The organism is Streptomyces sp. NPDC020422 (assembly GCF_044386705.1).
GTDB lineage: Bacteria > Actinomycetota > Actinomycetes > Streptomycetales > Streptomycetaceae > Streptomyces.
In genome coordinates this window covers 1-454421 of record NZ_JBIRVJ010000005.1, presented here as the reverse complement: position 1 = coordinate 454421, position 454421 = coordinate 1, and the positions used below count along the sequence as shown (strand labels likewise).

411 protein-coding genes, 4 tRNA genes, 2 pseudogenes and 1 riboswitch (1 of these 418 running past the window's edge) are annotated in these 454421 nt (G+C 72.9%); of the genes and pseudogenes, 184 read left to right on the top strand and 233 right to left on the bottom strand.

The features are described 5' to 3' along the window. The 6 genes from ACH414_RS16140 to ACH414_RS16115 all read right to left on the bottom strand — a co-directional run. Window positions 1-416: the 5' end (the start) of a UDP-N-acetylmuramate dehydrogenase gene (locus ACH414_RS16140; RefSeq protein WP_398942261.1), read on the bottom strand. 718 nt of this gene lie to the left of the window's left edge; the window shows 416 of its 1134 coding nt (coding positions 1-416); its start codon is at window positions 414-416; its stop codon lies beyond the left edge, outside the window. Further along, on the bottom strand, window positions 397-825 hold the full coding sequence (locus tag ACH414_RS16135; protein ID WP_382532589.1) for a MaoC family dehydratase: 429 nt from the start codon (window positions 823-825) through the stop codon (window positions 397-399). Before ACH414_RS16135 ends, ACH414_RS16140 begins: the two co-directional genes overlap by 20 nt. A gap of 2 nt (window positions 826-827) precedes the next feature. Continuing rightward, window positions 828-1280, bottom strand: a complete 453-nt coding sequence (locus ACH414_RS16130) for a MaoC family dehydratase N-terminal domain-containing protein (protein WP_382532591.1) — start codon at window positions 1278-1280, stop codon at window positions 828-830. An 82-nt stretch (window positions 1281-1362) separates the two neighbouring features. Next, the gene (gene rpmG / locus ACH414_RS16125; protein ID WP_003956487.1) at window positions 1363-1527 is read right to left on the bottom strand and encodes a 50S ribosomal protein L33; all 165 of its coding nucleotides are present in this window, start codon (window positions 1525-1527) and stop codon (window positions 1363-1365) included. Window positions 1528-1616: 89 nt separating this feature from the next. Next, window positions 1617-1689, bottom strand: a tRNA-Met gene (locus ACH414_RS16120). Between the two features lie 44 nt (window positions 1690-1733). Continuing rightward, window positions 1734-1806: transfer RNA gene (locus tag ACH414_RS16115), tRNA-Thr, on the bottom strand. A 220-nt stretch (window positions 1807-2026) separates the two neighbouring features. Between ACH414_RS16115 and ACH414_RS16110 the strand changes: the two genes are divergently transcribed. Beyond that, window positions 2027-3292, top strand: a complete 1266-nt coding sequence (locus tag ACH414_RS16110) for an amidohydrolase family protein (RefSeq protein ID WP_382532593.1) — start codon at window positions 2027-2029, stop codon at window positions 3290-3292. A 17-nt stretch (window positions 3293-3309) separates the two neighbouring features. After that, a complete protein-coding gene (locus ACH414_RS16105; RefSeq protein ID WP_382532595.1) occupies window positions 3310-3966 on the top strand; it encodes an NAD(P)H-binding protein in 657 nt (218 codons plus the stop codon). A gap of 139 nt (window positions 3967-4105) precedes the next feature. Here the strand turns inward: ACH414_RS16105 and ACH414_RS16100 are convergent. Continuing rightward, a tRNA-Tyr gene (locus ACH414_RS16100) sits at window positions 4106-4187 on the bottom strand. Window positions 4188-4357: 170 nt separating this feature from the next. Between ACH414_RS16100 and ACH414_RS16095 the strand changes: the two genes are divergently transcribed. The 4 genes from ACH414_RS16095 (at window position 4358) to ACH414_RS16080 (ending at window position 6895) form a co-directional block, all read left to right on the top strand. After that, window positions 4358-4849 carry a YajQ family cyclic di-GMP-binding protein gene (locus ACH414_RS16095; RefSeq protein ID WP_382532597.1) on the top strand — a complete coding sequence of 164 codons (492 nt, stop codon included), beginning with the start codon at window positions 4358-4360 and terminating at the stop codon, window positions 4847-4849. A gap of 104 nt (window positions 4850-4953) precedes the next feature. Further along, complete coding sequence (locus ACH414_RS16090; RefSeq protein ID WP_382532599.1) at window positions 4954-5706, top strand: HNH endonuclease; 753 nt, start codon at window positions 4954-4956, stop codon at window positions 5704-5706. 56 nt (window positions 5707-5762) lie between these two features. Next, window positions 5763-6275 (top strand): methylated-DNA--[protein]-cysteine S-methyltransferase, encoded by a 513-nt coding sequence (locus ACH414_RS16085; RefSeq protein WP_382532601.1) that lies wholly within the window; start codon window positions 5763-5765, stop codon window positions 6273-6275. Continuing rightward, window positions 6275-6895 carry an alpha-ketoglutarate-dependent dioxygenase AlkB family protein gene (locus tag ACH414_RS16080; RefSeq protein WP_382532602.1) on the top strand — a complete coding sequence of 207 codons (621 nt, stop codon included), beginning with the start codon at window positions 6275-6277 and terminating at the stop codon, window positions 6893-6895. Before ACH414_RS16085 ends, ACH414_RS16080 begins: the two co-directional genes overlap by 1 nt. Before the next feature lie 15 nt (window positions 6896-6910). Here the strand turns inward: ACH414_RS16080 and ACH414_RS16075 are convergent, their stop codons facing one another. Continuing rightward, window positions 6911-7180 (bottom strand): GlsB/YeaQ/YmgE family stress response membrane protein, encoded by a 270-nt coding sequence (locus ACH414_RS16075; protein ID WP_382532604.1) that lies wholly within the window; start codon window positions 7178-7180, stop codon window positions 6911-6913. A 57-nt stretch (window positions 7181-7237) separates the two neighbouring features. Between ACH414_RS16075 and ACH414_RS16070 the strand changes: the two genes are divergently transcribed. Then, the gene (locus ACH414_RS16070) at window positions 7238-8467 is read left to right on the top strand and encodes an APC family permease (protein WP_382532606.1); all 1230 of its coding nucleotides are present in this window, start codon (window positions 7238-7240) and stop codon (window positions 8465-8467) included. On the opposite strand, the gene ACH414_RS16065 is transcribed toward ACH414_RS16070, so the two are convergent. The 14 genes from ACH414_RS16065 to ACH414_RS16000 form a co-directional block, all read right to left on the bottom strand. Further along, window positions 8448-9473, bottom strand: a complete 1026-nt coding sequence (locus ACH414_RS16065; protein WP_382532608.1) for a hypothetical protein — start codon at window positions 9471-9473, stop codon at window positions 8448-8450. The two genes, ACH414_RS16070 and ACH414_RS16065, sit on opposite strands and share 20 nt — an antisense overlap. Next, a complete protein-coding gene (locus ACH414_RS16060; protein WP_382532610.1) occupies window positions 9473-9874 on the bottom strand; it encodes a YccF domain-containing protein in 402 nt (133 codons plus the stop codon). The genes ACH414_RS16065 and ACH414_RS16060 overlap by 1 nt, the downstream gene beginning before the upstream one ends. Beyond that, a complete protein-coding gene (htpX, locus tag ACH414_RS16055; protein WP_382532612.1) occupies window positions 9871-10734 on the bottom strand; it encodes a zinc metalloprotease HtpX in 864 nt (287 codons plus the stop codon). The genes ACH414_RS16060 and htpX overlap by 4 nt, the downstream gene beginning before the upstream one ends. Before the next feature lie 185 nt (window positions 10735-10919). Next, complete coding sequence (gene mscL, locus ACH414_RS16050) at window positions 10920-11384, bottom strand: large conductance mechanosensitive channel protein MscL (RefSeq protein ID WP_382532614.1); 465 nt, start codon at window positions 11382-11384, stop codon at window positions 10920-10922. A 35-nt stretch (window positions 11385-11419) separates the two neighbouring features. Then, window positions 11420-12907, bottom strand: a complete 1488-nt coding sequence (locus ACH414_RS16045; RefSeq protein WP_386565305.1) for an NADH-quinone oxidoreductase subunit N — start codon at window positions 12905-12907, stop codon at window positions 11420-11422. Next, window positions 12907-14460 (bottom strand): NuoM family protein, encoded by a 1554-nt coding sequence (locus tag ACH414_RS16040; protein WP_382533323.1) that lies wholly within the window; start codon window positions 14458-14460, stop codon window positions 12907-12909. Before ACH414_RS16040 ends, ACH414_RS16045 begins: the two co-directional genes overlap by 1 nt. 27 nt (window positions 14461-14487) lie before the next feature. Then, the gene (locus ACH414_RS16035) at window positions 14488-16464 is read right to left on the bottom strand and encodes an NADH-quinone oxidoreductase subunit L (RefSeq protein ID WP_398942157.1); all 1977 of its coding nucleotides are present in this window, start codon (window positions 16462-16464) and stop codon (window positions 14488-14490) included. Continuing rightward, on the bottom strand, window positions 16461-16802 hold the full coding sequence (nuoK, locus tag ACH414_RS16030; protein WP_382532620.1) for an NADH-quinone oxidoreductase subunit NuoK: 342 nt from the start codon (window positions 16800-16802) through the stop codon (window positions 16461-16463). The genes ACH414_RS16035 and nuoK (ACH414_RS16030) overlap by 4 nt, the downstream gene beginning before the upstream one ends. Continuing rightward, entirely contained in the window at window positions 16802-17416 is a 615-nt protein-coding gene (locus ACH414_RS16025) for an NADH-quinone oxidoreductase subunit J (protein WP_386565307.1), read from the bottom strand. The genes nuoK (ACH414_RS16030) and ACH414_RS16025 overlap by 1 nt, the downstream gene beginning before the upstream one ends. Next, complete coding sequence (locus tag ACH414_RS16020; RefSeq protein WP_398942156.1) at window positions 17413-17964, bottom strand: NuoI/complex I 23 kDa subunit family protein; 552 nt, start codon at window positions 17962-17964, stop codon at window positions 17413-17415. The genes ACH414_RS16025 and ACH414_RS16020 overlap by 4 nt, the downstream gene beginning before the upstream one ends. 2 nt (window positions 17965-17966) lie before the next feature. After that, window positions 17967-18935 carry an NADH-quinone oxidoreductase subunit H gene (locus ACH414_RS16015; RefSeq protein ID WP_382532625.1) on the bottom strand — a complete coding sequence of 323 codons (969 nt, stop codon included), beginning with the start codon at window positions 18933-18935 and terminating at the stop codon, window positions 17967-17969. Further along, on the bottom strand, window positions 18932-20167 hold the full coding sequence (locus ACH414_RS16010; protein WP_398942155.1) for an NADH-quinone oxidoreductase subunit C: 1236 nt from the start codon (window positions 20165-20167) through the stop codon (window positions 18932-18934). Before ACH414_RS16010 ends, ACH414_RS16015 begins: the two co-directional genes overlap by 4 nt. Beyond that, complete coding sequence (locus ACH414_RS16005) at window positions 20164-20751, bottom strand: NADH-quinone oxidoreductase subunit B (RefSeq protein WP_382532629.1); 588 nt, start codon at window positions 20749-20751, stop codon at window positions 20164-20166. Before ACH414_RS16005 ends, ACH414_RS16010 begins: the two co-directional genes overlap by 4 nt. Next, window positions 20742-21161 carry an NADH-quinone oxidoreductase subunit A gene (locus tag ACH414_RS16000; protein ID WP_382532631.1) on the bottom strand — a complete coding sequence of 140 codons (420 nt, stop codon included), beginning with the start codon at window positions 21159-21161 and terminating at the stop codon, window positions 20742-20744. The genes ACH414_RS16005 and ACH414_RS16000 overlap by 10 nt, the downstream gene beginning before the upstream one ends. A gap of 202 nt (window positions 21162-21363) precedes the next feature. On the opposite strand from ACH414_RS16000, the gene ACH414_RS15995 reads away from it, so the two are divergent. The 5 genes from ACH414_RS15995 (at window position 21364) to ACH414_RS15975 (ending at window position 28185) form a co-directional block, all read left to right on the top strand. Next, window positions 21364-22545: a sensor histidine kinase gene (locus ACH414_RS15995; protein WP_382532633.1), complete on the top strand. Its 1182-nt coding sequence runs from the start codon at window positions 21364-21366 to the stop codon at window positions 22543-22545. A gap of 298 nt (window positions 22546-22843) precedes the next feature. After that, window positions 22844-24130, top strand: a complete 1287-nt coding sequence (locus ACH414_RS15990; protein WP_391769268.1) for a sensor histidine kinase — start codon at window positions 22844-22846, stop codon at window positions 24128-24130. A 97-nt stretch (window positions 24131-24227) separates the two neighbouring features. Then, window positions 24228-24911, top strand: coding sequence for a LuxR C-terminal-related transcriptional regulator (locus ACH414_RS15985; protein ID WP_382532637.1), 684 nt, complete (start codon window positions 24228-24230; stop codon window positions 24909-24911). A 282-nt stretch (window positions 24912-25193) separates the two neighbouring features. Continuing rightward, window positions 25194-27131, top strand: coding sequence for a 2-oxoacid:acceptor oxidoreductase subunit alpha (locus ACH414_RS15980; RefSeq protein ID WP_382532639.1), 1938 nt, complete (start codon window positions 25194-25196; stop codon window positions 27129-27131). Next, window positions 27124-28185, top strand: coding sequence for a 2-oxoacid:ferredoxin oxidoreductase subunit beta (locus ACH414_RS15975; RefSeq protein ID WP_386565315.1), 1062 nt, complete (start codon window positions 27124-27126; stop codon window positions 28183-28185). Before ACH414_RS15980 ends, ACH414_RS15975 begins: the two co-directional genes overlap by 8 nt. Window positions 28186-28203: 18 nt before the next feature. Here the strand turns inward: ACH414_RS15975 and ACH414_RS15970 are convergent, their stop codons facing one another. The 4 genes from ACH414_RS15970 to ACH414_RS15955 form a co-directional block, all read right to left on the bottom strand. Beyond that, complete coding sequence (locus tag ACH414_RS15970; RefSeq protein ID WP_398942152.1) at window positions 28204-30399, bottom strand: bifunctional serine/threonine-protein kinase/ABC transporter substrate-binding protein; 2196 nt, start codon at window positions 30397-30399, stop codon at window positions 28204-28206. A 2-nt stretch (window positions 30400-30401) separates the two neighbouring features. Continuing rightward, window positions 30402-32684, bottom strand: a complete 2283-nt coding sequence (locus ACH414_RS15965) for a bifunctional serine/threonine-protein kinase/ABC transporter substrate-binding protein (protein ID WP_382532645.1) — start codon at window positions 32682-32684, stop codon at window positions 30402-30404. Beyond that, complete coding sequence (locus ACH414_RS15960) at window positions 32681-33523, bottom strand: hypothetical protein (protein ID WP_386565321.1); 843 nt, start codon at window positions 33521-33523, stop codon at window positions 32681-32683. The genes ACH414_RS15965 and ACH414_RS15960 overlap by 4 nt, the downstream gene beginning before the upstream one ends. 83 nt (window positions 33524-33606) lie before the next feature. Continuing rightward, window positions 33607-33960, bottom strand: a complete 354-nt coding sequence (locus ACH414_RS15955; protein WP_382532649.1) for a winged helix-turn-helix transcriptional regulator — start codon at window positions 33958-33960, stop codon at window positions 33607-33609. Between the two features lie 108 nt (window positions 33961-34068). Here ACH414_RS15955 and ACH414_RS15950 point away from each other — a divergent pair, with 108 nt between their 5' ends. Both ACH414_RS15950 and rarD read left to right on the top strand, forming a co-directional pair. Further along, complete coding sequence (locus ACH414_RS15950; protein ID WP_398942148.1) at window positions 34069-34935, top strand: NmrA family NAD(P)-binding protein; 867 nt, start codon at window positions 34069-34071, stop codon at window positions 34933-34935. Between the two features lie 172 nt (window positions 34936-35107). Continuing rightward, window positions 35108-36022 carry an EamA family transporter RarD gene (gene rarD / locus ACH414_RS15945; RefSeq protein ID WP_382533325.1) on the top strand — a complete coding sequence of 305 codons (915 nt, stop codon included), beginning with the start codon at window positions 35108-35110 and terminating at the stop codon, window positions 36020-36022. A gap of 76 nt (window positions 36023-36098) precedes the next feature. On the opposite strand, the gene ACH414_RS15940 is transcribed toward rarD, so the two are convergent. Further along, complete coding sequence (locus tag ACH414_RS15940; protein WP_382532653.1) at window positions 36099-36446, bottom strand: DUF6401 family natural product biosynthesis protein; 348 nt, start codon at window positions 36444-36446, stop codon at window positions 36099-36101. 150 nt (window positions 36447-36596) lie between these two features. On the opposite strand from ACH414_RS15940, the gene ACH414_RS15935 reads away from it, so the two are divergent. Then, entirely contained in the window at window positions 36597-37049 is a 453-nt protein-coding gene (locus tag ACH414_RS15935) for a VOC family protein (RefSeq protein ID WP_382532655.1), read from the top strand. Window positions 37050-37053: 4 nt separating this feature from the next. Further along, window positions 37054-37851, top strand: a complete 798-nt coding sequence (dapB, locus tag ACH414_RS15930) for a 4-hydroxy-tetrahydrodipicolinate reductase (protein ID WP_382532657.1) — start codon at window positions 37054-37056, stop codon at window positions 37849-37851. 7 nt (window positions 37852-37858) lie between these two features. On the opposite strand, the gene ACH414_RS15925 is transcribed toward dapB, so the two are convergent. Genes ACH414_RS15925 through ACH414_RS15915 form a run of 3 tightly spaced genes read right to left on the bottom strand, consistent with a single transcriptional unit; the run spans window position 37859 to window position 39509 of the window. After that, window positions 37859-38401, bottom strand: a complete 543-nt coding sequence (locus ACH414_RS15925; RefSeq protein WP_382532659.1) for a DUF1203 domain-containing protein — start codon at window positions 38399-38401, stop codon at window positions 37859-37861. 38 nt (window positions 38402-38439) lie between these two features. Beyond that, window positions 38440-38643 (bottom strand): DUF397 domain-containing protein, encoded by a 204-nt coding sequence (locus tag ACH414_RS15920; RefSeq protein ID WP_382532661.1) that lies wholly within the window; start codon window positions 38641-38643, stop codon window positions 38440-38442. Further along, window positions 38640-39509, bottom strand: coding sequence for a helix-turn-helix domain-containing protein (locus ACH414_RS15915; protein ID WP_382532663.1), 870 nt, complete (start codon window positions 39507-39509; stop codon window positions 38640-38642). Before ACH414_RS15915 ends, ACH414_RS15920 begins: the two co-directional genes overlap by 4 nt. Before the next feature lie 142 nt (window positions 39510-39651). On the opposite strand from ACH414_RS15915, the gene ACH414_RS15910 reads away from it, so the two are divergent. Together ACH414_RS15910 and ACH414_RS15905 are read left to right on the top strand one after the other, a co-directional pair. Then, window positions 39652-40104, top strand: coding sequence for an ATP-binding protein (locus ACH414_RS15910; RefSeq protein ID WP_382532665.1), 453 nt, complete (start codon window positions 39652-39654; stop codon window positions 40102-40104). A gap of 287 nt (window positions 40105-40391) precedes the next feature. Further along, window positions 40392-41231 (top strand): helix-turn-helix domain-containing protein, encoded by an 840-nt coding sequence (locus ACH414_RS15905; RefSeq protein ID WP_398942144.1) that lies wholly within the window; start codon window positions 40392-40394, stop codon window positions 41229-41231. A gap of 263 nt (window positions 41232-41494) precedes the next feature. Here ACH414_RS15905 and ACH414_RS15900 read toward each other — a convergent pair whose 3' ends face one another. Further along, window positions 41495-42538 (bottom strand): helix-turn-helix domain-containing protein, encoded by a 1044-nt coding sequence (locus ACH414_RS15900; protein ID WP_386565333.1) that lies wholly within the window; start codon window positions 42536-42538, stop codon window positions 41495-41497. A 119-nt stretch (window positions 42539-42657) separates the two neighbouring features. On the opposite strand from ACH414_RS15900, the gene ACH414_RS15895 reads away from it, so the two are divergent. The 3 genes from ACH414_RS15895 (at window position 42658) to ACH414_RS15885 (ending at window position 46284) form a co-directional block, all read left to right on the top strand. Continuing rightward, window positions 42658-43560: an alpha/beta hydrolase gene (locus tag ACH414_RS15895; protein ID WP_398942143.1), complete on the top strand. Its 903-nt coding sequence runs from the start codon at window positions 42658-42660 to the stop codon at window positions 43558-43560. A gap of 55 nt (window positions 43561-43615) precedes the next feature. Next, window positions 43616-44725 carry a serine hydrolase domain-containing protein gene (locus ACH414_RS15890; RefSeq protein WP_391769277.1) on the top strand — a complete coding sequence of 370 codons (1110 nt, stop codon included), beginning with the start codon at window positions 43616-43618 and terminating at the stop codon, window positions 44723-44725. Window positions 44726-44979: 254 nt separating this feature from the next. Continuing rightward, a complete protein-coding gene (locus tag ACH414_RS15885) occupies window positions 44980-46284 on the top strand; it encodes a M28 family metallopeptidase (RefSeq protein ID WP_391769278.1) in 1305 nt (434 codons plus the stop codon). Between the two features lie 112 nt (window positions 46285-46396). Here ACH414_RS15885 and ACH414_RS15880 read toward each other — a convergent pair whose 3' ends face one another. Together ACH414_RS15880 and ACH414_RS15875 are read right to left on the bottom strand one after the other, a co-directional pair. After that, entirely contained in the window at window positions 46397-47584 is a 1188-nt protein-coding gene (locus ACH414_RS15880; RefSeq protein ID WP_382532675.1) for an outer membrane lipoprotein carrier protein LolA, read from the bottom strand. Between the two features lie 124 nt (window positions 47585-47708). Beyond that, the gene (locus ACH414_RS15875) at window positions 47709-48719 is read right to left on the bottom strand and encodes a polyprenyl synthetase family protein (RefSeq protein ID WP_382532677.1); all 1011 of its coding nucleotides are present in this window, start codon (window positions 48717-48719) and stop codon (window positions 47709-47711) included. 209 nt (window positions 48720-48928) lie between these two features. Here ACH414_RS15875 and ACH414_RS15870 point away from each other — a divergent pair, with 209 nt between their 5' ends. Together ACH414_RS15870 and ACH414_RS15865 are read left to right on the top strand one after the other, a co-directional pair. Continuing rightward, window positions 48929-50434, top strand: coding sequence for a peptide MFS transporter (locus ACH414_RS15870; RefSeq protein WP_382532678.1), 1506 nt, complete (start codon window positions 48929-48931; stop codon window positions 50432-50434). Between the two features lie 20 nt (window positions 50435-50454). Continuing rightward, complete coding sequence (locus ACH414_RS15865) at window positions 50455-52452, top strand: CocE/NonD family hydrolase (protein WP_382532680.1); 1998 nt, start codon at window positions 50455-50457, stop codon at window positions 52450-52452. A 48-nt stretch (window positions 52453-52500) separates the two neighbouring features. Here ACH414_RS15865 and ACH414_RS15860 read toward each other — a convergent pair whose 3' ends face one another. Both ACH414_RS15860 and ACH414_RS15855 read right to left on the bottom strand, forming a co-directional pair. After that, window positions 52501-53784 (bottom strand): LPXTG cell wall anchor domain-containing protein, encoded by a 1284-nt coding sequence (locus ACH414_RS15860; RefSeq protein ID WP_398942141.1) that lies wholly within the window; start codon window positions 53782-53784, stop codon window positions 52501-52503. Window positions 53785-53893: 109 nt separating this feature from the next. Continuing rightward, window positions 53894-55150: an LPXTG cell wall anchor domain-containing protein gene (locus ACH414_RS15855; protein WP_398942140.1), complete on the bottom strand. Its 1257-nt coding sequence runs from the start codon at window positions 55148-55150 to the stop codon at window positions 53894-53896. Window positions 55151-55449: 299 nt separating this feature from the next. On the opposite strand from ACH414_RS15855, the gene fahA reads away from it, so the two are divergent. After that, window positions 55450-56679 (top strand): fumarylacetoacetase, encoded by a 1230-nt coding sequence (fahA, locus tag ACH414_RS15850; RefSeq protein WP_382532691.1) that lies wholly within the window; start codon window positions 55450-55452, stop codon window positions 56677-56679. An 18-nt stretch (window positions 56680-56697) separates the two neighbouring features. Here fahA and ACH414_RS15845 read toward each other — a convergent pair whose 3' ends face one another. Both ACH414_RS15845 and ACH414_RS15840 read right to left on the bottom strand, forming a co-directional pair. Continuing rightward, on the bottom strand, window positions 56698-57513 hold the full coding sequence (locus ACH414_RS15845; protein ID WP_382532693.1) for a carbohydrate-binding protein: 816 nt from the start codon (window positions 57511-57513) through the stop codon (window positions 56698-56700). Between the two features lie 41 nt (window positions 57514-57554). Continuing rightward, a complete protein-coding gene (locus tag ACH414_RS15840; RefSeq protein ID WP_398942139.1) occupies window positions 57555-58511 on the bottom strand; it encodes an AraC family transcriptional regulator in 957 nt (318 codons plus the stop codon). Between the two features lie 140 nt (window positions 58512-58651). Here ACH414_RS15840 and ACH414_RS15835 point away from each other — a divergent pair, with 140 nt between their 5' ends. Then, window positions 58652-59164 (top strand): hypothetical protein, encoded by a 513-nt coding sequence (locus ACH414_RS15835; RefSeq protein ID WP_382532697.1) that lies wholly within the window; start codon window positions 58652-58654, stop codon window positions 59162-59164. 69 nt (window positions 59165-59233) lie between these two features. Here the strand turns inward: ACH414_RS15835 and nuoN are convergent, their stop codons facing one another. Genes nuoN through ACH414_RS15765 form a run of 14 tightly spaced genes read right to left on the bottom strand, consistent with a single transcriptional unit; the run spans window position 59234 to window position 74965 of the window. After that, window positions 59234-60895: an NADH-quinone oxidoreductase subunit NuoN gene (gene nuoN, locus ACH414_RS15830; RefSeq protein ID WP_382532699.1), complete on the bottom strand. Its 1662-nt coding sequence runs from the start codon at window positions 60893-60895 to the stop codon at window positions 59234-59236. Next, the gene (locus tag ACH414_RS15825; protein WP_386565344.1) at window positions 60892-62463 is read right to left on the bottom strand and encodes an NADH-quinone oxidoreductase subunit M; all 1572 of its coding nucleotides are present in this window, start codon (window positions 62461-62463) and stop codon (window positions 60892-60894) included. Before ACH414_RS15825 ends, nuoN begins: the two co-directional genes overlap by 4 nt. Window positions 62464-62468: 5 nt before the next feature. Next, window positions 62469-64406, bottom strand: a complete 1938-nt coding sequence (gene nuoL / locus ACH414_RS15820; protein WP_382532703.1) for an NADH-quinone oxidoreductase subunit L — start codon at window positions 64404-64406, stop codon at window positions 62469-62471. Window positions 64407-64416: 10 nt separating this feature from the next. Beyond that, window positions 64417-64716: an NADH-quinone oxidoreductase subunit NuoK gene (nuoK, locus tag ACH414_RS15815; protein WP_046908839.1), complete on the bottom strand. Its 300-nt coding sequence runs from the start codon at window positions 64714-64716 to the stop codon at window positions 64417-64419. After that, window positions 64713-65534, bottom strand: a complete 822-nt coding sequence (locus tag ACH414_RS15810) for an NADH-quinone oxidoreductase subunit J (protein ID WP_398942138.1) — start codon at window positions 65532-65534, stop codon at window positions 64713-64715. Before ACH414_RS15810 ends, nuoK (ACH414_RS15815) begins: the two co-directional genes overlap by 4 nt. Continuing rightward, window positions 65531-66109: an NADH-quinone oxidoreductase subunit NuoI gene (gene nuoI, locus ACH414_RS15805; RefSeq protein WP_382532707.1), complete on the bottom strand. Its 579-nt coding sequence runs from the start codon at window positions 66107-66109 to the stop codon at window positions 65531-65533. The genes ACH414_RS15810 and nuoI overlap by 4 nt, the downstream gene beginning before the upstream one ends. Continuing rightward, window positions 66102-67457 carry an NADH-quinone oxidoreductase subunit NuoH gene (gene nuoH / locus ACH414_RS15800; protein WP_382533328.1) on the bottom strand — a complete coding sequence of 452 codons (1356 nt, stop codon included), beginning with the start codon at window positions 67455-67457 and terminating at the stop codon, window positions 66102-66104. Before nuoH ends, nuoI begins: the two co-directional genes overlap by 8 nt. Window positions 67458-67459: 2 nt before the next feature. Continuing rightward, window positions 67460-69898: an NADH-quinone oxidoreductase subunit G gene (locus ACH414_RS15795; RefSeq protein WP_386565350.1), complete on the bottom strand. Its 2439-nt coding sequence runs from the start codon at window positions 69896-69898 to the stop codon at window positions 67460-67462. Beyond that, entirely contained in the window at window positions 69895-71244 is a 1350-nt protein-coding gene (nuoF, locus tag ACH414_RS15790) for an NADH-quinone oxidoreductase subunit NuoF (protein WP_382532711.1), read from the bottom strand. The genes ACH414_RS15795 and nuoF overlap by 4 nt, the downstream gene beginning before the upstream one ends. Further along, window positions 71244-71987, bottom strand: a complete 744-nt coding sequence (gene nuoE / locus ACH414_RS15785; protein WP_382532713.1) for an NADH-quinone oxidoreductase subunit NuoE — start codon at window positions 71985-71987, stop codon at window positions 71244-71246. Before nuoE ends, nuoF begins: the two co-directional genes overlap by 1 nt. Further along, window positions 71984-73309 carry an NADH-quinone oxidoreductase subunit D gene (locus ACH414_RS15780; RefSeq protein ID WP_382532714.1) on the bottom strand — a complete coding sequence of 442 codons (1326 nt, stop codon included), beginning with the start codon at window positions 73307-73309 and terminating at the stop codon, window positions 71984-71986. The genes nuoE and ACH414_RS15780 overlap by 4 nt, the downstream gene beginning before the upstream one ends. Continuing rightward, window positions 73306-74037 carry an NADH-quinone oxidoreductase subunit C gene (locus ACH414_RS15775; protein WP_386565353.1) on the bottom strand — a complete coding sequence of 244 codons (732 nt, stop codon included), beginning with the start codon at window positions 74035-74037 and terminating at the stop codon, window positions 73306-73308. The genes ACH414_RS15780 and ACH414_RS15775 overlap by 4 nt, the downstream gene beginning before the upstream one ends. Next, entirely contained in the window at window positions 74034-74588 is a 555-nt protein-coding gene (locus ACH414_RS15770) for an NADH-quinone oxidoreductase subunit B family protein (RefSeq protein ID WP_152885510.1), read from the bottom strand. Before ACH414_RS15770 ends, ACH414_RS15775 begins: the two co-directional genes overlap by 4 nt. 17 nt (window positions 74589-74605) lie before the next feature. Continuing rightward, window positions 74606-74965 (bottom strand): NADH-quinone oxidoreductase subunit A, encoded by a 360-nt coding sequence (locus ACH414_RS15765; protein WP_019888619.1) that lies wholly within the window; start codon window positions 74963-74965, stop codon window positions 74606-74608. Window positions 74966-75636: 671 nt separating this feature from the next. Between ACH414_RS15765 and ACH414_RS15760 the strand changes: the two genes are divergently transcribed. Further along, entirely contained in the window at window positions 75637-76482 is an 846-nt protein-coding gene (locus ACH414_RS15760) for a C40 family peptidase (RefSeq protein ID WP_382532718.1), read from the top strand. Between the two features lie 82 nt (window positions 76483-76564). Here ACH414_RS15760 and ACH414_RS15755 read toward each other — a convergent pair whose 3' ends face one another. Then, window positions 76565-77434: an NAD(P)-dependent oxidoreductase gene (locus ACH414_RS15755; RefSeq protein ID WP_382532720.1), complete on the bottom strand. Its 870-nt coding sequence runs from the start codon at window positions 77432-77434 to the stop codon at window positions 76565-76567. A gap of 84 nt (window positions 77435-77518) precedes the next feature. Between ACH414_RS15755 and ACH414_RS15750 the strand changes: the two genes are divergently transcribed. Beyond that, a complete protein-coding gene (locus tag ACH414_RS15750) occupies window positions 77519-78496 on the top strand; it encodes a helix-turn-helix domain-containing protein (protein ID WP_382532722.1) in 978 nt (325 codons plus the stop codon). Here ACH414_RS15750 and ACH414_RS15745 read toward each other — a convergent pair. Further along, window positions 78462-79802, bottom strand: a complete 1341-nt coding sequence (locus ACH414_RS15745) for a geranylgeranyl reductase family protein (protein ID WP_382533330.1) — start codon at window positions 79800-79802, stop codon at window positions 78462-78464. The genes ACH414_RS15750 and ACH414_RS15745 overlap by 35 nt on opposite strands. Window positions 79803-79961: 159 nt before the next feature. On the opposite strand from ACH414_RS15745, the gene ACH414_RS15740 reads away from it, so the two are divergent. Together ACH414_RS15740 and ACH414_RS15735 are read left to right on the top strand one after the other, a co-directional pair. Further along, window positions 79962-80630, top strand: coding sequence for a peptidase inhibitor family I36 protein (locus ACH414_RS15740; protein WP_383161831.1), 669 nt, complete (start codon window positions 79962-79964; stop codon window positions 80628-80630). Then, window positions 80627-81997: a phosphodiester glycosidase family protein gene (locus ACH414_RS15735; RefSeq protein WP_382532726.1), complete on the top strand. Its 1371-nt coding sequence runs from the start codon at window positions 80627-80629 to the stop codon at window positions 81995-81997. Before ACH414_RS15740 ends, ACH414_RS15735 begins: the two co-directional genes overlap by 4 nt. Before the next feature lie 13 nt (window positions 81998-82010). Here the strand turns inward: ACH414_RS15735 and ACH414_RS15730 are convergent, their stop codons facing one another. The 3 genes from ACH414_RS15730 to mqnC all read right to left on the bottom strand — a co-directional run bounded on the left by ACH414_RS15730 (window position 82011) and on the right by mqnC (window position 84637). Continuing rightward, window positions 82011-82706: a demethylmenaquinone methyltransferase gene (locus ACH414_RS15730; protein ID WP_398942134.1), complete on the bottom strand. Its 696-nt coding sequence runs from the start codon at window positions 82704-82706 to the stop codon at window positions 82011-82013. A gap of 103 nt (window positions 82707-82809) precedes the next feature. Beyond that, entirely contained in the window at window positions 82810-83409 is a 600-nt protein-coding gene (locus ACH414_RS15725; protein ID WP_382532730.1) for a hypothetical protein, read from the bottom strand. Window positions 83410-83422: 13 nt separating this feature from the next. Then, complete coding sequence (mqnC, locus tag ACH414_RS15720) at window positions 83423-84637, bottom strand: cyclic dehypoxanthinyl futalosine synthase (RefSeq protein ID WP_382532732.1); 1215 nt, start codon at window positions 84635-84637, stop codon at window positions 83423-83425. A 179-nt stretch (window positions 84638-84816) separates the two neighbouring features. Here mqnC and ACH414_RS15715 point away from each other — a divergent pair, with 179 nt between their 5' ends. Next, a complete protein-coding gene (locus ACH414_RS15715; RefSeq protein WP_391769289.1) occupies window positions 84817-85896 on the top strand; it encodes an alpha/beta hydrolase in 1080 nt (359 codons plus the stop codon). On the opposite strand, the gene ACH414_RS15710 is transcribed toward ACH414_RS15715, so the two are convergent. Continuing rightward, window positions 85893-86774 carry a menaquinone biosynthetic enzyme MqnA/MqnD family protein gene (locus ACH414_RS15710; protein WP_382532736.1) on the bottom strand — a complete coding sequence of 294 codons (882 nt, stop codon included), beginning with the start codon at window positions 86772-86774 and terminating at the stop codon, window positions 85893-85895. The two genes, ACH414_RS15715 and ACH414_RS15710, sit on opposite strands and share 4 nt — an antisense overlap. Window positions 86775-87079: 305 nt before the next feature. Here ACH414_RS15710 and ACH414_RS15705 point away from each other — a divergent pair, with 305 nt between their 5' ends. Continuing rightward, window positions 87080-87283, top strand: a complete 204-nt coding sequence (locus tag ACH414_RS15705; protein ID WP_003992177.1) for a cold-shock protein — start codon at window positions 87080-87082, stop codon at window positions 87281-87283. Between the two features lie 106 nt (window positions 87284-87389). Here ACH414_RS15705 and ACH414_RS15700 read toward each other — a convergent pair whose 3' ends face one another. After that, window positions 87390-88220 carry a M23 family metallopeptidase gene (locus ACH414_RS15700; RefSeq protein ID WP_382532737.1) on the bottom strand — a complete coding sequence of 277 codons (831 nt, stop codon included), beginning with the start codon at window positions 88218-88220 and terminating at the stop codon, window positions 87390-87392. A gap of 129 nt (window positions 88221-88349) precedes the next feature. Between ACH414_RS15700 and ACH414_RS15695 the strand changes: the two genes are divergently transcribed. From ACH414_RS15695 to ACH414_RS15665, 7 genes are all read left to right on the top strand, one after another. Then, window positions 88350-88772 (top strand): DUF1992 domain-containing protein, encoded by a 423-nt coding sequence (locus tag ACH414_RS15695; RefSeq protein ID WP_382532739.1) that lies wholly within the window; start codon window positions 88350-88352, stop codon window positions 88770-88772. A 132-nt stretch (window positions 88773-88904) separates the two neighbouring features. Next, entirely contained in the window at window positions 88905-90848 is a 1944-nt protein-coding gene (locus tag ACH414_RS15690; RefSeq protein ID WP_398942131.1) for a serine/threonine-protein kinase, read from the top strand. A 110-nt stretch (window positions 90849-90958) separates the two neighbouring features. Continuing rightward, a complete protein-coding gene (locus ACH414_RS15685; protein ID WP_382532743.1) occupies window positions 90959-91402 on the top strand; it encodes a hypothetical protein in 444 nt (147 codons plus the stop codon). Next, entirely contained in the window at window positions 91402-93465 is a 2064-nt protein-coding gene (locus ACH414_RS15680; RefSeq protein ID WP_398942129.1) for a hypothetical protein, read from the top strand. The genes ACH414_RS15685 and ACH414_RS15680 overlap by 1 nt, the downstream gene beginning before the upstream one ends. Beyond that, window positions 93462-93971 (top strand): hypothetical protein, encoded by a 510-nt coding sequence (locus tag ACH414_RS15675; RefSeq protein WP_382532746.1) that lies wholly within the window; start codon window positions 93462-93464, stop codon window positions 93969-93971. Before ACH414_RS15680 ends, ACH414_RS15675 begins: the two co-directional genes overlap by 4 nt. Window positions 93972-94056: 85 nt before the next feature. Further along, the gene (locus ACH414_RS15670) at window positions 94057-94563 is read left to right on the top strand and encodes a DUF664 domain-containing protein (RefSeq protein WP_386565374.1); all 507 of its coding nucleotides are present in this window, start codon (window positions 94057-94059) and stop codon (window positions 94561-94563) included. A gap of 84 nt (window positions 94564-94647) precedes the next feature. Further along, window positions 94648-94845 carry a hypothetical protein gene (locus ACH414_RS15665; RefSeq protein ID WP_382532750.1) on the top strand — a complete coding sequence of 66 codons (198 nt, stop codon included), beginning with the start codon at window positions 94648-94650 and terminating at the stop codon, window positions 94843-94845. 68 nt (window positions 94846-94913) lie between these two features. On the opposite strand, the gene ACH414_RS15660 is transcribed toward ACH414_RS15665, so the two are convergent. From ACH414_RS15660 to ACH414_RS15650, 3 genes are all read right to left on the bottom strand, one after another. Further along, window positions 94914-95159, bottom strand: coding sequence for a hypothetical protein (locus tag ACH414_RS15660; RefSeq protein ID WP_382532752.1), 246 nt, complete (start codon window positions 95157-95159; stop codon window positions 94914-94916). After that, window positions 95156-96019, bottom strand: a complete 864-nt coding sequence (locus tag ACH414_RS15655) for an oxaloacetate decarboxylase (protein WP_382533332.1) — start codon at window positions 96017-96019, stop codon at window positions 95156-95158. The genes ACH414_RS15660 and ACH414_RS15655 overlap by 4 nt, the downstream gene beginning before the upstream one ends. Before the next feature lie 173 nt (window positions 96020-96192). Beyond that, on the bottom strand, window positions 96193-96612 hold the full coding sequence (locus tag ACH414_RS15650) for an ATP-binding protein (protein WP_386565379.1): 420 nt from the start codon (window positions 96610-96612) through the stop codon (window positions 96193-96195). A gap of 91 nt (window positions 96613-96703) precedes the next feature. On the opposite strand from ACH414_RS15650, the gene ACH414_RS15645 reads away from it, so the two are divergent. Genes ACH414_RS15645 through ACH414_RS15635 form a run of 3 tightly spaced genes read left to right on the top strand, consistent with a single transcriptional unit; the run spans window position 96704 to window position 98441 of the window. Beyond that, a complete protein-coding gene (locus tag ACH414_RS15645; RefSeq protein ID WP_398942126.1) occupies window positions 96704-97567 on the top strand; it encodes a helix-turn-helix domain-containing protein in 864 nt (287 codons plus the stop codon). Then, window positions 97564-97809: a DUF397 domain-containing protein gene (locus ACH414_RS15640; RefSeq protein WP_398942125.1), complete on the top strand. Its 246-nt coding sequence runs from the start codon at window positions 97564-97566 to the stop codon at window positions 97807-97809. Before ACH414_RS15645 ends, ACH414_RS15640 begins: the two co-directional genes overlap by 4 nt. Continuing rightward, complete coding sequence (locus tag ACH414_RS15635; protein ID WP_382532760.1) at window positions 97806-98441, top strand: HAD-IA family hydrolase; 636 nt, start codon at window positions 97806-97808, stop codon at window positions 98439-98441. The genes ACH414_RS15640 and ACH414_RS15635 overlap by 4 nt, the downstream gene beginning before the upstream one ends. A gap of 1167 nt (window positions 98442-99608) precedes the next feature. Here ACH414_RS15635 and ACH414_RS15630 read toward each other — a convergent pair. After that, window positions 99609-100364, bottom strand: coding sequence for a MerR family transcriptional regulator (locus ACH414_RS15630; RefSeq protein WP_382532762.1), 756 nt, complete (start codon window positions 100362-100364; stop codon window positions 99609-99611). A 620-nt stretch (window positions 100365-100984) separates the two neighbouring features. Here ACH414_RS15630 and ACH414_RS15625 point away from each other — a divergent pair. After that, complete coding sequence (locus ACH414_RS15625) at window positions 100985-101875, top strand: GyrI-like domain-containing protein (RefSeq protein WP_382532764.1); 891 nt, start codon at window positions 100985-100987, stop codon at window positions 101873-101875. On the opposite strand, the gene ACH414_RS15620 is transcribed toward ACH414_RS15625, so the two are convergent. Beyond that, window positions 101844-102266: a Zn-ribbon domain-containing OB-fold protein gene (locus ACH414_RS15620; protein WP_382532765.1), complete on the bottom strand. Its 423-nt coding sequence runs from the start codon at window positions 102264-102266 to the stop codon at window positions 101844-101846. The genes ACH414_RS15625 and ACH414_RS15620 overlap by 32 nt on opposite strands. Then, entirely contained in the window at window positions 102266-102715 is a 450-nt protein-coding gene (locus tag ACH414_RS15615; RefSeq protein ID WP_382532767.1) for a DoxX family protein, read from the bottom strand. The genes ACH414_RS15620 and ACH414_RS15615 overlap by 1 nt, the downstream gene beginning before the upstream one ends. Before the next feature lie 168 nt (window positions 102716-102883). On the opposite strand from ACH414_RS15615, the gene ACH414_RS15610 reads away from it, so the two are divergent. Next, a complete protein-coding gene (locus ACH414_RS15610) occupies window positions 102884-104062 on the top strand; it encodes a flavin-containing monooxygenase (RefSeq protein WP_382532769.1) in 1179 nt (392 codons plus the stop codon). On the opposite strand, the gene ACH414_RS15605 is transcribed toward ACH414_RS15610, so the two are convergent. Next, window positions 103992-104648 (bottom strand): helix-turn-helix domain-containing protein, encoded by a 657-nt coding sequence (locus tag ACH414_RS15605; RefSeq protein ID WP_382532770.1) that lies wholly within the window; start codon window positions 104646-104648, stop codon window positions 103992-103994. The two genes, ACH414_RS15610 and ACH414_RS15605, sit on opposite strands and share 71 nt — an antisense overlap. Window positions 104649-104744: 96 nt before the next feature. Between ACH414_RS15605 and ACH414_RS15600 the strand changes: the two genes are divergently transcribed. The 4 genes from ACH414_RS15600 (at window position 104745) to ACH414_RS15585 (ending at window position 110304) form a co-directional block, all read left to right on the top strand. Beyond that, on the top strand, window positions 104745-106214 hold the full coding sequence (locus ACH414_RS15600; RefSeq protein WP_398942123.1) for an MFS transporter: 1470 nt from the start codon (window positions 104745-104747) through the stop codon (window positions 106212-106214). A 377-nt stretch (window positions 106215-106591) separates the two neighbouring features. Beyond that, complete coding sequence (locus ACH414_RS15595; RefSeq protein WP_391769295.1) at window positions 106592-108817, top strand: acetate--CoA ligase family protein; 2226 nt, start codon at window positions 106592-106594, stop codon at window positions 108815-108817. 14 nt (window positions 108818-108831) lie between these two features. After that, complete coding sequence (locus ACH414_RS15590) at window positions 108832-109620, top strand: enoyl-CoA hydratase/isomerase family protein (protein WP_398942122.1); 789 nt, start codon at window positions 108832-108834, stop codon at window positions 109618-109620. A gap of 99 nt (window positions 109621-109719) precedes the next feature. After that, window positions 109720-110304, top strand: coding sequence for a flavin reductase family protein (locus ACH414_RS15585; protein WP_398942258.1), 585 nt, complete (start codon window positions 109720-109722; stop codon window positions 110302-110304). Here ACH414_RS15585 and ACH414_RS15580 read toward each other — a convergent pair. Both ACH414_RS15580 and ACH414_RS15575 read right to left on the bottom strand, forming a co-directional pair. Next, the gene (locus ACH414_RS15580) at window positions 110294-111622 is read right to left on the bottom strand and encodes an MFS transporter (protein ID WP_398942120.1); all 1329 of its coding nucleotides are present in this window, start codon (window positions 111620-111622) and stop codon (window positions 110294-110296) included. The genes ACH414_RS15585 and ACH414_RS15580 overlap by 11 nt on opposite strands. 89 nt (window positions 111623-111711) lie before the next feature. Beyond that, a complete protein-coding gene (locus ACH414_RS15575; RefSeq protein ID WP_398942256.1) occupies window positions 111712-112965 on the bottom strand; it encodes an MFS transporter in 1254 nt (417 codons plus the stop codon). A gap of 65 nt (window positions 112966-113030) precedes the next feature. On the opposite strand from ACH414_RS15575, the gene ACH414_RS15570 reads away from it, so the two are divergent. Continuing rightward, window positions 113031-114008, top strand: coding sequence for a GlxA family transcriptional regulator (locus tag ACH414_RS15570; RefSeq protein WP_382532779.1), 978 nt, complete (start codon window positions 113031-113033; stop codon window positions 114006-114008). 339 nt (window positions 114009-114347) lie between these two features. Here ACH414_RS15570 and ACH414_RS15565 read toward each other — a convergent pair whose 3' ends face one another. After that, complete coding sequence (locus ACH414_RS15565) at window positions 114348-115403, bottom strand: Zn-dependent alcohol dehydrogenase (RefSeq protein WP_382532781.1); 1056 nt, start codon at window positions 115401-115403, stop codon at window positions 114348-114350. A gap of 2 nt (window positions 115404-115405) precedes the next feature. Then, window positions 115406-116332 (bottom strand): SDR family oxidoreductase, encoded by a 927-nt coding sequence (locus ACH414_RS15560; RefSeq protein WP_398942118.1) that lies wholly within the window; start codon window positions 116330-116332, stop codon window positions 115406-115408. A 100-nt stretch (window positions 116333-116432) separates the two neighbouring features. On the opposite strand from ACH414_RS15560, the gene ACH414_RS15555 reads away from it, so the two are divergent. After that, on the top strand, window positions 116433-117371 hold the full coding sequence (locus ACH414_RS15555; RefSeq protein WP_382532785.1) for a cyclase family protein: 939 nt from the start codon (window positions 116433-116435) through the stop codon (window positions 117369-117371). Between the two features lie 165 nt (window positions 117372-117536). Here ACH414_RS15555 and ACH414_RS15550 read toward each other — a convergent pair whose 3' ends face one another. From ACH414_RS15550 to ACH414_RS15535, 4 genes are all read right to left on the bottom strand, one after another. After that, a complete protein-coding gene (locus ACH414_RS15550; protein WP_382532787.1) occupies window positions 117537-117971 on the bottom strand; it encodes an ATP-binding protein in 435 nt (144 codons plus the stop codon). 480 nt (window positions 117972-118451) lie between these two features. Further along, the gene (locus ACH414_RS15545; protein ID WP_386565398.1) at window positions 118452-119339 is read right to left on the bottom strand and encodes an acyl-CoA dehydrogenase family protein; all 888 of its coding nucleotides are present in this window, start codon (window positions 119337-119339) and stop codon (window positions 118452-118454) included. 7 nt (window positions 119340-119346) lie between these two features. After that, window positions 119347-120480 (bottom strand): acyl-CoA dehydrogenase family protein, encoded by a 1134-nt coding sequence (locus tag ACH414_RS15540; RefSeq protein WP_382532791.1) that lies wholly within the window; start codon window positions 120478-120480, stop codon window positions 119347-119349. Continuing rightward, window positions 120480-121682, bottom strand: coding sequence for an amidohydrolase family protein (locus tag ACH414_RS15535; RefSeq protein WP_382532793.1), 1203 nt, complete (start codon window positions 121680-121682; stop codon window positions 120480-120482). The genes ACH414_RS15540 and ACH414_RS15535 overlap by 1 nt, the downstream gene beginning before the upstream one ends. A gap of 134 nt (window positions 121683-121816) precedes the next feature. Here ACH414_RS15535 and ACH414_RS15530 point away from each other — a divergent pair, with 134 nt between their 5' ends. The 3 genes from ACH414_RS15530 to ACH414_RS15520 all read left to right on the top strand — a co-directional run bounded on the left by ACH414_RS15530 (window position 121817) and on the right by ACH414_RS15520 (window position 127192). Then, window positions 121817-123322, top strand: a complete 1506-nt coding sequence (locus ACH414_RS15530) for a class I adenylate-forming enzyme family protein (protein WP_382532795.1) — start codon at window positions 121817-121819, stop codon at window positions 123320-123322. Between the two features lie 262 nt (window positions 123323-123584). Next, window positions 123585-125231 carry an ABC-F family ATP-binding cassette domain-containing protein gene (locus ACH414_RS15525; RefSeq protein ID WP_398942254.1) on the top strand — a complete coding sequence of 549 codons (1647 nt, stop codon included), beginning with the start codon at window positions 123585-123587 and terminating at the stop codon, window positions 125229-125231. A 122-nt stretch (window positions 125232-125353) separates the two neighbouring features. Continuing rightward, window positions 125354-127192 (top strand): hypothetical protein, encoded by a 1839-nt coding sequence (locus ACH414_RS15520; RefSeq protein WP_391769301.1) that lies wholly within the window; start codon window positions 125354-125356, stop codon window positions 127190-127192. A gap of 19 nt (window positions 127193-127211) precedes the next feature. On the opposite strand, the gene ACH414_RS15515 is transcribed toward ACH414_RS15520, so the two are convergent. Further along, a complete protein-coding gene (locus ACH414_RS15515) occupies window positions 127212-127601 on the bottom strand; it encodes an STAS domain-containing protein (protein WP_382532799.1) in 390 nt (129 codons plus the stop codon). A gap of 205 nt (window positions 127602-127806) precedes the next feature. Between ACH414_RS15515 and ACH414_RS15510 the strand changes: the two genes are divergently transcribed. Both ACH414_RS15510 and ACH414_RS15505 read left to right on the top strand, forming a co-directional pair. Beyond that, on the top strand, window positions 127807-128391 hold the full coding sequence (locus ACH414_RS15510) for a sigma-70 family RNA polymerase sigma factor (protein ID WP_382532801.1): 585 nt from the start codon (window positions 127807-127809) through the stop codon (window positions 128389-128391). Then, window positions 128388-129611 carry a zf-HC2 domain-containing protein gene (locus ACH414_RS15505; RefSeq protein WP_386565404.1) on the top strand — a complete coding sequence of 408 codons (1224 nt, stop codon included), beginning with the start codon at window positions 128388-128390 and terminating at the stop codon, window positions 129609-129611. Before ACH414_RS15510 ends, ACH414_RS15505 begins: the two co-directional genes overlap by 4 nt. A gap of 322 nt (window positions 129612-129933) precedes the next feature. Here ACH414_RS15505 and purU read toward each other — a convergent pair whose 3' ends face one another. Next, a complete protein-coding gene (gene purU, locus ACH414_RS15500; RefSeq protein WP_382532807.1) occupies window positions 129934-130785 on the bottom strand; it encodes a formyltetrahydrofolate deformylase in 852 nt (283 codons plus the stop codon). Between the two features lie 46 nt (window positions 130786-130831). Further along, entirely contained in the window at window positions 130832-131278 is a 447-nt protein-coding gene (locus ACH414_RS15495) for a hypothetical protein (RefSeq protein ID WP_382533341.1), read from the bottom strand. A 193-nt stretch (window positions 131279-131471) separates the two neighbouring features. Between ACH414_RS15495 and ACH414_RS15490 the strand changes: the two genes are divergently transcribed. Beyond that, entirely contained in the window at window positions 131472-132737 is a 1266-nt protein-coding gene (locus tag ACH414_RS15490) for an ABC transporter substrate-binding protein (protein ID WP_391769402.1), read from the top strand. A gap of 3 nt (window positions 132738-132740) precedes the next feature. On the opposite strand, the gene ACH414_RS15485 is transcribed toward ACH414_RS15490, so the two are convergent. Together ACH414_RS15485 and ACH414_RS15480 are read right to left on the bottom strand one after the other, a co-directional pair. Further along, a complete protein-coding gene (locus tag ACH414_RS15485; RefSeq protein ID WP_398942114.1) occupies window positions 132741-134006 on the bottom strand; it encodes a hypothetical protein in 1266 nt (421 codons plus the stop codon). Window positions 134007-134136: 130 nt separating this feature from the next. After that, complete coding sequence (locus ACH414_RS15480) at window positions 134137-135519, bottom strand: transcriptional regulator (protein ID WP_382532813.1); 1383 nt, start codon at window positions 135517-135519, stop codon at window positions 134137-134139. A 301-nt stretch (window positions 135520-135820) separates the two neighbouring features. On the opposite strand from ACH414_RS15480, the gene ACH414_RS15475 reads away from it, so the two are divergent. The 3 genes from ACH414_RS15475 (at window position 135821) to ACH414_RS15465 (ending at window position 139043) form a co-directional block, all read left to right on the top strand. After that, complete coding sequence (locus ACH414_RS15475) at window positions 135821-136486, top strand: bifunctional DNA primase/polymerase (RefSeq protein ID WP_382532815.1); 666 nt, start codon at window positions 135821-135823, stop codon at window positions 136484-136486. A gap of 104 nt (window positions 136487-136590) precedes the next feature. Continuing rightward, window positions 136591-137430, top strand: a complete 840-nt coding sequence (locus ACH414_RS15470; RefSeq protein ID WP_382532817.1) for an ABC transporter ATP-binding protein — start codon at window positions 136591-136593, stop codon at window positions 137428-137430. Further along, complete coding sequence (locus tag ACH414_RS15465) at window positions 137427-139043, top strand: transporter (RefSeq protein ID WP_398942112.1); 1617 nt, start codon at window positions 137427-137429, stop codon at window positions 139041-139043. Before ACH414_RS15470 ends, ACH414_RS15465 begins: the two co-directional genes overlap by 4 nt. Window positions 139044-139155: 112 nt before the next feature. Here ACH414_RS15465 and ACH414_RS15460 read toward each other — a convergent pair whose 3' ends face one another. Both ACH414_RS15460 and ACH414_RS15455 read right to left on the bottom strand, forming a co-directional pair. Next, entirely contained in the window at window positions 139156-140085 is a 930-nt protein-coding gene (locus ACH414_RS15460; protein ID WP_386565411.1) for an RNA polymerase sigma-70 factor, read from the bottom strand. A gap of 33 nt (window positions 140086-140118) precedes the next feature. Beyond that, window positions 140119-141336, bottom strand: coding sequence for an NAD(P)/FAD-dependent oxidoreductase (locus tag ACH414_RS15455; protein ID WP_398942111.1), 1218 nt, complete (start codon window positions 141334-141336; stop codon window positions 140119-140121). A gap of 354 nt (window positions 141337-141690) precedes the next feature. Here ACH414_RS15455 and ACH414_RS15450 point away from each other — a divergent pair, with 354 nt between their 5' ends. Next, window positions 141691-142131 (top strand): SSI family serine proteinase inhibitor, encoded by a 441-nt coding sequence (locus ACH414_RS15450; protein WP_382532825.1) that lies wholly within the window; start codon window positions 141691-141693, stop codon window positions 142129-142131. 83 nt (window positions 142132-142214) lie between these two features. Here the strand turns inward: ACH414_RS15450 and ACH414_RS15445 are convergent, their stop codons facing one another. From ACH414_RS15445 to ACH414_RS15435, 3 genes are all read right to left on the bottom strand, one after another. Continuing rightward, window positions 142215-142700, bottom strand: a complete 486-nt coding sequence (locus ACH414_RS15445; RefSeq protein ID WP_382532827.1) for a carboxymuconolactone decarboxylase family protein — start codon at window positions 142698-142700, stop codon at window positions 142215-142217. 89 nt (window positions 142701-142789) lie between these two features. Next, window positions 142790-143671 (bottom strand): alpha/beta fold hydrolase, encoded by an 882-nt coding sequence (locus ACH414_RS15440; protein WP_398942109.1) that lies wholly within the window; start codon window positions 143669-143671, stop codon window positions 142790-142792. A gap of 369 nt (window positions 143672-144040) precedes the next feature. Beyond that, window positions 144041-144733: a metal-dependent transcriptional regulator gene (locus ACH414_RS15435; protein ID WP_382532831.1), complete on the bottom strand. Its 693-nt coding sequence runs from the start codon at window positions 144731-144733 to the stop codon at window positions 144041-144043. A gap of 150 nt (window positions 144734-144883) precedes the next feature. Between ACH414_RS15435 and ACH414_RS15430 the strand changes: the two genes are divergently transcribed. Next, window positions 144884-145639 carry an SIS domain-containing protein gene (locus tag ACH414_RS15430; RefSeq protein ID WP_382532833.1) on the top strand — a complete coding sequence of 252 codons (756 nt, stop codon included), beginning with the start codon at window positions 144884-144886 and terminating at the stop codon, window positions 145637-145639. A gap of 58 nt (window positions 145640-145697) precedes the next feature. Here the strand turns inward: ACH414_RS15430 and ACH414_RS15425 are convergent, their stop codons facing one another. Together ACH414_RS15425 and pdxH are read right to left on the bottom strand one after the other, a co-directional pair. Continuing rightward, window positions 145698-147008, bottom strand: coding sequence for a PAS domain-containing protein (locus ACH414_RS15425; protein WP_382532835.1), 1311 nt, complete (start codon window positions 147006-147008; stop codon window positions 145698-145700). 328 nt (window positions 147009-147336) lie between these two features. Beyond that, window positions 147337-147969, bottom strand: coding sequence for a pyridoxamine 5'-phosphate oxidase (gene pdxH / locus ACH414_RS15420; RefSeq protein WP_382533343.1), 633 nt, complete (start codon window positions 147967-147969; stop codon window positions 147337-147339). A gap of 284 nt (window positions 147970-148253) precedes the next feature. Here pdxH and ACH414_RS15415 point away from each other — a divergent pair, with 284 nt between their 5' ends. Then, window positions 148254-149354, top strand: a complete 1101-nt coding sequence (locus tag ACH414_RS15415) for a citrate synthase 2 (protein WP_382532837.1) — start codon at window positions 148254-148256, stop codon at window positions 149352-149354. Window positions 149355-149402: 48 nt separating this feature from the next. Here ACH414_RS15415 and ACH414_RS15410 read toward each other — a convergent pair whose 3' ends face one another. The 11 genes and pseudogenes from ACH414_RS15410 to ACH414_RS15360 form a co-directional block, all read right to left on the bottom strand. Further along, window positions 149403-150434, bottom strand: coding sequence for an isopenicillin N synthase family dioxygenase (locus ACH414_RS15410; RefSeq protein ID WP_382532839.1), 1032 nt, complete (start codon window positions 150432-150434; stop codon window positions 149403-149405). A gap of 217 nt (window positions 150435-150651) precedes the next feature. Beyond that, on the bottom strand, window positions 150652-153003 hold the full coding sequence (locus ACH414_RS15405) for a caspase family protein (protein WP_398942107.1): 2352 nt from the start codon (window positions 153001-153003) through the stop codon (window positions 150652-150654). 4 nt (window positions 153004-153007) lie between these two features. Further along, window positions 153008-153415: a hypothetical protein gene (locus ACH414_RS15400; RefSeq protein WP_398942105.1), complete on the bottom strand. Its 408-nt coding sequence runs from the start codon at window positions 153413-153415 to the stop codon at window positions 153008-153010. Window positions 153416-153512: 97 nt separating this feature from the next. Then, a complete protein-coding gene (locus ACH414_RS15395) occupies window positions 153513-154091 on the bottom strand; it encodes a TetR/AcrR family transcriptional regulator (RefSeq protein WP_382532845.1) in 579 nt (192 codons plus the stop codon). Beyond that, window positions 154079-154801 carry an enoyl-CoA hydratase family protein gene (locus ACH414_RS15390; RefSeq protein WP_382532847.1) on the bottom strand — a complete coding sequence of 241 codons (723 nt, stop codon included), beginning with the start codon at window positions 154799-154801 and terminating at the stop codon, window positions 154079-154081. The genes ACH414_RS15395 and ACH414_RS15390 overlap by 13 nt, the downstream gene beginning before the upstream one ends. After that, window positions 154798-156375, bottom strand: coding sequence for a 4-coumarate--CoA ligase family protein (locus tag ACH414_RS15385; protein ID WP_398942103.1), 1578 nt, complete (start codon window positions 156373-156375; stop codon window positions 154798-154800). The genes ACH414_RS15390 and ACH414_RS15385 overlap by 4 nt, the downstream gene beginning before the upstream one ends. Window positions 156376-156495: 120 nt before the next feature. Next, complete coding sequence (locus ACH414_RS15380) at window positions 156496-157632, bottom strand: acyl-CoA dehydrogenase family protein (RefSeq protein WP_382532851.1); 1137 nt, start codon at window positions 157630-157632, stop codon at window positions 156496-156498. Then, entirely contained in the window at window positions 157629-159587 is a 1959-nt protein-coding gene (locus tag ACH414_RS15375; protein WP_398942101.1) for a biotin carboxylase N-terminal domain-containing protein, read from the bottom strand. Before ACH414_RS15375 ends, ACH414_RS15380 begins: the two co-directional genes overlap by 4 nt. A gap of 8 nt (window positions 159588-159595) precedes the next feature. Continuing rightward, window positions 159596-161194 carry an acyl-CoA carboxylase subunit beta gene (locus tag ACH414_RS15370; RefSeq protein ID WP_398942099.1) on the bottom strand — a complete coding sequence of 533 codons (1599 nt, stop codon included), beginning with the start codon at window positions 161192-161194 and terminating at the stop codon, window positions 159596-159598. After that, on the bottom strand, window positions 161191-162960 hold the full coding sequence (locus ACH414_RS15365) for an acyclic terpene utilization AtuA family protein (RefSeq protein WP_398942097.1): 1770 nt from the start codon (window positions 162958-162960) through the stop codon (window positions 161191-161193). The genes ACH414_RS15370 and ACH414_RS15365 overlap by 4 nt, the downstream gene beginning before the upstream one ends. 143 nt (window positions 162961-163103) lie before the next feature. Next, window positions 163104-163895, bottom strand: a pseudogene (locus ACH414_RS15360) (TIGR03084 family metal-binding protein); the annotation flags it as partial. Window positions 163896-164138: 243 nt separating this feature from the next. Between ACH414_RS15360 and ACH414_RS15355 the strand changes: the two are divergent. After that, entirely contained in the window at window positions 164139-165257 is a 1119-nt protein-coding gene (locus ACH414_RS15355) for a hypothetical protein (protein WP_398942095.1), read from the top strand. On the opposite strand, the gene ACH414_RS15350 is transcribed toward ACH414_RS15355, so the two are convergent. Together ACH414_RS15350 and ACH414_RS15345 are read right to left on the bottom strand one after the other, a co-directional pair. Further along, window positions 165254-165436, bottom strand: a complete 183-nt coding sequence (locus ACH414_RS15350) for a DUF1272 domain-containing protein (RefSeq protein WP_382532861.1) — start codon at window positions 165434-165436, stop codon at window positions 165254-165256. The genes ACH414_RS15355 and ACH414_RS15350 overlap by 4 nt on opposite strands. Before the next feature lie 62 nt (window positions 165437-165498). Beyond that, window positions 165499-166425 carry a DMT family transporter gene (locus ACH414_RS15345; protein ID WP_391769404.1) on the bottom strand — a complete coding sequence of 309 codons (927 nt, stop codon included), beginning with the start codon at window positions 166423-166425 and terminating at the stop codon, window positions 165499-165501. A gap of 180 nt (window positions 166426-166605) precedes the next feature. Here ACH414_RS15345 and ACH414_RS15340 point away from each other — a divergent pair, with 180 nt between their 5' ends. Further along, window positions 166606-167505, top strand: a complete 900-nt coding sequence (locus ACH414_RS15340; protein ID WP_398942092.1) for a LysR family transcriptional regulator — start codon at window positions 166606-166608, stop codon at window positions 167503-167505. A gap of 25 nt (window positions 167506-167530) precedes the next feature. On the opposite strand, the gene ACH414_RS15335 is transcribed toward ACH414_RS15340, so the two are convergent. Next, window positions 167531-170377, bottom strand: coding sequence for an FAD-binding and (Fe-S)-binding domain-containing protein (locus tag ACH414_RS15335; protein WP_398942090.1), 2847 nt, complete (start codon window positions 170375-170377; stop codon window positions 167531-167533). A gap of 51 nt (window positions 170378-170428) precedes the next feature. Here ACH414_RS15335 and serC point away from each other — a divergent pair, with 51 nt between their 5' ends. Beyond that, on the top strand, window positions 170429-171547 hold the full coding sequence (gene serC / locus ACH414_RS15330; RefSeq protein ID WP_382532868.1) for a phosphoserine transaminase: 1119 nt from the start codon (window positions 170429-170431) through the stop codon (window positions 171545-171547). Window positions 171548-171620: 73 nt separating this feature from the next. On the opposite strand, the gene ACH414_RS15325 is transcribed toward serC, so the two are convergent. After that, a complete protein-coding gene (locus ACH414_RS15325; protein ID WP_386565439.1) occupies window positions 171621-172604 on the bottom strand; it encodes a WD40 repeat domain-containing protein in 984 nt (327 codons plus the stop codon). Window positions 172605-172702: 98 nt separating this feature from the next. Between ACH414_RS15325 and ACH414_RS15320 the strand changes: the two genes are divergently transcribed. Next, complete coding sequence (locus ACH414_RS15320; RefSeq protein WP_382532872.1) at window positions 172703-173401, top strand: GDSL-type esterase/lipase family protein; 699 nt, start codon at window positions 172703-172705, stop codon at window positions 173399-173401. Here the strand turns inward: ACH414_RS15320 and ACH414_RS15315 are convergent. From ACH414_RS15315 to thpR, 3 genes are all read right to left on the bottom strand, one after another. Beyond that, window positions 173398-173790, bottom strand: a complete 393-nt coding sequence (locus tag ACH414_RS15315; RefSeq protein WP_398942088.1) for a RidA family protein — start codon at window positions 173788-173790, stop codon at window positions 173398-173400. The two genes, ACH414_RS15320 and ACH414_RS15315, sit on opposite strands and share 4 nt — an antisense overlap. Before the next feature lie 221 nt (window positions 173791-174011). Further along, window positions 174012-175001 (bottom strand): aldo/keto reductase, encoded by a 990-nt coding sequence (locus ACH414_RS15310; protein WP_382532876.1) that lies wholly within the window; start codon window positions 174999-175001, stop codon window positions 174012-174014. A gap of 164 nt (window positions 175002-175165) precedes the next feature. Beyond that, window positions 175166-175753 carry an RNA 2',3'-cyclic phosphodiesterase gene (gene thpR / locus ACH414_RS15305; RefSeq protein WP_382532878.1) on the bottom strand — a complete coding sequence of 196 codons (588 nt, stop codon included), beginning with the start codon at window positions 175751-175753 and terminating at the stop codon, window positions 175166-175168. Between the two features lie 33 nt (window positions 175754-175786). On the opposite strand from thpR, the gene ACH414_RS15300 reads away from it, so the two are divergent. Continuing rightward, window positions 175787-176299, top strand: coding sequence for a GNAT family N-acetyltransferase (locus ACH414_RS15300; RefSeq protein WP_382532880.1), 513 nt, complete (start codon window positions 175787-175789; stop codon window positions 176297-176299). Between the two features lie 40 nt (window positions 176300-176339). Here ACH414_RS15300 and ACH414_RS15295 read toward each other — a convergent pair whose 3' ends face one another. The 3 genes from ACH414_RS15295 to ACH414_RS15285 all read right to left on the bottom strand — a co-directional run bounded on the left by ACH414_RS15295 (window position 176340) and on the right by ACH414_RS15285 (window position 179630). Then, window positions 176340-177728: a signaling protein gene (locus ACH414_RS15295; RefSeq protein ID WP_398942085.1), complete on the bottom strand. Its 1389-nt coding sequence runs from the start codon at window positions 177726-177728 to the stop codon at window positions 176340-176342. Window positions 177729-177822: 94 nt separating this feature from the next. Continuing rightward, the gene (locus ACH414_RS15290; RefSeq protein ID WP_382532884.1) at window positions 177823-179160 is read right to left on the bottom strand and encodes an MFS transporter; all 1338 of its coding nucleotides are present in this window, start codon (window positions 179158-179160) and stop codon (window positions 177823-177825) included. 26 nt (window positions 179161-179186) lie between these two features. After that, window positions 179187-179630 (bottom strand): MarR family winged helix-turn-helix transcriptional regulator, encoded by a 444-nt coding sequence (locus tag ACH414_RS15285; protein ID WP_382532886.1) that lies wholly within the window; start codon window positions 179628-179630, stop codon window positions 179187-179189. A 132-nt stretch (window positions 179631-179762) separates the two neighbouring features. Here ACH414_RS15285 and ACH414_RS15280 point away from each other — a divergent pair, with 132 nt between their 5' ends. Further along, a complete protein-coding gene (locus ACH414_RS15280) occupies window positions 179763-179999 on the top strand; it encodes a hypothetical protein (RefSeq protein ID WP_382532888.1) in 237 nt (78 codons plus the stop codon). Here ACH414_RS15280 and ACH414_RS15275 read toward each other — a convergent pair. After that, the gene (locus tag ACH414_RS15275; protein WP_382532889.1) at window positions 179969-181414 is read right to left on the bottom strand and encodes an NCS2 family permease; all 1446 of its coding nucleotides are present in this window, start codon (window positions 181412-181414) and stop codon (window positions 179969-179971) included. The genes ACH414_RS15280 and ACH414_RS15275 overlap by 31 nt on opposite strands. A gap of 152 nt (window positions 181415-181566) precedes the next feature. Here ACH414_RS15275 and ACH414_RS15270 point away from each other — a divergent pair, with 152 nt between their 5' ends. The 4 genes from ACH414_RS15270 (at window position 181567) to ACH414_RS15255 (ending at window position 187918) form a co-directional block, all read left to right on the top strand. Continuing rightward, window positions 181567-181887, top strand: coding sequence for a DUF2530 domain-containing protein (locus tag ACH414_RS15270; RefSeq protein ID WP_382532891.1), 321 nt, complete (start codon window positions 181567-181569; stop codon window positions 181885-181887). Between the two features lie 145 nt (window positions 181888-182032). Then, the gene (locus ACH414_RS15265) at window positions 182033-184453 is read left to right on the top strand and encodes an HAD-IC family P-type ATPase (RefSeq protein WP_398942081.1); all 2421 of its coding nucleotides are present in this window, start codon (window positions 182033-182035) and stop codon (window positions 184451-184453) included. 162 nt (window positions 184454-184615) lie between these two features. Next, window positions 184616-187114 carry a hypothetical protein gene (locus ACH414_RS15260; protein ID WP_398942080.1) on the top strand — a complete coding sequence of 833 codons (2499 nt, stop codon included), beginning with the start codon at window positions 184616-184618 and terminating at the stop codon, window positions 187112-187114. 207 nt (window positions 187115-187321) lie between these two features. Continuing rightward, on the top strand, window positions 187322-187918 hold the full coding sequence (locus ACH414_RS15255) for a hypothetical protein (RefSeq protein WP_382532897.1): 597 nt from the start codon (window positions 187322-187324) through the stop codon (window positions 187916-187918). A gap of 40 nt (window positions 187919-187958) precedes the next feature. Here the strand turns inward: ACH414_RS15255 and ACH414_RS15250 are convergent, their stop codons facing one another. Next, entirely contained in the window at window positions 187959-191189 is a 3231-nt protein-coding gene (locus tag ACH414_RS15250) for a sacsin N-terminal ATP-binding-like domain-containing protein (protein WP_386565454.1), read from the bottom strand. A gap of 405 nt (window positions 191190-191594) precedes the next feature. Beyond that, a complete protein-coding gene (locus ACH414_RS15245) occupies window positions 191595-192524 on the bottom strand; it encodes a DUF3027 domain-containing protein (RefSeq protein WP_382532901.1) in 930 nt (309 codons plus the stop codon). A gap of 335 nt (window positions 192525-192859) precedes the next feature. Here ACH414_RS15245 and ACH414_RS15240 point away from each other — a divergent pair, with 335 nt between their 5' ends. From ACH414_RS15240 to ACH414_RS15225, 4 genes are all read left to right on the top strand, one after another. Then, window positions 192860-194239, top strand: a complete 1380-nt coding sequence (locus tag ACH414_RS15240; RefSeq protein ID WP_382532903.1) for an MFS transporter — start codon at window positions 192860-192862, stop codon at window positions 194237-194239. Between the two features lie 100 nt (window positions 194240-194339). Continuing rightward, a complete protein-coding gene (locus ACH414_RS15235; RefSeq protein ID WP_382532905.1) occupies window positions 194340-194819 on the top strand; it encodes a DUF2771 domain-containing protein in 480 nt (159 codons plus the stop codon). Continuing rightward, window positions 194816-195547: a futalosine hydrolase gene (locus ACH414_RS15230; RefSeq protein ID WP_382533345.1), complete on the top strand. Its 732-nt coding sequence runs from the start codon at window positions 194816-194818 to the stop codon at window positions 195545-195547. The genes ACH414_RS15235 and ACH414_RS15230 overlap by 4 nt, the downstream gene beginning before the upstream one ends. Continuing rightward, the gene (locus ACH414_RS15225; RefSeq protein ID WP_382532906.1) at window positions 195544-196392 is read left to right on the top strand and encodes a 1,4-dihydroxy-6-naphthoate synthase; all 849 of its coding nucleotides are present in this window, start codon (window positions 195544-195546) and stop codon (window positions 196390-196392) included. Before ACH414_RS15230 ends, ACH414_RS15225 begins: the two co-directional genes overlap by 4 nt. 10 nt (window positions 196393-196402) lie before the next feature. Here ACH414_RS15225 and ACH414_RS15220 read toward each other — a convergent pair whose 3' ends face one another. Beyond that, window positions 196403-196786 carry a cold-shock protein gene (locus ACH414_RS15220; RefSeq protein ID WP_382532908.1) on the bottom strand — a complete coding sequence of 128 codons (384 nt, stop codon included), beginning with the start codon at window positions 196784-196786 and terminating at the stop codon, window positions 196403-196405. 163 nt (window positions 196787-196949) lie between these two features. Between ACH414_RS15220 and ACH414_RS15215 the strand changes: the two genes are divergently transcribed. Continuing rightward, window positions 196950-197237 carry a hypothetical protein gene (locus ACH414_RS15215; RefSeq protein WP_382532910.1) on the top strand — a complete coding sequence of 96 codons (288 nt, stop codon included), beginning with the start codon at window positions 196950-196952 and terminating at the stop codon, window positions 197235-197237. On the opposite strand, the gene ACH414_RS15210 is transcribed toward ACH414_RS15215, so the two are convergent. Beyond that, a complete protein-coding gene (locus ACH414_RS15210; RefSeq protein WP_382532912.1) occupies window positions 197225-197866 on the bottom strand; it encodes an HAD family hydrolase in 642 nt (213 codons plus the stop codon). The two genes, ACH414_RS15215 and ACH414_RS15210, sit on opposite strands and share 13 nt — an antisense overlap. A gap of 78 nt (window positions 197867-197944) precedes the next feature. Here ACH414_RS15210 and ACH414_RS15205 point away from each other — a divergent pair, with 78 nt between their 5' ends. Genes ACH414_RS15205 through ACH414_RS15195 form a run of 3 tightly spaced genes read left to right on the top strand, consistent with a single transcriptional unit; the run spans window position 197945 to window position 200810 of the window. Further along, entirely contained in the window at window positions 197945-198946 is a 1002-nt protein-coding gene (locus tag ACH414_RS15205) for a FecCD family ABC transporter permease (protein ID WP_382532914.1), read from the top strand. Further along, the gene (locus ACH414_RS15200; RefSeq protein ID WP_398942075.1) at window positions 198943-200004 is read left to right on the top strand and encodes a FecCD family ABC transporter permease; all 1062 of its coding nucleotides are present in this window, start codon (window positions 198943-198945) and stop codon (window positions 200002-200004) included. The genes ACH414_RS15205 and ACH414_RS15200 overlap by 4 nt, the downstream gene beginning before the upstream one ends. Next, window positions 200001-200810, top strand: a complete 810-nt coding sequence (locus ACH414_RS15195; RefSeq protein ID WP_386565463.1) for an ABC transporter ATP-binding protein — start codon at window positions 200001-200003, stop codon at window positions 200808-200810. The genes ACH414_RS15200 and ACH414_RS15195 overlap by 4 nt, the downstream gene beginning before the upstream one ends. Here the strand turns inward: ACH414_RS15195 and ACH414_RS15190 are convergent. Beyond that, complete coding sequence (locus tag ACH414_RS15190; RefSeq protein WP_398942073.1) at window positions 200800-201417, bottom strand: hypothetical protein; 618 nt, start codon at window positions 201415-201417, stop codon at window positions 200800-200802. The genes ACH414_RS15195 and ACH414_RS15190 overlap by 11 nt on opposite strands. A 41-nt stretch (window positions 201418-201458) precedes the next feature. Between ACH414_RS15190 and ACH414_RS15185 the strand changes: the two genes are divergently transcribed. Together ACH414_RS15185 and ACH414_RS15180 are read left to right on the top strand one after the other, a co-directional pair. Continuing rightward, window positions 201459-204011: a helicase-associated domain-containing protein gene (locus ACH414_RS15185; RefSeq protein ID WP_391769322.1), complete on the top strand. Its 2553-nt coding sequence runs from the start codon at window positions 201459-201461 to the stop codon at window positions 204009-204011. A gap of 250 nt (window positions 204012-204261) precedes the next feature. Then, window positions 204262-205902 carry a DNA repair helicase XPB gene (locus ACH414_RS15180; protein WP_382532924.1) on the top strand — a complete coding sequence of 547 codons (1641 nt, stop codon included), beginning with the start codon at window positions 204262-204264 and terminating at the stop codon, window positions 205900-205902. Here the strand turns inward: ACH414_RS15180 and ACH414_RS15175 are convergent. After that, entirely contained in the window at window positions 205880-206074 is a 195-nt protein-coding gene (locus ACH414_RS15175) for a hypothetical protein (RefSeq protein WP_382532926.1), read from the bottom strand. The genes ACH414_RS15180 and ACH414_RS15175 overlap by 23 nt on opposite strands. A gap of 281 nt (window positions 206075-206355) precedes the next feature. Here ACH414_RS15175 and ACH414_RS15170 point away from each other — a divergent pair, with 281 nt between their 5' ends. Beyond that, window positions 206356-208440 carry a HelD family protein gene (locus tag ACH414_RS15170; RefSeq protein ID WP_398942070.1) on the top strand — a complete coding sequence of 695 codons (2085 nt, stop codon included), beginning with the start codon at window positions 206356-206358 and terminating at the stop codon, window positions 208438-208440. Window positions 208441-208476: 36 nt separating this feature from the next. Here the strand turns inward: ACH414_RS15170 and ACH414_RS15165 are convergent, their stop codons facing one another. After that, window positions 208477-209412, bottom strand: coding sequence for a sodium:calcium antiporter (locus ACH414_RS15165; RefSeq protein ID WP_398942068.1), 936 nt, complete (start codon window positions 209410-209412; stop codon window positions 208477-208479). 73 nt (window positions 209413-209485) lie between these two features. After that, complete coding sequence (locus ACH414_RS15160) at window positions 209486-210640, bottom strand: aminoglycoside phosphotransferase family protein (RefSeq protein ID WP_398942066.1); 1155 nt, start codon at window positions 210638-210640, stop codon at window positions 209486-209488. 220 nt (window positions 210641-210860) lie between these two features. Here ACH414_RS15160 and ACH414_RS15155 point away from each other — a divergent pair, with 220 nt between their 5' ends. Next, entirely contained in the window at window positions 210861-211463 is a 603-nt protein-coding gene (locus tag ACH414_RS15155; RefSeq protein ID WP_386565475.1) for a hypothetical protein, read from the top strand. A 315-nt stretch (window positions 211464-211778) separates the two neighbouring features. After that, window positions 211779-212408 (top strand): hypothetical protein, encoded by a 630-nt coding sequence (locus tag ACH414_RS15150; RefSeq protein ID WP_398942064.1) that lies wholly within the window; start codon window positions 211779-211781, stop codon window positions 212406-212408. A 64-nt stretch (window positions 212409-212472) separates the two neighbouring features. Here the strand turns inward: ACH414_RS15150 and ACH414_RS15145 are convergent, their stop codons facing one another. Both ACH414_RS15145 and ACH414_RS15140 read right to left on the bottom strand, forming a co-directional pair. Continuing rightward, window positions 212473-213174 carry a copper homeostasis protein CutC gene (locus tag ACH414_RS15145; protein WP_382532939.1) on the bottom strand — a complete coding sequence of 234 codons (702 nt, stop codon included), beginning with the start codon at window positions 213172-213174 and terminating at the stop codon, window positions 212473-212475. Between the two features lie 52 nt (window positions 213175-213226). Next, window positions 213227-214186: a hypothetical protein gene (locus tag ACH414_RS15140; protein WP_386565479.1), complete on the bottom strand. Its 960-nt coding sequence runs from the start codon at window positions 214184-214186 to the stop codon at window positions 213227-213229. Between the two features lie 194 nt (window positions 214187-214380). On the opposite strand from ACH414_RS15140, the gene ACH414_RS15135 reads away from it, so the two are divergent. From ACH414_RS15135 to ACH414_RS15090, 10 genes are all read left to right on the top strand, one after another. Beyond that, window positions 214381-214671 carry a cation transporter gene (locus tag ACH414_RS15135; RefSeq protein ID WP_382532942.1) on the top strand — a complete coding sequence of 97 codons (291 nt, stop codon included), beginning with the start codon at window positions 214381-214383 and terminating at the stop codon, window positions 214669-214671. Window positions 214672-214805: 134 nt separating this feature from the next. After that, window positions 214806-217073 carry a heavy metal translocating P-type ATPase gene (locus ACH414_RS15130; RefSeq protein WP_398942061.1) on the top strand — a complete coding sequence of 756 codons (2268 nt, stop codon included), beginning with the start codon at window positions 214806-214808 and terminating at the stop codon, window positions 217071-217073. A 31-nt stretch (window positions 217074-217104) separates the two neighbouring features. Then, window positions 217105-217386, top strand: a complete 282-nt coding sequence (locus ACH414_RS15125; protein WP_031010474.1) for a metal-sensitive transcriptional regulator — start codon at window positions 217105-217107, stop codon at window positions 217384-217386. A 415-nt stretch (window positions 217387-217801) separates the two neighbouring features. Then, window positions 217802-218176, top strand: a complete 375-nt coding sequence (locus ACH414_RS15120) for a BlaI/MecI/CopY family transcriptional regulator (RefSeq protein WP_382532946.1) — start codon at window positions 217802-217804, stop codon at window positions 218174-218176. Window positions 218177-218189: 13 nt separating this feature from the next. Continuing rightward, window positions 218190-219101, top strand: coding sequence for a M56 family metallopeptidase (locus tag ACH414_RS15115; RefSeq protein ID WP_386565486.1), 912 nt, complete (start codon window positions 218190-218192; stop codon window positions 219099-219101). 309 nt (window positions 219102-219410) lie between these two features. Further along, window positions 219411-219686: a GNAT family N-acetyltransferase gene (locus tag ACH414_RS15110; protein WP_382532951.1), complete on the top strand. Its 276-nt coding sequence runs from the start codon at window positions 219411-219413 to the stop codon at window positions 219684-219686. A 269-nt stretch (window positions 219687-219955) separates the two neighbouring features. Next, a complete protein-coding gene (locus ACH414_RS15105; protein ID WP_398942057.1) occupies window positions 219956-220951 on the top strand; it encodes an SAM-dependent methyltransferase in 996 nt (331 codons plus the stop codon). A gap of 103 nt (window positions 220952-221054) precedes the next feature. Beyond that, window positions 221055-221495 carry a Fur family transcriptional regulator gene (locus ACH414_RS15100; protein ID WP_382532956.1) on the top strand — a complete coding sequence of 147 codons (441 nt, stop codon included), beginning with the start codon at window positions 221055-221057 and terminating at the stop codon, window positions 221493-221495. A 97-nt stretch (window positions 221496-221592) separates the two neighbouring features. After that, complete coding sequence (locus ACH414_RS15095) at window positions 221593-222627, top strand: LuxR C-terminal-related transcriptional regulator (RefSeq protein WP_382532958.1); 1035 nt, start codon at window positions 221593-221595, stop codon at window positions 222625-222627. A gap of 51 nt (window positions 222628-222678) precedes the next feature. Continuing rightward, window positions 222679-223734, top strand: a complete 1056-nt coding sequence (locus ACH414_RS15090; RefSeq protein ID WP_382532960.1) for a LuxR C-terminal-related transcriptional regulator — start codon at window positions 222679-222681, stop codon at window positions 223732-223734. 73 nt (window positions 223735-223807) lie between these two features. Here the strand turns inward: ACH414_RS15090 and ACH414_RS15085 are convergent, their stop codons facing one another. The 6 genes from ACH414_RS15085 to asnB all read right to left on the bottom strand — a co-directional run bounded on the left by ACH414_RS15085 (window position 223808) and on the right by asnB (window position 231036). Continuing rightward, window positions 223808-224005, bottom strand: a complete 198-nt coding sequence (locus tag ACH414_RS15085) for a hypothetical protein (protein ID WP_382532962.1) — start codon at window positions 224003-224005, stop codon at window positions 223808-223810. 217 nt (window positions 224006-224222) lie between these two features. Continuing rightward, complete coding sequence (gene mshA, locus ACH414_RS15080; protein WP_382532963.1) at window positions 224223-225539, bottom strand: D-inositol-3-phosphate glycosyltransferase; 1317 nt, start codon at window positions 225537-225539, stop codon at window positions 224223-224225. Between the two features lie 151 nt (window positions 225540-225690). Further along, entirely contained in the window at window positions 225691-227256 is a 1566-nt protein-coding gene (locus tag ACH414_RS15075; protein WP_382532965.1) for a class I tRNA ligase family protein, read from the bottom strand. A 137-nt stretch (window positions 227257-227393) separates the two neighbouring features. Further along, window positions 227394-228131, bottom strand: coding sequence for an SDR family oxidoreductase (locus ACH414_RS15070; RefSeq protein WP_382532967.1), 738 nt, complete (start codon window positions 228129-228131; stop codon window positions 227394-227396). Window positions 228132-228257: 126 nt separating this feature from the next. Further along, on the bottom strand, window positions 228258-229112 hold the full coding sequence (locus ACH414_RS15065) for a hypothetical protein (protein WP_391769329.1): 855 nt from the start codon (window positions 229110-229112) through the stop codon (window positions 228258-228260). Window positions 229113-229230: 118 nt separating this feature from the next. Next, a complete protein-coding gene (asnB, locus tag ACH414_RS15060) occupies window positions 229231-231036 on the bottom strand; it encodes an asparagine synthase (glutamine-hydrolyzing) (RefSeq protein WP_382532970.1) in 1806 nt (601 codons plus the stop codon). Between the two features lie 156 nt (window positions 231037-231192). On the opposite strand from asnB, the gene ACH414_RS15055 reads away from it, so the two are divergent. From ACH414_RS15055 to ACH414_RS15035, 5 genes are all read left to right on the top strand, one after another. Beyond that, the gene (locus ACH414_RS15055) at window positions 231193-231936 is read left to right on the top strand and encodes a PIG-L deacetylase family protein (RefSeq protein WP_382532972.1); all 744 of its coding nucleotides are present in this window, start codon (window positions 231193-231195) and stop codon (window positions 231934-231936) included. 183 nt (window positions 231937-232119) lie between these two features. Next, on the top strand, window positions 232120-232848 hold the full coding sequence (locus ACH414_RS15050; RefSeq protein ID WP_398942054.1) for a DUF6333 family protein: 729 nt from the start codon (window positions 232120-232122) through the stop codon (window positions 232846-232848). A gap of 162 nt (window positions 232849-233010) precedes the next feature. After that, entirely contained in the window at window positions 233011-235338 is a 2328-nt protein-coding gene (locus tag ACH414_RS15045) for an LAETG motif-containing sortase-dependent surface protein (RefSeq protein ID WP_398942052.1), read from the top strand. Between the two features lie 318 nt (window positions 235339-235656). Further along, the gene (locus tag ACH414_RS15040; protein WP_382532978.1) at window positions 235657-235923 is read left to right on the top strand and encodes a hypothetical protein; all 267 of its coding nucleotides are present in this window, start codon (window positions 235657-235659) and stop codon (window positions 235921-235923) included. A 170-nt stretch (window positions 235924-236093) separates the two neighbouring features. Then, window positions 236094-236666 carry a dihydrofolate reductase family protein gene (locus tag ACH414_RS15035; RefSeq protein WP_382532979.1) on the top strand — a complete coding sequence of 191 codons (573 nt, stop codon included), beginning with the start codon at window positions 236094-236096 and terminating at the stop codon, window positions 236664-236666. Between the two features lie 9 nt (window positions 236667-236675). Here the strand turns inward: ACH414_RS15035 and ACH414_RS15030 are convergent, their stop codons facing one another. Further along, a complete protein-coding gene (locus ACH414_RS15030; RefSeq protein ID WP_382532981.1) occupies window positions 236676-237233 on the bottom strand; it encodes a DUF3995 domain-containing protein in 558 nt (185 codons plus the stop codon). Between the two features lie 144 nt (window positions 237234-237377). On the opposite strand from ACH414_RS15030, the gene ACH414_RS15025 reads away from it, so the two are divergent. Together ACH414_RS15025 and ACH414_RS15020 are read left to right on the top strand one after the other, a co-directional pair. Further along, window positions 237378-237914, top strand: coding sequence for a GNAT family N-acetyltransferase (locus ACH414_RS15025; RefSeq protein WP_382532983.1), 537 nt, complete (start codon window positions 237378-237380; stop codon window positions 237912-237914). A gap of 71 nt (window positions 237915-237985) precedes the next feature. Continuing rightward, on the top strand, window positions 237986-241942 hold the full coding sequence (locus ACH414_RS15020) for a hypothetical protein (RefSeq protein ID WP_398942049.1): 3957 nt from the start codon (window positions 237986-237988) through the stop codon (window positions 241940-241942). 105 nt (window positions 241943-242047) lie between these two features. On the opposite strand, the gene ACH414_RS15015 is transcribed toward ACH414_RS15020, so the two are convergent. Next, window positions 242048-242866 (bottom strand): MBL fold metallo-hydrolase, encoded by an 819-nt coding sequence (locus ACH414_RS15015; protein WP_398942047.1) that lies wholly within the window; start codon window positions 242864-242866, stop codon window positions 242048-242050. A gap of 86 nt (window positions 242867-242952) precedes the next feature. Between ACH414_RS15015 and ACH414_RS15010 the strand changes: the two genes are divergently transcribed. The 4 genes from ACH414_RS15010 to tpx all read left to right on the top strand — a co-directional run bounded on the left by ACH414_RS15010 (window position 242953) and on the right by tpx (window position 246448). Beyond that, the gene (locus ACH414_RS15010; RefSeq protein WP_398942045.1) at window positions 242953-243855 is read left to right on the top strand and encodes a pirin family protein; all 903 of its coding nucleotides are present in this window, start codon (window positions 242953-242955) and stop codon (window positions 243853-243855) included. Beyond that, window positions 243852-245021 carry an MFS transporter gene (locus ACH414_RS15005; protein WP_398942043.1) on the top strand — a complete coding sequence of 390 codons (1170 nt, stop codon included), beginning with the start codon at window positions 243852-243854 and terminating at the stop codon, window positions 245019-245021. Before ACH414_RS15010 ends, ACH414_RS15005 begins: the two co-directional genes overlap by 4 nt. 77 nt (window positions 245022-245098) lie before the next feature. Next, the gene (locus tag ACH414_RS15000) at window positions 245099-245785 is read left to right on the top strand and encodes a TetR/AcrR family transcriptional regulator (protein WP_386565508.1); all 687 of its coding nucleotides are present in this window, start codon (window positions 245099-245101) and stop codon (window positions 245783-245785) included. 162 nt (window positions 245786-245947) lie between these two features. Then, the gene (tpx, locus tag ACH414_RS14995; RefSeq protein WP_382532994.1) at window positions 245948-246448 is read left to right on the top strand and encodes a thiol peroxidase; all 501 of its coding nucleotides are present in this window, start codon (window positions 245948-245950) and stop codon (window positions 246446-246448) included. 78 nt (window positions 246449-246526) lie between these two features. Here tpx and ACH414_RS14990 read toward each other — a convergent pair whose 3' ends face one another. Both ACH414_RS14990 and ACH414_RS14985 read right to left on the bottom strand, forming a co-directional pair. Then, window positions 246527-246760 (bottom strand): hypothetical protein, encoded by a 234-nt coding sequence (locus tag ACH414_RS14990; RefSeq protein ID WP_382532996.1) that lies wholly within the window; start codon window positions 246758-246760, stop codon window positions 246527-246529. Then, window positions 246757-247284, bottom strand: a complete 528-nt coding sequence (locus tag ACH414_RS14985) for a hypothetical protein (protein ID WP_391769335.1) — start codon at window positions 247282-247284, stop codon at window positions 246757-246759. Before ACH414_RS14985 ends, ACH414_RS14990 begins: the two co-directional genes overlap by 4 nt. Window positions 247285-247391: 107 nt before the next feature. On the opposite strand from ACH414_RS14985, the gene ACH414_RS14980 reads away from it, so the two are divergent. Continuing rightward, window positions 247392-248780 carry an FAD-binding oxidoreductase gene (locus tag ACH414_RS14980; RefSeq protein WP_398942040.1) on the top strand — a complete coding sequence of 463 codons (1389 nt, stop codon included), beginning with the start codon at window positions 247392-247394 and terminating at the stop codon, window positions 248778-248780. 34 nt (window positions 248781-248814) lie between these two features. Here ACH414_RS14980 and ACH414_RS14975 read toward each other — a convergent pair whose 3' ends face one another. The 19 genes from ACH414_RS14975 to ACH414_RS14885 form a co-directional block, all read right to left on the bottom strand. After that, window positions 248815-249441 (bottom strand): LysE family transporter, encoded by a 627-nt coding sequence (locus tag ACH414_RS14975; protein ID WP_386565514.1) that lies wholly within the window; start codon window positions 249439-249441, stop codon window positions 248815-248817. Beyond that, a complete protein-coding gene (locus tag ACH414_RS14970; RefSeq protein ID WP_382533003.1) occupies window positions 249438-249719 on the bottom strand; it encodes a DUF2087 domain-containing protein in 282 nt (93 codons plus the stop codon). The genes ACH414_RS14975 and ACH414_RS14970 overlap by 4 nt, the downstream gene beginning before the upstream one ends. Window positions 249720-249769: 50 nt before the next feature. Continuing rightward, entirely contained in the window at window positions 249770-250048 is a 279-nt protein-coding gene (locus ACH414_RS14965) for an antibiotic biosynthesis monooxygenase family protein (RefSeq protein WP_382533005.1), read from the bottom strand. Between the two features lie 89 nt (window positions 250049-250137). After that, on the bottom strand, window positions 250138-253866 hold the full coding sequence (locus ACH414_RS14960) for an amino acid adenylation domain-containing protein (RefSeq protein WP_398942037.1): 3729 nt from the start codon (window positions 253864-253866) through the stop codon (window positions 250138-250140). 159 nt (window positions 253867-254025) lie between these two features. After that, entirely contained in the window at window positions 254026-254700 is a 675-nt protein-coding gene (locus ACH414_RS14955; RefSeq protein ID WP_382533009.1) for a maleylpyruvate isomerase family mycothiol-dependent enzyme, read from the bottom strand. Further along, on the bottom strand, window positions 254700-256109 hold the full coding sequence (gene ahcY / locus ACH414_RS14950; protein WP_398942035.1) for an adenosylhomocysteinase: 1410 nt from the start codon (window positions 256107-256109) through the stop codon (window positions 254700-254702). Before ahcY ends, ACH414_RS14955 begins: the two co-directional genes overlap by 1 nt. Next, complete coding sequence (gene metF / locus ACH414_RS14945) at window positions 256102-256962, bottom strand: methylenetetrahydrofolate reductase [NAD(P)H] (protein WP_398942033.1); 861 nt, start codon at window positions 256960-256962, stop codon at window positions 256102-256104. The genes ahcY and metF overlap by 8 nt, the downstream gene beginning before the upstream one ends. Next, window positions 256959-260426: a methionine synthase gene (gene metH / locus ACH414_RS14940; RefSeq protein WP_398942031.1), complete on the bottom strand. Its 3468-nt coding sequence runs from the start codon at window positions 260424-260426 to the stop codon at window positions 256959-256961. Before metH ends, metF begins: the two co-directional genes overlap by 4 nt. A gap of 10 nt (window positions 260427-260436) precedes the next feature. Continuing rightward, window positions 260437-261420 carry a carbohydrate kinase family protein gene (locus ACH414_RS14935; protein ID WP_382533016.1) on the bottom strand — a complete coding sequence of 328 codons (984 nt, stop codon included), beginning with the start codon at window positions 261418-261420 and terminating at the stop codon, window positions 260437-260439. Window positions 261421-261431: 11 nt separating this feature from the next. Continuing rightward, a complete protein-coding gene (metK, locus tag ACH414_RS14930) occupies window positions 261432-262640 on the bottom strand; it encodes a methionine adenosyltransferase (protein WP_398942028.1) in 1209 nt (402 codons plus the stop codon). After that, entirely contained in the window at window positions 262637-262882 is a 246-nt protein-coding gene (locus ACH414_RS14925; protein WP_382533020.1) for a phosphopantetheine-binding protein, read from the bottom strand. Before ACH414_RS14925 ends, metK begins: the two co-directional genes overlap by 4 nt. A gap of 13 nt (window positions 262883-262895) precedes the next feature. Next, entirely contained in the window at window positions 262896-263360 is a 465-nt protein-coding gene (gene acpS / locus ACH414_RS14920; RefSeq protein WP_391769340.1) for a holo-ACP synthase, read from the bottom strand. A gap of 1 nt (window position 263361) precedes the next feature. Further along, window positions 263362-264249, bottom strand: a complete 888-nt coding sequence (locus tag ACH414_RS14915) for a hypothetical protein (protein ID WP_398942027.1) — start codon at window positions 264247-264249, stop codon at window positions 263362-263364. 30 nt (window positions 264250-264279) lie between these two features. Next, entirely contained in the window at window positions 264280-265173 is an 894-nt protein-coding gene (locus tag ACH414_RS14910) for a diiron oxygenase (protein ID WP_386565528.1), read from the bottom strand. Between the two features lie 97 nt (window positions 265174-265270). Next, window positions 265271-266314 (bottom strand): class I SAM-dependent methyltransferase, encoded by a 1044-nt coding sequence (locus ACH414_RS14905; RefSeq protein WP_386565529.1) that lies wholly within the window; start codon window positions 266312-266314, stop codon window positions 265271-265273. Next, complete coding sequence (locus tag ACH414_RS14900) at window positions 266311-267153, bottom strand: class I SAM-dependent methyltransferase (protein WP_382533030.1); 843 nt, start codon at window positions 267151-267153, stop codon at window positions 266311-266313. Before ACH414_RS14900 ends, ACH414_RS14905 begins: the two co-directional genes overlap by 4 nt. Window positions 267154-267232: 79 nt before the next feature. Further along, window positions 267233-267796 carry a MaoC family dehydratase gene (locus ACH414_RS14895; protein WP_382533032.1) on the bottom strand — a complete coding sequence of 188 codons (564 nt, stop codon included), beginning with the start codon at window positions 267794-267796 and terminating at the stop codon, window positions 267233-267235. A gap of 135 nt (window positions 267797-267931) precedes the next feature. Then, on the bottom strand, window positions 267932-269113 hold the full coding sequence (locus ACH414_RS14890) for a trans-sulfuration enzyme family protein (protein WP_386565532.1): 1182 nt from the start codon (window positions 269111-269113) through the stop codon (window positions 267932-267934). Window positions 269114-269203: 90 nt separating this feature from the next. Further along, the gene (locus ACH414_RS14885) at window positions 269204-270643 is read right to left on the bottom strand and encodes an MFS transporter (protein ID WP_382533035.1); all 1440 of its coding nucleotides are present in this window, start codon (window positions 270641-270643) and stop codon (window positions 269204-269206) included. A gap of 193 nt (window positions 270644-270836) precedes the next feature. On the opposite strand from ACH414_RS14885, the gene ACH414_RS14880 reads away from it, so the two are divergent. The 3 genes from ACH414_RS14880 to ACH414_RS14870 all read left to right on the top strand — a co-directional run bounded on the left by ACH414_RS14880 (window position 270837) and on the right by ACH414_RS14870 (window position 274003). After that, on the top strand, window positions 270837-271517 hold the full coding sequence (locus tag ACH414_RS14880) for a hypothetical protein (protein WP_386565534.1): 681 nt from the start codon (window positions 270837-270839) through the stop codon (window positions 271515-271517). A 224-nt stretch (window positions 271518-271741) separates the two neighbouring features. Then, window positions 271742-272950 (top strand): Cmx/CmrA family chloramphenicol efflux MFS transporter, encoded by a 1209-nt coding sequence (locus ACH414_RS14875; RefSeq protein WP_386565674.1) that lies wholly within the window; start codon window positions 271742-271744, stop codon window positions 272948-272950. A gap of 60 nt (window positions 272951-273010) precedes the next feature. Then, window positions 273011-274003, top strand: a complete 993-nt coding sequence (locus tag ACH414_RS14870) for a hypothetical protein (RefSeq protein WP_398942024.1) — start codon at window positions 273011-273013, stop codon at window positions 274001-274003. 77 nt (window positions 274004-274080) lie between these two features. Here ACH414_RS14870 and ACH414_RS14865 read toward each other — a convergent pair. Then, window positions 274081-274341: pseudogene (locus tag ACH414_RS14865) on the bottom strand (DUF4031 domain-containing protein); the annotation flags it as partial. Further along, window positions 274338-274694 (bottom strand): hypothetical protein, encoded by a 357-nt coding sequence (locus tag ACH414_RS14860; RefSeq protein ID WP_382533040.1) that lies wholly within the window; start codon window positions 274692-274694, stop codon window positions 274338-274340. The pseudogene ACH414_RS14865 and the gene ACH414_RS14860, both read right to left, overlap by 4 nt. Window positions 274695-274799: 105 nt before the next feature. On the opposite strand from ACH414_RS14860, the gene ACH414_RS14855 reads away from it, so the two are divergent. The 3 genes from ACH414_RS14855 to ACH414_RS14845 are packed head-to-tail and all read left to right on the top strand — an operon-like array spanning window position 274800 to window position 278311. Further along, window positions 274800-275738: a MurR/RpiR family transcriptional regulator gene (locus ACH414_RS14855; protein ID WP_386565538.1), complete on the top strand. Its 939-nt coding sequence runs from the start codon at window positions 274800-274802 to the stop codon at window positions 275736-275738. Between the two features lie 19 nt (window positions 275739-275757). Further along, on the top strand, window positions 275758-276705 hold the full coding sequence (gene murQ / locus ACH414_RS14850; protein WP_382533043.1) for an N-acetylmuramic acid 6-phosphate etherase: 948 nt from the start codon (window positions 275758-275760) through the stop codon (window positions 276703-276705). A 49-nt stretch (window positions 276706-276754) separates the two neighbouring features. After that, the gene (locus tag ACH414_RS14845) at window positions 276755-278311 is read left to right on the top strand and encodes a PTS transporter subunit EIIC (protein WP_398942021.1); all 1557 of its coding nucleotides are present in this window, start codon (window positions 276755-276757) and stop codon (window positions 278309-278311) included. Between the two features lie 4 nt (window positions 278312-278315). Here ACH414_RS14845 and ACH414_RS14840 read toward each other — a convergent pair whose 3' ends face one another. Beyond that, on the bottom strand, window positions 278316-279809 hold the full coding sequence (locus ACH414_RS14840; protein ID WP_391769343.1) for an alpha/beta fold hydrolase: 1494 nt from the start codon (window positions 279807-279809) through the stop codon (window positions 278316-278318). A gap of 144 nt (window positions 279810-279953) precedes the next feature. On the opposite strand from ACH414_RS14840, the gene ACH414_RS14835 reads away from it, so the two are divergent. The 4 genes from ACH414_RS14835 (at window position 279954) to ACH414_RS14820 (ending at window position 285148) form a co-directional block, all read left to right on the top strand. Beyond that, a complete protein-coding gene (locus tag ACH414_RS14835; RefSeq protein WP_382533046.1) occupies window positions 279954-280916 on the top strand; it encodes an aldo/keto reductase in 963 nt (320 codons plus the stop codon). A 31-nt stretch (window positions 280917-280947) separates the two neighbouring features. Further along, complete coding sequence (locus tag ACH414_RS14830) at window positions 280948-281673, top strand: transporter substrate-binding domain-containing protein (RefSeq protein WP_398942018.1); 726 nt, start codon at window positions 280948-280950, stop codon at window positions 281671-281673. A 523-nt stretch (window positions 281674-282196) separates the two neighbouring features. Then, window positions 282197-282937 (top strand): class I SAM-dependent methyltransferase, encoded by a 741-nt coding sequence (locus ACH414_RS14825; RefSeq protein WP_398942251.1) that lies wholly within the window; start codon window positions 282197-282199, stop codon window positions 282935-282937. A gap of 66 nt (window positions 282938-283003) precedes the next feature. Further along, on the top strand, window positions 283004-285148 hold the full coding sequence (locus ACH414_RS14820) for a LamG domain-containing protein (RefSeq protein ID WP_398942016.1): 2145 nt from the start codon (window positions 283004-283006) through the stop codon (window positions 285146-285148). 171 nt (window positions 285149-285319) lie between these two features. Here ACH414_RS14820 and ACH414_RS14815 read toward each other — a convergent pair whose 3' ends face one another. After that, window positions 285320-285790 (bottom strand): SRPBCC family protein, encoded by a 471-nt coding sequence (locus ACH414_RS14815; RefSeq protein ID WP_382533051.1) that lies wholly within the window; start codon window positions 285788-285790, stop codon window positions 285320-285322. A gap of 263 nt (window positions 285791-286053) precedes the next feature. Here ACH414_RS14815 and ACH414_RS14810 point away from each other — a divergent pair, with 263 nt between their 5' ends. Next, the gene (locus ACH414_RS14810; protein WP_382533053.1) at window positions 286054-287670 is read left to right on the top strand and encodes a hypothetical protein; all 1617 of its coding nucleotides are present in this window, start codon (window positions 286054-286056) and stop codon (window positions 287668-287670) included. After that, window positions 287660-289357 carry a hypothetical protein gene (locus ACH414_RS14805; protein ID WP_398942015.1) on the top strand — a complete coding sequence of 566 codons (1698 nt, stop codon included), beginning with the start codon at window positions 287660-287662 and terminating at the stop codon, window positions 289355-289357. The genes ACH414_RS14810 and ACH414_RS14805 overlap by 11 nt, the downstream gene beginning before the upstream one ends. A gap of 77 nt (window positions 289358-289434) precedes the next feature. On the opposite strand, the gene groL is transcribed toward ACH414_RS14805, so the two are convergent. From groL to thrC, 4 genes are all read right to left on the bottom strand, one after another. Next, a complete protein-coding gene (gene groL, locus ACH414_RS14800; RefSeq protein ID WP_382533057.1) occupies window positions 289435-291057 on the bottom strand; it encodes a chaperonin GroEL in 1623 nt (540 codons plus the stop codon). A gap of 423 nt (window positions 291058-291480) precedes the next feature. Then, window positions 291481-291684 carry a cold-shock protein gene (locus ACH414_RS14795; RefSeq protein ID WP_005315736.1) on the bottom strand — a complete coding sequence of 68 codons (204 nt, stop codon included), beginning with the start codon at window positions 291682-291684 and terminating at the stop codon, window positions 291481-291483. Window positions 291685-292100: 416 nt separating this feature from the next. Continuing rightward, the gene (locus ACH414_RS14790; protein WP_382533058.1) at window positions 292101-292379 is read right to left on the bottom strand and encodes a MoaD/ThiS family protein; all 279 of its coding nucleotides are present in this window, start codon (window positions 292377-292379) and stop codon (window positions 292101-292103) included. Window positions 292380-292393: 14 nt separating this feature from the next. After that, window positions 292394-293704 (bottom strand): threonine synthase, encoded by a 1311-nt coding sequence (thrC, locus tag ACH414_RS14785; RefSeq protein WP_382533350.1) that lies wholly within the window; start codon window positions 293702-293704, stop codon window positions 292394-292396. After that, window positions 293698-293842, bottom strand: a riboswitch (SAM riboswitch). (Overlaps the previous gene by 7 nt.) Before the next feature lie 121 nt (window positions 293843-293963). Between thrC and ACH414_RS14780 the strand changes: the two genes are divergently transcribed. The 4 genes from ACH414_RS14780 (at window position 293964) to ACH414_RS14765 (ending at window position 299298) form a co-directional block, all read left to right on the top strand. Then, on the top strand, window positions 293964-294905 hold the full coding sequence (locus ACH414_RS14780; protein WP_382533352.1) for a glucosyl-3-phosphoglycerate synthase: 942 nt from the start codon (window positions 293964-293966) through the stop codon (window positions 294903-294905). A gap of 38 nt (window positions 294906-294943) precedes the next feature. Beyond that, a complete protein-coding gene (locus ACH414_RS14775) occupies window positions 294944-295354 on the top strand; it encodes a hypothetical protein (RefSeq protein WP_382533060.1) in 411 nt (136 codons plus the stop codon). A 68-nt stretch (window positions 295355-295422) separates the two neighbouring features. Beyond that, window positions 295423-296781, top strand: coding sequence for a trehalose-6-phosphate synthase (locus ACH414_RS14770; RefSeq protein WP_382533061.1), 1359 nt, complete (start codon window positions 295423-295425; stop codon window positions 296779-296781). A gap of 234 nt (window positions 296782-297015) precedes the next feature. Next, window positions 297016-299298, top strand: coding sequence for an immune inhibitor A domain-containing protein (locus tag ACH414_RS14765; protein WP_398942249.1), 2283 nt, complete (start codon window positions 297016-297018; stop codon window positions 299296-299298). A 117-nt stretch (window positions 299299-299415) separates the two neighbouring features. On the opposite strand, the gene otsB is transcribed toward ACH414_RS14765, so the two are convergent. The 3 genes from otsB to ACH414_RS14750 all read right to left on the bottom strand — a co-directional run bounded on the left by otsB (window position 299416) and on the right by ACH414_RS14750 (window position 301898). Continuing rightward, the gene (gene otsB / locus ACH414_RS14760; RefSeq protein WP_382533063.1) at window positions 299416-300273 is read right to left on the bottom strand and encodes a trehalose-phosphatase; all 858 of its coding nucleotides are present in this window, start codon (window positions 300271-300273) and stop codon (window positions 299416-299418) included. Between the two features lie 69 nt (window positions 300274-300342). Next, window positions 300343-300582, bottom strand: coding sequence for a DUF3263 domain-containing protein (locus ACH414_RS14755; RefSeq protein ID WP_382533065.1), 240 nt, complete (start codon window positions 300580-300582; stop codon window positions 300343-300345). Window positions 300583-300617: 35 nt separating this feature from the next. Beyond that, on the bottom strand, window positions 300618-301898 hold the full coding sequence (locus tag ACH414_RS14750; RefSeq protein ID WP_382533066.1) for an extracellular solute-binding protein: 1281 nt from the start codon (window positions 301896-301898) through the stop codon (window positions 300618-300620). 210 nt (window positions 301899-302108) lie between these two features. On the opposite strand from ACH414_RS14750, the gene ACH414_RS14745 reads away from it, so the two are divergent. From ACH414_RS14745 to ACH414_RS14735, 3 genes are all read left to right on the top strand, one after another. Further along, window positions 302109-303059 carry an ROK family protein gene (locus ACH414_RS14745; RefSeq protein WP_398942014.1) on the top strand — a complete coding sequence of 317 codons (951 nt, stop codon included), beginning with the start codon at window positions 302109-302111 and terminating at the stop codon, window positions 303057-303059. Beyond that, window positions 303059-304204: an N-acetylglucosamine-6-phosphate deacetylase gene (gene nagA / locus ACH414_RS14740; RefSeq protein WP_386565558.1), complete on the top strand. Its 1146-nt coding sequence runs from the start codon at window positions 303059-303061 to the stop codon at window positions 304202-304204. The genes ACH414_RS14745 and nagA overlap by 1 nt, the downstream gene beginning before the upstream one ends. A gap of 123 nt (window positions 304205-304327) precedes the next feature. After that, window positions 304328-305266, top strand: a complete 939-nt coding sequence (locus tag ACH414_RS14735) for a 1-phosphofructokinase family hexose kinase (RefSeq protein ID WP_382533072.1) — start codon at window positions 304328-304330, stop codon at window positions 305264-305266. Window positions 305267-305420: 154 nt separating this feature from the next. Here the strand turns inward: ACH414_RS14735 and ACH414_RS14730 are convergent, their stop codons facing one another. Further along, a complete protein-coding gene (locus tag ACH414_RS14730; protein WP_398942011.1) occupies window positions 305421-306383 on the bottom strand; it encodes a CBM35 domain-containing protein in 963 nt (320 codons plus the stop codon). A gap of 121 nt (window positions 306384-306504) precedes the next feature. Further along, window positions 306505-308145, bottom strand: a complete 1641-nt coding sequence (gene cdgB / locus ACH414_RS14725; RefSeq protein WP_382533076.1) for a diguanylate cyclase CdgB — start codon at window positions 308143-308145, stop codon at window positions 306505-306507. Between the two features lie 280 nt (window positions 308146-308425). On the opposite strand from cdgB, the gene ACH414_RS14720 reads away from it, so the two are divergent. Beyond that, window positions 308426-308992 carry a flavin reductase family protein gene (locus ACH414_RS14720; protein ID WP_382533078.1) on the top strand — a complete coding sequence of 189 codons (567 nt, stop codon included), beginning with the start codon at window positions 308426-308428 and terminating at the stop codon, window positions 308990-308992. A gap of 11 nt (window positions 308993-309003) precedes the next feature. Here ACH414_RS14720 and arfB read toward each other — a convergent pair whose 3' ends face one another. After that, entirely contained in the window at window positions 309004-309441 is a 438-nt protein-coding gene (gene arfB / locus ACH414_RS14715; RefSeq protein ID WP_382533079.1) for an alternative ribosome rescue aminoacyl-tRNA hydrolase ArfB, read from the bottom strand. A 105-nt stretch (window positions 309442-309546) separates the two neighbouring features. Between arfB and ACH414_RS14710 the strand changes: the two genes are divergently transcribed. Further along, complete coding sequence (locus tag ACH414_RS14710; RefSeq protein WP_046911123.1) at window positions 309547-310122, top strand: TerD family protein; 576 nt, start codon at window positions 309547-309549, stop codon at window positions 310120-310122. A 64-nt stretch (window positions 310123-310186) separates the two neighbouring features. Continuing rightward, a complete protein-coding gene (locus tag ACH414_RS14705) occupies window positions 310187-310699 on the top strand; it encodes a GNAT family N-acetyltransferase (RefSeq protein ID WP_386565563.1) in 513 nt (170 codons plus the stop codon). Between the two features lie 20 nt (window positions 310700-310719). Here ACH414_RS14705 and ACH414_RS14700 read toward each other — a convergent pair whose 3' ends face one another. Beyond that, complete coding sequence (locus ACH414_RS14700; protein ID WP_398942008.1) at window positions 310720-312117, bottom strand: M1 family metallopeptidase; 1398 nt, start codon at window positions 312115-312117, stop codon at window positions 310720-310722. 145 nt (window positions 312118-312262) lie between these two features. Further along, entirely contained in the window at window positions 312263-312808 is a 546-nt protein-coding gene (locus ACH414_RS14695) for a heme-binding protein (RefSeq protein WP_382533085.1), read from the bottom strand. A 223-nt stretch (window positions 312809-313031) separates the two neighbouring features. Between ACH414_RS14695 and ACH414_RS14690 the strand changes: the two genes are divergently transcribed. The 6 genes from ACH414_RS14690 to ACH414_RS14665 all read left to right on the top strand — a co-directional run bounded on the left by ACH414_RS14690 (window position 313032) and on the right by ACH414_RS14665 (window position 319068). Continuing rightward, the gene (locus ACH414_RS14690; protein WP_398942006.1) at window positions 313032-314201 is read left to right on the top strand and encodes a sensor histidine kinase; all 1170 of its coding nucleotides are present in this window, start codon (window positions 313032-313034) and stop codon (window positions 314199-314201) included. Further along, the gene (locus tag ACH414_RS14685; RefSeq protein ID WP_382533089.1) at window positions 314198-314824 is read left to right on the top strand and encodes a response regulator; all 627 of its coding nucleotides are present in this window, start codon (window positions 314198-314200) and stop codon (window positions 314822-314824) included. Before ACH414_RS14690 ends, ACH414_RS14685 begins: the two co-directional genes overlap by 4 nt. 70 nt (window positions 314825-314894) lie before the next feature. Next, window positions 314895-316148, top strand: a complete 1254-nt coding sequence (locus ACH414_RS14680; RefSeq protein ID WP_382533356.1) for an FAD-dependent monooxygenase — start codon at window positions 314895-314897, stop codon at window positions 316146-316148. Between the two features lie 12 nt (window positions 316149-316160). Further along, window positions 316161-316661: a hypothetical protein gene (locus ACH414_RS14675; RefSeq protein WP_382533090.1), complete on the top strand. Its 501-nt coding sequence runs from the start codon at window positions 316161-316163 to the stop codon at window positions 316659-316661. 144 nt (window positions 316662-316805) lie between these two features. Next, window positions 316806-317981, top strand: coding sequence for an FAD-dependent oxidoreductase (locus ACH414_RS14670; RefSeq protein ID WP_398942005.1), 1176 nt, complete (start codon window positions 316806-316808; stop codon window positions 317979-317981). Window positions 317982-318069: 88 nt separating this feature from the next. Beyond that, window positions 318070-319068 carry a zinc-binding dehydrogenase gene (locus tag ACH414_RS14665; RefSeq protein WP_382533094.1) on the top strand — a complete coding sequence of 333 codons (999 nt, stop codon included), beginning with the start codon at window positions 318070-318072 and terminating at the stop codon, window positions 319066-319068. Window positions 319069-319087: 19 nt separating this feature from the next. Here the strand turns inward: ACH414_RS14665 and ACH414_RS14660 are convergent, their stop codons facing one another. The 3 genes from ACH414_RS14660 to ACH414_RS14650 form a co-directional block, all read right to left on the bottom strand. Beyond that, window positions 319088-319435, bottom strand: a complete 348-nt coding sequence (locus tag ACH414_RS14660) for a hypothetical protein (protein ID WP_382533095.1) — start codon at window positions 319433-319435, stop codon at window positions 319088-319090. 9 nt (window positions 319436-319444) lie between these two features. Then, window positions 319445-319924, bottom strand: a complete 480-nt coding sequence (locus ACH414_RS14655) for a GNAT family N-acetyltransferase (protein WP_382533097.1) — start codon at window positions 319922-319924, stop codon at window positions 319445-319447. Between the two features lie 91 nt (window positions 319925-320015). Then, a complete protein-coding gene (locus tag ACH414_RS14650; protein WP_382533098.1) occupies window positions 320016-320723 on the bottom strand; it encodes a DsbA family protein in 708 nt (235 codons plus the stop codon). A 153-nt stretch (window positions 320724-320876) separates the two neighbouring features. Between ACH414_RS14650 and ACH414_RS14645 the strand changes: the two genes are divergently transcribed. Beyond that, window positions 320877-322265, top strand: coding sequence for an NAD(P)/FAD-dependent oxidoreductase (locus tag ACH414_RS14645; protein ID WP_386565569.1), 1389 nt, complete (start codon window positions 320877-320879; stop codon window positions 322263-322265). Window positions 322266-322323: 58 nt separating this feature from the next. Here the strand turns inward: ACH414_RS14645 and ACH414_RS14640 are convergent, their stop codons facing one another. The 6 genes from ACH414_RS14640 to ACH414_RS14615 all read right to left on the bottom strand — a co-directional run bounded on the left by ACH414_RS14640 (window position 322324) and on the right by ACH414_RS14615 (window position 330803). Further along, window positions 322324-323448 (bottom strand): branched-chain amino acid aminotransferase, encoded by a 1125-nt coding sequence (locus ACH414_RS14640; protein WP_382533101.1) that lies wholly within the window; start codon window positions 323446-323448, stop codon window positions 322324-322326. Then, complete coding sequence (locus ACH414_RS14635; RefSeq protein WP_398942003.1) at window positions 323445-324704, bottom strand: cytochrome P450; 1260 nt, start codon at window positions 324702-324704, stop codon at window positions 323445-323447. Before ACH414_RS14635 ends, ACH414_RS14640 begins: the two co-directional genes overlap by 4 nt. A gap of 94 nt (window positions 324705-324798) precedes the next feature. Then, window positions 324799-326811, bottom strand: a complete 2013-nt coding sequence (locus ACH414_RS14630; protein ID WP_382533105.1) for an amino acid adenylation domain-containing protein — start codon at window positions 326809-326811, stop codon at window positions 324799-324801. Window positions 326812-326996: 185 nt separating this feature from the next. Next, entirely contained in the window at window positions 326997-327629 is a 633-nt protein-coding gene (locus tag ACH414_RS14625) for a TOPRIM nucleotidyl transferase/hydrolase domain-containing protein (protein WP_382533107.1), read from the bottom strand. A gap of 167 nt (window positions 327630-327796) precedes the next feature. Further along, window positions 327797-329509 carry a DUF885 domain-containing protein gene (locus ACH414_RS14620; protein ID WP_398942001.1) on the bottom strand — a complete coding sequence of 571 codons (1713 nt, stop codon included), beginning with the start codon at window positions 329507-329509 and terminating at the stop codon, window positions 327797-327799. 268 nt (window positions 329510-329777) lie between these two features. Further along, window positions 329778-330803, bottom strand: coding sequence for an ornithine cyclodeaminase (locus tag ACH414_RS14615; RefSeq protein WP_382533110.1), 1026 nt, complete (start codon window positions 330801-330803; stop codon window positions 329778-329780). Between the two features lie 89 nt (window positions 330804-330892). Here ACH414_RS14615 and ACH414_RS14610 point away from each other — a divergent pair, with 89 nt between their 5' ends. Beyond that, complete coding sequence (locus ACH414_RS14610; RefSeq protein ID WP_382533112.1) at window positions 330893-331666, top strand: thioesterase II family protein; 774 nt, start codon at window positions 330893-330895, stop codon at window positions 331664-331666. Window positions 331667-331686: 20 nt separating this feature from the next. Here ACH414_RS14610 and ACH414_RS14605 read toward each other — a convergent pair whose 3' ends face one another. The 10 genes from ACH414_RS14605 to ACH414_RS14560 all read right to left on the bottom strand — a co-directional run bounded on the left by ACH414_RS14605 (window position 331687) and on the right by ACH414_RS14560 (window position 355307). Then, window positions 331687-334005, bottom strand: coding sequence for a penicillin acylase family protein (locus ACH414_RS14605; protein ID WP_382533114.1), 2319 nt, complete (start codon window positions 334003-334005; stop codon window positions 331687-331689). Beyond that, window positions 334002-340397: an amino acid adenylation domain-containing protein gene (locus tag ACH414_RS14600; RefSeq protein ID WP_398942000.1), complete on the bottom strand. Its 6396-nt coding sequence runs from the start codon at window positions 340395-340397 to the stop codon at window positions 334002-334004. Before ACH414_RS14600 ends, ACH414_RS14605 begins: the two co-directional genes overlap by 4 nt. Next, a complete protein-coding gene (locus ACH414_RS14595) occupies window positions 340394-340657 on the bottom strand; it encodes a phosphopantetheine-binding protein (RefSeq protein ID WP_382533118.1) in 264 nt (87 codons plus the stop codon). The genes ACH414_RS14600 and ACH414_RS14595 overlap by 4 nt, the downstream gene beginning before the upstream one ends. A gap of 5 nt (window positions 340658-340662) precedes the next feature. After that, window positions 340663-343716 (bottom strand): amino acid adenylation domain-containing protein, encoded by a 3054-nt coding sequence (locus tag ACH414_RS14590; protein WP_382533120.1) that lies wholly within the window; start codon window positions 343714-343716, stop codon window positions 340663-340665. 2 nt (window positions 343717-343718) lie between these two features. After that, window positions 343719-350114, bottom strand: a complete 6396-nt coding sequence (locus ACH414_RS14585; protein ID WP_398941998.1) for an amino acid adenylation domain-containing protein — start codon at window positions 350112-350114, stop codon at window positions 343719-343721. Further along, a complete protein-coding gene (locus ACH414_RS14580) occupies window positions 350111-351298 on the bottom strand; it encodes a cytochrome P450 (RefSeq protein ID WP_382533124.1) in 1188 nt (395 codons plus the stop codon). The genes ACH414_RS14585 and ACH414_RS14580 overlap by 4 nt, the downstream gene beginning before the upstream one ends. After that, window positions 351295-352350, bottom strand: a complete 1056-nt coding sequence (locus ACH414_RS14575) for a pyridoxal-phosphate dependent enzyme (RefSeq protein ID WP_382533126.1) — start codon at window positions 352348-352350, stop codon at window positions 351295-351297. The genes ACH414_RS14580 and ACH414_RS14575 overlap by 4 nt, the downstream gene beginning before the upstream one ends. After that, on the bottom strand, window positions 352334-353179 hold the full coding sequence (locus tag ACH414_RS14570) for a formylglycine-generating enzyme family protein (protein WP_382533128.1): 846 nt from the start codon (window positions 353177-353179) through the stop codon (window positions 352334-352336). The genes ACH414_RS14575 and ACH414_RS14570 overlap by 17 nt, the downstream gene beginning before the upstream one ends. After that, window positions 353176-354771 (bottom strand): DUF885 family protein, encoded by a 1596-nt coding sequence (locus ACH414_RS14565; protein ID WP_398941997.1) that lies wholly within the window; start codon window positions 354769-354771, stop codon window positions 353176-353178. The genes ACH414_RS14570 and ACH414_RS14565 overlap by 4 nt, the downstream gene beginning before the upstream one ends. A gap of 158 nt (window positions 354772-354929) precedes the next feature. Next, a complete protein-coding gene (locus tag ACH414_RS14560) occupies window positions 354930-355307 on the bottom strand; it encodes an MbtH family protein (RefSeq protein ID WP_382533132.1) in 378 nt (125 codons plus the stop codon). Between the two features lie 655 nt (window positions 355308-355962). Between ACH414_RS14560 and ACH414_RS14555 the strand changes: the two genes are divergently transcribed. Continuing rightward, window positions 355963-356871 (top strand): cupin-like domain-containing protein, encoded by a 909-nt coding sequence (locus tag ACH414_RS14555; protein WP_382533134.1) that lies wholly within the window; start codon window positions 355963-355965, stop codon window positions 356869-356871. A gap of 28 nt (window positions 356872-356899) precedes the next feature. After that, a complete protein-coding gene (gene ectB, locus ACH414_RS14550; RefSeq protein WP_382533136.1) occupies window positions 356900-358150 on the top strand; it encodes a diaminobutyrate--2-oxoglutarate transaminase in 1251 nt (416 codons plus the stop codon). A 582-nt stretch (window positions 358151-358732) separates the two neighbouring features. On the opposite strand, the gene ACH414_RS14545 is transcribed toward ectB, so the two are convergent. Together ACH414_RS14545 and ACH414_RS14540 are read right to left on the bottom strand one after the other, a co-directional pair. Then, window positions 358733-359488 (bottom strand): thioesterase II family protein, encoded by a 756-nt coding sequence (locus tag ACH414_RS14545; protein ID WP_382533138.1) that lies wholly within the window; start codon window positions 359486-359488, stop codon window positions 358733-358735. Window positions 359489-359501: 13 nt separating this feature from the next. Beyond that, complete coding sequence (locus tag ACH414_RS14540; protein WP_386565583.1) at window positions 359502-360836, bottom strand: MFS transporter; 1335 nt, start codon at window positions 360834-360836, stop codon at window positions 359502-359504. A 311-nt stretch (window positions 360837-361147) separates the two neighbouring features. Here ACH414_RS14540 and ACH414_RS14535 point away from each other — a divergent pair, with 311 nt between their 5' ends. Both ACH414_RS14535 and ACH414_RS14530 read left to right on the top strand, forming a co-directional pair. Then, window positions 361148-362167 (top strand): 3-oxoacyl-[acyl-carrier-protein] synthase III C-terminal domain-containing protein, encoded by a 1020-nt coding sequence (locus ACH414_RS14535; RefSeq protein ID WP_382533143.1) that lies wholly within the window; start codon window positions 361148-361150, stop codon window positions 362165-362167. 17 nt (window positions 362168-362184) lie between these two features. Then, window positions 362185-366993 (top strand): amino acid adenylation domain-containing protein, encoded by a 4809-nt coding sequence (locus tag ACH414_RS14530; protein ID WP_398941995.1) that lies wholly within the window; start codon window positions 362185-362187, stop codon window positions 366991-366993. Here the strand turns inward: ACH414_RS14530 and ACH414_RS14525 are convergent. The 3 genes from ACH414_RS14525 to ACH414_RS14515 all read right to left on the bottom strand — a co-directional run bounded on the left by ACH414_RS14525 (window position 366960) and on the right by ACH414_RS14515 (window position 367976). Continuing rightward, on the bottom strand, window positions 366960-367373 hold the full coding sequence (locus ACH414_RS14525; RefSeq protein WP_386565587.1) for a hypothetical protein: 414 nt from the start codon (window positions 367371-367373) through the stop codon (window positions 366960-366962). The two genes, ACH414_RS14530 and ACH414_RS14525, sit on opposite strands and share 34 nt — an antisense overlap. Then, entirely contained in the window at window positions 367366-367728 is a 363-nt protein-coding gene (locus ACH414_RS14520; protein WP_398941993.1) for a hypothetical protein, read from the bottom strand. Before ACH414_RS14520 ends, ACH414_RS14525 begins: the two co-directional genes overlap by 8 nt. Before the next feature lie 174 nt (window positions 367729-367902). Further along, window positions 367903-367976, bottom strand: a tRNA-Thr gene (locus ACH414_RS14515). A 182-nt stretch (window positions 367977-368158) separates the two neighbouring features. Between ACH414_RS14515 and ACH414_RS14510 the strand changes: the two genes are divergently transcribed. The 3 genes from ACH414_RS14510 (at window position 368159) to ACH414_RS14500 (ending at window position 370665) form a co-directional block, all read left to right on the top strand. Beyond that, window positions 368159-369256, top strand: a complete 1098-nt coding sequence (locus tag ACH414_RS14510) for an ABC transporter ATP-binding protein (RefSeq protein ID WP_382533151.1) — start codon at window positions 368159-368161, stop codon at window positions 369254-369256. Between the two features lie 243 nt (window positions 369257-369499). Then, window positions 369500-369913: a hypothetical protein gene (locus tag ACH414_RS14505; RefSeq protein ID WP_382533153.1), complete on the top strand. Its 414-nt coding sequence runs from the start codon at window positions 369500-369502 to the stop codon at window positions 369911-369913. Between the two features lie 38 nt (window positions 369914-369951). Then, the gene (locus tag ACH414_RS14500) at window positions 369952-370665 is read left to right on the top strand and encodes an NDP-sugar synthase (protein ID WP_382533155.1); all 714 of its coding nucleotides are present in this window, start codon (window positions 369952-369954) and stop codon (window positions 370663-370665) included. 77 nt (window positions 370666-370742) lie between these two features. Here ACH414_RS14500 and ACH414_RS14495 read toward each other — a convergent pair whose 3' ends face one another. From ACH414_RS14495 to ACH414_RS14470, 6 genes are all read right to left on the bottom strand, one after another. Then, window positions 370743-372293, bottom strand: a complete 1551-nt coding sequence (locus ACH414_RS14495; protein WP_398941992.1) for a DoxX family membrane protein — start codon at window positions 372291-372293, stop codon at window positions 370743-370745. Window positions 372294-372388: 95 nt separating this feature from the next. Further along, entirely contained in the window at window positions 372389-373348 is a 960-nt protein-coding gene (gene rlmB, locus ACH414_RS14490; RefSeq protein ID WP_382533159.1) for a 23S rRNA (guanosine(2251)-2'-O)-methyltransferase RlmB, read from the bottom strand. A 116-nt stretch (window positions 373349-373464) separates the two neighbouring features. Continuing rightward, complete coding sequence (gene cysS / locus ACH414_RS14485) at window positions 373465-374862, bottom strand: cysteine--tRNA ligase (RefSeq protein ID WP_382533161.1); 1398 nt, start codon at window positions 374860-374862, stop codon at window positions 373465-373467. An 82-nt stretch (window positions 374863-374944) separates the two neighbouring features. Then, the gene (ispF, locus tag ACH414_RS14480) at window positions 374945-375466 is read right to left on the bottom strand and encodes a 2-C-methyl-D-erythritol 2,4-cyclodiphosphate synthase (protein ID WP_382533163.1); all 522 of its coding nucleotides are present in this window, start codon (window positions 375464-375466) and stop codon (window positions 374945-374947) included. Further along, window positions 375456-376205, bottom strand: coding sequence for a 2-C-methyl-D-erythritol 4-phosphate cytidylyltransferase (gene ispD / locus ACH414_RS14475; RefSeq protein ID WP_386565592.1), 750 nt, complete (start codon window positions 376203-376205; stop codon window positions 375456-375458). Before ispD ends, ispF begins: the two co-directional genes overlap by 11 nt. Window positions 376206-376510: 305 nt before the next feature. Continuing rightward, complete coding sequence (locus ACH414_RS14470) at window positions 376511-376993, bottom strand: CarD family transcriptional regulator (protein ID WP_003953493.1); 483 nt, start codon at window positions 376991-376993, stop codon at window positions 376511-376513. Between the two features lie 610 nt (window positions 376994-377603). Here ACH414_RS14470 and ACH414_RS14465 point away from each other — a divergent pair. Continuing rightward, the gene (locus tag ACH414_RS14465; RefSeq protein WP_386565594.1) at window positions 377604-378218 is read left to right on the top strand and encodes a DUF461 domain-containing protein; all 615 of its coding nucleotides are present in this window, start codon (window positions 377604-377606) and stop codon (window positions 378216-378218) included. A gap of 267 nt (window positions 378219-378485) precedes the next feature. Here the strand turns inward: ACH414_RS14465 and ACH414_RS14460 are convergent, their stop codons facing one another. Both ACH414_RS14460 and ACH414_RS14455 read right to left on the bottom strand, forming a co-directional pair. Next, entirely contained in the window at window positions 378486-379166 is a 681-nt protein-coding gene (locus ACH414_RS14460) for a response regulator transcription factor (protein WP_015035162.1), read from the bottom strand. Then, entirely contained in the window at window positions 379163-380476 is a 1314-nt protein-coding gene (locus tag ACH414_RS14455) for a sensor histidine kinase (protein ID WP_382533169.1), read from the bottom strand. Before ACH414_RS14455 ends, ACH414_RS14460 begins: the two co-directional genes overlap by 4 nt. A 294-nt stretch (window positions 380477-380770) precedes the next feature. Here ACH414_RS14455 and phoU point away from each other — a divergent pair, with 294 nt between their 5' ends. Beyond that, on the top strand, window positions 380771-381451 hold the full coding sequence (phoU, locus tag ACH414_RS14450) for a phosphate signaling complex protein PhoU (RefSeq protein ID WP_382533171.1): 681 nt from the start codon (window positions 380771-380773) through the stop codon (window positions 381449-381451). 114 nt (window positions 381452-381565) lie between these two features. Then, window positions 381566-381718 (top strand): hypothetical protein, encoded by a 153-nt coding sequence (locus tag ACH414_RS14445; protein ID WP_382533173.1) that lies wholly within the window; start codon window positions 381566-381568, stop codon window positions 381716-381718. Window positions 381719-381760: 42 nt separating this feature from the next. Here the strand turns inward: ACH414_RS14445 and ACH414_RS14440 are convergent, their stop codons facing one another. From ACH414_RS14440 to ACH414_RS14425, 4 genes are all read right to left on the bottom strand, one after another. Beyond that, window positions 381761-382237 (bottom strand): GNAT family N-acetyltransferase, encoded by a 477-nt coding sequence (locus ACH414_RS14440; protein ID WP_386565601.1) that lies wholly within the window; start codon window positions 382235-382237, stop codon window positions 381761-381763. Between the two features lie 53 nt (window positions 382238-382290). Further along, a complete protein-coding gene (locus ACH414_RS14435; protein WP_382533177.1) occupies window positions 382291-382653 on the bottom strand; it encodes a hypothetical protein in 363 nt (120 codons plus the stop codon). 121 nt (window positions 382654-382774) lie between these two features. Next, a complete protein-coding gene (locus ACH414_RS14430; protein WP_398941989.1) occupies window positions 382775-383419 on the bottom strand; it encodes a hypothetical protein in 645 nt (214 codons plus the stop codon). A 196-nt stretch (window positions 383420-383615) separates the two neighbouring features. Then, window positions 383616-383876 (bottom strand): hypothetical protein, encoded by a 261-nt coding sequence (locus ACH414_RS14425; RefSeq protein ID WP_382533181.1) that lies wholly within the window; start codon window positions 383874-383876, stop codon window positions 383616-383618. 281 nt (window positions 383877-384157) lie between these two features. Here ACH414_RS14425 and ACH414_RS14420 point away from each other — a divergent pair, with 281 nt between their 5' ends. Continuing rightward, window positions 384158-384454, top strand: a complete 297-nt coding sequence (locus ACH414_RS14420) for a ribosomal protein L7/L12 (protein ID WP_386565605.1) — start codon at window positions 384158-384160, stop codon at window positions 384452-384454. A gap of 94 nt (window positions 384455-384548) precedes the next feature. Here ACH414_RS14420 and ACH414_RS14415 read toward each other — a convergent pair whose 3' ends face one another. Continuing rightward, window positions 384549-385307 carry a phosphoglyceromutase gene (locus ACH414_RS14415; protein WP_382533184.1) on the bottom strand — a complete coding sequence of 253 codons (759 nt, stop codon included), beginning with the start codon at window positions 385305-385307 and terminating at the stop codon, window positions 384549-384551. Between the two features lie 126 nt (window positions 385308-385433). Here ACH414_RS14415 and ACH414_RS14410 point away from each other — a divergent pair, with 126 nt between their 5' ends. Next, entirely contained in the window at window positions 385434-386792 is a 1359-nt protein-coding gene (locus tag ACH414_RS14410; RefSeq protein ID WP_398941986.1) for an MDR family MFS transporter, read from the top strand. A 139-nt stretch (window positions 386793-386931) separates the two neighbouring features. Here ACH414_RS14410 and ACH414_RS14405 read toward each other — a convergent pair whose 3' ends face one another. Both ACH414_RS14405 and mshA (ACH414_RS14400) read right to left on the bottom strand, forming a co-directional pair. Further along, window positions 386932-387441, bottom strand: coding sequence for a YbjN domain-containing protein (locus tag ACH414_RS14405; protein ID WP_386565608.1), 510 nt, complete (start codon window positions 387439-387441; stop codon window positions 386932-386934). Next, a complete protein-coding gene (gene mshA / locus ACH414_RS14400; protein ID WP_382533190.1) occupies window positions 387434-388792 on the bottom strand; it encodes a D-inositol-3-phosphate glycosyltransferase in 1359 nt (452 codons plus the stop codon). The genes ACH414_RS14405 and mshA (ACH414_RS14400) overlap by 8 nt, the downstream gene beginning before the upstream one ends. A gap of 466 nt (window positions 388793-389258) precedes the next feature. Between mshA (ACH414_RS14400) and ACH414_RS14395 the strand changes: the two genes are divergently transcribed. The 3 genes from ACH414_RS14395 (at window position 389259) to ACH414_RS14385 (ending at window position 393094) form a co-directional block, all read left to right on the top strand. Next, window positions 389259-390053, top strand: a complete 795-nt coding sequence (locus ACH414_RS14395; protein WP_382533192.1) for a class I SAM-dependent methyltransferase — start codon at window positions 389259-389261, stop codon at window positions 390051-390053. A 304-nt stretch (window positions 390054-390357) separates the two neighbouring features. Then, on the top strand, window positions 390358-391413 hold the full coding sequence (locus ACH414_RS14390; RefSeq protein WP_382533194.1) for a C40 family peptidase: 1056 nt from the start codon (window positions 390358-390360) through the stop codon (window positions 391411-391413). 445 nt (window positions 391414-391858) lie between these two features. Beyond that, window positions 391859-393094 (top strand): PP2C family protein-serine/threonine phosphatase, encoded by a 1236-nt coding sequence (locus ACH414_RS14385; RefSeq protein ID WP_398941985.1) that lies wholly within the window; start codon window positions 391859-391861, stop codon window positions 393092-393094. A gap of 48 nt (window positions 393095-393142) precedes the next feature. On the opposite strand, the gene ACH414_RS14380 is transcribed toward ACH414_RS14385, so the two are convergent. From ACH414_RS14380 to ACH414_RS14370, 3 genes are all read right to left on the bottom strand, one after another. After that, window positions 393143-393484, bottom strand: a complete 342-nt coding sequence (locus tag ACH414_RS14380; RefSeq protein ID WP_382533198.1) for a DUF2516 family protein — start codon at window positions 393482-393484, stop codon at window positions 393143-393145. 98 nt (window positions 393485-393582) lie between these two features. Further along, the gene (locus ACH414_RS14375; protein WP_398941983.1) at window positions 393583-394104 is read right to left on the bottom strand and encodes a hypothetical protein; all 522 of its coding nucleotides are present in this window, start codon (window positions 394102-394104) and stop codon (window positions 393583-393585) included. Between the two features lie 21 nt (window positions 394105-394125). After that, entirely contained in the window at window positions 394126-394500 is a 375-nt protein-coding gene (locus ACH414_RS14370) for a helix-turn-helix domain-containing protein (RefSeq protein WP_382533202.1), read from the bottom strand. 323 nt (window positions 394501-394823) lie between these two features. Here ACH414_RS14370 and ACH414_RS14365 point away from each other — a divergent pair, with 323 nt between their 5' ends. Both ACH414_RS14365 and ACH414_RS14360 read left to right on the top strand, forming a co-directional pair. Continuing rightward, window positions 394824-395300 carry a DUF2199 domain-containing protein gene (locus ACH414_RS14365; protein WP_398942248.1) on the top strand — a complete coding sequence of 159 codons (477 nt, stop codon included), beginning with the start codon at window positions 394824-394826 and terminating at the stop codon, window positions 395298-395300. A 33-nt stretch (window positions 395301-395333) separates the two neighbouring features. Next, entirely contained in the window at window positions 395334-395789 is a 456-nt protein-coding gene (locus ACH414_RS14360) for a DUF6228 family protein (protein WP_398941982.1), read from the top strand. Here the strand turns inward: ACH414_RS14360 and ACH414_RS14355 are convergent. Next, window positions 395770-396306 (bottom strand): HAD domain-containing protein, encoded by a 537-nt coding sequence (locus tag ACH414_RS14355; RefSeq protein WP_398942246.1) that lies wholly within the window; start codon window positions 396304-396306, stop codon window positions 395770-395772. The genes ACH414_RS14360 and ACH414_RS14355 overlap by 20 nt on opposite strands. 146 nt (window positions 396307-396452) lie before the next feature. Further along, the gene (locus ACH414_RS14350) at window positions 396453-396938 is read right to left on the bottom strand and encodes a MarR family winged helix-turn-helix transcriptional regulator (protein ID WP_382533205.1); all 486 of its coding nucleotides are present in this window, start codon (window positions 396936-396938) and stop codon (window positions 396453-396455) included. A 117-nt stretch (window positions 396939-397055) separates the two neighbouring features. Here ACH414_RS14350 and ACH414_RS14345 point away from each other — a divergent pair, with 117 nt between their 5' ends. Then, complete coding sequence (locus ACH414_RS14345; protein ID WP_398941981.1) at window positions 397056-398477, top strand: MFS transporter; 1422 nt, start codon at window positions 397056-397058, stop codon at window positions 398475-398477. Then, window positions 398474-399544, top strand: a complete 1071-nt coding sequence (locus tag ACH414_RS14340) for a helix-turn-helix transcriptional regulator (RefSeq protein ID WP_398941980.1) — start codon at window positions 398474-398476, stop codon at window positions 399542-399544. The genes ACH414_RS14345 and ACH414_RS14340 overlap by 4 nt, the downstream gene beginning before the upstream one ends. Here ACH414_RS14340 and ACH414_RS14335 read toward each other — a convergent pair. Together ACH414_RS14335 and ACH414_RS14330 are read right to left on the bottom strand one after the other, a co-directional pair. Then, the gene (locus ACH414_RS14335; protein WP_398941979.1) at window positions 399541-400791 is read right to left on the bottom strand and encodes a GNAT family N-acetyltransferase; all 1251 of its coding nucleotides are present in this window, start codon (window positions 400789-400791) and stop codon (window positions 399541-399543) included. The genes ACH414_RS14340 and ACH414_RS14335 overlap by 4 nt on opposite strands. A 78-nt stretch (window positions 400792-400869) precedes the next feature. After that, window positions 400870-401475 carry an ABC transporter substrate-binding protein gene (locus ACH414_RS14330; RefSeq protein WP_382533213.1) on the bottom strand — a complete coding sequence of 202 codons (606 nt, stop codon included), beginning with the start codon at window positions 401473-401475 and terminating at the stop codon, window positions 400870-400872. A 139-nt stretch (window positions 401476-401614) separates the two neighbouring features. Between ACH414_RS14330 and dtd the strand changes: the two genes are divergently transcribed. Next, window positions 401615-402040: a D-aminoacyl-tRNA deacylase gene (gene dtd / locus ACH414_RS14325; RefSeq protein WP_361587504.1), complete on the top strand. Its 426-nt coding sequence runs from the start codon at window positions 401615-401617 to the stop codon at window positions 402038-402040. Between the two features lie 9 nt (window positions 402041-402049). Here the strand turns inward: dtd and ACH414_RS14320 are convergent, their stop codons facing one another. From ACH414_RS14320 to ACH414_RS14295, 6 genes are all read right to left on the bottom strand, one after another. After that, on the bottom strand, window positions 402050-403015 hold the full coding sequence (locus ACH414_RS14320) for a YgfZ/GcvT domain-containing protein (RefSeq protein ID WP_391769375.1): 966 nt from the start codon (window positions 403013-403015) through the stop codon (window positions 402050-402052). A 10-nt stretch (window positions 403016-403025) separates the two neighbouring features. Further along, on the bottom strand, window positions 403026-403463 hold the full coding sequence (locus tag ACH414_RS14315) for a Fur family transcriptional regulator (RefSeq protein ID WP_382533218.1): 438 nt from the start codon (window positions 403461-403463) through the stop codon (window positions 403026-403028). A 47-nt stretch (window positions 403464-403510) separates the two neighbouring features. Then, the gene (locus ACH414_RS14310) at window positions 403511-404083 is read right to left on the bottom strand and encodes an FABP family protein (protein WP_382533220.1); all 573 of its coding nucleotides are present in this window, start codon (window positions 404081-404083) and stop codon (window positions 403511-403513) included. Window positions 404084-404314: 231 nt separating this feature from the next. Further along, window positions 404315-405181 (bottom strand): hypothetical protein, encoded by an 867-nt coding sequence (locus ACH414_RS14305; RefSeq protein ID WP_382533221.1) that lies wholly within the window; start codon window positions 405179-405181, stop codon window positions 404315-404317. Continuing rightward, window positions 405178-406005 carry a hypothetical protein gene (locus tag ACH414_RS14300; protein WP_398941977.1) on the bottom strand — a complete coding sequence of 276 codons (828 nt, stop codon included), beginning with the start codon at window positions 406003-406005 and terminating at the stop codon, window positions 405178-405180. Before ACH414_RS14300 ends, ACH414_RS14305 begins: the two co-directional genes overlap by 4 nt. Next, complete coding sequence (locus ACH414_RS14295; RefSeq protein ID WP_398941976.1) at window positions 406002-406811, bottom strand: hypothetical protein; 810 nt, start codon at window positions 406809-406811, stop codon at window positions 406002-406004. Before ACH414_RS14295 ends, ACH414_RS14300 begins: the two co-directional genes overlap by 4 nt. Window positions 406812-406916: 105 nt before the next feature. Between ACH414_RS14295 and ACH414_RS14290 the strand changes: the two genes are divergently transcribed. After that, window positions 406917-407279 carry a DsrE family protein gene (locus tag ACH414_RS14290; RefSeq protein WP_382533227.1) on the top strand — a complete coding sequence of 121 codons (363 nt, stop codon included), beginning with the start codon at window positions 406917-406919 and terminating at the stop codon, window positions 407277-407279. Between the two features lie 30 nt (window positions 407280-407309). Here the strand turns inward: ACH414_RS14290 and ACH414_RS14285 are convergent, their stop codons facing one another. The 8 genes from ACH414_RS14285 to ACH414_RS14250 all read right to left on the bottom strand — a co-directional run bounded on the left by ACH414_RS14285 (window position 407310) and on the right by ACH414_RS14250 (window position 412649). Beyond that, window positions 407310-407576, bottom strand: a complete 267-nt coding sequence (locus tag ACH414_RS14285) for a DUF3099 domain-containing protein (RefSeq protein WP_382533229.1) — start codon at window positions 407574-407576, stop codon at window positions 407310-407312. 255 nt (window positions 407577-407831) lie between these two features. Continuing rightward, the gene (locus ACH414_RS14280) at window positions 407832-408119 is read right to left on the bottom strand and encodes a DUF1416 domain-containing protein (RefSeq protein ID WP_046908577.1); all 288 of its coding nucleotides are present in this window, start codon (window positions 408117-408119) and stop codon (window positions 407832-407834) included. Between the two features lie 34 nt (window positions 408120-408153). Next, window positions 408154-408999, bottom strand: a complete 846-nt coding sequence (locus ACH414_RS14275) for a sulfurtransferase (protein ID WP_382533231.1) — start codon at window positions 408997-408999, stop codon at window positions 408154-408156. Window positions 409000-409146: 147 nt separating this feature from the next. Further along, the gene (locus tag ACH414_RS14270; protein ID WP_350497993.1) at window positions 409147-409227 is read right to left on the bottom strand and encodes a putative leader peptide; all 81 of its coding nucleotides are present in this window, start codon (window positions 409225-409227) and stop codon (window positions 409147-409149) included. 253 nt (window positions 409228-409480) lie between these two features. Continuing rightward, window positions 409481-410170 (bottom strand): DUF2993 domain-containing protein, encoded by a 690-nt coding sequence (locus ACH414_RS14265; RefSeq protein ID WP_382533233.1) that lies wholly within the window; start codon window positions 410168-410170, stop codon window positions 409481-409483. Between the two features lie 105 nt (window positions 410171-410275). Beyond that, window positions 410276-411481, bottom strand: a complete 1206-nt coding sequence (locus ACH414_RS14260) for a hypothetical protein (protein ID WP_398941973.1) — start codon at window positions 411479-411481, stop codon at window positions 410276-410278. Window positions 411482-411491: 10 nt separating this feature from the next. Then, on the bottom strand, window positions 411492-411746 hold the full coding sequence (locus ACH414_RS14255) for a MoaD/ThiS family protein (RefSeq protein WP_382533235.1): 255 nt from the start codon (window positions 411744-411746) through the stop codon (window positions 411492-411494). Between the two features lie 45 nt (window positions 411747-411791). Beyond that, a complete protein-coding gene (locus ACH414_RS14250; RefSeq protein WP_382533237.1) occupies window positions 411792-412649 on the bottom strand; it encodes an alpha/beta hydrolase in 858 nt (285 codons plus the stop codon). Window positions 412650-412888: 239 nt separating this feature from the next. Between ACH414_RS14250 and ACH414_RS14245 the strand changes: the two genes are divergently transcribed. The 5 genes from ACH414_RS14245 to ACH414_RS14225 all read left to right on the top strand — a co-directional run bounded on the left by ACH414_RS14245 (window position 412889) and on the right by ACH414_RS14225 (window position 418223). Beyond that, the gene (locus ACH414_RS14245) at window positions 412889-413662 is read left to right on the top strand and encodes a response regulator transcription factor (protein WP_382533239.1); all 774 of its coding nucleotides are present in this window, start codon (window positions 412889-412891) and stop codon (window positions 413660-413662) included. Window positions 413663-413723: 61 nt separating this feature from the next. Beyond that, entirely contained in the window at window positions 413724-414746 is a 1023-nt protein-coding gene (locus ACH414_RS14240) for a LacI family DNA-binding transcriptional regulator (protein WP_382533241.1), read from the top strand. Between the two features lie 110 nt (window positions 414747-414856). Further along, on the top strand, window positions 414857-416008 hold the full coding sequence (locus ACH414_RS14235; RefSeq protein WP_398941970.1) for a S1C family serine protease: 1152 nt from the start codon (window positions 414857-414859) through the stop codon (window positions 416006-416008). Between the two features lie 20 nt (window positions 416009-416028). Next, window positions 416029-416766: a response regulator transcription factor gene (locus tag ACH414_RS14230; protein ID WP_382533245.1), complete on the top strand. Its 738-nt coding sequence runs from the start codon at window positions 416029-416031 to the stop codon at window positions 416764-416766. Continuing rightward, window positions 416763-418223: a sensor histidine kinase gene (locus ACH414_RS14225; protein WP_382533247.1), complete on the top strand. Its 1461-nt coding sequence runs from the start codon at window positions 416763-416765 to the stop codon at window positions 418221-418223. Before ACH414_RS14230 ends, ACH414_RS14225 begins: the two co-directional genes overlap by 4 nt. On the opposite strand, the gene ACH414_RS14220 is transcribed toward ACH414_RS14225, so the two are convergent. The 3 genes from ACH414_RS14220 to ACH414_RS14210 all read right to left on the bottom strand — a co-directional run bounded on the left by ACH414_RS14220 (window position 418188) and on the right by ACH414_RS14210 (window position 424466). Beyond that, complete coding sequence (locus tag ACH414_RS14220) at window positions 418188-419120, bottom strand: phosphatidylinositol-specific phospholipase C (RefSeq protein ID WP_382533249.1); 933 nt, start codon at window positions 419118-419120, stop codon at window positions 418188-418190. The two genes, ACH414_RS14225 and ACH414_RS14220, sit on opposite strands and share 36 nt — an antisense overlap. Before the next feature lie 68 nt (window positions 419121-419188). After that, window positions 419189-422497: a FlgD immunoglobulin-like domain containing protein gene (locus tag ACH414_RS14215; RefSeq protein ID WP_398941967.1), complete on the bottom strand. Its 3309-nt coding sequence runs from the start codon at window positions 422495-422497 to the stop codon at window positions 419189-419191. Window positions 422498-422621: 124 nt separating this feature from the next. After that, window positions 422622-424466 carry a bifunctional metallophosphatase/5'-nucleotidase gene (locus tag ACH414_RS14210; RefSeq protein WP_386565643.1) on the bottom strand — a complete coding sequence of 615 codons (1845 nt, stop codon included), beginning with the start codon at window positions 424464-424466 and terminating at the stop codon, window positions 422622-422624. A 140-nt stretch (window positions 424467-424606) separates the two neighbouring features. On the opposite strand from ACH414_RS14210, the gene mshD reads away from it, so the two are divergent. The 11 genes from mshD to pstB all read left to right on the top strand — a co-directional run bounded on the left by mshD (window position 424607) and on the right by pstB (window position 435945). After that, on the top strand, window positions 424607-425533 hold the full coding sequence (gene mshD / locus ACH414_RS14205; protein ID WP_382533255.1) for a mycothiol synthase: 927 nt from the start codon (window positions 424607-424609) through the stop codon (window positions 425531-425533). Between the two features lie 105 nt (window positions 425534-425638). After that, window positions 425639-426025 carry a GntR family transcriptional regulator gene (locus ACH414_RS14200; RefSeq protein ID WP_382533257.1) on the top strand — a complete coding sequence of 129 codons (387 nt, stop codon included), beginning with the start codon at window positions 425639-425641 and terminating at the stop codon, window positions 426023-426025. Beyond that, window positions 426022-426861 (top strand): ATP-binding cassette domain-containing protein, encoded by an 840-nt coding sequence (locus tag ACH414_RS14195; RefSeq protein WP_382533259.1) that lies wholly within the window; start codon window positions 426022-426024, stop codon window positions 426859-426861. Before ACH414_RS14200 ends, ACH414_RS14195 begins: the two co-directional genes overlap by 4 nt. Next, window positions 426858-427808 carry an ABC transporter permease gene (locus tag ACH414_RS14190; RefSeq protein WP_398941964.1) on the top strand — a complete coding sequence of 317 codons (951 nt, stop codon included), beginning with the start codon at window positions 426858-426860 and terminating at the stop codon, window positions 427806-427808. The genes ACH414_RS14195 and ACH414_RS14190 overlap by 4 nt, the downstream gene beginning before the upstream one ends. Window positions 427809-428029: 221 nt before the next feature. Next, entirely contained in the window at window positions 428030-430270 is a 2241-nt protein-coding gene (locus ACH414_RS14185) for an RNA degradosome polyphosphate kinase (RefSeq protein ID WP_398941963.1), read from the top strand. Continuing rightward, window positions 430257-431249, top strand: a complete 993-nt coding sequence (locus tag ACH414_RS14180; RefSeq protein WP_398941962.1) for a CHAD domain-containing protein — start codon at window positions 430257-430259, stop codon at window positions 431247-431249. The genes ACH414_RS14185 and ACH414_RS14180 overlap by 14 nt, the downstream gene beginning before the upstream one ends. Continuing rightward, window positions 431246-431644, top strand: a complete 399-nt coding sequence (locus tag ACH414_RS14175) for an NUDIX hydrolase (protein ID WP_382533267.1) — start codon at window positions 431246-431248, stop codon at window positions 431642-431644. The genes ACH414_RS14180 and ACH414_RS14175 overlap by 4 nt, the downstream gene beginning before the upstream one ends. 197 nt (window positions 431645-431841) lie before the next feature. Continuing rightward, window positions 431842-432981: a phosphate ABC transporter substrate-binding protein PstS gene (gene pstS, locus ACH414_RS14170; RefSeq protein WP_382533269.1), complete on the top strand. Its 1140-nt coding sequence runs from the start codon at window positions 431842-431844 to the stop codon at window positions 432979-432981. 114 nt (window positions 432982-433095) lie between these two features. Continuing rightward, on the top strand, window positions 433096-434079 hold the full coding sequence (gene pstC, locus ACH414_RS14165) for a phosphate ABC transporter permease subunit PstC (protein ID WP_382533271.1): 984 nt from the start codon (window positions 433096-433098) through the stop codon (window positions 434077-434079). After that, complete coding sequence (pstA, locus tag ACH414_RS14160) at window positions 434076-435146, top strand: phosphate ABC transporter permease PstA (protein ID WP_382533272.1); 1071 nt, start codon at window positions 434076-434078, stop codon at window positions 435144-435146. Before pstC ends, pstA begins: the two co-directional genes overlap by 4 nt. Window positions 435147-435168: 22 nt before the next feature. After that, window positions 435169-435945 (top strand): phosphate ABC transporter ATP-binding protein PstB, encoded by a 777-nt coding sequence (pstB, locus tag ACH414_RS14155; RefSeq protein ID WP_382533274.1) that lies wholly within the window; start codon window positions 435169-435171, stop codon window positions 435943-435945. Between the two features lie 370 nt (window positions 435946-436315). On the opposite strand, the gene ACH414_RS14150 is transcribed toward pstB, so the two are convergent. Together ACH414_RS14150 and ACH414_RS14145 are read right to left on the bottom strand one after the other, a co-directional pair. After that, complete coding sequence (locus ACH414_RS14150; protein WP_382533276.1) at window positions 436316-437314, bottom strand: anion permease; 999 nt, start codon at window positions 437312-437314, stop codon at window positions 436316-436318. 5 nt (window positions 437315-437319) lie between these two features. Beyond that, the gene (locus tag ACH414_RS14145; protein WP_351656523.1) at window positions 437320-437940 is read right to left on the bottom strand and encodes a DUF47 family protein; all 621 of its coding nucleotides are present in this window, start codon (window positions 437938-437940) and stop codon (window positions 437320-437322) included. A 193-nt stretch (window positions 437941-438133) separates the two neighbouring features. Here ACH414_RS14145 and ACH414_RS14140 point away from each other — a divergent pair, with 193 nt between their 5' ends. Further along, on the top strand, window positions 438134-438505 hold the full coding sequence (locus ACH414_RS14140; RefSeq protein ID WP_386565652.1) for a metal-sensitive transcriptional regulator: 372 nt from the start codon (window positions 438134-438136) through the stop codon (window positions 438503-438505). Window positions 438506-438513: 8 nt separating this feature from the next. Here the strand turns inward: ACH414_RS14140 and ACH414_RS14135 are convergent, their stop codons facing one another. The 4 genes from ACH414_RS14135 to ACH414_RS14120 all read right to left on the bottom strand — a co-directional run bounded on the left by ACH414_RS14135 (window position 438514) and on the right by ACH414_RS14120 (window position 441921). After that, window positions 438514-438687: a hypothetical protein gene (locus ACH414_RS14135; protein ID WP_382533279.1), complete on the bottom strand. Its 174-nt coding sequence runs from the start codon at window positions 438685-438687 to the stop codon at window positions 438514-438516. 143 nt (window positions 438688-438830) lie between these two features. Beyond that, window positions 438831-439649 carry a hypothetical protein gene (locus ACH414_RS14130; RefSeq protein WP_382533281.1) on the bottom strand — a complete coding sequence of 273 codons (819 nt, stop codon included), beginning with the start codon at window positions 439647-439649 and terminating at the stop codon, window positions 438831-438833. 351 nt (window positions 439650-440000) lie between these two features. Further along, window positions 440001-440711 (bottom strand): phosphatase PAP2 family protein, encoded by a 711-nt coding sequence (locus tag ACH414_RS14125; RefSeq protein WP_398941958.1) that lies wholly within the window; start codon window positions 440709-440711, stop codon window positions 440001-440003. 184 nt (window positions 440712-440895) lie between these two features. Further along, the gene (locus tag ACH414_RS14120) at window positions 440896-441921 is read right to left on the bottom strand and encodes an NlpC/P60 family protein (RefSeq protein WP_382533362.1); all 1026 of its coding nucleotides are present in this window, start codon (window positions 441919-441921) and stop codon (window positions 440896-440898) included. A gap of 345 nt (window positions 441922-442266) precedes the next feature. Here ACH414_RS14120 and ACH414_RS14115 point away from each other — a divergent pair, with 345 nt between their 5' ends. From ACH414_RS14115 to ACH414_RS14090, 6 genes are all read left to right on the top strand, one after another. After that, window positions 442267-442575, top strand: coding sequence for a hypothetical protein (locus ACH414_RS14115; protein WP_046908545.1), 309 nt, complete (start codon window positions 442267-442269; stop codon window positions 442573-442575). Window positions 442576-442690: 115 nt separating this feature from the next. Further along, on the top strand, window positions 442691-443488 hold the full coding sequence (locus ACH414_RS14110) for a hypothetical protein (RefSeq protein WP_398941957.1): 798 nt from the start codon (window positions 442691-442693) through the stop codon (window positions 443486-443488). Then, window positions 443478-444824, top strand: coding sequence for a hypothetical protein (locus ACH414_RS14105; protein ID WP_398941955.1), 1347 nt, complete (start codon window positions 443478-443480; stop codon window positions 444822-444824). The genes ACH414_RS14110 and ACH414_RS14105 overlap by 11 nt, the downstream gene beginning before the upstream one ends. Next, window positions 444821-446374 (top strand): SCO6880 family protein, encoded by a 1554-nt coding sequence (locus ACH414_RS14100; protein WP_382533288.1) that lies wholly within the window; start codon window positions 444821-444823, stop codon window positions 446372-446374. The genes ACH414_RS14105 and ACH414_RS14100 overlap by 4 nt, the downstream gene beginning before the upstream one ends. A gap of 20 nt (window positions 446375-446394) precedes the next feature. Then, entirely contained in the window at window positions 446395-447786 is a 1392-nt protein-coding gene (locus ACH414_RS14095) for an ATP-binding protein (protein ID WP_382533290.1), read from the top strand. Window positions 447787-447793: 7 nt separating this feature from the next. Further along, the gene (locus tag ACH414_RS14090) at window positions 447794-449353 is read left to right on the top strand and encodes a type VI secretion protein (protein WP_398941952.1); all 1560 of its coding nucleotides are present in this window, start codon (window positions 447794-447796) and stop codon (window positions 449351-449353) included. Window positions 449354-449402: 49 nt separating this feature from the next. On the opposite strand, the gene ACH414_RS14085 is transcribed toward ACH414_RS14090, so the two are convergent. After that, window positions 449403-449960, bottom strand: coding sequence for a GNAT family N-acetyltransferase (locus tag ACH414_RS14085; protein WP_398941951.1), 558 nt, complete (start codon window positions 449958-449960; stop codon window positions 449403-449405). A 302-nt stretch (window positions 449961-450262) separates the two neighbouring features. On the opposite strand from ACH414_RS14085, the gene ACH414_RS14080 reads away from it, so the two are divergent. Genes ACH414_RS14080 through ACH414_RS14065 form a run of 4 tightly spaced genes read left to right on the top strand, consistent with a single transcriptional unit; the run spans window position 450263 to window position 453765 of the window. Beyond that, complete coding sequence (locus tag ACH414_RS14080; RefSeq protein ID WP_398941950.1) at window positions 450263-451168, top strand: ATP-binding cassette domain-containing protein; 906 nt, start codon at window positions 450263-450265, stop codon at window positions 451166-451168. Beyond that, on the top strand, window positions 451165-451923 hold the full coding sequence (locus tag ACH414_RS14075; protein ID WP_398941948.1) for an ABC transporter permease: 759 nt from the start codon (window positions 451165-451167) through the stop codon (window positions 451921-451923). The genes ACH414_RS14080 and ACH414_RS14075 overlap by 4 nt, the downstream gene beginning before the upstream one ends. Window positions 451924-451933: 10 nt before the next feature. After that, window positions 451934-453097 (top strand): sensor histidine kinase, encoded by a 1164-nt coding sequence (locus tag ACH414_RS14070; RefSeq protein WP_398941946.1) that lies wholly within the window; start codon window positions 451934-451936, stop codon window positions 453095-453097. After that, a complete protein-coding gene (locus tag ACH414_RS14065) occupies window positions 453094-453765 on the top strand; it encodes a response regulator (protein ID WP_382533301.1) in 672 nt (223 codons plus the stop codon). Before ACH414_RS14070 ends, ACH414_RS14065 begins: the two co-directional genes overlap by 4 nt. 4 nt (window positions 453766-453769) lie before the next feature. Here the strand turns inward: ACH414_RS14065 and ACH414_RS14060 are convergent, their stop codons facing one another. Further along, entirely contained in the window at window positions 453770-454303 is a 534-nt protein-coding gene (locus ACH414_RS14060) for a DUF6584 family protein (protein WP_382533303.1), read from the bottom strand. Window positions 454304-454421: the final 118 nt, after the last annotated feature.

Genomic DNA, 454421 nt, shown 5'->3' with positions numbered 1-454421 from the left:
GAGCCGGGGATGCCGGCCAGGCACTCGATGCCGGCGAGCCCGGCCTCGACGGTCCGCGCGACGGCGTCCGTCCACACCTCGCCGGCCGCCAGCTCCAGGCGGGTGCCGTCGAGGGAGAAGCCCGTGGTGGCGATGTGCAGGGCGGTGCCGTCGAAGCCCTTGTCACCGATGACCAGGTTGGATCCGCCGCCGATGACGAGCAGCGGAGTGCCGGAGGCGTCGGCCTCGCGGACCGCGGCGATCACCTCGTCGTCGGTGGTGGCGGTGACGAGCCGGGTGGCGGGCCCGCCGAGCCTGAAGGTGGTCAGGGGGGCGAGGGGGGCGTCGTTGAGCTGCTGCACGGGCTCAAGAGTACGGGCCCCTCCCGCGCGGGAGGGGCCCGTGGCGCTGACGGCGTCAGGCGAGCTTGACCACAGCCCGGGACATGCCCAGGACCTTCTGGCCGGCGCTCATGGCGGTGATGTCCACCCGTACCCGCTGGTCGTCGAGCTTGGCGGCCACCTTGGCGGAGACCTCGATCACGGCGCCCTCGGCGTCGTTGGGGACGACGACCGGCTTGGTGAAGCGGACGCCGTACTCGACGACGGCGGCCGGGTCGCCGGCCCAGTCGGTGACGACGCGGATCGCCTCGGCCATGGTGAACATGCCGTGGGCGATGACGTCGGGCAGGCCGACCTCGCGGGCGAACTTCTCGTTCCAGTGGATGGGGTTGAAGTCACCGGAGGCGCCGGCGTACTGCACGAGCGTGGCGCGGGTCACGGGGAAGGTCGCCGCGGGCAGCTCGGTGCCGACCTCGACCTCGTCGTAAGCGATCTTCGCGGTCACGGTCAGGCCTCCTCGGGGGCGCGGGACACGAGCTTGGTCCAGGCGGTCACGACGTGCTCGCCGGTCTCGTCGTGGACCTCGCCGCGGATGTCCAGGACGTCGTTGCCGGCGAGGGACTTGATCGCCTCGATGGTCGTGGTGACCGAGAGGCGGTCCCCGGCCCGCACCGGACGGGTGTAGACGAACTTCTGGTCGCCGTGCACCACACGGCTGTAGTCCAGACCCAGCTGCGGGTCCTCGACGACCTGGCCCGCGGCCTTGAAGGTGATCGCGAAGACGAAGGTCGGCGGGGCGATCACGTCCGGGTGGCCGAGCGCCTTGGCGGCCTCCTGGTCGGTGTACGCGGGGTTCGCGTCGCCGATCGCCTCGGCGAACTCGCGGATCTTCTCGCGGCCGACCTCGTACGGCGGGGTGGGCGGATAGGTCCGGCCCACGAAGGACTGGTCGAGCGCCATGGCCTCGATACCTCCTGGTGTGTTGCCTGTACAAACGACACGAGGCCGTCCCCAAGGGGGACGGCCTCGTGTACGAGCCTGGTTAGCGCGTCTCGCGGTGCGCGGTGTGCGAGTTGCAGCGAGGGCAGTGCTTCTTCATCTCAAGACGGTCCGGGTTGTTACGCCGGTTCTTCTTGGTGATGTAGTTCCGCTCCTTGCACTCCACGCAGGCCAGCGTGATCTTCGGGCGGACGTCGGTGGCAGCCACGTGAGTGCTCCTTGACGGACGGATGGGATGGATGAACGCATGAAAGAGTAGCCGATCGCAGGACCGACCCCACAATCGGCTACCGTGTGTAGCGGTGACCGGACTTGAACCGGTGACACAGCGATTATGAGCCGCTTGCTCTACCGACTGAGCTACACCGCTTTGATGATCCGGACCCCGCCCGAAGGCGGGATCCCTCTCACCAGAGCCCCAATACGGAATCGAACCGTAGACCTTCTCCTTACCATGGAGACGCTCTGCCGACTGAGCTATTGGGGCGAGCGAGGAAGACATTACACGGTCCTGAGCCCAGGACCCAAATCCGTTTCCCCCGCCACCTGCGCGGCTGCCTCCCGGCCACCTCATAGGCCACTCGTGGACTCATCAGTACGACTATTGCGCTCCTCCTCGAAGGCGGGTGCGGGCGCCCCTAGGCTCGGGCCCACGCTGCGTGATCTTGATCTTGGCCAGCCTGAGCCTGGAGCCCCGAGGAGCCCGATTGTCAGCCGACAGCAAGCAGCCCCAGCCGCCCCCCGAGGACGGCGCCGCGGCCACCGCCGACGCCACCTCGCTGCTGCTCTGCAACGCGCGGCTCACCGACGGGCGCACCGTCGACGTACGGCTCGGCGGCGGCCGGATCGAGGCCGTCGGCACGGCCGGCAGCCTGGCGACCGTCGGCTCCCGGGTCGACCTCGCCGGCTATCTGCTGCTGCCCGCGCCCGCCGAGCCCCACGCGCACGCCGACACCGCGCTCACCGCGGACCGGCCCGGCCCCGTCTCGTACGCCCCCGAGGAGGTCCAGCGCCGGGCCACCGAGGCGGCGCTGTTCCAGCTCGGGCACGGGGCGACCGCACAGCGCGCCCAGGTCCGGATCGGCGGCGTGGACGGCCTCGGGCCGCTGGAGGCCGTGCTGCAGGCGCGGCGCTCGCTGCGCGGCCTGGTCGACCTGACGGCCGTGGCGGTGCCCCGGCTGCTCACGGGGGTGGCCGGCGCCGACGGGCTCGCGATGCTGCGGGACGCGGTGAAGATGGGCGCCGGGGTGGTCGGCGGCTGCCCGGACCTGGACCCGGATCCGACGGGGTACGTGGAGGCGGTCCTGGAGGTGGCGGCCGAGCACGGCTGCCCCGTGGACCTGCACACCGACGGCGACGAACCGGCCCGGCTGGCCCGGCTCGCGGCGATGGCCGGGGGGCTGCGCCCCGGGGTGACGATCGGGCCCTGCGCGGGCCTCGGGCGGCTGCCCGCGGACGCGGTCCGGCGGGCGGCGGACCAGCTGGCGGCGGCCGGGGTGACGGTGGTCACGCTCCCCCAGGGAGGCTGCGGGTCGACCGAGCTGCGCGGCCCGGCGCCGGTGCGGCTGCTGCGGGCGGGCGGGGTGCGGGTCGCTGCGGGCAGCGGGGCGCTGCGGGACGTCTCCAACCCGGTGGGCCGCGGGGACCCGCTGGAGGCCGCCTTCCTGCTGGCCTCGCTGGGCGGGCTGCCGCCCCAGGAGGCGTACGGGGCGGTGAGCGCGGAGGCGCGGGCGGCGATGGGCCTGCCGGAGGTGCGGGTGGAGGCGGGCTTTCCCGCGGAGCTCCTCGCGGTGCGGGGCGAGCGGCTCGCGGGCGTGCTGTCCCTGGCGTACAGCCGGATCGTGGTGCACCGCGGCCGGGTGGTGGCCCGGACGAGCGCGGTGCGGGAGTACTGCGACTCGGCCGCGGCACTGGACCTGCCGCGGCAGACACGCCCTGAGCGGCCCGATCCGGGAAGCCACGGGGCGCGTTGAGTCGTACGGTCGTGAGTATGCGCGTAGTCATCGCTGGTGGACACGGACAGATCGCCCTGCGTCTCGAGCGGCTGCTGGCCGCGGCGGGGCACGAACCGGTCGGCGTCATCCGCCGCCCCGAACAGGGCGACGCCCTGCGGGAGGCGGGTGCCGAGCCGGCCCTCATGGACCTGGAGTCGGCCTCCGTGGAGGAGGTCGCGGGGATCCTCCAGGGCGCGGACGCGGCCGTCTTCGCGGCGGGCGCGGGCGCGGGCAGCGGAGCGGCCCGCAAGGACACGGTGGACCGGGCGGCGGCGGTCCTCTTCGCCGACGCGGCCGAGCGGGCCGGGGTGCGCCGCTTCCTCGTGGTCTCGTCGATGGGCGCGGACGCGAACCACCAGGGGGACGCGGTCTTCGACGCGTATCTGCGGGCCAAGGGCGCCGCGGACGACGCCGTACGGGCCCGCTCCTCGCTCGACTGGACGATCCTGCGCCCCGGCATGCTCACCGACGACGCCGGCACGGGCCTGGTGCGCCTGGAGGCCACCACGGGCCGCGGTCCCATCCCGCGCGACGACGTGGCCGCGGTCCTCGCCGAGCTCCTGGAGACCCCGGCGACGGCGGGCCTGACCCTGGAAGTGATCTCGGGCTCGGTCCCGGTCACTGTCGCGGTGAAGGCCGTCGCGGGCAACTGACCTCCGGCGGGCGCACGTTGGACCGGCGCCCGCGCGGGGGCTCGCCCGCCCGCTCGCCCGCCCGTCCTCCGTCCGTCCGTCCGGGCACAACAGAACGGCCCCTGATCGCGCTTCCGCAGATCAGGGGCCGTTCTTCCAGTGGCGGCGCCAGGATTCGAACCTGGGTAGGCTAAGCCGACGGATTTACAGTCCGCTCCCATTGGCCACTCGGGCACACCGCCATGGGATCGCTGCCTCGGAGCCGCTTTTCGGCTGCGCTCCCTGGCAACGACGTAAACAATACCTGATCCCCAGGGGTGCTTCGCCACCGGATTGATCACGGGTCCGCGGCGGTGCGGGTGGCTACGCTTTGTGCCGTACCCCGACACATCCGAGCAAGGAGCCTCACGTCATGGCCGACTCCAGTTTCGACATCGTCTCCAAGGTCGAGCGGCAGGAGGTCGACAACGCCCTCAACCAGGCCGCCAAGGAGATCCAGCAGCGCTACGACTTCAAGGGCACCAACGCCTCGATCGAGTGGTCGGGCGAGAAGATCCTGATGCAGGCCAACGGCGAGGAGCGGGTCAAGGCCATCCTCGACATCTTCCAGACCAAGCTGATCAAGCGCGGCATCTCGCTGAAGTCCCTGGACGTGGCGGGCGAGCCCCAGCTGTCCGGCAAGGAGTACAAGCTCTTCGCCTCGATCACCGAGGGCATCTCCCAGGAGAACGCGAAGAAGGTCTCCAAGGTCATCCGCGACGAGGGCCCCAAGGGCGTCAAGGCGCAGGTCCAGGGCGACGAGCTGCGCGTCAGCTCGAAGAGCCGGGACGACCTGCAGGCCATCATCGCGCTGCTCAAGGGCAAGGACTTCGACTTCGCGCTGCAGTTCGTGAACTACCGCTGACCCGAAGCCGGCGAAGCCCCCGGACCGCCCCTCCCGGCTTCGGCCGGAGGGGCGGTCGCGCTTCGTCCGGCCGTCTTGTCGGTGCCGCCGATTACGCTCGCCGCATGGCCACGAAACGCCCCCAGGTGCCTCGTCCGTTAGCCCGGCAGCTCTTCGTCGAGGCGGGCCACCGGTGCGCGATACCGACGTGTCGGGCGACCCCTCTGGAGATCGCGCACATCGTGCCCTGGCACCGCGTCCGCCGGCACGAGTTCCCCAACATGATCGTGCTGTGCCCGAACTGCCACACGCGCTTCGACCGCGGGGACATCGACCGGCAGGCCATGTTCCGCTACAAGGAGCTGCTGCGGCTCGCGGACCCCAACCGCGTGGCGCCCGAGGACCCCGCCCCCAGGGCCGGGCTCATCCGGGCCTACCGGACCTTCCAGACGGAGACCGCCGCCTGGCACACGTCCATCTCCCACCTGGTGGCGGCGCTCACGTACTCCGCCACGGGCTTCCCGGCCGCCAACCTCCGGGAGTGCCGCAGGGCGGCGTCGGTCGCCCGCGCGGCCGCCGACAAGCTGGGTGAGCTGGGGGGCGAGGTCATCGCCGAGGCCGCGGACATCGTCTTCGACTGGCACCGGCAGTGGGCCGACGACGTGTTCGACCTGGAGCTCAGCGCCTTCGGCGACCGGGACGACCACGAGTCCTGGAGGCGGGAGAGGTTCATGGCCTTCGTCGTGCTGCACGAGGAGGTCTGCGAGGCGCTGGACCTCGATCCCACGGAGCTGGTCTTCTTCGAGGCCGAGCGGAGTGACGAGGATCTCCCCGAGGTCCCCCTCGGCACCCGCGGCCTGTGGGACGCGGACGCATGAGGGCCGTGTCCGAAATCCGCCAGCCGGGCGCGGGGCGGAGCTCGCACACTGGAGTCATGGACGACATCACCGTGTACGCGCACGTCGACGGGCCCCTGGGCGAGATGCTGCTGGTCGGGCAGGTCGTCGAGGGCGGCCGGACCGTGCTGGCCTCGCTGTCGCTGCCCGGGCAGAAGGGGGCCGTGGAGGTCGGGGACGGGTGGCTGCGCGACCCGGCCGCCTTCGAGGAGATCGCCGGGCAGCTCGCCGAGTACTTCGCCGGGCGCCGCGACCGCTTCGACATCCCGTACGCGCAGGGCGGTACGGCGTTCCAGCGGAAGGTCTGGCGGGCGCTGGAGGAGATCCCGTACGGGACGACCGTCTCGTACGGGGAGATCGCCCGGCAGGTCGGCTCCTCCGGGGCCGGGGTGCGGGCCGTGGGCACCGCGATCGGGCGCAATCCGCTGCTCGTGGTGCGGCCCTGCCACCGGGTGATCGGGGCCGACGGGAGCCTGCGCGGCTACGCGGCGGGGCTGGAGCGCAAGGAGCGGCTCCTGGGGCTGGAGTCCTCGGCCGGGTCCGCGGGCTGATGGACGGGCTCTTCCCGCGCGAGCGGGCCACACCCGCGCCCGGGGCGGTGCACGTGCCCGGCTGGCTGCCGCCTGCGCGGCAGCGGGAACTGGTCGACGCCTGCCGTGACTTCGGCCGCGGGCCCGTCCCGTACCGGCAGACCGTGCTGCCCGGCGGCGGGGTGATGTCGGTGCGTTCGCTCTGCCTCGGGCGCCGCTGGGAGCCGTACCGGTACCTGGACGGCGTCGCGGTCGAACTGCCCGGCTGGCTGGCCGCCTTGGGGCGGGAGGCGCTGGTCGAGGCGTACGGCGCGCACGGCGGTTTCGCGCCGGACACCGCGCTCGTCAACTTCTACGCCGAGGGCGCGCGGATGGGCATGCACCAGGACAGGGAGGAGCGCTCCCCGGCCCCCGTGGTGTCGCTGAGCCTCGGCGACACCTGTGTGTTCCGGCTGGGGAACACCGAGAACCGGGGGCGGCCCTACACCGACGTGGAGCTGGCCTCCGGGGACCTGTTCGTCTTCGGCGGGCCGGCCAGGCTGGCGTACCACGGGGTCCCCAAGGTGTACGCGGGGACGGCCGACCCGGCCCTGGGCCTCAGCGGGCGTCTGAACATCACCCTGCGGGAGACCGGTCTCTGACGCCGGGTCGGCCGCTCAGCGCTCCCGGGAGTGGCCGAAGAGGATCCGGTACGCGATCAACAGCACCAGGGAGCCGCCGATCGCCGAGAGCCAGGTCGCGCTGTCGTAGAAGTCGGTGGCGATGGGGCGGTCCAGGAAGCGGGCCGAGAGCCAGCCGCCGAGGAAGGCGCCGACGATGCCGATCAGCGTCGTGCCGATCAGGCCACCCGGATCACGCCCGGGCAGCAGGATCTTGGCGATCACACCGGCGAGCAGTCCGAGGACGATCCAACTGATGATGCTCATGCCAGGAAGGACGCCCTACCGGCCCCTCCGGTTGCCGGGCTGGCTAGGGTGCGGCGCATGACACAGGAACTGCGGCGCTCACTCGGAGTGTTCGACGCCGTCGTCATCGGGCTCGGCTCGATGATCGGCGCCGGGATCTTCGCGGCGCTCGGCCCGGCGGCCCACGCGGCGGGCACGGGGCTCCTGCCCGCCCTCGCGGCGGCCGTCGTCGTCGCGTACTGCAACGCGATGGCGTCCGCCAGGCTCGCGGCCCGCTACCCGGCCTCCGGCGGCACCTACGTCTACGGGCGCGAGCGCCTCGGGCCGTTCTGGGGGTACCTGGCGGGCTGGGCGTTCGTCGTCGGCAAGACGGCCTCCTGTGCGGCGATGGCCCTCACCGTCGGGAGCTATCTGTGGCCGGACCAGGCCCACGCCGTGGCGGTTGCCGCCGTGGTCGCGCTCACCGCCGTGAACTACCGGGGCGTGCAGAAGTCGGCGCTCCTCACCCGGGTGATCGTGGCCCTCGTGCTGGCCGTGCTCGCCGCGGTGGTGACGGTCTCCGCGGGTGCCGGGCAGGGCGAGCGGCTCGGCCTCGGCGGGGACGTGCCGACCGGCGGGGTGCTCCAGGCCGCCGGGCTGCTGTTCTTCGCCTTCGCCGGGTACGCGCGGATCGCGACGCTCGGCGAGGAGGTCAGGGACCCGGCGCGCACCATCCCGCGCGCGGTGCCGATCGCCCTGGGCATCACGCTCGTCGTCTACGCCGCCGTCGCCGTGAGCGTCCTCGCCGTGCTCGGCGCGCCCCGGCTCGCCGCCTCCGCGGCCCCGCTCGCGGACGCCGTGCGGGCGGCGGACGCGGCCTGGCTGGTGCCCGTGGTCACCGCGGGCGCGGCGCTCGCGGCGCTCGGCTCGCTGCTCTCGCTGGTCCTCGGCGTCTCCCGGACGACCCTCGCGATGGCCAGGGACGGCTATCTGCCGGCCCCGCTCGCGGCCGTCCACCCCCGCTTCCGGGTGCCGCACCACGCCGAGCTCGCGGTGGGCGCGGTGGTGGCCGTGGTGGCGGCGACGGCCGATCTGCGGGGCGCCATCGGCTTCTCCTCCTTCGGCGTCCTCGTCTACTACGGCATCGCCAACGCCGCCGCCTTCACGCTGGGCCCCCGCGAGCGGCCGCTCGCCGCGCTCGGTCTGCTCGGCTGCGGGGTGCTGGCCTTCGCGCTGCCCATGGGCGCCGTCCTCGCCGGGGTGGGCGTCCTGGCCGCGGGGACCGTCGCGTACGCCGTCGTGGGCGCCGTCAGGCGAACTCGACCGTGACGCCCGAGCCGGCCAGGGCGACGACGAGCTCCTCGAAGGTGGGCGGGCGGTTCCGCGCCCGGGGCACGACGCCGAGGCAGCCGCGGGCCACCCGGGAGTCGTGCCAGACCAGCGTGGTGCCCGGCCGGAACGGCGGCCGCAGCTGGTCGAGGCCGTCCGCGAGATAGCCTCCCGGGCCCCGGAACGCCTCCCCGAGCGCGCACCAGAAGGAGTCCGCGTCGACGACGTGGGTGCCGTCGAGGTGGTACGTGGCGGCCGGCGGGTCCGGCGGCTCGGAGCGACGCCTGGCCTGCTCCAGCCACGCGCCGCGGGTCCCGACGGGGAAGCGGGCCCAGGTGCCCGGCTCCCGGGGGCGGTCCCACCACCACAGCTCCCAGATGTCCGCCACGGCCGGCGGACGCAGGTCGCGGCGGTCGAGCAGCACGGTCAGGTCGAGCAGCCCGGCCCGGGCGTGCGCGGCGTCGGCGGACCGCGCCCAGCCGGTGACCCGGGCGGCGCGGGTGCCGACGGCGGCCGAACCCACCGAGGCGAGACGCTCGTACGTCACGGGGGCGGGGAGCTCGCGCCCGCCGGACTCCACGGCATGGCGTAACGCCCCGCGCGGGGAGCAGCCGAGGAACGTCACCTCGGTGTGCGTCACCGTCTCCGGCGGCTCGGGAGAGACCCGTATCAGGTTGACGCAGTCGACGCCGTCCCGGCGGTCGCGGCGCCGCACGGGCGGGGTGCGTGCCTCCACCGTGACGACGTCGCCGCGTATCCCCAGCACGCGCGCGTCCGGCAGCCCCGACACGCCGTCCGCGGTGCGCACGAACAGCTCCCCGTAGGGCGCGGTGCCCTCCACGACGGCCTGGGTGACGGCCCGGGAGAGCGCACCGCGCGGTTCGCAGCCGCGCAGCTCGTAACGGGCGCGGGCGGGCGGCGCGGGCTCGGCGAACAGGCCGTCGACGCCCGTGCACAGGGCGAGCACGTGCGCCCCGGACAGCAGCGCGTACTTCGCGTCCTGCACTAGCGGGCCGGGTAGCCGTAGCCGGCCTGGTCCGTGGGGACGATCTCCTTGCCGAGCGGCAGCAGCGAGACCGGCACCATCTTGAAGTTCGCGATGCCGAGCGGGATGCCGATGATCGTGATGCAGAGCGCGATGCCGGTGGTGATGTGGCCGAGCGCCAGCCACCAGCCGGCCAGGATCAGCCACAGCACGTTGCCGACGCAGGAGGGCGCGCCGGCGTCGCGGCGGTCGACGACCGTCTGCCCGAAGGGCCACAGGGCGTAGAGGCCGATCCGGAAGGCGGCGAGGCCGAAGGGGATGCCGATGATCGTGATGCAGAGCAGGACGCCCGCCAGCATGTAGCCGAGGAACATCCAGAATCCGCACAGGACCAGCCAGATGACGTTGAGGATTGTCTTCACGGGCGGCGACCTGCCATCTGCTCGAGCCGGGCGATGCGTTCGGCCATCGGCGGGTGGGTGGAGAACATCTTCGAGAGGCCCTGTCCCGGGCGGAACGGGTTCGCGATCATCATGTGGCTCGCGGTCTCGATCTTCGGCTCGGGCGGCAGCGGAAGCTGTTTGGTGCCCGCCTCCAGCTTGCGCAGGGCGCTCGCGAGGGCGAGCGGGTCGCCGGTGAGCTGGGCGCCCGAGGCGTCCGCCTCGTACTCGCGGGAGCGGGAGATGGCGAGCTGGATGACCGAGGCGGCGATGGGCCCGAGGATCATGATCAGCAGCATGCCGAGCAGTCCGGGGCCGTCGTCGTCGTCGGAGCGGCCGACCGGGATCAGCCAGGCGAAGTTCACCAGGAACATGATCACGGAGGCGAGCGCGCCGGCGACCGAGGAGATCAGGATGTCCCGGTTGTAGACGTGGCTGAGCTCGTGGCCGATGACCCCGCGCAGCTCGCGCTCGTCGAGGATGGCGAGGATGCCCTCGGTGCAGCACACGGCCGCGTTGCGCGGGTTGCGGCCGGTGGCGAAGGCGTTGGGCGCCTGGGTGGGCGAGATGTAGAGCCGCGGCATCGGCTGGCGGGCCTGCGTCGAGAGCTCGCGGACCATCCGGTAGAGGGCCGGGGCCTCGAACTCGCTCACGGGGCGGGCGCGCATGGCGCGCAGGGCGAGCTTGTCGCTGTTCCAGTAGGCGTACGCGTTGGTGCCGATCGCCACGAAGAGGGCGACGATCAGGCCCGTACGCCCGAAGAAGCTGCCGATGACGATGATGAGGGCGGAGAGCCCTCCGAGGAGTACGGCGGTCCTCAGCCCGTTGTGCCGGCGGTGCACGGTACGCCCTCCAAGTGGTGCGGCAGGGGAACCCTTTGCTCTACGAAGGTCCACGCTCCAGTGGACCCTCCCCTCCTGGTCAACGCCAGGCGGGAGGCTCGGGTTCCCCGGGCCGCACGGGGTGCCGTGTGGGCCGTACGGGTGAGCGGCGGGCGGGCCGGGCGCCGGGGCGGCCGGCCGGTCGCCTAGCGCGGGGCCGGGACCTTGTCCAGGCCGGCCTTCTCCAGGGCGGTGGAGAGCGGCTCGACCTCGCTGGTGCAGTGGCCGCAGCGGGAGGCGATGGCCGGGATCTCGGTGAAGCAGCGGGGGCAGTCGCGCTTCTCGGACTTCGGGTCGGCCGCCTCCTCCTTGGCGAACCTCGCCTGGATCTTCGTCATGGGGACGACGATCAGGAAGTAGAGGACGGCCGCGGTGATCACGAACGCTATGGCGGCGGCGATCGCGAGTCCGTACGGGAAGACGGTCTTGCCGACGGTGAACTGCGCCTCGCTGAAGTCGCCGACGGAGCCGGTGGCCAGGCCGATGAGCGGGGTGATGAACGCCTTGCTGAAGCCCGTGACGACGGCCGTGAACGCGGAGCCGACGGCCAGACCGATGGCCATCGTGACGACGTTCCCGCGAAGTATGAAGTCCTTGAAACCGTTCAGCACGGGGTACTGCTCCTTGGGTTTTTTCCGTGGGGGGATCAGAAGAGGCTGTTCGCCGCGAAGCGGAGGGCGAACTGCGGGTAGCCCGACAGCACGACGCCCGCCACGGCGGTGAGCCCGACCGCCAGGGTGACCGGCACCGGCGCGGCCGGCCGCGCGGGAGCCCCCTCCGGCGCGCGGAAGAGCAGCGCGGTCCACCGCAGGTAGTAGTAGAGGGCGATCACGACGTTGACGCCCATGAGCACGGCGAGCCAGCCGAGGCCGGCGTCGACGGCCGCCGAGAAGACGGTCACCTTGGCGAAGAGGCCGATGATACCCGGGGGCAGTCCGGCCAGATTCAGCAGGAAGAAGCCGAGCGCGAGGGCGGCTGCCGGGCTCTCGGCGTACAGACCGCGGTAGTCGGCGATCCGGTTCTCGGGGTGGCTGCGGGCGACGAGCACGACGACGGCGAAGGCGCCGAGGTTCACGACGGCGTACATCAGGGCGTACGCGACGGTCGCGCCGATCTGGTCGTCGCTGGAGTACGCGGCGGCGGCGATCGGCACCAGGAGGTAGCCGGCCTGGGCGACGGAGGACCAGGCGAGCAGCCGCACCGCGCTCCACGCGCGCGTGGAGACCTGGCGCAGGGCCGCGACGTTGCCGACGGTCATGGTGAGGGCGGCGAGCACGGCGAGCGCCGGGCCCCAGACGTCGGCGTACGTGGGGAAGGCGACGACGGTCACCAGGATGAGGCCGGTGAAGCCGACGGCCTTGCCGACGACGGACAGATAGGCGGCGACGGGCAGCGGGGCGCCGACGTAGGTGTCGGGCACCCAGAAGTGGAAGGGCACCGCGGCGGTCTTGAAGGCGAAGCCGACGAGGGTGAGCACCACGCCCGCCTGGGCGAGGACCTGGAGCTGGCCCGGCACCTCGCCGAGCCGCTGGGCGACCTCGGTGAGGTGGAGGGTGCCGGTCGCCGCGTAGACGAAGCTGACGCCGAGCAGGGTCACGGCGGTCGCGGTGACCGAGGAGAGGAAGAACTTGAGCGCCGACTCGCTGGACATCCGGTCGCCGCGCTTGAGGCCGACCAGCGCGAAGGCGGGCAGCGAGGCCACTTCGAGGGCGACGACGAGGGTGGCCAGGTCACGGGAGGCCGGCAGCAGGGCGGCGCCGGCCGCGGAGGACAGCAGCAGGAACCAGTACTCGCCGGCCGGCAGCTTCGCCCGGGTGTCGGCGAGCGAGAGCAGCGCGGTCACGAGCGCGCCGCCGAGCACCAGGAACTGGATGACCAGGGTGAAGTGGTCGGCGGTGTAGCTGCACGCCCGTACGGCCGTGTCGGGGGTGAGGCAGAAGGTGGAGCGGTCGCCGGCCCGCAGCGGGACGAGGAGCGCGAGGGCGGCGGCGAGGCCGCCGATCGCGGTCCAGCCCAGCAGCTGCCTGCGCTCGGCGGGGACGAAGAGGTCGGCGACGAGGATGCCGACGGCGACCACGGCGGTGAGGGTGGGCGGCGCGATCGTGAGCCAGTCGACGGACTGGACGAGGGACATCACGACTTTCCTCCGGCGAGCAGCTGCTGGACGGCCGGGTCGGTGAGGCCGAGGAGGACCGCGGGCCACAGTCCGGCGAGGACGGTGAGGGCGACGAGCGGGGTCCAGGCCGCGGCCTCGTACCCCTGGATGTCGGCGATCGCGGTCTCGCCCTCGGGGCGGGGGCCGCCCATGCAGACGCGGCGGACGACGACGAGGAGGTAGGCGGCGGTGAGCAGGGTGCCGAAGGCGCCGATCGCCGTGAAGGTGAGGAAGGCGGGGCGGCTGAGCCCCGCGGCCGGCTCGAAGGCGCCGAACAGGGCGAGCATCTCGCCCCAGAAGCCGGCGAGCCCGGGCAGGCCGAGGGAGGCGACGGCGGCGAAGGCGAGGAGGGCGCCGAGGCGGGGGGCGCGGCCGTAGAGGGCGGCGCCGGTGGCCCCGGCGAGGGTGTCGAGGTCGGCGGTGCCGTAGCGGTCCTTGACGGCGCCGACCAGGAAGAAGAGGAGGCCGGTGATGAGGCCGTGGGCGATGTTGGCGAACAGGGCGCCGTTGACCCCGGTGGGGGTCATGGTGGCGATGCCGAGCAGCACGAAGCCCATGTGGCCGACGGAGCTGTAGGCGATCAGACGCTTGAGGTCGCCCTTGTTGCCGGGCCGTGCGAGGGCGAGGCAGGCGAGCGATCCGTAGATGATCCCGGCGACGGCGAAGGCCGCGAGGTACGGGGCGAAGGTCCGCATGCCGTCGGGGGCGATCGGCAGCACGATGCGGACGAACCCGTACGTGCCCATCTTCAGGAGCACGCCGGCGAGGAGGACCGAGCCGACGGTCGGGGCGGCGGTGTGGGCGTCCGGGAGCCAGCTGTGCAGCGGCCACATCGGGGTCTTCACGGCGAGCCCGAGGCCGATCGCCAGAACGGCGATGACCTGCACGGACGTGGTCAGTCCACGGCCGTTGTCAGTGGCCAGTGCCACCATGTCGAACGTGCCCGCCTTGATGCCGATGAGGAGGAGGCCGAGCAGCATCACGACCGAGCCGAGCAGTGTGTAGAGGATGAACTTCCAGGAGGCCGCCCGCCTCCCCTCGCCGCCCCAGCGGGCGATGAGGAAGTACATCGGGATGAGGACCATCTCGAAGGCCAGGAAGAACAGGACCAGGTCGAGGACGGCGAAGGTCGCGAGGGTGCCGGACTCGAGGACGAGCAGCAGGGCGACGAATGCCTTGGGTGACGGGCCCGAAGGCATCTTGAAGTAGCTGTACAGCGCGCAGAGGAAGGTCAGCAGCGCGGTCAGGAGCAGGAGGGGGAGCGAGATGCCGTCGACACCGAGGTGGATGCGCACGCCGAGGGCGTGGATCCAGCTGACGTCCGTCGTGGCCTGCATCTTCGACGGGTGGTCGTGGTCGAAGCCGAGCGCGAGGACGATCGCGGCCAGCAGGATCACGCCGGTGACGGTGACGCCGTGGCGGAGCACGGCCTGGTCGGGCGACTTCCCCTTCAGTCCGGGCGGGGCCGGCAGGAGGGCCGCGGCGGCGCCGACGAGCGGGCCGGCCACGATCAACGCGAGAAGGAACTGCATCACGGATTCGCTGATATCGATCACGGCTCACGCTCCGGCGGCGACGTTGGCGAGGACGACGGCGACGATCGCCAGGACGACGGAGCCGGCGAGCAGGGCGCTGAGGTAGGTCTGCACGTTGCCGGTCTGGGCGCGGCGGACGAGCCAGCCGAGGCCCTTGGCGCTCTCGCCCGCACCGCGTACGTAGGTGTCGACGACATCGCGGTCCAGGAAGCGGACCAGGGAGGCGGCGGCGAGTACGGGGCGGACGAAGGCGGCCCGGTAGACGGCGTCCAGGTGGAAGCCGGCGGCGGCCGGGCGGTACAGCGGGCCGAGCAGGGCACGGCCCGGGTCGGCCGGGTCCGCCGCGGGGTGCGGCAGGTCGATGGCCTGGGCCTCGACCTCGCCGGCCTCGGCGTCCGGGTGGGCGACGGTGGCCCCGGCGGGGATCGCGCGCTTGGTGACGAGCGTCCGCCAGACGGCGTACAGGACGGCCGCGCCGACGGCGGCGAGGCCCGTGCCGAGGACGGCCGTGGTGACGGTCGGGGTCAGCGGGTGCCCGTCGAACCAGTCGTCGAGATAGGCGGCGGTCAGGCCGAAGCCGAGGGAGGGGATCGCGAGCACCCACAGGACGGCGGTCATGGGGAGCGGTTGCCGGCCGTGCTCCGGGGCTTCGGTGCCGCGCCCGCGGAAGGCGAGCAGCCACAGGCGCATCGCGTACGCGGCGGTCAGCAGCGCCGTCAGGAGTCCGGCGACGAAGACGATCCAGCCCGCCCCGGCGGGGGCGACGGTCGACTCGCCGGTGGCGGTGTGCTCGGCGGCGACGAGGACGGCTTCCTTGGAGAAGAAGCCGGCGAACGGGGGGATCGCGGCGAGCGCGAGCAGACCGATGGTCATCGTCCAGTAGGCGTCCGGGATGCGCCGGGTGAGCCCGCTCATCCGGGACATCGCCGAGAGCGAGTTGGTGCCGGCGGCGTGGATGACCGCGCCCGCGGCGAGGAAGAGCAGCGCCTTGAAGGCGCCGTGCGACAGGAGGTGGAAGACGGCGGCCCCGCGGTCGCCGACGGCGAGGGCGCCGGACATGTAGCCGAGCTGGCCGATCGTGGAGTAGGCGAGGACCCGCTTGATGTCGTCCTGGGCGAGCGCGGCGAGCGCCGAGCCGACCATGGTGACGGCGGCCATCACGGCGAGCACGGTGAGCGCGGCGGCCGAGGCGGCGAAGACGGGCAGCAGCCGGGCCACGAAGTAGATGCCGGCGGCGACCATCGTCGCCGCGTGGATCAGCGCGGAGACGGGGGTGGGGCCGGCCATCGCGTCGGGGAGCCAGGTGTGCAGCGGGAACTGCGCCGACTTGCCGGCCACTCCCGCGAGGAGCAGCAGCGCGATCAGGGTGGGGTGGTCGAGCCCGCCGCTCGCGACGGCGCCGAGGACGCCGGTGATGCGGAAGGTCCCCGCGTCGGTGGCGAGCGCGAAGAGGCCGATGAGGAAGGGCACGTCGCCGAGCTTGGTGACGAGGAAGGCCTTCAGGGAGGCCGAGCGGGCCTCGGGGGTCTCCCAGTAGTGCCCGACCAGGAAGTAGGAGCAGATGCCCATGACCTCCCAGCCGACCAGGAGCACCATCAGGTCGCCGGAGTAGACGACGAGGAGCATCGCGGAGGTGAAGAGGGAGACGAGCGCCGCGTACGAGGGGTAGCGCGGGTCGTGCCGGAGGGAGCCGGTCGAGTAGATCTGTACGCAGGTGGCGACGGTGCCGACCAGGATCGCGACGAGGGCGGCGAAGCCGTCGATGTGCAGGGCGAGGTCGATCGGGACCGAGCCGGTGGGCGTCAGCTGGGTGGCGGCGTCGATGGCCTTCCCGCCGCCCTGGCGGGTGGCGACGAGGACGGCGAGCGCGGCCGCGGCGAGCGTCGGCAGCACGGCGAGGGGGCGCACGAAGCCCGGGGCGGTGCGGCCCAGGAGCAGGCCGGCGACGGCGCCGAGGAAGGGGAGGAGGGGGACGAGGACGGCGAGGGTCGTGGTGGTCACGCGGTGGCCTCGGCCTTCTCGTCGTCGGACGGCGTTTCCTTGGTGTCGCGGAGGCGGTCGACGTCCGAGGTGCCGCGGTTGCGGTAGACCATCAGGACGATCGCGAGACCGATGCCGATCTCCGCGGCGGCGATGGCGATGGTGAAGAGGGTGAGGGCCTGGCCCGCGTGCAGGGTGTCGCGGAGCCAGACGTCGAAGGCGACCAGGTTGAGGTTGACGGCGTTGAGCATGAGCTCGACGGACATCAGGACCAGGATCGCGTTGCGGCGGGCGAGGACGCCGTAGAGACCGACGGCGAAGAGGAGGGCGGCGAGTACGGCCGGATAGGCGAGATGCATCAGACCCGCTCCCCCTCGTTCTCGTTCCGGTTCCCGCTCCGGTTCTCGGCCTCGGTCTCGTCGGCGCTCTTGCGCTTCGACAGGACGATCGCGCCGACCAGGGCGGCGAGCAGCAGCACGGACAGCGCCTCGAAGGGCAGCACCCAGTGCCGGAAGAGGATCTCGCCGGAGACCTTCGTGGAGCCCTGGACGGGCCCGTCGAGGTCGATCCAGGTGGTGCGGAAGGCGTCCACGACCACCCACACCAGGGCGGCCGCCGCGGCCAGCGCGACCCCGAGGGCGACCCACCGGTTGCCCGAGTCGGAGTCCGGGGAGCGCCCGATCGGAGCCCTGGTCAGCATGAGCCCGAAGAGGAGGAGGACGACGACGGAGCCGACGTAGATCAGCACCTGCACCCAGGCGATGAACTCGGCGGTCAGCAGCAGGTACTCGACGGCGATGCCGCCGAGCGCCACGACCAGCCACAGGGCGGCGTGCACGAGCTGCTTGGTGGTGACGGTCACCAGGGCCGCGCCGAGGGTGGCGAGGCCGACGAGGAGGAAGGCGATCTCGACGCCGGTGGGCGAGAGGAAGCCGTGGCCGGTCTGGGCGGCCTGCTGGGCGGCGAGGATCACTGCTGCTCTCCCTCGGCCGCGGCCTGGGCGGCCGCCTTCTCCGCCGCCTTGCGGGCCGCGGCGATCTCCTTCGGCTCCTCCGCGCGCGGGTCGAGCGCGGGCGGCTCCGGGACGGTCCACATCCACTCGCGGAGCTTGTCCCGCTCATGGGTCAGCTCGTGGATGTCGGTCTCCGCGTACTCGAACTCGGGCGACCAGAAGAGCGCGTCGAACGGGCACACCTCGATGCAGATGCCGCAGTACATGCAGAGGGAGAAGTCGATCGCGAAGCGGTCGAGGACGTTGCGGCTGCGCTCGCGGCCGCCGGGGGCCGCCGGGGGGACCGTCTCCTTGTGGGAGTCGATGTAGATGCACCAGTCGGGGCACTCGCGGGCGCACAGCATGCAGACCGTGCAGTTCTCCTCGAACAGCCCGATGACCCCGCGGGTGCGGGGCAGCAGCTCGGGCTGGGCGTCGGGGTACTGCGCGGTGACGCTCTTGCGGGTCATCGTGCGGAGGGTGACGGCGAGGCCCTTGGCGAGGCCGGAGCCGGGGATCGGGGGGGTCATGGTTACTGGATCGCCACCTTCACGATGCCGGTCAGCGCGATCTGCGCGAGGGCGAGCGGTACGAGGGTCGTCCAGGCCAGCTTCTGGAGCTGGTCCTCGCGGAGCCGGGGGTAGGACACGCGCAGCCAGATCACGACGAAGGCCAGGACGGCGGTCTTCAGCAGGGTCCACAACCAGCCGAGGCCGTCGGCGCCGAAGGGGCCGTGCCAGCCGCCGAGGAAGAGGACGGTGGTCAGACCGCACAGGACGACGATGCCCGCGTACTCGGCGAGCAGGAACAGGGCGAAGCGGAGGCCGGTGTACTCCGTGTACGCGCCGAAGATGATCTCCGAGTCGGCGACGGGCATGTCGAACGGCGGGCGCTGCAGCTCGGCGAGGCCGGCCGTGAAGAAGACGAGCGCGCCGACGATCTGCCAGGGCACCCACCACCAGGCGAAGGCGTTCAGGATGCCGGGCAGCGAGACGGTGCCGGCGGCCATCGCGACGGACGCGGCGGCGAGCAGCATCGGCAGCTCGTACGCGAGCAGCTGGGCGGCGGTGCGGAGCCCGCCCAGCAGGGAGAACTTGTTGGCCGAGGCCCAGCCGGCCATCAGGCTGCCGAGCACGCCGACGCCCATCACCGCGAGCACGAAGAAGATGCCCGCGTCGACGACCTGGCCGACGGCGCCCTCGCTCGGTCCGATGGGGATGGCGACGAGCACGAGCAGATACGGCAGGAGGGCGACGGCCGGGGCGAGCTGGAAGATCCGCCGGTCCGCGTCCCTGGGGACCACGTCCTCCTTCTGCGCGAACTTCACCCCGTCGGCGACGAGCTGCGCCCACCCGTGGAACCCGCCCGCGTACATGGGGCCGAGCCGGCCCTGCATGTGCGCCATGACCTTGTGCTCGGTCTGCCCGACGACGAGCGGGAGCACGAGGAAGACGGCGAAGACGATCAGCAGCCGGAGGGCGACGTCGAGTACGTCGTTCACGCGGGATCGCCTCCGGCGGTGTGGTGGGGGTCGGGGTCGGTGGACTCGGCGGGCGGCCCCTCGGGTGCCGGGGCCTCGCCCTCGGCGGGCGGCTGCGTCGGTGCCGGGGCCTCGCCCTCGGCGGGCGGCTGCGTCGGTGCCGGGGCCTCCGGGGCCGCGGGCTCCTCGTCGAACGCCGGGCGGGCGTGGTGCCACGGGGCGTCAGCGCTGCGGGTACGGGGCGCGGGCGCGGGCTTCTGCTCCGGCGAGGCGCCGGAACCGGACCCGGCGCCGGACCCGGCCTCGGACCCGGACCCGGCCTCGGACCCGGACCCGGCCCGCTGGCTCGCCGAGCCCGCGCTGGCGCTGCGCGACCGACGCGGACCGGTCGGCGGGGTCGCCGGAGCGGCGGGGGCCTGGCCTGCCGCCGGGGTCTCGGGGGCCGGGGCCGACTGGCTCGCCGAGCCCTCCGCCGCCGTGCGGGCACGCCGGACCGGGGCCGTCGGGGCGGCCTGGCTCGCCGAGCCCTCCGCCGCCGTGCGGGCACGCCGGACCGGGGCCGCCGGGTCCGGCTGGGTCGCCGAGCCCTCCGCCGCCGTGCGGGCGCGGCGGACCGGGCGGTCCCCGGCGGCGGCGCGGGCGGGGCGGGCGGGGGCCGGGGGGAGCTGGCCCTTCAGGGGGCCCCACTCGTTGGGGTCGGGGACGCCCGGGGGCAGCATCTGGCGGCGCTTGGGGGCGGACGGGTCGTGGGCCTCGCCCGGTTCCTTCGCGCCGGGCCAGGCCTTGGCGACCCGGGCCGCGAGGACGAAGTCCTTGCGCAGGGGGTGGCCCTCGAAGTTCTCCGGCAGGAGCAGGTGGACCAGGTGCGGGTGGTCCGTGAAGGTCACGCCGAACATCTCGTACGTCTCGCGCTCGTGCCACGCCGCTCCCGCGTACACCGCCACCGCCGAGGGGAGGGACGGGGACGCGTGCGGGACCGTCGTGCGCAGGAGCAGACGGCGGACGTGGCCGGGGCCGACCGAGGCCACGTGGGCGCAGACGCGGAAGCCGGTGCCCGGCTCGTCGACCGCGCTCAGCCAGTCGAAGTAGGTGCAGCCCAGCTTGTCCCGGGCGATCTCGAGCGCGGCGATCCACGAGGCCGTCGGGACGTCGACCGTGAGCAGGTCGTACGCCCGCTCCGCCGTCGCCTCCTCGCCGAAGATCTCCGTCACCGCGTCCGGGAGGGTGTCGTAGGCGTTCGCGTTCGGGCTCATGCCGTGCCTCCGGGCGCCGCGGGCTTCGGGGGCTGGACGAGGCCGCTCGTCAGCTGCGCCACCGACGGCGCCCCGGCGCCCGCGCCGTAGCGCTCGCCGAGGCTCTCGCGCGCGATCTTCTCCTGGAGCTTGAGGATGCCCTGCAGCAGGGCCTCGGGGCGCGGCGGGCAGCCGGGGACGTAGACGTCGACCGGGATGATCTGGTCGACGCCCTTCGTCACCGAGTAGGAGTCCCAGTACGGGCCGCCGCAGTTCGAGCAGGCGCCGAAGGAGATGACGTACTTGGGCTCCGGCATCTGCTCGTACAGGCGCTTGACCGCGGGGGCCATCTTGTCCGTGACGGTGCCGGAGACGATCATCAGGTCGGCCTGGCGCGGACCCGGCGCGAAGGGGATCACGCCGAGCCGGATGAAGTCGTGGCGGGCCATCGACGCGGCGATGAACTCGATCGCGCAGCAGGCGAGGCCGAAGTTGAAGACCCACAGGCTGTAGCGGCGGCCCCAGTTCAGGACCACCTTCATCGGCTCGGGGGCCAGGCGGGCGAGCGGGCCCAGCTTGGGGGCCGGCAGGGGTGTTACGTCCATGCCAGGACGCCCTTCTTGTACGCGTAGAGCAGTCCCACGGCCAGGAAGCCGAGGAAGATGAACATCTCGACCAGCGTCGTCGCCCCGTAGCCGGGCGCGGCGAAGACCGTCGCCCAGGGGAAGAGGAAGATCGAGTCGACGGCGAAGATCACATAGAGGAAGGCGTAGACGTAGTAGCGGACCTGGGTGTGGGCCCAGCCCTCTCCCACCGGGTCGACGCCGCACTCGTACGTCAGCAGCTTCTCGGGGGTCGGCACGACGGGCCGCAGCAGCCGGCCGGCGCCGAACGCGACCGCGACGAAGAGCACGCCGAGCACGCCCAGCAGCCCGACGACGGAGTACGTCTGAAAGTAGTCCGCCGCGACAACGGTCGGTTCCCGCACGTCCGCCCCTCGGTCTCGGTGTCTCATCCGGTTTCGTTTACGGACGCGAGTCTAGGCCCTGCTAAAGAGACCGTAAGCAGCCGGAGCGGCCCGGCTCCGGTCGGTTCCCCGTCGGGTCCGGACCGGGTCCGGGCCGGGTCCGGGTCCGGGTCGGGTGGGGTTATCCCCCCTGTTCTTCACCGACCTTCCCCATGGCGTGGCCAGGCCGCCTACCGGCAGCCTTGTCCTCATGAATGACCACACCGACACCCCCGCCGCCGACACCCCGCCGCCGCCCGCGCGGTTCGCCTACGGCCGGCACACCTGGAAGGAGGTCGCGCACCTCCTCGCCGACCTCCCGTGCGCGCTGGCCGGATTCGTGTACGCCGTGGTGACGATCGCGCTCGGTGTCGGCCTCGCGGTCACGGTGATCGGTCTGCCGCTGCTCGCGCTCGGCCTGGCCGGGGCGCGCGGCATGGGCCGGGCGGAGCGGGCCCGGGCCCGGGCGCTGCTCGGGGTACGGGTCGAGGAGCCGAGCCGGCTGCCCCGGCGCGACGGCTTCCTCCCCTGGCTGTGGGCGCAGCTGAAGGACCCGGTGGCCTGGCGCAGCCAGCTGTACGGCTTCATCAGGCTGCCGTGGGGCATCGTGACCTTCGTGGTGACGCTGGTGTCGCTGCTCGTGCTGTGGCCGGTGCTGCCGTTCGTGGCGCGCGGGCTCGCCAACGCCGACCGGGCGATGGTCCGGGGCCTGCTCTCCCCCTCGGACGAGCTGGAGCGGCGGATCGCCGAGCTGGAGTCGGACCGGGGGGTCGTGGTGGACACCGCGGCCGCCGATCTGCGCCGCATCGAGCGCGATCTGCACGACGGGGCGCAGGCGCGGCTCGTGGCGCTCGCGATGGGGCTCGGTCTCGCCAAGGAGAAGCTGCTCGACGACCCGGACGCGGCGGCGGCGATGGTCGACGAGGCGCACGGCGAGGTGAAGCTGGCCCTCCAGGAACTGCGCGACCTGGCCCGCGGCATCCACCCGGCCGTTCTCACCGACCGCGGCCTGGACGCGGCCCTGTCCGCCGTGGCCGCCCGCTGCACCGTCCCGGTCAAGGTCGGTGTCGACCTGCCGGCCCGTCCCGCGGAGGCGATCGAGGGCATCGCCTACTTCACCGTCTCGGAGCTGCTGCAGAACGTCTCCAAGCACGCCCGCGCCCGGTCCGCCGCGGTTGAGGTGTGGCGGGCGGGCGACCGGCTGATGCTCCAGGTCCGCGACGACGGCGTGGGCGGCGCCCGGCTCGACGGCGGCGGTACGGGGATGGCGGGGCTCGCGGAGCGGCTCGGCGCGGTCGACGGCCTGTTCGTCGTGGACTCGCCGGAGGGCGGCCCGACGGTGGTGACGGCGGAGCTGCCGTGGCGGGACCGGGGCCCGGCGCGCGGCCGGTAGGCCCCGCCGACCGACACGTACGCCGCCTTCTCCTCCGCCCGCCGACCGACACGTACGCCGCCTTCTCCTCCGCCCGCCGACCGACACGTACGCCGCCCCCTCCTCCGCCCGCCGACCGACACGTACGCGCCACCCCCTCGCCCGCCCGCCGGCGCGTACGCCGCCCCTCCTCCGCCCCTCTGGCCCCCAGGTAGGGAAAACCCCCCGCCAGGAACGCCGACCCGCCTCATGGTCCCGGCCCCTCCCCGCCCGGGAGGCTGGAAGCGACCACCACCCGCGTGAGAAACGGACCTTCCCGATGGCCTCCCCCCGTCTGCCCGCCGCCGTCCGCGCGCCGTTCGAAGGGCGTACCTGGCGCGCGTTCGGCTATGTCCTGCTCGGGCTGCCGCTGAGCATCCTCTACTTCTGTGTCGCCGTCTCCTTCTTCTCGGCCGGCGCCGGGCTGCTGATCACCTTCCTCGGGATCCCGGTCCTGGCCGGGACGCTCGCGATGTGCCGGGGCTTCGGTGCGGTGGAGCGGGCGCGGGCGCGGGGGCTGCTCGGGCTCGACGTGCGGGCGCCGGAGCCGGTGCGGGGGCGGACCGGAGGGGCGCTGTCGTGGATGGGGGCCATGCTGAAGAGCGGGGCGTCCTGGCGGCACCTGCTCTACGCGCTGCTGCACCTGCCGTGGGCCGTGTTCACCTTCTCGGTGGCGCTGGCGCTGTGGACGTGGGGCTGGGGCCTGTTCACGTATCCGCTCTGGCAGTGGGTCCTGCCGATGTACGCGGGTCAGGCCGGGCTCCAGCTGTACGGCGACGAGACGCACAGCTTCTATCTGGACTCGGGTTTCGAGATCGCGTTCACCAGCCTGGTCGGCCTGCTGTTCGTGCTGGTCGGGCCGTGGGTCCTGCGGGGCATGGTGGCGGTGGACCGGCTGATGGTGTCGGGGCTGCTCGGGCCGTCGCGGCTGGCCTCGCGCGTGTCGGAGCTGGAGTCGGACCGGGGCGTGGTGGTGGACACCGCGGCCGCCGACCTGCGCCGCATCGAGCGCGATCTGCACGACGGGGCGCAGGCCCGGCTGGTCTCCCTGGCGATGGATCTGGGCCTGGCGAAGGAGAAGCTGGCGCAGGACCCGCTGGCGGCGGCGGCGATGGTCGACGAGGCGCACGGCGAGGTGAAGCTGGCCCTCCAGGAACTGCGCGACCTGGCCCGCGGCATCCACCCGGCCGTCCTCACCGACCGCGGCCTCGACGCCGCCCTGTCCGCCGTCGCCGCCCGCTGCACCGTCCCGGTCGCCGTGGAGGTGGACCTGCCGGGCCGGCCGGCCGCGGCCATCGAGGGCATCGCCTACTTCACCGTCTCGGAACTGCTGCAGAACGTCTCCAAGCACGCCCGCGCCCGGCAGGCCTGGGTGGACGTGTGGCGGACGGGCGACCGGCTGCTGCTCCAGGTCCGCGACGACGGCGTGGGCGGCGCGTCCCCGGCCGAGGGGCGGGGCCTTGCGGGACTGACGGAGCGGCTCGACGCGGTCGACGGCGTCCTGGCGGTGGACTCCCCCGCGGGCGGCCCGACGACGATCACGGCGGAGCTCCCCTGGCGGGCCTGAGCCGGCCCGGTCCCTTCGGTTGAACCCGTACGCCCTCCCGCGCGTCCCTACTGCTGCGATGCTGGGGATCACTCAGTTCAGGCAGAAAGGCAGGGCCGTGACGGACAAGGGCGCCGACAGGGTACGGGTGGTCATCGCCGAGGATTCGGTGCTGCTCCGCGAGGGTCTGACCAGGCTCCTCACCGACCTGGGGCACGAGGTCGTGGCCGGTGTCGGCGACGGCGAGGCGCTGGTGAAGACCGTGTCGGACCTCGCGGGCCAGGGGGCGCTGCCGGACGTGGTCGTGGCGGACGTGCGGATGCCGCCGACCCACACGGACGAGGGCGTGCGGGCGGCGGTGCGGCTGCGCAGGGAGCACCCGGGGATCGGGGTGCTCGTGCTGTCGCAGTACGTGGAGGAGCAGTACGCCACGGAGCTGCTCGCCGGCTCCAGCGTCGGGGTCGGCTATCTGCTGAAGGACCGGGTCGCCGAGGTCCGCGAGTTCGTGGACGCGGTGGTGCGGGTGGCCCGGGGCGGTACGGCCCTCGACCCGGAGGTGGTGGCGCAGCTGCTGGGCCGGAGCCGCAAGCAGGACGTGCTGGCGGCGCTGACCCCGCGGGAGCGCGAGGTGCTCGGCCTGATGGCGGAGGGGCGCACGAATTCGGCCATCGCGCGGCAGCTGGTGGTGAGCGACGGCGCGGTGGAGAAGCACATCAGCAACATCTTCCTGAAGCTGGGACTGTCCCCGAGTGACGGGGATCACCGCCGGGTACTGGCCGTGCTGACCTATCTGAATTCGTAGATTGCTGACACCCTGTCAGACAACCGGCGGCCGGCCGGCGCGTGATCGACAATGGACGGAGCGTGACCTTCGGTGGACCCGGGGGTTCACAGAGCGCGACAATTGACAGGAAAACGGCGTCAGAGGCGTCTCAAAACGAGGTCCGCGATGCGAGAAGTCCCGGGAAGGCCCCCCTCACGGACGTAGGGTGGGCCACGGGACGACCGGTCGGCCGGTCGTCTTCCGAGCCTTCTCCCGCCTCGGCGGAGAGAAACCCTTGCCGCGACAGGGAGGTCCAGTTCAGTGACCAGCCAGGTCAGTAGCGAGGCCGGTGAGGCCCTGGTCGGGGAGCAGCGCACTGCCCCGGCGACGGCCGACCACGGCTCCGCGAAGGAAGTCCGCCGGCTCGACCGGGTGATCATCCGCTTCGCGGGTGACTCGGGTGACGGCATGCAGCTCACCGGTGACCGCTTCACCTCGGAGACCGCGTCGTTCGGGAACGACCTCTCCACGCTGCCGAACTTCCCCGCGGAGATCCGGGCCCCCGCCGGCACCCTGCCGGGCGTCTCCTCGTTCCAGCTGCACTTCGCCGACCACGACATCCTGACCCCGGGCGACGCTCCGAACGTCCTGGTCGCGATGAACCCGGCCGCGCTGAAGGCCAACATCGGGGACGTGCCGCGCGGCGGCGAGATCATCGTCAACACGGACGAGTTCGCCAAGCGCGCCATGGCCAAGGTGGGCTACGCCACCTCCCCGCTCGAGGACGGCTCGCTGGCCGGCTACCGGGTCCACCCGGTGCCGCTGACCACCCTGACGGTCGAGGCCCTGAAGGACTTCGGCCTGTCCAGGAAGGAGGCCGAGCGCTCCAAGAACATGTTCGCGCTCGGACTGCTCTCCTGGATGTACCACCGGCCCACCGAGGGCACCGAGACCTTCCTGCGCCAGAAGTTCGCGAAGAAGCCGCAGATCGCCGAGGCGAACGTGGCCGCGTTCCGGGCCGGCTGGAACTTCGGCGAGACCACCGAGGACTTCGCCGTCTCCTACGAGGTCGCCCCGGCGACCCGGGCCTTCCCCACCGGCACGTACCGCAACATCTCCGGGAACCTGGCCCTCTCGTACGGCCTGATCGCCGCCGCCCGCCAGGCGGACCTGCCCCTCTACCTGGGCTCGTACCCGATCACCCCGGCCTCGGACATCCTCCACGAGCTGTCCCGGCACAAGAACTTCGGCGTGCGCACCTTCCAGGCCGAGGACGAGATCGCCGGCATCGGCGCCGCGCTCGGCGCCGCCTTCGGCGGCTCGCTGGCCGTCACCACGACCTCCGGCCCCGGCGTGGCGCTCAAGTCCGAGACCATCGGGCTCGCCGTCTCGCTCGAACTGCCGCTGCTCGTCGTCGACATCCAGCGCGGCGGCCCGTCCACCGGTCTGCCCACCAAGACCGAGCAGGCCGACCTCCTCCAGGCCATGTACGGGCGCAACGGCGAGGCCCCGGTCCCGGTCGTCGCCCCGAAGACCCCCGCCGACTGCTTCGACGCGGCCCTCGACGCGGCCCGGATCGCGCTCACCTACCGCACCCCGGTCTTCCTGCTCTCCGACGGCTACCTGGCCAACGGCTCCGAGCCCTGGCGCATCCCGGAGGTCGCCGAGCTCCCGGACCTGACCACGTCCTTCGCCACCGGCCCGAACCACCAACTGGCCGACGGCACCGAGGTCTTCTGGCCGTACAAGCGCGACCCCGAGACCCTGGCCAGGCCCTGGGCCGTGCCCGGCACCCCCGGCCTCGAACACCGCATCGGCGGCATCGAGAAGCAGGACGGCACGGGCAACATCAGCTACGACCCGGCGAACCACGAGCTCATGGTCCGCACCCGGCAGGCCAAGATCGACGGCATCGAGGTGCCCGACGTCGAGGTCGACGACCCGGACGGCGCGCGCACCCTGGTCCTCGGCTGGGGCTCCACCTACGGCCCGATCACCGCGGCCGTACGGCGCCTGCGGGTCGCCGGACGCCCCATCGCCCAGGCCCACCTGCGACACCTCAACCCCTTCCCGAAGAACCTCGGCGAGGTCCTGAAGCGCTACGAGAAGGTGGTGGTGCCCGAGATGAACCTGGGCCAGCTCGCCACCCTCGTCCGGGCGAAGTACCTCGTGGACGCCCGGAGCCACACCCAGGTCAACGGCATGCCGTTCAAGGCCGAGCAGCTCGCCGCCGCCCTCAAGGAGGTCATCGATGCCTGAGCCCACGGAGACGCTGCTGAGCCTGGTGCCGAAGGCCGAAGCCGCCCAGTCGATGAAGGACTTCAAGTCCGACCAGGAGGTCCGCTGGTGCCCCGGCTGCGGTGACTACGCGGTGCTCGCCGCCGTCCAGGGCTTCATGCCGGAGCTCGGTCTGGCGAAGGAGAACATCGTCTTCGTCTCCGGCATCGGCTGCTCCTCCCGCTTCCCGTACTACATGAACACCTACGGGATGCACTCGATCCACGGCCGCGCCCCGGCCATCGCGACCGGCCTGGCGACCTCGCGCCGCGACCTGTCGGTGTGGGTCGTCACCGGCGACGGCGACGCGCTGTCCATCGGCGGCAACCACCTGATCCACGCGCTGCGCCGCAACGTCAACCTGAAGATCCTGCTCTTCAACAACCGGATCTACGGACTGACCAAGGGCCAGTACAGCCCCACCTCGGAGCTCGGCAAGATCACCAAGTCGACCCCGATGGGCTCCCTGGACGCCCCCTTCAACCCGGTGTCGCTGGCCCTGGGCGCCGAGGCGAGCTTCGTGGCCCGCACGGTCGACTCCGACCGCAAGCACCTCACCGAGGTGCTGCGCCAGGCCGCCGACCACGACGGCACGGCCCTGGTGGAGATCTACCAGAACTGCAACATCTTCAACGACGGCGCCTTCGAGGTCCTCAAGGACAACGAGCAGGCCAAGGAGGCGGTGATCCGCCTGGAGCACGGGCAGCCGATCCGCTTCGGCGCCGCGCTCGACAAGGGCGTCGTCCGCGACCCGGCCACCGGCGACCTCAGGGTCGTCCCCGTGACCCCGGAGAACGAGGCGCAGGTCCTCGTCCACGACGCCCACGCCGCCTCCCCCACCACCGCCTTCGCCCTCTCCCGGCTCGCCGACCCCGACACGCTCCACCAGACGCCCATCGGGGTGTTCCGGTCGGTCGAGCGGCCGGTGTACGACACGCTGATGGCGGAGCAGCTGGAGACGGCGGTGGAGCAGCAGGGCAAGGGCGACCTGGCGCAGCTGCTCACCGGCAAGGACACCTGGACGGTGGTCGGGTAACTCCCGTCCCGCGCGCGGTCAGTCGCGCTTCGCTGCCTCGGCGAACGGGCCGAGGCAGCGGGGCCTTCCGTCGCGGATCCGCCAGAGCGACAGGCCGGCGAGGGAGGCCTCCCCGGCTTCGCCCGCCATGGACTCGTAGGACCTGGCCACGCCCCGGTACTGCCGCTCGTCCTTCATGAACACGTTCGACATCGCCGCCCCCGGGCGCTCCGGGTTCCGCGCGGCTGCGGTGCGCAGGGCCTGCCCCACCCAGAACAGGGCGTCGTACGACTCCGCCGCGAAGCGGTCGACGGGGGCCGAGGCGGGGAGGCCCCAGCGCCTGCGGTACGCGGCGGTGAACGCCTTCGCGGCCGGGACCTCGTCCGGATCGACATAGCCCGTGCCGAAGAACCAGCCCTCGGCGGCCCGGCCGGCCAGCGTGAGGAACTCCGGCTGGAGCGCGGGCTCGACGCTTCCGCAGGGGCCCCGGTAGCCCTGCTGCCACAGCGCCTTGGCGCACAGGGCGGCCCGGCGCGGAGAGGTCCCCACGTACATCACGCCCGTCGGGGAGGTCGCCAGCGCCGCGCGGACCGCCGCGCCGAAGTCCTCGCTGTCCGCGGCGACCGGGTGCACGGTCGCCGTGCCTCCGGCGGGAGGCGACTGCCGCACGGTCTGGACGATGAGCCACCCGTAGGTGCCGGCGGCCCGGTCGTCGACGACCGCGGTGCGGTCCCTTCGGTGCGCGGTGAGATAGCGGCCGAAGGGCACGATGGCCGCCTGGGCGTAGGCGCGCGCCTCGAAGTACGTGCGCAGCTCCGGCGTCTGGCCCCGGATCGTCGCCCCGGGAGGGACCGCCGCCATCACGCTGAGCACCGGCACCTTCGCGTCGACGAGCGCGCCCGCGGTGGCGATCGCGGTGTCGGCGGTCGTCGGGCCGAGCACGGTGACGAGGGCCGGCTCCTTCAGCAGGGCGAGGGCCCCGGTGGTGGCCCGGCGCGGGTCGCCACCGTCGTCCGCCACCTTGAGCGCCAGGTCGAAGGGGCGGTCGGCGCGGGCGTTGAAGGTCTCCAGGGCGAGCCGCAGCCCGCGTTCCTGGGCGCGTCCGTCGGACTTGGCCGGTCCGCTCAGGTCGGTGAGCAGACCGAGCGTGTACGTCGCTCGCGGCGCCCCCGCCCCGCCGCCGGAGCCCGTGCCGCCCGCTGCCCCGCCGGCCGGGTCGCGGCCCAGCAGCCAGGCGGTGAGGCCGCCCGTGCCGGCGACGGCCCCGGCCGCGCCGAGGACGAGGAAGCGGCGCCGCGAGGTCGGCCGCGGCTCCTCGGCGTCGAGCATCGTCGGTTCGGCGACCGGCAGGTCCAGGACCCGGGAGGAGCGCTGGGCGATCAGCGCCGGCAGGCCCGGCGGCAGCCAGGCGCCCGCCGGGCCCTGGTGGGGGCCGAGGGCGTCCCGCACCTCGGCGGCGCTGGGCCGGTCGACGGCGTCCTTGGCCAGACAGGCCTCCACCAGCGGCAGCAGCGCCTCGGGCAGCCCGTCGAGGTCGGGCTCCTCGTGGACGGTGCGGTAGACCACGGCGGCCACCGCGCCCGTGCCGAAGGGGCGGCGGCCGGTCAGCGCGTACGCGAGGACGCAGCCGAGCGAGAAGACGTCGGCGGCCGGTCCGACCTCGCCCGCGCCCGCGACCCGGGCCTGTTCGGGGGCGAGGAAGCCGGGCGTGCCGATCATCGCGTCGGTGGCGGTGAGCACGGTGGCGCCGCTGGCGCGGGCGATGCCGAAGTCGATGAGCCGGGGCCCGTCGAGGGCGAGCAGCACGTTGGCCGGCTTGACGTCCCGGTGCACGAGCCCTGCCGTGTGCATGCCGTCGAGGGCGTCGGCGAGCCGGGCGCCGAGGGCCCGCACGGTGGCCTCGGGCAGGCCGCCGCCGTGCAGGGCGACGGCCTCGGCGAGCGAGGGCCCGGGCACGTACTCGGTGGCGAGCCACGGCTCCCGGGCCTCCGGGTCGGCGCCCAGGACCCGGACCACCCACCGGCCGGTGATGGTCCCGGCGGTGGCCGCCTCGCGGCGGAAGCGGGCCCGGAATCCGGGGTCGGCGGCGTGCTCGGCGCGGATCAGCTTGAGCGCGGCGAGCGCGCCGCCGGCGGACCTGGCCAGGTAGACCACGCCCATGCCGCCGGTGCCGAGCCTGCCGAGCAGCCGGTAGCCGGCGAGGACGGAAGGGTCGGCCTTCTTGAGCGGCTGCACCGTCAGCTCTTCCGGGCGGTCGCGGACTTGGTGTTGGCGGGCCCGCCGGGCGCGGGGCCGAGGTACTTGTAGGCCCCCTTCTGCACGCCGTAGAGGAAGGTGCCCACGCCGGACAGGTCGCCGTCCTTGTCGAAGGAGTAACCGCCCATGGCGCCGGTGTACTTCTGCTTCTGCAGGGCCTGCCACAGGCCCTTGCGGGTGAGCGGGCCCTTGGCCGCGCTCTTGGCGAGCCAGGTCGTGATCAGGTTGACCACGTCGAAGGACTCGCCGGTGTAGAAGGCCGGAGTGGTGCCGTAGCGCTTGCGGTGGGCGTCGAGGAAGTCCTGGGTGAGCTTGCGGTCGGCGGCCTTCTGCTTCGGGTCGGCGGCCCGCTGGACGGGGTCGATGACGGGCGCGCAGACGAACCAGCCCTCGGCGGCGCTCCCGGCCTCCTTCAGGAACTGCGGCCCGAAGACGTGCTGACCGGTGAACCGCGGCCCGGTGAAGCCGAGTTCGTTCAGGGCGCGGGCGGCGAGCACGGCCGTGGAGCGGATCCCGCAGTGGACGTACGTGTCGATGCCGGCGTCGATCATCTCGCCGATGATCCGGCGGTAGTCGGTGGCCCGGCCGGGGACCACCCGGAAGTGCGGCTTGAGGCCGGCCTGCTTGTAGCCGTAGCGGGCGCCGCTGACGTACTGCCAGCTGTACTGGTCTTCGGTGCGTTCCTGGAGGACGCCGGGGCGGCGGACCTGCGGCAGCAGCGTGGTGGACCAGGCCAGGAAGGTGCCCGCCATGAAGTGGCTCGGGATGGCGCGCAGCACGGTCGTGTTCCGGGGACCGCTCTCGCCGCGCAGGGTGAGGAGGTGGTAGCCCGCCGAGGTGGTGAGGAGCGGTACCCCGGCCTCCTCGAAGGCGGGCAGCGCGGCGACGCCGGTGTCGTCGGAGGTGGGGCCGAGGACGGCGATCACGGAGGGGTCGGCGGTGAGCCGGCGGGCGGCGGCGAAGGCGCCGGCGCGGTCCCCGCGGTCGTCGACGACCTTGAGTTCGAGGGTGAAGGGCTTGCCCTTGTGCGCGGCGTTGAACCGCTCGACGGCGAGCCGGGCACCGCGCTCCTGGGCCTTGCCGATCTCCTGGGCGGGCCCGGACAGGTCGGCGAAGACGCCGATGGCCCAGGTGTTGCGGGGCTTGGGCGCGGCGGGCTTGGCGTCGCGCCTGGTGTCGTCGCCGCGGCCGAGCAGGGCGTACGCGCCGCCGCCCGCCGCGAGGACCGCGGCTCCGGCGCCGAGCAGCAGGAAGCCGCGTCTGCTCGTCGCGGGCGGGTCGGCCGGAGCCGCCGGGTCGGTGCCGGGCGCGGTCGGGTCGATGTCGGGGAGCGCCAGCATGGCCGCCGAGCGGGCGGCGATGGTGGCGACGACGGGCGCGGGCAGCCAGTCGGCGGGGGCGCCGGGGGCGTCCTCGGTGAGCAGGTCGGCGACCTCCGCCGCGGTGGGGCGCGCGGCCGGTTCCTTGGCGAGGCAGCGCCGTACGAGGTCGAGCAGCCCCTCCGGTACGCCGGCGAGGTCGGGCTCGTCGTGGACGGTCCGGTACAGCAGGGCGTCCAGGGCGCCGGTGCCGAACGGCGGGCGTCCGGTGGTCGCGAAGGCGAGCAGGCAGCCGAGGGCGAAGACGTCGGAGGCGGGGCCGATCTCGTCGGCGCGGGCCTCGGCCTGCTCGGGGGCGAGGAAGCCGGGGGTGCCGACGACCATGTCGGCCGAGGTCAGTCCGGTCTCCCCGGTCACACGGGCGATGCCGAAGTCGATGAGCCGGGGGCCGTCGACGGCCAGCAGGATGTTGCCGGGCTTCACGTCCCGGTGCACGAGCCCGGCCGCGTGGACGGCGGCCAGCGCGCGGGCGACGGCGCCGCCGAGGATCCGCACGCTCCGCTCGGGCAGCGGCCCGTGGGCGCGGACGGCCTCGCCGAGGGAGGGTCCCGGCACGAAGGCGGTGGCCATCCACGGCTCGGGGGCGTCGGGGTCGGCGCCGGTCACCGGGACGGCCCAGGGGCTGACGACCCGGCGGGCGGCCTCGACCTCGCGGCGGAAGCGGGCCCGGAAGTCGGCCTGGTCGGCCTGGTCGGCGTGGGTGACCTTGACGGCGGCGAGCGCGCCGGTGTCGGTGCGGCCGAGGTAGACGACGCCCATGCCGCCGGCTCCGAGCCGGCCGAGGAGCCGGTAGCCGGCGAGGCTGGAGGGGTCGGAGGGGAGCAGCGGCCGGAGCGCGTCCGGATCGGGGGTCGCGCCGGAGGCCTGCCCGGGGGTCGAGGTCACGACGTGACTCCCATCTGCTTCTTGACGCGCTCCTCCATGGTGACCTGGGCCTGGGTCAGGACGGTGACGAGGTCCTCGTTGCGGCCGGGTGCGCCCTTGACGACGGTGGCCATGGTGACCTGGCCGATGCGGACCTGGTACCAGCTGTAGCCCTGCCGGCCCTTGAAGGCGTCGTTGACGTAGGAGCCGCTCTCGTTGAGGGAGTCGGTCGCATGGGCGTTGCCGCCGACGCCGTAGGGCAGGCCGAGGGAGCCCAGACCGGTGATGCGTTCGCCCTGCTGCAGCTGCTGGTCCGGGCAGCGCAGCGCCTCCTCCAGGGTCTCGGCCATCTCCCAGTCGGCGTCGGACTCGGTGCGGTGCACGGTGACGGTGGCGGCGACCCGCAGCGGGCCCTTGCCTCCGGCGGCCGGGATCTCGCTGTGGGCGGTGACGCTGGCCAGGACGGAGCGGGGCAGGGTGCCGGCCTCCCACGTGCAGTCCGCGTCGAGGACCGGCCAGGAGCCGGGGGCGCTGAGGTAGGGGCTGCGCTTGACGAAGTCGGGGCCCCAGGACTCGGGCCCCGCCACGATCGCCAGCGCCAGGCGCCGGGCCTCGGCGGCGTTCTTCGGGACGCGCTTCGGGTCGGCGGTGAAGTCGAGGGCGGTGGGCGCGGGCTTGGCGGTCGGGCTCGCGGCCGACGCCGTGGCGCTCGCGCTCGCACCGCCGCCGGTCTTCCCGCCTGAGCCGTTCTTGCCGTCACCCGTCCCGCCGGCGCCCCCTGAGCAGCCGGTCAGCAGTAAGGCCCCGCCGACAGCTGCCGCCCCGCAGGCGCGCAGCAGTCTTCCCCTGGCATCCGCCACGATTCCCCCACGCACGGTCACAGACTCCCCGAATGGTGAGCAGATCGTACGCCAGGGATCCCCAACCGGCCCTGGTTGCAACATCATTGGGACGAGGCGCGGACCGAGTCGTAGCGCTCGCGGGCTTCCTGCACCTCGCCCATCCGGCGCGCCGTCCACCGGGCGAGCCCGCCGACCTGCTCGGCGGCCTCGCGGCCGAGGGCGGTGAGGCTGTAGTCGACGCGGGGCGGGATGACGGGCTTGGCGTCGCGGTGGACGAAGCCGTCGCGCTCCAGGGTCTGCAGGGTCTGGGTGAGCATCTTCTCGCTGACGCCGCCGACCGCCCGGCGCAGCTCGCTGAAGCGGTAGGAGCGCTCCAGGAGGGCAATGAGGATCAGGACACCCCAGCGACTGGTGACGTGTTCCAGGACGAGCCGCTCAGGGCAACTTACTTCCATGCCAGTACCTTACTTCAAAGTGGGTACTTACGAAAGGTTAGCGCCAGTCGTACGGTTAGTGGAGTCTCGTGCGGCACACCGCACCGCCCACCTCCCCAGGAGCACACCATGAGCATCGTCGTCACCGGCGCCACCGGTCAGCTGGGCCGCCTCGTCATCGACGCCCTCCTCGCCACCGTCCCCGCAGGCTCCGTCGCCGCGGTCGTCCGCGACAAGGAGAAGGCCGCCGACCTGGCCGAGCGCGGGGTCGAGCTGCGGATCGGCGACTACGACAGGCCGGAGACGCTGGCCGACGCCTTCGAGGCCGGCGACCGGGTGCTGCTGATCTCGGGCAGCGAGGTCGGGCGGCGGGTGGCGCAGCACACCGCCGTGGTCGCCGCCGCCAAGGCCGCGGGCGTCGCCCAGCTCGCGTACACCGGCGTCCTCGGCGGGCCCGAGGCCGACTTCACGCTCGCCGACGAGCACAAGGCGACCGAGCAGGCGATCCTCGACTCCGGCCTGCCGTACACCTTCCTGCGCAACGGCTGGTACTCCGAGAACTACACGGCGAACCTCGCCCCCGTCCTGGCCCACGGCGCCGTCGTCTCCAACGCCGGCGAGGGCCGGATCGCCTCCGCCTCCCGCGCCGACTACGCGGCCGCCGCGGCCGCCGTCCTGACCGGCCCGGCCGAGGAGCACCTGAACCGGGCGTACGAGCTGAGCGGCGACGTCTCGTGGTCCCTCGCCGAGTACGCGGCGGAGGTCGCCCGGCAGTCCGGCCGGGAGATCGCGTACACGAACCTGCCCGCGGCGGCCCACCTGGAGGTCCTCACCGGCGCCGGGGTCCCGCGGCAGTTCGCCGAGATCCTGGTCGACGTCGACCGGGCCGTCGCGCACGGGGCCCTCGCCGCGCGCGGCGACGACCTGTCGCGGCTGATCGGGCGCCCGACCACGCCGATCGCCGAGACGATCGCCGAGGCCCTGGCCGCCGGCTGACCCGGCTCCGCGGCCGTCCTTGATCCGACAGGACCGTATGGCGATACGGGCATGACATCCCGCCCTGTGCGGCGCTACCTTCGACGGGACAGCGCGGCGCAGGGCGGGAGGTTCGGTGAAGGACGACAGTGAGGCCCGGGCAGGGCTCCTCTACGGGATCGGCGCCTACGGGATGTGGGGACTGGTCCCGCTCTTCTGGCCCCTCCTCAAACCCTCCGGCGCGGTCGAGATCCTGGCCCACCGGATGGTCTGGTCACTCCTCGTCGTCGGCCTCGCGCTGCTGCTGCTGCGCCGCTGGAGCTGGCTGCCGGAGCTGCTGCGCAGCCCCCGCAAGCTGGGACTCATAGCCGTCGCCGCCGCCGTGATCAGCGTCAACTGGGGCCTCTACATCTGGTCCGTCAACAACGGCCAGGTCGTCGAGGCCTCGCTCGGCTACTTCATCAACCCGCTCGTCACCATCGCGCTCGGTGTCCTCGTCCTCAAGGAACGCCTGCGCCCGGCCCAGTGGACGGCGGTCGGCATCGGCCTCGCCGCCGTGGTCGTCCTGTCCGTGGGCTACGGCCGGCTGCCGTGGATCTCCCTCACCCTGGCCTTCTCCTTCGCCGCCTACGGACTGGTGAAGAAGAAGGTCAACATCGGCGGCCTGGAGTCGCTCGCCGCCGAGACGGCCGTGCAGTTCCTGCCCGCGCTCGGCTATCTGATCTGGCTCGGCACCCAGGGCACGCTCACCTTCGGCGCCCACGGGTCGGGCCACGCGGCCCTGCTGGCGGCGACCGGCGTGGTGACCGCGGCCCCCCTGGTCTGCTTCGGCGCGGCCGCGATCCGCGTGCCGCTGTCCACGCTGGGCCTGCTGCAGTACCTGGCCCCGGTCTTCCAGTTCGTGCTCGGCGTCGTCTACTTCCACGAGGCGATGCCGCCGGAGCGGTGGGCGGGCTTCTCGCTGGTGTGGCTGGCGCTGACGATCCTGAGCTGGGACGCGCTGCGCACGGCGCGACGGAGCCGGGCGGCGGTGGAGGCCGCCGCGGAGGCGGGCGCGACACGGACGAGCGGGACGCCCGCCCCGGAGCCGGCCGCGGACCCGGCGTAGCCGGGAGGCGCAGTCGGGCCAGGGGCGTGTTCGGGCGGGAGGCGTGTCCAGGCCGGGGGCCCGGCCCGGACGGGGCCTAGTGCCGGGCGTCGCCCAGCAGGCCCTGGTCGCGGATCAGACGGCTGACCGCGGTCAGCCGCAGGGTCGCGAAGTCGTGTCCGGCCGGTTCGACCCAGCCGGCCTCCGCGAGCCAGTCGGTGAAGCCGAGGACGTAGTCGGTCAGCTCCTCCCGCCCCACCCTCCGCGCCACGGCCCGGCCGCGCGCCCCGCGCTGGGCCGGGACGAGGGCGTCGCACACGGCCGCCGCGTGCTGGTCGAGGGCGGCCATGAGCGCCGGCTCGGAGGAGCACTCCGAGAGCCGGGGCGAGTACGCGGCGGCGACCTCGGCCAGGGGGCAGCCGGGCGACCGGGGCGAATCGTTCATTCCTCCACATTAGGTGCGCCGGCGGGCCCCGGGACCGTGACGTTGGTCGCAGCGCGCCCGGGCGCCCGGCAGCCGGGCGCGCGGGCAGCCGGATCACCCCGACCGACTCGATCACCCTGGAATGTCAGTCCCCTCCCGTATAAACGGGCCATGACTCCTGTGCACTGGAAGCTCGTCATCGACTGCGCCGACCCGCACGCCCAGGCCGCCTTCTGGGCCGCCGCGCTCGGCTACCGCGAGGAGGACCACAGCGCCCTGATCACCCACCTGCTCGCCGCGGGCGCCGCCCGGACCGAGGACACGGTCACCGTCCACGACCGGCCCGCCTGGCGCGACCTGGCCGCCGCCCGGCACCCCGAGGACCCCCACGACCCGGCCACCGACACCGGCCTCGGGCGCCGGCTCCTCTTCCAGCGCGTCCCGGAGCCGAAGACCGTCAAGAACCGCCTCCACCTCGACCTGCACCCGGCGCCCGGCACCCGGGAGGCCGAGGTCGCCCGGCTCGAGGGCCTGGGCGGGAAGGTGTTGCGGCAGGTCGCGGAACGCGGCGGCGCGTGGACGGTCATGGCGGACCCGGAGGGCAACGAGTTCTGCGTACATTGACCGGATGACCCGTATCTGCTTCGCCGGAATCACCGGCTGGACCGCCCCGCCGATCCTCGCCGGGATCGCCCACGCCGCCGACCTCGACCTGGTCTCCGGGGTCTCCCGGTCGGCGGCCGGGCGGCCGGTGGCCGAGGTGGCGGGCGTCCGCTCCGAGGGCAAGGTGTACGGCTCGGTCGCCGAGGCGCTGGCGTCCACGCCTGCGGACGTGCTGATCGACTACACGAGCGCCTCCGCCGTGCGCGCCAACGTCTGGGCCGCGGTCGAGGCCGGTGTCCACGTGGTCGTCGGCTCCAGCGGCCTGACCGCCGAGGACTACGCCGAGCTCGACGCGCTGGCCCGCGAGCGGGGCGTCGGGGTGATCGCGGCGGGCAACTTCTCCGTGATGGCCGCGGTCCTCTCCCGCGCCGCCGAGATCGCGGCGGAGCAGCTGGACCACTGGGAGATCATCGACTACGCGAGCGCCACCAAGCCCGACGTACCGAGCGGCACCGCCCGCGAGCTCGCCGAGGCGCTCGGCCGGATCCGCACCCCGGAGCAGGGCGTCCCGCTCGCCGAGCTGCACGGCCCGGTCGAGGCGCGGGGCGCGGACGTGGCGGGCGGCAGGGTGCACTCGGTCCGGCTGCCCAGCTTCGTCGTCAGCACGGAGGTCGTCTTCGGCGGCGACGGCGAACGCCTGACCCTCCGCCACGACGCGGGCGCGACCCCCGACCCGTACACGGCGGGCACGCTGCTCGCCGTGCGGCGGGTGGGCGAGGCGGCTGGGGTGCGCAGGGGCCTGGGCTCGCTGCTCTTCGGCTGACTTACGGTCAGGGCCGGGGGACGGGGGCCGCGCCGGGCGTCCCGCGCCGCACCTCGAACTGGAAGCACCCGTACTCCACGGCCCTGACGTGGACGAGCACGACGGCCGGGTCCGCGAACGCCTCGTCGAAGGCCCGGTCGAAGCCCGCGGTCGTCTCCTCGGGGATCTCCAGGAGCCGACCGCCGACGATCCGGCCGCGCGCGTCGTAACGGCGCAGGGTGCGCAGCGCGCCGGGCCGGTCGAAGGGGTACGCCCCGGGCGCCGGATCCGGCCCCCCGCACTCCTCGGCGTGGATGAAGACGGGCCCCTGCTCGTCGTACGCCCCGGGCTCGGCCCCCGAGTCCGCGGCCCAGCGCCGCAGCGGGGCGTACGAGACGAGCGCGATCCGCTCCCCCGCGGCCACCGGCCGCAGACAGCAGCGGAGCGGGCTGCCGACACCGGTGTCCTCCGTGGCGGCGTACGCGACGCAGGCGCGGCCGGCGTCGTCGGTGCGGCGGAGCTCGGCGAGGGCGGCGGGCGGGATGGGCAGCGGGGTGTGGGTGAGCGTCATGCCCCCAGCGTCACGCGCCCGCACCGCGTGCGCTGGCGCTATTCGGACGTCGACTCGCCGACGGCGTGCGCCACGAACCCGGTCCAGGCGAGGGGGCCGAACACGAGGCGGGCACCGTCGGTGTTCTTGGAGTCGCGGACGTGGACGGTGCCGGGGGTGGTGGCGACCTCGATGCAGTCGTTGCCGTTACCGCTGTCGCTGTAGCTGCTCTTGAACCAGTCCAGCTCGGGGTTGCCGATCATGTCTCTCCCAGCAGTTGCTCGATGAAGTCCCGGGACTCCGCAGGAGTGAGGGCCTTGGAGCGGATGATGCCATAGCGCAGTTCCAAGATCCGGAGTCGTTTGAGGTCGGAAACAGGGCGGCCGCCGAAGTCTCCGTCCATGCGCCCCACCGCCGTGCCGTCCCCGAATTTCAGAATCGCGAGCCGCCCTCCCGTCACGGGGTGATCAGCGCGCTCGGTCGGCATCACCTGGATCTCGACATGGGGCAACTCGGCTACCTCCAGCAGGTGTTCGAGCTGACGGCGCAGGACCATCTTCCCTCCGATCGGCCGCCGCAGCGACACCTCTTCCTGGATGAAGCTGAACTCGGGTGCCGGGGTCTTGTCGAGCACCGAACGACGGGCCACTCGTGCCGCCAAGTAGCGCTCCAGCTCCTCCCGTTCGTACGCCGGCCGCCACGTGCGGAGGATCGCTCGTGAGAACTCCTCGGTCTGCAGCAGGCCGTGGACGGTGAAGTTGGAGTAGAGGCAGAACTCGACCGCCCGCGCCTCCAGCTTCGCCAGGTCCCGGACCTGCTTCGGGTACCGAACCTCCTCCACGTCCTTCTTCATCGCCGAGATCAGCCCCCGCGCCTCCGCCGCCTGGTCCGCCTTGTCCAGGTACTCCGGGCGCGGGATCCGTGCCCCGCGCTCGATCTTGCGGATCATGTCCTCGCCGTACCCGATCCGCGCCCCGAACTCGACGGCGCTCAGCCCCCTCGCCTCCCGCCACAGCCTGAGCTGGCGGCCCACCGCGGCGATGACCGCCGCACCCGACTCGTCCCCGGGCTCCACCTCCCAGCCCGCGTCCTCCGTCCCCGCGCCGTCCACCTCGTCGTCCACGCTCATGCGCGCCCACCTCCTTCGGCAGAGCCCTTCCCGGGGCGTCGCGCGGGACAGTCGGGACAGGGCAGGACAGCCGCGGGACAGTAACCGTACGTAAGGGCGTGTTCGATGGGCAGCGTAAGCAGAGCCCGCGACGCTGGGTGACATGAATCAGGAACCCACCCAACTCGTGGCGTCTGTACGCCAATTCGGAATCCAGCTCTCCGCCACCCGCCGGGGCGCCCGCCTGGCCAGGCTGCTGGCCGTGGAGCAGCTGCGCTCCTGGGGACTGGAGCACGCGACGGCCCCCGCCGCCCAGATCGTCGCCGAGCTCGCCGTGAACGCGGTGACGCACGGCCACGTCACGGGAAGGGACTTCCACCTCGCGCTGCTGGCGCAGGACGACGTGCTGCGGATCGAGGTCGCGGACACGCGGGGTGACCGGTTGCCGCGTTACGGGCGGGGGCGGGGGCTGCTGATCGTGGCGGAGCTGGCGCGGGGGTGGGGCGTCCGTACGGGCCCCGTGCCCCGGAAGACGGTGTGGGCCGAACTGGCCCTCGCGGGCGCCCACCGCGTCGAGGACGTACGCGACGCGGTGACCCACGCCGTAAAGACGTGAAAGGCCGGAGGGCAATACCCACCCAACCCCTCCAGCCTCCCCGTCGACTCGACGCCGACCTCGCCGTCGCCCTGACCGTCGCCCTGACCGTCGCCCTCGGCGCAGGCCGCTCCGTCAGCCTCCCCGGCCTCGTCACTCACGTGGGTGATCTATCCCAACTGGTCTGGATTTCGGGCAGGTTGCCTGGCATATGCTCACGCTCACAACCCCCACAAAGACGTCGGCCCCCGGCCGGGACTGCGAATCCCGATCGAGGGCCTGACCACCGAGGAAGCAGGACCTTCCCGATGGATACCCAGAAGACTAGCGCGCGCCCGGCCGCTGCCGGGCTCGTACACGTGAATGTCCGCCACACGACCCGCTACACGGTCGTCGGCAACCACCTCGCCCAGCACCGCGAGCTGTCGCTGCTCGCGATCGGGCTGTCCGTCCACCTCCAGTCGCTGCCCGCCGGGGCGGCGGTCGGTGTGAAGGCGATCGCGGCGAAGTTCCCGGAAAGCGAGCTGCGGGTCGCGGCGGCGATGCGGGAGCTGGAGGCGCACGGGTACCTCAAGCGGGTCCGGGAGCGGCTGCCGAACGGGAAGTTCGTGCAGTACACGGTCTCGTACAACCGTCCGGGGGCTGATCCGGAGCCCACGAGGGTGACGCCGAGCCCGCCCCGGCCCCCACAGCCCCCGCCACCCCCGAACCCGCCCCCGCCGGCGCCCGCGCCCGCGTCCGCGCCGCCTCTCGCGGAGCGGGACCGCCCGGCCGCCGAACTCCTCACGAGGCTGCGCCTCCACGATCCGCGCCTGCTCCTCGGTGAGCGGGACATCGAGCGGCTGGCTCCGGGGGTGACGGCCTGGCTGGACCGGGGCGCCCATCCCGACGCGGTGAGCCGGACGCTCTCGGCGGCGCTCCCCAACCCGCTCGCCCACCCGGCGGCCCTGCTGGCCCACCGCCTGAGGAGCCTCCTGCCGCCGCCCCTCCCCCCGGGGCCGCCACCTCTCCCCGCGACCCGCATGACGATGACGTCGCCGCGCTCCCCCTTCGCGGAGTGCGAGGACTGCGGCCTCCCCTTCCGTGGCGCTCCACCACCGGACGGCCTGTGCCTCGACTGCCGCCCGGTCGAGAGCGAGGCCGCCTAGCAGGAAGACGACCTACGGGCCGGTCCCGCACGACGGCGGCCGCCGCCGTCGTCGCCGCGGCCACCAGCAGCGCGAGCGGCATCACCGCGGCCGAGGCGAAGGGGAACCAGCGCTCGCCCAGGACGGCGATGGCGGCGCGGCGGGGGGCGAGCGCGCTGACGGTGCCGGCGACGAGCAGGTCCGCTGGCCCGTGGATCGGTCGATGACCAGCTCACCGGTCCACACCTCGTACCGGTTGCAGGAGGACCCGTCGGAGCGCCCCGCTACTCCTCGCCCTCCGCCAACCGCCAGGCCGTCAGCGCCAGTCGGGCGCGTGCCAGGTCGGTCGGGGTCGTGAGGTCCAGGGCGAGGGCCGCGCCGAGGTGGTCCAGGCGGCGGGCGACCGTGCTGTGGTGGAGGTGGAGGAGGTCCGCGGCCCGGCGGAGGGAGGCCGTGGTGCAGTAGGCGTCCAGCGTGTCCACCGTGGCGGCGGCTTCCGGGGGTTCCAGCGCGGCGACGACGCGGGCCAGCGCCGCCACGTCCGGGTTGGCCCGGGCGGTCTCCGGGGGGATCTCCGCCAGGAGGGCCAGGGCACCCAGGTCGGCGTGGGCCACCACCGGGGTCCGGGGGGTGGTGAAGCGGAGCGCCGTGCGGGCCTCGCGCCAGGAGTGGCCGAGGCCCGCGCGGGTGGACGGGGGGAAGCGGGCCGGGTCCACGGGGGCCGCGGTGAGCAGGACGCCCACGTCCGCCAGAGGGGCCGCCTTGACCAGGGCCGCGGGGCAGACGCTCGCGCCGACCCGGTCCAGCGGCAGCGGGGAATGGACGGCCACGACGTGGACGGGGCGGCCGGGGGCGAAGCCCAGGAGACGCAGGGCCCGTGCCCGGGACGGCTCGTCGCCCTCGGTGCCGACGGCCAGTTCGACGAGGGCCGGATCGGCCATGGTCGTGCGGGCCGGGCCGTAGCGTTCCACCGCCGTGGCCACGGCGAGTGCGAGGCGGTCCAGGAGGATGTCGTCGAGGGGGTTCGCCGGGCCCGGGCGCTCCAGCCACACCTCGCCGATCTCCTCCTCGTCCAGGGTGACCGGGGTGGAGGACGAGGCGGGCAGAGGGGGCGTGGTCGCCTCCGTGCCCAGAGGAGAGACGCGGGTCGCCGGCTCCGTACCGTGCAGGCGGATCCCCGCCACGCACTCCGCGAGGCCCGCCGACGCGCGGGCCAGCGCCGGAAGGTCCACGCGACGGCGCATCAGCGTGTCGTAGAACGCGACGATGCGGATCGCCCCGTCGACGTACGGGTCGAGTCCCGACAGGCGCAGGGCCAGTGCCTCCATGGGCAGCAGGATAGGCAGGCGCCCCGCCGGGGGTCGGCCGACGGGCGTCGCGCCCGCCGTGCGCGATGCGCGACGACCGGCGGGTGATCCGGTGCGCGCCGGCCGTGAGGATGAGCCTCATGGACCCCGAACTCGAAGCCTTCGTCCCGCTGTTCCCCGACGCCGACTTATCCGACCCCGCCGCCGCCCGCGCACGGTTCGCCGGTCTGGCCGCCTCCGTGCCGCTGCCCGACACCCCGGGCATCGAGGTCCAGGACGTGGCCGTTCCCGTGCCCGCCGCGGCCGACGTGCCCCTCCGGCTCTACCGGCCGCAGGGCGCCCGCGGCGCCCTGGTCTGGCTGCACGGCGGCGGGCACGTCATGGGCGACGTGCGCACCGAGCACCCGTGGGCGACCCGTATCGCGGCCGGGTCCGGCGCGGTCGTCGTCTCGGTCGGCTACCGGCTCTCGCCCGAGAACCCCTTCCCCGCCGCCCTCGACGACGCCTGCGCCGCCCTCGCCTGGACCGCCGGGCACGCGGACGCCCTCGGCGTCGACCCCGAGCGGATCGCCGTCGGCGGGCACAGCGCCGGCGGCGGGCTCGCGGCGGCGGTCGCGCTGCGCTCGCGCGACGAGCGGGGGCCCGCGATCCGCTTCCAGCTGCTCAACCAGCCGCAGCTCGACGACCGGCAGGAGACCTGGTCGCAGCGGCACTTCACCGACACGCCCTGGATCGACCGCGCCAAGGCCGCCGCCTCCTGGCGCCACTACCTCGGCGGGCGGCCCGCCACCCCGTACGCCGCTCCCGCCCGCGCCGAGGACCTCTCCGGCCTCCCGCCCGCCTACATCGCCACGGCGGAGCTGTGCCCCAACCGCGACGAGGACATCCACTACGCGCTCCGGCTCCTGCAGGCGGGCGTCTCCGTCGAGCTGCACCAGTGGCCCGGCACCTTCCACGGCTCGCAGGCCATCGTCTCCGCCGACGTCTCCCAGCGGCAGAACGCCGAGCTCGGCGCCGTGCTGCGGCGCGCCCTGGCCGGCTGAGCATGCGCTCCGGCAAAGCCGAACACCACCACCCGTACGAGAGGACCACCGCCCCATGGACACGCCCCGGCTCCAGGACGCCCTCGACCGCCTCCACCGCGCCGGAATGCCCGGCGTCTTCGCCGAGGTCCGCGACTCCGGCCGGATCTGGCGCGGTGCAGCCGGTGTCGCCGACCTCGAGACCGGGCGGCCCGTCACGCCGGGCATGCCGCACCGGGTCGGCAGCCTCACCAAGACCTTCGTCGCCGCCGCCGTCCTGCTCCAGGCCGAGGCGGGCCGGGTCCGGCTCGACGCGCCCGTCGGGGACCACCTGCCGGACCTCGTGCCGGGCGAGCGGGGGCGGCGGGTCACGGTGCGCATGCTGCTCCAGCACACCAGTGGCTTCGCCGAGTACATCCCGTACGCCTTCCCGTCCCTGCGGGGCGGGCCCTCGGGCGTATCCGCACAGAGCCTGGACGACAACCGGTTCCGGCGGTTCCGCCCGCCCGAGCTGATCGCGCTGGGGCTCGCGGCGCCGCCGGCCGGGGAGCCGGGCGGCACGCCCGGGGTGTACTCCAACACCAACTACGCCCTGCTCGGGCTGCTGTTGGAGCGCGTCACCGGCGTCCCGGTGGAGGAGTGCGTCAGGCGCGAGGTCATCGAGCGGGCCGGGCTGAGGCACACCGCCTTTCCCACCGGGCCGCGGATCGAGGGGGCGCACTCGAAGATGTACGAGGCGCTCTGGGGCGTGCTCGAACCGCCGCGCGACTACAGCGTCTACGACATGTCGTGGGTCATGGCCGGGGCCGGGCTCGTGTCCACGACGGCGGACCTGAACCTCTTCTACGCCGAGCTGCTCGCCGGCCGGATCGTCACCCCGGCCTCGCTCAAGGAGATGCAGCGCACGGTCCCGGTGATCGCGCTGGACGGCTCGACCATCCAGTACGGACTCGGGCTGCACAGGGCCGAGGTCCCGGGCCGCGGCACCTTCTGGGGCAACGAGGGCACCGTCTGGGGCGCCGGGACCGTCGCCATGATCCGGGAGGACGGCGGGCGCGCCTTCTCCTTCGCCATCAACCTCATGCGGTGGAACGGGCCGGGGGTGCCACAGCCCCATCCCGTCGACAGCGCGCTGGCGGCGCTGCGGGAGAGCGCGACGGGCTGTCCGGTCAGCGAACAGCCCTGACCGGATTCCGCCCTTGACGGCAAGTCAAACTCTCACTGAACATTCGTCACACACAGCGCAACCGCACGGCTTGATCCGTGCACACCCGGTTCCACCGCACACCCGCACATCAGCGCACCAGCACCGTCGCGCACCCGCACCGCCGCACCACCGCGCACCAGCGCACCCGCACAGCTCCAACGCCTCGCGCCACCCACGACGCGAGGCGCTCGCACGTTCCGTCCCATCCCCAGTTCGGAATCCGGAGCCCCCACATGAAACTCTCCGCGAGACTTTCCGCCGCCGCCGGAGCCTCCGCGCTCCTCGTCGGCGCCTTCGCCGGCGCCCCCGGCGCCAGTGCGGCCGAGCAGGCCGTCACCCCGCCCGACATATCCGTGGCGAACGTCAAGCAGCACCTCGCCGACCTGCAGACGATCGCCGGCAACAACGGCGGCAACCGCGCCCACGGCCGGACCGGCTACAAGGCCTCGATCGACTTCGTGAAGGCGAAGCTCGACGCCGCCGGCTACACCACGGCGCTCCAGCAGTTCACGTACAACGGCGCCACCGGCTACAACCTGATAGCCGACTGGCCCGGCGGCGACCCCAACCAGGTCATCATGTCCGGCTCGCACCTCGACTCCGTCACCGCGGGCCCCGGCATCAACGACAACGGTTCCGGTTCCGCGGCCATCCTGGAGACCGCGCTCGCCGTCTCCCGCGCCCAGCTGCAGCCCACGAAGCACCTGCGCTTCGGCTGGTGGGGCGCGGAGGAGCTGGGCCTGGTCGGCTCGAAGTACTACGTCAACAACCTGGCGAGCACCGAGCGTTCGAAGATCAAGGGCTATCTGAACTTCGACATGATCGGCTCGCCCAACCCGGGCTACTTCGTCTACGACGACGACCCGACGATCGAGCAGACCTTCAAGAACTACTACGCGGGTCTCGGCATCCCCACGGAGATCGAGACCGAGGGCGACGGGCGCTCGGACCACGCGCCCTTCAAGAACGCCGGCATCCCGGTCGGCGGCCTCTTCTCCGGCGCCGACTACACCAAGACCTCCGCCCAGGCGCAGAAGTGGGGCGGCACGGCGGGCCAGGCGTTCGACCGCTGCTACCACTCGTCGTGCGACACGACCGCGAACATCAACGACACGGCCCTCGACCGGAACGCGGACGCCATCGCGTACGCCGTCTGGAACCTGTCGAGCGGTACGACGACCCCGCCGACCGGCACGGTCTTCAGCAACGACACCGACGTGTCCGTCCCGGACAACGGCGCCGCGGTGACCTCCTCCGTGACCGTCAGCGGCATCACCGGCAACGCGCCGAGCAACCTCGCCGTCGGCGTGGACATCGTCCACACCTACATCGGTGACCTGGTCGTCGACCTCATCGCCCCCGACGGCTCGGTCTACAACCTGCACAACCGGACCGGCGGCAGCGCGGACAACATCAACCAGACCTACACCGTGAACGCCTCCTCCGAGGTCGCCAACGGCGTCTGGAAGCTCCGCGTCCAGGACAAGGCCTCGGTCGACACCGGGTACATCAACTCCTTCAAGCTGACGTTCCCGTAGCACGACCGCACGACCGCACGACCGAAGGCCGTAAGGCCGAAAGACCGCACACAAGCTCCTGGGTGGGTCGGTGACCATCGCCCCCGACCCACCCAGGGTCCCAATCCGGTGCCTACTTGCCGGCGTTCGCCGTCTCCACCAGCTTCTGCGGGGTCACCGCGCCGACGTAGACCTTGCCGTCCTCCGTCATCAGGGCATTGACGATCTTCGTCTTGAAGACCGTGCCCGAGCCGAACTTCCCGCTGACCTTGTCGCCGAGCGCGTCCAGGAAGCCCTGGACCTCCTTCGGCGCCTCGTCCGTCTTCGGGGCCGGGGCGCCCGAGTCCAGCTTCGCGATCGTGGTCCAGCCCTCGCCGATGACGTTGACGTCGCCGCCCTCGGCACCACCGAGGCCGGCCAGGCCGCCCAGGCCGCCGAAGGCCTTGTCCAGGTCCTCCGGAGCGCCGTCGCCCTTCCCGGGCTTCCCGGCCTCCTCGGCCGCCCCCTCCGTCACCTTCGCGCCCTTCGGCGCCTTGAAGTCGAAGACCGAGGCGTCCGGCTTGCCGAAGTCGACCTTGGTGAAGCCCGCGTCCACGACCGGCTTGCCGCCGCTGACGGAGTCGAGGGTGAACTTCAGCGGGGTGCCGTTGGCCGCGTCCACCGCGATCGTGACCGCCTCGACCGTCGAGCCGGACTGCTTGGGCTTGATCACCAGCCGGTAGGCGTCCCGGCCGGCCACCTTCGCCGTGCCGCCGACGGTGATCGAGGTGGTGTCGCCGGCCGCCTTCAGGACCTCGTCGGCGAGCTCCTTCGGGGTGCCGGGGACCTTCTTCTCCGGGGCGGCGCCGCCCGCGCCCTTCTCGTGGAAGACCTCGTTCGACTTGCTGTCATACGCCCAGACGTCGTCGCCGTTGTGGATCAGGCTGTACTCCTCGGAGCCGTCGAGCAGCGTCAGCTTCTGCCGGTCCGGGCCGTCCGCCGCCACCCGCAGGGTGTGCGAGCCGGAGACCAGCTCGGTGAGCTTCTCGGAGGGGTCGGCGGAGGACGGGCCCGACCCGGCGGCGGAGGACAGCAGACCGGCGAAGGACGGCAGGCCCAGGTCGGTGCTGATCCGGAACGTCCCGGACAGGGTCTGGGTGTCCGAGGCGGCGATCTTCTCGATCAGCTGCTGCGCCGTGATCTCCGGCAGGTCCGGGTCGCCGGACGCCGCGAGCGCGGGGACGAGGCCGATCGTCGCCGCCGCCACCCCCGCCACGGCGACCGGGACGACGTAACGGCTCGCCTTACGCGGAGCACGCTGACGGGTTTCGTTCGTTGCCATGATCTGGCTACCTCCGTGGGCACCTTGGTCGATGGATCCATCTCACCAAGGCGGCGGGGCGAAAGCGTCAGCCCGCGGGATCAACCTGGAGTACCCCTCCAGGATGACCCCACCCTGAGAACCCCTAGCCCGCGCGGTGGACCACCGCGTCGCACATCTCCGCGAGCGCCGACTTCGCATAGCCGTCGGGCAGCGGAGCCAGCATCGCGCGGGCCTCCTCCGCGTAGCGCACGGTGTCGCGGCGGGCCTGCTCCAGGGCGGGGTGGACGCGCAGCCGGCGCAGCGCCTCGGCGTGCCGGGCGTCGTCGGTGAGGTCGCCGTCGATGAGGGCGACCAGCTCCAGGTCCTCCGGGCGCCCGTGGGCGGCCGCGGCGGCCCGCAGCCGGAGCACGGGGAGGGTGGGGATGCCCTCGCGCAGGTCGGTGCCGGGGGTCTTGCCGGACTCGTGGGAGTCGGAGGCGATGTCGAGGACGTCGTCGGCGAGCTGGAAGGCGACGCCGAGCCGCTCCCCGTACTGGGTGAGGATGTCGACGACGCTCTCGTCGGCGCCGGCCATCATCGCGCCGAAGCGACAGGAGACGGCGACCAGCGAGCCGGTCTTGCCGGAGAGCACGTCGAGGTAGTGGTCGACCGGGTCGCGGCCCTCCTGCGGGCCCGCGGTCTCCAGGATCTGACCGGTGACGAGCCGTTCGAACGCCTCGGACTGGATGCGTACGGCCTCGGGTCCGAGGTCCGCGAGCGTGTGCGAGGCGCGGGCGAAGAGGAAGTCACCCGTGAGGACGGCGATCGAGTTGCCCCAGCGGGTGTTCGCGCTCTCCACCCCGCGGCGCACGTCCGCCTCGTCCATGACGTCGTCGTGGTAGAGCGTGGCGAGATGGGTGAGCTCGACGACGACGGCCGAGGGCACGACACCCGGCGCGTAGGGGTCGCCGAACTGCGCGGCGAGCATCACGAGCAGCGGCCGGAACCGCTTGCCGCCGGCCAGCACCAGGTGCTGGGCGGCCTCCGTGATGAACGGCACGTCGCTCTTGGTGGCGTCGAGGAGGCCGGCCTCCACCGCCGCCAATCCGGTCTGGACATCGGCTTCGAGAGCCTGGTCCCGCACGCTAAGACCGAACGGCCCGACGACGGTCACGAGGGGGTCTCCTGTCTGCTGACGCCTGCTGACGCTGTCCTTGACGCTGTGCGAACCACACGTCGACCACTACGCCGATGACTCGGATTGTCGATGTGTCGGTCGATTCACTCAAGCCAGCGTATCCGGTCACGTTTCGATCACCGTGGGCGCCTTCCCGTCACCCCCGGTATGTTCGGGATCAGCTCATACGACCAGGAGTAGGCGTTTTGTCCCGAACAGCGATCGACATCGACACGAACGGCGAGCAGCCGCCCCCCGAGGACGACAAGGCGTTCCTCGGGCAGCCGAGGGGGCTGCTGACCCTCTCCGGCCTGGAGGTCTGGGAGCGCTTCTCGTTCCTCGGGATGCAGGCGATCCTCGTCCTCTACTTCGCCGACACCGTCGCCCACGGCGGCATGGGCATGGACGCGGGCACCGCGGCCTCCGTCTCCGCCGCGTACGGCACGCTCGTCTATCTGGTCTCGGTCGCCGGCGGCTGGCTGGCCGACCGGATCCTCGGCTCTTACCGCGCGGTGCTCTACGGCGGCGTCCTGATCGCCTGCGGCCACTACGCCATGGCCGTCCCCACCGCCGCCATGACCTGGGTCGGCCTCGGCCTGATCAGTGCCGGCACCGGCCTGCTGAAGCCGAACGTGGCCACCATGGTCGGCAAGCTCTACCGGACCGACGACGAGCGCCGGGACGCCGGCTTCGCGCTCTACTACATGGCGATCAACATCGGGGCCTTCGCCGGCCCGCTGATCACCGGCTGGCTGGGCGACCACAAGGGCTGGCACTGGGGCTTCTCCGCCGCCGCCATCGGGATGACGTTCGGCCTGGTCCAGTACGTGGCGGGCCGCCGTCACCTGGCCGGGCGGAAGCACTCCGCGGAGTACGCCCTCGCCCCGCAGGCGCTGCGCCGTGCGGTCCGGACCATGGGCGTCGGCGCGGTGGTCACCGCCCTCGTGGCGACCGGTCTGGCCCTGGCGGGCTGGCTGACCATGGACCGCTTCGTCGATCTGCTGACCCTGATCTCGGTGATCGCGCCGGTCGTCTACTTCTGGGTCATGTTCGCGAGTCCCCGGGTGACCGCCGAGGAGCGGGGCCGCCTCAAGCCGTACGTCGTCCTCTTCCTGGCCTCGGTGGCGTTCAACTTCATCCTCTTCCAGGCGTACTCGACGATGATGCTGCTGGCCTCGACCAACGCCCGCACCACCCTCCTCGGCTTCGACTTCCCGGCGAGCTGGTACGCCTCCGCCCTCGGCGCCTTCGAGGTGCTCCTGGCACCCGTCGTGGCCGCCGTCTGGGCCCGCATGGGGCCCCGCCAGCCGCACGCCTCCAACAAGATCGCCTTCGGGGTGATCCTGGGCGGCCTGTCCTTCCTGCTGATGGTCCTGCCGACCTCCGGGCACGCGGACGACACCTACAAGATGGCCGCCTGGTGGATCGTCGGCTCCTATCTGCTGCTCGGCCTCGGCGACGTGCTCCTGGAGACCTCCGGGATGTCCGCCACCAGCAAGCTGGCGCCCAAGGCCTTCGCCAGCCAGACGATGTCGCTCTGGTTCCTCTCCCTCGCGCTCGCCAACGGCATCCAGGCCCAGACGGTGAAGCTTTACGACGACGTCTCCAAGCCGGCCTACTTCGGTGTGAACGGCGCCATCGCGGTCGCCGTCGGCCTCGCCGTGATCGCCCTGGCGCCCTGGCTGCGCCGCACCATGCACCCCGTCCACTGACGATTCCGCCGAGGTCCGTCATGCACATCCGCACCGACTTCCCGTACGAGACCCGCCACGAGGACGTCCGCATCCCGCTGCCGGACGGGACACGGCTCTACGCCCGGGTGTGGCGGCCGCTCACCGACGAGCCCGTGCCGGCCCTCCTGGAGTACCTGCCGTACCGCCTCACCGACTGGACCGCGCCCCGCGACTGGCAGCGCCACCCCTGGTACGCGGGCCACGGCTACGCCTCCGTACGGGTCGACGTGCGCGGGCACGGCAACAGCGAGGGGCTGCCCGGCGACGAGTACGACGCCACCGAGCTCGCCGACGGCGTGGCCGTCGTGGAGTGGCTGGCCGCGCAGCCCTGGTGCTCGGGGAAGGTCGGCATGTTCGGCATCTCCTGGGGCGGCTTCAACTCGCTCCAGATCGCCGCGCTCGCCCCCGAGCCGCTGAAGGCGGTCGTCACCGTCTGCTCGACCGACGACCGCTACGACAACGACGTGCACTACATGGGCGGCTCCGTCCTCGCCGTCGACATGCACGCCTGGGCGGCCACCATGCTGGCCTTCGTCTCCCGGCCCCCGGACCCGCGGTACGTGGGCGAGGAGTGGCGGGAGCTGTGGCTCAAGCGGCTGGAGGCCGTGGAGCCCTTCATCCACACCTGGCTCGCCCACCAGACCCGGGACGCGTACTGGAAGCACGGCAGCGTCTGCGAGGACTACTCCGCCGTCAAGGCCGCCGTCCTCGCCGTGGGCGGCTGGCACGACCCGTACCGGGACACCGTGCTCCGGCTCGTCGAACACCTCCCCCAGGACCGGGTCCGCGGCATCATCGGGCCCTGGTCGCACCAGTACCCGGACCGCGGGCTTCCGCCGGGGCCGGCGATCGGCTTCCTCCAGGAGACCCTGCGCTGGTGGGACCACCACCTCAAGGGCGTCGAGAACGACGTGATGGCCGAGCCGCTGCTGCGCTCCTGGATCAGCGACTCCCACCCGCCGGCCACCGTCTACGAGGAGCTGCCGGGCCGCTGGGTCGCCGACCCCGACTGGCCCTCCCCGCACGTCACGCCCGTCACGTACGCCTTCGGCGGCGAGCCGGTGGCGGTCGCCTCCCCGCAGCAGACCGGGCTGGACGCGGGCCGCTTCTTCCCGTTCGGCAACGACGCCGACCTGCCGCCCGACCAGCGCACGGAGGACGCGCACTCGGCCTGCTTCGACTTCCCCGTTCCGCTCGGAGGGGAACCGATCGAGATCCTCGGCCGCCCCTCGGTCCGCCTCCGCCTGCGGGCGGCCGCGCCCACCGGGCAGGTCGTCGCACGGCTCTGCGACATCGCCCCGGACGGCTCCTCCACCCTGGTGACCCGCGGGGCGCTCAACCTCTCCGCCCGCTACGGCCGCGACCGGGCGGTCGAGGCGCAGCTCGACGAGTGGGAGACGTACGAACTCGAACTCAACGGCATCGGTCACACCTTCCCGCCCGGCCACCGGGTCCGGCTGGCCGTCTCCTCCGCGTACTGGCCCTGGATCTGGCCGCAGCCCGACGCCGCAGGCTTCACCCTCGACCCGGCCGGCTCCGCGCTCACCCTGCCGGTCCGTGCCCGGACCGAGGACGCCGTGGAGTTCGGGGAGCCCGAGCAGTCCGAGCCGCTCGGCGTCGCCTACCCGCGCACCCTGGAGGAGCCGCGGCCGGAGCGGCTCGTGGTCCGGGACGTCGCCAAGGGCGAGTGGCGCCTGGAGGTCGACCCGCGCTACGGCGGCACCCGGGTCTACCCCGACGGCCTGGAGTTCACCGAGGACGCCCTGGAGACGTACACGATCGCCGAGGCGGACCCGCTGTCCGCCCGCACCCGCTCCGACTGGTCGATCCGGCTGCACCGCCCGGAAATGGCGTGGGACGTCAGCATCGAGACCCGTTCGGAGATCCGCTGTGACGCGGACTCCTTCCTGACCTCGAACGAGGTGGTGTGCAAGGAGGGCGGCGAGGTGGTGTTCCACCGGACGTGGGAACGCGCCATTCCGCGCACGGCCGGGTGAGGCGCCCGCGTTCCTGATGGTCCGCGGGCCCCTCGGCCCCTGCTCGGATCAGACGTCCGAGCCGGCCCTGCGGCGGCGCACGACCATCATCGCGCCCGCGCCGAGCACGACGGCCGCGCCGCCCGCGAGGGCGATCGGCAGCGTCGAGGAGCCCGCGCCGGTCGTGGCGAGGGAGCCGCCGCCCTGCTGGGGGGTGGTGCCGGAGCCGGAGCCGTGGGTGGGGGACGGCTTGGGGGACTCGGTCGGCTGGGCGGGGTCGGTCGGCTTGCCCGGCTCGCCGGGCTCGCCGGGCTCGCCGGGCTTCCGGCTGATCGAGAACTGCATGTGCCCGCCCTCGTCGGACAGGCCGCAGGAGCCGTCCTCCGCGGTGAACCGGACCAGGCCGGCCTCCACCTCGCCCGAGACGGCCTTGGTCTCGGTGTCCACCGAGACCTTCAGCCTGAAGTCGAAGGACTCGCCCGGCCTGAGCGCGGAGCCGCTGTTGACGCCCTCCTTGCCGACCGGCCGCCACTTCGGGCTGTCCACCGAGGACCAGGTCAGGTGCACGTGGCGCCAGTCCTGCTCGATCCGCTCCCAGCCGAAGGCCATGGCGTCGGTCCGGAGCGCGCTCACCGTGCCCTCGCCGTTGTTGGTGACGCGGTAGGTGAAGACACCGCTGTCCCCGGCGACGATCTTCTTCGGGCCGGTCATCGACACGGCCAGGACATCGCCGCGCGCGCACTCCTGCCCGCCGGTCTCCTTCTCGGCGTTCTTGAGTGCCACCACGGCGGCGTCGAGGGCCTTGCGCGCCTCCTCCGTCGCCGCACGGGCCGCGCTCGCCTCACGGGCGGCGGCGACCTGCGCGTCCACCATGTCCTCGCGCGCCTGTCGGGCGGTCGCGTCCGCGGTGGTCTTCGTGGCCGCGGCCGTCTCGACGGCCTGCTGCGCCTCGTCGACGGCCTTCTGGGCCGCTTCCTTCTGCGCCGGGTTCGCCCCCTCGGGCAGCGCGGTCCGGTCGGCCTGTGCCTTCGCCAGCTTCGCGTCCGCCTCCGTCTTCGCGGTGGCGGCGGCCTCGGCCGCCTTCTTCGCCGCGGCGTAGGCGACGGCGAGCGGGTGGTCGCCGCCCTCCCCCAGGGACTTGAGGGTGGCCTCGACCCTCTTCTGGACCTCGGCCTCCGCGGCGACCGCCGCGTCGTACACCCCCCGCGCCTTGGTGACCGCGAGCCGCAACTCCTCGATCGTCGGCTTCGATTCCTGGCGTACGTCCGCGAAAGCGGGCGCGGCCGAAAGGACCGCGACGGGCGTGATCACGGCCGCGGCGACCGCGGTCGCGAGAATTCGACGGATCTTCACAAAGAGCCCCCTTCAAAAGGAAAGCGGCCCCGATCCGACCGAAACGGATTCGAGGCCGCCTTTCTCACTGCTGCTTACTGCTCACTGCTTACTGACCGCTGCCTGACGCTTACGCGTCGGCGCCGGCCTTGCGGCGACGCACGACGACCATCGCGCCCGCACCGAGCACGACCGCCGCGCCGCCCGCGAGGGCGATCGGCATCGTGGAGGAGCCGGCACCGGTCGCGGCGAGGGTGCCGCCGGTGGTGCCGTTGTTCACCGGGGTGGTGGACGAGCCGCCCTGCTGGGTGGTGTTGCCGTTGCCGGAGCCCTGGGTCGGGGACGGGGTCGGCTTGGCGGGCTTGGCGGGCTTGACGATGGCGAACTCGGCGTAGGCGCCGTCCTCGCTCATGCCGCAGGAGCCGTCCTTGTTCATGTAGCCGCCGCCACCGACCACCACGCCGTCGCCGGCCGCGGCCTTGGCGTCCACGGTGACCTTCAGCTTGAAGTCGAAGGAGCCGCCCGGCTTGATCGCGGAGAGGCTGGAGAAGCCCTCCTCCTGGTCCACCGGCTGCCACTTCGGGCTGTTGGCGGAGGACCAGGTCAGGTGGATGTACTTGTCCTGGTCGTCCTCCGTGCCGAACGCGTCGGCGTAGCCGCCGACCTCGTCGAACGTGACCTTGCCCTTGTTGGTCAGTCGGAAGTTGAAGACGGCGCTGGTGCCGGCCGTGACCTTCTTGGGGCCGGTGAGCGTGGCCACGAAGCCCGCGTCGACCTCACACTCGTCCTCGCCCGGCTCCTCCTCCAGCGCCGCCCGCAGCGCAGCCTTCGCCTCGTCCAGCGTCTTGAGCGCGGCGGCCTTGTCCTTCTGGGCCTGGGCGATCTTTCGGGAGGCGGCGATGCGCTCGTCGTCGACGGCCTTCACCGCCTTCTCGTAGGCGGTCTGGGCATCGGCGGCGGTCTTGTCCGCCAGCTTCTGCGCCTCCTTCGCCTTGTCCAGCTCCAGCTGCAGGGCCGGCTTGTCGGCCTCCGCGGCGGCGTCGACCTTCGCCTGGGCTTCCTCGACGGCCTTCTTCGCCTTGGCGGCCTCACCGGCGGCCGCGGTGGCGGCGGCCTTGGCCTCGGCCCGCTTGACCATCAGCGGGTTGTCGTCCTTGAGGAGGGCCTCGAAGGCCTTCTGGGCGTCCGAGTCGGCGATGACGGCCGCGTCGTACGCGGCCTGCGCCTTGGTGACCGCGAGCCGGAGCTCCTCGATCGTGGGCTTGGCGGTCCGCTGGTCGGCGGCGGTCGGCTTGGTGTCGGCGAAGGCGGGCGCGGCGGAGAGGAGCACGACCGGAGTGGTCACGGCGGCGGCCACGGCGGTCGCGAGAATGCGACGGATCTTCACGATGGACCTTTTCTGGTCGGACGAAGATGAAAAGAGAGTTGTGGGGGTCGCGCACGCGGATAACTCACACGGCACGACATCACCGAGATCGTATGACTGGAATTAGCGCCCGGAACAGCGCTATTGGCACCTCATTGACGCGTGCACGTCGACATAGTGACTTCACAGCGGACTCAAAGCAGCCGAATCGGGACAGTTGCCCACGGAGGCCGCACTTTCCGTGTGACACATGTCATCTGCGCCTCGCCGCCCGCCCCGTAACGTGTCCCCCACACACCTGGAAAGCGAGGCAAGCACCGATGCCCGAGCAGAGCCCGCTCGACCTGGCCGAGGGCGACCCCTTCGGCCCGCACAACCTTCCGTACGGCGTCTTCACCACCGCCGACGAGCCCGACCGGCGCCGTCTCGGAGTCAGGATCGGCGGGCACGTGCTCGACGCGGGGGCCGCGGCACACGCACTCGGCTCGCCGTACGCCGCGCTGCTGGCGCAGCCGAGCCTGAACCCGCTGCTCGCCGCCGGCCGCACCGCCTGGCGCGACGTCCGCAGGGCGCTCACCGGCTGGCTGACCGTGCCCGCGCACCGGCCCGTCGTCGAGCCCCTGCTGCACCCGCTGGACGCGGTCACGCTGCACCTGCCGTACGAGGTCGCCGACTACGTCGACTTCTACGCGAGCGAGCACCACGCCACCAACGTCGGGCACATCTTCCGCCCCGACGGCGAGCCGCTCACCCCGAACTGGAAGCATCTGCCGATCGGCTACCACGGGCGCGCCGGCACCGTCGTGGTCTCCGGCACCGACGTCGTCCGCCCGGCCGGTCAGCGCAAGGCGCCCACGGACCCGGCGCCGGTCTTCGGTCCCTCCGTGAAGCTGGACATCGAGGCCGAGGTCGGCTTCCTCGTCGGCACCCCCTCCGCCCTCGGCAGCCCCGTCCCGCTCCGCGACTTCCGCGAGCACGTCTTCGGTCTGACGCTGCTCAACGACTGGTCGGCCCGGGACATCCAGGCCTGGGAGTACGTGCCGCTCGGCCCCTTCCTCGGCAAGTCGTTCCAGACCTCCGTCTCCGCCTGGGTCACCCCCCTGGAGGCCCTGGACGCCGCCCGGGTCGCGCCGCCCGCGCGGGACTTCCCGCTGCTGCCGTACCTGGACGACTCCGGGGAGGAGGAGCCCGGCGGCTTCGACCTGCGGATCACCGTGACGATCAACGGCGAGGTCGTGGCCGAGCCGCCGTTCTCCACCATGTACTGGACGGCCGCCCAGCAGCTCGCCCACATGACGGTCAACGGCGCCTCCCTGCGCACCGGCGACCTCTACGGCTCCGGCACGGTCTCCGGGCCCGAGGTCGGCCAGCGCGGCTCGCTGCTCGAACTGACCTGGAACGGCCGCGACGCCCTCGAACTGGGCGACGGCAAGCGCACGTTCCTGGAGGACGGCGACGAGGTCACGCTGACCGCCTGGGCCCCGGGCCCGGACGGCACCCGGGTCGCGCTCGGCGAGGTCACCGGCCGGATCGCGCCGAACGCGGGCTGAGCGAGGTTCCCCGCCGCCTCAGACGGCCCGCCACAGCGCGGGCACGTTCGGCGGCTCCCAGCCGGGCTGGGCGGTGTGCGCCTGGAGGCACGCATAGCCCCGCCCGGCGTAGGTGACCGCGTCCCCCGCGCGGTACGCGACCCCCACGGCCCAGGTGCCCCCGGGGGTGGGGGACGGGGTGGGCGTCGGGCCCGGGCCCTGCGGTACGTCGAGGACGAAGTCGAACGCGGCCTGCCTGGCCCCGCCCGCGTCGCGCACGTTCATCAGCAGCCGCGCGTCGAAGAGCGAGTCGGTGGAGTTGCGGGGCTCGCCCGGGAAGTACAGCTGCGTGGTGAGGACCGGCCGGCCCGGTGCCTGCACCTTGACGTGGAGGTGCCGGGTCCGGCCCGGGTAGAGGCCGGGCACGATCGTGCTGAGCGTGAAGGCACCGTCCGCGCCGGTGAACTGGTGGCCGCGCAGCCGGAATCCGACGCTGTCGTAGGCGCCGTTGGTGTCGGCCTGCCAGAAGTCGAGCAGGGCGCCGGCGACCGGCAGACAGGCCCGCCCGAAGACATAGCCGCTGACGGTGAGGCGCACACCGGGCAGGCCCTGCTCCGTCAGGACCGTGCGCAGGGGCGAGTTCGGCTTGAAGTACGGGCCCTCCATCTGGGCCGGGGTGGGGTCGTCGCCGTCGTCGCACTCCGGGGTGAGCTCGGGCGCGACCGTGCCGTCGGTGAGGGTTCGGGCGAGGGCGGGGACGCCCATCAGCACGGCGGGGACGGCCATGCCGGCCGCCAGCGCCGCGCGCAGCACGGCCTTGCGGGTGACGTGCCCGGTACTGGTCTCGCTGTCCATGTCTGCTCCTCCTGTGGGGGGGTGAGCGATCGACCATGAACCTAGGCCGGGCCGGGGTCCGCTTCGATGGACGCAGCGCGGCGGTCGTGGTGCTTTCGGAAGGCGCCGGGGCTCATCCCGGTCTCCCGGCGGAAGAAGCGGCTGAAGTAGGCGGGGTCGTCGAAACCCGTCCTGGCAGCGACCTGACGGACCGACAAGTCGGTGCGCGCGAGCAGGCGTTGGGCTTCCTGGGTGCGGGCCTCGCGTAACAGCCCGGCCGGGGTGCGGCCGAGTGCGGCCCGTACGGCCTCGGTGAGATAGCCGGGGGTGACCCCGAGCCGCTCCGCGCACTCGCGTACGGACCTGGGTCCTTCCGCTCCGGTACGGGCGGCCAGCCGGGCGAACTCCTCGGCGACGGCCGCGTGCCGCCCGGGTGCCGGACCCCCGGGTGCCGGCCGTGCGGGCCGGCCGGCCGCCCGGGCGCCGAGGCGGGCCGTACGGACCAGCAGGACGTGCAGCAGCGAGCGGAGCACGGTGGCGAAGCCGGCGTCCCCCTGGCCGTACTCCTCGGCGAGTTCGCCCATCAGCCGGGCGGTGCGGGCGTGCGCGGCCGGGTCGAGGCGGAGCCAGGGGCGTTCGCCGAGGCGGCGCAGGAGTTCCCGGTCGCCGGGGTGGTCGAGCAGGAACTCGGGGGTGAACAGGACGACGGAGCCGTCGAGATCGCGGGCGTCCTCCCAGTGGTGGAGCTGCCCGGGCAGGATCAGGCCCAGGTGCGGCGGGCGCAGTTCCCATCGGTCCAGGTCGACGACATGGGTGCCGGTGCCCCGGGTGACGTGGACGATCTCGTAGAAGGTGTGGCGGTGCGGGAAGGCGGCCCGGGAGAGCGGGCCGATGGTGTCGAAGCTGCCGACGGCGAACGGCACGTCGTCGGGCAGGCGCACCTCCAGGCGGTGCACGGGCGGTTCGCCGCGCCTCGGGACGGTGCGGGGGGTGTCGGGCGACGCGGTGGTCCCGCGCATCGTGCGGCCTCCCTCGATTGGTCGAGACCATTCCGGGTCACCCACGATGACACGGTGTCCCCCAATGGGTCACCCCGCGTGCGCCACCCCGCCCCCGCGGGTCACGCTGCTGCCATCCCCCCACGCACAAGGAGCACCGCATGACCGCAGGATCACGCCGGCCCCGCCCGCTCATAGCCGGGGTCGGCGTCGCCGCCCTCGCCTCGGCGCTGCTGGCGACGAGCCCGGCCCGGGCGGACGACGCGTCCGTGAAGCTCGACCTGTCCAAGGCGTACAAGGCGACGGCGAAGTACGCCTACGAGCCCTTCGCGATCAGGGACGGCTTCCTGCGCACCGACGTGTGCGTGGCCGACCCGGGCATGGGCGGCATGGGCTACCACTACGTCAAACCCCAGAACGTCGGCTCGACCGATCCGGCCCGGCCCGCCGTCGTGATCTACGCGACCGGCAAGGACGGCAAGCGGCACCTCGTCGCCGTCGAGTGGGTGGTCCCCAACACCGGGCAGCCCGTGCCGAGGATGTTCGACCGGAACTTCGACGGCCCCTTCGCCAACCCGGTCCTGGGAAACATCTACGACCGGCACGTCTGGCTGTACAAGAAGAACCCGGCCGGCCTCTTCGCCCGCTACAACCCGGACGTGAAGTGCCCGTAGCGCGACGGGAAAGCCGAGGGGCCCGGCCGCCCGTGACAGGCGACCGGGCCCCTCGCCCGCGTACGGCGGCTAGCGCACGAACACGCTCGCCTGGTTCGCCAGGTCCAGGAAGTACTGCGGGGCGAAGCCCAGGACCAGCGTGACCACCACACCCGCGGTGATCGCCACGGAGGTGAGGCCCGAGGGCACGGCGACCGTGGGGCCGTCCGCCTTCGGCTCGCTGAAGAACATCAGCACGATCACCCGGATGTAGAAGAACGCGGCGACCGCCGACGAGATCACACCGACCACGACCAGCGCGCCCGCGCCGCCGTCGGCCGCCGCCTTGAAGACGGCGAACTTCCCGGAGAACCCGGAGGTCAGCGGGATGCCGGCGAAGGCCAGCAGGAAGACCGCGAAGACCGCCGCGACCAGCGGCGAACGGCGGCCCAAACCGGCCCACTTGGACAGGTGGGTGGCCTCGCCGCCCGCGTCCCGCACCAGCGTGACCACGGCGAAGGCGCCGATCGTCACGAAGGAGTAGGCGCCCAGGTAGAACAGCACCGACGAGACGCCGCTGGGCGTGGCCGCGATGACACCGGCCAGGATGAACCCGGCGTGGGCGATCGAGGAGTACGCGAGCAGCCGCTTGATGTCGGTCTGGGTGATGGCGACGATCGCACCGCCCAGCATGGTGACGATGGCGACGGCCCACATGACCGGCCGCCAGTCCCAGGTGAGGCCCGGCAGCACCACGTACAGCAGGCGGAGCATCGCGCCGAACGCGGCGACCTTCGTCGCGGCGGCCATGAAGCCGGTGACGGGGGTCGGGGCGCCCTGGTAGACGTCCGGGGTCCACATGTGGAACGGGACGGCGCCGACCTTGAAGAGCAGGCCCATCAGGACCATGGCGAAGCCGATGAGCAGCAGCACGTCGTTGCCCATGGTGTCGGCGAGCGCCGGGTCGATGGCGGCGACGTCGCCGTCGACGACGTCGGCGATGGCGGCGTACGAGACGGAGCCCGCGTAGCCGTAGAGCAGGGCGATCCCGAAGAGCAGGAACGCCGAGGAGAAGGCGCCGAGCAGGAAGTACTTCACCGCGGCCTCCTGCGAGAGGAGGCGCTTGCGGCGGGCGACGGCGCAGAGCAGGTAGAGCGGGAGGGAGAAGACCTCCAGCGCCACGAAGAGGGTCAGCAGGTCGTTGGCGGCGGGGAAGACCAGCATGCCGGCGACCGCGAACAGGGCGAGCGGGAAGACCTCGGTGGTGGTGAAGCCGGCCTTGACGGCCGCCCGCTCCTGCTCGCTGCCGGGGACCGCGGCGGCCTCGGCGGCGAAGGAGTCGACCCGGTGGCCGTGGTCGGCCGGGTCGAGCCTGCGCTCGGCGAAGGTGAGCACCGCGACGACCGAGGCGAGCAGGATCGTGCCCTGGAGGAACAGCGCGGGCCCGTCGACGGCGATGGCGCCCATGGCGGCGAGGTGCGCCTTGGTGGAGCCGTAGCCGCCGGCGGCGAGGCCGACGACCGCGGCGAAGGCGCCCACGAGCGCCAGGACGCTGAGGAACACCTGGGTGTAGTGGCGGCCCCGGCGCGGCACGAAGGCCTCGACGAGGACGCTGACGATCGCCGCGCCGACCACGATGAGCACGGGCGAGAGCTGGGTGTACTCGATGTGGGGCGCCGGGATCTTCTCGATCGGATCGGCGGCCGTCGTCCACAGGGTGTGGACAGCGGGTGCGACGGCGTACGGGCTCACTTGGCCGCCTCCACTTCGGGGCTCGGGTCCTTCTGCTGGACGTCGGACATGGTGTGCTGCACCGCGGGGTTGACGACGTCCGTCAGCGGCTTCGGGAAGACCCCGAGGAAGATCAGCACCGCGATCAGCGGGACGACCACGGCGATTTCACGGGCCCGCAGGTCCGGCAGCTCGCGCACCTCCTCCTTCACCGGGCCCGTCATCGTCCGCTGGTAGAGGACGAGGACGTACAGCGCGGCGAGGACGATGCCGGTGGTGGCGATGATCCCGGCCACCGGGTAGCGCGAGAAGGTGCCGACGAGGACCAGGAACTCGCTGACGAACGGGGCGAGTCCGGGCAGCGACAGGGTGGCGAGACCGCCGATGAGGAAGGTCCCGGCGAGCACCGGGGCGACCTTCTGCACCCCGCCGTAGTCGGCGATGAGCCGCGAGCCGCGGCGGGAGATCAGGAAGCCCGCGACCAGCATCAGCGCGGCCGTCGAGATGCCGTGGTTGACCATGTAGAGCGTGGCGCCGGACTGGCCCTGGCTGGTCATCGCGAAGATGCCCATGATGATGAAGCCGAAGTGCGAGATCGACGCGTAGGCGACCAGGCGCTTGATGTCCCGCTGGCCGACGGCGAGCAGTGCCCCGTAGACGATGCTGATCAGGGCGAGCGCGACGATCACCGGCGTGGCCCACTTCGAGGCGTCGGGGAAGAGCCCGAGGCAGAAGCGGAGCATCGCGAAGGTGCCGACCTTGTCGACGACGGCGGTGATGAGGACGGCGACCGGGGCGGTGGCCTCCCCCATCGCGTTCGGCAGCCAGGTGTGCAGCGGCCACAGCGGCGCCTTCACCGCGAAGGCGAAGAAGAAGCCGAGGAACAGCCACCGCTCGGTGCCGGTCGCCATCTCCAGGGAGCCGTTGGCCCGCGCCTCGGCGATCTCCGTCAGGGAGAAGTTTCCGGCGACGACGTAGAGGCCGATGACCGCGGCCAGCATGATCAGGCCGCCGACCAGGTTGTAGAGCAGGAACTTGACCGCCGCGTAGGAGCGCTGGGCGGCCGCGTTCTCGTCGGAGCCGGAGTGGGCGCGGTCGCCGAAGCCGCCGATGAGGAAGTACATCGGGATGAGCATGGCTTCGAACAGGATGTAGAAGAGGAAGACGTCGGTGGCCTCGAAGGAGAGGATCACCATCGCCTCGACCATGAGGATCAGGGCGAAGAAGCCCTGGGTGGGCCGCCACCGCTTGGAGGAGGTCTCCAGGGGGTCGGCGTCGTGCCAGCCGGCGAGGACGATGAAGGGGATGAGCAGCGCGGTGAGCGCGATCAGCGCCACCCCGATGCCGTCCACGCCGAGCTCGTAGCGGACCCCGAAGTCCTTGATCCAGGAGTGGGACTCGGTGAGCTGGTAGCGGTCGCCGCCGGGCTCGAAGCGGGCGAAGACGACCGCCGCGAGCACCAGGGTGGCGAGCGAGACCAGCAGCGCGAGCCACTTGGCCGCGGTGCGCCGGGCCGCGGGGACGGCGGCGGTGAGGATCGCACCGACCGCCGGCACCGCTGCCGTCGCCGTAAGGAGCGGGAAGGACATGGCAGTTACACCGCCCTCATCAGCAGGGTCACGGCGATGAGCACCGCCGTGCCTCCGAACATGGAGACCGCGTACGACCGGGCGTAGCCGTTCTGGAGCTTGCGCAGGCGGCCGGAGAGGCCGCCGACCGAGGCCGCGGTGCCGTTGACCACCCCGTCGACGAGGCTGTGGTCGACGTAGACCAGGGAGCGGGTGAGGTGCGTGCCGCCCCGGACGAAGACGACGTGGTTGAAGTCGTCCTGGAGGAGGTCGCGGCGGGCGGCCCGGGTGAGCAGCGAGCCGCGCGGGGCGACGACCGGGACCGGCCGGCGTCCGTACTGGAGGTAGGCGAGGCCGACGCCGAGGAGCATCACGGCGACGGTGGCGGTGGTGATCGCCGCGGCGCTGAGCGGGGAGTGCCCGTGCTCGAAGCCGGTGACGGGCTCCAGCCACTCGGTGAAGCCGGCGTACTCGAAGAGGGCACCGGCTCCGACCGAGCCGACCGCGAGCAGGATCATCGGGACCGTCATGGACTTGGGCGACTCGTGCGGGTGCGGCAGCCGCCCCTCGGCGTGCTCGGCGGCCGGCTCGGCGCTGGGCGCCGTGTCGGCGTCCGGCGCGGGCTGCCAGCGCTTCTCGCCGAAGAAGGTCATGATCATCACGCGGGTCATGTAGTACGCGGTGATGGCCGCGCCCAGCAGGGTGACCGCGCCGAGGATCCAGCCCTCGGTGCCGCCCTTGGCGAAGGCCGCCTCGATGATCTTGTCCTTGGAGAAGAAGCCGGACAGGCCGGGGAAGCCGATGATCGCGAGGTAGCCGAGGCCGAAGGTGACGAAGGTGACCGGCATGTACTTCCGCAGGCCGCCGTAGTGGCGCATGTCCACCTCGTCGTTCATGCCGTGCATGACCGAACCGGCACCGAGGAAGAGCCCGGCCTTGAAGAAGCCGTGGGTCACCAGGTGCATGATCGCGAAGACATAGCCGATGGGGCCGAGGCCGGCCGCCAGGATCATGTAGCCGATCTGCGACATCGTCGAGCCGGCCAGCGCCTTCTTGATGTCGTCCTTCGCGCAACCGACGATCGCACCGAAGAGGAGCGTGACGGCGCCGACGACGGTGACCACGAGCTGGGCGTCGGGGGCGGCGTTGAAGATGTCGGCGGAGCGGACGATCAGATAGACGCCGGCGGTGACCATGGTGGCGGCGTGGATGAGGGCCGAGACCGGGGTCGGGCCCTCCATCGCGTCCCCGAGCCAGGACTGCAGCGGCACCTGGGCCGACTTGCCGCAGGCGGCGAGGAGCAGCATCAGGCCGATCGCCGTCAGCTTGCCCTCGGACGTCTCACCGGTGGCCGCGAGGACCGGCCCGAAGGCGAAGGTGCCGAAGGTGGTGAACATCAGCATGATCGCGATCGACAGGCCCATGTCGCCGACCCGGTTGACCAGGAAGGCCTTCTTGGCGGCGGTGGCCGCGCTGGGCTTGTGCTGCCAGAAGCCGATCAGGAGGTACGAGGCGAGGCCGACGCCCTCCCAGCCGAAGTAGAGCAGCAGGTAGTTGTCGGCGAGGACCAGCAGCAGCATCGCCGCGACGAACAGGTTGAGGTAGCCGAAGAAGCGGCGGCGCCGCTCGTCGTGCTCCATGTACCCGACCGAGTACAGGTGGATGAGCGTGCCGACCCCGGTGATGAGGAGCACGAAGGTCATCGACAGCTGGTCGAGCTGGAAGGCGATGTCCGCCTGGAAGCCCTCGACCGGGATCCAGGTGAACAGGCGCTGGTGCAGCGCCCGGTCGTCGGCGCTGCGGGAGAGCATGTCGGCGAAGAGCGCCAGGCCGATGCCGAAGGAGACGGCCGCGAGCAGGGTGCCGAGCCAGTGCCCGGCCTTGTCGAGCCGCTTCCCGCCGCACAGCAGGAGGGCGGCTCCGAGCAGGGGCGCCGCGATGAGCAGCGCAATGAGGTTGTCCACGGTCAGCCCCTCACAGCTTCATCAGGCTGGCGTCGTCGACCGAGGCCGAGTGGCGGGCACGGAAGACGGACACGATGATCGCGAGTCCGACGACGACCTCGGCGGCGGCCACGACCATCGTGAAGAAGGCGATGATCTGGCCGTCGAGGTTGCCGTGCATACGGGAGAAGGTGACGAACGCGAGGTTGCAGGCGTTGAGCATCAGCTCGACGCACATGAAGAGCACGATCGCGTTGCGCCGGATCAGCACACCCACCGCACCGATGGTGAACAACAGCGCTGACAGATACAGGTAGTTGACGGGATTCACCGCGAAGCCTCCTCTGCGTCCCGGCCCAGCCGCTCCTGGGAGCGCTGTTCGAGGGCCTTGAGGTCGGCGAGCGCCTCGCCGGACACGTCCCGGATCTGGCCCCGCTTGCGCAGCGTCGAGATGACGCTGAGCTCGGCCGGGGTGCCGTCGGGCAGCAGGCCCGCGATGTCCACCGCGTTGTGCCGGGCGTAGACGCCGGGGGCGGGCAGCGGCGGGAGGTGCTTGCCCTCGCGCACACGCTGCTCGGCCAGCTCGCGCTGGGTGCGGGCGCGCTCGGTGCGCTCCCGGTGGGTGAGGACCATCGCGCCGACGGCGGCGGTGATGAGCAGCGCGCCGGTGATCTCGAAGGCGAAGACGTACTTGGTGAAGATGAGGGCTGCCAGGCCCTCGACGTTTCCGCCGGAGGCCGTGTTGGCCGTGCCCAGGCCGTTGAACTCGGTCAGCGAGGCGTGGCCGATGCCGGCGAACAGCAGGACGCCGAAACCGAGTCCGCACAGGGCGGCCCACCAGCGCTGCCCCTTGACGGTCTCCTTCAGCGAGTCCGCCGCGGTGACACCGACGAGCATGACCACGAAGAGGAAGAGCATCATGATCGCGCCGGTGTAGACGATGATCTGCACGATGCCCAGGAAGTAGGCGCCGTTGGCGAGGTAGAACACCGCCAGGATGATCATCGTGCCGGCGAGGCTGAGCGCGGAGTGCACGGCCCGCTTCATGAGGATCGTCGACAGGGCGCCGACGACGGCGACGGTGCCCAGCACCCAGAACTGGACGGCCTCACCCGTGGACGTCGCGTAGGAGGCGAGGTTGGCACTCATGCGTCCGCCCCCTCCGGCTCGCCCTTCTCCCCCTTGGACACGGCGACCTGCCGGACGGTGCCGGGCGCGGCCTCGGTGACCAGGCCCCGGTAGTAGTCCTGCTCGTCCATGCCCGGGAAGATCGCGTGCGGGGTGTCGACCATGGTCTCCTCCAGGCCCGCGAGGAGCTGCTCCTTGGTGTAGATCAGGTTCTCCCGGGAGGAGTCCGCCAGTTCGAACTCGTTGGTCATCGTCAGCGCGCGCGTGGGGCACGCCTCGATGCACAGCCCGCACAGGATGCAGCGGGCGTAGTTGATCTGGTAGACGCGGCCGTAGCGCTCGCCCGGGGAGTAGCGCTCCTCGTCGGTGTTGTCGGCGCCCTCCACGTAGATGGCGTCGGCCGGGCAGGCCCAGGCGCACAGCTCGCAGCCGACGCACTTCTCCAGACCGTCGGGGTGACGGTTGAGCTGGTGCCGCCCGTGGAAGCGGGGCGCCGTCGTCTTCTGCTGCTCCGGGTACTGCTCGGTCAGCCGCTTCTTGAACATGGCCTTGAAGGTCACGCCGAAGCCGGCCACCGGATTCTGGAAATCAGACACCGTCCGTCTCCCTTCCGTCACTCTCGGTAGCAGTATCGGGGCCACCACTGACAATCAGCTCCCGCTCCCCGCGGGGCCGGCGCCGCGGTACCGGCGGCAGGGACTGGCCGGGCCTGGGCGGTACGGGGAAGCCGCCGGCCATCGGGTCGAACGGCGCCTCGGGGGCGGCCTTCGCCTCGGCCGCCCTCCCCTTCTTGTCGCGGAAGACGTCGGCGACGAAGGAGAGCAGCAGCACTCCGAGGACGGCTCCGGCGACGTACAGCACGATGGTCTGGAAGTCGTAGTTCTCGTTGCGCAGCGCCCGGACGGTGGCGACCAGCATCAGCCAGACCACCGAGACCGGGATGAGCACCTTCCAGCCGAGCTTCATCAGCTGGTCGTAGCGGACGCGGGGCAGCGTGCCGCGCAGCCAGATGAAGAAGAAGAGCAGCAGCTGCACCTTGAGGACGAACCAGAGCATCGGCCACCAGCCGTGGTTCGCCCCCTCCCAGAAGCCCGAGACGGGCCAGGGGGCGCGCCAGCCACCCAGGAACAGGGTCACGGACACGGCCGAGACGGTCACCATGTTCACGTACTCGGCGAGCATGAAGAGCGCGAACTTGATGGACGAGTACTCGGTGTTGAAGCCGCCGACCAGGTCGCCCTCGGACTCCGGCATGTCGAAGGGGGCGCGGTTGGTCTCGCCCACCATGGTGACGATGTAGATGATGAAGGAGACCGGCAGCAGCACGATGTACCAGCGGTCGGCCTGCGCCTCCACGATCTTCGAGGTCGACATCGACCCGGAGTAGAGGAAGACGGAGGCGAACGCGGCGCCCATGGAGATCTCGTACGAGATCATCTGCGCGGCCGAGCGCAGTCCGCCGAGCAGCGGGTAGGTCGAGCCGGAGGACCAGCCGGCGAGGACGATGCCGTAGATGCCGACGGACGCGACCGCGAGGACGTACAGCATCGCGATCGGCAGGTCGGTCAGCTGCATCGTGGTGCGCTGGCCGAAGATCGACACCTCGTTGCCGGCCGGACCGAACGGGATCACGGCGATGGCCATGAAGGCCGGGATGGCGGCGATGATCGGAGCGAGGACGTAGACGACCTTGTCGGCCCGCTTGACGATCACGTCCTCTTTCAGCATCAGCTTCACGCCGTCGGCGAGCGACTGGAGCATGCCCCAGGGGCCGTGCCGGTTGGGCCCGATGCGCAGCTGCATCCAGGCGACGACCTTGCGCTCCCACACGATGGAGAAGAGCACGGTCACCATCAGGAACGCGAAGCAGAAGACCGCCTTGAGCGCGACGAGCCACCAGGGGTCCGTGCCGAACAGGGACAGGTCTTCGGCGGCGAGGTTCATGTTCACGCCTCCACCTCCGTCAGGGTGGCCGGGCCGATGCGGACCAGGTCGCCGGGGCGGGCGCCGGTGTCGGCGAGGACGCCGCGGCCGGCCGAGTTCAGCGGCAGCCAGACCACGCGGTCGGGCATCTCGGTGACCTGGAGGGGGAAGCGGACCGCGCCGACGGGCCCGGTCACTTCGAGCGTGTCGCCGTCCTTGACGCCGGTCGCCGCGGCGGTGCCGGCCGAGAGCCGGGCGACGGCGGCGTGCCGGGTGCCGGCCAGGGCGGTGTCGCCCTCCTGGAGGCGGCCCAGGTCGAGCAGCATCCGGTGCCCGGCGAGGACGGCCTCGCCGTCACCGGGCCGTGCGGCGGCCTGACCGTGCTCGGCCGGCTCGCCGGCCCGCTCGCCGGTCCAGCCGCCGAGCCGGTCCAGCTCGCGCCGTACGGACCGCAGGTCGGGCAGTGCCAGATGCGCGTCCATGGCGTCGGCCAGCATGTGCAGCACACGGGCGTCGGCGGGCGGCAGCGTCCTGGTCATCTGCTCCGGCTTGAGCGCGGCCTCGAACAGCCGGGCGCGGCCCTCCCAGTTGAGGAAGGTGCCGGGCTTCTCGGCGACCGCGGCGACCGGGAGGACCACGTCGGCGCGCTCGGTGACCGCCCCGGGCCGCAGCTCCAGGGAGACCACGAAGGCCGCGTCGAGGGCCTCGCGGGCGCGGGCCGGGTCGGGCAGGTCGTCGACGTCGACGCCGCCGACGAGCAGCGCGCCGAGTTCGCCGGTCGCGGCGGCCTCGACGATCTGGCCGGTGTCGCGGCCGTAGCCGTGCGGCAGTTCGCGCACGCCCCAGACGGCGGCGACCTCCTCCCGGGCGCGCGGGTCGGTCGCGGGCCGGCCGCCGGGCAGCAGCGCCGGGATGGCACCCGCCTCGACGGCGCCGCGCTCTCCGGCGCGGCGCGGGATCCACACCAGCCGCGCGCCGGTGGCGGCGGCGGCCCGCAGGGCGGCGGTGAGCGCACCGGGCACCCCGGCGAGCCGCTCGCCGACGGCGATGACGGCGCCGTCCTGGCGCAGCGCCTCGGCGGCGGCGATCCCCTCGTCGGACAGGCCGACCCGGGAGGTGAGGGCGTCGAGCCACTCGGTCTCGGTGCCGGGGGCGGCGGCGAGCAGGGTGCCGCCGGTCTTCTCCAGGCCGCGGGTGGCGAACGCGGCGACGGCGAAGGTCCGCTGGCCGTGCTTGCGCCAGGCCTTGCGCAGCCGCAGGAAGACGCCGGGCGCCTCCTCCTCGGACTCCAGGCCGACGAGCAGCACGGCCGGCGCGGCCTCCAGCGAGGTGTACGTGACGCCCGAGCCGTCCAGGTCGCGGCCCCGCCCGGCGACGGCGGAGGCCAGGAAGTCGGCCTCCTCGCCGGAGTGGACACGGGCCCGGAAGTCGACGTCGTTGGTGTCGAGGGCGACCCGGGCGAACTTGGCGTACGCGTAGGCGTCCTCGACGGTCAGCCGGCCTCCGGCCAGCACGCCGGTGCGCCCGCGCACCAGACCGCGGGCCGCGGCTTCGAGGGCCTCGGGCCAGGAGGCCTCCTCCAGGACACCGGTCTCGGGGTTGCGGACCAGCGGGGTGGTCAGCCGGTCGCGCTGTTGCGCGTACCGGAAGCCGAACCGCCCCTTGTCGCAGATCCACTCCTCGTTGACCTGGGGGTCCTCGGCGGCGAGCCGCCGCATGACCTTGCCGCGCCGGTGGTCGGTGCGGGTCGCGCAGCCGCCCGCGCAGTGCTCGCAGACGCTCGGCGACGACACCAGGTCGAAGGGGCGTGAGCGGAAGCGGTAGGCGGCCGAGGTCAGCGCGCCGACCGGGCAGATCTGGATGGTGTTGCCGGAGAAGTACGACTCGAAGGGGTCGCCCTCACCGGTGCCGACCTGCTGGAGCGCGCCGCGCTCGATCAGCTCGATCATCGGGTCGCCGGCGACCTGGTTGGAGAAGCGGGTGCAGCGCGCGCACAGCACGCAGCGTTCGCGGTCGAGCAGCACCTGGGTGGAGATGGCGACCGGCTTCTCGTACGTGCGCTTGCTGCCCTCGAAGCGGGACTCGGCCTGTCCGTGGGACATGGCCTGGTTCTGCAGCGGGCACTCGCCGCCCTTGTCGCAGACCGGGCAGTCCAGCGGGTGGTTGATGAGCAGCAGCTCCATCACCCCGTGCTGGGCCTTCTCGGCGACCGGCGAGGTCAGCTGGGAGCGCACCACCATGCCGTCGGTGCAGGTGATGGTGCAGGAGGCCATCGGCTTGCGCTGGCCCTCCACCTCGACGATGCACTGGCGGCAGGCGCCGGCCGGGTCGAGGAGCGGGTGGTCGCAGAAGCGGGGGATCTCGATGCCGAGCTGCTCGGCGGCCCGGATCACCAGGGTCCCCTTGGGGACGGTGATCTCGATGCCGTCGATGGTCAGCGTGACTGCGTCCTGGTCCGTCACGCGTTCACCTCCCGGTGCTTGTCCGCCCAGGCGGTCGACTTGGCGGGGTCGAAGGGGCAGCCCTTGCCCGTGATGTGCTGCTCGTACTCGTCGCGGAAGTACTTCAGCGAGGAGAAGATCGGCGAGGCGGCGCCGTCGCCGAGCGCGCAGAACGACTTGCCGTTGATGTTGTCGGCGATGTCGTTCAGCTTGTCGAGGTCGGACATGACGCCCTTGCCGGCCTCGATGTCGCGGAGCAACTGGACGAGCCAGTAGGTGCCCTCGCGGCAGGGGGTGCACTTACCGCAGGACTCGTGGGCGTAGAACTCGGTCCAGCGGGTGACGGCCCGCACCACGCAGGTCGTCTCGTCGAAGCACTGGAGCGCCTTGGTGCCGAGCATGGACCCGGCGGCGCCGACGCCTTCGTAGTCGAGCGGGACGTCGAGGTGCTCGTCGGTGAACATCGGGGTGGAGGAGCCGCCCGGGGTCCAGAACTTGAGCCGGTGCCCGGGCCGCATCCCGCCGCTCATGTCGAGGAGCTGGCGCAGGGTGATGCCGAGCGGGGCCTCGTACTGGCCGGGCGAGGCGACGTGCCCGCTGAGCGAGTAGAGCGTGAACCCGGGGGACTTCTCGGTCCCCATCGAGGTGAACCAGTCCTTGCCCTTGTTCAGGATCGCGGGAACCGAGGCGATGGACTCGACGTTGTTCACCACGGTGGGGCAGGCGTACAGACCGGCGACCGCGGGGAAGGGGGGACGCAGCCGGGGCTGGCCGCGGCGCCCTTCGAGCGAGTCGAGCAGCGCGGTCTCCTCGCCGCAGATGTACGCGCCGGCGCCGGCGTGCACGGTGATGTCGAGGTTCAGGCCGCTGCCCAGGATGTCCCGCCCGAGGTACCCGGCGTCGTACGCCTCGCGCACCGCCTCGTGCAGGCGCCGCAGCACGGGCACGACCTCGCCGCGCAGATAGATGAACGCGTGCTCGGAGCGGATCGCGTAGCAGGCGATGATCATTCCCTCGATGAGGGAGTGCGGGTTGGCGAAGAGGAGCGGGATGTCCTTGCAGGTGCCCGGCTCGGACTCGTCGGCGTTGACGACGAGGTAGTGCGGCTTGCCGTCGCCCTGCGGGATGAACTGCCACTTCATCCCGGTCGGGAAGCCCGCGCCGCCGCGGCCGCGCAGGCCGGAGTCCTTGACGTACGCGATGAGGTCGTCGGGCGACATGGCGAGCGCCTTGCGCAGGCCCTCGTAGCCCTCGTGCCTCCGGTACGTCTCCAGGGTCCAGGACTCGGGCTCGTCCCAGAACGCCGACAGGACGGGCGCGAGCAGCTTCTCGGGGCTGCTGTTGTTGATCTCGGCCGCCAAGGTCATCACTCTCCCTCCTCACGGGCCGCCTCGCCCCGCGGATGGACGATGCGGTGCTGGGGGGACTCCCCCTTGGCCAGACGCAGGCCGACGAGCGAGGCGGGCCCCGCGCCGCCGGTGGCCTCGACGGCGCCCTCGCGCTCGTCGGGGAAGCCGGCGAGGATGCGCGCGGTCTCCTTGAAGGTGCACAGCGGCGCGCCGCGGGTGGGTGCGACCGGGCGCCCGGCGCGCAGGTCGTCGACGAGCCGCTTGGCGGACTCGGGCGTCTGGTTGTCGAAGAACTCCCAGTTCACCATCACGACGGGTGCGAAGTCGCAGGCCGCGTTGCACTCGATGTGTTCGAGGGTGACCTTGCCGTCGGGGGTGGTCTCGTCGTTGCCGACGGCGAGGTGCTCCTTGAGCTCCTCGAAGATGGCGTCGCCGCCCATGACCGCGCACAGCGTGTTGGTGCAGACGCCGACCTGGTAGTCGCCGGACGGCTTGCGCCGGTACATCGTGTAGAAGGTGGCGACGGCGGTGACCTCGGCGGTGGTCAGGTCGAGCATCTCGGCGCAGAAGCGCATGCCGGTACGGGTGACGTGGCCCTCCTCCGACTGCACGAGGTGCAGCATCGGCAGGAGCGCGGAGCGGGACCCCGGGTAGCGGGCGATGATCGCCCTCGCGTCCTCCTCCAACCGGGCGCGGACCTCGGCGGGGTAGTCGGGCGCGGGCAGTTGGGGCATCCCGAGACTGGTGTGTCCGTCCGTCATCGGTCGACGCCTCCCATCACGGGGTCGATGGACGCGACGGCGACGATGACGTCGGCGACCTGGCCGCCTTCGCACATCGCGGCCATGGCCTGGAGGTTGGTGAAGGACGGGTCGCGGAAGTGGACCCGGTAGGGGCGGGTGCCGCCGTCGGAGACGACATGGACGCCGAGCTCGCCCTTGGGCGACTCGACGGCCGCGTAGGCCTGTCCGGCGGGGACCCGGAAGCCCTCGGTGACCAGCTTGAAGTGGTGGATCAGGGCCTCCATGGAGGTGCCCATGATCTTCTTGATGTGGTCGAGGGAGTTGCCGAGCCCGTCGGGGCCGAGGGCCAGCTGGGCCGGCCAGGCGATCTTCTTGTCGCCGACCATGACCGGTCCCGGCTCCAGGCGGTCGAGGCACTGCTCGATGATCCGCAGGGACTGGCGCATCTCCTCCAGGCGGACGAGGAAGCGCCCGTAGGCGTCGCAGCTGTCGGCGGTGGGGACCTCGAAGTCGTAGTTCTCGTAGCCGCAGTACGGGTCGGTCTTGCGCAGGTCGTGCGGGAGGCCCGCGGAGCGCAGGATCGGTCCGGTGGCGCCGAGGGCCATGCAGCCGGTGAGGTCGAGGTAGCCGACGTCCTGCATGCGGGCCTTGAAGATGGGATTGCCGGTGGCGAGCTTGTCGTACTCCGGCAGGTTCTTCTTCATGGTCTTCACGAACTCGCGCACGGCGTCGACGGCGCCCGGCGGGAGGTCCTGGGCGAGGCCGCCGGGGCGGATGAACGCGTGGTTCATGCGCAGGCCGGTGATCAGCTCGTACAGGTCCAGGATCATCTCGCGGTCCCGGAAGCCGTAGATCATGATCGTGGTGGCGCCGAGCTCCATGCCGCCGGTGGCGATGCAGACCAGGTGCGAGGAGAGCCGGTTGAGCTCCATGAGGAGCACCCGGATGATGCTGGCCCGGTCGGGGATCTGGTCGGTGATGCCGAGCAGCTTCTCCACGCCGAGGCAGTACGCCGTCTCGTTGTAGAACGAGGTGAGGTAGTCCATCCGCGTGACGAAGGTGGTGCCCTGCGTCCAGGTCCGGAACTCGAGGTTCTTCTCGATGCCGGTGTGGAGGTAGCCGATGCCGCAGCGGGCCTCGGTGACGGTCTCGCCGTCGATCTCCAGGATGAGCCGGAGCACGCCGTGGGTGGACGGGTGCTGGGGGCCCATGTTGACGACGATGCGCTCGTCGTCGGCCTTGGCGGCGGACTGGACGACCTCGTCCCAGTCGCCGCCGGTGACCGTGTAGACGGTCCCTTCGGTGGTCTCGCGTGCGGACGACGCGTTGGGGCTGGTCACGAGTACGACCTCCGCTGGTCCGGAGCCGGGATCTGGGCGCCCTTGTACTCGACGGCGATGCCGCCGAGGGGGTAGTCCTTGCGCTGCGGGTGGCCCTGCCAGTCGTCCGGCATCATGATCCGGATCAGGGCGGGGTGGCCGTCGAAGACGATGCCGAAGAAGTCGTACGTCTCGCGCTCGTGCCAGTCGTTGGTCGGGTAGACCGGGACGAGGGACGGGATGTGCGGGTCGGCGTCGGGGGCCGAGACCTCCAGGCGCAGCAGCCGGCCGTGGGTCAGCGAGCGCAGGTGGTAGACGGCGTGCAGCTCGCGGCCCTTGTCGCCCGGGTAATGGACGCCGGAGACGCCCGTACAGAGCTCGAAGCGCAGGGCGGGGTCGTCGCGCAGGGTGCGGGCGACCCGGACGAGGTGTTCGCGCTCGATGTGGAAGGTGAGCTCGCCGCGGTCGACCACCGTCTTCTCGATGGCGTTCTCGGGGACGAGGCCCTGTTCCTCCAGGGCGCCCTCCAGCTCGTCGGCGACCTCGTCGAACCAGCCGCCGTACGGGCGGGTGGCCGGACCGGGGAGCCGGATCGAGCGGACCAGGCCGCCGTAGCCGGAGGTGTCGGCGCCGCTCTGCGCACCGAACATGCCGCGCTGGACGCGGACCTCCTCGCCGTGGTCACCGCGCTGGCCCGGCAGGTTCTGCGCGCTGAGCTCCTTCTCGGGGTTCGGGGTTTCGTCGCTCACCGGAGCAGACCCTTCATCTCGATCGTGGGCAGCGCCTTGAGCGCCGCTTCCTCCGCCTCGCGGGCCGCCTCCCGGGCGTTCACGCCGAGCTTGGAGGTCTGGATCTTCTGGTGGAGCTTGAGGATCGCGTCCATCAGCATCTCCGGGCGCGGCGGGCAACCCGGCAAATAGATGTCAACCGGAACAATGTGGTCGACGCCCTGCACAATCGCGTAATTGTTGAACATTCCGCCCGACGATGCGCAAACCCCCATGGAGATGACCCACTTGGGGTTCGGCATCTGGTCGTAGACCTGCCGCAGGACGGGCGCCATCTTCTGACTGACGCGGCCGGCCACGATCATCAGGTCGGCCTGGCGCGGGGAGCCGCGGAAGACCTCCATGCCGAAGCGGGCGAGGTCGTAGCGTCCGGCGCCGGTCGTCATCATCTCGATGGCGCAGCAGGCCAGGCCGAAGGTCGCGGGGAAGACGGAGGCCTTCCGGACCCAGCCCGCGGCCTGTTCGACGGTGGTCAGCAGAAAACCGCTGGGCAGCTTCTCTTCGAGTCCCATGGGTGCTCCTCAGCCCCTCAGTCCCATTCCAGGCCGCCGCGCCGCCACACGTAGGCGTAGGCGACGAAGACGGTGAGCACGAAGAGCAGCATCTCCACGAGCCCGAAAAGCCCCAGGGCGTCGAAGGTGACGGCCCAGGGGTAGAGGAAGACGATCTCGATGTCGAAGACGATGAAGAGCATCGCCGTCAGGTAGTACTTGATCGGGAAGCGGCCGCCTCCGGCCGGAGTGGGCGTCGGCTCGATGCCGCACTCGTAGGCCTCAAGTTTTGCCCTGTTGTACCGCTTTGGCCCGATTAGCGTGGCCATGACCACGGAGAAGATCGCAAACCCCGCACCCAGGGCACCGAGCACGAGGACGGGCGCGTACGCATTCACGCTCCTCGCTCCTTCCAGTCGTCCTTGACCGTTGGACCGCACTGCCGGCCTGCGACGCCACGCGGAAGATCGCTCCCATGTGAGGCAGTTCACAAGCCCGACTGCCCCGCATCTTAAGCCCGCCCCTCTGTGATCTGCGACACGGGGTACGCCAACGACTTTGTGATCTCCACCACCTGACGAAGGATCATGAAGTCGGATGAGCGGTGATCTTGCCACGCGAAGCGCCCAGGTGATCACCAGATGTGACATCCGGACCGGAAAACGCTGGTCGGAAGGGGTGGCGCACTATCAAGAGTTGGGCGGTACAAGCAAATTGGCTGCGAGACGCGTACGGGTGATAAAGGAAGCGCCCGTCGCCCGGTCGAGGGGTCCGGCGTACGGAGGTGGACGCGTGCACGCGTTCACGAGCGAGGATGTGACCTGCGCCACATCGGGAACCGGTCCGGAAGAACGGGGCTTGGCCATCGAGGTGAAGAGGTGGTAAGCGACGGGCAATTCGGGCGTTTCATTGAAAACCCATGATCAAGCCCGCATTGAGCCCCGCCCGATTTGCCCGTTACGGCGTCAATAAGGGCGCACAAGAAGCGGATTCAGCGGTTCCGAACGTAACTGTGGCGCAACCCACGTTTCTTGAAGGGAACCGTGAAGCCCTGATAGCGGTTGTACCCATGTCCCACACCGCTCACATACCCAGCCACCGGAAGCCCCGCCGCAGCGCTTCCAAGCTCGCGTTCCGAGCCGGAGTTGCCGGTGGCGTCTTCAGCACCCTCGCGGTGGCCGGCGCCGCCGCTCCGGCGAACGCCGAGCCGGTGACCGAGACGACCCTCGAGATGCCCACCCTGGGCTCGCTCGACGCCGACCTCGCGAGCGCCGTCTCCGCCTCCGCCGAGGCCACCCAGCAGGAGGCCCTCGACCAGAGCCTCGCCGCCCAGGAGAACGCCGCCCTCAAGAAGGCCTCCGCCGAGGCCAAGAAGGCGAAGGCCGAGGCCGACCGCAAGGCCGAGGCCGAGAAGGCGGAGAAGGCGGCCGAGCAGGCCCGTGCCGAGGCCCAGGAGCGCGCCTCCCGCACCTCGACGCGCACCACGCTCTCCGCGAAGTCGTCGTCCGGCTCCTCCGACGCCGTCGGCTCGTCCTCCGGCAGCAGCTCGCAGGTCGCCACCGGCTCCGCCGCCGCGATCGTGGCCTTCGCCCAGGCCCAGATCGGCGACGCGTACGTCTCCGGCGGCACCGGCCCCAACTCGTGGGACTGCTCGGGCCTCGTCCAGGCCGCCTACCGCGAGGCCGGCATCGACCTGCCGCGCATCTCGTACGAGCAGTCGAGCATGGGCACCTCCGTCTCGCTGAGCAACCTCCAGCCGGGCGACATCCTCTACTGGGGCAGCCGCAGCGGCTCGTACCACGTGGCCATCTACGTCGGCGGCGGCAAGTACGTCGGCGCGCAGAACCCCTCGACCGGCGTCGTCGAGCGCTCGCTCGACTGGGACACGCCGTCGGGCGCCGTGCGGATCCTCTGATCCCACCACCCGCATGGCCGAAGGGCCGTCACTCCTCGGGGGAGCGACGGCCCTTCGGCATAGCCATGGGGCTCGTCGGGTGCTACTTCCGGAACGCCTCGATGATCCGGGCGTAGCTGTCACCGCCGTGCCCGGCCGCGACCGCCTCCTTCATCATCTCCAGGTGCAGCCGGGGCAGCCGGTCGTCGATCCCGCGCTCCTCCCCCGCGTGCAGCAGGTGCGCGATCGACGCCACGTGCACGTCGAGGGTCGCGTCGTCGCCCGGGTACTCCCCCGCGTCGACCTGCTCGGCGTACGTGGTCATGAACCAGGCCATCGTGCCCAGCGAGCGCACCGCGACCGCCGTGAACTCCTTGGCGGACACCCCGTCGGCGCCGGTGAGCGCGGTGGCGTGCAGCCAGCCGCCGAAGACCGACCACATCAGGCCCAGCAGACCGGCGTCGTACAGCGAGGCCAGCCCCGCGTCCGTGCCCAGGTCGACCGGGTCGCCGAGCACTTCGAGGGCCGGGCGGTGCTCCGCGAGGAGCCCGGCGCCGCCCGCGTAGAGGATCATGCTGGCGCTGTCGCCGATGCCGGGCGGCGTCGTCATGATGCCCCCGTCGAGATAGCCGATGCCGTGCCCGGCCGCCCAGGCGGCCTCCTCGCGGGCCTGCTCGGGCGAGCCGGAGGTGAGGTTGACCAGCACCCGGCCGCGCAGCTCCGCGGCGACGGGGGCGAGGAGCGAGCGGACGGCGGGGTAGTCGAGGACGCAGACGACGACGAGTTCGCCCGCCGCCACCGCCTCGGCGACGGTGCCGGCGAGGACGGCGCCGCGCTCGACGAGCGGGGCCGCCTTCCCGGGGGTGCGGTTGAAGACGGTGGTGGGGTGGCCGGCGTCGAGGAAGGCGCCCGCGAGGGCGGCGCCCATCTGCCCGAGGCCGATGACGGTCACTGGAGTGCGCTTCGTGCTCATGGCTCCACGCTCGCAGCGGCCGGATCCGGCCGACAGGACCGGGACCGCCGCCCTGCGCACGGTTCCTGCCATAGGCTCGCCGGTATGAGCACCGGAGTCGTCGCCGTCGTCCTCGTCCCCGACGAGCAGGGCCGGATCTCGCCGTACGACCTCTACGAACTGTCCACCGCCTCGATGGTGTTCGGCATGCCGCACACCGACCTGGCCGACCCCTGGTACGAGCTGCGGGTGGTCGGCCCGGCGCCGTACGGGACGCACGGCCCCCAGGCCGTGGCCGGCGCGGACACCGTGATCGTGCCGTCGGTGCCGGACGCGGTGGTCGAGGGGCGCCAGGAACTGTCCCCGGAGCTGGTCGAGGTGGTGCGCGCGGCGGCGGACGCCGGGGCGCGGGCGGTGTCGATGTGCAGCGGGGCGTTCGCGCTCGCCGCGGCCGGGCTGCTGGACGGACGCCGGGCCACCCTGCACCGGGCGTACGCGGCCGAGCTGGCCGCCCGTCACCCGCGGGTTCTGGTCGACCCGTCGGTGCTCTACACGGACGAGGGGCGGGTGCTCACCGGCGCGGGTGCCGCGGCCGGCCTCGACCTGTGTCTGCACCTCGTGCGCAAGGACCTCGGCGCGGCCGTCGCGGGCGCCCTCGCCGACCGGCTGGTCGTCGCGCCCCACCGGCCGGGCGACCGGCCCCAGTCCGTGGCGGCGCCGCTGCCGCCGGACGAGCACCAGGACACCCTCGGTCCGGCCCTCCAGTGGGCCCTGGAGCGGCTGGGCGAGCCGCTGACGGTGGACCAGCTGGCGCGGCAGGCCCGGATGAGCGCGCGCACCTTCCACCGCCGGCTGCGCGAGACGCACGGCACCACCCCGCTGCAGTGGCTGCTCGCCCAGCGGGTGGCGCGCGCGCAGACGCTCCTGGAGTCGACGGAACTGCCGGTGGAGCGGATCGGGGAGGAGAGCGGCCTGGGCTCGGCGGCGAACCTGCGCCGCCACTTCACCCGTGCCGTCGGTCTCTCCCCGACCGCCTACCGGCGCTCGTTCACGCCTTCGGGGCCACCTTCGAGAGGCCGTTGATGATGCGGTCCATCGCGTCGCCGCCGGTCGGGTCGGTGAGGTTGGCCAGCATCTTCAGGGTGAACTTCATGAGCACCGGGTGGGTCAGGCCGCGCTGGGTCGCGATCTTCATGACCTTCGGGTTGCCGATGAGCTTCACGAAGGCGCGGCCGAGCGTGTAGTAGCCGCCGTAGGTGTCCTTGAGGATCTTCGGGTAGTTGTGCAGGGCCAGTTCCCGCTGGGCGGGGGTGGCGCGGGCGTGGGCCTGGACGATGACGTCGGCCGCGATCTGGCCGGACTCCATGGCGTACGCGATGCCCTCGCCGTTGAACGGGTTGACCAGGCCGCCGGCGTCGCCGACGAGCAGCAGGCCCTTGGTGTAGTGCGGCTGGCGGTTGAAGGCCATCGGCAGGGCGGCGCCGCGGATCGGGGTGGTCATGTTCTCCGGGGTGAAGCCCCAGTCCTCGGGCATGGAGGCGCACCAGGCCTTGAGTACCTCGCGCCAGTCCAGCTCGCGGAAGGCGGAGGAGGAGTCGAGGATGCCGAGGCCCACGTTGGACGTGCCGTCGCCCATGCCGAAGATCCAGCCGTAGCCGGGGAGCAGCCGGTCCTGCGGGCCGCGCCGGTCCCACAGTTCGAGCCAGGACTCCAGGTAGTCGTCCTCGTGCCGCGGGGTGGTGAAGTACGTGCGCACGGCGACGCCCATCGGGCGGTCCTCGCGCCGGTGCAGGCCCATCGCCAGGGAGAGGCGGGTGGAGTTGCCGTCGGCGGCGACGACCAGCGGGGCGTGGAAGGTGACCTCGCGCTTCTCCTCGCCGAGCTTGGCGTGGACCCCGGTGATCCGGCCGGTGCGGTCGTCGATGATCGGGGCGCCCACGTTGCAGCGCTCGTACAGCCGGGCGCCGGCCTTCTGCGCCTGCCGGGCGAGCTGCTCGTCGAAGTCGTCGCGCTTGCGGACGAGTCCGTAGTCCGGGTAGGAGGCGAGATCCGGCCAGTCGAGCTGGAGCCGGACGCCGCCGCCGATGATCCGCAGGCCCTTGTTGCGCAGCCAGCCGGCCTCTTCGGAGATGTCGATGCCCATCGCGACGAGCTGCTTGGTGGCGCGCGGGGTGAGGCCGTCGCCGCAGACCTTCTCGCGCGGGAACGCGGTCTTCTCCAGGAGCAGGACGTCGAGCCCGGCCTTGGCGAGGTAGTACGCGGTGGTCGAGCCGGCCGGGCCCGCCCCGACGACGATCACGTCTGCGCTGTGCTCGGAGAGGGGCTGCTCGGTCACGGCGGGGTCTCCCGAAGACTCGACGGTAGGACGGGTACGGACGTACCCGGGCAGTCTATGGGGACGCGTATCGGACGGGTGGAAGGGTCACCCCCTGATGCGCGATCACCTTGCGCTGGTGCAAGATCACCTGCCGTGACTCCTACTCGCACACACATACGACGCGGTCCGCTGGTCGCGGCGCTCCTCGCCCTGCTTAGCTCGGCGTTCCTGGTGCTGCCCGCCAGCGCCGACCCGCTGCCCTTCGACGACTGCCCGGCCGCCACCCTCTGCCTCTACAGCGGGAGCAACGGCACCGGCGAGCGACGGGACTTCACCGACCTGCAGAGCGCCGAGAAGTACGACGCGACCTGGGACGACAGGACCCTCTCGGCGAAGAACAACACCAAGGGCTGGGCCTGCCTCTACGTCGACGCCGGCTACGGCGGCCTGATGCAGACCATCAAGCCGGGCAACTCGGACGAGTACCAGACCTCCGACACCCGCTTCGTGAACACCCTCAGCGGACACAAGGTCGTCCCGACCCGCGCCCTGTGCTTCACCGGCTACGAGCGCTGCCCCGACAACCGGGTCTGCACCTTCCCGCAGGAGAACGGCCGCGGCCCGATCACCGTGCACCTGCCCTCGACCGACCCGGTCAGCAGGAACTACGGCAACAGCTACGGCACCGAGGCCGCCCCCAGGTCGGTCTTCAACCGCACCCGGAAGCACGTCTGCTTCTACCCCGAGCCCACCTACACCGGCACCTGGACCGACCCCGCCGACCAGAAGAAGTACGGCGCCTACGTCGTGCTGCGGGGCGACAGCACCACCGTGCCCGCGCCGTTCGCCGGCACCTTCCGCTCGCACGAGCTCGTCAACGGAACCTCGGAGTGCCAGTGACCAGGAACCGCCGGCCGCTGGCCGCCCTCGCCGCCGCCGTCAGCGCCCTCGCCCTGACCACCACGGCCGCCGCCGCCCCCACCGTCGAGGAGCCGCCGAGCAGGCTCGCCCTCGGCTGGACCCAGGGCGCCCCGGTCGCCCTCGGCCCCGGCGTCACCCACACCACCTGGACCGAGACCACGCTCGACAACCGGAGCGCGGCCAGGATCCTCCAGGTCGTCGAGATCGACCCCACGGCCGGCGCGACCACCCTGGAGAGCTTCGTCGGCACCGCCGACTCCGACGCGGAGAAGGTCGTCGACCAGCTCGCCGCGGTCACCACCGTCGCCGCGCGCCACCCCGCCGCGGGCGTCAACGGCGGCCTGTTCCAGCTGGAGCCGTCCGGCCGGGTGGTCCACTCCAGCGCATCCGCCGTCGACGGCGTGCTGCACAGCTCCAGCTGCTGGAGCGGCGGGGCGGGCAGCACCGGCGCGGTGATCCGCTACGGCATCCCGTACATCACCAAGCTCCTCACCGACATCAAGCTCACCGCGCCCACCGGCGAGTCGATCCGCGTCGACGACGTCAACCGGACCCCCGGCCACGTCTCGCACTGCGCGCGCGACCAGTTCGACGTGAAGGTGAGCTCCGCCCCGCTGGTCTACTCCGACCCGAACGAGATCGTCGTCTTCACCGACGACTACGGGGCCGCCGTCCCCGCCCCGGGCACCGACCCGAACGGCGCGGCCACCACCGACAGCGGCTTCGAGGTCGTCCTCGACGCCCACGGCACCGTCACCGACGCCCACGAGGGCCGCGGCGGCATCGCCGTCCCGGCCGGCGGCCGGATCCTCCAGGGCATCGGCACCGGAGCCCAGTGGCTGCGCACCCGCTTCGTCCGCGACGACCGCGCCACCGTCGAGACCAGGCTCCGCGACGTCACGACGGGCCGGGACATCCCGCTGGACGCCTCGGTCGACGTCGTGAGCTCCTTCCACCAGCTGCTGCGCAACGGCGACATCCCCGCCGAGCTGCCCAACTCCTGCAGCGGCACCGCGAAGGGCGCCGACGGCACCCGGCTGATCTGCACCGACTCGCGCACGGCGCTCGCCACCAACGTCAAGGGCCACCCGGTGCTCCTCACCCTCACCGGGCAGGCGAACGAGGACGGCGACTACCTGCGCACCTTCGCCGAGATCCTCGACTCCAAGGAGCTGGCCCTGATCGACGCCCTCAACCTGGACGGTGGCGGCTCGACCACCCTGGTGACCGGAACCACCGTCCGCACGCCGCCGACGGACACCGAGAACGGCGTGAAGGTCCACCGCAAGGTGGCCGACACGGTGTACACGGGCGTCGGCGGCTACGGGATGTACGCCAAGCCGTAGCCCCGCAGGGGGCCTACGCGGCCTTGAACCCGCGGTGCATCGCCACGATCCCGCCGGTCAGGTTCCGCCAGGCCACCTCGGACCAGCCGGCCTTCTGCATCAGCTGTGCGAGGGTCGGCTGGTCCGGCCAGGACCGGATGGACTCGGCGAGGTACACGTACGCGTCCGGGTTGGAGGAGACGGCCCGCGCCACCGGCGGCAGCGCGCGCATCAGGTACTCCTCGTACACCGTGCGGAACGGGGCCCAGGTGGCGTGCGAGAACTCGCAGATCACGACCCGGCCGCCGGGCTTCGTCACCCGGTACAGCTCGCGCAGCGCCTGGTCGGTGTCCTGGATGTTGCGCAGCCCGAAGGAGATGGTGACGGCGTCGAACACGTCGTCGCGGAACGGCAGCCTCGTGCCGTCGCCCGCGGTGAAAGGCATCCACGGGTGGTTCTTCTTGCCGACGCGCAGCATCCCCAGGGAGAAGTCGCAGGGCACGACGTACGCCCCGGCGCGCGCGAACGGCTGCGAGGAGGTCGCGGTGCCGGCGGCCAGGTCCAGGATCTTCTGCGCGGGCCGCGCGTCGACCGCCTTGGCGACCTCCTTGCGCCAGCGCCGGTCCTGGCCGAGCGACAAGATGTCGTTGGTGAGGTCGTAGTTCGCCGCCACGTCGTCGAACATCGAGGCGACTTCGTGCGGCTTCTTGTCCAGGGTGGCGCGGGTCACTGGCGTTCGCCTCACTTGGTTCGTACTGCGGGCTTGGTTCTTGCTGCGGGCCGACAGGCCGACGTTACGCCCGCATTGTCGCAGGGGGCACCGGGCCCCGCGGTCAGCGGGCCCGGTACACCAGCCGCCCGGCGATGACCGTGGCCACACAGGTGGCCGGCCCCCGGCGCACGAGCGCCGCCCGGTCGGGCACGTCGAAGACGGCGAACCGGGCCTGGGCGCCCGCCGTGAGTCCGGGCAGCAGCACCAGCGGCGCCGGCGTCAGGGACGGCGGGCCCGGCAGGTTCGGCGGGCGCTGCCCCACCGCGAGCCCGGCCCTGCGCACCGCGTCCTGGGCGGGGCGCCCGCGCAGCTCCCCGCCGACGGCCACCGTGCCGTGCGCGAGCAGCCGCTGCACCCCGCGGCGCGCGGAGGCGCCCCGGCGGGCGGGGTCGGCCTCGAAGATGTCCTGCGCCCGCTCCCCGGTGATCGGCTCGGTGCCGAACTCCGCGGCCTCGCGCGGATCCGGGTGGTAGGTGGCCTCCAGCAGCTCGGGGCCGTACGGGTTGAGCAGTCCCGGCGTGAGGATGCCGGGCCAGCGGCGCAGCCGGGCGTCCTGGTGGGCCTCGGCCAGCTCCTCGTACGGGCCGACGGCCGCGACGAACGCGCCGTCGACGAGGACCGCGAGCTCGGGCGAGGCGTCGGCGGCGTGCAGGGTCAGCATCGGGGAGCCGTTCTCAGCGGGCGTCGAGGAGCTTCAGCTCGGGGTGGGCCGTGCCGCCCTCGATCGCGACGGACGAGATGTGGGAGGCCACGCGCTCGTCGACCGGGTCGTTCGCCGGGTCGTCGTGGACGACCAGGTGCTCGTAGGTGGTGGAGCGCTGCGCCGGGACCCGGTCCGCGGTGCGGATCATGTCGATCATCTCGCGCAGGTTGGAGCGGTGCTTGGCGCCGGCGGAGGAGACGACGTTCTCCTCCAGCATGATCGAGCCGAGGTCGTCCGCGCCGTAGTGCAGGGTGAGCTGGCCGATCTCCTTGCCCGTGGTGAGCCAGGAGCCCTGGATGTGGGCCACGTTGTCGAGGAAGAGCCGCGCGATGGAGATCATGCGCAGGTACTCGAAGAGGGTCGCCTGGGTGCGGCCCTTCAGGTGGTTGTTCTCGGGCTGGTACGTGTACGGGATGAAGGCCCGGAAGCCGCCCGTGCGGTCCTGCAGATCGCGGATCATCCGCAGGTGCTCGATCCGCTCGGCGTTGGTCTCGCCGGTGCCCATGAGCATCGTGGAGGTCGACTCGACGCCCAGCCCGTGGGCGATCCCCATGATCTCCAGCCAGCGCTCGCCGCTCTCCTTCAGCGGGGCGATCGCCTTGCGCGGGCGCTCCGGGAGCAGCTCGGCGCCGGCGCCCGCGAAGGAGTCGAGGCCGGCCGCGTGGATGCGGGTGATGGCCTCCTCGACGGAGACCCCGGAGATCCGGGCCATGTGCTCGACCTCGGAGGCGCCGAGGGAGTGGATGACCAGCTGCGGGAACTCGGCCTTGATGGCGGCGAAGTGCTTCTCGTAGTACTCGACGCCGAAGTCGGGGTGGTGGCCGCCCTGGAACATGATCTGGGTGCCGCCGAGCTCCACGGTCTCCGCGCAGCGGCGCAGGATGTCGTCGAGGTCGCGGGTCCAGCCCTTCTTGGTGTCCTTGGGGGCCGCGTAGAAGGCGCAGAACTTGCACGCCGTCACACAGACGTTCGTGTAGTTGATGTTGCGCTCGATGATGTACGTCGCGATGTGCTCGGTCCCCGCGTAACGGCGGCGGCGCACGGCGTCGGCGGCGGCGCCGAGGGCGTGCAGCGGCGCCGAGCGGTACAGGTCGAGCGCCTCCTCGGGGGTGATCCGGCCACCGGCGGCGGCGCGGTCGAGAACGGCTGTGACATCAACAGACGTGAGTGCGGCCTTCTCGGTCACCGGTAGTCCCTTTCGGAGGCTGCGTACGCGCGGGCGGGCACGTACTGGACGGACCCGGCCAGCCTACGCCAGCACCCCCGGGCGGATTCGTGCCGGTCCCGAGCCAACCGAACGGCCGCCGGATCCCTCTCCCTCTCCGGAATCCGCCGTAATACCCGAAACGCTCTCGGAGACCCCCCATGACACGTCGCCGCCGCCTCCGCCGCTCGCTCGCGGCCGCCCTCGCCCTGGGGACCACGCTCGCCGTGGTCTCCGGCTGTTCCTCGGACGGCAAGGGCGACCCGGTCTCCTTCGACACCCCGAGGAACGGGCAGCCCCAGCAGGCCTCCGTGCACAAGCCCGGCGGGAAGAACACGGTCCGGGCGGGCGGGAAGGCCGGGAACCAGGCCCCCGAGACCGTCTTCCCCACCGGCCCGAAGGCCGAGTTCACCGACGCCAACACCGTCGAGGACGGCACCAAGATCGGCGTCACCGAACTCACGGGCGCGAAGTCCGGCTTCACCGGCAAGGTGTGGGTGTGGGCCCCGAAGCAGTATTTCGACCCGAAGTACGCGAACAGCGGCTTCCCGGTCCTCATCTCGCTGCCGGGCGGCGTCGGCTATCCGACGAATTACTGGATGGGCACCGACCTCAAACTCCAGTCGAGCATCGCGCGGTGGTCCGAGGAGGGAAAGAGCCTTCCGTTCATCGTCGTGATGCCCGTCCTCAACCCGGACGACAAGCACTATTACGACGGCAGCGATATCCCGGGCCAGCCGCGAATGGGCACCTGGCTGACGGAGGACGTACCGGATTTCGTCCGGGCCAATTTCCGCACGTTCAAGTCGCGGGACGGCTGGGCCTTCATGGGCTCGTCCTCGGGCGGCTTCGTGGGGCTGAAGTCGGTGCTGCAGAAGCCGGACAAGTTCAAGGGCGTCATCGCCTCGGGCCCGGACCTGGTCCCGGACTCGCCGCTCTGGCAGGGCCACGCGCGCGAGCAGCGGGCGAACGACCCGGGGCGGCTCGCCCGGGTGCTGGCCGCGAAGCCGGACACCAAGGCGAACGAGATCTTCCTGGCCTTCCAGATGGGCACCAAGGAGACCTGGATGGCGCCGCGCCTGAAGGCCTTCATCCGGACCTACACCAAGGGGCCGATCAAGTCCCGGCTGCAGATCATCCAGAACGGCGGGCACAACGCGAAGAGCTATGTGCGGGGCATGGACGAGGGATCGATCGCCTGGCTGAGCCGCCACATGCAGGGACCGATCCCCTCCGCCTAGCCGGCCCGGTGGTGCTCCCGCGCGAGCAGCTCCACCCGTACGTCCGCGGGGAAACCGGTCGTCGGACCGGTCCTGCGGGCGAACTCGCGCACGCCGGCCAGCTGCTCCGGCCCGAAGCGGAAGTCGAGCGTACGGAAGTAGCGCTCGAGGAGCTCCGCGTCGAAGGCCTCCCAGCGGGCGGCCTGCTCGGCCACCTTCGCGACCTCTTCGAGGGAGAGGTCGCGCGAGGCCAGGAAGGCGCGGTGCACGTCGTGGGCGGTCTCCGGCTCACGGGCCAGGAAGTCCTTCCTGACCGCCCACACGGCGAAGACGAACGGCAGGCCCGTCCACTCCTTCCACATCAGCCCCAGGTCGTGGACCTGGAGCCCCAGCCGGGGCGCCTCGTGCAGGGAGGCCCGCAGCGCGGCGTCGCCGATGAGTACGGCCGCGTCGGCCTCCTGCATCATCAGGCCGAGGTCGGGCGGGCACGTGTAGTAGTCGGGCCGCACCCCGTACCGCTCGGCGAGCAGCAGCTGCGCCAGGCGCACGGAGGTGCGCGAGGTGGAGCCGAGCGCCACCCGGGCGCCGTCGAGCTCGTCCAGGGGGCGCTGGGAGACGATCACGCAGGACATGACGGGGCCGTCGCAGCCGACGGCGATGTCCGGCAGGGCGACCAGGCCGTCCGCGTGGCGGAGGTACTCGACGAGGGTGATCGGGCCGATGTCGAGATCGCCCCGCACCAGCTGCTCGCTGAGCTTCTCGGGGGAGTCCTTCGTCAGCTCCAGGTCGAGGAGGGTTCCGGTACGGGCCAGGCCCCAGTAGAGGGGCAGGCAGTTCAGGAACTGGATGTGCCCGACGCGGGGCCGGCTGCGCTGGTGGTCATCGGTTGCATTGTCCACATCGCGAGGCTAGACCCGTCTCGTCCGGTGGGCCTCGCCGGGGCCGCATCGGACATCCGTCCGAGATCCATCCGAACGCGCGGGGGCGCCCGCGTCAGCACGTCAGAAGCGTGTCAAACAAGCGAGTGACGTGATCTTTCCCTCTACCGCTTCGAGCACGCTGCGTGCTACGCTCGACGCAAGTTGCAGTTTGGTTTCCCTTGCAGTACAGAGCCTGCGGAGCATGTAACCCGCAGGCTTTTGTAGTTTTCAGACTTGGTTGCAGGTTCTGGAGCAGGGCGACCCTTTGGCCCATAGGAGGGCTCATGGCTACCGGAACCGTGAAGTGGTTCAACGCTGAAAAGGGCTTTGGCTTCATCGCCCAGGAAGGCGGCGGCCCGGATGTCTTCGTCCACTACTCCGCGATCAACGCCTCTGGCTTCCGCTCCCTCGAGGAGAACCAGCAGGTGAGCTTCGACGTCACGCAGGGCCCGAAGGGTCCGCAGGCGGAGAACGTCACCCCGGTCTAAGTGACCCGGGTCGACGATCGCGATCTCTAGAGCTGTACCCAAGGAGCCCCGCTCCGTGCGCGCCGAGCGCACGAGCGGGGCTCCTGCCGTTCCCCCGGCGGGCGGCCTAGCAGTCCGGGATCACGTTGCCGCTGTTGTCCCGGGCCTCGTCGTTGCCCCACCGCGACAGGTAGTAGGCGGACACGTACGCCCCGTACCCGTTCTTGCCGGAGTAGACGGTGTCCAGGTCGGTCCTCAGCCACCAGTGGTTGTAGTTGCCGGAGCCGTCGCGGATCTCCTGGCCCCAGACCTTGCAGTACACGTAGTTCGTGCCGGCGTTCAGCACCCCCTGGGCGTCGTTCGTGTTCGCCTGGGCGTAGCCGGTGGCGTTGGCGAAGGTGTCGACCCAGTACTTCCCGCCGCCGCCCGAGCAGCCGTTGTCGCTGGTCAGGTACTTCGCGTAGTACGAAGAGGGGTAGGGCGCGAGGGAGACCCCGTTGATCGCGATGGTCTGGCCGACGCCGTTGTAGAGCTGCTCGTAGTGGATGTGGGCACCCGAGCTGTTGCCGGTGGAGCCGGTGACGCCGATCTGCCGCCCCTGGTCCACCCGGGCGCCGTCGGCGACGGAGTAGGAGCTGAGGTGGAAGTAATACGTCTTCCAGCCGCCGCCGTGGTCGATGACGATGTAGTTCCCGGCGCCGCTGGGCTGCGAGTAGCGGTACGCGGTGCCCGAGGCGGAGGCGAGCACCGGGGTCCCGGCGGTGGCCCCGCCGTCCGAGCGCACGAAGTCCAGGGCCTGGCGGACCTCGGCGGAATGGTGGCTGTAGGTCCACTGCTGGCCGCAGGGGTAGGGCGCCTTGAAGTTGGGAGCGGCCTGGGCGGGGGTGGCGGCGAGGACGGTCAGCAGCCCGGCGAGCAGGGCGAGGAGACCGCCGACGGCGGTGGTTCTGGAACGCATGCGTACTCCGGTGGGTGGGGCCAACAAGGGTCGACGCGCGTTGAACGCGGCCAGCGTGCCCGAATTCCGGCGTCCGCAGAAGTCCGCCGTACCCACATGTGCGGCGCGGCGGATACGTAGTCTGGACACATGACCGAACGCAAACCGCCTGGCGTCAGCTTCGAGTCGTTCGTGGACAAGCAGATCCGCGAGGCAGCGGAGCGCGGGGAGTTCGCCCGCCTGCAGGGCTTCGGCAAGCCCCTGCCGGACGACACCGCGCCCTATGACGAGCTGTGGTGGGTCAAGCAGAAGATGCACCGCGAGGGCGCCTCCGTACTGCCCCCGTCCCTGGCCCTCCGCAAGGAGGCCGAGGACGCCGCCGAGGCCGCCCGCGCGGCCGTCACGGAGTCGCAGCTGCGGCGGATCCTGGGCGAGATCAACACGAAGATCGCCGAGGCCCTGGCCATGCCGCCGGCGGGGCCGCCGCTGAACCTGACGTTGTTCGACGTGGAGGGGATGGCGGCGGAGTGGCGGGCGGGGCGGGGGACCGGGGCGGGGGCCGGGGGCGCGTAAAGGAGCCGTGGAGATCGGTGGGGGCGGAAACCAAGTGGCCTTCAGGGACGTCCACTTGACGCGTACTCATCTACGCTGAGCGCGTTCGACCGACCACGGGGAAGTGCCACGACCAGGGGGAGTACGACCGGCATGAGCGGCCAGAACGGCAAACGTGACAAGGGCGGCAGCGGCATGGAGCCGCTCGCGGTCGGCGATCCGCGGCTGATCGGTCCGTACCGGCTCCTCGGGCGGCTCGGCTCCGGGGGGATGGGGCGGGTCTTCCTGGCCCGCTCCGAGGGCGGCCGGACCGTGGCGGTGAAGGTCGTGCACGAGGAGCACGCCCAGGACCCGCAGTTCCGGGCCCGGTTCCGGCGCGAGATCGACGCGGTGCGGAAGGTCGGCGAGCACTACACCGCCCCGGTCCTCGACGCCGACCCCGAGGCGGAAAGGCCCTGGGTGGCGACCGGCTTCGTCCCGGGACCGTCGCTGGAGCAGGTCGTACGGGAGTACGGGCCGCTGCCCGACGAGTCGGTCCTCGCGCTCGCCGACGGGCTGCTCCGCGCGCTCCAGGGCATCCACGGCGCCGGGATCCTGCACCGGGACCTCAAGCCGTCCAACGTGATGCTGACCGTCGAGGGCCCCCGGGTCATCGACTTCGGCATCGCGCGCGCCCTGGAGCCCTCCGTCGAGTCGCTGCTGACCAGCACCGGCATGGTGGTGGGCTCGCCCGGCTTCATGGCCCCCGAGCAGGTCCGCGGCGAGTCCCTGGGCCCGGCGGCCGACGTCTTCGCGCTCGGCTGCGTCCTGATGTACGCGGCCACGGGCCGGCTGCCGTTCGGCCACGGCGCCAGCAACCAGCACGCGATCATGTTCCGGATCGTCGAGGCCGAGCCCGAGCTCGACCGGATCGGGTCCGAGCCGCTGCGCGCCTTCATCGGCCGCTGTCTCGTCAAGGACCCGGCCCGGCGGCCCGGCATCGACGCCCTGCTCGCCGACCCGGCCCTGCCGGGCGAGGACGGCGGCTCCGAAGGCGAGGCCGGCGGCTCCTGGCTGCCCGGCGCGCTCGTCGCCCGGCTGGCCCGGCAGGCCGCCCGGCTGCTCGACGTGGAGGCGCTGACGGAGGAGCTGGCCGAGGAGGCCCGCAAGGCGCGGGACGCCGCGGCGGCCGACGGGGCGCCCGACACCGGCACCCTCGGCCTGCGCCCCCAGGGCGACCCCCCGGCCGGCACCACCGGCACGGCCGCGCGTTCCCCGCGCCGCGCCTCCCGGGTCTGGGCCGTGGTGGCCGCGGTCTTCGTCGTCCTCGGCATCAGCGGCACCGTGGTCCGTCTCATCGACGCCGACGCCGACGCCCGCGACCTCCAGGGCGCCCCGGGCACCAGCGCCAGTACCGCGCCGCCCGCCACCACGACGGGCGGCCCGTCGACCGGGACGCCGTCGGCCGTGCCCTCCAAGGGCCCGGCCCCGACGCAGGCCGTACCGCCGCCCGGCGGCACGGGCGGCGCGGGTGGCGCGGGTGGCGCGGGTGGCCCAGGGGGCGGCGGGGGCGCGGGAGGCGCCGTCGGCGGCGGCTCCGGGGGCTCGGTCTCCGGGGGTACGGGTGCCTCCGGCGGGGCCGGCTCGACCGGGGCCGGCTCGACCGGTGGCGGCTCGACCGGTGGCGGCTCCTCGACCACCGCCTCCGGCGGTACGACCACCCGCCCGCCCGCCACCACCGCGCCCACCACCAGGCCCCCGGCGACGTCGTCCGGCACCGTCCCGTCGGCCTTCGTCGGCACCTGGAAGTACACGGCCGACTTCAACATCGGGCAGCCGACCACCGTGTACATCTACCGCGTCGCCCCCGGCCGGGTCGCGGCCAAGCTGATCACCGACACACAGCAGGGCCTGCACTGCGAGCACGTCGCCCGACTGATCTCCGTCACCGACGGCGGCAGCCGGATCAACCTCGGCGCCACCGTCACGGACCGGGCCCGCTCCGACAGCCTCTGCCAGGACGGCGACCCCTCCTACTTCGCACTCGCCACGCCGACCGGCCTGCGGCACGACGTGGGGCCCTCCCACGGCGAGGGCTACCACTACGAGAGGGGATGAGGGGCGGACTGATCCCGCGTTCCCGAAAGCAATATGCTGGCGGACGCTCACGTCGGTACGGCGCACATCTGTACGTCGTACACCGGTACTTGGAAGCACACGGGGGTCTTGTGTCATTCGACGACGAATGGGCCGGCATCAGGTCGGTCGCGCAGGAGAACCAGGCGGCGATGCAGCTCGCCCACGTCGACGTCGACGGCGGCGACGGCTCCGTCCAGGGCGGCGACCTGCGGGTCGGGCAGACGGACCTGGCGGCCGTCGGGGACGCCGCCTTCAAACTCCACCAGCGGCTCGGCACCGACGGCGACCACGCCAAGAGCAGCACCCAGGAGGCCGGCACCGCGATGAAGCAGGACTTCGCGCTCGGGCCGGCCCTGACGACCGTGGCCGAGAAGTGGAACGAGCAGGTGAACACGCTGCTCGACGCCTGCGCCCACATCTCCAACCACCTGGAGTACTCGAAGAAGACGCACGCGGCGGACGAGCACTGGATCGCCACCCGCTTCAAGTACGAACAGCTCGACAGGGGCTTCGAGGAGAGGGCGGCGCACTGATGGACCTCGACGCACTCAGGTTCGCCGACTTCTCGAAGCTGGGCACGGCGGCCGCCGACTGGGACGCCATGGCGAAGAAGCTGTGGGAGCTGGAGTCGGACGCCCGCGACAACCTGGGCGGGAAGGCCGCGAAGGCCGACTGGAAGGGCGTGAACGCCACCGTCACCAAGGAGTTCATCGGCAAGACGGCGAAGGAGTTCGCCGACGCCGCGACCCAGGCGACGAGCATCGCCAACATCCTCCGCGACACGCACGGCGAACTCGACGGCTTCAAGAAGCAGCTAAACGAGACGATCAGCCAGGCGCTGACCCGCAACCTGACGGTGGTCGGCACCGGCGACGGCGGCTTCACCGTCACCATGAACATCCACCCCGACCGGGCCGCCAAGGGCACCACGGTGCCCGAGCACACCGAGGCCGACGCGATCAGCCTGCGCAACGAGGTCCAGAAGATCCTCCAGCAGGCCACCGAGAGCGACTCGACCGCCGCCCAGGCGCTCACCATGCTGGTGAGCCAGACCCCGTACGGCTTCTCGGACGCCGCCTACTACGACCGGGACCGGGCCGCGCAGGCGATGAAGGACGCCGAGCGGATCGCGAACCTCCTGAAGACCAAGGGCGACGACCTGAGCCCCGAGGAGTTCGACAGGCTCAACAAGGACCTGGCCGCGTACAAGGACGACCGCCTCTTCCAGGAGAAGCTCGCCACCACGCTCGGCCCGCGCGGCGTCCTCGACTTCTGGGCGGACCTCTCCGACCCCTCGGACGGCGGCAACCTCCAGCGCGCGCGCCTGAAGGACCTGGGCGACTTCCAGCAGAACCTGTCGCTCGCCCTGGCCGGCGCGACCCAGTCCGACTCCCCCGCCATGCGGACGTGGGAGAACGACATGGTGAGGCTCGGCGAGGAGCGCATCCAGACCCGCGGCGCCCAGGTCTACGGCTACCAGCTGATGAGCAACCTGATGCGCACGGGCGACTGGGACGACCGCTTCCTCAACGCCTACGGCAACGCGCTGGTCGCGACCGAGAAGAAGATGAAGCTGCCCGACCACTACTGGAACGCGGGCGCCCCGCCGACACCGAAGATGAACTTCATCGGCGAGGACTTCGGCCGCGACCCGATGACCGGCTTCATGACCGCGCTCGCCGCGAGCCCGAACGCCGCCACCGAGTTCTTCAACGGCACCGAGCCCGACGACAACGCCAAGTACGTCCTGGGCGACCGCCGCACCTTCGACGACACCCCGCTGAACCACAAGGACGGCAACTCGGCCTGGAACGCCACCGGCGCCGCGCTGGCCGCCGCCGCCACCGGCATGAACCCGAACGACCCGACCGCCCCACGGGTCGACCTCACCCCGGAGCACCGCAAGGTCCTGGACCGCTCCCTGGAGTACCTGTCGGCCCGCGGCGACGACATGCCGTCGGAGCTGCGCGACGACATGGCGAAGGTCCTCTCCCGCCACAGCGACGTCGTGCACCACTCGGCGAGCTCGCTCTCGGACGACGCCCAGGACCCGCGCCAGCTGGACCGCAAGCAGCTCCTGGAGGTCACCAAGCAGATCTCCCGCGACCAGGACTCCTACGGCGTGCTCAACGACGCCATGAACCGGGAGATCCTCAACGACATCCACACCGAGCACCCGAGCGACCCGAAGGAGACCCTCCAGCGCGGCGGCGCCACCATCGGCTTCCTCGAAGAGGCCCGCTACCAGGCCCTGAAGACCGACAAGGAGGACCCGTCCTGGAACGCGAAGTGGCTCTACCACGGCTTCGGCGGGGCGGTGAACTTCATCCCGGTGGTCGGTGACGCCGCCCAGCGCGGTGTCGACGCCCTCGCCTACCAGTGGCAGCTCGACGAGCAGGCCCGCATCGAGAAGGGCATCCAGGAGCAGAACGGCAAGACCTTCGAGTTCCGGGAGAACCAGCTGCGGGCCCTGTCGCAGGAGTGGGCGAAGGCCAACCCCGGCAGCGGCAACAACGCCTACACCCTGGAGAACGAGATCAACCTCTCGGCCCTGAACGGAAACAGCCGCGCCAAGGGCCTGGCGGGCGACCAGTGAGGCACGGGGCGCTGACGGCGCTGGTGGTGGCCGCCGCGCTGACGGCCGCCGGGTGCTCGAAGGGCGCCGACGAGGGGCAGGCGCGGCTGCCGGCCGCGCTGTGCGGGGTCGCCGTCGACGCGGAGGTACTGCGGCCCGTCCTGGTGCCGGGCGAGGAGGTGACCGCCTCCGGGGCGAACAGCCGGTGCTCGGTGCTGGTGGACGGCAAGCGGATCCTGGCACTGGAGGGCACGGCCCTTCCGCCGGGGCAGAACTACCGGGCCACGTGGGACGGGCAGATGCCGCACGGCACGCCGGTGCCGATCGGCGACGAGGGGCGGGCCGTCGACACCTACGTCGGTGCCGCGCGGAAGTGCTCGGTGGGCTCCGAGAAGCGGGTGTTCGTCTCGCACGTGGAGCGCTTCTCCACCCAGGGCGGTGACGCCGCCGCACGGAAGGAGGCGCTCGTCCGGTTCATGACGGCGTACTTCCCGGCGGCGCAGAAGACGGCCGGCTGCACGGACTGACCGCCGGCGCCGTTCGGGTGATTTCGCCCGGGCGGCGCCGGTCCGGAGCGGGGCGGGGCGCGGGTCGGCGGGAAACCTGGGGGCCATGAACAGCGCAGCCCTGCTCCTCGACGCGTTCGCCCGGGTCCAGGAGGCCGTGCACGAGGCCGTGGAGGGGCTGTCGGAGGACGATCTCGCCGTACGGATCGACGCCGACGCCAACTCGATCGCCTGGCTCGTGTGGCACCTGACCCGCATCCAGGACGACCACGTCGCCGACGCCTTCGCCACCGAACAGCTCTGGCACTCCGACGGCTGGGCCGACCGGTTCGGCCTGCCCTTCCCCCCATCGGCCACCGGCTACGGCCACAGCAGCGCCGACGTCGCCGCCGTCCGCGCCCCCGCCGACCTCCTGCTCGCCTACCACGACGCCGTCCACGCCCGCACCCTCGACCGGATCGGCTCCCTCACCGACGCCGACCTCGGGCGCATCGTCGACACCCGCTGGGACCCGCCGGTGACCCTCGGCGTCCGGCTCGTCAGCGTGATCACCGACGACAACCAGCACGCCGGTCAGGCGGCGTACGTACGCGGGGTGGTCGAGCGCCGCTGACGGCGCACGCCCGCCCGCCGAGCGCCCCTCCCTCTCCCGGGTCACGCTCCGTGACCCGCACCGGCGCGCCCCCGTTCCCCGGGCATGAACCTCTCCACCATCCCCCGCGTCCTCGTCTCCGCCCTGGCCCTGGCCGGCGCGGCCGTCGGCTTCGCCGCCCAGACGGCCCAGCCGGCCCAGGCCGCCCCCGCGAGCGCCGAGGCCACCGCCACCGTCCAGGCCGACGAGCCGGAGCCGGTCGAGATCGGCGAGGACGGGAAGCCGGACCACACGGAGGACTGACACGACGTGACGGAACGGCCGGACACCACGAGGGCGGTGTCCGGCCGTTCGCGCGTCGGGGGCGAGGCTCAGCCGCCCATCAGCGCCTGGATCGTGTCGACCGCGCTGCCGTCGTGGTCGCTGCCCGCGGTGCCGCTGCTGCCGTACTGCACGTTGGCCGCCCGGTCGACTTCGAGCACCGAGTCGGCGTGCGAGTTGTCGATGACCGTGACCAGGCTGCCTTCCGCCGTGGCGGGCGCGGCCGCGGCCGCCACGAGGACGGCCGCGAGTCCGAGCGTCCTGAGCGGGACCGCCCCGCCCTGGCGGGGGATCACGCCCCCACCCGCTCGCGCGCCTCGTGGTTCCGGGCGATGTTCCGCTCCAGCAGCCGTGTCGACGCGGCGACGCCCACCCCGTCCGCCGGGTCGAACGACGGCAGCCGTCCGTCGGCCCGCTTGAGCTCCGCGAGCGCCGAGTCCATCGCCTGGTGCGCGGCGAAGAGACACGGCGTGCTGTAGATCGCCACGTCCACCCCCAGCTCGGCGAGTTCGCCGAGCGAGAGCCGTGGCGACTTGCCGCCCGCGATCTGGTTGAAGAGCAACGGCTTGCCGCCGACGACCTCCCGGATGCGCCGGATCCACTCCACGCTCCGTACGCCGTCCACGAGCACCACGTCGGCGTCCGTCGCCGCGAGGCGCTCCGCCCGGTGCAGGATGTCGTCCTCGTCCGTCGCGTCCGTCCGCGCCACGACCACCAGGTCCCGCCGGGTCTGCAGCACCATGTCCAGCTTGGCCAGGTACTCCTCCAGCGGCAGCACCTGCTTCCCGTCCGCGTGCCCGCACCGCCGCGGGCGCTTCTGGTCCTCCAGGATCACCCCCGAGGCCCCGATCCGCTCCAGCCCCTCCACCACGTGGCACGCCACCTCGGGGTCGACGTAGCCGTCGTCGATGTCCACGAGCAGGTGGTGCTTCGGGAACGCCCCGCGCAGCCGCTGCACGAACGCCACCATGTCCGGCCAGGCGATGAACCCGATGTCCGGCAGCCCGTAGTACGAGGCCGCGAAGCCGAACCCGGAGACGAACATCCCGTCGTAGTGGTCGGCCGCGACCGACGCCGAGTACATGTCGTACACGCCGATGAGGGGCGTGGTCCCCGGTGAGGCGATGGCCTCGCGCAGCTGGTTTCCGTAACTGATGCGGTAGCTCAACGTCCGACTCCTGGTCGTCTCGGGAACAGGGAAAAGGCCGAGGGGGCCGTGCAACACGACGCCCCTTTACCAAAACCTGATGATTTCCTGGATGACCGCAGAAGCTTCGTATACCTCCGCTTTACTCACTCTCCAGGAGTAGCGCTTTCACCACAGAAACGTCACTGGAGCCCCACCGTCGCCCACACCGTCTTGCCGACCGACCTGGCCTTCACCCCCCAGGCCGTGGAGAGCGCCGCCACCAGCAGCAGTCCGTACCCGCTCCCGTCCGGATGCGGATCCGGCACCGGCTCCCGCTCGCCCCGCGTGTCCGACACCTCGATCCGCACGTGGTCCCCGCCGAGCTCCAGCCGCAGCTCGAAGTCCCGCCCCGGCACCCGGCCGTGCGTCACCGCGTTGCTCGCCAGCTCCGCCACCACCAGCTCCGCCGCGTCCGTCGCCGCCACGCCCCAGTCCCGCAACTGCTGCACCGCCAGCAGCCGCGCCAGCCGCGCGCCCCGGCGCGTGGCGGAGAGGCGTTGCGCGAACTCGCCACCCGACTCACCGGTTGGGGTGGTCGCGAAGGTCATTTCCGTCTTCATGACCCCGAGCCTGGACCGCCCGCCCTACCCTGACCAGGGGCGACACCACGACGCTGAGTAGCGGTACGAGCACGCCAAGAGGGCGGTACGGATGTCGGTGAACGAGGAGGAGCGGCCCGAGCGGCCCTCCGAAGTCGACGGCACGGCGCACCTGTTCAGGGCGCTGGGCAAAATCATCAAGGTCCTGCGCAGGAACGCCGGCCTGAGCCAGGCGGAGCTCGCGGAGGCGACGCACTGTAGCGAGGACCTGGTCTCGTCGGTGGAGCGCGGGGTACGGACCCCGCAGCCCGACTTCCTGATCCGGGCGGACCCGGTACTGGGGGCGGGCGGGGTACTGATCGCGGCGGTGGACGAGGTGCGGGAGGCGTTGGCGCGGGCGCGCACCCGGCACCCGGACTGGTTCCAGGACTTCGCGAAGGCTGAGGCGGAGGCGTTGGCGCTGCATTACTACGCGGTGCAGGCCGTGCCGGGGCTGCTGCAGACACCCGCGTACGCGACGGCCGTGTACGGCCACCGCCGTCCGGTGTGGGACGAGGAGACGATCGAGAAGCGCGTGGCCGACCGTCTCGCCCGCCAGGCGATCCTCGACAAGTGGCCGGCACCCACGATCAGCTTCGTCCTGGAAGAGGCGATCCTGCAACGCCCAACCGGCGGGATCGACGTTCACCGGGAGCAGCTGCGCCGCCTCCTGGAGATCGGAAATCGGCGCACCATTCACCTCCAGGTGATGCCGCTCGCCCGCACGGAACACCCCTCGCTCGACGGGTCGTTCACCCTCCTGACCCCCAAGGGGCGGCGAGAGGTCGCCTACACCGAGATCTACGGTCACGCCCGCTTGATCACCGACCCCGAACTCGTACGCCAGTACACCGAGCGTTATGGGATCATCCGGGCTCAGGCACTCACGCCTCGCGAGTCCCTGGAGTTGATCGAGAAGATGCTGGGAGAGCTATGAGCACCGCACATCTGGCCTGGTTCAAGAGCAGCTACAGCAGCGGCGAGGGCGGCGAGTGCATCGAAGTCGCTTACGACTGGCGCAAGTCCAGCTACAGCAGCGGCGAAGGCGGCAACTGCGTCGAGGTCGCCGCTCACCCCACCGCCGTCCACGTCCGCGACTCCAAGGACCCCCACGGTCCCCAGCTCGCCGTGACCCCCGCCTCCTGGGCCGCGTTCGTGGTCGTAGCATCTGGCGCGTGACCAGCAAGAACTTCGTTCTCTTCGATGTCGACGGCACCCTGATGGACGCCGTCGAGAACCAGCGCCGCGTTTGGCACGCCTGGGCAGCGCGGTACGGGCTCGACGGCGCCGAGGTGTACGCCGTCGCGCTGCGGACGCGGCCGGTCGAGACGTTCGCGGCCGTGGCGCCGAGCGCGGACCCGGAGGAGTGCCTGGCGCTGCTGCACGCGCTGGAGGACGAGGACGTGCGGACGGGGACGTACGCCGCGTTCGACGGGGCCGCCGAGCTGCTGAAGGCGCTGCCGGAGGACCGGTGGGCGCTGGTGACGTCGAACTACGCGCACCGGGTGCGCGGACGGTTCGGGCGGACCGGGCTGCCGGTGCCGGAGGTGGTCGTGGACGCGGCTTCGGTGAGCGAGGGCAAGCCGTCGCCGGTGCCGTATCTGCGGGCGGCCGAGATCCTGGGCGCGGACCCGGCCGACTGCCTGGTGATCGAGGACGCCCCGTCGGGCGTCCGGTCGGGGCGGGCGGCGGGGATGACGGTCTGGACCGTCAACACCCCGGCGCCGGCGGAGGGTTCGCAGAGGCACTTCGCGACGCTCGCCGAGGCCGCGCCGGAGATTCTGGCGCGGTTGGCCGGCTCTTCGGGGTGACGGGACTGGTGGGCTTCTGGTGCGGCCGCCCTCTTTCCGAGAGTCGCGCCTTCCACCACCGCGTCAAGGGCGCTCCCTTCGGTCGCGTCGCTGCGCGATGGCCTACGGCCACCCTTGACCCGGCGGCTCCAGGCGCGAAAGACCTCTCGGAGGGCGGCCGGGGGCGCGGCCACGCGGACAGGCCGGGCAGGGGTCACCGTCGGCGCGCGGCGTGAAGGCCGGTGGGTGGGGGCGTCGGTTCGTGGCCCGGCCCGGTGGTCGGACTCCCGCCGGTCCGGGGTGCGCGGGAGTGGAATGGGGCTGCCGGGCCGGGCTCGGCGGGTGGCCCCCGGTGGGCGGCTTGGCTTCAGGCCCCGCTGGTCACTGCCGGTGGGTGGGGGCACTTCATGCAAACTCCCCCATCCCGAACCGAATCGGGGGGTGAGGGGCTGATGTGACGAGAGAGGCGACGATCCCCCCTCCCGGTGCGCGGAGTGCGCGAAACACGGACTTCGCACCGCCCCCACAGCCCACCACCCATGCAAAGTCCCCTATCCCGCACCCTGGTGGGGCGAAAAGGAACTCATGTGACGGGAGAGGCGGTCAGCAGCCCTCCCCACGCGCGGAGCGCGCAGATATCGGCACCCCGACCCCGCCCGACGGGAGAGGCGACGCCCGCCCCTCCTCACCCACCGGCAGTGACCGGCGGGGCCTGAGGCCAAGCTGTCCACCGGGGGTTCCCCGCTGAGCCGGGCCCGGCCGCCCCACTGCACTGCCGCGCGCCCCGGACGACGGAAACGGACTCCCCCGGCCCCGCCACGAACCCGGCCCCCACCCACTCACCCCACAGGCAGCGAACGGCCCCGGCCCATACCCGGCCTCCCCCACCCACCGGCCGGGCAGCCGCCGCCCTGCCGCACCCCCTCCCGCAGAGTCCGCGCGGCCCCGCCCCCGGCCGCCCTCCGAGTGTGAAAAGGCCCGCGGAGCCGGGCCGTCAAGGGTGGAGCGACAGCGGAATCGCGAAGCGACGCGACCGCAGGGAGCGCCCTTGACGGCCCGGCTCCGCGGGCCACACTCGGAAAGAGGGCGGCCGCACCAGGAGCCCGCCAGGACCTCCGCCGCGACCGCCCCCTCCCCGGAGCCGGGGGTGGTGCGGGCGGGTCCGCAGCGCCTCGCGCGCGGCGGGCGTCAGCTCAGTCGCGCGTCGGCGTAGACGTTCATCGCGTCGCGCTGGTACTCGGCGAGGCCGTCGGCGATCCGCTCGAAGTTCCGCCGGAAGCGCGGGTCCTCGACGTACATCGCGGCCAGACCCTTGTACGCCTCCGCGGTCGGCGTCCAGAAGCGGCTGATGTGCCGGTAGTGGACGTCGACCTCGGCCTGGACGGCCGGGTCGTCGGCAGGGGTGCCGGCGGCCATGAACTCGGCGAAGCGGATCATCTGCGCCGTGACCTCGCGCTGCCAGCGCTCCATGTCGTCCTGGGTCATGCCCTGGGTCTTCTGCCGGGACTCCTCGTAGGCGTCGGGCCAGCGCTCGCGGGCCTCGGCGTCGAGCTCAGGGTCGGGCTCGAAGCCCTCGAACAGGTTCTCCGGGCGGTTGATCTTCGTCATCGGGGTGCCTCCTTCGAGTTCGGTGATGGTGCGGGCGACCGTGCGGGCGAGGGTGCCGAGCCGGTCTCGTTCCGCGAGCAGGCGTTCGTGGTGCTCGCGGAGGACGGCCACCCGGTCGACCTGGCTGTCCAGGACGGCGCGGATCTCCCGCAGGCCGACGCCGAGCTCCCGCATGAGGAGGATCTGCTGCAGGCGCAGCAGGTCGTCCTCGTCGTAGTAGCGGTGGCCGTTGGAGGCGGTGCCTGCGGGGGGTAGCAGGCCGATCTCGTCGTAGTGGCGCAGGGTCCGGGAGGTGACTCCGGACATTCGGGCCACGTCCGCGATCGACCAGGGCATGGGGGGTCCTTCCGTCGCCGGGCCGGTCTTTTCCGGCCCCACACGAAGACCGTAGAAGTTGCCGCAACGTCAACCGCAACCCACCGGGCCGCGCCCGCCGTAGCTGCGGGCACCCACTCCGCCGGGACGGCGCCCACCCTCCCCGGCCTGCGGCCGACCCCGCCGCGGGTCACCCGCTCCGCTGGGGCGGTGCCCACCCTCCCGGCCGCGCCCGCACCCCGTTGTGGGCCTGCGGCCCCCCGTTGTGGGCATTCGTTCCGCTGGGGCGGAACGGGTGGGCACAACGGACGGCGCCCCTTGCCGGGCCTAGGCTTCCGCGCCCTGACCCGCACCACAGGTGCGGCACAGTCGTGGTGCGGGCCCAGGCACGGGGAGCGGAGGCGCCGCTGAGGGCGCCGTCCCGTGTGCCCACCCGTCCCGCCCTGCGGGACGATTGCCCACACTCCGCGGGGCGGGGCGGAGGCGGCCCGCGCGGGGGCGCGGACACGTACGGGCGCGGTTCACGCGGGGCGGGCCGGGCGCGGGCGGAGGCGGGCCCGATCGATTCGGGCAGGGGATGTCGGGTGCTGGGAGGGTGGGGGTTCCTACGGTGGAGGCACAAGAGGGAAGGACACGCACCCGTGCTGGATCGGCTGAACGAGGCGCTCGCGCACATCGAGGCAGGGCTCGACGGCGAGCCCGACGTCGCCGGGGCGGCCCGGATCGCCATGACGTCGGAGTACCACTTCCGCCGTCTGTTCTCGGCGCTCGCCGGCATGCCGATCTCCGTCTACGTACGGCGCCGGCGGATGACCCTGGCAGGGGCCGAGGTCCTGGACGGAACGCGGACGCTGCTCGACGTCGCCGTGCGGTACGGCTACGGCTCGGGCGAGGCGTTCGCCCGGGCGTTCCGGGCGGTGCACGGCATCGGCCCCGGCGAGGCCCGGCGCACGGGCGCGGCGCTCACTGCGCAGCCGCGCATGTCCTTCCGTGTCGTCGTCGAAGGGAGTACGACCATGCGGTACCGGATCGTGGAGAAGGAGGCGTTTCGGATCGTCGGCAGGAAGGCGCGGGTCCCCCTCGTGCACGAGGGCGTCAACGCGGCGGCCCTGGCGCACGTGGAGAGCCTCGGCGAGCAGGCGATCCTGCGGATGAAGGAGCTCGGCGACGGGGACCCGGCGGGGGTCCTGTCGGCGACGGTGCACCTGTCCGACAGCCGGGAGGAGGGCGCCGAGGTGGACTACTGGATCGGCGTCGCGACCGGCCCCGGGGTGACCGCCGAGGAGCTGGAGGTCCTCGACGTGGCGGCCGGGACCTGGGCGGTCTTCGAGAACCACGGCCCCTATCCGAGCGCCCTGCAGTGGTTGTGGCGGGACGTCTTCACCCAGTGGTTCCCGTCCAACCCGTACGAGAGCCGGCCGGGCCCGGAGCTGCTGAGGACCCGGCCGGTGGAGATCGGCGCGGAGACGGACTCCGAGCTGTGGATCCCGGTGGCGCGGCTCAGTGGGGATGCCCGGAGCGCCGGGGTCTGAACACGGGGACCCGGAGGTCGCCCTCCGGCCGGAAGGCGACCTCCAGGTCCATGCCCACGCGCAGCTCCGCCTGGGGGCAGTCGACGACCTCGGTCATCATCCGGGGGCCCTCCGCGAGGTCCACCACGGCCGCCACGTACGGCACCCGCTCGCCGAAGGGCGGCAGGTCGTTGCGGTGGACGACGGACCAGGTGTAGAGCACCGCGCCGCCGCCGGCCTCGCGCCATTCGACGGCCTCGCTCCAGCAGTGCGGGCAGAACTCGCGCGGGTAGTGGTGGGGGCGGTCGCAGGCGGTGCAGTGGCGCAGCAGGAGGCGGCCTTCGGCGGCGGCGTCCCAGTAGGTGCGGGTGAAGGCGTCGACGTCCGGGAGGCTTGCCGGGGTGCCCGTCATCAGAAGAGTCCGATCGCGTGGTCGAGGGACCAGGTCTGCCAGGAGACGGCGAAGAGGGCGACGAGGGAGATCAGCGCCATCATCGCGTTCTGCCCCTGCTCGGCCCAGTCGTGGATCATCAGGGTCAGGTAGAGGAGGTTGAGCAGCAGGCCCCCCACCAGGGCCACGGGGGTGAGCAGGCCGGTGACCAGGCCGAGGCCGAGGGCGAGTTCGGCGTAGACGACGACGTACGCCATGAGCTTGGGGCGGGGGGCGACGATCGTGTCGAAGCCGTTCTTCACGGCCGCCCACCTGTGCTTGCCGGCCACGTCGGCGGCCCAGGCGATGCCGGTGCCGCGCTCGAACCAGCCCTTCTTGTCCTTGTGGCGCCAGCTCTCCAGCCACCACAGGCCGAGCCCGATGCGGAGGACGGCGAGCCATTCGGCGCCGGTGAGCCAGATCGTCTGCATGTGCCCGTCCGCCCCTCGGGAGATGGGATCTGACGCTTCGTCAGGTAGGCGTCAGTTCAGCGGATGGGCCCGCTTCTCCGCAAGACCTCTGCATGCGTGATCGATTCGCAACCGAACCCCCTCTTGACCGAGACCCATTGCGTGTACGCGTCATTACGCTCAGCAGTCATGACCACCCCCCGAACCCACCCCGTCTACGTCATCGGCGGCGGACCCGGCGGACTCGCCGTCGCCGCCGCCCTGCGCGAGCAGGGCGTGCGGGCCGTCGTCCTGGAGAAGTCCGACGCCGTCGGCACCTCCTGGCGCAACCACTACGACCGGCTGCGGCTGCACACCACCCGCCGGCTCTCCGCACTGCCCGGACTGAAGATGCCCCGCTCCTTCGGACGCTGGGTCGCCCGCGCGGACGTCGTGCGGTACCTGGAGAAGTACGCCGAGGTCCACGACCTGGAGATCGTGACGGGGGTGGAGGTCACCCGCGTCGAGCGCGCGGACGCCGCCGACTCCGCCGGCCCCTCGGACGGCGCCCGCTGGGTGCTGCACGCGACCGGCGGGCGGCGGCTCCTCGGCAGCGCCGTCGTCGTGGCCACCGGCTACAACCACACGCCCCGCATACCGGACTGGACCGGCCTCGACACGTACACCGGCACGGCCGGCCGCGAGCTCGTGCACGCGAGCGCGTACCGCAACCCCAAGCCGTACGAGGGCCGGGACGTCCTCGTCGTCGGCGCGGGCAACACCGGTGCCGAGATCGCGGCGGACCTCGCGGACGGCGGCGCCGCCCGGGTCCGCATCGCGGTGCGCACGCCCCCGTACATCGTCCGCCGCGCCACCCTCGGCTGGCCCAGCCAGCGCAGCGGGATCCTGGTGCGCCGGCTCCCCGTGGGCCTGGTGGACCGACTGACCGGACTGCTCGGCCGCTTCATGTACGCCGACCTCTCGGCGTACGGGCTGCCGCGCCCGACCGGGGGCCTGTACTCCCGGGTCCTGCAGGGCGCGGTCCCGGTGCAGGACGTGGGCCTCGTCGCCGCCGTCCGGGCCGGGAAGGTCGAGCCGGTGGCCGCCGTCGACGCCTTCGACGGCGCCGAGGTCGTGCTCGCCGACGGCTCCCGGATCGCCCCCGACGCGGTCATCGCCGCGACCGGCTACCGGCGCGCCCTGGAGCCCCTGATCGGCCACCTCGGCGTCCTCGACCCCCGCGGCCGCCCGCTGACCCGGGGGGCCCGCTGCCCCGCCCAGGCGCCCGGGCTCTACTTCACGGGCTTCACCAACCCGATCAGCGGGATGTTCCGCGAGTTGGCGCGGGACGCGGAGAGGATCGCCAGGCGGATCGCGCGGGAGGGCTGACGGCGGGGGCCTGGGAGGCCGGGGGCGTCCGGACGACCGCCTGGTCTCCGTGCGGCCCGAACAGGTGCAGGATCTCCACCGCCTCGGAGCCGTCCGCCGGGCCGAACCAGTGCGGCTCCGCCGTGTCGAACTCCGCGACCTCGCCCGGCCGCAGCGTGACCTCGCGGTCGCCGAGGACCAGCCGGAGCTCCCCCGCCAGGACGTACAGCCACTCGTACCCCGTGTGCGTCACCAGCTTCGGCTCGCGGTGGGACAGGACCTGCTTGAAGACCTGGACCCGGCCGGGATACTGCGTCAACGGCACCAGGACGCTGCCGCGCCCCCGGCTGCGGGGCCTGAGGTGCACCCGCGGGTCCCCCGTCGCGGGGGCCGCCACCAGCTGGTCGAGGGCGACCCGGTGGGCGCGGGCGAGCGGGATGAGCAGGTCGAGGGTCGGCCGGCGGACGCCCGACTCCACCCGCGAGAGGGTGCTCACGGAGAGCCCGGTCTCCTGGGCGAGCGCTTCGAGGGTGAGCCCGCGGTCGCGGCGCAGGGCGCGCAGCCGGGGGCCGATGCCGTCGATGATCTCCGCGGTCTCAGGGTCCATGGGGCCATTTTGCGATGTTCGCAAAGTTCCTGGGCGGGGGGCGGGGCCGGCTTCGAGCATGAGCATGTCCACGCTCCCGTACCGAAGGGGTACGACATGACCACGCCGTCGATGGCCACGCCCGACACGCCCGACACGCCCGCCGTTCCCGTCGTGCCCTCCTCGCCCGCCCCGCCCTCCTCGCCCGCCCCGCCCGCCCTCAGCCTCCGCAGACGCCGGACGGTGCTCGCCGTCTGCGCGCTGAGCATGTTCCTGGTCGGCGTGGACACCACCATCGTCAACGTCGGTCTGCCCGAGATCGGCCGCGGGCTCGACATCGGCACCCGCGGCCTCGAATGGGTCGTCGACGCGTACACCGTCGTCCTCGCGAGCCTGCTCGTCGCCTCCGGCGCGCTCGCCGACCGCTTCGGACGGCGCCGGATCTTCCGTACCGGGCTCGTCCTCTTCGGCCTCGCCTCGCTGGCCTGCGCCCTGGCGCCGTCGCTCGGCGCGCTGGTCGCGGCCCGGGCGGTCCAGGGCGTCGGGGCGTCGATGCTCAGCCCGGTGGCCCTGGCGATCGTGGTGAGCGCGACGCCCGACCCGCGCGAGCGGGCCCGGGCCATCGGCGTGTGGGCGGCCGTGTTCGGGCTCAGCATGGCGGCCGGGCCGGTGACCGGCGGCGCGCTGATCGGGGCGTTCGGCTGGCGCTCGGTGTTCTGGATCAACGCCCCCGTCGCCGCCCTCGCCCTCGTCCTGGTCGCCCTGTTCGTCCCGGAGTCCCACGGGCAGCGCGCCCGGCGCCTGGACCTGCCCGGGCAGGTCCTGCTCACGGCGACCCTCGGGCTCACGGTGGGGGTGCTGATCGAGGGCCCGCGCCTCGGCTGGGGCTCGCCCGCCGCACTGACCGGCTACGCCCTGGCCGGGCTCGCCGCGCTCGGCTTCGTCCTCGTCGAACGGCGCCGGCCGGAACCGCTGATGGAGCTCGCGCTCTTCCGCCGCCCGCCCTTCGCGACGGCGGTCCTCGGCGCCACGGCGGTGTTCGTGGCGCTGAACGTGAGCCTGCTGCTCACCACGTTCCACCTCCAGCACACCCGGGGGCTCAGCCCGCTGGCCGCGGGCCTCGCGACCCTGCCGATGGCGCTCGGCGCCACCGTGTGCGCGCCGTGGTCGGGCCGCCTCGTCGGCCGGTACGGGCCCCGTCGGCCGCTGCTCCTCGCGGGCGCGTTCACGGCGGCGGGCGGCCTGTGCCTGGTGGGCCTCGACCAGGACACGGGTCTGCCGCTGCTGCTGACCGCCCACCTCCTGACCGGCACCGGCTTCGGCTTCGCCAACGCGCCCCTCACCCACACGGCGGTCAGCGGCCTGGCGCCGTCCCGGGCGGGCGTGGCCGGGGCGATCACGTCGACGGCCCGGCAGCTCGGCTCGGCGATCGGCATCGCCGTCGCGGGAGCCCTGGTCACGGGCGCCGCCCCGGCGGAACTGCCGGCCGCGTCCCGCGCGGGGTGGTGGCTGGTGACGGGGTGCGGGCTGTTCCTGCTGGCGGCGGGGCGGGTGGCGCGGCCGGCGGCGGGGCGGGGTGCGGAGTGAAGGTCCGCGCGTGAACTCCCCACCTTGAGCCCGGCCCCTGCATCCCCGACCTCGCCCCCCAGCCCGCTGCACCCCCGGGCCTCGCCCCCCAGCCCCCTGCACGCCTGGGCCACGTCCCCCAGCCCCCTGCACCCCCGGCCTCGCCCCCCCAGCCCCTGTACCCCCGGCCTCGCCCCCCCCAGCCCCTGTACCCCCGACCTCGTCCCCGGCCTCGAACTCCCCGCCCGCGGAACGGTCGCGCCTTTCCCTGCACGGCCATTCCTGACTCCCCGTCAGTTCTGTAATCTGACTGAGCGTCAGAGATGGGACCGGCCGGGACGGCCGGAACGGCACACACGGACGAACGGGCGGACCGACGGACGGGCGGAGCTACCACGATGCTTGGATCGACTCACGGCACCTTCACCACAGACCTCCGCGCTCGCGTCGTCGCCTGCGGCGAGCAGCCCACCCGGGTCGCCGTGCACGGCGTCGCCGCGGTCGAGGGCGACACGGACGTCAGCGGGCGCCCGCTGCACGCGCCCGTACCCGAACTCGACCGGTTCTTCCGGCCCGAGGTGGTCGCCGTCGTCGGCGCCTCCGACGCCGAGGGGCGGCCCAATACCGGCATCACCCGCCAGCTCCTCGACTGGGCCGGGCGGGTCGGGGCGCGGGTGGTGCCGGTGCACCCGACCCGTACGTCCGTCTTCGGCATCGACTGCGTGGCCTCGGTGACCGAGCTCGACGACTCCGTCGACCTCGCCGTGCTCCTCGTCGCCGACCCCCTCCCGGTGATCGAGCAACTGGCGGAGGCCAAGGTGAGGTTCGCCGTCGCCTTCGCCTCCGGCTTCGCCGAGACCGGCGAGGAGGGGGCCGCCGCGCAGGAGCGGCTCGCCGCGGCCGTGGGCCGCTCGGGGCTGCGCCTGCTCGGCCCCAACACCAACCTCAACGCCTTCGAGCGCTTCCGCGAGGACCTCGAAGGGCCCGCCGTCGCGCTCATCACCCAGTCCGGGCACCAGGGCCGGCCCGTCTTCACCATGCAGGAGCTCGGCGTCCGCCTCTCCCACTGGGCGCCCACCGGCAACGAGGCCGACCTGGAGACCGCCGACTTCCTCTCGTACTTCGCGCACCGGCCCGAGGTCGGGGCCATCGCCTGTTACGTGGAGGGGCTCAAGGACGGGCGTTCCTTCCTGCTCGCCGCCGACCAGGCCGCGCGGCGCGGGGTGCCGGTCGTCGCCGTGAAGGTGGGACGCACCGAGGCGGGGGCCCGGATGGCCGCCTCGCACACCGGGAAGCTGACCGGGGCGGACCAGGTCGTCGACGCGGCCATGCGCCAGTTCGGGGTGATCCGGGTCGACGGGCTCGACCAGCTGCAGGACACCGCGGCGCTGCTCGCCCGGGCCCGCAGGCCGGTCGCGGACGGGGTCGTCGTCTACTCGATCTCCGGGGGCACGGGCGCGCACTTCTCCGACCTGGCGACGGCGGCCGGGCTCACCCTGCCCACGCTGTCGCGGGCGAAGCAGGACGAGCTGCACCAGTGGATCCCGCCGTACCTGAGCGTGGCCAACCCGGTCGACAACGGCGGGCACCCGGTGGGCGACTGGCGCGGCCGGAAGATCATCGACGCGATCCTCGCCGACCCGGAGGTGGGGGTCCTGATCTGTCCGATCACCGGCCCCTTCCCGCCCATGAGCGACAAGCTCGCGCAGGACCTCGTCGACGCCGCCGAGGAGACGGACAAGCTCATCTGCGTGGTGTGGGGCTCGCCGGTCGGCACCGAGGACGCCTACCGCACGACCCTGCTCGGCTCGTCGCGGGTCGCGACCTTCCGCACCTTCGGGAACTGCATCGGCGCGGTGAAGGCGTATCTCGACCACCACCGCTTCACCACCGGCTACCGCTCGCCCTTCGACGAGGCCCCGCGCACCCCGTCCCCCTCCTTCCGCAAGGCGCAGGCCCTGATGCGGCCCGGCCACCGGCTGAGCGAGCACGCGGCGAAGCAGCTGCTGCGGGCGTACGGGATCCGGGTGCCGCGCGAGCAGCTGGTGACCAGCGCGGCGGCGGCCGTACGGGCGGCGGGGCTGGTCGGCTACCCGGTGGTGATGAAGGCCTCGGGCGCGCAGCTCGCCCACAAGACGGAGCTGGGCCTGGTGAAGGTCGGGCTGACCTCCGCGAGCCAGATCCGCGACACGTACCGCGAGTTGACCGACATCGCGCGCTACGAGGGCATCGACCTGGACGGCATCCTGGTCTGCCAGATGGTCCCGCGCGGGGTGGAGATGGTGGTGGGCGTCACCCGCGACCCGCTCTTCGGGCCGACGGTGACGGTGGGGCTCGGCGGCGTCCTGGTGGAGGTCCTGAACGACGCGGCGGTCCGGGTGCCGCCCTTCGGCGAGCGGGAGGCCCGCGACATGCTCGACGAACTGCGCGGGCGGGCGCTGCTCGACGGGGTGCGGGGGGCGCCGCCGGCGGATGTGGACGCGCTGGTGGAGGTGGTGCTGCGGGTGCAGCGGATGGCGCTGGAACTCGACGGGGAGCTTGCGGAGCTGGACATCAACCCGCTGATGGTGCTGCCCCGGGGGCAGGGGGCGGTGGCGCTGGACGCGCTGGCGGTGTGCCGATGACGAAGGGGTCAGCCATGTCGGACGTCCTGCACGCCGTCGAGAACGGCGTCTCGTGGATCACGCTCAACCGCCCGGAGGCGATGAACGCGGTCACCTGGGACCAGCGGGAGCGGATCATCGCGCTGCTCGCGGACGCGTCCGCCGATCCGGACGTCCGGGCGGTGGTGATCACGGCCACCGGCCGCGGCTTCTGCGCGGGCGCGGACCTGCGGGGCGGCCCGAGCGCGTCCGGGGACCGGGTCCAGGGCCATGTGGCCCGCATGATCCGCCTGGGCGCGCAGCGGTTCGTCGGCGCGGTCATGGACTGCGAGAAGCCGGTGATCGCGGCGGTGAACGGGACGGCGGCCGGGATCGGCGCCCATCTCGCCTTCGCGTGCGACCTGGTGCTGGCGGCGGAGCAGGCGAAGTTCGTGGAGGTGTTCGTCCGGCGCGGCATCGTCCCCGACGGCGGCGGCGCCTACCTGCTGCCCCGCCTGGTGGGCCCGCAGCGGGCGAAGGAGCTGATGTTCTTCGGCGACGCGCTGCCGGCGGCGGAGGCGCGGGCGATGGGCCTGGTGAACCGGGTGGTACCGGCGGAGGACCTGGAGAAGACGGCCCGTGAGTGGGCCGAACGCCTCGCCCAGGGCCCGACCCGCGCCCTGGCTCTCACCAAGCAGCTGGTGAACGCCTCCCTGGACACCGACCGCGCCTCCGCGTTCGCGGCGGAGGCGGCGGCGCAGGAGATCTGTATGACGACGCGGGACGCCCAGGAGGGCGTGGCGGCCTTCGTGGAGCGGCGGACACCGACGTACGGGGGACGGTGACGGCGACGGCGACGGGCCGGGAGCGGCGGAGGAGGCTCGCAAGCCTTCCCATCTGACGCTCCGTCAGCTTCACTGGTCACCATGATGGGACACGCTGGGATGGCGGCCACCGCCGTCCGATACCTGAGGTCGGCCGGTGCGCCCACGGCCGTGGAACCCCTCCCCCGACCCGCCCTGCGCGCCGTGCGCGACGACGAGCGGCTGCCGGTCGACCCCGCCGAGTTCCGGCGCGTGCTGGGCCACTTCGCGAGCGGGGTCACGATCGTGACGGCCCTGGACGAGGACGGCCCCGCGGGCTTCGCCTGCCAGTCCTTCGCGTCGCTCTCCCTCGACCCGCCGCTGATCGCCTTCATGGTCGCCCGCACCTCGACGACCTGGCCCCGGATCGCCCGGACGGGCGCCTTCTGCGTCAACATCCTCGGCGCCGACCAGGGCGAACTGTGCCGCTCCTTCGCGGTGAGCGGCGCCGACAAGTTCGCGGGCGTCCCCTGGACCCCGGCCCCGACCACCGGCTCCCCCCGCCTCCCGGACGCCCCGGCCTGGCTCGACTGCACGATCACGACCGTCCACACGGGCGGCGACCACCTGATCGTGGTCGGCCGCGTGGAGTCCCTCGACGCGACGGACACCACGGCGGACCCGCTGCTGTTCCACCGGGGGCGGTTCGGCCGGTTCAGCGCGTAGCGGGGGCGGGGGATGCCACCCGGGTCCTGCGGATGACCAGGGCCATCAGGGCCGCGGCCGCGCACAGGGCGCCCGAGGCGTACCAGACGATGTCGTAGGAGCCGAAGACGTCGCGGGCGAGGCCGCCGGCGAAGGCGATCAGGGCGGCGCCCACCTGGTGGGAGGCGAGGACCCAGCCGAAGACGATGGCGCTGTCCTCGCCGTAGTGCTCGCGGCACAGGGCGATGGTCGGCGGGACCGTGGCGACCCAGTCGAGGCCGTAGAAGACGATGAAGAAGACCATCGGCGGGTGTACGGCCGGGGCCAGCAGCATCGGGAGGAAGAGCAGCGAGACGCCGCGCAGCGCGTAGTAGACGGCGAGGAGGCGGCGGGCCTCGAAGCGGTCGGTGAACCAGCCCGAGGCGATCGTCCCGACGACGTCGAAGACGCCGATGACCGCGAGCAGCCCGGCCGCGGCCGTCACCGGCATGCCGTGGTCGTGGGCGGCGGGCACGAAGTGGGTCTTGACCAGGCCGTTCGTCGAGGCGCCGCAGATCGCGAAGGTGCCGGCCAGGAGCCAGAACGGGCCGGTGCGGGCCGCCTTGAAGAGGACCGTGACGGCGCGGCGCGCCGCGCCCGCGACGGGGGCGGGCTTCGGCGCGTACGCACCGCCGTACGGCGCCAGGCGCACGTCCGCCGGGTGGTCGCGCAGCAGCAGCCAGACGAACGGCACGACGGCGAGCGCGGCCAGGGCGACCGTGACGGCCGCGGGGCGCCAGCCGTGGTTCTCGACCAGCCAGGACAGCAGCGGCAGGAAGACCAGCTGCCCGGAGGCGCCGGCCGCGGTCAGGATGCCCGTGACCAGGCCGCGCCGCGCCACGAACCAGCGGTTGGTGACCGTCGCCGCGAACGCGAGCGCCATCGAGCCGCTGCCCAGGCCCACGAGGACGCCCCAGAACAGCACCAGCTGCCACGCCGCCGTCATCCAGACGGTCAGGAGGGAGCCGGCCGCGATGACCGTCAGGGCCACCGCCACCACCTTCCTGATGCCGAAGCGGTCCATCAGCGCCGCGGCGAACGGCGCCGTCAGGCCGTACAGCGCGAGGTTCACGGAGACCGCGAAGCCGATGGTGCCGCGCGACCAGTGGAACTCGCCGTGCAGCGGCTCGATCAGCAGACCGGGCAGCGAGGCGAAGGCCGCCGCCCCGATGATCGTGACGAAGGTGACGGCCGCGACGAACCACGCGCGGTGGATGCGGGGGGTGCGGGGGGCGGGGAGGGGGCGGTCGGGGCTGTCGGGGGCCGTGGGGGACGCGGCAGGGTTGGTTGTCTGGGTCACGTCATACAGAATCCGGCCGCCGCGACCCGGCCACCATTGGCCCGAAGGCCGAGTTTGCAACGGATCGGGCCAACCGCCCCTCGCCGCGCCTAGGCCCGGCCCAGCGTCCTGATCGGCCGCACCACCAGCAGCGCCGCCACCACGAGCACCGCGATCCCCGCCCCGGCCAGCAGGACCTCCTCCGTGCCGGCCACCGCCGCCACCGGGCCCGACAACGTCCGGCCCACGCCCATCATCAGCAGCGATCCGGCCACGTCGTACGCGTGCATCCGGTTCAGCGCGTCCTGCGGGACATGCGTCTGGACCGACGTCGACCACATCACCAGCCAGAAGGCGAAGGCCGCGCCGCCGACGAACTGCCCCGCGTACAGCAGCGGCACCACCGCGTCCGTGCCGAGCAGCACCAGGTTCACCGGCAGGCCGAGCAGGGCGACCGCCCCGGCCGCCAGCGGGCGGACCGGGCGCAGCCGGAGCGCCAGGAGGCCGCCGACGGCGCTGCCCGCTCCGTTGACCGCCATCAGCACGCCGTACGTGGCCGAGCCGTGCTGCTCCGTCACCAGGCTCGCGGTGAGCGGCACCATCGGTCCCGCGACCGTCAGCCCGTACACCGTCCAGATGGCGATGACCCCCCACAGCCAGCTCCGGGAGCGGAACTCGCGCCAGCCCAGGGCCAGTTCGAAGACCATCGAGCCGCGCTCGACGGTGTCGGAGGGGACCGGGACGATCCGCATCAGGGTGAAGCAGAGGGCGCTGACGGCGAAGGCCGCGGCGTTGACGGCGAAGGCCGCGCCCGCGTTCCACAGGGCGACCAGCAGGCCGGCGGCGGCCGGTCCCGCCATGGTCATGAGGGCCTCGACGACCCGGAGCACCGCGTTGGCCCGCTGCACGTCGGGGGCGATGCGGGGGATCGTGGACGCGACGCCCGGCTGGAAGAGCGCGGCGCCGACGCCGCTGACGGCGGACAGCACGTACACCGCCCACAGCGGCGGGCCGCCGAGCGCGAAGGCGACCGCGAGGAGCCCGGCGCCCGGCAGTCGGAGCAGGTCGGCGAGGATCATCATGCGCCGCGCGGTGAAGCGGTCGGCGAGGACGCCCCCGAAGAGCACGAAGACGGCGAACGCGGCCGTCCACAGGCCGAGCGCGTAGCCGACGGTGGCGCCGGAGTGGCCGGCGCCGATGAGTCCGGCGGCGAAGGCGACCGGGACCATGCCCTCGCCGAAGACGGCGACCGCGCGGGCGACGAAGAAGAGCCGGAAGTTACGGTTCCAGAGTGCGGGCGGCCCGCCCGGGGCGGGAATCCGCTCGGCGGCCTCAGACTTGTACGTGTTGTCCGTCACGAGCACACAGACGTACCAGCGACTGGTCTGGACCACCACTGTATTTCGGAGGGTGAGAAGGGTTGAACATCATGCGTCCGCACCGGGTCGCCGTCCTCGCCCTGCCCGGGCTGCTCCCGTTCGAACTGGGCATCCCGCACCGCATATTCGGCCGCGCGAAGGACCCCGACGGGCGGCCGCTGTACGAGATCGTCACCTGCGCGCCGGCCGCGGGGCCGGTTCCGACGGACGCCGACTTCGCCATCCACGTCGAGCACGGACCCGAGGCCCTCGGCACCGCCGACACGGTCGTCGTGCCCGCCTCGTACGAGCTGGGTCCGGTGTACGAGGAGGGGCGGCTCACCCCGGAGCTGGCGGCCGCGCTCGCGCACATCCGGCCCGGGACGCGGCTGGTCTCCATCTGCACCGGCGGCTACGTCCTGGCCGCCGCCGGGCTCCTCGACGGACGGCCCGCCACCACCCACTGGGCCTCCGCCGAACACTTCCAGCGGTTGTTCCCGCGGGTGCGGGTCGACGCGGACGTGCTCTTCGTCGACGACGGCGACGTGCTGACCTCGGCGGGGGTCGCCGCCGGGATCGACCTGTGCCTGCACATCGTGCGGCGGGACCACGGGACGGGCGTCGCCAACGACGTGGCGCGGCGCACGGTCGTGCCGCCGCACCGGGACGGGGGCCAGGCGCAGTACATCGCGCGCCCGCTCCCCGAACCGGGCACCTCGACGACGACCACGGCCCGTGCGTGGGCCCTGGCGCACCTCCACGAGCCGATCCAGTTGCGGGATCTCGCGGCACGGGAGTCGATGAGCGTACGGACCTTCACGCGGCGCTTCCGGGAGGAGGTGGGGGTCAGTCCGGGGCAGTGGCTCACCCAGCAGCGGATCGAGCGCGCCCGCCACCTCCTGGAGTCCACGGACCTGCCGGTCGACCAGATCGCCCACGACTCGGGCTTCGGCACGGCGCAGTCCCTGCGGGTGCACCTCCAGACGGCGATCGGCGTCACCCCGACGACCTACCGCCGAACCTTCCGCCCCACAACCCCAACCCCCTGACCCCGGGCCTCCGCCCCGTCCGCGGAGTGCGCGCCGCCGCGCCGTCCGGTCCGCCTCCGCCCCGCGGAGTGTGGGCAATCGTCCCGCAGGGCGGGACGGGTGGGCACACGGGACGGCGCCCTTAGCGGCGCCTCCGCTCCCCGTGCCTGAAGCCCCGCCCCGACTGCGCCGCACCTGTGGTGCGGGTTCAGGCGCGGAAGCCTAGGCCCGGCAAGGGGCGCCGTCCGTTGTGCCCACCCGTTCCGCCCCAGCGGAACGAATGCCCACAACGGCGTGGGCAGGGGGCCACAATTCGCGGGCGTGAGCGCCCAGGACGGTGGGGCGTTGGGGCGGGAGGGGTCAGAACGTCAGTACCCCCCGCGCCACCTTCCCGCCCTCCATGTCCTCCACCGCCCTCCCGAACTCCTCCACCGGATACGTCCTCGTCACCAGCTCGTCGAGCAGGAGCCGGCCCGTGCGGTACAGGTCCGCGTACAGCGCGATGTCCTTCTGGGGGCGGGAGGAGCCGTAGCGGCAGCCCAGGATCGACTTGTCGAGGAACATCGCGGCGGGCAGGAAGCTCGCCTCGGCCTTCGGGGCGGTCATGCCGAGCAGGATCGCCTGGCCGTGCCGGTCGAGCAGGTCGACCGCGGTGCGGACGAGCCCGGTGTGGCCCACGCACTCGAAGACGTGGTCCGCGCCGGTGGGGAGGATCTCCCGTACCGACTCGACCGAGGCCGAGGTGAGGAAGTGGGTCGCGCCGAACGCCCGCGCCATCGCCTCCTTCGCCGGATTCGTGTCCACCGCCACGATCGTCGACGCCCCCGCGATCCGGGCGCCCTGGAGGACGTTGAGGCCGATCCCGCCGGTGCCGATGACGACGACGGTCTCGCCGCGGTCGACCCTGGCCCGGTTGAGGACGGCCCCGACGCCGGTGAGGACCCCGCAGCCCATGAGTGCGGCGGAGGTCAGCGGGATGTCGGCGGGGATCTTCACGGCCTGGACGGCCTTGACGACGGTCCGCTCCGCGAAGGACGAGTTCGACGCGAACTGGAACAGCGGCTGCCCACCCCGGGAGAAGGGCTGCCCGGGCATGCCGATCGCCTTGCGGCACATCGTCGGGCGCCCGCGGTCGCAGTCCGCGCAGGCCCCGCAGTTGGCGAGGGTGGACAGGGCCACGTGGTCGCCCGGGACGACATGGGTGACACCGGGGCCCACCGCCTCCACGACGCCGGCGCCCTCGTGGCCGAGGACGACGGGCGGCGGAAAGGGGATCGTGCCGTCGACGACCGAGAGGTCGCTGTGGCACAGTCCGGCCGCGGCGATGGCGACGAGCACCTCTCCGGGGCCGGCCGCGCGGACCTCCAGGTCGTCGACGACCCGGACCTGCTTCCCGTCGAAGACGACGCCTCTCATGGTCAGCCCTCCTTGCGGGAGTTGGGCCGGTCCCCGGCGGCAGCGGCCCGAGCCATCTCCTCCAGCTGCTGGAGCATCGGCATCGGGTCCACCCCGACCGTGCCGGGGAGGAAGTCGGCGATCCGCTCCGGGGTCCAGGCGCCGCCCTCCGCGTAACCGGCCCGCAGCTCCCGGGGCTGGGCCCAGACGGCGATCTTGGGTCCGGCGATCGTGTACACCTGGCCGGTGATCTTCTCGGCCCTGGCCCGGTCGGAGAGCAGATAGACCACGAGCGCGGCCACGTCCTCCGGCTCGCCGATCTCCTTGAGCTCCATCGGCACGTTGGCCGACATCCGGGTGCGGGCGACCGGGGCTACGGCGTTCGCCGTGACGCCGTACTTGTGCAGGCCGAGGGCCGCCGAGCGGACGAGGGAGATGATGCCGCCCTTGGCCGCCGCGTAGTTGGCCTGTGCGACCGAGCCCTGGTGGTTGCCGCTGGTGAAGCCGATGAGGGTGCCCGCGCCCTGGCGGCGCATGACGGCGGAGGCGGCCCGGAAGACGGTGAAGGTGCCCTTGAGGTGGGTGGCGACGACGGGGTCCCACTCCTCCTCGGACATGTTGAAGAGCATCCGCTCGCGCAGGATGCCGGCCACGCACACCACGCCGTCGATCCGCCCGTACTCGGCGAGCGCCACGTCGACGATCCGCTGTCCGCCCGCCATCGTCGAGATGTCGTCGGCGACGGCGACGGCGGCCCCGCCGGCCGCCTCGATCTCCTTGACGACGGACTCGGCGATCTCGCTGGTGGGCTCGCCGCCCTCGATGGAGACCCCGTAGTCGTTGACGACGACCTTCGCGCCCTCCGCCGCGCAGGCGAGGGCGACCGCGCGGCCGATCCCCCGCCCGGCGCCCGTCACGGCGACGACCTTTCCTGCCAAGAAGTTCCCCATGCCCGGCCCCTTCCCGCATTTTCTGACGGTCCGTTAGATTCGTTCGTCGGCAGGATTCTACGGCCCGTCAGATACCGGAAAACAAGACCCCGGAGGCCCGATGTCTTCCCCCAGCGCACTCCCGCCCGCATTCCACGAGCTGTCCAAACGCGTCAACAACTGGGGCCGTTGGGGCCGGGACGACGAGATCGGCACGCTGAACCTGATCACCGACGAGGTCGTCCGCGAGGCCGCCGCCACCGTCCGCACCGGCCGCCGCGTCCCGCTCGCCGTCGCCCTCGAACAGGACGGCGTGCAGACCGGCATGATCCCCGGCCGGGTCAACCCGCTGCACGTCATGGTCCAGGTCAACCAGGAGCTCTTCGGCCCCGGCACCGTCGCCACCAGCGACGACGCCGTGACCCTCGGACTCCAGGCGGGCACCCACTGGGACGCGCTCACCCACGTCTCGCACTCGGGGCGGATCTACAACGGACGCCCCGCCGACACCATCACCCCGCACGGCCGCTCGCAGTTCAGCGGCATCCACACCGCCCGCCACCTGGTGAGCCGCGGGGTGCTGCTCGACGTGGCCGCCGCCAAGGGCGTCGACCGGCTGCCCGGGGACCACGCCGTCACCCCCGAAGACCTCGACGAGGCGGCGGATTTCGGCGGGGTCACCGTACGCTCCGGCGACATCGTGCTCGTACGGACCGGGCAGATCCAGGCCTATCTGGCCGGGGACAAGCACGGGTACGCGTTCCCCTCCCCCGGCCTGTCCGTCCGCACCCCCGAGTGGTTCCACGCCCGGGACGTGGCCGCGGTCGCCAACGACACGCTCACCTTCGAGATCTTCCCGCCGGAGATCGAGAACCTGTGGCTGCCCGTGCACGCCCTCGACCTGGTCGAGATGGGGATGCTCCAGGGGCAGAACTGGAATCTGGAGGAGTTGTCCACAGCCTGTGCAGAAGCGCGCCGCTACGCCTTCCTGCTCTCCGCGATGCCCGAGCCCTTCGTCGGCGGGACGGGCACGCCGGTGGCACCGGTGGCCGTTCTCTGACCAGGGCACGGAGGAAGACCCCGGGTGGCGGCGCGCTCGCGCGCGCCCCGAGCACGGCACGGCCGCCGCCACCCGTCACGACCCGCGCTCGCCGAGGGGCACGCCCCTCGGCTCCCCTCGCCGTACGAATCGCTCACCCAAGAGTGATCAATTCACCATGAACCGTCAACAGTGCACCCGGGAGGGTGAGACCTGCGCGGCCGGCCCGACGCCGGGTGCCCGGTCCACCTCGCACCAGATGCTCTTGCCGGCGCCCTCGCGCTGCCAGCCCCACCGGTCGGCCAGGCCGTCCACCAGCTCCAGGCCGCGCCCGTTGGTGTCGTCGCCCTCCGCGTGCCGCGGCGCCGGCGGGCGGTCGCTCGTGTCGGCGACCTCGACCCGCACCCCGCCCCCGCCGAACAGCATCCGCAGCACGGCCGGGCAGCCCGTGTGGACCACCGCGTTGGTCACGAGCTCGGAGATGAGCAGCACCAGCGTGTCCGCCAGCGGCTCGTCGTCCCCTATCCCGGACCCGGCCAGCCGCGAGCGCGCCCATCGCCGGGCCCGCCCCACCTCGGCCGGATCCGGTCCGACCTCCAACTGAACCTGAAGCACCTGCACCGTTCACACCATCCGAACCGGCGTCCTCGACGACCTAACGGAACGTGATTCCCTTGTGGGACAGCATGGTTGACGTACAGTCACCGCAACAAGCGCTTCGGGCATATTCCAGCGCGAAGGAGTACGCATGGTCCATACTGTGCGACGCACGTCGCTGGGAGTCGAACAGAGGCGCGCACAAGGCCGCCGGGGGGCGCGAGCGGCGGGCATTCCCGACCACGGAGCCGCCGCGGGGGCGGCACCGGCGCGATCCGGGTCCACATGCACTCGCATCCCACGGAGCGTACCGGAGCCGGAGGCCGACTCCGGCCCGTGACGACCCCGCCGAAGGACACAACACGGTATCGACGCTCCGTGACGCCCCGGCTACCCACCGCCCATGCCCTGCCGCCATCCGCCAAGCCCCCGTGCCAGGCCCCGCTGTCCGCTCCCCGTCCGCCCCCTGCCCGCTCCCTGTCCGCCCTCCGCCCCCCTCCCTGCTCACAGCGCGGCCGCCACCGCCTCCTCCGCCGCCGCGCCCGACAGTCCCCGCTCGGCCCGCACCCAGGCCCGCTTGAGGTGCAGGTGCACATCGGCCTCCCAGGTGAAGCCCATGCCGCCGTGCACCTGGAGGCAGTCCCGGGCGCCGCGCACCGCCGCCTCGTCGGCGAGCAGCCTGGCCCCGGCGATCTCGACGGGGTCACCGGTGACGGCCGCCGCGTACACGGCCGCCCGCGCCAGCTCGGTCCGCACGAGCATCCCGGCGCACAGGTGCTTGACCGCCTGGAACCCGCCGATCGCCTGACCGAACTGGGTCCGGTCCTTGGCGTACGCGACGGCCATGTCCGTGGTCGCGGCGGCGCTGCCGAGCTGCTCGGCGGCGGTGAGCAGATCCGCCACGGACGCCTCCCGCGCGGTCGGCGCCGGCACCGCCGCGCCCGCAGCCGACGCCACCCTGTGCAGCGGGGTCAGCGGGTCCACGGACCGCACGGGCACGGCCCCACCGGCCTCGCCGAGCACCACGTCCGCCGCGTCGAGCCACTCGACGAGCGCGCCGTCGACGGCGGTGACCACCACCGATCCGTCCGCCGCCCCCGGCACCTCCCCGGCCGCCAGGTGGGTCGCGATCAGCGGCCCCGGCAGCAGCGCCCGTCCCGCCTCCTCGAAGAGCAGCACGGCCTCGGGGAGCCCGAGGCCGACGCCGCCGGCCTCCTCGGGCAGCCGCAGGGCGAAGAAGCCCGCCGCGCCGAGCTCCCGCCACAGCGCGCGGTCGAGCGCCCCGCCCGCGTCGACCGCGGCCCGCAGCGCCTCGCGGTCGAAGCGCCGGGCGAGCAGCTCCCGCACGCCGGCCCGCAGCGCCTTCTGGTCCTCGGTGAGCCGGAAGTCCATGGCTGGGTCACCGTCCCTTCGGCAGGCCGAGGATGCGCTCGGCGACGATGTTCCGCTGGATCTGCGAGGTGCCCGCGGCGATGGTGTACGACAGCGAGGACAGCCGGTCCGTGTTCCACTCCCGCGCGAGGTCCAGCGCGTCCGGGCCGAGCACGTCCGCCGCCAGGTCGTACAGCTCCTGCCGGGCGTGCGAGTACCGGAGCTTGAACACCGAGCCGCCGACCCCCGGCACCCCGCCGGTCGCCTGCGCCTCGCTGACGTTCCACTGGGTGAGCCGCCACAGCGCCCCGAACTCGGCGGCCAGCCTGCCGAGCCGGCGCCGGACCACCGGGTCGTCCCAGGAGCCGTTCTCCCGGGCCGTGCGGGCCAGTTCGCCGAGGGTGCGGCGGCAGGCGACGACCTCGCCGACGAAGGCGGTGCCGCGTTCGAAGGAGAGGGTCACCATGGTGACCCGCCAGCCGTCGTTCTCCGCGCCGACCCGGTTGGCGACCGGCACCCGCACCTCGTCGAGGAACATCTCCGCGAACTCGGTCGAGCCGGCCAGCGTCCGCAGCGGCCGTACGGTGATGCCGGGGGCGTCCATGGGCAGGGCGAGCCAGGTGATGCCCCGGTGCTTCGGCGCGTCCGGGTCGGTGCGGACCAGGAGTTCGCACCAGTCGGCGACCTCGGCGTGCGAGGTCCAGATCTTCGATCCCGTCACGACGTACGCGTCGCCGTCCCGGACCGCCCGGGTCCGCAGGGACGCCAGGTCGGATCCGGCGTCCGGCTCGCTGAAGCCCTGGCACCACACCTCGTCGCCGCGGAGCACGCCGGGCAGCCAGCGCGCCCGCTGCTCCGCGGTGCCCTCGGCGGCGATGGTCGGCCCGGCGTGCAGGAGTCCGACGAAGTTGGCGCCGACGTACGGGGCTCCGGCGCGCTCGGTCTCCTCCAGGAAGATCAGGCGCTGGGTGGGGGACGCGTCCCAGTGCACGTCCGCGTAGCCGGCGTCGTACAGCAGCCGCTGCCAGCCGGTGTCGTAGGCGCGCCGCCCGGGCCAGTCGAGCGGGTCGGGCCGGGGCGGCAGCTTGGGCAGGACGGTGCCGAGCCAGTCCCGCAGCCGGGCCCGGAACTCCTCCTCCTCGGCCGTGTACGCGAGGTCCATCAGACCCGGCCCCGGTCGAGGTCGAGGCCCAGCATGCGGATGGCGTTGCCGCGCATCAGCTTGTAGACGGTCTCGTCGTCGAGGCCCTTCACATGGTCGAGGGCGACCTCCTTGGTGTGCGGGAAGGTCGAGTCGACGTGCGGGTAGTCGGTCTCGAAGGTGGCGTTGTCGCGGCCGACGACGTCGAGCGAGGCGATGCCGTGCTTGTCGCGGAAGAAGCAGCAGAAGATCTGCCGGTAGTAGTACGAGGACGGGGGCTCGGGGATCAGGTCGCGCACCCCGCCCCAGGCGCGGTGTTCCTCCCACACGTCGTCGGCGCGCTCCAGGGCGTACGGGATCCAGCCCATCTGGCCCTCGCTGTAGGCCAGCTTCAGGCGGGGGAACCTCACCAGTACGCCGCTGAAGAGGAAGTCCATCATCGACGCCATGGCGTTGTTGAAGGAGAGCGAGGCCTGGACGGCGGGCGGGGCGTCCGGGGAGGCGGCCGGCATCTGGCTGCTGGAGCCGATGTGCATGTTCACCACCGTCCCGGTCTCCTGGCAGACGGCGAAGAAGGGGTCCCAGTAGCCGGAGTGGATGGACGGCAGTCCGAGGTGGGTGGGGATCTCGGAGAAGGTGACGGCCCTGACGCCGCGGGCCGCGTTGCGCCGGATCTCCGCGACGGCGAGGTCGATGTCCCAGAGCGGGATGATGCACAGCGGGATGAGCCGGCCGCCGCTGTCGCCGCACCACTCCTCGACCATCCAGTCGTTGTAGGCGCGGACGCAGGCGAGGGCGACCTCCTTGTCGTGCGCCTCGGCGAAGGTCTGCCCGCAGAAGCGGGGGAAGGTGGGGAAGCACAGGGAGGCCTCGACGTGGTTGAGGTCCATGTCCCGCAGCCGCTCCGCCGGGTCCCAGCAGCCGCGGCGCATCTCCGCGCGGGTGATGCCCTCCAGGGTCATGTCGTCGCGGTCGAAGCCGACGGCGGCGATGTTGCGCTTGTACGGGAACTTGAGGTCCTCGTAGATCCACCAGTCGGTGGGCGGCCCGTCGGGGTCCATCGTGATCTGGTACTTCCCGCCGACGTACGCGAGCTCCCCGATGCCGGCGGTCAGGGGCTTGGGCCCCCGGTCCCGGTACTTGGCCGGCAGCCAGGTCTCGAAGAGGTGCGCGGGCTCGATCACGTGGTCGTCGACGCTGATGATGCGGGGCAGTTCCGTCATGGAGCCCTCTCCCATTTCTGATGACCCGTCAGATCCGATGGAGTCAGGCTAGCCCCGCACCCCTGGACCGACAAGCGCCGGACCTCTACGCTCACCGCCATATCTGACGGAACGTCAGTCGCGAGGAGTACGGGATGAACGAGACCGCACACGCCCTGGGCGAGTCCCGCACGCTCTGGGAGCTCGTCGAACGCCGGGCCGCCCTCACCCCCGACCGGCCCGTACTGCTCCAGGGCGACCGGGTCCTCACCTTCGGCGAGCTGCGCGACCGGGCCGAGCGCTGCGCCGCGGGGCTGTACGCCAGGGGCGTGCGCCCCGGCACGGTCGTCGCCTGGCAGCTGCCCACCCGGATCGAGACGGCGGTGCTCACCTTCGCGCTCGCCCGCGTCGGCGCCGTACAGAGCCCGGTCATCCCGTTCTACCGGGACAAGGAGGTCGGCTTCGCGCTGCGCGAGTCCGGCGCCGAGTTCTTCGCCGTGCCCGGGGTCTGGCGCGGCTTCGACCACACCGCCATGGCCCGCCGGCTCGGCGCGCGCGGGATCTTCGAGGCGTACGAGCCGGAGGACCTGCCCGACGGGGACCCGGCGCTGCTGCCGCCACCGCCCGCGTCCGGCACCGAGGTCCGCTGGATCTACTGGACCTCGGGCACCACCTCCGACCCCAAGGGCGTCCTGCACACCGACCGTTCGCTCATCGCGGGCGGCTCCTGCCTCGCCCACGCCCTCCACCTGAGCGACGCCGACGTCGGCTCGATGGCCTTCCCGTACGCGCACATCGCCGGGCCCGACTACACGGTGATGCTGCTGCTGTACGGATTCCCCGCCGTGATGTTCGAGCAGTTCGCCCTGCCGGACGCGCTGGAGGAGTACCGCAAGCACGGCGTCACGGTGGCGGGCGGGTCCACCGCCTTCTACGCGATGTTCCTCGCCGAACAGCGGAAACAGCCCGGCGAGCCGGTCATCCCCACCCTGCGGCTCCTCGCGGGCGGCGGCGCCCCGAAGCCGCCGGAGATCTACCACGCGGTCGTCCGGGAGATGGGCGTCCAGCTCACCCACGGCTACGGCATGACCGAAGTCCCCATGATCACCATGGGCGACCCGGGCGACACCGCCGAGAACCTGGCCACCACCGAGGGCCGCCCACCCGCCGGCATGGAGATACGGATCACCGCCGACGGCGAGGTCCGGCTGCGCGGCGAGGCCGTCTGCCGCGGCTATCTGGACCCCGCGCAGACCGCCGCCGCCTTCGACGAGGACGGCTTCCTGATCACCGGCGACGTGGGACACCTCACGGACAGCGGCCACCTGGTCCTCACCGGGCGGATCAAGGACATCATCATCCGCAAGGGCGAGAACATCTCGGCCAAGGAGATAGAGGACCTCCTGCACGAACACCCCGGTGTCGGCGACGCGGCCGTCATCGGCCTGCCCGACGCCGAGCGCGGCGAGCGCGTGTGCGCCGTCGTCGAACAGCCCGAGGGCGCCGAACCGCTGACCCTGGAGACCGTCACGGCCTTCCTGCGGGAGGCGGGCCTGTCGGTCTTCAAGCTGCCGGAGCAACTGGAGCTGGTCGACGCGCTGCCGAGGAACGACACCCTGCGCAAGGTGCTCAAGTACAAGCTCCGGGAGCGCTTCGCGTAATTCCGTGCCGGAATCGGACGGTCCTGTTAGCGTGGAGGAGGACCGGCGCCTCGGACGCCGGCGGATCGAGGAGCGGCAGCAGACATGGCGGGCGACGACGACATCTCCGGGTGATTCCCGGTGGTGAGCGGCCACCGGCAGGCGCGTAGGAGCGTCGCCGGGGTGGCCCTCTCAGTCGTCCCCTCTTTCCCGTCTCCCCTGTTGCCGCCCGGGCAGTGATCTCCGCCTGCCCTCCTTCTCGTACGAGGTCGCCTCCATGTCCATGCCCTCCGCTGCCGTCGTCTGCTCCCACCTGTCCTTCTCCTGGCCGGACGACACCCCCGTCTTCGAGGACCTGTCCTTCACCGTCGGCCCGGGCCGTACGGGCCTGGTGGCGCCCAACGGCGCCGGCAAGTCCACGCTGCTGCGGCTCGTCGCCGGCGTGCTGCGCCCCCGCGCCGGTGCCGTGTCGGTGGACGGCACCCTCGGCTACCTCCCGCAGAGCCTGCCGCTGGGCGACGGCACCTCCGGCGGCCTCACGGTCGCCGAGGTGCTCGGCGTCGCCGACGTGATCCGCGCCCTCGACGCCGTCGAGTCGGGCGACGTCGCCGAGGAGCACTTCACGACCATCGGCGACGACTGGGACATCGAGGAGCGCACCCGCGCCCAGCTCGACCGCCTCGGCCTCGGCGACCTCACCCTCGACCGCCGGCTGGGCACGCTCAGCGGCGGGCAGATCGTCTCCCTCGGGCTCGCCGGGCAGCTCCTGAAGCGCCCCGACGTGCTCCTGCTCGACGAGCCCACCAACAACCTCGACCTGGACGCCCGCCAGGCGCTGTACTCCGCCCTGGACGACTTCACCGGCTGTCTCCTCCTGGTCAGCCACGACCGCGCCCTGCTCGACCGCATGGAGCGCATCGCCGAGCTCGACCGCGGCGAACTGCGCTTCTACGGAGGCGACTTCACCGCGTACGAACAAGCCGTACGGGCCGAGCGCGAGGTCGCCGAGAAGAACGTGCGCAGCGCCGAGCAGGAGCTGAAGCGCGAGAAGCGGGAGATGCAGCAGGCCAGGGAGCGCGCGGAGCGCCGGCAGAGCAACGCCGCCCGCAACCTCAAGAACGCCGGCCTGCCGCGGATCGTCGCCGGCGGCCTGAAGCGCTCCGCGCAGGAGTCGGCCGGCCGGGCCGGGCAGACCCACGCCACCCGCGTCGGCGACGCCCAGGCCCGCCTCGACGAGGCCGGACGCGCGGTCCGCGACGAGCAGCGCCTCACGCTCGACCTGCCCGACACCGACGTGCCCGCCGGGCGCACCCTCTTCCTCGGCGAGGGGCTGCGGATCCGGCTCGGCGACCGGCCCCTGTTCGCGGAGCCGGGCGTCGACCTGACCGTCCGCGGCCCCGAACGCATCGCGCTGACCGGCCCGAACGGCGCGGGCAAGAGCACCCTGCTGCGCCTCCTCAACGGCGACCTCGTCCCCGACGGCGGCGAACTCCGGCGCGCCGAGGGGCGGATCGCCCACCTCTCCCAGCGCCTCGACCTGCTGGACCTGGAGCGCACGGTCGCCGAGAACTTCGCCGACTTCGCGCCCCGGCGCCCGGAGGCCGAGCGGATGAACCTGCTCGCCCGCTTCCTCTTCCGCGGCGCGGGCGCCCACCTGCCGGTGGGCGCCCTGTCCGGCGGCGAGCGCCTGCGGGCCACCCTGGCCTGCGTCCTGTACGCGGACCCGGCCCCGCACCTGCTGCTCCTGGACGAGCCGACGAACAACCTCGACCTCGTCAGCACGGGCCAGCTGGAGAGCGCCCTGAACGCCTACCGGGGGGCCTTCGTCGTCATCAGCCACGACGAGCGCTTCCTCCGCGAGATCGGCGTGGAGCGCCGGCTGCGGCTCGCGGACGGGAGGCTGACGGAGACGGGGGCGCCGCTGGGGTGAGGCGGGCCCCGGACCACGCCCAAGGCTCCCTCCGGATTCCTCGGAATTCGCCGAACTCCTCCCGTACCGCGCTCCTTTCGGCAGGATGTCCTGCACCGTGAAGCACGTGCTGTGGAGGGTCGATGACGACCGAGGACCTGGCCTTACCCCGCTCCGGGACGGCCGGCCGCGCGCCGCGCGGCCGGGCCCCCGCGGCAGCCGTCCCGCGCCAGCCCGCCCGCGCCGCCGACGCCTCCCGCACGGCGTCGCCGCTCGTCTACCGCTCCGTCCTGGACGTCCCCGGCGTCCCGGGCGGCACCGGCATCATCCCGGAGGTCCGCCGGGTCACCGCCTGCTGGCTCGCGGACAAGAAGAGGTTCGACCAGGCGCCGCTGGAGACCGGCACCCACCGCCTCGACGAGCGCACCGTCCTCATGTCGCAGGCCCTCTACCACCCGAACGGGACCGAGCACGCGCTGCGGATCCAGCTGCGGGAGGACAACGAGGAGGCGACCTGGCGGGTGACCGTGACCGCCGTGACGCCCGCCGGGGCCGAACCCCAGTCCGCCGCGGTGACGCTGGAGTGCTTCGACAACGGGGTCACGGCCCTCAACCCCGGCCGGCCCGCGCTCGTCGAGCAGCTCGTCGACGCGCTCCGCCCGCGCGACGGCCGCGCCCGGCTCACCGTGCACGCCCAGGCCGTCTCCGCCGCGGGCGTCGACGAGCTCGTCCACGTGCTGTGCGACCCCGACCGGCGGCTGCCCGCCGTCGTCGCGGCCCGCCCCCTGCACGCCGACGACACCTGGTCGCGCCGGCTCCGGCAGCTGATGCCGAAGTGCTCGGGCGACGCCTCCCTCTACCTGCTGTGCGACGCGGACGCCGTCGGCGCCTTCCGCGAGGCCGTCGGGGAGCACCACCGGATCGCCCCCGGAGCCGTACGCACCTATCTGCCCGAGGTCGACCCCGCCTGGAGCGCCGACGCGCCCCGGCACCGCCTGCTCAGCGGCACGCGCATCAGCGACCCCCGGGACCAGGCCTTCCGGCTGGTCTCCCGCGGGGTGCACCGGCACGCCCTCGAACGGCAGGCGCCCGCGCGGCTGCGCACCCTCGTCTTCCCCGACGAGCACCAGCGCAAGCAGGACGAGCGGCGGGCCGCCCAGGACGCGGCCCGTGCCCATGTCCAGGCCCCGCACGTCGCCCTGGACGAACTCGCCTCCCTCAAGGAGGAGAACGCGATCCTGACCCAGCTGCTCGCGGAAGGCGACCAGGACCTGTCCGAGGCCGCCCGGCGCGAGTTGCTCGCCGAGCGCACGATCCAGGCGCTGCAGCAGCAGCTCCACCAGGTCACCGCGCGCTACCAGCAGGAGATGGAGGACCACCTCCTGGCCCTGGAGGACGTGGAGCGCGCCCAGAGCGAGACGCGGCTGCTGAGGCAGCGGCTGCACGCGCAGGGGCGCCACGAGGACACCGTGATCCTCGAACCGGCCGCCGCCCAGCCGAGCTCCTTCGAGGAGCTGTGGGAACGGCTGGGCGAGCTCGACCACGTGCTGGTGACGGCCGAGCGCTCACTCGCGATCGGCCTCGACGACCAGGTCCTCGCCCGCACCTGGGCGGCGAAGGCCTGGCAGGCGCTGCGGTCCCTCGACTCGTACGCGGCGGCGCAGAAGGAAGGCCTGTTCAGCGGCGGCTACTTCCAGTTCTGCAAGGACGTGCCGGTGGCGGGCGCCCGGATCTTCCCCGTGAAGCAGATCGCGATGGGCGAGACGGAGGCCACCCGGACCACCTGGGGCGACGAGCGAATCTTCCCGGTGCCCGCGGAGCTGGCGCCCGGCGGCCGGATGCAGATGCTGGCGCACCTCAAGCTCGGCTCGAAGGGCTCCATCTCGCCGCGCGTCTACTTCCACGACGACAGCCGGGGCGGCACCGGCCGGGTGATCGTCGGCTACATCGGCCCGCACCTGACGAACCGCAAGACCAGCTGAGCGGGTGCGGGCCCGGCCGTCACGAGGCGGGGGCGACGAAGCGGAGCGGTTCGGCCTCCTCGTCGAGGGCGGCCGGCAGGTCCGGGTAGACCTCGAAGAGGCGGCGGACGCCGAGGGCGCCGAGGACGCGGTTGACGTGGGCGCCGTCCTCCGCGCCGCGGGCGGGCAGGATCAGGCGGAGCCGGCCGCCGCAGGAGCGCATCAGGCGCCGGGCGGCGACGAGCACGCCGACGCCGCTGGAGTCGCAGAAGCGGACCGCGGCCAGGTCGAGGACCACGTCGCGGCGGCCGGCGGCGACGGCGTCGTGGACGCGTCTGCGGATCCGCGGGGAGGTGACCAGGTCGAGTTCGCCGCTGATGCGCAGCACGGTCCATGAGTTCTGCTCGTCCTCGTCGACTCTGATCGTCACGAGCGGCGCCTTTCAACCGGAGGCAGTGCTTCCTGCTCCCCTCCCCGCTGCCCCGTCGCGGCGCCGTGAAACCCCCGTCGGCGAGGTTGCCCCGTTCCTTACCATCCGCGGATCCGTCAAGGGCGCACTTGCGGCAAACCGAAGTGCGCCGGGTCATGGCGCACTACTTTGGAAGCGGTGACCGAGGGCTTCGGGAGGGCTTCGGATGGCGAAGGACACACCACCGCGCTGGGACCGCCGGATGCAGCAGCGCCTCGCACGCGGCGAGGCGGCCGCCCTCGGCGAGCTCTACGACCGTTTCGCCTCCCTCGTGCACAACCTCGCCCACCGGGTGCTCGACGACGACGACGCGGCGGACCAGGTCACCCGCGAGGTCTTCGGCTACATCTGGGAGAACCCCGACGCCTACGACCCCAAGCAGGGCAACATGCGGGCCTGGGTCGCCCGGCTGACCCAGCGGCAGGCGGTGCACCGGCTGCGGCAGGCCGAGGCCGTGGCCTACGCGGAGAGCGGCGAGGGCTCGGTGGAGGAGCTGGAGCAGAAGGTGCGACGGGCCTCGGTCGCGGCCCGCGCGGACTACATCGTCACGTCCATGCCGACACCGCTGCGGCAGGCCCTGGAGCTGGCGTACTTCCAGCGCCGGGACTACCGGCAGACCGCCGCCGACCTGGGGGTCACGGAGGACGAGGCGCGCCGCCGGCTGCGCCTCGGCCTGCAACTGCTGTCCACGGCCAACACCCGTCCCGTGGAGGGCTCCTCGCCGCCCGGTGCGTACGGACGGGCGCTGTGAGCGGGGTGAACGACGAGCCCGAGGAGACCGGGGAGACCGCACGCGCCCCGCGGATACCGGCCCCGCGGTGGTCCCCGGACGACCACGCGGACCTGACGGAACCCATCCGTCCGCCGGAGCCTCTCCCTCACCGTGTACTGAAATCCCTCCTCGGCGCGTGGGCGCTGTCGGCGTGCTCGGCCGAGGAGACCCAGGCCGTCGAGGAGCACCTGACCGAGTGCGCGCCGTGTGCCGAGGAGGCGCTGCGGCTGCGGGACGCGGTGGGGCTGCTGCACGCCGAGCGTGACCTGGACCTGGATCCGCTGCTGCGCTCGCGGGTCCTGGAGAACTGTCTGGGCCGGCGCCCGGCCCGCATCCCGGTGCCCGCGTGGGCGACGCCTTACGACGCCGAGACGGCGCGGCTGGACGCGCTGCTGCAGGACATCGGCGAGTCGGAGTGGCACGCGCCGGTGCGGCTGAAGTGGTTCGAGGACGAACGCCGGGTGAACCGGAAGACGACCGTGGCCGGGGTGATCGGACATCTCCTGGCGGTGGACGGCCTGGTGGCGGCGTCGCTGGGCCTGGACGACCCGCTGGGCCCGGGCGTGGGAGAGCTCTCCCCCACCGAACGCACGGAGACGTACTGGTCCGGCTCGCTGCGCCCGCCGACCCGCGCGATCCGCGAGCCGTGGCGGGAGCAGAGCCACACGCTGATCCGTACGGTGTCCTTCGCGGGCCGCGGGGTCGCGGACCTGACGGTGACGTACGGGGACATGGCGCTGCCGCTGCGGGACTCGCTGCTGGAGCGGGCCTTCGAGTGCTGGGTGCACGCGGGGGACATCGCGCAGGCGGTGGACTATCCGTACGACCCGCCGAGCGGGGCGCACATGCACGGCATGATCGACCTGGCGGCCCGGCTCCTCCCGGCGGCCCTCGCCGGCCGCCGCCGTACGGGCCTGGCGGCCCCGGCCCGCGAACTCGTCACGGCCGGCTCGCCGGGGCGCTCCCTGCACCTGGAGATCGAGGGCGCGGGCGGGGGCCACTGGTACATCGCGCTGGACTCGCCGGCGGCGCTCGGCTCCCGCGAGCACGCGGTGGCGCAGGTGGCGATGGACGGAGTGGAGTTCTGCCAGCTCCTCGCGGGGCATGTGCCGCCGGAGGAAGCGGCGGCGGGCCAGGACGGCGACCGCGAAGCCATCCGAGACGTCCTCACGACAGCAGCGTCTTTGAGCCACTTGTAGCCGCCTCCGCCCGCGGAGTGCGCGCCGCCGCGCCCGCGCCCGTGCGGGCGGCCTCCGCCTCGCCCACCCCCGTGTGGGCAATCGTCCCGCAGGGCGGTGGGGGTCCCCCGGACGAAGTCTGGGGGAGGGTGGGCACACGGGACGGCGCCCTCAGCGGCGCCTCCGCTCCCCGTGCCTGAGCCCCGGCCCCCAGCGCGCCGCACCCGTGGTGCGGGTTCAGGCGCGGAAGCCTAGGCCCGGCAAGGGGCGCCGTCCGTTGTGCCCACCCGTTCCGCCCCAGCGGAACGAATGCCCACAACGGGCGGCGCGGGTGTGGTCGGCGTTATGCGAAGACGACCGTGCGGTGGCCGTTCAGGAGGATTCGGTGTTCCGCGTGCCACTTCACGGCTCGCGCCAGCGCCTGGCACTCCACGTCCCGACCGATCGCCACCAACTGGTCCGGCGTCACCTCGTGCCCCACCCGCTCGACCTCCTGCTCGATGATCGGCCCCTCGTCGAGGTCGGCCGTCACGTAGTGCGCCGTCGCACCGATGAGCTTCACACCGCGGGCATGCGCCTGGTGGTACGGCTTGGCGCCCTTGAAGCTCGGCAGGAAGGAGTGGTGGATGTTGATGATGCGGCCCGAGAGGGCCTTGCACAGGTCGTCCGAGAGGACCTGCATATAGCGGGCCAGGACGACCAGCTCCACGTTCTCGGACTCCACCAGGGAGAGGAGTTCCGCCTCCGCCTCCGCCTTCGTCTCCCGGGTGACCGGAATGTGGCGGAAGGGGATGCCGTACGAACCCACCAGCTCCGCGAAGTCCGTGTGGTTCGAGACGACCGCCACGATCTCCACCGGCAGCGCCCCGATCCGCGAGCGGAACAGCAGGTCGTTCAGGCAGTGGCCGAACTTCGACACCATCAGCACGACGCGCATCCGCTCGTCGGCCCGGTTGATGGCCCAGTCCATCGTGAACGAGTCGCCCACCGCCGCGAAGCTCGCCCGCAGCTTCTCCACGGTGACCGGCGCCTCCGCCGAGAAGTGGACCCGCATGAAGAAGAGACCGGAGTCACGGTCTCCGAACTGCTGGCTGTCCTCGATGTTGCATCCCGTGATGAAGAGATAGCTCGACACGGCGTGCACGATGCCCTGCTTGTCGGGGCAGGAAAGGGTGAGGACGTACTGGTCGGTCATTCGCCAAGCCTGCCACATCGCGAGGGGGCCGGAGCCCCGCCGTCCGTCAGGCGGACCTCGTCATGATGCGCAGGATCTCCAGGGAGCGCGGGGGCGTGTCCGGGTCCTCCCCGTCCGCCGTCGCCAGACGTACGTGCGCCTCGCGCGCGGCCCGCACCGCCTCCGGCCACCCGTGGTGTTCCAGATACGCGGAGACCGGCGCGTCCGGGCCGACCTGGTGCATGATCCGCAGCACCCGCAGCACGGCCACGTCGACGAGCGCGGCCTCGCCGGAGTCGCGGAAGATCGTCCCCACGTACTTCTCCGCGGACCAGTTGTCCAGCCAGGTGTCCTCGACCAGGCGGTAGACGGCGTCGGTGACGTCGCCGTACCCCTCCTGGCCGGCCAGCCAGGTCGTCTCGTGGAACCCCGGGTCCGAAAGCATGTGCAGCGCCGAGCGCACGTTGCTGCGCCAGCGCCACCACGGCATGTCGTTGAGAGGCATGCCGCCCATGGTGGAGGAGCGACGGCCGCGACGGGAAGAGTTCACCGAAGGGGAGGTGGTACCGGACATCGTTCGATCGTACGTTCACCCACTGACAGCGCCCTTCCCGGCCTCCACCGGCCCCGGTAATTCACCTTCACGTCACCCAGCGTTGAATCCCGCTCACTCCCGCGTTACCCATGAGGCGGAAGTGTGCATGCCCATGACCGGTAGGCGACTTACCTCACTCCTCGCGTACGTCACGACAGCGGCGACCGGAGCGTCGCTGCTCGCCGGCTGCGGCGTACTCCCTGGGGCCACGGGGGGCTCCAGGGAGCCCGTCACCGTCATGACCTGGGCCCCCGACCAGACCCGCGCCACCAATATGCCCGGCATGCCCGCCATGGCGCAGACCTACGCCCGCTGGGTCAACGCCAACGGCGGCATCGACGGGCACGAGCTGCGCGTCCTGACCTGCAACGAACAGAACACCTCCGCCGGCGCCGCAGCCTGCGCCCGCCGGGCCGTCCGCGAGGGCGCCGTCGCCGTCGTCGGCTCCTACAGCCAGAACGGGCGCGCCTTCATGGCCCCGCTGGAGGCCGCCGGCATCCCGTACATCGGCGGCTACGGCATCTCCGAGGACGAGTTCACCTCCCCGCTCTCGTACCCCGTCAACGGCGGCCAGGCCTCCCTCATCGCCGGCCACGGCATGCAGCTCGCGGCCGGCTGCCGCAAGGTGTCCCTGGTCCGTCCCGACACGATCGCCGGCGACAAGCTGCCCGACCTGCTCAACTCCGGCCTGCGCAAGGCCAGTCACCGCCAGGCCATCGACATCCCGGCCGTCGAGGACGCCGCCGAGTACACCGAGCAGGCCGGCCGGGCCCGCGCCCGGGCCGGGGACGAGGGCGGCTGCGTCACCGCCGTACTCGGCGAACGCACCCAGACCTTCTTCGACTCCTTCCGCCGCCTCCCGGAGGAGGAGACGGGGAAGGACAAGGACGGCGTGCGGATCTCCTCCGTGCTCGGCAGCGTCGGACAGCCGCTCATCGACCGCACCGGGGGCGCGCACAGCCCCTTCGAGGGCGCGTACGTCACCGGCTGGTACCCGGAGGCCGACGACAAGAGCTGGGCGCCCATGCGCAAGGTGATCCAGGAGCACGCCTTCGTCGACAACCGGGTCGACCCGGCGGACGCCGGCGTGCAGACCACCTGGATCGCGTACACCGTGCTCAAGCAGGTCGTGGAGTCCCTCGCCAGCGACAAGGTCAGCGCCGTACAGCTCTCGCACGCGCTCGACAAGGGCGTACGGATCGACACCGGCGGTCTGACGCCCGCGCTGCGCTGGCGGTACGACGACCTGCTCGGTGCCCCCGGCTTCCCCCGGATCGTCAACCACGACGTGACGTTCCAGGTGGTGCGCCAGGGGCGTCTGGTGGCGCAGAAGCCCGGCTTCGTGGACGTCGGCGAGACGGTGCTCGCCGCGCCGTAGCGGCTACAGCTGGGTCGTGCTGCGCTTCGTCAGTCCGTACTTCGCGGCGGTCGGGTTCCACAGCCCGGCCGCCTCGCGCTTGGCGGTGGTCGCCTCGCCGCTCTTCTTGTTGGCCTCGACGGTCTGCGAGGTCGAGCGGGCCTTGCCGCCCTTGCAGACCTTCTTGCTCTTCGCCTGGACCGCCCAGGCCGCGTAGTGGTCGTCGGCGGACGCCGAGGCCTGCCAGGCCTTGGTGAGGGCGGCCGTGAGCGCCGCGCTGTCCGGGATCTTGTCCACGGAGAGCGCCTCGAGCCGGGTGACGAGCCCGCGCCGCTGCTCCGCGGCGCCGCGCAGGTCGCTCGCGGCCTGGTCCAGGTTGGAGCAGCTCTTGATCGACTCGACCGAGCGGATCACGGCGTCGCGGCTGTTGTTGCTGTCGGCGAGCAGCTTGTCGAGCTCCTTGGCCTGCTCCTCGGCCGGGTCGGCCGCCTTCTCGGTCGCGCCGTCGGCGGAGGGCGCGGCGGAGCTCGCGGCCACGTTCTGGCCGCCCTTCTGGTCGGTCTTGTCGTCGTCGCCTCCGCTGAGCAGCATGCCGGCGCCGAGTCCGACCACGGCGCAGCCGACGACGACCGCGCCGATCAGCGCGAGCGGGGACTTCCGGCGGGGCTGCTCGGGCTCGTCGTACTCGTCGTAGTACGCGTCCTGGAAGCCGCCCCCGTACGGAGGCTGGGCGGCCGGCGGCTGGTAGGGCTGCTGGTGCAGCTGCACCGACGGCTGGTGCTGGACGACGGGCTGGGCGGCCGGCTGCGGGGTGTCGCTGCGGAAGAGGTTCTCGAAGTCGGCGAGCGGCGGGCGCTCGCCGGTCGGGCCCTGCGGCGGCCCCTGCTGCGGTACGGGCGCGATGTACTGGGTCGCCTGCATGTCCGGGCCCGCCGGGGCGGCGGCCACCGGCGGGATCATCTGGGTCGCCTGCGCGTCCGCACCCCCCGCCACCGGCGGCAGGTACTGCGTGGCCGCCGAGTCGGCGGGCATCGGCGCCTGCGGGTAGCCGTAGCCCGGCTGGTGCTGCGGCTGGGGCGCGGGCGGATACCCGTACCCCGGCTGCGGCTGGGCCTGCGGCGGCGCGGGCGGGTAGCCGTAGCCGGGCTGCGGGGCCGCCGGCGGCTGGGCCGGCACGGGCGGCAGGTACTGCGTCGCCTGGGCGTCCGAGGGGCCACCAGGGGTCACCTCAGGGGGGAGGGGCTGAGCGGCCGGATACTGCTGCTCCGGCCCCTGTCCGCTGTGCGTCACCGGGACTCCTACTGATGCCTGCTGATGGACCTGCGTACCTACGGAATCGTCGGCTCACGCTACCGGGTGCGCACGGCGCCCCGCACACACGTGTGACAGAGGTGTGACGTACCCCGCTCGCCCCGCCCCCTCAGGCGGCGTGCAGTTCCAGCCTCGCCCCGAACTCCCGCACCACCGCCTCCCCCGCGTACGGCTCCAGGCGCCCGCGCAGGTCGTCCAGGTACTCCATGCCCCGCGAGGAGCGCAGGGTCACCAGGAGTTCCAGGGCGCGGGTGCCGGTCTGGCAGGCCTGTTCGACCTCGCGCTGCTGGACCTGGGCCGTGGCGAGCAGGGCGAGCCCGATCGCCCGGCGCCGGGCGCGGGTCTCGGGGTGTCCGGCCAGCGACCGCTCGGCCGCGCGGGCCGCCTCCCGTGCCTGACCGAGGTCGCGGTGGCAGTGGGCCAGCTCGTCGGCGAGGTAGGACCCGTCGAAGTGGGCGATCCAGTCGGGGTCGTCCCCCGACTCCGGGTCGGCCTGCTCCAGGGCGTCGACGGCGCGCCCCGCCACCAGCTCGAAGGCCGGGGCGTCGCCCAGGAGCGCGTGTCCGCGGGCCTCGGCCGCGAGGAACATCGCCTCCGCGCGGGGCGTCACCCGCCCCCGCGCGCCCTCCTGCGCGGCCCGCGCCAGCTGCGCGATCTCGCGCGGGTTGCCGAGCTGGGCGGCGAGGTGGCTCATGGACGCGGCCAGTACGTAGCCGCCGTAGGCCCGGTCCCCGGCGGCCTGCGCGAGGCGCAGCGCCTGGATGTAGTAGCGCTGGGCGAGCCCCGGCTGGCCGGTGTCCACGGCCATGTACCCGGCGAGCTCGGTGAGCCGCGCGACCGCCGCGAACAGCTCCCGGCCGACCGCCTCCCGGTAGGAGCCGGAGAGCATCCCGGACACCACGCTGTTGAGGTAGTGCACGACCACGGGCCGCACGTGCCCGCTGCCGAAGCGCCGGTCGAGGTCGACGAGCGCCGCCGTCATCGACCGTACGGCCGCGACGTCCGAGGGCCCGACCCGCGCCCCCGCGGCCCGCGCGACCTGCGGGTCGGCGCCCGTGATCAGCCAATCGCGGCTGGGCTCGACGAGCGCGGAGGCGGCGACGGCCGAGCCGGACAGGAAGTCCCGGCGGCCCACGTCGCTGCGCCACAGCTCGCAGACCTGCTCGATCGCGCCGAGCACGGTCGGCGCGAACTGGAGGCCGACGCCCGAGGCCAGGTTGCGCCCGTTGGCCATGCCGACCTCGTCGATGGTGACCGTGCGGCCCAGCTTGCGCCCGAGCGCCTCCGCGATGACGCCGGGTGCCCGGCCGCGCGGCTGCTGCCCGCGCAGCCAGCGCGCCACCGAGGTCTTGTCGTACCGCAGGTCGAGGCCGCGCTCCGCGCCGACCATGTTGACCCTGCGGGCGAGGCCGGCGTTGGAGCACCCGGCCTCCTGGATGAGCGCCTGCAGCCGTTCGTTGGGCTGGCGGGCGACGAGTGGCCTGGCTGCCATGATGACTAACCCCCTGAGGCCGTGCGGTGATCAACAACAGGACTGATCAATGCCCGGCAGATATCCGGTCAATGCCGATGTGAACACGCGAAACCGGACACGACGGTCGTGAGCACCCCCACGGGACCCTCCCCACCGACGCCCCCCGCTCCTGCCTACCCGCCCGCCGCTCTCCTGCCCCACGCGCGCCCCCGCCCGTGCAACCGTGCGCCCCGCGTGCAGGATCGATGCTCCACACCGCTCGCCGCCGCGCCCGTAACCCCAGGTGACGGCGGCAGTTGAGTTCGACGTGGAAGAGACCATGGGAGTCACGGAAGCCGCACAGATCCCCAAGCAGCGCGGCGAGCAGCTGCTGGACAGTGCCGTGCGGTACGCGGAAGAGCGGCACTGGGACGTGTTCCCCGGGACCTGGCTGGAGGCGGTCGAGGGCAGGGAGCGCTGCTCCTGCGGCGCGGAGGAGTGTCCCGCGCCCGGCGCGCACCCCGCGCGGCCCGACTGGTCGACCCAGGCCACGGGCAGCGCCGTGGGGGCCCGGCGGATGTGGTCGAAGCAGCCCAAGGCGTCGATCCTGCTGCCGACCGGCCGCACCTTCGACGCCCTCGAGGTGCCCGAGTCCGCCGGCTTCCTCGCGCTGGCCCGCATGGAGCGGATGGAGCTCACGCTCGGCCCGGTGACCTGCACGCCCGACCGCCGGATGTTCTTCTTCGTGCTGCCCGGCGCGGCCGCCAAGGTGCCGGACCTGGTGCGCAAGCTCGGCTGGGTGCCGTCCTCGATCGATCTCGCCACCCGCGGCGAGGGGCACTACGTGGCGGCGCCGCCGACCCGGGTCGGCGGATTCGGGGCGGTGCAGTGGGCCCGCAAGCCCACACCGGCCAACCGCTGGCTGCCGGACGCCGAGGAGCTGATCAGCGCGCTGGCCTACGCGTGCGGCCGGGAGGCGGCCGACGCGCGCGCCCGGCGGCAGTGACGGGCCCGTCCTCACTGCCGAGTCCAGGCAATGTGGCCGAAAGGCGCCCAGCCGTAAGGTGGTGCCCGTCAATACGGGGACGACCGAAGGGTTGACGCAACATGATGCCTGACCAGGCATTTGACGGAGTGTTCGAAACGGCGGGCGGTGCACCGGGATCCGGTGCGGTGCCCGCCGTTCGCGTCGAGGGGCTGTGGAAGCGTTTCGGACAGCAGATCGCGGTGAACGGGATCGATCTGGTCCTGCCCGCGGGCAAGTTCATCGGTCTTGTCGGCCCCAACGGCGCCGGCAAGACCACCACCCTGTCGATGATCACCGGCCTGCTCCGTCCCGACCACGGGCGCATCCTGGTCGCCGGCCACGACGTCTGGGCGGACCCCGAGTCCGTCGCCCAGGTCAAGGCCAGGATCGGCATCCTGCCCGAGGGGCTTCGGCTCTTCGAGCGCCTCTCGGGCCGTGAACTCCTCGCGTACAGCGGGCGGCTGCGGGGGCTGCCCGGCGCCGAGGTCGACAAGCGGGCCGCCCAGCTGCTCGACGTGCTCGACCTGGCCGGCTCGCAGAACAAGCTGGTCGTCGACTACTCCACCGGCATGCGCAAGAAGATCGGGCTCGCCGCCGCCCTGCTGCACAACCCGGAAGTCCTCTTCCTCGACGAGCCGTTCGAGGGCGTCGACCCGGTCTCCGCGCAGACCATCCGCGGCGTCCTGGAGCGCTACACCGCCTCCGGCGCCACGGTCGTCTTCTCCAGCCACGTCATGGAGCTGGTGGAGTCGCTGTGCGACTGGGTCGCGGTGATGGCCGCGGGCCAGATCCGCGCGCAGGGGCCGCTGGCGCAGGTGCGGGGCGAGGCGCCGTCGCTGCAGGCCGCGTTCCTGGAGCTGGTCGGCGCGAACGGGCGGGACGCCGGTCAGTCCCTGGACTGGCTGGGCGGTTCCGGCCGATGAGCACCGCCACCGTGCCCGCCCCCTCGCTGACCTCCGTCTTCGTACGGCTCAAGCTCTCGCTGCTGAAGAACGGCCTGAAGCAGTCGAGCGGCCGGACGGCCGCCTACATCGCCTCGGTCGTCTTCGCCGCGGTCTTCGCCGCGCTCGTGCTGCTCGGCTTCCTGCTGATGCGCGGCAGCGTCAACGCGCCGACGGTCACCGTCCTGCTCACCGGGGTCATGGCGCTCGCCTGGACCGTCATGCCGCTGTTCGTGCCGAGCGGCGACGAGACCCTCGACCCCTCGCGCCTCGTGATGCTGCCGCTGCGGCCCCGGCCGCTGGTCCGGGCGCTGCTCGTGGCCTCGCTGGTCGGCGTCGGCCCGGTGTTCACCCTGTGCGTGACCCTCGGCGCGGCCCTGGCCCTCGCACGCGGCGCGGCCGGCACGGTCGCCGCCGTCCTCGCCGTGCCGATGGTGGTCCTGGTCTGCGTCGCGCTGTCGCGGTCGGTGGCGGCGGCGAACGTGCGGCTCCTCACCTCCCGCAAGGGGCGTGACCTGGCCGTCCTGTCCGGCCTCGTGATCGCCGTCGGCATGCAGCTGGTCAACTTCGGCGCCCAGCGGCTGAGTCGGGTCGGCGGACTGAGCTCCGTCGAGCCGGCCGCCGAGGTCGTGGGCTGGCTGCCGCCGGCCTCCGCGGTCTCCGCGGTGGACGCGGCCGGCGACGGCGACTACGCCGTGGCCGCGGCCAAGCTGCTGCTCACCGCCGCCGCGCTCGTGGGCCTCGTCTACTGGTGGCAGCGGAGCCTGGTGCGTCTGATGGTGGAGCCGGACGGCTCCACCATCGGCGCGGCCTCGGACGCGGGCGCCAAGGACAAGGCGTCCTCGGGTCTGCTGGGCCGGATCCTGCCGGGCGGGCGCACGGGCACCGTGATGGAGCGCAGCCTGCGCTACATCTGGCGCGACCCGAAGACGAAGGCCGCGTGGGTGACCTCACTGGTGATCGGCGCGATCGTGCCCGTCTTCAACGCGCTGCAGGGAACCGGCACCATCTACTTCGCCTGTTTCGCCTCGGGCATGCTCGGCATCCAGATGTACAACCAGTTCGGCCAGGACACCTCCGCGTTCTGGATGGTCGCCCAGACCATCGCGACGAAGGCCGACGCGTACGCGGAGCTGCGTGCCCGGGCCCTCGCGCTGCTGACCGTCACCGTGCCGTACACGCTGCTCGTCACGGCGGTGACGGCCGGGATGCTCGACGCCTGGCAGAAGCTGCCGGAGGCGCTGGGCGTGGCCCTGGCGCTGCTCGGCGCGATGGTGGCGACGGGCGCCGTGGCCTCGGCGAACTTCCCGTACTCGATCCCTCAGGACAGCGCGTACAAGAACGTGGCGCCGGGGCAGGGCGGGCTCGCCTGGATCTCCATCTTCGGCGGCATGCTCGCGGCCGCCGTGCTGTGCGCGCCGGTGATCGGGATGACGCTCTACCTCCACCTCGCCGACCACGAGGACCTGTTGTGGCTGCTGCTGCCGGGCGGGGTGCTGTACGGCGCGCTGGTCACCTGGGGCGGTCTGCGGCTGGCGGCTCCGAGGCTCGCGGGCCGGCTGCCGGAGATCCTGGCGGCGGTCAGCAAGGGCTAGGGCCGGGGCCGGTCGCACGCGGCTCACGGCGAAGGGCCGGACTCCCGTTTCGAGGAGTCCGGCCCTTTCGCACGCCCTGCGGCCACCGCCGCCCGCCAGCGGGTCGGCGAGGTCAACGGGTCAGCGTGGTCTCCGCTTCGACGCGGGTCAGCTTCTCCGGGTTGCGGACGTAGTAGAGGCCGGAGATGAGGCCGTCCTCGACGTGGGCCGCCATGGTGCCGTCCAGCTCGCCGTTGACGTACACGAGGAGCGCCGGGCTGCCGTTGAGCACGGTGGGCGCGCAGGTGACCACGTCGCCCCGCTTGGCGGTGCCGCCGAGGTAGAAGCGGGTGATCCGGTCCGCGCCGACGACCGGGCGGACCGCGGCCTGCTTGAAGCCGCCGCCGTCGCTGAGCAGGACGACCTCGGGGGCCAGCACGTCCATGAGCAGCTGCGGGTCGCGGTTTTCGAGGGCGCGCCGGAACGACTCCAGGACCGTGCGGGCCTCGCGTGCGGAAACCTTCTTGCGGGGCCGGCGGGCCTCGACGTGCTTGCGGGCCCGGTGGGCGATCTGCCGTACGGCGGCCGGGGACTTGTCGACGGCCGCCGCGATCTCGTCGTACTCCACCTCGAAGACCTCCCGCAGCACGAAGACCGCTCGCTCGGTCGGCGACAGCGTCTCCAGGACGAGCATCAGGGCCATCGACACGCTCTCGGCGAGCTCGACGTCCTCGGCCACGTCCGGCGTGGTGAGCAGCGGCTCGGGCAGCCACTGCCCCACGTACGCCTCGCGGCGGCGCTTCATGGTGCGCAGCCGGTTGAGGGCCTGCCGGGTGGTGATCCGGACCAGGTAGGCCCGCGGGTCGTCCACCTGGTCCAGGTCGACCCTGCTCCAGCGCAGCCAGGTCTCCTGGAGCACGTCCTCGGCGTCGACGGCCGAGCCGAGCATCTCGTACGCGACGGTGAAGAGAAGGTTCCGGTGCGAGAGGAAGGCCTCGGTGGCGAGGTCGCCGGTGTCCGCCGCGTCGGCGGGACGGCCGGAGTCGGTGCCGTGATCGCTCATGTCCTGATCTTGGGTGAACAACCCCATGGCTGACTAGCCCACCCGTGCGGCGGTGGCGGGCGCCCGGTCGCCCCGGGCCTCCTGGAGCGCCTTCGCCCGCGCGTCGCCGCCCTTGCGGTGCAGGCCGTACGAGCCGGGCTTGTGCGCCTCCTCGGCCAGGTGCTGGGGGACGCCCTTGCAGATGGCCTCCTTGATCTTGGCGCCCATGCCGCCGTCGACGTGCATCCACACGGCGACGTCGGACCGGTTGGCGAGCTGGAAGATGCCGTCGTTCCGGCCCAGGCTGACGCACTGCGCGGCGAAGTTCTGCCGGAGCGTCTCGGGCTCCTCGCCGGCGATCCGGCTGAGGACGGTGTCGGCCGCCCGCGCGCCCTGCGGCATCGCCATCTGGCAGCTCATCCGCTGCGGCAGGTCCGAGGGGGCCGCCGCGTCCCCGGCCGCGATGACGCGGTCGTCGTCGACGCTGGTCAGGGTCTCGTCCGTGAGCAGCCGGCCGAGGGCGTCGGTGGTGAGACCGCTGCGCGCGGCCAGGTCGGGGACGCCGAAGCCGACGGTCCAGACGGTCACCGCGCTCGGCAGCTCACGCCCGTTGGCCAGCCGCACGCCGTCGGCGCGTACGGTCGTCACCTTGGCGTCGGGGCCGTCGAGCACGGTCACACCGAGCCGGGCGAGGCGCTTGGCGACCGAGCGGCGGCCGCGCTGGTGCAGGTAGGGGCCGAGGACACCGCCGCAGACCAGGGTCACCGGGCGGCCCGCTTCGGCGAGTTCGGCCGCCGTCTCGATGCCCGTCGGGCCGCCGCCGACCACGACGAGGGGGGCGGTCGCGGGAGCGGCGTCGAGGGCCGGGCGCAGCCGCTCGGCCTCCTCCAGGGTGCCGAGCGGGTACGCGAACTCCGCGGCCCCCGGCACGCTCGGCTCCGCGCTGCCGCTGCCCACCGCGTACACGAGGTAGTCGTACGAGACGGTCCCCCCGCTCGCCAGGTCCACACCGCGCCCGGGGGCGTCGATGCGGGTGACCGTGTCGACGAGCAGGCGGACCCGCTCGGCCAGGACGTCCTCGTAGGCGATGACGGCGGTGTCGGAGCCGCCGACGAGCTGGTGCAGGCGGATGCGGTGGACGAAGGTGGCGCGCGGGTTGACGAGGGTGACGGTGACGCCCTCGCGCGCGGTGAGGCGGTTGGCCGCCATGACACCCGCGTAGCCGCCGCCGATGACGACCACGTGCGTGTCGGTGTGCGTGTGCTCGGTCATGGTGACTCCTCCGTTTTCCCGTCTTCAGGGGTTCGGCAACAAGACACCGCGTGACCGGATCCTGTGACGTGATGTGACGCAGGTCACACCGGGAGCGGAGTGTTCCAGTCGAACAGGGCGGGGCGCGAATGGTCCGGATCGGAACATTTCCGAGATCTCCGCAGGTCAGGGCGGTGCGGACAGTGGTTCGCGATTGAAGCGATCCCGCCGCGAAACCCCCGGCACCCGGCGCGAGCTGCCCGAACTACCGGTCGGTAGGGACGCGGCCGGAAAGCGGTGAGCGCGTGTGCGAGCACCCTCCGCGTCGACAAGACTCCGTTCCGTATCCGCACACCCACGCGAAGGGACACCCCCGTGCGTTACTTCCGTACCTTCGGCGCCACCGCGCTCGCCACCCTCACCGGCATCACCCTCGTCGCCACCGCGATCACCAGTGACGCCGAGGCCGCGCCCGCCGGGCTCTACCCGCCCACGGCGCTCGTGCTCACCGTCGGCAAGGGCGAACGGCCCGCCACCGCCACGATCGAGCGCGCCGTCACCCTGACCTGCTCCCCCACCCCCGGCGGCACCCACCCGGCCGCCGCCGCCGCCTGCGACGAACTCGCCTCCGTCGGCGGCGACCTGACCCGCCTGGCGGCCTTACCGGGCGCGAAGCCCTGTACGCGCGAGTGGGACCCGGTCATCGTCACCGGCGCCGGCGTCTGGCAGGGCGAACGGGTCAACTGGTCCAAGCGGTACGGCAACATGTGCGAGCTGCGGGCGAGGACGGGCGAGCTGACGGTCTTCGCCTTCTGACCCGGGACGGCACGACGGAGGAGGCCGGCCCCGCGCGGGGCCGGCCTCCTCGACGTACGGCGCCGCTCGAAGCGGCCCGGCGCTCAGTGCGCGACGGCGGAGAACGCGCCCACCTGGTAGTCGCCGGCGGGCTGCTGGGTGATGACGTTGAGCCGGTTCACCGTGTTCATGAAGGCGATCAGGGACACGAGGGCCACCAACTGCTGCTCGTCGTAGTGCTTCTCCGCGTCCTGCCAGGCCTCGTCCGTCACCCCGCCCGCGCCGTCCGCGATACGGGTGCCCTGCTCGGCCAGTTCCAGCGCGGCGCGCTCCGCGTCGGTGAAGACCGTGGCCTCGCGCCAGGCTGCCACCAGGTGCATCCGGGCCGAGGTCTCCCCGGCCGCGGCCGCCTCCTTGGTGTGCATGTCGATGCAGACGGCACAGCCGTTGATCTGGCTGATGCGGATCATCACCAGGTCCCGCGTGGCGTGCGGCAGGGGGCCGTCGGCGACGGCCATGCCGGCGGACATGATGTGCTTCATGGCCTTGCTGGAGGCGATGGTGGCGGCGAGGTTGAGGCGGGGTTCCATGTCGGGCTCCTTGGCCTTGTGTCGGGTGCCTGCACCCCCTGGGACGAGATGGCCCCGCCGGCTGTGACATCCCTCGCCGCCGGCTGTCCCTACAGTCCGGAAGCCGGGGTCTGCTGCGACGTCAGAACGCCTTCGAGGAAGGGCTCGACGGCCTCCCGCCAGGCCTCCGCGTGCTCGTAGTGGAGGAGATGGCCGGCGTCGGGGATCTCCGCGTAGGCACCGCGGGGCAGGACGCGGACCATCTCCTGGGCCTCGGCACGGCCCAGCTCGCCGTCGAGGCCGCGGACGACGAGGGCGGGGCAGCACACCTGGGCGAGGGAGTCCCAGTGGGCGTCGTGGACCCAGGTCTCGCGGGAGGTGAGCATCTGGGCGGGGTCGAAGACGGGGCGCCAGCCGTCGGGGTGCTCGGTCATCACCTCGGCGAAGAACTCGCCGCGCGCGGGGCGCGGCCGCTCCACCCAGGGGTCCTCGTCACCGAACCAGCGCCGCACGGCGTCGAGCGAGGCGAAGGGGGCGGGCCAGCGCCGGAACCAGTCCTGCCACTCGCGCTGGGAGGCGGCGCCGAGGGCGGAGGCACGCATATCGCAGATGACGAGGGCACGGACGAGGTCCGGGCGCTCGGCGGCGAGCTGCCAGGCGGTGAGGGCACCCATGGAGTGGCCGACGAGGGTGACGGGACCGAGGCCGAGCTGCTCGACGGCGGCGGCCGCGTCGGCGACGTACGCCTCGCGGGTGAAGGGGCCCGCGGCGGGCTTCTCGCTGCGGCCGTGGCCGCGCTGGTCGAGGGCGACGGTGCGGTGCCGGCGGCCGAGCCAGCGACCGGCGTGGTCCCAGTGGGCGGCGTGCCCCATGAGCCCGTGGAGGAGTAAGACCCCTCCGCCGCCCGGCGCCGGCGGCACGTCCTGTTCGGTGAAGTCCCAGGCCGCCAGGCGTACGCCGTCGGCCCCGGTGACGTCGAGTCGTCGCACCATGCTGCTCGGCACCCCCTTTTCCCGTGGAACTGCGCCAGAGTATCGAACCCGTATTCGAAAATGCGCTCCTGCCACTCAACACCCCTCGTTCGAGTGACAGCGCTCAAGGATTGACGGCCGCGGCCGAGGGGAGATCTTCAGCGGGAGGCGGACCGCTCGGGGAAAACGGTCCGAGGGGAATGACCCTGGGAGCTCGGGGCTCCGGGTCAGCACAGGGGAGGACAGGCCCCGGCGCCCTAGGGCGCCGGGGCTCTCTGTCATATGCGGGAAGGACGGCCCTCATCCCCACAGCGTGGCACGGGAAGGGGCGCGGCCGTGGCGATTCCGCCGTAAAACGGGCCCCGTCCGGGGCCGGGGGGAGCGGGACGGTCAGCGCTTGGCGACGAAGACGTGCGCGGCGACCTCGGCGTCGAGCTCGGCCGCCTCGCCGCTGCTGCCCACCAGGACCCCACCCGGGGACTCGGTCACGGAGACGACCGAACCCGGCTGCACACCGGCCCGACGCAGCGTGTACATCAGCTGGGCGTCCGTCTGGATGGGCTCGCCGATCCGGCGGACGATCACCGTCTTGCCCTCGCCCTTGGCCTCCAGGTCGGCCAGCGAGACCATCGAGTCGTCCAGGAAGGACTCCGCCTCGGCCTTCTCGCCCAGCTCCTCCAGACCCGGGATCGGGTTGCCGTACGGCGACTCCGTCGGGTGCCGCAGCAGCTCGAGGACCCGGCGCTCCACGGCCTCGCTCATCACGTGCTCCCAGCGACAGGCCTCCGCGTGGACCTGCTCCCACTCCAGGCCGATCACGTCGACGAGCAGGCACTCGGCGAGCCGGTGCTTGCGCATCACGCGGGTGGCCAGCCGGCGGCCCTCGTCCGTGAGCTCCAGGTGCCGGTCGCTGGCGACGGCCACCAGGCCGTCCCGCTCCATCCGGGCCACGGTCTGGCTCACGGTCGGCCCGCTCTGGTCCAGCCGCTCGGCGATCCGGGCGCGCATGGGGACCACACCTTCCTCTTCGAGCTCAAGGATGGTGCGGAGATACATCTCCGTGGTGTCGATCAGTCCGGACATACGTGCCCCTCGATGAGTCGTGCGCTGGCCCTGCACCAATTCTGACGCATCGCGCCGACAACCGGGGCGTGCCGGGGTGAGGCGGTATTGACAGAGCAATGGTCCAGACCGCACCGTGATCCGCGACCACGACGAGAAGGAGCCGCCGCCATGGGCGAGAGCAAGCTGGCCGGACAGTTCTTCGACGCCGCGATCGGCCTGCTCCAGAAGGTGCGGGACGAGGACGCCGACGCGATCGCGGCCGCCGGCACGGCGATCGCCGAGGCCGTCGCGAACGGCAACCGGCTCTTCGCCTTCGGCGCCGGCCACTCCTCGCTCGCCGCGCAGGACGTCGTCTACCGCGCGGGCGGCCTCGCCCTGATGAACCTGCTGGCCGTCCCGGGCGTCGTGGGCGTCGACGTCATGCCCGCGACCCTCGGCTCCGCCCTCGAGCGCGTGGACGGACTGGCCGGCGCGGTCCTGGACTCCTCCCCCGCGCGGGCCGGCGACGTCCTGATCGTCATCTCCCTGTCCGGCCGCAACGCCCTGCCGGTCGAGATGGCGATGAACGCCCGCGCCCTGGGCCTCACGGTGATCGGCGTGACCTCGCTCGCCTACGCCACGGAGACGAAGTCCCGCCACGTCTCGGGCACGTACCTGAAGGACCACTGCGACATCGTCCTCGACTCCCACATCGCCATCGGCGACGCGGAACTCACCCACGAGGGCATCGAGGCACCCTTCGCCCCCGCCTCCACGGTCGTCACCAGCGCCCTCATGCAGGCCACGATGGCCGCCGCCGCGGAGGAGCTGGTCCGCCTCGGCATCGAACCGCCCCTCCTGCGCTCGGGCAACGTGGACGGCGGCCACGAGTGGAACGGGCGCGTGCTGACCGAGTACGGCGACCGCATCTTCTTCCGCCACTGAGGCCGAAAGCGCGCGGAGGGGCCATGGCGAACCCTCGCCATGGCCCCTCCGCTTTCCGTCAGGTCCGGTCGGCCCCCGCCCCCAGCTCCGCCGCCACCCGACCCGCGACCGTCTCCGCGTACGTCGCGTCCGCGCGTTCGAAGGGCGGGCGGGAGGCGGAGCGCAGGAAGGTCGCGACGCCCAGGGTGCGGGCGCGGGTGCGGAGGGGGACGCAGAGGGCGTGGACCATGTCGGGGGGCCAGAGCCGCGCGGTGGACCAGTGGGGGGTGTCCGGGGCGGCGCTCGCGCGGGTGGGGCCCGGGCGGGTGAGGGCCTGGCAGGCGGGGTGGGACGGGGGGTAGGAGAGGGGGATGCCGCCGGTGGCCGCGGGGGTGACCGGGCCGGGCGCGCCGGCCGGGGTGGCCAGGGTGCGGACCAGGCGCCCGTCGGGGAGGGCGCGGTCCAGCAGGACGTGGTCCGCGAAGCCGGCCAGGGCGAAGTCCAGGAGGACCGCGACGGCCTCCAGGGGATCCTCGCACTCCGCCGCCGCGGCGCCCGCGCGGTGCAGCTGGCTCCAGCGGAAGCGCAGCCGGTCCGCCTCCTGCGCGGCCAGGCGGGAGTCGGTGACGTCCTGGAAGAGCCAGCCGACGCCCAGCGGAACCGGTTCGGGCTCCTCGGCGAGCGGGGAGGAGAGGCGGACGAAACCGGAGCGCCAGCAGCGGCGGCGCTCGCCGCGCGGGCCGCGCAGCGTCACCCACAGGTCGGCCGGCTCGGGCGGCGCGCCCGCGACCAGGACGTGCTGGAGGGCGGACTCCAGCTCCTCGACGCCCTGGGTGAGGATCTCGCCGAGCGGCCGACCGAGCAGCGTCGTGCGGGAGGTGCCCAGCGCACGGGCCGCGTAGGCGTTGACGACGGCCGGGCGCAGGTCCACGTCGACGAGGACGACGCCCCAGGCGGCGTCCTGGAACAGGGCCTCGCTGAGGGCGAGGGAGCGCTCCAGGTCGACCTGGACGTGCACCTCGCTGAACGCGCAGTACACCCCGGCGGGGCGGCCGTCGGCCGTGCGCACGCCCGCCGTCTGGGTGCGGACCAGGACCCGCCCGCCGTCCTTGCGCAGCAGCGCGAACTCGTGCACCTGGCGGCCCGGCGCGGTCATCGCCCGCATCACCCGGGCCAGCGTCTCCTCGGCGTCGGCGCTGCGTGCCGCCCAGCCGTCGAATCCGCGCCGCCCCACGGCCTCCCCGGCCGACCAGCCCAGGATCCGCTCGGCCTCGCGGTTCCAGTGGGTCACGGTCCCCTCGGCGTCGAGCGCGCACAGCGCCGCGTCCATCCCGTCGAGCAGGGCGGCCAGCAGGTCCGCGCCAGGAACCCTCGCCGTCGAAGCACTCATCCGACACCCCCCGGCCTCATTCAACTGGAAACGTGACCCAGGACACAGCCGTTCCGAAAAAATGGGTTGGCGCGGTTGCCGCGGCTTCCTACAGTGGGGGCACACGCGAAAGGAGGTGATCCGAAAAAATGGTTTCTTTTCGGACTCGTGAGGTGACTGCGGGCTAAGGCCTGCCGTCGCACTCTTGTGCACCTCGGCAGGCCCTCTGCCGAAACAACCGCAGTCACCCGACCCGTGGGCCGCCGGTCAGTCCGGCCGGCTTCCGTCCGAACTGCAGCGGACGGGACCAAGGCCCACGGGTCGTCTGCGTCTCCGGGCCCCTCGGGCCTCAGGGGGAGAGGCGCTCCACCCGCCAGGCCTGCGAGCCGTCCTCGCGCACGTACCGCAGGCGGTCGTGCAGCCGGTTCTCGTGGCCCTGCCAGAACTCCACCGCCTCCGGCACCACCCGGAAGCCGCCCCACTCCGGCGGCACCGGCACCTGCTCGTGCTCCGGGTAGCGCGCCGCCAGCTCCTCGTACCGGGCCAGCAGCTCGGCCCGCGAGTCGATCACCGTCGACTGCCGGCTGGCCCAGGCGCCCAGCTGCGAGCCGTGCGGGCGGGTGCGGAAGTACGCCACCGTCTCGTCGCGGCCGGTGCGGACCGCGCGGCCGGTGACGATCACCTGGCGGGCCATCGGGTGCCAGGGGAAGAGCAGCGAGACGTACGGGTTGTCCGCCAGCTCGCGGCCCTTGCGGGAGCCGTAGTTGGTGAAGAACACGAAGCCCGCCTCGTCGTAGTGCTTGAGCAGCACGGTGCGGGAGGACGGGCGGCCGTCGGAGTCGGCGGTGGAGACGACCATCGCGTTCGGCTCGTGGATCGCCGGGGTCGCGGCGGTCTCCTTGAACCAGCGCGCGAACTGTTCGATCGGTTCGGGTGCGAGGTCCGCCACGGTCAGCTCCATGGTCCGGTACTGCTCGCGCATGTCGGCGGGATCGAGAGCGTCGGTCACGGGGCCATCCTGCCGTAGCGGCCGAGTCTGCCCGGCATCGCGGGCCGTTAATCCTTCGTCGCCGGATCGGCGCAGTGTGCCGGATGTCACGCTTCCCCGCATCATCGGAACCGTACAGACTCATCCGCTGGATCACTGTTGCGTCCCGCCAAGCGGCTCGACGCAATGATTGATCATCGATCAGGCACCGCATCATCGACGCGTGCGCATCCCGCACAGCTGCGCACGCACCCACCAGCACACAGAGGAGCCGCCTCATGTCTGACTTCGTACCGGGGCTCGAAGGAGTCGTCGCGTTCGAGACGGAGATCGCCGAGCCCGACAAGGAAGGCGGCGCGCTGCGCTACCGCGGCGTCGACATCGAGGACCTGGTCGGTCACGTCTCCTTCGGCAACGTCTGGGGCCTGCTCGTCGACGGCGCCTTCAACCCCGGCCTGCCGGCCGCCGAGCCCTTCCCCATCCCGGTGCACTCCGGCGACATCCGCGTCGACGTGCAGTCCGCGCTCGCGATGCTCGCGCCCGTCTGGGGTCTGAAACCGCTCCTGGACATCTCCGCCGAGCAGGCCCGCGACGACCTCGCCCGCGCCGCGGTCATGGCCCTGTCGTACGTCGCCCAGTCGGCCCGCGGCCAGGGCCTGCCGATGGTGCCGCAGAGCGAGATCGACAAGGCCGAGACCGTCGTCGAGCGCTTCATGGTCCGCTGGCGCGGCGAGCCCGACCCCAAGCACGTCAAGGCCGTCGACGCCTACTGGACCTCGGCCGCCGAGCACGGCATGAACGCCTCCACCTTCACCGCCCGCGTCATCGCCTCCACCGGCGCCGACGTGGCCGCCGCCCTCTCCGGGGCCGTCGGCGCCATGTCCGGCCCGCTGCACGGCGGCGCGCCCTCCCGCGTGCTCGGCATGATCGAGGAGATCGAGCGCACCGGCGACGCCACCGCGTACGTCAAGAAGGCCCTGGACGCCGGCGAGCGCCTCATGGGCTTCGGCCACCGCGTCTACCGCGCCGAGGACCCGCGCGCCCGCGTGCTGCGCCGCACGGCGAAGGAGCTGGACGCGCCGCGCTACGAGGTGGCCGCGGCCCTGGAGAAGGCCGCCCTGGAGGAGCTGCACAACCGCCGCCCCGACCGCGTCCTCGCCACCAACGTCGAGTTCTGGGCGGCGATCGTCCTGGACTTCGCCGAGGTGCCGGCGCACATGTTCACCTCGATGTTCACCTGCGCCCGTACGGCCGGCTGGTCGGCGCACATCCTGGAGCAGAAGCGCACCGGCCGCCTGGTCCGTCCGTCCGCCCGGTACATCGGCCCGGGCCAGCGCGACCCGCGCGAGATCGTCGGTTACGAGGACATCGCGGGCTGACCCCCGGCCCGCCTCACGCGGACTTCGCCGGCCGGTCCTCGGCCGGCGTCACGCGGACATCGCCGGCTGGTCCTTGGCCAGCAGCAGGTCCGCGTGGTGGCGGGCCGCGGCCAGCGGGTGGGCGCGGAGCTTGCCCTTCAGCTCGTTGCGGCCGTACTCGGCGAACAGCGGGTTCGCCGGGTCGGTCGTGATCCCGGGCGCCGCCGACGCGTGCGGGAACTCCAGCGGCGCGATCCGGGCGTCGAGCCGCGGGTTGTAGAAGAACGGGACGGAGAACCGTTCCGTCGCCCCGGGCGGCGACACCACACGGTGGTTGGTGGCGACGAGATAGCCGTTCGTCGCCACCTCCAGAAGCTCCCCGAGGTTCACCACGAACGCGCCCGGCAGCGGCGGCACGTCGTGGAAGAGGCCGTCCTCCCGCTGCACCTGGAGCCCGCCCACGTGGTCCTGGAGCAGCAGCGTCAGGAAGCCGTAGTCCTTGTGCGCGCCCACGCCCTGGTCGTCGCCCTCGCCGCTGCTGCCCGGGTAGCGGACCAGCTTCAGGTGCGGGTGGGCCCGCGGGCCGAACGCGTCGTCGTAGAAGTCGGGCGCGGCGCCGATCGACGTCAGCAGCTCGTGCAGCAGCCGCTCGGCGACGCCGCTGAGCCGCTCGATCCAGTTCAGCGCGGCGAACCGCAGCTCGGGCAGGGCCTCCGGCCACTGGTTGGGGCCCTGGAGCCACCAGTACGGGGCCTCGTGCGGGCCCGGCACGTGCGCGGGCCGCTCGGCCCCGATGTCCAGCTGGTCCCGCCAGTCGCGGGCGCCGCCGGTGCGCTCGTCGCCGATGCGGGTGTAGCCGCGGAAGTGCGGCGAGTTGGTGGTGTCGAGGGCGAGCCGGTCGGCCTCCGGCAACGCGAAGAAGGCCCGCATGGCGCCGGTGAGCGCCCGCGTCTCGGCCTCGGTCACGCCGTGCCCGACGAGCTGGAAGAAGCCCACGTCATGGGCGGCGGAGTGGAGCTGCGCATGGAGCAGACGACGGGCCTGGGGGCCTCGGTCCGCCGCGGCGAGGTCGACGATGGGGAGCTGCGAGGTGTAACTCATGATGTGCGTCCGCGGGGGTGTACGGCGCCCGGGTCCGGAACTGCGGCAGGTCGTGCCGTGTGGTGTGGTCCGTACCGGGCGATGAGTGGGGCGTGGGGTCAGGGACGACCCGGACAGCCCATGCTCGCGACGCGGAGGAAGTCCACGTGGCGGCGACGTACGAGCGAAAGCATGCGACCAGCGTACTGCGGGGACGCCGGGGCGGCTGTGGCCTGCGTCACTGCCCGGTGCGCAGCTCCCAGAGGCGCACCGTCCGGTCCTTCCCCGCGGTGGCGAGGGTCCGGCCGTCCGGGCTGAACGAGACGCTCTGGATCCCCTCGGCGGGGATGTCCACGGTCCTGCCGTCGGCCAGGTTCCGCAGCCGCGCCGGGCCCTGCCGGTCGACGAGGGCGGCGGTCGTGCCGTCCGGACCGAACTCCACCAGGTCCATCCCGGGGATGGCGGCGTCGAGGGTGGTGGGCGCCCCGGCGGCGACGCTCCACAGCTCCAGCGCCCCGGAGACCCCCGCGACGGCGAGCGTCCTCCCGTCCGGGGCGAACGCCAGCGGCTCCCCGCGGTCGAAGGTGGCGAGCGGCTTCCTGGTCCCGAGGTCCCACAGCTCCGCCGGCTCCTTGTCCCAGCCGCTCGCGGCGAGCCTCCCGCCGTCCGGGCTGAACGCCAGGAGGAGGCCCGAGGCCAGGGTGGCGGTGTGCTCCCGGTCGCCCACGTCCCACAGCCACACCCCGCCGCGGTCGCCGACGACACCGGTGGCGAGGGTCCTGCCGTCGGGGCTGAACGCCATGTCCTGGACGCCGTTGGTGTGGCCGGTGAGATCCGCGACGTTCCTCCCAGTGGCGACGTCCCACAGGCGGACCGGGTTGGCGTACGTCTCCCCCAGGGCGGCGGTGCTCGCGGTCGCGAGGGTCCTGCCGTCGGGGCTGAACGCCATGGCGACCCTCCCCTTGGGATGGGCGGGGAGGACGCGGGTGGCACCGGTGGCGACGTCCAGCAGCTTCACGGAGATGTCGGCGGCCTTGCTGTCGACCTCCACGAGGACCAGGGTCCTGCCGTCCGGGGCGGCCAGCTCCGGGTAGCCCTCGGTGCGCTTGGCGGTGGTCTTGCCGGTGGCCGGGTCCAGCAGCCGCGTGGTCTGGCCGGTGGCGGCGACGAGGGCCTTGCCGTCGGCGGTGAAGTTCACCCAGGTGCCGGCGTCGGGCAGGGTCCTGCGCAGGCTGAGCCCGACCACGGCGGCCCCCTTGCCGGACGCCGACCCGCCGTCCGGGCCCCCGTCCGTGGTGTCGCCCTTGTCCCGCGTCGTCACGAGGACCACGACGACGGCCGCCGCCAGCACGAGGAGGGCGACCACGGCGGCGAGAAGCCTCGCGCGGCGGCGGGGGATGCCCGGGGGTACGGGGCCCGGCTCGGGCGCGAGGTCCGGCTCGGGCGCGGGGTCCGGCGAGGGGTCGAGGGCGGGGCCCGGCGACGGGTCGGGGTCCTGCTCCGGCGCGGGGCCCGGCGATGGGTCGGGCGCGGAGTCCGGCGACTCCTGTCGCTCTTCCCGCTCTCGTTCTCGCTCTCGCTCTCTCTCCTGCTCCTGCTCCTGCTCCTGCCGCTGCCCCTGCTCCCCCTCCTCCCGCTCCCCCGAGAGCCCCCGCAGCAGCCCCGTGGCCGCCGCCGACACGAGCTTGCTGTCGTCGTCGGCGAGGCGGCGGACGTCCCCGAGGACGGACTCGCGCACGAACTCGTTGCCGATGCGGTGCAGACGGGCCAGCCCGTCCAGGGCCCGGAGCCGGTCGGCCGCGATCGGGCTGTCGAGTGCGCCGCGCAGATGGCCGGGCAGCGCCCAGTTGACGTTGCGGGCGATGACCGTGCGCCCCACGACGTCGTCCTTCTTCTTGGGCCGCTGCTGCGGGACCTCCTCGACGACCCGGTCGTGGACGTAGTCGTAGAGCTCGTCGAGGGTGATGTCGCCGTCCCCGTCGAGGTCCGCGCTGCCGTCGCGCAGGCCCTGCACCAGGTAGTGGGTGAACACCGACCGGACCGGCTCGCCGTCGGCCCTCGCCCGGTCGCCCTCGAAGGAGTACTGGGTCGCGTCCGACGCCGTCAGGACCGTCCGGCCGCTGCCCTGGAAACGTTCGAGGGTGTGCACCGCGGGGTCGGCCTTGGTGAGCCGGCCGGCCGGGAACGCGCCGCTGTAGCAGCAGTCGAGGATCAGCACCTTCCGGCCCGAGACGCACCCCTCGACGGCCTGGTCGATCTGCTCGGCGGAGAGCGCGGTGAACATCAGGCTGTCGCGGCGGGTGTCGGCCATCGCCAGGTACAGACGGCCCTCGTCGTCCTTCAGGCCGTGGCCGGTGAAGTACAGCAGGGTGAGGTCGTCGCGCCGCCGGTCCCGGTAGAAGTCGGCGATGGCCTCGCCGACCCGGTAGTGCGGTTCGTTGACGAGGACGGTGACGTCGAAGCCCGCGATCTCCGGGTCCGCGAGCACCGCGGCGAGCGCCTCCGCGTCGTGTGCCGGCGCGGTCAGCCGCCGCAGTCCGGTGTCCTCGTACGCGTACGTGGCGATCAGGAGCGCCAGCCGCCGGCCCATGGCCCTACTCGTCCGCGGGCCGGTCGGCGGGGGGCGCCGTGTGGCGGCGGACGTACGCCTCGACGAGCGCGCTCCGTTCCGCGTCCGTGGCCCGCTCCAGCTCGATGGTGTCGCCGCCGATGGTCACCGAGACCCGGTGCCGCGCGGAGGAGCGGCCGAGCCAGTCCCGTACGGTGTCGATCAGGGCCGTGAACACGCCGCCGGACGCGCTCAGCGCGACCACGAGCGCCCCCAGGGTGACCACGTCGCCGCTCTTCGCGCCGTCGGGGGCGGGGCCGCCGGGTTCGGAGCGGACCGACCCGACGTCGAGGGCGGCGATCTCGGCGCGCAGCCGGCGGGTCAGGCGTTCGGCCGCCTCCGGGCCGAACTCCGGGTCGGGCGTGATGACCAGCCGTACGTCCCTGTCGTGCATGCGTCCCCCGCTGGACCGTGAGTCGTCGCCGGACTTCCGCCCACAGTCTGACGCCAAGTGACCGCGGAGGACAGCGGGTTCACCCGACCGGGGTCCCTCACCCGAGGGCGTCGTCCAGCAGCCGCGCCCACTGCGCGACCACGCGCTCGCGGCGCGCCCGGTCATCGGTGAGCAGGGTGGCGAGGCCCAGCCCGCGGGCCATGTCGAGGAGGCCCTGGACGGATTCGCGGACGCCGGGGCGGGACTCGTCGGCACCGAGGAGTTCGACGGCGATACGGTGCGACTCGCGCCCCACGCGGGCCTCCAGTTCGGTGACGCGGGCGCGCAGCTGCTCCTCGTCGGACGCGGCCACCCACAGGTGCAGGGCGGCGCGGAAGAGGGGGCCGGTGAAGAGGTCGACGAGGGCCGCGACGGCCTCCTGCCGGCCGACGGCGGGCAGCTCCCGCAGGGCCTGGGAGCGTTCCTCCGCGACGTACTCGACCGCCGCGGTGAACAGGTCCTCGCGGGTCGGGAAGTGGTGCTGGGCGGCGCCGCGCGAGACGCCCGCGCGTTCGGCGACGACGGCGACGGTGGAGCCCGCCCAGCCGTGTTCGGCGAGGCAGGACACCGCGGCCTCCAGGAGCCGCTGCCGGGTGGCGCGGCTCCTGTCCTGCTTCGGGCCGGTCAGAGCCGCCATGCTGGGTCCCGTCGTTCGAGGAAGGCCGTCATCCCTTCGCGTGCCTCGGCCGAGGCGAACAGCGACGCGGACAACTGGACCAGCTCCTCCGCGTCCCGCTCGAAGGTTTCCAGGACTCTAGCCGTGACCAGCCGCTTCGCGGCGCGCAGCCCCTGCGGCGAGGCGGCGCGCAGTCCGTCGAGGATGCCGTCGAGCTCGGCGGCGGGCGCCGTCACCAGGCCCATGGCGCGCGCCTCCGCGACCCCGAAGCGCTCGCCGGTGAGGTAGTAGCGGGCCGCCGCGCGCTGCTCCGCCTTGGGGAGCAGCGTCAGCGAGATGACGGCGGGCGCGACCCCGATCCGTACCTCCGTCAGCGCGAAGTCCGCGGCCCCCGAGGCCACCACGATGTCGCACGCGCCCAGCAGGCCGAGGCCGCCCGCGCGGGCGTGGCCGTCGACGAGGCCGACGACCGGCTTGGGGAGCTCCACTATCTGTCGCAGCAGGTCGACGAAGGCGTACGGCCCGGGCGGGGCCTTCAGGTCGGCGCCCGCGCTGAAGGTGGCGCCGGTGTGGGTGAGCACCACGGCCCGGACCGACGGGTCCTTGCCGCAGGTGCTCAGGGCGTCGGCGAGCTCGGTGACGAGCGGGGCCGAGAGCGCGTTGCGCGTGGCCGGGGAGTCCAGGGCGAGGGTGGTGACGCCACGGTCGACGGAGACGGAAATCAGGCTCATGTGCGGTCCCTCAACTCTCTGCGGAGGATCTTCCCCGACGCTGCCCTCGGCACGGTCTCGATGAACTCCACGCGCCGGATCTTCTTGTACGGGGCCACCCGCTCGGCGACGAACGCGGCCACCTCCTCCCCGGTCAGCTCGCTCGCCGCGGGCTGGCGCACCACGAAGGCCTTGGGGATCTCGCTGCCGTCCTCGTCGGGCACCCCGATGACGGCCGCGTCGGCGATGCCGTGGTGGGTGAGCAGCAGGGCCTCCAGTTCGGCCGGGGCGACCTGGAAGCCCTTGTACTTGATGAGCTCCTTGACCCGGTCGACGACGAACAGCCAGCCGTCCTCGTCGACGCGCCCCACGTCTCCGGTGTGGAGCCAGCCGTCGGCGTCGATCATGGCGGCGGTGGCATCGGGCCGGCCCAGGTAGCCCTTCATGACCTGGGGGCCGCGGAAGGCGATCTCGCCCTCCTCGCCGGGCCCCGCGTCCCGCGTGGGGTCGTCGAGGGCGATGAGCCGCATCTCGGTGGACGGCAGCAGCTTGCCGACGGTGCCGGGCGGTGGGTTTCCGGCGGCACTCGGAACGAGGTGGGTGACCGGGGACATCTCCGTCATGCCGTATCCCTGGCGGACCGGCGGCAGCCCGAGCCGGGCCGAGCAGGCGTCGGCGAGGGCCGCGTCCAGCGGGGCGGCGGAGGAGATGATCGTACGCAGCGAGGACAGGTCGTAGGCGGCGACCGCCGGGTGCTTGGCGAGGGCGAGGACGATCGGCGGGGCCACGTACAGGGTGTCGATGCGGTGCTTCTCGACGGCGGCGAGGAAGCCGTCGAGCTCGAAGCGGGGCAGGACGACGACGGTGGCGCCGCGCTGCAGCGGGGCGTTCATCAGGGCGGTGAGCCCGTAGACGTGGAAGAAGGGCAGGACGGCCAGGATCCGCCGGCCCGGCCCCAGCGGCATCAGCGGTTCGAGCTGGGCGAGGTTGGTGGCGATGGAGGCGTGGGTCAGCATCACGCCCTTGGGTATCCCGGTGGTGCCGGAGGAGTACGGCAGGGCCGCGAGGTCGGTCTCCGGGTCGACGTCGACGACGGGCTCGGGCGCCGTGGAGCCGAGGAACTCCTGCAGCGAGCGGCACTCCCCGGCGGTGTCGCAGACGAAGACCTCCTCGACCCCGCCGGCCAGCCGGGCCGCCTCCCGGGCCGTCGCGAGCAGCGGCGACACGGTGACGATCCACCGCGCGGCGGAGTCCCGCAGCTGCTTGGCGAACTCCTCGGGCGTGGCCAGCGGGTGCACGGTGGTGACGGCCGCCCCGGCCCGGGTGGCGGCGTAGAAGGCGACCGGGAAGAACACGGTGTTCGGGCTGTAGAGCGCGAGCACGTCCCCCTTGCGCACCCCCGCCTCCGCGAGCCCGGCGGCGATCCTCCGGTGGAAGACGTCGACCTGGCCGTACGTGAGTGCCGACTTCCCCGTCCCGTCCGTGCCGTCGACGAGCGCGGGCAGCTCGCCGAACTCGGCGGCCCTGCCGAGCACGGCGTCGTGGATGGGGAGGGAGACGGTCGGAACATCCGCGAACTCGCTGTGAAACACCATGCGTGCGTGCCCCCTGATCGGTGGGTGGACGGTGGCGAACGGGACGGTGGCGACGGGGCGGTGGCGAACGGGACGGTGGCGACGGGGCGGTGGCGAACGGGGTGATCAGGATGGCCCGGATCAGTACGACTTGGGGAGGCCCAGGGACTGGTGGGACACGAAGTTGAGGATCATCTCGCGGCTGACCGGGGCGATCCGGGCCACCCGCGCGGCCGTGACCAGGCGGGCGAGGCCGAACTCCTTGGTGAGCCCGTTGCCGCCGAGGGTGTGGACGGCCTGGTCGACCGCCCGTACGCAGGCTTCGGCGGCCGCGTACTTGGCCATGTTGGCGGCCTCGCCCGCGCCCATGTCGTCGCCCGCGTCGTACAGCGCCGCGGCCTTGCGCATCATGAGTCCGGCCAGTTCCAGCTCGATGTGGGCCTGCGCGAGGGGGTGGGCGATGGCCTGGTGGGCGCCGATCGGCGTCTTCCAGACCTGGCGCTCCTTGGCGTACGTCACCGCCCGCGCGAGGGCGTGGCGGCCCATGCCGATCGCGAAGGCCGCGGTCATGATCCGCTCGGGGTTGAGCCCGGCGAAGAGCTGGAGCAGGCCCGCGTCCTCGTCGCCGACGAGGGCCTCGGCGGGCAGGTGCACGTCGTCGAGGGTGAGCTCGAACTGCTTCTCCTCCGCGGCCAGTTCCATCTCGATCTGCCGGCGGCCGAAGCCCGGGGTGTCGCGCGGGACGACGAACAGACAGGGCTTCAGGTTGCCGGTGCGGGCGTCGGAGGTCCGGCCCACGATGAGGGTCGCGTCGGCGATGTCGACGCCCGAGACGAAGACCTTGCGCCCGTTGAGGACCCAGCCGTCCTCGGTGCGGGTGGCGGTGGTGGTGATGCGGTGGGAGTTGGAGCCGGCGTCGGGCTCGGTGATGCCGAAGGCCATGGTGCGGCTGCCGTCGGCCAGGCCGGGGAGCCAGGCGCGCTTCTGCTGCTCGGTGCCGAAGCGGGCGATCACCGTGCCGCAGATGGCGGGCGAGACCACCATCATCAGCAGCGGGGCGCCGGCCGCGCCCGCCTCCTCCAGGACGATGGACAGCTCGGCCATGCCGCCGCCCCCGCCGCCGTACTCCTCGGGCAGGTTCACCCCCAGGTAGCCGAGCTTGCCCGCCTCGGCCCACAGGGCCGCCCGGTCGAAGCCGGGGCCGTGGCGGTGGCCGAGGGCGGAGACGGCGGCGCGGAGCGCGGTGTGTTCCGGGGACTCGATCAGGCTGCTGCTCATAGGGAGTCTTCCTCCTGTGCTTCGGTCGGTACGTCGGCCGTTTCCGCGGGCCGTACGACGGCGAGCAGGGCACCGACCTCGACCTGGCGGCCGGGGGCGGCGTGGAGCGCGGTGAGCGTGCCGGAGGCGGGTGCGACGACCCGGTGTTCCATCTTCATGGCCTCCAGCCAGAGCAGGGGCTGCCCCGCCTCGACCCGGTCGCCGACGGCCAGGCCCTCGGCGACGCGGACGACACTGCCGGGCATGGGCGCGAGCAGGGAGCCGGGGGCGGTCTGTTCGCGCGGGTCGGGGAAGCGGGGGGCGGCGGTGAGGCGGTGGCGGCCGACGAAGACCGTGTCGCCGTACCGGGCGACGTCGAAGTGGCGTACCACCGCGTCGACTTCGAGGCTCACCCGGTCGGGTGCGACGGACACCGCGCGGATCCCGGGCGGGGCGGTCACCTCGTGGCCGCCGTCGCGGGTGGGGCGGTAGCGGACCTCGTGGGTGCCGTGCCCCGCGTACGTGCGGAGCTCGTCCTGCGAGCGGACGTTGCGCCAGCCCCCGCCGAAGCGGCTGCGGCCCGTGGCCGCCGCGGCGAGCGCGGCGGCCACGGCGGCCTGCTCCTCCCCGGCGGGCGGCTCGGTCAGGGCGGGCAGGTGCCGCTCGTAGAAGCCGGTGCCGAGCCGGTCCGGGTCGGTGAAGTCCGGGTGGCGCAGGGAGGCCACCAGCAGGTCGCGGTTGGTGGCGGGGCCGTGCAGGCGGGCCCGCTCCAGGGCGTGGGCGAGCTTGCGGATGGCCTCGGCGCGGGTGGGGGCGTGGGCGACGACCTTGGCGAGCATGGCGTCGTAGTGGACGCCGACGGTGTCGCCGGACGCGTAGCCGGTGTCGACCCGCAGACCGGGCCCGGTCGGCACGTCGAAGGCGTGCAGCAGGCCCGTCTGCGGAGTCCAGCCGCCCGCCGGGTCCTCGGCGTAGAGGCGGGCCTCGACGGCGTGGCCGCGGGGGGCCGGGGGCTCGGGCGGGAGGGCGGCCCCCTCGGCGACGGCGAGCTGGAGGGCGACCAGGTCGATGCCGTGGATCTCCTCGGTGACCGGGTGCTCGACCTGGAGGCGGGTGTTCATCTCCAGGAAGTGCGCGACGGGGGTCCCGCCCGCCCGAGCGGAGCCGGCAACGTGGGGGCCGCCGGCGACCAGGAACTCGACCGTGCCGGCGCCCGTGTAGCCGACGGACCTCGCGGCGGAGGCGGCGGCCGCGTACAGGGAGTCGAGCAGCTCCGCCGGGAGGTCGGGGGCCGGGGCCTCCTCGACGACCTTCTGGTGCCGGCGCTGGAGGGAGCAGTCGCGGGTGCCGAGCGTCCACACCGTGCCGTGGGTGTCGGCGAGGATCTGCACCTCGACGTGCCGGCCGTCCTCGACGTACGGCTCGACGAACACCTCGCCGTCGCCGAACGCGCTCAGCGCCTCCGCCGACGCGGCCGCCAACGCGGCCGGCAGCGCGTGCAGTTCCCGTACGACGCGCATACCGCGGCCGCCGCCGCCCGCCGCCGCCTTCACCAGGACGGGCAGGTCGGCCTCGGTGACGTCACGGGCCGCGAGCGGCGGGATGCCGAGGAGCTCCTTCGCACGGGTCTTGGAGGCCATCGCCTCGATGGCGGCCGGCGGGGGGCCGATCCACACGAGGCCGGCCTCGGTCACCGCCTCCGCGAATTCCTTCCTCTCGGAGAGGAACCCATAGCCGGGGTGGATCGCGTCCGCGCCCGCCGCGAGCGCCGCCTTCACCACGAGGTCACCGCGCAGATACGTCTCCGCGGGCGTCGCCCCCGGCAGCCGCACGGCCACGTCGGCCTCCCGTACGTGCAGGGCGCCGGCGTCCGCGTCGGAGTACACCGCGACGGTCGCGATGCCCAGCTCGCGGCAGGTGCGGAAGACCCGGCAGGCGATCTCGCCCCGGTTCGCCACAAGGACAGTCGAAATCACCAGAGGCCTCACATTCGGAAGACGCCGAAGCCGCCGCGCGCGCCCTCGACCGGTGCGTTGTGGATCGCGGACAGGCAGAGCCCGAGCACGGTGCGGGTGTCGCGCGGGTCGATGACGCCGTCGTCGTAGAGCCGCCCCGAGAGGAACAGGGGCAGCGACTCCGCCTCGATCTGCGCCTCGACGAACGCCCGCATGCCGGCGTCCTGCTCCTCGTCGTACGGCTGCCCCTTCGCCTCCGCCGAGGCGCGCGCCACGATCGACAGCACGCCCGCGAGCTGCTGCGGGCCCATCACGGCCGACTTGGCGCTCGGCCAGGCGAAGAGGAAGCGGGGGTCGTAGGCCCGGCCGCACATGCCGTAGTGCCCGGCGCCGTACGACGCACCCATGAGGACGGACAGGTGCGGGACCTTCGAGTTGGCCACCGCGTTGATCATCATGGCGCCGTGTTTGATGATGCCGCCCTGCTCGTACTCCTTGCCGACCATGTAGCCGGTGGTGTTGTGCAGGAACAGCAACGGGACGTCCCGCTGGTTGGCCAGCTGGATGAACTGCGCCGCCTTCTGCGACTCGGCGCTGAACAGCACGCCCTGCGCGTTGGCGAGGACGCCGACCGGATAGCCGTGCAGCTGGGCCCAGCCCGTCACCAGGCTCGGCCCGTACAGCGGCTTGAACTCGTCGAAGTCGGAACCGTCGACGATCCGGGCGATCACCTCGCGCGGGTCGAAGGGGGTCTTCAGATCACCGGGGACGATCCCGAGGAGCTCCTCCTCGTCGTACTTCGGCGGCAGAGCCGGCGACGGCTCGGGGTGCGCCCTGCGGTGGTTGAGGCGGGCGACGATCCGGCGGGCCTGGCGCAGGGCGTCGGCCTCGTCGACGGCGTAGTGGTCGGCGAGGCCGGAGACCCGGGCGTGCATCTCCGCCCCGCCGAGCGACTCGTCGTCGCTCTCCTCGCCGGTCGCCATCTTCACCAGCGGCGGCCCGCCGAGGAAGACCTTGGAACGCTCCTTGATCATCACGGTGTGGTCGGACATGCCGGGCACGTACGCCCCGCCGGCCGTCGAGTTGCCGAAGACGACCGCCACGGTGGGGATGCCGGCGGCGGACAGCCGGGTGAGGTCGCGGAAGAGCGCGCCGCCGGGGATGAAGATCTCCTTCTGCGAGGGCAGGTCCGCGCCGCCGGACTCGACGAGCGAGATGACCGGGAGCCGGTTGGCGAACGCGATCTCGTTGGCCCGCAGCGCCTTCTTCAGCGTCCAGGGGTTGGAAGCGCCGCCGCGCACGGTCGGGTCGTTGGCGGTGATCAGGCACTCGACGCCCTCGACGAGACCGATGCCGGTGACGAGCGAGGCGCCCACCGGGTAGTCGCTGCCCCAGGCGGCGAGCGGGGACAGCTCGAGGAACGGGGTGTCCCGGTCGACGAGCAGCTCGATCCGCTCACGGGCGAGCAGCTTTCCGCGCCCGCGGTGCCGTTCGGTGTACTTCTCGCCGCCGCCCGCGCACGCCTTGGCGTGGTCGGCGTCGAGCGCGGCGAGCTTCTCCAGCATCGCGGAGCGGTGGCGCGCGTAGTCGGGTCCGCCGGTGTCGAGGGCGGAGGCGAGGACGGTCACAGGAGTTCCTCCGGTAGGTCCACGTGCCGGGAGCGGAGCCATTCGCCGAGTCCCTTGGCCTGCGGGTCGAACCGGGCCTGCGAGGCGACGCCCTCGCCGAGCAGCCCGGTCACGGTGAAGTTGACGGCCCGGAGACCGGGCAGCAGGTGCCGCTCGACCGGCAGTTCCTTCGTCTCGGGAAGCAACTGCCGGAAGAGGTCGACGGTGAGCGAGTGCGCGAGCCAGCGCCAGGCCGGGTCGCCCTGGACCCACACCCCGACGTTGGCGTCCCCGCCCTTGTCGCCGCTGCGGGCTCCCGCGATCCGGCCGAGCGGCGCCCGCCGGGTGGGCCCCGGCGGCAGCGGGGCGGGCAGCGGCGGCTCCGGTACGGGTTCGAGGACGCGGCTGTCCGGCGGTACGGGGACGGCGACGCGGGTCCCGTCGGGCAGCACCGCCGTGTGCGGGACCTCGCCGACGGGCACGTACGCCGTCTCGAAGACCCCGTAGGGGGCGCCCTTCCCGGGCGGGGCGGTGACGTGGAAGCCGGGGTAGCTCGCCAGGGCCAGCTCGATCGCCGCGCCGGACAGGGCCCGCCCGACGGCCTCGGGGTCCCGGTCCCGGACGACGAGCCGCAGCAGGGCGCTCGCGGTCTCCTCGGTGCCGGCATCCTCGCGATCGGTACGGGACAGCTCCCAACGGACCTGCTCGGGGCGGGACTTCGGTCCGCGCCCGAGGGCGTCCTCGACCTGGTCGCGGACGAGCTCCGCCTTGGCCTCGATGTCGAGGCCCGTCAGGACGAAGACGACCTCGTTGCGGAAGCCGCCCAGCCGGCAGAGCCCCGCCTTCAGGGTCGGTGGCGGCGCCTCGCCCCGTACGCCGTCGATCCTGACCCGGTCGGGGCCGTCCTGCGTGAGCCGCACGGTGTCGAGCCGCGCGGTGACGTCGGGCCCCGCGTAGCGCGCGCCGGCCGTCTCGTACAGCAGCTGCGCGGTGACGGTCCCGGTGTCGACGACGCCGCCGGTGCCGGGGTGCTTGGTGACGACCGCGGTGCCGTCCTCGTGGATCTCCGCGAGCGGAAAGCCCGGGCGGCGCAGGACCTTGGGGTCGTGGGCGGTGAAGAAGGAGTAGTTGCCTCCGGTGGCCTGGGTGCCGCACTCCAGGACGTGCCCGGCGACGACGGCGCCCGCGAGCCGGTCGTACTCCTCGGGCCCCCAGCCGAAGAACCACTGCGCGGGCCCGCTGACCAGGGCGGCGTCGGTGACCCGGCCGGTGACGACGACGTCGGCGCCCGCCTTGAGGCAGGCGGCGATGCCGGCGCCGCCGAGATAGGCGTTGGCGGCGAGCACGCCGTCCGGGGCCGGCAGCCGGTCGCCCTCGACATGGGCGATCCGGGCCGGGACGCCGACCCGGTCGGCCAGGGCGCGCAGGGCGTCGGCGAGCCCGGCCGGGTTGAGCCCGCCGGCGTTGGCGACGATCCGCACCCCGCGCTCGTGCGCGAGCCCGAGCCCCTCCTCCATCTGGCGCAGGAAGGTCTTGGCGTAGCCGGTGGAGGGGTCCTTGAGGAGGTCGCGCCCGAGGATGAGCATGGTCAGCTCGGCGAGGTAGTCCCCGGTGAGCACGTCGAGGCCGCGGTGGGAGCCGGGGGCGGGCCCGGGGGCGGAGGGGGAGCCGGGGCCGGAGGGGGAGTCGGGGCCGGTGGCGGGGTCGCCGCCGGTGAGCATCTCGCGGAGGGCGTCGAAGCGGTCGCCGTAGAAGCCGGAGGCGTTGCCGATACGGAGGGTCCTCATCGGCCGGCCGCCTCGGAGCCATCGCTCCCCTCGGAGGGATCGTGCCCCCCGGAGTCACCTCCGGAGGGATCGTTCCCCTCGGAGCGGAACACCCCTTCCACCCGTTCCGCCCCTTCCGCCCCCTCAACGCCCTCCGCCCGCCCCGCCCCGGCGGCCTTGGGCGGGCGGCCCTGGCCCGCCGGGCCCGCGAAGGCCTGGGCGAGGGTGAGCCACCGCTCTGCTTCCTCTCCGAGTGCAACGAGGGCCGTATCGGCGACATGGACCCGCTGCGTGACCACCAGGCAGAAGTCCAGGGCGGGCCCGCGGACCACCTGGCGCGCGTTCTCGGGGCCGTACGTCCACAGCTCGCCCTGGGGAGCGGTGAGTTCGAGGCGGAAGGGCTCGGCGGGTGGGGTGAGGCCCCGGGCCAGGTAGGCGTAGTCGCGGGCGCGCAGACCGATCCAGGCCACGTGCCGCAGCCGCGCCGTGGGGGCGCGGACGACCCCGAGGGCGTCGGCGACGTCCTGGCCGTGCGCCCAGGTCTCCATGAGCCGGGCGGTGGCGAGGGAGTTGGCGCTCATGGCGGGCCCGTACCAGGGGAACCGGGTGCCGGGCGGGGCCTCGCGCAGGACGCGGTGGAGCTGTTCGCGGCCCTCCCGCCAGCGGGCGAGGAGCACGGCGGGAGGCAGGGCCGCGCCCTCCTCGGCGCCCTCGTCGACGAAGGCGTCGGGCGCGGCCAGCGCCTTCGCCGACTCGGCGGCGAAGGCGTCCGGGTCGGTGGCGGCGAGCAGCGCGGCCCGGTCGGTCCAGGCGAGGTGGGCGATCTGGTGGGCGACCGTCCAGCGGGGCGCGGGCGTCGGCGCGGCCCACCCTTCGGCATCCAACTCCCCCACCAGGGAGTCGACTTCCTCGCTCTCGGCACGCAGGTCGTCGAGGACGGTGACAGGGTCGGACACGGAGCGCTCCCCTCGGGGACGGCGGTCACGGGCGGGTGCACGGGTGGGTGCACGGGCCTGTGGACGGGCGTGCGTGTTGCGGAGGAGCATGGCAGGACCCCTGGAAACAATCAAGCACGCTTGCATGATTTTTGCGCCCGGAACGGCGAGGCCCCGGAAACGTCCCCGGGTGGCTACAACCCTTCACCCCGCCGGGTCGTCCAACGGTGCACACCCGGTATTCGGCCAGACAGGAGCACTCCCATGCGGTTCGAACGTGCGCTCGTGGACGCCGGGGCGGCGGCGCTGCTCCTCGGCACCCTCGGCGCGCTCGCCACCGCCCCCGCGTACGCAGCGGACCCGGCGCCCGTCGACGCGGTGACGACGCTCCGCGCGGAGCCCAAGGACCTGGCGCCGGGGCGCACGCTGCAGCTGAGCCTGGTGACGGACGTCGTCGCCGGGACGGTGCCGAAGCTGGCGAGCACGATCAGCCTGCCGCCCGGCGTCACGTACCTCAGGCCCGAGCCCGGCGACCTCGAGTACACCAGGTGCCTTCCGTCGCCCGGCGGGCGCTCGGTGACCTGCCGTTCCCTGGACGCCCCGCACCGGCACGTCTGGGAGCAGTTGACGGTCAAGGTCGGCGAGGGGGTGGCCGTCGGTACGGAGCTGACGTTCACGGCGACGACCGACATCGGCGACGCGGTCGACGCCAAGCCCGAGAACAACACCGCGTCGGCGGCGGTGAAGGTGGGCACGGGCCCCGATCTGGGCATCACGTGGAAGGCCCCCTCGGGCGGCGTGCGCGTGGGCCGGGACGTGCCCGTGGACCTCGTGATCACCAACCACGGGCCCGGTACGGTCAAGGCCGCCGTCGCCCGGTTCTCCACCGGCTGGAAGTACCTGCCGACGACCGACGACAAGCGCTGCTGGTGGGACCCCGGCACGGCCGTCTGCGAGACGTACGAACCGCTCGCGCCGGGCGAGAGCGTCTCGTTCACGTTCACCTGGAACTTCCCGGAGAAGGCGGCGGGCACCACCTACCGCGGCTCCGCGGGGCTGATGTCGGCCGACCCGCTCGACCCGGTGCAGGCGAACGACGAGGCGGAGCTGGTGCTCAGGGTCCCGAAGGCGACGGCCCCGACGCCCACGCCCACACCCAAGCCCACGCCCACGCCGACCGGGACACCGCCGAAGCCTGCCCCGACCCCGACCCCGACCCCGACCGCTTCGACCGCCGCCCCCGCCCCCGCTCCGGCCACCCAGTCGGGCGGCGGCGCGCTGGCGGACACGGGCTCCGGCCCGCTCGGCGCCCTCGCCGGGACGGCGGCGGCCCTGACCGGCGCGGGCGTCCTGCTCGCCCGTGCCCGGCGCAGGCGCGGCTAGGCGGTGACGCGGCGGGGCCTGGGCACCAGTTCCCCGCCGCAGTTGGGACAGACGTCCTGCATCTCGTCGGCGCAGGGCACGCAGAAGCTGCACTCGTAGGAGCAGATGCGGGCGGGGCCGTCGGGGGTCAGGGGGGTCGTCTCGCAGCGTTCGCAGATCTCGCGCATGTCCAGTGCCATGCCCCCATCCTGCGGAAGGCCCGCGGGCCGGGAAACCGTCCGCGGGCCAAAGATCAACAAAATCAGGCCGCCGTGGCCGACCTCTTCGCCTGGGTCCGCACCGCGCCCATGCTCGCGGCGATGACGAGGGCGATGGCGAGGGCGTCCGTCGCGCCGAGGGCCTGGTGCAGGACGAGGAAGCCCGCGGTGGCGGCGATGGCCGGTTCCAGACTCATGAGGATCGCGAAGGTGGGGGCCGGGAGGCGGCGCAGGGCGAGCAGTTCGAGGGTGTACGGGAGCACCGAGGACATCAGGGCGACGGCCAGGCCGAGTCCGATGGTCGACGGTACGAGGAGCCGGTCGCCGGCCTCGACGATGCCGAAGGGCAGGCTGATGACCGCGCCGACGCCCATGGCGAGCGCGAGCCCGTCGGCCTGCGGGAAGCGGCGGCCGGTGCGGGCGCTGAAGACGATGTAGCCGGCCCACATCGCGCCCGCGGCGAGGGCGAAGGCGGCGCCGGCCGGGTCGAGCCGGTCGAAGCCGCCGCCGCTGAGCAGGACCACTCCGGCGAGGGCCAGACCGGCCCAGAGCAGGTTGGCCAGGTGGCGGGAGGCGACGACGGAGAGGGCGAGCGGGCCGAGCACTTCCAGGGTGACGGCGGCACCGAGCGGGATCCGGTCGACGGCCAGGTAGAACAGGATGTTCATGCCGGACATCGCGGCGCCGAAGGCGAGGACGGTGCCCCAGTCGGCGCGGCTGTAGCCGCGGACGCGGGGCCGGCAGACGACCAGCAGGACGGCCGCGGCGAGCACGAGCCGCAGGGTGACGACGCCGAGGGCGCCGGCGCGCGGCATGAGCAGCACGGCGACGGCGGAGCCGAACTGCACGGAGAGCCCGCCGGCGACGACGAGGGCGACCGGCCCGAGCCGGGAGGCCCGGGCCCCGGGAACGGGCGCGGGGGCGGGGGCGGGGGCGGGGCCGGTCGCGGGGGCGGGCACGTGCGCGGGCACGGGCGCTCCGGTGACCGCCGGGCCGGCGGTGGGTGCGGCTGTGTCCTTGACCGGGCTGTCCACCGGCGCGCTCCTTGCAGACGATCACGAGTCCATTACTCTGAACCAACCAGTCCAGAGTAATGGACCGGACCCCCAGGCTCCACTCCTCACGCTACGAGCCGCCGCGCGCCGCGTGAAATGCCGATCGGGCTGCGGTTATGCTCCGCACGCATGAGCCGGTCCCCCCTTGAGCTCCGCCACCTGCGCTGCTTCCTCGCCATCGCGGAGGAAGGCACCCTCACCCGTGCCGCCGCCCGCCTCCACCTCACCCAGCCGGCCGTCTCCCGCACCCTCGCCGCCCTGGAGCGGCAACTCGGCGCCCGGCTGGTGGACCGCTCCACCCACCACCTCGCCCTCACTCCCGAGGGGCGGGCCTTCCACGACCGGGCCGCGGCGGCCGTCACCGCCTTCGACGCGGCCGTCGACCCGGAGCTGCTCCGCCGGCGCCCCCTGCGCCTGGGCCACGCCTGGTCGGCCTTCGGCCCGTACACGACGCCGCTGCTGCGCCGCTGGCAGACGGCGCACCCCGAGACCCCGCTCGAACTCCTCCGGGTCGACGACCGCACGGCCGGACTGCTGCGCGGCGAGGTGGACGCGGCGCTGCTGCGGGGGCCGGTGGAGATCCCGGGCCTGGCGACCGAGGAGCTGCTCACCGAGGACCGGGTGGCGGCGGTCCCGGCGGACAGCCCGCTGGCCGCCCGCCCGACGCTGACCCTGGCGGAGCTGGCGGCCGAGACCGCGATCCTGAACCCGGTCTCGGGCACGACCACCCTCGACCTCTGGCCGGCCGCCGCCCGCCCCCGCACGACCGTGACCGTCGCCAACACCGACGACTGGCTCACCACGATCGCCGCCGCCCGCGGCATCGGCGTCACCTCCGCCTCGACGGCGACCCTGCACCCGCACCCGGGCGTCGCCTACCGCCCCCTGACCGACGCCCCACCGGTCCCGGTCCTGCTGGCCTGGCGGGACGCCGACCGGCATCCGGCGGTGGGCGCCCTGGTGGAGCTGGCGCGGGAGATCGCCCGGGAGGGCTGAAAGCGTCCGGGCGACCGTCGATCCGTCACCCCTCCGCGGGGTCCTCCAGCGCCTCGGCGAGGACCTCCGCCAGGTGCCGGGCCCGGTGGCCCGGGGACATGTGGGCGATCTGGGTGCGGCAGGAGAATCCGTCGGCGAGGACGACCGCGTGCGGCGGGGCCGCGCGCAGGGCGGGCAACAGCTGGTCCTCGGCGCAGGCGGCGGAGACCCGCTCGTGGCCGGGCTCGAAGCCGAAGTTCCCGGCGAGGCCGCAGCAGCCGCCCGCCAGTTCCCCCTCCAGGCCCGCCCGGCGGCGCAGCGCCCGGTCCGCCGCGTCGCCCAGGACCGCGTGCTGGTGGCAGTGGGTCTGGCCGGTGACGGGGCGGGCGGCCCGGGGCGGCGCCCAGTCGGGGGCGAGCTCCCCCAGGGCCTCGGCGAAGGTGCGGACGGAGGAGGCGAGGAGCGCGGCCCGCGGGTCGTCCGGGAGGAGTTCGGGCAGGTCGGAGCGGAGGGCGGCGGCGCAGGAGGGTTCCAGGACGACCACCGGGCCCAGGGAGGCGAGGGCCGCGCCTTCCGGGGCGGGGGCGGCCAGGGGCACGGCCCCCGGGGCGGGGGTGCGGGCCGCGTCGCCCGGGCCCGCGCCCACCATCACGTCCAGCGTCCTGCGCATCACCTTCCGCGCCGCCTCCAGCCGTCCCGCCGACACGTACGTCAGCCCGCAGCAGACCCGGCCGGGCGGCAGCGTGACGCCCAGTCCCGCGGCCTCCAGGACGCGGACGGCCGCGCGGCCGACCTGCGGGGAGAGGTGGTCCGTGAAGGTGTCGGGCCAGAGGGTCAGCGCCGGGGGCCGGTCCGAGGCGCGCTCGCCGAACCAGGACGTGAAGGACCGCCCCGCCACCCTCGGCATGGGCCGCTCCGGTGTGACGCCCGCGAGCCGGGCCGCGAACGGCAGGCGCATCGCCGCGTTCAGGGCGGGCCCGAAGTGGTCGAGGAGGCGCGGCAGGCCCCCCATCGTCCAGTGGGAGCGGGGGCGCGCCCAGGGGCGCCCCGCGTAATGGGCTTCCAGGAAGCGGGACTTGTACGCGGCCATGTCGACGCCCGCCGGGCAGTCGCTGCGACAGCCCTTGCAGGACAGGCACAGGTCGAGCGCCTCGCGGACCTCCTCCGAGCGCGGCCCGTCCGTGATGACCTCGCCGAGCGCCATCTCGTGGAGCAGCCGGGCCCGGCCGCGCGTGGAGTGCTGCTCCTCGCCCGTCGCACGGTACGAGGGGCACATCACCGACGGCCCGGAACTCGGGCCTTCGGTACGGCACTTGGCCACGCCCACGCAGCGGGCGACCTCGCGGCCCAGGCCGACGACGGGAAGCCCCCGGAAGCGCAGCCCCGTGTCCAGCGGCTCCGGCCTGACCAGCATGCCCGGGTTGAGCCCGCCCGCCGGGTCCCACAGGTCCTTCACGGCCCCGAACAGGCCGACGAGCTCCTCCCCGTACATCCGCGACAGCAGCTCGGCCCGGGCCTTGCCGTCGCCGTGCTCGCCCGACAGGGAGCCGCCGTGCGCGACCACCAGCTCGGCCGCCGCCTCCGAGAAGCGGCGGAAGTGCCGCACCCCCTCGTCCGTGTACAGGTCGAAGTCGATGCGCACATGGACGCAGCCGTCGCCGAAGTGCCCGTACGGGGTGCCCCGGAGCCCGAATTCCTTCAGCAGCGAGCGGAATTCGCGCAGATACGCCCCGAGCCGCGCCGGCGGCACCGCGCAGTCCTCCCAGCCGGGCCAGGCCTCTCCCCCGTCCGGCATCCGGGTCGCGGTCCCCGCCGCGTCCTCCCGGATCCGCCAGAGCGCCCGCTGCCCGGCCGGGTCCGTGACCACCAGCGCGTCCAGGGCGTCCGCGGAGCGGGCGAGGGCGGCGGCGGCCCCGGCCCCGTCGACCTCCACGAACAGCCAGGCCCCGCCCCGCGGCAGCCCCTCGCCCCCGCCGCGCACGAGGTCGGCGGCCATCCCCTCCACGGTCAGCGGACGGTGTGCGAGAAGCCCCGCCGCGGCGTCGGCCGCCGCGCTCTCGTCCGGGTAGCCGAGCACCACCAGGGCCGGTTCCGCCGGGAGCGGGACCAACCGGACCTCCGCCTCCGTCACCACGCCCAGCGTGCCCTCGCTGCCGCAGAAGAAGCGGGCCACGTCCGTCCCGCGCTCCGGCAGCAGCGCGTCCAGGGCGTAGCCGGAGATCCGGCGGGGCAGCCCGGCCGGGTAACCGGTGCGCAGCAGCGCCAGGTTGCGGCCGACCAGTTCGCGCAGTCCGGCCGGCGCGCCCTGCCCGTCCCTGCCCAGGCGCAGCCGTTCGCCCCCGTACGTCACGACGTCGAGGCCGCGGACGTTGTCGGCGGTCGTCCCCCAGGCCACCGAGTGCGAGCCGCACGCGTTGTTGCCGATCATTCCGCCGAGCGTGCAGCGGCTGTGCGTGGACGGGTCGGGGCCGAAGGTCAGGCCGTGCGGGCGGGCGGCCTCCCGCAGCCGGTCGAGGACGAGGCCGGGCTGGACGACGGCGGTGCGCGCCTCGGGGTCGAGGGAGACGACCGCGCGCAGATGCCGGGTGAGGTCGAGCACGACACCCGTTCCGGTGGCCTGTCCGGCGATGGAGGTGCCCCCGCCCCGGGGGACGACCGGCACCCCGTGGGTCCGGCAGACGTCGAGCGCCGCCGCCACGTCGTCGGCGTCCCGCGGGGCGACCACGCCGAGCGGGACGCGCCGGTAGTTCGAGGCGTCCATCGAGGTCAGGGCGCGTGCGGTGGTCGAGAAGTCGACGTCGCCCGCCACCGCAGCGCGCAGGGCGTCCGCCAGTTCCGCCCTCGCGCGTTCGTGTGATCCCACGACTACAGAATGTCTCAGTCCTCGTCTCATCGGGCGGACATGCCTCAACCTCGTCTCCGCCGACCCGATACGCTCCGCCTCGTGGCCGATATCCAGATTCCCGCTGACATCAAGCCCGCCGATGGCCGTTTCGGCGCGGGCCCCTCCAAGGTGCGTACGGAGGCGCTGGACGCCCTGGCCGCCACCGGCACCTCCTACCTCGGCACGTCCCACCGCCAGGCCCGGGTCAAGAACCTGGTCGGCGAGGTGCGTACCGGCATCAGTGACCTGTTCTCGCTGCCCGAGGGCTACGAGGTGATCCTGGGCAACGGCGGATCGACCGCCTTCTGGGACATCGCGACCCACGGTCTGATCGAGAACAAGTCGCAGCACCTCACCTTCGGCGAGTTCTCCTCCAAGTTCGCGAAGGCCGCGAAGCTGGCCCCCTGGCTGGCCGAGCCGACCGTGATCTCCTCCGACCCGGGCACCCACCCGGAGCCGGTGGCCGAGGCGGGCGTCGACGTCTACGCCTACACCCACAACGAGACCTCCACCGGTGTCGCCGCCCCGCTGAAGCGGGTGGCGGGCGCCGACGAGGGTGCGCTCGTCCTGGTCGACGCGACCTCCGGCGCCGGCGGTCTGCCCGTCGACATCGCCGAGACCGACGTCTACTACTTCGCCCCGCAGAAGTCCTTCGCCGCCGACGGCGGTCTGTGGCTGGCGGCCTTCTCCCCGGCCGCGCTCGAGCGCGCCCAGCGCATCCACGCCTCGGGCCGTCACATCCCCGAGTTCTTCAGCCTGCCGACGGCGATCGACAACTCGCTGAAGAACCAGACGTACAACACCCCGGCGCTGGCGACCCTCTTCCTGCTCAACGAGCAGCTGAAGTGGATCAACGGCCAGGGCGGTCTGGACTGGGCCGTGGCCCGGACGAAGGAGTCCTCGCAGGCGCTGTACGGCTGGGCCGAGGAGTCGAAGTACGCGACCCCGTTCGTCACCGACCCGGCGAAGCGCTCGCAGGTCATCGGCACGATCGACTTCGCGGACGAGATCGACGCGGCGGCCGTCGCCAAGGTGCTGCGCGCCAACGGCATCGTCGACACCGAGCCGTACCGCAAGCTGGGCCGCAACCAGCTGCGCATCGCGATGTTCCCGGCGATCGACCCGGCGGACGTGCGGGCCCTGACGGCCTGCATCGACTACGTGATCGAGAAGCTGTAACGCCGGTCGGAACGGTACGAGGGCCCGGCGTCGGACATGGCCGACGCCGGGCCCTCGGCTGTCCGCCGGGGACTCAGCCGCGCCGGCGCAGCCGCTTGGCGCCGACCACCAGGGCGGCGGCCCCGGCCAGGACGAGGAAGCCGAGGGTGACGTCGCCCTGCTCGCCCCGCTCGCCGTCGGCGGCGGAGGCCGAGGGCTGCCTGGGCGCACCGCCCGGCGTCCGGGCCGGCTCGTCGCCGCCGGTGTTCTGCCGGTCCACCCGCACCACCCGGCTCTTCTTCCCCTCCGAGCCGAACATGAAGGCCGAGCCGTCGAGGGTGTACGTCACGGACTCGGACTGCCCCTGGAAGGGTGCTCCGACGGACACCCCGTCGCCGTCGATGCGGCCGTCCTTCCAGGCGTACTCCCGGGCGCTGAAGTAGCCGCGCAGGACGAGCCGGTCGCCGGACGGGGAGAAGGCGCCGTCGGTGACCCAGGGGACCTCGCCGATGCGGCGGAAGACGTTGGTGCCGGCGGTGGAGAGGTGCGCGGGGCCCTGGTAGAGGCCGCCGCCGTCCTCGTTCTTGCTGGCGATGTAGACGCGGCCGGTCTTCGGATGGACCATCAGCGCCTCGGCGTTGCGGGCCCCGTCGGCGTACCTCACGTCGTACTGGGTGGCGCGGACGGTCTGGTCCTTGAGCTCCCTGGGCTCGGGGAAGCGGTAGATCCAGACGTGGTCCCAGGAGCCGTCGAGGTTGTCGCCGATGTCGCCGACGTAGATGTCGCCGTCCGGGCCGACGGAGATGCCCTCCATGTCGCGGGGGGTGCCGACGCCCTTCATGGTGAGGGTCGCGACGGTCTCGCCGGTGCGGGAGTCGATGCCGTAGATCAGGGGGGCGTCCTGGTCGTTGTGGGTCCAGTAGACGCCGGGGTGCGCGCGGCTCGCGGCGAGACCGCTGGACTCGGTGATCCGCGGGTCCTCGATGGTGAAGTCCCGGTCGGCGTCCGCCGCCGCGGCGGGCACCGCAGTGAGCAGGACGAGGGCCGCCGTTCCGAGGGCGCGCAGGGCAGTTCGCATGCCCTCCAGCCTGCCACGGGCGCCGTGCCGGGGCTCCGGGAAGCGGGTGTCGGGGGTCACGTCGCCGGGCCCGCCGGCGGTCGGTGATGATGGGCGGCATGCGTTTTCTGTTCGTCGGCGACAGCATGACCATCGGACGCGCCGGCGACTTCACCTGGCGCTACCGCATGTGGCAGCACCTGGAGGCCGTCCTGCCCGGGGCGTACGAGATCGTCGGCCCGCGCACGGCGCTGTACGAGGCGGAGGCCGACGCGGCCGTGTCGGACGCCTACGCCGACCCGGCGTTCCCGGCCGGGGCCCGCCGCCATCTGGCCGGCTGGGGCGAGGGCTGGCTGCACATGGCGCCGCTGATCGGCGGGACGGTGGCGGCGACCGGGGCGGACGTCCTGCTCGTCTCGCTCGGCCTGATCGACCTGGGCTGGTACACGAACAGCGAGCAGACCACGGTCAACGTCCGCGCCTTCCTGTCCGCCGCCCGAGCGGCGAACCCCCGGGTGCGGGCCGTCCTGCTGCCCGTCATCCCGAACGTGCGGGCCGAGGCCGAGGCGTCCTTCGCCGCCGAGTGCGCCCGCTTCAACGAGCTCCTGGCGAAGACGGTGGCGGACCTGGACACGGCGGCCTCGCCGCTGCTGCTGGGCTCGGTGCCGGAGTCGTACGACATCCACGCGGACACGTACGACGGCACCCACCCCGGGCCGACGGGCGAGCACAAACTGGCGGCGGCCTTCGCGGACGCCCTGCACCAGGCGTGGGGCGTGGGCGGCCCCTACCGGGCGCGGGGGCCGTCGGGCGGCTAGGCGTCGAGGACGGCGTCGAGTTCCAACTCGACGAGCCAGTCGGGGTCGATGAAGCGGGAGACCTCGACGAAGGTGGTCACCGGCCGTATGTCGGCGAAGCGTTCGCCGTGGGCGCGGGCGGCATCCTTCCAGACGGTGACGTCGGTGAGCATGACCCGGGTCCGCACGACGTCCGCGAGCGAGGCCCCGGCCCGCACGAGGGCGGCCTCGGCGATGTCGAGGATCCGCACCGTCTGGGCGTAGACGTCCCCCCGCCCCACCGTGCCGCCGTCCTCCCCGATGGGCGCGGTGCCGGCGACGACGACGTGCCGCCCCTTGCGGACGGCCCGGCAGAAGCCGATCTCGGGTTCGAGCGGCGATCCGGACGCGATGTTCTCACGGGTGCTCATCAGGCTTCTCTCGTACGGCGGTCGGCGAACGGGGAGACCGTATACGCGCCTTCCGGCAGGCCGCGGGCGGGACCGGCGCGGGGCGGTGGCGCCTTGTCGCCACCGGCGTGGCGGTCGCGGACCTCGACCCGGCCGAGACCCCGTCGGACCTCGTTCCCGAGACCGACGGGTTCCCCCGCGACCGACGCGCGGCGGAACCCGTCGGAATCCCGGCCAGGGGGCTACCAGGCGAAGGCCTCCGGCGAGGGCCCCGGGCCCGGGAAGATCTCGTCCAGGCCGGTCAGGAGCTCCTCGGTCAGCTCCGTCTCCAGGGCGCGCAGGGCGCCCGTGAGCTGCTCCGGGGTGCGGGGGCCGATGATCGGGCCGGTCACTCCGGGGCGGGTGAGGAGCCAGGCGAGGGCCGTCTCGCCCGGGTCGGCGCCGTGCTTGGCCAGCAGGTCCTCGTAGGCCTGGAGCTGCGCGCGTGCCGCCGGGTCGGCGAGCACCTCGGCGGCCCGGCCGGTGGCGCGCCGGCCGCCCTCGACCTCCTTGCGGATCACCCCGCCGAGCAGCCCGCCGTGCAGCGGCGACCAGGGGATGACGCCGAGGCCGTACTCCTGCGCGGCCGGGATCACCTCCATCTCGGCGCGCCGCTCGTAGAGGTTGTACAGGCACTGCTCGCTGACCAGGCCGGTCGTTCCGCGCCGGGCGGCGGTCTCGTTGGCCTGGGCGATCTTGTAGCCGGGGAAGTTGGAGGAGCCCGCGTAGAGGATCTTGCCCTGCTGGACCAGGACGTCGATCGCCTGCCAGATCTCCTCGAAGGGGGTCAGGCGGTCGACGTGGTGGAACTGGTAGACGTCGATGCGGTCCGTGCCGAGCCGCTTCAGGCTGGCGTCGACGGCGCGGCGGATGTTCACCGCGGAGAGCTTGTCGTGGTTGGGCCAGGCCTCGCCGTCGGGGCCCATGTTCCCGTAGACCTTGGTGGCGAGCACCACCTTGTCGCGGTGGGCCGGGTCCTTGGCGAACCAGGAGCCGATGATCTCCTCCGTACGGCCCTTCTCCGCCCCCCAGCCGTAGACGTTGGCGGTGTCGAAGAAGTTGAGCCCCGCGTCGAGCGCGGTGTCCATGATCGCGTGACTGGTGGCTTCGTCCGTCTGCGGTCCGAAGTTCATCGTGCCGAGGACGAGTCGGCTGACCTTGAGTCCCGTGCGTCCGAGCTGCGTGTACTTCATGGACAGCCAGCCAACGCCTTCGAGTGCGCTCGAAGCAAGGGGTCACCGGCCGCGCGTACGGCGCCGGCTCAGCCCACGACCGACGCCACCGCGATGATCGCGAACATCAGTACGAGCACGCCGGCCATGATCCGGTTACGGGTTTTCGGGTCCACCCTCCGAGATTAACCCGGCCGGTCCGCCGCCCCCGCCCCGCCCAGGGGCCATGTGGCGACCGTCTCGTACCGCGGCCGCTCCCCCGGGGCACCGCCGACGGGCAGGTTGCTGCGGACCAGGGCCAGCTCCCCGACCTGCCAGCGGGTGCCCTCGAAGGCGTCCAGGGCACCGACGAAGGGCCGCAGGTCCAGGTCCGTGCGGGAGCGGGCCACCGTGAGATGGGCCTGGTAGCGCCGGTGCTCGTCCATCGCCACGCCCGCCCTCCGGGCCGCGGCGTCCGCCCGCTCGGCCAGCAGCCGCATCCCGTCGAGATCGCCCGCCGCGCCCGCCCACAGCACCGCCCGGCCGAAGTGCCCGCCGCCGTGCAGCCGGAGCGCGAAGGGCTCCGTGCGGTGGGCGGCCCGGCCGAGGCGGACGCGCAGGTCGGGCAACAGGGCCTCGTCGACCTCGCCCATGAAGGCGAGGGTGAAGTGCCAGCCGGGCCGCGAGGTCCAGCGCAGCCGCTCCGCCCCGGACAGGTGGGCGAGCCGGTCGACCTCGTGGGCGAGCTCGGCGAGCTGGGCGGGAGGCGGCACGACGGCGGCGAAAAGCCTCATGGGACGAGTGTGGCAGGGACTAGCCTCGGCCGGATGAACAACGCGATCAAGATCAGGAAGGGCGGGGTCGAGGACGTTCCCGCGATGCTCGCGATCCTCGACAGCGCCGTCGTCTGGCTCAACGGCATGGGCATCACCGCGCAGTGGGGCACCGAGCCGTTCAGCGCGCGGCCGAAGACGGTGGAGCTGGTGGAGCGGGTCGCGGCGGAGGGCGTCCCGCTGATGGCCGAGATCGACGGCGTGCCGGTCGGGACGCTGACGCTGACCCCGCATCCGGGTGCGCACGTGGCGCCCGCCGACGAGCCGGAGTCGTACATCCGCTTCCTCGCCACCGACGGGCGGTTCCACGGGCACGGAGTCGGCGCGGCGCTGCTCGCGCGCGCCGCGCAGGAGACGCGGGAGCAGGGCGTGTCGCTCCTGCGCGTGGACTGCTTCGCGGGCAGCGAGGGGCGGCTCGTCGCGTACTACGCGGGCCAGGGGTTCACCCCGACGGAGACGTTCCTGGTCGGGGACTGGCAGGGACAGGTGCTGGAGCGGCGGGTCTGAGGAGGGCCGGGAGGGCCGGCGACCCGCCGCTCGCGCGCGGTCAGCTGGTGAAGTACCCGGCGTCCAGCGCGATCCAGCCGGCGAAGCCGCGCTCGTCGTACACGCGCAGCTGGCCGTCGGGGGTGACCTCCCAGCGGACGGCGAGCGGGCCGGTGATCGTGCCGGCGCCGGTCGCCGTGCCCACCATGCCCTGGGTACGGGTGGGGCGCAGGTGCGTCGGGAGCGTGAGGATCGTCGAGCCGCTGGCCCACGGCTGCCCGTCCACACGGGTCACCCGCAGGCGGAGGTCGACGCGGTCGCCCGACTGCCGGTACTGCGGGCGGTAGCTGCTGGTGGCCGTGTAGGCCGGGTCGTAGGCCAGGTCGGTCCACGGGACGGTGGTGCCGGAGATGCCGTAGAGGGCCATGTGTCGTGTCTCCTGGGTGGCGAAGCCGAACACGAGCTGCGGCCCCGCGGGGGTTCGGCGGACGGTGAGCGCTTCGGTCTCACGGTGGACCAGGTCGAGGGCGGTGCCGTTGAAGGTCCGCTCGACCACGGCGCCGGTGAGCACGTCGTAGACGGTCCACCAGGAGTTGCCGGGGCTCGGGTTGGTGGCGCTGTAGGCGCTGCCCTGGTTCTGGTAGAGGAGGTCGCCGTACAGGCACCAGGACTGGGTGGTGTACTGCGCCGGGAAGCTGCGCTCCGGGGTGAACGCGCGGCTCTTGAAGGCGTCGAGCCGGTAGACGCGGTACTCCGCGACACCGCCCGTCTCGTGGCGCACCGCGATGCGCCCGTGGTCGATGTCCAGGGACGGGGTGACCCGGGCGGCGCCCGGGACGGGGTCGAACACCTCGACGAGGCTGCTCCCGGCGTCGACGACGGCGCCGGGCGTGAAGGCGATCCGGCCGATGTGCTTGCCGTAGGCGAAGGTCGTCGTTCCGCTGACGCGGTCCGCGTCGGTCTCCAGCCAGAGCCAGGGAGTGCCGTCGACGTGCTCGACGCCGAGTCCGCCGCCGTGGCCGAAGCCCCTCAGGTGCATGACGGCGAGGACGGTGCCGTCGGGCGCGAGCTGGTTGACGCACAGGTCGCCGCGCTGGTTGCGGTCCGTCGTGGACAGGGTGACGTTCGGGTCCTCGTCCGGGAGCCGGCGGCCGCCGCTCATCAGCTGCACGGCGTAGCCGAGGCCGGTCACCGGGTCGAAGGCGACCTGCTGGTGCACCCGGGTGTGCTCCAGCAGGATCTCCCTGCCGAGCAGGTCGGCCGGCTGCGACTTCAGGTCGAACCGGTGCCCCGCGGGCAGGGTGACGGCGGCGGGCCAGGCCGCGGGCTCCGCCTGCGGGACGGCCGTCTGCGGGACGGCCGCCTGGGCGGCGCCTGCCGGGGTGAGGACCGGGGCGAGGACCGGAGCGGCGGCCATCGCGGTCAGGACGTTGCGGCGGGTCAATGGCATGGGCGTGCAAGCCCCCCTTTTTTCTTGATCATTACCTGCACGGCCCGGCGATCATCGCATGCGTGAGCGAGGGGGCAAAGGGACGAGGGCGGTCCTACGCCGCCGTCGCCAGCCGCTCGCGCGGCACGAAGCGGACCCGGGGGTGGCCGTGGTGCCAGCCGAGGGCGAGCTTCAGCCGGCCGACGCGGGCCAGGACCAGGCCGATCACGGCCGCCGCCGCCAGGGAGACCAGGCCGCCGGTGGCGAAGCCGACGCGGGCGCCGTAGGTGTCGGTGACCCAGCCGAGCAGCGGCGCGCCGATCGGGGTGCCGCCCGCGAAGACCATCATGTAGAGGCTCATCACGCGGCCCCGCATGACCGGGTCCGTCGCCATCTGGACCGCCGAGTTGGCGCTGATGTTGACCGTCAGGCCGATCATGCCGATCGGCACGAGGAGCAGGGCGAAGAGCCAGAAGGCCGGGGACAGGGCAGCGGCGATCTCCAGGACGCCGAAGACGCCCGCCGCGACCACCAGCATCCTCAGCCGGGTCGAGCCCCGCCGCGCCGCGAGCAGCGCACCCACCAGGGAGCCGGCCGCCATGAGGGTGTTGAGGAAGCCGTACGTACCGGCGCCGGTGTGGAAGACCTCCTCGGAGAAGGCGGTCAGCCAGATCGGGAAGTTGAAGCCGAAGGTGCCGATGAAGCCGACCAGGACGATCGGCCAGATCAGGTCCGGACGGCCGGCCACGTAGCGCAGCCCCTCCCGCAGCTGGCCCTTGCCGCGCGGGGCCCGCTCCACCTTGTGGAGCTCGCTCGTGCGCATCAGCAGCAGGGCGGTGAGCGGGGCGAGGAAGGACAGGCCGTTGATCAGGAAGGACCAGCCGCTGCCGATCGTGGCGATCATCAGGCCCGCGACGGCGGGGCCGATCAGCCGGGCGGACTGGAAGTTCGCCGAGTTCAGCGAGACGGCGTTGCGCAGCTGGCCGGGGCCGACCATCTCGGAGACGAACGACTGCCGGGCCGGGTTGTCGACCACCGTGACCATGCCGAGCAGGAAGGCGATCAGATAGACGTGCCAGACCTGCACCGAGCCGCTGAGGGTCAGGACGGCGAGGGTCAGTCCGCACAGGCCGAGGGCGGCCTGGCTGGCGAGGAGGAGGCGCCGCTTCGGGTAGCGGTCGGCGATGACGCCGCCGTACAGGCCGAACAGCAGCATCGGCAGGAACTGCAGCGCGGTCGTGATGCCGACGGCGGCCGCGGAGCCGGTGAGGCTCAGGACCAGCCAGTCCTGGGTGATCCGGGCCATCCACGTACCGGTGTTGGAGACGATGGCTCCGGTGAAGAACAGCCGGTAGTTCCGGATCCTGAGCGAGGAGAAGGTTTCCCCCCGCCCACGGGTGTCGTAGGTGGGTTTATGGACGGGTGCGGAGTCTGCTCCGGGTCCCGTACTCAAAGTGCGTCGCCTCCTCGGCTCTCGGGTCAGAGATGGGCGAGCTTCTCCAGGACCGGGGCGGCTGCGCGCAGCTTGGCCCATTCGTCCTCGTCCAGACCCTCGGCGAGGGTGGCCAGCCAGGCGTTCCGCTTGCGGCGGGACTCGTCGAGCATGGCCTCGGCCTGCTCGGTCTGGCGGACCACCTTCTGCCGGCGGTCGTCGGGGTGCGGCTCGAGCCGGACCAGTCCCTTGGCTTCGAGCAGCGCGACGATGCGGGTCATCGACGGCGGCTGGACGTGCTCCTTGCGGGCCAGCTCACCGGGGGTGGCCGAGCCGCAGAGCGACAGGGTGCCGAGCACCGACATCTCGGTGGGGCTCAGCGATTCGTCGACGCGCTGGTGCTTCAGGCGTCGGCTCAGCCGCATCACGGAACTGCGGATCGCGTTCACGGCCGCGGCGTCGTCGGCGGTGCCGTGGGACAGGTCAGGCATAGTCCTTAGCGTAACTCATTACTCTTCCTAAAGACCAATCGAAAACATGTAGCCGCCAACTGTCACCCGAACGAGTGAGACGGATCCGGAAAGTGACGCACGGGGGCCTTCCGTGCCGCGACCCTGACGGGCATGGAATCGACCGTGTTCAGCCTGCGCCTCGACGGAGAGCTGCTCGAACGGCTCCGCGGGCATGCCGCCAAACGCGGAATGAGCGTCCAGGACTATGTCGCCCGGACGCTCATTCGCGAGGATTTCGACGAACGGTTCAAGACCGCCGTCGACGAGACGGAGAAGTTCTACGGCACGGGCGGGGGGCCTGCCCCCACCCGCGGGCCTCACATCAGGCCGAGTGCCGGCATCGCGTAGTAGAAGACGAAGACCGCCGACACCACGTACATGGCCACCGGGACCTCACGGCCCCGGCCGGTCGCCAGCCGCAGCACGCTGAAGGCGATGAAGCCGATGCCGATGCCGTTGGTGATCGAGTACGTGAACGGCATCATCACCATCGCCAGGAAGGCCGGCACGGCGATCGTGAAGTCGCTCCAGTCGATCTCCTTGATCGACCCGGCCAGGATCAGGAAGCCCACCGCCACCAGGGCGGGGGTCGCCGCCTGCGAGGGCACCATCGTCGCCAGCGGCGTCAGGAACAGCGCCACCGAGAACAGCGCACCGGTCACCACCGAGGCCAGACCCGTGCGCGCGCCCTCGCCGACACCCGCGGTGGACTCCACGAAGCAGGTGGTGGCCGAGGAGGACGTGGCGCCGCCCGAGGCGACGGCGAGGCCGTCGACGAGCAGGACCTTGTTGATGCCCGGGAAGTTGCCGTCCGCGTCGATCAGCTTGGCCTCGTCGCCGACGCCGAGGATCGTGCCCATGGCGTCGAAGAAGCAGGACAGCAGCACGGTGAAGACGAAGAGGACGCCGGTCAGGACGCCGACCTTGGAGAAGCCGCCGAACAGGCTGACCTGGCCGACCAGGCCGAAGTCGGGCGAGGCGACCGGGTTGCCGGGCCACTCCGGGGTGGTCAGGCCCCAGGACGGGATGTCGGCGACGGCGTTGATCACCATGGCGAGGATCGTCATCACGACGATGGAGATGAGGATCGCGCCCGGCACCTTGCGGATGATCAGCGCGAGGGTCAGCAGGGTGCCCAGGATGAAGACGAGCACCGGCCAGCCGGTGAGGTGTCCGTCGGTGCCCAGCTGGAGCGGGACGGTGGTGTGCGCGGCGTCGGGGATGCGGGAGACGAAGCCCGAGTCGACGAGGCCGATGAGCATGATGAAGAGGCCGATGCCGATCGCGATGCCCTTGCGCAGGCCGACCGGCACGGCGTTCATGACGCGCTCGCGCAGCCCCGTGGCGACCAGGAGCATCACGACCAGACCGGCGAGCACGACCATGCCCATCGCGTCGGGCCAGGACATCTTCGGCGCGAGCTGGAGCGCGACGACCGTGTTGACGCCGAGGCCGGCCGCCAGGGCGATCGGCACGTTGCCGATGACGCCCATGAGGAGGGTCGTGAAGGCCGCGGTCAGCACCGTCGCGGTGACCAGCTGGCCGCCGTCGAGCTGGTGCCCGTACATGTCCTTCGCGCTCCCGAGGATGATCGGGTTCAGCACGATGATGTACGCCATCGCGAAGAAGGTGGCGAAACCGCCGCGGACCTCGCGGGCGACGGTCGAGCCGCGCTCGGTGATCTTGAAGAAGCGGTCGAAGCCGGAGACGGGACCTTCGGGGGTCTCCGGGGGCATGGCCTTGGCGGGGGCCGTGGTGCTCATGGGGTTCCTCTTCGGAGGTTCAGAGAAGTCCTTTTTGGCGGTTCATACGAAGGGAACCCGCCAGAGGCAAACCGTTTCAGTATGAACACATGAACGAGCGAGCGTCCATCTCCGCGCGTAGATACGATTTCCCGCCGCCTAGACTGAGCCGCATGGCGAAGTGGACACCGAAGTACGAGGCACCCGAGCCCCTGGAGGGGCCGGTCGTCGCCACCATCACCGGCGGCACGATCCTCTGGTTCGTCCTGTTCCTCGTCCAGGTCCCGTTCTACGGCTGGTTCGACGACCGGGACCTCACCTGGTGGGTGTGGACCTGCCTGGCCGGCGCGGGCCTCGGCCTGATCGGCATCTGGTACGTGCGCAAGCGGGACGCGGCGATCAAGCGGCACGCGGCCGAGCGCGCGGCCGGCGCGGGCGCGCCCGAAGGCGGCACGGGCGACCCGGGCGACCCGGGCACCACCGGCGACAGGTAGCTCCGCGGGTCCCGTGATCCCGTAGTCCCGTGATCCCGTAGTCCCGTGATCCCGTAGTCCCGAGGGACCATTCCCCTCCTCCCCCGGTCTGATCTTCGGACTTCTCGGCAGGTGTCCGGCCCTTTGCGGCCGTACCGTCGAAAACATGACTCAGCGGGCGAAGATCGACACCGACGGCGGGGGCACCGAGGACGCCCGGACGCGGCCCGGGCCACCCGTGGTGCACCGGCCCGGGGGCCTGACCACCGCCGAGGTCGCCGAGCGCGTCGCCCGCGGTGAGGTCAACGACGTCCCGCTGCGCAGCTCCCGCTCCACCGCCGACATCGTGCGCGGCAACGTCTTCACCCGCTTCAACCTGATCATCGGCGTGCTCTGGGTGATCATGCTCTTCGTCGCGCCCATCCAGGACAGCCTCTTCGGCTTCGTGATCGTCGCCAACACCGGCATCGGCATCGTCCAGGAGCTGCGCGCCAAGAAGACCCTCGACGGGCTCGCCGTCATCGGCGAGGCCAAACCCACCGTGCGCCGCGACGGCGCCGCCGTCGAGATCTCCACCTCCGCGATCGTCCTCGGCGACCTCATCGAGCTCGGCCCCGGCGACAAGGTCGTCGTCGACGGCGAGGTCGCCGAGGCCGACAGCCTGGAGGTCGACGAGTCGTTGCTCACCGGCGAGGCCGACCCGGTCGTGAAGAAGCCCGGCGACCGGATGATGTCCGGCTCCTTCGTCGTCGCCGGCGGTGGCGCCTTCACCGCCACCAAGGTCGGGCGCGAGGCCTACGCCGCCCAGCTCGCCGAGGAGGCCTCGCGCTTCACCCTCGTCCACTCCGAGCTGCGCAGCGGCATCTCCACGATCCTCAAGTACGTCACGTGGATGATGATCCCGACCGCGATCGGGCTCGTCATCAGCCAGCTCGTCGTCAAGGACAACGACGTCAAGGAGTCCATCGCCCGCACCGTCGGCGGCATCGTCCCGATGATCCCCGAGGGCCTCGTCCTGCTCACCTCCGTCGCCTTCGCCGTCGGGGTGATCCGGCTCGGCCGCAAGCAGTGCCTCGTGCAGGAGCTGCCCGCCATCGAGGGGCTCGCCCGGGTCGACGTGGTCTGCCTCGACAAGACCGGCACCCTCACCGAGGGCGGCATGGACGTGACCGACCTGCGGCTGCTGAACGGCGCCGACGAGACGTACGTCCGCAAGGTCCTCGGCTCCCTCGGCGAGTCCGACCCCCGCCCCAACGCCTCCCTCCAGGCCATCGTCGACGCCTACCCGGACTCCGTGGACTGGCGCTGCACCCAGTCGCTGCCGTTCTCCTCCGCCCGCAAGTACAGCGGCGCCGCCTTCAGCGAGGGCGACGGGGAGAACTCCACCTGGCTGCTCGGCGCCCCCGACGTGCTGCTCGCGGCCGGCGACCCCGCGCTCGCCGAGGTCGACCGGCTCAACGAACAGGGCCTGCGGGTGCTGCTGCTCGCCCGGGCCGCCGCCGAGCTCGACTCGCCCCGGGTGGCCGAGGGCGCCCGCCCCACCGCACTCGTCGTCCTCGAACAGCGGCTGCGGCCCGACGCCGCCGACACCCTGGCCTACTTCGCCGACCAGCAGGTCGCCGCCAAGGTCATCTCCGGCGACAACGCGGTCTCCGTCGGCGCCGTCGCCGGCAAGCTCGGCCTGCCCGGCGCCGCGAACACCGTCGACGCCCGCACCCTGCCGACCGAGCGGGAGGCCATGGCGAAGGTCCTCGACGGCAACGCCGTCTTCGGCCGGGTCACCCCGCAGCAGAAGCGGGACATGGTCGCCGCCCTCCAGTCCCGGGGGCACACCGTCGCCATGACCGGCGACGGCGTCAACGACGTCCTCGCGCTGAAGGACGCCGACATCGGCGTCTCCATGGGCTCGGGCTCCGAGGCCACCCGGGCGGTCGCCCAGATCGTGCTCCTCAACAACTCCTTCTCGACGCTCCCCTCGGTGGTCGCCGAGGGCCGCCGGGTCATCGGCAACATCACCCGGGTCGCGACCCTCTTCCTCACGAAGACGGTCTACTCCGTGCTCCTGGCGATCCTGGTGGTCTGCTCCCAGGTCGAGTACCCCTTCCTGCCCCGGCACCTGACGCTGCTGTCCACCCTCACCATCGGCGTCCCCGCCTTCTTCCTGGCCCTCGCGCCGAACAAGGAGCGCGCCAGGCCGCACTTCGTCCGCCGGGTGATGCGGTACGCGATCCCCGCCGGCGTCATCGCGGCCGCCGCCACCTTCACCACCTACCTGCTGGCCCGCCACCACTACACGGGCCCCGGCTCCCTCGACGCCGAGACCAGCGCGGCCACCCTCACCCTCTTCCTGGTCTCCATGTGGGTCCTGGCGATCATCGCCCGCCCCTACACCTGGTGGCGGATCGCCCTGGTCGCCGCGATGGGCGGCGCCTTCCTCCTCGTCCTCGCCGTGCCCTGGCTCCAGGACTTCTTCGCCCTGAAGCTGGTCGGCGTGACGATGCCCTGGACGGCGGTCGCGATCGCCGCGGCGGGGGCGGCCGTCCTGGAGTTCGCCTGGCGGTGGGTGGGCCGGAAGTTCCCGGTCTGATCCGTACAACCATTCGCCCGCTCACGCGTCTTGACTGTGCTGCACCAGTGACGAGTGGGGTGAGGGGCGCGGATGCGTCGTACGAGCAGATCGAGCGAATCGAACAGATCGGGCAGATCGAGCCGGTGGGCCAGAGCGGCCGGAGTGATGTGCGGGGCCGCGGTGGCCGCCGCGACGCTCGTGGCCCCGGCCGGCGCGACGGGAACGCCGGGAGCGACGGTCGCGGAAGGTGACACCGGCCCCGGCCCCGGCCCCGGCGCCGCCGCCGGGGCCCGGCTGAGCACCGGCGGGACGGCACGGATCGACCGCGGCGGGCTGCGGGTGACCGGCCCCGGCGACGCGCCCTCCGGCCCGTACTCCTACGTGAGGGTCGGCGGCCGCACCGAGGTCACCCCGGCCGGCCGACAGGCCCCGCAGGCGACGACGGCCCTCGGCGGCCCGGCGACCGCACCCGCGAGAACCGCCCCCTCCGCCCCCTCCGCCCTCACGCCCCGGGCCACCGCCTCGCCGACCGCCACGCCCAACCAGCGGGTCAGGATCCAGCTGGTCAACGCGGACAACTGGGGCCCCCTCATCCACGTCTGGAACCGCCGCACCTGGCAGTACTACGACGTGGCCGAGCAGCAGTGGGACACCTACGGCACGGTCGGCCTGCCGCCCGGCGACTACCTGACCATCGGCGACTTCAGCACCTGGGGCCGGGACACCTACTTCCTGGCGAAGACGTTCACCGTCGGCGGCTCCGCGCTGACGGTCTCGCTGGACGCCAGGCAGTCCAAGCCGGTCCGGATCGCGGTCGACGACCCGAGCGCGACCCGCGCCACCTCCTCCGTCTGGTACACCCTGCCGAACGGCGACCTCGCCGGCTTCGCCGGCGGCTGGGGCAACCAGGTCTACGTGTCGCCGCTCGCGCTCAGCGGGGTCAACCTCAAGATCCACGACGTCCTCGAGCGGAAGGGTTCGAGCGGCAACCGGCCCAGCCCCTACCGCTACGACCTGGTGCACACCTTCGCCAACGGCGTCCCCGCCACCCCGGTCGTCCAGGTGCGCACCGCCGACCTGGCACTGACCCGTCCGTGGGTGAAGGCACCGGGCGCCGGGCTCAGCGCGGCCCTGTCGGTGGTCCCGCGGAACAACGACTCCTCGGCCGTGTACCTGCCGACCACCGTGCCGGCGGCCGCCACCTTCCGGCACTACCTGACGCCGGGCCAGCCCTTCGCCCGCGACTTCCGCCTGGGGTCCCTGGAGTTCGGCCTGCCGGACGTGGCCCTGCCCAAGGGCGCGAACCCCAACGAGACGCTCGGCCAGGCCCCGTACTCCGGACAGCCGGGCTGGGGCTCCTCCTCGTACCGCTCGGGCACGTTCTACCTGGACGAGACCAGCCCGCTGGCCGACGCGGCCGGGCGCCGCGGGACGGACCTGGACGCCTCCAGCGTCTACCGGGTCAGCGCCGACGGGACGCCGCTCGTCGACTCCGGGCTGCGCACCGGCTGGGACTCGGACCTCCAGGTCCCGGCGGGCTCGTACCAGAGCTACACGATCCGGCACACCGTCACCCAGCGCGGCACGGCCAACCGCCTCTCCCCGCGGGTCGAGACCGAGTGGACCTTCCCGCGCAGCGCGCTGCCGCCGTCGCGCACGAGCGCGCTGCCCGTCCTGGACGCCGCGTTCTCGGTGCCCGGCCTGGACGCGCGCAACCGCGCCGCGGCCGGCCCGGCCACCGTCCGGACCACACTGACCTCCAGGGTCGGCGCGGCCCCCACGCTCACCTCCGTCGAGTACTCCTTCGACGACGGCGCGAGCTGGCAGACCGCCCCGCTGACCGCCGACGGCGCCACCGGCACGGCCACCCTCGACGTCCCGGCCACGGCCGGCTTCGTCTCGCTGCGGGTCGGCGGCAAGGACGACGCGGGCGGCACGGTGGTCCGGACGGTCACCCGTGCCTTCGCCGGCCCCGGCGCGCAGACCACCCTGAAGGCGGGCACCCTCACGGTGGGCACCGTCGTCGTGAACAACGCCCGCCCGATCACCCCGCGGCTCTCCGACCCGATGCCGTACGAGGCGCGGTTCACCGTCTCCGGCGCCACGAGCGCCCTCAAGGCGGGGCTCACCTTCCGCCACGGCACGTACACCGCGCCCGACGGCCTGCTGGACACCGGCGAGGCCACCTGCACCAAGCGGGCCACCGGCACCGTCCACGACTGCGTGGCCCGGTTCGAGCTCGCCGCCGAACACCTCGGCCTGAACAGGCTCGCCGGCACCTGGTCCGTCGACGCCTGGGCCCACTCCGCGAACGGCGGTCTCCACCAGGGACCGGTCGGCGGCCAGGTGACGTTCAAGCGCTCCACCTCCCTGACCATCACCGCCACCCCCCAGCCCGTCACCCGCGGCGGCACCCTCACCGTCAGCGGCCGGCTCTCCGGCGCGGCCTGGGAGTACGGCGCCCCCACCGGGCTCGCCGGACAGAAGGTGGAGCTGCAGTTCAGGAAGGCGGGCACCGGCACCACCTGGTCGACCGTCGCCGCCGGCCGGACCGGCTCGACCGGCGTCGTGACCCTCAGGCGCGCGGCCTGGAGCGACGGCGCGTGGCGGCTGCACTACGCGGGCTCGACGAGCACGGTCGGCTCGTACTCCTGGGCCGACAACGTCGACGTCCGCTGACGCGGACCGGGGGTCGCGGCCGTCGGCACGACAGGTCGCGACCCCCGTGGAAGACTGGTCGTACGTGGGATCGCGCGGGTCCTCGAAGTCCCGTGACGGGACGCCCTCCCCGGCGCACCACGATCCCCTTCCCACCCCTCCGTACCACCCGCCTTGGCAGGGCGCGCCCTCGCGCGCGCTCCTGGAGCCAGAGGGAGGACGTCCGAGATGACCACGACCGGCAACAGGCGCGCACTGCCCGCGCGCACCAGCACCACCATGGACCTCGGCGACGACCACGCCGTCCAGTTCCTGGAGTTCCCCTCCGGAGCGAAGGCGATCGTGGAGGGCGGTCGCGCCGTCGCGCAGCTCCCGACCACGCAGGACCGGATCGACGCACCGCCGGACGCGGGGACCGCCAAGTACGGCGAACGGCAGGGCTACGACGAGTCGGCCGTGCGCACCACGGACGAGCAGATCTGGTTCAAGAACACGTTCTGCAACGGCTCCCAGGCCTGCGTCCAGGGCTGGGACTGGGCGATCTGCTCGACGGCGTGGGCCGTCGGCAGCGGGACGGGCATCGCGATGGTCGGCTCGGAGGGCTCGCGCAACGCGACCCTGTTCGCCGACTTCTGGGAGTGCATCTGCGTCGGCCCGTTCTGCGTCGGCGGGCACGAGTGCTTCTGGGTCGAGCAGTGGCGGGGCCTCGTCGTCCCGGGCCACTGGGCCTCGGTCCGCTTCCAGCCCGGCCACAAGTACATGCAGTGGCGGCTGGAGGGCGCGGGCGGCGACACCCAGGTGAGCCTCGCCGCCCAGTACAACTGACTGCCTTTCGGGCCGGAACCCGGCCGGATCGGCTCGGGCCCTAGTCGAACCAGCGGTCCCGCGCCAGCTCCGCCGTCCGGGACGGGTCCTCCAGGAGGGCCGCCACCTCGAAGCGGCGGGGCCACTGGCCCGCCGCCCAGGCCAGGCCCGCGGCGACGCCCTCCAGGGTGGCGGCGTGGATGACGCCGTCGGGGGTGCGCCGCCAGTCGAGTTCCGTGCCCGCGGCGCGCAGTTCCTCGTGCTCGACGTACGTGGCGGGGGTCGAGGGCCCGAGCAGCGCGTGCACCGCCTGCGGGACCTCGTGCTCCTCGCCGACCGTGCTGACCTCCGCCTCCACCGACTCGCTCAGCCGCCGCACCTGGAACAGCTCGGCCAGCTCGGCCGCCCGGGCCGGGGCGACCGGCAGCAGCGGCAGGCCCGCGGCCAGCGGCAGCAGGTCCGGGGCGTCGGCGACCAGCGCATCGGCCGCGTCGACGACCACCAGGGCGCCGTCCACGACCGCGCGCAGCTCGTCGGGGAGGGTCACCTGCTCCGGGTCCAGATCGGCCAGGGCCGTGTACAGGGCGTGGAGTTGGGCGCCCGACACCTCGCGGGACGGGTCGGCGAGGCGCGCCAGGAGTTCGGCGGCGCCGCCGGGCTCGTCCAGGAGGGCGGCGACGGAGGTCCGTACGCCCAGGGCGCGCAGGACCTGCTCGTCCTCGAAGCCGGTCGCGTCGGCGGAGTCGTACAGGCCGATGAGCAGCGGGTCGGTGCCCGCGGCGCGCAGTCCGGCGGGGCGGCGCCCGTCGAGGACCGGGTGGTCGCGCAGCCACCACGCGGTGTACGAGCGCACGGTCTCCGTCGTGCCGTCCGGCAGCAGCACCCGCACCGGCTGGGTCAGGGCGTCCCGCAGCGGCGGCCGGGCGAGCAGGGCGAGCGCCTGCGGCCAGGCGTCGTCGTCGACCAGGTCCAGGTCCCGAACGGCCACGATCTCCGTCGCGACGGGCGGCACCGGCGTCTCGGGCAGCCGGTCGAGGACGTCCTCGCACCACACGTCGACGGCGTCCAGGAGCCCCGCGTCGTCGGGCTCCGGGTAGTCGCCCTCGCGCGGCTCCAGCTCGTCCGGGTCCAGGACGAGGTCGGCGGCGCGGACGAGGGCGAAGTCGGCGAGCACCCCGCAGGCGGCCAGCGGCTGCTCGCCCCAGCGGTCGGCCAGCTCCTGGTCGACCAGGGCCAGTTCGCCCTCGCGCATCACGGCGGCGAAGGGCGAGCCGGGCAGCACGAGCTCGCCCGCCGGGGCCGGCTCGCCGTCCTCGTCGGGCAGCGCGAGCGCCCCGAGCCACGGCTCGTCGCCGGGGGCCAGGTCGGCGTCCCTGACGAGCGCGAGGACCGTCTCGGCGAGCTCCTCCGCGTCCAGCGCGTCGGCGTCCTCGTCCCAGATCTCCCCCGCATCGAGCGAGGCCGCGACGGCCGCCCTGACCTGCGGGGTCGTCAGCACGGCCCGGGGCGTGGCGGGGAGCGCGCCGAGCTTCTCCAGGAGCGGGTGGGCGGCCTCGGGGTGGGCGACCTTGAGGCCGAGGCGGGTCAGCTCGGCGGGGGTGTGCTCCTGCGGGAGGAGGACCTGGCGGGGGCCGATGGTGGTGCGGACCCGGGCGGGGGCCGGGGCGCCCTCGCCCTGGCCGTACGCGTCGGTGTCCGGGTACGGGCCGGGGGCGGCGTCCGGCTCGGCCGCCCCTTCCGGCACGGCCAGCGGCACCGGCAGTCCGGTCAGCCGGTCCGGATCGACGCCCGCGAGCGAGTCGTAGAGCCGCCACCACCAGGACGGGGCCCGGTCGACGCCCGCGAGCCGGTCCACGGCCTCGGTCAGCGGCACCCGGCCGACGCCGAGGGTGCGCAGCTCCACGCGGCGCTCCAGGCCCGCCGGGAGCAGCGTCGGGAAGACCTCGGCGAGGACCTCGACGGTCTCGGCGCCCGCGCCCTCGACGACCTCGGCCTCGATCGGGCGCAGCGCGGGCAGCTCCTCGGAGGCGACGGCGGGGGCGAGGAAGGCGATCCGGGGCAGTCGCTCCAGGACCGCGGCGCGCAGCGCACCGTCGAGGGCGCCCTTGCCGAGGGGCCCGGGCACGAGGTCGAGGGTGCCGGTGGTGACCGGCTGCCAGTCGGCGAGGAGTTCGGCGTACGCGTCGCCGGCCCGCTCCACGAGGAAGTCGGTGAGCGGTCCGGGGGCCGGGTGGCGGCGGGCGGTGTCCAGCGGGAAGGACGCGATGAGCAGGGCGGGGATGCCGAGCGGCTCGTCGGTGGGGGTGGGCGCGTGCACGACGGGGTTCGTACGGGGGTAGCGCGGCGCGCCTTCCGGGTCCACGGGTACGGCCCAGGTGACCGACCAGTGCGGGCGCAGCCGTTCCTCGACGGGACGGTCCTTGAGCAGGGCCGGGTCGAGGGGGCCGCCGTGGCTGACGGTCCGCCAGCGGTGGGTGCCGGCCGCCCGGTCGGCGGAGTCGTCGATGTGGACGTAGCCGTCGTGCTCGGCGCGGGTGAGGGAGCGGACGCCCGCCTCGGTCTCGACGACGATCTCGGTGAGGCCGGGCAGGGCGAGCAGGAGGGCGTCGTCGATCGAGCCGAGCAGGCGTTCGACGAGGTCGACGGCGGCGGAGTCCCGCAGCGGCAGGACGACGACCGTGTCGTAGCCGTCGGGGGCGCTGCCCTCGGCGGGCAGCGGGAGGCGCAGCAGCGGCACGTGCCCGTCGCGGCGGCGGAGTTCGTCGCCGAGGCCCGGGCTGTGGCGGGCCACGTCGCCGGCGAGCTCGCGGGCCTCCGCGAGGGACCAGCGGACGCCGCCGTGGCGGCCGAGGACGGCGGGCTCGTCGGAGACGGCGAGGACGGCGGCGAAGCCGACGCCGAAGCGCCCCACGGACCTGGTGTCGTGCTCGGTGCGCTTGGCGGAGGCGCGGAGGGTGGAGAGGCTCTCGACGCCCGCGGCGTCCAGCGGGGCGCCGGTGTTGGCGGCGGCGAGGACGGCCGGTCCGTCGGCGTCGGCCGGGTGCAGGGTGAGCCGGAGCCGGCCCGTGACGCGGCCGCGGGCGGCGGCGTCGGCGGCGTTCTGGGCGAGTTCGACGACCAGCCGGTCGCGGTAGCCGCCGAGGACGAGGTCCTCCTCGGCGTTGGCGTCCTCCCGGAACCGGGCGGGTCCCGCGGCCCATGCGTCGAGCACGCCTCTGCGGAGCCGTGCGGTACCGAAGGGGTCGGTTCCGTCGGTCGACGTCCTGACGCTGACGCTCACGTCTGACTCCACTCTGCGGGACGGGGATGTGGCCGGTGCCCGAAGGTACCGCGCCCCGCCCCGGGACCCGCGCGGGGGCACGTGCGCCCGCGGGGGGCGCGCGGAGGCACGCTCACGCCCCCACGACCACCACGCGCCGGTCCACCGGCCGGTGGGCGGCTTGCCCGCCCGGCGGGTGCGCGGCCGTGCGCGGCTTGCCCGTCCCGGCGGTGCGCGGCTCACCCGTCCGACCGGTCCGCGGGACCGTCCTGGGGGTGCACCGGCCTGCGCGCGGCTTGCCCGTCCCGGCGTCGCGCGGCTCACCCGTCCGACCGGTCCGCGGGCCCGTCCGGCGGCCCGTGGGCGGCTCGCCCGCCGCCGGTCCGTCCGTGCGCGGCCAGGCCGTCGGACCGTCCGTCCGGCCGGAGCCCGGGGTGGCTACGAGTGGCCCAGGTCTTCCGAGGTGCTGTCCGGCTCCGTCGTCGAGCCCGAGTCCTTCGCCGGGCGGAGCGGGAACTCGTCCGACGCCATCGAGTCCAGGACCGGCGGCGCCGGACGCGGCGGCTTCGGCATGACGGCGGCCTCGGAGTGCCCGCCGCAGCCGTACGCCAGCGAGACGACCCGCCCGTCCGCGGGCGAGAACTCGTTGGCGCACACACCGAAGGCCTGCTTCAGGGAGCCCGCCATCGGCACCAGGAAGGCGCAGGACTCGCAGGTCGCCGGCGCCGCCTGGGCCATCGGGGTCTTCGGGCCGAAGGCCTCGTCCCAGCGGTCGGCCGCGACGTGCAGGCCGTAGCGGGACAGGACCCGGGCCCGGCGCATGCCGAGCTCCTCGGCGACCGCGGCGATCGCACCCCGCGACGGGGTGCGGGAGGTGATCTCCGCGTCCTCCGCGTCGAGGTGGTCGGCCAGCTCCTCCGAGACCACGGAGTTCGGCGGCGGGGCGTCCTCGCCCGTGTAGCCGGGCTCGAGCCGCAGGTCGTCCTGCTCGGTCGGCAGCAGGTCGCCGGGGCCCATGTCGCCGGGGCGCAGCCGCTCGCTCCACGGCACCCACTCGGGGGCCAGGAGGGCGTCGGGGCCGGGCAGCAGGACGGTTTCGTCAAGCGTGACGTTCTTCGCCCGGGAGGCGCGGGTGACCGTCACGGCCCACCGCCAGCCGCGGTAGCCGGGCTCCTTGGACTCGAAGAAGTGCGTGACGACCCGGTCGCCCTCGGCGACGGCCTCGACGTGCTCCCCCACGATGCCGGGGGCGGCCGCCTCCTCGGCGGCCTCGCGGGCGAGGTCTACCGCCTCGACGCACAGGCGGTCGGGGGTACGCGTGGCTCGCGGGGTACGCGGGGTACGGCTTCGCGTCGTCGCAGCACTCACAGGTCTCGCTTCTCTCCTACGCCGTCTCACGGGTGCGCCGGCCGAGGAGCGGGAGCGAAGTCCCGGGTCGTGGGCGGAGCGGACCAGAGGGCCGCATCGACGTCCACGCCCGACATGACTCGCGCGTCTCGGGCACACCTATCGTCATCCATTCTGCGGGATGCCGAAGAGGCGCGCGGCCGAGAACATCCGCCGGTGACGCGCTACGCACGCTACCCTCTCCGCCGCCCGCCGCCCACCTGCCCGTACCAAGTGGCCCGCATCCCGGACGCCGTCCGGTGCCGTCCGGGCCGCGCCACGGTTCGTAACAGGGGCGCGTGGGGCACTATGACGGAGTGGCAGCCGCACGGTCTTCCGCACGATCCCATGATCCTGCCGGGCCGCTCAGCCGAGCGGGCCGGAAGCTCGGGCGCGCCCTCCACCTGCCCTTCACCGGTACGGCGCGCGGCATCCGCAGGGCCACCCACGCCCAGGGCGCGGGCGAGTCGGGACTCGGCAAGCTGATCGAGCTGCACGCCGTGAACGGCGCCGGCGACGTCATGATCACCGTCGCGCTCGCCACCACCGTCTTCTTCGCCGTGCCGACCGACGAGGCGCGCGGCCGTGTCGCGCTCTACCTGGGCATCACGATGCTGCCGTTCACCCTGCTCGCCCCCGTCATCGGCCCGCTCCTCGACCGCGTCCCGCACGGCCGCCGCGCCGCCATGTCCATCGCGATGCTCACCCGGGCGGTCCTCGCGATCGCCATGTCCGGGGCGGTCGCCACCGGGGGGCTCCAGCTCTATCCGGCGGCGCTCGGGGTGCTCGTGGCGTCCAAGGCGTACGGGGTGGTGCGCAGCGCCGTCGTGCCGCGGCTGCTGCCACCGGACTTCTCCCTGGTGAAGGCGAACTCCCGGGTCACGCTCGCCGGGCTGCTGGCCACCGGCATCGCCGCGCCCATCGGCGCGGCGCTCCAGCTGATCGGGCCGGGCTGGCCGCTGTACGGGGCGTGCGCGCTGTTCCTGCTGGGCACGTACTGGGCGCTGCGGATGCCGCACAAGGTCGACTCGGCGAAGGGTGAACGGCGGGCGCACCTGCTGACGCACGGCGAGAAGAAGCCGAGTCTGCGGACGGTCGGCCCCTCCGTCCTGCACGGGCTGCAGGCGAACGCCTCGCAGCGGATGCTGTCGGGTTTCCTGATCTTCTTCCTGGCCTTCCTGCTGCGGGTCCACCCGCTGCCGGGGCAGAGCGCGGCGGTGTCGCTGGGCATGGTGGCGGTGGCGGCGGGCACGGGGAACGCGTGCGGGACGGCGGTCGGCTCACTGCTGCGCGACCGGGGCCACGGGCCCGAGGTGATCATCGCCACGATGCTGTCGGTCGTGCTCGCCACGGCCGTCTGCACCGCGGTCTTCTTCGGCGGGCCGATGGTGGCGGTCCTGGGCGCGGTGGCGGGCCTCACCCAGGCCCTGTCGAAGCTGTCCCTGGACGCCCTGATCCAGCGCGACGTGCCGGAGCAGGTCCGCACCTCGGCGTTCGCCCGTTCGGAGACGGCGTTGCAGATGGCGTGGGTCGTGGGCGGGGGGATCGGGATCTCGCTGCCGCTGAACGGGACGGTGGGGATGGCGGTGGCCTCGGGGATCCTGGGCCTGGGCGCGCTGCTCTCCGTACGCGGCCTGCTCAGCGCCGCGCGACGGCAGAAGGGCCGTGGCGGGGCGCCCAAGGCACGGGTGGCGTAGGGCGGGGCAACCACCACGAATGCCCACAACGGGGGGCCGGTCGGGCGGCACGCCGTACCCCCGCGTGGCGTGGGCGCGGCGGCCCGATAGCCTTCGGCCCATGACCGTTGCGTTCCTCACCCGCAAGCGCCGCCGGGCCGTCGCGGCCCTCGGGGCCGTCTCCGCCGGGCTCCTCGTCCTCTCCGCCTGCGACAAGCCGACGCCGCTCGCGACCGTGACGGTCGGGACCTCGTCCGTGAACTCCGAGGCGGCCTGCTACAACGACGGCGACCCCCTCAAGGAGTCGCAGATCTCGGCCTGCCTCAACAAGAAGGCCGAGAAGTCCATCTCCGTCGAGTCCGACGACAAGATCCGCTTCGGTGTCGACCCGGACGTCGCCGACAACGGCTGGACGATCTTCCTGGGCGGCCAGCAGGCCGAGCCGGAGCCGTACAAGAAGACGTACCGGACCATCCCGGCCAGCGCCTTCTTCTCCAGCCAGACCGGCGAGGCGACGAACAAGACCCAGGTCACGATCGTCGAGAACACGGGCAAGACCGTGACCGGCATCTGGCACTTCGAGCTGAAGAAGAAGTCCTGATCCACCGGATCCTGATCGTGACGGCCGTGGCGGCGGAGGCCGACTCCGTCGGCCGCGGCCTCGCGTCCGCCGGGCCGGGCGAGGGCGAGACCCCGCTGCCCGGCGGCTTCGTGCTGCGCCGCCACGCGACGGCCGACGTGCTCGTCGCGGGCGTCGGTCCCGCGGCCGCGGCGGCCGCGACGGCGACGGCCCTGGCCTGTGCACCCGCCCCGTACACGCTCGTCGTGTCGGCCGGGATCGCCGGGGGCTTCGCCCCGCACGCCCCGATCGGGACGGTCGTCGTGTCCGACGCCGTCGTCGGGGCCGACCTGGGGGCGCAGACGCCCGACGGGTACCTGCCCGTCGAGGAGCTCGGCTTCGGGCGCTCCGCACACCCCGTGGGCGGCCCTCTCGTGGCCCGGATCACCGGGGCCCTCGCGGACGGCGGGCTGCGGCACGCCGTCGGGCCCGTCCTCACCGTCTCCACCGTCACCGGCACCGCGGGCCGCGCCGCCGAGCTGGCGGAACGTCACCCGGGCGCCGTCGCCGAGGCGATGGAGGGCTTCGGCGTGGCCGAGGCCGCCGCCGCGCACGGCCTGCCGGTCGTCGAGATCCGGGCCGTGTCCAACCCGGTGGGCCCGCGCGACCGGGCCGCCTGGCGGATCGGCGAGGCGATGGACGCCCTGCGGAACGCCTTCCGGCTGCTCGGCCCCACCGTCTTCACGGACCCGGAGGAGTCTGCCTCGTGACCAAGCTGAAGATCGCCTACTCGCCCTGCCCGAACGACACCTTCGTCTTCGACGCCTGGGCCCACGGCCGCGTCCCCGGCGCCCCGCGCCTGGACGTCACCTTCGCCGACATCGACCTCACCAACGGCTGGGCGGCGTCCGAGGACTCCCCGTACGACGTCCTGAAGGTCTCGTACGCCGTGCTGCCCTGGGTCCTCGACGAGTACGCCCTGCTGCCCTGCGGCGGCGCCCTGGGCCGCGGCTGCGGCCCGCTGGTGCTGACCCGGGAGCCCGGTGTGGACCTCACCGGCAAGACGGTCGCCGTGCCGAGCGAGCGTTCGACCGCCTATCTGCTGTTCCGGCTGTGGGCGGCGGACACCGTCCCCGGCGGGGTCGGCGAGGTGGTGGTGCTGCCGTTCCACGAGATCATGCCCGCCGTGCGCGACGGCAAGGTCGACGCGGGGCTCGTCATCCACGAGGCCCGCTTCACCTACGGCGACTACGGCCTGCACGCGCTCGCCGACATGGGCGAGCACTGGGAGCACACCACCGGGCTCCCCATCCCGCTCGGCGCCATCATCGCCAGGCGCTCGCTCGGCGAGGACGCCCTGCGCCGGCTCGCCGAGTCCGCACGCGCATCGGTCCGGATGGCCTGGGACGACCCCACCGCCTCCCGCCCGTACGTGCTGGAACACGCCCAGGAGATGGACCCCAAGGTGGCCGATCAGCACATCGGCCTCTACGTCAACGAGTTCACCGCCGACCTCGGCGAGACCGGTTACGCGGCCGTGCGCGGGCTGCTCACCCGCGCCGCGGCCGAGGGACTCGTACCGCCCCTCGGCCCGGACGCGCTGCGATTCCCCTGACGGGGCGGGACTACACGTCGAGCTGGTCGGCGACCGCCCGCAGCAGGCCGGCGATCTTCGCGCCGTGCGCCTTGTCGGGGTAGCGGCCGCGCTCCAGCATCGGCGTGATGTTCTCCAGGAGCGTCGTGAGGTCCTGGACGATGGACGCCAGTTCGTCGGGCTTACGGCGCTGCGCCGCGGCGACGGACGGGGTCGGGTCGAGGACCGTCACCGAGAGCGCCTGGTCACCGCGCTGTCCGGCGACCACGCCGAACTCGACCCGCTGGCCCGGCTTGAGGGCGTCGACGCCGTCCGGGAGCACCGACGAGTGCACGAAGACGTCGCCGCCGTCGTCGCGGGAGAGAAAGCCGAAGCCCTTCTCGCTGTTGAACCATTTGACCTTGCCGGTAGGCACGTCCGTCCTCGTCCTCGTACTCGATGGGTGCGCCGGGAGCCCGGCTCGGAAAGAAGAAGAAAAACACGGCGGGTCACCGCCGGTGCACCAAGGCTAATGGGATCGGGCCCGCTGACAAGACGTCGCCGGACGGTTGGCCGTGCCTGGGAACTACCCTGGCCGAATGCGTAGTGAAACCCCCTCGGCCGCCACGGCCCCCGCGGACGACAGCGCTCCGGGCGACGGCCTGGTCCGCGCCGGCGCGATCCTCTTCATCGTCGGCGCGGCGGCGACGCTGGTCACGGTGGCTCCGCTGTTCCTCGGGACGGACCCGTTCCCGACCGTCGCCTACCTGGTCTCGATGCTCATGGGCGTCGGGTTCCTGGTCGCCGGCGCCGGGGTGCTCCGCTCGATCGCCGCCCAGCGGCGCCGGGCCCGGGCCGTCCAGGCCGCGACCGCTCAGCCGCGGTAGCCCTCCCACCAGGCACGGAAGTCCGTCAGGTCGTCCAGGACGACGTCCGCGCCGGCCGCCCGCAGCTCCTCGGGGGCGCACGGGCCGGTCGCCACGGCGACCGAGAACGCGCCGGCGGTCGCCGCCCCGCGCACGTCCCCCACGTGGTCGCCGACGTACACCCCCGCGCCGTGGGCGCGCAGCGCCTGCGCCTTGCCCTCCGCGAAGAGCCCGCCGACGACGGCGTCGGGCTCGATGCCGAGGTGCGCGAAGTGCAGCTTGGCGTGCGGCTCGTTCTTGGCGGTGACCACGATGGTCCGGCCGCCGGCCTCGCGAACGGCTTGAATCGCATCCATCGCCCCCGGCATCGGCAGCGTCGGCTCGATCGCGTGGACCCCGTAGAACTCCCGGTAGCGGGTCGCCATCTCCGGCACGCGCTCCTGCGGGAACCAGTGCGCGAGCTCGTGCTCCAGCGGCGGCCCGAGCCGGCTGACGACCAGGTCGGCGTCGATCGGGACGCCGGTGTCCGCGGAGAAGGCCTCGAAGGCGGCCTTGATCCCGGGGCGGGTGTCGAGCAGCGTGAGGTCCAGGTCGAAGCCGACCGTGAGCCGGCTCTGGGGCGTGAGGGCGGGAGTCGTCATAGGGGTCATTGTGCCCGGGTGTTCGAAAAGGGCCGCTGTCTAGACTTAGCCAAGCCTTACCGAACCTCGTCCCCCCGATGGGTGTACATGACCGCCCCACACTCCCGGCGCGTGGTCGCGACCACGGCGGCCGCCGCCGCCCTGCTGCTCGCGATCCTGCTCAGCCTCGCGGTGGGCGCCCGCGCCGTCCCTCCCGCCACCGTCGTCGACGCGCTGCTGCACGGCGCCACCGGCCCCGACGCCGAGGTCGTACGACAGCTGCGGGTGCCCCGGACCCTGATCGGCCTCATGGTCGGCGCCGCGCTCGCCGTGGCCGGGACCGCCCTTCAGGGCATCACCCGCAACCCGATCGCCGACCCCGGCATCCTCGGCATCAGCCAGGGCGCCTCGGTCGGCGTCGTCCTCGCCATCGCCTTCGCCGGGGTGCACTCCCTGACCGGCTACGTGTGGTTCGCCTTCGCGGGCGCCGCGCTCGCCTCCGTCGCCGTGTACGCCGTCGCCGCCGGCGGCCGGGGCGGGGCGACCCCGGTGAAGCTCGCGCTCAGCGGGGCGGCGATCAACGCGCTGCTGCTCTCCGTGACCACGGGCGTGCTCACCACGAAGGCGTCCGCCCTCGACGAGTTCCGGTTCTGGCAGATCGGCTCGCTCGACGGCCGCGACGCCGTCATCGTCGCCCAGCTCTGGCCCTTCCTGCTGCTCGGCACCCTGCTCGTGGTCTTCGTCGCCCGCGGCCTCGACGCGCTCGCGCTCGGCGAGGACGTCGCCAAGGGGCTCGGGCAGCGGGTCGCGACCGTGCGGATCGTGGGCGGCGTCGGCGCGACCGTGCTGACCGGCGCCGCCGTCGCCGCCGCGGGTCCGATCGCCTTCGTCGGCCTCGCCGTCCCGCACATCGCCCGCGCGGTCGTCGGCAGCGACCACCGCTGGGTGCTGCCGATGGCGGCGCTGATCGGCCCGGTGATGCTGCTGGTGGCGGACGTCCTGGGCCGGATCCTGTTCCCGCCCGGCGAGGTCCCGGCAGGCGTGATGACGGCGCTGATCGGCGTGCCCTTCCTGGTGGCGCTGGTCCGGCGGAAGGCGGTGCCCGCGTGAGCGCGCTCGCCCCTCCCTTACGCCCCGCCGGCCACGCCCTGGTCCGCGTCGGCCCCGCCTCCTTCCTGGTGCACCGGCGCTCCGCCCTCGTCGCCGCCGGGCTCGTCCTCCTGCTGGCCGCGGCCTGCGTCGCGTACCTCTGCGTCGGCGAGCGGTTCGTCGCCCCCGCCGAGGTGCTGAAGGTGCTCGCCGGGCAGTCCTCGCCCGCCGCGTTCGTCGTCGAGGACCTGCGGCTGCCGCGGCTCGCGACCGGACTCGCGGTCGGCGCCGCGTTCGGGATCGCGGGCGCGCTGATCCAGACCGTCGCCCGCAACCCGCTCGCCAGCCCCGACATCATCGGCATCAGCCAGGGCGCGAGCGCGGTCACCGTCGCCGCGATGACCTTCGGGCTCGCCTCCTACACCGTCCTGCCGTACCTCTCGATCGCCGGCGGGCTGCTCGCCGCGGTGCTCGTGTACGTCTTCGCCTGGCGCGGCGGGCTGCACGCCACCCGCTTCGTGCTCATCGGCATCGGCTTCGCCATCGCGCTGCGCTCGCTGACCACGCTGTTCATGACGAAGGGCGACTACCTGGTCGCCCAGCAGGCCAAGATCTGGATGACCGGCTCGCTCAACGGGCGCGGCTGGGACGAGTCGCTGCCCCTGCGCGTGACCCTGCTCGTGATGCTGCCGGCCGTGCTGTGGGCGGCGCGGGCCCAGCGGACGGTGTCGCTCGACGACGACACGGCGACCGGGCTCGGCGCCCGGCTCGGCCGGGTGCGGCTCGGGCTCGTGGCGGTCGGCGTGATCCTCGCGTCGGTCGCGACCGGAGTGGCGGGACCGGTCGACTTCGTGGCCCTGCTGGCCCCGCAGGTGGCCCGCAGGACCACCCGTACGGCCCAGATCCCGCTGCTGTGCTCGGCGCTCATGGGCGCCCTCGTGGTGGTCCTCGCCGACCTGCTCGGCAGGCGGCTCCTCTCCCCCACCGAACTGCCGGTGGGGGTACTGACGGCGGCGGTCGGCGCCCCGTACCTGATCTGGCTGATCATGCGCAGCCGCGGAGTAGGAGGCAGATCGTGAGCAGGCTGGCGGCGCGGGAGCTGACCCTCGCGTACGAGGAGCGGACCGTCGTCCACGAGCTGGACCTGGCGATCCCGGACGGCAAGGTCACCGTCATCGTCGGCCCCAACGCCTGCGGCAAGTCGACCACGCTGCGGGCGCTCGGGCGGCTGCTCAGGCCCGCGGGCGGGGCCGTCCTGCTCGACGGCGAGGAGCTCGCGAAGCTCCCCACCAAGCGCGTCGCCCGGTCCATCGGCCTGCTGCCGCAGACCCCGGTCGCCCCGGAGGCCATCACGGTCGGGGACCTCGTGGCGCGCGGACGGCAGCCGCACCAGGCGTGGTGGAAGCAGTGGTCCGAGGAGGACGAGCGGGCGGTCGTCGACGCCATGGAGCGCACCGACGTCAGCGCCCTGGCCGACCGCTCGGTGGACGAGCTCTCCGGCGGCCAGCGCCAGCGCGTCTGGATCGCGATGGCCCTCGCCCAGGACACCGACCTGCTCCTCCTCGACGAGCCCACCACCTACCTGGACATCGCCCACCAGGTGGAGGTCCTCGACCTGGTCCGCCGCCTCAACCACGTCCGCGGCCGCACCGTCGTCCTCGTCCTGCACGACCTCAACCAGGCGGCGCGCTACGCCGACCACCTCGTCGCCATGAAGGCGGGCCGGGTGGTCGCGGAGGGCACCCCGGCGGACGTGGTCACGGCGGAGCTCGTGCGGGAGGTCTTCGGCCTGGAGTCCGTGGTGGTGCCCGACCCGGTGACGGGCTCGCCCCTGGTGGTCCCGGGCGCGCCGTGGGCGGCGCGCACCGAGCCGACTAGCCCGTGACCCGCCGCGACCGCCACAGCAGATAGAGCCCCGACGCGATCGCCGCGCCCCGCAGGGTCCAGGGCCAGGTCTCGGAGAGGGCCGTGCCCAGCGCCTCGCCGCCCGTGGCCACCCGTTCGCCCCAACGGCCCTCGACACGGCCCCAGAGCCAGACCGCGCCGGCCGTGACGGCGAGACCGGGGAGGGTGAGGGCCGCGGCGCGGCGCTCACGGGAGGCGTAGGCGAGGAGCCAGCCGGCGGCCAGCGGGAGCAGCCAGCCGCCCGCGGCGCCGGCCAGGAGGAGCACGGCCGAGACGAGGAGGAGGGGGCTGCCGAGGCGGAGGCGACGGCGGCGGGGCTCCGGACCGTCCGGGGCCGTGTCGCCGCCGGAGCCGTCCGCGGACGCGTCGCCGCCCTCGCCGCCCTCGCCGTCCTCCTCGTCCGGCGGCGGGGGCTTGAGGAGCTCCGGGATCTCCACCCCGCCGACGAAGCCGGGGACGGCCCCGCCGTCGAAGGGGTCGTCGGCGTCGGGACGCCACCAGTCCGGCTCACGGGGTGCGGGCAGCGTGCCCGGGGTGACGGGCGGTGTCCCGGGTGTGCCGGCGCGTCGTTCGTTCTCGTTCCCCACGGCATGACGTTAGCGCCCGCGCAGGGGCTAACGTGGTGCGGATGGGGATCGGTGAGCTCGACCGGGAGGCGCACGTGCCCGAAGCAACAGGTGTCGCCGCGGCGCCGCGCACCCTCGCGGAGGCGCTGCGCGCCGGCGGCGACGAGGGCATCGCCGCGCTGCTGCGGGCCCGCCCGGACCTGCTCTCGCCGGTGCCGAACGACCTGACGCAGCTGGCCACCCGGGCCGGCACGCGTGCTTCGGTGGTGCGGGCCCTGGAGCGGCTCGACCGGTTCGCGCTGCAGACGGCCGAGGCGCTGGCCGTGGCGCCGGACCCCGCCCCGTACGCCGTGCTCCTCGCCCTGCTCACCGGCGACGGCGGCGACGCCGTGATCGAGGCGGCGCTGCCGCGCGCGCTCGGCGTGCTGCGCGAGCAGGCGCTCGTGTGGGGCGACGACGAACGGCTGCGGCTGGTACGGACGGCGCGGGAACTCCTCGCGCCCTCGGCCCAGCACCCCTCGCCGACCGGGCTCGGTCCGACCGTCGCCGAGGCGACGGCCGGCATGTCGCCGGGGCGGCTGCAGGAGATCATCGCGACGGCCGGGCTGCCCGCGACGCACGACCCGGTGTCGGCGGTCGCGGCGCTGACGGCCCTCTTCACGGACCGTACGAGGATGGCGGCGCTCCTCGACACCGCACCGCCCGAGGCGCTCGCGGTGCTCGACCGGCTGGTGTGGGGCCCGCCGTACGGCGAGGTGACGGCGAGCCCGGCACCGCCGGTGCGCTGGCTGCGCGACCGGGGGCTGCTGCTGCCGGTGTCGACGCGGACGGTGGTGCTGCCGCGCGAGGCCGCGCTGCATCTGCGCGGCGGGCGGGCGCACCGGGTGCCGGAGCCGGTGCCGCCGGTGGTGGAGACGGCCCGCGAGTACCGTCCACAGGTGGTGGACAGCGCGGCGGCCGGCCAGGCGTACACGGCGCTCGCGACCGCCGAGGAGCTGCTGAAGTCCTGGGACCAGGGCGGCCCGCAGGTGCTGCGGGCCGGCGGCCTGTCCGTGCGCGACCTCAAGCGCACCGCGGCCGCCCTCGACACGACCGAACAGGTCGCCGCGTTCTGGCTCGAGCTGCTGTACGGCGCGGGGCTGCTCGCCTCGGACGGCGAGGCGGACGAGCGCTACGCGCCGACGCCCGCGTACGACGACTGGCTCGACCTGCCGCCCGCCGAGCGCTGGGTCCGGCTCGTCGTCCCGTGGCTGGCCGCCACCCGCACCTCCGGCCTGGTCGGCACCCTGGACGGCAAGGGCCGTGCGCTCGCCGCCTTCGGACCCGGCCTCGACCGGGGGGCGGCACCCGAGGTGCGGCACCGGGTCCTCGCCCTCCAGGCGACGCTCCCGCCCGGCGCCGCGGCGGACCGCGCGTCGCTGCTGGCCCGGCTGCGCTGGGACCGGCCGCTGCGGGGCGGGTCCGGCGGCCCCGGCACCGAGTCCGCGCCGGGCGCCGAGGGCGCCCCCGCCGACCTGCGCGCCCGGATCGCCGGCTGGACCCTCGACGAGGCCGAGCTCCTCGGCGTCACCGGCCGCGGCGCGCTCGCCTCGCCCGCCCGCGCGCTGCTCAACCTGCCCCTCGCGGAGGCCGCCCCCGAGGGCGCGCACCCCGGCGACTGCGAGCCGTCGGTCGCCGCCTCGCGGGCCGCGACCCTGCTCGCGCCGCTGCTGCCGGAGGCCGTCGACCACGTGCTGCTCCAGGCCGACCTGACGGCCGTCGCCCCCGGGCCGCTGCGCCGGCCGCTGGCCGAGACGCTGTCCGTGCTCGCCGACGTGGAGTCGAAGGGCGGCGCGACCGTCTACCGCTTCACCCCCGGGTCCGTGCGCCGCGCCCTCGACGCCGGGCGCACCGCGTCCGACCTGCACGAGTTCCTCGCCGCACACGCGCGTACGCCGGTGCCGCAGCCCCTGTCGTACCTCATCGACGACGTGGCCAGGAAGCACGGGCACCTGCGGATCGGGGCCGCCTCGGCGTATGTGCGCTGCGACGACGACGCGGTGCTCGGCGAGATCCTCGCCGACCGGCGCTCGGCCCCGCTGCGGCTGCGGCGGCTCGCGCCGACCGTGCTCGCCGCCCAGGCGGACCCGGGCTCGCTCCTGGAGGGGCTGCGGGCGATGGGGTACGCGCCGGCGGCCGAATCCGCCGAGGGCGACGTCCTGATCACCCGCGCCGACGCCTACCGCACCCCGGCCCGTACCGCCCCGGCGCCGGTGCCGGACGGCCCGCCCGCCCCGGACGGGACGCTGCTCGCGGCCGCGGTGCGGGCGATCCGCGCGGGCGACCGGGCCGCCACGGTGGTCCGCAAGGAGCCGGGCACCCCCCTCGCGCCGGGCGAACTCCCCCGCACCTCCCCCGCCGAGACCCTGGCCACCGTGCAGGCCGCCGCCCTGACCGGGACGGCCGTGTGGATCGGCTACGTCAACGCGGAGGGCGCGGCCAGCCAGCGGGTCATCGCACCGGTCCGCGTCGAGGGCGGCTTCGTGACGGGCTACGACCACACGGCCGACGAGGTCCGCACGTACCCGCTGCACCGGATCACGGGCGTGGCGGAGCTGGCGGACGACGAGGTCTGACCCCGGCGGCGCCTCGGTCACCCGGCGCCTCCGCGGGGACACCGGCCTGGTCTTGGCCCACGGCGAGCACGTCATCGACGCCGTCGCCGCGAACACCCGCGACGCCGGCCTCCGCACCGTCCGCCACGGCAGCCCCCGCCCGGTCGGGCCCGGGGCGGGCCGAGCGGCCGCGCGGGCTGACCATTCCCCGGCGGTCAGGCAGACTGGATGTTTGGCCACGTCCGGCCGCGTGGAAGGGAAGCGCACACACGTGAACGGTCCACTCATCGTCCAGAGCGACAAGACGCTCCTCCTGGAGGTCGACCACGAGCAGGCCGAGGCCTGCCGACGGGTCATCGCGCCCTTCGCGGAGCTGGAGCGCGCCCCCGAGCACATCCACACCTACCGGGTGACCCCGCTCGGCCTGTGGAACGCGCGGGCCGCCGGGCACGACGCCGAGCAGGTCGTGGACGCCCTGGTGGAGTTCTCGCGGTACCCGGTGCCGCACGCGCTGCTCGTCGACATCGCCGAGACCATGGCGCGCTACGGGCGCCTGACGCTCTCCAAGCACCCCGTGCACGGGCTGGTGCTCACCACCACGGACCGGCCGGTCCTGGAGGAGGTGCTGCGCTCGAAGAAGGTGCAGCCGCTGGTCGGGCAGCGGATCGACCCGGACACCGTGGCCGTGCACCCCTCCGAGCGGGGGCAGATCAAGCAGACCCTGCTGAAGCTGGGCTGGCCCGCCGAGGACCTGGCCGGTTACGTGGACGGCGAGGCGCACCGGATCGACCTGGCCGAGGACGGCTGGGCGCTGCGGCCGTACCAGCAGCAGGCCGTCGAGGGCTTCTGGCACGGCGGCTCGGGCGTCGTCGTGCTGCCCTGCGGCGCGGGGAAGACCCTGGTCGGGGCGGGTGCCATGGCCAAGGCGAAGGCGACCACGCTGATCCTGGTGACCAACACGGTCTCGGCCCGGCAGTGGAAGCACGAGCTGGTGAAGCGGACCTCGCTGACCGAGGACGAGATCGGCGAGTACAGCGGGACCCGCAAGGAGATCCGGCCGGTCACCATCGCCACGTACCAGGTGCTCACGACCCGGCGGAAGGGGATCTACCCCCACCTGGAGCTCTTCGACTCCCGCGACTGGGGCCTGATCGTCTACGACGAGGTGCACCTGCTGCCGGCCCCGGTCTTCAAGTTCACCGCCGACCTCCAGGCGCGCCGGCGGCTCGGTCTCACGGCGACGCTGGTGCGCGAGGACGGGCGCGAGTCGGACGTCTTCTCGCTGATCGGCCCGAAGCGCTTCGACGCCCCGTGGAAGGAGATCGAGGCGCAGGGCTACATCGCGCCCGCCGACTGCGTGGAGGTCCGGGTCGACCTGACCGACTCGGAGCGGCTCGCGTACGCGACGGCCGAGGCGGAGGAGAAGTACCGCTTCTGCGCGACGACGGCGACGAAGCGGAAGGTGACGGAGGCCCTGGTGAGGAAGTTCGCCGGGCAGCAGATCCTCGTGATCGGGCAGTACATCGACCAGCTGGACGAGCTGGGCGAGCATCTGGACGCGCCGGTGATCAAGGGCGAGACGTCGAACGCGCAGCGGGAGAAGCTGTTCGACGCGTTCCGCAACGGCGAGATCAGCGTGCTGGTGGTGTCCAAGGTCGCGAACTTCTCCATCGACCTGCCGGAGGCGACGGTCGCGATCCAGGTCTCGGGCACCTTCGGGTCGCGCCAGGAGGAGGCGCAGCGGCTCGGCCGGGTGCTGCGGCCCAAGGCGGACGGGCACCAGGCGCACTTCTACTCGGTGGTCGCCCGCGACACGATCGACCAGGACTTCGCGGCGCACCGGCAGCGGTTCCTGGCGGAGCAGGGGTACGCGTACCGGATCCTCGACGCTAGCGAGCTGCTGGCGCCGTAGGCGTACGGGCCGGGCGGGGGTCACGGACCCCCGCCTCGTCGTCGTACCGGCCGAGCACGGCGACGGAGACGAGCGCGCCGCCGAAGGCGCGTATCGCACGCAGCGGGGCGGAGGCGGCGCGGCGGGCACGGGGGAGGACGGTGGGCGCTGGGGTGAGGGTCGTGGCGGTCATGCATCCATGATGGAATCCGGACATTCGGAACACATCGGCCTCGGGGTGGAACCGGGGTCCCCCGCGAGTCGGACCCCGGTCCGGCCCCTCCCCCTACGGGTCGCCCCGCGCCCCCTACGGGTCGGGGCCCCGGGCGAATCCATTCGCCTCCGCCCCCGCCCGGCACTACACTGGCCCGCTTCCCCGCCTCCCGTGCATGACTCCGCACGCGGAGCGCCGCCGTCCGGTCGGAAACCGGCGGCCACTCGACGTGTCCGCGTACCCGACCCGGAGGCTTCACCGTGTCCGTAACGTCCGCCACCGACGATCCGCTCGCGCGGGAGCGCGCCCATCTGTCCGCGTCCCGTGCCGCCCTGCGCGCGATGCGCGAGGACGTGGAGTCGCTCGACATCAAGGACGTCACCGCGAACTGGGTCAACGCCGTCATCCTGACCCGCCAGATCGAGGACCGCATCAAGGCCCTCGCCGACCTCGCCGACACCCCGCTCTTCTTCGGCCGGCTCGACTATCTGCACACCACGCAGGAGGGCCAGCGCTTCTACATCGGCCGGCGGCACGTCCACGACGCCGCCGGCGACCCGATGGTGATCGACTGGCGTGCGCCGGTCTCCCAGCCGTACTACCAGGCCTCCAAGCAGAACCCGCAGGACGTCGGGCTGCGGCGGCGCTTCGGCTACACCGGCGGCGAACTCACCGCGTACGAGGACGAGCACCTCTCCGATCCGTCCGAGCTCCAGCAGACCAGCCGCCTGCTCCAGGCGGAGATCGAGCGCCCGCGCGTCGGCCCGATGCGCGACATCGTCGCCACCATCCAGCCCGAGCAGGACGAGATCGTCCGCTCCGACCTGTCCGGCACGGTCTGTGTGCAGGGCGGCCCCGGCACCGGAAAGACCGCCGTCGGCCTGCACCGCGTCGCGTACCTGCTCTACGCGCACCGGGAGCGGCTCGCCCGCACCGGCACCCTGGTCATCGGGCCGAACCGTTCCTTCCTGCACTACATCGAGCAGGTGCTGCCCGCGCTCGGCGAGCTGGAGGTGCAGCAGGCGACCGTCGACGACCTCGTGGCCCACGTCGAGGTGCGCGGCACGGACGAGGCGGCGACCGCCGTCGTCAAGGGCGACGCCCGGATGGCGGAGGTGCTGCGGCGGGCCGTCCGCTCGCACGTCTCCCTGCCCACGGAGCCGCTGATGGTGGTCCGCGGCTCCCGGCGCTGGCGGGTGCCCGCGTACGAACTGGAGGAGATGGTCCGGGAGTTGCTCGACCGGGACATCCGGTACGGGGCGGCCCGCGAGGCCCTGCCGCAGCGCATCGCGCACGCGGTCCTGGTGCGCATGGAGGAGGCCGGCGAGGCGCCCGACGACCGGGTGCAGAACGCGGTCGCGCGCAACGCGGCGGTCAAGGCCGTCGTGAAGGAGTGCTGGCCGGCGGTCGACCCGGCGAAGCTGGTGCTGCGCCTGCTGAGCGACCCCGACTTCCTGGCCGAGCACGCCGACGGAATCCTCGACGAGGACGAGCAGAAGCTGCTGCTCTGGGCGAAGCCCGCGCGGAGCGTGAAGTCGGCGAAGTGGTCGGCGGCGGACGCCGTCCTCGTCGACGAGACGAAGGACCTGGTGGAGCGGACACACTCGCTCGGCCATGTGGTCCTCGACGAGGCGCAGGACCTGTCCCCCATGCAGTACCGGGCGGTGGGGCGGCGCTGCACGACCGGTTCGGCGACGGTCCTGGGCGACCTGGCGCAGGGCACGACGCCGTGGGCCACGGAGAGCTGGGCGCAGGCCCTGGAGCACCTGGGCAAGCCGGAGGCGCTCGTCGAGGAGCTGACGGCCGGCTTCCGCGTGCCGCGCGAGGTCATCGCGTACGCCTCCCGCCTCCTCCCGCACATGTCGCCGGGCCTCGCCCCGGTGGAGTCCGTACGGGAGAACCCGGGCTCGCTGGCCATCCGCCGGGTGGAGGGGACGGAGGGCCTCGACGCCGCCGGGGCGGGGGGCCTCGACGCCGCCGGGGCGGGGGGCCTCGACGCCGCCGTCGTGGCGGCCTGCGTCGAGTCGCTGGCGCACGAGGGCTCGATCGGACTGATCGCCGCGGACGCCCGCATCGCCCCGCTGGCCGAGGCGCTGGAGGCCGCCGGCCTGACGTACCTCTCCCCCGGCGAGGAGACCACCGCCGACTCGCGCCTGACGCTGGTCCCGGCCTCGCTCGCCAAGGGCCTGGAGTACGACTACGTGGTGCTCGACGAGCCGGCCGCGGTGGTGGACGGCGAGCCGGACGAACGGACGGGCCTGCGGCGCCTGTACGTGGCGCTGACGCGTGCGGTGTCGGGCCTGACGATCGTCCACGCGGCGGACCTGCCCGGCCAGTTGGGCTGAGTTGGTCCGAGTGGGGCCGAGTTGGGGCGAGTTGGGCTAGGCGGCGGTGGCGAGGCCGACGGTCACGTAGGCGACGTAGCCCGCGAGCAGCACCATGCCGTGCCAGCGTCTCAGGTGCCCGGTGAGGAGCGCGTAGGCGGCGAACCCGTTGATCACCACCAGGGACGGCAGGTGCCAGGTGAAGACCTCCGGGGTGATCACGAGTGCTCCGCCGGCCAGGGCGACGATGCCGACCTTCGCCGTCACGGAGAACACCACGCTGCCGATGACGTTGCCGATGCCCAGGGAGGGTGCGCCCCTCCGGGCGGGCTCCGCCGTGAGGAACATGTCCTCCAGGGAGAGCACCAGCGTCGCGGCCGTCGCCCCGAAGACCGTGCCGCCGATCGCGAACCGCTCCTGGATGCCCTCGGTTCCCTTCGCCATGACCCAGGCGCCGGTGACGACGGCGAAGGACGCGAGGACCGCCGACGGCAGCAGCACCCACCCGGACCGGGCGAGCCCCGCCGCGGGCGGTTCCGCGCTCCGCGGCGGCACCGCCCGCCGGGACTCGCCGTGGACGACACGGACGACGAACAGCACGAAGAGCAGGATCAGGACGATCGAGAAGGAGAAGCCCAGTTCGCCGAGCAGGGCGGGAACGACCAGGACCAGAGGAGCGGCCGCGAACAACACGACGTAGTCCTTGGGGACTTCCACCCGCGAGGGCGCGACGATGGCGGCGATCGCGAGGGCCAGGCCCGTCATCGAGATGACGGTTCCGAAGACGACGCCGAGCGCGACGTCCTCCAGGTCCTCCACGTTGAGCACCACGCTGAAGGCGAGATCGTCGATCTCGATTCCGGTGAAGACGAGGCCGAGCAGGAAGAGCGAGACCGCCGGGCCACGCGCCAGGCCGACCAGACAGGTGATCAGCTTCTCGGCGCTGTAGATCAGCAACGCCGCTCCGGTGAGGAAGGTGAGAACGGACGCCATCCGGTTGCTCCCCCCTAAGCAGCGCGGACTCACCGAATCGCCTGAGGCCTTGCACGCGACGCCTCTTCGGAAGCTAGCAGGGGCCGGAGCGGATGCCCATGTCGCACATTCGAGCGAGCCCTGGCCAGTGGGACGCGGGACCGCCGTACTCGGGCAGCGCCTGCGACCAGGCCCGTCGGGCGACGGCGGCGAGGACGGGGTTGGTGGCGCGGTAGTGGTCCTCCGTCACCACTCCCCAGCACAGCGCCCACCCGCGCCCGCGCGCCCAGGTCGCGTCGTCGACGCGGGCGGCCTCGCGGAAGAGGGGCCGGGTCTCGGGGGTGAGGAGGGTCCAGGCGGCCATCATGTCGCAGGCGGGGTCGCCGACGCCGAGGCCGCCGAAGTCGATGACGGCGCTGAGCCGCCCGTCGCGGGTGAGGAGGTTGCCGGGCAGCAGGTCGCCGTGCACCCAGACGGGCTCGCCCTCCCACTGGGGCAGCCGCAGCACCTCCTCCCAGGCGGCGGACACGGCGTCTGCGTCGAGCGTCCCGTCCGCGCCGAGCGCGCGGACGGCCGGCACCATGGCCCCCTCCTCCCAGGCGGTGACGGGCCCGCCCCGGAACGACGCCGGCCCCCCGGTGGCGTCGACGCCGCGCAGGGCGGCGCCGAAGCGGCCCAACTCGACGGCGGCGTGGGCGAGATCGCGTACGGGTGCGGCGAAGGCGTCGTCCCCGTCGAGCCACTCGTACACGGCCCAGGGCTGTGTGAACCCCTCGCCCGGCACCCCGCTCCCGACGGGCACCGGCACGGGCAGCGGCAGCCGCCCGGCGAGCCGCGGCAACCACCGCTGCTCCTTCTCGACCTGCCCCTGCGCCCAGTCGGCCTTGGGCAGACGCACGACGAGCCCGTCCCCGAGCCGGAACATCGCGTTGTCGGTCCCGGCGGAGTCGAGCTGCCGCACGGGCAGGTGGGCCCACTGGGGGAACTGGACGGCGAGCAGCCTGCGTACGAGGTCGGCGTCGGGGGCCGGCGGGACAGGTGGCGCGGACGCGATGGACCGACTGGGCCGACTGGGCCGACTCGGGGCGCTCGACTGGCCCGGGGCGCTCGGCTGGCCCGGGGCGCTCGACTGGCCCGGGGCGCTCGACTGGCCCGGGGCGCTCGGCTGGCTCGACTGGCCCGGGGCGCTCGGCTGGCTCGACTGGCCCGGGGCGCTCGGCTGGCTCGACTGGCCCGACTGGCTCGACATGGCCGCGAGGCTAATCCGCCCCCGCCCCGCCCCGCTCGCCATTTCCGGCCGCGCGTCACGAACAGGCCTACCCGCGCGCGCATTCACGCCGCGTCCCGGCACCCAACCTCAGATCTTGATCAATTGGTCCTTGGACACGTTGACCCACCCGAACCCCGCGCGTGTAATGGCTTTTCGCTGCCCTGACCCGGCGGTTTCCAGGATTTCGGGGGGATTGCCCATGGCCACTCGCCACTCTTCCGCCACCTCGGCCATCTGGGGCCCCGACGCCGACCCGGACACGACGAGAAAGCCCCTCCCCGTGCGCGCCGGCCTCGCGGCCTTCGCCCTCCTCGCCGCCCTCGCGACCTGCGCCCCACCCCACGGGGACGCACCCCGCGAGGGGAACGCCCTGACGGGCGGAATGAGCGGCCTGCCGAGCAGCGAGCACGCGAAGGTCGGCCAGTCCTGGTGGTTCGGCCTCGGCACCCTGCGGAACCGGTGGGACTCACCTGTCGAGCTGACCGACGTACGCGTACTGGACCTCCCCGAAGGACTCGCGGTCGGCCGGTACGCGGCTTTCGACAGCAAGGAGACCGGAGGCCTGCTCCTCGTCTACCAGGACGGCGACCCGGCATTCCCCACGTCCACGTACAAGGACCACGCGAAGCAGCCGGTCGAGCTGCCCCCCGGCGAGGACAGCTCGCTCTTCTACGCGGTGAAGACCACGGTCACGGGCCCCCTTTCCGGCGAGTCCTCCCGCTGCCGCTACACCTACACCCAGGGGTCCGAGACGTTCACCCAGGACCTCCCGTGCCGCTTCACCCTGTCGCTGGAGAAGTAGCGCCTTGCGGGAGATTCCGACCCACGCTGTGCGTGAGAGTCAGCCTGCCCCGGCCTTACCGCCTCGACCGCCCAACGAGAGAGAGGCTTGTCCTGCACGCGAACGGCAGAGGCTTGACCAATCCGGATCGTGTGCATGTAATGACGCCAGCCGCCCTGACCCGGCAGCTTCCATATTCCGTGGGGGATTCCTTATGGCCGCGGGCCATTTTCCTGTTTCACGCAAGAGAACCATTGGCAGCGCCCCGACCGTGGCGCTGACATCCGGCGCCGCGGTGGCACTGCCGGCCGCCTTCGTTCGAATTACAAGACAAAGATGACGACAACGGTCGCCACTGCGATCAGGAGAACCGGTAGTTGGAGCTTCACCACTGGGTTTGCGGCCTTTATGCACAAGTCGCCACGGGCAAGGAGGGCACGTTCCACTCGTACGAGAGGAGCGGCCCTTCTGGCGCTGGTAGCGCTCTCCTCCTGCACTTCGCCACAGGAGAACCATTCCCAGGGAGACGCCCTCGCGGGGCCGTCCGGAGGAGCGATCGTCTGGAACGATCACGCGAAGATCGGGCAGTCCTGGTGGTTCGCCCTTCCCAAGTTGAGGAACGAATCCGACTCGCCCGTCGAGTTGATAGACGCCCGAGTGCTCGATCTCCCCAAGGGACTCAAGGTCAACCGGTACGCGGCCTTCGACAGCGAAGAAACCAGAGGCGTAGCCCTCATATTTCCAGACGGTGACCCGCAGTTCCCGGCGGCCACGTACAAGGATTACTCGAAGCAGCCAATCAAACTGGATCCAGGCAAGGAAAACTACATCTACCATTCAGTGAAGGTCACCGTGACCGGCCCGGTTTCGGGTGAGGCATCAACGTGCCGGTTCACCTACACCCAGGGGTCTGACAGATTCACCCAGGACCTCCCGTGCCGCTTCACCCTGTCGCTGGAGAAGTAGCGCCACGCCAAGCAGCGCGGAAGCCCCCGAGGGACGCCCCCGGGGGCTTTCGCCGGGGGGATGGCTACGGCGTGTCCAGCGCCTCGCGCCAGGTCCGGACCGCCTCCGCCGAGACCGGGGCCGTCCAGCCGGACGGGCGGGCCGCGCCGCCGATGTGGAAGGCGTCCAGGCCCGCCGCGCGGAGGGTGGGGAGGTGGTCGAGGCGGAGGCCGCCGCCGACGAGGATCTGGGGTTCGTAGCCGGGCTCGCCCGCGCGGGACGCCTCCGCCGTGAGGGTCGCGAGGCCGTCGTCGACGCCCGTCGCCGCGCCCGCCGTCAGGTAGGTGTCGAGGCCCGGGAGGTCCGCGAGCTGCTTGCGCAGGGCGTCGCGGTCGGCCGCGCGGTCGATCGCCCGGTGGAAGGTCCAGCGGCAGCCGTCCAGGACGGCGACCAGGCGCTCCACCGCCACCAGGTCCGGCTCGCCGGCCGGGGTCAGGAAGCCCAGGACGAATTCGGTCGCGCCGGCCGACCTGAGCTCCGAGGCCCGCGCCACGAGGGCGTCCGCCTGCTCACGGTCTCCCGACGCGAAGCCGTCCGTGAGTCTGAGCATCACGCGCAGCGGGATGTCCACGGCGGCGCGGATCGCCGCGAAGCCGGTCGTGGACGGGGTGAGCCCGTCCGCCGCCATGTCGGTGACCAGCTCGAGGCGGTCCGCCCCACCGGCCTGGGCAGCGACCGCGTCCTCCTCGTCGAGGGCGATCACCTCCAGCACTGCACGGTTGCTCATTGAGCCCATTCCTCCAGGGATCACGGCTTACAGGTCTAGTCCAATGACCAGACTAGCCGTGGGAGTGGCCTCCCGCATCGTGCGCGGGCGTCGAAGCGGCCGCCGGGGCGGAGGACGCCGCGCCCGCGCGCACCGTGAAGGCCGCCGTGCGGACCTTGCCCTCGTGCTGGAAGTCCAGGAAGAGGCGGTACGTGCCCGGGCTCGGCGCCGTCGCCGTGAAGGACACGTCGGGGCCGGGGCCGCCCTCGTTCGGGTGCACGTGCAGGTAGGCCAGGTCGCCGTCGCGCAGGGCGACGAGGTGACCGTACGCGCCGAGGTAGGGCTCCAGGTCGGTGACCGGCCGGCCGGCCTTGGTGACGGTGAGCTTCAGCTCGCCCGCCCTGCCCGGGTCGAGCGTCCCGCCCAGCCGCACCTGGTAGCCGTCCACGTTCGCCACCGGCGTCACCGGCGGCATCGGCCGCGGGGCGTACGCGCCGGGCACGGACAGGTCGGCGCCGAGCGTGATGCCCTGGGCGCCCCGCGCCGCGGGCTTGAAGTCGGCGAAGGCCTTGTAGCCGCCGGGCGCCGGCAGGTCCGCGTCCACCGACCAGGTGCCGTCCGCGGCCCGCACCGGGTGCAGGTGGCGGAAGACCGTCAGGTCGCGCGAGGCGACGATGAAGTGCAGCTCCTTGCCGTGTTCCGTGGTGAACGCGGTGACCTTCCGGCCGTTCGCGTCCTTGATCGAGAACCTGAGGGTGCTCTTGCCGGGCGCCGGGGTCGGGGTCTCCAGGGCGAGCGTGTAGCCGTTCTCGGACACCTGGAGGCCGCCCGCCGCGGGGGCGTTCGCCGCCTCCGCGTGGCCCGCGTGGCCACCGCCCCCCGCCTCCTCCGCCCGCCCTGCCGCCGCGTGCTCCCCGTGCCCCGCCTTCGCGGGCTCGCCGATCGGGCCGACGCCCTTGCCCACCCCGTACGCGGTCCCGAAGGTCGCGGCGAGCGCGGCGGCAAAGGCGGTGATCTTCACTCCGGTGTTCATGGCTGCTCTCCCGTGCGTAGGTCGGCCCGAGGCCGGCTCGACTTCACCCTTCACTGCACCTCACCATACCCCTGGGGGGTATCAAGTCAAGCCGGGTCGGCGCTTGCGCCAGATACCCAAGGGGGGTATACATGACCTCAGACCGATACCCCCCGAGGGTATGGTCCCACCCGAACGGAACGATGGAGGACGACATGGGTTCCTGCTGCACCCCCGACAACAGCTGCTCGACCAACACCGTCGAGATCTCGACGGCCACCGCCGTCGCCGACAGCACCGCCACCGTCTACGCCGTCTCCGGCATGACCTGCGGCCACTGCAAGACCGCGATCACCAACGCGGTCGGCGCCCTCGACGGCGTCATCTCGGTCGACGTCGACGTGGCCACCGGCAAGGTCACCGTCACCACCGGCGGCGAGCCCGACGACGCCGCCATCGCCGCGGCGGTCGACGACGCCGGCTACGAGCTGACCGGCCGCGCCTGACCGGCGTCGCCCGCGCCGACACCGGCCGCCGGGGCCCGCCCTCCCCCAAGCTCCCGGCTTCGCTCGGGCAGGGGGGACCCCATGCCCGAGCCCCGGCCCCGGCCCCCGAACTCGCTACACCGAGGAGCAGTTTCATGACGACGACCACTCCGGGCACCGCCCAGGTCGAGCTCGCCATCGGCGGCATGACCTGCGCCTCGTGCGCGGCCCGCATCGAGAAGAAGCTCAACCGCATGGACGGGGTCGAGGCCACCGTCAACTACGCGACCGAGAAGGCGAAGGTCACCTTCGACGCCGACATCGACGTCGCCGCGCTGATCGCCACCGTCGAGGCCACCGGCTACACCGCCAAGGAGCCGGAGCCCGAGCGCCCCGCCGCCGCCGGCGGCCCCGAGGGCCCCTCCGGCGAGGAGATCGCCGACGCCGAGCTCCGGCCGCTCAAGCAGCGCCTGGTCACCGCCGTCGCGCTCGCCGTGCCGACCATCGCGATGGCGATGGTCCCGGCCCTGCAGATCGAGTACTGGCAGTGGCTGAGCCTCACGCTCACCGCCCCGGTCGTCGTCTACGCCGCCTGGCCGTTCCACAAGGCCGCCTGGACCAACGCCAAGCACGGCGCCGCGACCATGGACACGCTGATCTCCGTCGGCACCATCGCCGCGTTCCTGTGGTCCCTGTGGGCGCTGTTCTTCGGCACCGCCGGCACCCCGGGGATGACCCACGCCTTCGAGTTCACCATCGCCCGCACCGACGGCGCCGGGAACATCTACCTGGAGGCCGCGGCCGGCGTCACCGCCTTCATCCTGGCCGGGCGCTACTTCGAGGCCCGCTCCAAGCGCAAGGCGGGCGCCGCGCTCAAGGCGCTGATGCAGCTGGGCGCGAAGGAGGTGACGGTCCTCAAGAACGGCCAGGAGGTCACCGTACCCACCGCCGAACTCCAGGTCGGCGACCGCTTCCTGGTCCGCCCCGGCGAGAAGATCGCCACCGACGGCACCGTCGTCGAGGGCTCCTCCGCCGTCGACGCCTCCATGCTCACCGGCGAGTCCGTGCCGGTCGAGGTCTCCGTCGGCGACTCCGTCACCGGCGCCACCCTGAACGCCGGCGGCCGACTGGTCGTCGAGGCCACCCGGGTCGGCTCCGACACCCAGCTCGCCCGCATGGCCAAGCTGGTCGAGGACGCCCAGAACGGCAAGGCCGCCGCCCAGCGCCTCGCCGACAAGATCTCCGCCGTCTTCGTGCCCGTCGTCATCGCGCTCGCCCTCGGCACCCTCGGCTTCTGGCTCGGCACCGGACAGGGCCTCACCGCCGCGTTCACCGCCGCCGTCGCCGTCCTGATCATCGCCTGCCCCTGCGCCCTCGGCCTCGCCACCCCGACCGCCCTCATGGTCGGCACCGGCCGCGGCGCCCAGCTCGGCATCCTCATCAAGGGCCCCGAGGTCCTGGAGACCACCCGCAAGGTCGACACCATCGTCCTCGACAAGACCGGCACCGTCACCACCGGCCGGATGACCCTCATCAAGGTCCACACCGCCGCCGGCACCGACGAGAACGACGTGCTGCGCCTCGCCGGCGCCCTGGAGCACTCCTCCGAGCACCCGATCGCCCAGGCCGTCGCCACCGGCGCCGCCGCCAGGGTCGGCACCCTGCCCACCCCCGAGGACTTCGCCAACATCCCCGGACTGGGCGTCCAGGGCGTCGTCGACGGCCACGCCGTCCTCGTCGGCCGCGAGAAGCTGCTCGAAGAGTGGGCGATGGAACTCCCGCCGTCCCTCAGGGCCGCCAAGGAGGCCGCCGAGAAGACCGGCAAGACCGCCATCGCGGTCGCCTGGGACGGCGAGGCCCGCGCGGTCCTGGAGGTCGCCGACGCGGTCAAGGAGACCAGCGCCGAGGCCATCCGCCGCCTCAAGGCCCTGGGCCTCACCCCGATCCTGCTCACCGGCGACAACAAGGCGGTCGCGGAGGCCGTCGCCGCCGAGGTCGGCATCGGCGAGGTGATCGCCGAGGTCATGCCGCAGGACAAGGTCGACGTCGTCAAGCGCCTGCAGGGCGAGGGTCGTTCGGTCGCCATGGTCGGCGACGGCGTCAACGACGCCGCCGCGCTCGCCCAGGCCGACCTCGGTCTCGCGATGGGCACCGGCACCGACGCCGCCATCGAGGCCGGCGACCTGACCCTCGTACGCGGTGACCTGCGGGCGGCCGCCGACGCGATCCGGCTCTCCCGCAGGACCCTCGGCACCATCCGCTCGAACCTCTTCTGGGCCTTCGCCTACAACGTGGCCGCCCTGCCGCTCGCCGCGGCCGGACTGCTCAACCCGATGATCGCCGGAGCGGCGATGGCCTTCTCCTCGGTCTTCGTGGTCGGCAACAGCCTGCGCCTGCGCGGATTCCAAGCCGCCGACAAGTAGACGTCCGCCGTGATGTGACGAGGAGGCCGCCGTGGCCGGTTACGTACAGCACAAGGAAGACATCATCAGACGCCTCAGGCGCATCGAGGGCCAGGTCAGGGGGGTGCAGCGGATGGTGGACGAGGACGTGTACTGCATCGACGTCCTCACCCAGGTCTCCGCCATCAACGCCGCCCTCCAGTCCTGCGCCGTGGCCCTCCTGGACGAGCACCTCAGCTGCTGCGTCACGGAGGCCATCGCGGCCGGCGGCGACCAGGCCAAGGTCAAGGTGGGCGAGGCCTCGAAGGCGATCGCCCGGCTGATCCGGACCTGATCGGGACCCGATCCGGATCCGAGCGGGAACCCGAGAGGGACCCGATCCGGACCCGAGAGGGACCCGATCCGGACCCGAGCGGGACCCGATCCGGACCCGATCCGGACCCGAGCGGGACCTGATCCGGTCCCGATCCGGACCTGACGCAGTCCAGGACCGGACAAGTAAAGAGAGGGTCAACCGCCCTTGTGCGAAGGGCAGTCAGTCGAGAGCCGGACGCTCAGCCGAAGACACAGGCCGAGCACCTGACGGAGCAGCACCAGCTCCGCGGATCCGGGGAGTCCGACTCCGCACACCTTCGCGCAAGGGCGGTTCCGTGTCGTGGCAGTCATCCCCCCATCGTACCCCTGGGGGGTATACCTGTCCGAGTGGGGCGGCCCGTACGATGAGCCGCCCGTGACGGGAGGGGATGCGCGTGCGCCGGCTGGGAGAGCTGGAGGCCGAGATCATGGACCGACTGTGGGCCTGGCAGCGGCCCGCGACGGTCCGCGAGATCGTCGAGGACATCAATCTGGGGCGCCGGGTCGCCTATACGACGGTGATGACGGTCGCCGACATACTCCACCGCAAGGGCTGGCTGCGCCGCGAGAAATCGGGCCGGGCCTGGCTGTACGAACCCGTCCGCAGCCGCGAGGAGTACACCGCGGGACTCATGCAGGACGCGCTCGGCGACAGCCAGGACCGGCCCGCGGCGCTGCTGCGCTTCGTGGAGACCATCTCCGACGAGGACATGGCCGCCCTCGACGCGGCCCTGCGCGCCACCCGGCGCACTCCGGGCGAGGACCGATGAACGGCGAGGACCGATGAACCATCACACCCTCCCCCCGCTCGGACTCGCCCTGTGTACGGGCCTGCTGGTGCCCTGGCTCCTGGTGCGGGCCCGCTGGGCGCAGCAGGTGCCGCGGCTCGCGCTCGCCGTGTGGGCGGCGAGCGGGGCGGTCTTCGCCGGCAGCGTCGCCCTGCTCTCGGCCCAGCTGATCCTGCCCAGCCACACCGGCCACCGGCTGAGCGACGCCCTCTTCGCCCTGCGACTCCCTCCCGCCGCCCGCCTGCTGCGCCTCGACGCGCGCGAGTACGTGGCCGCGACGGCCGCGCTGGCCCTCCTCGCCGCCCCGATCGCCGGATTCGCCCGCGTCCTGCTGCGCGCCAGACGGCTGCGGCGGCGGCACGCGGAGACGCTGCGGCTCGTCGGGCGCTACGACCCGGAGCTGCGGGCGACGGTCCTGGAGCACGAACGCCCCGCCGTCTACTGCCTGCCCGGCCGCTCGCGCCGGGTGGTGGTCTCCTCCGGCGCCCTGCACGCCCTCACCCCGGCACAGCTCGCCGCCGCCCTCGCGCACGAGCGGGCCCACATCTCCGGACGGCACCACCTCCTGGTCGCCGCGACCGAGTCGTTCACCGCCGCCTTCCGCTTTCTCCCGCTCGCCCGGCACGGCGCCACGGCGGTGCCACTGCTGCTCGAAATGACCGCGGACGACCGGGCGTTGCGCCGCTGTTCGCGGGACGCGCTCGCCACCGCCCTGTACGCCCTGGCTTCGGGAAAGGCACCCCGCGAGGCCTTCGCGGCCGGCGGCCCCTCGGCGGCGCTGCGCATGCGCCGCATCCTCGCCCCGCACAGCGCGGGCCATCCGGTGCTGTGGGGGCTGCTCACCATCGCTGCGGCCGGTCTCGCGACGGCCCCTCTGATCATCGCCTGCTGCTCCTTCCCCAATTAAATACTAAGGGAATTCGTAGATTTCACATCGGTCACGGCCGCCTGAATTCCCCGCTATTGTGGGTATGTTGGCGTTCAGCTCGGCACGTCGAAGGGTACGAATCAGATGCAGCTGGCTGACGTGCGGGCGGCCGCGGCCGCGGACGCGACGACGATATCCAGACTGCTGGCGGAGTCCATTCGGGGCAGTTACACGGAAATACTCGGAGAAATCCCGACCGGACGCCTTGTCGCCGCGCAATGCTCACTTCCCCGTATCCGCGCGGAAATTGAAATTCCCGGTGGCGCACCCGGTTGGCTCGGCTGGCTGGTGGCGACCGGAACGGACGGCACGGTCCTCGGCGTGGCCGCCGGCGGCGTGCCCGTACCGGGCGAGGGCGAGATCTACGCCCTGGCCGTCGCCCCCGGCGCGCGCCTCGGCGGCGTGGGGTCGGCCCTGCTGGCCGAGGCCGGCCGGCGGATGCGCTCCTTCGGCGCCACCGAGCAGCGGGTCACGCTGCCGAGCGAGCGGGACCCGGCGCTCCCCTTCTACCTGCGGAGCGGCTTCGCCCCGCTGGACCCCACGCGCCTGCACCGCGCTTTCTGACACCGCCTCAGGACCGCCCCAGGACATTCCCAGCACCTCCTGGACGCCTCCTCGGCACCTCCTCGGCACCGCCTGGGCGCCTCTCGGCACCACTTCGGCACCGCTTCGGCCACGCGTTCGTGGCAGACACACGCCATCGCGTGTTCACGCCCCCCGATCCGCTGGAATCGGCCCTCCGTCCCCGGTGAGGATGGAGCACAGCGGCGCGGGACCCGGCGGCACGGGAACCTCGCCCGGACGGCATGGACCGCGCGAGCCCTGGAGGAGCGATGCACACACCGAGCGGCACTTCCCTGCCCGTCGTGCCCGCGACGCTCGCGCCGGTCCTGCCGTCCCGATACGGCCACCCCGGCCATCCCGGTCAACCGGGCCACGCCGGTCAACCGGGCCACGCCGGTCAACCGGGCCACCCCGGCCATCCCCCACCCGCGCTCGCCTCGCTCGACGCCCTCGAACCGCCCGCCCCCGGCGCCGGCATCCGGATCAAGTCCGACACCCTTCCCGGACTCGAATCGGTCTCCCCCGGCGACGAGGACTCGGTGTGGCTGCACGACGCGCTCCTCGGCCCGCACAGCGCCGACATCGTCCGGTACCTCGGCCTCGCCCGCTCCACCGGCGGCCCCGTCCTCGATCTCGGCTCGGGCGCCGGGCGGCTCGCCGTCCCCTTCGCCCGGCACGGCTTCGCCGTGGAGGCCGTGGACCGGGACGGCCCCGCCCTGGAACGCCTCGAGTCCTGGGCCCGGCGGATCGGTCCGCAGGTCGCCGAGCTGGTCGTGACCACCCGGGCCGACCTCACCGAGCTGCGGCTCGACGGCGACTACCGGCTGGCCCTGCTGGCCGGCGCGATGGTCTCCGCCGTACCGCCTCGCGCACGCCCCCGGCTGCTGCGCGAGATCGCCTCGCACCTGGGGGCGGGCGGAGCGCTCGCGCTCGACTACACGGCGCACCTCGTGCCGGGGCTGATCGCGGAACCGCAGCGGACCTGGGCCTTCCAGGTGCCCCGCTTCGACGGGATCGACGAGTGGGTGGTGGCCCGCCAGGTCTTCGACCTGCGCTCGATGAGCGAGCGGATCACGTACTACTCGGCGCGCACCGGCAAGCTCTCCACCGAGCGGGTCGTGCTGACCACCGACAAGTGGATCGTGGACGGGGAGCACCTGGCGGCCGAGCTGCACTCGGCGGGGCTGCACATCGAGGGCCGGCGGCGGCAGCGGATCGACGAACGGACCGAGAGCGTGCTGCTGGTCTGCCGGGCCGACGACTGACGCGTGGGCGGGGCGGACGGGCCGGCGACCCACTGACGACAAGGACGGCCAAGAGGTACGATGCCCACAAAAGTTTGGGCCGACCAGGTGGCGGGCGGAGAAGATGGCAGTCGTGGAAGAGCTCGCGGACCGCGAGGCGGTGATCCAGCGCCTGCGCGACGTGGGCCTGCGGGTCACCGGTCCGCGACTCGAGGTGCTCTCGGTGCTCGCCGCCGGCGGCCATCTCGACGTCGAGGCGATCACCGCGACCGCCCGTGACCGGCTCGGCACCCTGACCAGCCAGGCCGTCTACGAGATGCTGCGGCACTTCCAGGAGACGGGTCTGGTCAGCAAGTTCGACCGCCCCGGCCTGCCGGCCGTCTTCGAGATCTCGGGCCCCGCGCACCAGCACGCCCTGTGCGTCGAGTGCGGCCGGGTGGAGAACGTGACGGCCACCGCCCCCGCCCCGCCCGCGGGCGCCCTGCCGAAGTGGCGGGTGAGCGATGCCGAGGTGGTCTTCAAGGGCCTTTGCCCCGACTGCCACGAAGGGCACCCTTCGCGCTGAAAGCGCTTGAACACCGTGCGTCGCGTTCGAATCTGTGGCAGGGTCGAGCGGGGCGTTTCAACGGGATCCGCGCGATCCGAGGGGAGTCTGCTGCGCTGTGTCCAAAAACGCCGCCGGAGCGCGTGCGGGAAGCGAACAGGCCCTCACCCTCTACCAGGCGCTTCGCGCCACCACCGGTGAATCCTTCGACGAGGTCGCCTGCCGGCTCGATCTGACCGAGACCGAGCGCGAGCGCTGCCGTGACGAACTGATCGCCCTGGGCCTGCTCGACCACGGGCACATCACCCCCGAGCGGCCGTCCCCCGTCGTCGTCGCCCCCGACGTCGCCCTGCTCCATCTGCTCCAGCACGAGCGGGACCGGCTGGAGAACCGGCTGGCCGAGACCAGTCGCGCCCACACCACGCTGGAGACCCTTGCCGGACCGTTTCTGCGGGCCGGTCTCGAACCGGGCTCCGAGGTCGAGGTCGAGATCGTCGACGACCCCGAGCGGGTCCGGCGCGAGCTCGCCGACCTGACGGAGACGGTCCGCGACTCGGTCCACTCCATGCTGACCGGCTCGGTGCGCCGCGAGGAGATGGCACTGGAGCTGGCCCGCGACCGCAGCCGGGTCGAGCGCGGGGTGCGGGTGCACGCCATGTACAGCCAACGGGTCGGCACCGTGCCGGAGATGGCGCAGCACCTCGCGGCCCGCACCGCGCTCGGCGTCGAGGTGCGGCTGTCCCCCGTCGTCCCGATGAACATGGTCCTCGCCGACGACAACTTCGCCCTGCTGCCCACCGATCCGCACGACCCCGATTCGGCCGCGATCCTGGCCCGGGGTCCGGGTCTGGTGCGCTCCTACCGCGCCCTGTACGGGTACTGCTGGCACGCCGCCACCCCGTACGGACACGAGGAGCCCTCCGAACACCGCGGCGACGGCCTGTCCGAACAGCAGCGGGCCGCGCTGCGGATGCTGGCCTCCGGGATCAAGGACGAGCAGGTCGCCCGCAACCTGGGCGTCTCGCTGCGCACCGTGAGCCGGCTGATCTCCGAGGTGATGCAGGAACTGGACGCCGCCAGCCGCTTCGAGGCCGGCGTGAAGGCCGCCAGACTGGGCCTGCTGGACGGCGAGACGCACGGGCGCACCGCGTAGCCTGAGCTTTGCCGGACAAGCGATTTGCGACGATAGGGGGGATAGTTCGCCATGGTCACGACGGGCGGCGGCATGGGGGGCCGGGCGACGACCGGCCGGATGGTGACCCTCTATCAGGAACTGCGCAGGCGCGGGGCGTCGAGCTTCACCGAGGCCGCGAGCGGCTTAGGTTTCGCGCCCGAGGAGTACGAGCGATGTCGGGCCGAACTGATCGCACTGGGCCTGATCGTTCCCACGAACAGCACCCACGCCACCGTCGCCGACGTCCGTGACGCCTCCTGGCGGCCCGACGCCGACACGGTGGCCTCCGTCGCCCCGGAGATCGCGCTGCTGCGCCTCCTGGACCGGGAGCGGGCCCGGCTGCGGGAGCACCTGGCCGAGGCCGACCGGGCGTTCAGCACCCTGGAGACCCTGGCCGGCACCTTTCTGCGGGCCAGCACCCTGGCGGGCTCCGAGGTCGAGGTGGAGGCGCTGACGGACTACCGCAGGATCCAGCAGACGCTGGAGGACATCACCGACGTCATCCAGGAGAGCTCGGCCTCCATGCACCCGGGCGGACCGAGCCGTCAGGCCCAGGCGCGCACCCTGGACCGGGACCGGCGCCAACTGGAGAACGGGGTGCGGGTCCGCGCCATCTACTCCCGCGCCCACGCCGACCGGCCCGAAGTCGCCGAACTGCTGCGCATGCGCATCGAGATGGGCGTGGAGATCAAGGTCGCCCGGACGGTGCCGATGAACATGGTGATCGCCGACCAGCAGTACGCGCTGCTGCCGATCCGCCCGGAGGACGGGCGCGAGGGCGCCATCCTGGCCCGCGGCTCGGCCCTCGTCCGCTCCTACCTGGGGCTCTACGAGCACTGCTGGCACACGGCCGCCCCGTACGGGGACGAGACCTCGGTCGAGCGCGGTGGCGACGGCCTGTCGGAGCAGCAGCGGGCCGCGCTGCAGATGCTGGCGACCGGAATGAAGGACGAGAAGATCGCCCGGAACCTCGGTGTCTCGCTGCGCACGGTGAGCCGAATGCTCTCGGAACTCATGCAGGAATTGGGCGCGTCGAGCCGTTTCGAGGCCGGAGTGCGCGCGGTCCGGCTCGGCTGGCTCGACTGACACGGAAAAGCCCCGCAATCGTGGCAGGGCGATTGCGGGGCTTTCTCGTTGCCTCGTGCGGGAAGCGGCCGGCTCAGTTGGTCGGGGCGACCGGGGTCGGCGAGGAGTAGGGCCACTCGTTGCTGACGCCGGCGTGCTGCTCGGCCGGGACGGCGCCGCTGTCGTCGGCGGCGGCCAGGGCCGCACCGCCGGCGACGGCCATACAGGCGACCAGGGCGAGGGCGAGCTGACGGACGGTCCTGCGCACGCCGGTGTTCTGCTCAGCGGACATGATTCCTCCAGGAGTTGGAATGTGAATTCCGCCTTCCGGGGGCCCGTGCCGCCGGGCGCTCCCTGAAGACATCTCTATTCTCGGCCGCCCTGGTAAGCGAATCCATAGCTGTTCGATGCGTGCTCTCGCCATGGCGTGAGTGCGTCAATGCGGCGCCATAGCAACGGAATTGAGGGATCCGGAGCGCTTCTAACCTTTGGTCGAACCAAAAGAGGTGCTAGACTTGGGCGACGGCCTTCTCGTTCCTCCAGGAGAGAGGGGCCGCCGGGGCAGGGGCGTGCCGCCGCCCTTGCCCCACCCGTTCCGAACGGGCCGGCGCACCCGCCAGCGCGTCCTCGTAGACGTCGATCGTCCGCACCGCCGACGTCCGCCAGCTCATCCCCCGCGCATGCCGGACCGCCGCCTCCCCCATCGACACCCGCGCCCGCGGATGCCGCGCCAGCCACAGCAGCCGCCGCGCGTACGCGACCGGGTCGTGGCCCCGTACGAGCAGCCCGGAGACCCCGTCCCACACGGCCGTCGGCAACCCGCCCACCGCCGCGGCGAGCACCGGCGTCCCGCACGCCTGCGCCTCCAGGGCCACCAGACCGAAGGACTCGCTGCGCGAGGGGACCACGAGCACATCGGCCGCCCGGTACCACTCCGCGAGCCGCTCCTGCGGTACGGGAGGACAGGCCCGGAGCACGTCGTCGACCCCCAGCTCCACCGCCAGCCGCCACACCGAGCCCTCCCGGCTCGCCCCCGAGTGCCCGCCCACCACCGGCACCAGGAGCCGGCGGCGCAGCTCCGGCGCCATCCGCAGCAGCTCGGCGACCGCCCGCACCAGGACGTCGGGCCCCTTCAGCGGCTGGATGCGCCCCGCGTACAGCGGGACGAACGCGTCGGCCGGCAGCCCGAGCCGCGCCCGCGCCGCCGCCCGACCCGCCCCGGGCCCGAAGGTGCGCAGGTCCACGCCCGGCCGCACCACCTCGGTGCGCGGCGCCGCCGCCCCGTACAGCGAGCGCAGCGCCTCGGCCTCGTCCGCCGTGTTGGCGATCAGCCGGTCGGCGTCGCCCACCACCTGGCGCTCGCCGCGGATCCGCAGCTCGGGCTCGGGGGTGTCGCCCTCGGCGAGGTGCGCGTTCTTCACCAGGGCCAAGGTGTGCGCGGTGTGCACCAGCGGTATCCCCCAGCCGAAGGAGGCGATCCGCCCGGCCTGCCCGGACAGCCAGTAGTGCGAGTGGACCAGGTCGTAGCGCCGCTCCTCCTTGAGCAGGGCGAGCGAGAAGGGCACGACCAGGTCCGGCATGGCCTCCTTGGGCAGTGCCCGCCGGGGCCCCGCGTGCAGGTGCCGGACCCGCACGCCGGGCGCGAGCTCCTCCAGGGCGGGCCGGCCCTCGCCGCGGCAACGGGTGAACAGGTCGACCTCCACGCCCTGTTCCGCCAGGGCGCGGGAGAGCTCGACCATGTAGACGTTCATGCCGCCCGCGTCCCCGGTGCCGGGCTGGTGGAGCGGGGAGGTGTGGACGCTGAGCATGGCGACGCGCAGGGACACGTGGGGCTCCTGTGGGGAGGGGGCCGCGTGGTCCCTGCGCGTCGCGCGCACGGTCACGCGGCGGGGATGGGGACGGCGGTGCTCGCGTTCTCTTGCGGGGTGCTTACTGAGGTACTTAGTTGCTTAGTAGTACGGGGTGCGGGAAGGCGGCTCAGAATCCGAAGACCGGCCCGGAGGGCGGCGCGAGCCGCGTCCCCGGCAGCGGGGCGATCAGCGCCGACCAGTCCACCGGACGCCCCGGCGTCACCTGGAGCGCCGCCGCGAGCCGGTCCGCGCCCTCGGGCATCACCGGCCGCGCCCAGGCCGACAGCGCCGAGGCCACCGCCAACTGGGCCGCGAGCGAGGGCAGATGGCGGCAGGAGTTGGCGGGCCGGCAGCGCTCGTGGGCGTTGACGTAGCCGAAGTCGGCGACCGAACGGACCATCTCGTCGAGCACGGCCACCGCCCGCCGCGGGTCGAAGGCGTCGGGGCCGTACGCCTCGCGCAGGTCGTCCACGCCCCGGTGCAGCCGGCGCTCCAGGATCTCCCAGCCGGTGCCGCCGGGCAGCGCCTGCGGGGCGAGCCCGTCGCACTCCTCGCGGACGGACCCGAAGAGCCGCGACAGCCAGCTGTTCCAGTTCTCGTCGAGCTCCAGGCGGGCCGCGGCGAGCCGGTCGCGCTGGAAGACGGTCCTGCGGCCGGTCGGGCGGGCCTGCAGGACATGGCGGCGCAGGGTGTCGGAGCCGTACTCGGTGAGCAGGTCGAGCGCCCAGACGTTGCCCTCCTGGACGCCCTCCTCGACGACGTACGACTCGTTGACGTTGAACTCCTGCGGCAGCTTCACGTCCTGCGCGAGCAGCAGCACCGGCAGCAGCACCGCGTGGCAGAACGCGTGCCCGAAGCCGCAGAAGTGGATGGTGCGGCGGGGCAGCGGACCCTTGGTGTCGTAGCCGAACAGGTGCATGGCGGCGGCCTCGAAGCAGCCGTCGATGCGGTGGTCGGGGAAGCCCTCGACCGGCACCGGCAGCCCCCAGTCGGCGGGGTGTCCGACGGCGATGTCCGGCAGTCCGTCCTCGACGAGCGACTCGCACAGCGCGGCGAGCCGCGGCGGCAGACCGGCCGCCGCCCAGTAGTCGGCGAGCGTGTCGCGGAACGGCTCCAGGGGTACGTACAGCCGCCGGCAGCGCTTGGCGAGCGCGGGGGCGTCGCACAGCGAGCAGCGCGGCGCGATCAGGTCGCCGCCGTCGTTGGGGCGGGCGCACTCGTGGCACATGCCGCCGTCGCTCTGCGCCCCGCAGTGCGGGCAGGCGCCGGTGACGTGCGCGCCGTACAGCCACCGGTCGCACGGCTCGCAGTACGGCAGGAGGCGGGTGCGCGGGGCGATGACCCCCTGCGCGTACAGGCGGCTGAAGAGCTCCTGCACCCAGCGGGTGTAGCCGCGGTCGCGGCGCGGCCGGACGATGTGGTCGAACTCGACGCCCGACCGCAGCCAGTCCGCGGTGATCGCCGCGCGGTAGCCCTCGGCGACCTCCTCCGGCTTGCGGTTGTGGCGCAGCGCTCTGACCTCGACCGAGCTGGCGTGGTCGGCGGTACCGGTGGTGAACCGCACCGGCTCGCCCTCGGCCCGCAGATAGCGGGTCAGGACGTCGGCCGCGACGTACGGGCCGGCGAGATGGCCGATGTGCAGTTCGCCATGGGTGGCCGGAGGGGTCGCGGTGATCCAGACAGGGGTGCTCATGGGACCTCCTTGACGCTGTGGTGCGGTGAGCGGGGGCGCGGCTCGGGGCAGCGGGGGGTTGCGGTCGGCGGGGGCACGGACAGCGGAGTTCGGGCGCCGCCGGCGGGGTGCGGGGGCCTCAGCGGGGTGCGGGGACCTCAGCGGGGTTCGAAGTGGAAGGAGCGGATGAAGCAGTCGCGGGGCTGCTCGACGGCGTAGACGATGCATTCGAAGAGCGCCTGGGTGGTCAGCTTCTCGTCGGGGGCTATTCCGTCCGGATTGAGGCCGTTCCATTCGGCGAACCGCGGGTCGGAGGTGGAGAAGTCCGGCGGGTAGAGCGAGAAGACCCGCACGCCGGAGGGGCGCAGCCGGCGGGAGAGGATGTCGGCGAATCCGGCCTGGGCGCTCTTCGCCGCGTAGAACGCCTCGTGCGCGGCGCCCGTGGACGCGCCCTCCGCGTCCCGCACGGCGACCATGTTGACGATGTCGGGGCGCAGCGAGCCGCGCAGCAGCGGCAGGAAGTGCTTCACCATCAGCACGGTGCCGCCGGCCGTCGACTCGATCGTCTCCACGATCTCGTCGTCGCTCGCCGCCTCCAGGTCCATCCCGTCCAGCCAGCGGGCCCCGTTGTTGACCAGCAGGTCGACCCGGTCGGTGCGCTCGCCGACCCGGGCGGCGAACTCCCGGATCTCGGCGGGCCGGCTCAGGTCGCAGCCGAAGGCGTGGATACGGTCGCGGGCCGAGCCCATGACCTCGGTACGGGTGCGCTCGGCGGCCTCGACGGTGCGCGCCGACACATAGACCTCGGCGCCGAGATGCGCGAATCCGACGGCGAGGGCGCGGCCGAAATAGCGGGACGCGCCGGTCACGACGACACGCAGATTCTCGAATTTCATGTGTGTCTGCTCTCCCCACGGATACGCCACGGATACGCACGGACCAGGGCACGGACAAGACTCCGGCGGTCGTAATTCAGCGTGACAGAGGAATGCGGCGGACCACCCGGCCCCAGGGGTGCGCATTCACGCCGTTGCGTGGATACGCCAGGGCAGTTCGAGCCGGTCGAGAACGCGGGCGCGCTTGTGGTGGACGGAGACCCGGTCGGCGCCGGCGGACACGCTGACGCCCCCGCCGGGCGTCCTCACCCGCCCCAGCTCCGCCGGCACGACGGTGCCGTCGAGCGCGGCGGCGGCACCGAGGGCGGCGGCGCCGGTGAGGGCGAGACGGGGGTGCCAGCCGCCGACGGTGAGGGCGCGGATGTCGAGGCCGTCGGGGGTGGGGCGGAAGACGGCGATCTTGGGCAGCGGCGCGTGCTCCTGGTACCCGAGCAGCCGCCCGGCGGCGCCGCGCAGCCGGTGCAGCTGCTCTTCCAGACGCGCCAGGTCCAGGTCCAGGTGCCGGGCGTCGACGAAGACGTACGGATTCCCGTACCGCACGAGCGAGACGGGCACGCCGAGGACGCGGTCCACGGGGTGGCCGGTGGGGAGGGTGCCGGGGGCGTCGGGGGCGCGCAGGAAGTGCAGGGTGTGGTCGTCGCCGTGCCGCGCGACGTGGACGGTGTCCCCGGTCGTCACGGCCCGTACGGTGACGTCCTGGGCGCGGCCTTCGGCGACCACGCAGGCGAGGAGCGAGTGGCCGCAGCCGGTGCGGAAGTCGAAGCGGGCGCCGGGGAGGGCCTGGACGAAGCGGTAGTCGAGGTCCACCCCGTCCCGGTGGGACGGGCCGTACACCGCGATCTTGTTCGCTTCGGCGTACGGGGTGGCCGCCAGCGCCTGGCGCACTCCCGCCAACTCCCGCGCCAGTCCCAGGGCACCGGGAGGCAGCTGGTCGAGCCGCACGACGAGCGTGGGCCCGGGCGCGTCCTCGGCCCGCACCACCCGGACCACGGTGCCGGCACGCCCACCCCCGTCCGGGGGGACCCCCGCCGCCCCGCGGGACGCTCCCCCACGCGGGCGGGGCGAGGGCGCGGGGGCGGGGCCGGCCGGGGCCGGGGGGTCAGGCTGCACAGCCGGCCGGGATGCGCATGCCCTGGACGACCTCCGTCCACAGCTCGTGGACCGCCAGGCCCCAAAGGGCCAGGGCCGCGTGCTGGTTGGGCCGTTCCAGGTGCCGGGCCAGGAGTTTTCGGACGCGGTCCGCGCGGACCTTCCCGCCGAGGACCAGACGCGCCGGCGACAGCAGCTCGCGGACCGTCTCCAGGAGCGGTCCCCCCGGCGCCAGCATCGCGGCCACCGGCAGGGTGAAGGGCTGCTTGGGGCGGTTCAGGACCGCCGCCGGGAGGAGTTCCGCGCCCGCCTCGTACAGCGCGGGTTTGCCGTGCCGCGCCGACGGCGGCAGCCCGCCCGCGTGCGCCACGACCCCCGGCTGGCAGAACGGCAGCCGCGCCTCCACCGCCCACGCCATCGACAGGTGGTCCACCCGTCGCAGGTGGTACGCCGGCAGCCGCCACCGCGTCTCGAAGGCGCTCAGCGCCGTGATCCGGTCCACCCCGGCCGCGTCCGCCGAGCGCAGCTCCTGCTCGATGCGGTCGGCCGCCGAGCCCTGGTCGGCGACGAAGGCGGCGTACGACGAGGTGTACAGGTGCTCCCGCAGCAGCCGCGGCGCCGCCGACAGCGCGTCGGCGTAGGCGCCGGCCCAGTCGATCCCGGCGGGCGCCGCCACCGCCGCCCGCATCCGGTCGTACCCGCCGAACAGCTCGTCCGCCCCGTCTCCCGTGAGCGCCACGGTGAAGCCGCTCTCGCGCACGGCGCGGAAGAGCGCGTAGGTGGAGAGCGCGATCGGGTCCGCGTTGGGCTGGCCGAGGTGCCGGATGGTCCGGGTGAGCAGGGAGGGGATCTCGTCGGGGTCGACGACCACCTCGTGGTGGACCGTCCGGGCCCGCCGTGCCACCGCACGGGCGTACGCGGCCTCGGAGTCGGGCCACTTCCCTCGGTAGGAGAGGTGGAAGGTGTGCAGCGGCGGGGCGTCCGTCTCGCGCGCGTGCTCGGCGGCGAGCGCGGTGACCAGCCCCGAGTCGAGCCCGCCGCTGGTGACCGCGCAGACCGGGACGTCCGCGGTGGCGAGCCGGCGCACCTCGTGCCGCAGCACGTCCTGGGTGTCGCCGAGCGGCCGGGCCGCGTGCGGGGCGCGCCGCCGCACGACGGGCGCGCAGCCGGGGCGTACGACGGCGGTGGCCCCGGGCGGCAGCACGTCGACGCCGTCGAGGGCGGTGTGCGCGGAGAACGAGGTGCGGGTGGCGAGGACGGTGTCGAGGGCGTCCTCGCGCGGGGCGATCCGCACCCCCTCGAAGGCGAGCAGCGCGGGAATCTCGGAGGCGAAGCGCGTGGACCCGTCGTGGGGGTCGTGGTGCAGGTGGATCGGCTTCATGCCCATGTCGTCGACGGCGAGCACCAGTCGGGCGCTGCCGGGGCGCAGGTCGAGGACGGCGACGGCGAACATCCCGTCGAGGTGCTCGGCGAAGCCGGGCCCGTACTCGGCGTACAGCGCGGGCAGCAGCGTGCCGTCGCAGCGGTCGGGGAAGCGGTGGCCGCGCGCGGCGAGCCGGCGGCGCAGCTCGACGTGGTTGTAGATCTCGCCGTTGAGCACGGCGAGGATCCCGGGCAGGTGGGGCAGCCGGTAGGGCTGGTGCCCGCCGCAGGGGTCGGTGACGGCGAGCCGGTCGCAGCCGAGCGCCCAGCCGGGCCCGCTGAGCACCTGGTGCTCGTCGGGGCCGCCGTGCCGCTGCCGGGCGGAGACCGCCGCGAGCTCGGCCGGGTCGGGGCGGGCCGCTGCCGCGGCGATGGTGCCGAGGATCCTGCACATTGCCGGTCGCCTCCGGATCTCTCTACCAGTCACTGTCCACGTGTCGCACCCAATGATTTGAATCTACCAACTTTTTGAATGGCGCGTAAGTGCCATGTCCTGTTCACGCCACGGCTTGGCCTTGCGACGCCCCCGCCGCACCAAGAGGCTGGCCCCATGGAGGACTTCGCGACGACCGACCCGACCGTCCGTTCAGCACCCGAGTCCCTGCTGGTGGTGGCGGCGCACCCGGACGACATCGAGTTCTGCGTCAGCGGCACCGTCATGCAGTGGATCGAGCGCGGCACCCGCGTGACGTACTGCATCGTCACGGACGGCGGCGCGGGCGGTTACGACGAGGCACTCCCCCGTCAGGCGATGGCGGATCTGCGCCGCGCGGAGCAGATCCACTCGGCCAAGCTCAGCGGCGTCGCCGACGTGCGCTTCCTCGGCTACCCCGACAGCTTCGTCGAGGCCTCCGTCGACCTGCGGCGCGACCTGTGCCGGGTCATCCGCGAGGTCCGCCCGCAGCGCGCCATCATCCCCTCCCCCGAGATCAACTGGGCCCGCGTGGCCGACCTCCACCCCGACCACCGCGCCGTCGGCGACGCCTGTCTGCGCGCGATATACCCCGAGGCCCGCAACCCCTTCGCCCACCCCCAACTCCTCAAGGAGGAGGGCCTGGAGCCGTGGATCGTCCACGAGCTCTGGCTGATGACGGGCCCGACGCCCAACCAGTACGTCGACGTCACCCCCGTCTTCGACCGCAAGGTCGAGGCCCTGCGCATCCACACCTCCCAGACCGCCCACTTCGACGACCTGGCGGGCCTGTTGCGCACCTGGCTCAGCGAACACGCCACGGCGGGCGGACTGCCGGCCGGCCGGATGGCGGAGGCGTTCCAGATCGTGCACATCGACTGAGCGCGGCACCTCGGCCGTGCACACACCTCAGCCGGGCACGCCTCGCCGCCGGGCACACACCACGGCCGGGCGCGCCTCGCGGCCGACCACGCACCGCCGCCCACCACGCACCGCCGCCCACCCACCACCGCCGCCGCCGCGACGGACCCGTGCCCGCGCCGACCGCCCGCTACCGTCTCCGGCATGACCGATACCTACTGGACCCGTCCCGCGGACACCCGGGTGTCCGGCTCCGGCGAGTGCACCCTCACCGTCCTCGCCCCTCCCCGCCCCACCTCGGCGGACTCCTTCGCTCCCCACGACCCCGTCCGCGCCCGCGCGTTCGCCGCGGACTTCCCCACGGTCGAGGAGGTCGTGGAGGACCTCGGGGTCGTGCCCGCGGACCAGGTGCCGCACCCCGAGGTCCGCGCGGACCTCGACCTGATCGCGGTCGGCCACTACGGCGGGGCGGTCTGCCTGTCGGACCCGGCACTCGCGGACGACGGCACCGACAACACGGTCCGCGAGGCGGCCCGGGCCGTGCACGCGCGGCACCCGGGCTCCCTGGTGGTCGGCTCGGCCCATGTGGACCTCGGGGAGGACCACATCGAGGACGTCCTCCTACTGCCCGACGGAACGCTTCTGCACGCCTCGGGCTACCCCGGCTTCGAGGACCCCTGGGAGAGCCAGGGCGACCCCCGCGCCGCGCTCGGGGCGCTCGGCGTGGACGTGGACCTGCTCGACGAGGACACCCAGGAGGACCTCGCCCTGGACGGTGAACCCCACCTCGTCAACTGGGAACTGGTGGTCTCCCTTGCCCTCAAGGGGCGCGACCCGCGCCGTCATCCGCGCCTGGAGGTCTCGCTCCTGCGGGTGCGCCACACCCGCGAACACACGGCGGCCATGGAGGAGTTGTGGCTACTCGGCCGCTAACTCTGCACAGAAGCAATTGAGTTGTCGTGCGACACGCCAAAATCTCCTTACCCGGAAGGAGCGTCGACGCCTAGGGTGGATGACTCTGCGGCGCCAACGACCACGGGGGCCCCTGGCGCCGCACCGACCCATGGTCTTCCTGGGCTCCCGGGAGAGTTCACCTTGAACTACCCGATATCCGTGACCCGCGGCCGCGCCTCGCGCATCGCGCTCGCCGCCGCCTGTGCGGGGGTGCTGTCCTTCACCGGACTCACCCCGCTCACCGGCGAGGCCGCCGCGGCACCGAAGCAGGTCCGCTGCGACGACAAGTACGGACTGCGCGGCAAGAACATCACGCCCGCCACCGATTTCCCCGGGGACGCCTCCCGCATCAAGGCGAAGTGGGACTCGTACCGCTTCCCCAACCAGCGGCACGCGATGGACGGCCTGAAGCTGCCGAAGGACGTCGCGAAGCAGAAGGAAGCCCTCGCCGGGATCAGCTCGGACTACAAGCAGTACGCCGAGGGCACACCGGAGCGCGTGTTCGGCACGTACAAGAACTACATGGAGGGCAAGTCCTGGAACGACCAGAAGTACGGGTCGTTCGACAACTGGCTCAACGACGCCTACATCGAGATGGAGGCGCGCCGCACCCGCGGTGAGGCCTTCGAGGCCAAGGTCGTCGAGGACATGGGCCTCGTCGGCCCGGACTGGCTGTGCCAGGAGTACGTGGAGTACGAGCGGGACGCCAACGGCAAGCCGCTGTACCGCAAGTACGACGCGGTGAACTACAAGCGGGGCATCTTCGTCGAGATGAAGTCCGGCGGGGACAACGACGGCAGCCAGACGCCGAAGGACCGCAAGCTCCTCACGAGCGACAAGTACAAGGACTTCAAGGTCCGGTTCGCGTTCGGCGAGGCCGTCTCCGACGAGACCACCAAGCGCATCAGGAACATGAACGCCCGGATCGGCCCGGACCCCAGCGGCAACAACCGGGTCACCGGCTACGCGCACCACTCCACCGCCACTCCGGAGTACCGGCCCGGCAAGTGGACCAGGCCCGGCACGCTGATGACGCCGAACCCCGGCCAGTCCCCGGCCTCGCCCGGCACGGACAACATCATCCGGTCCCAGCCCACCCCCAACGACGCCCGCCGCCAGCAGGAGCGGGCCAACGCCGCGAACCGCAACGGCTCCGGCGTGAAGGGCCCCGGCGGCGTGGACTTCACCACGCTCGACCTGCGCTACGTCGGCAAGCCCGTCAAGGGCAAGGGCCTCGACTACTCCTTCTCCGCCAAGGAGACCACGGGCACCGAGCCCGGCTGGGGCGGCCAGGAGAAGGCACAGCTCATCTCCGACTCGTTCTTCACGTGGATGGCGCTGACCCCGGAGAAGTTCTGGGTCAACCTCAACCCGGACGAGCCCGACCGGGTCATGGACAAGCAGTTCGGCAGGACCGACGCCGGCCGCGTGCTGCTCCAGGCCGACCTGGAGATGAAGCACGACTACGCCCGGCTCATGGATCCGCGCGAGGGCCTCGGCAAGCAGCTCCAGGACGCGATGCGCGAGGCCGGACTGCCGTGCGGGACGGTGACCCGCAACTGGATCGTCCCCAAGACCGCGGTCGTCCGCGTCGACGAGAACGGCATCTACATCCTCGACGCGCCGCTGAAGGTCAACTCCGAGGCGTCCGAGGTGCACACCCCGGACCCGAACGGCAACGACTGCACCCTCACCCCGGCCCAGCGCAAGGTCTCCGAGGGCCTGGTCAACCGGATCATCATTCCCGAGGTGGAGCGGCGCGTGAACAACGCGCCGAACTACGCGGACCTGCGCCGGGTCTACACGGCCCGGGTGGCGGCGGAGTACGTGCGCCAGCAGGACCAGGCGGCGGCGACCGACTTCCGGCCGGTCATCAACAGCAACGACGTGCGCAAGTGGCCGCTGCGCGGGGCCAACAGGAGCTGGACGCCGAAGCAGACCTTCGACGACTACGTGAAGTCGTTCACCAAGGGCGACTACTCCTTCCCGTGCGAGGTCAACGGCCAGAACAAGATCTGCGTCATGGGCGGCGTCGACTTCTCCAAGGCCCCCAAGCGCAACGTGACCCGCGCGCAGTTCACCGCCGAGCACCGGCACCTGCCGCGGACCACGAAGACGTCCGCGAAGGCCATGACCGACGACGCCGAGACCGAGGACACCCTCTTCCTCGGCGGCAACACCAAGAACGCGGCCGGCGGCGGTGGCGGTACGCACCCGACGCCGACCCCGAGCCCCACGGACGGCCCGAAGCCGACGGACCAGCCGTCCACCCCGGCCCCGAGCAGCCCGGCGCCGACCACCTCCACCCCGGCCCCCCGGCCGACCGGTGACCCGGCGCACCCCGGCGGCGACCTCGCCCACACCGGCTCCAGCGCCCCGACCGGCCTGATCACGGGCCTGGCCGCGCTCCTGGTAGCGGTGGGCGGCGCGCTGGTGTGGTGGCGCAGGCGGCGCGGCTCGACGACGTAGTCGCAGCATCCGAGCACGACCCCGCCCCCCCTCGGCCCCCGGCCCCGGACCGCACCCAGCGGCCGGGGAGCGGGGGCCGAGGGCTCGGGCACGAGAGGACGACGGCGAAGGCCGCCGGTGCCCACCGCGGGGCGGCGGGTGAACGCCCCGGTTCCGCCCGGCGATCGTGCACCGACTGGTGGAACGGCGAATCGGTTCGCCCGCCCCGGCAGGGTGACGCCGCGCGGGTCGGATCCGGCGCGTCGGCGACGGCGAGCCCAGCCTGGGCCGAGCGAGGGCGTGCGAAGGACCCGCCCCGCCGACAAGGAGACCCCCACCATGACGACGTTCACCCGTCTCGTCACCGCCGCGGCCTGTACGGCCGCGGCCGCGCTCACCCTCGTCCCCACGGCCCAGGCCGCCGCACCCGCGGCGCAGGCCGCGGCCGGCTGCCGCTACTACTACACCAGCTACTTCAAGGGCCCGAACGGCGAGACGAAGGGCAGCGGCGAGTACGCCGAGGGCGACCACGACCCCGAGGGCCGCATCTGCCGGAACGGCTGGTGGGTCTCCCCGTACGAGCTGGACGACACGCTCACCCGCTGACCCGGCGGCACGCCCGGCCCACGCCGCCTCGTCCTCGCGGGGCGGCCCCCGGCCGGGGGCCGGGCGTGGTCGTCGAAGATATTTCCTCCCCGCCTTGGCGATCACCGATTAGTTTCTCCGAGACCCGCAGTCTTCAAGGGCAAGAACACCGGAACACGGAGGACATCCCGATGCGCACTCTCATCAGCACCGCCTTCATCTCCCTCGACGGCGTCGTCGAGGCCCCGGGCGGCGAGCCCGGCTACCGGAACTCCGGCTGGACGTTCAAGCACACCGAGTTCCTGCCCGAGGCGTTCGAGATCAAGGGGCGGGAGCAGAAGGAGGCGGCGGCGATGCTGCTGGGGCGGACGAGCTACGAGGCGTTCAGCGCGGTGTGGCCGGACATGGAGGAGTTCGCCGACTACAAGGCGATGCCGAAGTACGTCGTGTCGACGACCCTGACCGAGGACGACCTGGTGTCGAACTGGGGCGAGACGACGATCCTGCGCTCGCTGGACGAGGTCGCGGCGCTGAAGGAGACCGAGGGCGGGCCGATCATCGTCCACGGCAGCGCGTCGCTGAACCAGGCGCTGTCGGACGCCGGCCTGATCGACCGCTACCACCTCCTGGTCTTCCCGCTGCTGCTCGGCGCGGGCAAGCGCCTGTTCAGCACGACGGACAAGGACGTGCAGAAGCTGCGGCTGGTCGAGTCCGAGGCGTACGCGAACGGGCTGCAGAAGCAGGTCTTCGACGTGGTCCGCTGACGCGTCGGCTCAGCCGATGCCGGAGACCACCGACGCCAGCGACAGCAGCAGCGCCCCCAGCGCACCCACCCCGGCGGGAAGCCGCGGCCCGTCACGGACGTACCGCAGGGTGGCGGCGCCGAAGAGCAGGCCGCCGGCGACGAACCACGGTCCCCACAGGTAGAGGTACCAGCGGATCAGCGCGGCCAGGTCGGGTGCGACCGGGCGGGCGCCCGCCTCCACCAGGGCCCCCTGGACGACGAAGACCCCGCCGTGCCAGACGAGCAGCACCGCGGCACCCGCGCCGCAGCACGCCAGGAGACGGCCGGCCCACCTGCCCCTGCGGCGGGTCAGGCCGATTCCGATCAGGGCCCCGACGAGCTTCAGCAGGCCGGTCACCCACAGGACGGCCACGAACCACCAAACCCGCTCCTCGGCCAGCTTCACGAGGGCGGGCGACACCGTCGTCCGGGCGCCGAAGGACAGGCCCGCCGCCCACGCGAAGCTGGGCACGGCGAACAGGACCCCCCACACCGCGGCGGCGACCCCCGTCCACTCCGCGGCGCCCGCCGCACTCCTGTCTTCCATGGCTCCATGCTGGCCGGGCCGCGGCGGCATGGGGTCATCCGCGCGGACGATCGCCGGCCTCCGCCGCCCGGGCTAGGCTCCCCGGACGCGTCCGACCCCGAAATCGCCTTGCCCCCGCGGGCGTCCGCGTACGAGCCTCCTCCCATGGAACTCCCGCCGCACGCGCCCCCGCAGCTGATCGAGGTCGACGGGCACCTCGTCCTCCGTCCCTTCGACGCGGCGGCGGACCTCGTCGAGTGGCTGCGGGTCGTCGAGGAGTCCCTGGAGCACCTGCGTCCCTGGATGCCCTGGGCCGCCGCGCACACCCCCGCCTCGACCGCCGACCACCTGGCCCGGCGGGCGGAGATGTGGGCGACCGGCAGGGAGTTCACGTACGCGGTGGTCGCCGACGGGGCGCTCGTCGGGAGCTGCGGGCTGTACCGGCACGAGGACACCCCCGACGGCGCCTACGAGATCGGCTACTGGCTGCATCCCGCCGCCACCGGACGCGGGGTGGCCACCAGGGCCGCCCGCGCCCTGGTCGAGGAGGGTTTCCGCCTGCGGGGCGTCGACGAACTGCTGATCGTCCACGACCGCGAGAACCACGCAAGCGGCGCGGTCGCCGCCCGACTCGGCTTCGTCCCGTACGGCGAGAGCGACGACCTCCGGACCTGGCAACTCACGCGTACGGGCCGTCAATAGACTCTGCCCGTCTCGGAACACCGCGTTCGCATTCGTCTCGTCTCTCATGAACCGTCCCTGGGGGGGACTCCTTGCACACCGCCCATGCCGGAAGAAGACCGGCCGGCGCGCCGCGCGTACTCGCGCTCGTCGCGCTTCTCGTCGCGGTCCTCGCGTCCGTACTCGGGCCGGCCGCCACCGCGTCCGCCGCCACGACGCCGACGCCCACGCCGTCGAAGGCCGCACCGAAGGCCGCGGCGCCGAAGGCCGCGGCGCCCCGGACCACCGAGCCCCGGCTCCGCGCCGCCCGCCGGATCGCCGAGGGCGGCCTCGCGGACACGTGTTCCGGGCCCATCGAGCCGAACACCGTCCACACCTGCGCGACCTGGCCCAGCGGGCACGCCACCACCTTCACGCTCGACGTGCCGCAGGCGAAGGACGTCGTGTTCGCGCAGGTCGTGAACGCCCAGGGCGCCGACGCCTACCTCTCGCTGACCGCTCCCGACGGCTCCGCCGTCACCTGCGACCGGCCCGACTACTCGGGCGCGCACCGCTGCCCCACCTCCCAGACGGGCACGTACACGCTGGAGGTGTGGGACAACTCGGGCAGCAGCGGCGGCTTCTCCGTGTCGTACAAGGCGCTCCTCGCGGACACCTCCTGCACCACGGTGACGGACGCCGACACCGCCCTCGGCCGGCCCACCGTCCGGGCGGCGAGCCTCGCGGCCGGTTCGACGGGCAACTGCTACGCGCTGCCGACGGCCTCCGGTGAGGTGCTGCGCCTGTTCCACAGCGACTGGCGCGTGTCGCAGACCGTGTACGACTCCACCGGCGCCCAGGTCTGCTCGACCCGCGTCGCCGGCAACCAGTACCTGGACTGCACGCTGACCGGCACCGCGCCCTACCGCCTGCTCGCGGCCGAGCGCGACGCGGCGGCCACCGAGCTCACGCTCACCGCGGCGCGCCTCTCGCACCCGAGCGGCTGCGCCGTCGTCACGCCGCAGGCGTACGGGGCGGTACCGGACGCGTCGGGCACGGAGCGCTGCCGCACCCTGCGCGTCGCGGCGGCCGGTCCGTACCTCTTCGACAGCGTCGACGCGGAGCTCGACGGGCGCCTGTACGACGCCGACGGCACCCCGGCCTGCACCCCGGAGCCCACCACGCCGTGCCGGCTCGCCGCCGGTGACCACACCTGGGCCCGCGACGCCCGCAGCGGCAGCGGCGCCGACGCCTACGGCGTCTGGTTCCTCGCGACCGGGCAGGCCGAGGGCTGCACGCCGGTCAAGGACGACGGCTTCGCCTCCGGCGCGGTCACCGGCACCTTCACCGGCGCCGGTCAGGCCCTCTGCCTCGGGCTGCCGACGGCCTCCGGCCGCGGTCTCTACTTCATCGACCAGGCGACCGGCGAGGACGCCGTCCACCCGGCCGTCCGGGTCTTCGACGCCAAGGGCGTCGCACAGTGCGCCAACGAGAACGCGCCGGGGGTCTGCAAGCTGACCGGCACCGCCCCGTTCCACGCCGTGCTGTCCGCCCCCGCCGCCGGTGACTACAAGGTCGCCGTCCAGCGCACGGCCGAGGCCGCGGGCTGCACGCCGTGGGCCCAGTCCGGCTTCGGCAACACCTGGGGTGCGCAGCTCGCGCTCGCCAGGGGGCAGACCGCGTGCCTGTCGATCGCGGGCGGCGCGCACGCGACCACCGAGCTGCTCGACTACACCAACGAGACCAACCAGGTGAACGCCTGGCTGCGCATCCACGACGCCGCCGGCAACGAGGTGTGCACCACCGTCAGCGACTCGACGACGACCTGCCGCCTCACCGCGGGCGCCCCGTACACGGCGCTGCTGACGAAGAGCGGCGGCTACGGCCCCGACACCTACAGGCTCGTCCGGCGTGACGTCTCCGCGACGGCCCGCTGCGCGGCGCCCGCGTCGCTGACCGTCGGCGGGCCCTCCACGCCGTACACCTTCCGCGGGGACCTCGACAGCACCTGCCTGCGGGTGACGGCGGCGGCCACGGACAAGATGTGGCTGTCCGTGCGGACGCCGGGCGCGGGCTACAGGCAGGGCGCGGTCCTGGGTGTCGTCGACGCCACCGGCACGCGGAAGTGCCGCACCTGGGGCACCGCGGGCACCTGCCGGGTCACCGGCTCCACCTCGTACCTCGTGTACGTCGTGGCCGTCGGCTACGACGCCACCCCGATCGCCTCGTACACGGACACCTGGCGGATCGGCACGGCGTCCGGCTGGGCCCCGCAGTGCACGGCGAACAAGGTGTCGCCCGCGGGCTTCCCCCCGCGCAGCGCGGTCCTGACCGAGTCGGCGACGGCCTACTGCGCGGTGCTGGACTTGAAGCCGCGGCAGCGTTTCGACGTCTTCGGCGTGCACAGCGACACGCAGGGGAGGAACCCCACCGTCAGCCTGCTGGGCGCCTCCTTCGGCGATTCGACGGACCTGTCGTACCTGTGCTCCGTCTCCGGCGGGATCCGCGCCGAGTGCTACACCACCGACCAGGCGCCCGCCGGGCAGTACGCGCTCGTGGTGACCCCCGGCGCGGCGCCCACGCCGTACGAGTTCACGGCGCAGGGTGCCTGCGCCCTGTACTGCGCCGGCTATCCGGCCCAGGCCGACGTGTCCTGGCTGAGCAGCACGACCGGCCCCGCCGGGACCTCGCACCCGGTGGAGCTGCGCGGCTCCGGCCTGACCCTCGGCACGCCGGTCAGGCTGCGCAACGACTCCACGTCCGGCGAGACCTGGATGAACGAGATCGTGTCCGTCGCGCCGAACGGGACCTCGATGAAGGTCCTGCTCGGCACCCGTGACCTGCCTCCGGGCCGCTACGACCTGGTGGTCGGCGACGGCGGCTACACCTCCGGCACCCGCTCCCCCGGCTACCTGCCGAACGCCTTCACCGTGACGGAGGCCCGGGCGGCCACGCCCGGCCGTTTCGTGCCGGTGGCGCCGAAGCGGTTCCTGGACACGCGCTACGGCACGGGCGCGCCCCGGGCGAAGGTCGGTCCGGGCGGCACGGTCAAGCTGAAGGTCGCGGGCGTCGACGGCGTCCCGGCGACGGGGGTCACGGCGGTCGTCCTGAACGTCACGGCGGTCACCCCGTCCACGAACGGCTTCCTGACCGTCTTTCCCGACGGCCGTCCGGTCCCGTCCGCGTCCAGCCTCAACTACACGGCGAACCGGACGCTCTCCAATCTGGTGACGGTCGCCGTCACCAACGGGACCGTGAACCTGCGCAACAGCGGGGGCGCGCTCGACGTCGTCGCCGACGTGGCGGGCTACTACACGTCCGCACAGGGCGCGGGCTCGGCGCTGACGTCGATCGACCCGACCCGCTTCCTGGACACCCGTTACGGCACCGGCGCCCCCAAGGCCCGGGTCGGCGCCGGTGGTTCGGTGAAGCTCAGGGTCGCGGGCGTCAAGGGCGTCCCGGCGACGGGTGTGACGGCGGTCGTCATGAACGTCACCGCGGTCGCCCCGGCCTCGAACGGCTTCGTGACGGTCTACCCCGACGGCCAGTCCGTCCCGACCGCCTCGAACATCAACTACTCGGCCGGGGAGACCCTCCCCAACCTGGTGGTCGTGCCGGTCGTGAACGGCTCGGTGGTGCTGCGCAACAGCGCGGGCTCGGTGGATCTGCTCGCCGACGTGACGGGCTACTTCTCCGCCACGGGCGCGGCCTTCACGGCCGCCGAGCCGGTACGGCTCCTCGACACGCGCGGCGGTCTCGGCGCGCGGGCCGGGGCGGTCGGTCCCGGCGGTGTGGTCAGCATGCGGGTCTCCGGCGTGGCCGGGGTGCCGGCCGAGGGTGTCACGGCGGTCGTCCTCAACGTGACCGTCGCCGGCCCGACCTCGGGCAGTTTCCTGACCGTCTCGCCGCACGGGCGGCCGCGTCCGGCGGTGTCGAACCTCAACTACCCGGCGGGCAGGACGATCTCCAACCTGGTGGTCGTGCCGGTGGTCGACGGGCGCGTGACGTTCACGAACCACTCGGGCGACGTGCAGGTCGTCGCGGACCTGAACGGCTGGTTCAGCGGCTGACGTACCCCGTACACCCCGTACTCCCCGTACACAGCCCAGGGAGGGCCGGATCGCGCGAGCGGTCCGGCCCTCCGGCGTGTGGGCCTCCGACGGATGAGGGTCCGCTCACAGCTCCTCCGGCACCCCTGGCTCCAGCCAGCGCAGGGTCCCCGCCAGCCGGGGATCGGCGGCGAAGGCGGCGGTGATGCGGGCCGGGTCCTCGGCGAGGTGGTCCCAGGAGTCGAAGTGGAGGGGGACGACCGTGCGGGCTCCCAGGGTGCGGGCGAGGGCGGCGCCCTCGGCGGCGCTGAGGGAGAAGGCGCGGTCGCCGGTGGAGGGGAAGTGGGCGTCGCCGAAGTGGAGGAAGGCGGTGTCGAGGGCGAAGCGCTCGCCGATCGCGGCCAGCGCGTCGTGCCGGACGGTGTCGCCGGAGACGTACAGGGTGCCGGTGTCGTGCTCGACGACGAAGCCGGTGACGGGCCCGGTGGCCTGCTCGGTGCCCTCGGGGCCGTGGCGGGCCGGGGTGGCGGTGATCCGCACGGTCGTGCCCCCGGCGGTGATCTCGCGGCTCTCCCACGGGGCCAGGCCCTCGGCCCGGCCGCCGAGGCGGGCGGCGGCCTCGGGGGTGGTGAGGATCCGGCCCGCCCGGGCGAGGACCTCTCGGCCTGAGTGGTCGAGGTTGTCGGCGTGCTGGTCGTGCGAGAGCAGGACCAGGTCGACGGGCGGCAGCAGACTCGCGTCGAGGGCGGGGCCCGCCGTGCGGCGCAGCGGGCGAACGGCCGGGTAGGCGGCGGGCGCCTGGTCGAAGGCGGGGTCGGTGAGGACGGTGAGACCGCCGATGCGGAGCAGGACGGTGGCCGTGCCGATGTAGGTGGCGGTGGTCCTGGGCGAGGGCCTGGGTGACGGCCTGGGGGTGGTCGCGGGCGAGGTGCTGGGTGTGGTCATGGGCACAAAGTAAACCGATCGGTTCACCTCGTCAACCAAACGGTTCAGTCTTGACAGTGAACCGAACGGTGTAGTTCATTCTTGGCATGACCGCCGCCGAACGCACCGTCGCCCGCATCGCCCGCCCCCTCCACACCCACGAGGGCGCCGGCTTCCCCGTCCGCCGCCCTTTCCCCACCGCCGAACTCCCCTTCGTCGACCCCTTCCTGATGGTCGACCAGGTGGGACCGGTCGAGCTCGCCCCCGGCGAGGCCAAGGGCGCTCCCGCGCACCCGCACCGCGGCTTCGAGACGATCCAGTACGTCCTCGACGGCGACATCGCCAACGCCGACTCCCGCGGCCACCGGGCCGTCGTCGGGGCCGGCGGGGTGCAGTGGCTCACCGCGGGCTCCGGGATCGTCCACGAGGCGCTGCCCACCGAGGAGTTCCTCGCCGCGGGCGGGCGCCAGCACATGCTGCAGATCTGGCTGAACCTCCCCGCCCGGCTCAAGTCGCTCCCCCCACGCAGCCAGAACGCCGGGGCCGACGACCTGCCGACCGTCACCACCCCCGAGGGCGCCCGCCTCACCGTCCTCGCCGGCAGCAGCCACGGCGTGACCGGGCCCTTCGCGACCCACACCCCGGTCCTCGTCGCCCACGCGCGCCTCGCACCGGGCGGGCGCGCCACGTTCACGGCGCCCGCCGGGCACAACGCGGTGGCGTACGTGATGACCGGCGAGGCCGCCGTCGCCGCCGAGCCCGTCGCCGACGGCCACCTCGCCGTGCTCGCCCCCGACGGCGACCACTTCACGATCGCGGCGCCGGGCGGAGCGGCCGAGGTGCTGGTCCTCACCGGCGAGCCGATCGGGGAGCCGGTCGCCCGCGGCGGACCGTTCGTGATGAACACGGCGGCGGAGCTGCGCCAGGCGGAGAAGGACTTCGCGACGGGCCGGATGGGACACATGGGGCAGGTCGACCGGACGGGTCGGACGGGACGGATGCCGGTATGACACCCACGACACCCACGACGCGCGCGGCCCGCACGGCGCGCACGACACCCACGACACCCACGACGACCGTCCCGGCCGCCAGGACCGCCAGGACCGTGCCCCAGGGCACGCGCCCCCGGCCCCGGGCCCCCTTGCGCCCGGCCCTCCTCGCCGCGCTCTTCGTCGCACCCGCCTCCATGGGGGTGTCGGGCCCCAGCCTCGCCCTGCCCGGCGCCGCCCGGGAGCTCGGAGTCGCCGCCGGTTCGGCGGCCTGGCTGATGACCGCGTTCGGCATCGGGATGGCGGCCGGCACCCCGCTGCTGTCCGCCACGGCCGGGCGGCGCGGCCCCGGCGGGCTGGTCCGGGCCGGGGCCGTGCTCCTCGTCCTGGGCGCCGCGCTCGTCCTCGCCGCCGGAACGCTGCCGCTCGCGGTGGCCGGGCGGACGGTCGAAGCCGTCGGGGCGGCCGGGGTCACCGTCGCGGCCTTCCGGATCGCGGGCCGGGACCGCTCGGGCCGGGCGCCCGGGACCGTCGCCGTCGGCAGCGCCTTCGGCGGCACCCTCGGCCTCTTCGCGGGAGCCGCGGCGGAGCGCGCGGCGGGCTGGCAGGCCGCGCTCGTCCTGCCGCTGCTGAGCCTCCTCGTACTGCCGCCCGTCCTGCGCCTGGCCGGCCCCGCGGAACCGCGCCCCCAGGCGGCCACCGGCACCCGTCCCTCCGGCGTCCTGCGCGCCCCGGGCTTCGGCGCCGCCGCGGGGCTCATGCTCGCGCTCTCCACCGTGAACTTCGCGCTCCTGTACGGCGCCCCACGCCGCTTCGCCGCGCTCACCGGCTGGCACCCGGTCGAGACGGGCGCCGTCGCCGCGCTCGCCGCCCTCGCCGGGGCGCTGCTGTCCTGGCGGCTCATCCGCCTCGCACCCCGGCTCGGGACGCGCAGGACCCGCCTGGTGCTGGCCGGCGGCTCGGCGACGGCGGCCGTGCTCGCGGCCCTCGCCCCGTGGCCGGCGGCGGTCCTGACCGGCTCCGGCCTGAGCGCGCTCGCGACCGCGGGCGGCCAGGGGATCCTGACGGGCGCCGCGACCCGCGGCCTGCGCGAGGAGCAGCAGGGCCCGGCGATCGGCCTGTTCAACCTGGCCTTCCTGACGGGCGTGACACTGGGCCCGGCGCTGGCCGCGGCGGTGGTGGCCTGATCGGCGCCGACGCCAGACCGAACCGTTCAGTTCATATACTGGCGGCGACTCCGCACCGCCTTCCGCGAAGGACCCCCATGGCCGCCAAGACCACGGACGACGCCCTCCGAGGCGTACTCGACGAGTACGGCATCCCCGTCATCCCCGACCCCGCCTCCGCCGCCGCCCGCAAGCGCCGGGCGATGATCGACGCCGCGCTCACCGAGTTCCTGGCCGAGGGCTACTCCGCCGCTTCCATGGAGGCGATCACCCAGCGCTCCGGCGTCTCCAAGGCGACCATCTACAAGCACTTCGGGAGCAAGGAGCGCCTGTTCCTCGCGGTCGTCGGCGGCGTGCTGCCGCAGACGTACGCCGGGGTGGAGCCGGCGGGCCCGCTCGCCGACGCGCCCGACCTGCGCGCCGCGCTCGTCCGGCTCACCGTGGACTGGGCCCGGGCGCTGCTGCGCCCGGACATCATGGCGCTGCGCCGGCTGGTGATCGGCGAGATCGACCGCTTCCCGCAGCTCGGCCAGCTCTGGTACCGGGTCACGTACGACATGTACAACGGCCCGCTGATCGAGGCGGTGACCGCGCTCGACGCCCGCGGGACGCTCGACGCACCCGACCCGCAGCTCGCCGTGCAGCAGCTGGTGGCGGCCACGGTCGGCGTGCCGCAGCTCGTCCACACCTTCGCGCCCGGCACCGCCGTCGACGAGGCCGAGCTGAGCCGGCAGATCGAGTCCGGCGTGGACCTCTTCCTGGCGCGGTACGCGACGGGCGCGTGAGCGGGGCGGCACCCCCGGCCCGCTCCGGCCCCTCCCGCCCGACCCCTCCCGCCCGGCCCCTCCCGCCCGGCCCCTCCCGTTCCGTTCCGTTCCGCGAGATGCCGATTCCACGGGCAGTAAGCTCGGGACCGTCGTCAGCATCACCGATGAAGGAGATTCGACATGGCGCAGGTCGCGCTCAAGGGCAACCCCGTACAGGTCAACGGCACCCTGCCCGCCGCGGGCAGCCAGGCTCCGGAGTTCAGCCTGGTCGGCGAGGGCCTCGCGGACCGCTCGCTGAAGGACTTCGCCGGTCAGCGCAAGGTCCTCAACATCTTCCCGAGCGTCGACACCCCGACCTGCGCGAACTCCGTGCGCGCGTTCAACAGCAAGGCAGCGGGCCTCGACAACACCGTGGTGCTCTGCATCTCCGCGGACCTGCCCTTCGCCCAGGCCCGCTTCTGCGGCGCCGAGGGCCTGGAGAACGTGAAGAACCTCTCCACCCTCCGTGGCCGCGAGTTCCACACGAACTACGGCGTGGACATCGCCGACGGCCCGCTGGCCGGTCTGACCGCCCGCGCCGTCGTCGTCCTCGACGAGGACGACAAGGTCCTCCACGTGGAGCTCGTCAACGAGATCTCCGAGGAGCCGAACTACGAGGCCGCCCTCGCCGCGCTGAAGTAGGCCGGACACCGCACGGGCCCACGGGGGCCGCCACGACGCCGGTCGGCGTATGCCGTGGCGGCCCCCGCTGCCTTCGCCCTACGCTCCGGTCATGAGCAGCAGACGAAGCTCCGGCTCCTCCGACTCGTTCCTCTCCCTCTGGTCGAAGGGCTCGTTCCTGTCGATCGGGTCCGTCGGGTCCTTCATGTCCATCGGGTCCGTCGGCTCGGCCTTCTCGATCGGCTCGGTCGGGTCCTTCCTCAGCGTCGGCTCGCTCCTCTCGGACCGGTCGCGCTTCTCCGCCCTGGCCTCCCGGTCGGTGCGCGCCGTCATGTGCTCCCGCAACCGGCGACCGGGGTCACCGACGTCACGTCCGTGAGCGGCACGTCGACCGCCCGCCCCTGGACGATCAGGGTCAACGACCCGCTTCCGGTGCCGAGTTCGCCACAGACCCGCCCCGTCGAGGTGGTGATCTCGACCGCCCCGGGGCCCGCGCCCGCGCCCGGCGCGTCCGGGGCGGGCCACCAGGCGCTGGTGGCGGCGACGGCGGTCAGCAGGACGCCGGCGAAGGTGAGCAGCAGTCCGGTGCGCAGCCGGCGGGCGGCGCGGACGGGGTCCTCGGGACCGCCCGCCGGGGGCCAGGCGGTGCGTCCGACGAGGTAGACCGCGAGTACGGCGAGGCCGAGGGCGAGCAGGACCAGCACGCCCGCGGCCGCCTCGACTCCGCGCGGGGCCGGGGACGCCCCCGATCCGCCGGCCTTCAGCGCACCGCACAGGCCCACGAAGCCGAGGGCCGCCAACTGGAGCGTCAGCCAGCCGCGGGCGGAGGTCCGGACGGCTTCGTCGCTGTCGGTCATGGCGCAAGGATGCCGAGGCGCCGGTCCGGGAGGCGGGGTGCCACGCCGAGGGGGAGACTGAAGGGGTAGCGCGGCCGGCCGACAGGGGTGCCCTGGAGGAGTGGGTCATGGGCGGTACGGCTGTGGAGACCCTGCGCGAGTCCCTGCGCGGCGAGGTGCTCGGGCCCGAGGACGCGGGGTACGACGAGGCCCGGACGGTCTACAACGCGATGATCGACCGGCGGCCCGCGGTGATCGCGCGGTGCGCGGACGTCACGGACGTCCGCGCGGTGGTGCGCCACGCCCGCGCGAGCGGCATGGACCTGACGGTGCGGGGCGGCGGCCACAGCGGCGGCGGACTCTGCGTGGCGGACGGTGCGCTGATGCTCGACCTGTCGGGGATGCGGTGGGTGCGGGTGGACCCGGAGGCCCGGACGGCCCTGGTGGGCGGCGGCAGCCGGCTCGGGGACCTGGACCACGAGGCGCACGGCTTCGGGCTCGGGATCCCCGCCGGGGTGATGTCGACGACGGGCGTGGGCGGCCTGACGCTGGGCGGCGGGCACGGGCACCTGACCCGCGCGTACGGCCTGACGATCGACAGTCTGGTGGCGGCCGACGTGGTCCTGGCGGACGGTTCGTTCGTGACGGCCTCGGCGGACGAACACCCGGACCTCTTCTGGGCGTTGCGCGGCGGCGGCGGAAACTTCGGGGTCGTCACCTCGTTCCGGTTCGCGCTGCACCCGGTGGACACGGTGGGCCTGGCGGTGACGCTGTGGGAGCCGGAGCACATCGGCGCGGTGCTGCGCTGGTACCGGGAGTTCCTGCCGGCGGCGCCCGAGACGCTGAACGGCTTCTTCGCGACGCTGGCGGTGCCGCCGGCGCCGCCGTTCCCGGAGGAGATCCACGGGAAGCGGATGTGCGGCGTGGTGTGGTGCCACACCGGCACGGCGGACGAGGACGAGCTCGCCAAGGCCTTCGCGATGGTCGGCGACCCGGCCCCGCCCGCCTTCCACTTCGCGACGCCGATCCCGTACCCGGGAATCCAGGCGATGTTCGACGAGCTGATCCCCAAGGGCCTGCAGTGGTACTGGCGGGGGGACTTCTTCGACCGGATCACCGAGGGCGCGATCGACGCGCACCGCACCTTCCTGGAGGCCCTGCCCACCGACCTGTCGACGATGCACCTCTACCCGGTCGACGGCGCGGCCCACCGGCTCGGCCCGATGGACACGGCCTGGGCGTACCGCGACGCGGTCTGGTCCGGCGTGATCGGCGGCATCAGCGCCGAACCCTCCGAGGCGGACCGCATCCGCGACTGGGCGGTGGGCTACTGGGACGCCCTGCACCCCCACTCGATGGGCGGCGCGTACGTCAACTTCCTCGGCGCGGACGAACCCCCCGACCGCGTCCGCGCCACGTACCGCGGCCACTACGACCGACTGGCCGACGTGAAGCGGACGTACGACCCGGACAACGTCTTCCACCACAACCAGAACGTCAGGCCGGCGCAGGGCTAGCCGGCTCGCCCCGGCGTCCGGTGGCGCGCATGCCCTACCCCACCAGCCGCACCGCCAGCACCGCGATCAGCGTGCTCGACGCCAGGGCCGTCGTCAGGCGGCCTCGGGGGCCGGTGAGGGTGCGGCCCAGGAGGGAGCCGCCGGTGGTCAGGAGGAGTTGCCAGCTGGCCGAGGCGGCGAGGGCGGCGGCGACGAAGGCGGTGCGTTCGAGGAGGGACGCGGGGGCCGCCGGGCCGGTCGCGAGGATCAGGGCGGCGAAGTAGATCACCGTCATGGGGTTGAGGATCGTGATGCCCAGGAAGGTGGCGTAGGCGCGGGCCGGGGTCAGCGGTTTCGCGCCGTCGTCGCGGGAGGCGTGGCTGCCCGAACGGTACGAGCGCAGCGCCGTCCGTGCCGCGCGGGCCGCCAGGGCGATCAGGACCAGCGCCGAGAGCCATCGCAGGGGCGTCATCACCGGGGTGAGCAGCGGGACCAGGGCCGAGCCGCCCGCCACCGCGAGGAGGGCGTAGACGCCGTCGGCGGTGGCGACGCCCAGGGCCGCGGCGGCGCCGGTGCGCCAGCCGGTGCGGGCGGTGACGGCGACCAGGTAGGCGCCGACCGCGCCGACCGGGATCGCGATGCCGTAGCCGGCGAGGAGCCCGGCCAGGGCCGCGGCCGTCATGCGACGGCGGAGGTCGCTCCTGCGGGGACGCCGGGCTGTCGCCGGTAGGCCGAGCCGTCCTTGGTCCGGGCGAGCTGCCCGCCGATCACCAGATAGCGGCGCAGCGCCGGGAAGTCCGCGTGCACGGTCTTCAGGGCCTCGTTGACCTCGCGCTCGCTGTAGACGCGGGCCGGCTCGAAGAGGGTGGCGGCGAGGTGGTCGAGGAGCGCCGCACGGCGGGCGGGCTTGCGCGGGATCGCCTTGAGGCGCCCGTCGGCGGCGAACAGGTCGGAGGTCATGCGGTGAAGGGTCGCGCCGGCGGCGGCCGGCCGCAAACGAATTTGCGCCGCTACTTCACCATGACGTTGGTGAGCGGCTCGATCCTCGGCATCAGCGGCGGCATCCCCGTCTCCTGGAAGATCGGCATCGCCTTCTCCACGAAGGCCTGGAAGGCCTCCTCCGAGTCCCAGAAGTCCACGATCCGCCAGCCGCCGGTCCCGTCGGGTCCCGCCGCGTGGGCGATGAAGCCCGGCGGCGGGAACCAGGACGTGGAGCTGAGCCTCTCGTGGGTGCGCTCGTACATCTCCTGGCTGCCGCCGGGGATCTCGACGGTGACGATCACGGCCATGCTGGTGCTCCCGTACGCGTGGAGGGGCGGGGTCCCGACCAGCACACCAGCCGGTCCCCCGCCCCGCACCGCGGCCGGGCCCGAAAGGGCTACCTCCCCAGCCGGTAGCGGATCTTCTTCACCAGCTCCTTCAGGTCCGGCTCCCGCAGCAGGCTGTAGTGGTCGGCGTCCAGCTCCACGACCGTCGGCGGGCGGGCGGACCAGCCGCTCGTGCCCTCCAGGAAGGAGTAGTCGTCGCCCTGCGCCTTGAAGATCGTCACGGGGCAGGAGACCTTCCGCTCGGTCAGCTCGCGGAAGGTGTACGTGAAGTCGAAGGTCTGCTCCACGATCGCGATGATCCGGGCGATCAGCTCCGGGTCGAGGGCCGGGAAGCGCTCCGCGACGTACGCGGCGAACGCCTCCGCGTCCTTCGCCGGGACCTCCGCGAGGGCGCCGGCGAAGACCGAGTACAGGATCCGGGTGAAGCCCGGGTTGTCGTACGAGGCGCCGGCCGCGGCCGACTCCGTGCGGACCTTCGGGGAGCCCGGCGCGATCAGGAACAGGTTCTCCACCTGCTCGCCCGCCGCCTCCAGCAGGTGCGCCGACTCGAAGGCGACGCGGGCGCCGAAGGAGTAGCCCCACAGGGTGTACGGGCCGGCGGGCTGCCGTCGGCGGATGGCCGCCACGTCGGCAGCGGCCATCTCTCGGATGGTCGCGTACGGCACCTCGCCCCGGTTGATGCCGTGCGCCTGCACCCCGTAGAACGGGCGGTCGATGCCGATCCGCTCCGCCAGGAAGCGCAGGTTCATCGTGTAGCCGCCCAGGCCGGGCCAGCAGAAGACGGGCGACTGGGCGCCGTCCGCGTGCAGCCGGACGAGGCGCGAGGCGGGGGTCGCGGCGGCCCCGTCCACGCGGTGGGCCAGCTTCTCGATGGTGGGGCACTCGAAGAGGATCTGGAGCGGCAGCGTCCCCGCCCCGAACTCCTTGTTGATCTTCGAGATGAGCGCCACCGCGATCAGCGAGTTCCCGCCGGACTCGAAGAAGTCGTCCCGCACGGAGACCGCCTCGACGTCCTCGTACGTGAGCGCCGCCGCCCAGATCCCCGCGATCCGGGTCTCGGTGCGGGTGCGCGGCGGGACGTGCGGGCGCCCGTGCAGACCGGCGTTGACGACGGCGAGCTCGCCGAGGGCCCTGGTGTCGACCTTGCCGTTGGCGGAGTGCGGCAGCCGGTCGAGGACGACGACCCGGTTGGGGATCATGTAGTCGGGCAGGTGGTGGACGAGGTCGTCGCGGATCATCTCCGCCGGGCCCTTCATGTGGACCGTGTCCTCGTACATGCCCTCGCTGAGCCGCTGCTCCTCGCTGACCCGGCCGCCGACGAAGAAGTACGAGGGGCCGGTCGGGCGGCCCGAGGCGGCCAGCACCTCGTCCATGCGGCGGGCGGCCGGCAGCGGGTTGCCGGACATGGAGCTGTAGCCGGAGGACATGAACCCGAGACCGTGGTCGCCGAGTTGCAGTCGCTGCAGGGCGCGGCCCAGGTCGATGTAGGCCCGCCAGGGCTCCGCGGTCCGGCTGATCGCCGTGATGCCGAGGCTCGCCCGCTCGTACACCGCCTGGTTGATGGCGATCACGTGCTTGCGCTCCACCAGACCCGGGGCGTCCAGGAGCGTCAACTCCCCGTCGCCATAGGCGTACTGGCCCCCCGCCAGGCCCGCGATCCGGCCCGGGTGCGCCTGGACGTAGAGGTCGACCTCCGCCTCCTGCACGGACTGCTCGTCGTACGGGACCAGCTCGAAGACCCCCAGGTCCGCCGCGTCCCCCGGCGCCCCGCCGCGCAGCGGGCGGATGCCGAGGCCAAGCGGCGGCAGGATCTCCTCGAACAGGCCCACCATGTGGCCCGTCTCGATCTCCAGGACCTCGCGGATGTTGTTCCGGTAGACCGGTTCGATCGCCTCACGCTTGCCGCGGAAGCCGAAGCGCACGAGGGGGTCTCCCTCGGCCGTCCCCGGCTCCGTCAGGTACAGCCGGTGGTGGACCGGGTGGTAGTAGTACGTGCCGGGCTCCAGGCCCGCGACGCCGCGCACCTCCACGTACAGCTGGGTCGCGTACAGCGCGCCCGGCGAGGCGTAGCCGTACTTCGGCAGCAGCCGTTCCTCGCTGGTGAACTGGCCGAACCAGCGCAGGATCCCGCCCAGGTCGGCCGCGGTGAGGGTGCCGACCGGCCGGGAGCCGATGCCCTCGGGGCGGCGGGCGAGGGCGGCGAGGACGTCGGCGCGGGAGACCGGGCCGCCCTCGTAGAAGCGGTAGGTCTTGCGGGCGAAGACGGTGCGCCGCATCCGCTCGGTGGGGGTGCGGCCGGGCAGGGTGACGACGGGGCGGCCGGCGAGGGCGGCGGCGTCGAGGGTGCCCGCGTTGGACAGCTGCGCCTTGACCTGGAGCTTGGACTCCTTGGACTGGTGGTGGGCGCCGTGGTTGCCCTGGTCCATCAGGGCGGCTTCCTTCGGGGAGAGCTCGACGCAGGCGACCAGGTTCTGGAAGCCGGTGCGGGGCTCGTTCTTGACGATGACGGCCGCGGACTTCACCCAGTCGTGGTTCTCGATGGCGAGCGCGATCTCGTCGAGCTCGACGCGGAAGCCGCGCAGCTTGATCTGGTTGTCGGCGCGGCCGGCGAAGGAGACGGTGCCGTCCTCGTTCCAGGTGGCCAGGTCGCCGGTGCGGTAGAGGCGTTCGCCGTCCTCGGCGGTGACGAAGCGCTCGGCCGTGAGCTCGGGCCGGTCCAGGTACCCCCGCGCCACCTGGACCCCGCCGATGCACAGCTCGCCGTCGCGTATGTGGAAGCTCGTCTCGTACGCCGGTCTTCCGATGGGGACGGCGGAGGGCCCGTCGGCGACGGTCGCCCGGTCCACGGTGTGCGAGGAGGCGTTGATGGTGCACTCGGTCGGGCCGTACAGGTTGACCAGCTCGGCGTCCGGGAGCTCGGCGAGCAGCTGCACCGCGAGGTTCCGGGAGAGGATCTCGCCGCCCGAGTAGACCCGGCGCAGACTGGTGCAGGAGCCGAGGCGCTCGGTGTCGACGAGGGCCTGGAGGAGGGTCGGCACGCCCTGGAGCATGGTGGCGCCGTACCGCCGTACGGTGTCGATCAGGCCCTCGGGGTCGCGGTAGACGCCGGGCGGGCCCATGGCGACGCGGGCGCCGACGGCGCAGGCGAGGATCTCCCACTGGGCCGCGTCGAAGGACATGGGGGTCTTCTGGACGACGACGGCGTCCGGGCCGAGCCCGTGCTCGGCGCCCATCCAGCGCATCTGGGCGGCGATGGAGCGGTGCTCGATCATGACGCCCTTGGGCTTGCCGGTGGAGCCCGAGGTGTAGATGACGTACGCGAGCCGGCCGGGGTCCAGGTCGGGCTCGGCGAGGGGCTGCTCCTCGCCGGCCGTGCGCCAGGCGTGCCGCACCGCGTCCTTGAGGGTGACGACGGTGGTGCCGGGCGGGGCGAGCTCGGTGACGCGGTCCCGGAAGCGCTCCTGGGTGAAGACGAGCCGGGCGCCGCTGTCCTCGATCATGTAGCGCAGGCGCTCCTCGGGGTACTCCGGGGAGAGCGGGACGTAGGCGCCGCCGGAGAACAGCACGCCCCAGGTGCCGATCACCAGTTCGAGTGAGGGTTCGACGAAGACGCCGACGCGGTGGTCGGGGGCGACCCCCGAGGTGCGGAGGTAGTCGGCGAGGACGGCTGCGCCTTCGTGGAGCTCGCGGAAGGACAGCGAGTCGTCGCCGAAGACGACGGCGGGGTCGTCGGGGCGTCGTGCCGCCTCGTGTTGCAGGAGCCGGTCGAGCGTGGACATGCGGTTCCCTTCGTCTGCGGGTCCGCCGGGGCGATGCGCGGGCTGAGCGGGCCGGGCGGGTGCCGGCCGGTGGGGGGTTGTGCCCACCCGTTCCGCCTGGGGGTACCCCCAGACGGAGTTTGGGGGAGGAACGCATGCCCACAACCCCGCGAGCGGCCCTCAGCGGTAGATGAGAAGTTCCTGCTCCGTCGCGCCCGTGAGTTCGTAGCGGGTCCTTACCAGCGGGCGTCCCGAATAGATCCGGATCAAGGTCGCCGCGTCCCCGTGGAAACGGGCCGGCGGCCGGCCCTCGATCTCGTTGCCGAGGTCGACCTCGACGTCCCGGTCCGCGAGCACCCCCACCAGACGCGGGGTCTCCCGCTTGCGACTGGTGACGGAGAGCAGCGGCAGGGCCAGGTCGAGGGCGTCCCCGCAGTAGGCGCCGGGCTCCCCGAAGGCCTCCCGTACGTCTCCGGCGTGGACCCACTCGCCGAGCGCGACGGCGTCGAGCCTGCCGTCCTCCCGCTCGGCGATCACCGGCCCCGCCTCGGTGAGACCCCGCTCCAGCTCGTCGAGGACCCGGCCGAGCGGCCAGTCCTCCCGCTCGGCCACGTCGCAGGCGTTGGCCTCGGGCAGGAACACGCCCTCCTCCAGGCGCCCCTCGACGATCCGGACGAGCGCCGCCCCGCAGTGGGCCAGCACCTGCCGGGCGGTCCAGCCCGGGCAGGCGGTGCGCAGCTCGAACGCCTCGGGGGGCGTCCGCCGCAGCAGCGGCATCAACAGGTCCCGCTCCGTCCTCAGGAGGCGGTCCGGGAGCCAGGGGTCACGTCTGTCGCGTTCGGCTTCGGTACACATCAGTAGCGGTAGTGGTCGGGCTTGTACGGGCCCTCGACCGGAACGCCGATGTACGCGGCCTGCTCCGGGCGGAGGGTGGTCAGCCGGACGCCCAGGGCGTCGAGGTGCAGCCGGGCCACCTTCTCGTCGAGGTGCTTCGGCAGCGTGTGGACGCCGACGGGGTACTCGGCGGTCTTGGTGAAGAGCTCGATCTGGGCCAGGGTCTGGTCCGCGAAGGAGTTCGACATCACGAAGGACGGGTGGCCGGTCGCGTTGCCCAGGTTGAGCAGGCGGCCCTCGGACAGCACGATGACGACCTTGCCGTCGGGGAAGGTCCAGGTGTGGACCTGCGGCTTGACCTCGTCCTTCACGATGCCGGGGACCTTGGCCAGGCCGGCCATGTCGATCTCGTTGTCGAAGTGGCCGATGTTGCCGACGATCGCCTGGTGCTTCATCTTGGCCATGTCCGAGGCCATGATGATGTCCTTGTTGCCGGTCGTGGTGATGAAGATGTCGGCGGTCTCGACGACGTCGTCCAGGGTCGCGACCTGGTAGCCGTCCATCGCGGCCTGGAGGGCGCAGATCGGGTCGATCTCGGTGACGATGACGCGCGCCCCCTGGCCGCGCAGGGACTCGGCGCAGCCCTTCCCGACGTCGCCGTAGCCGAAGACCACGGCGGTCTTGCCGCCGATGAGGACGTCGGTGGCCCGGTTGATGCCGTCGATCAGGGAGTGGCGGCAGCCGTACTTGTTGTCGAACTTCGACTTGGTCACGGCGTCGTTCACGTTGATCGCCGGGAAGAGCAGCGCGCCCTCGCGGTGCATCTCGTAGAGGCGGTGGACACCGGTGGTGGTCTCCTCCGTCACCCCGCGGATGCCAGCGGCGATGGTGCCCCAGTCAAGGGTGCTGTTCTCCAGCAGGGCCCGCACCACGGCGAGTTCCTCGTTCGACGCCTCCGGCAGGGCGCCGGTCTTCCGGTACTCCACACCCTGGTGGACGAGGAGCGTGGCGTCGCCGCCGTCGTCCAGGATCATGTTGGGGCCGTCGGCGCCCGGCCAGGTCAGCGCCTGCTCGGTGCACCACCAGTACTCCTCCAGGGTCTCGCCCTTCCAGGCGAAGACGGGGATGCCGGCGGCGGCGATCGCGGCGGCCGCGTGGTCCTGGGTGGAGTAGATGTTGCAGGACACCCAGCGGACCTCGGCGCCGAGCGCGACCAGCGTCTCGATGAGGACGGCGGTCTGCACCGTCATGTGCAGCGAGCCCGTGATCCGCGCGCCCGCCAGCGGCTGCCGCTCGGCGTACTCGCGGCGGATCGCCATCAGGCCGGGCATCTCGTGCTCGGCGAGGGTGATCTCCTTGCGGCCGAACTCCGCGAGGCCGATGTCGGCGACCTTGTAGTCGGAAAACACGGCGTCATTGAACTCAGACACGTGCGGGGCTCCTTGAGGCTTGGACCGATCGGTGGATTTCGAGGGCCGCGGTGGACCTGTTGAGCGTGATGTAGTGCAGGCCCGGGGCGCCCTCGTCGAGCAGCCGCAGGCCCATCCCGGTCGCGTGCTCGACGCCGATGCGGTACGCGGCGGCGGGGTCGTCCTTCGCCGCCTCCAGGCGGTGCGCCAGGTCCTCGGGGAAGGCCGCGTCCGACAGCTCGGCGAAGCGGCGGATCTGCCGTACGTCGGTGGCGGGCATGATCTCCGGGATGATCGGGGTGTCGCAGCCGGCCGCGGCGACCCGGTCGCGCAGCCGCAGGTAGTCCTCGGGGTCGAAGAACATCTGGGTGATCGCGTAGTCGGCGCCGGCCCTGCACTTGGCGACGAAGTGGGCGAGGTCGCTCCGCGCGTCGGCCGAGCGCGGGTGCCCCTCCGGGAAGGCCGCCACACCGATCCGGAACTCCCCCAACGACCTCACGAGCTCGACGAGTTCGTAGGCGTACGTGAAGCCGTCCGGGTGGGCGGTCCAGGGCCCGCGCGGATCGCCCGGCGGGTCGCCGCGCAGCACCAGCACGTCCCGCACCCCGGCGTCCGCGTAGGCGCCGATGATCGCCCGCAGCTCGGCGACCGAGTGGCCGACGGCCGTCAGATGGGCGACGGGCCGCAGCGTGGTCTCCGTGACGATCCGCTGGGTGACCTCGATCGTGCGGTCGCGGGACGAGCCGCCCGCGCCGTACGTCACGGAGACGAAGTCCGGCGCGAGGGCCTCCACCCGCCGGATCGCGTCCCACAGGGTCTGCTCGCCCCTGTCGGTCTTCGGCGGGAAGAACTCGAAGGAGAAGGTCGGGTTCACTGGCGTCGACCCCCCGCGTTGAAGTAGCTCGCCTCCGGGTGGTGCACGACGAAGGCGTCCGTCGACTGCTCGGGATGCAGCTGGTACTCCTCCGACAGCTCGACCCCGATCCGCTCGGGCCGCAGCAGCTCGGCGATCTTCGCCCGGTCCTCCAGGTCGGGGCAGGCCGGGTAGCCCAGGGAGTAGCGGCAGCCCTGGTACTCGGTGCGCAGCATCCCCTCGATGCCGGCCGGGTCGGCCCCGGCGATGCCCCACTCGGCGCGCACCCGCCCGTGCCAGTACTCGGCGAGCGCCTCGGCCAACTGCACGGACAGGCCGTGCAGTTCGAGGTAGTCGCGGTAGGAGTCGGCGGCGAAGAGCCGCGCCGTCTCCTCCCCGATCCGCGAACCGACCGTGACGACCTGGAGGGCGATCACGTCGACCTCGCCGGAGTCCTCGGCGCGGAAGAAGTCGGCCAGGCAGAGGCGGCGGCCCCGCTGTTGGCGGGGGAAGGAGAAGCGGGTCCGCTCGCCTCCGTCCTCGTCCAGGACGATCAGGTCGTCGCCCTTGGACACACAGGGGAAGTAGCCGTACGCGACGGCCGCTTCGAGGAGGTGGTCCGTCTGCAGCCGGTCCAGCCAGCCGCGCAGCCGCGGCCGGCCCTCCGACTCGATCGTGGCCGCGTCCTTGAGACCCCACTGGCCCTTGAACAGGGCGCCCTCGTCGAGCCAGGAGGCGTACTCGGCCAGCTGGACGCCCTTGACGACCCTCGTCCCGAGGAACGGCGGCTCCGGTACGGGGTTGTCGGCGGCCACGTCGGAGCGCCCGGCCGGCTCCGGCTCGCGCACCCGAAGGACGGGGGTCTCGCGCTTCGGCACCCGGCGCTGCTTGAGCTCCGGCAGGGCGGCCCCGGGCACGCCGCGCTTGACCGCCATGAGGGCGTCCATCAGGCGCAGGCCCTCGAAGGCGTCGCGGGCGTAGCGGACCTCGCCCTGGTAGACCTCGTGCAGGTCCTGCTCGACGTACGCCCGGGTGAGGGCGGCTCCGCCGAGGATGACGGGGAAACGCTCGGCCAGGCCGCGGCCGTTCAGCTCCTCCAGGTTCTCCTTCATGATCACCGTGGACTTGACCAGCAGGCCCGACATCCCGATGACGTCGGCGCTGTGCTCCTCGGCGGCCTCCAGGATCGCGGAGACCGGCTGCTTGATGCCGATGTTGACGACGTTGTAGCCGTTGTTGGAGAGGATGATGTCGACGAGGTTCTTGCCGATGTCGTGGACGTCGCCGCGGACGGTGGCCAGCACGATCGTGCCCTTGCCCGCCGCGTCGGACTTCTCCATGTGGGGTTCGAGGTGGGCCACGGCGATCTTCATGACCTCCGCGGACTGGAGCACGAACGGCAGCTGCATCTGCCCGGAACCGAAGAGCTCGCCGACCGTCTTCATGCCGTCCAGGAGCACGTCGTTGACGATCTCCAGGGCGGGGCGCCCGGTGAGCGCCTCGTCGAGGTCGGCCTCCAGACCGTTCTTCTCGCCGTCGATGATCCGGCGCTTGAGACGCTCCTCCAGCGGCAGCGCCAGCAGCTCCTCGGCCTTGCCGGCCCTGAGGGACTTCGCGGTGGCGCCCTCGAACAGCTCCAGGAGCCGCTGCAGCGGGTCGTAGCCCTCGCGGCGACGGTCGTAGATCAGGTCGAGCGCGACCTCGACCTGCTCGGGCTCCAGGCGGGCGATCGGCAGGATCTTCGACGCGTGCACGATCGCCGAGTCCAGGCCGGCCTTGACGCACTCGTCGAGGAAGACCGAGTTCAGCACGATCCGCGCGGCCGGGTTCAGGCCGAAGGAGATGTTGGACAGACCGAGCGTGGTCTGGACGTCCGGGTGGCGCCGCTTCAGCTCGCGGATCGCCTCGATGGTGGCGATGCCGTCCTTGCGGGACTCCTCCTGGCCCGTACAGATGGTGAACGTGAGGGTGTCGATCAGGATGTCCGACTCGTCGATCCCCCAGTTGCCGGTGAGGTCGGCGATCAGCCGCTCGGCGACGGCGAGCTTGTGCTCGACGGTACGGGCCTGGCCCTCCTCGTCGATGGTCAGCGCCATCAGCGCCGCCCCGTGCTCCCGCGCCAGCGCGGTGACCCGCGCGAAGCGGGACTCGGGTCCGTCGCCGTCCTCGTAGTTGACCGAGTTGATGACGGCACGCCCGCCCAGCTTCTCCAGGCCGGCCCGCAACACGCCGACCTCGGTGGAGTCCAGGACGATCGGCAGGGTGGAGGCGGTCGCGAAGCGCCCCGCCAGCTCGGCCATGTCGGCGACGCCGTCGCGGCCCACGTAGTCCACGCACAGGTCGAGCATGTGCGCGCCCTCGCGGATCTGGTCCCGGGCCATCTCCACGCAGTCGTCCCAGCGGCCCTCCAGCATGGCCTCGCGGAACTTCTTCGAACCGTTGGCGTTGGTGCGCTCGCCGATCGCCAGGTACGAGGTGTCCTGGCGGAACGGCACATGGCTGTAGAGCGAGGAGGCGCCCGGCTCGACGACCGGGTCGCGCGGCGTCACGGCCGCGCCCCGCACCCGTTCCACGATCTCGCGCAGGTGCTCGGGGGTGGTGCCGCAGCAGCCGCCGACCAGCGCCGGACCGTACTCCCGTACGAACGCCTCCTGGGCGTCCGCGAGTTCGGCGGGCGTCAGGGGATAGTGGGCGCCGTCCGAGGTGAGCACCGGCAGGCCGGCGTTGGGCATGACGGAGACGGGGATCCGGGCGTGCCGGGACAGATGGCGCAGGTGCTCGGCCATCTCGGCCGGCCCGGTCGCGCAGTTGAGGCCGATCATGTCGATGCCGAGCGGCTCCAGCGCGGTGAGCGCGGCGCCGATCTCGGAGCCGAGCAGCATGGTGCCCGTCGTCTCGACGGTCACCTGCACGATCAGCGGCAGGTCGAGGCCGCACCCCTCCAGGGCCCGGCGGGCACCGACGACGGCCGCCTTCGTCTGGAGCAGGTCCTGCGAGGTCTCGATGAGCAGGGCGTCTGCGCCGCCGAGGAGCAGGCCCTCGGCGTTCTGCCGGTACGCCTCGCGCAGCGGCTCGTAGCCGATGTGCCCCAGGGTCGGCAGCTTGGTGCCGGGGCCCATGGAGCCGAGGACCCAGCGCGGGCGCCCGTCGGCGGCCGTGTGGGCGTCGGCGGTGGCGCGGGCGATCCGGGCGCCCGCCTCGGACAGCTCGTGGATCCGGTCCTCGATGCCGTACTCGGCCAGGGCGGCCAGATTGGCGCCGAAGGTGTTGGTCTCCACGCAGTCCACGCCGACCGAGAAGTAGGCGTCGTGCACGGAGGCCACGATGTCGGGGCGGGTGACGTTGAGGATCTCGTTGCAGCCCTCGAGCTGCCGGAAGTCGTCCATCGTCGGGTCGGCGGCCTGGAGCATGGTGCCCATCGCCCCGTCGGCCACCACCACCCGGGTGGCGAACTCCTCCCGCAGTGAACGCCTGCCGCTACTCACGTCAGCCCCCTCATGACAGTCCCCTCAGGTGGGTGAGCAGCGAAGCCGTGCAGCCCACTCCGTACGTCGTCCGGATCCGGTCGAGCAGCGGATCCCGGTGCAGCCGGTACTCCTGCGTCCCCACGTAGTCGAGGACGGTCGCGGCGACCGCGCAGCCCAGCTGGGCCGCGCACCGCTCGGGCACGCCCCACAGCGTTCCGGCGAGGAAGCCGGCCCGGAAGGCGTCGCCCACGCCCGTCGGGTCGACCACGCCCGCGACCGGCACCGCAGGCACGGCGAGCGGAGCACGGCCCTCGCCGCGGATGCGCACCCCGGCCTCGCCGTGGGTGGTGACCCAGGTGCCGACGCGGCGCAGCACCTCCGCCTCGGGCCAGCCGCTCTTCTCCAGGAGCAGAGCGGTCTCGTACTCGTTGGTGAACAGGAAGCGCGCCCCGTCCACCAGCTCCCGCACCTGCCCGCCGTCGAGCCTCGCCAGCTGCTGCGACGGGTCGGCGGCGAAGGGGACCCCGAGCTCGCGGCAGGTGCGGGAGTGCCGCAGCATGGCCTCGGGGTCGTCCGGGGAGACCAGGACGAGCTCCAGGCGCCCCGTCCGGGCCACGACCTCCCGCAGGTCGATCTCGCGGGCCTCGCTCATCGCCCCGGCGTAGAAGGTGGCGATCTGGTTCTGCGCCCGGTCGGTGGTACAGACGAACCGGGCGGTGTGGAGCGACTCGCTGACGCGCACCGAGTCGGTGTCCACCCCGTGGTCCTTCAGCCAGATCCGGTACGGCTCGAAGTCGGCGCCGACCGCGCCCACGAGAACGGGACGCAGGCCGAGCACGCCGAGCCCGAAGGCGATGTTCGCTGCCACTCCGCCGCGCCTGACCTCCAGGTTGTCGGCGAGGAACGACAGGGAGACCCGGTCGAGGCGGTCGGCGAGCAGCTGCTCGCTGAACCACCCCGGGAAGGTCATCAGATGGTCGGTCGCGATGGATCCGGTGACAGCGATGCGCATTCCCGCTCCCCTCAGATCCCCGCGGCCTTCTTGAGCGCCTCGACCCGGTCGGTGCGCTCCCAGGTGAACTCCGGCAGCTCCCGGCCGAAGTGCCCGTAGGCGGCGGTCGCCGCGTAGATGGGCCGCTTCAGGTCCAGGTCGCGGATGATCGCGGCCGGCCGCAGGTCGAAGACCTCGGAGACGGCCTGCTGGATGCGCTCGTCCGGGAGTGCGCCGGTGCCGAAGGTCTCGACGAAGAGACCGACCGGCTCGGCCTTGCCGATCGCGTACGCGACCTGCACCTCGGCCCGGCGGGCGAGCCCGGCGGCGACGATGTTCTTCGCCACCCAGCGCATCGCGTAGGCGGCCGAGCGGTCCACCTTCGACGGGTCCTTGCCGGAGAAGGCACCGCCGCCGTGGCGGGCCATGCCGCCGTACGTGTCGATGATGATCTTCCGGCCGGTGAGTCCGGCGTCGCCCATCGGGCCGCCGACCTCGAAGCGCCCGGTCGGGTTGACCAGGAGCCGGTAGCCGTCGGACTCCAGGGTCACGCCCTCCTCGACGAGCTCCTTGAGGACGTGCTCGACGACGTACTCGCGCACGTCCGGGGTGAGCAGTCCGTCGACGGAGACGTCGGCGGCGTGCTGCGAGGAGACGACCACCGTGTCGAGCCGGACCGGCCGGTCGCCGTCGTACTCGATGGTGACCTGGGTCTTGCCGTCGGGCCGCAGGTACGGGACGGTCCCGTTCTTGCGCACCTCGGTCAGCCGGCGCGACAGGCGGTGGGCCAGCGCGATCGGCAGCGGCATCAGCTCGGCGGTGTCGTCGCAGGCGTAGCCGAACATCAGGCCCTGGTCGCCGGCGCCCTGGGCGGCGAGCTCGTCCTCCACGCCCTCCACCCGGGCTTCGTGCGCGGTGTCCACGCCCTGCGCGATGTCCGGCGACTGGGCGCCGATGGACACCGACACACCGCAGGAGGCGCCGTCGAAGCCCTTCGCGGAGGAGTCGTAGCCGATGTCGAGCACGGCGTCGCGCACCAGCTGGGCGATCGGGGCGTACGCGGCGGTGGTGACCTCGCCGGCGATGTGGACCTGACCGGTGGTGATCAGGGTCTCCACGGCGACCCGGGAGGACGGGTCCTGGGCGAGCAGGGCGTCCAGGATGGTGTCGCTGATCCGGTCGGCGATCTTGTCGGGGTGGCCCTCGGTCACGGACTCCGAGGTGAACAGGCGGCGGCTCATGCCTGCACCGCCGCCTTGAAGAAGTGCTGCTCGATGGCGGCGAGGGTGCGGATGGAGTCGACCTCCAGGGTCTCCATCTGGATGGCGGTGCCGCTCTCCTGCTCCAGCAGGAAGACGAACTCGACGAAGGACAGCGAGTCGATGAGCCGGTTCTCGATCAGGTCGAGGTCGGGCGCGATGTCGTCGCGCTCCGGGTGGCGCTCGAGGATCCAGTTCTTCACCGTCTGCAGGCCGTCGGCCATGATGCTTCTCCTTTTAGCTACTGCTGGTGCTTGGAAGGGGGGTGGGGGCGGAGGGGGTGGGGGCGATGATCGGCGCGGCGACCGCGACCGCGTAGTCCACGTCGTGGCTGATGGACACGGTGATCTCGGAGATGCCGGACTCGGCGGCCATGTCGGCCGCGGGCCCGTGCAGCTCCACCAGCGGCCAGCCGCCCTCGGAGCGCCGTACGACGATGTCCGGCCACGGCAGGAACCTGCCGCGGACGCGTAACGTCTTGAAGGCCGCTTCCTTCGCCGCGATCCGCCCGCACAGGCTCAGCACGTCGAGCCCGCCGGAGGTGCGGCAGTCGTCGAGTTCACCGGGGGTGAGCATCCGCTCGAAGAACTTCTCCCCGTACTGCGCGAGAAGCCTGCGGACACGGTTGACGGACACGATGTCCATGCCGAGGTTCGCCCAGCCCAGGCCGCCCGCCGGCGGGGCCACGGGACGGGCCGGCACGTCAGATCACCGGCCCGGCCGCGACACTCGCATCGGCCCGCAGGCGGGCGTTCGCGTCGAGCACCGCCCGGGTGGCGGACTCCCAGCTGCCGTGGCGCCGGGTCAGGGCCGAGAGCCAGCGCTCCAGGCCGAAGGCGACACAGCTGGTGAAGGCCGGCGCGCCGGTCGACTCCAGGGTGATGTCGCAGCGGTCGCCGAAGAAGTTCCGGTGCGTGTTGACCGACGCGATGGCCAGGTCCTCGTACAGGAACTCGTACTTCACCGGCGTGAGCCGCTGGAGCACGGCCTTCGACGTCCCCTTGTCGAAGAAGGGGTCGCAGGCGGCCTCCTTGCGCAGCGGCAGGTCGAGCGCCGCGGCGAAGGCGTGGATCCTCGCGGTGAACGAGGCCAGGTGCCGCTCGGCGTGCGTCTGCGCGCCGATGGCCACGATCTCCCTCATGCGGAAGCCGAGCTGGCGCCGCATGCCCTCGTAGTGCGTCTCCTTGCGGTAGCACCAGGAGCAGATCGTGACGAGGGTGTCGTCGGCGACCCGGGTGCCCTGGTGGGTCAGGTAGACGGCGTAGCAGGACGCCGAGGGCAGTCCGAGCGCGGCGGGTTCGAGCGCGGCGGTCGGAAAGCGGCCGGTGTCGGCGGAGATGGGGTCCGTCGTGCGTCGCTCCAGGTCGAGCGAGGTGGCGACGACGGCCTGGTGGGGGAAGTTGTCGTAGTAGTCCAGCTTGGCCAGGTCGGCCGCCGGGAGCAGCGGGGGCATGGTCATCGGACGGGCGCCCGCGGCCACCCCCCAGCCTTCGAAGGTGTCGTCGAGGAGCCGCAGCAGGCGGGTCCCCTCGGGGCCCAAGGCGGGCAGGCCCCTGGTCTCCCCGACGGTCTCGGGGCTCGTCAAGGTCATGGTCTCGTCACCTCTCGGGTGGGAGCTGGTTCAGACGACGGGAAGCGTGTCGTCGGTGAAGATCCCGGTCTTCAGGAAGAAGGACAGCGGCTTGCGGATCGCCTTGCGCTCGTGCGGCCGGCGGCGCTCGTCGGCGACGAGGGCGTTGCGCAGCGCGAGGGGGTCGGGGATGCCGGCGTCCCGGTACACGTGGGGGTTGTAGAGGGAGTTGGTGCTGTAGACGACGTACCGCTTGAGGTACGCCTCCACCTCACGGACCCGCTCCGCGCCGACGGCCTGGCACATGCGCTGGTACAGCAGCGAGACCAGCTCGCGGCCGAAGGCGATGTGGCGGGACTCGTCCTGGTGGTGGATGCGGTTGACCTCGCGGATGGTGTGGCACAGGGAGTCGTCCTTGGCCATCCGGGAGTTGTAGTGGTCGACCAGCTCCTCGAAGAACAGGATGCGGGTGAAGACCAGGAAGTTCTCGACCTCGGGCTCCCAGGCGGCGTCGGCGCGCATGGCGGTGGAGCCGTAGATCTTGTTGCCGTAGCGCCGGCAGAACTCGGAGAAGAACCACATGTGTTCGTTCTCCTCGCCGATGAAGTGGTGGAAGAAGTCCGACGGCACTTCGAAGCCCGGCATGTGGATGCGGCCGACGACCTCGATGAGGAGTTCGCGGATGCCGTGCACATTGAGACTGTAGAAGTTGACGGACTCCCACTTCGAGAGGCGCTGAAGCGTTTCCTCACCGAGGGTGTCGAAGTGCTCGGTGCCGTAGACGGTGAGCAGCTCCGGCGTCATCCAGTACCGGTCCTCCTCCAGCGTCTCGGGCCACTGGAAGGTCTGGTACGGGTTGTAGTAGTCCTCGACGGAACGCTCGCTGAGGCGCTCCAGGACCTCCATGAACCGGTCGGTGACGGGCAGCGGGGCGGTGGCGCCCATGGTGTGACTCCTCGGGACTCGTGGGGCGGTGGGGCTCGGGGCCGGACGGGACCCGGGGAGCCTCAGGGCCGGACTGTTTCGGGCCGCTTCGACCGCGTCAGGGGCGGACCTCGTAGACCGCGTTGACGGGGGTCTCGGTGGCGCGCCGCCAGCGGGTGAAGCCGGCCTCCTCGGCGATGGCCCGGAAGGCCTTCTCGCCGGAGTGGTTGCCGAGCGCGTGCGGGCCGCGCTGGGCGACGGCGACGGGCAGGCACATCACGGCGGACAGCGCCATGAACATGCGGGCCGCGGGGGTCTGGGTGTCGATGTCGGCGGGCGAGACGTTCGACTCGACGAGCATCCAGGTGCCGTCGGCGTCGAGCGACTTGAGCACGTGCGCGGCGGCGGCGACCGGGTCGCCCATGTCGTGCAGGGCGTTGAAGAAGCAGACCAGGTCGTAGCCGGTGCCCGGGTAGTCGTCGGCGGAGGCCACCTCGAAGACGACCCGCTCGGACAGACCTGCCTCCTCGGCGAGCTGCCGGGCGATGCCGATGGCCTCTTCGGAGTAGTCGAAGCCGTACACGGTGGCGTTGGGGAACGCCTTCGCGATGAGCAGCGTGGTGTGGCCGACGCCGCAGCCGACGTCGGCGACGGTGCCGCCGGCGTCCAGCTTGTCGGTGACCTGGTGCAGGGCGGGCAGCCAGTCGGGGACGAGCTTGTGCTCGTAGGTCGGCTGGAAGAAGGAGCCCATGCCGGTGTCGAGGGCCGCGTCGTGCTCGGCCCAGCCGACGCCGTCGCCGGACCTGTACGCCTCGACGAGCAGGTCCTCGGTGGCGTACAGCGCCTTGAGGGCGGTGAAGAAGCCGGCGGCGAAGGTGACGGCGGTGGGGTCGGCGAGCACCTCGACGTGGTCGGCGGGCAGCGTGTACGTGAGGGAGCTCGGGTGCCGCTCGACGTACCCGGCGGAGAGCTGGGCGTGCAGCCACTCCTCGATGTACCGCTCGTTGGTGCCGGTCTTCGCGGCCAGGTCGGCCGGGGTCAGCGGGCCGTGCTCGGCGAGCGCCTTGTACAGGCCGAGCCGCTCGCCGAGGGCGACGGTCAGGCCGCGCACGGCCGCGCCGGCGTCGGTGATGACTCTCTGGTGGAAGTCGTGGGCGCTCATGCGGCCGTCTCCTCCTCGTATCCGGGCAGGTCGCAGGTGAACAGGAAGGAGCGGGGCACGCGGGGGACGTCGCGGGCCGGCACCGGGTAGGGCCAGCGGTCGAAGTCGGCGCCGGGCTCCCCGGGCTGCTTGACCTCGCGTACGGCCCAGCCGCAGGCGTCGAGCAGGGCCTCGGGCTCCTCGGTGCCGAAGAGCCAGGGGTTGCCGTCCTCCTTGAGCGCGTTCATGAAGGTGCGGGCGAGCGGGTTCTCCAGGGCGGCCCGGGAGATGACGTCGCCGAGCAGCACGGAGCCGGGAGCCGCGTGCGCGGAGAGCGTCGAGATGAGGGTCCGTACGGCCTCTTCCGGCAGGAAGAACAGCAGCCCCTCGACGACCCACAGGACGGGCTCGTCGCTCTTCCAGCCCGCCTCCTTGAGGGCACCGGTCCAGTCCTGGGTGAGGTCGACCGGGATCGGCACGCGGGTGCGGCCGGCGGGCTGCGGCTCGTCCTTCAGCATCTCGGCCTTGGCCTCCAGGAGGGCCGGGCGGTCGAGCTCGTAGACGGTGACGCCGTCGGGCCAGGGCAGCCGGAAGAACCGGGTGTCCATGCCGGCGGCCAGGAAGACGACCTGGCGGATGCCGCGCTCCTCCACCGCCTTGACGATGGCACGGTCGAGGTAGGTGGTGCGGATGGCGAGGAACGGCACGATGCCGCCCCCGTCGTAGCGCTCGAGCAGTTCGAAGCCGGTCTGGTCGGCGACGGTGCGCGCGTAGGGATCGGCGAACAGCCGGTCCTCGCGCTCGGTCTCCAGGGCGCGCGCTGCGGCGGTCCACTGGGCGGTGCGGGATACGGCCTCCACAGGAGGTCCCCCTTCACTTGGGTTGCGGGAGTTACGGACGGCCGTGCTCGGGTGCGCCTGTGCGCGTCGGGCGCGCGCGTCAGGCGCTCATGGCCACCGCGGGGGCGCTCTTCGCTTCGCCCGCCTGCGTGCGCGGGCGCGTGCAGCACCCGGCGGGGTCCTCGGCCGCGGGCATCGACGACTGATGGCCGGCCTCGGTCCCGGCGGGGCGGCGCCGGAAGATGCTGTGCAGGATCATGCTGAACACGGCCGTCCCGTCGGCGGCCACCAGCGTGCAGCGCGGCTTGACGGTGCCGCTGGTGCGGTTGAACGGCGACGGAGTGGCGCCAAGGATCTCCACGCGTGCCGTGAGGACGTCCCCGGGGCGTACGGGACGCAGATAGCGGACCTCGTCGATGCCGGGTGAGCCCATACAGGCGCTGTAGGCGAGCAGTCCGTCGACGTAGCGGCGCATGAACATCGACTGGGTGTGGAAGCCGCTGGCGATCAGACCGCCGAACTGCGATTCCTCGGCGAGCTCGGGGTCCGTGTGGAAGGGCTGCGGATCGAAGCGCCTGCCGAACTCCAGCACCTCCTCCGCCGTGACGGTGACGGTGCCCAGCTCGTGGATGTCGCCGGGCCGGAAGTCCTCGAAGTAGCGCATCGCGCGCCCCCCTTGACCTAGGAGTGTGGTCGTTCCGTTGTTCCTTGGCACGATCCAATCTACGAATCAGTCATTTATTTTGTCAACCCAAAAGAAGCCGGAAGAAGGTCCAAGTCGGCGCATCCGCGCAGGTCTTCACCGTCCCGCGGCGGTCAGCGCCGCCTCGATGTCGGCCCACAGGTCCTCGACGTCCTCGATGCCGACCGACATGCGCACCAGACCGGGTGCGATTCCGGCAGCGACCAGGGCCTCGGCGTCCAGTTCGCGGTGCGAGGTGGACGCCGGATGGGTCACCAGGCTCTCCACGCCGCCCAGGGAGAGCGCGAGCTTCGCCACCCGCACCCGCTCGATGAAGGCCCGCCCCGCCTCCCGCCCGCCGGCCGGCTCGAAGGAGAGCAGCCCCCCGCCGGCGGAGAGCACCTTGCGGGCCGTCGCGTACGAGGGGTGGTCCGCCAGCCCCGGATAGTGCACGGCGGCCACGTCCGGGCGCGCCGCGAGCCGCTCCGCGAGGACGGCCGCGTTGGCGCAGTGCTCCCGCATCCGCAGCGGCAGCGTCGGTATCCCGCGCAGGGTCAGCCAGGCGGCGAACGGGTCCGCGCAGGCGCCGAGTTCGACCGTGCGCGGCCACACCGCCCGGCGCAGCGCGTCGTCGGCGAAGACGGCGGCGCCGCCGAGCACGTCGGAGTGGCCGGCGAGGTACTTGGTGGTGGAGTGCACGACGACGTCCGCGCCCAGCTCGATCGGGCGGCACAGCACGGGCGAGGCGAGCGAGTTGTCGACCAGGCCGGTGACCCCGAGCCGGCGGGCCGCGGCGAGCAGCCCCGGCAGGTCGGCGACCTGCCCGGTCGGGTTGGCGAGGGTCTCCAGGACGAGCAGCCGGGTGGCCGGGTGCACCGCCGCCCGCTCGAATTCGGCCACGTCGTCCCCGGAGACGTACACGACCTCGATCCCGTACCGCCGGGCGAGATCGGCCAGGACGGCGAAGGTCCCCCCGTACAGGCACCTTTGCGCCACCACCCGGTCTCCCGGCTTGAGCAGGGCGAGCAGCACCCCGCTGATCGCCCCCATCCCGGAGGCGAAGGCGATGGCGGAGGCGCCCCCTTCGAGCCCGGCGAGGGTCTGCTCCAGGGCGCGTACGGTCGGGTTGCCGCGACGGCTGTAGACGTACTGCCCGTCGGGGCCGGCCATCGCATCGGCGAGCCGGTCGGCGGAGGAGAAGGCGAAGGCGGACGACTGGACGAGAGGGACGGAGAGCGGCCAACTGCCGTCCCCGAAGCCGTGGTTGGAGACGTGGACGGCACGCGTGTTCAGTTCCATGTGCAAAACCCCATTCTCTGTCTGCGTACGGGAAAGGGGCCGCCCGGCGTCCGTGGCTGACGGACGTCGGGCGGCCCCTGAAGGGCTGCGTCACGCGGAGACCTTGTCGCCGCTCTGCTGTGCGGGGGCGGCGGACTCGGCGGCCGGCGCCTTGTCGCTCCTCATCACGAGGAGGGTGATCACACCGCCGACCGCGGCGATGACCGCGGCACCGATGAAGGCGGCCGAGAAGCCGTCGGTCAGCTTGGGCAGGTTGCCCAGCTGGTCGGCGCCCTGCGACATGGCGACCGCGGTGAGGGCGGCGAGGCCGAGCGCGGAGCCGACGTTGTAGGTGGTGTTGACGATGCCGGAGGCGAGACCGGCCTGCTCCTGCGGGGCTCCGGACATCGCGGCGATCATGGCCGGGATGTAGGCGAGGGACATGCCGAGCGCGGCGACCAGCGAGGCCGGCAGGACGTCGACGAGGAAGGTGCCCGTGGGCTCGACGGCGGCCAGCCAGACCAGTCCGGCCGCGAGGACGAGGAGACCGATGCCGATGAGCGGCTTGGCGCCGACCTTCGCCATGAGCCGGGCGGTGATCGCCGTCATGAAGATCATCAGCAGCACGGTCATCGGGAGCAGCGCGGCACCGGAGGCGAAGGCGCCGTAGCCGAGGACCTGCTGGAGGTAGAGGTTGAGGAAGTACCACATCGGGATCCAGGCGGCGCCGAGCAGCGTCATCGCCAGGTTGGCCGAGCCGAGGCGCGGCACCCGCCACACGCTGAGCGGCATGAGCGGCTCGCGGATCGCCTTCTGGATCACGAAGAAGAGGATCAGCAGGACGACGGCGCCGGCCAGCTGGAGGATGGTGGCGGTGGAGCCCCAGCCGACCTCGGGGGCGCGGACGACCGCGAAGACGGCGAGCGCGAGACCGGCGGTGACGGCGACGGCACCGAGGACGTCGACGGAGCCGCGGCGGGACTCGACGCTCGGGAGGAGCCTGGTCGCGGCGAGGGTGGCGAGGCCGATCGGGACGTAGATGATGAAGCACCACTGCCAGGCGGCCCACTCGGTGAAGACGCCGCCGAGGAAGACGCCCGCGGTACCGCCGGCCGGGGCGGCGGCACCGTAGAGCGCCATCGCCTTGCCGAGCTCGCGCGGGTCGTGCATGAAGAGCATCATCAGCAGGGTCATCGCCGAGGGCGCGATCAGCGCGCCGCCGACGCCCTGGACGGCGCGGCCGAGGATCTCGACCCAGGCGGTCTGGGCGGCGGCCGCGAGGACCGAGCCGGCGATCATGATCGCCCAGCCGGAGACGAAGATCCTGCGGGCTCCGACGAGGTCGGAGAGGCGGCCGCCGAGGAGCAGCAGTCCACCGAAGACGATCACGTAGGCGTTGAACACCCACTGCAGCTCGCCCTGGGAGAAGCCCAGGTCCTTCTGCATCTCGGGGAGCGCGACCCCGATGATCGACGTGTCCATGATGACCATGAACTGTGCGGCGGCGAGCACGACAAGTGCCCACCAGCGCCGGGGATTGACGGTTGACATTGCCCTGACCCTTCGCTCGCGGTTGCATACCCCTAGGGGGTACCTGCGTGCTGCACCGTAGCATACCCATGGGGGGTATGTAAGAGCGAGATGAAGAGCCCTCGGGAGGCAGGTCGGAGGCGAAGGGGAGCGCCGACCTCCGCGCGGAGGGGCCTCGTGCGCCGGGCCTCCGCCCACGGCCCGGCACGGCAGAATGCCTCCCATGACCACGGATCAGGAGACGGACCGGGAGCAGGAGCTGCTCCGCCGCTGGACCTCGACCCTGCACGCCGCCCGGGCCGGCCGCCAGGGCCCGGACCCCCTCCCGTACGGCCGGGACCTGCTGGCCCGCTGGGCCGAGCCGCAGCGGCGGTACCACACCGTCGACCACCTCGCGGCGGTCCTCCGGCGCATCGACGAACTGGCCGATCAGGGCGGCGAGGGCGGGGAGTTGGAGCTCGTACGGCTGGCCGCGTGGTTCCATGACGCGGTCTACCGGCCGGACCGCTCGGAGAACGAGGAACGCTCGGCGAACCTGGCCGAAAGGGCCCTCACGGAAGCGGGTCTGACCCCCCACGAGGTCGCCGAGGTGGCCCGCCTGGTCCGCCTCACCACCACCCACGACCCGGCCCCGGGCGACCTCAACGGCGAGACCCTCTGCGACGCGGACCTGGCGATCCTGGCGAGCGACCCGGATACCTATACGGGGTATACCCGGGCGGTGCGCGAGGAGTACGCGTTCGTCCCCGACCCGGCCTTCCGCGAGGGCCGCGCCGCGATCCTCACCCACCTCCTCACCCTCCCCCGCCTCTTCCGCACCCCGTACGGCGCGGCGGCCTGGGAGGAGCGGGCCCGCACGAACCTGGAGCGGGAGCTGGCGGAGCTCAAGGCCTGAGCCGGCCCGCCCGTCCCCGGGCGGGCCGGGCGCGGCGGGCGGCACGGGGCGGGACGAAAAGCGACCGTTCCGTATCCCGAGACGCCGGGGAGCACCGGAATGACAGGCACAAACACGCGGTTGCCCATGTCATGCCGCCTTCCTCCGCCAAGCCCGGCCCGACCGGAACGCCCACCGCCCCCACCGCCCCCACCGCACCCGTCACACCCCCCGCCTCCCCCCGCATGCCCCTGGCCGTCTACATCCTCGGCCTCTCCGTCTTCGCCCTCGGCACGAGCGAGTTCATGCTCTCCGGGCTGCTGCCGCCCATCGCGGAGGACATGGGCGTCTCCATCCCCACCGCCGGACTGCTCATCTCGGCCTTCGCCATCGGCATGGTCGTCGGCGCCCCGCTGCTCGCCGTCGCCACGCTGCGGCTGCCGCGCAAGACCACGCTCGTCGCCCTGATCAGCCTCTTCGGCCTCGGCCAGATCGCGGGCGCGCTGGCCCCCAACTACGCCGTGCTGTTCGCCTCGCGCGTGGTGAGCGCGCTGGCCTGCGCCGGGTTCTGGGCCGTCGGGGCCGCCGTCGCCATCGCCATGGTGCCGGTCGGCGCCCGCGCGCGGGCCATGGCCGTCATGATCGGCGGACTCTCCATCGCCAACGTGCTAGGCGTCCCCGCCGGCGCCTTCCTCGGCGAAAGCCTCGGCTGGCGCTCCGCCTTCTGGGCCGTCGGCGCCGCCTCCGCGATCGCCCTCGTGGGCGTCCTGACGAAGATCCCGCACATCCCCCGGCCCACCGAGCGGCCCCGGCTGCGCACCGAGCTCGTCATCTACCGCGACCGGCAGGTCCTGCTCTCCGTCCTGCTCACCGCACTCGCCGCGGGCGGCGTCTTCTGCGCCTTCTCCTACCTGGCCCCGCTGCTCACCGACGTCTCCGGCCTCGCCGACGGCTGGGTCTCCGGCGTGCTCGCCCTGTTCGGGATCGGCGCGCTCGTCGGCACGTACATCGGCGGCCGGGTCGCCGACGCCCACCTCTTCGGCGTGCTGCTCAGCGGCATCACCGCCTCGACCGTCTTCCTGGCGGCGCTCGCCCTGTTCGCCTCCAGCCCGGTCGCGACCATCGCCCTGACCTTCCTCCTGGGCGTCTCCTGCTTCTACACGGCGCCCGCGCTCAACGCCCGGATGTTCAACGTCGCCGGCGCCGCCCCCACCCTCGCCGGAGCCACCACCACCGCCGCCTTCAACCTCGGCAACACCGGCGGCCCCTGGCTCGGCGGCACCGTCATCGACGCCGGCTTCGGCTACGCCTCCCCCGCCTGGGCCGGCGCCGCCATGACCCTGCTCGCCCTCGGCACCGTCGCCGTCTCCCTGCGCCTGACCAAGTCCCGCTCCCGCGTGGTCATCGGAGCCTGTGTCGAGGAGCCCGGACCGGCCCGCGTACCCTCGCGCTGACCCTCCGTCAGGGGGCCACACGGCATCGGCCGCACCGCCTGACGGACGCCCCCGGGGCGTGTGCGACGATCTCTCGTTCGCACACACCCTGGGGGGTACATCGCCACCGACGGCGGTGTCGCCGCCGAGGGCGCCCTCTTCGGCAAGCGGCGCGGCACGTGGTGCGCGGTCTCCCCCTCGCAGCCCTGCGAACCCAACGGCGAGAGCCTCCTCCTGGTCTCGCTGCCGGACGGAACCGACCGGACCGCGTACCGGACCAGGCTGACCTGCGCCGACCCGGCACTCGGCTGCGAGTTCCACGACCCCGCGCACGGCTGGTTCAAGCCGGTCACCCCGACCAGGCTCATGGACACCCGCTGCGGCCTCGGCGTACGCCAGGGGAAGGTCGGACCCGGCGGAGTGGTCACCCTCCAGGTGACCGGCGGGGCCGGCATCCCCACGACGGGCGTGACCGCCGTCGTCCTCAACATCACGGCCACCGCGCCCACCAGCGGCAGCTTCGTCTCCGTCCACCCGGACGGCACCACCCGCACCAGCGCCTCCAACCTCAACTTCACCGCCGGACAGACCATCCCCAACCTCGTCGTCGTCCCCGTCGTCAACGGAAAGGTGAACTTCTACAACCGGGCCGGCTCGGTCGACCTGCTCGCCGACGTGGCCGGCTACTTCACGAAGCGGGTCACCGGCGCCACGTACAAGCCGCTCAGCCCGACCCGGCTCATGGACACCCGCTCCGGCCTCGGCGTCGCCCAGGGCAAGGTCGGCCCCGGCGGTACGGTCACCCTTCCGGTCGAGGGGATCGCCGGAGTCCCCGCCGCGGGCGTACGGGCGGTCGTCCTCAACGTCACGGCCACCGCGCCCACCGCCGGCGGCTTCGTCTCCGTCCACCCGGACGGCACCACCCGCACCAGCGCCTCCAACCTCAACTTCACCGCCGGACAGACCATCCCCAACCTCGTCGTCGTCCCCGTCGTCAACGGCAAGGTCAGCTTCTACAACAAGGCGGGTTCCGTGGACCTGCTCGCCGACGTGGCCGGGTACTACACCTCGTAGCTCGTCGACGACTGCGGCTGCGACCGTGAGCGCGATCGCGGTCGCGTCTCCGCCGCCGGCTCCGCCGCCGTCTGCGGCGGCCGTCTCTTCGGCCGCCGCAGCCCCGCCTCCGTGAGGCGGCGCAGCAGCTCCTTCGAGCCGACCTCCAGCGCGCCCGCCGCCACCGCGTCCGCGTAGCGGTCGGAGGGGATGTCGTAGTGGTCGCCGTCGAAGCCGCGGGCGGGGGCGCCGATGCCGGCGGCGAAGGCGTGGAGCTCCTCGAAGGAGACGTCGCTGATCAGGTGCGACCACATGCGGCCGTGGCCCGGCCAGGAGGGCGGGTCGATATAGAGGGTCACGTGAGCCCGCCCACCGGCGCGACCACCACGCCCTGCTTGCCGCAGACCCAGTGCGGGTCCGGGCCCAGCTCGGGTTCCACGTCGAGGGCGTGCGGGTCGCCCGAGGAGCAGACCGGGCAGAGCGGCCAGCGGCCGTAGCGTTCGAGCAGGGCGTCCTGGACGTCCTGGGCGATCAGACCGGCGACGTATCCGGCGCCCTCCGGCCACTGCTCCGCCCACCAGCGGCGGTGTGCGACGGCGTCCTCCACCATCGAGACGACCTCGGCCATGGCGACCTCGCGGGTCACCAGGTCGGCGAGGACCAGGGCGCGGGCGGCATGGAGTGCCTGTTCCAGGGGGTCGATGTCGTCCATGCTCCTCATTCTCGCCCCAGCGCCCGGATCGGGACCAATGTCCCGCCCCGATACGGGCCCAACGGGGTCTTGACGCCCCCCCGGAGCCGAAAATATCTTTCAAGTGTGACCAATGACGTGAAGGAAAGTTTCACCGGAGCCTCGGCCGGGCAGCCCGCGTCGGCCCCGCCCCCGCCCGCCGCCCTCGCGGCCAAGGTGCGCACCCTCGCCCCCTCCATGACCCGCTCGATGCAGCGCGTCGCCGAGGCCGTCGCCGGGGACCCGGCCGGCTGCGCCGCCCTCACCGTCACCGGCCTCGCCGAACTCACCGGCACCAGCGAGGCCACCGTCGTGCGCACCGCCCGCCTGCTCGGCTACCCGGGCTACCGCGACCTGCGCCTCGCGCTCGCCGGCCTCGCCGCCCAGCAGCAGTCCGGCCGGGCCCCCTCGGTCACCGCCGACATCGCCGTCGACGACCCGGTCGCCGACGTCGTCGCCAAGCTGGCCTACGACGAGCAGCAGACCCTCGCCGACACCGCCGCCGGACTCGACACCGTCCAGCTCGGCGCCGCCGTCGCCGCCCTCGCCACCGCCCGCCGCGTCGACATCTACGGCGTCGGCGCCTCCGGCCTGGTCGCCCAGGACCTCGCCCAGAAGCTGCTCCGCATCGGCCTGATCGCCCACGCGCACAGCGACCCGCACCTCGCGGTCACCAACGCCGTCCAGCTCCGCTCCGGCGACGTCGCCATCGCCATCACCCACTCCGGCTCCACCGGCGACGTCATAGAACCGCTGCGGGTCGCCTTCGACCACGGCGCCACCACGGTCGCCATCACCGGCCGCCCGGACGGCCCGGTGACCCAGTACGCCGACCACGTGCTGACCACCTCCACCGCCCGCGAGAGCGAACTGCGCCCCGCGGCCATGTCGTCCCGCACCAGCCAACTCCTGGTCGTGGACTGCCTGTTCACCTGCGTCACCCAACGTACGTACGAGACGGCGGCCCCTGCCCTCGCGGCCTCGTACGAAGCCCTCGCCCACCGCCACTCCCCCCGCACCCGCTGACACACGAGAGAGCCGCCCCGTGTCCACCGCATCCACCTCGTACTCCGCACTGCGCGCCCAGCTCGCCACCCTCACCACCGAGGCGTTCCGGCCCGAGCTCGCCGAGATCGACCAGCTGCCGACGGCCGAGATCGCCGCGCTGATGAACGGCGAGGACCAGTCGGTCCCCGCCGCCGTCGCCAAGCAGCTGCCCGCCATCGCCGCCGCCATCGACGCCACCGCCGCCCGGATGGCCCGCGGCGGGCGGCTGATCTACCTGGGCGCCGGCACGGCCGGGCGGCTCGGCGTCCTCGACGCCAGCGAGTGCCCGCCCACCTTCAACACCGACCCCGCCGACGTCGTCGGCCTCATCGCGGGCGGCCCGACCGCCATGGTCAAGGCCGTCGAGGGCGCCGAGGACTCGGCGGAGCTCGCGATCGAGGACCTGACCGCGCTCGGCCTCACCGCCGACGACACCGTCGTCGGCATCTCCGCCTCCGGCCGCACCCCGTACGCCATCGGCGCCGTCACCCACGCCCGCGCCCTGGGCGCGCTCACCATCGGCCTGTCCTGCAACGCCGACAGCGCCCTGGCCGCCGCCGCCGAGCACGGCATCGAGGTCGTCACCGGACCCGAACTCCTCACCGGATCGACCCGGTTGAAGGCGGGCACCGCCCAGAAGCTCGTCCTCAACATGATCTCGACGATCACCATGATCCGGCTCGGCAAGACCTACGGGAACCTCATGGTCGACGTCCGCGCCTCCAACGAGAAGCTCCAGGCCCGCTCCCGCCGGATCGTGGCGCTCGCCACCGGCGCGCCGGACGAGCAGATCGAGACCGCCCTCGCCGCCGCCGACGGAGAGGTCAAGACCGCGATCCTCATGCTCCTCGCCGACATCGATGCCAAGGCCGCCGACCAGCGGCTGAGCGACTCCCGGGGCCACCTGCGCGCAGCGCTGCACGCGACCGGCCCCGCCACCCCGTAACCCCCGCCGGGCACCCCGGGCACCCCTCACAGCAAGGCACCACCGCACCATGAGCACAGACGACAAGAACCGCGCCATCGCCGCCGCGATCCTCCCCCTCGTCGGCGGCGCAGAGAACATCAGCTCCGTGGCCCACTGCATGACCCGCCTGCGGCTGGGTCTGCGGGACCGCTCGCTCGTCCAGGACGAGGCCCTGAAGGCCCTGCCGTCCGTGATGGGTGTGGTCGAGGACGAGACGTACCAGATCGTGCTCGGCCCGGGCACGGTCGCCCGGGTGACGCCCGAGTTCGAGGCCCTGGTGGCCGAGGCCCCGGCGCCGGCCCACTCGGCGGAGGACCTCGCGGCGGCCGGCGCGGCGATCAAGGCGGCACAGAAGGCCAGGAACCAGACCCCGTTCAAGCTGCTGCTCCGCCGGATCGCGAACATCTTCGTCCCGCTGATCCCCGCCCTCATCGGCTGCGGCATCATCGCCGGCCTCAACGGCCTGCTGATCAACCTCGGCTGGCTGCCCGGCATCACCCCCGCGCTCGCCGCCATCGCCAGCGGCTTCATGGCCCTGATCGCGGTCTTCGTCGGCTTCAACACGGCCAAGGAGTTCGGCGGCACGCCCATCCTGGGCGGCGCGGTCGCGTCCATCATCGTCTTCGCGGGCGTCGCCAAGATCGAGGTCTTCGGCCAGACCCTCTCCCCCGGCCAGGGCGGTGTCCTCGGCGCGCTCGGCGCGGCCGTCCTCGCGGTGTACGTGGAGAAGTGGTGCCGCCGCTGGGTGCCGGAGTCCCTCGACGTGCTGGTCACCCCGACCCTGACGGTCCTGATCTCGGGCCTGGTCACGATCTTCGGCCTGATGTTCGTCGCGGGCGAGATCTCCCAGGCCATCGGCGACTTCGCCACCTGGCTGCTGGCCAACGCGGGCGCCGGCGCCGGCTTCCTCCTCGGCGGCCTCTTCCTCCCCCTCGTCATGCTCGGCCTCCACCAGGCCCTCATCCCCATCCACACCACCCTGATCGAGCAGCAGGGCTACACGGTCCTGCTGCCCATCCTGGCGATGGCGGGCGCGGGCCAGGTCGGCGCGGCCATGGCCGTCTACCTCAGGCTCCCCCGCAACGGCTCCATCCGCCGCACCATCAAGTCCGCCCTCCCGGCCGGCTTCCTCGGCGTCGGCGAACCCCTCATCTACGGCGTCTCGCTCCCCCTCGGCCGCCCCTTCGTCACCGCCTGCGTCGGCGGCGCCTTCGGAGGCGGCTTCGTCGGCCTCTTCAACATGCTGGGCGACAAGGTCGGCTCCACCGCCATCGGCCCCTCCGGCTGGGCCCTCTTCCCCCTCCTCGACGGCAACAAGGGCCTCGGCGAGACCATCGCGATCTACGCGGGCGGCCTGCTCGTCGGCTACGCGGTGGGCTTCCTCGCCACGTACTTCTTCGGCTTCAGCAAGGAGCTGATCGAGGAGTTCGACGTGGAGACGGAGACGGCGACAGGGGCGGGGGCGGCGACGGGGCTGGAGGCGGGCCCGGAGCCGGAGGCTCCGCGGAAGCCGGGCACGGAACCGGGCACGGAACCGGGCACGACCCGGGACCCGGCCCACGCGCCCGCCGCGGCCGAGGTCTGACGTCTCAGCAGGTCACATCGGCGGCCGGACGCTCCCCCGTCAGCAGGAAGCGGGTGACCGTCCGGTCGCCGCACGCGTTGCCGTTGCCCAGGTACATGCCGTGGCCGCCGTGGTCGACGGAGACCAGGCGGGCCTTGGCGCCCAGGGCCTCGCGCATCTTCAGGCCGGCGGAGTGCGGGGTGGAGGGGTCGCGCAGGCTCTGGATCATGAGGATGTCGGAGGGACCCTCGTCGGTGAGCCGGGTCGGCTTCTCGACGGGGCCGCCCTTCCAGAAGGAGCACGGCGTGATGTTGGCGGGCATGCCCGCCGTCAGCGGGTGGGCGGCCCGGTCGGCGGCGACGGCGCGCGCGTACGCCGGGATCGAACCCCGCCACTTCACGTCGTTGCAGATCACGCCGACCGTGACGGCCGCGTCGGAGCCGGACATCGGCCCCGCGAGGGCCGGCGGCAGCACGGGCGTCTCGCCGGCGCTGCCCGCCTGCCGGATCAGCCGGGCCAGGCCCTCGAACTGGGAGTCCGCGTACAGGGCGTTCTGCAGGGCCTGGCGCAGCACGTTGCCGGTCAGCGGCACGCCGGCCGTGGTCGAGGGCTTCGGCTCCCGGTCCAGCCGGGCGGCCAGAGCGAGGACGAGGGGCCGCACGTCCTCGGCGCGCTCGGCGAGCCGCAGCCCGTCCTTCGCCCGGTCCGGGTGGGCCGCCCACGCGGCGAAGTCGGGAAAACGGTCCTCGGCGCCCCGCGCCATCCCGCGCAGCCAGCCCTGGGCGACCGTCCGCGGGTCCGGGTCGGCGCTGCTGTCGAGGACGATGCGGTCGGTGCGGTGCGGGAACTCCTGCGCGTACCGGGCGGTGACGTACGTGCCGTACGAGACGCCCCACGCCGACAGCTTCTCCTCGCCGAGCGCCTCCCGCAGCCGGTCCATGTCCCGCACCTGGTCGGCCGTGGTGAGGCTGCGCAGCACGGCGCCGCCGTTGCGGGCGCAGGCCTCCGCGATGCGGCGGGAGCGGGCGACGGACTCTCCGATGGAGCCGTCGGCCGCCGGCCAGCCGCGCAGGTTCACCAGCCGCCGGTCGTCGTCGGCGAGCCCACAGTCCGCCTTCACGCTGCCGCCGACCCCGCGCGGGTCGAACGCCACCAGGTCGTACGCCCCGCCCAGCTCCTTCGTCAGAGCCGCGCCCTTCGAGGACAGCCGCTGCACTCCCGAGCCGCCGGGCCCGCCGGGCACCACGAGCAGCACGCCGCGCCGGGCGGCCGGGGCGGCGCTGAGGATGCGGGAGACGGCGAGGGGGACCCGGCGGCCGTCGGGGTCGGCGTAGTCGAGCGGGACGGCGAGGGTGGCGCACTCCTGGTGGAGGTCCGCGGGGCCGCACTTCTGCCAGTCCAGGGAGGGAGCGGAAGCAGAGGCGGGGGCGGGGGCGGGGGCCTGCGCGGGCACCGGGGAGACGCCGAGCGCGGCGGAGGCGAGGGTGAGCGTGAGGGCGATGGCTGCCGAAGTCGTCATGCCGCAAGCCTTGTTGATGTCCCATCAGACCCCCATCCGGCAGGCATGCGGGTGGGGGGTGGGGCTGTCCCCCCGCCCCGACCCGCGGGCGTCCGTTCGGGAACCGGCTGGCGCGGACCGCCCCGCCGGGAGATCATCCCCGCCATGACGACGCCCACGGACACCACCGCGCACCCCCACGCCCCCGTCCATGCCTCCACCTCCGGCACCTGGAAGCTGGGGGACCTCCCCGTCCACCGGATCGGCTTCGGCGCGATGCGCCTGCCGCAGACCGGCGAGGCCCTGATCGAGGACGCCGTCCCGCGGGACCGCGACCAGGCCGTCGCCGTACTGCGCAGGGCAGTCGACCTCGGCGTCAACCACATAGACACCGCCGCTTTCTACTTCTCGCCGCTGCGCAACGCCAACGAGCTCATCAACAGCGCCCTCGCCGGGCCCTCGGGCCGCTACCCCGACGACCTCGTCATCACCACCAAGGTCGGCCCCGCGCGGGACGCCTCCGGAGCCTGGTCCGAACACGCCCGCACCCCGCGCGCCCTGCGTGCCCAGGTCGAGGAGAACCTGCGCCAGCTCGGCCGCGACCACCTCGACGTCGTCAACCTCCGGGTCCTCGGCACCGACTCGATCGCCGAACGCTTCGGCGCGCTCGCCGAACTCCGCGAGGCCGGCCTCATCCGCCACCTCGGCCTCTCCAACATCACGCCCGAACACCTCGACGAGGCCCGGGAGATCGCGCCCGTGGTCTGCGTGCAGAACATGTACGGGATCGGGGTGCGCCCGGAGTACGCGCCGTTCGTACGCCGCTGCGGCGAGCTGGGCATCGCGTTCGTCCCCTTCTACGCGATCGCCGCGGCCGGCCGGGAGTCGGGCGCGACGGCCGCCGAGCCCGAGGAACTGCTGACCGTGGCCCGCGCCCACGACGCCTCCCCCGCCCAGGTCCGCCTCGCCTGGACCCTCCACCAGGGCCCCCACCTGCTCGCCATCCCCGGCACCGGCGACCCGGGCCACCTGGCGGCCAACGTGGCGGCGGGTGCGCTGCGCCTGACCGAGGAGGAACTGGCCCTCCTGGACACCGCGCACGGGCGGTCCGGCGAAACGGCTGCCTAGAGCCGGCGAAACGGCTGTCTAGACTCCGCGCATGACCGACGCCCACGCCGCCCTCGTCGCGGACCTCGCCCCCACCGGAACCCTGCGCGCCTCGATCAACCTCGGCAACCCCGTCCTCGCCCAGGGCACCCCGGACGCCCCCACCGGCATCACCGTGGACCTCACCCGCGAGATCGGCGCGCGCCTCGGCGTACCGGTGGAGCTGCTCTGCTTCGACGCGGCGCGCAAGTCGTACGAGGCGATGGCGACCGGTCGCGCCGACCTCTGCTTCCTCGCCGTGGACCCGGCGCGCGAGGCCGAGGTCGCGTTCACGGAGCCGTACGTCGTGATCGAGGGCGTGTACGCGGTGCCGCGCGACTCCCCGCTGCGGACGCCCGAGGACGTGGACGCCCCGGGCGTCCGCATCGGCGTGAAGGCGGGCTCCGCGTACGACCTGTTCCTCACCCGCACCCTGCGCCACGCGACGCTGGTGCGCGGCGAGGAGGGCGTCGACACCTTCGCCGCGGAGTCCCTGGAGGCGGGCGCGGGCATCCGCCAGCCGATGACGGCCTACGCGGCGGCCCACCCGGAGGTCCGCCTCCTCGACACCCGCTTCATGCAGATCCGCCAGGCCGTGGGCACCACCGTCACGCGCGCCCCGGAGACGGTCGCCTTCCTCCGCGAGACGGTCGAGGACCTGAAGAAGAACGGCTTCGTGACGGCGTCCCTGGAACGAGCGGGCCAGGACCCGACGCTGCTGGCGGGGCCGGAGGCCTGAGGGGCCAGAGGCCTGAGGGGCCGGAGGCCTGAGGGGCCGGAGGCCTGAGGGGCCGGAGGGGCGTGGAGGCTCGGCGGGGCGTGGTGGCTCGGCGGGGCGTGGTGGCGGGGGCCGCCCAGCGCCCCGGAGGCCTCGCGACAACCCGTCGAGAAACCCCCTCCCCGCGCCCCCGCGAACACCCGTCGACACCCCCCTCCCAGGCCCCGCGAACACCCGCCGACACCCCTTCCCCGCCCCCCGCGGACACCCCGTCGAGAAACCCCTTCCCCGCCCCCGCGAAACCCGCCGAGAAACCTCCTCCGCGCCCCCGCGAAAACCCCCCGAGGAGCCCCTTCAAGCCCCCGCCGCACCCCCACCACCCCTCCCCCGGCCCCCACCACCCGGCCCCCTCCCTAACCCCCGCCCAGACCCCGTACAGCCCACCCCCACACACCACCTGACCTGGGCTTTCAGTCCCAACTCCCCTACCGTTCACCTGACACGGAAGGGGACCTGAATGGACCGCACGGCACGCCTGGACCGCCTGGACCGCACCACCCGTACCGACGACGACGTACTCCGCCTCCTGGACGGCCTGTTCGCCGAGGACACCGCCAAGTGGCAGGGCTTCTACGACGACCGCGCCCGCCCGGTCCCGTTCTTCGTCCCGAAGCCCGACGAGAACCTCGCCGGCTACCTCGACGACGGCCTCCTCCCCACCGGCGGCCGCGCCCTCGACCTCGGCTGCGGCCCCGGCCGCAACGCGCTGTTCCTCGCGGGGCGGGGCTTCGAGGTGGACGCGGTGGACCTCTCGCCGGGCGCGCTCGCGTGGGCCCGGGAACGGGCCGGGGAGGCGGGCCTGCCGGGCATCCGCTTCCTCCAGGGCGACGCCTTCACCATGGACCTGGCCACATACGACCTGATCTACGACTCAGGCTGCTTCCACCACCTCCCGCCCCACCGCCGCGTCACCTACCTCGCCTTCCTCGCCCGCCACCTCGCCCCCGGCGCCCACTTCGCCCTCACCTGCTTCGCCGCGGGCCCCGGCGGCATGGGCTCCGAACTCCCCGACCCGGCCTTCTACCGCGACCGCTCCCTCCACGGCGGCCTCGCGTACACGGCCGAGGCGCTCCGCACCGTCTTCGCCGACCTGACAGAGATCGCACTCCGCCGCATGCGCAACGAGACCCCCGACTCGCCCCACTTCGGCGAGGCGTTCCTCTGGACCGGCCTCTTCCGCCGGCCCCTCGAAAACTCGGTCGGCCGCTTCGGTTCCCCCTGTTAGCCTCCTCGCGCCCGAGCCGTCACGAGGCCCGGGCGCCACAGGGGAGGGACTACTGACGTGTCAGCCATGAGAAGAAGCGGTGCCAGAGCCGCGCTGCTGGGCAGCTGCCTCGCCGCGGTCGTGGGGATGGCCACGCCCGGCACGGCGTACGCGGTGGACAACCTGCCGCCGACGCGGCCGCTCGTCACCGATCTTCAGACCAACTTCAAACCGTGCGCGACGGGCGACGAGCCGACCTACACCGGTCAGCCGCCGGTCCTCACCGCCCGGCTGACCGACCCGCCCGAGGACGACCGGATCGGCTACCCGGAGCGGCTCACCGGCGAGTTCGAGATCCGGTGGACGGACGCGGACGGCGCCGAGCAGCGCCGTACCCTCACCACCGGTCCCCAGTACCCGGACCAGATCCACCGGGTCACCGTGCCGTCCGACATCCCGGCCGACACCGTCGTCTCCTGGCGCGTCCGCGCCAACGACGGCGCTCTGAACGGCGCCTGGAGCTCCGATGCCCCGGGCGCGGACTGCCGATTCGTCCACGACAACCAAAGCCCGACCGCTCCGGCGATCACTTCGCCCGAGTATCCCGCGGAGACCTGGTGGGTCGGCGGTGTCGGCATCTACGGCAGCTTCACCATGGACTCCGCGTCACCCGACGTCGTGGAGTACCAGTACGGCTTCGGCGGCGGCCCGTACGGCACTGTCCGCCCCGCCGAGCTCGGCGGCCCCGCGACCATCCGCTTCGTTCCCCTGAGCAACGCCCCCCAGAGCCTCAGCGTCCAGGCCCGCGACCGCTCGGGGCGGATGAGCCCGCCCACCAATTACACCTTCTTCCCGAACAGGGCGAGCGCGCCCACCTCCCAGTGGAAGCTCGCCGACACCGCCGGATCCACCACCGCCGCCGCCGAGACCGGCAAGCCGGCCGAGGCGGGCGGCGGCGTGACCTTTGGCCGTCCCGCGCCCTCGGGCACCCCGCTCACCGCCACCGCCGCCCTCGACGGCAGCAGCCACGCCTACCTCACCACCGGAGCCCCGGCCGTGGACACCGGCAGGACCTTCGCCGTCGGCGCCTGGGTGCGCCCCGCGGAAACCGGCCGGCCGATGACCGTGGCCAGCCAGGACGCGACCGGTGGCGCCGCGTACGCCCTGGGGCTCGACGCCCCCGAGACCGGTTCCCCCACCTGGTCCTTCACTCTCGGCGACGCGAAGATCCAGGGCGGCGCGCCCGAGACGGGCGAGTGGGCCTACCTCCTCGGCCGCTACGACACCGAGACGGGCGACGCCCAGCTGTTCGTCAACGGCCACGAGGTCGGCACCAGGACGAAGGTCACACCCACGGCGACCACCGGCGCGTTCCAGATCGGCCGGATCCTCTCCAAGACGGGCTACAAGCACCGCTGGAACGGCGACATCGGCGATGTCCGCGTCTACGACCGGCTCGTGGTCCCGAACGAGGTGTCCGAGCTGGCACTCCGCAGGCCGACGCTCCTCGGCCACTGGTCGTTCGGCACCGAGACCGACGGCGCCACGCCGGAGCAGAACGGCGGCGCGCCACTGAAGCTCGCGCCCGGCGCGACGATCTACCGGGCCACGAACAGCGACTGCATCCCCGACATCGACCCCGACTGCGCCTACCAGCGGCCGCCGCTCGTCGGCGAGGGCAACCTGCTCCTGGACGGCGGCACCGGTTACGCGGCCACCGACGGCCCCGTCGTCGACACCGGGAACAGCTTCACCATCGGCGTCCTCGTGCGGATCGCCGACGAGGACGCGACGCGGCCGATGACCGTGCTCTCGCAGGCCGGTGAGCACACCGACGCGTTCAAGCTGCGCTACGAACCCTCGACGTACTCGTGGCAGCTGATCGTGCCCGAGCGGGACGAGGTCGGGGCGCCCGAGAAGGTCGTCTCCCAGGTCGAGATGCCCTCCGGCAGCAATGGATGGGGCACCCGCCTCGCGGTGGTCTACGACGACGCGACCGACACGCTCAAGCTGTACGCCGACGGCTACACCAACGCCGGCGCGACCACCCACCTCCCCAACGGCTGGAAGAGCAGCGGCGCCCTCATGGTCGGCCGCGGCCGGACCGCCGACGGATGGGGCGAGTACCTGAAGGGCGAGGTCGACGAGATCCAGGCCTACGAGGGTGCTCTGCGGGACGGTGACGTCATCGGCCTGGGTGGGGAGAGCGACCCCTGCCTGTGCGCCGGCTGACCCCCTGACCCGTACGCCCAGTGCCATCGCCGCCGGGATAAGCACTGCCGTCCCGGCCCTCCCCCCGTCGTCAAGGAGCGCGCCGCTACGCCCGTCGCACGGGCGAGCCCATGGCCAAGGCGTTGTCGCGCCACGAGCTGCCCTAGAGGTGTCCACCCCCGGCGTGGTCGGTCACATCGTGCGCAGGTACGCCGCCAGCCGGTCGTACTGCTCCTTCACGCCCGACTCCATCCCCGCGGCCAGCGCCTGGTCGCGGATTTCGGTGGTCGGCCAGAAGGACGTGCTGGTCAGGGCCGTGCCGCCGTCGGGGGTGGCGTCGAAGGAGAGGACGACGCGGACGGGCTCGGGGCCCGGCATCTGTTCGAAGAACTCCGAGTAGACGAGCCGCTCGGCCGGGACGATCTCCTCGTAGCTGCCCGAGAAGACGATCTCCTGCCCGTCGGGGGCCCGCTGGCCCCAGCGCCAGGCGCCGCCCGGGCGCAGGTCGATCTCGCAGACGGACATGGTCAGGCCCGAGATGCCGTACCAGGCGCGGACGTGCTCGGGTCTGGTCCAGGCCTCCCACACCCGCCGTACGGGCGCGTCGAAGGTGCGGGTGATGACCAGCTCGCGGTCCGCGGGGGTGGTCAGCAGCGTGATCATGACGTTCTCCCGCCGTGAGGAGCCCTTCCACCAGCATCACCCCTCCGCGCGTGGCCCGCACGACTCCTGCCGCCCGGCAATCCAGTGAACACGTTCAATCCACAAGCGATATCGTGCGTACCACGCGGCCCGCGCAGACCTCGCGGTGCCGCTCTTCTGACCTGTGGGGGGTCCTTTTCATGCGCAGTACGCGCACACGTCCGCATGCCCTCGTGCGTGCGGCCACCGTTTTCGCGCTGTCGGCAGGCCTGACCCTGCCGGCCATGGTGACCGCGCCCGCCGCCCACGCGGCCGGCGTCACGCGTACCACCACCTCGGACGACGGTCGGATCGTCGTCGACCTGACGTCCGAGGCGGTGTGGGTGAAGGTCAGCGTCCTCGCCTCCAGCGCCCCGGACGCCGCTGTGCTCGCCTCGACCGACGACCTCAGCTGGCAGCCCGCCGACGAGGCCACCGACCGGATCTGGGGCTGGGCCACGCCGGAGGCCCTGAAACTGCCCGAGGGCACACCGCTGGGCGACTACCCGGTCGTCGTCGAGTACCGGCTGCCCTCCGGCACCGTACAGAAGTGGACCGGCGGCACCTACAGCCACAAGCTGCACACCGGTGTCAGCAAGCTGTCCTTCGACCGTACGACCACCAGCTACGAGAACCGGAAGGTCGTCCTGTCCGGTACGGCGACCACCTGGGACCCGTCCACCGGGGCCCGAACGGCGGCCCGTGAGGGCACCAAGGTCAAGGTCTCGCTCAGCCTGACCAACATCATCGGCGGCAACTCGCGCACCGTCGACGCGACCGCCGTCACCGGCGCCGACGGCGGCTTCTCGCTGCCGTTCACCCCGAACGCGGAGATCCGCGGCGGCAGCGCCACGGTCGTCGAGCCCGCCGGCGACACCGACCCGAATGCCGGGTACCAGGTGCCGAAGGTGGGCGTCGAGACCTTCCCGTACCGCATCAGCGCGAATCTGAACAAGCACCGGGTCGCCAAGGGCACCGACGTCACCGTGTCCGGCCGCGTGGAGCGGCTCACCCAGGACGGCTGGCAGCCGTTCGCGGGCGCCCCCGTCGTGTCGAGGACCTCCGAGCCCGATTACTACGACCGCACCGACCCGGGCACCAACGTGATGGGCAGCGGGACGGCCGCCGACAACGGCACCTTCTCGTACGGCGCCCGGGCCACGTACGCCGCGCAGGTGTACACCTTCCTGCGGCCCTCGGTGTACTTCCAGACCATCGCCTTCGACCAGGGCGAGATCGCCGTCCCCCAGCCGATCTGGTACAGCGGCGTCCGCACCACCCTGGACGAGTTCGGCGAGGTCCGCGCCACCGCCCGCGTCAACGGGGGCAGCTGCGAGGACGAGGTGATGTACCTCCAGGTGTCCTTCGACAACGGCCGCACCTGGAAGAACCTCAGGTACGGCAAGACGCAGTGGGACAACAGCTTCAGCTACTGCAAGGTCGACATCAAGACCTGGGGCTACGTCAGCGCCACCTACCGGCTGCACCACGGCGAGACGGACCGCTACGCCGCACGGGACACCACTCCGGTCAAGCTCTCCCGCATCGAGACCCGCTTCTCCGCCTTCGCCATCAGCCCGGCCCGGCCGCGCACGAACGCGTACATGACGGTCACCGGCACCGTGCAGAAGAAGATCGGCAGCACCTGGAAGCCGCTCGCCGGCGCCAAGGTCATGCTCGTCTTCAGGCCCAAGGGCGACTCCCAGTGGTACTGGGTGAAGCGTGACGTCCCCACCAACACCTACGGCAAGTTCAGCTTCAAGGCCAAGAACTACGGCGACGGCTCGTGGCTCGTGCTGAAGCAGTCGCAGAACGGCTACTTCTACAGCGAGTCGAAGGGGAAGTACATCGATGCGCTCTGACCTTCGCCCCTCCTCGCGCACCGCGTCCGCGGTCGCCGCGCTGACCGTCCTCGCCCTCGGCGCGGGCACCGCCCCCGCCATCGCGGAGGAGCCGACGCCCCCGGCGCCGGCCACCGTCGGCATCGGCCGCGCCGTCACCGAGGAGTACCAGCGCGGCGCCTTCCACGTGGACGCCTGGACGGACGCCGCCGGGGCCACCGTCACCGCCGTCTCGGCGAAGATCCGCAAGGGTGACGCCGTCGTCGCCGAGATCCCGGCCCTGACCCAGGCCTCCTGGAACAGGAACTACTTCTCCCTGCCGGCCGCCACCACCCTCAAGCTCACCGAGGACGGCGGCACCATCCCGGAGCTCGGCAAGTACGCCATCGACATCACGGCGACCGACTCCCTCGGCAACACCCTCACCCGCACCGACGCCGGCACGCTCGACTTCACCCTGAAGCCGCAGCTCGACATCGGCTTCTCCGCTCCGAGCTGGGACGACCGCAGCACCCGCCCCTCGGGCAGGCTCCTCGGCGTCCAGCCCGGCTCCGGCGACCTCGTCCCGATCCCCGGCCGCGGCATCTCCGTGCAGCGGCTGACCCCCGACACGGGGGTGGCGCAGGCGACCACGGACGAGAAGGGCGAGTTCATCGGCGAGCCGTACGGCGAGGTGGGGATCGGCGACGAGTTCCGCGTCTCGTACGCGGAGAACAGCGAGCAGGTGCACGGCTCGTACGGCTCCACCCGGCAGATCAGCACCTGGCATTCCCGCAGCGTCACGGTGACCGCCGGCGCCGACAAGACCCGGCTGCTGCCCGGTGAGAAGGTCACGATCACCGGCCGGATGACCGACCCGAAGAACGCCGACGCGCCGCTCGCCGAGCAGGAGGTCCGGGTGGGCCTCGCCGCCGGCGGTTACACGGGCTCCCCGGTGTGGCAGACGGTATCGACCGACGCCGACGGGCGCTTCACGGCGCAGCTGCCGTCCGCCCCTGGTACGCGGCTGGACAGCTGGGTGGTCTCCTCCGTCGACCCGTTCCTGTCCTTCCCGTCCGTCGGCGCCCGGCTGGCGATGCCGCAGGAGAGCCGCGTCCTCGTCTCCCGCGGCCTGCTCGCCGCGGACGGCAAGGTCACCGTCACCGGCACCTTCCGTCCCTGGTACAACCCGGAGCAGTTCTACGGGTACGCCTCGGAGAAGCTGCTCCTGGAGAACTCGGCCGACGGCCGCACGGGCTGGCGCGTCCTCGCCACCTCCTACGCCGACGGCAGCGACTTCCCCGTCTCCTTCAACCTCAACGGCAGGAGCCAGGGCGGCTACTTCCGGGTCCGGCACCCGCTCAGCGACGTGTTCACCGAGTCGGGCAGCGTCGTCTTCCGCATGGTGCGCACGCCCACCCGAGTGGTGTCGGTGAACGCGGCGCCGGAGCCGGTGCGCAAGGGCGCCGTCGTGACCGTGACCGCCGGCGTGCAGCAGCAGATCGGCGGTGTCTGGAAGGCGTACGGGAACGCTCCGGTGAGCCTGTGGTTCCAGGCCCGCGGCCAGTCGGCCTGGAAGCAGCTGGCGACCGGCCGTACCGCCGCCAACGGTGTGTCGACGTTCAAGACGAAGGCCACTGTGGACGGCTGGTACGTCGTCCGGCACAGCGGTGACGCCTCCCACTTCAACGCCCCCGCGGCGGTGGCCGACTACATCGACGTGCGCTGATCCTCCCCACGCCGAAGGGCGGCACCCCCCGTCGGGGGGTGCCGCCCTTCGTCAGGACCGGGTCCGAGCCGTCAGGCTCAGAAGTCCATGTCACCGCCCGGCATGCCGCCGCCGGCCGGCGCGGCCGCCTTCTCCGGCTTGTCGGCGATGACGGCCTCGGTGGTGAGGAACAGGGCCGCGATGGACGCCGCGTTCTGCAGCGCGGAGCGGGTGACCTTCGCCGGGTCGATGATGCCCTCGGCGATCATGTCGACGTACTCACCGGACGCGGCGTTCAGGCCGTGGCCGACGGGGAGGTTGCGCACCTTCTCCACGACGACGCCGCCCTCGAGACCACCGTTGACGGCGATCTGCTTCAGCGGGGCCTCCAGGGCCAGCTTGACGGCGTTGGCACCGGTGGCCTCGTCGCCCTCCAGCTCCAGCTTCTCGAAGACCGCGGAGGCCTGCAGCAGGGCCACGCCGCCACCGGCGACGATGCCCTCCTCGACGGCCGCCTTGGCGTTGCGCACGGCGTCCTCGATGCGGTGCTTGCGCTCCTTGAGCTCGACCTCGGTCGCGGCACCGGCCTTGATGACGGCGACGCCACCGGCGAGCTTCGCCAGGCGCTCCTGGAGCTTCTCGCGGTCGTAGTCCGAGTCGGAGTTCTCGATCTCGGCGCGGATCTGGTTCACGCGACCGGCGACCTGCTCGCTGTCACCGGCACCGTCGACGATGGTGGTCTCGTCCTTGGTGATGACGACCTTGCGGGCGCGGCCGAGCAGGTCGAGGCCCGCGTTCTCCAGCTTGAGGCCGACCTCCTCGGAGATGACCGTGCCGCCGGTGAGGATGGCGATGTCGTTCAGCATGGCCTTGCGGCGGTCGCCGAAGCCCGGGGCCTTGACGGCGACGGACTTGAAGGTGCCGCGGATCTTGTTGACGACCAGCGTCGACAGGGCCTCGCCCTCGACGTCCTCGGCGATGATCAGCAGCGGCTTGCCCGACTGCATGACCTTCTCCAGGAGCGGGAGCAGGTCCTTCACGGAGGAGATCTTGGAGTTGACGATCAGGATGTACGGGTCATCCAGGGACGCCTCCATGCGCTCCATGTCGGTCGCGAAGTACGCCGAGATGTAGCCCTTGTCGAAGCGCATGCCCTCGGTGAGCTCGAGCTCGAGCCCGAAGGTCTGCGACTCCTCGACGGTGATGACGCCTTCCTTGCCGACCTTGTCCATGGCCTCGGCGATGAGCTCGCCGATCTGGGTGTCGGCGGCGGAGATGGAGGCCGTGGAAGCGATCTGCTCCTTGGTCTCGACGTCCTTCGCCTGCTCGAGCAGGGCGCCCGAGACGGCCTCGACGGCCTTCTCGATGCCGCGCTTCAGAGCCATCGGGTTGGCACCGGCGGCCACGTTGCGCAGGCCCTCGCGGACGAGCGCCTGGGCGAGGACGGTGGCGGTGGTCGTACCGTCGCCGGCGACGTCGTCCGTCTTCTTGGCGACTTCCTTGACCAGCTCGGCGCCGATCTTCTCGTACGGGTCCTCGAGCTCGATCTCCTTGGCGATGGAGACACCATCGTTGGTGATCGTGGGGGCGCCCCACTTCTTCTCGAGGACGACGTTGCGGCCCTTCGGGCCGAGGGTGACCTTGACGGCGTCAGCGAGCTGGTTCATGCCGCGCTCGAGACCGCGCCGGGCCTCCTCGTCGAACGCGATGATCTTGGCCATGTGAAGTGGTCCTCCCGGACATGGGGTGGATAACGCTCCTGGACCGCGCCGACGCCCGCGACGGACGGCCCCCGGGCCTCGTGGTTCCTTGCCCCACTTGGCCGCGGACCTCGTCTGCCCGATCCTCGTAAGCACTCTCACCTTCAGAGTGCTAACGCCAATGATTAGCACTCGCCCCATGCGAGTGCAAGCGACTACCGAGGATCGGTCACCCCTGGGGGCTCGCGCCGGGCGCGCGGGCCGGGCGCGCGCCAAGGCGCGGGCCGGGCGCGGGCCGGGCTCGCACCAAGCACGGGCCGGGCGTGTGCCGGGCGCGTACGGGCGCGTGCCGGGCGCACATGCCCGGCGCATGGCGAGGGGCCCGCATCCGGTCCGGATGCGGGCCCCTCGACGGAAGTGCGTCGTTGGCCGATCGCGCCGCGCTCAGACGGCGAGCTTGACCATGTCCGCCTGCGGACCCTTCTGGCCCTGCGAGATCTCGAACTCGACCCGCTGCCCCTCTTCAAGGGTGCGGTATCCGTCCATCTGGATCGCGCTGTAGTGGACGAAAACATCCGCACCACCGTCGACCGCGATGAAGCCGTAGCCCTTCTCCGCGTTGAACCACTTGACGGTGCCCTGAGCCATGCCTAACTCCCCTATTACTGGCCCTTGCGCGGGCCCGCACTTCGCGGACCCGGGTCAGACCCTGCGCCGGAACGCGTCGACCGCGGCTGAATGTATCTGCCCAACTGCCCTCTGCAACAGGTCAATCGGACGAGAATTCTGGGCAGCACGGAAAGGGGAATTAGGGAGAATCCATTGAATTCCGGGTCAAGTCGGGCCGGGCAAAGCGCGCAGAAGGTACACAAGGCACGGGCACTTTGGCTGCTTCTTGTCGCGGACAGGCGCATTCTCATATGCGGCCGGCATGAGCAGCGGAGGGGACTTCCCCAACTCTACCGCGCTCAACCATGCAGAATTGCCCCCTCCGCTTTCTCTCGCGGAAGGGGCAATTCAGGGCGTGCGGGTACCGGTGGGTACGCGAGGGGCGGAGTACGGGATCAGCAGCCGCCGGCCACGGCCGGAATGATGGAGACGCCCGCGCCCTCCGGCGTCGCGGTCTCCAGGCCCTGCTCGAAGCGCACGTCGTCGTCGTTGACGTACACGTTGACGAAGCGGCGCAGCTTGCCCTGGTCGTCCAGGACCCGGGCGGCGATGCCGGCGTGGTTCTTCTCCAGGTCGGCGATGACCTCGGCGAGGGTCGCCCCCTCCGCCTTCACCTCGGCCTGGCCGCCGGTGTAGGTGCGGAGGATGGTGGGGATGCGGACGTTCACGGCCATGTCTTCGTAACCTCTCAGTGGGCCAGGCCCGCGTCGCGGAACGCGTCCAGGCTCGGGCGGATGGTGGCGGTCGCCTGCGAGCTGTCGGCCACGGCGTCCAGGGTCTTGAGGCCGTCGCCGGTGTTGAGGACCACCGTCGTCAGCGTCGGGTCGAGCAGACCGTTCTCGACGAGCTTGCGCGTGACACCGACGGTCACGCCGCCCGCGGTCTCCGCGAAGATGCCCTCGGTCTGCGCGAGCAGCTTGATGGCGTCGACGACCTGCTCGTCGTTCACGTCCTCCACCGCGCCGCCGGTGCGCCGGGCGATGTCGAGGACGTACGGCCCGTCCGCCGGGTTGCCGATGGCGAGCGACTTGGCGATCGTGTTCGGCTTCTGCGGGCGCACCACGTCGTGGCCGGCCTTGAAGGCCACCGACACCGGGGAGCAGCCCTCGGCCTGGGCGCCGAAGATCTTGTACGGCTTGTCCTCGACCAGGCCCAGCTTGATGAGCTCCTGCAGACCCTTGTCGATCTTGGTGAGCTGGGAGCCGGAGGCGATCGGGATGACCAGCTGGTCCGGGATGACCCAGCCGAGCTGCTCGCAGATCTCGTACGCCAGCGTCTTCGAGCCCTCGCCGTAGTACGGGCGGAGGTTGACGTTGACGAAGCCCCAGCCCTCGCCGAGCGGGTCGCCGATGAGCTCCGAGCAGAAGCGGTTGACGTCGTCGTAGTTGCCCTCGATGGCGACGAGGTCGCCACCGTAGACACCGGCCATGACGACCTTGCCCTGCTCCAGGTCGTGCGGGATGAACACGCAGGAGCGGAAGCCGGCACGGGCGGCGGCGGCGCCGACGGCGCCGGCCAGGTTGCCGGTGGAGGAGCAGGACAGGGTGGTGAAGCCGAAGGCGCGGGCGGCCTCGATGGCCTGGGCGACGACCCGGTCCTTGAAGGAGTGGGTGGGGTTGCCGGAGTCGTCCTTGACGTACAGCTTGCCGGGCTCGACGCCGATCTCGCGGGCGAGGTTGTCGGCCTGGACGAGCTTGGTCCAGCCGGGGTTCAGGTTCGGCTTCTCGGCGACGTCGGCCGGGACGGGCAGCAGCGGGGCGTAGCGCCAGATGTTGGCGGGGCCGGCCTCGATCTGCTTGCGCAGCGCCTCGGGGTCGCCGGTGGGCAGGTCGTACGCGACTTCGAGCGGGCCGAAACACAGCTCGCAGGCGAAGATCGGGCCGAGCGGGAAGGATTCGCCGCATTCGCGACAGGAGAGTCCGGAAGCGGGACCGAGGTCGACGGTGGTTCCGGGTGCGACGGTCTGTACAGCCATGGAGGCGAGGCCCTTTCTCCTCATCTTTCCCATGACGAAATCTTCGCCATGAGACGGATTTGGCACCTTCCCTAGCCGGTGGCCTCGCTGGAGGACGAGTAGCCGACTGGAGGGTTGCCGGGGCTTCAACGGGCCGTTTCCCTCTGCCCCTCTGGATGAGCGGTATTCGATTGTGAGACGCGGGCGGCACCCCGACATGCATCGGGCATCCGCGTTGTTCAAGACTGTAACCGAAGGCTCCGAAGGTGGAGATGCTCGTCCGATCCGCGAGATGGAGATCACGTTGCTGGAAGAGGTGGAGCGCTGGCTGGCCCGGCGGTCCTGGTCCGTCGCCGACCGCCCGCTGGAGCGCATCCTCGCCGCCAAGCGGGGGACGCGGGTGAGCGTGGTGCTGCCCGCGCTCAACGAGGAGGCCACGGTCGGCGCGATCGTCTCCGTGATCCGCCGCGAGCTGATGACCGAGGCGGTGCCGCTGGTGGACGAGCTGGTGGTCATCGACTCGGGCTCCACCGACCGTACGGCCGAGGTGGCGGCGGCGGCCGGCGCGCGGGTGGTGGCGCGCGACGAGATCCTGCCGCGGATACCGGCGGTGCCGGGCAAGGGCGAGGTCCTGTGGCGGTCACTGATGGTGACGACCGGGGACGTGGTCTGCTTCGTCGACGCGGACCTCAGGGACTTCTCCGCGGACTTCGTCTCGGGGATCGTGGGCCCCCTGCTCACCGAGCCCGAGGTCGACTTCGTGAAGGCGATGTACGACCGCCCGCTCGGCGACACCCCTGGTCAGGGCGGCCGGGTGACGGAGCTGGTGGCGCGCCCGCTGCTCAATCTGCACTGGCCGCAGCTGGCCGGCTTCGTCCAGCCGCTGGGCGGCGAGTACGCGGCCCGGCGCTCGCTGCTGGAACGCCTGCCCTTCCCGGTCGGTTACGGAGTGGAGCTGGGCCTCCTGGTCGACGCCCTGCACACGGTGGGCCTGGACGCGCTGGCGCAGGTCGACGTGGGGGTGCGCAAGCACCGGCACCAGGACGGGCGGGCGCTGGGCCGGATGGCGGCCGCGATCTACCGGACGGCGCAGTTGCGCCTGTCGCGCGGGCACCTCGTACGGCCCCGGCTGACCCAGTTCGAGCGGGGCGCGGAGGGCTTCGAGCCGCGGACGTACGACGTGGACACGGAGGAGCGTCCGCCGATGGCGGAGATCGCGGAGTACGCGCACCGCCGCGTGGCGTAGCACCGGATAATGCTCATTTCTGCATAGATTTCCGTTTCATGTTCATGCGGTTCACCACGGGAACGGGGATCCTGCTGGCGTCCCTCGGCCTGGTGGCCGGGTCGCTCTCCCTCGGGGGAGCCGCCCCGGCCGCCGCCGATGGCGTCGAACCCTTCGGCCGGCGCTACGTCGAGTCGCTCTCCGGGGACTTCGGGATCGGCGCCGGCGAGGACCCGAGCGGCCCCCGGCCCGGGGGCCCGTCGTGCACGGAATCCCCGGCCATCGCTCCCCCGAGCCCGAGCCCGACCCTGTCGGCCCCTCCGGCCCCGTGCCCCGGTCCGCGGGGCGGTGTGCTGGCGCAGACCGGCGCGAACGGGGAGCGGATGTGGCTGCTGGGCGCGCTGGGCGTGGCGCTCGCGGCGACGGGGCTGGTGGCCAGGGCGGCCGTCCGGGGCCGTCGCGACCACTGAGCGTGGCCGAACGCCGCTGTCTCGTATCCGTACGTTTGAGCGTTTACGTGACGGGCTAGGTTCGCCACATGGCTTCCGTCCTCGTCGCATCGAACCGTGGCCCGGTCTCGTACACCGTGCGGGACGACGGGGCGCTGGACACCCGGCGGGGCGGCGGCGGGCTCGTCTCGGGCCTGAGCGCCGTCTCGTCGGAGGGTGGTCTGTGGGTGTGCGCCGCGCTCGGCGCCGGCGACCGCGAGGCGGTCCGCCGGGGGGTCGCCGAGCCGGGCGTGCGCATGCTCGACATCGACCCGGAGGTGTACGCGGACGCGTACAACGGCATCGCGAACTCGGTGCTCTGGTTCCTCCACCACCACCTCTACGACATCCCGCGCGAGCCCGTCTTCGACGCGGCCTTCCGCCGCCGCTGGCAGGCGTACCGCGCCTACAACCAGGCCTTCGCCGGGGCCCTCGCGGAGGCCGCGGACCAGGGGGCGGCGGTCCTGGTGCAGGACTACCAGCTGGCCCTCGTCCCGGGGCAGCTCCGCGCCCTGCGCCCCGACCTGCGGATCGCGCACTTCACGCACACGCCGTGGGCGTCGCCGGAGTACCTGCGGATGCTGCCGGAGGACATCCACCGCGAGCTGATTGCGGGCATGCTCGGCGCGGACGAGCTGGGCTTCCACACGACCGCCTGGGCGACGGCCTTCCTCGCCGACCCCCTCGTCCCCGACACCACCCGCACCGCCACCTACCCGCTGGGCGTCGACGCGGACGACCTGCGCGCCCTCGCCCACCGCCCCCAGGTGGACGAGCGGCTGGCGGCCCTGCGCGCCGAGGTGGGCGAAGGCCGCAGGACCATCGTCCGCGTCGACCGCACGGAACTCTCCAAGAACATCCCCCGCGGCCTGCTCGCCTACCGCGAGCTCCTCACCGCCCACCCCGAGTGGCGCGGCCAGGTCGTCCACCTCGCCTCCGCCTACCCCTCCCGCCAGGACCTGGAGGTGTACCGCACGTACACCGCCTCGGTGCGCGAGCTGGCGGAGGAGATCAACACGGAGTTCGGCACCCCCGACTGGCAGCCCGTACTGCTCTCCGTCGAGGACGACTTCACCCGCTCCCTCGCCGCCTACCGCCTCGCCGACGTGGCCCTGGTCAACCCGGTCCGCGACGGCATGAACCTGGTGGCCAAGGAGATCCCGGTCGTCTCCGACGCGGGCTGCGCCCTGGTCCTGTCCCGGGAGGCGGGCGCGTACGAGGAGCTCCACGAGGACGCCCTGACGGTCAACCCGTACGACGTGACGGCCACGGCGGAGGCCCTCCACACGGCCCTCTCGATGCCCCACCCGGAACGCGCGGAACGCACCAAGCGCCTCGCCACGGCGGCCACGGCGCTGCCGCCGCGGGAGTGGTTCCTGGCGCAGTGGGAGGCCTTGCGCCGGTCCTGAGGGGCGGATGCGGCGGCCGGACGAGCGCGGAGCCGGCCGTCGGCGTCCTGCTTCCTCACGAGCCGTGAACCCGCGGGCCCCAACCCCTCCTCCCGCACGCGCCTTTCGTGTCAGACTCGGCGCGATCGTTCCCCCAGGCGATCCGTAAGCCCCATACGGAACCACGCGAACCATGCGGCACACGCATGCAAGCGAAGGGATCGCGCAACCTTGAAGAAGAGACTTGTCGTGAGCATGACCCTCGGGTCGGCGCTCACCGCGCTCCTCGCCGCGGGACTCACCCCCGCCGCGGCCCAGGAGGCCCGGGACACCAGCCCCGGCAGCACCACCGCGCACCGGCCGGACAACCGGCCCGGCCCGCTCACCAAGCAGCGCACCGAGCTGCGGAAGCAGGCCGTCGACCTGGTCGCCAAGGGCAAGGCCAAGCCGAACGCCAAGGGCGTCGTCCAGGTCGCACCCGGCAAGTTCGCCGAGACCACGACCACGACCGCCGTGCGCCAGGAGAAGATCTTCACGATCCTCTCCGAGTTCGGCGACCAGAGCTCCGGAAAGCTCGGCACCGTCCCCGGGCCGCTGCACAACCGGATCCCGCGGCCGGACCGCAGCGTCGACAACTCCAACGCCTGGACCCCGGACTTCTCGAAGGCGTACTACGAGACGAAGTTCAACGGCTCCGGCGAGTCGATGAAGACGTACTACGAGAAGCTGTCCAGCGGGCTCTACTCCGTCTCCAACACCGTCGAGGACTGGGTCAAGGTGCCCGGCAACGCCTCCACCTACGGCGACAACTCCGTCGAGGACACCGGCGGCTCCTGGGCCTTCATCCAGGACACCGGCGACGCGTGGTGGAACGCCCAGCTCGCTGCGGGCAAGGCCCCGGCCGAGATCGACGCGTACCTCGCGCAGTTCGACGTCTGGGACCGCAACGACTACGACCACGACGGCGACTTCGACGAGCCCGACGGGTACATCGACCACTTCCAGGCCGTCCACGCCGGCATGGGCGAGGACGCCGGCGGCGGCGCCCAGGGCGAGGACGCCATCTGGTCGCACCGCTGGTACGTCAACGGCGACGACTACGGCCTCACCGGCCCCGACGTCTCCGGCACCGCCAACAAGCAGGGCGGTGCCCGCATCGGGCAGTCCAGGTACTGGCTCGGCGACTACACCACCGAGGGCGAGAACGGCGGACTCGGCGTCTTCTGCCACGAGTTCGGCCACGACCTCGGCCTCCCGGACTACTACGACACCGAGGGCGGCGAGAACTCCACCGCCTTCTGGACCCTGATGAGCTCCGGCTCCTGGCTCGGCCACGGCGCCGCCGCCAACGAGGGCATCGGCACCCACCCGGGCCTGATGGGCGCGGAGGAGAAGCTCTTCCTCGGCTGGCTCGACTACGCCGACGCACCGCTCGGCGCCACCGGCTCGTACACCCTGAGCCCGGCCGCCCTGCAGGTCACCGGCAAGGAGCAGGCCGTCCGCGTGGCCCTCCCGGACAAGACGACGAGCACCACGTACACCACGCCCGTCTCCGGCAGCCACGCCTGGTGGACCGGCTCGGCCGACTCCCTCAACCAGTCCCTCACCCGCTCCGTGCCCGCGGCCTCGCGGATCACGGTCAAGGCGAGCGCCTGGTACGAGATCGAGGCCGACTTCGACTACCTCTTCGCCGAGTACTCCCTGGACAACGGCGCCACCTGGCAGCGCACCGGCCAGACCGTCTCGGGCTCCTCCGCCGGCAAGTGGACCACCCTGCGGTACGCGTACGACGCCCAGGGCAAGCCCTCGCTCTTCCGCTTCCGCTACCAGTCCGACGGCGGCGTGCACTTCGCCGGCGCCTTCCTCGACGACCTCGCCATCGGCTCCGGCGGCACCGCGCTGCTCGCCGACGACGTCGAGCAGGGCGTGAACGGCTGGACCGCACAGGGCCGCTGGACCATCTCCACCGGCACCGTCTCGGCCACCTACCCGCGCTACTACCTGGTGGAGAACCGCGAGTACGTCGGCGCCGACGCGCTCCTCGCGGAGGGCCCGTACCAGTTCAGCAAGGGCATCACCGCCCCGGACTGGGTGGAGTACTTCCGCTTCCAGAACGGCATGCTGGTCTGGTACGTGGACCGCTCCTACGACGACAACAACGTCAGCGCCCACCCGGGCGGCGGCTCGGCGATGGCGGTCGACGCCCGCCCGACGCCGTTCCGCTACGACGACGGCACCGCGCCCAGCAACCGCCGCCAGCCCTTCGACGCCACCTTCGGCCTGGAGCCGACCGACGCGACCTGCCTCCACAAGGAGGTCCTGTCGGGCAAGGGCGGCAACCAGACGGTCGTGACGAAGGCGGCCTGCGCCCCGTCCGGGCCCGGCATCCCGGTCTTCGACGACACCGACCCCAACGCCTACTACGACCCGACGGCCGCCCAGGCCAGCGTGAAGGTCGCGGGCCACGGCGTGAAGGTCACCGTCACCGGCGACTCGGGCGACGACCTGACGATCAGGGTGGCCAACCCGGCCTCCTGAACCGAATCAGCCGAATCAACCGGGCGGGCCGAGCTGGCCGAGCCGCCCGAGCCTGGCAGAAGAAGGGAGGGGCGCCCCGGTCTCCGGGGTGCCCCTCCTCTTCGGTGCGGAGGGGCGTCAGGCGCCCGTGGGCCCGTCCAGCGCCGCCGCCAGGCCCGCCAGGAACCCCACCACCCCCGCCGGGCCCGGGACCAGCAGGTCCGCGCGGTCGGCGAGGTCCGGGACGGACTCGGTGGTGGAGGAGGAGCAGACGAGGAGGCCGGGGGTGCCGTCGGAGCGGAGTTTCTCGACGGCCGCGTACGCCGGGAGGTCGCCCAGGTCGTCGCCGGCGTACAGGACGGACCCGGCGTCCAGCTCGCGGACGTAGTCGGCGAGGGCCACGCCCTTGTCCATGCCCGGGGGCCGCAGCTCCAGGACCATGCGGCCCGGTTCCAGGACCAGGCCGTGGTGGGTGGCCAGGTCGCCCAGGGGGCCCTTCAGGGCCTCGAAGGCGCCCTGCGGGTCCTCGGCGCGGCGGGTGTGGACGGCGACGGCGCGGCCCTTCTCCTCGATCCAGGTGCCGGGCCAGGCGCCGATCCGGTCGAGGAAGCCGGGGAGCTCGGCGCGGACCGAGGCGACGCCCGGGTGGGGGGCGGCGGCCTGGACGGTGCCGGTGACGGCGTCCCAGCGTTCGGCCCCGTAGTGGCCGAGGACCACCAGGTGCTCCAGGCCGGGGACGCCCGCGAAGCCCCCGTAGCGGACCGCGACCCCCGCCGGGCGGCCGGTGACCACGGCCACGGCGGCCACCTTGGGGGCCAGGGCGGCCAGGGCGGACACGGCCCCGGGGTGGGCGCGGGCGCGCTCGGGGTCGGGGACGATCTCGGCGAGCGTCCCGTCGAAGTCGAGGGCGACGACGGCTCTCTCCGGGCACGCGAGGAGCGCGGCGAGGCCGTCGCGGCCGGCGGCTGTGGTCGGGTGCGGAAGGCTGCTGACCATGACCACGACCCTACCCAGGGACGCGCTCCGCGTCAGCGGGGCGGGAGGGCGGCGGGAGCGGAGGTGGTGTCAGCGGCGGGATTCGCGGTCCGCCCGGACCCTGCGCAGGCGGTTCACCGTCACCGGGTCGTGGGCCAGCGCCCGCGGGTCGTCCAGGAGGGCGTTGAGCAGCTGGTAGTAGCGGGTCGCCGAGAGGCCGAGCTGCTCGCGTACGGCCCGCTCCTTGGCGCCGGGGCCCGGCCAGGAACGCCGTTCCATGGCCAGGACGGCCTGCTCGCGGGCACCCAGCTCGCCGGGGTCGGTGGTCATATGACCAACCTAATGCCGCTGTCCCGGCATGCCGCTCACTCGGCGCTTTCGGCCGTGGTCGCCTCGCGGGCGATCCGGCCCAGCACCTCGGAGGGCTTGGCGCCGGGGGCGACCGCCTTGCCGATGTCCTTCTTGATGACGCCGCTGACCCGCGCCCAGGAGGTCTTGCCGACCGGGGGGAGCTGGGAGTCGGGCAGCGCCTGGAGGAACTCGCGGAGGTTGGCGTACTCCGGGTCGGACTCCATGTGCGCGGAGGCGGTGACGGTGACGGGCAGCAGGTCGTTGTCGCCGGCGAACTTCAGCACGTTCTCGTCGCTGAAGGCGAAGTCGAGGAAGGCGCCGATCTCCTTGCGGTGCCCGTTCTGCTTGAAGCCCATGATCCAGTCGGCGACGCCCATGGTGGCCTTGGCCTGGCCGTACGTGCCGGGCAGGGCGACCTTGCCGACCTTGACGCCCTTCTTCTCGGCCTCCTGCATCAGCGAGGGGTGCCCGTTGAGCATGCCGACCTCACCGCGGGCGAAGGCGGCGAAGGCGTCCTTGCGGTTGAGCTTGCCGGGGGCGACGGGGCCGGTGAGGCCGTCGGCGACCAGGTTCTTCTGCAGCCACTCGAAGGTCTTGATGTTCGCGTCGGAGTCGATCTTGTAGTGGTCGGTGGCGTCGGTGTAGCCGTCACCGCCGCTGAGCAGCCACATCATCGTCTCCGCCTGGGCCTCCTCCGGTCCCAGCGGCAGCGCGAAGGGGTAGGTCACGCCCTTCTTCCGCAGCTTCCGCGCGGCCGCGGCGAGCTCGTCCCAGGTGGCCGGGGGCTTGTCGACGCCGGCCTTGTCGAAGAGGTCCTGGTTGAAGAAGAGCAGCCGGGTGGAGGCGACGAAGGGCAGCCCGTACTGGGTGCGCTTGTGCTCGCCGGCCGCGACGAGCGGGGCGAGGAAGTTGGCCTGGACCCGGATGGAGAGGAGCTCGTCGGCGGAGTAGAGCTGGCCGGCGGCGGCGTAGTCGGCGTAGGCGCCGATCTGGGCGATGTCGGGGGCCTGGCCGGCCTTGACCAGCTCGGCGACCTTGCGGTCGACGTCGTTCCAGGACTCGATCCGGACCTGGACCTTGACGCCGGGGTTCTTCGCCTCGAAGGCGGAGACGACGCCGTCCCAGTACTTCCGGGTGGAGTCGCCGCCGGCGAGGTCGTAGTCGGCGGCCACCAGCTTGAGGGTGACCTCGCCGGACTCGCCGCCGACGCCGAGGGTGCCGCAGCCGGAGAGGGCGCCGGTCAGGCCGAGCGCGGTGGCCGCCGCGGCCAGTCCTATGAATCGTCGCCGCTGCACAGCCGTAACCCACCCTGTCGGTCGTCGGCGATCGCCCGTGATCGCCGGTGAGCCGCAAGTTTCTCCCGGATGAACGCGAGAGGTCTACACCACACGCATATCGCTTCTGCAACGCATCGGCGGCCCCCGTCGGCCCGGATTTGTATCCCAGCGCAACAATCCTCCGCAGTGGACTAGACCTTTCGGGTCCCCACGCGCGAGACTGTCCTCGTGAGACACGTCATCGCCCTCGATGTGGGCGGCACCGGTATGAAGGCCGCCCTGGTCGGGGCGGACGGCACCCTGCTCCACGAGGCCCGCCGCGCCACCGGCCGCGAGCGCGGGCCCGAGGCCGTCGTCGAGACGATCCTCGACTTCGCCCGGGAGCTGCGCACCCTCGGCCAGGAGCGGTACGGACAGCCCGCCGCGGCCGCCGGGGTCGCCGTCCCCGGCATCGTCGACGCCGAGAACGGCATCGCCGTCTACGCCGCCAACCTCGGCTGGCGCGACGTCCCCATGCGCGCCCTGCTCAGCGAGCGCCTCGACGGCATCCCCGTCGCCCTCGGCCACGACGTGCGCACCGGCGGCCTCGCCGAGGGCCGCATCGGCGCCGGGAACGGCGCCGACCGCTTCCTCTTCGTCCCGCTCGGCACCGGCATCGCCGGCGCCATCGGCATCGGCTCCGCGATCGAGGCCGGCGCCCACGGCTACGCGGGCGAGATCGGCCACATCGTGGTGCGCCCCGGTGGCACCGCCTGCGGCTGCGGCCAGCGCGGCTGCCTGGAGCGGTACGCCTCCGCCTCCGCCGTCTCCCTCGCCTGGGCCGAGGCCTCCGGCGACCCCGAGGCCGACGCCGCCGACTGCGCCAAGGCCGTCGAGTCCGGCGACCCCACCGCCGTACGGATCTGGCAGGACGCCGTCGACGCCCTGGCCGACGGACTGGTCACCGCGCTCACCCTGCTGGACCCCCGCACGCTCATCATCGGTGGCGGTCTCGCCGAGGCCGGGGAAACCTTGTTCACACCCCTTCGGGCCGCGGTGGAGGAACGCGTCACCTTCCAGAAGCTGCCCGCCATCGTCCCGGCGGCCCTCGGGGACACCGCCGGATGCCTGGGCGCGGGCCTCCTCGCCTGGGACCTGCTCGCCGACCAGCACCCCGCCGACTCGGAGGTATCCGCCTGATGGCCGTTTCCACTGTTCTCACCGGGGCCCGCGTGGTGCTGCCGACCGGGGTCGTCGAGAACGGACGAGTGATCGTCGAGAACGGCCGCATCGCGGGAGCCGCCCACGAGGACGCCCCCGCCCTCGACCTCGCCGGCCACTGGCTGGTGCCCGGCTTCGTCGACATGCACAACCACGGCGGCGGCGGCGCCTCCTTCACCTCCGGCACCGTCGACGAGGTCCTCAAGGGCGTCCACACCCACCGCCTCCACGGCACCACCACCGTCGTCGCCTCCTTCGTCACCGGCGAGATGGACTTCCTCACCCAGCGCGCCGGCCTCCTCTCCGAGCTGGCCGAGCAGGGCGAGATCGCCGGCCTGCACTTCGAGGGCCCGTTCATCTCCCCGTGCCGCAAGGGCGCCCACGACGAGACCCTGCTGCGCGACCCCGACCCGGCCGAGGTGCGCAAGCTGATCGACGCGGGCCGCGGCCAGGCCCGGATGGTCACCCTCGCCACCGAGCTGCCCGGCGGCATCGACTCCGTACGGCTGCTCGCCGAGCACGGCGTGATCGCCGCGATCGGGCACACGGACGCCTCGTACGAGCAGACGCAGGCCGCGATCGACGCGGGCGCCACCGTCGCCACCCACCTCTTCAACGCGATGCCCGGCCTCGGACACCGCGCCCCCGGCCCGATCGCCGCCCTCCTGGAGGACGAGCGGATCACCGTCGAGCTGATCAACGACGGCACCCACCTGCACCCGGCCGCCCTGGAGCTCGCCTTCCACCACGCGGGCGCGGACCGGGTCGCCTTCATCACCGACGCGATGGACGCGGCCGGCTTCGGCGACGGGCGCTACATGCTCGGCCCGCTGGAGGTCGAGGTGAAGGACAGCGTGGCGCGGCTCGTCGAGGGCGGCTCCATCGCCGGCTCGACCCTGACGCTCGACCGGGCCTTCAAGCGCGCCGCGACGATCGACAGGCTGCCGGTGGAGTCCGTCGTCCAGGCCCTCTCCGCCAACCCCGCCAAGCTGCTCGGCGTCTACGACCGGGTCGGCTCGCTGGAGCCCGGCAAGGACGCCGACCTCGTCGTCCTCGACGCGGACTTCGAGCTCAAGGGCGTGATGCGCAAGGGCGCCTGGGTGGTCGAGCCCCAGCTGGGCTGATTTCGCCACGGCTTGTCTGATATTGCGTCACAGGCGGTTGGTCCGGGGTCTGGGCCAACCGCCTTCTCTTTGGCATGATCGGGTCGCCAGCAGCGCCGACACGACACGACGGGGGTGGCGCCGGTGATCCTCACGGTCACCCTGAACACGGCCGTGGACCTCACCTACCGGGTCCCCGCCCTCGTCCCGCACGCCTCGCACCGCATCACCCAGGTCATCGAACGCCCCGGCGGCAAGGGCCTCAACGTGTCCCGGGTGCTCGGCGCCCTCGGCCACGAGACGGTCGTCACCGGCTTCGCCGGCGGGGCCACCGGCGAGACGCTGCGCGAACTGCTCGCCGTCACCACGGCGGGGCAGCCCGTCCACGACGCGCTCGTCCCCATCGCGGGGCCCACCCGCCGCACGGTCGCCGTCGTCGACGCGGCCAGCGGCGACACCACCCAGCTCAACGAGCCGGGCCCGGTCATCGCCCCCGCCGAGTGGGCCGCGTTCACCGCCCGCTTCACCGAACTCCTCGACGGGGCGAGGGCGGTGGCCCTGTGCGGCAGCCTCCCGCCGGGCATCCACGTCGGCGCGTACGCCGAACTCGTCCGGCTCGCCCGGGGCGCCGGCGTCCCGGTCCTGCTCGACACCAGCGGCGAACCGCTGCGCCGCGGCATCGCCGCCCGCCCCGACCTGATCAAGCCCAACGCCGAGGAGCTGGCCCAGCTCACCGGCTCCCGCGAGCCCCACCGCGCCACCCGCGACGCCCGCCGCCGCGGTGCCCACGCGGTCGTCACCTCGCTCGGCCCCGAGGGCCTGCTGGCCGCCACCCCCGAGGGCCTGTGGCAGGCCACCCCGCCCGCCCCCGTCCAGGGCAACCCGACCGGTGCGGGAGACTCGGCCGTCGCCGCGCTCCTCGCCGGACTGGTCGAGGGCACCGACTGGCCCACCCGCCTCGCCCACGCCGTCGCGCTCTCCGCGGCGACCGTCCTCTCCCCGGTGGCCGGCGAGTTCGACGAGACGGCGTACGAGGCAATGCTGCCGCGGGTCGCGGTGACCGAGGCGCTGTCGGCGGCCTGAAGCCCGGCCGACGCCGCCGAAGGCCGGCAAGCACCGAGAAACAACACCGCGAAACACCGACGGGGCCCCCGAAGGAGCCCCGCCGTCCTGACCGCCACCCGGCCCACCCGGCCGCCTGGCCGCCCGGCCGTCAGCCGGTCAGCCTCTCAGCTGCTCAGCCGCTCAGCTTGGTCTTGCTGATCTTCAGCCAGTCGAAGACCGCGTCGCACTGGTTGCCCTGCTCGCAGGAGAGCTTGATCGTGTTCTGGCCCTGCTGGAGGGTGACCGGCGCCCAGGTGGTCTGCCAGTTCTTCTCCAGGTTCGGGTCCGAGGAGCCGACGAAGTTCTTCAGCCCTATCGGATTGCTGTTCGCCTTGTCGTTGACGGTCAGCGTCGCGTTCGCGTCCTTCGCCGGGATCGCGTAGCGCACGTACAGGTAGTAGTCGCCGGCCTCGGGCACGTCCGCCTGCCAGGTCACCGAGGAGCCGACCGCGTTGAAGCCGGTCACATAGGCGCCGTCCGCGCCCTCCGCGCCCTTGATGTCCTTGGCCAGCACCGCCGACCCGCCCAGCTTCAGCGTCGCCGCGTCCTGCTGCGGCACCGCCGGGGGCTCGGAGGAGGAGGTGGGGTCGGTGGACGGGGACTCCGAGACCTGGCTGGGGGCGCCCGTCGACTTGCCGCCGGCACCGCCCGCGTTGGCGTTCTGGTCGTCGCCGTTGGTGATCAGGGCGGCCGCGATGCCGATCACGACGACCGCGACGACCGCGACGGCACCGATCAGCAGGCCCTTGGTGTTGGGCCCGCCGCCCGAGCCGCGCCCGGCCGGGGGCGGCGGGCTCTGCCGGGTCGGGGGGCCGCCCGGATAGGTCTCGGGGGCCGCGTACTGCGGGTGCGGCTGGTGGTAGGCCTGCTGCGGGGGGACCTGGGCCGCGGGACGGCCGCCGTACTGGCGCTCGCCGACCGTGCGGACCTGGTTGTACGAGGTGCGGGGACGGCCCGGCTGGGACGCGGGGCCGGGGTAGCCGTAGCCCCCGCCACCCTGGGGCGGCTGGGCGCCTGCCGCCTGGCCGTCCTCGTACAGGTAGCCGAACGGATCGTCGTCCTCGGGCGTCTTCGTGCCGTCGTTGCCCGCAGCCATCCGGGTCACTCCCTTTCCCTGCTCGCCAGCCGTCGCCGACCGGCCGAGCCTACCCCGAACGGCCCTGCGGGGAATTCCGCGCTCCGTGTACGTCCCGTGAACGACGGGACCGGCGGATCGCCTATCCGGCCCGCCGGTGCATCTTCGAACGGGACCGCTTCTCTATGTACATCCGCTGGTCGGCGCTGTTCAGGACCTCTTCGACGGTCATGCCGCACTCGGCCCAGCCGATGCCGAAACTGGCCCCGACCCGCACCGCCCGCCCGTCGACCCGGATCGGCGGAATGATCGCGTTCCGCAGCCGGACCGCGAGGTCGGCGGCGTCGGCCGAGCCCAGGCCGTCGGCGAGGACGACGAACTCGTCGCCGCCGAGCCTGGCGACCGTGTCCCCGTCCCGTACCCCCGTGGTCAGCCGGCGGGCGACCTCGACCAGGACGGCGTCGCCGGTGTGGTGCCCGAAGCGGTCGTTGATCGACTTGAAGCCGTCGAGGTCGCAGAAGAGGACGGCGAGCCCCTTCGTACCGTCGTCGGTCTCGCCGCCGCCGGGGGCGACGGAGTGCACATGGTGGTCGTACGCCCCGACGGCGCCGGCGGGGGCGAAGTCGAAGCCGTGCCCGTGGCCCTGGTCGTAGTCGTACGGCGGCTCGTACTCGTCGGCGGAGGCGGCGGAGCCGGCGAAGGGGCGCTCGCAGAGCCGGGCGGAGAGCCGGGAGCGGAGCTCGGCGCTGTTCGGCAGGCCGGTGAGGGCGTCGTGCGAGGCGCGGTGGGCGAGCTGGAGCTCGTGCCGCTTGCGCTCCTCGATGTCCTCGACGTGGGTGAGGAGGAAGCGGGGGCCGTCGGCGGTGTCGGCGACGACGGAGTTGCGCAGGGAGACCCAGACGTAGGTGCCGTCGCGGCGCCCGAGCCGCAGCTCGGCGCGGCCGCCCTCGGCGGAGGTGCGCAGCAGGGTGCCTATGTCCTCGGGGTGGACGAGGTCGGCGAAGGAGTAGCGGCGCATCACGGAGGCGGGGCGGCCGAGCAGCCGACACAGGGCGTCGTTGGTGCGCAGCAGGCGTCCGTGCTGGTCGCCACCCATCTCGGCGATGGCCATGCCGGAGGGCGCGTACTCGAAGGCCTGCCGGAAGGACTCCTCGCTGGCGCGCAGGGCCTGCTGCTCGCGCTCCAGGCGGACCAGGGCGCGCTGCATGTTGGAGCGCAGCCGGGCGTTGCTGATCGCGATGGCGGACTGGGAGGCGTACATCTGGAGGGCTTCGCGGCCCCAGGGGCCGGGGTGCCGCCCGTTGCGCGGGCGGTCCACGGAGATCACGCCGAGCAGCTCGCGGCCGGAGCCCGAGGCGTACATGGGGGCGTAGAGGCGGTCGTGGGGGTGCCACTCGTCCTCGAAGCGGGGGGCGGGGCCCTCGGTGTGCCACTGCGGGACGTCGTCCTCGATCAGCACCCAGCCCTCGGTGTGCGGGATGAACCGCAGGTCGCCCCAGGCCTCGCCCATGGCGAGGCGGCGCTCCCAGGAGGCGCGGGAGCCGACGCGTCCGGTGATCAGCGCTTCGGCGGCGGGGCTGCCGGCGAAGGCGGCGACGACCAGGTCGCCGTCGGGGCGCACGAGGTTGACGCAGGCCAGCTCATAGTTGAGCCCTGCGACGATGCCGTCGGCGACGGCCTGCAGGGTGTCCGCAAGGCTGCGGGCGGTGTTGAGGTCCGCCACGACCTGATGCAGCTGCCGCAGGGTCGCAAGACGGACGTACGGCTCCGACTCGGTCTCCATTGCTCGCTCTCCCCGAGACCTCGACAGCTAACTCCAGGGTTCTCATCGGCTTCGTACTGCACTGTCCCAGCCACTGAATCACAGCGAGCTGTGCACCCGGTACACAGGGTCAACAAATACTGCACTCTGTGACTCAAGTCACAGAGTGTCGTGCGGTCTTCCGAACCCCGGGTGAACGGCACCCCAAGGCGGGGCGAAAGGGTCCTAGGTCCGGCGGGGGAAGCGGGACTGGTCCCGGCGCCCGATGTAAGGGGGCGCGGGACCGGACTAGCGTGCGAGGGTGCTGCAGAAGACCCCCGCCCAGCCCCCCGCCGTGTCCGACCTGGCCATCCCTCATGCTGAAGGGGTGAGCAACGACGAGTTCAGGGCGGCCATGTCCCGCCTTGCGGCGGGCGTCGTCCTGGTGACGGCGCACGACCCGGACGACGGCCCGCACGGCGAGGACGTCGGCATGACGGCGACCGCGTTCCTCTCGGTCTCCCTCGACCCGCCGCTGGTCCTGGTCAGCCTCCGCAACGACTCCCGCATGGACGACCTGCTCGCCGAGGTGCCCGTCTGGGCGGTCTCGCTGCTCTCCGAGAGCCAGCGGCACGTCGCCGGGCGCTTCGCGATGAAGGGCCGGGTCAGCGACCGGCTGCTCTTCGCCGACCTGCCCTACACGCGGGGCGAGCACAGCGGCGCCCCGCTGATGGGGGGCGCGCTGGCGACCCTGGAGTGCCGCACGGAGAGCCGGGTGGTCGCCGGCGACCACACCCTGGTCATCGGGCGGGTGCTCGCGACGAACCTGCCCTCGGCGGAGGGCGGACCGCTCACGTACTTCCGGGGGAAGTACCGGACGCTGGGCTGAGCGCCCCCGGTCTATCCCCAGTCGCGGCCCTGGCGGCCGCGCTTGGTGTCCGCGCGCTGCTTCTTCTCCCGCAGCCGGCGCTCGTTGATGCCGCGCGGGATCTTCGTCGGGCGGCGCGGCTTCGGCGGCGGCGCGGTGGCCTCGGCCAGCAGTGCGGCGAGGCGGACGGCGGCGGTCTCCCGGTTGCGCCACTGGGAGCGGTGCTCCGAGGCGCGGACGGTGACGACCCCGTTCACCAGCCGGCTCGCGAGCCGTTCGAGCGCGCGGGCCTTCCAGACGTCCGGGAGAGCCTGCGTCGCCGCCAGGTCGAAGCGCAGCTCCACCTGCGAGTCGCTGGTGTTGACGTGCTGCCCGCCCGGCCCGGACGACCGCGAGAAACGCCACTGGAGCTCGGCCTCGGGGAGCGAGACGGAGCCGCGGATCAGATAGGGACCGGACATGTCCTCCATGTTCCCCGCCGGGGCCGCCGGGCGTCATCCTGATTTCGCGCTGGAACCGCCGCGCCCCCGTACGCGTTATCCGCTACGAACACACCGCGATGAAAGGGACATCCCATGGCTGTAAGCCTCTCCAAGGGCGGCAACGTCTCCCTGACCAAGGAGGCCCCGGGCCTCACCGCCGTCACCGTGGGCCTCGGCTGGGACGTCCGCACGACCACCGGCACGGACTTCGACCTCGACGCCTCCGCGATCGGCGTCGACGGCACCGGCAAGGTCGTCTCCGACGGACACTTCGTCTTCTTCAACAACAAGTCCACCCCGGACCAGACCATCGTCCACACCGGTGACAACCGCACCGGCGAGGGCGGCGGCGACGACGAGCAGATCAACGTCAACCTGGCGGGCCTCCCGGCCGGCGTCGACAAGATCGTCTTCCCGGTCTCCATCTACGACGCGGTCAACCGCTCGCAGAACTTCGGCCAGGTGCGCAACGCGTACATCCGCATCGTCAACCAGGCCGGCGGCGCCGAGATCGCCCGCTACGACCTGTCGGAGGACGCCGCCGTCGAGACCGCCATGGTCTTCGGCGAGCTCTACCGCAACGGTGCCGAGTGGAAGTTCCGCGCGGTCGGCCAGGGCTACGCCTCCGGCCTCGAGGGCATCGCCCGCGACTTCGGCGTCAACATCTGACCCGAGCGGATCCGACGGCAGAGCCCCGCCCCGCGCAGCGGGTCGGGGCTCTACGCTTGCCGGCGTGATCGTCGAACCCCTGGTCGCCAAGGACCCGCGCGACATCCCCGGCCCGCTGCTCACCGAACTCACCGCGCTGTACGCGTCGAACCACGCCTTCCAGCAGCTCAGCGGCGACTTCCCGGACCCGGACGACATCCGCCCCGAGCAGGTCGCCGCCTCCCTCGCCGACGAGCTCGCCGAGCCGAGCGCCGAGGTGCTGCTCGCCCGCTCCGCCGGGCGCCTGGTCGCCGTCGCCGTCACCCTCGGCCGCCACCCCGACCCGGCCCAGACCGAGCCGTGGCTGGGCCTGTTGATGGTCCATGCCGAGGAGCACCGGGCCGGCTACGGGCGCCGGCTGGCCGCGTACGTGGAGGACGGCTTCCGCTCCCGTGGCCGCACCGGACTGCGGCTCGCCGTCCTGGAGAACAACCCCCGGGCACTGGCCTTCTGGACCTCCCTCGGTTACGAGGAGACCGCGCGCCGCCCGGACCTGGCGCACGGCCGGCCGTGCGTCGTGATGCGCAAGGCGCTGTAGGGCCCCGGTCCGGACGCGGCCTACGGCTTGGCCGGCTTCTCGTCCCCGTAGAGCCACACGTCCCACAGGTCTCCCAGGTCGCGGCCCGCCACGGACTCCACGTACCGCGTGAAGTCCTCGGTGGTGGCGTTGGCGTGCCGGTACTTCGCCGGCCAGCCCGCCAGGATCTCGAAGAAGGCGTCGTCGCCGAGCGTCTGCCGGATCTTGTGCAGGACCATCGCGCCCCGCTGGTACACGGGGGCTGCGAACAGGTCCTCGGAGGTGGGCGGTTCGGCCGGCGGGAAGGCCCAGGCGTCCTCGTCGGCGAAGGCCCGCTCGAAGCTCTTCTGCGCGGGGGTGTGCGCGAAGTCCTCCGCGTAGAGCCACTCCGAGTAGGTCGCGAAGCCCTCGTTGAGCCAGATGTCCTTCCAGGTGGCGGGCGAGACGGAGTCGCCGTACCACTGGTGGGCCAGTTCGTGGACGAGGGTCGGGGTGTCGAAGGAGCCGAGCGGGAAGACCGGGCGGCTCTGGGTCTCCAGGGCGTAGCCGAGGTCGCCGTCGCGCTCGACGATGGCGCCGGCCGCGGCGAAGGGGTACGGGCCGAAGTTCTCCGTCTGCCACTGGAGGATCTCCGGCACCCCGGCGCGCAGCGCGGCGCTCTTGGCGGCGACCTGGGGGTCGGCGGCGGTGAGGACGGGGACCTTGCCGAGGGCGGTCGCGGTGGTCGTGTCGTACCGGCCGATGGCGAGGGTCGCGAGATAGCTCGCCATCGGCTCGGCGGAGTGCCAGACGGAGGTGGTGTGCCCGTCGGCCGTCTTCTTCTCGGAGGTCATGACGCCGTTGGAGACGGCCTTCAGACCGGCGGGGACGGTGACGGTGACGTCGTACGCGGCCTTGTCGGAGGGGTGGTGGTTGCCGGGGAACCAGGCCATGGAGCCGGTGGGTTCACCGACCGCGAGGGCGCCGTCGGAGGTCTTCAGCCAGCCCTCCTCGGAGCCGTCGGAGTCCGTGATGGTCTGCGGCACGCCGTCGTAGGTGACGGTGGCGCGGAACTCGGCGCCCTTGTCGAGGTCCTCGCGCGGACGCAGGGTCAGCTCGTTGCCGGCCCGGCTCACGGCGGCGGGCGCGCCGTCGACGGTGGCGCCGCGGACGGTGAGCCCGGCGAGGTCCAGGTTGAAGGCGCTGAGGTCCTGGGTGGCCGTGGCGGTGATCTCGGCGCGGCCGTCGAGGCGGCCGGTGGCGGGGTCGTAGGCGAGGGTGAGGGCGTAGTGGCCGACGTCGTAGCCGCCGTTGCCGAGCCGGGGGAAGTACGGGTCGCGCAGCCCGGCGGCGCCGGGGGTGCCCCTGACTCCGCCGGAGCCGTCGCCGGTGCAGGCGGCGACTCCCGCGAGCAGGGCGAAGGCGAGTACTCCGGTCAGGATGCGACGTCGACTGTTCACGAAATGATCCTAAACAGACGTACGAATCGATCGGGGTACGAATCAGCCACCCGCCGTACGCACATCAGCGGCGCCCGGCGGGGGATCCGGGCGCCGCTGACGCAGGGGGCCTCGCGCGTGGTGTCGCGAGGGATCTCGCGGGGCGTCAGTCGTTCAGGGACGCCACGCCCGCCTGGGCGAACTTCTCGTCCAGGTCGCCCGAGGGCGCACCGGCCACGCCGATGCCGGCGATCGGCGCGCCGCCCGCGGTGACGGGCGCGCCGCCGGCGAGGAAGAGGGTGCCGGGGATGTCCTTCAGGTTCGGGGCCTGGGCGAGGCGGCCGGCGAGGACGGAGGTCGGGGCGTTCCAGGAGACGGCGGTGAACGCCTTGCGCTCGGCCGACTCGTAGGACTGCGGGCCGGCGCCGTCGCCGCGCAGGGTGACGATGGTGTTGCCGTTGCGGTCCACGACCGCGACGGAGACCCGCTGGCCCTCCTTCTCGGCGGCCTTCAGGGTGGCCTGCGCGGCCTTGGTGGCGGCCTTGATCGTCAGGTGGGTGTCCTGGCGCAGGTCGTCGTCACCGGCGTCGGCCTTGGCCACGACCGCGGCGGGGGCGGCCTGCGGGGCGGAGGCGTTCGCGGAGACGGCGCCGAAGGTACCGGCGGCGACGACGGCGGCAGCGGTGGTGCCGAGGAGGATCTTCTTCTTCATGGCGGGCTCCTGGGAGTCGGGGACAGCGGCCGGTGTCGGTGTTCCGTTCGCTCTGGCATCGATCCTCCGCCGGGAATCCGGGGCCTCCGGTCCACGTTCCGGCTCGGCCCGCCGCGCATAGTGGATGACGGGCGGGTCAGCCGATCGGTTGATGCCGCTCTGGTCCCCTTGGGCCAGGATGGATACGTATCCCCAGGTCAGAAGCGCACGAAGAAGGTGGACGATGCAGCACGACCCCGACGCCCGCTGGCTGGCGCGGGTCATGCACCTCGCCTTCTTCCTCCTCCTCGGCGCCTCCCTCGCGCGCTTCCTGCTGCGCCACCCCTGGGAGGACCGCAGCCCCTGGATCGTCGCCCTGTCCGGGGCGCTCGCCTCCCTCTACCTGCTCGGGCCGGTCCTCGGCACCCGCGCCACGCCCCGGCGGATCGCCTGGCTCGGCACGGTCGTCGCCGTGTGGATGGTCCTGGTGGTGCTCGCGCCCAGCTTCGCGTGGTGCGCGGTGCCGCTCTTCTACACGGGCCTGCGCACCCTTCCGCCGCGCGCGGCGCTCGGGCTGGTCACACTGCTCACCGTGTTCGTGGTGGCGGCCCAGGTGAAGCTGTCGCACGACGGCTGGGACCCCAACCTGATCATCGCCCCGCCTGCCGTAGCCGCCATCGCGACCGCCGTGTTCGTGCACGCGCAGCGGCAGGCGGACCGGCAGCGGGCGCTGATCGACGACCTGATCCGCACGCGCAGCCAGCTGGCCGCGACCGAACGCCGGGAGGGCACCCTCGCCGAGCGCCAGCGGCTCTCCATGGAGATCCACGACACCCTGGCGCAGGGCCTGTCGAGCCAGCAGATGCTGCTCCAGGCGGCCGACCGCACCTGGGACGGTGACCCGGCGACCGCCCGCCGGCACGTGCGTACCGCCGAGTCGATCGCCGAGCGCAACCTCGCCGAGGCCCGCCGCTTCGTGCACGACCTGGCCCCCGCCGACCTCGCCGGGGGCGGCGGTCTCGAAGAGGCGCTGCGGGGGCTCGCCACGCGCGAGTCGGCCGCGTTCCGGGTGGACGGGACGCCCGTGGCGCTGCCGGACCGGGTGCAGTCGGCACTGCTGCGGATCGCGCAGGGCGCCCTGGCGAACATCCGCGAGCACGCCGGAGCCACCTCGGCGGCGCTGACCCTGACCTACCTGGACGACCAGGTCGTCCTCGACGTCGCCGACGACGGGCGCGGCTTCGAGCCGTCGCCGGTCCGCCCCGACTCGGGGGTGCGGGGCCACGGGCTGCCCGCGATGCGGGTGCGGGCCCAGCAGCTGGGCGGCACCCTGACGATCGAGTCCGCCCCCGGCGAGGGCACCGTGCTCTCCGCCGCGATCCCCCTCTCACGCCCCCTGGAGGCAGGCGAGTGACCGTACGGATCCTGCTCTGCGACGACCACGCCGTGGTCCGCGCCGGGCTGCTCGCCCTGCTCGGCAGCGCCCCCGACATCGAGGTGGTGGGCGAGGCCGGCAGCGGCGAGGAGGCCGTCGCGATGGCCGGGCACCTGCGGCCCGACGTCGTCCTGATGGACCTGCAGCTCGGCCCGGGCATCGACGGGGTCGAGGCGACCCGCCGGATCGCGGGGTCCGGCGCCGGCGTCCACGTCCTCGTCCTCACCACGTACGACACGGACGCCGACATCACCCGGGCGATCGAGGCGGGCGCCACCGGCTACCTGCTGAAGGCCGAGCGGCCCGAGGAGCTCTTCGCCGCGATCCACTCCGCCGCCCAGGGCCGTACGACGCTGTCGCCGCCGGTGGCGAGCCGGGTGATGGACCGGATGCGGGGCGCGGCCGGGCCCACGCTCACCGACCGGGAGCGCGACATCCTGGGGCAGCTGGCGCAGGGCCTGGGCAACCGGGAGATCGCCCGGGCGCTGTTCATCAGCGAGGCGACGGTCAAGACCCACCTGGGGCGCATCTACGCGAAGCTCGGTGTCGACACGCGGGCGGGCGCGGTGGCGGTGGCGAAGGAACAGCGTCTGCTGCCGTGACGCCGCCCCCGCGGCTGCTACTCTGCGTTCCCGTCTCAGCGCAGAGTGTCATGTCCCCGTGGGAGCGCACGTGCAGATCACCGTCGTCGGCGGCGGGCCCGCCGGCCTGTACTTCTCGATCCTGATGAAGCGCCAGGACCCGTCCCACGAGATCACCGTGTACGAGAAGAACGCGGCCGGCTCCACCTACGGCTGGGGCGTCACCTACTGGGCGGGGCTGCTCGACAAGCTGCGCGCGGGCGACCCCGAGTCGGCGGAGGCGATCGCCGCCGCGTCCGTGACCTGGACCGACGGCGTGGCGATCGTGCGCGAGGAGCGGACCGTGCACCGCGGGGACGCCGGCTTCGGCATCGGGCGCCGCCGGATGCTCGCGCTGCTCGCCGACCGGGCCCGCGAGCTGGGCGTACGGGTCGTCTACGAGCACGGGATCAGCGGCCCCGACGCCCCCGAGCTCGCCGGGTCCGACCTGGTCGTGGCCGCCGACGGGGTGAACAGCGTCCTGCGCGAGGCCCACGCCGACCGCTTCGGCGCCGAGGTCGCCGCGGGCCGCAACCACTACGTCTGGCTCGGCACGACCAAGGTCTTCGACTCCTTCAGCTTCGCCTTCAAGGAGACCGAGCACGGCTGGGTCTGGTGCTACGCGTACGGCTTCAGCGGCGAGCAGTCGACCTGTGTGGTGGAGTGCGCGCCGGACACCTGGCGGGGCCTCGGGCTCGACCGGACGAACGAGGCCGACAGCCTGCGGCTCCTGGAGAAGCTCTTCGCGGACCTGCTCGACGGCGAGCCGCTCATCGGCCGCGAGCAGCACGGCGGCGGGGCCCCGGCCCAGTGGCTGAACTTCCGCACCCTGACCACCCGGTCCTGGCACCACGGCAACGTGGTCCTGATGGGCGACGCCGCCCACACCACCCACTACTCGATCGGCGCGGGCACCACCCTGGCCCTGGAGGACGCCCTGGCCCTGGCCGCCGCGCTGGGAAGCGGGGGCGCGGGCAGCACGGCGGCCGGCCCGGTGGACGCGGGCGGTCTGGACACGGCGCTCACGACGTACGGCAAGCGCCGCCGGGCCGAGCTGGTCTCGGCCCAGAGCGCGGCCCGCTACAGCGCGCAGTGGTACGAGAACCTGCCCCGCTACATGAACCTGGAGCCGGCGCAGATGTTCGCCCTGCTGGGCCAGCGGCACTCCCCGCTGCTCCCGCACGTGCCGCCCCAGCTCTACTACCGCCTGGACCGGGCGGCGGGCCGGCTGGAGTCCCTGCGCCGCCTGAAGCGCTGGCTGGGGCCCCGGGTCGCGCGGGCGGTGCACCGCTCCTCGCGGGCATGACACCATCTCCCCGTGCTCGACATCGGCTACTCGCTCTCCCGCCGCTTCCCCGACCCGCCCCAGACGGACTACCGCCACGCGGACGTCCACGCGCTGCGGCACGACCTGTTCTGCGGTGACGTCTACCTCGCGGACACGGAGAAGGACCAGGAGGTATCCACAGCCTGGGGATGGGTGCCGGTGCTCGACTTCGCGTGGGCGCTGTGCGACATCGTCGAGCAGCTCGACCGGGACCCGCGCGGCAGCCGCGCCGCCCAGCCGCAGTACGCGGAGCTCGACTTCACCGAGTCCTCCGACCGGATGCTGTTCGAGCGCCGCTTCGGCTGGGTGGACGTCGAGGCCGACTGGATGCCGGGCGACGAGCCGCCGCTCACCTTCGGCCACGCCGCACTGCGCCGCGAGGCCCGCGACTTCCTGCACGACCTGATCGCCGACCTCACCGACATGCACGAGGGCCTCGCCGACAACCCGGCGGTGTGGGCCCTCCAGGCGAAGTTCCCCCGCGTGCCCTGAACCCGCCCGGGAGCGCTTCCCCACGGCAGCCCTCGTGACGCACGCCACTGCCGACGCCCCGGATCCGATGTCACGAACCCGGCCGGGCCGTTCGTCCCCTCCCTGGAACCCGACATCGGGCCGGGCACACGAGGGAGCGATCGGATGCGGAAGATCACCATCATCGGCGGCGGCTTCGCGGGACTCACGGCGGCCGTCACCGCCGCCGAGGCGGGCGCCCGGGTCACCCTGCACGAGGCGCACCACTCCCTCGGCGGCCGGGCCCGCACCGCTCAGGGCCCGTACCTCACCAACGAGGGCCCGCACGCGATCTACAGCGGCGGCCCGCACTGGACCTGGCTGAAGCAGCGCGGACTGCTCGGCGAGCTGGCGCCGCTGCCGGCCCTCGAAGCCGCGAAGCTGCGCTTCCACCACCGGGGCGCGCTGCGCCGCACTCCCCCGCTCGGCTTCCTGCGGCACTCCTTCCGCAAGGCCGAACAGGCCCCCGTGGACGTCGACTTCCTCACCTGGGCCACCGGTGTCGCCGGCGAGGCCGCGGCCCGCGCCGCCGCCTCGTACAGCGGGGTCGCGCTCTACCACCACGACCCGGGCGCGCTGTCGGCCCGTTTCGTGCAGGAGCGGCTGTACCGGGCCTCGTCGATCCCGGCCGAGGCGCACTTCGTCAAGGGCGGCTGGGGGCGGCTGGTCGACCGGATGGCGGCGCGCGCCCGGGAGCTGGGCGTACGGATCGAGACCTCGTCCCGGGTGGACACCCTGCCGACCGCCGAGGGCCCGGTCATCGTGGCGACGGCCCTGCCCTCGGCGGCCCGCCTGCTCTGCGACCCCTCCCTCGCCTGGGAGTCGGGCCGGACGGTCCTGTTCGACCTGGCGCTGCGCACCCGCAAGGGCGACCCGTTCGCGATCTCCGACCTGGACGCGCCCGGCTGGGTCGAGCGCTTCACCACCCAGGACCCGGGTCTCGCCCCGGCGGGCGAGCAGCTGATCCAGGCCCAGCTGCCGATCGGCCCCGACGGGACCAAGGCGGACGGCGTCGCGCACGCGGAGCGCCTCCTCGACCTGGGCTTCGCGGGCTGGCGCGAGCGGACGGTGTGGCGGCGCGAGGCGGTCTCCCAGGGCCGTACGGGCGCGGTGGACCGCCCCGGCACCACCTGGCGCGACCGGCCGGCGATCGACCGGGGCGACGGCGTGTACCTGGCGGGCGACCAGGTGGCGGCGCCCGGGGTGCTGGCGGAGGTGTCGTTCACCAGCGCGGTGGAGGCGGTGTCGCTGGCGCTGCGGGCCTCGCGGACCGGGAAGGGGCTTGACCTCAACCGCGCTTGAGGTCGAAGGCTGTCCCTGCACGCGCGACGGGGAGCCGCCGACCGCCACCGACGGCCCCCGACCACCACCGAGCGAACAGGGGAACCCCATGCACGCGATCCGCCTCCACGCCTACGGTCCCGCCGAGAACCTGCGGTACGAGCAGACGCCCGACCCCGTCCCCGGCCCCGGCCAGGTCCGGATCAAGGTGGCGGCGGCCGGCGTGCACCTGCTGGACACGGCCCTGCGCGAGGGCCTGCCGGGCCCGTTCCCGGCCCCCGTCGAGCTCCCCACCATCCCCGGCCGCGAGGTGGCCGGCACGGTGGAGGCGCTCGGCGAGGGCACCGACCCGTCCTGGCTCGGCCGACGGGTCGTCGCCCACATCGGCATGGCCCCCGGCGGCTACGCCGAACTCACCGTCACCGACGCCTCCCGCCTGCACGCCCTGCCCGACCACCTCGGCGAGGCGGAGGCGGTGGCCATGATCGGCACGGGCCGCACGACCCTGGGCATCCTGCAGTTCACCGAGCTCACCCCCGCCTCGATCGCGATCGTCCCGGCGGCGGCGGGCGGCATCGGCACGCTGCTCGTGCAGTACGCGAAGAACGCGGGCGCCACGGTGATCGGCCTGGCGGGCGGCCCGGAGAAGGTCGCGCGGGTCCGCGAGAACGGCGCGGACCTGGCGGTCGACTACCGGCGGCCGGACTGGCCGGACGAGGTCCGCGCGTATCTGGCCGGGCGCGGCGCGACGGTGGTCTTCGACTCGGTCGGCGGCGACACCGGCCGCGCCGCGGTCGACCTGCTCGGCAAGGGCGGACAGCACCTGGTCTTCGGCTGGTCCGGCGCGGGCCTCCACGACGGGGAGCCGCTCACCTTCACCGAGGAGGAGCTGGCGGACCGCGGCATCACCTCGGAGGGCGTCCTGGGCCCGGTCATGCTCCAGAAGGCGGGCGGCGACGTCCGCAACCTCGAACTCGCCGCCCTCGCCGCCGCCACGGCCGGCACCCTGCGCCCGGCCGTGCACCGCTTCCCCCTCGCGGAGGCGGCGGCGGCACACAAGGCACTGGAGACCCGGGGCACCACCGGCAAGGTGGTCCTGATCCCGTAGGGGCCGCCCGCCGGGGCTCTCAGACCCCGATCACATCCCAGGAGTGCCCCTTGAACTCCTTCAGGAACTCGGGGTGGTCCTCCCACATCCGGGCGATGGAGCGCAGCACGTCCCAGTTGTGCTCCAGCGCCTGGTCCACCACCTGCCGCAACTCCGGCTCCGCCACCCGCTTCTCCACCAGCCCGTTCACGGCCGACGCCGCCTGCACGCTGTAGCGCAGGGCCCGCAGCGCCCGGGAGGTGTCGTCCATCCCGAACCCGTGGTCCTTCCCGTTCGCGGGGTCGAAGAGCGGGGTGAGCCGCGCCTCGATGAAGCCGGTGATGCGCTCGAACCGCGCCTGAATACCCATGTCCATGTCCGTGTCCATGCCCCTTTCCTACACCGCGCCCCGACCGAGCTCCGCCAGCGCCCCGTCCGTCAGCCGGTACACCGTCCACTCGTCCTGGGGGCGGGCGCCGAGGGACTCGTAGAAGGCGATCGACGGATGGTTCCAGTTCAGGACCGACCACTCCAGGCGCTCGTAGCCGCGCTCGACGCAGATGCGGGCCAGTTCGGCGAGGAGGGCCTTGCCGTGGCCGCCGCCGCGGTGGTCGGGGCGGACGTAGAGGTCCTCCAGGTAGATGCCGTGGACGCCGCGCCAGGTGGAGAAGTTGAGGAACCACAGGGCGAAGCCGGCGACCTCGCCCTCGGGGGTCTGCGCGATGTGGGCGTAGGCGGCGGGGCGGTCGCCGAAGAGGGCCTCGTGCAGCTGGGCCTCGGTCGCGCGGACCTCGTCGAGGGCCTTCTCGTACTCGGCGAGTTCGCGGATGAGACGGTGGATGACGGGGACGTCGGCGGGAGTGGCGTTTCGGATCATGGGGTCAGGGTGCACCGCGGCGGGCAGGCCTGGCCAGCGCCTTCCGGGGCCGTCGGCCGCCGTGCCGTGCGTCCCCGGTGCGGATCACGCCCTAGACACCCGCGTCGCGCAGCGCCTCCGCGAACCGGGTGGCGTCGTAGAGGCCGTTGCCGCCCGCCAGGGGCTTGCCGTCGACCAGGACGGTGGGGGTGCCGCCGACGCCCGCCGCCTCGAAGGCCGCTTCCGCGGACGACACCCACGTCGCGTACGTGTCGTCCCTGACCGCCTTGTCGAAGGCCGCGCTCCGCAGGCCGGGCACCTGGTCCGCGATCTTCAGCAGGTGGTCGGTGGAGAAGCCGTCCCTCGACTCTCCCGACGGCCGGCTCGCGAACAGCGCCGCCTGGTAGGACGCGAACTTCCCCGGGCCCGCCTCGACCGACGCCCGCAGCGCGTTCGCCGCGTGCGCCGAGGCCGTGCCGCCGGTGCGGGCGTCCAGGAAGGAGGCGATCACGTACTCGACGCGCACCCTCCCCGCCGCCGCCTGGTCCGCGAGGACCGTCCCGCCGCTCGCCTCGAACTTGGCGCAGTAGCTGCACCGCGGATCGACGAAAACCGTCACGGTGTGCGGCGCGCTCGCCTGGCCGACCACGATCCGGGGCCCCGAAACGGTCGCCGGAAGCTCCGTCAGGACCTCCGCGTGTTCCGCCGCCGTGGCCGTCAGGGACGTCGAGGCATCCGCCGAACAGGCCGTTCCCGCAAGGGCGACGGCCACGACGGCCGTCGCCGCCGCGCACGCCCGCCGGGTCCTGCGTACACGCATGGAGAGGTCCTTCCGGGACAAGGGACACGCAACGAAATCCGCATCCTCGAAGCTAGGCGCCCGGCCGCTCCCCGGGCCGCCGCGAAAGACCCGTATCCACGGGACCAAGGGCCCCTGTAGCCTCCCGCGCACGGACCCGGAAGAGGGATGGACATGAGCACGATCAACGGCGGGATCTCGTTCTGGTACGCCCAGGAGGGCGCCCCCGCGCCGCGCGAACCGCTGCCCGGCGACACCACCGCCGATGTCTGCATCGTCGGCGGCGGCTACACCGGACTCTGGACCGCCTACTACCTCAAGAAGGCCGTGCCCTTCCTGAACATCACCGTCCTGGAGGCCAGGTTCTGCGGGTACGGCGCCTCCGGGCGCAACGGCGGCTGGCTCTACAACGGGATCGCCGGGCGCGACCGTTACGCGAAGCTGCACGGGCACGACGCCGCCGCCCGCCTCCAGCACGCCATGAACGAGACCGTCGCCGAGGTCGTCGACGTGTGCGCCGCCGAGGGCATCGACGCCGACGTCCACCGGGGCGGGGTGCTGGAGGTCGCGCTCTCGCCCGCCCAGCTCGCCCGGCTCAGGGAGTTCCACGCCGGCGAGCTCGCCTTCGGCGAGAAGGACCGCGAGATGTACGGCGCGCGCGAGACCGCCGAGCGGATCCGCGTGGCCGGGGCGGTCGGCTCCAGCTGGACCCCGCACGGGGCCCGGCTGCACCCGGTCAAGCTGGTCAAGGGGCTGGCCGAGGTCGTGGAGGGGCTGGGGGTGACCATCCACGAGTCCACGCCGGTGACCGAGATCCGGCCCAAGCACGCCGTCACCCCGTACGGAACCGTCCGCGCCCCCTACGTACTGCGCTGCACCGAGGGGTTCACCGCCTCCCTCGCCGGGCAGCGCCGCACCTGGCTGCCGATGAACTCCTCCATGATCGCCACCGAGCCGCTCAGCGACGCCCAGTGGGAGTCCATCGGCTGGAAGGGCCTGGAGACCCTCGGCGACATGGCGCACGCCTATATGTACGCCCAGCGCACCGCCGACGGGCGCATCGCGCTCGGCGGACGGGGCGTCCCGTACCGCTTCGGGTCCAGGACCGACAACGACGGGCGCACCCAGCCGGCGACCATCGAGGCGCTCCGCGAGATCCTGGTGCGCTTCTTCCCGCAGCTCGCGGGCGTCGGCATCGAGCACGCCTGGTCCGGTGTCCTCGGCGTCCCGCGCGACTGGTGCGCGACCGTCACCCTGGACCGGTCCACCGGCCTCGGCTGGGCCGGCGGCTACGTCGGCTCCGGTGTCGCCACGACCAATCTCGCCGCCCGCACCCTGCGCGACCTCATCCAGCAGGACTCCGGGCAGTCCGGGCCGACGGACCTGACCGCACTGCCCTGGGTGAACCACAAGGTCCGCAAGTGGGAGCCCGAGCCCTTGCGCTGGCTCGGCGTCCAGACGATGTACGCGGCCTTCCGCGGCGCCGACCGGCGCGAGGCGCGGGGGCTGAGCGCCGCCACCGACCGGGTGGCCACGGTCGCCAACCGGCTCAGCGGGCGCTGAGCACGCGCGTCCCCGCCCGGTACGGCCGTCGGGCGGGGACGCGCGGGGTGCGGTGGGCTCACACCAGGCGGTGCATCCAGCCGTGCCGGTCCTCCACCGTGCCCTCGTGGAGGGCGACCAGGTGCTCGCGGATCCGCTGGGCGACGGGGCCCGGCTCGCCCCCGTTCATACGGAACTCGCCGGCCGCGTGCCGGACCGTGCCGACCGGGGTGATGATCGCCGCGGTGCCGCAGGCGAACACCTCGGTGAGCTCGCCGGACTCGGCCGCCTTCTGCCACTCGTCGGTGGAGATGCGCCGCTCCTCCACCCCGTACCCGAGGTCACGGGCCAGCGTCAGGATCGAGTCGCGGGTGACGCCCGGCAGCAGCGAGCCGCTGAGCTGCGGGGTCACCAGGTGGGCGTCCGGGCCCGAGCCGAAGACGAAGAACAGGTTCATCGCCCCCATCTCCTCGACCCAGCGCCGCTCCACCGCGTCGAGCCAGACCACCTGGTCGCAGCCGTGCTCGGCGGCGGCGTCGCGCTGCGGGGCGAGCGTCCCCGCGTAGTTGGCCGCGGCCTTCACCGCGCCCGTGCCGCTGGGCGCGGCCCTGACGTAGTCCTCGGACAGCCAGACGCTCACCGGCTTGACTCCGCCGGTGAAGTACGAGCCGGCCGGCATCGCCATGAGCACGTACAGGTACTCGGTCGCCGCGGCCACCGTCAGCTCGGTGGAGGTGGCGATCATCAGCGGCCGCAGGTAGAGCGAGCGGCCGCCGCCCTCGGGCACCCAGCGCTCGTCCAGGGCGAGCAGCTCCCGCATCGACTCCAGGAACAGTTCCTCGGGCAGTTCCGGCATCGCCAGGCGCCGGGCGGACGCCCCGAAGCGGCGCGCGTTGGCGTCCGGGCGGAAGGCCGCCACGGAGCCGTCGGGCTGCCGGTACACCTTGAGGCCCTCGAAGATGGCCTGCCCGTAGTGCAGCACGGAGGCTGTGGGGGCGAGCGACAGCGCCTCGTAGGGGCGGACGGCCGCGCCGTGCCAGCCCTGCTCGGGGGTGTGCTCGATGGTCACCATGTGGTCGGTGACGTACTTGCCGAAGCCCGGGTCGGCGAGCACCTCGGCGACCCGCCGGGGGCTCGCCGGGGCCGGGTTCGGTCTGCGGTCGAAGGCCGGGGCCGCGACCCTGGGGGTCGTGTCCACGGTCATTTCGCCGACAGCCTCTCGGCGCGCCGGGTGGCGACGAGCGGCAGGTGCTTCATGCCCGCGATGAAGTTCGAGTGCAGGTGCTGCGGCTCGCCCACGACCTCGAACCCCTCGAACTGGTCGAGGAGCTCCTCGAACAGCTCGTGCAGCGCGATCCGGGCGACCGCGTGGCCGACGCAGTAGTGCGGGCCGACGCCGAAGGCGAGGTGGTTGCGGGGGTCGCGGCGGATGTCGAACTCGTACGGGTCCTTGAAGACCGTCGCGTCCCGGTTGGCGGAGCCGATCCAGGCGGCAACGGGCTCGCCCTGCTTGACGGTGACCCCGCTCAGCTCGACGTCGACCTTGGCGTAGCGGATGAAGTGGCTGGCCGGGGAGGACCACCGCAGCGCCTCGTTGATGCCGCTGTCGAAGAGCTCGGGGTGGGCCGCCCAGTCGGCGTACTTGCCGTCCTTCGCCAGCTCGACCATGGCCGCGTTCGGGACGTGCGGGGTGGTGACGTTGGCGCCGAGGAGCAGGCTGTAGCAGTTGGAGACGATCTCGCCCGGGCGCAGCTTGCGGCCGTCCTCCATCTCCATGGTGCGCAGGACGTCGATGAGGTCGCCGTTGCCCTCGCCCTTGCGCCGGCTCATCGACTGCTCGAAGGCGGCGAAGAGTTCGCGGTGGGCGCGCTGGAGGGTCACCTCGCCGCCCTCTGGCATGACGAACTCCGGGTCGTCCGGGGCGATCGCCTGGCTGGTGAGGAAGGTCAGCTGGGGCCAGTCCTCGCGGTCGAGGCCCATCAGGGTGCCGGTGACCGCCATCGGGAGCTGGCCGACGACCTCGGCGAAGTCGAACTCCTCGCCGTCGGGTATGCCGGCGAGGAGGCGGTTGGCCTCCTCGCGGATCTGGCCGCGGTGCCGCTCCAGGACCTTGCTGTTGAGGGCGCGCTGGACCGGGGAGCGCATCTTGGTGTGCCGCGGCGGGTCGGTGGCCGGGAGCTGCTTGCGGCTCGCCGGGTCCTTCTTGCCGAGCAGGTTGAGCAGGGTGCCGTGCTCCGAGGTGAAGACCCGGTGGTCCTTCAGCACCTTCGTGACGTCCTCGAAGGTGGTGGCCGACCAGTAGCCCAGTTTCTCGTCCACCTGCTGCCAGCACAGTGGTTCGCGCTCGCGCATGGCGTGCCAGATGGCGTGCGGGTCGCCCTCGCCGTGCTCGTGGGGGTTCACCAGGTCGAAGTTCTTCAGGTCGACGGGCTTCTGTTCGGCGGGCCGCGTCAGTTTCATCGGTCTTCCCTTCCTGGGCGGGGTCCTGAGGCGGATCCCGAGTCGGGCTGGCGGTGCCTTGCGATGCTGGGGGTGGTGGTGGCCACGGCGCGCGTCAGGCCTCGGCGGGGGCCGTCGACGGGGCGGCCTCGACGAGCTCGGCGAGCCCGGCCACGGTGGGGTTCTCGTAGAAGAGGCGGGTCGCCGGCACGTCGACCGAGAGCGCCTTGCGGATCTGGCCGAGCAGGTCGGTGGCGATCAGCGAGTTGCCGCCGAGCTCGAAGAAGTCGTCCTCGACACCCACCAGTTCGACGCCGAGGACGTCGGCGACGAGGTCGGCGAGCAGGCCCTCGACGGGGGTGCGGGGAGCCACGTACTCCTCGTCGACCTCGCGGGGGTTCAGGTCGGGCGCGGGCAGCGACCTGCGGTCGATCTTGCCGTTGCGGGTGAGCGGGAGGCGTCCCATGACCACGATGGAGGTGGGGTTCATGTGCCGCGGGAGGCGCCGGCGCAGGGCGACGCGGAGGTCGAGCACCAGGGTCTCGTCGTCGCCTTCCGGCACGACGTAGGCGACGAGGGTCTTGCCGCCCTGCGGGCCGTCCTCGCGGACGATCACGACGGCTTCCTTGACGCCGGGCTGCCCGGAGAGGGCGGCGACGATCTCGCCGAGCTCGACGCGGTAGCCGCCGACCTTCACCTGGTCGTCGGAGCGGCCGCGGAACTCCAGGGCGCCGTCGGGGCCGACGCGGACCACGTCGCCGATGCTGTACATGCGGGTGCCGGACCCGTTCGGGTCGGGCAGGAAGGTCTCGGCCGTCTTGCGCACGTCGCCGAGGTAGCCGCGGGCGAGGCCCTCGCCGGTGGTGTAGAGCTGGCCCCACTCGCCGTCGGGGACGGGCCGCAGCCGCTCGTCGAGGACGAGGATGCCGGTGCCGGCGACGGCGCGGCCGATCGGGACGGTCTCGGCGACCGGCTCCTTCACGATGTGGCAGGTGGTGAAGCAGGTGTTCTCGGTGGGCCCGTAGCCGTTGACCAGGCGGATGTGCGGGTGGGCGGCCCGGACGCGGTTGATGTGGGCGGGCGACAGGACGTCGCCGCCGGCGAGGAGCTGGCGCAGCCCGGCGAGGTCGTCGAGGTGCCCGTCGACCATGCGGTGGAACAGGCCGGTGGTGAGCCAGAGGGTCGTGACCCCCTCGCGCTTGATGCACTCGGCGAGATCGGGCAGGGAGAGCGTGCCGGGCTCGTGGATGACGAGGCGGCCGCCGTTGAGCAGCGCGCCCCAGATCTCGAAGGCGGCCGGGTCGAAGGTGAGGGCGCAGAGCTGGAGGAAGGTCTCGCCGGGGCCGAAGTCGGCGTAGTCGCCGTCGCGGACGAGCCGGGAGACGCCGCCGTGGGTGACGCTGACGCCCTTGGGCTGGCCGGTGGAGCCGGAGGTGTAGCAGACGTACGCGAGGCTGTCGGCCGCGTTGCGGGCGGCGGGCAGCTCGGCTCCGGCGAGGGCCGGGTCGGCCGGGTCGTCGACGTTCAGCACGGTGACGTCGAGCGCGGGTATGCGCTCGGCCAGCGGGCCGTGGGTGAGCAGGACGCGGGCGCCGGCCCGTTCCAGCATGTAGGAGAAACGCTCCTGCGGCTCGTCCGGGTGGACCGGCAGGTAGGCTCCGCCCGCCTTGAGGATGGCGACCAGGGAGATCACCATCTCGAAGGAGCGCTCGAAGCAGACGCCGACGACGCTCTCCTCGCCGACCCCGGCGGCCCGCAGCCGGAGCGCCAACTCGGTCGCCTTGGAATCGAGTTGCGAGTACGTCAGGTCTTCACCGAGGAAGCGGAGGGCGACCGCGTCGGGGCGGGTGCGGACCTGCTCCGCGAAACGCTCGGTGACCGAGCCGAAATCGCCCTCGCCCACGGCCTCGCCCGCGCCGACCCGCTCCATCTGAGCGGACAGCGAAGTCGGGCGGATATCGGCCCAGTTGGCCTCGACGTGGTCCAGGCACTCGGCGCGCCCCGCGGGCCCGAACGCCGTGTCCCAGCCGTCCGGCACCCCGGCGAACTCGGGCCACAGGGCGTGCTGGTTCTCGGCGTTGACGACCACGCGGTACGTGACGTCCTGCTCTTCGGTCAGGTTGCTCATGGTCCGTCCTCTGGAAGTCTCTCTGCGGGCAACTGCGGGCGATGCGCGCGCACTTTCTCAGTGGTCCTGGAGCCGGGCCCGGTGGGCGCCGGCCTGCGGCCCCGCGAGGGGCCGTGAAGAGTCCGCGGTCCGGGGCGTTCCGTGGAGACGGAACCCTCCGGTCCGTTGGGGGCGTGACCCGGCGCTCAGAGGATGTCGAAGAGGCCGGCGAGTGGAGCGGGTACGCGGTCGGGGGTGAGGGCCTGGACGAGCACACGGCCGTAGTGGATCTTGCGCCCCTTCTTCGTGCCGAAGAAGCGCCGCAGCTGCTGCTGCGCGGTGCGCTCCCGCTGTGCGGGCTGGCGCAGGAAGGTCTCCAGGGGGCGCAGGTCCCCCTCCTGGGTGATCAGCTCCTTGACGAGGTCCACGCCGAGCGCCCGGATGAGCTCGTCCTCCAGGTCCGCCTCGCACACGAAGTAGTCCCGGGGGTCGGCGCCGGCCCGCGCCCAGCCGCGCTCGTAGTAGTCGCGCTCCTGCGCGTCGCAGAGCCCGGTCAGGTGCAGTCGCAGGCCGGAGGGCCCGAGGAAGCGGGCGTACTGGCCCACGCCCATCGCGCCGCCCATCGGCAGGACGCAGATCCCCTCGCCCACCAGGTCCCGGCCGAGCTTCTCGGCCAGGGTGTTGACCGCGTTGACGTCGCTCGGTCCCTCGACCAGGACGGCGGTCCTGACGGGCAGCTCCTCGGCCAGCTCGGCCGCCAGCTCACGCGCCCGCTCATCGCCGGTGCCACCGCCCGCCCAGGCCGTGACCGCCTCACGGAACGAGGTCATGTCAGCCATGGAACTCCTTCGCCGTGGAGAGCGATGATGCCGGCCGATTATAGGACCCGCGGGTCCCGGAGGCCGTGGCACACGACCCCGCCCTCACCGTGCTCTTCCTTCCGCATGAATCGCCCCCGTGCGCACGCGTGCTTCCTTTCCGTTCCGTCGGGTCCCGCTGCGAAGGATCAAAGGCCGGCCAGCTCGTCCTGCAGGTCCTTGAGCCCCAGGGGGCCGAGGGACAGCGCGGCCGTGTGCCAGGACTTCAGGTCGAGCCGCTCGCCGCGCGCGGCGTGCGCCGCCTCGGCCGCGCCCCGGCCGTCCAGCCAGGCCCGCTCGCCGAGCTTGTAGGAGATCGCCTGGCCCGGCAGGCCGAGGTAGCGTCCGATCTCGCTGTCCACGAACCCCGGGGTCTGCCCGCTGTGCAGGGCCAGGAACTCCTTGGCCAGCGCGGGCGTCCAGGTCAGGCCCGCCCCCACGGGGGCGTCCTCGGGGATGCCGAGCTCCAGGTGCATGCCGATGTCGATGACGACCCGGATGGCCCGCAGCATCTGCCAGTCGAGGAAGCCGAGCCGGTCGCCGGGGGTGGGCAGGTGGCCGAGCTCGTCCATCAGCCGCTCCGCGTACATGGCCCAGCCCTCGGTGCAGGCGTCGATGCCGCCGATGGTGGTCTGGTAGCGGGAGAGCCGGTCGGCGAGGTACCGCCACTGGGCGAGCTGGAGGTGGTGGCCGGGCAGCCCCTCGTGGTACCAGACGCTGCGCAGGCTCCACAGCGGGAAGCGGGTGCGCCCCTGGGTCGGCAGCCAGGTCCGGCCGGGGCGCGAGAAGTCCTCGCTCGGCGCCGTGTAGTAGGCCGCGGAGCCGCTGCCGGCCGGGGCGATGGCGGCCTCCACCACGCGCACCGGCGGGGCGAGGTCGAAGTGGGTGCCGTCGAGGTCGGCGAGGGCCTGGTCCATCCAGCCCTGCAGCCGCAGCCGGATCGCCTCCACCCCCTCCTCGGCCTCGCCGTGCTCGTCCAGGTGGCGCATCGCCTCGCGCACCCCGGCCCCCGGGAGCACCCGCTCGGCCTCGGTGCGCATCTCGTCGCGGATCCTGCGGTACTCGCCCCAGCCCCACGCGTACGTCTCGCGCAGGTCGGGCTCGGCGCCGGTCCAGAAGCGGGCCCAGGTGCGGTAGCGGTCGGCGCCGACGCCGTCCGGCTGGACCTCGGCCTTGGGGAGGTAGTCGTGGCGGAGCCAGTCCCGCAGCTCGGCGGTGGCGGCGACGGCCTGCCGGGCGGCGCCGTCCAGCGCCGTGCGGAGCGAGGGCGGGACCTCGGCGTCCGCGCTGAACCCGGCGTACCAGCCGCGTCCGCCGCTGTCGCCGACCCAGGCGTCGAGCTGGTCGGCGACGACGCGGACCTGGGCCGGAGCGGCGACGAATCGCTCCTGCTCCAGGGCCCTGGTCAGGGACTCCCGGTGGCCGGCGAGGGCCTCGGGGACCCGGCCCATGCGGTCGGCGACGTCGGCCCAGTCGTCCTCGCCGGCGGTGGGCAGCATCTGGAAGATGCCCTGGACGCGGTCCTTGAGGCCGTAGACGTTGACGACCTCGCGCAGGTGCTCGTCGTCGGTGCTGAGGGCCAGGTCCGCCTCGAGGCGCTCGCGCAGCAGCCTGCCGCAGCGGCGCTCCACGTCGCTCGGCTCTCCGGCGGCGGCCTCGGCCCGGTCGAGGGCGCGGAGGGTGGCGCGGGACAGCTCGTCCAGCGCGGCGCGGCCTTCCGGCGACAGGTCGGGCAGCGCGCCCCGGCCCTCCGGGACTCCCAGGAAGGCGGCGGTGTCCGGGGCCAGGCGGGCGAGCCCGTCGACGTACGCGTCGGCCACCTCGCGCACGGCGCGCGATGCGGTTGGTGTGTCGTTGTCCATCGTCCCCCACCTCACCATGCGTCGGTCGGTCACCGGCTCTGTTCGGGACGCGGTGTCTCACCTCTGGTCATGCGGCGGACCCCCCGGCCGCGACAGGTGGGAAAGCTGTGCACTCACCTGCCGACCAACGGATCATGGCGCGAAGGACACGACCCCGTCAATCATCACGTGGCCCGGGCCGGCCCCGGTCGCGGTCCCAACTGTCTTGGTTTTCCGGGACATTCACCGATGTGACGGCGAGGGCCCGCGACCGGGTACGACGCGCCGCTCAGCGCGGCAGGAGCAGGCCCGCACCGGCCTCGCGGGCGGTCTCGTGGACCCGGGTCGCGAGCGCCACGTCGTGCACGCCCATGCCGAACGGATTGATCACCGTGCGGTCCGTCGCGGCGATCGGGCGGCCGTAGCCGCCGGAGAGCAGCGTGGCGAGGTCCGCGTCGACCGCGCGGGCGTCCGGGGTGCTGGTGGTCCCCGGCGCGGTGGCGCGGCCGGCCTGGGCGAGGCGCCCCAGGAGCCGGGTGTCGTCCTCGCTCACGAGGTGCCAGTCGTCGACGAAGAGGTGGTCCGCGCCCAGGAGCACGTCCTCGGCGGCGTCGTCGAGGGACACGTTGACGAAGACGGAGCCCTCCGGGAGCCACTCCAGCGGGACGTACGAGGTGGTGGTGGTCGTGGCGGCGATGGTGACCGGGGCCGAGCGGACCGCCTTCTCCGCCTCGGTGACGGTCTCGACCTCGACGCCGGGCAGCGCGGCGCGCAGCTCCTCGGCGAAGGCGACGGCCCGCTCGGGCGCCAGGTCGTAGGCCACCACGGACGTCAACGCTCCTCGCGAGGCGAGGAGTTCGAGGTGGGTGCGGCCCTGGCGGCCGCAGCCCAGCAGGGCCACCCGGTCCACCGTGTCCAGCGGCCGGACGGCGCGCAGGGCCGCCAGGGAGACCGCGGCGGTGCGCAGGGCGCTGATGTGGGCGCCCTCCATGATGCACACGGGGACGGCGGTCTCCGGGTCGTAGAGCATGATCAGGCCGGCCGCGCGCGGCAGCCCGCGGTCCAGGTTGCCGATGCAGGCGTTGATGATCTTGCAGCCGTAGGCGCCCTCGTGCCGCGCGGGCAGGATCAGGCTGCGGGCGGCGGTGCCGTCCGGGGCGGTCCAGCGCAGCGCCGCCTCGGGCGCCACCCCGGAGCGTCCCGCGCGCACCCCGAGGAAGGCCTCGGTGACGACTTCGAGCGGGTCGATCCGCTCGCAGAGCGCGACGACGCTCGCCCCGTCGAGATAGCGCAGCGGGGTGGTCAGATCCTGCATGACATTCGTCCTTTCTCGGTCTTTCTCCGTACCGGGCAAGGCAGTTGAGTCCTTGAAGCGCTCAGCCGACTTCGCTTACGGTCATCCGCATGACTGATCGAGCGTCCCGCCCCAAGAAGCCGCCGCGCTGGCTGCTGCGCCGCCCCGATCCGGAGGCGAAGGCCCGCCTCTTCCTGTTCCCCTACTCGGGCTGCGGCGCCTCGATGTACCAGGCGTGGCCGCGCCGCATCGGCGCCATCGACGTCTGCCTGATCCAGCCGCCCGCCCGGCAGAACCGGATCGCCGACCCGCACTACGGGACGTACGAGAACATGGCGGAAGGGCTCATCGAGTACCTGAAGCCCCACCTGGACCGGCCGTTCGCGTTCTTCGGGCACTGCGGCGGCGCGCTCCCCGGGGTCGAGGTGACGCGGCAGCTCGCCGCGGCCGGGCTCCCGCTGCCCACGCGGGTCTTCGTCTCGTCCCAGGTCGCTCCCCAAGACGGCCCGTACGGGCGCCTGTTGGAGCTGGACCGGGACGGGCTGCGCACCGAACTCGAACATATCATCGTGAATCTCGGCGGGGAGCCGAGCGGACCGCTCCTGGAGACGGGCCTCGAAGTGCTCGTCAACGACATCGACGCCAACAAGCTCTACCGGCCCGGGCACTTCACGCTCCCGACCGGCATCACGGCGATCGCCTGGGACGAGGACCCCGAGATCCCCGGAAAGCTCATGGGCGGCTGGAAGGACAACACCGACGACCCGGCCGACTCGCGCTACGTCGAACTCCCCGGCGGGCACTTCGAGTTCCTCTCCGCACCGGAGTCCCTGCTCGCCGAGATCCGCCGGGACTTCGGCGACGTGGCCGAACTCCCGGCGTAGCCCGCGGGCCGGTCCTGCCCTCACGTCCCGGACGGGCGCAGCACATAGCCGCAGCCGGGCCGCCGCACCGGCGGCCGCCCCGCCGGGGACTTCGGGGGCAGGCCCGCCCAGCGCCCGTGCCGGTCCGCGTAGTGCGGACTGAGCGGGTGCCCGGACTGCCCGGCGGGCAGCTCGACGCCGAGGAGCTCCCCGGGCGTGACCACCACCCGCCCGGCCGCGCCGAAGCCCGGGACGGCCGTACGGACGCTGTGCAGCATCCCCGCCTGCGGCCGCGGACGGATGCCCAGCACCGGATTCGCCCACGGCACCAGCGAGGCGAAGGGGTGCCCGAGCCCGACCCGGTTGAGCCGACCCCAGGGCTCCTGCCGCTCCCCCGCCGCCTCCCGGACGCACCCGGCGAGGAAGGCGTCCACGTCGGTGGTCCCGGCGGGCAGCAGCGCGGGGTCGCGGGCCCGCAGGATCGCCAGCAGCGGCCGGTCGAGCGTACGGAACGGGAAGCGGAACGCCGGCTCCTGCTCTCGGCACACCGCCAGGTACGGCGCGAGGACGCGCTGGGCGAGGCTCTCGCGCAGGCGCACCAGGACGCCCAGTGCGCGGGAGTCGGTCGTGGCGGTGCCGTCCCACTCCGCGAGCAGCGCCCGCAGCGGGTCACCCGGCGGAAGCGCCGCGACCGCGAGATCCCGGTAGGCCACGTAGAGCTCGGCCGCCAGGTCGTGCTGGAGGGCGCGCATCCCGGCCGCGTCGTGCCGGTCCGACGCGCCCAGGACCGCCCGGATCCGGCGGGCCCGGTGGCCAGGGTCGAGGTCGAGGCCGATCCGGAACACGTCCTCGGGCAGCCCGGCGTCGTTAGCCGAGACCAGGACGCCGTCGGCCGGGTCCGTGATCCGCGGGCGCTCGGGGCCGGTGAGGTGCCCGTCGGCCGGGTCGGTGCGCGGGCTTCCGGCCGGACGGCGCGGCAGCAGACCGGTCGCCAGGTGCGCCCGGTGCTCCCGGTCCGCGACGAGCAGGTTGAGGGCGACGCCGTGCGCGTCGTCGAGGACCGCGACGGCCTCGGCGGTGCTCCGCGCCTGGGCGAGGCGCTGGAACTTCAGGTCGGCGGCGCGCGGGTCGTGGCCGGTCCAGCGGACCGCGACCTTCTCCCCGCACAGCGGCTGCTCCGGCACGGGCATCGTGCCGTCGGTGGTGAGCTCCACGGTGACCGGCTTGCCGCCCCGCACCCGGATCCGTTCGGTGCGGGTGCGGAGCTCCTCGCCGGCCGGGACGAGGTCGAGCACGTCGGCGGTGAGGTTGGTGACGCCCCACGCGATCCGCCCGTTGGTGCCGGCGAGCACGACCGGGAGGCCGGGGCTCGCCAGACCGCGCAGACGCGTGCCGGGCCAGGCCAGGTCGACCTCGTACAGCACGTTGGGCAGGCCGAGCGCCAGGTGCAGGTCGCAGGCGAGCAGCGGCTGGTCCTCGCCGTCCGCGACCCAGCAGTTGGATCCCGCGACCGCGCGGTCAAGGGCGACCAGGTCGGCCGCGGCCGCCTCCCCGCGGTACCGGGCCAGCCCCTCGGGCAGCGCCGGGTCCTCGGCGTCGGCCAGCAGGAAGTCGGCGACCGGACCCGGCAGCGCCCGGCGCACGACCGCCTCTGCCCGCTTGGCCTGCTCGTTGAAGGACAGCGAGTGGAACAGCACCAGCGAGGCGAGCACGCTGTCCTCCACACGCCACGGCTGCGGGCGGTAGGAGAGGAAGCGGCACTCGAACGGCGTCGACTGCGCGAAGGCGGCGTTCACCCCCTCGGCGAACGCGGTGAGCAGCTCCCGCTCCGGTGCTTCGAGCCGCTCCGTCGCGACGCGGGCGGCCGCCGCGAGCCCGAGCCGCCGGTACTCGACGTCGGCGGGCACGGCCGCCCGCCCCCACACCTCGGCGAGCCGGCCGCTGCCGCTGCGCCGGACCAGGTCCAGCTGGAAGCCGCGGTCGCGGCCCATCGCGTGGCCGAGGGCCCGGACCGCGTCGAGCCGGCTCCCCGCGGTGATCCGGGTGACGCCGTCGCCGGTGCTCTCGGCCCGCACCGGGCCGGTGAGCCCGGGCAGCTCGACGTCTTCGTGGCAGCGCGGCGCCGACTCCCGCAGGGCCCGCGCCAGGCGCCGCTCGACGGCGACCCGGGCGCGGTTGCGGTACACGTACCCCGCGACACCGGCCGCGACGGCGGCGGCCACCGCCGCCGCGGCCCACGGCCAGACGAGCAGCCCGGCGGCCAGCGCCGCACCGGCCGCGGCCGCGCCGCCCACGACCCGCGCCGTGGGCAGCAGCCACAGGCGGCGAAGCCGCGGGCGGTGGGCCGCGCAAGCGGTCACGGGGTCTCCAGGAGCGCCGCCGCGGTCTCCCGCACGGCGGTCGTGATCGCGGTCAGCAGCTCGCCGGCCAGCTCGGCCGGCGTGGTCGCGGGCTTGTAGCGCAGCTCGCACAGCAGCTCGCCGTCGACCGGGGCGATCCCGAGGACGAAGTCCGACGCGGTGGCCACGACCCGGGCCCCGAGCACATCGCGCTCGGACCGGTACGGCGCGAAGACCAGGCCGTCGCCGGGGGCGGCGGCGGGGGTCTCCTCCTGCGCGACGAGCATCGCCTCGAAGACCGGGCCCGCGTCCGGGTGGCGCTCGCGGATCTCGGTGAGCACCTCCTCGAACGGCAGCTCCTGGTGGTCGAGCGCGGCGACGCAGACCTCGCGGGCCTGCCGGCTGACCGCGACCGGGTCGGTGTCGTCCAGCCGCAGCCGCAGCACGACCGTGTTGGCGACCAGACCGACGACCTCGTCGAGGCCCGGGTCGACCCGGTTGGCGAGCATGGTCGCGACGCGGATGTCGGACTGCCCGCTCCAGGCGCGCAGCGTCGCCGCGTACGCGCCGAGGACGAGCATGAACTCGGTCATGCCGTGGCGGCGCGCGGCGGCCCGTACGGCGGTCATGTCCTCGGCCGACAGCGTCGCCCTGGCCGAGGCCGAGCGCAGCCGCTGCACGAACGAGGCCGTGCCCAGCTCGGCGAAGCGGCTGCCGGGGCCTTCGGCGAGCGGGCGCCACGGCGGGGCGAGCCGGTCGAGCCAGAACGCGCGCTGCCGGGCGGCCTCGTCGGTGCCGAGCCACGCGGCCCGGTCCCGGGCGAGCCAGCCGCTGCCGCGCGGCGCCGGCCTGGGCGCGAGCACCCCGCCGTCGGCCAGCTCCCGGTAGATCCGGGCGGCGTCGGACAGGAGCAGCGTGAGCGACCACCCGTCGCAGACGATGTGGTGGATGTTCAGGAAGATCACATGGCGGTCGGCGGCCAGCCGGTGCACCACGACCCGCATGAGCGGGGCCCGGTCGAGCGGCATCGGCTCGCGCGCGGCGGCGGCCATGAGCTTCTCGCAGGCCCGGACCGGGTGCGGCTCCGCGCTCAGGTCGTTGACGTCGACCGTCACCTCGACCCGTGGCTCGACCACCTGGACGGGACCGTCCGCGGTGTCCTCGATCCGGGTGCGCAGCGCCTCGTGCCGGGCGGCCAGCTCGGCGAAGGTGCGTTCCAGGACGTCGAGTTCGAGCGGCCCGTCGGCGCTCAGGGCGCCCGCCATCCCGAACAGGCCGACACCCGGCAGCTGTCCGGCGATCTCCCACATCTGGCGCTGGGCCAGCGAGAGCGGATAGCGGGCCGCCGCCGCGAGTGCGGCCGGCGCCGCCTGGGTCTCGGTCCGGCCCTCCGTCCGGGTCTCGGTCCGGCCCTCCGTCCGGCCCTCCGCCTGGGTCTCCGCCTGGGTGCCGCCGCCGAGGGCCTGCGCGAGGCCCGCGATGGTGGGGGCCGCCATGAACGTGCGCATGGACAGGGCGCCGTGGCGGGCGCGGAGCCGGCTCACCACCTGCATCGCGGTGAGCGAGTCGCCGCCCGCGTCGAAGAACGAGGTCGTGGCGTCGAGGCCGGCGACGCCCAGGACCTCGGTCCACACCGCGCGGACCCCTTCCTCCAGCGCGGAGCCGGAGGAGGCGGACGGAGCGGGGCGCGGGGCCGGGACCACGGGAGCGACGGCGTGCGGAGCCACAGGGGCGGCGGCCACGGCGGCCACCGCCGGATCCGCCCCCGCCGACGCCATCAGCCGCGCCAGGTCCGCGATCCCCGGCAGCGCCGTCTCGCGGAACGGGCGCTCCGGGGCGGCGACGATCGCCGCGAGCGCCCTGCGGTGCACCTCGGCCGCGAGGACCAGGGTGCTCTCGGGCAGCGCCGCCGCGTCGTACTCCATGAGGAGCCGCAGCTCCTGGGTGCGCACGTCGACGGTGAACGCCGAGCTGTAGGCGTAGTGGGTGGACTCCAGCTCGTCCGCGTCGAGCAGCTGGAGGGCGCCGTCCCGGACCATCTGCCGGGTGTTGTGGTAGTCGGTGAAGTTGAAGCTGGAGTCGAACATGGGCTCCGGCCCGTACGCGCTCTGGATCGCGGCGTTCGGGTACCAGCGGTGCCGCATGACCGCCTGCTCCTCCTCGTGCGCCTGCGCCGCCAGCTCCGCCCAGGTCTGGCCTTCGAGGGCGAGCCGCAGCGGGAGCTGGTTGAGGAACAGGCCGAGGACGCGGTCGGCGTCCTGGGTCTCGGGCCGGCAGGCGACCACCATGCTGGTGGCCACCGCGTCGGAGCCGGTCAGCCAGGACACGACCCTCAGGTGCGAGGCGGCGAGCAGGGCCTTCAGCGGCACCCCGAGCCGGGCGGCGGTCGCCCGCAGCGCGTCGAGCTGTCCGGTGAAGTGCGCGTGGTGCTGGCGCATCACGGGCGCGCCCGAGCGGTCCGGGGCGACGAGCGCGGCCCGCGCGGCCGTCCGACCGGCCCAGAACTCCCGGTGCCCCTCGTCGGCCACGGCCTGCTGTTCCAGGGCCACGTAGTCGCCGAACGCGGTGCGCGGACGGGGCAGCGGCGGCGCCGTGCCGGTGGCGAGCAGCGCCAGGTACTGGGCCTGGAGGTCCTCGAAGAAGATGTTCACCGACCAGCCGTCGAGGATGGCGTGGTGGTGGGTGAAGACCAGCTGGTAGTCGTCGGCCGAGGTGGTGAGCACGACGAGCCGGAGCAGCGGCGCCGCGGACAGGTCGAAGTCGGTGGCGGTCTCGCGCGCCACGACCTGTCGGATGCGCTCCTGCTGCTCCTCCTCGCCGAGCCGGGTGAGGTCCTCGAACTCGACCGGCACGGTGACCCCGCTGTGCACCCGCTGCACGGGGCCGAGGGCGTTGGCGAGGTCGAAGCTGGTGCGCAGGATCGGGTGGGCGTCGGTGACGGCCTGCGCGGCGGCCCGGAACGCGGCCGGGTCCATCGCCCCGCGCACCCGGTAGCTGAGCATGATGTGGTAGACGCGGGCGCCGGGCGCCATCTCCTGGTGGTAGATCATCCCGGACTGCAGGGCGGTCATCGGGAAGGCGTCGACCACGTCCGGCGGGAACGGGGTCCCGGCCGGGAGCAGCGCGAACGGCTCGCGGACGGCGGCCGCCCCGCCGCCCTCGGCGGCCAGCGGCGCGAGGGCGGTGACCGTCGGCGCGGCGTACACGTCCTGCACGGTCAGGCCCAGGCCCCGGTCCTTGGCGAGACCGACCAGCCGGATGGCGCGCATGGAGTCGCCGCCCGCGTCGAAGAAGTCGGTGCCGGTGGTCACGGTCGGGTCGCCGAGGACCTCGCGGAACAGCTCCAGGAGCACGGTCTCGCGGGCGCCGACGGGCTGCGCCCCGGTGTCGGGCGGCGTGACGGTCGCCGAGGCCGCCGCGGCGACCACCGCCGTACGGTCGAGCTTGCCGTTGTTGGTGAGCGGCAGCGCGTCCACCACCACGACGGTGCGCGGCACCATGTAGCGGGGCAGCGTGGTGCGCACCGCGGCGAGCAGCTCCGCCGGTTCGGGCGTGGCGCCGGCGGTGGGGACGACGACGGCGACGAGGTGGGCGCCGGAGTCGTCGGTGGTGACGGCCGCGCCGGCCGCGTCGACACCGGGCCGGGCGGACAGCGCGGCCTCGATCTCGGCGAGCTCCACCCGGAAGCCGTTGACCTGCACCTGCCGGTCGCGGCGGCCGAGGTAGGCCAGGGTGGTGCCGTTGCGCCGGGCGAGGTCGCCGGAGCGGTACATCCGGGCGCCCGGCACGTCGGTGAACGGGTCAGGCAGGAAGCGCAGGGCGGTCTCCCGGGGGCGCCCGAGGTAGCCGTCGCTGACCTGCGGGCCGCCGACGTAGATCTCGCCGACGCAGCGGTCGGCGACCGGGACGCCGTCGTCGTGCAGGACGTGCAGGGCGGTGCCGGGCAGCGGGGTGCCGATGTCCGACTCGGCGGTGCGCACGTCGTCGGGCCGCAGCAGCCGCCAGGAGGCGTGCACGGTCGTCTCGGTGATCCCGTACATGTTGACGAGCTGGGTGCGGTCGCCGACCTCCTCGTACCAGCGCTCGACGAGCCTGCGGTCGAGGGCCTCGCCCGCGAACAGGACGTAGCGCAGGTGCGCGGTGGAGTCGGGGCGGGCGGCGAGCGCGGGGAGCATCACGGTCAGCGCGGACGGGGTCTGGCTGAGCACGGTCACCCGCTCGCGGGCGCAGAGCTCGGCGAACTCCTCGGGCTCCCAGGTCGTCAGCTGCGGGACGACGACGAGCCGTCCGCCGTGCAGGAGGCAGCCGAACATCTCGTACATCGACACGTCGAACGAGCAGGCGTGGAAAAGGGTCCACACGTCGTCGGGGCCGAGGCCGTAGCCGCCGGCGGTCGCGTCCAGCAGGCTGAGCACGTTGTGGTGGGTGACCCGGACGCCCTTGGGCCGGCCGGTGGAGCCGGAGGTGTAGATGACGTAGGCGGCGGCGTGCGCGGGCACGGGCGCCAACGGGGCTTTCTCCCGCGTCAGTTCGGCGAGGGTGGCGCGCGTGCCGGGGATCTTGGCGTCCTCGGTGACGGTGAGCCGGGCGCCGGAGTCGTCGAGGACGTCGGTGATCCGCGCGGTCGGCCAGGACTCGTGGAGCACGAGGGAGGCCGCGCCGGAGGCCATCACACCGAGGATCGCGACGACGAGGTCCAGGCCGCGCGGCAGCGAGACGGCGACGACGTCACCGGCCCCGATGCCGCGGGCCCGCAGCCCGCCGGCGGTCGCCTCGACGCGGGCCTGGAGCTCGGTGTACGACAGGGTGCCCTCGGGCCCGGTGACGGCGATCGCCTCCGCGCGCGCACGGGCCTGCTCGGCGAGCCGCCCGGTCAGCGACTCGTCGGCGCGCGGCACCCGGTCGGGCGCGGCGACGGCGCCGGGCGCGGCGACGCCGAACGCACCGGTGGCCAGCGTCGTGACCGGGGCGGACGGCTCGGCCGCGGCGGCGGTGAGGACGGCGACGACGGTCGCGCCGATGGCGGCGGCGTCCGCGTCGGCCACGACGGCCCGGTCCGCCTCGATCTCGACGGTGAGGGTGTCGCCGTCGTCGCGGACCAGGAAGTTCAGCCCGTACTTGGCGCCGATCTGCTCGACCTCGACGTGCTCGATCTCCAGGCCCGGGAAGCGGGGCGCGGGCGGCGTGGCACCGAGGTCGGTGAGGATGACGTTGAACGTCGCACCGGAGCCCGCCACCCCCTCCGGTACGGGCGCGTGGCGTACGGCTCCGAGGACGGCGGTCCTGGTGCGCCGGACGAGCTCGGTGAACGAGGCCGTGGCCTGGGCGTCCAGGCGCACCGGCACCATGTCGAGCAGCAGCCCCACGACCCGTTCGAGACCGGTGCGGTCCCGGCGGGAGGTCGGCATGCCGACCACGAGGTCCTCGCGTCCGGTGGACCGGGACAGGGCGACCGCGACGGCCGTGGACACCACGGTGAACAGGCTCGCCCGGGTCTCCTCGGCGAGCCGGCGCAGCGCGGCGGTGGTGTCGGCCGGGACGAGCGCCCGGTGGGCCGGACCGCGTTCCGGGGCGGCGGCCTCGCGCGGCGGCGGCAGCGGCAGCGCACCCAGCGAGGCGTCGTCGAGCCGCTCGCGCCAGTAGCGCCGGGCGGCGCTCAGGTCGGCGTAGGCGAGCCGGTCGGCCTCCCAGCGGGCGTAGTCGACCATGGCGACGGCCGGCTCGGCGGCCGGCGGCTCCTCACCGGCGACCCGGCTCGCGTAGCAGCGGGCCAGGTCGTCGAGGAGCGGCCCGAAGGAGGAGCCGTCGGCGATGACGTGGTGGAGCACGAAGAAGAAGACGTGGTCGTCGTCGGCACCGGTCTTCCCCAGCCGGAACAGGCGCATCGCCACCGGCGGCGCCGTGTCCAGGGCGAGCGGGAGGTCGGCCAGGCGGGCGCACTCGGCGGCGCACTCGTCCAGGTCGGCCGCGTCCACCACGACGAGCGGCGGCTCCACGGACGCCAGGACCTGCTGCCGGGGCTCGCCGGCCGTGACCGGGAAGAAGGTGCGCAGCGAGGGGTGCCGGTCGTGGATGTCGCGCAGGGCGGCGGCGAACGCAGCCCGGTCGAGCCGGCCCCGCAGGCGCAGCGCCGCGCACAGGTTGTAGGTGCCGTCCTCGGCGAAGTACGTGGTGGCCCAGAGGGAACGCTGGGCGGCGGTCAGCGGTCCGGTGTCCCCCGCGGGCACCGGGGGCCAGGCCAGCCGGGCGCGGCGGCCCACCAGCTCGACCAGCTCGTCGCGGTGCCGCTTCATCTCGGCGAGCAGCTCGGGCGGCAGCGCCTCGCCCCGGCCCTGGTACCGGAGCCGGTCGTCGGCGAGCGTGAGCGTCACGCCGAGGTCGTCCAGGCGGCGCAACAGGTCCCGTGCGGTCACAGCTCTCCCTCGAAGACCGGTTCGGCGGCGGGCCGTTCGGCGATCAGGCGGTCGAGCTCGGCGGCGATCTCCTCGACCGTGCCGAGCTCGAAGAAGTCCGCGAGCTCCAGCTCGACGCCGGTGAGCTCGGAGAGCCGGTAGAGCGCCTGCACGGCGAGCATCGAGTGGCCGCCGAGCTCGAAGAAGTCCTCGTCGACGGGCACCGTCTCCAGCTCCAGCACTTCACGCCAGACCGCGGCGACCTGTTCCTGAGTCGACACCTTCATCACCTCTCACCGAAAGCCAGTACCGCGTGGGGGTTCGCCGCGCCGGTCCGCAGCACCTCGGCGAGCGCCCGGGTCCAGTCGCCGACCGTCGGCGCGTCGAGCACCTCGGGCCAGTACAGGACCTCCAGGCGCAGCCGGTCGTTCTCGCCGGAGACGTCGATCATCAGGTCCAGGTCCATGACGGGGTCGGCCAGCTCGCGCGGCACGACCTCCAGGTCCTTGAGGGCCATCCCGGTGCGCCAGGCGCCCTGGTGGGTGACCTTGACCTGGAACAGCGGGAAGCGGCCCGCCTGCCGCGGCGGGTTCACGGCCGCGACCAGCTTGTGGAACGGCAGCCGGTCGTTCTCCTGGGCGCCGAGCACCCGCACCCGGGCCAGGTCGAGCAGTTCGCCGAAGGTCGGCGCGTCCCCGGGGGCGAGCCGGACCGGCAGCTGGTTGACGAAGGTGCCGATCAGCTCCTCGCTGCCGGGCCAGGAGCGGTTGACCGAGTCGATGCCGAGCACCAGGTCGGTGGTCGAGGTGGCGTCGCGCAGCACCACGTACGAGGCGGCGAGCACCGCCATGAACGGCGTGGCGCCGTGCGCGCGGGCCGTCGCGGCGAGGGCGGCGGTCTCCTCGGCCGTCAGATGGGTGACCACGTGGTCGGTGACGAACGCCGGCTTGGCCGGGCGCGGCCGGTCGAGCGGCAGGTCGATCGCGGGCGGCGCGCCGTCCAGCTGCTCCTTCCAGTACCGCGTGCACTCCTCGGCGTCCGGTCCGGCCAGCCAGCCGCGCTCGGCGTCCACGTACCGGGAGAACGAGGTGCGCGGCAGCGGCACTTCGGCGTCGCCGGCGAGATACCGCTCGTAGTACTCGGCGATGTCCCGCTTGAGGACCTCCAGCGACCAGCCGTCGGCGACCAGGTGGTGCATCGCGAAGGTCAGTACGTGGTGGTCGTCGGCGATCCGCTCCAACCGGGCCGTGGTCAGGGGCGGTTCGGGGGTGCGGGCGGAGATCGCGAAGTCGCCCGTCGTGCCCTCCTCCAGGACGATCTCCGCCTTGGGCCACACGACGGCCTTGGGGACGCCGCGCTCCTGGGTGAAGACGGTGCGCAGCGGCTCGTGCCGGGCGACGATCGCGGCCAGCGCGTGGCGAAGCGCGTCCCGGTCGAGCCGGCCGCGCAGGTCGAGCGAGAGGATGAGCAGGTTGGGCGCCTTGTTGCGGTGCAGCTGCTCGAAGAACCACAGCCGCTCCTGCCCGGAGGACAGGGTGCCGGCCGGCCCCGCCTCCGACGGTGCGGCGACGGGCTCCGCGGCCTCGACCGCGGCGAGCAGTCCGCGCGGGGTCGGCCGGGACAGGAACGCGCGCAGGGAGGTGCCCTCGGCGTCGAAGCGGGAGCGGGCGGTGGAGACCAGGGTCATCGCCGTCAGCGAGTCGCCGCCGGAGATGAAGAAGTCGTCGTCGGGGCCGATCGAGGCGAGGCCCAGGGTCTCGGCGACCAGGGCGCGCACGGCGTCCAGGCCGGCGGCCGTGACGGCGGGCGGGGTGCTCGCGGGAGCCGTGTCCGGGGAGGGCAGGCCCTCCAGGGTCCGGTAGTCGATCTTGCCGGAGGTGTTGACCGGCAGCCGGTCGAGCACGGTCACCTCGTGCGGCACGAGGTAGCGGGGGGCGGCGGCGCTCACCGCGGCGAGGACGTCGGCGTCGGCGTTGAGCGTGACGAAGGCCCGCAGCCGCCCGCCGGTGTACACGCAGGCGGCCGACTGCACGGCCGGTACGCGCAGCAACTGCGCCTCGACGTCGCCCAGTTCGACGCGGTGGCCGCGGATCTTCACCTGGCGGTCGCGGCGCCCGTGGAAGTCGATCGTGCCGTCGGCGGCGCGGCTCGCCCGGTCGGCGGTGCGGTAGAGGCGGGCGCCGGGCGTCCCGGACAGGTGGTCGGGGACGAAGGTGAGCGCGGTGCGCACCGGGTCGCCGATGTAGCCGCGGCCGACGCCGTCGCCGCCGACGAGGAGCTCGCCCTCGGTGCCGGTGGGCAGCTCGCGCCCCTCGGCGTCGACCACGTACAGGCGCGTGTTGAGGACCTCGCGGCCGATCGACGGCCAGGGGCGCCGGGCGCTCTCCTCGGCGGTCACCACGTGGTGGGTGACGTCGTCGGAGCACTCGGTGGGGCCGTAGGCGTTGACGATCGGGATGTCCGGGCAGTGCTCGTACCAGCGGCTCGCGACCGCGCCGGGCAGCGCCTCGCCGGTGGCGACGAGGTAGCGCAGGGAGGAGAGTCCGGCCCGCATCTCGTCGTCGAGCTGCGCGGTGAGCACGGCGAGGAAGGACGGGACGATCTCCAGGACGGTCACCCCGTGCCGGCGGACCCAGGCCACCAGCTCGGCGGGCTCGGCGATGTTCTGCGGCGAGGCGACGGCGACCCGGGCGCCCACGGTGAGCGAGGTGAGCGTCTGCCACACGGAGATGTCGAAGGAGAGCGGGGCGGTCAGGCCGATGGAGTCGGCCGGGCCCAGGTCGAGGTCGACGATCTTGGCGGCGATGTGGTTGTCCATGCCGCCGTCCTGGACCATCGCCCCCTTGGGGGTGCCGGTCGAGCCGGACGTGAAGATCACGTACGCGAGACCGTCCCGCGGGCGCTCCACGGCGGCCCCGGACCCGGCCGGGCGCTCCTCGGCGACGAGCACCGAGGGCGCCGGGTCCAGACCGTCCGCGATCCGCGCGGCGAACTCCTCGTGCCCCGGCGCGACGAGCAGGGTCCGCACCCCCGCCCCGGCGCACATCTGCCGGGCGCGCTCCACCGGCACGCTCGGCTCCACGGGCACGAACGCCGCCTCGGCGAGCAGGACGCCGAGCATCATCGCGACATAGCCGGGGCCGCGGTCGGCGACCAGCGCCACCACGGTCTCCCGCCCGGCACCGGCGGCCCGCAGCGACTCCGCGTGCCCCCGGGCCACCGCGTCGAGCTCGGCGTAGCTCGTGGTCACCCCGTCGGCCACCACGGCGGGCGCGCCGGGGTCGTCGGCGAGGGAGGCGGCGAACCGCGACAGCAGGGGACGCACGACCGGCTCGGTCATGTTCAGCTCCTTTCGACCGCGTTGCCCGCGGGGACCAGCTCGGCCAGGGGTGCGGCGCCGCCCGAGACCAGTGCGCGCACCGCGGTGTGCACCCGGCCCGCGAGCTCCTCGATGCCCGCCGCGTCGAACCGGTCGGTCCGGTAGCGGTAGGACACCCGGTAGCCGCCGTCGTGCTCCTCGATGTCGACGAGCAGCGGGTACGGCGCGGACGCGGCGTCCAGGTCGGTCGGTTCGACGTCGAGGCCGTTCAGTTCGACGGGGGTGCCGGGCGGCTGCATCACGAGCATCACGTCGAACGGGGAGCCGTCCCCGTCCGGCGTCGGCGTGAGCAGCGGCACCAGCTCCTGGAAGGGCACGTTGGCGCACCGGTAGGCCCGCAGCGCACCGGCGCGCACGGCGGCCAGCGCGTCGGCCACCGGGTCGGCCGGGGACACGTCCACGGCCAGCACCGAGACGTTGAGCAGCGGGCCGACGACCCCGCGCCACTCGGGCCGGTCGCGCTGGGCGATGAGGGTGCCGAGCATGACCAGCTCGCGCTCGTCCGAGCCGCTGTGGGTGAGCGCGGCCAGGGCGGTCGCGAACACCATGTACGGGGTGACGCCGCTGCGTCCGGCCAGCTCGCGCACCGCCGAGCCGAGCCCGGCGTCGAGGAGGTCGGTGTGCTTGCCGGCCTCGTCCTCGGCCGGGGCGGGCGGCGCGGCCCGGTCCGGCAGCGGGGAGCGCCGGGCCTGGCGGCCCGTCACGTCCTGCCACAGCGCGGCCAGTTCGCTCCGGTCGCGGCCGGCCCACCAGGACCTCTCGTCGTGGCAGTAGTCCGCGAAGCCGTATCCGGCCGCCGGGGGCCTGAGGCCGTTGTAGCGGTCGGCGAGGTCGCCCAGGAACACGGTGAGGGACCAGCCGTCGCACACGATGTGGTCGATGTTGACGAAGAGGCCCCAGTCGCGCTCCCCGAGCCGGGCGAGCAGGGCGCGGAACGGCAGCTCCCGCCGCAGGTCCGCGACGACCGTCGCCTCGTCGGCGACCAGCTGGTCGAACACCTCGTCGCCGAGCTCGGCCACCGGGCCGCGCAGATCGAGCCGGGAGAGCTCGAACTCCTCGGCCGGGCGGGCCGTCCAGGTCAGCTCGCCGCCGTCGGTGGCGAACCGGGCCAGCAGCACCGGGTGCGCGGCGAGCGTCTCGCGCAGCGCGCTCTCCAGCGCGTCCTCGTCCAGCTCGCCGCGCAGCCGCAGCACGCCGGGCATGTTGTACGTCGGCCGGTCGGGGTCCATCTCGCGCAGGAACCAGAAGCGCTGCTGGGCGGCGCTGGCCGGCACCGGCAGGGCCGGGTCCGCGGCGGTCCGCTCGGCGGCGCGCTGCGCGGTCGCCGGGTCGGCCGCGCGCACGGCGGCGACGAAGTCGCGCAGCCGCGGCCGGGCGAACACGGCGTCGACCGCGAGCCGCACCCCGAGCAGCGCGTTCACCCGGTCGATCATGGTGAGCGCGAGCAGCGAGTGCCCGCCCAGCTGGAAGAAGCTGTCGTCCCAGCCGACCTCGTTCCGCTCCAGGAGCTCCGCCCACAGGGCGCGCACGGTCGCGGCCAGCGGGTCGTCGAGCCCGGAGCTCGCCTGCGTGGTCACCGGCGCGGTGAACTCCAGCGAGCGGTAGTCGACCTTGCCGTTCTTGGACCGGGGCAGCCGCCCGAGCTCGGCGATGATCGTGGGGATCATGTGCCGGGGCAGCAGCTCGGCGAGCACGGCGCGGAAGCGCTCGTCCTCGTCGAGGTCGAGCACCGCCGCCGGGCCCTCGGGACCGCCGGGCCGGGACACGTAGCCGACGAGCGAGGCGCCCGCGGGACCGTGGTGGACCTTCACCGCGGCCTCCACGACACCGGGGCAGCGCCGCAGCGCCGACTCGACCTCGCCGACCTCGATCCGCTGGCCGCGGATCTTGATCTGGGTGTCGGCCCGGCCGAGGAACTCCAGCTCCCCGTCGGCGTTGACCCGCCCGAGGTCGCCGGTGCGGTAGAGCCGCCCGCCGGGCTCGGCCGCGTACGGGTCGGGCACGAACATCTCGGCGGTGCGCCGCGGGTTGCCGCGGTACCCCCGGCCGACCGCGCCGCCGCCCACGTACAGCAGTCCGACCACACCGACCGGCACGGGCTGCAGGTGCTCGTCCAGGACGTGCACGGTGGTGTTGGCGAGCGGCCGGCCGACCGCGGTGGTCAGGTGCCCGTCGGGACCGGCGGCGCACAGCCCCGCCGTGACGTCGTCGGTGCACTCGGCGGGCCCGTACGCGTTGTGCACGGGGATCCCCGGCAGCTCGCGCACCCAGCGCCGCAGCACGTCCCAGGTGAGCGACTCGCCCGTGGACAGCATGACGCGCAGCGCGCCCGGGCTCGCGGCGAGACCCGCGTCGAGCAGGGCCACGATGTTCGACGGCACCAGCTCCAGCATGGTCACCCCGCCCTCCCCCACGGCCTTCAACAGGCTCGCGGGCGACTGCGAGTCCGGCTCGGGCACGATCCGCACCCGGCCGCCGATCATGATCGGGGTGAGCAGCTGCCACACGGAGATGTCGAACGACACCGGGGCGGTCTGCGCCACGCAGTCCCGCTCGGTGAGCCCGAAGTGCTCGGCCATCTGCCACATGTGGTTGGTGACGCCGTAGTTCGTGGAGACGGCGGCCTTCGGCACCCCGGTGGAGCCCGAGGTGTGGATGATCGTCGAGGTGGCGTGCGGGTGGCAGAGCCGCGGCGGGCGGACGGTGCTGCTGCCCGAGGCCAGCTCGGCCAGGTCGAACACCTCGCGGTCGCCGAAGAGATGGCGGCCCGAGGGACTCGCGATGATCGCGGCCGGCTGGACCGCCTCGACCATCGCCGCGGCGCGCAGCGGCGCCTCCCGGGGGCTGATCGGCACATAGGCGCCGTCGGCCTTGTGCAGGGCGATCAACGCGACCAGGTAGTCGGCCGAGCGGTCCCCGCTCATCACGACCGTACGGTCCGTGGCCACCCCGGCCGCCCGCAGCCGCTCGGCCGCGTGGTTGGCGCGGGCGTCGAGCTCGGCGTAGGTCAGGGTGACCGTGCCGTCGTCGACGGCGACCGCGTCCGGGGTGCGGTCGACCCAGCGCTCGAAGGAGTCGAGGTAGTTCTCCGGCCGCGGTACGTCGGGGCCGACGGCCCGCTCGACGAGGCGGGCCGCCTCCTCGGGGGTGAGCAGCGGCAGCGGTCCCTCGCCGCCCGCGCCGATCGCGTCGAGCAGCGTCGGGAAGGTGCGCACCACGAGCTCGGCCTGCGCGCGGCTGACCCGGGCCTCGTCGTACTGGAGCTGGAAGTCGAGCACGTCGTCGCGGACCGCGACGTTCAGCCCCAGGTCGGACTGCGTGGTGTGGTCGGGCACCCGGTGCCCGTGCAGGGTGGCGGCGCCGGCCGGCAGACCGGCCTCCTCGTCGCCCATCACCACGGCCGCGGCGCCGGGCAGGGAGGTGGTGTAGCAGGTGAACATGGCCTGGAAGACGGTGGCCGTCGCCGAGTCGCGGTCCGGGTTGACCAGCCGCACGATCTCCGACAGCGGCTGGTCGGCGTGGTCGAGCACGTCCAGGACGTGCTCGTGGGTGGCGGCGGCGAAGGCGCCGAACGGCGTCTCGGGCCGGTACGCCGAGCGGACCGGCACCACGTTGACCAGGTAGCCCACCCAGTCGGCGCGCGCCCGGTCGGTGCGCCCCGCGTAGGGGACGCCCACGAGCAGGTCGGCCTGTCCGGACAGCCGGTGCAGCAGCACCTGGTAGGCGGCGAGCAGCAGGTTGTGCAGGGTGAGGCCGTGCGCGCGGGCGTACCCGGCGAGCGGTGCGGCGGGCACGGAGAACGACAGCGACTCCCGGGCGGCGCCGGCCGCGGCACCGGCCGCACCGGACCCGGCCGCACCGCCCAGGTCGGGCAGCGTCAGGGTGGGCAGCTCGCCGTCCAGCTCGGCGCGCCAGAAGGCGCTGTGGTCGGGCGCCGGGACCGGGGCGGGCTGCGCGGCCTCCGCGAGCACCTCGCCGCTGAGCGCGGCGGCCAGGTCGGCGACGACGATCGCGAAGGACGACACGTCGCAGACGATGTGGTGCAGGGACAGCGCGAACAGCCAGTCGCCGTCCCGGCGCAGCAGCGCGGCCCGCAGCGGGACGCCACTGGCCAGGTCGAACGGCCGGGTCGCGAACTCCCGGTACCAGTCGCCCTCCTGGGCCGCGTCCCAGCCCCGTGCGTCGACGGTCTCCACCGTGACGCCGGACCGCTCGCTCAGCTCGGCGTGCGGGGCTCCGTCGCGGGTGGTGAGCGCCAGGCGCAGGCTCGGGTGCCGGTCGGCGACGGCGGCGAGCGCGGCGCGGAACGCCTCCGGCTCGACGCCGCCGGTGACGCGGAAGGCGCGGGTGACGTTGTAGTCGCCGCCCGGCGCGGCGCGGTGCAGGAACCACAACGCGCGCTGGGAGGCGTTGAGTTCGTAGCCGCCGGCCCCGCCGTCGGTGGAGCCGGGCGCGTCGGAGGGGGCCGCCTCGGCGAGCGCGGCGAGCTCGGCGATCGACTCGGCGCGCAGCGCGACCGTCGGCGCCAGCTCGACGCCGAGGGCGTCCGCGAGCTCCTGGCGGACGCGTACGGCGGTGAGCGAGTCGGCACCGAGGTCGGCGAGGGACGCGTCCGGCGCGGGCGCCTCGGGCAGCCCGAGCAGCTCCCCGATGTGGGCGCACAGCGCGGCCGTCAGCGGGGCGCTCGCCAGCCGCTCGGTGAGCGAGGAGCTGCGGCCGGTCAGGGTGTCGTCGAGCAGCACGGGCAGCTCGCCGCCGAGGTGGCGCTCGCGCGCCGCGTACCGCTGGACCTTGCCGCTCGAGGTCTTGGTGATGGTGCCGGGCGGCACCAGCAGGACCGTGCGGGCGGTGACGCCGTGGATCCGGGACAGCGTGGCCCGCAGCCGCGCGGCGATCTCGCCGTACCGCTCGGACGGGGTGCGCGGCTGCACCTCCTGGCACACCACGACCGCCTCGTCCCCGTCGCCGGCCTCGTCCGCCACGCCGAAGACGGCGGTGCGGCCCGGCCGGACGTCCGGGTGGCAGACGCCCGCGTCGGCCTCCAGGTCCTCCGGGTAGACGTTGCGGCCGCGCTGGACGATCAGGTCCTTGCTGCGGCCGACGACGAACAGCTCGTCGCCGTCGCGGAAGCCGAGGTCGCCGGTGCGCAGGAACTCCCCGAAGGGCTCCCGGCCCCAGTAGCCGGTGCCGTTGCTGCCGCCGGCGACGGCGATCTCGCCGACCTCGCCGGCGGCCAGCTCGGTGTCGCCGTCACGGTCGAGCACCCGCACGTCGGCGTGGTCGGGCAGCCGGTACGCGGTGAGCTCCCGGCCGTCGTCGAAGGTCCGGGAGACCCCGGGGGCCACCGTCGTCACGAGCAGCGTGGACTCGGCCAGGCCGTAGCACGGCAGGTGCGCCTCGGACCGGAATCCGGTGGCGGCGAAGGCCTCCGTGAAGGCGCGCAGGGTGCGGGGGTAGACCTGGGCGGCGCCGTTGAACGCCACCCGCCAGCGGGACAGGTCGAGGCCGGCCTTCTCCTCCTCGGTGACCTTGCGGACGCACAGGTCGTACGCGAAGTTGGGCCCGCCGCTGATGTCCGCGCCCTCCTCGCTGATGGTGCGCAGCCAGCTCGCGGGGGACCGCAGGAAGGACAGCGGGTCGAGGATGACGCCCCTGGCCCCGGCGTACAGCGGCTGCAGCATCGCGCCGATGAGGCCCATGTCGTGGTGGAGCGGCAGCCAGCTGACGATCGTGGAGTCCTGGCGCACCCCGAACGAGCGCTGGATGGCGGTCTCGTTGTGCATCAGCGCGCCGTGCGTCACGACGACACCGCGCGGGACGCTGGTGGAGCCCGAGGTGTACTGCAGGAAGGCGACGTCGTCGGCGGTCGCGCGCGGCAGACCGGCGCCGTCGTCGCCGGCCGCGGCCTCGACCCGGTCGGCGAGCAGCCAGTCGTGCGCCTCGGCGAACGCGCGCAGTTCCGGGTCCTCGCCGGCCAGGACGAAGTCCCGTACGAACGACAGCGAGACGACCAGCGAGACCTCGCAGTCCCGGGCCACGTTCCGCACCCGCCGCTGGGCGCTCTCGTCGAGCGGCAGCGGCACGGGCACGGCGATCACCCCGGCGGCGAGGCAGCCGAGGAAGGCGGGCGCGAACTCGGGCGCGGTCGGGAACAGCAGCAGCACCCGCTCGCCGGGCCGCACCCCCCGCTCGGCGAGCGCGCGGGCGACGGCGCGGGAGCGCGCGGTCAGCTCCGCGTAGGACAGGTCGACTCGGGGTCCCCCGCCGACGGGCGCGACCGAGAGCGCCACCTTCTCGGGGGTGCTCTGGGCGTGCTCGGCGAGCCGGGCGACCAGTCCTCCGGGAACGAACCCGGTCATCGTGCGTCCTTCCAGTCGAACCGTACGGCGGCCTCGCTCGCGCCGAACATGAGCCGGGGGTCGAGCAGCCGGGTGCCCGCCGGGTCGATCGTGAAGCCCGTCGTGGCGTCGAGCAGCTTGGTCAGGGCGAGCCGGATCTCCACCCGCGCGAGCGGGGCGCCCAGGCAGTAGTGGATGCCGTGGCCGAAGGCGATGTGCGGGTTGGGCGTCCGCTCGATGTCGAAGACGGCCGGGCTCTCGAAGACCCGCGGGTCGCGGTTGGCCGCCGCGATCCACACCGAGACCGTCTGGCCCGCCGGGATCTCGTGCCCGCCGACGACGACGGCCTGGGTGGTCTTGCGGTCCACCCGGGTGGTCTCCGAGCGGTAGCGCATGACCTCGTCGATGGTCTGGTTGAGCAGCTCGGGCCGGGACCTCAGCAGGGCCTGCGACTCCGGGTGCCGGGCCAGCACGATCATCGAGTTGACGAGGGTGAGGGTGGCCGCCTGGCCGGTGGACATGAGCAGCGCGATCAGTCCGGCGATCTCCTCGTCGCCGAGCCGCTCGCCGTCCACCTCCGCCGCGATGAGCTTGCTGGTGAGGTCCTCGGTGGGGGCGGCCCGCCGCTTGGCGACGAACCGGTGCAGGAACGCCTCGGCGATCTGCGTCTTGGTGAGCACCGTCTGCAGGCCGTTCTGCTCGGCGCCCGGGTCGGCGAGCGCGAGCAGGGCCTGCGACCACTCCTGGAAGAGCTTGAGGCCGCCGCCGGGGATGCCGAGCATCCGCGCGATGACGGTGGCCACGACCGGCGAGGCGAACTCCCTGACGAAGGACACCTCGTCGCGGCCCCGGACGCCGGCCAGGATCGTGTCGACGGTCTCGTTGACCATCGGCTCCAGGTCGGCGACGTACCGCGGGGTGAAGGCCTGGCTGACCAGGGCCCGCAGGTTCCGGTGCCGCGGCGGGTCCATCCAGGTCAGGTTGCCCTTGCGGTACAGGCGCATCGGCGAGTCGTCGGACACCGGCCGCACCACGGCGTTGGAGAACGCGCCGTGGTTGGCGAGGACCTCCTTGACCTCCTGGTAGCCGAAGACGTGCCAGGCCCCGCCGGGGGCCTGCTCGACCGGCTGCCGGACCCGCAGCCAGTCGGCCAGTGCCGCCTCTTCGGCGGGCGGTGGCGTCCAGACGCTCGTCGTCACGCTCATGCTCCCTTGGTTGCGACCGGTGTCAGGTGTTCGGCGACCCAGTCGTCCGCGTAGACCGTGTCGGCGTACGGTTCGCCGTTGTCGGCGCACAGGAACGCCACCACGGGCTCCGGGCCGCTGTGCCCCTCGAAGTGCCGGGTGATCGCGGCGTAGACGCAGCCGGTGGAGCCGCCCGCGTAGATGCCGTGGTCCTCCAGCAGGGCGCGGCAGCCGGCCACCTCGTCCCGCTCGGACAGCACGACCACCTTGTTGATCCACGCCGCGTCGACCAGCGGCGGGCGGATGCTGGAGCCGATGCCGGGGATCAGCCGGCGGGCCGGCGGGGCGCCGAAGATCGCCGAGCCCTCGACGTCGACGGCGACCACGACCGCGTCCGGCTGGTCGGCGCCGAGCCGGTGCGAGAGGCCGTTGATCGTCGCGCCGGTGCCGACCCCCACGAACAGGTAGTCGAGCTGCCCGACGTCGGCGAGCAGCTCCCCCGCGGTCAGCTCGTAGTGGCCGCGCGCCCCGTCCGGGTTGGCGTACTGGTCGGGCCAGTACACGTCCGGCAGTTCGGCGCGCAGCTCGGCGACCCGGCCCAGCCGGCTGAGCAGATAGCCGCCCGTGCCGTCCGGCTCGGTGACCTTCTCGACCCGGGCGCACAGCCGTCGCAGCGTCCGCTCGGTGGCGGCGTTGACGTTCGGGTCGAGGACCGGCACGAACGGCACCTCGAGCTCGTTCAGGAACGAGGCGAGGGACAGCGCGAAGTTCCCGGAGGACGACTCGACCACCGTGGTCTCCCGGGTGATCTCACCGCGCCGCACGGCCTCGCGGAGGATCCAGATCGCCGCCCGGTCCTTGGCGCTGCCGGTGCGGTTCTCCGACTCCATCTTGGCGTAGAGCCGGATCCCCGGGTGGGGCAGCCGCACCACCCGGGTCCTCGGGAGGTCCCGCAGCAGCGCGTCCACACGGTCGAGCAGCGTCCGGTCGACCGGACCCGTCCGCGCCGGGTGCTGCGGGTGCTGCGGGTGCTCCGGGCCCTCCGGGCCGCTCGGCTCAGCGGGCGGCGACACGGAACCCCATGTCGTAGCAGCTGTAGTCGGGCAGGTTGTAGATCCGCACCCACGCCAGGCAGCCACGGGGGTCGTGGTTGTTGTAGAAGGAACCGCCGCGGATCACGCCCAGCGGGATGGTGCCGGCCTTGGTCTTGATGACCCGGCGCGGCTTGCTCTCGTCGAACGGGTAGTGGTGGAAGCCGTTGGACATGATCTCCCACACGTTGCCCGTGATGTCCTGGACGCCGTACGGGCCGGCGGCCTTCGGGAAGGCGCCCACGGGGCTGGTGTCGGCGACGACCATCGTGTGGTTGCAGTGCTCGGCGGTCGGCTCCTCGTCGCCCCACGGGAAGCGGCGCCCGTCGGTGCCGCGGCACGCCTTCTCCCACTCGGCCTCGTTGGGCAGGCGGGTGCCGGTCCACTCGCAGTAGGCGATGCAGTCCTCGTAGCTGACGTGGGTGACCGGGTGGTCGTCCTTGCCCTCGACGGTGGAGCCCTCGCCGCGCGGGGTGCGCCAGGTGGCACCGTCGATCGGCTTCCACAGGTAGTCCTGGTCGGGCTTGACGACGGCCGGGTCGCCGATCCACACCCAGCTCTTGCCGGCCTTCTCGGCGGTGGTCACATAGCCCGTCGCCTCGACGAACTTCCGCCACTCCGCCACGGTGACCGGGCTCTTGGCGATACGGAACTCGGGCACGTCGACCCGGTGCTCGGGGGCGGCGGCGCGGGGCTTGCCGTCCTCCCGCAGCTCGTCGGACCCCATGATGAAAGGTCCGCCGGGGATGGTGACCCAGTAGTCCGCGGGGAATGCCTCGGCGGGCATGACTTCGGCCGTCACCTCGGTCACGGGTGCTCCTTCTCAGAGATCGTGGATGCGGAAGCGGTGCTTCGGTCGTCGAGGCAGTAGCGCCGTACGGTGGAGAGCGGCGCGCTGCCACAGCGGACCAGTCGGTCGTGGAAGGCCTTCAGGGCGGTGGGCGAGTCGCCTGCTCCGGAGAGCTCGCGCCACCGTCTGATGTGCAGTTTTCCGAGCGTGTACATCGCGCGGGCCGGCTGGGACGCCGTGGCCAGCACCTCGCGGCCGGCGCGCTCCGGCGACCACGCGCAGAGCGTGGCGGCCTCGGCCGCGGCCGCGCCGAACTTGCTCCGCCCCGAGTGGACGGAGAGGAAGACGAGCAGACGGGTGGCGGCCTCCAGGGCGAACCGCAGGGCGGCCACCTCCACGAGCGGGCGGTCCTCGGCGAGACCGCGCTCGATCGCCAGCTCCTCGGTGTAGTGCGCCCAGCCCTCGGTGACCCCGGGGAACCACGGCACGCAGCGGCGGATAAGGCCCGCCTGCGCGGGGGTCGCCTCGTGGTGCAGATAGTGGCCGGGCATGACCTCGTGCACGGCGATCATCTCGAGCATCGGCTCGTTGAGGTAGTCGCGCAGCGCGGCGGGGTCGCGCGGCTCCGGGACGTGCAGCACATGCGGCTGCGGCACCTTCTCCAGCGGGCCGCCCGTGTCGAACGTGACCACCGCGGTGGTCGACAGATCGCGTACGGGGCGGATGTCGAGCCCCTGGGTGCCGGTCGCGGTGACGACGTCCTGCTCGGCCCAGAACTTCTGCAGCCGGTCGATGATCCGCGCCAGCGTGCCGGTCACGGAGCCCTCCGGGAGGCGGGTGCTCAGCAGGCCGTACAGCTCCTGCCGGGTGCTCGCCCCCAGGCGGGCGGAGAGCGCGTCGAGGCGGGCGGTGAGGTCGCGGACCTCGGCCTCCGCCTCGGCGATCAGCTCGTCCACCGGGATGTCGACGCCCTCGGCCGCCTCCAGATAGCCGGCCAGCAGCTCGGGACCGAGCACCGCCCGGACCGGCTGGGTGGCCGCGACCGCGTCCGCGAAACCGGTGAACGCGGCGCTCGCCCGGCCGGCCTGCTCCAGCAGCGGGCCTTCGGCCAACTCGGGGCGCGCGGCCACGAGTCGGCTGATCATGTTGCGTACGGACACGGCCCTGGCACGGGCGTTCTCGACGCCGCCGATGCGCTCGCCGGCCGGCAGGGTGCGGCCGAGCGTCCTCGCGGTGGCCGCGAGGAAGTCCGGGAGCGCGCCGAGGTGGCGGGAGAGCGCGCCGATCCGCTCGTCGAGCGGGGCGTAGTCGCCGCGCAGATAGATGTGGAGGTCGGTCTCGGCGAGCCAGGCGTCGGGCCCGCGGTGGGTCCGGCCGGCTCCGGTGATCCGGAACCGCTCGTCGGTGAGGACCCGGTGCGCCGTGCCGAGATCGGCGCGGACCTCGGGGTCCGCGTCCTCGGGCAGCGCGTCGAGCCGTCCGGCGACGGCGCCGAGCAGCCCGTCGAGCTCGGCGAGGGAGTCGGGCGCGACCTCGGGCAGCCGGCCGTCGAAGTCATGACGGCCCGCCCGTCTGGCGACCTGCGGATAGTGATCGAATACGTAGTCGACCACAGCGGAAACAGAACTCAGGGCACCAGACGTCATGCCACTCCCCGTCGTGCCGCTCCAGGGGCGACAATGGCGAATCGTTCAGAGGTCAACTAGCCGGCGCGCCACGCGGATGTCCGGGTCGGCCGGACCGAGCTGTCCGCACGATCCGGCAGAATCCGCTAAACCGTTTCGCCACCCGGGTTGGGCTCGATGACGTCGCCGTCCTCGCCGTAGATCACGTCGTCGTCGAGGCTGGCCAGCATCTCGCGCAGCTCCTCCGGCGACATGGCCTTGAGTTCATCGGCGTCCACAAGCTGTGAGAGAACCATTCGACTCCCCTGTCCGATAAGAGATCCGGCATTTTCGAGGGCCTCGCGCACGCTCTTCGGGCGCATGTCGGTCCAGACCAGTTCGATGTGATCGAGGCACTCGGTACGGGAGCGGGGGCCGCCCACCGCGGTCCAGCCGGCCGGCAGTTCGCGGGCCGCGGGCCAGATCGAGTACTGCTCCTCTTCGTTGATCACGACCAGGTATTCGGCGTTCTCGTCGTCGAACATCAGATCTGAAATCCCCCATACAGTCGTTACCGACCGGAGCGGTGCAGGATGCGCCACTGACATGTCTCACTGCGGGAACTTTCGACCGTGTTCCCGGGGACTCCTCGGCAAACCGCCTCCCCCGCAGCTCAACGGGCCTCAAGCTAGATCGCGGCGTCTGGCACTGTCAAGAGTTTCCGGCCGCCACGGACCCAACATCCGTACGTTTCAAGGAACTTGACGAACTCTGCATCAATGCAGGTCAGCGCCTTTCGGCAACCCATCCAGGACAACAGGGCTATCCCTGCTCGATCTTGACCGTTCCCCCGGGAAACGGCCGATCCCAATGGCATCGAACTCCCCTATATGGACGCCCTGTTGGACGACCCCCGCAAACCGCCGACACGAACACCGGACAGAAGATCACCTCTCGCCAACCCGTCGATCAGCGGGTAGTGTCCGACGGTGCCGGAGTGGAGCGAGGGGGGCGCGCACACCACGACGCCGGCCGACCGCGACCCGCCCTTGCCGGACACCGCGCACCACCGGTGCCGACCGATTCACGACCATGAACCGGTCCCGACCGATTCACGACCACGACACGCGCGCAGCCGCCCCCGGTCGTCCCTGCCCGCGTACGCCCGCCCACGCGTGATGACGTGATGACGAGTAGGAGATGGCAGTGACGACAACGGCCCGACCGGTCTCCGTCGACGTGCGGACCAAGCTCAGTCCCGCCGAGTTCCGCGCCGAGTACATGGGGCGCAGGCCGGTGGTCGTCCGCGGTGCCGTCGCCGGCATGCCCGCGGTCTCCACCTGGTCGGCCGACCACCTCGCCGAGGTCGCCCCCGACCAGCGGGTCCAGCTCAAGGTCGGCACCGTCTCCGCCGGCCGCACCGCCATCGTCCGGCTCGCCGACTACGCCAAGGAACTCGCGGAGTGGGAGGCCCGGCTCGCCGAGGACCCCACCCTCGCGGGCGACCCGCCCGGCTATCTGCACGACGTCCCGCTGCTCTCGATGATCCCGGCGCTCCGCCGCGACCTGGAGCCCTTCCCCGTCGCGTTCTTCCCGCCGTTCTTCCGCCGGGAGTGGTGGCAGTTCACCCAGTTCTTCGTCGGACCCTCGCGCGCGCAGACCCCGCTGCACTTCGACACACTGCTCACCCACAACCTGTTCTTCCAGGTCCAGGGGTCGAAGCGGTTCGTCATGGTCGCCGACGCCGAGCGCGACAAGTGCTACACCTACAACTGGCGCTGGGCCGCCGTGGACCCGGACGCCCCCGACCTCGACAAGCACCCCCGCTTCCGGGACGCGACGGTCATGACCGCCGACGTCGAGGCGGGCGACATGTTCTACATGCCGCCCGGCACCCTCCACAAGGTCACCTCGCCCAGCGCGTCGATCTCCTTCAACATCGACTGGCACGACCGGACCAGCGCCCTGCGCGGCATCGCCGCCGTGCGCGACGGCATGCCGCTGACCAACCTCCGGTACAACCTGCTCTTCGCGGCCGGGGTCGTCGCCGGACTGCCGCGCGGCCTGGTGATGCCGGGGCTGCGCTCGTACTACTCCTACATCTCCTAGTACATCTCCTGGCGGGGTAAGGACTCCCTTGAACATCTTCGAGCAGCGCGAGTCCGGCGTACGGTCCTACAGCAGGCGCTGGCCGGTCGTCTTCGCCCGGGCCACCGGAAGCCGGCTGTACGACGAGGACGGGCGAGGCTGGCTCGACTTCTTCGCCGGGGCCGGCTCCCTGAACTACGGCCACAACAACCCGGTGCTCAAGCGGGCGTTGCTGGACTACATCGAGAGCGACGGCGTCACCCAGGCCCTCGACATGTTCACCAGCGCCCGGCGCGACCTGCTGGAGACGCTGTACGAGCTGGTGCTGCGGCCCCGGGAGCTGGACCACAAGGTCCTCTTCCCCGGGCCGGGCGGCGCCAACGCCGTCGAGGCCGCCATGAAGCTGGCCCGCACGGTCACCGGCCGCACCGGGATCGTGCACTTCACCAACTCCTTCCACGGCGCCACCCTCGGCGCGCTCACCGTCACCGGCAACCCGCTGCACCGCGGCTCCGCCGGCCTGCCGCTCTTCGGCACCACCCCGGTGCCCTTCGACGGCTACGACGAGCACGCCCGCCCCGAGTACCTGGCCCGGATGCTCGCCGGACCCGCCAGCGGGCTCGACCTGCCGGCCGCGGTGATCGTGGAGACCGTGCAGGCGGAGGGCGGGGTGAACGTGGCGAGCACCGAGTGGCTGCGGGCCCTCGCGGAGCTCTGCCGCGCGCACGGCATCCTGCTGATCGTCGACGACATCCAGGCGGGCTGCGGCCGCACCGGCGCCTTCTTCAGCTTCGAGGACGCCGGCGTCGTACCCGACCTGATCTGCCTGTCGAAGTCCATCGGCGGATACGGGCTCCCCCTCACCCTCCTGCTCGTCCGCCCCGAGCTCGACGTCTGGCGCCCCGGCTCGCACAGCGGCACCTTCCGCGGGGTGAACCCGGCGTTCGTCACCGGGGCGGAGGCGCTGCGGCACTACTGGAGCGACGACGTCCTGGAGAAGTCGACCCGCGCCAAGGGCGAGTGGGTGGCCAACGCGTTGCGGGGCATCGCCCACGCCCATCCCGGCGCGGGCCTGTCCACCCGGGGGCGGGGCCTCATCCAGGGACTCGTGGTCGGCCCCGGCCGCGCCGACGCGGTGTCCGACGAGGCGACCGCGCGAGGCCTGCTGGTGGAGACCGCGGGCCCGCACGACGAGGTCGTGAAGCTGCTGCCCCCGCTGACGGTCACGGACGCGGAGCTGGCCGAGGGCCTCGGCATCCTGGAGGAGTCCGTACGCGTGGTCCTCGACCGGACGGACTGAGCGGAGGGCCGCGGACGGACCGAACGGAGACCGCCCCGCGCCCTGCCGCCGGCCCACGATCCCGCACGCCCCGGCCCTCCCGCCCGCCCACCGGCAGGTCCCACCGGGCCTGCCCACCGGCCTGCCCACCGGCCGCCCCACCGCCGCACCCGCCCGGCCCACCGCCCTGCCCGCACGCCCGCCCAACTCACCGGTCCGCCCGCACGGCTCACCGCCCTGCCCGCACGGCTCACCGCCCTGCCCGCACGGCCCACCGCCCTGCTCGCACGGCCGACCGCGCCCGGACGGCGCGCCGGCCTGCCCGCGCGCCCGCCCAACTCACCGGTCCGCCCGCACGGCTCACCGCCGCGCCCGGACGGCGCGCCGGCCTGCCCGCACGGCCGGGCCTCTCCGCCCGCCCGCCCGCCGGGCCCACCGGGCCTGCCCGACGCCCGCACGGCTCACCGGCCTGCCCGCACGGCGCGCCGGCGCGTCCCGCCCGCGCCCTCCGAGCCGCCCGCGCCCTCCCCGTACCGTCACAAGACCGGCCCGACCAGGAGTCCCCTCCCGGTCGGGCCGGTCTTCTCGTGGCCTCGGCCCCGGTCAGCCCTTCTGCGGTGCCAGGTCGGCCGCGTGCCGCTTGATCACCGCGGCGACGTCCTCCCACTGGCTGTTCAGATAGAAGTGCCCGCCGGAGAAGACGCTCAGGTCGAACGGGCCCGTGGTGTGGTTCGCCCACGCGGCGGCGTCGTCGACGGAGACCCGCTCGTCGTCGTCGCCGACCAGCGCCACCACCGGGCACGCGAGCCGGGCCTCGGTGGGCCGGTAGACCGCGAGCGCCGTGTAGTCCGCGCGCAGCGCGGGCAGGAACAGCACCCGCATGTCCTCGCTGTCCAGGAGCCGCTCCTCGGTGCCGTCCAGCGCGGCGATCTCCGAGATCAGCTCCTCGTCGGTGGCCTGCTGCGGCAGCTCGATGTGGTGCCGGGACGGCGGGCGCTTGGCGGAGGCGAACAGCGCCAGCGGCGCGATCCCCTCGGCCTCCAGACGCCGGGCCACCTCGAACGCGAGGAGCGAGCCCATGCTGTGCCCGAACAGCGCCACCGGCCGGTCGATCGCGGGCCGCACCGCGGCCAGCGTGCGCTCGGTCAGCTCCTCGAAGTCGTCGATGCACGGGTCGTTGAAGCGGTCCTGCCGGCCCGGGTACTGCACCGCGAGCACCTCGACCTCGGGGAACAGCGGCAGCGCCAGCGGCCGGTAGTAGCTCGCGGCCCCGCCGGCGTGCGGAAGGCACAGCAGCTGCACCGGCGCGTCGGGCGCGGTCCGATAGCGCCGGATCCATCTGTTCGGCTCGTCGGCCATGGTTCCTCGTTCCTTACGGTCGGTCCGCCACGGGCTCGGGCTCGGACGCGGGCTGCGGCACGGTCGCCGCGCCCCGCGGCTGCGGGCCGACGGTCCGGCCGTCGGGCAGCTTGTGCACCGCGCGGACCCCGGGGATGAGCACGGTGAGGGAGAGCGGGACGACGATCGCCACGGCGGCGATCAGCAGGGTCGACGTGTTGCTGGTCGACTCGGCGAGCGGGCCCACGAGCGCCAGGCCGATCGGCGCCGCCACCGTGGAGATCATCCAGTCGTAGGAGTCGACCCGCGACAGCACCTCGTCGGGGATCAGCTGCTGCAGCGAGGCCCGCCAGACGGCGTCGAGGAACATGCCGCCCGTGCCGCCGACGAACGCGGCCGCCATCACCGCCCACACCGGCATCGGCACGGCCAGCGCGAGCAGCGGCAGCGCGGTCAGGGCGAAGGCCAGGTTGCCGGCGATCAGCGGGCGCTTCGGGTCGATCCGCAGCGCCACCACACCACCGGAGATCGAGCCGGCGGCGTACGCGGCGGCGATCAGACCCCACGAGGAGGCGCCGCCCAGCGACTTGTCCGCGATGGTCGGGCCGAGCACGAAGTACGCGACGATCGCCAGGTTCTGGAAGCCGTGCGCGATCATGTTGAGGAAGAGCCAGCGCCGGGAGATGAGCTCCTTCCAGCCCTCCCCCAGGTCCTTCCAGAAGGAGCCGGAGAGCTGCACCGTGCGCGGCGCGAGCTTGAGGATCGCCAGCGAGATGGCGTTCACCACGAAGGTGACCGCGTCGATCGCGAGGACGAGACCCGGGCCGACCAGCGCGATGGCGACACCGGCCAGGGCCGGGCTCACGACGCTGAAGAAGCTGAAGCAGGAGGTCATCAGCGCGTTGGCGCGCTGGAGCTGCTCCGGCGGCACGATCTCGGCGATCAGTCCGCTGGAGGCCGGGCCGAAGAACGCCTGGGCGGAACCGAAGACGACACCGCCGACGACCAGGTGCCAGACCTCCGCGTGACCGGACAGCAGGAGCACGGCCAGCACGGCCTGCGCCCCGGCGCGGATCAGGTCGGCGGTCAGCATCACGACGCGCCGCTGGAGGCGGTCGGCCCAGACGCCGCCGGCGAGGGTGAAGACGACCTGCGCACCGACCTGTCCGGCCATCACCATGCCGATGTCGGTGGCGGAGCCGCCGATCGACAGGACGGAGAAGACCAGCGCGATGCGGGTCATGCTGCTGCCGATGGCGGAGATCGCGTTGCCCGTCCACAGGATCCGGAACGGCTTCATCGCGAGTGGGGCGAACGCCTGCCTCAGGGTCTTCCGTGCTCCGGACCCGTCCTTCGACTGGTCATCCATCACATGCTCCCCTTGGACGGTTCGTTCCAGCGCACGCGAGCGCCCTTCCCCTGGCAAGGCCCCTGGCAAGATGACATGAGCACAGCGCTGAAGATCGTAACGATGCCCGCTCACGCCAGGCAACAGGTCGAGTCCGCCGTCTTTCGGCCTTTGATCGACGCCGATGACCACGAAATGGCCATATCAGAGCCCTAGTTGGCACCCCCGCCGACGTGACTCAGGAAGATCGTCGCTCTTCCCCGACCCCCCTGAGGCCGGGTTATAGTCGGCGCCGCTGTCCACAACCGTGGTGCCAAGACTGGGGGTTGAGCATGCGGTGGACCGGTATCCATGTGCTGTCCTGCGCGCTCGCGACAGGCCGTCTCGAGGACGTCACGACGGCGGTGGCCGACGGACGGTACGACCCCGAGCTCGCCGAGGCCCACGAGTACGTGTCGGTGTCGTCCGCCGAGGACACCGAGCCGGTGGACCTGGCCGCCCGCGCGGGCAGCACCGCCCTCGGCCGGGCCGCCGTGGACGAGGCCTCCCTCGTCCTGCACGCCCACGCCGGCAGCACCCCCCAGGGCCCCGACGACGTGGTCCCCGCCTCCTACGTCCAGGGCAGGACCCTCGGCCGGGGCGCGTTCACCGTCGACGTGCGCCAGTCCTGCAACGGCGCCCTCGCCGCGCTGCAGCTGTCCGCCGCCTACCTGACCGCGGCGGGCGCCGGCACCTCGGCGCTCCTGACCACCGCCGACCGGCACGGCGGCCCCGGCGTCAACCGCTACCGGCTCGACCCCGGCAGCGTGGACGCCGACGGCGCCTCGGCACTCGTCCTGCACCACGGCCCCGGACCGCTGCGGCTGCTGTCGACCGCCGTACAGGGCGACGGCCGGTTCACCGCGACGCCGCCGCCCGACCCCCAGGACTTCCCCGACCGGCGCGCCTTCCTGATGGCGCACCGCAAGCGGCTCCTGCCGATGCTGCGGTCGATGGCCGAGACCGAGCGGGACACGATCACCGAGGCCCTCGCCGACGCGGGCGCGGGAGCGGACGACGTGGCCCGCTGGGTGTTCCCCAACATCGGCGCCAACATGGTCGACCAGGAGTTCCGCAAGAGCCTCGGCATCGGCCGGGAGCGGACCACCTGGGAGTGGGGCCGCACCGTCGGCCACATGGGCACCACCAACCAGTTCGGCGGCCTGACCCACCTCATGGAGACCGGGGCCGTGCGCCCCGGCGACCTCGTCGCCCTGTGCGGCAGCGGGGTCGGCTTCAGCTACGGCTGCGCCGTCCTGGAAGTCGTCGACACCCCCGCCTGGACACCCGAAGCCCGCACGCCCGCGCAGTGAAGCAGCGAGGAGACGGCATGCCCACCCGCCCCGTACCCGACCGGGTCGCCGAGGCCGCCGTCCGGCGCCCGGACGCCCTCGCCGTACGCGACCGCACCCAGGCGCTCAGCTACGCCGCACTGGACGCCCGGGTCTCCCGCACCGCCGCCGGTCTGGCCGCGCGCGGCGTGGGCCCCGGCCAGGTGGTCGGCGTGTGCGTCGAGCGCGGGGCCGACCTGGTCGTGGCCCTGCTCGCGGTCTGGCGGGCGGGCGCCGCGTACCTGCCGCTCGACCCGGGCCACCCGGCGGAGCGCCTCGCCTACGTCCTGGACGACTCCGGGGCGTCGCTGGTGCTGACCGACGAGGCGGGCGCCGCGATCGCGACCCCGCCCACGATCGGGACGGCCCGCCTGGCGGACCTGGAGGACGCACCGGTCGCGCAGCCCCCCTCGGGCGCCTCGCCCGCGGGCCTCGCCTACCTGATGTACACGTCCGGCTCCACGGGCCGCCCCAAGGGCGTGGCCGTCCGGCACGCCGCCGTCTCGGCGACCCTGGCCTCGCTGGCGGCCCGCCCCGGGCTCGACGCGGACGACGTCCTGGTGGCGGTGACGACCGCGGCCTTCGACATCTCGGTCGTCGAACTCTTCCTGCCGCTCGTCGCCGGCGGCACCGTCGTCGTCGCCGGCCGCGCGGACGTGACCGACCCGGGCCGCCTCGCCGCCCTCCTCGCCGACGGCGCCACGCTGATGCAGGCCACCCCGGCGACCTGGCGGCTGCTGCTCGACGACGGCTGGACGCCGCCCGCGGGCCTCCGCGTCTGGTGCGGCGGCGAGGGCATGCCGCCGGACCTCGCCAAGCGCCTGGCCGACACCGGAGCGCCGGTCTGGGACCTGTACGGCCCGACCGAGACGACGATCTGGTCGGCGGTCTCCCGCCTGGACCGGACCGGGGCGCTCACGGACTGGGCGGAACTCGCGGGCGAGCGGATCACGGTCCTCGACGACACGGCCGCGCCCGCCGCGCCCGGCGAGGTGGGCGAGGTGTACATCGAGGGCAGCGGACTCGCCGACGGCTACGTCGGCCGGGCCGGACTCACGGCCACCCGCTTCGTCCCCGCGCCGGGCGGCGCCCGCCGCTACCGCACCGGGGACCTGGGCCGGGTGCTGCCGGACGGCCGGGTAGAGATCCTCGGCCGGGCCGACCACCAGGTGAAGATCAACGGACACCGCGTGGAACTCGGCGAGATCGAGGCCGGGCTCGCCGCCCACCCCCGGGTCCGCGCGGCGGTCGTCCACCCCCGCCCGACGCCGGCGGGCGGCCGCCGCCTGGTGGCGTACCTGACGGGCGAGGCGACCGCGGCCGACGCCCTGACCAGCCACCTGCGCACCACCCTGCCCGACTACATGCTCCCGTCCGACTACGTCTGGCTGGACGCCTTCCCCCTCAACGGCAACGGCAAGGTCGACCGGGGCGCCCTGCCCGACCCGGCGAGGCGGGCCGCGTACGTGGCACCGGCGACCGAGGACGAGGCACTGCTCGTCCGGGTCTGCGAGGAGGCCCTCGGCCTGCGGGGCATCGGCACCGCGGACGACCTGGTCGCCCTCGGCGTCGACTCGCTCACCGCGGCCCGTCTGGTGGCGGCGCTGCGGCAGGCGACCGGAGCGGCGCCGACCCCGGCGGCCGTGCTGCGCGCCCGTACGGTCGGCGCCGTCGCCGCCCTCCCCCGGCACCGCGCGACCACTCCCCCGCGCACCGCCGCGACGGCCCCCCTGACGACCTCCGGCCAGCGCGCCCTGTGGTTCCTGCACCGGCTCGCCGAGGGCCGCGACGCGTACGTGGAGCCGTGGGCGGTCCGGCTGCGCGGCCCGCTGGACGTGCCCGCCCTGCGCGAGCGCCTCCGCGGCCTGCTGGACCGGCACGAGCCGCTGCGGACCCGCTTCCCCGAGGTCGACGGGGCACCGGCCCCGGTCCTGGACCCCGTCCCGGACGAGCCGTTCACCACCACCACGGCCGACTCCCCCGACGCCCTGGCGGAACTCCTCGCGGCCGAGCCGAAGCGCCCCTTCGACCTCGCCCGGGAACTCCCCTTCCGCGCCCGCCTCGTCCGCCTGGCCGAGGACGACCACGCGCTGATCGTCGCGATCCACCACATCGCGTGCGACGGCCTGTCGTACGAACTCCTCGCCAGGGAACTGGCCTCACCCCCGCCCGCCCGGCTCCCCCTCTCCTATCGCGACTTCGCGGCCTGGCAACAGGACTGGCTGGCCTCCCCGGAGGCCGCCGCGCAACTGGACCACTGGCAGCGGGCGCTCGCCGGCCTCGACCGCCCCCGCCTGGCCACGGACCGCCCCCGCCCGGGCGTCCGCGACAACACCGGCGCCGCCGCCCGCTTCACCCTCCCGGCGGACCTGGTGGCCCGCCTGGACGAGCTGGGCACGGCGCGGGGCGTCACGGGCTTCGTCCTCTACCTGGCGGCGTTCCAGGCCCTGCTGGCCCGCCACGCCCCCGGCCGGGACATCGTGGTCGGCACCCCGGCGGCGGCCCGCCCCCACCCCGAACTGGGCAGCCTGATCGGCTACTTCGCCAACCAGGTGCCGATCCGCACCGCCACGACGGGCAACCCGGCCTTCACGACGTTCCTCGACCGCACCCGTACGGCCGTCCTCGACGCGATGGACCACCAGGACGTGCCCTTCGACCGCGTGGTGGACCGCGTGGCCCCGGACCGGGCACCGGGTGAGAACCCCCTCTTCGACGCGTCGTTCACGTACACCGCGGAGACACCGCCCCCGCCGCGCATCGCCGGCGCCGCCGCGGAGGAACTCCCCCTCCCCCGCCGCACGGCGAAGTTCGACCTGACCCTGGACCTGGTGCGCCGCGCCGACGGCACGGTGACGGGCGAACTCGAATACGCCACGGCCCTGTACGACCGGTCCACAGCGGACCGCCTGACCGCCCGCTTCCACACCCTGTTGACGTCGATAGCGGCGACCCCGGACACCGCCCTCACGGACCTGCCGCTGCTGGCCGAGGCCGAACTGGACGAACTGGCGGCGCTGGCGTCCGGCCCCGCGACCACTCCGGGCGCCACCCTGCTGCACGAACTGGTCGAGCAGGTGACCCGTACCCGCCCCGCCGCGGTGGCGGTGGTCGACGCGGACGGCCGGACCCTGACCTTCGGCGAACTGAACGCCGAGGCCAACCGCCTGGCCCGGCACCTGGTCGCCCACGGCGTCCGCCCCGAGGACGTCGTCGGCGTCTCCCTGCCGACCGGCCCGTCGCTCCTGACCGCCCTGCTGGCGGTCCTGAAGGCGGGAGCGGCGTACCTCCCGCTGGACCCGGCGGATCCGGCGGCACGCAGAGCGGCCCTGCTGAAGGCGGCGGGAGCACGCCTCCTGATCGCGGACGAGGACACCCCCGGCCCCCCGGACACCCCGAACACCCCGGTCCGCCGTCTGCCCCCGACCGCCCCGGACCTCCCCGCGACCGACCTCGGCATCCCCCTCCCCCGCACCGCCCTCGCCTACGTGATCTTCACCTCGGGCTCGACGGGCGCTCCGAAGGGCGTGCAGGTCGAGCACGGCAACATCGTCAACTACGTGACGTGGGCGCGGGACGCGTACCGCTCGACGCGGGGCGCGGGAGCGCCGCTGTACTCGCCGTTCGCGTTCGACCTTCCGGTCACCTCGGTCTTCCCGGTGTGGGCGGCGGGCGAACCGGTGGTGTGCGAGGCGAAGGGCCGCAGCGCGGAGAACCTGGTGGCGGCGGCGGCCCGCGGCGGCTTCGGCCTCCTCAAACTGACGCCGTCCCACCTGGCGGTGCTGGACCAGGCGCTGACACCACCCCAGATCACGGCCGCCGCCGACCGGCTGGTCATCGGCGGCGAACAGCTGCACGGCCTGATGCTGGCCCGCTGGCGCGAGCACGCCCCGGACACGGTGATCGTCAACGAGTACGGCCCGACGGAGACGACGGTCGGCTGCACCTGGCTGTCCGTCCGGGCCGGCGACGTTCCCGACGAGGTGGTCCCGGTCGGCACCCCGGTGGCGAACACCACCGCGCGCGTCCTGGACGCCGCCCTGCGCCCGGTGCCGCTCGGCGCGTACGGCGACCTGTGGATCGGCGGCGCGCAGGTGACCCGCGGCTACCGCTCGGCGCCCCGCCAGACGGCGGAGCGCTTCCTCCCCGACCCGTACGCGGCCGAGCCGGGCGCCCGGATGTACCGCACGGGCGACGTGGCGCGGCTGCGCGCGGACGGGTCGCTGGAGTACGCGGGCCGCTCGGACACCCAGCTGAAGGTGCGGGGCTACCGGATCGAACCGCACGAGGTGGAGGCGGCGATCGTCGCGCAGCGGGGCGTGGACGAGGCGGTCGTGGTGGTCCGCGACGACGTCCTGGCGGCGTACGTGACTCCGGCGACGGCGGACCCGGCCGCGGTCCGCGCGGCCCTGGCGGAACACCTCCCGGCCCACCTGATCCCGTCCCGCTGGGCCCCCGTGGCGGCACTGCCCCGCACCCCCAGCGGCAAGACCGACAAGAACGCCCTGCCGCCCCTGCCCGGCCCCGCCCCGGTGGCCTCGCACCACGACTCGGCGGTGGCGTCCGAGGTGGCGGGGGTGGTCGGCACCCTCCTCGGCTTCGAAGACCCGGACCTGGACGAGAACTTCTTCGACCTGGGCGGCGACTCACTCCTCGCGATGAAGACCGCCGCCCGCCTGAAGGCCCGCTTCGGCGTCCCCCTGACGGTCATGGACCTCTTCGCCGGGACCCTCGCCGACCTGGTGGCGACGATCGAGTCCGCCCTGCCCCCCGATCACCAGGAGAACCAGCCGGGGGTGGCCGAGTAGACCTGCGGCGCGTAGTCGCAGGAACGCTCGTCGAGCGGCGCGGACGCGAGCTCCGCCGCCCGCCGCTCCCCGCCGGCGTCCACGCGGTCGGCCGCCACCACGAGCCCCAGTACGGCGAGCATGCAGACGAGGAGGAACAGGGGCCGGGCGGGCCGGCCCCCCAGGCTCCCGGCGGCCGCCCCGGCACAGGCGACCCCGAAGGCACCCGCCACCAGCCCGAGCGCCAGGAACGTGCCGTGGTCCAACGCGGCCGACGCATGGCACAGGACGTACTGCCGCCCCGACCGGAACCCCCACACCCGCTCGAAGAGCGCGACCGCCACCAGCACCGAACCGAACGCGAAGACGTACCAGGGCCGCACGGCCCCCCTGTCACTCACCGCGATCGCGGCTGAACTCGTCCGAGCACCCCGCGTTCGCGGAGGCCATGTCCTGGGTGAAGCAGGCGACGAAGGAGCTCGGCGAGCCGTGGAAGGTGAGGTTCATCCCGTCGCATTCCACGCCGTCGAAGGTGACCTCGGCATACGTACCGGACAGCGAGACGGACCCCTCCTGCCGAGCGGCGATCCCGGAACACGAGACCCCGACCACCGCCTTGTCCAGCCCGGTGCCCGTGAACGTCCCGTCCCCCTTGAACTCGACGGTCCGCCCGGCATGGTCCGACCACACCCCGGTCAGCTGATCGAACGAGTCGACCTGAACCGCGTACTCGGAGCAGCCCCCCACCGCCAACACGACCGCACACCCCCCAGCAACCCCCCAAAACCCCCGCCACCCCCACCGAAGCCCCCCGACAGCCATACGCTCCAGCCCCTCGTGTCTCGCACCCCGGATCGACCTTCCAGGCCGCGGGGCCTCGAAGAAGGGCCGGCACCGGGGAAACCCACCCGGTGCCGGCCCTCTGCCACGAGCCCCCTGTCGGGTTCGAACCGACGACCCCCGCTTTACAAGAGCGGTGCTCTGGCCAGCTGAGCTAAGGAGGCAGCGAGTGCAGTGTAACGAACGGCCGAGCGGGGGTGGTCGGAAATCTCACGTACCCCGGGGTGCTGACAGATGCCGCGGCGCCGGGTAGCGTCACCCCCGGTTCACCCAGGTGGACTAGACCTCAATCCTTCCTTTACTCGGATCGTCCGGCACGTTCCTGCCGGTGAAGGGACACATCACCATGGCTTCCGTCACCTACGACAAGGCGACCCTGGTCTACCCCGGCGCCGAAAAGCCCTCCGTCAACGAGCTGGAGATCGAGATCGCCGACGGCGAGTTCCTCGTTCTCGTCGGCCCCTCCGGCTGTGGCAAGTCGACCTCGCTGCGCATGCTCGCCGGCCTGGAGGACGTCACCACCGGTGCCATCCGCATCGGCGACCGCGACGTCACGCACCTGCCCCCGAAGGACCGGGACATCGCCATGGTGTTCCAGAACTACGCGCTCTACCCGCACATGACCGTCGCCGACAACATGGGCTTCGCGCTCAAGATCGCCGGCGTCAACAAGAGCGAGATCCGCGCCAAGGTCGAAGAGGCCGCGAAGATCCTCGACCTCACCGAGTACCTGGACCGCAAGCCGAAGGCGCTCTCCGGCGGTCAGCGCCAGCGTGTCGCCATGGGCCGCGCCATCGTGCGCGAGCCGCAGGTCTTCCTCATGGACGAGCCGCTGTCCAACCTGGACGCCAAGCTCCGCGTCTCGACCCGTACGCAGATCGCGAGCCTGCAGCGCCGCCTCGGCATCACCACCGTGTACGTGACGCACGACCAGACCGAGGCCCTCACCATGGGCGACCGTGTCGCCGTCCTCAAGGACGGTCTGCTCCAGCAGGTCGACACCCCGCGCAACATGTACGACAAGCCCGCCAACCTCTTCGTCGCCGGCTTCATCGGCTCGCCCGCCATGAACCTGGTCGAGGTCCCGATCACCGACGGCGGCGTGAAGTTCGGCAACAGCATCGTCCCGGTCTCCCGTGACGCCATCGCCGCCGCCTCCGCCAAGGGCGACACCACCGTCACCGTCGGCGTCCGCCCCGAGCACTTCGACGTCCAGAGCGCGACCAGCAAGGACGGCCTCGCCGTGACCGTCAACGTGGTCGAGGAGCTCGGCTCCGACGGCTTCGTCTACGGCTCCACCCGCGTCGGCGGCGAGGACAAGGACCTGGTGGTCCGCGTCGGCGGCCGCGACGTCCCGGCCAAGGGCTCCACGCTCCAGGTCGTGCCCCGCTCCGCCGAGCTGCACGTCTTCTCGACCTCGACCGGCGAGCGTCTCTCCGACTGACGCCCCGCCGGCCGCCGACGGCTCCCGACGGCTCCGACGGCCCCGTCCCCGCTTGCGGGGGCGGGGCCGTTCGCGTACTGGGGGCATGAAACCGCGACTTGGTGAAAACCCCGGCAGAACTGGGCAAGCGGGCCCCCGAACACCCCCCGGCGTCAACACGGGATTCGAAAAGACGCCTCGAACCATCCCTCGCGAGAGTGACTAAATGTCGCCATATCACTACCGGCCGCTACGCTCGCCTGCGTGACGCACACTGCCCGCCGAATCGGCCGCTCTCTCGCCCTCGTCCTGCCCGTTGTCCTGGTGCTCTCCGGAACGCTCGCGGTGTCCGCCGTTCCGTGGGCCGGCCACGGGTCCGACTCCACGCTGCTGACCGCCGCGTCCGCGGACGTCTCCACCCGCGCCAAGTCCCGCGCCCCGCAGGATATTCTGCGCGACCAGCTCCTCGCAGAGCTTCAGGAGAAGGACCCCGGCACGGCCCTCACCCACCTCCAGCGCGAGGTGGAGCAGCGCCCGTCGCTCGCCCGGCACTGCATGTCCATCGCCAAGTCCCTCGGCGCCGCCGCCGTGCGCCACTACGGCCCCGCGCGCGCCCAGTCCTACTCCCGCCCGGTCTGCGACACCTCCTTCGCCTCCGGCGTGATGCACGCGAGCTGAGGGAGCCCGGCACCGCCCGTGCGCATATCGTTCCCGGTATGCATACCTCCCCGACGCAGGCCGTGGTCCTGGCGGGCGGCCAGGGCTCGCGGCTGCGCCCTTACACCGACGACCGCCCCAAGCCGATGGTCGAGATCCCGGGCACCGGGACCCCGATCATCGGCCATCAGCTGTCCTGGCTCGCCGCCGAGGGAGTGACGGACGTCGTCATCTCCTGTGGCCATCTGGCCGAGGTGCTCCAGGAGTGGCTGGAGGGCACCGAGCTGCCGCTCAAGGTGACGACCGTCGTCGAGTCGGAACCCCTGGGCCGCGGTGGCGGCCTGAAGTACGCCGCCGAACACCTGCCGGAGCCCGGCAAGCCCTGGTACGCCACCAACGGCGACATCTGGACCCGCTTCTCGCTGCGCGAGATGGCCGAGTTCCACCAGGAGCGCGACGCCGACGCCACCCTCGCCCTCGCCCGCCCCCGGATCCCGTGGGGCGCCGTCGAGACCGACGCGTTCGGGCACATCACCGACTTCATCGAGGCGCCGCCCTCCCCGTACCTCATCAACGCGGGCGTGTACGTCTTCTCCGCCGCCTTCACCGAGCTGCTGCCGGAACGCGGCGACCACGAGCGCACCACCTTCCCCCGCCTCGCCCGGGAACGGCGCCTGGCGGGCTTCCCGCTGCCCCACGGCGCCTACTGGCGGGCCATCGACACCGCCAAGGACCTCACCGAGGCGGCCAAGGAACTCGCCGCCCAGGCGTAGCCGTACGCGAAGGGCCCCTGGTGTCCCTCGACACCAGGGGCCCTTCCGTACGCCGTACGGCCTTGCGTACGGCTCCCTCAGCCCAGCAGCCCGCCGATCGGGTTCCGCGGCCCGGCCGTCGACGAACCGTCCGTCGAGCCGCTGCCGCTGCCCGTGCTCGGCGTGCCGCTCGTGCCGCCCGAGCCCCCGGAGCCGCCGGAGCCCGAGCCGGAGCTCGTGGTGGACGACGGGGACGTCGTACGCGTCTGGCTCGGCGTGCGGGTGCCGCTGCCCTGGGTCGCCGTCGGGCTCGTCCGCTCGCTGCGGCGGGTCTCCCGGCTCGACTGCGACGGCTCCGCCGTCTTCTCGTCCTGCTCGTCCTCGCCGCTCGCCCCGGTCGTCGCCGAGGGCTCCGGGCTCTTCGACTGCTTGCGGGACGGGCCGGTCGCGCCCGGCTCCTTCGGCAGCGGCTGGCCGGGCAGGTGGTTGATCGGGTCGTCGTCCGGACCCGGCACGGTGACCATCTGCGTCGAGCGCACGGCCCCGCCGAGCATCGAGCCGACGAGCAGCGTGAGCCCGACGACCACGGCGGCGAGGATCGAGCCGCGCCGCAGCACCCGGCGGCGCAGCTGCCACAGCTCGGAGCGCGGCCCGAGGGTCCGCCAGGCCTCCCCGGCGAGCCGGCCGTCGATCGAGTAGACCGGGGCGCCCGCGATGATCAGCGGCGACCAGGCGGCCAGGTAGATGATGTCCGCCGAGTCGTAGACCGGGACGGTCTTCCAGCTGACGGTCAGGATCAGTGCGGCCGACAGCAGCGCGCCGACCACGGCGGCGACCCGCTGCCACAGGCCGAGGACGGTGAGCACACCGACGACGACCTGGAGGAAGGCGACGGTGAGGCCCGCGCCCACCGGGTGCTGGAGGGCGAAGTCGCGCAGCGGCTCGGCGAGCGCCCAGGGGTGCAGCGAGTTGAGCCACTTGACCATCGAGCCGCGCTCGCCGCCGTCGAAGTAGACGGGGTCGCAGAGCTTGCCCATGCCCGCGTAGATGGAGATGAAGCCGAGGAAGACCCGCAGCGGGAGCAGCACCACGCCGAGGTTCATCCGGCGGCCCGGGTAGTAGGCGTGCCGCACCGGGTCCGCGCCGTGCCGGTGCGACGAGCGGGCGTCGGGCCCGGCCTCGTCGTGGGCGTCCGGGTCGAGCGCGTAGACCTCGTCGAACGCGCCCTCGGCGCGCCGCATCGGCGGCAGCAGCGGGGCGGCGGGACCGGCGGGCACCACCGGGGTGGGCATCGTGTCGTCGATGCGGGGGATGGTCTGCGTGGTCGGCTCCAGGGTGGAGACCGACGAGGCGGCGGCGCCCGAGGACTCGCGCACCGCCTGGAGCAGACCGGTCGCGCCGGGCGCGGACTTCCCGCTCCATACGACGGGCCGGCGGCGCGGGGCGCCCGCCCCGGCACCCGCCGCCGCTCCGGCGAGGGCGGCGATACGGGGGTTCGCGGCGAACTTCGGCTGTTGGGCCGGCGCGAGCCGCACACGGAAGCTGGCGTGGTTCACGATCACCTGGGCGGGATCGGAATCCACCTTGACCATGCTCAGCGCGGGCTGATCGTCGAACCCCGGCCGGGGCGTTCTGGTGTCCACACTCATCTAACCGAGTGATGTGCGTTTAGGACACTGCCTTGACGGCTCGCAAATGTCCGAGGCCCGTCAAGATCACGGCCGGGGCTTGTCCCCCGTTCGGGTCAGCGCATCCGGCGGCGCGCCGCCTCGTAGAGCACGACGCCCGCCGCGACACCGGCGTTCAGCGACTCGGCGCCGCCCGGCATCGGGATGCGCACCAGGTAGTCGCAGTTCTCGCCGACGAGGCGCCCGAGGCCCTTGCCCTCGGAGCCGACGACGATGACGACCGGGCCGGCGAGCGCCTCCAGGTCCTGCACCTCGTGCGTGCCCTCGGCGGCGAGACCGACGACGGTGATGCCGGCCTTCTTGTACTCCTGCAGGGCGCGGGTCAGGTTGGTGACCCGGGCGACCGGGGTACGGGCGGCGGTGCCGGCCGAGGTCTTCCAGGCGCCGGCGGTCATGCCGGCGGCACGGCGCTCGGGGATGACCACGCCGTGGCCGCCGAAGGCGGAGACGGAGCGGACGATCGCACCGAGGTTGCGCGGGTCGGTGACGCCGTCCAGGGCGACGATCAGCGGGTCCTCGCCGTTGTCGTACGCGGCGTCGGTGAGGTCCTCGGGGTGCGCGTACTCGTACGGCGGGACCTGCAGGACGAGGCCCTGGTGGTTGAGACCGTTGGTCATCCGGTCCAGCTCGGGGCGCGGGGCCTCCATCAGGTTGACGTTGCCGCGCGCACCGGCGAGCTGGAGGGCCTCGCGGACCCGCTCGTCGTTGTCGATGAACTGCTGCACGTACAGCGTCGTCGCGGGCACGCCGTCGCGCAGCGCCTCGAAGACCGGGTTGCGGCCGACGACCATCTCGGACTGGCCCTTGGGGCCGCCGCGGCGCGGGGCGGGACGGCGCTTGGCGGCCTGCCGGGCCATCGCGTTGGAGACGCGGAAGGCCTTGTGGCCCTTGCGGTCCTCGGCCTTGGGCGTGGGGCCCTTGCCCTCGAGGCCCTTGCGCCGCTGGCCACCGCTGCCGACCGTGGCGCCCTTCTTGTTGGACGTGCGGCGGTTCCTGCGCTGGCTGTTCCCGGCCATGACTACCTGTTTCCTCTGCCTGCGTGCGTACGCAAGCCTGCGTTGCGTACGTAAGTCTGTGTGTCTGCTAACTGAAGTGTGCCGCCCGGAGGCCCGGACGGCACATTTCACAGCGTCTAGCGGTTGCCGAGCGACCAGCGGGGGCCGTCGGGGCTGTCCTCGATCGCGAGCCCGGACTGGGTCAGCTGGTCGCGGATGGCGTCCGCGGTCGCCCAGTCCTTGCGCTCCCGCGCCGACTCGCGCTGCTGGAGCACGAGCCGTACGAGGGTGTCGACGGCGCCGTGCAGCTCCTCGCCGCCCCCGGACTCCTCGGCCCAGTGCGGGTCGAGCGGGTCCAGACCGAGGACGCCGAGCATGGCGCGCACCTCGGCGAGGCGCGCGATGGCCTCGTCCTTGTCGTCCGCGGCCAGCGCGCTGTTGCCCTGGCGGACGGTGGTGTGGATGATCGCCAGCGCGTGCGGCACGCCCAGGTCGTCGTCCATCGCCTCGGCGAAGGCGGGCGGCACCTCGGCGGCGGGGGCGACGGGCGCCCCGGCCTTCTCGGTGGCGCGCTGGACGAAGCCCTCGATGCGGGCGAAGGCCGACTCGGCCTCGCGCAGGGACTCCTCGCTGTACTCGATCATCGAGCGGTAGTGCGGGGTGCCCAGGTAGTAGCGCAGGACGATCGGGCGCCAGTTCTTCACCATCTCGGAGACGAGCACCGAGTTGCCGAGCGACTTCGACATCTTCTCGCCGCTCATGGTGACCCAGGCGTTGTGCACCCAGTACTGCGCGAACGAGTCGCCGAAGGCCTTGGCCTGGGCGATCTCGTTCTCGTGGTGCGGGAAGATCAGGTCGAGGCCGCCGCCGTGGATGTCGAACGCGGAGCCCAGGTACTTGTGGGCCATCGCCGAGCACTCCAGGTGCCAGCCAGGACGGCCGCGGCCCCACGGGGTCTCCCAGTCGGGCTCGCCCGGCTTGGTCGCCTTCCACATGGCGAAGTCGCGCGGGTCCCGCTTGCCGGAGACGCCCTCGTCGGGCTGGCGCAGGTCGTCGATGTCCTGGTTGGACAGCTCCAGGTAGCCCGGGAAGGAGCGCACGTCGAAGTAGACGCTGCCGTCCGCCTCGTAGGCGTGGCCGCGCTCGATGAGGCCGCGCATCATCTCGATCATCTCCGGCACGTGGCCGGTGGCGCGCGGCTCGTAGCTCGGCGGCAGGCAACCGAGGGCCTGGTAGCCGTCGTTGAACGCGCGCTCGTTCTCGTAGCCGATGGACCACCAGGGGCGGCCCTGGTCGGCGCCCTTGTTGATGATCTTGTCGTCGATGTCGGTGACGTTGCGGATGAACGTGACGTCGTAGCCGCGGTACGCGAACCAGCGGCGCATGATGTCGAAGTTCAGCCCCGAGCGGATGTGCCCGATGTGCGGGGCGGCCTGCACGGTCGCGCCACAGAGGTAGATCGAGACACAGCCCGGCGTGAGCGGGGTGAAGTCACGGATCTGCCGGGCGCTGGTGTCGTACAGGCGAATGGTCACGAGACCAGGGTAGTGGGCGGGCGGCAGTGCCCCGCGCCCGATTCCCGGACGCGGAGCGCCTTTTTTCCGCCCGCGCGGCCGATTACGGAGTGCGTACGGGGTAGACGAGGGCGGTCGCGAGGGCGGCCAGGCCCTCGGCGCGGCCGGTGAGGCCGAGCCCGTCGGTGGTGGTGCCGGAGACGGAGACGGGCGCCCCGGCCGCCTCGCTCAGCGCCTTCTGGGCCTCGTCGCGGCGCTTGCCGATCTTGGGGCGGACGCCGACGACCTGGACGGCGATGTTGCCGATCTCGTACCCCTCGGCGCGGACGATCCGGGCCGCCTCGGCGAGCAGGGTGACGCCGGAGGCGCCGGACCACTCGGGCCGGGAGGTGCCGAAGTGGGCGCCGAGGTCGCCGACGCCGGCGGCGGAGAAGAGGGCGTCGCAGGCGGCGTGGGCGGCGACGTCACCGTCGGAGTGCCCGGCGAGCCCGTACCCGTCGCTGTCGGCGCCGTCCCAGAGCAGGCCGGCGCACCACAGCTCGCGGCCCTCCTCGAAGGCGTGGACGTCGGTGCCGATCCCGGTGCGGGGAAGGACGGGGAGCTGGGGGCGGGTCTCAGAACCCATCGTTGGCCCTCCTGCGGGCGAGTACGGCCTCGGCGAGGACGAGGTCGAGCGGGCGGGTCACCTTGAAGGCCTCTTCGTGGCCGGGCACGACGACGACGGGCGCGCCGAGCTTCTCGACCATGCCGGCGTCGTCGGTGGCGCCCTCCCCGGTGAGGGCGACGGTCGCGTGGGCGTTGACGAGCGTGTCGCGGTCGAAGCCCTGCGGGGTCTGCACGGCGCGCAGCCGGGCGCGGACCGGGGTGGCGACGACCTGCTCGGGGTCGCCCGGCTTCTCGGCCGGCTCGACCTCCTTGACGGTGTCGGCGACGGGCATGGCCGGGACGACGGCGACGGCCCCGTCCCGTACCGCCTCGATCACGGCGTCGACGGTGTCGACGGGCACGAGGGGGCGGGCCGCGTCGTGGACGAGGACGATGCCGACGTCGTCGGGGACGGCGTCGAGCCCGAGCCGCACGGACTCCTGGCGGGTGTCGCCGCCGGGGACGACGACGTAGTCGGTGCGCTCCGGCAGGGCGTGGGTGTCGAGGAGGTTCTTGACCTCGGCGGCGCCGTCGGGGGGTGCGACCACGACCACCAGGGACACCGCGCGGGAGGCGGCCATCGCCCGGACGGCGTGGATGAGGATGGGGGTGCCGTTCAGCGCGCGGAGCGCCTTGGGGGCGCCCGGGCCGAGCCGTACGCCCCGGCCGGCCGCGGGGATCACCACGGCGGTGCGTGAAGGACGCGCTTCGTCTGACATCGGTTGCACTCCGGCAGGTTTGTTTCCGCGGGCGACGTGGGTATGGCGTCAACTAGCTTGTTGCGACGCCTCGACCGGGCCCTTTCCGTGACGACGGTCGGGGCGTCGCCTTGCGAAAGCGGCACGGGCGGGTGCCCGGGTACGGGTAGGTGCAGGGGGTCGGGAGAAGAGAGACGAACATGCCGCGGTGCCCGGCGACGGCACTGTGGCACCGATGAAGTCATCGATGGGATTCACAGCGCGTCGGCGGGCACCGCGGCATGGGTGATGAGCATGGCTGTACGCCGGCGCTCAGAGCGCAGGCGTCAGGAGGCGAGCACCTCGTCGAGCAGGGCCTCGGCCTTGTCCTCGTTGGTATTCTCCGCGAGAGCGAGCTCGCTCACCAGGATCTGGCGAGCCTTGGCGAGCATGCGCTTCTCGCCTGCGGAGAGGCCACGCTCCCGCTCGCGGCGCCACAGGTCGCGCACCACTTCGGCGACCTTGATGACGTCGCCGGAGGCGAGCTTCTCCAGATTTGCCTTGTAACGGCGCGACCAGTTCGTGGGCTCCTCGGCGTACGGCGCACGCAGCACCTCGAAGACCCGGTCAAGCCCATCCTGACCGACCACATCGCGAACACCGACGAACTCCGCATTGTCCGCCGGCACACGAACCGTCAGGTCGCCCTGCGCGACCTTGAGCACCAAGTAGGTCTTGTCCACGCCTTTGATCTGGCGAGTTTCGATGGCCTCGATCAGCGCGGCCCCGTGATGGGGATAGACCACGGTGTCGCCAACCTTGAACGTCATGTGACAGGTACCCCTTCCGTGGCTATCCAGGGTAACACGGATACGGCTTCTTCTGAATGGCGTTTTCGCAGGTCAGGGCATATCTCGGGGCTTGACAACAGCGCGGCGGACGTGCTGCGGCGGGCTTCCGGAAGGCGGTATTCGCAGGTCGGAGCGGCTGCGCGGACGCAGAGAAACGCGCACGTTACACCTGTCGGGGAGGCCTCGACGGAGGGTCGATGCCCCGTTTTGACCGGTTCGGTGTGGCCCTCTTCACGTACTCCGTTCGAGGATCGGCCACCCGTACGGATGCATCCCAGCGTACTCAAGCGATCGATTCCCGGAATTGATCACCGGGCGCCGCGGCGAATTTTCCGGAGAGCGGGCGGACGGAATGCGGGGCGGCGGCCGAATTGATCACGACGGTTATGTGAACGGCAGGTCAATGGGGCGTGATCCGGCCATGTCGGCGTGTTCATGACGGTACGGAGAGGGGCGGCGCGGGGACCCCGCCGACGCCTAGGGGCGGGTCGGGTGCGGGACGGAGAGTGAGGCTCGGTAACCTAAGCCCCGCTGACACACCTTTAGCCCGTCCTTAGCCTGTCCGTTCGTCCTAGGAGTTGCCGCCGCCGTGAGCCGCAGCCTTCGACGCGGCGCCCTCGCCGCCACCGCCATCGTGATCTCGATCGCCTCGCTGTCCGCCTGTGGCGCGGGCAACGACGCACAGACGCTCGGCATCCGGCCGGACAACGCCGCCGTCACGGTGGACGACGTCAAGATCCAGAACGCGCTCGTGATCACCCAGCCCGACCCCGGCGCCGTGGGCCCCGCCGTCGTCTCCGCGACGGTCTTCAACAACGGCCTCACCCGCCAGACCCTCGACTCGATCACCCTGCCGGGCACCGTCGGCACCGTGAAGCTGAAGGCGGCCGAGGGCAACGGCCCGATCGTCGTCCCGGCCGGCGGCTCCGTCGTCATCGGCGGCAAGGGCAACGCGTCCGCCACCATCGAGGGCGGCCTGCGCGAGGCCAAGAACGGCGACGCCCAGAAGGTCGTCTTCAAGCTGAGCAAGACCGGCGACGTGGGCCTGAGCGCCTTCGTCGTCCCGGCGCACAGCTACTTCAAGGAGTTCGGCCCCACCGAGCTCCCGCAGGCCCCGGCGACCCCGCCGACGGCCTCCGCGACCACCACCCCCACGGGCACGGCCACGCCGTCGGGCGAGGCCACGCACGCGGCCGGCCACTGAGCCACCGGAGCGCACGAAAGGGGCGCCCCCTCCGCCAAGGAGGGGGCGCCCCTTTCGTTTACCGTGCAGACGCGACACCGGGGGTCCGGGCCCCACGGCTCGAACTTGTAGCCCAGACCGCGCACCGTCACCAGATACCTCGGCGCACCCGGGTCCGGCTCGACCCCCCGCCCGCACCGCGCCCCTCGCACCGCTCGGCCCCTGGGGGCCTCACAGGCTTCGAGACGCCGCGCCGGACTCCGTCCGCCGAGAGGGGCCGACCAAGGCCTACGGCTCGAACTTGTAGCCCAGACCGCGCACCGTCACCAGATACCTCGGCGCACCGGGATCCGGCTCGATCTTCGCCCGGAGGCGCTTCACGTGGACGTCGAGGGTCTTGGTGTCGCCCACGTAGTCCGCGCCCCACACGCGGTCGATGAGCTGCATGCGGGTGAGGACGCGGCCCGCGTTGCGCAGGAGCATCTCCAGGAGGTCGAACTCCTTCAGGGGCAGGTCGACCTTGCCGCCCGCGACGGTGACCACGTGGCGGTCGACGTCCATGCGGACCGGGCCCGCCTCCAGGGCCGCGGGGGTGACCTCCTCCGGCTCGCCGCGGCGGCGCAGGACCGCGCGGATGCGGGCGACCAGCTCCCGCGAGGAGAAGGGCTTCGTCACGTAGTCGTCGGCTCCTATCTCCAGGCCGACGACCTTGTCGATCTCACTGTCCTTGGCGGTCACCATGATGACCGGGACGTTCGAGCGGCCGCGCAGCTGGCGGCACACCTCGGTACCGGGCAGACCCGGCAGCATCAGGTCGAGGAGGACGAGATCCGCTCCGTTGCGCTCGAACTCGTCGAGGCCGTCGGGCCCGGTCGCCGCGACGGCGACCTCGAAGCCCTCCTTGCGGAGCATGTACGACAGGGCGTCGCTGAAGGATTCCTCATCCTCGACGACAAGCACTCGGGTCACGGAAGGACCTCCGGGGCGGGGAGCGGTTCGGTCATGAGATCGGGGGTGGGGGAGGCGGCGGGGCCGCCGGGAGCGGCGTCGAACGCCGAGTCGAAGTCCGGGTCGAAGTCGGAGTCCAGGTCCGCCTCGGCTCCGGCGTCGGAGCCGCGGCTCCGCCGTGCGGAGCCCGCCTCGGGCAGCCGCAGGGTGAAGGTGGAGCCCTGGCCTTCGGTGCTCCAGACCGTGACCTCCCCGCCGTGCGAGGCGGCCACGTGCTTGACGATGGCCAGGCCGAGCCCCGTGCCGCCGGTGGCACGGGAGCGGGCCGGGTCGACGCGGTAGAAGCGCTCGAAGATCCGCTCGCGGTCCTTCTCCGAGATGCCGATGCCCTGGTCGGTCACGGCTATCTCGATCAGGTCCCCGCCGGGGGCCGCGACGCGGCGGGCGGCGATGCCCACCCTCGTACGGGCCGGCGAGTAGTTGACGGCGTTCTCGACGAGGTTGCCGAGGGCGGCGGCGAGCTGGCCGCGGCTGCCCCAGACGTGCAGGTCGGCGGTGCCTCCGGAGGCCATGGTGATCTGCTTGGTGGACGCGGTGTGCCGGGAGCGGTCGATCGCCTCCGCGACCAGCTCGTCCACCCGTACCGGCTCGGAGTCCTCCAGCGGGTCGTCGTTCTGCACCCGGGAGAGGTCGATGAGCTCCTGTACGAGGTTGGTGAGGCGGGTGGCCTCGATCTGCATCCGGCCCGCGAAGCGGGTGACCGCCTCGGGGTCGTCCGAGGCGTCCATGACGGCCTCGGAGAGCAGCGAGAGCGCACCCACGGGCGTCTTGAGCTCATGGCTCACGTTGGCCACGAAGTCCCGCCGCACCGCTTCGATGCGGCGGGCCTCGGTGAGGTCCTCGACAAGGAGCAGCACGAGCCGCGAGCCCAGGGGCGCGACGCGCGCCGAGACCGCGAGGGCCTCGCCGCGGCCGGTGCCGCGCCGGGGCAGATCCAGCTCGACCTGGCGTATCTCCCCGTCCCTGCGGGTGTCGCGGGCCATGTTGAGCATGGGCTCGACGGCCAGCTTCCCGCCGCGGACCAGACCGAGGGCGTACGCCGCCGAGCTGGCCTTGACCACCGAGTCGCTCTCGTCGAGGACGACCGCGGAGGAGCGCAGCACGGACAGCACGGTGTCGACGCCGGGCGGCAGCACGGCGTCGGTGTGCAGGGAGCTACGGGTGGGTCTCGCGTGGTCGCGCTCGCTCCAGCGGAACGCCAGCATGGCGATCACGCCGGTGCACACTCCGGCGATCGCGGCCAATGCGGCAACCGCCGCGTTCACGTCCATGGCATCCAGGTTATGCGGGTCCGCCGACACTCTCCCAGCCGTCCGAGTGGCTGCTCGAACAGTCGTCGCCCAGAGTTCACCGTGGGGACGGTGCTGGTTCATTTGCGCTGGTGGACACCGCGGTGTACGTCGCCCAGAGTTCACCTGGGGGAAAGTGCCGGTTCATGTGAGGGGGTGGATCCGGACGCGTACGGCACCGAACGTGGAAGCGTGGGAGTCCGAGCCCACCCCGATCCCGGAACCCACCCGGATCCCGGACCCCGGAGCATGACGTAGAGGTAGAGAGGGACACCCATGCGGGACGCGTACCACGAGGAACTTGACTCGATCGGCGAGGGCCTGGTCGAGATGGCCCGCCTGGTCGGGTCGGCGATCGGGCGCGCCACGACGGCGATGCTGGACGCGGACCTGAAGCTGGCGGAGAGCGTGATCGCCGCGGACCAGAAGGTCGACGACCTCCAGCACGACCTGGAGGCCCGGGCCATAGCACTGCTCGCCCGGCAGCAGCCGGTGGCGACGGACCTGCGGATCGTGGTCACCTCGCTGCGGATGAGCGCCGACCTGGAGCGCTCGGGCGACCTGGCCCAGCACGTGGCGAAGCTGGCGCGGCTGCGCTTCCCGGACCGCGCGGTGCCGAACGACCTGCACGCGACGATCCTGCAGATGGGGCAGCTGGCGCAGCGCCTGATGGCGAAGGCGGCGGAGGTCATCATCACCAAGGACGTCGACCTGGCGCTCCAGCTGGAGCAGGACGACGACGAGATGGACCTGCTGCACCGGACGCTCTTCCAGCACCTGATGGACGACCGCTGGCGCCACGGCATCGAGACGGCCGTGGACGTGACGCTGCTGGGCCGCTACTACGAGCGGTTCGCGGACCACGCGGTGTCGGTGGCGAAGCGCGTGGTCTACCTGGTGACCGGTGAGCACGCGGACGAGCTCCAGCCGGCGGAGTCGCCGGTCGAGGGCGCGTAAGCCGTTCGGATCAGGGGTTCGCACAACAGTGCGCCGCTGATGCGCCCTGTGGAGGGTGCATCGCCTGGGCATCCAATGGGAAGAGGCGAGGTACGCCTTCCAGGGAGGGACCCCATGGCCGAATCCGCTCCGATCACCGACCCCCAGCAGGAGACCCCGCGCGACGCGGCCTTCCTGCCCGTCCTCGGCGCCTGCGGCTGCGGCTCGGGCTGCGGCTGCGGCTGCCAGTCCGGCGGACCGTGCCAGTGCGGGGGCTGCTCAGGCTGACCGGGTGGGGCGGGCCCCGCGGAAGCGGGGCCCGCCTCCCGGCTACGCGGGGCCGATCGCCAGCATCCCGACGACCTGCTCCCCCGCGGTCTCCCCGGTCTCCCGGAACCCGAGCCGCCGGTAGAACTCGCCGGGCCCGTCCTCCCCCGGCTCCCAGCACACGTACATCTCGCCGGCCCCGCGCCGCACGAGCTCCTCCCGCACGGCCTCGACGGCGAACCGTCCGTACCCCTTGCCCTGGCACGCGGCCCCGATGTTGAGCCGCCACAACCCGCTGCGCCGGTCGTCCGGGTCCTTCTCCGGGTCCCACTGGATGTCGACGAACGCCATCACAAAGCCCACGAGCTCCTCGCCGTCGAACACCAGCCGCGGCCAGGCGGTCTCCCCGTACGCGTACGCCTCGGCGAGGGAACGGACGACGGGGGCGACGTTCTTCGCCTGGTGCGGGTGAACGCGCAGCTCGAGGGCGGCGTCGATGGTGGCGGGGGTGATCGGCTCGAGGCGCGGTGACGTGCTCATGGCCTGGACGGTAACGAATCGCGCAGGCGTGCGAGAGGGGCGGGGGGCCGGCCTCAGACCGACTGGCGGCCGGTGAAGAAGACCGAGCGGAGCTTCAGGCGGTCCGAGGCGGGCCTGCCGTGGGGGCGGAGGGTCCAGGAGTCGCCGGTGCAGTCGGGCTCGGTGAAGACCATCACCCACTCGTCCGTGTCGTTGTGCGGGGCGAAGGCCGGCTCGGAGGCCCCCGGGTCGGCGACCTCCGGAAGCGGGACGCAGCCCGGGCTCTGGGGATCGTGGAGGGTGACGGCGATCGGCCGGCCGTCCTGGCCCACGAACGTGTAGGAGAAGTCGCCGGTGGCGGCGTGGGCCGGGGTGGCCAGGACGGCCGTCAGCGCGAGGGCGCCGCAAGCGGCGGCGAGGGAGTGCCGGATACGCACAGGGGTGCTCGTTTCGTGAGTTCGCAAGGGTCACCAGCAGCTCTACTCACCCGCCGCGCCCCGCACGCGCAGCCACGAAGCCGGAAGGTTTCACCCTCACCCGCCCGGGCGCACCCCCCGGTTACGGCACGAAGACCTGGTCCAGGCGGTGGATCGCGCCGTCGTCGCCCCGCTCGTACCGGAACACGAGCCCCGAGTCGGGGTGCGCCTTCACCCAGTCGATCAGCTCCTGGACGCCGATCCGCTGGTTCTCCGTGCTCGCGACGATGGGGTCGGTCGCGGTCACGTACGCGGCCTGGTCCATCGCCCAGCGGCTCTCCTCACCGCTCACCACGAAGGGGCCGCCGTCGGAGTCGGCCGCCCCACAGCCCCAGGCGCCGTTGCGCAGCACGAGGTTGACCTTGCCGGTGCCGGCCGGGAGCTCCTCGATGCGGTAGAGGGCGAACTCGTCGGGGTCCCAGGCCTCCGGCGCGGGCGGGGCGGTGACGCAGCCGGCCTCGGCGGCCGGCTTCTCAGCGGCGCTCGCCGGAGGCTCGGACGACTTCACCGCGGGCTTCGCGGGCTTCACCGCGGGCTTCACCACCGGCTCCTCCGCGGGCTCGCCGGTCGGCGTCCCCGTCACAGGAGCCCGGCTCGTCGGCGCCTCCGTCACCGGCGAGGCCGGCGCCCCACCCGCCGAGCCGCCCTTCTGGCACCCCGTCAGCACAGCCGCCACCGCCACGGCCGCGAGCACGACGCCAACGGGTCCGAAACGCGTGAGGTCCATTCCGCCACTCCCCTTCCCCCACCGGCGACCCACCCGGCCGCCCACCGGAACGGAACGTAGCAACGCCCCCACCCATACGCGATATCCAGCCACCAGATCTCACCGTTTCGGGACACACGACGAAGCCCCCTCCCGTCGCGAGAGCGACAGGAGGGGGCTTCGAGCGGGGGGAAGGTTACTTCTTGCCGTGGTGCCATCAGACGGACAGACCGCCTTCGTCAGGCACGGCTTCGATTACGTCGGCCCACACACGGGTGGTCCAGGGGTTGCCTTCCTCACCAAGCCTGGCTGCCACGACATCATCCAGGAACAACGCATTGGCGATGTCCGTCCTCGTCTGCGGCCACCAGAGCGAGTCGCACTCGGTGCACAGGGAGAAGGTCGCCCCATCGCTCTTGAAGCGGTAGCGGTGGAGCCGGTCCTGGTCACAACGTGGGCAGATCGGTGGCGTGCTCATGGCTGTCACCCTAGGTCCGCCCCTCGATGGTCCGCTGCCGGGCGGATTCGGCAGCCGGCACCCGCCCGCGGGCCGGCCCCTCCAATCCCGGAGCCTGAGCGGCCCCCTGCCGGAGGCATCATCTGGAGCCGCACGCGCTAGCGGAGTGCCTGGGACACTCCGACCCTGGTCTGACGCTGCGCGTGTACGCCCATGCCGAGCAGCCGGGAGCGGACGAGAAAAGCCGTGGCCTCCATCTTCGAGGGCGCATACGCTCCGCGTCGCTGAGGAACGGGGGCGAGATGGCCGACGAAGAGTCCACCGAGTACTTCACGCTGCTCTGCGATGACCCATCCCATGAGGTGGTGCTCATCGACTGCGGGCCGCGCTCGATGGATGTGATCCGAGCAGTGCACCGATTGACCGGGCTCAGCCTGTGGCACAGCCGGGAGCTGACACGACAAGCTCCGGTAAGGATCCTTGAGGGGCTGTCGGCCAACCGGGCCCAATCCGCCGTCTCGGTGCTCCAGGACGCTGGGGCCAGAGCAGCGTGGAAACAGGAGCCGGAGTTCGGAGATCGCACGGCCCCGCCCCGCTGACGGCCCACAGACGGCCCACGGACGGCCACTGAACACGAAGAAGCCCCCTCCTCGCGGAGAAACCGCAGGTAGGGGGCTCTTTCGTGGGTAAGGACTACTTCTTGCCCTGGTTCTTCACGGCCTCGATCGCCGCCGCCGCGGCGTCCGGGTCGAGGTAGGTGCCGCCCGGCTTCAGCGGCTTGAAGTTCTCGTCGAGCTCGTACGCGAGCGGGATGCCCGTCGGGATGTTCAGGCCCGCGATGTCCGCGTCCGAGATGCCGTCCAGGTGCTTCACCAGGGCGCGCAGGCTGTTGCCGTGGGCGGCGACCAGGACCGTGCGGCCGGCCAGCAGGTCCGGGACGATGCCGTCGTACCAGTACGGGAGCATCCGCTGGACGACGTCCTTCAGGCACTCGGTCTGCGGGCGCAGCTCCGGCGGGATCGTCGCGTAGCGCGCGTCGTGGGCCTGCGAGAACTCGCTGTCGTCCGACAGGGCCGGCGGCGGGGTGTCGTACGAGCGGCGCCACAGCATGAACTGCTCCTCGCCGAACTCGGCGAGCGTCTGCGCCTTGTCCTTGCCCTGCAGCGCACCGTAGTGGCGCTCGTTCAGGCGCCACGAGCGGTGGACCGGGATCCAGTGCCGGTCGGCCGCCTCGAGGGCGAGCTGCGCCGTGCGGATGGCGCGCTTCTGGAGGGAGGTGTGCAGCACGTCGGGCAGCAGGCCGGCGTCCTTCAGCAGCTCACCGCCGCGCGCCGCCTCCTTCTCGCCCTTCGCGGTGAGGTTCACGTCCACCCAGCCGGTGAACAGGTTCTTCTCGTTCCACTCGCTCTCGCCGTGGCGGAGGAGGATCAGCTTGTACGGTGCGTCGGCCATGCGTCCGAGCCTAGACGACGCCCGACGATTGACGCGCACCGTCAATTCGCTGGCGTCCGGCGTATGAGATACGTAAGTTTCAAGACCGGAAAGCGGGACTTACCAACACCCAGGGGGCGGGCTCACGTGCGCATCTATTCACTCATCCGATCGGCTCGCGCCCAGACGGCGGGACTTCCGCCCGGTTTCTGGTGGCTCTGGCTGTCGACCTTGGTCAACAGGACCGGGGCTTTCGTCCTGACTTTCCTCTCCCTCTACCTCACCACCGAGCTCGGGCACTCCGCCTGGTTCGCCGGCCTCGTCGTCGCCCTCCACGGCCTCGGCGGCGTCGCGGGCTCCCCGCTCGGCGGCTACCTCACCGACCGCTGGGGCCGCCGCCCCACCATGGTGAGCATGCACCTGGCAGCCGCCACCTGTGCGCTCCTGCTCGCCTTCGTCACCAACGCCTGGGGCATCGCCGCCGTCATCCTCCTGATGGGCGTCGCCATGCAGGGCGTCCGGCCCTCCATCAACGCCACCATCGCCGACCTCGTGCCCGCCCACGACGTCCGCCGCGCCTACGCCCTCAACTACTGGGCCCTCAACCTCGGTTTCGCCATCGCCGCCATCGGCGGCGGCGCCGCGATCGTCCTCGGCTACCGCACCCTCTTCGTCGTCGACGCCACCGCCACCGCGCTGTGCGCCCTGATCGTCTTCCTGCGCCTGCCCGAGACCCGGCCCGAGGCCAAGGTCGACCAGACGACCGGCGACACCGTCGCCGAGGCCGAGGTCAGCGTCCTCACCGTCCTGCGCGACGCGCCCTTCCGCACCCTGGTGCTGCTCAACCTGTTCGTCTGCCTGGTCTTCACCGCCCCCTGGATCGGTCTGCCGCTCACCATGGCCGGCGAGGGCCTCACCACCTCCGCCTACGGTGCCGTCATCGCCGTCAACGGCATCGTGATCGTCGCCTTCCAGCTGCTCGTCAACAAGCTGACCGACAAGCGCTCCCCGGCGATGCTGCTCAGCCTCTCCTCGCTCCTCTTCGCCCTCGGCACCGGCGCCACCGCGCTCGCCGGCTCCTCCTTCGCCTTCGGCGCGACCGTCGTCGTCTGGACGATCGGCGAGATGATCCACGTCCCCACCAACGCCGCCGCCACCGCCCGGCTCGCCCCGGAGCACGCCCGCGGCCGCTACCAGGGCGTGATGGGCATGTCCTGGGCCGTGGCCGGCTTCTTCGCCCCGATCCTGGCCGGCTGGGTCGTGGACGGGCCCGGGCCCGACGTCCTGTGGCTCGCCTGCGCCGTGATCGGCGCCCTCGCCGCCGTCGGCTACCAGACCCGGCTGCGGTCCGCCCTCGCGGACGCCGAGGAGGAGACGGGGCAGAGGAACGGCGAGGAGACGCCGGTCGAGGAGGGTCTTGCCGGGGAGGGTCTTGTCGAGGAGACGCTGCTCGCTACGAGGCCGGCCGCTCCCGCGCCGGCCGTCGACAAGGTCGGCTCCTCCTGAGGGGATTGCCCGCCTCGTACCCGTACTCGTACGGAAGACGGGGGCGTACGGTGCCGAGCGCGCCGTGCGTCCGCCGTCGCATCCGGCCGACCCCAGCTCGTCCCGCTCCGGGCCCGGCCCGCCCCGCTCCGAGCCCGCGTCAGTTCGCGGGCTTCTGCGTCAGGTTCTTGAACGCGTCGAGGTTCCGCGTCGACTCGCCGCGCGACACCCGCCACGCGTACTCCCGCCGGATCGCCGTCGCGAAGCCCAGCTCCAGGAGCGTGTTGAAGTCGCCGTCCGCGGCCTCCAGGACGGAGCCCAGCAGCCGGTCCAGCTCCTCCGGGGTGACCGCGGCCAGCGGCAGCTTGCCGGCCAGGTAGATGTCGCCGAGGCCGTCGATCGCGTAACCCACCCCGTACAGCTTGAGGTTGCGCTCCAGGAGCCAGCGGTGGACGCCCGCCTCGTTCTCGTCCGGGTGGCGGATGACGAAGGCGTTGAGGGAGAGCGAGTGGCGGCCGATGCGCAGCGACAGCGTCGTGGACAGCTTGCGCGTGCCCGGCAGCTTGACCACGTAGGAGCCCCGCTCGGGGGACTCCCACTCCAGTTCCGCGTCCTTGAGCGTCTCCTCGACGATCTCGATGGTCCGCCGGACGTCCTCAGCCTCAGCCATGGTGCGAGCGTACGCGACGGCGCCCGTCGCGCAGCCGGTGGTCGTGCATGGCGGCCGTGTAGACGTCCGCCGTCCCGGAGGCCGCCGTGTCCCAGCCGAACGAGCCGGCGTGCCGGGCCGCCGCCGCGCCCATCGTGGCGGTCAGCCGCGGGTCGTCCGCGAACCGTCCGAGCGCCCGGGCGTAGTCCACCGGGTCGTGCCCCTGCACGAGGAAGCCGGTCACCTCGTCCCGTACGGCCACGGGCAGACCGCCCACGGCCGCCGCGACGACCGGGGTGCCGGCCGCCTGCGCCTCGATGGCGACCAGGCCGAAGGACTCGCTGTACGAGGGCATGACCAGCACGCTGGCCGCCCGGAACCAGTCCGCCAGCCGGTCCTGGCCGACCGGCGGGTGGAAGCGGACCACGTCGCTGATGCCCAGCTTGGCGGCGAGCTTCTGCAGCCCCTCCGGCTTGGCCAGGCCGCTCCCGCTCGGCCCGCCGACCACCGGCACGACCATGCGCGAGCGCAGCGAGGGGTCGCGCTCCAGGAGCAGCGCCGCCGCGCGCAGCAGGATGTCGGGGGCCTTCAGCGGCTGGATGCGGCCGGCGAAGACGGGGATGAAGGCGTCCGCGGGCAGCCCGAGCCGGGCGCGGGCGGCGGCGCGCCCGTCGGCGGGGCGGAAGTGGTCGAGGTTCACACCCGGGTGGACGACGGCGATCTTGGCGGGGTCGGCCTCGTAGAAGCGCGCGAGCTCGTCCGCCTCCTCGGCCGTGTTGGCGATCAGCCGGTCGGCCGCCTCGACGATCTGCGTCTCGCCGATCACCCGGGCCGCGGGTTCGGGGGTGTCGCCCTCGGCGAGCGCCGCGTTCTTGACCTTGGCCATGGTGTGCATGGCGTGCACGAGCGGGACGCCCCAGCGCTCGGCGGCGAGCCAGCCGACGTGGCCGGAGAGCCAGTAGTGGGAGTGGACCAGGTCGTAGTGGCCGGGCCGGTGGCCCGCCCAGGCCTGCATCACACCGTGCGTGAAGGCGCACAGCTGGGCCGGCAGCTCCTCCTTGGCGAGCCCCTCGTAGGGGCCGGCGTCCACGTGCCGCACGAGCACGCCGGGCGCGAGCTCGACGACCGGGGCGAGGCCGCCGGTGGTGGCCCGGGTGAAGATCTCGACCTCGATGTTGATCGCGGCCAGCCGCTTGGCGAGCTCCACGATGTAGACGTTCATGCCGCCCGCGTCGCCGGTGCCCGGCTGGTGCAGGGGGGAGGTGTGGACACTGAGCATGGCCACGCGGCGCGGGGTGCGGTGCCGGCCGGGAAGCCGGAGCCGGGGCGGCGCCGCCAGGGTGCCGGCGAACCGGGACACGTACTGGCTCACGTCGGCGGTCCTTCCGCTGTCGGGCATGGCAGAAGGAGGGCGTGCCACACCCTCCAGCCGCGACAACACCGGAATGCCCGGTTTCATTTCCGGGCCGCCAGCCGCTTTGCCAAACCATTACGCGTGGGGGCGGCCGGTCCCGTGCGGGGAGGGCGGCCAATGCGGTACGGGGAGCGCGGCCGACGCGGGGCGGGCCGACGCGGGGCGGGGAAGGCGCCCGATGCGGTATGGGGAGCGCGCCCGGCCGCGTGGAGCGGGGGCCACCCGTCCGCACCTGTCGTCCTGCCCGGGGGCCGCCCATCCGCACCTGCCGTCCTGCCGGGGGCGGCCCATTCCGTACCCCCTCCCCGGTCCTGACCCCCGTCCTGCCGGGTGCCGCCGAACCCGCGCGCGCCCGAGTGCCGCCGCGGCCCGCCCCCGCCCCCGAGCCCCCGGGCCTCCCCCCGTCACCCCTTACGCTCGTTCCATGGCCCCCCGCACCACCCGCCCCGTCGGCACGATCACCCGCGGGACCACCAACCCCAACCGGCTCCGCCGCCAGGACCGCTGGATCGCCGCGCTGCACGGTCCCGCCCTGCGCCGGTCCGTGCTGCCGCCCGTCGCCGTCGACCTCGGTTACGGGGCCGCGCCCTGGACGGCGGTGGAGCTGCTCGCGCGGCTGCGCACCGCCGACCCGCGCGCCACCGTCGTCGGGATCGAGATCGAGCCCGCCCGGGTCGCCGCCGCGCGGCCGTACGAGCGCGAGGGGCTCGCCTTCCGGCACGGCGGCTTCGAGGTGCCGGTGGCCGGCGAGGTCGCGCTGATCCGGGCGGCGAACGTGCTCCGCCAGTACGACGAGGACCAGGTCGCCGCCGTCTGGGAGCGCCTGTGTGCACGACTCGGGCCCGAGGGGCTGCTCGTGGAGGGGACCTGCGACGAGATCGGCCGGCGGCACGTGTGGGTGGCGCTCGACCGGAGCGGGCCGCGGACGGTCACCTTCGCCACCCGGCTCGGCTCCCTCGACCGGCCCTCCGACCTGGCGGAGCGGCTGCCGAAGGCGCTGATCCACCGCAACGTGCCGGGCGAGCCGGTGCACGCCTTCCTGCGGGACTTCGACCGGGCCTGGGCGGCGGCCGCCCCGTACGCCTCGCTCGGCGCCCGGCAGCGCTGGATCCGTTCGGTGCGCGAGCTGGCGGCGGACTGGCCGCTGACGGACGGTCCGAGGCGGTGGCGGCAGGGCGAGGTGACGGTCCGGTGGGAGGCACTGGCGCCGCGCGCCTGAGCGCCCGCGCCTCCGGATCCCTCCGACCCCCTTCCCGGACCCCTGCCCGCCCCCGCCGCCCGGCGCCCTGCCCGGGTTTTGTCCGCCGCTCGCCTTTCCGGATCCCTTAACTCCCCCTGAATTTCCCGCGCCTGGGGAACGCGACAGGCGGAACGCTCGTCCCCCCTGGGGGGATGTGACCCGACAGCACCCGCTTTCCCCTGTTGCTTTCGTGTTTCGCGTGGCACCATCACCAAGGTCACGACCAAGTTACTGACGGTAAATCAGATAGAGCCATCGATGTGGGTCACTTGAGGGGGAGCCCGTGAACCGACGCCGCCATGCCATCGCCACGATCACCGTGGTCTGCGCCCTGACGGTGCTGGCCTCACCCGCGCTCACCCTCCAGGCCGCCGCGGCCCCGCTGCCCCCGCCGGCCCCGCAGTCGAAGAAGAGCCTCGAAGAGGTCCGCAAGGAGATCGACGGGCTCTACCGCCAGGCCGCCGCAGCCACCGACGCCTACAACCTGGCCGAGGAGAAGGCGGACGAGCAGTCCGACGAGATCGTGAAGCTGGCGCAGATGATCGTCGCCGGCAACGAGAAGATCGACGACCTCAAGGCGCGGGCGGGCGCCGCGGCCCGCGCGCAGTACCGCAACGGCGGGCTGCCCGAGGGCGCGCAGTTCGTGCTCACGGACGACCCCCAGCTGTTCCTCGACAACGCGGGCCGTCTCAAGGAGGGCCAGAAGGCCACCCGGGACCTGCTCGCCGAGATGACCCGCACCCAGGGCGAGCTCACCACGTACGCCAAGGACGCCAGCATCAACTGGACCAAGCTGGAGGCCAACCGGCTCAAGCAGGCCAAGGCGAAGAAGGAGATCAACGACAAGATCGCCGCCGCCAAGAAGCTGGAGTCCACCCTCGCCGCCGAGGAGCGCGCCCGGCTGCTGCGCATGGAGGAGCAGGAGCAGTACCGCGCGCAGACCGCCTGGCTCGACACCGGTGTCCTTAAGGGCCTGGACGAGAAGGCGACGCCCGCGGGCAAGCGGGCGGTGCAGTTCGCGACGGCGCAGATCGGCAAGCCGTACGTGTGGGGGGCCGAGGGCCCGGCCTCGTACGACTGCTCGGGGCTCACGCAGAGCGCCTGGGCCAGCGCCGGCCGTCCGATCCCGCGCACCTCGCAGGAGCAGTGGCGGCTGCTGCCGCACGTCGCCATCAAGGACATGCGGCCGGGCGACCTGATCGTCTACTACAGCGACGCGAGCCACATCGGGATGTACGTGGGGAACGGGGCGATCGTGCACGCGCCGCGACCGGGGCGGAACGTGACGATCGCGGGCGCCGGCTCGATGCAGATCCTGGGCGTGGTCCGCCCGGAGTAGCGACGCGACGCGGTCCGCCGCCCTGAGTAGCGACGCGGTCCGCCGCCCGGAGTAGCGACGCGGTCCGCCGCCCGGGGGGGCGATGGGCGGGTGGCCCGCCCTGGATCCGGGGCGGGCCCGGCTCCAGACCGCGGCCCCGGCCAGGCCAGGCTCCGTATCCGGCGCCGGGCCGGGCCCCGGCCCGGCCAGGCCCCGTATCCGGCGCCGGGCCGGGCCCCGGCCCGGCCCCCACTCCCGCCCCTACTCCCGCCCCCACTCCCCGCCCCCACTCCCGCTCCCGCTCCGGAGTGACCTTTGTCATCGCCCCCGAGGCGGCTACCTCCCCATCCGCGGCATATGCCAGCGCCGATCCCCGGTCCACCGTGTGATCACCGTTCCGCTGCCCCGCGCGGTAACGCTATGGTCGGTCCCCGGCCCTCGGGGGGAGGGAAGGAAAACCAGACCGATGCCCGTACCCGTACCGCGGCAGAGAATCGATTCTCTCGCGGCACCCGGCACCGCCACCGATCTCACGCTCCTGGTCGTCGAGGACGACCCGGCGGGCGCCCTCGCCGTACCCGAACTGCTCGACGCGGCCGGCACCCGGGTCCGTATCCGCACCGCGCGCAACCTCACCGAGGCCGAGCGGCTGCTCACCGACGACGTGCACTGCGTGCTCGTCGACCTCGCCCTGCCCGTACCGCGCACCGCCGACGACGACCCGCTCGCGCCGCTCCGGCACATCCTGCGGCTCGCCCCGCGGCACGCCGTCCTCGCGCTCGCCGCCTCCGCGGACGCCGAGCTGGCGGCCGAGGCGGTACGCGTCGGCGCACAGGACCACCTCTTCCGCGAGGAGCTGGACGGCAGGCTGCTGAGCCGCGCGATCCGCTACGCCGTCGAGCGCAAGCGTGCCGACGTCGTCCAGGTCAAGCTCGCGGAGTCGCGGCTGCGCGCCCAGGAGAACGCCCGGCTGGAGCGTGGACTGCTGCCGACCCCGCTGCTCGATGGCTCCGACCTGCGGTTCGCCGCGCACTACCGCCCCGGCAGGTCCCGGGCGCTGCTCGGCGGCGACTTCTACGACACGGTGCGCACGCCCGACGGCACGGTGCACGCCATGATCGGCGACGTCTGCGGGCACGGGCCCGACGAGGCCGCGCTCGGCGTGGAGCTGCGGATCGCCTGGCGGGCGCTGACCTTCGCCGGCCTGTGCGGGGACGAGCTGCTGTCCACGCTGCAGCAGGTCCTGGAGCACGAGCGGGAGAGCGAGGAGATCTTCGCGACCCTGTGCACGGTCGACATCGCGCCCGACGGGCGCCGGGCGGGCCTGTGCCTGGCCGGGCACCCCTCGCCGCTGATCGCCCGGCACGGCAGGGCGGCCCAGCTCCTGCCGTACGAGGACAGCGGCCCGGCCCTCGGCCTGCTGCCGCGGGCCCGCTGGCCGCGCCGGCAGGTGGAGCTGGGCGCGTCGTGGAGCCTGCTCATGTACACGGACGGGCTGATCGAGGGCCGCTCGGCGGGGCCCGGTTCGCCGCGGCTCGGCCAGGACGGGATGGTCGAGATGATCAACCGGCAGCTGGCGGAGGGGCTGCGCGGCGAGGAGCTGCTGGCCGCGGCCGTCACGGAGGCGCGGACGCTGAACGGCGGGGAGCTGACGGACGACGTGGCCGTCCTGGCCCTGGAACGGGACAGGCCCCGGGGCTGAAGCGCCCGGGGCCTGTGGGTCGTGTCTGGGTCTGGGTCGTCCGCGGGATCAGCGCCCGCCGTTGTAGGGCCCGTACGGCCCGTCGCTGCTGGAGCCGCCGCGCCTGCCGCGGCCGCCGCCCGAGACCTCGCGGAGCGCGGGGCGCACGTCGACCATGAAGACGATGGCGGCGATGAGCCCGGCGATCTGGAGGAAGAGCATCGGCAGCAGCAGGTTCAGGGCGAGGTTGATGCCCAGCAGGATCAGCCAGAACTTCTTGGTCTGCTTCTCCGCGGCACGGTAGGCGTCCTCGCGCGCCATCGCGGCGAACACGAGGGCGGCGACGGCGAAGCCCAGGAAGACAAGACCGACCACCAGCCACAGAATCGAGTCGAATCCGTCGCGCAACATGCAGAGCACCGCCTAGGTGAGTGGAGAAAGCGCCTCGCGGCCAACGTACCCGTTACAACGCTCCGGACACCGGGATTGGTGCCCGGCCCGGCGACGGCCTACTTCTCTGCGCCCTCGACGGCGGCGGCCTTCTTGGCGGGCGCCTTGCGGGCGGAGGTCTTGCGCGCGGGCTTGGCCTCGGCCTCGGCCTCGGCCTGGGTCTCGGCCTTCGGCTCGGGGTCGGGCTCGACGGCGATCGCGATCTCGGTGATCTCCTCGGCGGCCTCGCCGCGCCAGGCCTTCACGGCCTCCTCGCCGTGGGCGGCGAGCTCCTCGTACTTCTCGCGCGCCTTGACCGCGTACTCGGCGGCGACGCCGACCCCGCGCAGGGCCAGGTCCTGGGCCTGCTCCCCCAGCTTCTTCAGGTCGGTGTCGAGACCGCCCACGAGCTCGGCGAACTTCGCCTGCGCCTTCTCCTGCACCGCCTTCGGGTCGGTCTTCTTGACGGCCTCGATGCGCGAGGGGGCCTCGGCGGCGATCTGCTCGATGAGACCGGGCACCTTCTTGGCCTGCTGGACGGCGAGGTCGGCGGTGCCGGCGGCGAAGTAGAGGGGGGTACGGAGTTCGTCGATGATGGCCATGGTCGTGGTCCTCCCGGAGGTTTACGTCTCGGTGGGCTGCGGCGGCTGCTCGGCGGCGTTCTCCTTGCGGAAGGAGTCGTAGATCTGCAGCAGCACCTGCTTCTGCCGCTCGTTGATCGAGGGATCGGCCAGGATGACGGCACGCGTCTCCAGCTCGTCCCGCTCCTTCTCGTCGAGGATGCCGGCGCGCACGTACAGCGTCTCGGCGGAGATCCGCAGGGCCTTGGCGACCTGCTGCAGCACCTCGGCACTCGGCTTGCGCAGCCCGCGCTCGATCTGACTCAGATACGGATTCGACACGCCCGCGGCCTCGGCGAGCTGCCGCAACGACAGCTGCGCGGTGCGCCGCTGTTCCCGCAGATACTCACCAAGATTGCCGACGTTGAGCGATGCCATGCCCCGACCCTGCCAGCTGCCGCTAACTATTGCAAGCAGGCGCTTGCAATAGTTCTGTCACGGCGACGGCCGGTCACGGTGACTCGTCACGCCGACTGTCGTATTGGCGCGACAACTGTCGTCAGCCATGAACGCCTACGCCAAGTCCCAGAAGCTGAGCGCGCGGGCCGAGCTCCTCTGCCCCTCCTGCCCTGGCACTCCGCAGGTCGGGGCAAGCCCTTCCTCACCCCCAGCGGGACGAGAGAGATCGCTAGGCTCCTCCCATGGCCAACGATCTCGGATTCATCTGCACGTGCTGCGGCAGGCACCACGGCGAGCTTCCGATGAACCACTCCGCCGCTGCCCCCTACGTCTGGGACCCGAGTTTCGCCGACGCCCCCGACTGCCTGCTCTCCTCGGATCAGTGCGTCATCAAGGCGCAGCACTACTTCGTCAAGGGGCTCATCGAGATACCGGTCATCGCCAGCGACGAGGTGTTTACCTGGGGCGTCTGGGTCTCTCTCAGCCGTGAGAACTTCTCCCGCGCGGCTGACCTGTGGGACACACCTGGACGAGAGTCGGAGAAGCCGTACTTCGGCTGGCTCACCACCGACCTGCGGATCTACTCCCACAGCACCATCAACCTGAAGACCTATGTCCACACCCGGCCAGTCGGCGAGCGACCCCTGATCGAACTCGAACCCACCGACCACCCGCTCGCCGTCGAACAGCGCACCGGCATCACCATGGACCGCGTGCGCGAGATCGCCGGAGCCCTGTTGCACGGTGCCGGCACCGGCACCGGCACCGAATCCGGGTGACGACCAAGGCAGCTCGGGCCTAGCGTTCCGCGCATGACTCCCCCAGGCAGCCACCTCGACGACGAAGCCCGCGTGACCATCCGCTGCCAGGACAACTCGCCCGTGGGCGTGACGTTCTGCGACCGGTTCAGCTTCGACGCGGACTCCGTGCACTATGCCGTCGAGCTACAGGCGCCGGGCCTGACCGCTCGTGTCGACGAGGTCGTCGCCTGGATCCGGGACAGCGACCTCACCACGTTCCTGGAAGAGCTCGCTGCCGGCCACCGGGGATGGGACGGCGAACGGAGCTGGCAGACCGACGACCGGGACCTGACGGTGTCGGCCGTTTTCCGATCCGGTGGCTACGTCGGGCTGACCTGGACCTTGCGACCGTGGCCACAGGCCGCCGGCGGCTGGGGCGCCTCGGCGACCACCTGGTTGGAGGCCGGCGAGCAGATGGCCTCCCTGGCGGCCGACGTCCGGCACTTCCTCACCGGGGAGCAGCCGTGATGCCCGGCATCCGCATCACCCGGACGCCGGCGGGATCCGGGTGGGCCGACCGCACCCACTCCGCCACCGCCGCGTAATCCGCCCCCGTCAGCCCGCGGCAGGGATTTACGCGCCGCAGGAGCGTGGGCTTCGGGTGATGGGCGTCGGTCCAGGCGTGGTCGGGGGCCCGGATCTCGTCGTCCAGCCAGGCGTACGGGCGGCCGGTCGCCCAGGTGGAGAGGGCCCTGGTCTTCCAGTGCAGGCCGGCGGCGGCGTCGGCCGGGTCTTCGTCCTCGGACCACTCGACCACCGGCAGCGGGGGCAGGCCCAGGCGCGGGGCGAGGGAGTCGTTGGCGTCCGGCCCCCAGGTGGTCGCCCACACGAGCTCGCAGCCCAGGGCAGTCAGGCGGGAGCCGTGGGCGGGGTCGAGGCGGGCGAGGAGGGGGTGGGAGCCGGGAGGCGGCGCGGGGGCGTGCGTGCGGTGCGGGTCCGGGCCGCCGAAGGGGATCAGCGGGCCGTCGACGTCCAGGAAGAGGATGGGGCGGCCGTTCCAGGCGCCTGGCCCGCCCGCTTCACCCGCCGCACCCTTCGGACCTTGCCCGACCGCCGCAGCCTTCCAGCGCTGCCCGCCCGCCGCACCCTTCGGACCCAGCCCGCCCGCCCCGCCCTTCCGGTGCCGCTCGCTCACTTCGACTGCCGGGCCCTGCGGGCGGTGTGCGGGCCCTCCGCCGGGGTTTGCAGGTGGCCGGTGGCCAGGAGGGTCAGGGCGTGGAGGAGGGCTTCGCGGTCCTTCGCGGGGAGGGAGGCGAGGGCGCTCCCGTGGACCTCGTCGACGATGCGCTGGCTCTCCCGGGCGACCTTCGCGCCCTCCTCCGTCACCGCGATGATGCGGGCGCGTCGGTCCGTGCCGGAGGGGCGGCGTTCGGCGAGGCCCGCCTTTTCGAGGGCGTCGACGGTGACCACCATCGTCGTCTTGTCCATGTCGCCGATCTCGGCCAGCTGCGCCTGTGTGCGCTCCTCCTCGAGCGCGTGGACCAGCACGCAGTGCATGCGCGCCGTCAGCCCGATCTCACCGAGCCGCGCCGCCATCTGCGTACGCAGGACATGGCTGGTGTGGTCGAGGAGGAAGGAGAGGTCCGGTTCGTTGCGGGTGGGCGCCATCGAGGTCATACCGCCAGGGTACCCAGGAGACGGGACCGAGATAGATAGTCTGCAACGGAACTATCTGTTAGCGTTCTTTCTGTCGCCCCACCCGATCCCGCCCCACCCCGAAAGGGAGGCTTCGCCATGCGCACCTCACGCTGGACCGCCCTCGGCGTCCTCGCCACGAGCATGCTGATGACGATCCTCGACGGCTCCATCGTCACCGTCGCCATGCCCGCCATCCAGAACGACCTCGGCTTCTCCCCCGCCGGCCTCAGCTGGATCGTCAACGCCTACCTCATCGCCTTCGGCGCCCTGCTCCTCCTCGCCGGACGCCTCGGCGACCTCCTCGGCCGCAAGCGCATGTTCCTCGCCGGAACCGGCCTCTTCACCGCCGCCTCGATGCTCGCCGGCGCCGCCGCGTCCCCCGGCGTCCTGATCGCCGCCCGCTTCCTCCAGGGCGTCGGCAGCGCCATGGCCTCCGCCGTCAGCCTCGGCATCCTCGTCACGCTCTTCACCGAACCCCGCGAACGCACCAAGGCCTTCGCCGTCTTCAGCTTCACCGGAGCCGCCGGCGCCTCCATCGGCCAGGTGCTCGGCGGCCTGCTCACCGACGCCCTCGCCTGGAACTGGATCTTCTTCATCAACCTCCCCATCGGCGTCGCCGCCCTCCTCACCGCCCTCCCCGCCCTCCCCGCCGACCGCCCCGCCGCCACCGCCCGCGGCGGCGCCGACCTCCTCGGCGCCCTCCTCGTCACCTCCGGCCTCATGACCGGCATCTACGCCGTCGTCAAGATCGAGCAGTACGGCGCCGCCTCCGCCCACACCCTCGGCTTCGGCGCCCTCGCCCTCGCCCTCCTCGCCGGCTTCCTGGTCCGCCAGGCCACCGCCGCCCAGCCACTGATGCCACTGCGGATCCTGCGCTCCCGCGCCGTCGCCGGCGCCAACCTCGTCCAGATGCTGATGGTCGCCGCCCTGTTCTCCTTCCAGATCCTGGTCGCCCTCTACATGCAGCAGGTCCTCGGCTACAGCGCCGCCGAGACCGGACTCGGCATGCTGCCCGCCGCGGCCGTCGTCGGCCTCGTCTCCCTCGGCCTCGCCACCCGCCTCATCGCCCGCTTCGGCGAGCGCACCATCCTGCTCACCGGCATCGTCCTGCTCCTCGGCCTGCTCGGCCTGCTGACCCGCCTCCCGGTGCACGCCTCCTACGCCGTCGACCTGCTGCCCGCGATGCTCCTCGGCGCCGGGTTCGGACTCGCCCTGCCCGCCCTGACCGCGCTCGGGATGTCCGGCGCCCGCGAGGAGGACGCCGGTCTCGCCTCCGGTCTGTTCAACACCACCCAGCAGATCGGCATGGCCCTCGGCATCGCGGTCCTGTCCACCCTCGCCGCCGCCCGCACCGAAGCCCTCAGCACCGCGGGCCGCCCCGCCGCCGAAGCCCTCACCGGCGGCTACCACCTCGCCTTCGCCGTCGGCACCGGACTGCTCGCCGTCGCCTTCGCCGTCGCCTTCACCCTGCTCCGTACGCCGAAGCCCGCCGAGCGGGCCCTGACAATGGCGGCATGAGAGCCGACCGCCTCCTCGCCGCCCTGCTCTTCCTCCAGACGAGAGACCTCGTCACCGCCGCCGAACTCGCCGCGGAACTCGAGGTGTCCGAGCGCACCGCCCGCCGCGACCTCGAAGCGCTCGCCGCCGCCGGCGTCCCCGTCTACTCCCAGGCGGGCAAGGGCGGCGGCTGGCGGCTCGTCGGCGGGGCCCGCACCGATCTCAGCGGACTCACCGCCCCCGAGATCCGCGAGCTCTTCCTCCTCACCGGCCCGGAATCCGCGACCACCCCGCGGACCCGGGCCGCGCTGCGCAAACTGGTCCGCGCCCTGCCCGCCCCGCTGCGCCCCGGCGCCGAGGCCGCCGCACGGGCCGCGCTCACCGACACCACCGACTGGACCGGCACCGGCGCCGAACCCGCCCTGCTCGACGCCCTCCGGGAGGCCGTCGTCGACGCCGTCCGGCTCCGCATCGGCTACGCCCGCCCCGGCCGCGAGCCGGCCGAACGCCTCGTCCACCCGCTCGGCATCGCCGCCAAGGCGGGCGTCCCCTACCTGGTCGCGGACACCGCCGAGGGACTGCGCACCTTCCGCGTCAGCCGGGTCACCTCCGTCACCCCGACCGGCGAACCCGCCGTCCGCCCACCGGACTTCGACCTCGCCACCGCCTGGCGCACCCTCACCGCCCGCATGGAGGACCGGATGCTGGCCGCGACCGTGCGCGGCCGGGCCGCACCCGGCACCGAGGGCGTCCTGGAAGGGCTCTTCGGCGGGCGGATACGGTACGTGGCCGACGGGCACGACGAGGCCGACAGGGCCGACGGGGCCGACGAGGCCGACGCCGAAGGCTGGCGCACCATCGAGGTCGACGGCCCCTCCCCCGGGATCGTGGCCGCCCAGCTCGCCGGCCTCGGCGCCCGCGTCGAACTCCTCGCCCCGCCCGAGGCCCGCACCGCCCTCGCCCGCATCGGCGCCGAACTCGGCGCGCTGTACGGCCCCGGGAGTCCCGGGAGTCCCGAGGACCCTGTGAGTCCCGCAGGCCCCGCAGGCCCCGCAGGCCCCGAGGACCCCGCGGAAGGGAGCCCCTAGAAGATGTCCATGCTCCACGCCCGCAGCGCCCCCCGCAGCAGCCGGTCCGCCCGCGCCGCCGCGCCCGGCGTGGCCTCCTCGATCGTGCCGGTCGCCGCCAGCCGCAGCGCCGACTCGTCGCCCAGCGCCAGCCGCGCGAGCTCCGCCACGTCCAGGACCAGGTCAGGCGAGGCGTCGGTCCGCACGCACGAGGCGCCGGCCCGGGAGGCGTCCAGGCGGTAGCGGCCGCCCGCGAGGCCGCCCGCGTCCCGTACGTCCAGGACCAGCGTGTCCTCGACCGCGTACGTGCGCGGCTCCAGGACCTTCGGCACGTCCAGGATCCGCAGCCACAGCATGTCGGTGTGCGTCACCGGCTGCGCCGCCCGCGGGTCGGGCAGCAGCAGCGGCAGGATGTCGTCGGGGGCGCGATAGCCGGTGCGCACCGAGGTGATCCAGTCGATCGAGCACACGAACCGCCACAGCGCCCGCTCCGCGGCCGGGGTGACCGCGATCAGTTCGCGCACGGTCGCCGTCTGGCGCGGCTGCTTGCCGTCGGTCCACTTGTCGTCGGCCGTGTAGGCCACGTACCCCTCGGGCTCGCCCGACTCCGAGCGGTACATCGCGTAGAACGGCTCGGTCCACGGCCGGCCGAGGGTGCTGTTGCCGGTGCCGACGTCCCAGTTCCGGGGCGTGCGCGCGGTGATCCCGGCGCGCTGCGCGGCCAGCCGGCGGTGCAGTGCCGGGCCCTCCTCGCGGACCTCGGCGCCGTCGGACAGGTCGATCCGCCCGCCGTCGGCCTCGGCCCCGGGCCCCGGCCGCCGCGGGTCGAAGCCGGCGCGGGTCACGTCGACGGACCACTCGCTCACCCAGCTGGCCGGGCCGAAGCCGAACCGGCCGTAGATCGCGTACTCGGCGGCGATCAGCGTGGCGCACGCGGCGCCGCGCTCCTTCGCCGCCGCCAGGTCGTCCGTCATCATGCGGCTGAGCAGTCCGCGCCTGCGGTGCGTCGGCGAGACGGTGACGCCGCTGACGGCGTGCGCCGCCAGGTTCGCCCCGCCGACCGTGCTCAGCTCCTGGTCGAAGGAGCGGTACGTGGCGACGATCCGGCCCCGGTCGAAGGCGCCGACGGTACGGGCGAGGTCGGTGTGGGCGAGCCGGTCGGCCGCCTCGCCGTCCGGCACGACGGGCGTCTGCAGGAAGCCCACGCGGACGGCCCGCAGCCACTCGGGGAACTCGGACTCGTCGATCGCGCGCACCGCAAGGCTCATCCCGCCACGCTATGCGCCGTCCGCACGGCCCCGCACCCGGGTTTCCCCGCCACGGGCTGCCCCTCCCCCGCCGGCCCCTCAGGCCAGCAGGTCGTCGACCTGCGCCTCGCCCTCGCGGTACCGGCGGGCGATCTCCGCGCTGCAGTCGTCGGCGGTCCGCTGGAGCTCCTGCCGGCGCCGGGACACCTGCTGCTCGTACCCCGCGAGCCGGCCCATCGCCGTGTGCAGCTCGTCGTCCGTGCGCGCGGACAGGTCCGACAGCTCGACCTCCGACAGCATCTCGGCCGCCAGCCGCCGGTACTCCTCGCTGCGCGGCGTCGACAGGGTCACGTGCCGCGCCGACCGCGCCGCGGTCCCGCGCCCGGAGGGTGTGTCGGCCAGGATCTCCGAGAGCCGGTCGAGGACCGGCGCCTCCGGGTCGCTGCGCCGCGCCAGCTCGGCCCGCAGGATGTCGATCCGGCCCTGCAGCATCCGCCGCACATAGCTCAGATCGGCCTCGTCGCCCTGCGCCTCGCGGCGCAGGGCCCGCAGTTCGGGCAGCCGCAGCGTGCCGAGATCGGGCCGCGGCCGTTCCGCCAGCTCGTGCTCGGCGCCGCGTTGCACGGGCGGCCGCCCGACGGCGCCGCCGACACGGAACAGCGGAACGGGACCGGACGGCGTGTGCCCGGTGCCAGGTGCACTCATCAGATTCGTCCCCTCGACCGGTGCGGAGCCGCACCGCCTGACACGCATCGTGCCACTCGCGACCCGGCCGACGCAGGCGGTCTGCACCCGTTCGGCCCTCGATGCGTCGGCCGCGGGGCCGATCGGTAGGTTGGTCCGTATGCGAGCAGTGGTGCAGAGGGTCGACGGCGCGAGCGTCGTCGTCGCAGGGGAGACCGTCGGAGAGATCGTCGGCGAGGGGCTGTGCGTGCTCGTGGGCGTGACCCATGACGACACCCCCGAGAAGGCCGCGCAATTGGCCAGAAAGCTCTGGTCCGTCCGGGTGCTGGAGGGCGAGAAGTCCTGCTCCGACGTGAACGCGCCCCTGCTCGTCATCTCGCAGTTCACCCTCTACGGAGACGCCCGCAAGGGCCGCCGCCCCACCTGGAACGCCGCCGCGCCCGGCCCGGTCGCCGAGCCGCTCGTCGACGAGGTGGTCGCGCAGCTGCGGCAGCTGGGGGCGCGCGTGGAAACGGGCCGGTTCGGAGCGGACATGCGCGTGTCGCTCACGAACCACGGCCCGTTCACGGTGCTGATCGAGGTGTAGCGGTACGGATCAGGGCTCGACGACCGTCTCCTGCGCGGCGGCGGTCGTCCCCGCGATCAGGTCGGCGTCCACCGGCACGTTCCGCTTCACCAGCGCCAGGGCGATCGGCCCCAGCTCGTGGTGGCGGGCCGAGCTCGTGACGAAGCCCAGCTGGCGGCCCTCCTCGCCGTCGGCGGCGAGCCGCACCGGAGTGCCGTGGCCCGGCAGGTGCACCTCGCTGCCGTCCAGGTGCAGGAAGACGAGCCGGCGCGGCGGCTTCCCCAGGTTCTGCACCCGGGCGACGGTCTCCTGACCCCGGTAGCAGCCCTTCTGCAGGTGGACGGCGCTGCCGATCAGGCCCAGCTCGTGCGGGATCGTGCGGTGGTCGGTCTCGAAGCCGAGCCGCGGCCGGTGCGCCTCGACCCGCAGCGCCTCGTACGCGAGGATGCCGGCGGCGGGACCGTGCGAGGCGGCGAACGCCTCCAGGTCGGCGCGGGGCAGGAAGAGGTCCCGGCCGTACGCCGTCTCGCGGACGACCACGCCCTGCGGCGCCTCGGCGACCGAACCGGCCGGCAGGTGCACGACCGCGATCTCCTCGGTGCGGTCGGCGACCTCCACCCGGTAGAAGAACTTCATCGACTCCAGGTACGCGAGGAGTTCGCCGCGGGTGCCCGGCTCGACGTGCGCCCAGACCGTCTCGCCGTCGTCGACGAGGGACAGGGCGTGCTCGATGTGCCCGTTCGCCGAGAGGATCAGGGCCTCGGTGGCCTGCCCGGGCGGCAGGTCGCTGACGTGCTGGGTGAGCAGCAGGTGCAGCCAGCCGAGCCGGTCGTCGCCGGTCACGGTGATCACGCCGCGGTGCGAGAGGTCGACGAAACCGGTGCCGTCGGCGAGGGTCCGCTGCTCGCGGAACAGGTCGCCGTAGTGCGCGGCGACGCCTTCGTCACGGCCTTCGGCGGGGACGGCGCCGGGCAGGGACAGCAGAGGGCTCTTCATGCCCCCAAGACTACGACTCGGCGCCGGCGGCCTTCCGGGCGCAGTCCCGGCACTGTCCGAAGATCGCGAAGTGCTTCATGTCGGTCGTGAAGCCGAAGGTCTCGCGCAGCTTCGCGGTGAAGTCGGCGGCCACCTCCACGTCCGCCTCGATGACCTCGGTGCAGTCCCGGCAGACCAGGTGCAGATGGTGGTGCCGGTCGGCGAGGTGGTAGGTCGGTGCGCCGTGCCCCAGATGGGCGTGGCTGACCAGACCGAGCTCCTCCAGGAGCTCCAGGGTCCGGTAGACGGTGGAGATGTTGACGCCGGAGGCCGTCTTGCGGACCTCGACGAGGATGTCGTCAGGGGTCGCGTGCTCCAGCACGTCGACGGCCTCCAGGACAAGCTGCCGCTGGGGCGTCAGCCGGTAGCCGCGCTGCCTGAGGTCGCTCTTCCAGTCGGTGCTCACCACGCCCCCCAGTGTAGGAGGGCGCGGCTCGCTTGCGTCCTGCTCGCGTCCTACTTGAAGAAGGCGATGCCGTCGTCGGGCATGTCGGGGAGGTTGCGCGCCATCTCGGCGACCTCCTCGGGCGTGACGACCTTCTTCAGGTGCGCGGACATGTAGGGCCGCAGCGGGACCTCGGGGGTGGCCTTCTCGCCCACCCACATCAGGTCGCTCTTCACGTAGCCGTACAGGCGCTTGCCACCGCTGTACGGGCCGGAGGCGGCGGTCCGCGCGACGGCGTCGGTCGCGATGTCGATCTGCGGCTTCTGGTCGGCGAGCTCGCCGTACCAGACCTCGACGACCCCGTCGTCGCGGACCATGACGACCTCGACCTGGCGGTCCTTGTCGATGCGCCAGTAGCCGCTCTCGCTCTCCAGCGGACGGACCTTGTTGCCGTCCGTGTCCAGGACCCAGGAGTACGAGTGGTACTCGAGGAAGTCCCGGCCGTCGTGGCTGAAGGTCACGGACTGGCCGAAGTTGCACTTCTCGGCGCCGGGGAAGTCGGAGACGCCCGCGCCTTCCCACGTGCCGAGGAGGAACGCGAGGGGGACGAGGCCCGGGTTGAGGTCGGACGGAATCTCGATCATGAGCAGCTCAGGCGATCTGTGAAGGAGTGGTTAGCGCTGGCCCTGGTACAGCTTCTTCACGGTCAGACCGGCGAAGGCGAGGACCGCAACGCAGACAAGCGCCAGCAGGACTTCGAAGAAAACGATCACTTTGGTGCTCCTCGAATGAGCGGTGAAGGCGGAACGGGCCGGACCCCAGCTTAGTGGGCGGGGGTCCGGCCCTCTCGGTGAGGTGGGTCTCGGGGCGGCGGGTCAGCCGAGGAGCTGGTTCTGCAGGGTGACCGTCTGCCGGAACGGTACGTGCGCCGTCTCTCCCTCGCGGGACTGGACGACGAGGGCGAGCGTGTCGCCGGCCTGGATGTAGGCCCAGCGGGTCTGCTCGGGGCCGTACGGCTTCTTCTCGGCGACGGCGTACAGCGCCGTGTCCGGGACCCGGACGTCCTCGGCCAGGGGATCGGTCTCCACGTACTGCACCCCGTCCAGGGGCACGACCTCCGCCGAGCCGGCGTCGATCGCGTTGTCCTTGAAGTCCTCCGAGAAGCCCACGGACTTGAACCGCAGCAGGTAGACGGCGCTCTTCGTGCCGTCGGGCATGGTCCAGGCCCGCGCGACGATGTTGCGCAGTGCGGAGTCGTCGATGGCCTGCCTGAGCTCCGCGCGCCGGTTCTTCGGGTACAGGGCCAGGTACTGGTCCACGCCCACCCAGGCCCCGTCCAGCTTCGGGTCGACCGTCGCGCCGGCCGGGGCGGGCAGGAGCAGCCGCCGCGGGTCGGTGTGGTGGGTCTCCGTGTCGTTGCCGACGGTGAAGGGGCGCGGGGAGCCCTCGGGCAGGGCGGGCAGGCTCAGCTTCGGGTACGCCCAGCGGCCGTCGCTCTCGGTCGCGAGGCCGGGCACGTCGGTGCGCTCCATCGAGGCGATCCCGGCGGCGGTCCCGGCCCCGAGCCCGCCGCACACGACGAGGGCGGCGGTCCACCGGGCGACGGCGGCGAGCACGCGGCGGGGCTTGGCGGCCGCGGAGGGCCCGGCGGCGGGCACGGGCTCCGCCCCGGCGTGCACCCGGGCCTGCGGCTCGGCCTGGGCCTGCGCCGGGACCGGCGCCTCCGTCTGCTGCTCGGTCATACGTACTCCCCCGGGGACTCGATGTGGTCGAGCTGCTGCTGCAGCAGCTCGGCGACGGCGGACTTGTCGAGCGAGGGGCCGCCGTACCCGACCACGCTCACGAAGTACTCGGAGTCGTACGCGGAGCAGGTCAGCCCCTCCAGCCCGTACTCCCTCTCGTCCTCGTCCTCCTCCTCGTCCCTCGGTAGGACGAAGCAGGACGCGTTCGCGTGTCCCTCGACCTTCGGGCCCTTGCCGAGGTGGAGGAGCCCGGCGAACTCGCTGCGCAGCTCGTGCAGCTCGGTGACGAACCGCTTGTCCTTCATCCGGATGACCTGCACCTCGATCACGAGGTCGGAGTCGATCGAGGCGTAGGAGCGCACGGCGATGCCCTGCACGCCGAGCTTCTCGACCCGTCGGTCGTACTCCCGGCGCTTCTTGCCGGAGAGCCCCTTGCCCTGCTGCTTGAGCAGGGCGACGGCGTCGGTCGCGCCGAGCTCGCCGTCGTTGCCGTAGCGGTCGATGTCGGGGCCGAGGGAGTAGTCCCCGGGCACCGGCAGCAGGAGCTTGCTCAGCGGGGTCGAGGCCCTGCCGCGGCGGAGGTCGCCCACGGGGTCCTTGCCCGCCTCCCGCGGCTTCTCCCACGCGATCGTGGGCGCGTGCCGCTCGGCCGCCGAGACCGTGATGCCGGTGTAGGTCCCGGACCCCGCGACGCCCAGCACGAGCACGCCGGTGAGGACGTACGGGAAGAGCCGCCGCTTCCGGCGGGCCCCTCCCCGCCCGGCCCCCGGCTCCGTCGCGACCGCCGCGTCCGCCGTCACGTTCTTGCCCTCGTCCTCGCTCACAGGCGCTCCAGCTGTCGCTCGGCCAGTGAGGTGATCTCCTTCTGGCTGATCTTCTTGGTGTCCGTCACGAAGATCTCGACCATCACGTCGCCCCGGTGGAAGATCGCGCGGGCCTGGTAGGAGTCGAGGTAGCCCTCCTCGCGGTGCACGGGCATGAGGTAGGTGCGCCCCTCGGCGCTGCCCTTGATCGGGTTCCCGTAGCCGGAGTCGTCGGTCAGGTACCGGCGCTGGTAGTCGGCGTGCTCGGACGCGGACAGACCGCCGCCGCCCCGGAACTGGACCAGGTTGATCTCCGTCGTCTTGTACCGGCCCGTGCGCCAGCCGGTGGCGGCGATCCTGCGGACGTCGCTGCGCAGCAGGTAGTCGAACGCCTCCGAGGGGCGCTCGAAGGAGTCGGCGTAGGCCGCGACCGAAAGCCAGCCGTCGTCCGGCAGCCACTCGGCCTTCTTCGCCCCCGCCGGCTTCGCCGGCAGCAGCTTCCGCAGGTCGCCCTCCGTCTTCAGCCCCCGGTCCTGGGCCATCGACAGCGGCTCGGGCTCCTGCCCCCCGGGCAGGGGCTTCGCCGGGTGGACGAGGTCGGGCTGGTTGAGGGCGGGCAGCGCGGTGGGCTCGCGCTGGGCCTGGATGCCGTAGCCGACCGCCGTGCCGCCGACGATGCCGAGGACGGCGGCGACGGCGATCAGCGCGACCGTGCGGCCGGTCCGGCGGCGCGGTGCGTCAACCGGGGCGGGTGCCGGTTCCGGTGCCGGGTCCGCCCCGCCCGTCGCGGTGTCTTGAGCGGTTTGCGCCGCTTCTGTCGCTTCCAAAAGAGTCCCCCCACGAGACTAGAAGCGCGGATTCCGTTACCCGCGCACCCAGCTGACACGTGAGACCCGCCTGGGGTTGCGCCACCCCGCATTACAGTTCGGCATATGGCGAAGAAGCTCGTGATCAAGGTGACCGCCGGGGCCGACGCCCCCGAACGCTGCTCCCAGGCCTTCACGGTGGCCGCCGTCGCCGTGGCCAGCGGGGTGGAGGTCTCGCTCTGGCTGACCGGCGAGTCCTCGTGGTTCGCCCTCCCGGGCCGCGCCGCCGAGTTCGAACTCCCCCACGCCGCGCCGCTCCCGGACCTGATCGACTCGATCCTGGCCGCCGGCCGCGTCACCCTCTGCACCCAGTGCGCCGCCCGCCGGGAGATCACGGAGCAGGACGTCCTCAAGGGCGTCCGCATCGCGGGCGCCCAGGTCTTCGTCCAGGAGGCGATGGCGGACGAGACGCAGGCACTCGTCTACTAGCCCCCGAGGTCCCCGCGCCCGGGCCACCCGCTAGTCCCGGTCCCGGCGCTTCTTCCCGTCCAGCTCGTCCCACCACTCGTCCGACTGCTCGTCCCCCGAGGGGTCGTCCCACCACCGGTCGTCGGGGCCCCTCCGGTTCGCCGTCATCGCGGCGACCGGGGGGATCAGCATCGCGACCACGCACATGCCGATGGCCGCGGGGATCGAGAACAGGCGCACGACGGCCCAGGCGCCCACGAACAGGACCAGGCAGGCACCCATCATCCAGAAATAGACGCGCCGACGCCGTGCGTACACGCCTCCAGCGTACGTCCGCCCCCCGCGCCCGCGCAGGGTGCGGGGCCGCGCGAGAAGCGGGCGCCGCGCGAGAAGCGGAAAAGACCGCAGGGCCGCGCCTCAGGTCCTGGTGATGGCGTCCAACCCCCCAGGAGGCACGGCCCTGCGGCCGGTATGTGGGCCACTGCGCTGCGCCGGCTCCGGGGGCCGGCGCCGCGTTCGCGTAGCCCGACAGGCGCCCCCCGCGCCGAGCGGTGCGAGGGGCGCGTCGGAGACTCAGACCGCGATGGCGACCTCGGCCAGGCCGCCCTTCTGGGCCACCACCTGGCGGTCGGCGGTGCCGCCCGGGACCAGGGCGCGGACGGTCCAGGTGCCCTCGGCCGCGTAGAAGCGGAACTGGCCGGTGGCGGAGGTCGGGACCTCGGCCGTGAACTCGCCGGTCGAGTCCAGGAGACGGACGTAACCGGTGACGGGCTGGCCGTCCTTGGTCACGAAGCCCTGGATCGTGGTCTCACCGGGCTTGATCGTCGAGGCGTCGGGGCCGCCGGGCTGCGCTCCGCACATGTCAGGAATCCTTACGGTCGAGGAGGGGGAGGGATTACTTGTTGGCGCCGAGCTCGATCGGCACGCCGACGAGGGAGCCGTACTCGGTCCACGAGCCGTCGTAGTTCTTGACGTTCTCCACACCGAGCAGCTCGTGCAGGACGAACCAGGTGAGCGCGGAGCGCTCGCCGATGCGGCAGTAGGCGATGGAGTCCTTCGCCAGGTCGACCTGCTCCTCGGCGTAGAGGGCCTTGAGCTCCTCGTCCGACTTGAAGGTGCCGTCGTCGTTGGCGTTCTTCGACCACGGGATGTTGCGGGCGGACGGGACGTGGCCCGGGCGCTGCGACTGCTCCTGCGGGAGGTGGGCCGGGGCGAGCAGCTTGCCGGAGAACTCGTCGGGCGAGCGGACGTCGACGAGGTTCTGGGTGCCGATCGCGGCCACGACGTCGTCGCGGAAGGCGCGGATCGAGGTGTCCTGGGGCTTGGCCTTGTACTCGGTGGCCGGGCGGTTCGGGACCTCGGAGCCGTCGACCAGGTCGCGGGAGTCGAGCTCCCACTTCTTGCGGCCGCCGTCGAGGAGCTTCACGTCCTGGTGGCCGTAGAGCTTGAAGTACCAGTAGGCGTAGGACGCGAACCAGTTGTTGTTGCCGCCGTAGAGGACGACCGTCGTGTCGTTGCCGATGCCCTTGGCCGAGAGGAGCTTCTCGAAGCCCTCCTGGTCGATGAAGTCACGGCGGACCGGGTCCTGGAGGTCCTTCGTCCAGTCGATCCGGATGGCGTTGCGGATGTGGTTCTTCTCGTAGGCCGAGGTGTCCTCGTCGACCTCGACGAGGGCGACCTGCGGGTTGTCGAGGTTGGCCTCGACCCAGTCGGCGTCGACCAGGACGTCGCTGCGAGCCATGCTGTTCTCCTCCGGGGCAGTGTGCGGCGGTTCGTGCAGTTCGTGCGGGTACGCGCCATCGCATGCGGGCGATGGTGGTGCTGCTGCGCGGGGTGGCCCCGACGTCACGTCGTAGGGCCCGGGGAATACGGGAGCAGTGCGTCCCGCTCAGACCGAGCGACAGAGCATGGCGGCGACGCGGCACAGGTCTACTGCCCGCCGCTTCGTGAGATCCGCCTGTCGCTTCATGCCCTCGATCGTAGGGACGGACAGGCGGCCGTGTCACCGGTGTGTCGTATTTTGAGACGCGATCGTCCGGCATGCGGGATGGACCAGGGGCGCGGGCAGGCCGGCGCGGGTGCGCGTCGAGCTGTCCGGGTTTCGCTTCTGCGGATCGGACATCGGCGTCTCAGCATGTGATCACCGACGGTGTGATGTGCCGGTATGGGTCGGTATGCGGGCCCGGGGCGGCGCCCTTCGCCGGGCCCCGGGGCGGTCGGGCTCAGCCCGCCAGGACCACGTCCCTGCCGGTCACCGTCACCGCGAGGCCGTCCTCCCGGGCCTCCACCTTCGCCAGCCGCATCCCCTTCGGCAGCCCCTGGATCCTGCGGTCGAAGTCGGTGCGGGAGCGGACCAGGTCCTCCAGGCCCGGGATGCCCTCGCCGGGCACCTCGTCGGCGCGGACGCGCAGGGTGTCGCCGTCCGCGAGGGTCACCGTGGACAGCACGCTGCGGGTGAGGGTGCGGCCCAGGATGTGCACGCCGCCGGTGACCTTCAGCTTGCCGTTCCGGCCGTACTCCACCTTGACGTCCCGGCCCGCGGCGGCGCTGAGGTCCGCGTAGGACAGCAGCGCGACGCCGGTGGCGGTGGCCGCGCGGGCACTCGTGTAGTCCTCGTCGACGGTGACGTCGTGCAGGTCGGCCGTCAGCTCGCCGATGCGCACCGGCCGCCCGTCGGCGGTCGCCCGGACGCCGGTCAGCCGCACCTCGACCTCGTCGAGGCGCTTGTCGGCGACCTGGGTGAGGAAGGGGAAGCCCTTGATGTCGACGTCGGTGGACTCGGCCCGTACGGCCCCGAGCCGCACCCGGTCGGCCGCCTCCGACTCCGCGTAGGCGACGGCCAGGCGGTCCACGCCGACCAGGATCCCGCCGAGCACGACGGCCAGGATCAGCACAATCCGCAGTGCTCGCACGGTCCATTTCCCCCTGAGACGTTTCCGGTGGGACGGGTCGGCCCCCCGACACGAAGATCGACGTGTCGGAGGGCCGGTCGGTTCCCCCGCGGGCTGTGGCGACGGTTACGCCAGGGCGCGTCCCAGCAGGTAGACCGCGGGCGCGGCGGCCGTCAGGGGCAGCGCGACGCCGGCCGTCATGTGCACGAAGCGGGAGGGGTAGTCGTAGCTGGCCACCCGCAGTCCGATCAGCGCGCACACCCCGGCCCCCAGGCCGAGCAGCGCGCCGGAGGCGCCCAGACCGGTGAACCCGCCGGCGGCGATCCCGCCGCCCGCGGCCGCGAGCAGGGCCACCACCAGGGAGACCGGGCCGGGCAGCGGCACCGCGCGGGCCAGGGCGGCGGCGGCGACCGCGACCCCGCCGACGACCACGGCGTCCGGCTCGGCACCGAGGTGCCCGGCGGCCAGGATCGCGAGGGCCGCGGAGGCGACCGTCGCCATCAGGCCGTACATCCGCTCGTCCGGATCGGCGTGGCTGCGCAGCTGGAGCACGAGCGTGAGCAGTACCCAGACGCCGAGCGTGCCCAGGATCGCGGCCGGGGCGTTCTCGCGGCCCGCGGCGAGCAGCGCGACGTCGGCGGTGACGCCGCCCAGGAAGGCGAGGGCGATGCCCTGCCGGGCCGGCCACATGCCGTTGAGCCGGAACCAGCCCGCGGCGGTGACCGCCTGGAGCAGGAGCAGCGGGACGAGCAGCGCGTACGAGCCGACCGAGGCGCCCACGGCGAGCAGGACGCCCAGCACGGCCGTCAGGGCCGCGGGCTGCATCCCGGGCTCGATGACCGGCGACCGGCCCTCGGCGCGGGCCCGCTGGGCGTCGGTGATCCGGGCGTTGCCGGCGGTGGTGGGGCTGGAGTAGGCGGGAGCCTCGGGCGTCGCGGCCACGGCGGCAGCCGCCGGAGCGGACACGGCCTCGTACGCGGGCGTCTCGTACGCGGGCGCGGGCGTCTCGTACGCGGGCGCGGGCGTCTCGTAGGACGACATGGGCGCCCCGTACACCGGCGGGTACGTCGCCGGGGTCTCGGGCGGCAGGGGGTGCCCGCCCGTGGTGTACGGGCCCGGGGCCTCCGGGGCCGTCTGCGGCGGCAGGTAGGCCGTGTCGGTGTCGTACGCGACGGGCTGCTGGGCCTGCTGGGCCTGCTGGGCCTGCTGCGGCTGGACCGTCGGCTGGAACTGGGTGTCCCAGGTCTGGCCCTCCCACGTCTGGGTGACGTGCGGGTCGTACGGCTGACCGCTGCCCGGCTCGTATGGATAGTGCTGGTCACTACTGCTCATGGTGTGCGGTTCACCCTCCTGCGAACGGGGGGAGCACCTCGACCGTGCCGCCCTCCGCCAGCCGTACCGTCTCGTGGGCGCGGGTCCCGACGGGGTCGCCGTCGACCAGGAACGAGCAGCGCCGGAGGACCCGGACCAGCTCGCCGGGGTGCCTCTCGCGGGCCGCGTCGAGCGCCTCGGCCAGGGTCTGCGCGGCGTACGGCTCCTCGGCCACACCGGCGGCCGCCTTCGCCGCGGCCCAGTAGCGGATGGTTCCCGCTGCCATAGCGGCACTCCCTTCGTTCGTGTGCGCGCCGCCCCCCATGATGGGCTATGGCCGGGCGAGCCACGCCCCGAGCCGGGCGAGCAGCTCCTCGCCCGCGGCGTTCTCCGCGTGCCCCATCCCGCGCTCCAGCCACAGCTCGACCGCGCCGTCCGGGGCCGCGGCGACCAGGCTGCGGGGGTGGTCGAGCGGGAAGTACGGGTCGCGGTCGCCGTGCACGACCAGCAGCGGGGTCGGCACGATCAGCGGCACGGCCTCGACCGGCGAGAGCGGCACGGGGTCCCAGTCCTTGTGGTGAATCCGGGTGCCGAGCCCGTAGCGCCCGACGAGCCGGCCCACCGGCCGGGTCACCACCCAGTGCACGCGCCGCATCGACGGCGTCCCCCGGTAGTACCAGCGGGCCGGGGCGCTGACCGCGGCGACGGCGTCCGCGCGGGCGTCCGTGCCGCGCTCCAGGGCGGCGTGGCGCAGCACGACGGAGCCGCCCATGGAGAAGCCGACCGTCGCCACGCGCGGGTGCCCGAGTTCGCGGGCCCAGCGGACGGCGGCGGCCAGGTCGAGGACCTCCCGGTCGCCGACGGTCGACAGGCCGCCGGAGCGGCCGTGGCCGCGGAAGGAGAAGGTGACGACGTGCGCGTGCTCCCGCAGGGCGCGGGCGGCGCGCCGGAGCGCGGGGCGGTCGACCGAGCCGGTGAACCCGTGCGCCACCACGACCGCCGTATCGGTGACACTTGCCGAGGACGGTTCGTAAACCGCCTCGATCCGGACACCGTCATCGGTACGCAGCATCGCGCGGCGGGCGTCGCCATCGTGGACGGACGGGGGTCCCGCCACGCCCCCTGGGGCGTAGGGGGAGAGCGAGGAAACATCCACCATGTGAAATCGCCCCTCTGCCTCGGAACTCATGTGAGCTATTCTGCTTGCCAGAGGATCCGGGCAACGCAGCCCCCGGGTCCTTTTGTGTTTTCCGACCGTTGTTACGGATGGATTACCGAAAGCTCTCAGGGCGCGAGAGCCGCAGGTGAGTACAGAAAGCAGTGCCGCAGACGTCCTCGCAGGGACCGAGGAGGAACCGACGTCATGGACGAGCGAACGAAGCACGACCGACCGACGACACAGGCGACGCTCCGGGCAGGAGGAGCGCGATGAGTTCTCTGCTGCTCCTCACCAACGCCCTCCAGCCGTCGACCGAGGTGCTGCCCGCCCTCGGTCTGCTGCTGCACAACGTGCGCGTGGCCCCCGCCGAGGGCCCGGCACTCGTGGACACCCCCGGCGCCGACGTGATCCTCGTCGACGGGCGGCGCGACCTCCCGCAGGTGCGCTCGCTGTGTCAGCTGCTGCGCTCCACGGGGCCCGGCTGTCCGCTGATCCTGGTCGTGACGGAGGGCGGTCTCGCGGCCGTCACCGCCGACTGGGGCATCGACGACGTGCTGCTCGACACCGCGGGACCGGCCGAGGTCGAGGCCCGGCTGCGGCTCGCGATGGGCCGCCAGCAGATCGTCGCGGACGACTCCCCCATGGAGATCCGCAACGGCGACCTGTCGGTCGACGAGGCCACGTACAGCGCCAAGCTCAAGGGCCGGGTCCTGGACCTGACCTTCAAGGAGTTCGAGCTCCTCAAGTACCTCGCCCAGCACCCGGGCCGGGTCTTCACCCGCGCCCAGCTCCTCCAGGAGGTCTGGGGCTACGACTACTTCGGCGGCACCCGAACGGTCGACGTCCACGTACGGCGTCTGCGGGCGAAGCTCGGGCCCGAGCACGAGTCGCTCATCGGCACCGTCCGCAACGTCGGCTACCGCTTCGTGACGCCCGAGAAGCCGGAGCGAACGGAGGCCCGGGCGGAGGCGCGCACGGAGGCCCGGGCGGAGGCCCGCGTCAAGGAGGACACGCGGGAACTCACTCCGGTGGAGGACCGTTAGCGTGGCGTATGCCACAAGGTGACCTGCCGGTAGGCAGGTCACCCCGCGTAGACTGCCGCGCGTGGCCAAGGTGACGCGGGATGACGTAGCGCGACTGGCGGGTACTTCGACCGCGGTCGTGAGTTACGTCATCAACAACGGACCCCGGCCGGTCGCCCCGGCCACGCGCGAGCGTGTCCTCGCCGCCATCAAGGAGCTGGGCTACCGCCCCGACCGGGTGGCCCAGGCGATGGCGTCCCGGCGCACGGACCTCATAGGCATGGTCGTCCCCGACGCGCGCCAGCCCTTCTTCGCGGAGATGGCGCACGCGGTCGAGCAGGCCGCAGCCGAGCGCGGGAAGATGGTCCTCGTCGGCAACTCCGACTACCGCACCGAGCGCGAGATCCACTATCTGCGCGCCTTCCTCGGCATGCGGGTCTCCGGTCTGATCCTGGTCAGCCAGGGCATGAGCGAGCAGGCCGCGAGCGAGATCGAGGCCTGGGACGCGCGGGTCGTGCTGCTGCACGAGCGGCCCGAGGCGATCGACGACGTCGCCGTCGTCACCGACGACATCGGCGGCGCCCAGCTCGCCACCCGGCACCTCCTGGAGCACGGGCACCCGTACGTGGCCTGCATGGGCGGCATCCCGAACACCCCGGCCGTCGGCGACCCGGTCGCCGACCACGAGGAGGGCTGGCGGCGGGCCATGCTGGAGGCCGGGCTCTCCGTCGAGGGCCGGCTCTTCCAGGCCCCGTACAACCGCTACGACGCCTACCAGGTGGCCTTGAAGCTGCTCGCCGGCCCCGACCGGCCGCCGGCCATCTTCTGCTCGACGGACGACCAGGCCTTCGGCGTGCTGCGGGCCGCCCGCGAGCTGCGCATCGACGTGCCGACGGAGCTGGCCGTGGCCGGCTTCGACGACGTCAAGGAGGCGGCGCTCTCGGACCCGCCGCTGACCACGGTCTACTCGGACCGTCCGGCCATGGCCAGGGCCGCGGTCGACCTGGTGCTCGACGACTCGCTCCGGGTGGCGGGCTCGCGCCGCGAGCGGGTCAAGCAGTTCCCCTCGGCGCTGATCGTGCGCCGCTCCTGCGGCTGCGGCTGAGCCGCGGGACCCCGCGCCCGACGGGTCTTTATATCGGGCATACACGCTTCTGTCGGGCTTCTCACCGCGCCCTCAGGCCGTTCTCATGAACGGCCCCGAGAGTCATAGCCATGACGGACAACCAGCAGCCCCAGCAGCAGCCGTACTACCCGCCGCGGCCGCCGTACGACCCCACGGAGCCCATCAGCACCGAGCCGGGCACCACCGTCTGGCCGTCCGGCGGGCACACCGGGTACGACGCCCACTCCGCGTCCGACGGGTACGCCAGGACCGGCGGGTACGACGCCCCGCCGCCGCCCCCGCAGCAGCCGGCGTTCGCCGCCGCGCCCGCCCCGGCGCCGCGCCGCCGGGCCAAGCGCGGGGTCGGCCTCATGGCGGCCGTGGCCATCGCCGCCGCGGCGGTCGGCGGCGGCACCGCGACCCTCGTCCAGCAGTGGAGCTCCGACGCCACCGCCACCGCCGCCGCCGGCCCGGTGAGCGGCACCAACGTCTCCGCGAGCAACAAGGGCACGGTCGCCGGGGTCGCCCAGGCCGTCTCCCCCTCCATCGTGGAGATCTCCGCCAGTTCCACCTCCGGCAAGTCCACCGGCTCCGGCGTGATCATCACCGGGGACGGCGAGATCGTCACCAACAACCACGTCATCGCCGGCGCCTCGACGATCAAGGTGCAGACCTCCGACGGCAAGAGCTACGACGCCAAGGTCGTCGGCACCGACCCCGACAAGGACCTGGCACTGATCAAGCTGGAGGGCGCCTCCGGCCTCAAGGCCGCCACCCTCGGCGACTCGTCCAAGGTGCGGGTCGGCGACGAGGTCGTGGCCATCGGCTCCCCGGAGGGCCTGACCGGCACCGTCACCAGCGGCATCGTCTCCGCCCTCGACCGCGATGTGACCGTCGCCAAGGAGGGCGGCCAGGACCAGGGGCAGGGGCAGGGGCAGGGCGGCCAGGGGCAGGGCGGCCCGGGGCAGTGGGACCCGAGCCAGGGGTGGCCCTTCGAGTTCGGCGGTCAGCAGTTCAACGGCGACACCGGCTCCTCGAAGACCACGTACAAGGCGATCCAGACCGACGCCTCGCTCAATCCCGGTAATTCCGGCGGCGCGCTGATCAATATGAACGGCGAGATCATCGGAATCAATTCGGCCATGTATTCGCCCAGTTCCTCGGGCGGTTCCACGGCCGGCAGCGTCGGCCTCGGATTCGCCATCCCGGTCGACACCCTCAAGGCCGACCTCGACAGCCTGCGCTCGGGCGGTGCCGCCTGAACGCATGGGACGCTGGGCCCATGACTGGCCAGCAGAACGAAGCCGAGCGCGCCGAGCGCATCCTCATCGTGGACGACGAGCCCGCCGTGCGGGAGGCGCTGCGGCGCAGCCTCGCCTTCGAGGGCTACGGGACCGAGGACGCCGTGGACGGACTCGACGCGCTCGCCAAGATGGAGTCGTACGGCCCCGATCTGGTCGTCCTCGACGTCCAGATGCCCCGCATGGACGGCCTGACCGCGGCCCGCCGCATCCGGGCCTCCGGCTCGACCGTGCCGATCCTGATGCTGACCGCCCGCGACACCGTCGGCGACCGGGTCACCGGCCTCGACGCGGGCGCGGACGACTACCTGGTGAAGCCCTTCGAGCTGGACGAGCTGTTCGCCCGGATCCGCGCCCTGCTGCGGCGCAGCGCCTACGCGGCGCCGCAGTCCGGACCGCGGCCCGAGGGCGACGTGCTCTCCTTCGAGGACCTGCGGATGGACCTGACCACGCGCGAGGTGACCCGCGGCGGGCGGCCGGTGGAGCTGACCCGTACCGAGTTCACGCTCCTGGAGTTGTTCCTGGCCCACCCGCGGCAGGTGCTCACCCGCGAGCAGATCCTGAAGGCCGTGTGGGGCTTCGACTTCGAGCCGAGCTCGAACTCGCTGGACGTGTACGTGATGTACCTGCGCCGCAAGACCGAGGCGGGCGGCGAGCCGCGCCTGGTGCACACCGTGCGCGGGGTCGGCTATGTGCTGCGCGGCGGAGGCGCCGAGTGACGAGTCCGGTGACCTGGTTCCGCTCGCGGCCGCTCCGCTCGCGCCTCGCGCTCCTCACGGCGCTCGCGGTGGCCGTGGCGGTGGCGGCGGTCTCGGTGTCCTGCTGGTTCGTGACCCGGGCCCAGCTGGAGGCGGAGCTGGACGACTCGCTGCGCTCGGCGCAGCTCACCCCGCAGGACGCCCAGAAGCTGCTGAGCTCCTGCGGGGCGACCACGGCGAACCGGCCGCCGCCGGCGCCGCGCGGCGCGCAGACGCTGCAGATCGTGTCGACGGACGGCGAGGTGGTCTGCTCGACCGGCCGCTCGGTGATCCCGGCACAGGCCTCGGACACCGCGGTGGCGCAGGGCCGGCTCGACTCGGCGCTGCACACGACGAACGCCGAGGACGGCACGGAGATGCGGGTCTACACGTACCCCATGAACCTGATCCGGCAGCCGATCTCGCAGCCGGTCGCGGTCTCCGTCGCCCGCCCCACGTACGAGATCGACAACTCGATGTCCACCCTCGCCTGGGTGCTGCTGCTGGTCTCCGGCATCGGCGTGGTCGGGGCCGGGGCGGCCGGGCTGTGGGTGGCACGGACCGGCCTGGAGCCGGTGCACCGGCTGACCGGGGCGGTCGAACACGTGGCGGCGACGGAGGACCTGACGGTCCGCATCCCGGTCGAGGGCGAGGACGAGATCGCCCGGCTCTCCCGCTCCTTCAACGCGATGACGGCCGCGCTGGCGACCTCCCGGGACCGCCAGGCGCAGCTGATCGCGGACGCCGGCCACGAGCTGCGCACCCCGCTCACCTCGCTGCGCACCAACGTCGAGCTGCTGGCCCGCAGCGAGGAGACGGGCCGGGCGCTGCCGCCGGAGGACCGGCGGGCCCTGATGGCCTCGGTGAAGGCGCAGATGACGGAGCTGTCGGCGCTGATCGGCGACCTCCAGGAGCTGTCCAGGCCGGACGCGGCGGCGCCGGGGCCGCTGGAGGTGGTGCCGCTGCACGGCATCCTGCGCGCGGCGCTCGACCGGGCCCGGCTGCGCGGTCCTGAGCTGACCTTCGTGACGGACCTGGCGCCCTGGTACGTACGGGCGGAGCAGGCCGCCCTGGAGCGTGCCCTGGTGAACGTCCTGGACAACGCGGTGAAGTTCTCGCCGCCGCGCGGGACGGTCGAGGTGACCCTGATGCGGGGCGAGCTGACGGTGCGGGACCACGGTCCCGGCATCGCGCCGGACGAGCTCCCGCATGTCTTCGACCGCTTCTGGCGCTCGCCGTCGGCGCGCGGGATGCCGGGTTCGGGACTCGGTCTGTCGATCGTGGCCCGCACGATCGGCCAGGCGGGCGGCTCGGTCGCGCTCACCCCGGCGGAGGGCGGCGGCACGGTGGCGACGGTGCGGCTGCCGGGGGCGCCGACGCCGCCGCCATCGGCCGTCGGGCCCTCAGTTGTGCCGGATGAGGGACTCGACCAGTCCTGAGCGGGTGTTGGGGAAGTCCATGGGCACGATCCCGAGGCCCTTCCAGCCCGCCCCCTCGCCGTCGACGAGCGAGTGGACCTGCGGGTTGAGCCGGTCGGCGTTCCAGCGGGGCGGGAGGCCGGCGGCGGTGGAGACGAAGTTGACGTAGAAGGGCCCGGGTGCGCCGGCGGCCTGGCGGAACTGGTCGCGGATCTCGGGCCACTTGGCGAAGGGCTCGGCCTGGTAGGCGTCCTGTACGTCGAAGTACCTGCCGTCGGCCCACCGCAGACCGGGCAGTCCGGCGTTGTCGGCGAGCAGGACGACCCTGCCGCGGGACTCCCCGAGGGTGGGGACGCCGTCGCCGATGCGGAAGAGGGACCGCCAGCCGCGGTTGTCGAGGTAGTCGTCGAAGACGGCGCGGAAGGTGGCGTCGGACTCGGTGGAGTACTCCTGCTTGACCCGCATCAGGACGGTCTCGGTGGGGTGGGCGGCGAGGAAGTCCCGGCAGGCGCCGAGGACGTCTCCGAACATGAGGTTCTGGTAGAAGGCCCCGTGGTGGATCGCGAACGACCCGCCGGTCACCCGGCACCGCACGTCCAGGAACCGGATGCCGCTGTCCAGTTGCTGGGCGATGGTGGTGTTCTGGCACTCGGTCCAGAGTCCGCCGTAGCGGGCTCCGGAGTCGTGGGTGCCGGGGATCGTGAGCGTCCGGAGCGGGGTGGGGTCGCCGTGGGCGGCCATCCAGTCCCGCGTCCCGAGGGCGTTGGCCGCCCGGGCGGAGGGGGCGCCCAGGAGCAGGGCGCCGGAGGCAGCGGCGGCGCCGGCGAGGAAGCGGCGCCGGTCCAGGCGCCGGTCCAGACGGCTGTCCGGAGGGCTGTCCGGACGCCGTTCCGATGATCGGTCCAGTGGTCGGTCCATGGGACGGACTATGGCAGGACTTGACGTGCTCCTGCCATAGTCCGTAAGGGCCGGGAGGATCGGCCGAGTCAGCGGGTGTAGTACCCGAAGACGTCCACGATCACATCCGTCGAACCGGCGTGGTTGTAGAGGTGGAACGTCCCGTCCACGACCGGCACGACCACCAGGTTCGGGACGGTCTGCCCCGGCAGCAGGTTGATGTTCGAGACCGTCGGCGTCCCCGGCACCGTCGTGGCCGCCACGTACGTCGCCCTGGTCGCGTTCGTCGCCGTCACGTTGAGCACCACCGCCGAGGCACCGGTGGCCGGCACCCCGCCGATCCCCGCGACCGGCACCGCCAGGCTCCCGGCCGGGCCGAGCGTCCTGCCGCCCACGGCCCTGCGGGTGTCGACGATCCGGGCCGGGGCCGCCGGATGGAACCGCGCGCCCTGCTCGCCGGCGGTGAAGTAGCCGGACACGTCGGCCAGCAGGTCGACCGAGCCCGCGTGGTTGTAGAGCGTGACCTTGCCGTCCTTCACGGGGACGATCACGGCGTTGGCGACGGTCCGACCGGCCGTCACGTTCAGGTTCGAGGCGCTGGTCCGCTGCGTCCCGTACGGGTAGACCGACACGTACGTCGACGCCGAGACGTTCGTCGCCGTCACATTGAGCACCACCGCCGACACCCCGCTCGCCGGGAGCCCGCCACGGCCCGCGAGCCGGACGCTCACCGTGCCCGCCGCGCCCACCTTCGCCCTGGGCGCGCCGAGCCCGCCGCGGGTGTCGAGGACCCGCCCCGGGGTCACCGGCGTGAACCGGTCGCCCCGGCCCTCCATCGTGTAGGAGCCGGCCACGTCCGCGATCAGGTCGAGCCCGCCCGTGAAGTTGTACAGCGTCACCTTGCCGTCCCTGACCGGCACGGTCACCAGGTTGGACGCGGTCCGCCCGGCCGCCACGTTCAGGTTCGAGGCGCTGGAGCGCTGCGTCCCGTACGGGTAGACCGACACGTACGTCGACGCCGAGACGTTCGTCGCCGTCACGTTGAGCACCACCGCGGACACCCCGGTCGCCGGCACCCCGCCGCGCCCGGCGACCTGCAGGGTCACCGTGTCGCCGGTGTGCACCTGCCGCTTCGGCGCGCCGAGTCCGATGCGGGTGTCCAGGAGGCGGGTCGGCGTCACCGGCCGGTACGTCCCGATGCCGCCGTGCGTCAGGAAGGACTCGTGGGTCCGGCGCAGCGTGCTCCCGGCCCCGTCGGCCGGCACGGCGCTCAGCTCGAAGGCGTAGCGCGTGTCGGCGACCTCGGCCCCGTTCTCGTCCTTCCCGTCCCAGACGGCCCTGACGAGGCCCCGGGTCCCGCCGCCGCGCAGGGTGCGGACGACGGTCCCGGTCGCCTTGTCCCTGATGCTCAGCGACCAGGAGGCGGCGGGCTTGGACAGCCACCACTCGGCGGCCCAGCTGCCGGCCTCGACGTCGTGGAGGTCGCCGGGGAGCTCGGAGTCCAGCACGGAAAGCTCCGCGGCCGGAACGCCGCTCGGCACCACGTGCAGCTGCTGCCGGTCGTCGGCGAAGACGGTGTGCCCGCCGAACCGGTCGACGCTCCAGCCGCCCTCCGGGAGCGCGTCGGCGGGCCGCCCGATCTCCCGGGTCGGGCCGCCGCCGCGCAGCGGGGTGAGGGAGAGCAGCCCGTCCTTCTGGTGGGTGACGTAGCCGTCGCCGAGGCGGGCCGAGACGTGCGCGGGCAGGGCGGTGTTCACCTGGGTCACGGTGTTCAGGACCCCGGACTTCGTGTCGCACTTCCAGTAGACGTCGGCGCCCACCGCCTGGACGTCCTTCAGGACGCAGTCGGCGAGGGTGGCCGTCCGGGTCTTCGCACCGGTGCGGATGTCGTACGCCGTGACCGCGCCGGGCGTGGCGTTCGCGGCCCACAGGGTGCCGCCGTTCAGGGCGGTCGGGGCGCCCTTGACGAGGCCGGGCGGGGTGGCGTCCGCCTTGCCGTCCAGGTCGAAGACGCGCCGGGCGCCGGCCACGTCGGTGTACGTGACGTAGCGGCCCGAGGCCTCGCGGATGCCCTCGGCGCCCAGGTCCCAGGCACCCGTGTAGACGGGGGGCAGCTTGGCCCCGGACTCCAGGACGTACATGCTGAAGCCGCTGCGGAAGACGGTGCGGCCGTCGCCGGTGGGCAGACCGAAGTACCGCTCGTCACGGGGGTCCGTGCCCCGGTCGACCCGCTCCCCCGCGGCGAGCGGTCCTGCGGTCGTCGTCTCGATGGAGCGCAGCCGGCGCTCGCCCCCCTGGGGCACCTCGTCGACGGTGTTCAGGACGCCCTGCGCGGCGGAGATCCCGACCACCCCGGTCCGCCGGGCCGGGACGGCGGCCACCCGGGTGGCCGCGAACTCGCCGTCGGCCCCCAGCGCCACCCGGTAGACCGGGCGCGCGAGGGAGCCGGGGTCGCGGACGACGCCGAGCACGCCACCGCCGCCGCTCCTCGGCTCGGAGAGCAGGTCGTCGAGCAGCACCTTCTGCGTCCCGCCCCCGAAGGGCCGGGAGAGCAGCGTCCGCCGCCCGTCGGCCCCGCCACGGGTGCTCAGGATCCGGTCGCCCTGGACGGCCACCGGGGTCTCGCCGCCGGTCCAGCCGGTCTCGCGGGCCGGGGCGGAGAAGTCGCCCTTGAGGTCCCAGACGCGCAGCTTCCCGGTGCCGGTGACGTCGATCAGCTCGTCGCCGAAGACGGTGGAGGACCCCGTGTCGCCGAGGGGCCTCGCCACCGGGGCGTCGCCGGAGAGGTCGACCCAGGCGCGGGCGTTCACCCCGCCGGCCTCGTACGCCAGCAGGAAGCCGTACGCGGTCCTCCCCTGGACCACGAACTCCCCGGCGCCGGCCGGCAGTCCGGTGACCGGGCGGTCGACCAGGGCGCCGTTGACGAGGGAGTACGTGTGCAAGCCGCCGTCGGCCGGCGTCGACTCGGCGATGACCGTGCGCCCGGCCAGGCCGATGACATCCCGGCCCGCTCCGATCAGGAGCGTCTCCTCGGGGCCGCCGCCGGCGTCCTGCAGGACGACCTTGCCCTGCCCGGCGAAGAAGCGGGCGATGGTGTCCGTGCCGTTGAAGTGGAGCTGCGCGCCGCCGTCCGCGAACGGCGTGGAACCGCCGTCGGCGTAGGAGTACCAGCGGTACGCGCCGGGCGCGAACCCCTGGAGGAAGCCCGTCGTGCCCGGCTGCACCTGCGCCGCGTCCTGATCGGGCGTCTCCTCCGCCGGGATCACCAGCTCCGCCGGTGCCTCCCCGTCCGCGGCGTGCGCGACCCCCGCCCCCACCGGCGTCAGCGCGACCAGCGCCGCCGTCGCCGCGGCGAGCGCGAGGGCGCCCCCGCGCCGCTGTCCCCACCCTGTGTCCACTCCTGAACCCCTCCCCAGAAGTTCCGATTCGAGTGAGCGTAACAAGCACTCGACCGGGTTCAGGAGACAAGGAAGGAGGGGCGGGTCCGCCGCTGCGGACCCGCCCCTCCCGTACCGCGTGGGCTTACTTCGCGATGACCGTGATCCGGTTCGCCGCCGGCACGCCCAGCGGGGCGGACGGCGAGGAGTGGGCCGCCAGGTACGCGTTGAAGACGTCCAGGTCCGACGCGCCGACGAGCTTGTTGGTGCCCTTCGCCAGGGCGCCGAAGCCGTCGCCGCCGCCCGCGAGGAACTCGTTCATCGCGACGCGGTAGGTCTTCGCCGGGTCGATCGCCTCACCGTTCAGCTTGATCGTGCCGTCGACGACGCGGTCCGCGCCCGTCTTCGTCATGTCGAGCGTGTACGTCAGGCCCTTCGAGACCTGGAGGATCTTCACCGCCTCCTGGTTCGAGCCGCTGACCTGCTGCTTCAGCGCGGCGATCAGGTTCGCGCCGGACAGGTCGACCACGTTCATCATGTTGGTGAAGGGCTGCACCGTGAAGGCCTCGCCATAGGTCACCACGCCGTCGCCCTCGGCGCCGGACGCCTTGTAGACGAGGTCGGAGCGGATGCCGCCCGGGTTCATCAGGGCGAGCTGCGCCCCGCCCTTGTCCGCGGGGGCCAGGCCCTCCAGCTGCGCGTCGGCGATCAGGTCGCCGAGCGGGCGCTCGTACGCCGTGGAGCCGCGGCCGTTGATGTCGGCGGAGATGTAGCCCTGCGGACGGTTGGCCACGGGGGCGGCGAGCGTCTTCCAGTCGTTGATCAGCTGCGTGATGTCCGCGGCCTTCTCGACGTCACGGGAGACGACGTGGTTGGCCGAGGCGACCGCGGTGCGGACGATGTCCTTGGTGCGGCGGTCGTAGGTCAGCGTGGTGTCCGTGTAGAGCTTGCCGAACGAGGACGCCGAGGTGACCAGGCGCGGCTTGCCCGACGGGTCGGGGATGCTGCACACGTACGCCTGGTGGGTGTGGCCGGTGACCAGCGCGTCGACCTGCGGCGAGACGTTCTTCGCGATGTCGACGATCGCGCCGGAGACGCCCTCGCCGTCGCCGTCCCCGTCACCGTCGCAGTTGTAGTTGTACGAGGCCGAGGCCGGCATGCCGCCCTCGTGGACCAGGGCGACGATGGACTTGACGCCCTTGCGCTCCAGGACCTTCGTGTACTTGTTGATCGTCTCGACCTCGTCGCCGAACTTCAGGCCCTTGACGCCCTCGGCGGTGACGACGTTCGGGGTGCCCTCCAGGGTCACGCCGATGAAGCCGATCCGGACGCCGTCCTTCTCCCAGATGAAGTACGGGTCGAGCAGCGGCTTCCCGGTCTTCTCCTCGGTCACGTTGGCCGCGAGGTAGGGGAAGTTCGCACCGTCGAACTTCTTGTCCTCGGTGAAACAGCCGGCGGTCGGGTGACAGCCGCCGTTCTGCATGCGGGCCAGCTCGACCGCGCCCTCGTCGAACTCGTGGTTGCCGACCGAGGTGACGTCCAGGTCGAGCTTGTTGAGCGCGCCGATCGTGGGCTCGTCATGGAAGAGGCCGGACAGGAGCGGCGAGGCGCCGATCAGGTCACCGGCGGCGGCCGTGATGGAGTAACGATTCCCCTCACGGGCCTGGCGCAGGTGCGTGGCGAGGTACTCGACACCGCCGGCGTCGATCTTCTCGGTGGTGCCGTCCGGCTTGGTCCGGGTGACCTGGCCGGAGGAGCCGGCCGGGGGCTCCAGGTTGCCGTGCAGGTCGTTGAAGGAGAGCAGCTGGACGTCGACCATCCGCCCCCAGCCCTTGCCGTTGGTGCTGTACGACGCGCCGTCGGCGGTCGCGTCGTCCTGCGAGGCACCGGCGGGGATCGCGGCGACGAGCGCACCGATGGTGGCCAGCCCCGCTCCGGCGACGAGAATCCGCCGCCCCGCCCTGTTCTTCCTCGACCGCTTCGCTGCCATCCGCTCCCCTTGAGTCCCGATCTGTCCTGCGAGCGGCAGCCTAGGGTCAACGCGCGTAGCGCAACAGGGGGTGGCTGGTTACGAGCTGGTTGCCTTTGATCTGCCCCGAGCCGGAGCGCCCCGGTCGTAGGCTCGTCACCATGACTTCTGACGCGGCGCCGGCCCTTGAACCGGGACGGCAGATCACCAGTTACGACGAGCTGGACCCCGAGCAGGTCTCGGAGGTCCTCGACCTCCTGGAGGCAGCCGACCGCGCCGACGGGATGCACGCCGTGTCCGAGCAGGGCCGGCTCTATCTGCGCCACGGCCGCCGCGAGGGCGTCCGCCACTTCCTCCTGACGGTCGGCTCGCACCTCTACGGCTACGCCCAGCTGGAGGAGACCGACCCGGTCGAGGCGCCCGCCGCCGAGCTGGTCGTGCACCCCTCGCACCGCGGCCGCGGCCACGGGCGGGCACTCGGCACCGCCCTGCTCGACGCCTCCGGCAAGCGCCTGCGGGTGTGGGCGCACGGCGGCAAGTCGGCCGCCCGGCACCTCGCCCAGGTGCTCGGCCTGACCCTCTTCCGCGAGCTGCGCCAGCTGCGCCGGCCGCTGGTGCCGCTGGACATCCCGGAGCCGGTGCTGCCCGAGGGCGTCACCGTGCGCACCTTCGTTCCCGGCCAGGACGACGCGGCCTGGCTCGCGGTCAACGCGGCCGCCTTCGCCCACCACCCCGAACAGGGCTCGCTCACCCAGCGGGACCTGGACGACCGGATGGCGGAGCCGTGGTTCGACCCGAAGGGCTTCTTCCTCGCGGAGAAGGACGGAAAGCCGGTCGGCTTCCACTGGACCAAGGTGCACGCCGAGGAGCAGCTGGGCGAGGTGTACGTCGTCGGCGTCCTGCCCGACGCCCAGGGCGGCGGCCTCGGCAAGGCCCTGACCGCGATCGGCCTGCGCCACCTGGCGGCCCAGACCCTGCCGACGGCGATGCTCTACGTGGACGCCGACAACACGGCGGCGGTGACGGTCTACGAACGCCTCGGCTTCCGCACCCACGAGGTCGACCTGATGTACCGCACGGAGTCGTAGCAGCAGGAGGCCGCACAGGCCTTGCGGAAGGGGGCGGTTGACACCGCCCCCTTCTTTCCACCACCCTTTCACTACTTGATTAGTGAAAGGGTGGTGGAAGGCCGCGTGCTCGCCTACCGCATCGACCGGCGCAGCGGCGTCGCCACGTACCTCCAGATCGTCCAGCAGACCAAACAGGCCCTCCGCATGGGCCTGTTGCAGCCGGGCGACCGCCTGCCCACCGCGCGCGAGGTCGTCGAGGCCACGGCCATCAACCCCAACACGGTCCTCAAGGCCTACCGCGAGCTGGAACGCGAGGGGCTCGTCGAGGCCCGCCGGGGCCTCGGCACCTTCGTCCGCGCCACCCTCGGCACCGGCCCCGCCGACTCGCCCCTGCGCGGCGAACTCGCCGACTGGACCCGCCGGGCCCGCGAGGAGGGCCTCGGCCGGGAGGACGTGGCCGCCCTCTTCACCTCCGTACTGGACACGTTCTTCAAGGGGGACGACGCATGACCACCACGACGGCGCTCGGGGCCGAGGGCCTCGGCATCCGGTACGGAGGGCGCGCCCGGCCCTGGGCCCTGCGCGACTGCTCCTTCGCCCTGCCCGCCGGCCGCGTCTGCGCCCTCGTCGGCCCGAACGGCGCCGGAAAGTCGACCCTCCTCGCCCTCGCCGCCGGACTGCTCCGGCCGACCGAGGGGAGGCTCCAGGCGCCGCCGCGCGAGCACCTCGCCTACGTCGCCCAGGACAAGCCGCTGCACCCCCGGCTCACCGTCGCCGACACCCTGCGCATGGGCCGCGAGCTCAACCCGGGCCGCTGGGACGAGGCCGCCGCCCGCGCGGTCGTCGGCGACCGCCTCGACCCCCGCACCCCCGTCCGCGAGCTCTCCGGCGGCCTGCGCACCCGGGTCGCACTCGCGCTCGCCCTCGGCAAGCGCCCCGGGCTCCTCCTCCTCGACGAGCCGATGGCCGACCTGGACCCGCTGGCCCGCAACGAGCTGATGGGCCTGCTCATGGCCGACGCCGCCGAACGCGGCACCACCGTCGTCATGTCCTCGCACATCCTCACCGAGCTGGACGGCACCTGCGACCACCTCCTGCTCCTCGCCGGCGGCCGGATCCGCCTCGACGGCGCCGTCGACGACCTGCTCGCCGCCCACACCCTGCTCACCGGCCCCGTCGCCGACCTCGCCCCGCACACCGTGGTCGACGCCCGCACGACGGGTCGTCAGCTCACCGCGCTCGTCCGCCGCGAGGGTCCCCTCGACGGCCCCTGGCAGGCCACCGAGCCCTCCCTCGAAGACCTCCTCCTCGCCCACCTCCGCACCGCCGAAGGAGCCGCCGCGTGAGCACGCCCGCCCTGAAGGGCCCTTACTGGGTGACGGCCCGCCAGTACCGCCGCACCCTCTGGGTGGTGGCCGGCGCGGTCGCCCTCTCCCTCGCCGTGATCGGCGGCCTGCGGATCCGGGACGCCCGGACCCCCGACGTCCACCTGGCCGACGGCTCCTGGGCCCCCGCCGACGAGAGCCACGGCTACGAGGCCCTGCGCCTGGCCATGGAGTACACGGGCACGGCCCTCCTCCTCCTGCCGCTGCTCGTCGGCGCCTTCGTGGCCGGCCCGCTGATCGCCCGCGAGTTCGAGACCGGCACCTACCGGCTCTCCCTCACCCAGTCGGTCCGCCCGGCGGCCTGGCTGCGCGCCAAGGTCCTCACCGCCGGCGGCGTCGCCGTGGCGGCCACCCTCGCCCTCCTCGGCGTCTACCGGCTCGGCTGGAGCCGCGTCTCCGGCACGTACCTCTTCGGCTGGGGCGACCGCGGCACGTACGAGGGCACCGGCATCGTCCTCGTCGGCTACGTCCTCGCCGCCGTCGCCGTCGGCGCCCTCATCGGCCAGCTCGTCCGGCGCACCCTCCTCGCGATGTCCGTCACCGGCCTCGTCATGGGCCTGGTGATGTTCGTCCTCGGCAGCCTGCGCTGGAGCCTGCTCGGCGTCGAGACGGTCACGGGCCCCGTCGGCAGGGACGCCGCCCCGCTCTCCCCATCCGGCTACTGGCTCATGATGGACACCGGAATGCTCGATGCCCACGGCAACCGCCTCCCCGAGTGGACCTGCTTCGCGCGCACCCAGAACCTCACCGACTGCCCGCCCGACCTGGGCATCACCGGCCAGTACCTCGACTACCACCCCCGGTCGCACTTCTGGCCCACCCAGCTCGCCGAGACGGGCATCCTGCTCGCCCTCGCCGCCCTCGCCCTGTTCGCCGCCTTCCGCGTGCTGCGCGCCCGGCACCCGTAACCCCGGCCGGCGGGGCCCGATGCGGCCCCGCCGCCGATTCCCGCACGTCACGTCCTCGTTACCGAACATTCAGACGCGCTTGCGACGCTCACGCAATGAAGCGCTCCGTGTCCGCGTCCGCCCGGGCCCTCCCGCAGGGAAGACTTCCCAAGGGGAGACTCCCCGCCCCCACGGCCCGCTCCGACGCGCCCCACCAGCCCTTCGCGCGGAAGAATGGGACCATGAGCCAGCAGCCCGCCGAGGTCCCGGTCCAGTCGTCCACGAAGACGCCCGCCCAGCCGTCCCTGGGGTCCATAGCCGCCCACCGGCCGCACGCCGTCAACGGCGCGCCCGTGAGCGACCTCGAACCCGACCTGGACGCCGATCTCGACGCGTACGAGGAGGACGACAGCGCCGGGGAACTCCCCCAGGGCCGCTTCCTCGACCGGGAGCGCAGCTGGCTCGCCTTCAACGAGCGGGTGCTCGAACTCGCCGAGGACCCGCACACGCCACTCCTCGAACGAGCGAACTTCCTCGCGATCTTCGCGTCGAACCTCGACGAGTTCTTCATGGTCCGCGTCGCCGGCCTCAAGCGCCGCATCGCCACCGGGGTCGCCACCCGCTCCGCCTCCGGCCTCCAGCCCCGCGAGGTCCTCGACCTGATCTGGACCCGCTCGCGCGAGCTGATGGCCCGGCACGCCGCCTGCTACCAGCAGGACGTGGCCCCCGCCCTCGCCGACGAGGGCATCCACCTCATCCGCTGGCCGGACCTCACGGAGAAGGAGCAGGCCCGCCTCTTCACCCTCTTCCGCCAGCAGATCTTCCCCGTCCTGACCCCGCTGGCCGTCGACCCGGCGCACCCCTTCCCGTACATCTCCGGGCTCTCCCTCAACCTCGCCGTCGTCGTCCGCAACCCCGTCAGCGGCCACCGCCACTTCGCCCGCGTCAAGGTCCCGCCGCTGCTCTCCCGCTTCCTCGAGGCCTCCCCCGAGCGGTACGTCCCCCTGGAGGACGTCATCGCCGCGCACCTGGAGGAGCTCTTCCCCGGCATGGAGGTGCTCGCCCACCACATGTTCCGGGTCACCCGCAACGAGGACCTCGAAGTCGAGGAGGACGACGCCGAGAACCTGCTCCAGGCGCTGGAGAAGGAGCTCATGCGGCGCCGCCTCGGCCCGCCGGTGCGCCTGGAGGTCGAGGAGTCCATCGACCCGTACGTCCTCGACCTCCTCGTCCGCGAGCTGAAGATCTCCGACGCCGAGGTCTACCCGCTGCCCGGCCCGCTCGACCTCACCGGCCTCTTCGGCATCGCCTCCCTCGACCGGCCCGAGCTGAAGTACCCGAAGTTCGTCGCCGGCACCCACCGCGACCTCGCCGAGGTCGAGTCCGCCTCCGCGCCCGACATCTTCGCGGCCGTACGCGAGCGGGACGTGCTCCTGCACCACCCGTACGACTCCTTCTCCACCTCCGTCCAGGCCTTCCTGGAGCAGGCGGCCGCCGACCCGGACGTCCTCGCGATCAAGCAGACGCTGTACCGCACCTCCGGCGACTCCCCGATAGTCGACGCCCTCATCGACGCCGCCGAGTCCGGCAAGCAGGTCCTCGTCCTGGTCGAGATCAAGGCCCGCTTCGACGAGCAGGCCAACATCAAGTGGGCCCGCAAGCTGGAGGAGGCCGGCTGCCACGTCGTCTACGGCCTGGTGGGCCTCAAGACCCACTGCAAGCTCTCCCTGGTGGTACGCCAGGAGGGCGAGGTCCTGCGCCGCTACTCGCACGTCGGCACCGGCAACTACCACCCCAAGACCGCCCGGCTCTACGAGGACCTCGGCCTGCTCACCGCCGACCCGCAGGTCGGCGCCGACCTCTCCGACCTGTTCAACCGGCTCTCCGGCTACTCCCGCCGCGAGACCTACCGCCGGCTGCTGACCGCCCCCAAGTCGCTCCGCGACGGCCTGGTCTCCCGGATCAACAAGGAGGTCGCCCACCACCGCGCCGGGCGGCCCGCCTACGTCAAGATCAAGGTCAACTCGATGGTCGACGAGGCCGTCATCGACGCCTGCTACCGGGCCTCCCAGGCCGGCGTGCCGGTCGACATCTGGGTCCGCGGCATCTGCGCCGTGCGCCCCGGTGTCGAGGGCCTCTCCGAGAACATCCGGGTCCGCTCGATCCTCGGGCGCTTCCTGGAGCACTCCCGGGTCTTCGCCTTCGGCAACGGCGGCGAACCCGAGGTCTGGCTGGGCAGCGCCGACATGATGCACCGCAACCTGGACCGCCGCATCGAGGCCCTGGTCCGGGTCGCCGACCCCGCCCACCGGGCCGCCCTCACCCGGCTCATGGAGACGGGAATGTCCGACACCACCTCCTCCTGGCACCTCGGACCGGACGGGAACTGGACGCGCCACGCGACCGACCCCGAGGGCCAGCCGCTGCGGCACGTCCAGGAGATGCTCATCGACGCGCGGAGGCGCCGGCGTGCACAACCCTGACATCACCTCCGAGGTCTCGGCCGGCGAGGTCCTCGCCCCCTATCTGCACGCCCGGGCCGCGGACTTCCTCCGCGGCCTGCGGCTGCACGGCGACAGCGGAGCGGACACGGCGGGCGCCGAGGAGGCCACCCGCACCCTGCGCTCCGCCGCCCGCCGCATCAGCGGGACCCTCCACACCTTCCGGCCGCTCCTCGACACCGCCTGGGCCGACCAGCTCCGCACCGAGCTCGCCTGGCTCTCCGGCACCCTCGCCCTGGAACACGCCTGCACCTCCCGGCTGGTCCGGCTGGTGGACGCGCTGTCCCGGCTGTCGAGCGGCGGCGCCGGACCGGCCGTCCCCGCCGCCCGCCGTACGGAGAGCCCGGGCGCCGGCCTCACCGTCGGCGCCGCCCGGGCCGGCGCCCTCCTCGAACGCCAGCTCACCCTCGCCCGCACCCGCGCCCACTCCGCCGCCCTCCAGGCGCTCGGCTCCTCCCGCTTCCACGCCGTCGCGGACGCGGTCGCCCTGCTCGCCTCCGAGGTCCCGTTGGGCCCGGCGGGCGCCGCCCCGGCCGTCGAGGTCCTGGACGCCCCCGCCGCGGTCGTCGAGGCCCGCCTCCTCGACGCGGTCGCCACCCTGCCGCTGACCCGGGCGGCCCACCCGTACAACGCCGAGGCCCTCGCGCTCGCCGGCGAGAACCAGGACGCCCCCTGGCACCAGACCCGCGCCCTGCTCCGGCTGCACCGCTACGCCGGCGAGGTCCTGCACGCCGGCGCCGAGCCGGACCCGGTCCTCTACGAGGCCGGGCGCGCCCTCGACCGCCACCGCGACGCCGCCGAGGCCGCCGCCGCGGCCGCCGCGGCCGCGCGCACCCCCCGTATCGCCCCGGCCACCGCGTACGCCCTCGGCGTCCTCCACGCCGACCAGCGCCATGACGTCGAAGCGGCCCGCTTCGCCTTCCAGCACGCCTGGTCCCGCGCCACGGCGGGCGTGTCGTGATCCTGGCGGCGGGCTGTGTCCTCTGGCGCCCGGCCGCCTCCGGCCGGGGCGTCGAGATCGCGCTGGTCCACCGCCCCAAATACGGCGACTGGTCCCACCCGAAGGGCAAGCTGAAGCGGGGCGAGACGGCACGCGAGTGCGCCCTGCGGGAGGTGCACGAGGAGACCGGCCACACCTGTGAGCTGGGCCGCCCCCTCCCCACCGTCCACTACCCGGTGAACGGGCAGCCCAAGGAGGTCAGCTACTGGGCCGCCAGGGCCCTCGGCGGGACCTTCACCCCCAACCGCGAGGTCGACGCCCTCGCCTGGCTGCCGCCCGCCGCGGCCCGCGCCCGCCTCACCCAGCCGCGCGACCGCGAGCTGCTCGACGCCCTCCTCACGGCAACGACGAGATAACGGACCGCACCTCACCTTCCGGCACGGTTCACTTCCCGTTCACTCTCCCCCGCCGACCACTTCACCTGTTCTGCCTAATTTCGGCCGTACGAGGTGCTCAGCCCCAGCGCTGCACCCACCACCCCGACACGCGCCGCCGTACAACGTTCAGGACAGCAAGGTCCACGGCAGGCGGCTTCTGGAAGGAACACCCGAAAGTGAAGCTTTCGCGTAAGAACGGGCTTCGCGCCTCCGCGATCGGTGCCCTCGTCGTGTCCGGCGCGCTCGTCCTCTCGGCGTGTGGTTCGGACAACAACAGCGACGCGCCCACCAAGGACGGTGGCAAGACCTCCGCCGCCGCGTCGAACATCAAGTGCGACGGCGCCAAGGGCCAGCTCCTCGCCGCCGGCTCCAGCGCGCAGAAGAACGCGATGGACCTGTGGGTCAAGAACTTCCAGGCCGCGTGCTCGGGCGTCGAGGTCAACTACCAGGCCATCGGCTCGGGTGGTGGCATCACCAAGTTCAACCAGGGCCAGGTCACCTTCGCCGGCTCCGACTCCGCCCTCAAGGACGAAGAGGTCGCCGAGTCGCAGAAGATCTGCAAGGGCGGCAAGGGCGTCAACCTGCCGATGGTCGGCGGCCCCATCGCCATCGGCTACAAGCTGGACGGCGTGGACAACCTCGTCCTGGACGCCCCCACCCTGGCCAAGATCTTCGACACGAAGATCACCAAGTGGAACGACCCGGCGATCGCCAAGCTGAACCCGGGCGCCAAGCTCCCCGACTCCACCATCCAGGCCTTCCACCGCTCGGACGAGTCGGGCACCACCCAGAACCTGGGCAAGTACCTCTCGGCCACCGCGAAGGCCGACTGGAAGTACGACCCGAAGACCAAGTCGTGGCCCGCCCCGGGCGGCCAGGCCGCCAACGGCTCCTCCGGCGTCGCCACCGCGGTCAAGGACGCCGAGGGCTCCATCGGCTACTTCGAGCTCTCCTACGCGACCGCCAACAAGATCTCCACGGTCTCCATCAACACCGGCGCCTCCGCCCCGGTCGCGGCCACCACGGAGAACGCCTCCAAGGCCATCGCCGCCGCCAAGATCAAGGGCACCGGCTCCGACCTGGCCCTCTCCCTCGACTACACGACCAAGGCCGAGGGCGCCTACCCGCTCACCCTGGTCACCTACGAGATCGCCTGCGACAAGGGCAACAAGGCGGACACCCTGCCGACCCTGAAGGCGTTCCTCACCTACACCGCCGGCGAGGAGGGCCAGAAGGTCCTCTCCGACGCCGGCTACGCCCCGCTTCCGGCCGAGATCGCGGCCAAGGTCCGCGAGATCGTCCCCACCCTGTCCTGACCCCCGGCCGGGCCCGGCCCCTCACCTCCCGTGGAGGGGCCGGCCCCGGCATCCGGTGCACCGCCGCCAGGAGCCCGTACGCCCCCGTACGAGCCCCGCAGACCGGAGAAGCAGATGGCTACGACAACACCCGACACACCCGACATACGCAGGAACCGCCGCGCCAAGAGCGCGGGCCGCGCCGGGGACCGCGTCTTCAGCGGTCTGTCCCGCGGTTCCGGCATCACCCTCCTCGTGATCATGGCCGCCATCGCGGTCTTCCTCACGTACCGCGCCGTCCTCGCGATCTCCCAGGACAGCACCAACTTCTTCACGACCTTCGAGTGGAACCCGGCCGCCAACCCGCCGGTCTTCGGCATCGCGGTCCTCGCCTTCGGAACGGTCGTCTCCTCGGTCATCGCCATGGGCATCGCCGTGCCGGTCGCCATCGGCATCGCGCTGTTCATCTCGCACTACGCCCCGCGCAGGCTGGCCAAGCCGCTCGCGTACGTGGTCGACCTGCTCGCCGCCGTGCCCAGCATCATCTACGGCCTGTGGGGCGCGATCTTCCTCGTCCCGTACCTGGACGGCCTCAACAAGTGGCTCGACCAGTACATGGGCTGGACGTACGTCTTCGACAAGTCCAGCGACGGCGTCGCCCGCAACCTCTTCACCGTCGGCATCCTGCTGGCGATCATGATCCTCCCGATCATCACCAACGTGACCCGCGAGGTCTTCCTCCAGGTCCCGAAGATGCACGAGGAGGCCGCGCTCGCCCTCGGCGCCACGCGCTGGGAGGTCATCCGCATGTCGGTGCTGCCCTTCGGCCGCTCCGGCATCATCTCCGCCTCCATGCTCGGGCTGGGCCGCGCACTCGGTGAGACGATGGCCGTAGCCGTCGTCCTCTCCCCCAGCTTCGTCATCTCGGGTCATCTGCTCGACCCGGGCGGCGGCACCTTCGCCCAGAACATCGCCGCGAAGTTCAACGAGGCCAACGAGTTCGGCCGGGACGCCCTGATCGCCTCGGGTCTCGTCCTCTTCGCCATCACCCTGCTGGTCAACGGCGCCGCCCGCATGATCATCGCGCGCCGCAAGGAGTACTCGGGGGCGAACGCATGAGCCACGCCGTCCAGGAGCGTCCGATAACCATGACCCCGCGCCGCTCCCTCTCGCACGCCCGGCTCCCGCGCTGGACGCCCGCCGCCGTCGCCGTCGGCTCGATCGCCGCCGGCTGCGGCATCGGCCTCGCCGCCGGCTGGCACAGCAAGGTCCAGTGGGGCCTGATCGCCGCCCTGCTCTTCGTGATCGCCACGTACGCGATCACCACCAAGGTCGAGGGCTCGCGCCAGGCCAAGGACCGCGTCGCCACCAGCCTCGTCTGGGTCTGCTTCGTCCTCGCCGTGGTCCCGCTGCTCTCCCTCGCCTGGGTCACCATCAGCAAGGGCCTGGAAGTCCTCGACCCGTACTTCCTCACCCACTCGATGAACGGCGTCCTCGACGCCGAGGCCGGCGGCGGCGTCTACCACGCGCTGCTCGGCACCATCGAGCAGGTCGCCATCGCGACCCTGATCGCCGCGCCCATCGGCCTGCTGACGGCGGTCTACCTCGTCGAGTACGGCGGCGGACGGCTCGCCCAGGCCGTCACCTTCTTCGTCGACGTCATGACGGGCATCCCGTCGATCGTCGCGGGCCTGTTCATCCTCGCCACCTGGAACCTGATGCTGGGCTTCGGCCCCTCCGGTTTCGCCGGCGCGATGGCCCTCGCGATCCTGATGATGCCGGTCGTGGTCCGCTCCACCGAGGAGATGCTGAAGCTCGTCCCCAACGAGCTGCGCGAGGCCTCCCTGGCCCTCGGCGTCCCCAAGTGGCGCACCATCCTGAAGGTGGTCCTGCCCACCGCGATCGGCGGCATCACCACGGGCGTCATGCTCGCGGTCGCCCGCATCACCGGTGAGACGGCCCCCGTGCTCCTCCTCGTGTTCGGTACGAAGCTCATCAACCCGAACCCCTTCGAAGGCGCCCAGTCCTCGCTGCCGCTGTACGTGTACGAGCAGTACGCGGTCGGCACGGACGCCGCCGTGGCCCGCGCCTGGGCCGCCGCGCTCGTCCTGATCGCCTTCGTCATGATCCTCAACCTGGTGGCCCGCGGCATCGCCCGCTGGAAGGCCCCGAAGACCGGCCGCTGAGCCGAACGGAAGTGAACTAGTTATGGCCAAGCGAATCGACGTCAGCGGCCTCTCCGCCTACTACGGCAACCACAAGGCGATCGACGACATCTCCATGACCGTCGAGCCCCGCTCCGTGACCGCCTTCATCGGCCCGTCCGGCTGCGGAAAGTCCACCTTCCTGCGCACCCTGAACCGCATGCACGAGGTCACCCCCGGCGGCCGCGTCGAGGGCAAGGTGCTGCTGGACGACGAGAACCTGTACGGCGCGGGCGTCGACCCGGTCGCGGTGCGCCGCACGGTCGGCATGGTCTTCCAGCGCCCCAACCCCTTCCCCACCATGTCGATCTTCGACAACGTGGCGGCGGGCCTGCGGCTCAACGGCAGCTACAAGAAGTCCGAGCTGTCCGACATCGTCGAGCGCTCCCTCAAGGGCGCCAACCTCTGGAACGAGGTCAAGGACCGCCTCAACAAGCCGGGCTCCGGCCTCTCCGGCGGACAGCAGCAGCGCCTGTGCATCGCCCGCGCCATCGCGGTCGAGCCCGACGTGCTGCTGATGGACGAGCCCTGCTCGGCCCTCGACCCGATCTCGACCCTGGCGATCGAGGACCTCATCGGCGAGCTGAAGGAGCGCTTCACGATCGTCATCGTGACGCACAACATGCAGCAGGCCGCCCGCGTCTCGGACCGCACCGCCTTCTTCAACCTGGCGGCCGTCGGCCAGCCGGGCAAGCTCATCGAGCTGGACGACACCGAGCGCATCTTCTCCAACCCGAGCGTCCAGGCGACCGAGGACTACATCTCCGGCCGCTTCGGATAAACACGTCGTACGGCGCTGCATGGCGGTGCCGCCGTATGACGCACAAGGGCCCGGCTCCCCCACAGGGGAGCCGGGCCCAACCACATGCCCCGGCCGGAGCCGAGCGGCACCGCGCCTCAGCCGAAGACGAGCTGCACCACGAAGTAACTCGCAGCCGCCACGATGGCCGCCGCCGGCACGGCGATACTGCATCACCCGGGGGATAACCCCCGGACCCCCAGCAGAGCCGGGCGGGCACCGCGCCTCAGCCGAAGACGAGCTGCACCACGAAGTAGCTCGCAGCCGCCACGATCGCCGCCGCCGGCACGGCGATACTGCATCACCCGGGGATAACCCCCGGACCCCCAGCAGAGCCGGGCAGCACCGCGCCTCAGCCGAAGACGAGCTGCACCACGAAGTAACTCGCAGCCGCCACGATCGCCGCCGCCGGCATGGTGATGAACCAGCCGAGCACGATGTTCTTGGCGACGCCCCAGCGGACCGCGTTCACGCGCTTGGTGGCGCCCACGCCCATGATCGCCGAGGTGATGACATGGGTCGTCGAGATCGGCGCGCCGAACATCAGGCCCGCGCCGAACATGATCGAGGCGCCGGTCGTCTCGGCCGCGAAGCCCTGCGGCGGGTCCAGCTCGATGATCTTGCGGCCGAGGGTCCGCATGATCCGCCAGCCGCCCGCGTACGTGCCGAGCGAGAGCATCACGGCGCAGACGATCTTCACCCAGACCGGGATCGGGTCGTCGGCCCCCTGGACGTCGGCGATGACCAGCGCCATCACGACGATGCCCATCGTCTTCTGCGCGTCCTGCAGACCGTGGCCGAGCGCCATGCCCGCCGCCGAGACGGTCTGGGCGATCCGGAAGCCGCGCTTGGCCTTGTGCGGGTTGGCCTTGCGGAAGAGCCACAGGATCACGCACATGACCAGGTAACCGGCGATCAGACCGACCACCGGCGAGACGAACATCGGGATGACGACCTTGTCGAGCACGCCCGACCAGATGACCTCCGTGCCGCCCGCGAGCGCCGCGCCCACCATGCCGCCGAACAGGGCGTGCGAGGAGGACGAGGGAAGCCCGAAGTACCAGGTGACCAGGTTCCAGACGATCGCGCCGAGCAGCGCGGCGAAGAGGATGCCCATCCCCTTGTCGCCGGTGGGCGTCGCGATGAGGCCCTTGCTGACGGTGTGCGCGACACCCTGGCCGAGGAAGGCACCGGCGAGGTTCATCACCGCGGCCATCGCCAGCGCCGCCCGGGGCGTCAGCGCCCGGGTGGACACCGAGGTGGCGATGGCGTTGGCGGAGTCGTGGAAGCCGTTCGTATACGTGAAGCCGAGCGCGACACCGATGGTCACGATCAGAGCGAAGGTGTCCACGAAGCTCAGGACTCCTTGACCGCGATGGTCTCCACCGTGTTGGCGACGTGCTCGAAGGCGTCGGCGGCCTCTTCCAGAACGTCCACGACCTGCTTGAGCTTCAGCACCTCGATGGCGTCGTACTTGCCGTTGAAGAGGTGCGCGAGGAGCTTGCGGTGGATCTGGTCGGCCTGGTTCTCGAGCCGGTTGACCTCGATCCAGTACTCCGTGAGGTTGGCCATGGTCCGCAGGTTCGGCATGGCCTCGGCGGTGAGCTCGGCGGCCCGGGCCAGCACCTCGATCTGCTGCTCGACGCCCTTGGGCAGTTCCTCGATGTTGTAGAGGACGACCAGGTCGACGGCCTCCTCCATGAAGTCCATGATGTCGTCGAGGGAGGAGGCGAGGGAGTAGATGTCCTCGCGGTCGAACGGGGTGATGAACGAGGAGTTCAGCTGGTGGAAGATGGCGTGGGTCGCGTCGTCGCCGGCGTGCTCCGCTGCCCGCATCCGTTCCGCGATCTCGGCCCGGGCGGAGGCGTCCGCTCCGAGCAGTTCCATCAGGAGCTTGGCGCCCGTGACGATGTTGTCCGCGGACGCGGCGAACATGTCATAGAAGCTCGTCTCCCTGGGGGTCAGACGAAATCGCACGTGGGGTCCTCGGGGTGCTGGGTTTCGGTCAGGCTGATGCTAGGCGCATCATCCGGCCACGGCTAACCGGCGTCCCTTCAGTGTCGCCCATCAGGCACAGTGATCTGCACGGGCCCCCGCCCGGTTCGGCGGGGATCGGTACCATATACCCACGAGGGGTATACACACCCTTTATGGACAACGGGAGGACGTCATGACGACCACCGAGGCGGACCAGCTCACCCCCACGGCCGCCGCCGACCCCTCGGTCGCGGCCGCCGCCGGCACCGACCACGACCACGGGGTGCACGGCTACCACAAGCAGAAGGACGAGCACCTCAAGCGGCTGCGCCGGATCGAGGGCCAGATCCGCGGTCTCCAGCGGATGGTCGACGAGGACGTCTACTGCATCGACATCCTCACCCAGGTCTCGGCCTCCACGAAGGCCCTGCAGTCCTTCGCGCTCCAGCTCCTCGAAGAGCACCTGCGGCACTGCGTGGCGGACGCGGCGACCAAGGGCGGCGACGAGATCGAGGCCAAGGTCGAGGAGGCCACCAAGGCCATCGCCCGCATGATGCGCACCTGAGCGGCCGACTAGTGCGGCCGTCCGGCGCCGACCCGGAGCACCTCGTCGATGCGGTCGGCGCTCAGCCGCTCCTCGACGGTCGCCGAGGCCGCGATGATCAGCTCACCGCACAGTTCGATCTCGGCCAGGGCGATGCGCTCGGGGTCGCTGAGCGCGGTCGCCGTGGGGGGCGGCGGAGCCATGCGCGTTCACCTCTTCCTGCCGGAGTCGCTCTCCCAGCGTAGGGAGCGGCCTACGGACCGCACATGACACGTCCGGACCATTTGACGATGGCCACGGCGGGAGCACGGCTCGGGACGCCGTGCGGGCCCGGGCAGGGGGCCGCTCAGACCTTGATCTTCCCGGCGTAGATGTCCTTGTGGTCCGGCAGCGTCACCGTCACCCGCGCACCGAACCCGTACAGCAGCGTGGTCGAGGCGACGGCGACCGTACGGCCCTGGTTGCTGAAGCTGAACTGGTGGCGGACCTTGCGCAGCCGCCCCTCCCGGTCCAGATACGCGTCGAAGGGGACGGTGTCGGTGGTGAACCCTTTCGCCGCCGCCGCCAGCGCGCCGCGCACCTGGGGGGAGGCCCGCCGGGCGGCCTCGCCGATGTCGGCGACGCCGCGGTAGTGGCGCACCTTCACCCCGGCGAGGTCGACCTCGCCCACGTACACCGCCGTGCGCACCCCGCGCAGCAGCTCGGCGGCGGCAGCCGGGTCGGTGGCGCCGCCGGTGACCAGATTGCCGTCGTCGAGGGCCGTGGTGTCGACCCGCACCCACTTGTCGGCGGGGACGCCGGCGCCCCGGTTCTTCATGTAGAGCGCGCCGGGCGCGAGCAGCTCGGTGATGGGCCGGTGCTCGCTCTCCCCCGCGGCGTCCTTGGGGAGGATCACCCGGAGCGTGCCGGTGCGGCGGCGGAAGTCGTAGCCGCCCTCGCCGCGGATGGTGACCCGGGTGCCTCCGGAGGCCATCTCCATGGAAGTGCTCGCCCGGGCCGAGCCGGCCCGGGTCAGTCCCTCGGCCGCGCCCCGTACCGTCTGGGCCGGGTCGCCACCCGGCTCGGGGTCGTCACCGGGGGCCGCGCACCCGCCTGCGGCCACCGTCCCGAGCAGCGCCGCGGCGACGGCCCACGCCCCGCCCGAGCGTCCGTTCCGCACCACCATCGCCCGCCAACCCCCAACGCCGTGCCGCTTGTCCGTCCGGATCCCACCCGACCGGATAACGACGGTCGAGGCGGCCCGTCACGCGCAGTACCGTGGTTGTCGTGCATCACACGGAGACCACGGAACGCGGGTCGTTCGCGATCGCCAGGTGCAGCTGCGGCTGGCGGGGCCCGGCCCGCAGATCACGCGATCGGGCCCGTGCGGACGCGGCGGAGCACTTGGCGTCCGCCGGAGCCTGAAGGCCCTCCGGCAGGCGGTTTGCCGGCGATTGCGGGCCCCCTCCGGGCCGCTCCGGGCCGCGCAAGCCGCACCGGAAGACGGCTCCAGGCGGCTGGAGGCGGCCCGGGCGCTCTAGGCCGCGAGGTCGTTCTCGCCCGAGCCGAGCCTGGGCTCCGGCATACCGACGGTTTCGGCCATCGGACGCCGCTCGGCGGCACGCCGGGAGCGGACCAGGACGGCGCCGCGCGGGGAGCGGGCGACGGCGGAGGCGACCGGGGTGAGCAGGGCGAGCGCGGGCGGGGCGAGCAGCAGGGCGACGGCGGTGCCGAGCGCGAGGCCGCCGACCACGTCGGTCGGGTAGTGCACGCCCATGTAGACGCGGCAGAAGCCCTCGAAGAGCGCGAGGCCGATGGCGGCGAGTCCGAACCTGCGGTGGGCGACGAAGATCCCGACGGCGAGGGCCATCGCCAGCGTGGCGTGGTCGCTGACGAAGGAGAAGTCGGTCTTGCCGGCGACGAGGACCTCGAGCCCCTGGTGGTCCTTGAACGGCCGCGGCCGCTCGACGAACCCGCGGATCGGGATGTTGACCAGCAGCGCGACACCGGCCGCGAGCGGGGCCCAGATCAGCGCGGCGAGGCCGGAGACCGCGTCGGCGAGACTTCCGCGCCGGCGGATGCTCCACCAGCAGCCGAGCCCGACGAGCACGAGGCCGAGCATGACGCCGTACTCGCCCACGAACTCCATGACGCGGTCGAACCACGGCGGGGCGGCCTTCGCCATCCCGTTGATGTCGTAGAGCAGGCTGACATCGGGGTTCGAGCCGTCCGATGCGAGTCCAGCCATCTGCTGCGGCCCCTTGCTTGTGTCGGTGTCCAACCCCCGTGGTCAGAGTGGTCGGATCGATGAACGATCCACCCGAAGGCAGCGTTCCGCTCTCCGCCCAAGATCACGAGGACGTTATCGAAAGGTGACGGGTCGTCGCAGCCGGAAAACGCGTCCCGGCGCACACTTCCGGCCAGCCGCTCCCCTACTGCGGCAGTCCGGTCGGCAGCGCCGCCGCCCCGTCCGCCGTCACCCGGGTCGCCCCGAAGTAGTCGGGCGTGTCGATCCGGTCGAAACGGATCACCGCCCCGGTGCGCGGGGCGTCGATCATGTAGCCGCCGCCGACGTAGATGCCGACGTGCCTGATGGCCCGCGAGTTGGTCAGGTCGTCGGAGAAGAAGACCAGGTCCCCCGGCAGCAGCTCGTCACGTCCCGGATGCGGCCCCGCGTTGTACTGGTCGTTGGCCACGCGCGGCAGCTCGATCCCGACGGACTGGTACGCGGCCTGGGTGAGCCCCGAGCAGTCGAACCGGCCATTCTGCGCCGCCGTGCCCGTACCGCCCCACAGATACGGCGTGCCGAGCTTCTGCTGCGCGTAGTAGATCGCGCCGGCCGCCTGCCGGGAGGGGTCGACCCGGCCCACCGGCCGGGCGAAGCTCTTCTCCAGCGAGCGGATGATCCGCACGTAGTTCTGCGTCTCGCTGATCCGGGGCACCCCACCGGATCTGATGACCCGGTAGGCGCCGGCGTTGTAGGCGGCGAGCATGTTGTTCGCCGGGTCGCCGGGCACGTCCTTCACGTACCGGGCGAGCTCGCAGTCGTACGAGGCGGCCGACGGGATCGCGTCCGCGGGGTCCCAGATGTCCCGGTCGCCGTCCCCGTCCCCGTCGATGCCGTGCCCCGCCCAGGTCCCCGGGATGAACTGGGCGATGCCGCGGGCGTTCGCGGGCGAGACGATGGTCGGGTTCCAGCCACTTTCCTGGTAGAGCTGGGCGGCCAGCAGCGCGGGGTTGATGGCCGGACAGAGGTTGCCCCACTTCTGCACGAGCCCCTGGTACGCGGCGGGCACGGCCCCCTTGGCGAGCGCGACGGTCCCGTTCCTGCCGTTCCCCGCACCGCCGATGAGCCCTGCGGCGGCGGAGTACGTCCCGACGACGACCAGGACGACGAAGCTGAGGCAGACCCCGAACACCCCGCCGGTCACCAGCCACGCCCTGCGCGCCTTACGCACCGTCAACCACCCCTCGGCTCCTGGCAGTACGCCCCGCCGCGCCAGTCTAGGCGCGGCCCCCCGCTTCCACCCCGGCAACGGCTCCGACGCCGCCCCAAAGGTGCCACAACGACAATCATTGCCCGGAGTCACCCTCCGTGATACACAGAGTGACCATACGCGTCTTCGCATACAAACCGGCAGCACCGTCGCAGGTCAAGACGGTCAGATCGGTCAAGTGTGCGGTGATCGGGTAAAGAGAGCCGTCAAGCCGTCACACGCGGGCGGTTTCATCAGCGAAGATAGGTCGACGACCCATGCTGTCCGGCAGGGGCGACGAACTACCCAACAGGGGCGGTGAGTTACATGTACCTGGCGGCCGAGAAGGGCGACATCACCACCATCATCGGTGGAATCGCCCCGAACTGGGGGCCTTTCGGGAGCCTGGGCGCCGAGGCCAAGGTGATGATCGAGGTCGTGATGGCCGTGGCCATCCTGCTCTGTCTCGGCATCGCCATCTGGGGAGCCGCCAAGCAGCGCATCGGCGCGACCGCCCTGCGCGACACGTTCAGCGCCGAACAGGGCAAGGGCCTGATCGTGGCCGGTCTCACCGGCGTCTTCATCATCGGGTCTCTGGGGACGCTCTTCACCATCGTGTACGGGATGGCCGTCTAACCCGTTTCTCACCACCGAGGTCGCGTTCCCTGATGTCCAGTCATTACGCCGCGTCCGCGCGGCAGCCAGCCCGGACTTTGTCGTACCCGCGAACGGCCGAAGGGGCGTACCCCGCATGAGCCTCGGCGACGAACACGACGGCCAGACCCGCACCCGCCTCCCCGAGACCGGCACCCCCCGCCCACCCGCCCGCAGCTCCCGCTCCATGGTCGCGGTCGTGGGCGTCGTGGTCCTCCTGATCGCCGCCATCGCCCTGGCCAACCGCGGCGACTCCCAGGACCCGGACACCAAGTCCGGCACCCCCGACCCCTCCGCCCACTCCGCCGCCCCCACCTCCCCCACCGGCACCCGCCCGGTCACGGGCCGCAACGGCGACATCCCCGCGGGCTTCGCGAGAGACGAACAGGGGGCCCAGAGCGCGGCGGCGAACTACGCGGTGGCGCTGGGCTCGGTGGACATGTTCCAGCGCGGGCCGCGCGAGAGCATCGTGCGCGGCACCCACGACCCCGCCGTCGCGGACGCCCTGGTGCGCAACCTCGACGCCTCCTACTCGGCCTCGTTCCTGACCACCCTGGGCCTGGACGCCCGAGGCACCGCGCCGGCCGGGCTGACGTTCGTGTCCCGCACCATCCCGGTCGGCACCAAGGTCAGGGACTTCACGGGCGACACCGCCACCGTGGAGGTCTGGTCCACCGGACTCGTGGGGCTCGCCGGCGAGGGCTCGACCAAACCGGTCACGTCCACCTGGTTCACCCTCACCGAGAAGCTCAGGTGGGTCGGCGACGACTGGAAGATCGTCTCCTCGGAACAGACCGAGGGCCCCACCCCCGTCAACGGCGACAACCGCGCGTCCCTCGCGGACGACATCGCCAAGGCAGTCGAGGGATACGGAGGCTTCACCTATGCCCGCTAGCCGAGGCTTGACCCTGCGCGCGCTGGGCGCGGGCGTGGCCGCCGTCCCCGCCGCCCTCGTCCTGCTCGGCGCACGGGCGTACGCGGCCCCGACGCCGACCCCGACGCCCCCCGGCGCGACCCCGTCACCGAGCGCCTCCAACAACCCGTGCGCGCTGATCGTGGGGCAGGCCCGCGAGCTGTGCGAAAAGGGCCAGTCCCCCGGCGGCGGCACCAACTCCCCCGCCGTCACCGACCCCACGTCCGCCCTGGACCCCCTCAGCTCCCTCGCCAAGGGGTGCGCCAGCGCCGCCGCCTGGGTCGTCGAAACCCTCTCCGCCGCCGTCAAGCAGACCGCCGAAGTCGACTTCACCAACATGCAGTTCCTCGGCCGCTACGCCATCGTCTTCGCGGCCGCCACCTTCCTCACCCTCCTCCTCTGGCTGCTCGCCGTCGCCAAGCGCGCCATCCGCGGCGTCCCGCTGACCACCGCCCTCTCCGAGGCGATCGGCTTCCTCTGGCTGACCGTCCTCGCCTCCGCCTTCACCCCGCTCATCCTCTACACCGTCGTCAACGCCACCGACGCCATCACCGAGGTCATCGCCTCCGGCACCGGCCAGCAGACCGACGTCTTCTTCGGCAGCTTCAAGCAGGCCCTGGAGAAGGGCGACAGCATCGGCGGCGGGCCGATCATGCTGATCATCGTGTCCCTCGTGACCGTCCTCGCCGCCGGCGTGCTCTACCTCGAACTCGTCCTGCGCGCCGTCCTGCTCTACGTCGGCGCCCTCCTCGGCGTCGTCGTCTACGCCGGGCTCGTCGACAAGAACATGTGGGGCCACGTCCGCCGCTGGGCCGGCATCATGATCGCGGTGATCCTGGTCAAGCCGGTCATCGTCATCGTCCTCGGACTCGCCGGCGCCCTCTCCTCCGGCACCGGCCCCGACTCCTTCTCCGCGGTCGTCTCCGGCCTCGCGATCATCCTGCTCGCGATCTTCGCCTCCGCCATGATCTACCGCTTCGTCCCCGGCTTCGGCGACGAGATCGTCGCCTCCCGCAACAACCGCCTCCACCGCGCCGGCGAGAACGCGGCGGCCGCCGTCATCTCCTCCCCCGCCTCCCTCGTCTCCCAGGGCATCAAGACCCACAGCACCCGCGACGCCGGCGGCGGCCAGTCCGGCGGCGCCCCCCGCCCCGCCAACCCGCTCTCCGGCGGCGTCGCCGCCCACAGCAGCCGCGGCACCTCCTCATCCGGTTCCGCCACGCCGCCGCCCCCGCCCCGCAGCGGCAGCCCCACCGCGGGAACCCCGCACACCAGCCGTAGCAGCAACAGCAAGAACTCAGGAGGTGGAGGGCGTTGACGACCCAGTCCCAGCCGGTCTCGCCCCGCCGCACGTATCTCATCGGCCGCGCCCGGCCGAACGCGATCGTCGGCAAGAACCGCGAGACCGGCGAGATCGCGCTGATCATCGCCGGTGCCTTCCTCGGCATGATGAGCGGACTGATCGTCCCCGTCCTGTCCCTGCGCATCGCCCTGCTCACGGGCTTCCCGATGCTCGCCCTCGCCGCGGTCTACGTCCCGTACAAGCACCGCACCTTCTACAAGTGGTTCGAGATCAACCGCAGCTACAAGCGCATGCTCAAGCGCGGCACCGCCTACCGCTCCGGCAGCATCGAGGCCGGCACCCGCCTCGACGGCCGCGAGGTCGAGGTCGGCCCGCCCCCCGGCATCGGCCGCATCAACTGGCTCTCCGCCCCCTTCGGCCCCGACGAGATCGCCGTCCTGCTGCACGCCGACCGCCGCACCGTCACCGCCGCCATCGAGATCGAGGGCCCCGGCGTCGGCCTGCGCGACTCCGAGGACCAGGAAGCCCTCGTCGACCGCTTCGGCACCCTCCTCAAGCACGTCGCCAACGGCGACGGCTTCGTCACCCGCCTGCAGATGCTGGCCCGCACCCTCCCCGCCGACCCCGACGCCCACGCCAAGGACGTCGCCCAGCGCGGCGACCACCAGGCCCCCGCCTGGCTCCAGGAGTCGTACGACCAGCTGCAGTCCATGGTCTCCACCTCCAGCGAGCAGCACCGCGCCTACCTCGTGGCCTGCATGCACTACACCCGCGAACTCGCCGCCGAGGCCAACGCCATGGCCCGCGCCGCCCGCCACGCCTCCGGCGCCCGCAAGCTCGACCGCGACGCCGGCCTCGCCGTCGTCATGGCCCGCGAGCTCACCGACATCTGCGCCCGCCTCGCCGAGGCCGACATCCGCGTCCGCCAGCCCCTCGGCCAGTCCCGCCTCGCGTCCCTCGTGCACTCCATGTACGACCCGGACCACCCGATCGACCACATCCAGGCCATGACGAAACGAAACGCTTGGCCGGCCGAACTCGACGCCATGGAGGCCACCTACCTCCAGGCCAAGACCCGCGAGTCCGCCACCCGCGCCCCCTGGTGCCACGCCACCGCCTGGGTCAAGGAGTGGCCGATGACCCCCGTGGGCGTCAACTTCCTCGCCCCGCTCCTCGTCCACACCCCCGACGTCATCCGCACGGTCGCCGTCACCATGGACCTGGAGCCCACCGAGGTCGCCATCGAGCGCATGCTCACCGAGAAGACCAACGACGAGGCGGAGGCCTCCCGCCAGGCCAAGATGAACCGCACCGTCGACCCGCGCGACATCGCCGCCCACGGCCGGCTCGACCAGCGGGGTGAAGATCTCGCCAGCGGCGCTGCGGGAGTCAACCTCGTCGGGTACATCACCGTATCGTCGCGCTCCCCCGAGGCCCTGGCCCGGGACAAGCGCACGATCAGGGCCTCCGCCGGCAAGTCGTACCTGAAGCTGGAGTGGTGCGACCGCGAGCACCACCGGGCCTTTGTGAACACCTTGCCGTTCGCGACCGGCATCCGCCGCTAGGGCCGAAGGGGCACAGACCGATGCGAGATCCGCTGTCCGTCCTCACCGAAGCCTTCACCTCCTTCCTCTTCGGCAAGGTCGAGACGACCCGCCTGCCCGTGCGCACCTCCACGGGCCAGGCCCAGGCCGTCTACCTGCCGACCGCGGCCCCCGGCCTCGGCGACTCCGGCGTGATCATCGGCCGCGAGGTCTACAGCGGCAAGGGGTACATCTACGACCCCTTCCAGCTGTACGGCCAGCAGCTCCCCGCCCCGCACTGGCTGGTCCTCGGCGAGTCCGGCAACGGGAAGTCGGCCCTGGAGAAGACCTACGTCCTGCGCCAGCTCCGCTTCCGCGACCGCCAGGTCGTCGTCCTCGACGCCCAGGGCGAGGACGGCGTCGGCGAATGGAACCTCATCGCCCAGGAGCTGGGGATAACCCCCATCCGCCTGGACCCGATGGTCGCCAACGACGACGGCATCCGCCTCAACCCCCTGGACCCCTCGATCACCACGACGGGCCAGCTCGCGCTGCTCCGCACCATCATCGAGGTGGCGATGGGCCACGGCCTCGACGAGCGCAGCGGCTTCGCGCTCAAGGTGGCCCACGCCTACGTCAACGAGCACATCACCGACCGCCAGCCGATCCTCACCGACATCGTCGAGCAGCTCCGCCACCCCGAGGCGGAGTCCGCCGAGGCGATGAACGTCGACATAGACGATGTACGGGCCTGGGGCCTGGACGTCGCCCTCGTCCTCGACCGCCTGGTCGACGGCGACCTGCGCGGCATGTTCGACGGCCCCACCACGGTCGGCATCGACCTCGACGCCCCCCTCATCGTCTTCGACCTCTCCCACATCGACCGCAACTCCATCGCCATGCCGATCCTCATGGCGATCGTCGGCGTGTGGCTGGAACACACCTGGATCCGCCCCGACCGGAAGAAGCGCATCTTCCTCGTCGAGGAGGCCTGGCACATCATCAACAGCCCGTTCGTGGCGCAGCTGTTCCAGCGCCTGCTCAAGTTCGGCCGGCGCCTCGGCCTGTCCTTCGTGGCCGTGGTCCACCACCTCTCCGACGTCGTCGACGGAGCGGCGGCGAAGGAGGCGGCCGCGATCCTCAAGATGGCCTCCACGCGCACCATCTACGCCCAGAAGGCCGACGAGGCCCGCAACACCGGCCGCGTCCTCGGCCTGCCCCGCTGGGCGGTGGAGATCATCCCGACCCTCACCCCCGGCATCGCCGTCTGGGACGTCAACGGCAACGTCCAGGTCGTCAAACACCTCATCACCGAGAAGGAACGCCCGCTCGTCTACACCGACCGCGCCATGACCGAGTCGTCCGCGACCGACGCGGAACTGGAGTGGGAGACCGAGCAGCGCGCCATCCTCATCGAGCAGCAGATGAACGACCCGCAGTCGACGGTGGCGTGAGCGTGGAATGAGCGTGGAAAAGGAAAGGCGGCAGGGCGGCGGCATCCCGGACGGCCTGGTGGTCGGGCTCCTGGCCCTCCTCCTCGGCCTCGCCGTCCTGGTCTGGACGGCGACCGGCCTGTCCGCCCTCCTCGCCCACGGCGCCTGGCCGCCGGGCGTCACTTTCACCCGCACCCCCCAGGCCCTGCGCGCCCTGATGACGGCCCCCACCGACCTCGCCGCCGCCTGGCCCGGGACCCCGCCGACGGCCCTCCCGGGCTACGGCCTGTTCTGGGGCCTGACCATCGGCGAGGCGATGGTCCTCGCCGTCCTGACCGTCTTCACGGTGGGCACCCTCGCCCGCTGGAAGACGGTCCGCACCAACCGCCGGGCGGGGGCGTACGACAAGCGGACGCCACAGCCACGGCAGGCGCGGCGGACGACGCGGTCACAGCAGGCACAGCAGGCGCAGCAGGCACGGACGCTGCCCGCCCCGGCCCACGAGCCGGACCAGCTCCGGGTTCCGGAGCCCCCAGCCCCAGCCCCCGTCCCCGCCGTACGCGACGCGGCCACGCCCGAAACGGAGACGGCCCTCCCGTCCCCCGCGGCAGTCCCGAGCCCGGCCCTGACCCCGGCCCCGAACCCGGCCCCGATCCCCCCGCCCACCCCCCGAGTCGTCTACGCCCCCGCCCCCGGCCGCCGCCCCACCGCCGCCGCGGCCGTACGGGACGCCGAGGGCGCCGTCCTGGTCGTCACCTCCGACCCCGCCCTGTGGTCCGAGACCAAGGACGCCCGCGGCAAGCTCGGCCCGGTCCTCGTCTACGACCCCGGCCACCTCTGCGACACCCCCGCCCGGCTCCACTGGAGCCCGACCGAGGGCTGCGAGGACCCCGCGGTCGCCCAGGAACGCGCGGCCGCCCTCCTCGCCCCCGTACGCCCCCAGTCCCGTCTGGACGCGGCCCTGGCCGACACGGCGGAAACGCTCCTGCGCTGCTGGCTGCACGCCGCCGCCGTCGACGGGCGCCCCTTCAAGCAGGTCCACCGCTGGTCCCAGGGCGCCGACGCCCACACCCCCGTCCAGATCCTGCGCACCAACCCCAAGGCGGCCTCCGGTCAGGCCGGCCTCCTCGAATCGGCGCTCACCGCACACCCCGAACGCCGCCGCGCCGCGCAGGAACTGACGGCCCGATCCCTTTCGGCGCTCTCCTCGATCCACATCAGAGAGGCCTGCACCCCGAATCGAACGGACTCGCTCACGCTCGCATCATTCGTCGACGAACAGGGCACCCTCTACGTGGTGGGTGAACCCATCGAGGACCCGCGCACCCACCCGGGCGCGATGCCCCTGCTCACCGCCCTCGCCGCAAGCGTGGTCGAGCACGGCCGCCGCATGGCCGCACGGTCATCCGACGGTCGGCTCGACCCACCAATGACCCTGGTCCTCGACGACGTGGCCGCCGTCGCCCCGCTCCCCCGCCTGCCCGAACTGCTCGCCGACGGCGCCGCCCAGGGCCTGCCGACCCTCGCCCTGATGCGCTCCCGGGAACAGGCACGAGCCCGCTGGCCCGAACCCCTCCCGACCGCCTGAACCGGCCCTGGCTCCCCGGGAAGACCCGTACGGGCGCCGCCAACGCCCCTCAGGGGCGCGGGAGCTCGTACTCCAGCTCGCGCTTCCCGCTGTCCCCCGGCATCGGCACCGTCGTCCCCGTCGCCACGAAACCGAACCGGCGGTAGAAGGCTGCGGCCCGCGCATTGTCCTCGTGGACGTACAGCCGCACCCGCGCGATCGCCGGCTCCGGCAGCGTCCAGGACCACTCCACCGCCGCCCGGAACAACGCGTCGATCACACCGGCCCCACGCGCCTCGGGCCGCACGTACACCCCCACGAGGTGCGTCTGGTCGACCTTCGCCGCCTCACCGAACCGCACCTCGTCCGTCGGCCGCTCCACCAGGACCGTCACCGTCCCGGCCCAGCGCCCGTCCGCCGTCTCGGCCACGAACTGCCGCACCACCCCCGGCCCGCTGTCCGAACCACCCCGCGCGCGGTCCTGCCAGAACGAGTCGGGCCGGCCGAGGGCGTCCTCGTACGTCTCGAGGAAGGCGATGGCGGCCACCGGGTCCCGCAGGGCGGCGAGCCGCAGCTCACGGACCTGCTCCCACTCGTCGGCGCGGATCACACGTATCGAATAGTCCATGCCGAAGATCCTCGCGACCGGGCCCCGCCGCTGACAAGGCTTTTTGTCCAAGGCCACACCGCCCCGGCGCCGCACCCACCCCGATGCCGCACCCACCCCGGCGCAGACCCTCCCCGATGCCGCACCCACCCCGGCGCAGACCCTCCCCGATGCCGCACCCACCCCGGCGCAGACCCTCCCCGATGCCGCACCCTTCCCCACGTCGTATCCGCCCCCGCGTCGTACCGGGGTACGACACCGCCCCCCGCACCCCCACCCCCGGTCCGACGCCCCGCCGGCCCCCGCTCCCTACCGTCGAGGACATGATCCGAGCGGAAGAACTCACCAAGCGCTACGGCACCCGCACAGTCGTCGAGGACCTCTCCTTCACCGTCCGCCCCGGCACCGTCACCGGCTTCCTCGGACCCAACGGCGCCGGAAAGTCCACCACCCTGCGCATGCTCCTCGGTCTCGACGCCCCCACCCGCGGCCGCGCCACCATCGCCGGCCGCCCCTACGCCGAACACCCCGCGCCGCTCACCCAGGCCGGCGCCCTCCTCGAAGCCCGCTCCCTCCACCCGGGCCGCTCGGCCCGCCACCACCTCACGGCCCTCGCCCTCACCCACGGCATCCCGCGCTCCCGCGTCACCCACGTCCTCGGCCTCACCGGTCTCACCGAGGTCGCCGACCGCCCGGTGAAGGGCTTCTCCCTCGGCATGGGCCAGCGCCTCGGCATCGCCGCCGCCCTCCTCGGCGACCCGGCCGCCGTCATCCTCGACGAACCCGTCAACGGCCTCGACCCCGAGGGCGTCCGCTGGATCCGCACCCTCCTCAGGTCCCTCGCCGCCGAAGGCCGCACCGTCCTGGTCTCCTCCCACCTGATGAGCGAGATGGCCCTGACCGCCGACCACCTGATCATCATCGGCAAGGGCCGGCTCCTCGCCGACACCACCGTCGCCGAACTCGTCCAGCAGGCCGGCGGCACCACCGTCAAGGTCGTCACCCCCGACGCCGACCGCCTGCGCGGCCTCCTCCCCGGCGCCGCCCGCATCACCACCGAAGGCCCCGACACCCTCCACGTCACCGGCCTCGACGCCCCCGACATCGGCCGCGCCGCCGCCACCCACGGCGTACCGCTGCACGAACTCACCCCGCAGAGCGCCTCCCTGGAGCAGGCGTTCATGGACCTCACCCACGACTCCGTCGAATACCAGGGAGCAGCCGCGTGATCACCCCCGCCCGCGTCGTCCGTTCGGAATGGCACAAGCTGTGGACGGTCCGCTCCACCTGGGCGACCCTCCTCACCGCCGTCGCCCTCGTCCTCGGCGTCGGCATCCTGATGGGCGCCACCTACACCTCCGGCGGCGGAGACTCCGACGTCGACACCGTCCTGCTCACCCTCTACGGCTCGCAGCTCGCCGCCGTCGCCCTCGCCGTCCTCGGCATCCTCCTCACCGCGGGCGAGTACGCCACCGGCCTGATCCGCGCCACGCTCACCGCCGTCCCGCGCCGGCTGCCCGTCCTGTGGGCGAAGGCGGCGGTCTTCACCACGACCGTCTTCACCGTCTCCCTCACCACCGCCGTGGCGACCTTCGCACTCGCCCAGGTCTTCCTCGGCGACACCGACCAGGCGGCCTCCCTCACCGACGACGGCGTCCTCGCCGCCCTCGCCGGAAACGCCGCCGGCGTCACCCTCCTCGGCCTCGTCGCCCTCGGCCTGGGCGCGGCGCTGCGCTCGGTACCGGGCGCGCTGGGCGCGTTCATCGGCGGCGTGATGATCCTCCCGGAGGTCATCGGGATGCTCCCGTACGCGTGGGTCGACACCGCCGTCCGCTACTTCCCCACCCAGGCGGCCGGCGCCCTCGGCACCGCCACCCCGCTCCCCGGCGCGGCGACACCCGGCGCCGCGCTCCTCGCCCTGCTGCTGTGGGCGGGCGCCGCACTCGCCGTGCCCGCACTGTCGCTGCGCCGCCGCGACGTATGAGGATGGCCCGGTGACCACGGACCTGAGCGGCGCCCTGCACCGCCTGACGTCCCGGGTACGGGCCTTCGACACGGCCCGGCCCAGGGCCTGGGACTCGACGCTGACCCTGTTCTGGACCTTCGCCGCGCTGGTGGACGCGTCGGGCGGCTGGCGCAACACCGCCGCCGACCCGACCCTCCCGGCCTGGCTCGTGGCCGCCACGACCCTGGCCCTGGCCGTCCCCCTCTACTGGCGCCGCAGCAACCCCCTGGCCGCCCTCACCGTGATGGCCGCCGCGGCCCTGGTCAGCGCGGCCTCGGGAGCGTTCCTCCAGGCCGCCTACCTCCAGGCCCTCCCGCTGTTCCACCTCGCGCTGGGCCGCCCGGCCGGCACCCTGCTCCGCGCCGCCGCCCTGCTCGTGCCCCCGCTGGTCGTGGGCGCGGTCCGCTTCCCCCGCGGCTCCTGGGACCAGCACATCGTCCCCACCCTCCTGGCATACGCCCTGGTCGCCCTGCTGGGCATCACCGTCCGCTCCCGGAGGGACGAACGCGAGCGGGCGGTCCGCCTCGCGGCGACGGCGGAACGCGCCCGGATCGCCCGGGAGATGCACGACATCATCGGCCACAACCTCGCGGTCATCACGGGTCTGGCCGACGGCGGCCGGTACGCGGCCGCCAAGAACCCCGCGCGCGCCGCCCAGGCCCTCGACGCCATCGGCACCACGAGCCGCACGGCCCTGTCCGACCTGCGCCGCCTCCTGGGCGTCCTCCGCGAGGAGTCCGATCCCGCGGTACGCGACCCCCAGCCGACCCTGGCGGACCTGGAGCCCCTGATCGCAGGAGTACGCGAAGCAGGCCTCCCGGTCCACACCGAACTGGCTCCCGCGGCCCACGCCCTCTCCACGGGCGCCCAGCTGACGGTCTACCGCGTCGTACAGGAGGCCCTGACGAACACGCTGAAGCACGCGGGCGAGGAAGCGACGGCGACGGTCACGCTGTCGGTCACGGAAGACGCGGTGGTGACCACGGTGACGGACACGGGCACCGTCCCGGCCACCCCCGGCCAGGGCCAGGGCCTGACCGGAATGCGCGAGCGCGCGGCCCTCTACGACGGCACACTCGAATGCGGCCCGCCGCCGAACGGCGGCGGCTGGCGCGTACGACTCCGCATCCCCCGGGAGGACTCCCCCTCGTGACGACCGTTCTCATCGCGGACGACCAGGCCATGCAGCGCTTCGGCTTCCGCATGCTCCTGGAGAGCCAGGACGACATGACCGTCGTCGACGAGGCCGCCAACGGCTCCGAGGCCGTCCGCCTCGTGGACCGGCACCACCCCGACGTGGTCCTGATGGACATCCGCATGCCGGGCCTGGACGGCATCGAGGCCACCCGCCGCATCATCGCCGCCGGGGCCCGCACCCGCGTCCTGATCGTGACCACCTTCGACCAGGACGAGTACGCGTACGAGGGCCTGCGCGCCGGCGCGAGCGGCTTCCTGGTGAAGGACGCCCAGCCCGAGGAACTCCTCGCCGGGATCCGCGCGGTGGCGAGCGGCGACGCGGTCGTGGCCCCGTCCCTGACCCGCCGCCTCCTGGACGCCTACGTCCACCACCTGCCGAGCCCGAAGTCCGCACCCCGCCGGCCCGACGAGGACTCTCGCCTTTCGACCCTGACCGCCCGCGAACGCGAGATCTTGACGGTCATCGCCCAGGGCTGGACGAACACGGAGATCGCGGCCCGCCTGCACCTGGCCGAATCCACCGTGAAGACCCACGTGACCCGCGTCCTGGCCAAGACGAACTCCCGCGACCGCGTCCAGGCGGTGATCCTGGCCTACGACACGGGCCTGGTGAAGCCGTCCTGATCCGCTACCCCTCGAAAAGGGCGAAGACCCCGACCACCCACACCGCGAGGAACGCGAGACCCGCCACCCCGCACCCGAGCCCCGCCAACACCCCTCCGACCGTCCACGGTTCGACGGGCGGTCCTTCGTACGGCGGCTCCAGACCGTCCCGGTAGGACTCGGGATCGTCCCAGTCCACCGGGTGCCCCAGCTCCTCGGCACAGGCGGCCCGCACCGCGGCCAGCTGCCCCTCGGCGAACGCACTGCCGGCCAAGCCCTCGGGCCCCCGCCAGCCCAGCGCCTTCATCCGCCACGCGGGAGACCCGTACTGCACCTCGAAAGCGGCGGTCTCCTGGGCGTCCCGGTCCTCTTCGAGGTACATCCAGCGACCGGCCTCGACGGAGTCGCCGTAGAGCCGGTAGACCTCGGCCAGCCGCCGTCGGACGGTCAGGTCGTACGGGAAGGACGACACCAGCCCGCGCAGACGCTGACGCGCGAGGGGGACCCGGCCGGCGGCAAGGTCCGCATCGACGCGGGCAAGGGTCTCTGTCAGAGGCATGACCACATCATGCAATGTCCCGCAAAAGCCTGTAAACGCAGAAAAGCCCCGCACCAGAGGTGCGGGGCTTTCCCACAATGATTGTTCGGCGGCGTCCTACTCTCCCACAGGGTCCCCC

Excerpts from the sequence above, each read along its gene's own strand:
- ACH414_RS16130 (WP_382532591.1), bottom strand. The coding sequence starts at position 1,280 with ATGGCGCTCGACCAGTCCTTCGTGGGCCGGACCTATCCGCCCACCCCG.
- ACH414_RS16105 (WP_382532595.1), top strand. The coding sequence starts at position 3,310 with ATGCGCGTAGTCATCGCTGGTGGACACGGACAGATCGCCCTGCGTCTC.
- ACH414_RS16095 (WP_382532597.1), top strand. The coding sequence starts at position 4,358 with ATGGCCGACTCCAGTTTCGACATCGTCTCCAAGGTCGAGCGGCAGGAG.
- ACH414_RS16090 (WP_382532599.1), top strand. The coding sequence starts at position 4,954 with ATGGCCACGAAACGCCCCCAGGTGCCTCGTCCGTTAGCCCGGCAGCTC.
- ACH414_RS16085 (WP_382532601.1), top strand. The coding sequence starts at position 5,763 with ATGGACGACATCACCGTGTACGCGCACGTCGACGGGCCCCTGGGCGAG.
- ACH414_RS16080 (WP_382532602.1), top strand. The coding sequence starts at position 6,275 with ATGGACGGGCTCTTCCCGCGCGAGCGGGCCACACCCGCGCCCGGGGCG.
- ACH414_RS16075 (WP_382532604.1), bottom strand. The coding sequence starts at position 7,180 with ATGAGCATCATCAGTTGGATCGTCCTCGGACTGCTCGCCGGTGTGATC.
- ACH414_RS16070 (WP_382532606.1), top strand. The coding sequence starts at position 7,238 with ATGACACAGGAACTGCGGCGCTCACTCGGAGTGTTCGACGCCGTCGTC.
- ACH414_RS16045 (WP_386565305.1), bottom strand. The coding sequence starts at position 12,907 with ATGTCCCTCGTCCAGTCCGTCGACTGGCTCACGATCGCGCCGCCCACC.
- ACH414_RS16040 (WP_382533323.1), bottom strand. The coding sequence starts at position 14,460 with ATGCAGTTCCTTCTCGCGTTGATCGTGGCCGGCCCGCTCGTCGGCGCC.
- nuoK (WP_382532620.1), bottom strand. The coding sequence starts at position 16,802 with ATGCATCTCGCCTATCCGGCCGTACTCGCCGCCCTCCTCTTCGCCGTC.
- ACH414_RS16020 (WP_398942156.1), bottom strand. The coding sequence starts at position 17,964 with ATGACCCCCCCGATCCCCGGCTCCGGCCTCGCCAAGGGCCTCGCCGTC.
- ACH414_RS16010 (WP_398942155.1), bottom strand. The coding sequence starts at position 20,167 with ATGAGCCCGAACGCGAACGCCTACGACACCCTCCCGGACGCGGTGACG.
- ACH414_RS16005 (WP_382532629.1), bottom strand. The coding sequence starts at position 20,751 with ATGGACGTAACACCCCTGCCGGCCCCCAAGCTGGGCCCGCTCGCCCGC.
- ACH414_RS16000 (WP_382532631.1), bottom strand. The coding sequence starts at position 21,161 with ATGAGACACCGAGACCGAGGGGCGGACGTGCGGGAACCGACCGTTGTC.
- ACH414_RS15995 (WP_382532633.1), top strand. The coding sequence starts at position 21,364 with ATGAATGACCACACCGACACCCCCGCCGCCGACACCCCGCCGCCGCCC.
- ACH414_RS15990 (WP_391769268.1), top strand. The coding sequence starts at position 22,844 with ATGGCCTCCCCCCGTCTGCCCGCCGCCGTCCGCGCGCCGTTCGAAGGG.
- ACH414_RS15975 (WP_386565315.1), top strand. The coding sequence starts at position 27,124 with ATGCCTGAGCCCACGGAGACGCTGCTGAGCCTGGTGCCGAAGGCCGAA.
- ACH414_RS15955 (WP_382532649.1), bottom strand. The coding sequence starts at position 33,960 with ATGGAAGTAAGTTGCCCTGAGCGGCTCGTCCTGGAACACGTCACCAGT.
- ACH414_RS15950 (WP_398942148.1), top strand. The coding sequence starts at position 34,069 with ATGAGCATCGTCGTCACCGGCGCCACCGGTCAGCTGGGCCGCCTCGTC.
- rarD (WP_382533325.1), top strand. The coding sequence starts at position 35,108 with ATGTGGGGACTGGTCCCGCTCTTCTGGCCCCTCCTCAAACCCTCCGGC.
- ACH414_RS15940 (WP_382532653.1), bottom strand. The coding sequence starts at position 36,446 with ATGAACGATTCGCCCCGGTCGCCCGGCTGCCCCCTGGCCGAGGTCGCC.
- ACH414_RS15935 (WP_382532655.1), top strand. The coding sequence starts at position 36,597 with ATGACTCCTGTGCACTGGAAGCTCGTCATCGACTGCGCCGACCCGCAC.
- dapB (WP_382532657.1), top strand. The coding sequence starts at position 37,054 with ATGACCCGTATCTGCTTCGCCGGAATCACCGGCTGGACCGCCCCGCCG.
- ACH414_RS15925 (WP_382532659.1), bottom strand. The coding sequence starts at position 38,401 with ATGACGCTCACCCACACCCCGCTGCCCATCCCGCCCGCCGCCCTCGCC.
- ACH414_RS15920 (WP_382532661.1), bottom strand. The coding sequence starts at position 38,643 with ATGATCGGCAACCCCGAGCTGGACTGGTTCAAGAGCAGCTACAGCGAC.
- ACH414_RS15915 (WP_382532663.1), bottom strand. The coding sequence starts at position 39,509 with ATGAGCGTGGACGACGAGGTGGACGGCGCGGGGACGGAGGACGCGGGC.
- ACH414_RS15910 (WP_382532665.1), top strand. The coding sequence starts at position 39,652 with ATGAATCAGGAACCCACCCAACTCGTGGCGTCTGTACGCCAATTCGGA.
- ACH414_RS15905 (WP_398942144.1), top strand. The coding sequence starts at position 40,392 with ATGGATACCCAGAAGACTAGCGCGCGCCCGGCCGCTGCCGGGCTCGTA.
- ACH414_RS15900 (WP_386565333.1), bottom strand. The coding sequence starts at position 42,538 with ATGGAGGCACTGGCCCTGCGCCTGTCGGGACTCGACCCGTACGTCGAC.
- ACH414_RS15895 (WP_398942143.1), top strand. The coding sequence starts at position 42,658 with ATGGACCCCGAACTCGAAGCCTTCGTCCCGCTGTTCCCCGACGCCGAC.
- ACH414_RS15890 (WP_391769277.1), top strand. The coding sequence starts at position 43,616 with ATGGACACGCCCCGGCTCCAGGACGCCCTCGACCGCCTCCACCGCGCC.
- ACH414_RS15885 (WP_391769278.1), top strand. The coding sequence starts at position 44,980 with ATGAAACTCTCCGCGAGACTTTCCGCCGCCGCCGGAGCCTCCGCGCTC.
- ACH414_RS15880 (WP_382532675.1), bottom strand. The coding sequence starts at position 47,584 with ATGGCAACGAACGAAACCCGTCAGCGTGCTCCGCGTAAGGCGAGCCGT.
- ACH414_RS15865 (WP_382532680.1), top strand. The coding sequence starts at position 50,455 with ATGCACATCCGCACCGACTTCCCGTACGAGACCCGCCACGAGGACGTC.
- fahA (WP_382532691.1), top strand. The coding sequence starts at position 55,450 with ATGCCCGAGCAGAGCCCGCTCGACCTGGCCGAGGGCGACCCCTTCGGC.
- ACH414_RS15845 (WP_382532693.1), bottom strand. The coding sequence starts at position 57,513 with ATGGACAGCGAGACCAGTACCGGGCACGTCACCCGCAAGGCCGTGCTG.
- ACH414_RS15840 (WP_398942139.1), bottom strand. The coding sequence starts at position 58,511 with ATGCGCGGGACCACCGCGTCGCCCGACACCCCCCGCACCGTCCCGAGG.
- ACH414_RS15835 (WP_382532697.1), top strand. The coding sequence starts at position 58,652 with ATGACCGCAGGATCACGCCGGCCCCGCCCGCTCATAGCCGGGGTCGGC.
- ACH414_RS15825 (WP_386565344.1), bottom strand. The coding sequence starts at position 62,463 with ATGTCCTTCCCGCTCCTTACGGCGACGGCAGCGGTGCCGGCGGTCGGT.
- ACH414_RS15810 (WP_398942138.1), bottom strand. The coding sequence starts at position 65,534 with ATGAGTGCCAACCTCGCCTCCTACGCGACGTCCACGGGTGAGGCCGTC.
- nuoH (WP_382533328.1), bottom strand. The coding sequence starts at position 67,457 with ATGAACCTCGCCGCCGAAGACCTGTCCCTGTTCGGCACGGACCCCTGG.
- nuoF (WP_382532711.1), bottom strand. The coding sequence starts at position 71,244 with ATGACCTTGGCGGCCGAGATCAACAACAGCAGCCCCGAGAAGCTGCTC.
- nuoE (WP_382532713.1), bottom strand. The coding sequence starts at position 71,987 with ATGACGGACGGACACACCAGTCTCGGGATGCCCCAACTGCCCGCGCCC.
- ACH414_RS15770 (WP_152885510.1), bottom strand. The coding sequence starts at position 74,588 with ATGGGACTCGAAGAGAAGCTGCCCAGCGGTTTTCTGCTGACCACCGTC.
- ACH414_RS15760 (WP_382532718.1), top strand. The coding sequence starts at position 75,637 with ATGTCCCACACCGCTCACATACCCAGCCACCGGAAGCCCCGCCGCAGC.
- ACH414_RS15755 (WP_382532720.1), bottom strand. The coding sequence starts at position 77,434 with ATGAGCACGAAGCGCACTCCAGTGACCGTCATCGGCCTCGGGCAGATG.
- ACH414_RS15750 (WP_382532722.1), top strand. The coding sequence starts at position 77,519 with ATGAGCACCGGAGTCGTCGCCGTCGTCCTCGTCCCCGACGAGCAGGGC.
- ACH414_RS15725 (WP_382532730.1), bottom strand. The coding sequence starts at position 83,409 with ATGCTGACCCTGCACGCCGCCGACGCCTCGCCCGAGCTCGCGGTCCTC.
- ACH414_RS15715 (WP_391769289.1), top strand. The coding sequence starts at position 84,817 with ATGACACGTCGCCGCCGCCTCCGCCGCTCGCTCGCGGCCGCCCTCGCC.
- ACH414_RS15705 (WP_003992177.1), top strand. The coding sequence starts at position 87,080 with ATGGCTACCGGAACCGTGAAGTGGTTCAACGCTGAAAAGGGCTTTGGC.
- ACH414_RS15700 (WP_382532737.1), bottom strand. The coding sequence starts at position 88,220 with ATGCGTTCCAGAACCACCGCCGTCGGCGGTCTCCTCGCCCTGCTCGCC.
- ACH414_RS15695 (WP_382532739.1), top strand. The coding sequence starts at position 88,350 with ATGACCGAACGCAAACCGCCTGGCGTCAGCTTCGAGTCGTTCGTGGAC.
- ACH414_RS15690 (WP_398942131.1), top strand. The coding sequence starts at position 88,905 with ATGAGCGGCCAGAACGGCAAACGTGACAAGGGCGGCAGCGGCATGGAG.
- ACH414_RS15680 (WP_398942129.1), top strand. The coding sequence starts at position 91,402 with ATGGACCTCGACGCACTCAGGTTCGCCGACTTCTCGAAGCTGGGCACG.
- ACH414_RS15670 (WP_386565374.1), top strand. The coding sequence starts at position 94,057 with ATGAACAGCGCAGCCCTGCTCCTCGACGCGTTCGCCCGGGTCCAGGAG.
- ACH414_RS15665 (WP_382532750.1), top strand. The coding sequence starts at position 94,648 with ATGAACCTCTCCACCATCCCCCGCGTCCTCGTCTCCGCCCTGGCCCTG.
- ACH414_RS15650 (WP_386565379.1), bottom strand. The coding sequence starts at position 96,612 with ATGAAGACGGAAATGACCTTCGCGACCACCCCAACCGGTGAGTCGGGT.
- ACH414_RS15645 (WP_398942126.1), top strand. The coding sequence starts at position 96,704 with ATGTCGGTGAACGAGGAGGAGCGGCCCGAGCGGCCCTCCGAAGTCGAC.
- ACH414_RS15640 (WP_398942125.1), top strand. The coding sequence starts at position 97,564 with ATGAGCACCGCACATCTGGCCTGGTTCAAGAGCAGCTACAGCAGCGGC.
- ACH414_RS15630 (WP_382532762.1), bottom strand. The coding sequence starts at position 100,364 with ATGCCCTGGTCGATCGCGGACGTGGCCCGAATGTCCGGAGTCACCTCC.
- ACH414_RS15620 (WP_382532765.1), bottom strand. The coding sequence starts at position 102,266 with ATGACGGGCACCCCGGCAAGCCTCCCGGACGTCGACGCCTTCACCCGC.
- ACH414_RS15615 (WP_382532767.1), bottom strand. The coding sequence starts at position 102,715 with ATGCAGACGATCTGGCTCACCGGCGCCGAATGGCTCGCCGTCCTCCGC.
- ACH414_RS15610 (WP_382532769.1), top strand. The coding sequence starts at position 102,884 with ATGACCACCCCCCGAACCCACCCCGTCTACGTCATCGGCGGCGGACCC.
- ACH414_RS15605 (WP_382532770.1), bottom strand. The coding sequence starts at position 104,648 with ATGGACCCTGAGACCGCGGAGATCATCGACGGCATCGGCCCCCGGCTG.
- ACH414_RS15600 (WP_398942123.1), top strand. The coding sequence starts at position 104,745 with ATGACCACGCCGTCGATGGCCACGCCCGACACGCCCGACACGCCCGCC.
- ACH414_RS15595 (WP_391769295.1), top strand. The coding sequence starts at position 106,592 with ATGCTTGGATCGACTCACGGCACCTTCACCACAGACCTCCGCGCTCGC.
- ACH414_RS15590 (WP_398942122.1), top strand. The coding sequence starts at position 108,832 with ATGTCGGACGTCCTGCACGCCGTCGAGAACGGCGTCTCGTGGATCACG.
- ACH414_RS15585 (WP_398942258.1), top strand. The coding sequence starts at position 109,720 with ATGGCGGCCACCGCCGTCCGATACCTGAGGTCGGCCGGTGCGCCCACG.
- ACH414_RS15570 (WP_382532779.1), top strand. The coding sequence starts at position 113,031 with ATGCGTCCGCACCGGGTCGCCGTCCTCGCCCTGCCCGGGCTGCTCCCG.
- ACH414_RS15565 (WP_382532781.1), bottom strand. The coding sequence starts at position 115,403 with ATGAGAGGCGTCGTCTTCGACGGGAAGCAGGTCCGGGTCGTCGACGAC.
- ACH414_RS15560 (WP_398942118.1), bottom strand. The coding sequence starts at position 116,332 with ATGGGGAACTTCTTGGCAGGAAAGGTCGTCGCCGTGACGGGCGCCGGG.
- ACH414_RS15555 (WP_382532785.1), top strand. The coding sequence starts at position 116,433 with ATGTCTTCCCCCAGCGCACTCCCGCCCGCATTCCACGAGCTGTCCAAA.
- ACH414_RS15545 (WP_386565398.1), bottom strand. The coding sequence starts at position 119,339 with ATGGACTTCCGGCTCACCGAGGACCAGAAGGCGCTGCGGGCCGGCGTG.
- ACH414_RS15540 (WP_382532791.1), bottom strand. The coding sequence starts at position 120,480 with ATGGACCTCGCGTACACGGCCGAGGAGGAGGAGTTCCGGGCCCGGCTG.
- ACH414_RS15535 (WP_382532793.1), bottom strand. The coding sequence starts at position 121,682 with ATGACGGAACTGCCCCGCATCATCAGCGTCGACGACCACGTGATCGAG.
- ACH414_RS15530 (WP_382532795.1), top strand. The coding sequence starts at position 121,817 with ATGAACGAGACCGCACACGCCCTGGGCGAGTCCCGCACGCTCTGGGAG.
- ACH414_RS15525 (WP_398942254.1), top strand. The coding sequence starts at position 123,585 with ATGCCCTCCGCTGCCGTCGTCTGCTCCCACCTGTCCTTCTCCTGGCCG.
- ACH414_RS15520 (WP_391769301.1), top strand. The coding sequence starts at position 125,354 with ATGACGACCGAGGACCTGGCCTTACCCCGCTCCGGGACGGCCGGCCGC.
- ACH414_RS15510 (WP_382532801.1), top strand. The coding sequence starts at position 127,807 with ATGGCGAAGGACACACCACCGCGCTGGGACCGCCGGATGCAGCAGCGC.
- purU (WP_382532807.1), bottom strand. The coding sequence starts at position 130,785 with ATGACCGACCAGTACGTCCTCACCCTTTCCTGCCCCGACAAGCAGGGC.
- ACH414_RS15495 (WP_382533341.1), bottom strand. The coding sequence starts at position 131,278 with ATGGGCGGCATGCCTCTCAACGACATGCCGTGGTGGCGCTGGCGCAGC.
- ACH414_RS15490 (WP_391769402.1), top strand. The coding sequence starts at position 131,472 with ATGACCGGTAGGCGACTTACCTCACTCCTCGCGTACGTCACGACAGCG.
- ACH414_RS15480 (WP_382532813.1), bottom strand. The coding sequence starts at position 135,519 with ATGGCAGCCAGGCCACTCGTCGCCCGCCAGCCCAACGAACGGCTGCAG.
- ACH414_RS15475 (WP_382532815.1), top strand. The coding sequence starts at position 135,821 with ATGGGAGTCACGGAAGCCGCACAGATCCCCAAGCAGCGCGGCGAGCAG.
- ACH414_RS15470 (WP_382532817.1), top strand. The coding sequence starts at position 136,591 with ATGCCTGACCAGGCATTTGACGGAGTGTTCGAAACGGCGGGCGGTGCA.
- ACH414_RS15465 (WP_398942112.1), top strand. The coding sequence starts at position 137,427 with ATGAGCACCGCCACCGTGCCCGCCCCCTCGCTGACCTCCGTCTTCGTA.
- ACH414_RS15460 (WP_386565411.1), bottom strand. The coding sequence starts at position 140,085 with ATGAGCGATCACGGCACCGACTCCGGCCGTCCCGCCGACGCGGCGGAC.
- ACH414_RS15455 (WP_398942111.1), bottom strand. The coding sequence starts at position 141,336 with ATGACCGAGCACACGCACACCGACACGCACGTGGTCGTCATCGGCGGC.
- ACH414_RS15445 (WP_382532827.1), bottom strand. The coding sequence starts at position 142,700 with ATGGAACCCCGCCTCAACCTCGCCGCCACCATCGCCTCCAGCAAGGCC.
- ACH414_RS15440 (WP_398942109.1), bottom strand. The coding sequence starts at position 143,671 with ATGGTGCGACGACTCGACGTCACCGGGGCCGACGGCGTACGCCTGGCG.
- ACH414_RS15435 (WP_382532831.1), bottom strand. The coding sequence starts at position 144,733 with ATGTCCGGACTGATCGACACCACGGAGATGTATCTCCGCACCATCCTT.
- ACH414_RS15430 (WP_382532833.1), top strand. The coding sequence starts at position 144,884 with ATGGGCGAGAGCAAGCTGGCCGGACAGTTCTTCGACGCCGCGATCGGC.
- ACH414_RS15425 (WP_382532835.1), bottom strand. The coding sequence starts at position 147,008 with ATGAGTGCTTCGACGGCGAGGGTTCCTGGCGCGGACCTGCTGGCCGCC.
- pdxH (WP_382533343.1), bottom strand. The coding sequence starts at position 147,969 with ATGCGCGAGCAGTACCGGACCATGGAGCTGACCGTGGCGGACCTCGCA.
- ACH414_RS15415 (WP_382532837.1), top strand. The coding sequence starts at position 148,254 with ATGTCTGACTTCGTACCGGGGCTCGAAGGAGTCGTCGCGTTCGAGACG.
- ACH414_RS15410 (WP_382532839.1), bottom strand. The coding sequence starts at position 150,434 with ATGAGTTACACCTCGCAGCTCCCCATCGTCGACCTCGCCGCGGCGGAC.
- ACH414_RS15405 (WP_398942107.1), bottom strand. The coding sequence starts at position 153,003 with ATGGGCCGGCGGCTGGCGCTCCTGATCGCCACGTACGCGTACGAGGAC.
- ACH414_RS15400 (WP_398942105.1), bottom strand. The coding sequence starts at position 153,415 with ATGCACGACAGGGACGTACGGCTGGTCATCACGCCCGACCCGGAGTTC.
- ACH414_RS15395 (WP_382532845.1), bottom strand. The coding sequence starts at position 154,091 with ATGGCGGCTCTGACCGGCCCGAAGCAGGACAGGAGCCGCGCCACCCGG.
- ACH414_RS15390 (WP_382532847.1), bottom strand. The coding sequence starts at position 154,801 with ATGAGCCTGATTTCCGTCTCCGTCGACCGTGGCGTCACCACCCTCGCC.
- ACH414_RS15385 (WP_398942103.1), bottom strand. The coding sequence starts at position 156,375 with ATGGTGTTTCACAGCGAGTTCGCGGATGTTCCGACCGTCTCCCTCCCC.
- ACH414_RS15380 (WP_382532851.1), bottom strand. The coding sequence starts at position 157,632 with ATGAGCAGCAGCCTGATCGAGTCCCCGGAACACACCGCGCTCCGCGCC.
- ACH414_RS15365 (WP_398942097.1), bottom strand. The coding sequence starts at position 162,960 with ATGAGGACCCTCCGTATCGGCAACGCCTCCGGCTTCTACGGCGACCGC.
- ACH414_RS15355 (WP_398942095.1), top strand. The coding sequence starts at position 164,139 with ATGCGGTTCGAACGTGCGCTCGTGGACGCCGGGGCGGCGGCGCTGCTC.
- ACH414_RS15350 (WP_382532861.1), bottom strand. The coding sequence starts at position 165,436 with ATGGCACTGGACATGCGCGAGATCTGCGAACGCTGCGAGACGACCCCC.
- ACH414_RS15340 (WP_398942092.1), top strand. The coding sequence starts at position 166,606 with ATGCCGATCGGGCTGCGGTTATGCTCCGCACGCATGAGCCGGTCCCCC.
- ACH414_RS15335 (WP_398942090.1), bottom strand. The coding sequence starts at position 170,377 with ATGAGACGAGGACTGAGACATTCTGTAGTCGTGGGATCACACGAACGC.
- ACH414_RS15325 (WP_386565439.1), bottom strand. The coding sequence starts at position 172,604 with ATGCGAACTGCCCTGCGCGCCCTCGGAACGGCGGCCCTCGTCCTGCTC.
- ACH414_RS15320 (WP_382532872.1), top strand. The coding sequence starts at position 172,703 with ATGCGTTTTCTGTTCGTCGGCGACAGCATGACCATCGGACGCGCCGGC.
- ACH414_RS15315 (WP_398942088.1), bottom strand. The coding sequence starts at position 173,790 with ATGAGCACCCGTGAGAACATCGCGTCCGGATCGCCGCTCGAACCCGAG.
- ACH414_RS15310 (WP_382532876.1), bottom strand. The coding sequence starts at position 175,001 with ATGAAGTACACGCAGCTCGGACGCACGGGACTCAAGGTCAGCCGACTC.
- thpR (WP_382532878.1), bottom strand. The coding sequence starts at position 175,753 with ATGAGGCTTTTCGCCGCCGTCGTGCCGCCTCCCGCCCAGCTCGCCGAG.
- ACH414_RS15300 (WP_382532880.1), top strand. The coding sequence starts at position 175,787 with ATGAACAACGCGATCAAGATCAGGAAGGGCGGGGTCGAGGACGTTCCC.
- ACH414_RS15295 (WP_398942085.1), bottom strand. The coding sequence starts at position 177,728 with ATGCCATTGACCCGCCGCAACGTCCTGACCGCGATGGCCGCCGCTCCG.
- ACH414_RS15285 (WP_382532886.1), bottom strand. The coding sequence starts at position 179,630 with ATGCCTGACCTGTCCCACGGCACCGCCGACGACGCCGCGGCCGTGAAC.
- ACH414_RS15280 (WP_382532888.1), top strand. The coding sequence starts at position 179,763 with ATGGAATCGACCGTGTTCAGCCTGCGCCTCGACGGAGAGCTGCTCGAA.
- ACH414_RS15275 (WP_382532889.1), bottom strand. The coding sequence starts at position 181,414 with ATGAGCACCACGGCCCCCGCCAAGGCCATGCCCCCGGAGACCCCCGAA.
- ACH414_RS15270 (WP_382532891.1), top strand. The coding sequence starts at position 181,567 with ATGGCGAAGTGGACACCGAAGTACGAGGCACCCGAGCCCCTGGAGGGG.
- ACH414_RS15265 (WP_398942081.1), top strand. The coding sequence starts at position 182,033 with ATGACTCAGCGGGCGAAGATCGACACCGACGGCGGGGGCACCGAGGAC.
- ACH414_RS15255 (WP_382532897.1), top strand. The coding sequence starts at position 187,322 with ATGACCACGACCGGCAACAGGCGCGCACTGCCCGCGCGCACCAGCACC.
- ACH414_RS15235 (WP_382532905.1), top strand. The coding sequence starts at position 194,340 with ATGACCGTTGCGTTCCTCACCCGCAAGCGCCGCCGGGCCGTCGCGGCC.
- ACH414_RS15215 (WP_382532910.1), top strand. The coding sequence starts at position 196,950 with ATGCGTAGTGAAACCCCCTCGGCCGCCACGGCCCCCGCGGACGACAGC.
- ACH414_RS15210 (WP_382532912.1), bottom strand. The coding sequence starts at position 197,866 with ATGACCCCTATGACGACTCCCGCCCTCACGCCCCAGAGCCGGCTCACG.
- ACH414_RS15205 (WP_382532914.1), top strand. The coding sequence starts at position 197,945 with ATGACCGCCCCACACTCCCGGCGCGTGGTCGCGACCACGGCGGCCGCC.
- ACH414_RS15185 (WP_391769322.1), top strand. The coding sequence starts at position 201,459 with ATGGGGATCGGTGAGCTCGACCGGGAGGCGCACGTGCCCGAAGCAACA.
- ACH414_RS15175 (WP_382532926.1), bottom strand. The coding sequence starts at position 206,074 with ATGACCGCCACGACCCTCACCCCAGCGCCCACCGTCCTCCCCCGTGCC.
- ACH414_RS15165 (WP_398942068.1), bottom strand. The coding sequence starts at position 209,412 with ATGGCGTCCGTTCTCACCTTCCTCACCGGAGCGGCGTTGCTGATCTAC.
- ACH414_RS15160 (WP_398942066.1), bottom strand. The coding sequence starts at position 210,640 with ATGTCGAGCCAGTCGGGCCAGTCGAGCCAGCCGAGCGCCCCGGGCCAG.
- ACH414_RS15155 (WP_386565475.1), top strand. The coding sequence starts at position 210,861 with ATGGCCACTCGCCACTCTTCCGCCACCTCGGCCATCTGGGGCCCCGAC.
- ACH414_RS15150 (WP_398942064.1), top strand. The coding sequence starts at position 211,779 with ATGACGACAACGGTCGCCACTGCGATCAGGAGAACCGGTAGTTGGAGC.
- ACH414_RS15145 (WP_382532939.1), bottom strand. The coding sequence starts at position 213,174 with ATGAGCAACCGTGCAGTGCTGGAGGTGATCGCCCTCGACGAGGAGGAC.
- ACH414_RS15140 (WP_386565479.1), bottom strand. The coding sequence starts at position 214,186 with ATGAACACCGGAGTGAAGATCACCGCCTTTGCCGCCGCGCTCGCCGCG.
- ACH414_RS15135 (WP_382532942.1), top strand. The coding sequence starts at position 214,381 with ATGGGTTCCTGCTGCACCCCCGACAACAGCTGCTCGACCAACACCGTC.
- ACH414_RS15130 (WP_398942061.1), top strand. The coding sequence starts at position 214,806 with ATGACGACGACCACTCCGGGCACCGCCCAGGTCGAGCTCGCCATCGGC.
- ACH414_RS15115 (WP_386565486.1), top strand. The coding sequence starts at position 218,190 with ATGAACCATCACACCCTCCCCCCGCTCGGACTCGCCCTGTGTACGGGC.
- ACH414_RS15105 (WP_398942057.1), top strand. The coding sequence starts at position 219,956 with ATGCACACACCGAGCGGCACTTCCCTGCCCGTCGTGCCCGCGACGCTC.
- ACH414_RS15100 (WP_382532956.1), top strand. The coding sequence starts at position 221,055 with ATGGCAGTCGTGGAAGAGCTCGCGGACCGCGAGGCGGTGATCCAGCGC.
- ACH414_RS15090 (WP_382532960.1), top strand. The coding sequence starts at position 222,679 with ATGGTCACGACGGGCGGCGGCATGGGGGGCCGGGCGACGACCGGCCGG.
- ACH414_RS15085 (WP_382532962.1), bottom strand. The coding sequence starts at position 224,005 with ATGTCCGCTGAGCAGAACACCGGCGTGCGCAGGACCGTCCGTCAGCTC.
- ACH414_RS15075 (WP_382532965.1), bottom strand. The coding sequence starts at position 227,256 with ATGAGCACCCCTGTCTGGATCACCGCGACCCCTCCGGCCACCCATGGC.
- ACH414_RS15070 (WP_382532967.1), bottom strand. The coding sequence starts at position 228,131 with ATGAAATTCGAGAATCTGCGTGTCGTCGTGACCGGCGCGTCCCGCTAT.
- asnB (WP_382532970.1), bottom strand. The coding sequence starts at position 231,036 with ATGTGCAGGATCCTCGGCACCATCGCCGCGGCAGCGGCCCGCCCCGAC.
- ACH414_RS15055 (WP_382532972.1), top strand. The coding sequence starts at position 231,193 with ATGGAGGACTTCGCGACGACCGACCCGACCGTCCGTTCAGCACCCGAG.
- ACH414_RS15050 (WP_398942054.1), top strand. The coding sequence starts at position 232,120 with ATGACCGATACCTACTGGACCCGTCCCGCGGACACCCGGGTGTCCGGC.
- ACH414_RS15040 (WP_382532978.1), top strand. The coding sequence starts at position 235,657 with ATGACGACGTTCACCCGTCTCGTCACCGCCGCGGCCTGTACGGCCGCG.
- ACH414_RS15035 (WP_382532979.1), top strand. The coding sequence starts at position 236,094 with ATGCGCACTCTCATCAGCACCGCCTTCATCTCCCTCGACGGCGTCGTC.
- ACH414_RS15030 (WP_382532981.1), bottom strand. The coding sequence starts at position 237,233 with ATGGAAGACAGGAGTGCGGCGGGCGCCGCGGAGTGGACGGGGGTCGCC.
- ACH414_RS15025 (WP_382532983.1), top strand. The coding sequence starts at position 237,378 with ATGGAACTCCCGCCGCACGCGCCCCCGCAGCTGATCGAGGTCGACGGG.
- ACH414_RS15015 (WP_398942047.1), bottom strand. The coding sequence starts at position 242,866 with ATGACCACACCCAGCACCTCGCCCGCGACCACCCCCAGGCCGTCACCC.
- ACH414_RS15010 (WP_398942045.1), top strand. The coding sequence starts at position 242,953 with ATGACCGCCGCCGAACGCACCGTCGCCCGCATCGCCCGCCCCCTCCAC.
- ACH414_RS15005 (WP_398942043.1), top strand. The coding sequence starts at position 243,852 with ATGACACCCACGACACCCACGACGCGCGCGGCCCGCACGGCGCGCACG.
- ACH414_RS15000 (WP_386565508.1), top strand. The coding sequence starts at position 245,099 with ATGGCCGCCAAGACCACGGACGACGCCCTCCGAGGCGTACTCGACGAG.
- tpx (WP_382532994.1), top strand. The coding sequence starts at position 245,948 with ATGGCGCAGGTCGCGCTCAAGGGCAACCCCGTACAGGTCAACGGCACC.
- ACH414_RS14990 (WP_382532996.1), bottom strand. The coding sequence starts at position 246,760 with ATGACGGCGCGCACCGACCGGGAGGCCAGGGCGGAGAAGCGCGACCGG.
- ACH414_RS14985 (WP_391769335.1), bottom strand. The coding sequence starts at position 247,284 with ATGACCGACAGCGACGAAGCCGTCCGGACCTCCGCCCGCGGCTGGCTG.
- ACH414_RS14980 (WP_398942040.1), top strand. The coding sequence starts at position 247,392 with ATGGGCGGTACGGCTGTGGAGACCCTGCGCGAGTCCCTGCGCGGCGAG.
- ACH414_RS14975 (WP_386565514.1), bottom strand. The coding sequence starts at position 249,441 with ATGACGGCCGCGGCCCTGGCCGGGCTCCTCGCCGGCTACGGCATCGCG.
- ACH414_RS14970 (WP_382533003.1), bottom strand. The coding sequence starts at position 249,719 with ATGACCTCCGACCTGTTCGCCGCCGACGGGCGCCTCAAGGCGATCCCG.
- ACH414_RS14965 (WP_382533005.1), bottom strand. The coding sequence starts at position 250,048 with ATGGCCGTGATCGTCACCGTCGAGATCCCCGGCGGCAGCCAGGAGATG.
- ACH414_RS14960 (WP_398942037.1), bottom strand. The coding sequence starts at position 253,866 with ATGTCCACGCTCGACCGGCTCCTGCAACACGAGGCGGCACGACGCCCC.
- ACH414_RS14955 (WP_382533009.1), bottom strand. The coding sequence starts at position 254,700 with ATGTGTACCGAAGCCGAACGCGACAGACGTGACCCCTGGCTCCCGGAC.
- ACH414_RS14935 (WP_382533016.1), bottom strand. The coding sequence starts at position 261,420 with ATGCGCATCGCTGTCACCGGATCCATCGCGACCGACCATCTGATGACC.
- metK (WP_398942028.1), bottom strand. The coding sequence starts at position 262,640 with ATGAGCCGCCGCCTGTTCACCTCGGAGTCCGTGACCGAGGGCCACCCC.
- ACH414_RS14925 (WP_382533020.1), bottom strand. The coding sequence starts at position 262,882 with ATGGCCGACGGCCTGCAGACGGTGAAGAACTGGATCCTCGAGCGCCAC.
- ACH414_RS14915 (WP_398942027.1), bottom strand. The coding sequence starts at position 264,249 with ATGACCTTGACGAGCCCCGAGACCGTCGGGGAGACCAGGGGCCTGCCC.
- ACH414_RS14910 (WP_386565528.1), bottom strand. The coding sequence starts at position 265,173 with ATGGGCGCCACCGCCCCGCTGCCCGTCACCGACCGGTTCATGGAGGTC.
- ACH414_RS14905 (WP_386565529.1), bottom strand. The coding sequence starts at position 266,314 with ATGAGCGCCCACGACTTCCACCAGAGAGTCATCACCGACGCCGGCGCG.
- ACH414_RS14895 (WP_382533032.1), bottom strand. The coding sequence starts at position 267,796 with ATGCGCTACTTCGAGGACTTCCGGCCCGGCGACATCCACGAGCTGGGC.
- ACH414_RS14890 (WP_386565532.1), bottom strand. The coding sequence starts at position 269,113 with ATGGAACTGAACACGCGTGCCGTCCACGTCTCCAACCACGGCTTCGGG.
- ACH414_RS14885 (WP_382533035.1), bottom strand. The coding sequence starts at position 270,643 with ATGTCAACCGTCAATCCCCGGCGCTGGTGGGCACTTGTCGTGCTCGCC.
- ACH414_RS14880 (WP_386565534.1), top strand. The coding sequence starts at position 270,837 with ATGCCTCCCATGACCACGGATCAGGAGACGGACCGGGAGCAGGAGCTG.
- ACH414_RS14875 (WP_386565674.1), top strand. The coding sequence starts at position 271,742 with ATGCCCCTGGCCGTCTACATCCTCGGCCTCTCCGTCTTCGCCCTCGGC.
- ACH414_RS14860 (WP_382533040.1), bottom strand. The coding sequence starts at position 274,694 with ATGGACGACATCGACCCCCTGGAACAGGCACTCCATGCCGCCCGCGCC.
- ACH414_RS14845 (WP_398942021.1), top strand. The coding sequence starts at position 276,755 with ATGAGCACAGACGACAAGAACCGCGCCATCGCCGCCGCGATCCTCCCC.
- ACH414_RS14840 (WP_391769343.1), bottom strand. The coding sequence starts at position 279,809 with ATGACGACTTCGGCAGCCATCGCCCTCACGCTCACCCTCGCCTCCGCC.
- ACH414_RS14835 (WP_382533046.1), top strand. The coding sequence starts at position 279,954 with ATGACGACGCCCACGGACACCACCGCGCACCCCCACGCCCCCGTCCAT.
- ACH414_RS14830 (WP_398942018.1), top strand. The coding sequence starts at position 280,948 with ATGACCGACGCCCACGCCGCCCTCGTCGCGGACCTCGCCCCCACCGGA.
- ACH414_RS14820 (WP_398942016.1), top strand. The coding sequence starts at position 283,004 with ATGAGAAGAAGCGGTGCCAGAGCCGCGCTGCTGGGCAGCTGCCTCGCC.
- ACH414_RS14815 (WP_382533051.1), bottom strand. The coding sequence starts at position 285,790 with ATGATCACGCTGCTGACCACCCCCGCGGACCGCGAGCTGGTCATCACC.
- ACH414_RS14810 (WP_382533053.1), top strand. The coding sequence starts at position 286,054 with ATGGTGACCGCGCCCGCCGCCCACGCGGCCGGCGTCACGCGTACCACC.
- ACH414_RS14805 (WP_398942015.1), top strand. The coding sequence starts at position 287,660 with ATGCGCTCTGACCTTCGCCCCTCCTCGCGCACCGCGTCCGCGGTCGCC.
- groL (WP_382533057.1), bottom strand. The coding sequence starts at position 291,057 with ATGGCCAAGATCATCGCGTTCGACGAGGAGGCCCGGCGCGGTCTCGAG.
- ACH414_RS14795 (WP_005315736.1), bottom strand. The coding sequence starts at position 291,684 with ATGGCTCAGGGCACCGTCAAGTGGTTCAACGCGGAGAAGGGCTACGGC.
- ACH414_RS14790 (WP_382533058.1), bottom strand. The coding sequence starts at position 292,379 with ATGGCCGTGAACGTCCGCATCCCCACCATCCTCCGCACCTACACCGGC.
- thrC (WP_382533350.1), bottom strand. The coding sequence starts at position 293,704 with ATGAGGAGAAAGGGCCTCGCCTCCATGGCTGTACAGACCGTCGCACCC.
- ACH414_RS14775 (WP_382533060.1), top strand. The coding sequence starts at position 294,944 with ATGTTCATGCGGTTCACCACGGGAACGGGGATCCTGCTGGCGTCCCTC.
- ACH414_RS14770 (WP_382533061.1), top strand. The coding sequence starts at position 295,423 with ATGGCTTCCGTCCTCGTCGCATCGAACCGTGGCCCGGTCTCGTACACC.
- ACH414_RS14765 (WP_398942249.1), top strand. The coding sequence starts at position 297,016 with ATGACCCTCGGGTCGGCGCTCACCGCGCTCCTCGCCGCGGGACTCACC.
- otsB (WP_382533063.1), bottom strand. The coding sequence starts at position 300,273 with ATGGTCAGCAGCCTTCCGCACCCGACCACAGCCGCCGGCCGCGACGGC.
- ACH414_RS14755 (WP_382533065.1), bottom strand. The coding sequence starts at position 300,582 with ATGACCACCGACCCCGGCGAGCTGGGTGCCCGCGAGCAGGCCGTCCTG.
- nagA (WP_386565558.1), top strand. The coding sequence starts at position 303,059 with ATGGCCGTTTCCACTGTTCTCACCGGGGCCCGCGTGGTGCTGCCGACC.
- ACH414_RS14730 (WP_398942011.1), bottom strand. The coding sequence starts at position 306,383 with ATGGCTGCGGGCAACGACGGCACGAAGACGCCCGAGGACGACGATCCG.
- cdgB (WP_382533076.1), bottom strand. The coding sequence starts at position 308,145 with ATGGAGACCGAGTCGGAGCCGTACGTCCGTCTTGCGACCCTGCGGCAG.
- arfB (WP_382533079.1), bottom strand. The coding sequence starts at position 309,441 with ATGGAGGACATGTCCGGTCCCTATCTGATCCGCGGCTCCGTCTCGCTC.
- ACH414_RS14710 (WP_046911123.1), top strand. The coding sequence starts at position 309,547 with ATGGCTGTAAGCCTCTCCAAGGGCGGCAACGTCTCCCTGACCAAGGAG.
- ACH414_RS14695 (WP_382533085.1), bottom strand. The coding sequence starts at position 312,808 with ATGAAGAAGAAGATCCTCCTCGGCACCACCGCTGCCGCCGTCGTCGCC.
- ACH414_RS14690 (WP_398942006.1), top strand. The coding sequence starts at position 313,032 with ATGCAGCACGACCCCGACGCCCGCTGGCTGGCGCGGGTCATGCACCTC.
- ACH414_RS14670 (WP_398942005.1), top strand. The coding sequence starts at position 316,806 with ATGCGGAAGATCACCATCATCGGCGGCGGCTTCGCGGGACTCACGGCG.
- ACH414_RS14665 (WP_382533094.1), top strand. The coding sequence starts at position 318,070 with ATGCACGCGATCCGCCTCCACGCCTACGGTCCCGCCGAGAACCTGCGG.
- ACH414_RS14660 (WP_382533095.1), bottom strand. The coding sequence starts at position 319,435 with ATGGACACGGACATGGACATGGGTATTCAGGCGCGGTTCGAGCGCATC.
- ACH414_RS14655 (WP_382533097.1), bottom strand. The coding sequence starts at position 319,924 with ATGATCCGAAACGCCACTCCCGCCGACGTCCCCGTCATCCACCGTCTC.
- ACH414_RS14650 (WP_382533098.1), bottom strand. The coding sequence starts at position 320,723 with ATGCGTGTACGCAGGACCCGGCGGGCGTGCGCGGCGGCGACGGCCGTC.
- ACH414_RS14645 (WP_386565569.1), top strand. The coding sequence starts at position 320,877 with ATGAGCACGATCAACGGCGGGATCTCGTTCTGGTACGCCCAGGAGGGC.
- ACH414_RS14640 (WP_382533101.1), bottom strand. The coding sequence starts at position 323,448 with ATGACCGTGGACACGACCCCCAGGGTCGCGGCCCCGGCCTTCGACCGC.
- ACH414_RS14635 (WP_398942003.1), bottom strand. The coding sequence starts at position 324,704 with ATGAAACTGACGCGGCCCGCCGAACAGAAGCCCGTCGACCTGAAGAAC.
- ACH414_RS14630 (WP_382533105.1), bottom strand. The coding sequence starts at position 326,811 with ATGAGCAACCTGACCGAAGAGCAGGACGTCACGTACCGCGTGGTCGTC.
- ACH414_RS14625 (WP_382533107.1), bottom strand. The coding sequence starts at position 327,629 with ATGGCTGACATGACCTCGTTCCGTGAGGCGGTCACGGCCTGGGCGGGC.
- ACH414_RS14620 (WP_398942001.1), bottom strand. The coding sequence starts at position 329,509 with ATGGACAACGACACACCAACCGCATCGCGCGCCGTGCGCGAGGTGGCC.
- ACH414_RS14615 (WP_382533110.1), bottom strand. The coding sequence starts at position 330,803 with ATGCAGGATCTGACCACCCCGCTGCGCTATCTCGACGGGGCGAGCGTC.
- ACH414_RS14610 (WP_382533112.1), top strand. The coding sequence starts at position 330,893 with ATGACTGATCGAGCGTCCCGCCCCAAGAAGCCGCCGCGCTGGCTGCTG.
- ACH414_RS14590 (WP_382533120.1), bottom strand. The coding sequence starts at position 343,716 with ATGACCGAGCCGGTCGTGCGTCCCCTGCTGTCGCGGTTCGCCGCCTCC.
- ACH414_RS14585 (WP_398941998.1), bottom strand. The coding sequence starts at position 350,114 with ATGACCGGGTTCGTTCCCGGAGGACTGGTCGCCCGGCTCGCCGAGCAC.
- ACH414_RS14580 (WP_382533124.1), bottom strand. The coding sequence starts at position 351,298 with ATGAGCGTGACGACGAGCGTCTGGACGCCACCGCCCGCCGAAGAGGCG.
- ACH414_RS14560 (WP_382533132.1), bottom strand. The coding sequence starts at position 355,307 with ATGTTCGACGACGAGAACGCCGAATACCTGGTCGTGATCAACGAAGAG.
- ACH414_RS14555 (WP_382533134.1), top strand. The coding sequence starts at position 355,963 with ATGGCAGTGACGACAACGGCCCGACCGGTCTCCGTCGACGTGCGGACC.
- ACH414_RS14545 (WP_382533138.1), bottom strand. The coding sequence starts at position 359,488 with ATGGCCGACGAGCCGAACAGATGGATCCGGCGCTATCGGACCGCGCCC.
- ACH414_RS14540 (WP_386565583.1), bottom strand. The coding sequence starts at position 360,836 with ATGGATGACCAGTCGAAGGACGGGTCCGGAGCACGGAAGACCCTGAGG.
- ACH414_RS14535 (WP_382533143.1), top strand. The coding sequence starts at position 361,148 with ATGCGGTGGACCGGTATCCATGTGCTGTCCTGCGCGCTCGCGACAGGC.
- ACH414_RS14530 (WP_398941995.1), top strand. The coding sequence starts at position 362,185 with ATGCCCACCCGCCCCGTACCCGACCGGGTCGCCGAGGCCGCCGTCCGG.
- ACH414_RS14510 (WP_382533151.1), top strand. The coding sequence starts at position 368,159 with ATGGCTTCCGTCACCTACGACAAGGCGACCCTGGTCTACCCCGGCGCC.
- ACH414_RS14500 (WP_382533155.1), top strand. The coding sequence starts at position 369,952 with ATGCATACCTCCCCGACGCAGGCCGTGGTCCTGGCGGGCGGCCAGGGC.
- ACH414_RS14495 (WP_398941992.1), bottom strand. The coding sequence starts at position 372,293 with ATGAGTGTGGACACCAGAACGCCCCGGCCGGGGTTCGACGATCAGCCC.
- rlmB (WP_382533159.1), bottom strand. The coding sequence starts at position 373,348 with ATGGCCGGGAACAGCCAGCGCAGGAACCGCCGCACGTCCAACAAGAAG.
- ispF (WP_382533163.1), bottom strand. The coding sequence starts at position 375,466 with ATGGGTTCTGAGACCCGCCCCCAGCTCCCCGTCCTTCCCCGCACCGGG.
- ispD (WP_386565592.1), bottom strand. The coding sequence starts at position 376,205 with ATGTCAGACGAAGCGCGTCCTTCACGCACCGCCGTGGTGATCCCCGCG.
- ACH414_RS14470 (WP_003953493.1), bottom strand. The coding sequence starts at position 376,993 with ATGACGTTCAAGGTTGGCGACACCGTGGTCTATCCCCATCACGGGGCC.
- ACH414_RS14455 (WP_382533169.1), bottom strand. The coding sequence starts at position 380,476 with ATGGACGTGAACGCGGCGGTTGCCGCATTGGCCGCGATCGCCGGAGTG.
- phoU (WP_382533171.1), top strand. The coding sequence starts at position 380,771 with ATGCGGGACGCGTACCACGAGGAACTTGACTCGATCGGCGAGGGCCTG.
- ACH414_RS14445 (WP_382533173.1), top strand. The coding sequence starts at position 381,566 with ATGGCCGAATCCGCTCCGATCACCGACCCCCAGCAGGAGACCCCGCGC.
- ACH414_RS14440 (WP_386565601.1), bottom strand. The coding sequence starts at position 382,237 with ATGAGCACGTCACCGCGCCTCGAGCCGATCACCCCCGCCACCATCGAC.
- ACH414_RS14430 (WP_398941989.1), bottom strand. The coding sequence starts at position 383,419 with ATGGACCTCACGCGTTTCGGACCCGTTGGCGTCGTGCTCGCGGCCGTG.
- ACH414_RS14425 (WP_382533181.1), bottom strand. The coding sequence starts at position 383,876 with ATGAGCACGCCACCGATCTGCCCACGTTGTGACCAGGACCGGCTCCAC.
- ACH414_RS14420 (WP_386565605.1), top strand. The coding sequence starts at position 384,158 with ATGGCCGACGAAGAGTCCACCGAGTACTTCACGCTGCTCTGCGATGAC.
- ACH414_RS14415 (WP_382533184.1), bottom strand. The coding sequence starts at position 385,307 with ATGGCCGACGCACCGTACAAGCTGATCCTCCTCCGCCACGGCGAGAGC.
- ACH414_RS14405 (WP_386565608.1), bottom strand. The coding sequence starts at position 387,441 with ATGGCTGAGGCTGAGGACGTCCGGCGGACCATCGAGATCGTCGAGGAG.
- ACH414_RS14395 (WP_382533192.1), top strand. The coding sequence starts at position 389,259 with ATGGCCCCCCGCACCACCCGCCCCGTCGGCACGATCACCCGCGGGACC.
- ACH414_RS14385 (WP_398941985.1), top strand. The coding sequence starts at position 391,859 with ATGCCCGTACCCGTACCGCGGCAGAGAATCGATTCTCTCGCGGCACCC.
- ACH414_RS14380 (WP_382533198.1), bottom strand. The coding sequence starts at position 393,484 with ATGTTGCGCGACGGATTCGACTCGATTCTGTGGCTGGTGGTCGGTCTT.
- ACH414_RS14375 (WP_398941983.1), bottom strand. The coding sequence starts at position 394,104 with ATGGCCATCATCGACGAACTCCGTACCCCCCTCTACTTCGCCGCCGGC.
- ACH414_RS14370 (WP_382533202.1), bottom strand. The coding sequence starts at position 394,500 with ATGGCATCGCTCAACGTCGGCAATCTTGGTGAGTATCTGCGGGAACAG.
- ACH414_RS14365 (WP_398942248.1), top strand. The coding sequence starts at position 394,824 with ATGAACCACTCCGCCGCTGCCCCCTACGTCTGGGACCCGAGTTTCGCC.
- ACH414_RS14360 (WP_398941982.1), top strand. The coding sequence starts at position 395,334 with ATGACTCCCCCAGGCAGCCACCTCGACGACGAAGCCCGCGTGACCATC.
- ACH414_RS14350 (WP_382533205.1), bottom strand. The coding sequence starts at position 396,938 with ATGACCTCGATGGCGCCCACCCGCAACGAACCGGACCTCTCCTTCCTC.
- ACH414_RS14345 (WP_398941981.1), top strand. The coding sequence starts at position 397,056 with ATGCGCACCTCACGCTGGACCGCCCTCGGCGTCCTCGCCACGAGCATG.
- ACH414_RS14340 (WP_398941980.1), top strand. The coding sequence starts at position 398,474 with ATGAGAGCCGACCGCCTCCTCGCCGCCCTGCTCTTCCTCCAGACGAGA.
- ACH414_RS14335 (WP_398941979.1), bottom strand. The coding sequence starts at position 400,791 with ATGAGCCTTGCGGTGCGCGCGATCGACGAGTCCGAGTTCCCCGAGTGG.
- ACH414_RS14330 (WP_382533213.1), bottom strand. The coding sequence starts at position 401,475 with ATGAGTGCACCTGGCACCGGGCACACGCCGTCCGGTCCCGTTCCGCTG.
- dtd (WP_361587504.1), top strand. The coding sequence starts at position 401,615 with ATGCGAGCAGTGGTGCAGAGGGTCGACGGCGCGAGCGTCGTCGTCGCA.
- ACH414_RS14320 (WP_391769375.1), bottom strand. The coding sequence starts at position 403,015 with ATGAAGAGCCCTCTGCTGTCCCTGCCCGGCGCCGTCCCCGCCGAAGGC.
- ACH414_RS14310 (WP_382533220.1), bottom strand. The coding sequence starts at position 404,083 with ATGATCGAGATTCCGTCCGACCTCAACCCGGGCCTCGTCCCCCTCGCG.
- ACH414_RS14305 (WP_382533221.1), bottom strand. The coding sequence starts at position 405,181 with ATGACCGAGCAGCAGACGGAGGCGCCGGTCCCGGCGCAGGCCCAGGCC.
- ACH414_RS14290 (WP_382533227.1), top strand. The coding sequence starts at position 406,917 with ATGGCGAAGAAGCTCGTGATCAAGGTGACCGCCGGGGCCGACGCCCCC.
- ACH414_RS14280 (WP_046908577.1), bottom strand. The coding sequence starts at position 408,119 with ATGTGCGGAGCGCAGCCCGGCGGCCCCGACGCCTCGACGATCAAGCCC.
- ACH414_RS14275 (WP_382533231.1), bottom strand. The coding sequence starts at position 408,999 with ATGGCTCGCAGCGACGTCCTGGTCGACGCCGACTGGGTCGAGGCCAAC.
- ACH414_RS14270 (WP_350497993.1), bottom strand. The coding sequence starts at position 409,227 with ATGAAGCGACAGGCGGATCTCACGAAGCGGCGGGCAGTAGACCTGTGC.
- ACH414_RS14260 (WP_398941973.1), bottom strand. The coding sequence starts at position 411,481 with ATGAGCAGTAGTGACCAGCACTATCCATACGAGCCGGGCAGCGGTCAG.
- ACH414_RS14255 (WP_382533235.1), bottom strand. The coding sequence starts at position 411,746 with ATGGCAGCGGGAACCATCCGCTACTGGGCCGCGGCGAAGGCGGCCGCC.
- ACH414_RS14250 (WP_382533237.1), bottom strand. The coding sequence starts at position 412,649 with ATGAGTTCCGAGGCAGAGGGGCGATTTCACATGGTGGATGTTTCCTCG.
- ACH414_RS14245 (WP_382533239.1), top strand. The coding sequence starts at position 412,889 with ATGAGTTCTCTGCTGCTCCTCACCAACGCCCTCCAGCCGTCGACCGAG.
- ACH414_RS14235 (WP_398941970.1), top strand. The coding sequence starts at position 414,857 with ATGACGGACAACCAGCAGCCCCAGCAGCAGCCGTACTACCCGCCGCGG.
- ACH414_RS14230 (WP_382533245.1), top strand. The coding sequence starts at position 416,029 with ATGACTGGCCAGCAGAACGAAGCCGAGCGCGCCGAGCGCATCCTCATC.
- ACH414_RS14220 (WP_382533249.1), bottom strand. The coding sequence starts at position 419,120 with ATGGACCGACCACTGGACCGATCATCGGAACGGCGTCCGGACAGCCCT.
- ACH414_RS14210 (WP_386565643.1), bottom strand. The coding sequence starts at position 424,466 with ATGGCAGCGAAGCGGTCGAGGAAGAACAGGGCGGGGCGGCGGATTCTC.
- mshD (WP_382533255.1), top strand. The coding sequence starts at position 424,607 with ATGACTTCTGACGCGGCGCCGGCCCTTGAACCGGGACGGCAGATCACC.
- ACH414_RS14195 (WP_382533259.1), top strand. The coding sequence starts at position 426,022 with ATGACCACCACGACGGCGCTCGGGGCCGAGGGCCTCGGCATCCGGTAC.
- ACH414_RS14185 (WP_398941963.1), top strand. The coding sequence starts at position 428,030 with ATGAGCCAGCAGCCCGCCGAGGTCCCGGTCCAGTCGTCCACGAAGACG.
- pstC (WP_382533271.1), top strand. The coding sequence starts at position 433,096 with ATGGCTACGACAACACCCGACACACCCGACATACGCAGGAACCGCCGC.
- pstA (WP_382533272.1), top strand. The coding sequence starts at position 434,076 with ATGAGCCACGCCGTCCAGGAGCGTCCGATAACCATGACCCCGCGCCGC.
- pstB (WP_382533274.1), top strand. The coding sequence starts at position 435,169 with ATGGCCAAGCGAATCGACGTCAGCGGCCTCTCCGCCTACTACGGCAAC.
- ACH414_RS14140 (WP_386565652.1), top strand. The coding sequence starts at position 438,134 with ATGACGACCACCGAGGCGGACCAGCTCACCCCCACGGCCGCCGCCGAC.
- ACH414_RS14135 (WP_382533279.1), bottom strand. The coding sequence starts at position 438,687 with ATGGCTCCGCCGCCCCCCACGGCGACCGCGCTCAGCGACCCCGAGCGC.
- ACH414_RS14130 (WP_382533281.1), bottom strand. The coding sequence starts at position 439,649 with ATGGTGGTGCGGAACGGACGCTCGGGCGGGGCGTGGGCCGTCGCCGCG.
- ACH414_RS14125 (WP_398941958.1), bottom strand. The coding sequence starts at position 440,711 with ATGGCTGGACTCGCATCGGACGGCTCGAACCCCGATGTCAGCCTGCTC.
- ACH414_RS14115 (WP_046908545.1), top strand. The coding sequence starts at position 442,267 with ATGTACCTGGCGGCCGAGAAGGGCGACATCACCACCATCATCGGTGGA.
- ACH414_RS14110 (WP_398941957.1), top strand. The coding sequence starts at position 442,691 with ATGAGCCTCGGCGACGAACACGACGGCCAGACCCGCACCCGCCTCCCC.
- ACH414_RS14105 (WP_398941955.1), top strand. The coding sequence starts at position 443,478 with ATGCCCGCTAGCCGAGGCTTGACCCTGCGCGCGCTGGGCGCGGGCGTG.
- ACH414_RS14095 (WP_382533290.1), top strand. The coding sequence starts at position 446,395 with ATGCGAGATCCGCTGTCCGTCCTCACCGAAGCCTTCACCTCCTTCCTC.
- ACH414_RS14090 (WP_398941952.1), top strand. The coding sequence starts at position 447,794 with ATGAGCGTGGAAAAGGAAAGGCGGCAGGGCGGCGGCATCCCGGACGGC.
- ACH414_RS14085 (WP_398941951.1), bottom strand. The coding sequence starts at position 449,960 with ATGGACTATTCGATACGTGTGATCCGCGCCGACGAGTGGGAGCAGGTC.
- ACH414_RS14080 (WP_398941950.1), top strand. The coding sequence starts at position 450,263 with ATGATCCGAGCGGAAGAACTCACCAAGCGCTACGGCACCCGCACAGTC.
- ACH414_RS14060 (WP_382533303.1), bottom strand. The coding sequence starts at position 454,303 with ATGCCTCTGACAGAGACCCTTGCCCGCGTCGATGCGGACCTTGCCGCC.